444 protein-coding genes, 14 tRNA genes, 3 rRNA genes and 5 pseudogenes (2 of these 466 running past the window's edge) are annotated in these 461,373 nt (G+C 43.5%); 281 read left to right on the forward strand and 185 right to left on the reverse strand.

Translation table 11 applies throughout. The annotated features are described in order from the left end of the window. Positions 1 to 5,033: the 5' portion of a transglutaminase-like domain-containing protein gene (locus tag MMAH_RS00515; RefSeq protein ID WP_013036584.1), read on the reverse strand. 5,749 nt of this gene lie to the left of the window's left edge; only the first 5,033 of its 10,782 coding nucleotides appear in the window; the start codon lies at positions 5,031 to 5,033; the stop codon falls past the left edge of the window. A gap of 538 nt (positions 5,034 to 5,571) precedes the next feature. Here MMAH_RS00515 and MMAH_RS10555 point away from each other — a divergent pair. Both MMAH_RS10555 and MMAH_RS00520 read left to right on the forward strand, forming a co-directional pair. Next, positions 5,572 to 5,718: a hypothetical protein gene (locus MMAH_RS10555; protein ID WP_172632558.1), complete on the forward strand. Its 147-nt coding sequence runs from the start codon at positions 5,572 to 5,574 to the stop codon at positions 5,716 to 5,718. Positions 5,719 to 5,840: 122 nt separating this feature from the next. Continuing rightward, entirely contained in the window at positions 5,841 to 6,992 is a 1,152-nt protein-coding gene (locus MMAH_RS00520; RefSeq protein WP_013036585.1) for an RNA-guided endonuclease InsQ/TnpB family protein, read from the forward strand. A 437-nt stretch (positions 6,993 to 7,429) separates the two neighbouring features. On the opposite strand, the gene MMAH_RS00530 is transcribed toward MMAH_RS00520, so the two are convergent. After that, a complete protein-coding gene (locus MMAH_RS00530) occupies positions 7,430 to 12,490 on the reverse strand; it encodes a PKD domain-containing protein (protein ID WP_157198662.1) in 5,061 nt (1,686 codons plus the stop codon). 1,022 nt (positions 12,491 to 13,512) lie between these two features. Between MMAH_RS00530 and MMAH_RS00535 the strand changes: the two genes are divergently transcribed. Together MMAH_RS00535 and MMAH_RS00540 are read left to right on the forward strand one after the other, a co-directional pair. Continuing rightward, positions 13,513 to 17,385, forward strand: a complete 3,873-nt coding sequence (locus MMAH_RS00535; protein ID WP_013036587.1) for a NosD domain-containing protein — start codon at positions 13,513 to 13,515, stop codon at positions 17,383 to 17,385. Positions 17,386 to 17,610: 225 nt separating this feature from the next. Then, a complete protein-coding gene (locus tag MMAH_RS00540) occupies positions 17,611 to 21,117 on the forward strand; it encodes a S8 family serine peptidase (protein WP_172632559.1) in 3,507 nt (1,168 codons plus the stop codon). A 15-nt stretch (positions 21,118 to 21,132) separates the two neighbouring features. On the opposite strand, the gene MMAH_RS00545 is transcribed toward MMAH_RS00540, so the two are convergent. Together MMAH_RS00545 and MMAH_RS00550 are read right to left on the reverse strand one after the other, a co-directional pair. Continuing rightward, positions 21,133 to 22,845 (reverse strand): PAS domain-containing sensor histidine kinase, encoded by a 1,713-nt coding sequence (locus tag MMAH_RS00545; protein WP_157198664.1) that lies wholly within the window; start codon positions 22,843 to 22,845, stop codon positions 21,133 to 21,135. Positions 22,846 to 23,001: 156 nt separating this feature from the next. Then, a complete protein-coding gene (locus MMAH_RS00550) occupies positions 23,002 to 23,826 on the reverse strand; it encodes a PAS domain-containing protein (protein ID WP_157198665.1) in 825 nt (274 codons plus the stop codon). A gap of 432 nt (positions 23,827 to 24,258) precedes the next feature. Here MMAH_RS00550 and MMAH_RS00555 point away from each other — a divergent pair, with 432 nt between their 5' ends. From MMAH_RS00555 to MMAH_RS00570, 4 genes are all read left to right on the forward strand, one after another. Then, a complete protein-coding gene (locus MMAH_RS00555; RefSeq protein WP_013036591.1) occupies positions 24,259 to 26,931 on the forward strand; it encodes a lectin like domain-containing protein in 2,673 nt (890 codons plus the stop codon). A 253-nt stretch (positions 26,932 to 27,184) separates the two neighbouring features. Next, on the forward strand, positions 27,185 to 28,096 hold the full coding sequence (locus tag MMAH_RS00560) for an NAD-dependent epimerase/dehydratase family protein (RefSeq protein WP_013036592.1): 912 nt from the start codon (positions 27,185 to 27,187) through the stop codon (positions 28,094 to 28,096). Between the two features lie 292 nt (positions 28,097 to 28,388). Further along, on the forward strand, positions 28,389 to 29,273 hold the full coding sequence (locus MMAH_RS00565) for a DUF1616 domain-containing protein (protein WP_013036593.1): 885 nt from the start codon (positions 28,389 to 28,391) through the stop codon (positions 29,271 to 29,273). Beyond that, the gene (locus MMAH_RS00570; RefSeq protein ID WP_013036594.1) at positions 29,266 to 30,102 is read left to right on the forward strand and encodes a CPBP family intramembrane glutamic endopeptidase; all 837 of its coding nucleotides are present in this window, start codon (positions 29,266 to 29,268) and stop codon (positions 30,100 to 30,102) included. The genes MMAH_RS00565 and MMAH_RS00570 overlap by 8 nt, the downstream gene beginning before the upstream one ends. A 92-nt stretch (positions 30,103 to 30,194) precedes the next feature. Here the strand turns inward: MMAH_RS00570 and MMAH_RS00575 are convergent, their stop codons facing one another. The 4 genes from MMAH_RS00575 to MMAH_RS10200 all read right to left on the reverse strand — a co-directional run bounded on the left by MMAH_RS00575 (position 30,195) and on the right by MMAH_RS10200 (position 34,537). Next, positions 30,195 to 30,452 (reverse strand): hypothetical protein, encoded by a 258-nt coding sequence (locus tag MMAH_RS00575; RefSeq protein WP_013036595.1) that lies wholly within the window; start codon positions 30,450 to 30,452, stop codon positions 30,195 to 30,197. Between the two features lie 221 nt (positions 30,453 to 30,673). Next, positions 30,674 to 30,931 carry a hypothetical protein gene (locus tag MMAH_RS00580; protein ID WP_013036596.1) on the reverse strand — a complete coding sequence of 86 codons (258 nt, stop codon included), beginning with the start codon at positions 30,929 to 30,931 and terminating at the stop codon, positions 30,674 to 30,676. Between the two features lie 105 nt (positions 30,932 to 31,036). After that, on the reverse strand, positions 31,037 to 33,040 hold the full coding sequence (locus MMAH_RS00585) for a TIGR04279 domain-containing protein (RefSeq protein WP_013036597.1): 2,004 nt from the start codon (positions 33,038 to 33,040) through the stop codon (positions 31,037 to 31,039). Between the two features lie 213 nt (positions 33,041 to 33,253). Continuing rightward, a complete protein-coding gene (locus MMAH_RS10200; RefSeq protein WP_013036598.1) occupies positions 33,254 to 34,537 on the reverse strand; it encodes a PGF-pre-PGF domain-containing protein in 1,284 nt (427 codons plus the stop codon). A gap of 163 nt (positions 34,538 to 34,700) precedes the next feature. On the opposite strand from MMAH_RS10200, the gene galU reads away from it, so the two are divergent. Next, positions 34,701 to 35,576 carry a UTP--glucose-1-phosphate uridylyltransferase GalU gene (galU, locus tag MMAH_RS00595; protein ID WP_013036599.1) on the forward strand — a complete coding sequence of 292 codons (876 nt, stop codon included), beginning with the start codon at positions 34,701 to 34,703 and terminating at the stop codon, positions 35,574 to 35,576. 30 nt (positions 35,577 to 35,606) lie between these two features. Here galU and MMAH_RS00600 read toward each other — a convergent pair whose 3' ends face one another. Further along, on the reverse strand, positions 35,607 to 36,401 hold the full coding sequence (locus MMAH_RS00600; RefSeq protein ID WP_013036600.1) for a hypothetical protein: 795 nt from the start codon (positions 36,399 to 36,401) through the stop codon (positions 35,607 to 35,609). A gap of 79 nt (positions 36,402 to 36,480) precedes the next feature. Further along, on the reverse strand, positions 36,481 to 37,608 hold the full coding sequence (locus tag MMAH_RS00605; protein ID WP_013036601.1) for a glycosyltransferase: 1,128 nt from the start codon (positions 37,606 to 37,608) through the stop codon (positions 36,481 to 36,483). A gap of 192 nt (positions 37,609 to 37,800) precedes the next feature. Here MMAH_RS00605 and MMAH_RS00610 point away from each other — a divergent pair, with 192 nt between their 5' ends. The 7 genes from MMAH_RS00610 to MMAH_RS00640 all read left to right on the forward strand — a co-directional run bounded on the left by MMAH_RS00610 (position 37,801) and on the right by MMAH_RS00640 (position 44,077). Beyond that, a complete protein-coding gene (locus MMAH_RS00610; RefSeq protein WP_013036602.1) occupies positions 37,801 to 40,272 on the forward strand; it encodes an oligosaccharyl transferase, archaeosortase A system-associated in 2,472 nt (823 codons plus the stop codon). Between the two features lie 92 nt (positions 40,273 to 40,364). Then, the gene (locus tag MMAH_RS00615; RefSeq protein ID WP_013036603.1) at positions 40,365 to 40,670 is read left to right on the forward strand and encodes a nucleotidyltransferase family protein; all 306 of its coding nucleotides are present in this window, start codon (positions 40,365 to 40,367) and stop codon (positions 40,668 to 40,670) included. A 132-nt stretch (positions 40,671 to 40,802) separates the two neighbouring features. Beyond that, positions 40,803 to 40,997, forward strand: a complete 195-nt coding sequence (locus MMAH_RS00620) for a YwbE family protein (RefSeq protein WP_013036604.1) — start codon at positions 40,803 to 40,805, stop codon at positions 40,995 to 40,997. Positions 40,998 to 41,150: 153 nt separating this feature from the next. Then, positions 41,151 to 41,429 carry a hypothetical protein gene (locus MMAH_RS00625; protein WP_013036605.1) on the forward strand — a complete coding sequence of 93 codons (279 nt, stop codon included), beginning with the start codon at positions 41,151 to 41,153 and terminating at the stop codon, positions 41,427 to 41,429. Positions 41,430 to 41,757: 328 nt separating this feature from the next. Then, positions 41,758 to 42,240, forward strand: coding sequence for a 3-isopropylmalate dehydratase small subunit (locus MMAH_RS00630; protein WP_013036606.1), 483 nt, complete (start codon positions 41,758 to 41,760; stop codon positions 42,238 to 42,240). Further along, positions 42,237 to 43,085, forward strand: coding sequence for a DUF7714 family protein (locus MMAH_RS00635; RefSeq protein WP_013036607.1), 849 nt, complete (start codon positions 42,237 to 42,239; stop codon positions 43,083 to 43,085). Before MMAH_RS00630 ends, MMAH_RS00635 begins: the two co-directional genes overlap by 4 nt. Then, positions 43,082 to 44,077: an isocitrate/isopropylmalate dehydrogenase family protein gene (locus MMAH_RS00640; protein ID WP_013036608.1), complete on the forward strand. Its 996-nt coding sequence runs from the start codon at positions 43,082 to 43,084 to the stop codon at positions 44,075 to 44,077. Before MMAH_RS00635 ends, MMAH_RS00640 begins: the two co-directional genes overlap by 4 nt. A gap of 3 nt (positions 44,078 to 44,080) precedes the next feature. On the opposite strand, the gene MMAH_RS00645 is transcribed toward MMAH_RS00640, so the two are convergent. From MMAH_RS00645 to MMAH_RS00655, 3 genes are all read right to left on the reverse strand, one after another. Then, positions 44,081 to 44,323 (reverse strand): hypothetical protein, encoded by a 243-nt coding sequence (locus tag MMAH_RS00645; protein WP_157198667.1) that lies wholly within the window; start codon positions 44,321 to 44,323, stop codon positions 44,081 to 44,083. Between the two features lie 115 nt (positions 44,324 to 44,438). Next, positions 44,439 to 45,143, reverse strand: a complete 705-nt coding sequence (gene pyrH, locus MMAH_RS00650; RefSeq protein ID WP_013036609.1) for a UMP kinase — start codon at positions 45,141 to 45,143, stop codon at positions 44,439 to 44,441. Between the two features lie 280 nt (positions 45,144 to 45,423). Further along, positions 45,424 to 45,600 (reverse strand): 4Fe-4S binding protein, encoded by a 177-nt coding sequence (locus MMAH_RS00655; RefSeq protein WP_013036610.1) that lies wholly within the window; start codon positions 45,598 to 45,600, stop codon positions 45,424 to 45,426. Between the two features lie 227 nt (positions 45,601 to 45,827). Here MMAH_RS00655 and MMAH_RS00660 point away from each other — a divergent pair, with 227 nt between their 5' ends. The 9 genes from MMAH_RS00660 to MMAH_RS00700 all read left to right on the forward strand — a co-directional run bounded on the left by MMAH_RS00660 (position 45,828) and on the right by MMAH_RS00700 (position 54,664). Then, positions 45,828 to 46,373, forward strand: a complete 546-nt coding sequence (locus tag MMAH_RS00660) for a type IV pilin (RefSeq protein ID WP_013036611.1) — start codon at positions 45,828 to 45,830, stop codon at positions 46,371 to 46,373. Positions 46,374 to 46,429: 56 nt separating this feature from the next. Then, entirely contained in the window at positions 46,430 to 48,631 is a 2,202-nt protein-coding gene (locus MMAH_RS00665; RefSeq protein WP_013036612.1) for an ATP-dependent DNA helicase, read from the forward strand. A gap of 40 nt (positions 48,632 to 48,671) precedes the next feature. Further along, positions 48,672 to 49,631, forward strand: a complete 960-nt coding sequence (locus MMAH_RS00670; RefSeq protein WP_013036613.1) for a beta-ribofuranosylaminobenzene 5'-phosphate synthase — start codon at positions 48,672 to 48,674, stop codon at positions 49,629 to 49,631. A gap of 8 nt (positions 49,632 to 49,639) precedes the next feature. After that, positions 49,640 to 50,587, forward strand: coding sequence for an NOP5/NOP56 family protein (locus MMAH_RS00675; RefSeq protein ID WP_245526273.1), 948 nt, complete (start codon positions 49,640 to 49,642; stop codon positions 50,585 to 50,587). Further along, positions 50,584 to 51,267, forward strand: coding sequence for a fibrillarin-like rRNA/tRNA 2'-O-methyltransferase (locus MMAH_RS00680; RefSeq protein WP_013036615.1), 684 nt, complete (start codon positions 50,584 to 50,586; stop codon positions 51,265 to 51,267). Before MMAH_RS00675 ends, MMAH_RS00680 begins: the two co-directional genes overlap by 4 nt. 9 nt (positions 51,268 to 51,276) lie before the next feature. Continuing rightward, the gene (locus MMAH_RS00685) at positions 51,277 to 51,513 is read left to right on the forward strand and encodes a DUF2769 domain-containing protein (RefSeq protein ID WP_013036616.1); all 237 of its coding nucleotides are present in this window, start codon (positions 51,277 to 51,279) and stop codon (positions 51,511 to 51,513) included. Positions 51,514 to 51,516: 3 nt separating this feature from the next. Then, positions 51,517 to 51,936, forward strand: coding sequence for a rhodanese-like domain-containing protein (locus MMAH_RS00690; protein ID WP_013036617.1), 420 nt, complete (start codon positions 51,517 to 51,519; stop codon positions 51,934 to 51,936). 117 nt (positions 51,937 to 52,053) lie between these two features. Beyond that, positions 52,054 to 53,787 carry a right-handed parallel beta-helix repeat-containing protein gene (locus tag MMAH_RS00695; RefSeq protein WP_013036618.1) on the forward strand — a complete coding sequence of 578 codons (1,734 nt, stop codon included), beginning with the start codon at positions 52,054 to 52,056 and terminating at the stop codon, positions 53,785 to 53,787. A gap of 40 nt (positions 53,788 to 53,827) precedes the next feature. Further along, entirely contained in the window at positions 53,828 to 54,664 is an 837-nt protein-coding gene (locus tag MMAH_RS00700) for a class I SAM-dependent methyltransferase (protein WP_013036619.1), read from the forward strand. Positions 54,665 to 54,670: 6 nt separating this feature from the next. Here the strand turns inward: MMAH_RS00700 and purH are convergent, their stop codons facing one another. The 3 genes from purH to MMAH_RS00715 all read right to left on the reverse strand — a co-directional run bounded on the left by purH (position 54,671) and on the right by MMAH_RS00715 (position 57,669). Further along, positions 54,671 to 56,287, reverse strand: coding sequence for a bifunctional phosphoribosylaminoimidazolecarboxamide formyltransferase/IMP cyclohydrolase (gene purH / locus MMAH_RS00705; protein ID WP_013036620.1), 1,617 nt, complete (start codon positions 56,285 to 56,287; stop codon positions 54,671 to 54,673). Positions 56,288 to 56,642: 355 nt separating this feature from the next. After that, complete coding sequence (locus tag MMAH_RS00710; protein ID WP_013036621.1) at positions 56,643 to 57,215, reverse strand: class I SAM-dependent methyltransferase; 573 nt, start codon at positions 57,213 to 57,215, stop codon at positions 56,643 to 56,645. A gap of 43 nt (positions 57,216 to 57,258) precedes the next feature. Continuing rightward, positions 57,259 to 57,669, reverse strand: a complete 411-nt coding sequence (locus MMAH_RS00715) for a threonyl-tRNA synthetase editing domain-containing protein (RefSeq protein ID WP_013036622.1) — start codon at positions 57,667 to 57,669, stop codon at positions 57,259 to 57,261. 451 nt (positions 57,670 to 58,120) lie between these two features. On the opposite strand from MMAH_RS00715, the gene MMAH_RS00720 reads away from it, so the two are divergent. The 3 genes from MMAH_RS00720 to MMAH_RS00730 all read left to right on the forward strand — a co-directional run bounded on the left by MMAH_RS00720 (position 58,121) and on the right by MMAH_RS00730 (position 61,351). Then, positions 58,121 to 59,842, forward strand: a complete 1,722-nt coding sequence (locus MMAH_RS00720) for a thiamine pyrophosphate-binding protein (RefSeq protein WP_013036623.1) — start codon at positions 58,121 to 58,123, stop codon at positions 59,840 to 59,842. 69 nt (positions 59,843 to 59,911) lie between these two features. Next, a complete protein-coding gene (locus tag MMAH_RS00725) occupies positions 59,912 to 61,015 on the forward strand; it encodes a (Fe-S)-binding protein (RefSeq protein WP_013036624.1) in 1,104 nt (367 codons plus the stop codon). Between the two features lie 3 nt (positions 61,016 to 61,018). Next, a complete protein-coding gene (locus tag MMAH_RS00730; protein ID WP_013036625.1) occupies positions 61,019 to 61,351 on the forward strand; it encodes a CGGC domain-containing protein in 333 nt (110 codons plus the stop codon). Positions 61,352 to 61,470: 119 nt separating this feature from the next. Here MMAH_RS00730 and MMAH_RS10560 read toward each other — a convergent pair whose 3' ends face one another. Both MMAH_RS10560 and MMAH_RS00740 read right to left on the reverse strand, forming a co-directional pair. Beyond that, positions 61,471 to 61,620, reverse strand: coding sequence for a hypothetical protein (locus MMAH_RS10560; RefSeq protein ID WP_172632560.1), 150 nt, complete (start codon positions 61,618 to 61,620; stop codon positions 61,471 to 61,473). Between the two features lie 86 nt (positions 61,621 to 61,706). After that, positions 61,707 to 62,363, reverse strand: a complete 657-nt coding sequence (locus MMAH_RS00740) for a DUF2284 domain-containing protein (protein ID WP_013036627.1) — start codon at positions 62,361 to 62,363, stop codon at positions 61,707 to 61,709. 184 nt (positions 62,364 to 62,547) lie between these two features. On the opposite strand from MMAH_RS00740, the gene MMAH_RS00745 reads away from it, so the two are divergent. Further along, complete coding sequence (locus MMAH_RS00745; protein WP_157198668.1) at positions 62,548 to 62,955, forward strand: hypothetical protein; 408 nt, start codon at positions 62,548 to 62,550, stop codon at positions 62,953 to 62,955. Positions 62,956 to 62,979: 24 nt separating this feature from the next. Here the strand turns inward: MMAH_RS00745 and MMAH_RS10260 are convergent, their stop codons facing one another. Beyond that, entirely contained in the window at positions 62,980 to 63,102 is a 123-nt protein-coding gene (locus MMAH_RS10260; RefSeq protein ID WP_083774816.1) for a 4Fe-4S binding protein, read from the reverse strand. Positions 63,103 to 63,506: 404 nt separating this feature from the next. Here MMAH_RS10260 and MMAH_RS00750 point away from each other — a divergent pair, with 404 nt between their 5' ends. The 10 genes from MMAH_RS00750 (at position 63,507) to MMAH_RS00800 (ending at position 74,620) form a co-directional block, all read left to right on the forward strand. After that, positions 63,507 to 65,723, forward strand: a complete 2,217-nt coding sequence (locus MMAH_RS00750; RefSeq protein WP_281033916.1) for an efflux RND transporter permease subunit — start codon at positions 63,507 to 63,509, stop codon at positions 65,721 to 65,723. Then, complete coding sequence (locus MMAH_RS00755; protein WP_013036630.1) at positions 65,720 to 66,775, forward strand: COG1361 S-layer family protein; 1,056 nt, start codon at positions 65,720 to 65,722, stop codon at positions 66,773 to 66,775. Before MMAH_RS00750 ends, MMAH_RS00755 begins: the two co-directional genes overlap by 4 nt. A gap of 1 nt (position 66,776) precedes the next feature. After that, on the forward strand, positions 66,777 to 67,922 hold the full coding sequence (locus MMAH_RS00760; protein ID WP_013036631.1) for a COG1361 S-layer family protein: 1,146 nt from the start codon (positions 66,777 to 66,779) through the stop codon (positions 67,920 to 67,922). Then, positions 67,919 to 68,419 (forward strand): permease, encoded by a 501-nt coding sequence (locus MMAH_RS00765; RefSeq protein ID WP_013036632.1) that lies wholly within the window; start codon positions 67,919 to 67,921, stop codon positions 68,417 to 68,419. Before MMAH_RS00760 ends, MMAH_RS00765 begins: the two co-directional genes overlap by 4 nt. Beyond that, positions 68,410 to 68,943, forward strand: coding sequence for a permease (locus tag MMAH_RS00770; RefSeq protein WP_013036633.1), 534 nt, complete (start codon positions 68,410 to 68,412; stop codon positions 68,941 to 68,943). Before MMAH_RS00765 ends, MMAH_RS00770 begins: the two co-directional genes overlap by 10 nt. A gap of 402 nt (positions 68,944 to 69,345) precedes the next feature. Then, the gene (locus MMAH_RS00780) at positions 69,346 to 70,311 is read left to right on the forward strand and encodes an ABC transporter substrate-binding protein (protein WP_245526235.1); all 966 of its coding nucleotides are present in this window, start codon (positions 69,346 to 69,348) and stop codon (positions 70,309 to 70,311) included. Positions 70,312 to 70,350: 39 nt separating this feature from the next. Then, the gene (locus tag MMAH_RS00785) at positions 70,351 to 71,004 is read left to right on the forward strand and encodes a class I SAM-dependent methyltransferase (protein WP_013036635.1); all 654 of its coding nucleotides are present in this window, start codon (positions 70,351 to 70,353) and stop codon (positions 71,002 to 71,004) included. A 3-nt stretch (positions 71,005 to 71,007) separates the two neighbouring features. After that, complete coding sequence (locus MMAH_RS00790; RefSeq protein ID WP_013036636.1) at positions 71,008 to 72,753, forward strand: radical SAM protein; 1,746 nt, start codon at positions 71,008 to 71,010, stop codon at positions 72,751 to 72,753. Between the two features lie 38 nt (positions 72,754 to 72,791). After that, the gene (locus tag MMAH_RS00795; RefSeq protein ID WP_013036637.1) at positions 72,792 to 73,853 is read left to right on the forward strand and encodes a FecCD family ABC transporter permease; all 1,062 of its coding nucleotides are present in this window, start codon (positions 72,792 to 72,794) and stop codon (positions 73,851 to 73,853) included. After that, entirely contained in the window at positions 73,850 to 74,620 is a 771-nt protein-coding gene (locus MMAH_RS00800) for an ABC transporter ATP-binding protein (RefSeq protein WP_013036638.1), read from the forward strand. Before MMAH_RS00795 ends, MMAH_RS00800 begins: the two co-directional genes overlap by 4 nt. Positions 74,621 to 74,636: 16 nt before the next feature. Here the strand turns inward: MMAH_RS00800 and MMAH_RS00805 are convergent, their stop codons facing one another. Both MMAH_RS00805 and cas4 read right to left on the reverse strand, forming a co-directional pair. Continuing rightward, positions 74,637 to 76,538, reverse strand: a complete 1,902-nt coding sequence (locus tag MMAH_RS00805) for a phosphoadenosine phosphosulfate reductase domain-containing protein (protein ID WP_013036639.1) — start codon at positions 76,536 to 76,538, stop codon at positions 74,637 to 74,639. Positions 76,539 to 76,583: 45 nt separating this feature from the next. Next, on the reverse strand, positions 76,584 to 77,372 hold the full coding sequence (gene cas4 / locus MMAH_RS00810) for a CRISPR-associated protein Cas4 (RefSeq protein WP_172632561.1): 789 nt from the start codon (positions 77,370 to 77,372) through the stop codon (positions 76,584 to 76,586). A 127-nt stretch (positions 77,373 to 77,499) separates the two neighbouring features. Between cas4 and MMAH_RS00815 the strand changes: the two genes are divergently transcribed. From MMAH_RS00815 to MMAH_RS00840, 6 genes are read left to right on the forward strand one after another with little or no spacing between them, the layout of a single operon-like run. Then, positions 77,500 to 78,240, forward strand: a complete 741-nt coding sequence (locus MMAH_RS00815) for a helix-turn-helix domain-containing protein (RefSeq protein WP_013036641.1) — start codon at positions 77,500 to 77,502, stop codon at positions 78,238 to 78,240. A 32-nt stretch (positions 78,241 to 78,272) separates the two neighbouring features. Beyond that, entirely contained in the window at positions 78,273 to 79,322 is a 1,050-nt protein-coding gene (locus MMAH_RS00820; RefSeq protein WP_013036642.1) for a hydroxymethylglutaryl-CoA synthase, read from the forward strand. Between the two features lie 10 nt (positions 79,323 to 79,332). Then, positions 79,333 to 80,505: a thiolase domain-containing protein gene (locus MMAH_RS00825; protein WP_013036643.1), complete on the forward strand. Its 1,173-nt coding sequence runs from the start codon at positions 79,333 to 79,335 to the stop codon at positions 80,503 to 80,505. A 6-nt stretch (positions 80,506 to 80,511) separates the two neighbouring features. Further along, the gene (locus tag MMAH_RS00830; RefSeq protein WP_013036644.1) at positions 80,512 to 80,901 is read left to right on the forward strand and encodes a Zn-ribbon domain-containing OB-fold protein; all 390 of its coding nucleotides are present in this window, start codon (positions 80,512 to 80,514) and stop codon (positions 80,899 to 80,901) included. Between the two features lie 4 nt (positions 80,902 to 80,905). Continuing rightward, on the forward strand, positions 80,906 to 81,421 hold the full coding sequence (gene cyaB, locus MMAH_RS00835) for a class IV adenylate cyclase (RefSeq protein ID WP_013036645.1): 516 nt from the start codon (positions 80,906 to 80,908) through the stop codon (positions 81,419 to 81,421). A 46-nt stretch (positions 81,422 to 81,467) separates the two neighbouring features. After that, the gene (locus MMAH_RS00840) at positions 81,468 to 82,883 is read left to right on the forward strand and encodes a sodium/glutamate symporter (RefSeq protein WP_013036646.1); all 1,416 of its coding nucleotides are present in this window, start codon (positions 81,468 to 81,470) and stop codon (positions 82,881 to 82,883) included. A gap of 23 nt (positions 82,884 to 82,906) precedes the next feature. Here MMAH_RS00840 and metG read toward each other — a convergent pair whose 3' ends face one another. Further along, on the reverse strand, positions 82,907 to 84,949 hold the full coding sequence (gene metG / locus MMAH_RS00845; RefSeq protein WP_013036647.1) for a methionine--tRNA ligase: 2,043 nt from the start codon (positions 84,947 to 84,949) through the stop codon (positions 82,907 to 82,909). Between the two features lie 162 nt (positions 84,950 to 85,111). Between metG and sppA the strand changes: the two genes are divergently transcribed. Then, complete coding sequence (gene sppA / locus MMAH_RS00850) at positions 85,112 to 86,230, forward strand: signal peptide peptidase SppA (RefSeq protein ID WP_013036648.1); 1,119 nt, start codon at positions 85,112 to 85,114, stop codon at positions 86,228 to 86,230. 11 nt (positions 86,231 to 86,241) lie between these two features. Further along, a complete protein-coding gene (locus MMAH_RS00855) occupies positions 86,242 to 86,979 on the forward strand; it encodes a SagB/ThcOx family dehydrogenase (RefSeq protein ID WP_013036649.1) in 738 nt (245 codons plus the stop codon). A 1-nt stretch (position 86,980) separates the two neighbouring features. Here the strand turns inward: MMAH_RS00855 and MMAH_RS00860 are convergent, their stop codons facing one another. After that, positions 86,981 to 87,907 carry a ribose 1,5-bisphosphate isomerase gene (locus tag MMAH_RS00860; RefSeq protein WP_013036650.1) on the reverse strand — a complete coding sequence of 309 codons (927 nt, stop codon included), beginning with the start codon at positions 87,905 to 87,907 and terminating at the stop codon, positions 86,981 to 86,983. Between the two features lie 118 nt (positions 87,908 to 88,025). Between MMAH_RS00860 and MMAH_RS10410 the strand changes: the two genes are divergently transcribed. Beyond that, positions 88,026 to 88,196, forward strand: a complete 171-nt coding sequence (locus MMAH_RS10410) for a hypothetical protein (protein ID WP_013036651.1) — start codon at positions 88,026 to 88,028, stop codon at positions 88,194 to 88,196. Between the two features lie 43 nt (positions 88,197 to 88,239). Next, positions 88,240 to 89,607 (forward strand): aldehyde dehydrogenase family protein, encoded by a 1,368-nt coding sequence (locus MMAH_RS00865; RefSeq protein WP_048902058.1) that lies wholly within the window; start codon positions 88,240 to 88,242, stop codon positions 89,605 to 89,607. 47 nt (positions 89,608 to 89,654) lie between these two features. Here the strand turns inward: MMAH_RS00865 and MMAH_RS00870 are convergent, their stop codons facing one another. Further along, positions 89,655 to 89,945 (reverse strand): DUF427 domain-containing protein, encoded by a 291-nt coding sequence (locus MMAH_RS00870; protein WP_013036653.1) that lies wholly within the window; start codon positions 89,943 to 89,945, stop codon positions 89,655 to 89,657. A 77-nt stretch (positions 89,946 to 90,022) separates the two neighbouring features. Here MMAH_RS00870 and MMAH_RS00875 point away from each other — a divergent pair, with 77 nt between their 5' ends. The 10 genes from MMAH_RS00875 (at position 90,023) to MMAH_RS00920 (ending at position 98,012) form a co-directional block, all read left to right on the forward strand. Then, positions 90,023 to 90,844 (forward strand): class I SAM-dependent methyltransferase, encoded by an 822-nt coding sequence (locus MMAH_RS00875; protein WP_013036654.1) that lies wholly within the window; start codon positions 90,023 to 90,025, stop codon positions 90,842 to 90,844. A 44-nt stretch (positions 90,845 to 90,888) separates the two neighbouring features. Then, on the forward strand, positions 90,889 to 92,298 hold the full coding sequence (locus tag MMAH_RS00880; protein WP_083774818.1) for a D-aminoacyl-tRNA deacylase: 1,410 nt from the start codon (positions 90,889 to 90,891) through the stop codon (positions 92,296 to 92,298). 38 nt (positions 92,299 to 92,336) lie between these two features. Continuing rightward, the gene (gene ftsZ / locus MMAH_RS00885; protein WP_013036656.1) at positions 92,337 to 93,440 is read left to right on the forward strand and encodes a cell division protein FtsZ; all 1,104 of its coding nucleotides are present in this window, start codon (positions 92,337 to 92,339) and stop codon (positions 93,438 to 93,440) included. Between the two features lie 152 nt (positions 93,441 to 93,592). After that, the gene (locus tag MMAH_RS00890) at positions 93,593 to 93,802 is read left to right on the forward strand and encodes a protein translocase SEC61 complex subunit gamma (RefSeq protein ID WP_048902059.1); all 210 of its coding nucleotides are present in this window, start codon (positions 93,593 to 93,595) and stop codon (positions 93,800 to 93,802) included. Positions 93,803 to 93,806: 4 nt separating this feature from the next. After that, positions 93,807 to 94,265 carry a transcription elongation factor Spt5 gene (locus MMAH_RS00895; protein ID WP_013036658.1) on the forward strand — a complete coding sequence of 153 codons (459 nt, stop codon included), beginning with the start codon at positions 93,807 to 93,809 and terminating at the stop codon, positions 94,263 to 94,265. A gap of 48 nt (positions 94,266 to 94,313) precedes the next feature. Continuing rightward, on the forward strand, positions 94,314 to 94,802 hold the full coding sequence (locus tag MMAH_RS00900) for a 50S ribosomal protein L11 (RefSeq protein WP_013036659.1): 489 nt from the start codon (positions 94,314 to 94,316) through the stop codon (positions 94,800 to 94,802). 126 nt (positions 94,803 to 94,928) lie between these two features. Further along, positions 94,929 to 95,570 carry a 50S ribosomal protein L1 gene (locus tag MMAH_RS00905; protein WP_013036660.1) on the forward strand — a complete coding sequence of 214 codons (642 nt, stop codon included), beginning with the start codon at positions 94,929 to 94,931 and terminating at the stop codon, positions 95,568 to 95,570. Beyond that, positions 95,570 to 96,604: a 50S ribosomal protein L10 gene (locus tag MMAH_RS00910; protein WP_048902060.1), complete on the forward strand. Its 1,035-nt coding sequence runs from the start codon at positions 95,570 to 95,572 to the stop codon at positions 96,602 to 96,604. The genes MMAH_RS00905 and MMAH_RS00910 overlap by 1 nt, the downstream gene beginning before the upstream one ends. Before the next feature lie 29 nt (positions 96,605 to 96,633). Beyond that, positions 96,634 to 96,945, forward strand: coding sequence for a 50S ribosomal protein P1 (gene rpl12p / locus MMAH_RS00915; RefSeq protein WP_013036662.1), 312 nt, complete (start codon positions 96,634 to 96,636; stop codon positions 96,943 to 96,945). Positions 96,946 to 97,037: 92 nt separating this feature from the next. Next, a complete protein-coding gene (locus tag MMAH_RS00920; protein WP_013036663.1) occupies positions 97,038 to 98,012 on the forward strand; it encodes a radical SAM protein in 975 nt (324 codons plus the stop codon). On the opposite strand, the gene MMAH_RS00925 is transcribed toward MMAH_RS00920, so the two are convergent. Further along, on the reverse strand, positions 98,013 to 98,780 hold the full coding sequence (locus MMAH_RS00925) for an SAM hydrolase/SAM-dependent halogenase family protein (protein WP_013036664.1): 768 nt from the start codon (positions 98,778 to 98,780) through the stop codon (positions 98,013 to 98,015). A 136-nt stretch (positions 98,781 to 98,916) separates the two neighbouring features. On the opposite strand from MMAH_RS00925, the gene MMAH_RS00930 reads away from it, so the two are divergent. Both MMAH_RS00930 and MMAH_RS00935 read left to right on the forward strand, forming a co-directional pair. Beyond that, entirely contained in the window at positions 98,917 to 100,833 is a 1,917-nt protein-coding gene (locus tag MMAH_RS00930) for a sodium:solute symporter family protein (RefSeq protein WP_013036665.1), read from the forward strand. Positions 100,834 to 100,903: 70 nt separating this feature from the next. Next, positions 100,904 to 101,818, forward strand: a complete 915-nt coding sequence (locus MMAH_RS00935) for a DUF5803 family protein (RefSeq protein WP_013036666.1) — start codon at positions 100,904 to 100,906, stop codon at positions 101,816 to 101,818. A 2-nt stretch (positions 101,819 to 101,820) separates the two neighbouring features. Here MMAH_RS00935 and MMAH_RS00940 read toward each other — a convergent pair whose 3' ends face one another. The 5 genes from MMAH_RS00940 to MMAH_RS00960 form a co-directional block, all read right to left on the reverse strand. Continuing rightward, positions 101,821 to 102,567, reverse strand: coding sequence for an MBL fold metallo-hydrolase (locus tag MMAH_RS00940; protein WP_013036667.1), 747 nt, complete (start codon positions 102,565 to 102,567; stop codon positions 101,821 to 101,823). Further along, positions 102,568 to 103,854 carry an ATP-binding protein gene (locus MMAH_RS00945; RefSeq protein ID WP_013036668.1) on the reverse strand — a complete coding sequence of 429 codons (1,287 nt, stop codon included), beginning with the start codon at positions 103,852 to 103,854 and terminating at the stop codon, positions 102,568 to 102,570. Between the two features lie 118 nt (positions 103,855 to 103,972). Then, on the reverse strand, positions 103,973 to 104,437 hold the full coding sequence (locus tag MMAH_RS00950) for a DUF5817 domain-containing protein (protein ID WP_013036669.1): 465 nt from the start codon (positions 104,435 to 104,437) through the stop codon (positions 103,973 to 103,975). 12 nt (positions 104,438 to 104,449) lie between these two features. Beyond that, positions 104,450 to 105,109, reverse strand: a complete 660-nt coding sequence (locus MMAH_RS00955) for an undecaprenyl diphosphate synthase family protein (protein WP_172632562.1) — start codon at positions 105,107 to 105,109, stop codon at positions 104,450 to 104,452. Between the two features lie 23 nt (positions 105,110 to 105,132). After that, on the reverse strand, positions 105,133 to 106,317 hold the full coding sequence (locus tag MMAH_RS00960) for a redox-regulated ATPase YchF (protein ID WP_013036671.1): 1,185 nt from the start codon (positions 106,315 to 106,317) through the stop codon (positions 105,133 to 105,135). 107 nt (positions 106,318 to 106,424) lie between these two features. Here MMAH_RS00960 and MMAH_RS00965 point away from each other — a divergent pair. From MMAH_RS00965 to MMAH_RS01010, 10 genes are all read left to right on the forward strand, one after another. After that, a tRNA-Arg gene (locus MMAH_RS00965) sits at positions 106,425 to 106,496 on the forward strand. A gap of 625 nt (positions 106,497 to 107,121) precedes the next feature. Beyond that, positions 107,122 to 108,987 (forward strand): GAF domain-containing sensor histidine kinase, encoded by a 1,866-nt coding sequence (locus MMAH_RS00970; RefSeq protein ID WP_013036672.1) that lies wholly within the window; start codon positions 107,122 to 107,124, stop codon positions 108,985 to 108,987. A 265-nt stretch (positions 108,988 to 109,252) separates the two neighbouring features. Beyond that, positions 109,253 to 109,603: a hypothetical protein gene (locus MMAH_RS00975; protein ID WP_013036673.1), complete on the forward strand. Its 351-nt coding sequence runs from the start codon at positions 109,253 to 109,255 to the stop codon at positions 109,601 to 109,603. A 146-nt stretch (positions 109,604 to 109,749) separates the two neighbouring features. Further along, complete coding sequence (locus tag MMAH_RS00980) at positions 109,750 to 111,288, forward strand: tetrathionate reductase family octaheme c-type cytochrome (protein WP_013036674.1); 1,539 nt, start codon at positions 109,750 to 109,752, stop codon at positions 111,286 to 111,288. 192 nt (positions 111,289 to 111,480) lie between these two features. Continuing rightward, entirely contained in the window at positions 111,481 to 113,100 is a 1,620-nt protein-coding gene (thsA, locus tag MMAH_RS00985; protein WP_013036675.1) for a thermosome subunit alpha, read from the forward strand. A gap of 88 nt (positions 113,101 to 113,188) precedes the next feature. Continuing rightward, the gene (locus tag MMAH_RS00990; RefSeq protein ID WP_013036676.1) at positions 113,189 to 113,737 is read left to right on the forward strand and encodes a biotin transporter BioY; all 549 of its coding nucleotides are present in this window, start codon (positions 113,189 to 113,191) and stop codon (positions 113,735 to 113,737) included. After that, entirely contained in the window at positions 113,734 to 114,558 is an 825-nt protein-coding gene (locus tag MMAH_RS00995) for an ATP-binding cassette domain-containing protein (protein WP_013036677.1), read from the forward strand. The genes MMAH_RS00990 and MMAH_RS00995 overlap by 4 nt, the downstream gene beginning before the upstream one ends. Continuing rightward, positions 114,555 to 115,346 (forward strand): ATP-binding cassette domain-containing protein, encoded by a 792-nt coding sequence (locus MMAH_RS01000; RefSeq protein WP_013036678.1) that lies wholly within the window; start codon positions 114,555 to 114,557, stop codon positions 115,344 to 115,346. The genes MMAH_RS00995 and MMAH_RS01000 overlap by 4 nt, the downstream gene beginning before the upstream one ends. After that, the gene (locus tag MMAH_RS01005; RefSeq protein WP_013036679.1) at positions 115,339 to 116,133 is read left to right on the forward strand and encodes an energy-coupling factor transporter transmembrane component T family protein; all 795 of its coding nucleotides are present in this window, start codon (positions 115,339 to 115,341) and stop codon (positions 116,131 to 116,133) included. Before MMAH_RS01000 ends, MMAH_RS01005 begins: the two co-directional genes overlap by 8 nt. A 251-nt stretch (positions 116,134 to 116,384) precedes the next feature. After that, positions 116,385 to 118,316, forward strand: a complete 1,932-nt coding sequence (locus MMAH_RS01010; RefSeq protein ID WP_013036680.1) for a hydantoinase/oxoprolinase family protein — start codon at positions 116,385 to 116,387, stop codon at positions 118,314 to 118,316. A 216-nt stretch (positions 118,317 to 118,532) separates the two neighbouring features. Here the strand turns inward: MMAH_RS01010 and MMAH_RS10565 are convergent, their stop codons facing one another. Continuing rightward, positions 118,533 to 118,706 carry a forkhead box protein gene (locus MMAH_RS10565; RefSeq protein ID WP_013036681.1) on the reverse strand — a complete coding sequence of 58 codons (174 nt, stop codon included), beginning with the start codon at positions 118,704 to 118,706 and terminating at the stop codon, positions 118,533 to 118,535. A 139-nt stretch (positions 118,707 to 118,845) separates the two neighbouring features. Here MMAH_RS10565 and MMAH_RS01015 point away from each other — a divergent pair, with 139 nt between their 5' ends. Continuing rightward, positions 118,846 to 119,991, forward strand: coding sequence for a class II fructose-bisphosphate aldolase (locus MMAH_RS01015; RefSeq protein WP_013036682.1), 1,146 nt, complete (start codon positions 118,846 to 118,848; stop codon positions 119,989 to 119,991). A gap of 6 nt (positions 119,992 to 119,997) precedes the next feature. On the opposite strand, the gene MMAH_RS01020 is transcribed toward MMAH_RS01015, so the two are convergent. Both MMAH_RS01020 and MMAH_RS01025 read right to left on the reverse strand, forming a co-directional pair. Then, positions 119,998 to 120,363, reverse strand: a complete 366-nt coding sequence (locus MMAH_RS01020; RefSeq protein ID WP_013036683.1) for a DsrE/DsrF/DrsH-like family protein — start codon at positions 120,361 to 120,363, stop codon at positions 119,998 to 120,000. Positions 120,364 to 120,372: 9 nt separating this feature from the next. Next, positions 120,373 to 120,684, reverse strand: coding sequence for a DUF167 domain-containing protein (locus MMAH_RS01025; RefSeq protein ID WP_013036684.1), 312 nt, complete (start codon positions 120,682 to 120,684; stop codon positions 120,373 to 120,375). Here MMAH_RS01025 and MMAH_RS10415 point away from each other — a divergent pair. After that, complete coding sequence (locus tag MMAH_RS10415; protein ID WP_157198670.1) at positions 120,665 to 120,832, forward strand: hypothetical protein; 168 nt, start codon at positions 120,665 to 120,667, stop codon at positions 120,830 to 120,832. The genes MMAH_RS01025 and MMAH_RS10415 overlap by 20 nt on opposite strands. 130 nt (positions 120,833 to 120,962) lie before the next feature. Then, complete coding sequence (gene npdG, locus MMAH_RS01030) at positions 120,963 to 121,700, forward strand: NADPH-dependent F420 reductase (RefSeq protein ID WP_013036685.1); 738 nt, start codon at positions 120,963 to 120,965, stop codon at positions 121,698 to 121,700. A gap of 70 nt (positions 121,701 to 121,770) precedes the next feature. Here the strand turns inward: npdG and MMAH_RS01035 are convergent, their stop codons facing one another. From MMAH_RS01035 to MMAH_RS01050, 4 genes are all read right to left on the reverse strand, one after another. After that, positions 121,771 to 123,363 (reverse strand): glutamate synthase-related protein, encoded by a 1,593-nt coding sequence (locus tag MMAH_RS01035; protein WP_013036686.1) that lies wholly within the window; start codon positions 123,361 to 123,363, stop codon positions 121,771 to 121,773. Positions 123,364 to 123,682: 319 nt separating this feature from the next. Continuing rightward, the gene (locus tag MMAH_RS10645; RefSeq protein WP_245526236.1) at positions 123,683 to 123,940 is read right to left on the reverse strand and encodes a hypothetical protein; all 258 of its coding nucleotides are present in this window, start codon (positions 123,938 to 123,940) and stop codon (positions 123,683 to 123,685) included. Positions 123,941 to 124,295: 355 nt separating this feature from the next. Further along, complete coding sequence (locus tag MMAH_RS01045) at positions 124,296 to 124,634, reverse strand: P-II family nitrogen regulator (RefSeq protein WP_013036688.1); 339 nt, start codon at positions 124,632 to 124,634, stop codon at positions 124,296 to 124,298. 10 nt (positions 124,635 to 124,644) lie between these two features. Continuing rightward, on the reverse strand, positions 124,645 to 126,054 hold the full coding sequence (locus MMAH_RS01050) for an ammonium transporter (RefSeq protein ID WP_013036689.1): 1,410 nt from the start codon (positions 126,052 to 126,054) through the stop codon (positions 124,645 to 124,647). A gap of 315 nt (positions 126,055 to 126,369) precedes the next feature. Here MMAH_RS01050 and MMAH_RS01055 point away from each other — a divergent pair, with 315 nt between their 5' ends. The 5 genes from MMAH_RS01055 (at position 126,370) to MMAH_RS01075 (ending at position 131,589) form a co-directional block, all read left to right on the forward strand. Continuing rightward, complete coding sequence (locus MMAH_RS01055; protein WP_013036690.1) at positions 126,370 to 126,756, forward strand: DUF2178 domain-containing protein; 387 nt, start codon at positions 126,370 to 126,372, stop codon at positions 126,754 to 126,756. Positions 126,757 to 126,780: 24 nt separating this feature from the next. Continuing rightward, positions 126,781 to 126,975, forward strand: a complete 195-nt coding sequence (locus tag MMAH_RS01060) for a helix-turn-helix transcriptional regulator (protein ID WP_013036691.1) — start codon at positions 126,781 to 126,783, stop codon at positions 126,973 to 126,975. A 124-nt stretch (positions 126,976 to 127,099) separates the two neighbouring features. After that, positions 127,100 to 128,428, forward strand: coding sequence for a type I glutamate--ammonia ligase (gene glnA / locus MMAH_RS01065; RefSeq protein ID WP_013036692.1), 1,329 nt, complete (start codon positions 127,100 to 127,102; stop codon positions 128,426 to 128,428). 44 nt (positions 128,429 to 128,472) lie between these two features. Beyond that, a complete protein-coding gene (locus MMAH_RS01070; protein ID WP_013036693.1) occupies positions 128,473 to 130,902 on the forward strand; it encodes a PKD domain-containing protein in 2,430 nt (809 codons plus the stop codon). 123 nt (positions 130,903 to 131,025) lie between these two features. Next, positions 131,026 to 131,589, forward strand: coding sequence for a hypothetical protein (locus tag MMAH_RS01075; protein WP_013036694.1), 564 nt, complete (start codon positions 131,026 to 131,028; stop codon positions 131,587 to 131,589). Here MMAH_RS01075 and MMAH_RS01080 read toward each other — a convergent pair whose 3' ends face one another. The 4 genes from MMAH_RS01080 to MMAH_RS01095 form a co-directional block, all read right to left on the reverse strand. Next, positions 131,590 to 131,880: a DUF1894 domain-containing protein gene (locus MMAH_RS01080; protein ID WP_013036695.1), complete on the reverse strand. Its 291-nt coding sequence runs from the start codon at positions 131,878 to 131,880 to the stop codon at positions 131,590 to 131,592. Then, entirely contained in the window at positions 131,877 to 132,875 is a 999-nt protein-coding gene (purM, locus tag MMAH_RS01085) for a phosphoribosylformylglycinamidine cyclo-ligase (protein ID WP_013036696.1), read from the reverse strand. Before purM ends, MMAH_RS01080 begins: the two co-directional genes overlap by 4 nt. 14 nt (positions 132,876 to 132,889) lie before the next feature. Next, complete coding sequence (locus MMAH_RS01090; protein ID WP_048902062.1) at positions 132,890 to 134,284, reverse strand: aspartate kinase; 1,395 nt, start codon at positions 134,282 to 134,284, stop codon at positions 132,890 to 132,892. A gap of 70 nt (positions 134,285 to 134,354) precedes the next feature. Continuing rightward, on the reverse strand, positions 134,355 to 135,527 hold the full coding sequence (locus tag MMAH_RS01095; RefSeq protein WP_013036698.1) for an S-layer protein domain-containing protein: 1,173 nt from the start codon (positions 135,525 to 135,527) through the stop codon (positions 134,355 to 134,357). Between the two features lie 85 nt (positions 135,528 to 135,612). Here MMAH_RS01095 and MMAH_RS01100 point away from each other — a divergent pair, with 85 nt between their 5' ends. The 3 genes from MMAH_RS01100 (at position 135,613) to MMAH_RS01110 (ending at position 138,286) form a co-directional block, all read left to right on the forward strand. After that, complete coding sequence (locus MMAH_RS01100) at positions 135,613 to 136,797, forward strand: cofactor-independent phosphoglycerate mutase (protein WP_013036699.1); 1,185 nt, start codon at positions 135,613 to 135,615, stop codon at positions 136,795 to 136,797. Positions 136,798 to 136,877: 80 nt separating this feature from the next. Continuing rightward, the gene (locus MMAH_RS01105; protein WP_013036700.1) at positions 136,878 to 137,342 is read left to right on the forward strand and encodes an Hsp20/alpha crystallin family protein; all 465 of its coding nucleotides are present in this window, start codon (positions 136,878 to 136,880) and stop codon (positions 137,340 to 137,342) included. 182 nt (positions 137,343 to 137,524) lie between these two features. Further along, positions 137,525 to 138,286 (forward strand): coenzyme F420-0:L-glutamate ligase, encoded by a 762-nt coding sequence (locus tag MMAH_RS01110; protein WP_048902063.1) that lies wholly within the window; start codon positions 137,525 to 137,527, stop codon positions 138,284 to 138,286. Here MMAH_RS01110 and MMAH_RS01115 read toward each other — a convergent pair. Beyond that, complete coding sequence (locus MMAH_RS01115; protein ID WP_013036702.1) at positions 138,263 to 138,733, reverse strand: deoxycytidylate deaminase; 471 nt, start codon at positions 138,731 to 138,733, stop codon at positions 138,263 to 138,265. The two genes, MMAH_RS01110 and MMAH_RS01115, sit on opposite strands and share 24 nt — an antisense overlap. Positions 138,734 to 138,955: 222 nt before the next feature. Here MMAH_RS01115 and MMAH_RS01120 point away from each other — a divergent pair, with 222 nt between their 5' ends. The 6 genes from MMAH_RS01120 (at position 138,956) to MMAH_RS01145 (ending at position 145,570) form a co-directional block, all read left to right on the forward strand. After that, positions 138,956 to 139,852 carry a protein translocase subunit SecF gene (locus tag MMAH_RS01120; protein WP_013036703.1) on the forward strand — a complete coding sequence of 299 codons (897 nt, stop codon included), beginning with the start codon at positions 138,956 to 138,958 and terminating at the stop codon, positions 139,850 to 139,852. Next, positions 139,849 to 141,537: a preprotein translocase subunit SecD gene (locus tag MMAH_RS01125; RefSeq protein ID WP_013036704.1), complete on the forward strand. Its 1,689-nt coding sequence runs from the start codon at positions 139,849 to 139,851 to the stop codon at positions 141,535 to 141,537. Before MMAH_RS01120 ends, MMAH_RS01125 begins: the two co-directional genes overlap by 4 nt. Next, positions 141,534 to 142,565: an AAA family ATPase gene (locus tag MMAH_RS01130; RefSeq protein ID WP_013036705.1), complete on the forward strand. Its 1,032-nt coding sequence runs from the start codon at positions 141,534 to 141,536 to the stop codon at positions 142,563 to 142,565. Before MMAH_RS01125 ends, MMAH_RS01130 begins: the two co-directional genes overlap by 4 nt. Then, entirely contained in the window at positions 142,558 to 144,189 is a 1,632-nt protein-coding gene (locus MMAH_RS01135; protein ID WP_013036706.1) for a tRNA uridine(34) 5-carboxymethylaminomethyl modification radical SAM/GNAT enzyme Elp3, read from the forward strand. The genes MMAH_RS01130 and MMAH_RS01135 overlap by 8 nt, the downstream gene beginning before the upstream one ends. 86 nt (positions 144,190 to 144,275) lie before the next feature. After that, positions 144,276 to 144,617 carry a hypothetical protein gene (locus MMAH_RS01140; RefSeq protein WP_013036707.1) on the forward strand — a complete coding sequence of 114 codons (342 nt, stop codon included), beginning with the start codon at positions 144,276 to 144,278 and terminating at the stop codon, positions 144,615 to 144,617. A gap of 209 nt (positions 144,618 to 144,826) precedes the next feature. Next, positions 144,827 to 145,570 carry a MinD/ParA family ATP-binding protein gene (locus MMAH_RS01145; RefSeq protein WP_013036708.1) on the forward strand — a complete coding sequence of 248 codons (744 nt, stop codon included), beginning with the start codon at positions 144,827 to 144,829 and terminating at the stop codon, positions 145,568 to 145,570. A 1-nt stretch (position 145,571) separates the two neighbouring features. On the opposite strand, the gene MMAH_RS01150 is transcribed toward MMAH_RS01145, so the two are convergent. Further along, complete coding sequence (locus MMAH_RS01150; RefSeq protein ID WP_013036709.1) at positions 145,572 to 146,378, reverse strand: hypothetical protein; 807 nt, start codon at positions 146,376 to 146,378, stop codon at positions 145,572 to 145,574. A gap of 107 nt (positions 146,379 to 146,485) precedes the next feature. On the opposite strand from MMAH_RS01150, the gene MMAH_RS01155 reads away from it, so the two are divergent. Further along, positions 146,486 to 147,664 carry a bifunctional 5,6,7,8-tetrahydromethanopterin hydro-lyase/3-hexulose-6-phosphate synthase gene (locus tag MMAH_RS01155; RefSeq protein ID WP_013036710.1) on the forward strand — a complete coding sequence of 393 codons (1,179 nt, stop codon included), beginning with the start codon at positions 146,486 to 146,488 and terminating at the stop codon, positions 147,662 to 147,664. 10 nt (positions 147,665 to 147,674) lie between these two features. Beyond that, the gene (gene tpiA, locus MMAH_RS01160; RefSeq protein ID WP_013036711.1) at positions 147,675 to 148,343 is read left to right on the forward strand and encodes a triose-phosphate isomerase; all 669 of its coding nucleotides are present in this window, start codon (positions 147,675 to 147,677) and stop codon (positions 148,341 to 148,343) included. Here tpiA and MMAH_RS01165 read toward each other — a convergent pair. From MMAH_RS01165 to MMAH_RS01190, 6 genes are read right to left on the reverse strand one after another with little or no spacing between them, the layout of a single operon-like run. Then, complete coding sequence (locus MMAH_RS01165; protein WP_013036712.1) at positions 148,340 to 148,663, reverse strand: hypothetical protein; 324 nt, start codon at positions 148,661 to 148,663, stop codon at positions 148,340 to 148,342. The two genes, tpiA and MMAH_RS01165, sit on opposite strands and share 4 nt — an antisense overlap. Before the next feature lie 57 nt (positions 148,664 to 148,720). After that, the gene (locus MMAH_RS01170) at positions 148,721 to 150,028 is read right to left on the reverse strand and encodes a prephenate dehydrogenase (RefSeq protein WP_013036713.1); all 1,308 of its coding nucleotides are present in this window, start codon (positions 150,026 to 150,028) and stop codon (positions 148,721 to 148,723) included. After that, on the reverse strand, positions 150,025 to 150,831 hold the full coding sequence (aroE, locus tag MMAH_RS01175; RefSeq protein ID WP_013036714.1) for a shikimate dehydrogenase: 807 nt from the start codon (positions 150,829 to 150,831) through the stop codon (positions 150,025 to 150,027). The genes MMAH_RS01170 and aroE overlap by 4 nt, the downstream gene beginning before the upstream one ends. Then, positions 150,828 to 151,523, reverse strand: coding sequence for a type I 3-dehydroquinate dehydratase (gene aroD, locus MMAH_RS01180; protein WP_013036715.1), 696 nt, complete (start codon positions 151,521 to 151,523; stop codon positions 150,828 to 150,830). Before aroD ends, aroE begins: the two co-directional genes overlap by 4 nt. A 2-nt stretch (positions 151,524 to 151,525) precedes the next feature. Continuing rightward, positions 151,526 to 152,668 carry a 3-dehydroquinate synthase II gene (locus MMAH_RS01185; protein WP_013036716.1) on the reverse strand — a complete coding sequence of 381 codons (1,143 nt, stop codon included), beginning with the start codon at positions 152,666 to 152,668 and terminating at the stop codon, positions 151,526 to 151,528. Positions 152,669 to 152,677: 9 nt separating this feature from the next. Next, on the reverse strand, positions 152,678 to 153,475 hold the full coding sequence (locus tag MMAH_RS01190) for a 2-amino-3,7-dideoxy-D-threo-hept-6-ulosonate synthase (protein ID WP_013036717.1): 798 nt from the start codon (positions 153,473 to 153,475) through the stop codon (positions 152,678 to 152,680). 156 nt (positions 153,476 to 153,631) lie between these two features. On the opposite strand from MMAH_RS01190, the gene MMAH_RS01195 reads away from it, so the two are divergent. Further along, positions 153,632 to 154,207, forward strand: coding sequence for a GMP synthase subunit A (locus MMAH_RS01195; protein ID WP_013036718.1), 576 nt, complete (start codon positions 153,632 to 153,634; stop codon positions 154,205 to 154,207). 16 nt (positions 154,208 to 154,223) lie between these two features. Here the strand turns inward: MMAH_RS01195 and MMAH_RS01200 are convergent, their stop codons facing one another. From MMAH_RS01200 to MMAH_RS01210, 3 genes and pseudogenes are all read right to left on the reverse strand, one after another. Then, positions 154,224 to 155,051, reverse strand: coding sequence for a TIM barrel protein (locus tag MMAH_RS01200; protein ID WP_013036719.1), 828 nt, complete (start codon positions 155,049 to 155,051; stop codon positions 154,224 to 154,226). A 1-nt stretch (position 155,052) separates the two neighbouring features. Further along, the gene (locus tag MMAH_RS01205; protein WP_013036720.1) at positions 155,053 to 155,382 is read right to left on the reverse strand and encodes a hypothetical protein; all 330 of its coding nucleotides are present in this window, start codon (positions 155,380 to 155,382) and stop codon (positions 155,053 to 155,055) included. A gap of 24 nt (positions 155,383 to 155,406) precedes the next feature. Next, positions 155,407 to 155,874 (reverse strand): annotated as a pseudogene (locus MMAH_RS01210) (phosphopantetheine adenylyltransferase). A gap of 90 nt (positions 155,875 to 155,964) precedes the next feature. Here MMAH_RS01210 and MMAH_RS01215 point away from each other — a divergent pair. The 4 genes from MMAH_RS01215 to MMAH_RS01230 all read left to right on the forward strand — a co-directional run bounded on the left by MMAH_RS01215 (position 155,965) and on the right by MMAH_RS01230 (position 159,558). Further along, a complete protein-coding gene (locus tag MMAH_RS01215; RefSeq protein WP_013036721.1) occupies positions 155,965 to 156,405 on the forward strand; it encodes a MarR family winged helix-turn-helix transcriptional regulator in 441 nt (146 codons plus the stop codon). After that, entirely contained in the window at positions 156,402 to 157,760 is a 1,359-nt protein-coding gene (locus tag MMAH_RS01220) for an MATE family efflux transporter (RefSeq protein ID WP_013036722.1), read from the forward strand. Before MMAH_RS01215 ends, MMAH_RS01220 begins: the two co-directional genes overlap by 4 nt. Before the next feature lie 103 nt (positions 157,761 to 157,863). Continuing rightward, positions 157,864 to 158,841: a DNA repair and recombination protein RadA gene (gene radA, locus MMAH_RS01225; RefSeq protein WP_013036723.1), complete on the forward strand. Its 978-nt coding sequence runs from the start codon at positions 157,864 to 157,866 to the stop codon at positions 158,839 to 158,841. Between the two features lie 36 nt (positions 158,842 to 158,877). Next, complete coding sequence (locus MMAH_RS01230; protein ID WP_048902223.1) at positions 158,878 to 159,558, forward strand: phosphoglycolate phosphatase; 681 nt, start codon at positions 158,878 to 158,880, stop codon at positions 159,556 to 159,558. On the opposite strand, the gene MMAH_RS01235 is transcribed toward MMAH_RS01230, so the two are convergent. Both MMAH_RS01235 and MMAH_RS01240 read right to left on the reverse strand, forming a co-directional pair. Then, positions 159,555 to 159,812: a PRC-barrel domain-containing protein gene (locus MMAH_RS01235; protein WP_013036725.1), complete on the reverse strand. Its 258-nt coding sequence runs from the start codon at positions 159,810 to 159,812 to the stop codon at positions 159,555 to 159,557. The two genes, MMAH_RS01230 and MMAH_RS01235, sit on opposite strands and share 4 nt — an antisense overlap. Before the next feature lie 17 nt (positions 159,813 to 159,829). Beyond that, complete coding sequence (locus tag MMAH_RS01240; RefSeq protein ID WP_013036726.1) at positions 159,830 to 162,061, reverse strand: CDC48 family AAA ATPase; 2,232 nt, start codon at positions 162,059 to 162,061, stop codon at positions 159,830 to 159,832. A 176-nt stretch (positions 162,062 to 162,237) separates the two neighbouring features. Here MMAH_RS01240 and MMAH_RS01245 point away from each other — a divergent pair, with 176 nt between their 5' ends. Further along, complete coding sequence (locus MMAH_RS01245) at positions 162,238 to 162,441, forward strand: TRAM domain-containing protein (RefSeq protein WP_013036727.1); 204 nt, start codon at positions 162,238 to 162,240, stop codon at positions 162,439 to 162,441. Between the two features lie 156 nt (positions 162,442 to 162,597). Here MMAH_RS01245 and MMAH_RS01250 read toward each other — a convergent pair whose 3' ends face one another. After that, positions 162,598 to 162,777, reverse strand: a complete 180-nt coding sequence (locus tag MMAH_RS01250; protein WP_013036728.1) for an MM0924 family protein — start codon at positions 162,775 to 162,777, stop codon at positions 162,598 to 162,600. A gap of 289 nt (positions 162,778 to 163,066) precedes the next feature. Between MMAH_RS01250 and MMAH_RS01255 the strand changes: the two genes are divergently transcribed. Continuing rightward, positions 163,067 to 164,005, forward strand: a complete 939-nt coding sequence (locus MMAH_RS01255) for a phosphatase PAP2 family protein (RefSeq protein ID WP_172632564.1) — start codon at positions 163,067 to 163,069, stop codon at positions 164,003 to 164,005. A gap of 5 nt (positions 164,006 to 164,010) precedes the next feature. On the opposite strand, the gene MMAH_RS01260 is transcribed toward MMAH_RS01255, so the two are convergent. From MMAH_RS01260 to nikR, 3 genes and pseudogenes are all read right to left on the reverse strand, one after another. Continuing rightward, entirely contained in the window at positions 164,011 to 165,039 is a 1,029-nt protein-coding gene (locus MMAH_RS01260) for a lysylphosphatidylglycerol synthase transmembrane domain-containing protein (protein WP_013036730.1), read from the reverse strand. Between the two features lie 94 nt (positions 165,040 to 165,133). Beyond that, entirely contained in the window at positions 165,134 to 166,270 is a 1,137-nt protein-coding gene (locus MMAH_RS01265; protein WP_013036731.1) for a UDP-N-acetylglucosamine--N-acetylmuramyl-(pentapeptide) pyrophosphoryl-undecaprenol N-acetylglucosamine transferase, read from the reverse strand. Between the two features lie 46 nt (positions 166,271 to 166,316). After that, positions 166,317 to 166,737 (reverse strand): annotated as a pseudogene (gene nikR, locus MMAH_RS01270) (nickel-responsive transcriptional regulator NikR). Positions 166,738 to 166,873: 136 nt separating this feature from the next. Between nikR and purC the strand changes: the two are divergent. Beyond that, a complete protein-coding gene (gene purC, locus MMAH_RS01275; RefSeq protein WP_013036734.1) occupies positions 166,874 to 167,605 on the forward strand; it encodes a phosphoribosylaminoimidazolesuccinocarboxamide synthase in 732 nt (243 codons plus the stop codon). A gap of 158 nt (positions 167,606 to 167,763) precedes the next feature. Here the strand turns inward: purC and MMAH_RS01280 are convergent, their stop codons facing one another. The 3 genes from MMAH_RS01280 to yciH form a co-directional block, all read right to left on the reverse strand. After that, positions 167,764 to 168,981, reverse strand: a complete 1,218-nt coding sequence (locus tag MMAH_RS01280; RefSeq protein WP_013036735.1) for an Nre family DNA repair protein — start codon at positions 168,979 to 168,981, stop codon at positions 167,764 to 167,766. Further along, a complete protein-coding gene (locus tag MMAH_RS01285) occupies positions 168,978 to 169,337 on the reverse strand; it encodes a transcriptional regulator (protein ID WP_013036736.1) in 360 nt (119 codons plus the stop codon). Before MMAH_RS01285 ends, MMAH_RS01280 begins: the two co-directional genes overlap by 4 nt. A gap of 176 nt (positions 169,338 to 169,513) precedes the next feature. Continuing rightward, a complete protein-coding gene (gene yciH, locus MMAH_RS01290) occupies positions 169,514 to 169,822 on the reverse strand; it encodes a stress response translation initiation inhibitor YciH (RefSeq protein ID WP_013036737.1) in 309 nt (102 codons plus the stop codon). A gap of 77 nt (positions 169,823 to 169,899) precedes the next feature. On the opposite strand from yciH, the gene MMAH_RS01295 reads away from it, so the two are divergent. Together MMAH_RS01295 and purL are read left to right on the forward strand one after the other, a co-directional pair. Next, entirely contained in the window at positions 169,900 to 170,259 is a 360-nt protein-coding gene (locus MMAH_RS01295; RefSeq protein ID WP_013036738.1) for a DUF192 domain-containing protein, read from the forward strand. 61 nt (positions 170,260 to 170,320) lie between these two features. Next, positions 170,321 to 172,465, forward strand: coding sequence for a phosphoribosylformylglycinamidine synthase subunit PurL (gene purL, locus MMAH_RS01300; RefSeq protein WP_013036739.1), 2,145 nt, complete (start codon positions 170,321 to 170,323; stop codon positions 172,463 to 172,465). A gap of 2 nt (positions 172,466 to 172,467) precedes the next feature. Here the strand turns inward: purL and MMAH_RS01305 are convergent, their stop codons facing one another. Then, complete coding sequence (locus MMAH_RS01305) at positions 172,468 to 173,646, reverse strand: aminotransferase class V-fold PLP-dependent enzyme (protein ID WP_013036740.1); 1,179 nt, start codon at positions 173,644 to 173,646, stop codon at positions 172,468 to 172,470. 41 nt (positions 173,647 to 173,687) lie between these two features. Further along, a complete protein-coding gene (locus MMAH_RS10420; RefSeq protein ID WP_013036741.1) occupies positions 173,688 to 173,840 on the reverse strand; it encodes a hypothetical protein in 153 nt (50 codons plus the stop codon). Between the two features lie 281 nt (positions 173,841 to 174,121). Here MMAH_RS10420 and MMAH_RS01310 point away from each other — a divergent pair, with 281 nt between their 5' ends. After that, entirely contained in the window at positions 174,122 to 175,402 is a 1,281-nt protein-coding gene (locus tag MMAH_RS01310; protein ID WP_013036742.1) for a YcaO-related McrA-glycine thioamidation protein, read from the forward strand. After that, on the forward strand, positions 175,399 to 176,046 hold the full coding sequence (locus MMAH_RS01315) for a TfuA-related McrA-glycine thioamidation protein (RefSeq protein ID WP_013036743.1): 648 nt from the start codon (positions 175,399 to 175,401) through the stop codon (positions 176,044 to 176,046). The genes MMAH_RS01310 and MMAH_RS01315 overlap by 4 nt, the downstream gene beginning before the upstream one ends. A gap of 2 nt (positions 176,047 to 176,048) precedes the next feature. Here MMAH_RS01315 and MMAH_RS01320 read toward each other — a convergent pair whose 3' ends face one another. From MMAH_RS01320 to pylSc, 15 genes are all read right to left on the reverse strand, one after another. Further along, positions 176,049 to 176,468: a metal-dependent transcriptional regulator gene (locus tag MMAH_RS01320; RefSeq protein ID WP_013036744.1), complete on the reverse strand. Its 420-nt coding sequence runs from the start codon at positions 176,466 to 176,468 to the stop codon at positions 176,049 to 176,051. 46 nt (positions 176,469 to 176,514) lie between these two features. After that, on the reverse strand, positions 176,515 to 177,810 hold the full coding sequence (locus MMAH_RS01325) for an MgtC/SapB family protein (RefSeq protein ID WP_013036745.1): 1,296 nt from the start codon (positions 177,808 to 177,810) through the stop codon (positions 176,515 to 176,517). 37 nt (positions 177,811 to 177,847) lie between these two features. Further along, the gene (locus MMAH_RS01330; protein ID WP_013036746.1) at positions 177,848 to 178,132 is read right to left on the reverse strand and encodes a ferritin family protein; all 285 of its coding nucleotides are present in this window, start codon (positions 178,130 to 178,132) and stop codon (positions 177,848 to 177,850) included. Between the two features lie 56 nt (positions 178,133 to 178,188). After that, a complete protein-coding gene (locus MMAH_RS01335; protein WP_013036747.1) occupies positions 178,189 to 178,845 on the reverse strand; it encodes an MBL fold metallo-hydrolase in 657 nt (218 codons plus the stop codon). A gap of 2 nt (positions 178,846 to 178,847) precedes the next feature. Further along, positions 178,848 to 179,420 (reverse strand): DUF1847 domain-containing protein, encoded by a 573-nt coding sequence (locus MMAH_RS01340; RefSeq protein WP_013036748.1) that lies wholly within the window; start codon positions 179,418 to 179,420, stop codon positions 178,848 to 178,850. A 2-nt stretch (positions 179,421 to 179,422) separates the two neighbouring features. Continuing rightward, on the reverse strand, positions 179,423 to 180,280 hold the full coding sequence (locus tag MMAH_RS01345; protein WP_013036749.1) for an ATP-binding protein: 858 nt from the start codon (positions 180,278 to 180,280) through the stop codon (positions 179,423 to 179,425). Then, entirely contained in the window at positions 180,277 to 181,101 is an 825-nt protein-coding gene (locus tag MMAH_RS01350; RefSeq protein ID WP_013036750.1) for an ATP-binding protein, read from the reverse strand. The genes MMAH_RS01345 and MMAH_RS01350 overlap by 4 nt, the downstream gene beginning before the upstream one ends. Positions 181,102 to 181,112: 11 nt before the next feature. Continuing rightward, a complete protein-coding gene (locus tag MMAH_RS01355) occupies positions 181,113 to 183,029 on the reverse strand; it encodes a Coenzyme F420 hydrogenase/dehydrogenase, beta subunit C-terminal domain (RefSeq protein WP_013036751.1) in 1,917 nt (638 codons plus the stop codon). A 9-nt stretch (positions 183,030 to 183,038) separates the two neighbouring features. After that, positions 183,039 to 183,404 carry a NifB/NifX family molybdenum-iron cluster-binding protein gene (locus MMAH_RS01360; protein WP_013036752.1) on the reverse strand — a complete coding sequence of 122 codons (366 nt, stop codon included), beginning with the start codon at positions 183,402 to 183,404 and terminating at the stop codon, positions 183,039 to 183,041. Next, complete coding sequence (locus MMAH_RS01365; protein ID WP_013036753.1) at positions 183,401 to 183,793, reverse strand: NifB/NifX family molybdenum-iron cluster-binding protein; 393 nt, start codon at positions 183,791 to 183,793, stop codon at positions 183,401 to 183,403. The genes MMAH_RS01360 and MMAH_RS01365 overlap by 4 nt, the downstream gene beginning before the upstream one ends. A gap of 201 nt (positions 183,794 to 183,994) precedes the next feature. Then, entirely contained in the window at positions 183,995 to 185,023 is a 1,029-nt protein-coding gene (mtbA, locus tag MMAH_RS01370; protein ID WP_013036754.1) for a methylcobamide:CoM methyltransferase MtbA, read from the reverse strand. 141 nt (positions 185,024 to 185,164) lie between these two features. Next, positions 185,165 to 185,944 (reverse strand): 3-methylornithyl-N6-L-lysine dehydrogenase PylD, encoded by a 780-nt coding sequence (pylD, locus tag MMAH_RS01375; RefSeq protein ID WP_013036755.1) that lies wholly within the window; start codon positions 185,942 to 185,944, stop codon positions 185,165 to 185,167. A 13-nt stretch (positions 185,945 to 185,957) separates the two neighbouring features. Further along, positions 185,958 to 187,040 carry a 3-methylornithine--L-lysine ligase PylC gene (pylC, locus tag MMAH_RS01380; RefSeq protein WP_013036756.1) on the reverse strand — a complete coding sequence of 361 codons (1,083 nt, stop codon included), beginning with the start codon at positions 187,038 to 187,040 and terminating at the stop codon, positions 185,958 to 185,960. Between the two features lies 1 nt (position 187,041). Continuing rightward, positions 187,042 to 188,094, reverse strand: coding sequence for a methylornithine synthase PylB (pylB, locus tag MMAH_RS01385; RefSeq protein WP_048902069.1), 1,053 nt, complete (start codon positions 188,092 to 188,094; stop codon positions 187,042 to 187,044). Between the two features lie 5 nt (positions 188,095 to 188,099). After that, positions 188,100 to 189,314, reverse strand: a complete 1,215-nt coding sequence (gene pylSc, locus MMAH_RS01390; RefSeq protein ID WP_013036758.1) for a pyrrolysine--tRNA(Pyl) ligase large subunit — start codon at positions 189,312 to 189,314, stop codon at positions 188,100 to 188,102. Positions 189,315 to 189,611: 297 nt separating this feature from the next. On the opposite strand from pylSc, the gene MMAH_RS01395 reads away from it, so the two are divergent. Continuing rightward, the gene (locus MMAH_RS01395) at positions 189,612 to 191,132 is read left to right on the forward strand and encodes an aminotransferase class I/II-fold pyridoxal phosphate-dependent enzyme (protein ID WP_013036759.1); all 1,521 of its coding nucleotides are present in this window, start codon (positions 189,612 to 189,614) and stop codon (positions 191,130 to 191,132) included. Between the two features lie 19 nt (positions 191,133 to 191,151). On the opposite strand, the gene MMAH_RS01400 is transcribed toward MMAH_RS01395, so the two are convergent. Beyond that, the gene (locus MMAH_RS01400; protein ID WP_172632565.1) at positions 191,152 to 193,011 is read right to left on the reverse strand and encodes a PAS domain-containing protein; all 1,860 of its coding nucleotides are present in this window, start codon (positions 193,009 to 193,011) and stop codon (positions 191,152 to 191,154) included. A 158-nt stretch (positions 193,012 to 193,169) separates the two neighbouring features. Continuing rightward, positions 193,170 to 193,853 (reverse strand): DUF5591 domain-containing protein, encoded by a 684-nt coding sequence (locus MMAH_RS01405; protein WP_013036761.1) that lies wholly within the window; start codon positions 193,851 to 193,853, stop codon positions 193,170 to 193,172. A 105-nt stretch (positions 193,854 to 193,958) separates the two neighbouring features. Between MMAH_RS01405 and MMAH_RS01410 the strand changes: the two genes are divergently transcribed. From MMAH_RS01410 to MMAH_RS01420, 3 genes are all read left to right on the forward strand, one after another. Then, complete coding sequence (locus tag MMAH_RS01410; RefSeq protein WP_013036762.1) at positions 193,959 to 194,342, forward strand: helix-turn-helix domain-containing protein; 384 nt, start codon at positions 193,959 to 193,961, stop codon at positions 194,340 to 194,342. A gap of 213 nt (positions 194,343 to 194,555) precedes the next feature. Next, the gene (locus MMAH_RS01415) at positions 194,556 to 195,716 is read left to right on the forward strand and encodes an MFS transporter (protein ID WP_013036763.1); all 1,161 of its coding nucleotides are present in this window, start codon (positions 194,556 to 194,558) and stop codon (positions 195,714 to 195,716) included. Between the two features lie 116 nt (positions 195,717 to 195,832). Further along, positions 195,833 to 196,609 (forward strand): NYN domain-containing protein, encoded by a 777-nt coding sequence (locus MMAH_RS01420; RefSeq protein WP_013036764.1) that lies wholly within the window; start codon positions 195,833 to 195,835, stop codon positions 196,607 to 196,609. Positions 196,610 to 196,642: 33 nt separating this feature from the next. On the opposite strand, the gene MMAH_RS01425 is transcribed toward MMAH_RS01420, so the two are convergent. The 3 genes from MMAH_RS01425 to MMAH_RS01435 form a co-directional block, all read right to left on the reverse strand. Continuing rightward, positions 196,643 to 197,734: an aminotransferase class I/II-fold pyridoxal phosphate-dependent enzyme gene (locus MMAH_RS01425; protein ID WP_013036765.1), complete on the reverse strand. Its 1,092-nt coding sequence runs from the start codon at positions 197,732 to 197,734 to the stop codon at positions 196,643 to 196,645. An 89-nt stretch (positions 197,735 to 197,823) separates the two neighbouring features. Next, positions 197,824 to 198,315, reverse strand: coding sequence for an Lrp/AsnC family transcriptional regulator (locus tag MMAH_RS01430; RefSeq protein WP_013036766.1), 492 nt, complete (start codon positions 198,313 to 198,315; stop codon positions 197,824 to 197,826). A gap of 24 nt (positions 198,316 to 198,339) precedes the next feature. Next, entirely contained in the window at positions 198,340 to 198,717 is a 378-nt protein-coding gene (locus MMAH_RS01435) for a 30S ribosomal protein S8e (protein WP_013036767.1), read from the reverse strand. 152 nt (positions 198,718 to 198,869) lie between these two features. Here MMAH_RS01435 and MMAH_RS01440 point away from each other — a divergent pair, with 152 nt between their 5' ends. After that, positions 198,870 to 199,784, forward strand: coding sequence for a ribonuclease Z (locus tag MMAH_RS01440; RefSeq protein ID WP_048902225.1), 915 nt, complete (start codon positions 198,870 to 198,872; stop codon positions 199,782 to 199,784). A gap of 18 nt (positions 199,785 to 199,802) precedes the next feature. On the opposite strand, the gene MMAH_RS01445 is transcribed toward MMAH_RS01440, so the two are convergent. Both MMAH_RS01445 and MMAH_RS01450 read right to left on the reverse strand, forming a co-directional pair. Beyond that, positions 199,803 to 200,066, reverse strand: coding sequence for a hypothetical protein (locus tag MMAH_RS01445; RefSeq protein ID WP_013036769.1), 264 nt, complete (start codon positions 200,064 to 200,066; stop codon positions 199,803 to 199,805). Positions 200,067 to 200,080: 14 nt separating this feature from the next. After that, on the reverse strand, positions 200,081 to 201,184 hold the full coding sequence (locus tag MMAH_RS01450; protein ID WP_013036770.1) for an AAA family ATPase: 1,104 nt from the start codon (positions 201,182 to 201,184) through the stop codon (positions 200,081 to 200,083). Positions 201,185 to 201,557: 373 nt separating this feature from the next. Between MMAH_RS01450 and MMAH_RS01455 the strand changes: the two genes are divergently transcribed. From MMAH_RS01455 to MMAH_RS01465, 3 genes are all read left to right on the forward strand, one after another. Then, positions 201,558 to 201,923, forward strand: a complete 366-nt coding sequence (locus MMAH_RS01455; protein ID WP_013036772.1) for a response regulator — start codon at positions 201,558 to 201,560, stop codon at positions 201,921 to 201,923. Between the two features lie 236 nt (positions 201,924 to 202,159). Then, positions 202,160 to 202,936, forward strand: a complete 777-nt coding sequence (locus tag MMAH_RS01460) for a sulfide-dependent adenosine diphosphate thiazole synthase (protein ID WP_013036773.1) — start codon at positions 202,160 to 202,162, stop codon at positions 202,934 to 202,936. Between the two features lie 68 nt (positions 202,937 to 203,004). Further along, positions 203,005 to 203,079, forward strand: a tRNA-His gene (locus MMAH_RS01465). Between the two features lie 48 nt (positions 203,080 to 203,127). Here MMAH_RS01465 and MMAH_RS01470 read toward each other — a convergent pair. From MMAH_RS01470 to MMAH_RS01480, 3 genes are all read right to left on the reverse strand, one after another. Then, the gene (locus MMAH_RS01470) at positions 203,128 to 203,469 is read right to left on the reverse strand and encodes a DUF356 domain-containing protein (RefSeq protein WP_013036774.1); all 342 of its coding nucleotides are present in this window, start codon (positions 203,467 to 203,469) and stop codon (positions 203,128 to 203,130) included. 84 nt (positions 203,470 to 203,553) lie between these two features. Beyond that, positions 203,554 to 204,369, reverse strand: a complete 816-nt coding sequence (gene proC, locus MMAH_RS01475; RefSeq protein WP_048902226.1) for a pyrroline-5-carboxylate reductase — start codon at positions 204,367 to 204,369, stop codon at positions 203,554 to 203,556. Positions 204,370 to 204,378: 9 nt separating this feature from the next. Further along, on the reverse strand, positions 204,379 to 204,861 hold the full coding sequence (locus tag MMAH_RS01480) for a multiprotein bridging factor aMBF1 (RefSeq protein ID WP_013036776.1): 483 nt from the start codon (positions 204,859 to 204,861) through the stop codon (positions 204,379 to 204,381). Positions 204,862 to 204,946: 85 nt separating this feature from the next. On the opposite strand from MMAH_RS01480, the gene MMAH_RS01485 reads away from it, so the two are divergent. Then, a complete protein-coding gene (locus MMAH_RS01485; protein ID WP_013036777.1) occupies positions 204,947 to 206,236 on the forward strand; it encodes a proteasome-activating nucleotidase in 1,290 nt (429 codons plus the stop codon). An 8-nt stretch (positions 206,237 to 206,244) separates the two neighbouring features. Beyond that, complete coding sequence (locus MMAH_RS01490) at positions 206,245 to 206,838, forward strand: endonuclease dU (RefSeq protein WP_048902072.1); 594 nt, start codon at positions 206,245 to 206,247, stop codon at positions 206,836 to 206,838. Positions 206,839 to 206,843: 5 nt separating this feature from the next. On the opposite strand, the gene glmM is transcribed toward MMAH_RS01490, so the two are convergent. Beyond that, on the reverse strand, positions 206,844 to 208,190 hold the full coding sequence (gene glmM, locus MMAH_RS01495; protein ID WP_013036779.1) for a phosphoglucosamine mutase: 1,347 nt from the start codon (positions 208,188 to 208,190) through the stop codon (positions 206,844 to 206,846). A 114-nt stretch (positions 208,191 to 208,304) separates the two neighbouring features. On the opposite strand from glmM, the gene MMAH_RS01500 reads away from it, so the two are divergent. Next, positions 208,305 to 208,592: a signal recognition particle protein Srp19 gene (locus tag MMAH_RS01500; RefSeq protein WP_013036780.1), complete on the forward strand. Its 288-nt coding sequence runs from the start codon at positions 208,305 to 208,307 to the stop codon at positions 208,590 to 208,592. Between the two features lie 27 nt (positions 208,593 to 208,619). Here the strand turns inward: MMAH_RS01500 and MMAH_RS01505 are convergent, their stop codons facing one another. Beyond that, the gene (locus MMAH_RS01505; protein ID WP_013036781.1) at positions 208,620 to 208,793 is read right to left on the reverse strand and encodes a preprotein translocase subunit Sec61beta; all 174 of its coding nucleotides are present in this window, start codon (positions 208,791 to 208,793) and stop codon (positions 208,620 to 208,622) included. A gap of 69 nt (positions 208,794 to 208,862) precedes the next feature. Next, positions 208,863 to 209,882 (reverse strand): S-methyl-5-thioribose-1-phosphate isomerase, encoded by a 1,020-nt coding sequence (locus tag MMAH_RS01510; RefSeq protein WP_013036782.1) that lies wholly within the window; start codon positions 209,880 to 209,882, stop codon positions 208,863 to 208,865. Positions 209,883 to 209,967: 85 nt separating this feature from the next. Here MMAH_RS01510 and MMAH_RS01515 point away from each other — a divergent pair, with 85 nt between their 5' ends. The 9 genes from MMAH_RS01515 to MMAH_RS01555 all read left to right on the forward strand — a co-directional run bounded on the left by MMAH_RS01515 (position 209,968) and on the right by MMAH_RS01555 (position 218,444). Beyond that, positions 209,968 to 211,791, forward strand: a complete 1,824-nt coding sequence (locus MMAH_RS01515; protein ID WP_013036783.1) for an HD domain-containing protein — start codon at positions 209,968 to 209,970, stop codon at positions 211,789 to 211,791. 9 nt (positions 211,792 to 211,800) lie between these two features. After that, positions 211,801 to 212,553, forward strand: coding sequence for a tRNA (adenine-N1)-methyltransferase (locus MMAH_RS01520; protein WP_013036784.1), 753 nt, complete (start codon positions 211,801 to 211,803; stop codon positions 212,551 to 212,553). Positions 212,554 to 212,679: 126 nt separating this feature from the next. Then, positions 212,680 to 214,158 (forward strand): aminotransferase class I/II-fold pyridoxal phosphate-dependent enzyme, encoded by a 1,479-nt coding sequence (locus tag MMAH_RS01525; protein ID WP_013036785.1) that lies wholly within the window; start codon positions 212,680 to 212,682, stop codon positions 214,156 to 214,158. Next, positions 214,155 to 215,159: a cobalamin biosynthesis protein gene (locus tag MMAH_RS01530; RefSeq protein ID WP_013036786.1), complete on the forward strand. Its 1,005-nt coding sequence runs from the start codon at positions 214,155 to 214,157 to the stop codon at positions 215,157 to 215,159. Before MMAH_RS01525 ends, MMAH_RS01530 begins: the two co-directional genes overlap by 4 nt. A gap of 13 nt (positions 215,160 to 215,172) precedes the next feature. Then, entirely contained in the window at positions 215,173 to 215,760 is a 588-nt protein-coding gene (gene cobZ / locus MMAH_RS01535; RefSeq protein WP_013036787.1) for an alpha-ribazole phosphatase CobZ, read from the forward strand. Next, positions 215,757 to 216,584, forward strand: a complete 828-nt coding sequence (gene cobS, locus MMAH_RS01540) for an adenosylcobinamide-GDP ribazoletransferase (protein ID WP_013036788.1) — start codon at positions 215,757 to 215,759, stop codon at positions 216,582 to 216,584. Before cobZ ends, cobS begins: the two co-directional genes overlap by 4 nt. Continuing rightward, on the forward strand, positions 216,569 to 217,186 hold the full coding sequence (locus MMAH_RS01545; RefSeq protein WP_013036789.1) for an NTP transferase domain-containing protein: 618 nt from the start codon (positions 216,569 to 216,571) through the stop codon (positions 217,184 to 217,186). Before cobS ends, MMAH_RS01545 begins: the two co-directional genes overlap by 16 nt. Before the next feature lie 13 nt (positions 217,187 to 217,199). Further along, positions 217,200 to 217,595 carry a hypothetical protein gene (locus MMAH_RS01550; protein WP_013036790.1) on the forward strand — a complete coding sequence of 132 codons (396 nt, stop codon included), beginning with the start codon at positions 217,200 to 217,202 and terminating at the stop codon, positions 217,593 to 217,595. Positions 217,596 to 217,715: 120 nt separating this feature from the next. Continuing rightward, a complete protein-coding gene (locus tag MMAH_RS01555; protein ID WP_013036791.1) occupies positions 217,716 to 218,444 on the forward strand; it encodes an RAD55 family ATPase in 729 nt (242 codons plus the stop codon). A gap of 11 nt (positions 218,445 to 218,455) precedes the next feature. On the opposite strand, the gene radB is transcribed toward MMAH_RS01555, so the two are convergent. Continuing rightward, positions 218,456 to 219,133, reverse strand: coding sequence for a DNA repair and recombination protein RadB (radB, locus tag MMAH_RS01560; protein ID WP_013036792.1), 678 nt, complete (start codon positions 219,131 to 219,133; stop codon positions 218,456 to 218,458). 332 nt (positions 219,134 to 219,465) lie between these two features. On the opposite strand from radB, the gene MMAH_RS01565 reads away from it, so the two are divergent. The 5 genes from MMAH_RS01565 (at position 219,466) to MMAH_RS01585 (ending at position 227,930) form a co-directional block, all read left to right on the forward strand. Continuing rightward, on the forward strand, positions 219,466 to 219,720 hold the full coding sequence (locus MMAH_RS01565) for a glutaredoxin family protein (RefSeq protein ID WP_013036793.1): 255 nt from the start codon (positions 219,466 to 219,468) through the stop codon (positions 219,718 to 219,720). A gap of 171 nt (positions 219,721 to 219,891) precedes the next feature. Beyond that, positions 219,892 to 222,120: an anaerobic ribonucleoside-triphosphate reductase gene (gene nrdD, locus MMAH_RS01570; RefSeq protein ID WP_245526275.1), complete on the forward strand. Its 2,229-nt coding sequence runs from the start codon at positions 219,892 to 219,894 to the stop codon at positions 222,118 to 222,120. Then, the gene (locus tag MMAH_RS01575; protein WP_013036795.1) at positions 222,098 to 222,916 is read left to right on the forward strand and encodes an anaerobic ribonucleoside-triphosphate reductase activating protein; all 819 of its coding nucleotides are present in this window, start codon (positions 222,098 to 222,100) and stop codon (positions 222,914 to 222,916) included. Before nrdD ends, MMAH_RS01575 begins: the two co-directional genes overlap by 23 nt. A 304-nt stretch (positions 222,917 to 223,220) precedes the next feature. Continuing rightward, the gene (gene thiL, locus MMAH_RS01580; protein ID WP_245526238.1) at positions 223,221 to 224,108 is read left to right on the forward strand and encodes a thiamine-phosphate kinase; all 888 of its coding nucleotides are present in this window, start codon (positions 223,221 to 223,223) and stop codon (positions 224,106 to 224,108) included. A 21-nt stretch (positions 224,109 to 224,129) separates the two neighbouring features. Then, entirely contained in the window at positions 224,130 to 227,930 is a 3,801-nt protein-coding gene (locus MMAH_RS01585) for an S-layer protein domain-containing protein (protein WP_013036797.1), read from the forward strand. A gap of 40 nt (positions 227,931 to 227,970) precedes the next feature. Here MMAH_RS01585 and MMAH_RS01590 read toward each other — a convergent pair whose 3' ends face one another. Then, a complete protein-coding gene (locus tag MMAH_RS01590; protein WP_013036798.1) occupies positions 227,971 to 228,498 on the reverse strand; it encodes a helix-turn-helix domain-containing protein in 528 nt (175 codons plus the stop codon). A gap of 170 nt (positions 228,499 to 228,668) precedes the next feature. Here MMAH_RS01590 and MMAH_RS01595 point away from each other — a divergent pair, with 170 nt between their 5' ends. The 3 genes from MMAH_RS01595 to MMAH_RS01605 all read left to right on the forward strand — a co-directional run bounded on the left by MMAH_RS01595 (position 228,669) and on the right by MMAH_RS01605 (position 231,299). Continuing rightward, positions 228,669 to 229,679 (forward strand): ABC transporter substrate-binding protein, encoded by a 1,011-nt coding sequence (locus tag MMAH_RS01595; protein ID WP_013036799.1) that lies wholly within the window; start codon positions 228,669 to 228,671, stop codon positions 229,677 to 229,679. Between the two features lie 84 nt (positions 229,680 to 229,763). Further along, on the forward strand, positions 229,764 to 230,543 hold the full coding sequence (locus MMAH_RS01600; RefSeq protein WP_013036800.1) for an ABC transporter permease: 780 nt from the start codon (positions 229,764 to 229,766) through the stop codon (positions 230,541 to 230,543). Then, complete coding sequence (locus MMAH_RS01605; protein WP_013036801.1) at positions 230,544 to 231,299, forward strand: ABC transporter ATP-binding protein; 756 nt, start codon at positions 230,544 to 230,546, stop codon at positions 231,297 to 231,299. It abuts the gene before it with no gap. 1 nt (position 231,300) lies between these two features. Here MMAH_RS01605 and MMAH_RS01610 read toward each other — a convergent pair whose 3' ends face one another. Genes MMAH_RS01610 through MMAH_RS01630 form a run of 5 tightly spaced genes read right to left on the reverse strand, consistent with a single transcriptional unit; the run spans position 231,301 to position 234,379 of the window. Beyond that, positions 231,301 to 231,741, reverse strand: coding sequence for a bactofilin family protein (locus MMAH_RS01610; protein WP_013036802.1), 441 nt, complete (start codon positions 231,739 to 231,741; stop codon positions 231,301 to 231,303). Positions 231,742 to 231,783: 42 nt separating this feature from the next. Beyond that, positions 231,784 to 232,539 carry a prenyltransferase/squalene oxidase repeat-containing protein gene (locus MMAH_RS10205; protein WP_013036803.1) on the reverse strand — a complete coding sequence of 252 codons (756 nt, stop codon included), beginning with the start codon at positions 232,537 to 232,539 and terminating at the stop codon, positions 231,784 to 231,786. Continuing rightward, the gene (locus MMAH_RS01620) at positions 232,493 to 233,191 is read right to left on the reverse strand and encodes a DUF169 domain-containing protein (protein WP_013036804.1); all 699 of its coding nucleotides are present in this window, start codon (positions 233,189 to 233,191) and stop codon (positions 232,493 to 232,495) included. The genes MMAH_RS10205 and MMAH_RS01620 overlap by 47 nt, the downstream gene beginning before the upstream one ends. A 34-nt stretch (positions 233,192 to 233,225) precedes the next feature. After that, complete coding sequence (locus tag MMAH_RS01625; RefSeq protein ID WP_013036805.1) at positions 233,226 to 234,059, reverse strand: Mrp/NBP35 family ATP-binding protein; 834 nt, start codon at positions 234,057 to 234,059, stop codon at positions 233,226 to 233,228. A gap of 14 nt (positions 234,060 to 234,073) precedes the next feature. Then, the gene (locus tag MMAH_RS01630; RefSeq protein WP_013036806.1) at positions 234,074 to 234,379 is read right to left on the reverse strand and encodes a DUF134 domain-containing protein; all 306 of its coding nucleotides are present in this window, start codon (positions 234,377 to 234,379) and stop codon (positions 234,074 to 234,076) included. Positions 234,380 to 234,491: 112 nt separating this feature from the next. On the opposite strand from MMAH_RS01630, the gene MMAH_RS01635 reads away from it, so the two are divergent. The 3 genes from MMAH_RS01635 (at position 234,492) to xth (ending at position 236,924) form a co-directional block, all read left to right on the forward strand. Beyond that, positions 234,492 to 235,607 carry an ORC1-type DNA replication protein gene (locus tag MMAH_RS01635; RefSeq protein ID WP_013036807.1) on the forward strand — a complete coding sequence of 372 codons (1,116 nt, stop codon included), beginning with the start codon at positions 234,492 to 234,494 and terminating at the stop codon, positions 235,605 to 235,607. Between the two features lie 67 nt (positions 235,608 to 235,674). Beyond that, positions 235,675 to 236,157: a LysR family transcriptional regulator gene (locus MMAH_RS01640; RefSeq protein WP_245526239.1), complete on the forward strand. Its 483-nt coding sequence runs from the start codon at positions 235,675 to 235,677 to the stop codon at positions 236,155 to 236,157. 8 nt (positions 236,158 to 236,165) lie between these two features. Further along, a complete protein-coding gene (xth, locus tag MMAH_RS01645; protein ID WP_083774820.1) occupies positions 236,166 to 236,924 on the forward strand; it encodes an exodeoxyribonuclease III in 759 nt (252 codons plus the stop codon). Positions 236,925 to 236,974: 50 nt separating this feature from the next. On the opposite strand, the gene thsA (MMAH_RS01650) is transcribed toward xth, so the two are convergent. The 6 genes from thsA (MMAH_RS01650) to MMAH_RS01670 all read right to left on the reverse strand — a co-directional run bounded on the left by thsA (MMAH_RS01650) (position 236,975) and on the right by MMAH_RS01670 (position 243,001). Then, on the reverse strand, positions 236,975 to 238,660 hold the full coding sequence (gene thsA / locus MMAH_RS01650) for a thermosome subunit alpha (RefSeq protein ID WP_013036810.1): 1,686 nt from the start codon (positions 238,658 to 238,660) through the stop codon (positions 236,975 to 236,977). Between the two features lie 163 nt (positions 238,661 to 238,823). Next, positions 238,824 to 238,997 carry a DUF5350 family protein gene (locus tag MMAH_RS10570; protein WP_013036811.1) on the reverse strand — a complete coding sequence of 58 codons (174 nt, stop codon included), beginning with the start codon at positions 238,995 to 238,997 and terminating at the stop codon, positions 238,824 to 238,826. 112 nt (positions 238,998 to 239,109) lie between these two features. After that, positions 239,110 to 240,006, reverse strand: coding sequence for a glycine betaine ABC transporter substrate-binding protein (locus MMAH_RS01655; protein ID WP_013036812.1), 897 nt, complete (start codon positions 240,004 to 240,006; stop codon positions 239,110 to 239,112). Between the two features lie 70 nt (positions 240,007 to 240,076). Then, positions 240,077 to 240,973: a glycine betaine ABC transporter substrate-binding protein gene (locus MMAH_RS01660; protein WP_013036813.1), complete on the reverse strand. Its 897-nt coding sequence runs from the start codon at positions 240,971 to 240,973 to the stop codon at positions 240,077 to 240,079. Between the two features lie 52 nt (positions 240,974 to 241,025). Further along, positions 241,026 to 241,856 (reverse strand): ABC transporter permease, encoded by an 831-nt coding sequence (locus tag MMAH_RS01665; protein WP_013036814.1) that lies wholly within the window; start codon positions 241,854 to 241,856, stop codon positions 241,026 to 241,028. Further along, positions 241,853 to 243,001, reverse strand: coding sequence for a quaternary amine ABC transporter ATP-binding protein (locus tag MMAH_RS01670; RefSeq protein ID WP_013036815.1), 1,149 nt, complete (start codon positions 242,999 to 243,001; stop codon positions 241,853 to 241,855). The genes MMAH_RS01665 and MMAH_RS01670 overlap by 4 nt, the downstream gene beginning before the upstream one ends. A 311-nt stretch (positions 243,002 to 243,312) precedes the next feature. Here MMAH_RS01670 and MMAH_RS01675 point away from each other — a divergent pair, with 311 nt between their 5' ends. Further along, complete coding sequence (locus MMAH_RS01675; RefSeq protein ID WP_013036816.1) at positions 243,313 to 244,566, forward strand: DNA double-strand break repair nuclease NurA; 1,254 nt, start codon at positions 243,313 to 243,315, stop codon at positions 244,564 to 244,566. Further along, a complete protein-coding gene (locus tag MMAH_RS01680) occupies positions 244,559 to 246,349 on the forward strand; it encodes an ATP-binding protein (protein ID WP_013036817.1) in 1,791 nt (596 codons plus the stop codon). The genes MMAH_RS01675 and MMAH_RS01680 overlap by 8 nt, the downstream gene beginning before the upstream one ends. Here MMAH_RS01680 and MMAH_RS01685 read toward each other — a convergent pair whose 3' ends face one another. Next, entirely contained in the window at positions 246,350 to 247,444 is a 1,095-nt protein-coding gene (locus MMAH_RS01685) for a PAS domain-containing sensor histidine kinase (protein WP_172632566.1), read from the reverse strand. A 120-nt stretch (positions 247,445 to 247,564) separates the two neighbouring features. Here MMAH_RS01685 and MMAH_RS01690 point away from each other — a divergent pair. Both MMAH_RS01690 and MMAH_RS01695 read left to right on the forward strand, forming a co-directional pair. Then, a tRNA-Lys gene (locus MMAH_RS01690) sits at positions 247,565 to 247,638 on the forward strand. Positions 247,639 to 247,821: 183 nt separating this feature from the next. After that, positions 247,822 to 248,085 (forward strand): DUF3303 domain-containing protein, encoded by a 264-nt coding sequence (locus tag MMAH_RS01695; protein ID WP_013036819.1) that lies wholly within the window; start codon positions 247,822 to 247,824, stop codon positions 248,083 to 248,085. Positions 248,086 to 248,099: 14 nt separating this feature from the next. Here MMAH_RS01695 and MMAH_RS01700 read toward each other — a convergent pair whose 3' ends face one another. Then, positions 248,100 to 248,648, reverse strand: a complete 549-nt coding sequence (locus MMAH_RS01700) for a hypothetical protein (protein ID WP_157198675.1) — start codon at positions 248,646 to 248,648, stop codon at positions 248,100 to 248,102. Between the two features lie 187 nt (positions 248,649 to 248,835). Here MMAH_RS01700 and MMAH_RS01705 point away from each other — a divergent pair, with 187 nt between their 5' ends. Continuing rightward, positions 248,836 to 249,006, forward strand: a complete 171-nt coding sequence (locus MMAH_RS01705) for a ribbon-helix-helix domain-containing protein (RefSeq protein ID WP_013036821.1) — start codon at positions 248,836 to 248,838, stop codon at positions 249,004 to 249,006. On the opposite strand, the gene MMAH_RS01710 is transcribed toward MMAH_RS01705, so the two are convergent. From MMAH_RS01710 to MMAH_RS01720, 3 genes are read right to left on the reverse strand one after another with little or no spacing between them, the layout of a single operon-like run. Then, positions 248,996 to 249,775 carry a sugar phosphate isomerase/epimerase family protein gene (locus MMAH_RS01710; RefSeq protein WP_013036822.1) on the reverse strand — a complete coding sequence of 260 codons (780 nt, stop codon included), beginning with the start codon at positions 249,773 to 249,775 and terminating at the stop codon, positions 248,996 to 248,998. The two genes, MMAH_RS01705 and MMAH_RS01710, sit on opposite strands and share 11 nt — an antisense overlap. Before the next feature lies 1 nt (position 249,776). Further along, positions 249,777 to 250,211, reverse strand: coding sequence for an RNA-binding domain-containing protein (locus tag MMAH_RS01715; protein WP_013036823.1), 435 nt, complete (start codon positions 250,209 to 250,211; stop codon positions 249,777 to 249,779). Continuing rightward, complete coding sequence (locus MMAH_RS01720; RefSeq protein ID WP_013036824.1) at positions 250,198 to 250,749, reverse strand: dephospho-CoA kinase; 552 nt, start codon at positions 250,747 to 250,749, stop codon at positions 250,198 to 250,200. Before MMAH_RS01720 ends, MMAH_RS01715 begins: the two co-directional genes overlap by 14 nt. A 68-nt stretch (positions 250,750 to 250,817) precedes the next feature. Here MMAH_RS01720 and MMAH_RS01725 point away from each other — a divergent pair, with 68 nt between their 5' ends. The 7 genes from MMAH_RS01725 (at position 250,818) to dinB (ending at position 256,726) form a co-directional block, all read left to right on the forward strand. Next, positions 250,818 to 251,771: a tRNA dihydrouridine synthase gene (locus MMAH_RS01725; protein ID WP_013036825.1), complete on the forward strand. Its 954-nt coding sequence runs from the start codon at positions 250,818 to 250,820 to the stop codon at positions 251,769 to 251,771. A 196-nt stretch (positions 251,772 to 251,967) separates the two neighbouring features. After that, positions 251,968 to 252,513, forward strand: coding sequence for a pyruvate ferredoxin oxidoreductase subunit gamma (locus tag MMAH_RS01730; protein WP_013036826.1), 546 nt, complete (start codon positions 251,968 to 251,970; stop codon positions 252,511 to 252,513). Next, on the forward strand, positions 252,513 to 252,773 hold the full coding sequence (gene porD, locus MMAH_RS01735; protein WP_013036827.1) for a pyruvate synthase subunit PorD: 261 nt from the start codon (positions 252,513 to 252,515) through the stop codon (positions 252,771 to 252,773). Before MMAH_RS01730 ends, porD begins: the two co-directional genes overlap by 1 nt. Beyond that, entirely contained in the window at positions 252,774 to 253,988 is a 1,215-nt protein-coding gene (gene porA / locus MMAH_RS01740) for a pyruvate synthase subunit PorA (RefSeq protein ID WP_013036828.1), read from the forward strand. It abuts the gene before it with no gap. After that, a complete protein-coding gene (gene porB / locus MMAH_RS01745) occupies positions 253,985 to 254,863 on the forward strand; it encodes a pyruvate synthase subunit PorB (RefSeq protein ID WP_013036829.1) in 879 nt (292 codons plus the stop codon). Before porA ends, porB begins: the two co-directional genes overlap by 4 nt. A gap of 24 nt (positions 254,864 to 254,887) precedes the next feature. Continuing rightward, positions 254,888 to 255,526 carry an endonuclease III gene (nth, locus tag MMAH_RS01750; RefSeq protein WP_013036830.1) on the forward strand — a complete coding sequence of 213 codons (639 nt, stop codon included), beginning with the start codon at positions 254,888 to 254,890 and terminating at the stop codon, positions 255,524 to 255,526. A 108-nt stretch (positions 255,527 to 255,634) separates the two neighbouring features. Then, positions 255,635 to 256,726, forward strand: a complete 1,092-nt coding sequence (gene dinB / locus MMAH_RS01755) for a DNA polymerase IV (RefSeq protein WP_013036831.1) — start codon at positions 255,635 to 255,637, stop codon at positions 256,724 to 256,726. A gap of 5 nt (positions 256,727 to 256,731) precedes the next feature. Here dinB and MMAH_RS01760 read toward each other — a convergent pair whose 3' ends face one another. The 3 genes from MMAH_RS01760 to MMAH_RS01770 are packed head-to-tail and all read right to left on the reverse strand — an operon-like array spanning position 256,732 to position 261,369. Then, entirely contained in the window at positions 256,732 to 257,190 is a 459-nt protein-coding gene (locus MMAH_RS01760) for a bifunctional nuclease family protein (RefSeq protein ID WP_013036832.1), read from the reverse strand. A 47-nt stretch (positions 257,191 to 257,237) separates the two neighbouring features. Next, a complete protein-coding gene (locus MMAH_RS01765) occupies positions 257,238 to 257,777 on the reverse strand; it encodes a M23 family metallopeptidase (protein WP_013036833.1) in 540 nt (179 codons plus the stop codon). After that, a complete protein-coding gene (locus MMAH_RS01770; protein WP_013036834.1) occupies positions 257,761 to 261,369 on the reverse strand; it encodes a hydantoinase B/oxoprolinase family protein in 3,609 nt (1,202 codons plus the stop codon). Before MMAH_RS01770 ends, MMAH_RS01765 begins: the two co-directional genes overlap by 17 nt. Positions 261,370 to 261,495: 126 nt before the next feature. On the opposite strand from MMAH_RS01770, the gene MMAH_RS10265 reads away from it, so the two are divergent. Further along, positions 261,496 to 261,921 (forward strand): phosphatase PAP2 family protein, encoded by a 426-nt coding sequence (locus tag MMAH_RS10265; RefSeq protein ID WP_013036835.1) that lies wholly within the window; start codon positions 261,496 to 261,498, stop codon positions 261,919 to 261,921. A 6-nt stretch (positions 261,922 to 261,927) separates the two neighbouring features. Here MMAH_RS10265 and purF read toward each other — a convergent pair whose 3' ends face one another. The 3 genes from purF to MMAH_RS01785 form a co-directional block, all read right to left on the reverse strand. Further along, the gene (gene purF, locus MMAH_RS01780; RefSeq protein ID WP_013036836.1) at positions 261,928 to 263,340 is read right to left on the reverse strand and encodes an amidophosphoribosyltransferase; all 1,413 of its coding nucleotides are present in this window, start codon (positions 263,338 to 263,340) and stop codon (positions 261,928 to 261,930) included. Positions 263,341 to 263,368: 28 nt separating this feature from the next. Beyond that, the gene (locus MMAH_RS10270) at positions 263,369 to 263,539 is read right to left on the reverse strand and encodes a 50S ribosomal protein L37e (RefSeq protein WP_072358969.1); all 171 of its coding nucleotides are present in this window, start codon (positions 263,537 to 263,539) and stop codon (positions 263,369 to 263,371) included. Positions 263,540 to 263,618: 79 nt separating this feature from the next. After that, positions 263,619 to 263,837, reverse strand: a complete 219-nt coding sequence (locus tag MMAH_RS01785) for an LSm family protein (RefSeq protein WP_013036837.1) — start codon at positions 263,835 to 263,837, stop codon at positions 263,619 to 263,621. Between the two features lie 164 nt (positions 263,838 to 264,001). On the opposite strand from MMAH_RS01785, the gene thiD reads away from it, so the two are divergent. The 3 genes from thiD to MMAH_RS01800 all read left to right on the forward strand — a co-directional run bounded on the left by thiD (position 264,002) and on the right by MMAH_RS01800 (position 267,369). Next, a complete protein-coding gene (gene thiD / locus MMAH_RS01790) occupies positions 264,002 to 265,330 on the forward strand; it encodes a bifunctional hydroxymethylpyrimidine kinase/phosphomethylpyrimidine kinase (protein WP_013036838.1) in 1,329 nt (442 codons plus the stop codon). Between the two features lie 89 nt (positions 265,331 to 265,419). Next, complete coding sequence (locus MMAH_RS01795) at positions 265,420 to 266,676, forward strand: mechanosensitive ion channel family protein (RefSeq protein ID WP_013036839.1); 1,257 nt, start codon at positions 265,420 to 265,422, stop codon at positions 266,674 to 266,676. A 51-nt stretch (positions 266,677 to 266,727) separates the two neighbouring features. After that, the gene (locus MMAH_RS01800; RefSeq protein WP_013036840.1) at positions 266,728 to 267,369 is read left to right on the forward strand and encodes a MarC family protein; all 642 of its coding nucleotides are present in this window, start codon (positions 266,728 to 266,730) and stop codon (positions 267,367 to 267,369) included. On the opposite strand, the gene MMAH_RS01805 is transcribed toward MMAH_RS01800, so the two are convergent. The 5 genes from MMAH_RS01805 to alaS form a co-directional block, all read right to left on the reverse strand. After that, the gene (locus MMAH_RS01805) at positions 267,362 to 267,883 is read right to left on the reverse strand and encodes a universal stress protein (RefSeq protein WP_013036841.1); all 522 of its coding nucleotides are present in this window, start codon (positions 267,881 to 267,883) and stop codon (positions 267,362 to 267,364) included. The genes MMAH_RS01800 and MMAH_RS01805 overlap by 8 nt on opposite strands. A gap of 51 nt (positions 267,884 to 267,934) precedes the next feature. Continuing rightward, the gene (locus MMAH_RS01810; RefSeq protein WP_013036842.1) at positions 267,935 to 270,532 is read right to left on the reverse strand and encodes a valine--tRNA ligase; all 2,598 of its coding nucleotides are present in this window, start codon (positions 270,530 to 270,532) and stop codon (positions 267,935 to 267,937) included. Between the two features lie 185 nt (positions 270,533 to 270,717). Continuing rightward, complete coding sequence (locus MMAH_RS01815; protein WP_013036843.1) at positions 270,718 to 270,972, reverse strand: hypothetical protein; 255 nt, start codon at positions 270,970 to 270,972, stop codon at positions 270,718 to 270,720. A gap of 134 nt (positions 270,973 to 271,106) precedes the next feature. Continuing rightward, positions 271,107 to 272,174, reverse strand: coding sequence for a response regulator transcription factor (locus MMAH_RS01820; protein ID WP_013036844.1), 1,068 nt, complete (start codon positions 272,172 to 272,174; stop codon positions 271,107 to 271,109). 96 nt (positions 272,175 to 272,270) lie between these two features. Further along, the gene (alaS, locus tag MMAH_RS01825; protein WP_013036845.1) at positions 272,271 to 275,045 is read right to left on the reverse strand and encodes an alanine--tRNA ligase; all 2,775 of its coding nucleotides are present in this window, start codon (positions 275,043 to 275,045) and stop codon (positions 272,271 to 272,273) included. Between the two features lie 247 nt (positions 275,046 to 275,292). Between alaS and MMAH_RS01830 the strand changes: the two genes are divergently transcribed. The 4 genes from MMAH_RS01830 (at position 275,293) to surE (ending at position 278,594) form a co-directional block, all read left to right on the forward strand. Continuing rightward, the gene (locus tag MMAH_RS01830) at positions 275,293 to 275,568 is read left to right on the forward strand and encodes a hypothetical protein (protein ID WP_013036846.1); all 276 of its coding nucleotides are present in this window, start codon (positions 275,293 to 275,295) and stop codon (positions 275,566 to 275,568) included. 113 nt (positions 275,569 to 275,681) lie between these two features. Continuing rightward, the gene (locus tag MMAH_RS01835; RefSeq protein ID WP_013036847.1) at positions 275,682 to 277,280 is read left to right on the forward strand and encodes a BCCT family transporter; all 1,599 of its coding nucleotides are present in this window, start codon (positions 275,682 to 275,684) and stop codon (positions 277,278 to 277,280) included. Then, on the forward strand, positions 277,277 to 277,756 hold the full coding sequence (locus MMAH_RS01840; RefSeq protein ID WP_013036848.1) for a hypothetical protein: 480 nt from the start codon (positions 277,277 to 277,279) through the stop codon (positions 277,754 to 277,756). The genes MMAH_RS01835 and MMAH_RS01840 overlap by 4 nt, the downstream gene beginning before the upstream one ends. Positions 277,757 to 277,805: 49 nt before the next feature. Then, positions 277,806 to 278,594 (forward strand): 5'/3'-nucleotidase SurE, encoded by a 789-nt coding sequence (surE, locus tag MMAH_RS01845; RefSeq protein WP_013036849.1) that lies wholly within the window; start codon positions 277,806 to 277,808, stop codon positions 278,592 to 278,594. On the opposite strand, the gene MMAH_RS10575 is transcribed toward surE, so the two are convergent. Continuing rightward, on the reverse strand, positions 278,595 to 278,744 hold the full coding sequence (locus MMAH_RS10575) for a hypothetical protein (RefSeq protein WP_013036850.1): 150 nt from the start codon (positions 278,742 to 278,744) through the stop codon (positions 278,595 to 278,597). 187 nt (positions 278,745 to 278,931) lie between these two features. On the opposite strand from MMAH_RS10575, the gene MMAH_RS01850 reads away from it, so the two are divergent. Then, positions 278,932 to 280,221 (forward strand): coiled-coil domain-containing protein, encoded by a 1,290-nt coding sequence (locus MMAH_RS01850; RefSeq protein WP_013036851.1) that lies wholly within the window; start codon positions 278,932 to 278,934, stop codon positions 280,219 to 280,221. A gap of 12 nt (positions 280,222 to 280,233) precedes the next feature. Here MMAH_RS01850 and moaA read toward each other — a convergent pair whose 3' ends face one another. After that, positions 280,234 to 281,154 (reverse strand): GTP 3',8-cyclase MoaA, encoded by a 921-nt coding sequence (moaA, locus tag MMAH_RS01855; RefSeq protein WP_013036852.1) that lies wholly within the window; start codon positions 281,152 to 281,154, stop codon positions 280,234 to 280,236. A gap of 122 nt (positions 281,155 to 281,276) precedes the next feature. On the opposite strand from moaA, the gene MMAH_RS01860 reads away from it, so the two are divergent. Then, positions 281,277 to 282,593: a cobyrinate a,c-diamide synthase gene (locus MMAH_RS01860; RefSeq protein WP_013036853.1), complete on the forward strand. Its 1,317-nt coding sequence runs from the start codon at positions 281,277 to 281,279 to the stop codon at positions 282,591 to 282,593. A gap of 2 nt (positions 282,594 to 282,595) precedes the next feature. On the opposite strand, the gene larE is transcribed toward MMAH_RS01860, so the two are convergent. The 4 genes from larE to nifS are packed head-to-tail and all read right to left on the reverse strand — an operon-like array spanning position 282,596 to position 285,722. Then, on the reverse strand, positions 282,596 to 283,393 hold the full coding sequence (gene larE / locus MMAH_RS01865; RefSeq protein WP_157198676.1) for an ATP-dependent sacrificial sulfur transferase LarE: 798 nt from the start codon (positions 283,391 to 283,393) through the stop codon (positions 282,596 to 282,598). A gap of 10 nt (positions 283,394 to 283,403) precedes the next feature. After that, positions 283,404 to 284,129: a HesA/MoeB/ThiF family protein gene (locus tag MMAH_RS01870; RefSeq protein ID WP_013036855.1), complete on the reverse strand. Its 726-nt coding sequence runs from the start codon at positions 284,127 to 284,129 to the stop codon at positions 283,404 to 283,406. Next, a complete protein-coding gene (nifU, locus tag MMAH_RS01875; protein WP_013036856.1) occupies positions 284,119 to 284,523 on the reverse strand; it encodes a Fe-S cluster assembly scaffold protein NifU in 405 nt (134 codons plus the stop codon). Before nifU ends, MMAH_RS01870 begins: the two co-directional genes overlap by 11 nt. Positions 284,524 to 284,528: 5 nt before the next feature. After that, complete coding sequence (nifS, locus tag MMAH_RS01880) at positions 284,529 to 285,722, reverse strand: cysteine desulfurase NifS (protein WP_013036857.1); 1,194 nt, start codon at positions 285,720 to 285,722, stop codon at positions 284,529 to 284,531. Between the two features lie 206 nt (positions 285,723 to 285,928). On the opposite strand from nifS, the gene MMAH_RS01885 reads away from it, so the two are divergent. The 5 genes from MMAH_RS01885 to metX all read left to right on the forward strand — a co-directional run bounded on the left by MMAH_RS01885 (position 285,929) and on the right by metX (position 290,589). Further along, positions 285,929 to 286,264: a transcriptional regulator gene (locus tag MMAH_RS01885; protein ID WP_013036858.1), complete on the forward strand. Its 336-nt coding sequence runs from the start codon at positions 285,929 to 285,931 to the stop codon at positions 286,262 to 286,264. Positions 286,265 to 286,361: 97 nt separating this feature from the next. Then, positions 286,362 to 286,432 (forward strand) — tRNA-Cys (locus tag MMAH_RS01890). A gap of 14 nt (positions 286,433 to 286,446) precedes the next feature. Further along, complete coding sequence (gene pscS / locus MMAH_RS01895) at positions 286,447 to 287,826, forward strand: O-phospho-L-seryl-tRNA:Cys-tRNA synthase (protein ID WP_013036859.1); 1,380 nt, start codon at positions 286,447 to 286,449, stop codon at positions 287,824 to 287,826. A gap of 10 nt (positions 287,827 to 287,836) precedes the next feature. Beyond that, positions 287,837 to 289,141 carry an O-acetylhomoserine aminocarboxypropyltransferase/cysteine synthase family protein gene (locus MMAH_RS01900; RefSeq protein WP_013036860.1) on the forward strand — a complete coding sequence of 435 codons (1,305 nt, stop codon included), beginning with the start codon at positions 287,837 to 287,839 and terminating at the stop codon, positions 289,139 to 289,141. Next, positions 289,138 to 290,589, forward strand: a complete 1,452-nt coding sequence (gene metX, locus MMAH_RS01905) for a homoserine O-acetyltransferase MetX (protein ID WP_013036861.1) — start codon at positions 289,138 to 289,140, stop codon at positions 290,587 to 290,589. The genes MMAH_RS01900 and metX overlap by 4 nt, the downstream gene beginning before the upstream one ends. Before the next feature lie 24 nt (positions 290,590 to 290,613). Here metX and priL read toward each other — a convergent pair whose 3' ends face one another. The 4 genes from priL to MMAH_RS01925 all read right to left on the reverse strand — a co-directional run bounded on the left by priL (position 290,614) and on the right by MMAH_RS01925 (position 293,202). Further along, positions 290,614 to 291,669: a DNA primase regulatory subunit PriL gene (priL, locus tag MMAH_RS01910; RefSeq protein ID WP_013036862.1), complete on the reverse strand. Its 1,056-nt coding sequence runs from the start codon at positions 291,667 to 291,669 to the stop codon at positions 290,614 to 290,616. A 3-nt stretch (positions 291,670 to 291,672) separates the two neighbouring features. Continuing rightward, a complete protein-coding gene (locus tag MMAH_RS01915; RefSeq protein WP_013036863.1) occupies positions 291,673 to 292,410 on the reverse strand; it encodes a DNA polymerase sliding clamp in 738 nt (245 codons plus the stop codon). A gap of 83 nt (positions 292,411 to 292,493) precedes the next feature. Beyond that, entirely contained in the window at positions 292,494 to 292,808 is a 315-nt protein-coding gene (locus tag MMAH_RS01920) for a transcription factor S (protein WP_013036864.1), read from the reverse strand. Next, complete coding sequence (locus tag MMAH_RS01925; RefSeq protein ID WP_013036865.1) at positions 292,786 to 293,202, reverse strand: NUDIX domain-containing protein; 417 nt, start codon at positions 293,200 to 293,202, stop codon at positions 292,786 to 292,788. The genes MMAH_RS01920 and MMAH_RS01925 overlap by 23 nt, the downstream gene beginning before the upstream one ends. Positions 293,203 to 293,265: 63 nt before the next feature. On the opposite strand from MMAH_RS01925, the gene artA reads away from it, so the two are divergent. From artA to MMAH_RS01940, 3 genes are read left to right on the forward strand one after another with little or no spacing between them, the layout of a single operon-like run. Then, positions 293,266 to 294,087, forward strand: a complete 822-nt coding sequence (gene artA, locus MMAH_RS01930) for an archaeosortase A (RefSeq protein ID WP_013036866.1) — start codon at positions 293,266 to 293,268, stop codon at positions 294,085 to 294,087. Continuing rightward, positions 294,088 to 294,789 (forward strand): phosphatidylserine decarboxylase, encoded by a 702-nt coding sequence (locus tag MMAH_RS01935; RefSeq protein WP_013036867.1) that lies wholly within the window; start codon positions 294,088 to 294,090, stop codon positions 294,787 to 294,789. A gap of 3 nt (positions 294,790 to 294,792) precedes the next feature. Continuing rightward, positions 294,793 to 295,476, forward strand: a complete 684-nt coding sequence (locus tag MMAH_RS01940) for an archaetidylserine synthase (protein ID WP_013036868.1) — start codon at positions 294,793 to 294,795, stop codon at positions 295,474 to 295,476. A 39-nt stretch (positions 295,477 to 295,515) separates the two neighbouring features. Here MMAH_RS01940 and clpB read toward each other — a convergent pair whose 3' ends face one another. The 3 genes from clpB to groES form a co-directional block, all read right to left on the reverse strand. Continuing rightward, entirely contained in the window at positions 295,516 to 298,125 is a 2,610-nt protein-coding gene (gene clpB / locus MMAH_RS01945) for an ATP-dependent chaperone ClpB (protein ID WP_013036869.1), read from the reverse strand. A 132-nt stretch (positions 298,126 to 298,257) separates the two neighbouring features. Continuing rightward, complete coding sequence (gene groL / locus MMAH_RS01950) at positions 298,258 to 299,868, reverse strand: chaperonin GroEL (protein ID WP_013036870.1); 1,611 nt, start codon at positions 299,866 to 299,868, stop codon at positions 298,258 to 298,260. 17 nt (positions 299,869 to 299,885) lie between these two features. Beyond that, entirely contained in the window at positions 299,886 to 300,161 is a 276-nt protein-coding gene (gene groES, locus MMAH_RS01955) for a co-chaperone GroES (protein WP_013036871.1), read from the reverse strand. A gap of 167 nt (positions 300,162 to 300,328) precedes the next feature. Between groES and MMAH_RS01960 the strand changes: the two genes are divergently transcribed. Both MMAH_RS01960 and MMAH_RS01965 read left to right on the forward strand, forming a co-directional pair. Beyond that, positions 300,329 to 300,736 carry a MarR family transcriptional regulator gene (locus MMAH_RS01960; RefSeq protein ID WP_013036872.1) on the forward strand — a complete coding sequence of 136 codons (408 nt, stop codon included), beginning with the start codon at positions 300,329 to 300,331 and terminating at the stop codon, positions 300,734 to 300,736. Between the two features lie 192 nt (positions 300,737 to 300,928). Beyond that, entirely contained in the window at positions 300,929 to 301,699 is a 771-nt protein-coding gene (locus MMAH_RS01965) for an ABC transporter ATP-binding protein (RefSeq protein ID WP_245526240.1), read from the forward strand. On the opposite strand, the gene MMAH_RS01970 is transcribed toward MMAH_RS01965, so the two are convergent. Then, positions 301,700 to 303,043 carry a dihydrolipoyl dehydrogenase family protein gene (locus MMAH_RS01970; protein WP_013036874.1) on the reverse strand — a complete coding sequence of 448 codons (1,344 nt, stop codon included), beginning with the start codon at positions 303,041 to 303,043 and terminating at the stop codon, positions 301,700 to 301,702. Positions 303,044 to 303,106: 63 nt separating this feature from the next. Further along, positions 303,107 to 304,576, reverse strand: a complete 1,470-nt coding sequence (locus tag MMAH_RS01975; RefSeq protein ID WP_013036875.1) for a replication factor C large subunit — start codon at positions 304,574 to 304,576, stop codon at positions 303,107 to 303,109. Positions 304,577 to 304,664: 88 nt separating this feature from the next. On the opposite strand from MMAH_RS01975, the gene mtxX reads away from it, so the two are divergent. The 4 genes from mtxX to MMAH_RS01995 are packed head-to-tail and all read left to right on the forward strand — an operon-like array spanning position 304,665 to position 307,656. Further along, positions 304,665 to 305,507 (forward strand): methanogenesis marker protein Mmp4/MtxX, encoded by an 843-nt coding sequence (mtxX, locus tag MMAH_RS01980; RefSeq protein WP_013036876.1) that lies wholly within the window; start codon positions 304,665 to 304,667, stop codon positions 305,505 to 305,507. A gap of 1 nt (position 305,508) precedes the next feature. After that, complete coding sequence (locus tag MMAH_RS01985; RefSeq protein ID WP_013036877.1) at positions 305,509 to 306,093, forward strand: tetrahydromethanopterin S-methyltransferase subunit A; 585 nt, start codon at positions 305,509 to 305,511, stop codon at positions 306,091 to 306,093. 9 nt (positions 306,094 to 306,102) lie between these two features. Further along, positions 306,103 to 307,035, forward strand: a complete 933-nt coding sequence (gene mtrH, locus MMAH_RS01990) for a tetrahydromethanopterin S-methyltransferase subunit H (RefSeq protein ID WP_013036878.1) — start codon at positions 306,103 to 306,105, stop codon at positions 307,033 to 307,035. A gap of 51 nt (positions 307,036 to 307,086) precedes the next feature. Beyond that, the gene (locus MMAH_RS01995; protein ID WP_157198677.1) at positions 307,087 to 307,656 is read left to right on the forward strand and encodes a hypothetical protein; all 570 of its coding nucleotides are present in this window, start codon (positions 307,087 to 307,089) and stop codon (positions 307,654 to 307,656) included. Position 307,657: 1 nt separating this feature from the next. On the opposite strand, the gene ilvD is transcribed toward MMAH_RS01995, so the two are convergent. Further along, on the reverse strand, positions 307,658 to 309,319 hold the full coding sequence (gene ilvD / locus MMAH_RS02000; RefSeq protein ID WP_013036880.1) for a dihydroxy-acid dehydratase: 1,662 nt from the start codon (positions 309,317 to 309,319) through the stop codon (positions 307,658 to 307,660). Positions 309,320 to 309,410: 91 nt separating this feature from the next. On the opposite strand from ilvD, the gene MMAH_RS02005 reads away from it, so the two are divergent. Continuing rightward, positions 309,411 to 310,946 carry a radical SAM protein gene (locus MMAH_RS02005; protein WP_013036881.1) on the forward strand — a complete coding sequence of 512 codons (1,536 nt, stop codon included), beginning with the start codon at positions 309,411 to 309,413 and terminating at the stop codon, positions 310,944 to 310,946. A gap of 34 nt (positions 310,947 to 310,980) precedes the next feature. After that, positions 310,981 to 311,511, forward strand: a complete 531-nt coding sequence (locus tag MMAH_RS02010) for an FKBP-type peptidyl-prolyl cis-trans isomerase (RefSeq protein ID WP_013036882.1) — start codon at positions 310,981 to 310,983, stop codon at positions 311,509 to 311,511. A 52-nt stretch (positions 311,512 to 311,563) separates the two neighbouring features. Here the strand turns inward: MMAH_RS02010 and MMAH_RS02015 are convergent, their stop codons facing one another. Together MMAH_RS02015 and MMAH_RS02020 are read right to left on the reverse strand one after the other, a co-directional pair. After that, positions 311,564 to 312,724 carry a sugar phosphate nucleotidyltransferase gene (locus MMAH_RS02015; protein ID WP_013036883.1) on the reverse strand — a complete coding sequence of 387 codons (1,161 nt, stop codon included), beginning with the start codon at positions 312,722 to 312,724 and terminating at the stop codon, positions 311,564 to 311,566. 41 nt (positions 312,725 to 312,765) lie between these two features. After that, entirely contained in the window at positions 312,766 to 313,149 is a 384-nt protein-coding gene (locus tag MMAH_RS02020; protein ID WP_013036884.1) for a PolC-type DNA polymerase III family protein, read from the reverse strand. A 106-nt stretch (positions 313,150 to 313,255) separates the two neighbouring features. On the opposite strand from MMAH_RS02020, the gene phrB reads away from it, so the two are divergent. Beyond that, positions 313,256 to 314,629: a deoxyribodipyrimidine photo-lyase gene (gene phrB / locus MMAH_RS02025; RefSeq protein WP_013036885.1), complete on the forward strand. Its 1,374-nt coding sequence runs from the start codon at positions 313,256 to 313,258 to the stop codon at positions 314,627 to 314,629. Between the two features lie 48 nt (positions 314,630 to 314,677). Here the strand turns inward: phrB and MMAH_RS10820 are convergent, their stop codons facing one another. The 4 genes from MMAH_RS10820 to MMAH_RS02040 all read right to left on the reverse strand — a co-directional run bounded on the left by MMAH_RS10820 (position 314,678) and on the right by MMAH_RS02040 (position 316,605). After that, positions 314,678 to 314,851: a VPXXXP-CTERM sorting domain-containing protein gene (locus MMAH_RS10820; RefSeq protein WP_083774821.1), complete on the reverse strand. Its 174-nt coding sequence runs from the start codon at positions 314,849 to 314,851 to the stop codon at positions 314,678 to 314,680. Next, complete coding sequence (locus MMAH_RS02030) at positions 314,844 to 316,031, reverse strand: FprA family A-type flavoprotein (protein ID WP_013036886.1); 1,188 nt, start codon at positions 316,029 to 316,031, stop codon at positions 314,844 to 314,846. The genes MMAH_RS10820 and MMAH_RS02030 overlap by 8 nt, the downstream gene beginning before the upstream one ends. 77 nt (positions 316,032 to 316,108) lie before the next feature. Then, the gene (locus MMAH_RS02035) at positions 316,109 to 316,339 is read right to left on the reverse strand and encodes a ferredoxin (protein WP_013036887.1); all 231 of its coding nucleotides are present in this window, start codon (positions 316,337 to 316,339) and stop codon (positions 316,109 to 316,111) included. 189 nt (positions 316,340 to 316,528) lie between these two features. Beyond that, positions 316,529 to 316,605: transfer RNA gene (locus MMAH_RS02040), tRNA-Ala, on the reverse strand. Between the two features lie 166 nt (positions 316,606 to 316,771). On the opposite strand from MMAH_RS02040, the gene MMAH_RS10805 reads away from it, so the two are divergent. The 9 genes from MMAH_RS10805 to MMAH_RS02080 all read left to right on the forward strand — a co-directional run bounded on the left by MMAH_RS10805 (position 316,772) and on the right by MMAH_RS02080 (position 323,546). Continuing rightward, the gene (locus MMAH_RS10805) at positions 316,772 to 316,885 is read left to right on the forward strand and encodes a flavodoxin domain-containing protein (RefSeq protein WP_342626787.1); all 114 of its coding nucleotides are present in this window, start codon (positions 316,772 to 316,774) and stop codon (positions 316,883 to 316,885) included. A gap of 99 nt (positions 316,886 to 316,984) precedes the next feature. Continuing rightward, positions 316,985 to 317,200 carry a flavodoxin domain-containing protein gene (locus MMAH_RS10650; protein WP_245526241.1) on the forward strand — a complete coding sequence of 72 codons (216 nt, stop codon included), beginning with the start codon at positions 316,985 to 316,987 and terminating at the stop codon, positions 317,198 to 317,200. A gap of 185 nt (positions 317,201 to 317,385) precedes the next feature. Continuing rightward, a tRNA-Ile gene (locus MMAH_RS02050) sits at positions 317,386 to 317,462 on the forward strand. A gap of 160 nt (positions 317,463 to 317,622) precedes the next feature. Next, positions 317,623 to 318,000, forward strand: a complete 378-nt coding sequence (locus MMAH_RS02055) for a transcriptional regulator (RefSeq protein WP_013036888.1) — start codon at positions 317,623 to 317,625, stop codon at positions 317,998 to 318,000. A 177-nt stretch (positions 318,001 to 318,177) separates the two neighbouring features. Continuing rightward, positions 318,178 to 320,475: a ferredoxin:CoB-CoM heterodisulfide reductase subunit HdrA gene (gene hdrA / locus MMAH_RS02060; protein WP_013036889.1), complete on the forward strand. Its 2,298-nt coding sequence runs from the start codon at positions 318,178 to 318,180 to the stop codon at positions 320,473 to 320,475. Continuing rightward, on the forward strand, positions 320,472 to 321,077 hold the full coding sequence (gene hdrC / locus MMAH_RS02065) for a ferredoxin:CoB-CoM heterodisulfide reductase subunit HdrC (protein ID WP_013036890.1): 606 nt from the start codon (positions 320,472 to 320,474) through the stop codon (positions 321,075 to 321,077). The genes hdrA and hdrC overlap by 4 nt, the downstream gene beginning before the upstream one ends. Further along, complete coding sequence (hdrB, locus tag MMAH_RS02070) at positions 321,074 to 322,009, forward strand: ferredoxin:CoB-CoM heterodisulfide reductase subunit HdrB (protein ID WP_013036891.1); 936 nt, start codon at positions 321,074 to 321,076, stop codon at positions 322,007 to 322,009. The genes hdrC and hdrB overlap by 4 nt, the downstream gene beginning before the upstream one ends. A gap of 88 nt (positions 322,010 to 322,097) precedes the next feature. Then, entirely contained in the window at positions 322,098 to 323,330 is a 1,233-nt protein-coding gene (locus MMAH_RS02075; protein ID WP_245526277.1) for a 3-isopropylmalate dehydratase large subunit, read from the forward strand. A gap of 9 nt (positions 323,331 to 323,339) precedes the next feature. Further along, a complete protein-coding gene (locus MMAH_RS02080) occupies positions 323,340 to 323,546 on the forward strand; it encodes a hypothetical protein (RefSeq protein WP_013036893.1) in 207 nt (68 codons plus the stop codon). Positions 323,547 to 323,548: 2 nt separating this feature from the next. Here the strand turns inward: MMAH_RS02080 and MMAH_RS02085 are convergent, their stop codons facing one another. Together MMAH_RS02085 and MMAH_RS02090 are read right to left on the reverse strand one after the other, a co-directional pair. Then, positions 323,549 to 323,989 carry a universal stress protein gene (locus MMAH_RS02085; protein ID WP_048902078.1) on the reverse strand — a complete coding sequence of 147 codons (441 nt, stop codon included), beginning with the start codon at positions 323,987 to 323,989 and terminating at the stop codon, positions 323,549 to 323,551. Positions 323,990 to 324,045: 56 nt separating this feature from the next. Beyond that, positions 324,046 to 324,234 (reverse strand): hypothetical protein, encoded by a 189-nt coding sequence (locus MMAH_RS02090; protein ID WP_048902079.1) that lies wholly within the window; start codon positions 324,232 to 324,234, stop codon positions 324,046 to 324,048. A 222-nt stretch (positions 324,235 to 324,456) separates the two neighbouring features. On the opposite strand from MMAH_RS02090, the gene MMAH_RS02095 reads away from it, so the two are divergent. From MMAH_RS02095 to MMAH_RS02105, 3 genes are all read left to right on the forward strand, one after another. Then, complete coding sequence (locus MMAH_RS02095; RefSeq protein WP_013036896.1) at positions 324,457 to 325,647, forward strand: NAD(P)/FAD-dependent oxidoreductase; 1,191 nt, start codon at positions 324,457 to 324,459, stop codon at positions 325,645 to 325,647. Positions 325,648 to 325,657: 10 nt separating this feature from the next. Further along, positions 325,658 to 326,023, forward strand: coding sequence for a DUF1641 domain-containing protein (locus tag MMAH_RS02100; protein WP_013036897.1), 366 nt, complete (start codon positions 325,658 to 325,660; stop codon positions 326,021 to 326,023). A gap of 105 nt (positions 326,024 to 326,128) precedes the next feature. After that, a complete protein-coding gene (locus MMAH_RS02105; RefSeq protein ID WP_013036898.1) occupies positions 326,129 to 326,722 on the forward strand; it encodes a GNAT family N-acetyltransferase in 594 nt (197 codons plus the stop codon). Positions 326,723 to 326,727: 5 nt separating this feature from the next. Here the strand turns inward: MMAH_RS02105 and MMAH_RS02110 are convergent, their stop codons facing one another. The 4 genes from MMAH_RS02110 to MMAH_RS02125 form a co-directional block, all read right to left on the reverse strand. Beyond that, on the reverse strand, positions 326,728 to 329,718 hold the full coding sequence (locus MMAH_RS02110) for a nitric oxide reductase activation protein NorD (RefSeq protein WP_013036899.1): 2,991 nt from the start codon (positions 329,716 to 329,718) through the stop codon (positions 326,728 to 326,730). Positions 329,719 to 329,725: 7 nt separating this feature from the next. Continuing rightward, complete coding sequence (locus MMAH_RS02115) at positions 329,726 to 330,559, reverse strand: CbbQ/NirQ/NorQ/GpvN family protein (RefSeq protein ID WP_048902080.1); 834 nt, start codon at positions 330,557 to 330,559, stop codon at positions 329,726 to 329,728. A gap of 159 nt (positions 330,560 to 330,718) precedes the next feature. After that, complete coding sequence (locus MMAH_RS02120) at positions 330,719 to 331,228, reverse strand: cupin domain-containing protein (RefSeq protein ID WP_013036901.1); 510 nt, start codon at positions 331,226 to 331,228, stop codon at positions 330,719 to 330,721. 354 nt (positions 331,229 to 331,582) lie between these two features. Beyond that, on the reverse strand, positions 331,583 to 333,955 hold the full coding sequence (locus tag MMAH_RS02125; protein WP_172632568.1) for a PAS domain S-box protein: 2,373 nt from the start codon (positions 333,953 to 333,955) through the stop codon (positions 331,583 to 331,585). 114 nt (positions 333,956 to 334,069) lie between these two features. Between MMAH_RS02125 and terL the strand changes: the two genes are divergently transcribed. Both terL and MMAH_RS10430 read left to right on the forward strand, forming a co-directional pair. Then, the gene (terL, locus tag MMAH_RS02130) at positions 334,070 to 334,432 is read left to right on the forward strand and encodes a phage terminase large subunit (protein WP_048902082.1); all 363 of its coding nucleotides are present in this window, start codon (positions 334,070 to 334,072) and stop codon (positions 334,430 to 334,432) included. Positions 334,433 to 334,435: 3 nt separating this feature from the next. Continuing rightward, complete coding sequence (locus tag MMAH_RS10430) at positions 334,436 to 334,585, forward strand: hypothetical protein (protein ID WP_013036903.1); 150 nt, start codon at positions 334,436 to 334,438, stop codon at positions 334,583 to 334,585. Positions 334,586 to 334,904: 319 nt separating this feature from the next. Here the strand turns inward: MMAH_RS10430 and MMAH_RS02135 are convergent, their stop codons facing one another. Further along, positions 334,905 to 335,531: an FKBP-type peptidyl-prolyl cis-trans isomerase gene (locus MMAH_RS02135; RefSeq protein WP_245526242.1), complete on the reverse strand. Its 627-nt coding sequence runs from the start codon at positions 335,529 to 335,531 to the stop codon at positions 334,905 to 334,907. A gap of 674 nt (positions 335,532 to 336,205) precedes the next feature. Between MMAH_RS02135 and MMAH_RS02140 the strand changes: the two genes are divergently transcribed. After that, positions 336,206 to 339,310, forward strand: a complete 3,105-nt coding sequence (locus tag MMAH_RS02140) for a PAS domain S-box protein (RefSeq protein ID WP_013036905.1) — start codon at positions 336,206 to 336,208, stop codon at positions 339,308 to 339,310. Positions 339,311 to 339,473: 163 nt separating this feature from the next. Here MMAH_RS02140 and MMAH_RS02145 read toward each other — a convergent pair whose 3' ends face one another. The 3 genes from MMAH_RS02145 to MMAH_RS02150 all read right to left on the reverse strand — a co-directional run bounded on the left by MMAH_RS02145 (position 339,474) and on the right by MMAH_RS02150 (position 341,057). Beyond that, positions 339,474 to 340,220, reverse strand: a complete 747-nt coding sequence (locus MMAH_RS02145) for an SIMPL domain-containing protein (RefSeq protein WP_013036906.1) — start codon at positions 340,218 to 340,220, stop codon at positions 339,474 to 339,476. A 359-nt stretch (positions 340,221 to 340,579) separates the two neighbouring features. After that, positions 340,580 to 340,708, reverse strand: coding sequence for a hypothetical protein (locus MMAH_RS10725; protein WP_281033894.1), 129 nt, complete (start codon positions 340,706 to 340,708; stop codon positions 340,580 to 340,582). A gap of 275 nt (positions 340,709 to 340,983) precedes the next feature. After that, positions 340,984 to 341,057, reverse strand: a tRNA-Thr gene (locus MMAH_RS02150). A gap of 79 nt (positions 341,058 to 341,136) precedes the next feature. Between MMAH_RS02150 and MMAH_RS02155 the strand changes: the two genes are divergently transcribed. The 8 genes from MMAH_RS02155 to hisC all read left to right on the forward strand — a co-directional run bounded on the left by MMAH_RS02155 (position 341,137) and on the right by hisC (position 348,201). Next, a complete protein-coding gene (locus tag MMAH_RS02155; protein ID WP_048902083.1) occupies positions 341,137 to 341,694 on the forward strand; it encodes an aldolase in 558 nt (185 codons plus the stop codon). A 17-nt stretch (positions 341,695 to 341,711) separates the two neighbouring features. Then, positions 341,712 to 342,350, forward strand: a complete 639-nt coding sequence (locus MMAH_RS02160) for a CDP-alcohol phosphatidyltransferase family protein (protein ID WP_245526243.1) — start codon at positions 341,712 to 341,714, stop codon at positions 342,348 to 342,350. 44 nt (positions 342,351 to 342,394) lie between these two features. Further along, positions 342,395 to 342,823, forward strand: a complete 429-nt coding sequence (locus MMAH_RS02165) for an archease (protein WP_013036910.1) — start codon at positions 342,395 to 342,397, stop codon at positions 342,821 to 342,823. 17 nt (positions 342,824 to 342,840) lie between these two features. Then, the gene (locus MMAH_RS02170; RefSeq protein ID WP_157198678.1) at positions 342,841 to 344,301 is read left to right on the forward strand and encodes an RtcB family protein; all 1,461 of its coding nucleotides are present in this window, start codon (positions 342,841 to 342,843) and stop codon (positions 344,299 to 344,301) included. A 192-nt stretch (positions 344,302 to 344,493) separates the two neighbouring features. Further along, positions 344,494 to 344,973, forward strand: a complete 480-nt coding sequence (locus tag MMAH_RS02175; RefSeq protein WP_013036912.1) for a PUA domain-containing protein — start codon at positions 344,494 to 344,496, stop codon at positions 344,971 to 344,973. Between the two features lie 132 nt (positions 344,974 to 345,105). Beyond that, entirely contained in the window at positions 345,106 to 345,951 is an 846-nt protein-coding gene (locus MMAH_RS02180) for an acyltransferase (protein WP_013036913.1), read from the forward strand. 71 nt (positions 345,952 to 346,022) lie between these two features. Continuing rightward, a complete protein-coding gene (locus MMAH_RS02185; protein ID WP_157198749.1) occupies positions 346,023 to 347,129 on the forward strand; it encodes an acetylornithine transaminase in 1,107 nt (368 codons plus the stop codon). After that, the gene (gene hisC, locus MMAH_RS02190; RefSeq protein WP_013036915.1) at positions 347,116 to 348,201 is read left to right on the forward strand and encodes a histidinol-phosphate transaminase; all 1,086 of its coding nucleotides are present in this window, start codon (positions 347,116 to 347,118) and stop codon (positions 348,199 to 348,201) included. Before MMAH_RS02185 ends, hisC begins: the two co-directional genes overlap by 14 nt. On the opposite strand, the gene MMAH_RS02195 is transcribed toward hisC, so the two are convergent. Further along, complete coding sequence (locus tag MMAH_RS02195; protein WP_013036916.1) at positions 348,196 to 348,558, reverse strand: dihydroneopterin aldolase family protein; 363 nt, start codon at positions 348,556 to 348,558, stop codon at positions 348,196 to 348,198. The genes hisC and MMAH_RS02195 overlap by 6 nt on opposite strands. 105 nt (positions 348,559 to 348,663) lie before the next feature. Here MMAH_RS02195 and MMAH_RS02200 point away from each other — a divergent pair, with 105 nt between their 5' ends. Both MMAH_RS02200 and MMAH_RS02205 read left to right on the forward strand, forming a co-directional pair. Continuing rightward, positions 348,664 to 349,155, forward strand: a complete 492-nt coding sequence (locus MMAH_RS02200; RefSeq protein WP_013036917.1) for a rubrerythrin family protein — start codon at positions 348,664 to 348,666, stop codon at positions 349,153 to 349,155. A 169-nt stretch (positions 349,156 to 349,324) separates the two neighbouring features. After that, the gene (locus tag MMAH_RS02205; protein ID WP_013036918.1) at positions 349,325 to 350,620 is read left to right on the forward strand and encodes a gluzincin family metallopeptidase; all 1,296 of its coding nucleotides are present in this window, start codon (positions 349,325 to 349,327) and stop codon (positions 350,618 to 350,620) included. 216 nt (positions 350,621 to 350,836) lie between these two features. On the opposite strand, the gene MMAH_RS02210 is transcribed toward MMAH_RS02205, so the two are convergent. The 5 genes from MMAH_RS02210 to MMAH_RS02225 form a co-directional block, all read right to left on the reverse strand. After that, entirely contained in the window at positions 350,837 to 351,493 is a 657-nt protein-coding gene (locus MMAH_RS02210; RefSeq protein ID WP_013036919.1) for a metal-dependent transcriptional regulator, read from the reverse strand. Continuing rightward, positions 351,490 to 351,654 (reverse strand): hypothetical protein, encoded by a 165-nt coding sequence (locus MMAH_RS10580; RefSeq protein ID WP_013036920.1) that lies wholly within the window; start codon positions 351,652 to 351,654, stop codon positions 351,490 to 351,492. The genes MMAH_RS02210 and MMAH_RS10580 overlap by 4 nt, the downstream gene beginning before the upstream one ends. Continuing rightward, on the reverse strand, positions 351,651 to 353,684 hold the full coding sequence (feoB, locus tag MMAH_RS02215) for a ferrous iron transport protein B (protein ID WP_013036921.1): 2,034 nt from the start codon (positions 353,682 to 353,684) through the stop codon (positions 351,651 to 351,653). Before feoB ends, MMAH_RS10580 begins: the two co-directional genes overlap by 4 nt. A gap of 237 nt (positions 353,685 to 353,921) precedes the next feature. Beyond that, positions 353,922 to 353,999: transfer RNA gene (locus tag MMAH_RS02220), tRNA-Glu, on the reverse strand. Positions 354,000 to 354,071: 72 nt separating this feature from the next. Continuing rightward, the gene (locus MMAH_RS02225; RefSeq protein WP_013036922.1) at positions 354,072 to 355,298 is read right to left on the reverse strand and encodes a proteasome-activating nucleotidase; all 1,227 of its coding nucleotides are present in this window, start codon (positions 355,296 to 355,298) and stop codon (positions 354,072 to 354,074) included. Positions 355,299 to 355,801: 503 nt separating this feature from the next. On the opposite strand from MMAH_RS02225, the gene MMAH_RS10210 reads away from it, so the two are divergent. From MMAH_RS10210 to MMAH_RS02265, 8 genes are all read left to right on the forward strand, one after another. Further along, positions 355,802 to 356,542: a hypothetical protein gene (locus tag MMAH_RS10210; protein WP_013036923.1), complete on the forward strand. Its 741-nt coding sequence runs from the start codon at positions 355,802 to 355,804 to the stop codon at positions 356,540 to 356,542. Between the two features lie 30 nt (positions 356,543 to 356,572). Continuing rightward, a complete protein-coding gene (locus MMAH_RS02235; protein ID WP_013036924.1) occupies positions 356,573 to 356,821 on the forward strand; it encodes a TIGR00304 family membrane protein in 249 nt (82 codons plus the stop codon). Then, on the forward strand, positions 356,818 to 357,129 hold the full coding sequence (locus MMAH_RS02240; RefSeq protein ID WP_013036925.1) for a TIGR00304 family membrane protein: 312 nt from the start codon (positions 356,818 to 356,820) through the stop codon (positions 357,127 to 357,129). Before MMAH_RS02235 ends, MMAH_RS02240 begins: the two co-directional genes overlap by 4 nt. 33 nt (positions 357,130 to 357,162) lie before the next feature. Continuing rightward, positions 357,163 to 359,139: an excinuclease ABC subunit UvrB gene (uvrB, locus tag MMAH_RS02245; protein ID WP_013036926.1), complete on the forward strand. Its 1,977-nt coding sequence runs from the start codon at positions 357,163 to 357,165 to the stop codon at positions 359,137 to 359,139. 90 nt (positions 359,140 to 359,229) lie between these two features. Further along, positions 359,230 to 359,301 (forward strand) — tRNA-Gly (locus MMAH_RS02250). A gap of 65 nt (positions 359,302 to 359,366) precedes the next feature. Beyond that, positions 359,367 to 360,065: a DNA alkylation repair protein gene (locus MMAH_RS02255; protein WP_013036927.1), complete on the forward strand. Its 699-nt coding sequence runs from the start codon at positions 359,367 to 359,369 to the stop codon at positions 360,063 to 360,065. 53 nt (positions 360,066 to 360,118) lie between these two features. Then, positions 360,119 to 360,619 carry an SOUL family heme-binding protein gene (locus tag MMAH_RS02260; RefSeq protein WP_013036928.1) on the forward strand — a complete coding sequence of 167 codons (501 nt, stop codon included), beginning with the start codon at positions 360,119 to 360,121 and terminating at the stop codon, positions 360,617 to 360,619. A 117-nt stretch (positions 360,620 to 360,736) separates the two neighbouring features. Next, positions 360,737 to 360,821: transfer RNA gene (locus tag MMAH_RS02265), tRNA-Leu, on the forward strand. 104 nt (positions 360,822 to 360,925) lie between these two features. Here MMAH_RS02265 and MMAH_RS02270 read toward each other — a convergent pair. From MMAH_RS02270 to MMAH_RS02280, 3 genes and pseudogenes are all read right to left on the reverse strand, one after another. Next, on the reverse strand, positions 360,926 to 361,267 hold the full coding sequence (locus MMAH_RS02270) for a hypothetical protein (protein WP_157198679.1): 342 nt from the start codon (positions 361,265 to 361,267) through the stop codon (positions 360,926 to 360,928). A gap of 250 nt (positions 361,268 to 361,517) precedes the next feature. Then, a pseudogene (locus MMAH_RS02275) lies at positions 361,518 to 362,413 on the reverse strand (IS5 family transposase). A 419-nt stretch (positions 362,414 to 362,832) separates the two neighbouring features. Next, a complete protein-coding gene (locus MMAH_RS02280) occupies positions 362,833 to 363,984 on the reverse strand; it encodes a CAP domain-containing protein (RefSeq protein WP_048902085.1) in 1,152 nt (383 codons plus the stop codon). Between the two features lie 160 nt (positions 363,985 to 364,144). On the opposite strand from MMAH_RS02280, the gene MMAH_RS02285 reads away from it, so the two are divergent. From MMAH_RS02285 to MMAH_RS02300, 4 genes are all read left to right on the forward strand, one after another. Further along, positions 364,145 to 364,558 (forward strand): DUF4234 domain-containing protein, encoded by a 414-nt coding sequence (locus MMAH_RS02285; protein ID WP_013036932.1) that lies wholly within the window; start codon positions 364,145 to 364,147, stop codon positions 364,556 to 364,558. Between the two features lie 187 nt (positions 364,559 to 364,745). Next, positions 364,746 to 365,333 carry a tyrosine-type recombinase/integrase gene (locus tag MMAH_RS02290; RefSeq protein ID WP_281033917.1) on the forward strand — a complete coding sequence of 196 codons (588 nt, stop codon included), beginning with the start codon at positions 364,746 to 364,748 and terminating at the stop codon, positions 365,331 to 365,333. A gap of 408 nt (positions 365,334 to 365,741) precedes the next feature. After that, positions 365,742 to 368,579, forward strand: coding sequence for an S-layer protein domain-containing protein (locus MMAH_RS10280; RefSeq protein ID WP_013036935.1), 2,838 nt, complete (start codon positions 365,742 to 365,744; stop codon positions 368,577 to 368,579). A gap of 13 nt (positions 368,580 to 368,592) precedes the next feature. Further along, the gene (locus MMAH_RS02300; RefSeq protein ID WP_013036936.1) at positions 368,593 to 369,825 is read left to right on the forward strand and encodes a PGF-pre-PGF domain-containing protein; all 1,233 of its coding nucleotides are present in this window, start codon (positions 368,593 to 368,595) and stop codon (positions 369,823 to 369,825) included. 246 nt (positions 369,826 to 370,071) lie between these two features. On the opposite strand, the gene MMAH_RS02305 is transcribed toward MMAH_RS02300, so the two are convergent. Further along, on the reverse strand, positions 370,072 to 370,569 hold the full coding sequence (locus tag MMAH_RS02305; protein WP_013036937.1) for a hypothetical protein: 498 nt from the start codon (positions 370,567 to 370,569) through the stop codon (positions 370,072 to 370,074). Between the two features lie 78 nt (positions 370,570 to 370,647). Next, the gene (locus MMAH_RS02310) at positions 370,648 to 371,769 is read right to left on the reverse strand and encodes a hypothetical protein (protein WP_013036938.1); all 1,122 of its coding nucleotides are present in this window, start codon (positions 371,767 to 371,769) and stop codon (positions 370,648 to 370,650) included. 268 nt (positions 371,770 to 372,037) lie between these two features. Here MMAH_RS02310 and MMAH_RS10825 point away from each other — a divergent pair, with 268 nt between their 5' ends. Then, a complete protein-coding gene (locus tag MMAH_RS10825; RefSeq protein WP_394295769.1) occupies positions 372,038 to 372,205 on the forward strand; it encodes a hypothetical protein in 168 nt (55 codons plus the stop codon). A gap of 107 nt (positions 372,206 to 372,312) precedes the next feature. After that, positions 372,313 to 372,810 carry a flavodoxin family protein gene (locus MMAH_RS02315; RefSeq protein WP_013036939.1) on the forward strand — a complete coding sequence of 166 codons (498 nt, stop codon included), beginning with the start codon at positions 372,313 to 372,315 and terminating at the stop codon, positions 372,808 to 372,810. Between the two features lie 123 nt (positions 372,811 to 372,933). On the opposite strand, the gene MMAH_RS02320 is transcribed toward MMAH_RS02315, so the two are convergent. From MMAH_RS02320 to MMAH_RS02330, 3 genes are all read right to left on the reverse strand, one after another. Next, entirely contained in the window at positions 372,934 to 373,629 is a 696-nt protein-coding gene (locus MMAH_RS02320) for a 4Fe-4S binding protein (RefSeq protein ID WP_013036940.1), read from the reverse strand. Positions 373,630 to 373,686: 57 nt separating this feature from the next. Next, complete coding sequence (locus MMAH_RS02325) at positions 373,687 to 374,049, reverse strand: Mth938-like domain-containing protein (protein WP_048902235.1); 363 nt, start codon at positions 374,047 to 374,049, stop codon at positions 373,687 to 373,689. A 181-nt stretch (positions 374,050 to 374,230) separates the two neighbouring features. Continuing rightward, positions 374,231 to 374,734, reverse strand: a complete 504-nt coding sequence (locus tag MMAH_RS02330) for a CBS domain-containing protein (RefSeq protein WP_013036942.1) — start codon at positions 374,732 to 374,734, stop codon at positions 374,231 to 374,233. Positions 374,735 to 375,611: 877 nt separating this feature from the next. On the opposite strand from MMAH_RS02330, the gene MMAH_RS02335 reads away from it, so the two are divergent. After that, positions 375,612 to 375,977: a carboxymuconolactone decarboxylase family protein gene (locus MMAH_RS02335; RefSeq protein WP_013036943.1), complete on the forward strand. Its 366-nt coding sequence runs from the start codon at positions 375,612 to 375,614 to the stop codon at positions 375,975 to 375,977. A gap of 45 nt (positions 375,978 to 376,022) precedes the next feature. Further along, on the forward strand, positions 376,023 to 376,526 hold the full coding sequence (locus tag MMAH_RS02340; protein ID WP_013036944.1) for a type 1 glutamine amidotransferase domain-containing protein: 504 nt from the start codon (positions 376,023 to 376,025) through the stop codon (positions 376,524 to 376,526). A 59-nt stretch (positions 376,527 to 376,585) separates the two neighbouring features. Here MMAH_RS02340 and MMAH_RS02345 read toward each other — a convergent pair whose 3' ends face one another. After that, the gene (locus MMAH_RS02345) at positions 376,586 to 377,623 is read right to left on the reverse strand and encodes a radical SAM protein (RefSeq protein ID WP_013036945.1); all 1,038 of its coding nucleotides are present in this window, start codon (positions 377,621 to 377,623) and stop codon (positions 376,586 to 376,588) included. Positions 377,624 to 377,748: 125 nt separating this feature from the next. Here MMAH_RS02345 and MMAH_RS02350 point away from each other — a divergent pair, with 125 nt between their 5' ends. Together MMAH_RS02350 and MMAH_RS02355 are read left to right on the forward strand one after the other, a co-directional pair. Beyond that, the gene (locus tag MMAH_RS02350) at positions 377,749 to 378,432 is read left to right on the forward strand and encodes a hypothetical protein (protein ID WP_013036946.1); all 684 of its coding nucleotides are present in this window, start codon (positions 377,749 to 377,751) and stop codon (positions 378,430 to 378,432) included. A 158-nt stretch (positions 378,433 to 378,590) separates the two neighbouring features. Beyond that, positions 378,591 to 379,415, forward strand: a complete 825-nt coding sequence (locus MMAH_RS02355) for a 4Fe-4S binding protein (protein WP_013036947.1) — start codon at positions 378,591 to 378,593, stop codon at positions 379,413 to 379,415. Positions 379,416 to 379,420: 5 nt separating this feature from the next. On the opposite strand, the gene MMAH_RS02360 is transcribed toward MMAH_RS02355, so the two are convergent. Further along, positions 379,421 to 380,644, reverse strand: coding sequence for an NAD(P)-dependent malic enzyme (locus MMAH_RS02360; protein ID WP_013036948.1), 1,224 nt, complete (start codon positions 380,642 to 380,644; stop codon positions 379,421 to 379,423). 169 nt (positions 380,645 to 380,813) lie between these two features. Here MMAH_RS02360 and MMAH_RS02365 point away from each other — a divergent pair, with 169 nt between their 5' ends. After that, a complete protein-coding gene (locus MMAH_RS02365) occupies positions 380,814 to 381,245 on the forward strand; it encodes an FKBP-type peptidyl-prolyl cis-trans isomerase (RefSeq protein WP_013036949.1) in 432 nt (143 codons plus the stop codon). 175 nt (positions 381,246 to 381,420) lie between these two features. Here the strand turns inward: MMAH_RS02365 and acnA are convergent, their stop codons facing one another. From acnA to MMAH_RS02385, 4 genes and pseudogenes are all read right to left on the reverse strand, one after another. Beyond that, on the reverse strand, positions 381,421 to 384,198 hold the full coding sequence (acnA, locus tag MMAH_RS02370) for an aconitate hydratase AcnA (protein WP_013036950.1): 2,778 nt from the start codon (positions 384,196 to 384,198) through the stop codon (positions 381,421 to 381,423). 26 nt (positions 384,199 to 384,224) lie between these two features. Continuing rightward, positions 384,225 to 385,325, reverse strand: a pseudogene (locus MMAH_RS02375) (citrate/2-methylcitrate synthase). A gap of 265 nt (positions 385,326 to 385,590) precedes the next feature. Beyond that, positions 385,591 to 386,229 (reverse strand): CDGSH iron-sulfur domain-containing protein, encoded by a 639-nt coding sequence (locus tag MMAH_RS02380; protein WP_013036951.1) that lies wholly within the window; start codon positions 386,227 to 386,229, stop codon positions 385,591 to 385,593. Between the two features lie 73 nt (positions 386,230 to 386,302). Further along, positions 386,303 to 386,728, reverse strand: coding sequence for a hypothetical protein (locus MMAH_RS02385; RefSeq protein ID WP_013036952.1), 426 nt, complete (start codon positions 386,726 to 386,728; stop codon positions 386,303 to 386,305). A 420-nt stretch (positions 386,729 to 387,148) separates the two neighbouring features. On the opposite strand from MMAH_RS02385, the gene eif1A reads away from it, so the two are divergent. The 13 genes from eif1A (at position 387,149) to MMAH_RS02455 (ending at position 397,984) form a co-directional block, all read left to right on the forward strand. Continuing rightward, positions 387,149 to 387,484 (forward strand): translation initiation factor eIF-1A, encoded by a 336-nt coding sequence (gene eif1A / locus MMAH_RS02390; RefSeq protein ID WP_048902088.1) that lies wholly within the window; start codon positions 387,149 to 387,151, stop codon positions 387,482 to 387,484. Between the two features lie 198 nt (positions 387,485 to 387,682). Further along, on the forward strand, positions 387,683 to 388,759 hold the full coding sequence (locus tag MMAH_RS02400) for a KamA family radical SAM protein (RefSeq protein ID WP_013036954.1): 1,077 nt from the start codon (positions 387,683 to 387,685) through the stop codon (positions 388,757 to 388,759). A 376-nt stretch (positions 388,760 to 389,135) separates the two neighbouring features. Next, the gene (locus MMAH_RS02405; RefSeq protein ID WP_013036955.1) at positions 389,136 to 389,606 is read left to right on the forward strand and encodes a MarR family winged helix-turn-helix transcriptional regulator; all 471 of its coding nucleotides are present in this window, start codon (positions 389,136 to 389,138) and stop codon (positions 389,604 to 389,606) included. Positions 389,607 to 389,827: 221 nt separating this feature from the next. Beyond that, entirely contained in the window at positions 389,828 to 392,149 is a 2,322-nt protein-coding gene (locus tag MMAH_RS02410; RefSeq protein ID WP_281033895.1) for an efflux RND transporter permease subunit, read from the forward strand. After that, complete coding sequence (locus MMAH_RS02415) at positions 392,146 to 393,246, forward strand: COG1361 S-layer family protein (RefSeq protein ID WP_013036957.1); 1,101 nt, start codon at positions 392,146 to 392,148, stop codon at positions 393,244 to 393,246. The genes MMAH_RS02410 and MMAH_RS02415 overlap by 4 nt, the downstream gene beginning before the upstream one ends. 23 nt (positions 393,247 to 393,269) lie before the next feature. Beyond that, the gene (locus MMAH_RS02420; protein WP_013036958.1) at positions 393,270 to 394,367 is read left to right on the forward strand and encodes a COG1361 S-layer family protein; all 1,098 of its coding nucleotides are present in this window, start codon (positions 393,270 to 393,272) and stop codon (positions 394,365 to 394,367) included. 149 nt (positions 394,368 to 394,516) lie between these two features. After that, positions 394,517 to 395,743 carry a translation initiation factor IF-2 subunit gamma gene (locus tag MMAH_RS02425; protein ID WP_013036959.1) on the forward strand — a complete coding sequence of 409 codons (1,227 nt, stop codon included), beginning with the start codon at positions 394,517 to 394,519 and terminating at the stop codon, positions 395,741 to 395,743. Next, positions 395,740 to 396,105: a DNA-binding protein gene (locus MMAH_RS02430; protein ID WP_013036960.1), complete on the forward strand. Its 366-nt coding sequence runs from the start codon at positions 395,740 to 395,742 to the stop codon at positions 396,103 to 396,105. Before MMAH_RS02425 ends, MMAH_RS02430 begins: the two co-directional genes overlap by 4 nt. A 78-nt stretch (positions 396,106 to 396,183) precedes the next feature. Further along, a complete protein-coding gene (locus tag MMAH_RS02435) occupies positions 396,184 to 396,747 on the forward strand; it encodes a DNA-directed RNA polymerase (RefSeq protein ID WP_013036961.1) in 564 nt (187 codons plus the stop codon). A gap of 14 nt (positions 396,748 to 396,761) precedes the next feature. Continuing rightward, entirely contained in the window at positions 396,762 to 396,947 is a 186-nt protein-coding gene (spt4, locus tag MMAH_RS02440; protein ID WP_013036962.1) for a transcription elongation factor subunit Spt4, read from the forward strand. A gap of 1 nt (position 396,948) precedes the next feature. After that, positions 396,949 to 397,539: a GTP-dependent dephospho-CoA kinase family protein gene (locus tag MMAH_RS02445; protein WP_013036963.1), complete on the forward strand. Its 591-nt coding sequence runs from the start codon at positions 396,949 to 396,951 to the stop codon at positions 397,537 to 397,539. Further along, positions 397,520 to 397,828 (forward strand): 30S ribosomal protein S24e, encoded by a 309-nt coding sequence (locus tag MMAH_RS02450; RefSeq protein ID WP_013036964.1) that lies wholly within the window; start codon positions 397,520 to 397,522, stop codon positions 397,826 to 397,828. Before MMAH_RS02445 ends, MMAH_RS02450 begins: the two co-directional genes overlap by 20 nt. A 9-nt stretch (positions 397,829 to 397,837) precedes the next feature. Then, positions 397,838 to 397,984 carry a 30S ribosomal protein S27ae gene (locus MMAH_RS02455; protein ID WP_013036965.1) on the forward strand — a complete coding sequence of 49 codons (147 nt, stop codon included), beginning with the start codon at positions 397,838 to 397,840 and terminating at the stop codon, positions 397,982 to 397,984. A 6-nt stretch (positions 397,985 to 397,990) separates the two neighbouring features. Here the strand turns inward: MMAH_RS02455 and MMAH_RS02460 are convergent, their stop codons facing one another. The 3 genes from MMAH_RS02460 to MMAH_RS02470 are packed head-to-tail and all read right to left on the reverse strand — an operon-like array spanning position 397,991 to position 401,433. Beyond that, positions 397,991 to 398,386: a response regulator gene (locus tag MMAH_RS02460; RefSeq protein ID WP_013036966.1), complete on the reverse strand. Its 396-nt coding sequence runs from the start codon at positions 398,384 to 398,386 to the stop codon at positions 397,991 to 397,993. Continuing rightward, on the reverse strand, positions 398,376 to 400,643 hold the full coding sequence (locus MMAH_RS02465; RefSeq protein ID WP_013036967.1) for a histidine kinase dimerization/phosphoacceptor domain -containing protein: 2,268 nt from the start codon (positions 400,641 to 400,643) through the stop codon (positions 398,376 to 398,378). The genes MMAH_RS02460 and MMAH_RS02465 overlap by 11 nt, the downstream gene beginning before the upstream one ends. A 10-nt stretch (positions 400,644 to 400,653) precedes the next feature. Beyond that, positions 400,654 to 401,433 (reverse strand): helix-turn-helix transcriptional regulator, encoded by a 780-nt coding sequence (locus tag MMAH_RS02470; RefSeq protein ID WP_013036968.1) that lies wholly within the window; start codon positions 401,431 to 401,433, stop codon positions 400,654 to 400,656. 315 nt (positions 401,434 to 401,748) lie between these two features. On the opposite strand from MMAH_RS02470, the gene mtbC reads away from it, so the two are divergent. The 8 genes and pseudogenes from mtbC to MMAH_RS02515 all read left to right on the forward strand — a co-directional run bounded on the left by mtbC (position 401,749) and on the right by MMAH_RS02515 (position 410,521). After that, a complete protein-coding gene (gene mtbC / locus MMAH_RS02475; RefSeq protein WP_013036969.1) occupies positions 401,749 to 402,360 on the forward strand; it encodes a dimethylamine corrinoid protein MtbC in 612 nt (203 codons plus the stop codon). A gap of 11 nt (positions 402,361 to 402,371) precedes the next feature. Continuing rightward, a pseudogene (gene mtbB / locus MMAH_RS02480) lies at positions 402,372 to 403,775 on the forward strand ([dimethylamine--corrinoid protein] Co-methyltransferase). Between the two features lie 80 nt (positions 403,776 to 403,855). After that, the gene (locus MMAH_RS02490) at positions 403,856 to 405,373 is read left to right on the forward strand and encodes an APC family permease (RefSeq protein ID WP_013036970.1); all 1,518 of its coding nucleotides are present in this window, start codon (positions 403,856 to 403,858) and stop codon (positions 405,371 to 405,373) included. 205 nt (positions 405,374 to 405,578) lie between these two features. Beyond that, on the forward strand, positions 405,579 to 405,758 hold the full coding sequence (locus MMAH_RS02495; protein WP_013036971.1) for a hypothetical protein: 180 nt from the start codon (positions 405,579 to 405,581) through the stop codon (positions 405,756 to 405,758). 45 nt (positions 405,759 to 405,803) lie between these two features. Further along, positions 405,804 to 407,030: a peptidase U32 family protein gene (locus MMAH_RS02500; protein WP_013036972.1), complete on the forward strand. Its 1,227-nt coding sequence runs from the start codon at positions 405,804 to 405,806 to the stop codon at positions 407,028 to 407,030. A gap of 1 nt (position 407,031) precedes the next feature. After that, positions 407,032 to 407,475: a nucleoside deaminase gene (locus tag MMAH_RS02505; RefSeq protein WP_013036973.1), complete on the forward strand. Its 444-nt coding sequence runs from the start codon at positions 407,032 to 407,034 to the stop codon at positions 407,473 to 407,475. Positions 407,476 to 407,564: 89 nt separating this feature from the next. Next, positions 407,565 to 409,418, forward strand: a complete 1,854-nt coding sequence (locus tag MMAH_RS02510) for a DNA topoisomerase VI subunit B (RefSeq protein WP_013036974.1) — start codon at positions 407,565 to 407,567, stop codon at positions 409,416 to 409,418. After that, positions 409,418 to 410,521 (forward strand): DNA topoisomerase IV subunit A, encoded by a 1,104-nt coding sequence (locus MMAH_RS02515; RefSeq protein WP_013036975.1) that lies wholly within the window; start codon positions 409,418 to 409,420, stop codon positions 410,519 to 410,521. Before MMAH_RS02510 ends, MMAH_RS02515 begins: the two co-directional genes overlap by 1 nt. Before the next feature lie 4 nt (positions 410,522 to 410,525). On the opposite strand, the gene MMAH_RS02520 is transcribed toward MMAH_RS02515, so the two are convergent. After that, positions 410,526 to 410,774, reverse strand: a complete 249-nt coding sequence (locus tag MMAH_RS02520) for a hypothetical protein (protein WP_013036976.1) — start codon at positions 410,772 to 410,774, stop codon at positions 410,526 to 410,528. Positions 410,775 to 410,875: 101 nt separating this feature from the next. On the opposite strand from MMAH_RS02520, the gene MMAH_RS02525 reads away from it, so the two are divergent. The 3 genes from MMAH_RS02525 to MMAH_RS02535 all read left to right on the forward strand — a co-directional run bounded on the left by MMAH_RS02525 (position 410,876) and on the right by MMAH_RS02535 (position 413,065). Continuing rightward, positions 410,876 to 411,868, forward strand: a complete 993-nt coding sequence (locus MMAH_RS02525) for a bifunctional N(6)-L-threonylcarbamoyladenine synthase/serine/threonine protein kinase (protein WP_013036977.1) — start codon at positions 410,876 to 410,878, stop codon at positions 411,866 to 411,868. Continuing rightward, a complete protein-coding gene (locus MMAH_RS02530) occupies positions 411,853 to 412,443 on the forward strand; it encodes a Kae1-associated kinase Bud32 (RefSeq protein WP_245526244.1) in 591 nt (196 codons plus the stop codon). The genes MMAH_RS02525 and MMAH_RS02530 overlap by 16 nt, the downstream gene beginning before the upstream one ends. Positions 412,444 to 412,510: 67 nt before the next feature. Next, positions 412,511 to 413,065 (forward strand): XTP/dITP diphosphatase, encoded by a 555-nt coding sequence (locus tag MMAH_RS02535; protein ID WP_013036979.1) that lies wholly within the window; start codon positions 412,511 to 412,513, stop codon positions 413,063 to 413,065. Here MMAH_RS02535 and MMAH_RS02540 read toward each other — a convergent pair. Together MMAH_RS02540 and MMAH_RS02545 are read right to left on the reverse strand one after the other, a co-directional pair. Beyond that, a complete protein-coding gene (locus MMAH_RS02540) occupies positions 413,060 to 413,659 on the reverse strand; it encodes a cyclase family protein (RefSeq protein WP_083774825.1) in 600 nt (199 codons plus the stop codon). The genes MMAH_RS02535 and MMAH_RS02540 overlap by 6 nt on opposite strands. A gap of 14 nt (positions 413,660 to 413,673) precedes the next feature. Further along, the gene (locus tag MMAH_RS02545; RefSeq protein ID WP_013036981.1) at positions 413,674 to 414,309 is read right to left on the reverse strand and encodes a histidinol phosphate phosphatase domain-containing protein; all 636 of its coding nucleotides are present in this window, start codon (positions 414,307 to 414,309) and stop codon (positions 413,674 to 413,676) included. A 133-nt stretch (positions 414,310 to 414,442) separates the two neighbouring features. On the opposite strand from MMAH_RS02545, the gene MMAH_RS02550 reads away from it, so the two are divergent. Continuing rightward, positions 414,443 to 414,745, forward strand: coding sequence for a DUF211 domain-containing protein (locus MMAH_RS02550; RefSeq protein ID WP_013036982.1), 303 nt, complete (start codon positions 414,443 to 414,445; stop codon positions 414,743 to 414,745). A 3-nt stretch (positions 414,746 to 414,748) separates the two neighbouring features. Here MMAH_RS02550 and MMAH_RS02555 read toward each other — a convergent pair whose 3' ends face one another. Both MMAH_RS02555 and MMAH_RS02560 read right to left on the reverse strand, forming a co-directional pair. Then, positions 414,749 to 415,543: a 23S rRNA (uridine(2552)-2'-O)-methyltransferase gene (locus tag MMAH_RS02555; protein ID WP_013036983.1), complete on the reverse strand. Its 795-nt coding sequence runs from the start codon at positions 415,541 to 415,543 to the stop codon at positions 414,749 to 414,751. 34 nt (positions 415,544 to 415,577) lie between these two features. Continuing rightward, a complete protein-coding gene (locus MMAH_RS02560; RefSeq protein WP_013036984.1) occupies positions 415,578 to 416,141 on the reverse strand; it encodes a DUF7109 family protein in 564 nt (187 codons plus the stop codon). Between the two features lie 111 nt (positions 416,142 to 416,252). On the opposite strand from MMAH_RS02560, the gene coaBC reads away from it, so the two are divergent. Next, positions 416,253 to 417,461 (forward strand): bifunctional phosphopantothenoylcysteine decarboxylase/phosphopantothenate--cysteine ligase CoaBC, encoded by a 1,209-nt coding sequence (coaBC, locus tag MMAH_RS02565; protein ID WP_013036985.1) that lies wholly within the window; start codon positions 416,253 to 416,255, stop codon positions 417,459 to 417,461. Between the two features lie 8 nt (positions 417,462 to 417,469). Beyond that, the gene (locus MMAH_RS02570; RefSeq protein ID WP_013036986.1) at positions 417,470 to 418,345 is read left to right on the forward strand and encodes a pantoate kinase; all 876 of its coding nucleotides are present in this window, start codon (positions 417,470 to 417,472) and stop codon (positions 418,343 to 418,345) included. Positions 418,346 to 418,372: 27 nt separating this feature from the next. On the opposite strand, the gene MMAH_RS02575 is transcribed toward MMAH_RS02570, so the two are convergent. Next, complete coding sequence (locus MMAH_RS02575; RefSeq protein ID WP_013036987.1) at positions 418,373 to 419,224, reverse strand: DMT family transporter; 852 nt, start codon at positions 419,222 to 419,224, stop codon at positions 418,373 to 418,375. Positions 419,225 to 419,424: 200 nt separating this feature from the next. Here MMAH_RS02575 and mtaA point away from each other — a divergent pair, with 200 nt between their 5' ends. From mtaA to MMAH_RS02725, 31 genes are all read left to right on the forward strand, one after another. Beyond that, positions 419,425 to 420,465: a methylcobamide:CoM methyltransferase MtaA gene (gene mtaA, locus MMAH_RS02580; RefSeq protein WP_013036988.1), complete on the forward strand. Its 1,041-nt coding sequence runs from the start codon at positions 419,425 to 419,427 to the stop codon at positions 420,463 to 420,465. Positions 420,466 to 420,549: 84 nt separating this feature from the next. Beyond that, the gene (locus MMAH_RS02585; protein ID WP_013036989.1) at positions 420,550 to 421,293 is read left to right on the forward strand and encodes a 4-phosphopantoate--beta-alanine ligase; all 744 of its coding nucleotides are present in this window, start codon (positions 420,550 to 420,552) and stop codon (positions 421,291 to 421,293) included. Next, on the forward strand, positions 421,290 to 421,937 hold the full coding sequence (locus tag MMAH_RS02590) for an HD domain-containing protein (protein WP_013036990.1): 648 nt from the start codon (positions 421,290 to 421,292) through the stop codon (positions 421,935 to 421,937). The genes MMAH_RS02585 and MMAH_RS02590 overlap by 4 nt, the downstream gene beginning before the upstream one ends. A 15-nt stretch (positions 421,938 to 421,952) precedes the next feature. After that, entirely contained in the window at positions 421,953 to 423,287 is a 1,335-nt protein-coding gene (locus MMAH_RS02595; RefSeq protein ID WP_013036991.1) for an amidohydrolase family protein, read from the forward strand. A 489-nt stretch (positions 423,288 to 423,776) separates the two neighbouring features. Continuing rightward, a complete protein-coding gene (gene metK / locus MMAH_RS02600; RefSeq protein ID WP_013036992.1) occupies positions 423,777 to 424,976 on the forward strand; it encodes a methionine adenosyltransferase in 1,200 nt (399 codons plus the stop codon). A 106-nt stretch (positions 424,977 to 425,082) separates the two neighbouring features. Further along, positions 425,083 to 426,489 (forward strand): adenosylhomocysteinase, encoded by a 1,407-nt coding sequence (gene ahcY / locus MMAH_RS02605; RefSeq protein WP_013036993.1) that lies wholly within the window; start codon positions 425,083 to 425,085, stop codon positions 426,487 to 426,489. Positions 426,490 to 426,651: 162 nt separating this feature from the next. Then, positions 426,652 to 427,443 carry a glycine/sarcosine N-methyltransferase gene (locus MMAH_RS02610; RefSeq protein WP_013036994.1) on the forward strand — a complete coding sequence of 264 codons (792 nt, stop codon included), beginning with the start codon at positions 426,652 to 426,654 and terminating at the stop codon, positions 427,441 to 427,443. A gap of 24 nt (positions 427,444 to 427,467) precedes the next feature. Then, positions 427,468 to 428,304, forward strand: a complete 837-nt coding sequence (locus MMAH_RS02615; protein ID WP_013036995.1) for an SAM-dependent methyltransferase — start codon at positions 427,468 to 427,470, stop codon at positions 428,302 to 428,304. 80 nt (positions 428,305 to 428,384) lie between these two features. After that, positions 428,385 to 429,320 carry a carbohydrate kinase family protein gene (locus tag MMAH_RS02620; protein ID WP_013036996.1) on the forward strand — a complete coding sequence of 312 codons (936 nt, stop codon included), beginning with the start codon at positions 428,385 to 428,387 and terminating at the stop codon, positions 429,318 to 429,320. Between the two features lie 373 nt (positions 429,321 to 429,693). Then, entirely contained in the window at positions 429,694 to 430,929 is a 1,236-nt protein-coding gene (locus tag MMAH_RS02625; RefSeq protein WP_013036997.1) for an adenosylhomocysteinase, read from the forward strand. 218 nt (positions 430,930 to 431,147) lie between these two features. Further along, positions 431,148 to 431,224, forward strand: a tRNA-Lys gene (locus MMAH_RS02630). Positions 431,225 to 431,272: 48 nt separating this feature from the next. Beyond that, positions 431,273 to 431,509 carry a DNA-directed RNA polymerase subunit H gene (locus MMAH_RS02635; RefSeq protein ID WP_013036998.1) on the forward strand — a complete coding sequence of 79 codons (237 nt, stop codon included), beginning with the start codon at positions 431,273 to 431,275 and terminating at the stop codon, positions 431,507 to 431,509. A gap of 127 nt (positions 431,510 to 431,636) precedes the next feature. Further along, positions 431,637 to 433,274 (forward strand): DNA-directed RNA polymerase subunit B'', encoded by a 1,638-nt coding sequence (locus MMAH_RS02640; protein WP_013036999.1) that lies wholly within the window; start codon positions 431,637 to 431,639, stop codon positions 433,272 to 433,274. After that, complete coding sequence (rpoB, locus tag MMAH_RS02645) at positions 433,267 to 435,081, forward strand: DNA-directed RNA polymerase subunit B (RefSeq protein ID WP_013037000.1); 1,815 nt, start codon at positions 433,267 to 433,269, stop codon at positions 435,079 to 435,081. Before MMAH_RS02640 ends, rpoB begins: the two co-directional genes overlap by 8 nt. Positions 435,082 to 435,092: 11 nt before the next feature. Next, positions 435,093 to 437,738: a DNA-directed RNA polymerase subunit A' gene (locus MMAH_RS02650; protein ID WP_048902240.1), complete on the forward strand. Its 2,646-nt coding sequence runs from the start codon at positions 435,093 to 435,095 to the stop codon at positions 437,736 to 437,738. 30 nt (positions 437,739 to 437,768) lie between these two features. After that, positions 437,769 to 438,896, forward strand: coding sequence for a DNA-directed RNA polymerase subunit A'' (gene rpoA2, locus MMAH_RS02655; RefSeq protein WP_394295770.1), 1,128 nt, complete (start codon positions 437,769 to 437,771; stop codon positions 438,894 to 438,896). 74 nt (positions 438,897 to 438,970) lie between these two features. After that, positions 438,971 to 439,258: a 50S ribosomal protein L30e gene (locus tag MMAH_RS02660; protein WP_013037003.1), complete on the forward strand. Its 288-nt coding sequence runs from the start codon at positions 438,971 to 438,973 to the stop codon at positions 439,256 to 439,258. 19 nt (positions 439,259 to 439,277) lie between these two features. Beyond that, complete coding sequence (locus MMAH_RS02665) at positions 439,278 to 439,703, forward strand: NusA-like transcription termination signal-binding factor (protein WP_013037004.1); 426 nt, start codon at positions 439,278 to 439,280, stop codon at positions 439,701 to 439,703. 42 nt (positions 439,704 to 439,745) lie between these two features. Next, positions 439,746 to 440,174: a 30S ribosomal protein S12 gene (locus MMAH_RS02670; protein WP_013037005.1), complete on the forward strand. Its 429-nt coding sequence runs from the start codon at positions 439,746 to 439,748 to the stop codon at positions 440,172 to 440,174. Positions 440,175 to 440,179: 5 nt separating this feature from the next. Then, a complete protein-coding gene (locus MMAH_RS02675) occupies positions 440,180 to 440,740 on the forward strand; it encodes a 30S ribosomal protein S7 (protein ID WP_013037006.1) in 561 nt (186 codons plus the stop codon). 37 nt (positions 440,741 to 440,777) lie between these two features. Further along, positions 440,778 to 442,970 (forward strand): elongation factor EF-2, encoded by a 2,193-nt coding sequence (locus MMAH_RS02680; RefSeq protein ID WP_013037007.1) that lies wholly within the window; start codon positions 440,778 to 440,780, stop codon positions 442,968 to 442,970. A 107-nt stretch (positions 442,971 to 443,077) separates the two neighbouring features. Continuing rightward, positions 443,078 to 444,346: a translation elongation factor EF-1 subunit alpha gene (gene tuf, locus MMAH_RS02685; protein WP_013037008.1), complete on the forward strand. Its 1,269-nt coding sequence runs from the start codon at positions 443,078 to 443,080 to the stop codon at positions 444,344 to 444,346. A gap of 35 nt (positions 444,347 to 444,381) precedes the next feature. Beyond that, on the forward strand, positions 444,382 to 444,693 hold the full coding sequence (gene rpsJ / locus MMAH_RS02690) for a 30S ribosomal protein S10 (RefSeq protein ID WP_013037009.1): 312 nt from the start codon (positions 444,382 to 444,384) through the stop codon (positions 444,691 to 444,693). A 114-nt stretch (positions 444,694 to 444,807) separates the two neighbouring features. Continuing rightward, positions 444,808 to 445,008, forward strand: coding sequence for a helix-turn-helix domain-containing protein (locus MMAH_RS02695; protein WP_013037010.1), 201 nt, complete (start codon positions 444,808 to 444,810; stop codon positions 445,006 to 445,008). A 235-nt stretch (positions 445,009 to 445,243) separates the two neighbouring features. Next, on the forward strand, positions 445,244 to 445,390 hold the full coding sequence (locus tag MMAH_RS10585; RefSeq protein WP_013037011.1) for a hypothetical protein: 147 nt from the start codon (positions 445,244 to 445,246) through the stop codon (positions 445,388 to 445,390). 304 nt (positions 445,391 to 445,694) lie between these two features. After that, positions 445,695 to 447,169, forward strand: a 16S ribosomal RNA gene (locus MMAH_RS02700). An 85-nt stretch (positions 447,170 to 447,254) separates the two neighbouring features. Continuing rightward, a tRNA-Ala gene (locus MMAH_RS02705) sits at positions 447,255 to 447,327 on the forward strand. Positions 447,328 to 447,448: 121 nt separating this feature from the next. Continuing rightward, positions 447,449 to 450,371, forward strand: a 23S ribosomal RNA gene (locus MMAH_RS02710). Between the two features lie 114 nt (positions 450,372 to 450,485). Next, a tRNA-Cys gene (locus MMAH_RS02715) sits at positions 450,486 to 450,557 on the forward strand. Positions 450,558 to 450,586: 29 nt separating this feature from the next. Further along, positions 450,587 to 450,708, forward strand: a 5S ribosomal RNA gene (rrf, locus tag MMAH_RS02720). The 16S, 23S and 5S rRNA genes sit together here with 3 tRNA genes alongside, the layout of an rRNA operon. Positions 450,709 to 450,981: 273 nt before the next feature. After that, positions 450,982 to 451,053, forward strand: a tRNA-Arg gene (locus MMAH_RS02725). A 19-nt stretch (positions 451,054 to 451,072) separates the two neighbouring features. Here MMAH_RS02725 and MMAH_RS02730 read toward each other — a convergent pair. Continuing rightward, entirely contained in the window at positions 451,073 to 451,474 is a 402-nt protein-coding gene (locus MMAH_RS02730; RefSeq protein ID WP_013037012.1) for a hypothetical protein, read from the reverse strand. Positions 451,475 to 451,992: 518 nt separating this feature from the next. Here MMAH_RS02730 and MMAH_RS02735 point away from each other — a divergent pair. The 4 genes from MMAH_RS02735 (at position 451,993) to MMAH_RS02750 (ending at position 456,612) form a co-directional block, all read left to right on the forward strand. Then, the gene (locus MMAH_RS02735) at positions 451,993 to 453,723 is read left to right on the forward strand and encodes a 2-oxoacid:acceptor oxidoreductase subunit alpha (protein WP_013037013.1); all 1,731 of its coding nucleotides are present in this window, start codon (positions 451,993 to 451,995) and stop codon (positions 453,721 to 453,723) included. Between the two features lies 1 nt (position 453,724). Continuing rightward, entirely contained in the window at positions 453,725 to 454,579 is an 855-nt protein-coding gene (locus tag MMAH_RS02740; protein ID WP_013037014.1) for a 2-oxoacid:ferredoxin oxidoreductase subunit beta, read from the forward strand. 8 nt (positions 454,580 to 454,587) lie between these two features. Continuing rightward, positions 454,588 to 455,070: a thioredoxin domain-containing protein gene (locus MMAH_RS02745; RefSeq protein ID WP_083774826.1), complete on the forward strand. Its 483-nt coding sequence runs from the start codon at positions 454,588 to 454,590 to the stop codon at positions 455,068 to 455,070. 87 nt (positions 455,071 to 455,157) lie between these two features. Then, positions 455,158 to 456,612 (forward strand): thioredoxin domain-containing protein, encoded by a 1,455-nt coding sequence (locus MMAH_RS02750; RefSeq protein WP_048902094.1) that lies wholly within the window; start codon positions 455,158 to 455,160, stop codon positions 456,610 to 456,612. A 4-nt stretch (positions 456,613 to 456,616) separates the two neighbouring features. Here MMAH_RS02750 and MMAH_RS02755 read toward each other — a convergent pair whose 3' ends face one another. Next, a complete protein-coding gene (locus MMAH_RS02755) occupies positions 456,617 to 457,234 on the reverse strand; it encodes a 4Fe-4S binding protein (protein WP_013037015.1) in 618 nt (205 codons plus the stop codon). Position 457,235: 1 nt separating this feature from the next. After that, positions 457,236 to 457,583 carry a helix-turn-helix domain-containing protein gene (locus MMAH_RS02760; protein ID WP_013037016.1) on the reverse strand — a complete coding sequence of 116 codons (348 nt, stop codon included), beginning with the start codon at positions 457,581 to 457,583 and terminating at the stop codon, positions 457,236 to 457,238. Between the two features lie 155 nt (positions 457,584 to 457,738). Here MMAH_RS02760 and iorA point away from each other — a divergent pair, with 155 nt between their 5' ends. From iorA to MMAH_RS02775, 3 genes are read left to right on the forward strand one after another with little or no spacing between them, the layout of a single operon-like run. Continuing rightward, entirely contained in the window at positions 457,739 to 459,544 is a 1,806-nt protein-coding gene (gene iorA / locus MMAH_RS02765; protein ID WP_013037017.1) for an indolepyruvate ferredoxin oxidoreductase subunit alpha, read from the forward strand. Next, on the forward strand, positions 459,541 to 460,134 hold the full coding sequence (locus tag MMAH_RS02770) for an indolepyruvate oxidoreductase subunit beta (RefSeq protein WP_013037018.1): 594 nt from the start codon (positions 459,541 to 459,543) through the stop codon (positions 460,132 to 460,134). The genes iorA and MMAH_RS02770 overlap by 4 nt, the downstream gene beginning before the upstream one ends. 10 nt (positions 460,135 to 460,144) lie before the next feature. Further along, entirely contained in the window at positions 460,145 to 460,993 is an 849-nt protein-coding gene (locus MMAH_RS02775) for a DNA-3-methyladenine glycosylase family protein (protein ID WP_013037019.1), read from the forward strand. Here MMAH_RS02775 and cca read toward each other — a convergent pair. Beyond that, positions 460,990 to 461,373 carry the 3' portion of a CCA tRNA nucleotidyltransferase gene (gene cca, locus MMAH_RS02780; RefSeq protein ID WP_013037020.1) on the reverse strand. 954 nt of this gene lie beyond the right edge of the window, so the window shows 384 of its 1,338 coding nt (coding positions 955-1,338); its start codon lies beyond the right edge, outside the window — the gene reads right to left on this strand; its stop codon occupies positions 460,990 to 460,992. The genes MMAH_RS02775 and cca overlap by 4 nt on opposite strands.

Raw genomic sequence — 461,373 nt, forward strand, 5'->3', positions numbered from 1 at the left:
TCAACTATTAACTCTGCAGCCGCATCTCCATTGTTTACATATACGGTAAGAGTTTCTTCTGTATCCCTGACCAGGGTTGTTGAGGAAAGATGGGTCCAGAGAGTTGGAGAATATACAAAACTGCTTTCCTTTTTATCCACTACCTCTGCGTCTTCCAGAAGTTTGAACGTGGTCTTATGCACGCCGGTGGCAACCCTGTCAAAGGGTATCGATACATTGAGGTTCTTTGTGGTTTCCGATTCAATATCAAAGGTTGTTGTATCGGAATAGTTTATATCGCCATCCGGATTTATGTAACTGGTTTCAAGCACGAGATCACTGAAATTAGTTATCTCCATATTTTCAATATCTATGCTGAAATTGTTTGTTTCATAAAAACTGAAATCAGGTTCCTGTGCTACTATTAAATTCAGTACCCTGTCCTTGGCAAGAATATACTGGGAATTGGTTCCTATCAATTTGCCATTGTTTGTAACTTCCACCACAAAATTATAACTACCCTTGTTTTGAGGACTGAATTCAATACTGCCGTTGTAAACAGACGTTGCAGTTATGTTTGAAGTTGTGGTTTCCCGTTTGACCAGATTGGATTTTGAGTCATAGATTTTCACATCTATAGATGCATTGGGAATGTCGCCCGTACTCCTCATTATCGTGTAATTTAAGGTATTATTGCTTTTTGTCTTGAAGATATCTCCCGAGTCAAATTCAATATCCAGTTTGGGAGAGAAGCAATACAAACCAAGAGTTGCAGACCCTATCTTGTTTCCATCGGTATCATAGAGCCTGGACCATAACCTATCAAATGTACGTACATTTTCAAGTTTATGATTAAAAGATGTGCTACCCTGGGCTGGCACTTCAAGTGTTTTTTCGAGATTGTACCATGAACGGTCTTTGGCAATACCATAGGCAAGATCATATTCAATCCAGCCGTGATGCGGGAAACAGTAGTTTAAAGTGACATTTTGATCAGTATCCCCGTTATTCCAAACCGTTACTGTAAAAACGGCGTCACTTCCGTAAGCAAAACGGTCATTGGTTGATCTTATACTGTAGGTGATATCAGGAGTTGTACTGTATCCCTGGTCAGAGGCAACATATTTTCCAATCGCCATCTTCCTGGCATCATATTCGGTGTATGCCGTGTCGCTTTCATTTACAAGAATATAATCCAGGTTCCAGACGCCAAGCGTGCTCCCGGTTTTTGGTTTATAGGAGAAATTGATCTGTTTGCTTGCGCCGGGTTCAAGTTCGGGATCCAGATCTATTGTGTTTTCAACCTCGGTATTGCCAAGAGGATCGGTAAACTTGAAAATTACCTGTGTGGCTGCAAAATCACCTTTATTGGTTATGTTTACCGGCGTATCAATACTATCTGTTTCAAGCATTGCTTCTACATTGGCCGGATTTTCTGCCCATGCCAGTACGTCACGTACAAGGAGTTCGCCCTGCAGGGTCGAGGCACCGTCAAAATAGGCCCAGTCATCATATACCGATGTTGCAATTACAGTTCCGTTATAATAATCATATGCAAGCATTGCGGGCATACTATTCTTGTTGCGTTTCAAAATAATTGTAGTGTTTTCAGGGTAGGACGTGAAATAACCGTCTATGTTTACAGTCAGAGTAGGTTTTGGCTGGCCTGAAACCGCAGGATGGTATGTACCGATACTTGCTGCATTGTACAGACAGCTCTGGTCTTCCTGCCATCCCGCTCCTCCCAGGGCACGTGTACCATTGTGAGGAAGGATACTGTATTCATAACCGTGTTGCTGGGCCATTACAAATACGGTTCCTCCGGTCGCAGCATATTCTTCTAATTTGTTTTGTATCTGGGTCGATGAATCCAGGCCGTATAAGGAGCCTGAAGGCAGGAATAGTATAGGGGTGTCATGGACAAGTTGCTGGGTATCGGCGACTGCAAAATCCTGCACACGTGTCAGTTTTACAGGTATGCCTCTGTTTTCCACCATGGCCTGGGCGGATGCATAGAAACCCTTCTGGAGCATTAACACGTCTGGTGCGAGTTCGAGTTCTTCCTTAATAGCCGTATAATTGTTTACAATTGTGCTATAGACATCTGCCTGGGAATTGCTGAGTTCATAGAGTTTATTTAATTCTGCAGTGTCCGTGTAATTACTTACATTTGCCCTCTCAAGTTGTCCAAGTCTATACTCGTTGAGGTACACGGGGTTGGTATAGCCTTTTTTGTAGGCATTGCGTATCTGTAGACTTGTTACATCGGTATTGCGAAGTTTGGAACTTGCTACACTGAATGTATCATCCGGATGGTCCCCTCCGGGACTTGAAGGTTCTATAGGATCATCTTCGGGTTCTGGAAGGTCATCAAGTTCAATTTCATCTTCCAGTTCAATTTCGTCAGGTTTCTCTTCATCTCCGGGAAAATCGTCTTCGTCTTCCTTTTCCTCTTCGTCTACTTCATCTTCCTTGTCTTCCTTCTCCTCTTTCTCCTTGTCCAGGTCAATCTCTTCCTCTTCTTCGACCTTTTCCTTCTTCTCTTCAAGTTCCTTCTTTTTCTCTTTCAGTTCTTCTCTCTTCTGTTCAAGTTCTTCCTTTTTGATCTGCTCCTTCTTTTCCTTTATTTCTTCCTGGGTTTGTCTATATTCCTTTACGGATTTTTCATAATCGGCTTTTGCATCATAAACATCAATAACTGTTTTTCCAAGTTCTGTTACACGGTCTGCGGTAAAAGCTGTCACAACAACCAGTCCTGCGGTTGTAGCTGCCGTTACGCCAGCAGCAGCTGTGGGAACCACTGTTGTTACAACATAGCCTGCCGCATTGACCGCACCTGTTACTGCCGTTTTTGCAACACGTGCAACTGTGGATCCTGTTCCTGTTACCGCTTCTCCCACGGTGCTGATTACACCCGTGGCAACTCCGGCAACTTTACCTCCAGTATCGGCGATAACCTTTGCAGTGCCTTTCGCAACACTACCAACTGCCGAGACACCTGCTTCCAGCCCTGTTTTGAGAGTATCAAGCCAGCCCCATCCCTTGCCATTTGGCCCGTAATAGGAAGATGCACCTGTCTGGGGGTCAAAAACAATAAAAACACTTCCTGTAAAATTTCCTGCCACCACCTCATCACGGGGTATTATTACAGTGTATCCCGAATCCACAGCGTTTTCTACAATGGTTTTGTCATTTTTGGAGATATTGAGGTTTGATCCGGCATTGTCCCAGTTTGAACTATTAAGGGTTAATATGGGTATACCGTTTTCTCCTGCTATTTTTATTATCTCGGAAGTGGAATAGGCCGTGACATTGTAACTGAGGGAAAGCATACTTTTTTCCATGGATGAGGCAGTCATGCCCCGGCTAAAGAGAAAAGCATATGATTTGGCAGAATCCCCGTCTTTTGCAGTCGGGTTGATTATATCCCGCACTATATCCGTGTAAACCCCGTTCATATGTACACTGCGGGTATCGTTTGTTTCGGTGACATTAAATTGAGTTCCAACAAGCATTACCGAAGGATGTCTGGTATATGTCACATCTGTGGATGCGGCTGCAATGGAGTTGTATAACCGGTATTTACCCCAAAAGGTAAGCGCCTGTAAATTCAACAGTTCTCCATACAATTCGTCCTTTGTAACATCGAAATACTCTAAATCCAGCAGTTCACTGGTTACTTCATATCTTTCCACCCTTTCAGACATATGAGCAGTTGAAACCGGTTGTAAGGCAAGCCCAATTACAAAATAGGCACCTGTTTGAAGGGTGCGTGTGTAAGCATCAATCTGTCCGCCGGGTGCGATGAAACCAATCTCCAGTTCCTGTTCTGATCCCAGCGTGCTGGGTTGTCCTGCGGCTATTAGTGCTCCGTCCACCTGCAGAAGAGCGGACATATTGATATCAAGCGCGTTGACTTCACTTAAATTATCAGAACTATTGAGCAGATCGCTGTCTTTTTCTGTGCTTGGCTCATAAAAAACTGAAATCCGTTTTCCTGCAAGTTCTGTTGTATTCAGGGTAACATTGATGCCTGCAAGTTTGATATCCAGTTTATGATTAAAACTGTCGGGCAGATTGGGATATTCTCCATGAACCCCTACAACCTTATAGGGAAGTTGTTCCGGGAGGGTGTAGTAATCGGTGTGAGGAATTATTTCTTTAGCACCAAAAATTTCACTGTTGCTTTTATTTGCATATTCCTCATTGAGAAGAGTGCTGAAATTGTTACTCATCAAAGTAAAGGAGCTGTCTATACCGGAAACATTTATACTGGTTACTTCATCACCGGAAGTTTCGATATTATCGTCCAGCATAGAATTGTAGTTCTCTGAATCCCGGGCAAGAGCCATGAGATCTACACCCGGGGTATAATTATATTGTTTGAATGACGGATCAAATTCCACCCATTGTCCATCGACATAGGCTTCCACCCAGACATGATCAAATTGTATGCCCCCTGACACCGCCTGGGCAGATATTCCGTTTTTGCGGAGCATATCCACAATAACACTTTCATTCTCCACCCCGAAATAATTCATTGCCTGGTTGTTATCGAGCTCGATTGTTCCGTACACATATCGGGCAGGTATATCAGAGGCTCTCAGAAGGCTTATTGTAAGTGATGCTAAATCCGCATCATTACCTTCTCGATCCTGATAGGTAAGATGGGCTCCCTTTAAAGAACCAAAATATGGTATATATTCAAAATAATTATGAACAAAAGAATATATGAGTCCCGGATCATATTGATTTTTTTCTGCTGAATCGAGAATATCAATACTTGCGTCTGCGGCAAAACGCAAATCCAAATCCGATTCAGAAGGCGGATTGTTCTGGGATTCATAGGACGGTGTGATATAGGATGAGGAAAGGGGTGCTGCATCATAATCTATTGATCGGTGCATTAACTTCAATTTCGGGTTTTCATCTGTTTTTTCCAATGGATCAAAATGTGTTTCATTGTCAACCACAGAAGGCGCTGCACCCGCAAAAGAAGCGGTTATCATTATGCATATAAGTATTATGCTTATTATTTTAGTTGTATCTTTCATATTTCCACCTGCCCAATCTGACAGATACAAAAATAATTTAGTTTAAACTATGGTTTTTAATTATGTGTTATGAGGTGAATTAATATTCTCAATAAATATTAAAATTAAGGATAATATTGTATTTAAATATAATGAGTGAAATAAAATCTGGTAAAATGAATATTAATAATTATATAAATAAAGGGATACAAACTTTGCTTTCCTCTGCTCATTTTTGATCTGCACAATCTCTTCTTCAACTCTTAGGGCAGGAGTTTCTTTCTGTAAGAAGGTTAGTTGATTATGAGTGTGAGAGCGGTCTTTTTGGCAAAATCCGTGTATTTGGATACAGATCTCTATTTTTGTATCGGATCTGGTGTGGATTTTTCGTATATATCGCAATACCCAGGGCTGTTTTTCACAAAAACCGGCTTCATTTTGTATATACGGCGCAAATTATAATATGGGAGTAATTATTATATACTTCCCTGTCATATCCCATTTGTTTGATAATTGTAAATTCCGATGGGCGTATTGACGCTTATCAAGGGGTGTATACATGACTCTGATTGAGAAAGAATGTCCGCTATGCGGAAATACGTTTGAAGTTGAGGAAAGACTGGCTGACAAAGAGCTGTACTGTACGCTGGGATGCTGCCTGAAGGCAGATGGAAATCGGCCGGAAAGGTTAGTATTGCAAGTTTAACGAGCGTTTGTGGAAAAATTCAACTCATAAAGCAGGAGTCCCCTTCCGTGAGGTAGGGGAGGAATGCGCCTGATATTTCACAAAAGTAATTTTTTATAATAAGTAAGTGAACATACTATTGTATGTTTCTCACTAAAACAGTTATCTTGAAAATAGCAAATCCTGATAATGATTTAGTGGAAACTATGAAGAAATATTCTGATGGAATGAACTATGCTTCTGAAGTTCTTTTTGATAAAGGTAAACCAATTCCAGCGATGAAATTACAGCAGGAAGTTTACCCATATCTTCGTGAAACATTAAAATTGAAATCCCAGATGAGTTGTAACATTCCAAGACAGGTGGCAGGGTGTTACAAAACATTAAAAAAACAGAAAAAGGCAAAATGGCAAAAAGTAGAATTTTCGCCATCATCCATGACTTTTTCTTACAAAAGGGATTTTGTGATTGATGAAGACACGGTCAAAATAACTACTATCAACGGAAGAAAAGCATATTCCATTTTGAATTATGACTACGCTAAACAGTATTTTGAGGGCTCATGGAAATACCAGGCATCCAAAGTTGTAAAACATAAAGACGGAGATTATTATTTCCATTTATCTCTTGAAAAGGAAGCTCCTGACAAAGAAATAACAGACGCTTCTACTTTCATGGGTATAGATGTAGGTATGAACTATCTTGCTGTTGCTTCCACTACCGACAGGAAATGTAGTTTTTTTGCTGGTGGTGAAATTAAGAATCTTCGCAACCAATACAAATCAATGCGAAAGCGTTTACAATCGAAGGGAACTTTATCTGCAAAACGAATGTTGAAATACATTTCAGGTAAAGAGAAACGTCTTATGCGAGATGTAAACCATACAATCTCAAAAGAAATTGTGAAATTCGCAGTTAAAAACAAAGTATCAGTAATAGGTCTGGAAGATTTAACAGGAATACGTGATTCCACTCTTTCCAAAGTTTCCAAAAAGAGAAGACATAACCACAGTAGTTGGGCTTTCCGGCAATTACAAACATTCATTGAATACAAAGCAAAAGAAGTAGGCATAATCACTCATTATGTTGACCCATCCTATACTTCTCAAACTTGTATTCGATGCAATCATATCTCTAAGAATAACCGTAACAGATTGTCTTTTAGATGTGAAAAATGTGATTATGCGAATAATGCAGACCTAATCGGTGCAATGAATATTGAACACAAAACACGGGATTACAGGTATATCCTGGAATCTCAGGGGTGCTTGTCAGCCACCCAGACGAATGCTTAATTGACATTCAAGCCCCTTCCGTAAGGGAGGGGTAGTTGACTAGAGGCCCAGGTTCCTATTGCTACAAACGAGGTTTTACTTTTTGTGCAGGCTATCCTGTGTATAAGTATATTTTTACTAATATCCATCAAAATTTGATGTATAGTATACATCATGATTACATTAATATAATAAGGAAAAAATAATCTTCTATTGTGGCGGGCAGGGTCTGACTCAGTTTCGTACCACCACCACACAACGACCTGTTTTTTAGGATACCTGCCCGTCCAGGATATTTTTTGTAGTTTCATTCAACTCATAGAGCAGGAGTCTCCTTCCGTTTACGGTGGGAGAGGAATGTGTTCATCAATCTTGCAGACCGCTTCTGCAGCAACAACAGGGTAAATGCAACACTGGCAAAAAAGTAAAAAAAGAACCCTGGCAAATTACCAAAGTTTTTAGTTTTCTCGCTTCTTAAAGACCAGCACAAGTATTGCAATTAATGCCAATACTCCTATTCCGATGAACAGACTCTGACTACTGTCTTCTTCATCGGATTTTGGAACATCGTCAGTGGTCTGTTCGGATGAATCGGATGTTGTATCTTCCTGCACAGTACCACTGTCACTTTCAGGTTCCGGAGTTACGATCTCTTCATCATCCATCGTCACAGATCCGTTTTGAAGCATCTGTAACTTGAGATAGGCAGGAATACCGTCATCAGATTTGGAACCTGAATCATACTTATAGTCTGCAGTTACTGCAAAGGGTGAGAATCCTGGAATATCCCTGACAATGAAGTAGGAATAAGTGCCGTCATTTCTGAGAAGTTCAGGCTCATAGGATTGCCAGCCAGAAGTACTCTTATGCTTCAGATAGACTGTATCAATAAGAAGCGAGCCACCATCCACATTATTCATGACCTTGAACTCAATACTCCTGTTCTTGCTTCCATCATTAACAAGACTCTCATTATTGAAACTGATGTCCATGTACTGATACACTGAACCTTTCGAAAAATCAATCTCAGATTCATTGAGTGCAGAAGTATTCAGTACTTCGATCTTGATCTGAATATCATCGGTTTCATTGCTCGTATTGAAGGATACGAAATCTATACTACATTCCACTCCTGTTTTCTTGGAAGTCTGGTTGCTGGTATTGAAACGTACATGCGATTCATTACCGGATGTATTGACCTGTGGGATTGTATTGATTATCTGATCGATATCATCTGCATCATTGGCCGATGACTTTGTTACAGTCCATTGCCAGGAGAAAACATCCGTCCTTCCAAGACTTTCATTGCTGACATGTGCCGAGACATTGTACACATCCATGAAGAAATCGTCCTGATTAATGTACTGGCTGGTATTCACATTGCAATAAGACATGTGTGCAGAGTCATCGGTATTATTGTTGTACAGTGTAACTCCGGTACCATTCAACGGTGTACCGTCAATGAACCATTCATAACTGGAATACAGTGTACTGTTTATATTGAAATTCCTCTCCTCTCCATATGTTGTAAGAAGTTCTGTTTTATTTGGAGATACTGTATATGCTGGTTCATAGGCAGCCCTGATATTGAGATATTTGGTAGAGGTGCCATTTGTATTATTCACGGTCAGGTTTACAGTGAAGTTGCCTGCACCAAATACATGTGAAGGACCCTGGTTGGTGGAAGTATTGCCATCACCAAAATCCCAGTTCCAGGTATCAACCAGACCTGAGGAATTATCGGTAAACTCCACACTCAAAGGTTGTGTGCCACGGGTTACATTGGCCGAGAAATCAGCGATAGGCAGGATTGATACATCGATTACAACATCACCAGTACTGTTCATGTTTCCTGCAGCATCACCAAAGGTACAGTTGTAGGTTATGGAGCTGACAAGTGTACCTGAATCGCTTGCTGGTATGGAGATGTTGTGTGTATAATTTCCAGAATCTTCCTTCATCTGGTATTCTTCACCATCCACTGTGATATTGTACATTTCAACTCCGATGTTATCGGTGGCGTTGATTTTGATGGTGATATTGTCTCCAGTATTGGCTGATTGCACTTTGTCGGACCAGTTGTAGGATGGTTTAATGTTATCTGAAACATTTATCGTCTTGTCACCGCTTGTATTGTAATTACCTGCATCGTCATAGAAAGTTGCATTGAAGACAATGTCCTCCACTGAATCCATTGGAACATTTAGGGTATAGTTGTACCAGTTATCGTTCTTTGTGAGTTCAGAAGTATCGTTAGTTGAAATGTTGAACTCTGTACTGGTAATTCCAATGTTATCAGAGACATTGAAACCAATCACAGTAGTCTGGCCTGTATTGACATCTTCCTCATAAACGATATACTGGATCACAGGAGCGATGTTATCTGAAACATTTATCGTCTTGTCACCGCTTGCATTGTAATTACCTGCATCATCATAGAAGGTAGCGTTGAATACAATATCTTCCACTGAATCAATTGGGACATTCAGGGTATAGTTGTACCAGTTTCCATTTTCGTTAAGTTCTGCAGTATCGTTAGTTGAAATGTTGAACTCTGTACTAGTAATTTCAATGTTATCTGTTACATTGAAACTAATCACAGTAGTCTGGCCTGTATTGACATCTTCCTCATAAACGATATACTGGATCACAGGAGGAATGTTATCGGAGACATTGATGGTTTTGTCACCACTTGCATTCAAGTTACCTGCATCGTCATAGAAGGTAGCGTTGAAGACGATGTCCTCCACTGAATCCACTGGGACATTCAGGGTATAGTTGTACCAGTTATCGTTCTTTGTGAGTTCAGCAGTATCGTTAGTTGAAATGTTGAACTCTGTACTAGTAATTCCAATGTTATCTGTTACATTGAAACCAATCTCTATAGTATCACCTGTATTGACGTTTACAGGATGTTCTACAGCATTGATCTCAGGAGAATTACTATCAAATTTGAATACATTGGATACAGAATGGTTGATATTACTGGCGTTGTCGGTAGCTCTGATATGTAAATACCAGTCTCCATCGACATCCTCCTTACTCAAAATAGCGTCATTGGTAAACCCTTGCCAGCTACCGGCAGATTCTTCTGTTTGGGTCCAGGAATACTCAAGTTTTTCAATACCTGAAAGTGCATCACTTGCACTTACTGTTGTGCTGTGAATGTTAGAATAAGTATTGTTGCCATTGGTTCCAAAAATAACGATTGCATCAGTAGTATCTATTTTGGAAACATGAACCACACTTATGTTCTCATTACCCGCAGCATCCTGTGCATATACCGTGTATGACCCATTGCTTGTTACAGTAAAATCATAGGGAGAAGAAATCTCGTTACCATTTGTTGCGAAATGGCTTGCTTCATAATCTCCGCTATCCCATTTTACCTTTGCAATTTCATTATCGTCATTGAGACTTACATCAATTAGTGCACTGGAATTCTGCCATTGGGTGAAATTGCCGGAAATTTCTATTTCAGGAGGGAGTGAATCCATGATTACTGAACAGTTTACGCTACTGTTGGAATTGCCGACAGCATCTGTTGCATTGATGTTCAGATCATACTGGCCGTCAATTGTAACATCAGCAATAACAGAATTGTTGGTCCAATAGTCATTGTTATTGCTTAAAATGGCCTCATCGATTGTGTTATTTATGCTGGAGACATTGACAACTACCGAGGATACAGTAGATGTATCGCTTACCGAAACGTTCAGTTCAAGGAGGCTTCCGGGTCCTATTATTTCTGCTACGGGTGAATTTGGATTTACTTCAGGTGCTTCACCATCGGCTGTATATGTTGACCAGTGTTCTGTGCTGAAAGACAGTGTACCATTTTCTGCATCCCATTGAAGACCAGACACCGAACCATTGGATGTCTGTCCTGTTTGCAGGATGGGCTGGTCGTTGAGCAGTATGCCCGGCTGGCTGTCAAAGGATTCGAGTCCTCGCATTGTAAGATTGCTGGAAACATTCAATCTGCTCAGGTTTTCAGAATCCAGCGTTGTCTGTGCTGTGGCAAAATTTACATATTCACCGAATTGCTGCAATTTCTGAGCGAACTCAATGTCACAGAGATTTACGGTTTCCGTAAATTCCATGCTTCCAATTACATTACCATTGCCATCATTTGCTTCAAATGTAAGGTTACTTACATTGGTAAGATCATCGATTGTTGTCCAGTCAGTAGTGTTTGGATTTGCCAGCCCGGAAATATCTGTTTTCGGGTTGAAGTTTAACATTACAGGGCATATTGTAGAATTCATCTGCCCAGATGAATTTGCCAGAATGGTGATGTAATATATTCCCGGCTCTGAGTCAGGAAGCGTATGATTGAGAAGAGTAAAAATGCCCTCGCCATGATATTCGAAAGGAATCTGTCCGGCAGGTTCACCTGGTATAGTCGAAAAGTTCGCGGTTACTGCTGTTACTGAACTGTTATTCAATTGGGTCATGAGACTGACGTTTTCCCCGCTATAGGCAAAAGTGAAATTCGTATTTACATCCCTATTGGTTCCATCATTATTGATGAAAAAAGCTTCAGGTGTGGAATTGAATATAGATGGAGATGAATCTGTATTACCTGCGTCTTCTTCAACATCTGAAATTGTTTCATCAATATTTTTAGTCAACCCTATGTAAAATGTATAATCCACCGATTGGCCTGGTGCAAGAGAACTTTTGTTAAATGTCAATGCAATGTAGCTGTCAGCCTCTACACTATCGCCTTCTGATGGTGCAGAATCCCAATCAAGGTCTCCATAAGGAGGATTATTTGGTATTAAACCACTACTTCCGTAGGAAACCCTGGCATCCTCGTCCTGGGTATAATAGAATATGGGTATGCTCGAAATCTGGCCTATGTCTGTACTGAGGTCTCCATCTTTGAGTTCTGCTTTTACGATTGCCTTGTTACTTGTACCTTGCTGGCTTACGATTGTATTTTTAGTAGCATAATTACAGCCTACATCCACCCCATTATCTGGATCGAAAGAACGCTGATAGCGTACATTTTCCATCATATCAGGGCCGGCATTTGTTAGAGTAACGTTTACTTTCAGGAATCTTTCTGTGGGTTTGAGTTCATAAGTTTGGTTGATGACCAGCTTGTCCTCATAGATACTATCGACTGTTATGTGCCCTGTTTTGCTATTGGTAATATTAGTTATTGTTGTTGGAATATTATAACCTGCATTCCGTCCATTAGAATCTGAGTACTTGGTTCCATCCTTCATAAAGCCGACAGACCAGCGTTCTTCCGGACTTCCGGGGAGAAAATAGTCGTAGCGATAGTCGTAAGTATCATTGTAAAATCCATCCAGATCGGCATAAAGCCCAATACCACCACTACGTTCAGAGCCAAAGAAACTTTCTGGAGCATTGGTATCTGCTCCAAATCCACCGTTGGGCAAAATACCGACTTCAATAAAATCACTTCCCAGGAACATGCATCCATCTTTTTCAGCAGCTCTCACTCCTCCTATGGAGGAATCTTCTCCACTGTCAGCCATGGCCATTACAGAAAAAGATAAAATACCTATAATTAGTGAAATTGTTATTAAAAAGGATAGCAAAATAATTTTTCTTATTTGATTTAGTTTATATTCCATTTACTCACCATTGAATTTATTTGATTGTTCAGGTTGCTTTCTTTTTTCGTATAATATAATAAATCATATTTATATATAACAATAACCATCAATTTATAATCTAGGGGTAGTTCACACCAGAGATTCAACTTTTAGATTATAGTTTCCTTCCGTAAGGGAGGGGTAGTTAAATTCTCCTTTTGTGATCGTGGGAAAAGAATATGAAAATGAGCCGGAAATTTTCATTGATGCAGGGTCTGTGTATAAGGCAATCTTCTGCAGAATAAGAACGGGCATGAGATGAAATAATATCAGGAATTAGATTAATATATTAAGGAAATTTTATATATAAAGGCAATCTAATATATTACACAGAAGGGCAGGATAAAAAACGGATCCAGACTCGTATCGTACCACCACCACTATACCACTGTCTGTTTTTTTCCAATATCCTGCCCTCACATCATGCTTTTTTTAGATTTATTCAACTTTTAGAGTAGAGTTTCCTTCCGTTTACGGTGGGAGAGGAATGTGTTCATTAATCTTGCAGATCGCTTGTCGGCAATTCCTCTGAAAACACAACAAAGTCTGCAAAAACAACTCCTGATCCGGGTGTACTTGCGATTCTGGGAATTATCTGCACAATCTATGTGATGCGAAAAAGGCTGTAATCATCTCGGTTGACGGGCAGGTGGATCAGAAAACCAATTGTCGTGGGTGAGTATGCCATTCTTCAAGTGGGCAGTGAGGACGACAATAAGATTTCCGCAAAGCCTGTATTTTGAAGTTCTTCGTGGAAGATAAGTTGACACAACACAGTCTAAGCCAGGACACTTTTTATATAGTGTAGATATTATTATATAATTTAAGTATTAAATGTTAGAATATGTATTATCATATCTTTCTTTAACTTCTATTTTCTCAAATTACTAAAAAAATAAGGCGATCAAATGAGAATCCCCCTAATTCTTCTGATTTTAACCATTATGATGGTTGGTACTGCAGGTGCAAATACATTAAATGTGACTGATGAAAGCACCACTAATAATTATACAACTATACAATACGCTGTAGATAATGCTACATCTGGAGACACCATCCATGTCTATCCAGGAACCTATAGTGAGAATGTGGTTGTAAATAAGGAACTGAATATCATTTCTGTAGATGGTGCTTCTGCCACACATGTCATGGCAGCTGCTTCTTCAGACCATGTATTCAATATTTCTGCTAATAATGTGACAATTGACGGTTTCAATGTGAGTGGTGCTGATGAAAGTGATTTTGGTAAAATGAGTGCAGGTATCTATCTGCGCAATGTTACTAAATGCACTATTTTCAATAACATCCTATCAAACAATCGATATGGAATTTATCTAGCTGCTTCTAACAATAACAATTTGACCGGTAATAACGTGTCAGAAAATTCTGTTGCTGGCATTCATTTAGACTCAAGCCATGGAAATTATCTGGTAAATAATAATATTTCAGATAATATTGATCGTGGAATTAACATAGATCTTTCTAATTACAACAATTTGACAAATAACGAAATTACAAAAAATTCATTGCAAGGCATTTCGTTGTATAAATCAACAGAAAACTCAATGGTAAGTAATACCATTTCGGGAAATGGTTATACTAATTATGGGGCAGAGGCTGGCATATATTTAGGATCCTCTACTGATAATAACATCTACAATAACTGGTTCAACAACTCTGTAAATTTCAAAGTAATGAGCGGTTGCGATTACAATAACTGGAATACCACAAGCACTACAGGACCCAATATAATAGGCGGACCACATATCGGAGGTAACTACTGGGCTACCCCGGATGGTGATGGTTTCAGTCAGGTAAATACAGATTCCAATGGTGATGGTTTTTGTGATACACCTGAAGATACTTATGTGATACACGAGGTGCAGAACAATTACGATTATCTGCCCCTTGCCGGTGACAATAAAGAACCCTCAGTAGTCCCTATTACTCCTCCTGCAGATAAAAGAATTGGGCCCGGCCATTTGCTTGAATTAAATGTTTCAGTAACAGACACCTCTGAAATTTCCTCTGTTGTGATCAATGTCTCCAGTATAAATAATACAATAAATGAAATTCCCCTCACCAATGTCAGTGGCTACTGGGTAAACAACATAACAGTGGATACAATCGCCGATGGAGTATACAATCTCAGTATCAATGCAACCGATGTGTATGGAAATTCCAATACTTCCGTGGACATATCTGTGGAAAGGGATTCCTTTGTCACAGTTGGTGCAGAAGGTAAGGATGATACAACCATTCAGAATGCTATCAATAACACCTATGATGGAGACACAATTCAGGTTTTCCCGGGAACTTATGAGGAAAACTTGGTTGTAGATAAAGGATTGACTATCCACGCAGCATCAGATGACCCTTCTGAAACTGTAATCAAAGCAGCCACGTCATCACAGGTTATACGGATAAATCCGGAATATGGATCTCAAAGCAATTTTACCATCACCGGCTTTACGATAGACGGTAATGATACTTCATATGAAGGCTTAAGTTTATATTCTAATTTGAAAGAAGTTTCACCTGCAAATTATAATTTCACATTTACAGATAATGTGATCACAAATGTTAGCAGTACAGCCTTGACTGTAAACGGCTTAAATGAAGTCCATATTCTGAACAATAATATTACAGATATTGGTTATGCGGGAATCATTGCGAGAAACATAAATGGTCTCGAGATAAACAATAACTCATTAACCAATATTAGTAGCCGTTCTCCTGAGTCTTATAGTCCTGATTCTGTTGATGTTGCATCAAGAGTTATGTCTGCAGGTATTAGTGTTTCAGGTGTATATGAAATCAATATTAAGGATAACGTTATCCAGAAGTGTGGATCAGATGGGATTCATATCTCTCCTATCAACGACATTTATGTTCAAGGACAGGAAACATACCATGAATACGCTCAGTCCATAAGTGTAAGTGGAAATGAAATACATGGTGTTGAGTATAATGGTATTTCAATAGAGGGTGATCGCATTGTCTCTAAAGATATTTCAGAGAATGTTGATTATACTCTTATTATAAATGATAATGTTATAAAATCCCGTTATTCAGGTATATATGTTGAAGATACTAAAAGTATAGAATGTATTGATATAACTAATAACGATATCAATAGTAGTAGTAGTTCTATTGATACCATATTATCCTCAATAAATCTGCCTTCCGGGATTTTGATAGTAGGAGAAATGGTAGGTGTAGACGTATCTGAAGAATCAACACCTGATACTTCTATAAAGGAAGTCTCTATAAATAACAATTCTATAAATAGAAGTTTCATCGGAATTTTTGTATTAGGCACATCGTCTCCTCAAATACAAGACAATATTATTAGTTCCTCTAAGATAGGAATTGCATATGGTTTTAATTCGGAAATAGGCCAACATCCTGTAATTGCAAAAAATCATATATATAACACTTCTTACGGAATTGATATTTTTGGAATTACAAATCTTTCCATTTCAGACAATACAATAAATGAATTTACTGAAGTCGGTATTGGCTGTGAATTTACTCAGAATACTTCCCTAAATGGCAATATCATAAACGCTGGTACTGAAGGGGAAAAAGGTACAGGAATCCAGGTTTCCCAGAGTGAAAACGCCACAATCAGAGACAATAGTATCGAATCTGCACGTTATGGCCTATACTTTGAAGATTCAGCAAACAGATACAATTCAATTGCCATGGCAACAGATGCAGAGATTTCCATAACCCGTCCTCCCTCCTTTTCAACACAGAACTCTACCGTTAGCGGGAACACTATTTCAAACAATGGTGCTGGCGGTATATATTTGGAATATGCAGAGAACAATACTTTCTATAACAATTACCTGAACAATATCAATAACACCGTTTTTGGTGAAGGAGTGGCTAATAACACCTGGAATACTACAGTTACAGCAGGACCCAATATTATAGGTGGGCCCCGCATTGGTGGTAACTTCTGGGCAACACCTCAGGGAGATGGATTCGGTCAGGTAAATGTTGATTCCACAAGCAATGGATTTTGTGATAATCCCAGAGGATCGTATAATATTTCAGGATCCGGTCAGTATGACTATCTTCCCCTTGCTGCTACAACAGAATCCAAAAAGGTTAGCAGTTCCGGTGGTCGTGTCTATGTGGGTCCAAGTATGCCTGCAGAAAATGTCCAAAATACAGATTCCGGAATTAAACGCGTGCTTGCAGGATCAAATGTAAAATATGATTTCTCTGAAAATGCAGGTTCTGTATTTGGAATCAGTTTTGATGCAAAGGACGATAAAGGCAATGTTGTGGCAAAGGTACAGGTACTCAAAGACAAACCTGATGATGTGGATACACCTTCAGGTAATTCCTATCAGATGATGAGTATCACGGTAGGTAATCAGGATACTATCTCTGAAAATAATGCTGACAATATTCTTATCGAGTTTAAGGTCAGCAAGGAATGGACCGAACAAAACAATATTGATCCTACCACAATCCGCATGACCAGATTCCATGACGGAGATTGGCAGGACCTTCCAAGTAACGAGGTTGGTGAGGATGACGAATACTTCTATTTCACTGCCGAGACATCTGGATTCTCTGTATTCAGCATTGTCGGGGATGAATACAAAGAAGTGATAGAGGAGCTGGTTGCTGAGGAATCTGAGGTAGAAGATGTGGAGGAACCTGCATCTGAAAACCAAAACGCTCAGACACCTGGATTTACCGGCATGTTTGCAGTGGCACTGATTGCAGGTGCAGCGCTTGTAATGCAAAAGAAGGACTGAAAAAGAGTGGGAATCCCCCACTCCTTTCTTGCTTTTTCTATCAAAGAAGTTATATATATTATAAATCAAATGAAAATGATGGATTATAGAGTAGTATCAGTAACGATTTTATTTTTGTTATTGTGTTCCTTTTTTACATGTTCTGCAGCATTAGCAAAAAATTCTGATACTCCCTTTGACCATATTTTTTTAAAAAACGCAACCATCAATCCGGGTCAAACTCCGTTGGTTGGAACTAATACTGTTACAATTTCAAATGATGGCAGTAAAGGTTATTATCTGGTGCAATTCCAGAATCCGATTTTACCAGATTGGAAAGTCCAAATCGAAAAGATAAGTGAAATTTCTGGATACGTTCCTGAGAATACCTACATCCTTCATCTAAACGGCTCTCAAATAAATCGTATCAAATCGCTTCCTTATTTCAAATGGATGGGTGAATATAAGCCAGAATACAAAGTAGATCCGGACCTTTATGGCCTAGATGGAGAAACAATTATAGTTATATCTACTTTCAAGTCTAATTCTGCGGAATTAAAAAACTCTCTCCTTGAAATGGATGCCAGCCTTGTTGCAGAAAACGGCAATCAGATAAGGGTTAAAATAAACGGCTCAGTGATACCTTTGATTGCCCAATGTGCAAATGTCGTCTGGATTGAACCATATAATCCGCCGGTAATATTGAACGATAAGGCGGGTGAAATAATAGGAGTAGACAGAGTAGCGTCTCCCCATAATCTCACAGGGGCCAATCAAACTATAGCAATTGCTGATACAGGGCTGGATACGGGTAATCTCAGTACTCTCCATCCTGATATAGGAGGAAGGGTGGATGCGTTGTATGACTGGTCCGATGGTAATCCTGCAGATAATAATGGTCATGGTACCCATGTAGCGGGTTCTGCTCTGGGCAACGGTTATCTTTCTGCAGGACAGTATAAAGGCATGGCACCTGAGGCACATTTATTCTTTCAGGCATGTGGGGATGGTTCCAAAACTTTGAATATACCTCCCCTCAATCAATTATTCATTGAAGCCTATAACAATGGGTCCAGAATTCACAGCAATAGTTGGGGTAGCAGTTCATCTTATGCTACAGATGCAAAAGCGCTTGACAATTTCACGTGGCATCATCCTGATATGTTGATATTGTTTGCAGCCGGAAACGATGGGCCTTCAACAGGGACGATCAACTCCCCGGGCATTGCCAAAAATGCCCTGACCGTAGGTGCTTCGGAAAACTATCGGCCAGAACGCGGGGGTGATTCAGATAATCCATCCGACATCGCTGATTTCAGTAGTCGCGGGCCTACCTTTGATGGCAGAATTAAACCTGACATCGTGACACCCGGTACCTCAATATATTCAACAGCCTCATCTCTTGTTTATCCAGAAGATTATGTGTACATGAGTGGGACAAGCATGGCAACACCCGTCACTGCTGGAAGTGCTGCCCTTATCCGACAATATTTCATGAACAATATTCCAATTCATCCATCAGCGGCCCTTTTGAAAGCGACACTTATCAATGGTGCTGTAGATCTCAACCATTCATATTATTCACAGGGATGGGGCCGTCTGGATCTCACAAAATCAATAGATCCTGTCTTTCCTGCACATATCCGCTTGCATGATAATATCAATCTAAGTACTAACACCAGCTGGACTGCAAAATACTATGTGGATAATACTCAGACTCCCCTTAAAGCCACACTTGTATGGACTGATTATCCGGCCACCGCTTCAGCAAGTAAGGCGCTTGTAAATAATCTGGATTTAGTTATAACTTCCCCTAATTATTCGAAGTATTATGGTAATGGTGCTCCTGATAATGTTAATAATGTGGAACAGATTCAAATAGATTCACCTGAAGCAGGATGGTACTCTTTTTCCGTAAACGGTACCAAAGTACCACAAGGCAGTGAACAACCCTTTGCCTTTGTAATTTCGGGAGGCAGCCTGAATAATGAGACAGTTGTGAAAAAAGCTACAGTAGAACCAGAATCTATAGGTGCATCCGGCCCGGAAAATGCAATACTCAAAGTGGAATTAAATGAGCATCTTGTAAATTCGGCAGTTTATGCAGACCTTTCACAATTAGGGCTTCCTTCACAACAAAACCTTACAAATAACAGTGGAATATGGGAGTATGAGCTGAATTCCAAATCAGAGGGAACTTATTATTTTGGAATCAATGTTACCTACAATGAGTCTTCATATGATAATTCAACGTTTGTCAAATTAAATATTATCGATAACATCCCACCTGCAAATGTGACCGATCTGTACCCGGTAAATACCGGTTATTCATGGATAAACTGGTCATGGACAAACCCTAACGATTCGGATTTCAGTAATTCACTTGTTTATATTGACGGAATCCAGGAAGCGACTTTGAATAGAACGCATTATAATGCAACCGGTTTATTCCCCAACACTTCACATACAATCAGTATTCGTACCGTTGATAATAACGGTAATATTAACCAAAACTGGACAAACAATACTTCCGGCACACAGACAGATGTGATATATCCCCAAATACACGATATAATGGTAAACAACAGTGAAAATCTGACTGCAGGTGAACTGTTAGAGATTACAGTCAATTCCACTGATGATTATATGTTAAGTGAAGTTCTGGCAAACGGAAAACAATTGAGTAATCTCGAGGGTACATTATGGCGGGGAAATTTGGTTATCCTGCCAGGCATGCAGTATATCAACATCTCAGCAATGGATACTTCCGGTAACAAGGTCTGGAATAATTCCACCTGTTACAGCGGTCTGATAATGCCACAGGCACATTTCACTTCCAATGTCACATCCGGAAAAGTGCCTCTGTCGGTTCAATTCAATGACACATCGCATAATGCTACAGAATGGAACTGGGATATAGACGGGGATTCTTCTATTGATTATGCAATACAAAATCCTTCGCATGTTTACAATAAGACTGGTGCCTATAGTGTAACCCTTACTGTAAACAATACTAATGGTACAGACACTTATTCTTTTGAAAATTACATTGAAGTGGAGCCCAGAAACCCTGCAACAAATGGAGGCGGAAGTGGTGGAGGCGGAGGTTCTACGACAGCAGAAGACTATTCCAATATAATTTTTAAAGATTTTTCCATCAGATCAATAACAGTTGATGAGCCTGTGACCTATGAATTCAAAGAACCGAAAAATCCTGTCCGCCAGATTGATCTTATTTCTGCAAGAAACGCGGGTCAGGTAAAATTTACGGTGGAACTATTGAAAAACACTTCATCTCTTGTAAATAAACCTTCTGCAGGTTTGGTCTATCACAACCTCAATATATGGGCAGAGAACTCCGCATTTTCCGAAAATATTCAGAACTCTTCAGTAATTTTCAGGATAGATCAGGATTGGTTTGATCAGGAAAATGTGGATGTAAAGGATATTGTATTGGAAGTGTTTGAAAATGGAACATGGATCGCACTGCCAACGGAATATATCAACAAGAGTACCAATTATCTATATTTCAAAGCTGATACCGATCGATATCTCAATGCGCCTTTTGTGATAATGGGAACAGAATATATAAAAGAGATTGAAGAACCGATTGCTGAAAAACCCGAACTTGAACCGCAATCAGAAAAAGAATCTCAATCTGAAAACCAAGATGCTCAAACACCCGGATTTACTGGCATGTTTGTAGTGGCACTGATTGCAGGTGCAGCGCTTGTAATGCGGAAAAGAATATAAAAATGAGCCGGATGATTACCCCTTTACTTCTTTAACGGAAAGGGTGAAGGTAAAGGTACTTCCAGCCCCAACCTCACTTTCCACCCATATTTCCCCGTCATGCATCTCCACATATTTTTTAACCAGGGCAAGACCCAATCCCGTTCCTTCATATTCTCTGCTAGAAGAAGAATTGACCTGTTTGAAAGGGTCAAATATATCTTCAATTTTTTCTGCAGGAATACCAATACCGGTATCTGCAACTGAGATCTGGGCAGTACCATCATCCGTGCTCAAATAGATCTTCACTTCCCCCTTTTCAGGTGTGAATTTGATTGCATTGCTGAGTAAATTATGCAGGATCTGTTTGAATTTAACCCTGTCAACCCAAACTTTAGCAATTGCAGAGTTATTTATAAATCGGATATCAATAGATTTTTTCATTGCCAGGGGTTTGACCAATCCAATAATATCATCAATCGTTTCTGGCAAGTTGACCCTTTCAGGTTCATACTCCATCTTACCTGCTTCTACCTTTGAAATATCAAGAATACTATTGATCAATTCCAGTAAATGCTCTCCACTGTTGAGAATATTATGTGAATATTTCAATTCCTTCTCATCCAGATTTCCGGAAGGATTTTGATTCAATATCTGAGAATAACCAATTATGGAATTAAGGGGTGTTCTTAATTCGTGACTCATATTTGCAAGGAATTCCGATTTGGTACGGTTTGCCTGCTCTGCAAGGACCTTTGACTGAATTATAGCATTTTCAGCCATTTTGCGATCCGTAATATCAATATGAGTACCCGTCATACGTTTGGGTTTTCCATCCCTGCTCCACTCAACAACACGCCCGCGGTCTTCTATCCATACCCAGTGACCGTTTTTATGTTTCATACGCAGCTGGCATTCATAATTTTCAGTTTCCCCTGCAAAATGTTTGTTTAATAATTCTTCAGCCCGTTTGTAGTCTTTGGGATGAGTCAGATCAATCCATGTCTGAATATCAGGTTTAAGTTCATCAGGATTATATCCAACAATTTCAGCCCACCTTTCATCAAAATATGTCTTTCCCGTCTGCACGTCCCAATCCCAGATTCCTGCCCTGGTACCTTTCAACGCAAGCTCCAGTCGCTCTTCACTTTGCCTAACTTTTTCTTCCGCCTGTTTGCGCTTTGTTATGTCCTGGACATGGACGAGATAACCATCTATACAATCCGTACACAGGGCAGATATTTTCACATTAACATGGATACTACCTGAGCGGTTTGTTTTATACAAGTCAAGTTTTTTGACCAATTCAAAATCAAAAACGGTTTCGTACTCAACCGTTTGGCCTGCAAGTAACTGTGCTCGTGTATCAGCAGGTAAATTCGGGTCATCAAAAAGATTGAAATCTTTAACTTCTGCAACATCAGATATACCAAAAAGTTTCAAACATGAAGTGTTTGCATTGGCTAAATGTCCTTCAGAATCGTAAATTTCAATGGGGATAGGAGATTCTGAATAAATTTCCCTGAATCGTTTTTCACTTATTTTTAATTCTTTTTCCATATCTTTGCGTTCAGTTATGTCCAGAATACTGACCAGGACATGGGGTTCTTCCTCCTCTATTGAGAGAAGTTCGGTCGAAACAAGCAAGGTCATCTCTTTTTCATTTCCATCTACCGAAAATGGAAGTGTGGTCTCCATCATATAATGGGGATTGCCTGTTTCAAACGTGTCCAGTACTGTATTTCGCACAATACATTCTCCACAGTAAGGACCATATCCACAACCCTTTGGATCATCAAGATGATGCAGACATCTTAAGGCTTCACCTCCCCTCAAGCCTATCAGATTGCTTGCAGAGGAGTCGGCGAATTTTGATCCATAGTCGTTTATTTTTCTAATTCGCCTCTACTTATCCAATAACATCATAATCATAGGAGCGTTTTTGTATATCGCCGCAAGTTCATCTTTACTTCTTCTTAAATTTTCTTCCGCAAGTCTGCGTTCAGTTATATCATAGGATATGCCAATTATACCCGTCATCTCTCCATTATCATCTACAATTGGAGTATCGGTCACATGGGCTGAAAATTCCGTTCCATCGGTTCTATAGACTCCAAACTCTCCTTCCCATCTTCTCCCTTTGGAAAGTTCAGTCATTATCTCCCTGGCCTGCTCCCTTGTGGCTGTTGCAGGAGTGACGTTTACAATATTTGATCCTCTAACTTCTTCGAGCCTGCACCCATACAACTCCTCAGCGGCTTTATTCATATAATCGATATAACCTTGAGGATCGGTGGCAATAACGGCTTCCCCCACAGACTTCAACATATGAGCCTTCCGTTTTACGTCTTCTTCGGCAAGTTTGCGCTCGGTTATATCTATATGTTGCAATAGGACACTTGTGGGAACAGTTTTTGAAAGAGGTGTGGCTTTCAATAAAAACCAGCGCTGTTTTTCCGGGCTGTGGCAGGGATATTCCAGTTTAAAAGTTCGCTTTCTGCCATGGATAACGTCCTGTATACCTTCTAATGCGATTCTGGCTTCATTCGAGTATTCACCCGTTGCTTCTTGGCATACCTTCAGATAATTGATACCTTCACTGCACTCCTGCGGGTCTAAATCATTATCGATTGCGAATTGCTTCCAGCTCTTATTGGCATAGGATATTATTCCGGCGGGAGATATTATTGCGATATTATCTTCCCATAGATCAAACAATTCTCTTTCCACATAATCCCGGCTTAATGTTGTTTAGTATGATAGAAGTTAAGGTATGTAATCAAAGAATATAATTCCTGAGCCTTTAGAATCACATTGGGGCGAAGATTTAATGAGAATTGAATTTTTTGCAATGAAGCACAGGAGATGTAAGCACTACCTTTACCCTGGCTTATGTATGTGTCCAATTATATTTTTTTCACTTATAATTCTAATGGTGCTGCAAAAATATCCTTCAAGGGCATCTGTCCATTATCCTCTGGTTATTTATATGGAACGTTGAAGGAAAAGCCAGCCTACTTTAGTAGTGGGAGTATGTCAGTTTTGTGAAATATTAGGCGCGTTTCTCTCCCACAGTAACGGAAGGAGACTCCTGCTCTAAAAATTGAAAACCATCACCAATATCAAGTAAGTTATATAATAAGCAAATCTATTAAAACCAACATGCTAAAAAGAATACTTCTCCTAACCATAATCACTCTTCTTCTCTTAAATACAGCAGCCCTGGCCTCAGAAAACAATCCTGAAATAACCTCTGCACCCTTAAACCCCGACTTTATTGATTATCAATCCAGTTTACAAAAATCGGATGAAAAAACAATGCTGGCATCCTCTGCCCAAACGCCATCCTACTCTTTAGGTCTGGTACCTTCTCCTGTTGATTTAAGTCATCTGCAACCCAAAAAACCCGGTAACAATCGCCTTTTTACAGCACAATCTCTTCCCGGCTCCTATGACCTGCGTGAACATAACCGTCTCACACCAGTAAAGGATCAGGGAGATACCGGCTCATGCTGGACATTTGCCACCTATGCCTCCCTTGAATCCTGTACCTATGATGAAGGCCCTTATAATTTTTCCGAGAACCACATGAAAAACATCCTTTCAAACGAAAGTCCCACTGGTTTTGATTTTGAGCAGGGGGGTAGTTTAGATATGGCCACGGCCTATCTGGCACGCTGGAGCGGTCCTGTGAATGAAACCGATGACCCATACAGTGACAATTCCAGTTACAATGATTACACAAATCCCGACAAACCTGTAACCAGGCATGTGCAGGAGGTGATATATCTGCCTCCCCGAAATAATGTTTCTGCTAACGATCATCTCAAGGAGGCTGTCAGGGAGTATGGAGCTCTTTATACAAGTTTTAAGGTAAACCGTAGTGCTTTTGCCGATAACGCTACAACCTATTACTATAATGGGTCCGAATATGAAGGCGGCCACGCAGTGGCCCTTGTAGGCTGGAACGACTCTTTCCCAAAGGAAGAATTTATTTATGAGCCACCAGGGGATGGAGCATTTATTGTAAAAAACAGCTGGGGCACAGAATTAGGTGATTCGGGTTATCTCTATATTTCCTATTATGAAGAAACGTTCAATGCATGGGCTGCAGCCATCTTCTTGTCCGCTGCAAATGTAGATAATCATGACAACATCTATCAGTATGATCCTCTGGGTTATACCGATTCCCGTGGGTTTTCTAATTCGACAACAGTCCATGGAGCCAATGTTTTCCAGTCCTCATCTGAAGAATACCTGGAAGCGGTCAGTTTCTATACCACAGATACAAATGCGGTTTACAACGTGAGTATATACACAAACCTCTCCTCCTCTACCCCTGTGGGGCAAACCCTGGTGGCACAAACCAATGGTACCTTTGCACATGCAGGTTATCATACGGTAACCCTTGACACCCCTGTAAATCTGGCAGAAGGACAAAAATTTTCGGTAACCAATAAAATATCCAACCCCGAGCATGAATATCCTCTGGCAGCAGAATATCCCGAATCCAATTATTCAAGCCGGGCCTCTGCAAACCCAAATGAGAGTTTTATGAGTTTCGATGGCTCCAATTGGACGGACGTGGGTAAACTTAACAATACGAGTATATGTATCAAAGCCTTTACTTCTGCACCGCCCTCCAACGTATCCAATCTCACAGCAGTCGTAGGATCATACTGGATAAACTGGACCTGGTCCAACCCTGATGATAAGGATTTCAATCATACCGAGATTTACGTCAATGACACATTGATATCCAATACTTCTGACACATACTACAACCTCACAGGACTGCTGGATGCTACCAATCATTCCATTGGCCTTAGGACCGTGGATACAGACGGTTATGTGAACAGTACCTGGATAAACAATACCTCACAAACCCTTGATATTGCTCCTGCAGCCGTAACAGATCTTCACGTAACCTCCTCCACATCTGACTCTATAACCTGGGGCTGGACCAATCCTGCAAACCATGATTTTGATCACGTTGAAATCTATCTGGACAATGTTTTTCAGGCAAACACCTCTGAATCTGTATACAGGGTCTCCGATCTGAAATCCGGCCACGCCTATAAAATAGGTCTAAAAACCGTGGATAAAGCCGGCAATATCAATAATACCACAATAAATGATATCGCCTCGACAAAAAGCAAGTCTTCAGGTAATGCGGTTAAAGGTATAACCACCAGCCGGGAGGGCCGGGAGAATATTGTATCAAAATCCTCTCAGATTCAGAAAGTGGTTGCAGATGAAAATGTGTATTATGATTTTGAGGATGGTTCGATATCCTTTATCGAGTTTAAAGGCACCAGCAACGCCGGCCAGATTAAAATACTGATAGAAAACCTGAAAGATACCTCCTCTCTTGTCGATCAGCAGCCACCTGGCAAAGTGTACAGCAATTTCAATGTCTGGGTGGGAGATAACCGGTTTGATACAAATAACCTGGAAGATTCCATGATTGGTTTTAAGGTCAGCAAAACATGGCTTAATGATATAAATCCGGATTCGGTCGTTCTGCTCCATTATACCAATGCATGGCAGGTTCTGGATACCGTTCAGACAGAGGAAGATGCAGATTATTTCTATTTCGAAGCGCAGGCGGATGGTTTCTCTCCGTTTGCCATCTCGGCCGTGGATTCAACAACAGGCACAGATGAAATTTCAAGACCTGACGATTCCGAACAGTCCGCTTCCGGTTCTGCAGAACCTACCGCCGGTAATCCTTCTGAAAACACAACAGAGCCTGCAGAAACCATTCCCGGTCCGGGTGTGCTTGCGGTTCTGGGAATTATCTGCATACTTTATGTAATAAGAACAAGGCTGTAAGGATTACGAGTGACGGGGAGTGCAGGGTAGAGAAAGCCCTCGGATTTTAGGCGTGGGGGTATGTCAGCCGCCTAATTTCACAAATGAGACAGATTCGCCCTGTACTCCACAAATATAAATTTATTTTAAATGTAGTGTTGAACAAATCAGGATCACACCGAATATCCCTCTATGGTCTCGGAAAAACCGGATTTGCACTTATGGGCCTTCAAATACATAAAATTAATATCCAAACAGCCGCCATCAAACACCTATGCAAACAATCCTCATCACCGGCGGGCTGGGTCAGGTGGGCTCGTATCTGACTGACCGCTTCTGCCGCGAAAACAAAGTAATCGTGCTGGACAACACTTTTTCTCCCTGCAGGCATGAAGTACCCGCAGGAGTACAGCTGGTAATCGGCGACATTCAGGGCCCTGAAGCGGTGCGGCTGGTCGGGCAGGCTGATGTGGTTATTCATACCGCGGCCCAGATCGATGTCAACCGTTCCATGGAGCAGCCAATGTTTGATTGTGAGAATAATATCCTCGGTACCCTCAACCTGCTCGAAGCGGCCCGCCAGACCAATTTAAAACGCTTCATCTATTTCAGTTCCGCTGCCATTTACGGGGAAACGCTACAGATGCCAGTCAGTGAAAACCATCCCACACAACCCCTCTCTCCCTACGGGGTCAGCAAACTCACGGGAGAACAATACGCGCTGATGTATCACCGCGCCTTCAACCTGCCCATTTCAGTGCTGCGTCCCTTCAATATCTACAGTCCCCGTCAGGACCCTTCCAATCCCTATTCCGGTGTGATCACCAAATTCATTGAACGCACAAAGGCCGGCCAGTCTCCGGTCATCTTCGGTGATGGTGAGCAGACCCGTGACTTCATTTCAGTGCATGATATTGTGGACCTGGTGCAACTGCTGGTTGAAAAAGAGGACGCTATCGGCAAAGTCTTCAATGCTGGCACCGGCAAACAGACCTCGGTCAACAGGCTGGCCGGGATCGTACAGCACGTCTTTGACAGTGACCTGCCCCTGGAATACCGGCAGGCCAGGATCGGAGACATCCGCCACAGCGTGGCTGACATCAGTGCTGCGAAAACGCTGGGTTTTGTCCCGAAAGTCTCTCTGGAGGATGGGCTGGCCGAATTTGTGAAGAAATGTGAATTTTAAAAAAGTTATGAGTGATGGGGTGGGAGGGTAGAGAAAGCCCATTGTCGTGGGAGTACGTCAGGATTGGTGAACCTGCCATGCTTGCATTGGTATTTGACAGAAGAATTGATTTGAAATGAACAGGGATGCCTGCTTAATTTGCTATTTTTTAGGATTTTCTGCTTCTGTTTCGTTGCATTCAAATTTTGTTTTTCGATTGCAATCCCGGCTAGAACATGAATTATATATTTGCTGACCGAATAATATTTAAACATTGTAACAATTGGTTCTGCAATCAATTTGAGGGTACATCTTGGCGGATATAAAAAAAATCCCTGTTGACATACGGATTGTTGTAGGCCTGGTACTCCTGACGGGAGTATTTATTCTGATACCCCCACTCAGCGATTCAGCCATACGTACCGTTCTGGGCCTGCCCATGGTATTGTTCCTGCCCGGGTATGCACTGATAGCAGCCCTGTTCCCCAAAAATGATGACCTGGATGGCATTGAACGTGTGGCTTTGAGTTTTGGTCTGAGTATTGCAGTGGTGCCTTTGATAGGTCTGGGTCTGAACTATACACCCTGGGGTATCCGCCTGATGCCTATCCTGATTTCATTATCCATTTTCACAATCGGTATGTGTATCATAGCCGTGATACGCCGCTCCAATCTGGCAGAGGAGGAAGCATTTTATGTACCCTTCAGGCAATCCTACGAGTCTCTCAAAAACGAATTCCATTCCGAATCCCGGTCCCGCCTGGACAGAGCATTGACAATAATCCTGATAATTTCTATTCTGGCTTCGGTAGTGACCCTGGTCTATGTGGTAGTAACCCCCAAACAGGGAGAACAGTTCACCGAATTCTATATCCTGGGAGCAGGAGGTATGGCAGATGACTATCCGGTCAATTATACTCTCGGAGACAGTGGAAAGGTAATTATCGGAGTGGTAAATCATGAATATGAGAACGTCAATTATACTGTTGACATCCAGCTGGAAAATCAATCCCTGCAAACCATACAACAGGTAAACCTTGAGCATAACCAGACCTGGCAGCAACCTGTCACGGTAACCCCGCCGTTTAACGGCACGGACATGAAACTACAGTTTTTGCTTTACAAGAACGGTAACTACACAGAATCTTACAGGGACCTGCATCTCTGGATCAATGTATCGGAGGATACAAATGAGTGAATCTCACCCCTTTAAGAGCATGGATCTGCCCGGGCTGTCAGGTGTACAGCTTAACCGCAACTCAGCTGTAATACTGGTGCCGGTATTGCTCATTATGCTGGCAGAAATGTTACTTTTTGTCGAAATGGATTATCTTTCCATCTGTATCCATGTGGCTTTACTTCTCGGCCTGCCTCTGGCGGCCATCTTTTTTGATAACAGGGAAATTACAATGGCGTTTCAGGCCCTGATGTTATTGCCCCTGTTGAGGTTAGTAAATATATCTATGCCTATATTCTTCGAAACAACCCTCTACGTCTTTGTATTCATTTACGCTCCTCTCATAATTCCTGTATATCTGGTTGCAAAAGAACAGGATTTTACACTTTCTTTAAGGGGGTTTAGGGATGTAAACAGGATGTGGTTGGTTTATATCTTTCTGGCAATTCTTGTGGCGATTCTGATTGCCCAGGGAGAGTATGCAATCCTGGCAAGTAATTACCTGATTCCGGACCTGTCATTTATCAGTTTGCTCAAGATTTCTCTTGTAATGGTGTTTTTTGTGGGGTTTATTGAGGAGCTGATTTTCAGGTTCATACTCCAGACCAGACTTGCAGATACCTTTGGAGTATGGCCGGGTCTAATTATAGCCAGTCTTTTGTTTGGTGTTATGCACTCGGGCTATGGTGCCCCTTTAGAAGTGCTTATGACAGCATTTGCAGGACTTATCCTGGGTTATATGTTCCTCAGGACGAAAAGTATCTCTTTTGTTTCTTTTACCCACGGCTTTGTTAATGTATTCCTGTTTGGGGTAATCCCTCATCTGGGTCCCGGATTGGGCCTGTTCTGATAACTAAAGATCAGCGGTTCACGGGATAGACTACATTTCAAATCCAGTTCAAAATAAGTAATAATTATGTGGAAAAAGAGGTTAGGGTAAAATCACACTATTTCTGCTACCTTGAATACCACTATTGCGACGAAGGCCACAAGCAGAGGCATTATTCCCATATTCAGGGATGTATTGAGCGTTTTGTTCCATTTGCTGGAAGCAGATAGTATCTCTTTGGCTGACAATAATAGAATAAGACCGATCACAGCCAGTACGCCGTATTCCGGCAATCCGATGCCAGTTGTCATTGATATGGCACCTGCTGCTGAAGAAATTGCACTGGTTGTTGAAATTACACTGGTAAGCATGATTATCTTCTTCCTATCTATGTATATAGAAATATAATTATTTAAGTCTTTGCTTTAATCCAAATGTAGTTATAAATTTAACAAAAAATCTAATTAGTTCTCTAATGTGTGGCATTGAGACGCTATGAGGAATTATGCAATAGCTCCAATAACAAAAACATTGTGATGCTTTTATTAGAATCATTTCAAAACAAAAAATTAAAGAAAAAGAGGAAATAGTTTCACACTATTTCTGCGACTTTGAATACCACTATTGCAACGAAGGCAACGAGAAGAGGCATTATACCCATATTAAGTGAAGTGTTTAATGTCCTGTTCCATTTACTGGACGCAGATAGTATCTCTTTGGCTGACAATAATAGAATAAGACCGATTACAGCCAGTACACCGTATTCCGGCAATCCGATGCCAGTTGTCATTGATATGGCACCTGCTGCTGAAGAAATTGCACTGGTTGTTGAAATTACACTGGTAAGCATGATTATCCTCGTATGTTTCTACAGTTTAATTGGGACGTTACTATTAAAAGGTTTTGGATTTTTCCGGAAAATATATGCAGGTAAAAAACCTGCATATCAATTCCTTTACAGTTTCCTCCTTCTCAAAAGGCCTGCTACTGCCAGCAATCCAGCAATGGCAAAGACTGCTTCAAATCCTGGGATTCCCTCTTCTTTTCCAGGTTCGGTTACTTCGATCAGGTCTGTCTTCTCCACAACATCGACTCCACCTTCGCCTTCAACTGTCAGCACAACAGTGTAGGTTCCCGGTTCTTCATAGGTGTGTGTGGGGTTTTGTTGTGTGGATGTATTGCCGTCACCGAAGTCCCATTGCCAGGAGTCAATATTATCTGCCTCTGCTGTAAAGGTGACTTCCAATGGACTCTGTCCTTCTACAGGAGTTGCTGTGAAGTCCGCTTCTGTGTCTGCTGGTTCTGTAACCGGTGCAGAATCCGTATCAGCCACGATTGCGAAACTGGAAAAGCCCGGTGTTTCTGCAGTATAGTACACCTTATCTTCATCTTCTCCTGTCATTGTGGTTGAAAGGGGTGTCCATTGTGTGGTGTATCTTAACAACCTGATGTTTGAAGGGTCCAAATCATTTTCATCCAGCCAGGTTTTATCCACGCCGAAGGAAATTGTTGCTTGTTCGATTCCCTCTTCGGTAATTCTGGAACCAATCAAGATGTTAAGATTGCTGTAGATGAGTCCGGGTGGCTGGGTATCAACCCGTGTGGAGGTATCTTTAAGTACCTCTACCAGCACACTGGTGTAACCTGCATTGATCAGCGGGGTGATTATTATTGAATCCACCGGGGTACTGCCTTGAGCGAAATTGTATTCTGCCCGGGTATTCATGGCTATGAATTGACCGTGTGCTTCTCTCTGTTCAACGTTTCGGTAGGGTTCTGCACTTACAGCAGCTCCACTGTTGCCTCCACCACTGCTGCCTCCGACAGAGTCATCCTCCTCCTCTTCTGCAGATACGGGAGGATACTGGTTGAAGGCAAGCAGATCTCCTCCTGATCTGACCATTGTAAATAGGATATAATCGCCTTCATCAAGTCCTGTGGTATTCAGATTCAGGATTGCACTGGTCTCAGATGTGCTTACATTTTCTATGACAACTTTATTATCTCCGGCGCTTGCAGTAATTTTATCCTTAAAATCAGATGATGCTGGATTGGAGAAATCAATTCCTGTCAGAGACAGCCCTTCAAGAAGGGGTACGCCGTTTACGGATGCGTTGAGCCCATCTCTGCTTCCGTTGTACTGCATATATCCTTCTGCCCTGTATTCACTTTCTTCAATGTATTCACTTTCTTCAATGTATATTGCCTCATAGATATAATCTGATTTGTTGGCATTCGGCATACTGACAGTAACTTCTTTTCCGTTTTCAGTGTCTTTCACTTCTGTAGTGGAATCATGGTCTAAAACCGTGAATGCGGTGGCGGAGAGTAATGGATTTGTGGGATCATCTTCTATGATAACTATTATATAGTCAGCAGGATCAAGAGATCCATAGTTCACAAAGCAATCCCCCTTCTCGTCAAGGGTTCTATTTTTAGGATTTTTGTCAGAATTCATCAAATTTGCAATATCGTCTTTCTCTCCATCCATCAGCTTATCAATAGCCGAATACAATCCGGAAGCATTTGTTTTGATCAACGATACTTCCACATCTTTATCGGCAAAAGATTCTGAACCATCAAAGGTAAATGATACATCATCACCAGTGACATACATTGGATGTGTTTCGTATGGATAGATGATTTTGTGGTCAGAGTATTCATCCACATTCAGATCAATACTGATATTAATCCCCTTTTTTGTGAATGAAGTATTATTTACTCCGTTATAGGTAAAAGACATGGGAGATGGCAACTGGAATGCTTCTCCGCCCTGTAATTGTATCCAGTTGCCGTCTATATCAGACTCGTGGTTGGCAAAGTTAAACGTGCTGTCATCCACTGTCATTTCCATAATGACATCGTCGTTGGTTGCTGCTCCTGCAGATCCAGAAATTATCAATGCAGTTGATGCTATAAGTAAAAGTAATACAAAGATGCTATGTTTTAGTTCCCTCATATATTCTTAATCCTCCGGTATGGTGTAATGTGTTAGGGTCAAATGACAATTTGCTTTTATTGATACTATGGTTATAAATTTTCAAGTGATAAACCTTGTCCCTAAAAACAAATATTAATATAATATTCCTGATCTTAAAACTAATCTCACTTCTTGTATGTAACTACTTTTATATAAGTTTAAAAAAAGAGTATGTCCAATACAGGACATTTCTCATTGTCTGTTATTCTTCATTTTCCAGATCACCATTGCTACCAGCCCCGCCATAACCCCTGCTATGAGTATCCACTCGGCATTCAGACCCGGTTTGGAATCTGCTGGTGTTTCAGAGCTGTTCTGTTGTACGTTCTCAACTGTGGTGTTTGTCTGATTACTATCGGTTTGGTTATCAGTATTTGTTGTTTGCCTGGTTTCCCCTGCAATCGCAAAGGGGGAAAAATGAGTGGCACTTGCCTTGTAAAGGGTATATTGCTCATTCCCTGATATCATATCCGTAGGCAGGCGAGTCCACTGGTCAGCATCCTCCTCATAATGCATTAAGACAACCGACTCAGGGTTGATATTATTATTATCTATCCAGTCGTTTTCAACCTGAAAATGGATCTTTGCAGACTTGATATTTTCGGCAATCGCAAAACCGCGGTTTCCCACCCACATGTTGATGTGCTTATACACATTGCCGGATGGCTCTTTTTTGACCATCACAGACACATCCTTTAAAACCTCTATTCTTACAGGTACATCCATTACTGTGATAGCGGATGTAAGATTAATTGATTTCACAGGAACTTCAGGATCGGAAAACTGAAAATTTACGGGCGTATCGCTGAAAACCCTTTGTGTGATGAGTTCTTCTGCATCTACATTATTATTCGAATTGTCCGGAGTGGAACCTCCTCCGCCACCTCCGGAACTACCTGAGCCTCCGCTACTGCTGCCTGAAGACTTCAATGTGATGGTTTTTGTCTCCCCTGCCACAGTTACTTTGAATTGTCCTGGGGGAATACCATTTGTGTTATATTCTCCTTCAAATTCACCGTTTTCCACGTCTATATTCTGAGAAGCGGTAATTGTGAGATCTACATCATTTGCTCCTGATGCAGCTTTGCCGTCAATTTGTATATTATAATCTCCGGAAGGGACATTTGATTGGGATACTGTTGCCACACCCGAGGAGGATGCATCTGCACTTTTTGTGATCCAGAATAGGATTTTGACCCTGACATTCAGATCCTCGGCCCCCTCGGCCTTTACTGTAAAAGTATTGGATCCCTTCGGAATTTCTACATCATCGATGCGGTATTCGTATTCCCCGTCTTCTACTGAGACGGTCTTGGTAAATTCCACATTGGCCTTTACCGAATCTGCAGAAGACGTGCCGTTTATTGTAATTCTATCTCCCACGGTCGGATTTTCAGGAGTAACTTCAAACGCGCCGGCTGCAGACACTCCGAATATCAGGATACTAATCAGTAATAATATGGACAATCGTTTCAATGATGGACACCTTTTATTGAAATTATTATATACTCATATTTCTACTTCCATTTTACAGTTATGCTTGACAAAAAACTATCGGATATTTGCAATTCACAGACCAAACCCTAATATCAATTGGAAACATCAAACATAACAGAAAATGATACCCGAGGATACTCAAATGGATGTAAAAAAGGCCGTAATACCGGTGGCGGGACTGGGGACTCGTTTCTTACCGGTAACAAAATCAATGCCCAAAGAGATGTTGCCGATAATAGATACACCTGTGATTCATTATGTGGTACAGGAAGCCATCGAATCCGGGATCGATGATATCATATTTGTAACCGGGCGCAATAAGCGGGCGATCGAGGATTATTTTGACGGTTGCCCGGAACTGGAGATGCATCTTAAGAATCGGGGTAAGTATGATATGCTGGAGATGGTGCAGGAGATCTCCTCAATGGTGGATATCCATTACATCCGCCAGAAGGAACCCAACGGGCTGGGCGATGCCATCATGACCGCCCGCAAACATGTCAGCGGGGATCCTTTTGCAGTGCTTCTGGGTGATGATATTATTGTCAACGAGAAACCCTGTACCCGTCAGTTAATCGACGTCTTCCGGAAATACGGCCGCTCCACGATCGCGGTGGAGGAAGTGCCACAGGATAAGGTCAGCAGTTACGGGATCATAAGCGGCAGTCCTGTGGATGAATATCTGTATGCCCTGGATGATATCGTGGAAAAACCCTCTGTGGAAGAGGCTCCTTCCAATATCGGGGCCATCGGGCGGTACGTTTTCACTCCGGAGATATTCGATTGCATTGAGCAGACATCCAAAGGTGTGGGTGGCGAGATCCAGCTGACCGACGGGATACGGCTGCTCAACGATTCACAGAAAGTCTATGCCCACCAGTTCACCGGCAGGAGGTATGATTCCGGTAACAAGGTGGAGTATGTGAAGGCAGTTCTGGATTTTGCCATGAAGGATGATGGGATGAGGGAAGAGATCCAGCAGCATTTGCAGAATCTGGGGCCAATCACCCACGACTGAATATATGGGTTCTGGGTTTTCAGATCCCTTTTACATTCTTTTTTGTGAAATCAACAGGTAGCCTTCAGCCAGCAGTAACAATCCAATGCAGATGATAGTGGTATTGATAATTACTGGATACTGTCCTGCAAACCCTTCAGGTGAGATGTGTTTTGACAGGATTGCTGCATAAGCCCAGACAATAACAAGGCCATAGGCAATATCCCTGTTTTTAAGCATTGTCAAGGCTCCGATAAGAAAGCCAAGAACTATTATAATAACGGTCCATATGGGCTCGGCTAAACCAAAACCCTGCCAGTTCCAGCTGACAAGAAGGATGGTGGCATTGGCAATGGTGGCCACTGTGATCCAGCCGAAATACACGCTAAACGGCAATCCGATAAACAACTTCTCTGTTGCGGAGAGTTGTTCTCTGTTTATTCTTTGGTTTATCAGGATCAGGCATACGAGGATTACAACAATCAGTATCAGGGATAATGGTATTATTTGATAGTGCCAGGCAAATATCCAGGCCGCATTGGCAATTGAGGAAATTGAGAAGATGATTCCTATTTTACTTAACAGTCCGGTTTTGACAGAAGTTGCAGTACCCTGGAAAACTCCGAGTTGATACAGTGTATAACCTGCCAGCAGCAGATAGATGAGTCCCCATATCGCAAAGGCCCAGCCTGCCGGGGCAAAGAGATTGGGATAGGAATCCGATATCTGACCAGTGGTTATCCCATTGATCGGAAGAATGTTGGCCAGTGCATTGACAATAACCATGATTGAGAAAGTTATTGCTGTGGCTATTTTTACGGTTGTGAATCTTTGGTTTCTTTCCATTTTCCCCCACTCATTGCTAAATGAAATATGCTAAAAATAATCTGAATATGTACCTGAAACAAATATCAGTGTTTCTGCTTTATACTTTCTTCCTTTCAATTGCCTGCCACACATGTACTCCCCTGGACATGTAGACCAGACTTACCAGCAGGTAGATCTGATGCCATATGAAAGAAGATATAAGGTTGGATTTCCATTGCCCGGACAGCAGCGCTAATCCAAACAGTACCAATACTCCGATGCCCCAGATTAAATTGATACTTCCCAGCACTACCGACCAGAGTATCACTGCCAGGAAGAATGAAACAGGGGCTATGAAGAACATAACAAAACGTAAAGGCAGCACAAACAGCCCGAATTTTCCGTATTCTGGAGATACTAACCCGAGGTTGTGGAGAGTGGCTTCCTGCAATCTGGCCGAGCGCCTGAGTTTCTGGCGGCGCTGCTGGTCCATATCACTGGTGATGTATTCGTAGAAACGGGCTGAGGATTCGTAGAGGCAACGGTACCCATTACGGATGATGCGCAGTGCCATCCCTGCATCGGATGCTCCCTTTGTTTCAGGGATAGGGGAGAAGGCTTTTTTTCTCATCACGATAAGCGGGCCGTTGAAACAGTAGGTGGAATGCAGGCAGCTTTCCCAGCTGCACATCCTGCCGTAGACATCCCTGTAGGCCTTTTCGGAATGTGTGGTAAAAGAATCCTGCCGGGCAATGGGTTCCAGTTCCCCGCAGACTGCCCCTATTTTCTCATCGCTGAGCAACCTCCCCAAGGCATTATTGACAGCATCCGGCTCAAAGGTGACATCTGCATCCGTGGTCACCACAAAATCTGTAGTTGCCTCTCCTACTCCCATGTTCACCGAAGCATTGGTGCCGGTACGTTTTTCCTTAACGATCACTTCGCCGGAAAGATCATACTTTTTAAAAGCCTCCGCTGCCAGGCCTACTGTATTATCTGTGGACTGGTCATCCACTACAATCACATGGATGTTTTCGGTGGGATAATCGATGTCCTTTAAGTTCTTGATACGGTGTTCGATGACCTCACTTTCGTTGTAGGTGGGAATTACCACTGTGATCGGAGGTTGAGTATCCGGTGTGTGGATTTTTGAGCTGGAAGGTTTAAGGATGGCCAGGATGTAAATAAGATATGTAATAACCGGGATAAGGGTGAATAGTACTGCTGCAATGAGTAGGTAGTTCATTGTTTTTGATTAGGGTGTGAATTGGATATAATTGTTTGGGATGTCATCTTGATTGCAATATTATATTTAATTAGATTCCTTCTAATAAAGTTCAAACACTGATTATCTTTACTTCTTCTCAAAACTTTTAAATTGGATTGAACAATACAATTGCATCAATCATCTCATCAATCATTTCAAGAAGTGTGGGCTATGACAATAGATTATAAAGACAAACTAAAATCTTCCTTTTTGCCCTTTACGGGAATTCTTCTGTGTTTCCTGATAGCACTGTACATTAGAACAATCCCTGCAGAAAGCGTATTTATCGGCGAGAACTTCGTGCGTTTCGGTGGTAACGATCCCTGGTATCACCTGAGAAATGTGGAATCCATTCTGCATAATTTCCCCTCTATGCTCTGGTTTGATGCCTATACCCAGTATCCTTATGGCACTGATCAGGTCTTTGCCCCTCTCTTTGACATGTTCCTTGCCACAATTATCTGGATAATTGGCATGGGAAACCCCTCCACTGAACTCACCCATACAATCTGTGCCTATTATCCGTCCCTGCTGGGTGCTGTGATCGTTATCCCTGTATATTTTGCAGCCAAATGGATTTTTGGTGACAGACGTATCGGTCTGCTTGCCGCTTTCCTTGTTGCCATCGCACCGGGTCAATTCCTCTCCCGATCCATTATTGGATTCAATGATCATCATGTTGCAGAAGCCCTGCTCAGCACGGTTGTTGCGATGTTTCTGATCTTTGGCCTGAAACGCAGTGAAGAACATGATTTGAGTCTGGCTTCCCTGAAGGAAAACGGACTGGCACAGATCAAACCTATTCTCCCCTATTTCCTCCTTTCCGGCTTCTTCCTCGGCGCCTACACCCTCACATGGAAAGGAGCCCTGTTCTTCAGTTTCATAATCGGTGTATACATCACAGCCCAGCACATCATTGACCATATGCATGGCCGATCCAGTGAGTATCTGGCCATCGGTGGCATGGCGATCTTTGGTGTGGCACTTATCATGGTACTGCTTGCACCTGAAATTGGTGGTACCAAATCCCGACAAATATTCGGGTTGGCAGCGGGCCTTGTGGCTTTCCCCCTTCTCTCTGTGCTGTCGTACTACATGAAAGAGAAACAACTCAGTCGCTACTACTATCCACTCTCTGTAGCAGCCCTTTTCGGCGGAGGCATCCTGCTGGCCCGCATGTTCTCTGAATCCGCTTATGCTCTGGTTTCCAGCGTCTTCAGTTACTTCATGCGCACAGGCGGCGGCCTCACCATCGCCGAAGCCTCCCCACTCCTGATGCGCAGCGGTGAATTCACCTTACAACCCCTCTGGTACAACTTCGGAATCACGGCTATAGTCTCCTTCTTTGCCCTGTTGATCCTGGCCTACATTGCCATCTATCGTCGCAACAACCGGGAGCAGACCTTCCTGATCGTCTGGACCGTAATGATCATCTGGGCCATGCTGCAGCAGAACCGGTTTGCCTACTACTACTCGGTCAATGCAGCCATCCTTTCGGCATATATCGGGATCAAAGTGCTGGACCTGGCGGGCTGGAAAGATATCAGGAGTCCTTTTGCTGAAACGACATCCAATATAAGTGGCTGGTTCAAACAGATCAAACCGGTACATGCATTGGCACTTGTACTGGTGGTGCTTGTACTGGCCTATCCGTCCTACGACCTCTCCATGCAGCAGAATCAGGGCACAGGAGGGCCCAATGGCTACTGGATCGAGGCGACGCAGTGGATGAAATACAATACGCCGGATCCCGGTCTGGATTATTATGAAAGCTATGAAAAGCCGCCCGAAGGTCAACTTTTCTCCTATCCCGATGAAGCATACGGTGTGATGTCCTGGTGGGACTACGGCCACTGGCTTGAAGTGATCGGCCACAGGATTCCCAACGCCAACCCCTTCCAGCAGGGTATCGGTGGCCGACGCAATAGTATGGATGAAGAGAACAGACCAGGTGCATCCACCTTCTTCACTGCCTCCTCAGAAGCAGAGGCCACAGCAGTACTGGAAGCCGTACACCCCGATCCTGAAAAGGCAGGGGCACGTTACGTGGTCTCCGATGTGGAGATGGCCACCGGTAAATTCTATGCCATGGCTGCCTGGACCCTGGATACCGATAATTACTATGTGCAGGCCCAGACCAACCAGGGTACCCAGACTGTACCCGGAGAGCGCTATTTCAACACCATGGAAGCCCGGCTGCACCTCTTTGACGGCGATGGTCTCACACAGTACCGTATGGTGCATGAGACCCCGGCTGCCAATACCGCAGAGGCCGGTTACAAGCAGGTTTACAATGCCCTCTTTGACGGCAATATCGAAGTGGTTAATACCGGTTATGTGAAGATCTTCGAGTATGTGGACGGTGCCACCATCACCGGACAGGCACCTGAAGGAGAAAAGGTGACCATCACAAATACCATCCGCACGACCACCGGCAGGACCTTTGAGTACTCCCGGTCCACCACGGCCACAGATGGGACCTATGAATTTGTGGTGCCCTACTCAACCGAGGGTCCGGTGCAGGGACAGACCCAATTCGATACCGCACCCACAGGTTCCTACGAGGTTTCCTTCGGGGATACCACTGAATCTGTGCGGGTAAGCGAATCCGCGGTCCTGAATGGTGGGGAAATAGAGGTTTGAGGCCTCTATTTTCTCTCCTTTTGAAATCTATTGCTTCTCTATTTTTTAATCGATACCAATTAATAGGTTCAAATACAAACAATCAAATGCCTATGGCTTCACATAATAATGCAATAGATATTTACAAACACCAGCTTCACAAGATGTTGCCGGAGTTAAAGGAAAAATATAAGGTCGCCTCTCTTGCTGTATTTGGCTCTTTTGTCAGGGGGGAGCAAACGAACAGCAGTGACCTTGATGTACTGGTTGAATTCAGCGAAACCCCGGGATTGCTCGAGTTCGTTGAGCTTGAAAACTATCTTTCCGATACTCTGGGGATCAAAGTAGATCTTGTGCACAAAAAGGCTTTGAAACCAAATATTGGGAAAAATATACTTAATGAGGCCACACCGCTATGAAGAATGAACGTCAAGTCTGCCAGAAGCTCCACTGCATCCAATAATACCGCAACATTCTGAATCAAATCTCCTATTGCAACTCTTTTTTCCTCGATAAACAACCTTATATGTCTGCAGGCTCACCTTCAGACCATGAATGCAGGCACTAACAGGAGCAATATCAGGACAGGGCTAAACGTGGGAATCGTTCTAAAAAAGGATCAAAAGAGCGGCAAGATAACCAAAGGTATTGTCAAAAGAATTCTCACCAAGTCCTCCTCTCACCCACACGGAATAAAAGTACAACTTGAAGATGGTAGTGTCGGAAGGGTCAAGGAAATTTATTGATACTGGAAGTTTCAGTCCGATTTTCTCATTTTTCTGGTCATAAAATTACCCGTTGAGCTGGCAAAAATAATATATAGATATGTTTGCGTATTCATTAGTTATCAATTAGTAACAATTGAATATGGTAACATAACAAAAAAGAGGGGATTATTCATGAACACAACACCACCATTAAATAAAAAGGGCCGTTCACCTACTTTGAATACCATCAAAATGGTAGAAAATACTCTTCAAAACATGGATGAAAGCATAATATCTGTTGCCGATCTGAAAAGGAATTTGCCCAAACAGGTCAATCATAATACACTCACGACCATTCTGGAATATCTGGAAGAAAGTAACAAGATTGCAGTGACCATCAAAGGTATTACGTGGATACATAATGATAATAATGTTCTCAATAAAGCAATATCAAGAGGCATTGAGATATGAAAAAGGCCCGGATTGTCCTTATCGACAACGCGGCTAACAAATACCAATAGCTGCAAGAGAAGGCATCCGACTCCAAAGTGGAAATGGCCATTGTGGAAGCAATCCGAAACAAGACCGATATTTTCAAAAGGAATATACACTAAAAAAAAGATTCAGACAAAAGCGACTCGATTCTTGTGATAATTGTGGATATTGTTGATCATCCCTGCTACAACAAATTATTTGGCTATCAGAAGAAATAAGGCACACATTGCATATCAATCAATAATTCGCTACCTACAAATAATAGATAAAAGGTATCCCTAAGCAGGTGAGAGGATTGGACAAAGTGATTAAAGGTAAAGCATGGATCTTCGGTGACGATGTGGACACCGATGTTATAATCCCGGGTAAATACCTGCGTACCACCGATATGCAGGTCTTTGCAGATCATGCCATGGAAGGCATCGACCCCGATTTTTCAAGCAAAGTATCTCCCGGTGACATCATTGTCGGCGGCAACAATTTCGGCTGTGGCTCCTCCAGAGAGCAGGCACCCCTGGCACTCAAGCATGCCGGTGTGGGTTGTGTGGTTGCCAGATCCTTCGGACGCATTTTTTTCCGCAATTCCATCAATGTGGGTTTGCCGCTGATTGAGGCGGATGTGGAGTGTGAGGAAGGTGATGAGGTCGAAGTCAACCTCTCCGAAGGCACTGTGAAAGTGGCAGGCAGGACCTATACAGGCCAGCAGATCCCCGATTTCCTGCTAGAAATACTGAGTGACGGCGGGCTTGTCGAGCATCGTAAAAAACAACAAAGGCTAAATTCATGATATTTCCTCTTGAGTACAAGCACGTGGGTGTAACCCATATCCATCCCGATGAGGATCCAGAGGAGCCCATCTATTTTCTGACCCACTACATGCTTGTGGAGATATGTAATGGAAACAAATGGCTCTATCAGGTGGAGCACAGCGGTGAAGATCTGTTGCGGAAAGCCGAATCCGTGGAACTGCTGGCAAAACCGGAAAAGATTGTACGTTTTCCTGAGATACTCAATATAAAAAATCGCTCCCTCCTGATCCAAAAGGCTGCAGCATTGTGTAAAAACGGTATAACCACGGTCATCTTTACGGGTATCGACAACCATGTGACCTTTGTGCATGAACCCGATCCTTCAGTAATCCTGGAACTTGAAATACTGGATATCGCTCCGCCCTACCCATCCTGGCTGACCGATGTCGTACGCCGGCTGGAATCTTCGGGTATATTCGGCGATCTTACAATCACATTCAAAGAAAACACGATCGATCTGACCCGCTTCAGCGGTCCGGATACGGTTTTTCCCTGCTCTTCCTCGGGTCTTGAAGGCAAATGTCTGGATAATGATATAATCGAAAAACCCGGCTCTTTACTTGTGGGCTGTGAAATATCCCGCTCTCTCTTCGAATCCCGCTTCCCGGGGATGGAATATGATTTTATCAGTCTCTGTCCCTTCACCAGTGATATTGTCAAACCTTCCGGACCCTTTATAGCCCGCTGCTGTCGGGCTGAGAATGCAGGCCAGGTTACCATCAACGGCTTTCCCGGGGCGACCGTACACTGGGGGGCTGCTGAGTTTGATGTGGCAACTACGATCAGGGAACTTGTGGACAGGCTAAGGAAGGATTGTGCATGAAACTGGCTGTGATTGAAGGCGATGGTGTGGGCAAAGAGGTAATACCTGCTGCATTGCGGGTACTGGATTGTTTCGATCTGCCGCTGGAAATAATCCCTCTGGAACTGGGTTACGGTAAATGGGAAAAGACCGGTCAGGCAATCACGGATGCAGATCTCGAGATCCTGAAAAACTGTGACTGCATCCTGTTCGGAGCGGTTACCACGCCTGCGGATCCCAATTACAAAAGTGTGCTGCTGACCATTCGCCGGGAACTGGATCTCTATGCCAATATACGGCCCTTAAAACCCATAAAGGGAATAGAAGGTGCCACGGGCAACACGGATTTTGATATCCTGGTGGTGCGGGAGAACACCGAAGGATTGTATTCGTCCATTGAGGAAGTGGGCGAGAATGAAGCCTGGAGCAAGCGCATAATCACCCGTCGGGCTTCTGAACGCATTGCACAAATAGCCTGTGAATATGCTGCCAAACGCCACAATCATCTGACCATTGTCCACAAATCCAATGTGATCAAGGCGGATTCCCTGTTCCTCAATACCTGCAGGAATGTTGCTCAAGCCCACAACGTAATTCACGATACCATGCTGGTGGATGCCATGGCGTATGATATGGTGCGCTCTCCTGAAAAATATGATGTAGTGGTGGCTCCCAATCTCTACGGGGATATTCTCAGTGATCTGGGCGGGGCGCTTGTGGGCAGTCTGGGTTTGCTGCCCAGTGCCAACATTGGAGAAAAACAGGCTTTTTTTGAACCGGTGCATGGGAGTGCTCCCGATATTGCAGGAAAGGGTATAGCCAATCCGATTGCAGCCGTACTTTCAGTGGCCATGCTGCTGGACTGGTTGGATAGACCTGAACAGGCCCGCATAGTCAGGGAAGCTGTGGAGGCTTCCATTAATGAAGATATAAAGACTGCTGATCTGGGTGGCAATTTTACAACAGAGCAGGTAACAGGTTTTCTGGTGCGCTACGTACAATCCCATTCCTGATTTTCAGGTCACGCCCAGTAGGGAAGCAATTCCCTTCTCTGTTACCACGGCCCTCCCTCCGCCAATCCACATCTTTATCACAAAATTAGTAGCTTCTGCCAGGGGATGCCCTCCGTCCACAACCCGGATCATTAGAGCAGATATAAGGGAATGGATTGCTATGATCAGAAGGATGAGGAGGGAAAGGGTCTCCAGGCTTTCCACATCCGTATGCAGGATCATCCCGATACTAGTATCAACCATCATGTGATTGCATGAATGAAGTGAACATGTCCTGCATAAGTTGACTTTAGGTAGAGAATAGGTTTCTACAGAGCCCTTAAAATACTATTATTTACAAATAATCCAGTTTATTGACAAATCAGCTCTTGATCCGTGTACCCACACGTTCTCCTTCGACAGGTTCACTCTTTATTTTTTCCTGCATTACGACTTTGTAAATATCCCCTTCACTGGAACCATCCATAACGATTGTTTCAATATTGCATCTCTCGATTATCTTTGCAGCCAGGGGATCTACAGGGGATTTTGAACCGGCTTTCATTTCAGTGGACATTACCACATCAAGCAGCTCTTTGGGACTCATCACATCAAATTTTTCAGCATCATTGGATGTTGTCGGGTCTTTTGAATATACGCCGTCCACGGAAGTTGCAATCACCATTAACTCAGCTCCCAGATACTCGGCAAGTACTGCGGAGACCGTATCTGTGGTCTGTCCCGGGATTACACCTCCCATTACAATGATTTTGCCGGAGGAAAGGGCAAGTTCTGCATCCCTGTAACTCTGAGGTGGTTCTGGATATGCATTCTTGCCCAGGGCAGCTATGAGGAGCTGGGCATTGAGACGGGTAACATCGATCCCTATAAAATCACAGGTGACCTCATTTGCTCCGACCTGTCTGGCAGCTTCTATGTACTGGCGGGCGGCAACACCTCCACCGGTCACGACTACCACGGAATGTTCTTTCGAAAGCTCTTCCAGCATATCGGCGTATTTTGCGAACCTCTCTGGATCCAGGTCCCTGGCAAGAATGGATCCGCCTATTGATATTACTACTAGCATGAATGGTCCTCCGGATATTGTTCAGAAGTATTATGTAAATGTACTATATGCAAAACGGGAATGAGAGATGGATACAGCCCCTTTGTAAAAAAGAATTTTTGAGGCTGCATTTTCCCGCCTTCATAAATGGTATGCCTGATACAATCGTTCTATGCCCAAATCCCGTGCATCTGAAGAATAGCCGGTAGTTCTATAATTACTGATTATGTAATAGAATCCCTCTTCAGACATAGGATTGACCCGGCAGAATTGTTCAAAAAAGTAAAGAAAAATGGAATAATTATTCCATTGTGATTGCTTCGGTTGGACAGACGTCCACGCATACACCACAGTCTACACACTCTTCAGCGTCTACGACTGCAATATTTTCATCGTTCATTGAGATTGCTTCAGATGGACATTCGTCCACGCATGCTCCGCAACCTACACATTCGTCAACATTGATTACTGCTACCATATATATCGACTCTCCTGTTGATTTTTGATGTCTGATTAGACTTCATCCTATCATTAAACAACTAAAATAAAAAGTTATCGATTGGCTCATGCGTTACTAAATTCAACATTCATTTAGATAGGATTATACACATATCGAAAATCTTTTTTATGAAATGTTACATTACAAATACGAAATCCAAAGTATATTATTATTATTATTAACATTTCATTTCAGGGTAGGATTCAATGAAAGATGAAAATGGCATTTCTCCCGTTGTCGGCATCCTGTTAATGATTGCCATAACCATTGTTCTTGGGGTCAGCCTGGCTTTCTTTGCAATTGGTTTTGAGATGCAGGAACCTGCACCTTTTGTGGCCCATTCAAGCGGGGAACTGGTACGTAAAGGAGATACAGATGTAGATTTCGGAGATCAAAGAGTATACATATATCATGAGGGGGGTGACGCTGTGAAAATGTCTGAAGTTGAAACTATGGTGGATGCTACTGAAGTTTCTGGAATGAAAGCCCGTATTGTAAACTTGCCTGTATCAAAAACAGAATCTCTTGGAAACCATATATTAGGTGATGATGGTCTAATAGATAAGAGTGCTCCTAATTTTGAAAAATGTGGTGGCGCAATCACAAAAGAATATTTTTCTGTAGGAGAAAAGTTGTGGTTTCGCATTAATAGTGGCGAATGTCCCTTAGAAAAAGGTGACCAGATAACTGTAAAAATCATACATACGCCTACCAACACCATAGTCATAGAAGAAACTTTGACCGCTTCCTGAGAGGCATAAACTTCCCATCCAATATCTTTTTAATAGGAGGAGCTTTAGGGAAAGCCATGAGCACCCCTGACAATTATATCCAGTACTTCCCCCTGGAGCAATGTTATCCCAACCAGAAAGACGCAATGGAGAAAATTCACCGCTCCCTGCTGGAAGAAAATCTGGTGCTTTTTGAAGGGGCCTGTGGGACCGGGAAGACCCTGAGTGCTCTGGTTCCCTCGCTGCATGTGGGAAAACAATTGGGCAAAACCGTGTTCATTGCCACCAATGTCCATCAACAGATGTTACAGTTCATAGATGAGGCCCGTCAGATAAAACGTACCCATGATATCAAGGTCCTTGTCTTCAAGGGTAAGATGAGCATGTGTCCCCTGAAACAGGGGTATGATGAATGCGAGGCCAAACGGGATAACACCTATGATCTCATGGAGATCGAAAAGGAAATCATTCTCAAAAAACAGGAATCAAAGGCTGCCTGGGATGAGTATAAATCCTCGGGGGAAGCGGCTCATGCTTCTCTGAGGGATGCAATTGATGAGGAGCGGGAAAAACTCGAGGAAAAAGCAAGTTCCCTGAGAAAACGTTCATGTGACCCTCTGTATGAGGTTTTAAGGGTAGAGGATGAAAAATTCCAGAAATGGCTTTTCCAGGATGTACGTGATCCCGAAGAGGTCAATGATTACGCCGCTGAAAACGGGATGTGTGGTTATGAACTACTCAAGCGGGAATTGAAAAATGCCGACCTTGTCATAGCCAATTTCCATCATATCCTCAATGATATGATATTTTCCACAATGCTGCGCTGGATGGACAAAGAACCCGAAGATATCATTGCGATATTTGATGAAGCCCATAATATAGAAAACGCTGCCAGATCCCATTCATCCATTACTTTGACCGAACACACCATTGAAAGTGCCCTGGCTGAACTCAATGCCAATGAAAAAAGTGATCTTTTTACCTCCATGCCGGTTGAGGATGTGGAAGCCGTACTCTCCATCCTGCTGGAAGTGGTTCGGGATACCTATGATAACCGTTTCAAGTTCGGGGAACGTCAGCGTGTGGGGCGCAACTGGTATGACATACGCATAAGTGACCCCTATGAAAGAAATGATGTGGTCCACGCTCGTTTTATGAGGCGAATGAAAGAGACTGGTTATGGGGAGGAAAAACAGGTACAGGAATTGCTCGGGATTGCTGCTGAAGTGGGGGGTTTACTGGATAATGCTTATCATGAGCAGTATAAACAGGGCCAGATCCCTATACTGAAACGATCTCACTTAAAACCCACAGCAGAATTTTTCTCCCAGTACCTTAAACTATCCAACAACGAGAATTATTATCCGGTACTCAATGTCCGCCGGGATCAGGGCGGGGAGATCTATGGCAGGCTGGAGTTGTTCACCTGTATCCCGAAAAATGTTACAGGTCCGCTGCTGGATTCGATCTATTCGGCAATCCTGATGTCTGCAACCCTGAGACCCTTTGATATGATCAAAAGCACCCTGGGTATTACACGGCAGACATGCGATTTGGCCTATGGTCTGACTTTCCCTGAAGAACGCAGATTGACCATTGCAGTATCCGTGCCTCCCCAGTATTCGCGTATAAGGGACGATCCCCAGAACCTGCAGATATTAGAACAGGTGTTACAGGACACTATTGAAAATGCCGGAGGCAATGTCATTATCTTCTTCCCGAATGCTTTTGAGGCAAAACGGTATTTCCGCAAATTCGATGGTGTGCTTGATGTAGAACTGTTCCTTGATGAAACCGGGATATCTGCCCAGGATATACGCAAGAGTTTCTTCCAGACCGGAGAGCAGGGAGGCAAAGCTGTCCTTTTTACCTATCTCTGGGGTACTCTCAGTGAAGGAGTGGATTACAGGAATGGTCGCGGCCGGGTTGTTGTGGTTGTCGGTGTGGGTTATTCGGCATTGAATGACAGGATGCATGCCGTGGAATCTGCCTATGACCATGAGTTCGGTTATGGTGCCGGCTGGGAATATGCGGTACAGGTTCCCACGATACGTAAGATCAGACAGGCTATGGGCAGAGTGGTACGTTCACCGACCGATTACGGTGTCAGGATACTGCTGGATGGCAGGTTCATGACCGATTCCGTTACAAGACTGGGAAAATATTCGGTATACTCCTCATTTCCCGAAGATGAGAGAAAAGAATTCCTTGATGTGGAACCCGCGAAAGTGAAATATTCCCTGCTCAATTTCTTTTCGGACATGGAAGAGCTGTCCTGACACATATATATATATGATTGTGAATTAGTTCCAAGGTACTATGATCGAGATCACATCCCCTTCAAGGCTGCACCTCTCTCTGATTGACCTTAATGCTTCCCTGGGTCGGGTTGATGGGGGAATAGGGGTTAGTCTGCAATATCCCCACATACATCTTACCGCTGAAAAAAGTGATCATTTGGAGATTACCGGCAATTCGTTACTGTACGACAAAGTGCAATCTGCGATTTCTGCCCTGCTGCCTGAAGGAGAAGGAATCAGTATCTATCTTGATGAGGACATGCCTGCCCATGTAGGCCTGGGTTCGGGGACACAGGTGGCTTTGTGTACCGCGGCTGCGATCAACGAGCTTTTTGAACTGGGATTTTCGATCAGACAGCTGGCACAAAAGGTGGGTAGGGGTGGTACTTCCGGCATCGGTGTGGCGGCTTTTGAAAAGGGGGGTTTCCTTGTGGATGGCGGGCATCGTTTTTCCGATAAAGGCACTTTTTCCCCCTCCTCTGCCAGTCCGGCCCCGCCAGCTCCGATCGTTTTCAGGCATGATTTTCCGGACTGGCCTATAGTGCTGGCTCTTCCTGACAGACAGGGAGCTCATGATGCACAGGAAGTGGATATTTTCAGGCAGGTCTGCCCGGTACCCCTGGAGGATGTACAGGCGATCTCTCATATCGTTCTGATGCAGATGATTCCGGCTGTGATTGAAAATGATATTGAGAACTTTGGCATTGCACTTGACAGCCTGCAGACGCTGGGATTCAAAAAACAAGAGATCTCTCTGCAGAGCCAGCAGGTGCAGGACGTAATTGAACAGATGAGACTGGCCGGTACCCATGGTGTCGGGATGAGTTCCTTTGGGCCTGCAATATGTGGTTTTGTTGAAAATGAGACTAAAGGGAAACGTATTGTCCGGGAAATACAAAAATTCCTGGATGAGAGTATAGGAGGTAAGGTTTTGCTTACAACTCCCAATAACACCGGTGCGGATATCAGGATGGATTAAACTTGAATGTGAAAACCTGGTTTGCAGATATTGAAATCAATGAAGATGGAAGTGTGGCTGAATGCAGTCCCTGTACGCAGGATGTGCAGCAGCTGGCAAAAAGATTGCTTGTCTTTCAGGCAGATCCCAAACAAATCCCCCTGGCAAGTTTTGATCCCGTTAAAAAAGCCATTGAATGCGGTTTTGTATCTGGGAAAACTGAATATTATTCCCTGTTGCAGCAAACCTGTATTGCAGCCACCCGGCTTAAGATAAAGAACTCTTATTCTCCGGATCTGCGAATAATCCATGCTGTGGAAGCACTGGATGATATTGATGAGGCGGCCAACCTGCTTGCTGAGAGATTGGGCATATGGTACGGCGAACATTTCCCCGAAGCAGGCATGTTAACCGAAAACCTGGCCAAATTCGTAGCAGAGAACGGGCTCAGGCAGGATCTGCCACAGGATTCACAGTTTCGTGAGACTGCCCTCTCGTCGGTGGGTATGGAAATGGATGCAGAGGACGGGGCTATCATAAAGGCTTTTGCAGCGGACCTCTCGTCCCTGTATGAGAGGCGTCATGTGATAGAATCCTATATTCGCAAAAATATGGAGCAGCTTGCTCCCAACCTGGAGAAGGTCGCAGGAGCTAATCTGGGCGCCCGGTTGATCAGTATGGCCGGAGGTTTGCAGTCTCTCTCCCGGATGCCGTCAAGCACCATTCAGGTAATGGGTGCAAACCAGGCCCTTTTCAAACATCTCAGAGGTAAGGCTACCTCTCCCAAACACGGTATTATTTTCAATCATCCTCTAATCAAGAATTCCCATCCCAAAATCCGGGGCAAAATGGCCCGTGCTCTTGCTTCAAGCCTGAGTATTGCAAGCAGGGTGGATGCTTTTTCCGGCCGGCTGAATCCTGTAATTAAAGAAAAACTGGATCGTAAGGTCCTGTCTATCAAGGAGGGGGATAAATGAAGGTCAAAATCTTCCATGAAAACATTTTCACGCTACAGCAGGGCAAGAAAAGGTTCCTTGCTACCAGAAATCTTACTCCCGGCTTGGAAGTGTACGGGGAACGCCTGGTGCAGGTTGATGAAGCAGAGTACCGTATCTGGGAGCCCAAAAGGAGTAAACTTGCGGCAATGCTGCTCAAAAAACTTCCCTCTCCCTTCACAACCACTTCAAAGGTGCTTTACCTGGGCTCGGCCACAGGTACTACTGTCAGTCATGTTTCGGATATTGTGCAGCAGGGAGTGGTCTATGCAGTGGAATTCTCACCTCGCACAATGCGGGACATGTTGCCTGTCTGCGAAGAAAGGGCAAATATAATTCCCCTGCTTGCCGATGCTTCCAAACCGCAATCCTATGCAAATGTTGTGGAGCCTGTTGATGTGATATTCCAGGATGTGGCCCAGCCCAACCAGGCATCCATTGCCCTGTCCAATGTGCAGCACTTCCTCAAACCCGGAGGTTACCTGTTGATGAGTATCAAGGCCCGGAGTGTGGATTCCACTGCAAAACCCGATACGGTTTTTAAACAGCAGCTAAAAACATTATTGGAGCAAGATAATTCAAAATTGGAACTTGTCAAGAAGCAGAAACTTGCACCGTTTCATATCGATCATCTCGGAGTAGTTGTAAAAAAGACTGAATGAGGTTTGCAGGTGGCAGATCAGGATGAATTGAGGCAGGGTCTGGGCAAATATTTCGGTGTTTGTCCTTCGTATCATCACTCCAAGGCCTGTTTATGTAAGAATTGCCCGTCCTATCCGGGTGAAGGTTATATGTTCTGTGCTCGGGGTCCTGTATCAGGTGAGATCAGTCAGGAATGTATGTGCAATGACTGTTATGTATATCACCAGTTTGCTCTTGAAGGGGATTATTTTTGCAGAGAGGAATGAATCGTGAGCAAAAATACAATTGTTGTGTTAATTTGTGTACTGGGAACTCTGGCTCTGGGGGGGTGTGTACAGCAGGAGGACGACAACACCGCATCACAACTTGAAAACTGTGAGTATTCTGATGTTTCTGCAGAAGAGGCGTTAAATCTGATTGAAGAACAGGACGTTTTCATCCTGGATGTGCGTACTCGATCTGAGTATGATGCGGGACATCTGGAGGATTCCTACCTGATCCCTGTTTCTGAACTGAAAAACCGATTGGATGAGGTGCCAAGAGATACTGCGATTCTTGTTTACTGTCGCAGTGGCAGGCGCAGTGTAACGGCATCGAATATCCTGCTTGATGCGGGTTATTGTGATGTTTACAATATGGAAGCCGGCTTTAATGAATGGCGTTCAGCGGGTTATCCCTATATGGGATGATTTTCTTGAATATTTGAAGAGCATCTGATTCCTGCTGTTTTTGGGTTTTGCTACTTACGAATGGTTAGTACCTAATGTTCTGAAATCTTATATCCATATGACTCTCTATAATATATTATGAGAGAAAATGTCGATTCACACAGATTCTGGATATTACTGGCCAGTTCAGTAGTATTGGTATTGCTTTCGTCCGTATCCCTGGCTGCTGAGATAACAGTGGATGACGATGGGACTGAGGATTACACAACTATTCAGGCTGCTGTAAATGCGGCAGTGGATGATGACACAATTCTTGTTTATCCGGGTACATACAGTGAGAATGTGGATGTGGGTAAAGAATTGAACATCACTTCGGTAGGCGGTGTTTCTGTCACACATGTCTATGCAGATAATACAGATAAGGATGTATTCCATATTACTGCTGATAGTGTGACAATTAATGGATTTAATATGAGTAGAGCTACTGGTACCAGTTGCAGTGGTATACGTATTGAAGGTAATCACTCTACTATAATCAATAACATAGTGTCAAATAATAAGCTTGGTATCACTTTATTTATTTCTGACAACAATAATATAACTGGCAATACTGCATCTGGTAACAACTATGCTGGTATTTATCTGCAGTTATCTGATAATAACGATTTAAATGATAATATTGTATCAGAAAACAATCAATATGGCATTTATCTAGCTTCTGCTGGCGGTATTTCCAGGAGCAATAATTTTATTAATAACACTGTCTCTAAAAATAATAAAGGTATATTCTTACAATCTCCTCAAGACAGTACTTTGACTGACAACACTGTGTTTAACAATACTAACGATGGTATTACTCTGGATAGTTTTGGTGATCTTTTCTATGTAGAAAACAATACCCTTATTGGTAACACAGTTTTGAATAACAAGAATGGTATATATATTAAAAAGATTAATGGCAATGCCCTTATTGGTAACATAGCTTTGGATAACAATAATGGAATAAAGATTGATTACTCCTACTACAACAATTTGACCCAAAATAATATATCAAATAATACCGACAATGGAGTTCATTTTGTTTCTTCCCACGAAAACAGGCTGGTTAATAACACTATATTGAATAACAAAATTGGACTACGTTTGGGCGGGTATTACGGATCATCTAATAATTTTGTTGGTAATAATTACTTCAACAATTCCAATAATGCTTATTTCGATGCAGATTCCGACAATCACTGGAACACCACAAAAACCACCGGCCCCAATATAATAGGTGGTCCTTATATTGGAGGGAACTTCTGGGCAAAATCGGATGGGTCTGGCTGGAGTCAGGAAAAAGCAGATAACGATGGAGACGGATTCTGTGACAGCATTTACGAACTCAGTGATGGTAACATAGATTATCTTCCCCTTGCCGGTGACAGTACTGGACCTTCAGTTGTCCCGATTTCTCCGATGGAACAAACAGTTGGACCTGGCGAATTGCTTGAACTGAATGTCTCGGTGACAGATGATTCTGAGATTTCCTCTGTGGTGGTTAATGTCTCAAGCGTAAACGACACAATAAATGAAGCGGTTCTTAGCAATGTCAATGGTTACTGGGTAAACAACTCTATAACTCTGGACGTAAACCCTCATGGGATGTACAATCTCAGCATCAATGCAACCGATGAGTTCGGAAATTCCAATACATCCATGAACCTATCTGTTATAGGCGAATCAACTACTCCGGGAGACGGCAATGAGGAAGACGGTGGCAACTTTGTCTATCATCCGCAGCCATTGTTTGATGTTCCCACAGGCAATCCCTTGTTGTTGGTGGGTGTACTGGGGCTTGTAGTTATGTTCTTCGTGAGAAGGAGAGAGTAATTGGAAAGGATTTTTTACTTCTTCTCTCCTTTTCACATGCATGTTGTATTATGAGATCGATTGGGGCAACATCTGGATCGAGCAGATGAAATTGCATAATGAGGCGGATGAACAGGTTCAACAGCCAGACCGCTGGGGAACGTATGCAAATGCCAAACGTTTCTGGCAATCCTCCCGCAAGAGTGGAAAAAGACTGGAAAAGGCCCTGCAGGATATAAAACATGACAGCGATTCCCGGATACTGGATATCGGTGCAGGCCCGGGTTCAATGGCAATTCCTCTGGCTCAAAGGGTTTCCCATGTAACCGCAGTGGAGCCGGCCGACGGGATGACCGAGGTCCTGAAGGAAAACATTGCTGATTACAATCTCGATAATGTCACATGTATCCAGAAGAACTGGGAGGATGTGGCCGTTGAGGAACTGGACGGCATGTATGATGTGATAATCGCTTCCTATTCCCTGCATGTACCCGATATCAGGGAGGCACTGGAAAAGATCCAGCAGGTAAGCAATGGCAGGGTCTATATCTACTGGTTTGCAGGTCCGACTTCCTGGGATAAGAATTATTCACGCATCTGGCCGCAGTTGCACGGCAGGCAATATTATCCCTCTCCCAAATGCGATGTGCTCTATAATGTACTCTATAGCATGGGAATCTATCCGGACATGGAAAACTTTGAGTTGACACATTACACCCGTTTTTCTTCCCTGGATGAGGCGGTGGAGCATTACAAACCCCATTATAAGATTGCCAATAAGCAGCAGGAACAAATCCTGAGGTCCCATCTGGAAGAAATACTGGAAAAAGAAGGGGACGAGCTGGTCCAGGTGGGCCGCTCGTCAAGGGTAAAAATATCGTGGGATAATTCCCACTGAATTTTTTCAATGCAAAAAATGCCTCATTCCGGTAAATACCAGAGAGACTCCCAGCCGGTTGGCGGTGTCTATCACTTCATTATCCCTGATTGATCCTCCGGGAGAAACAACGTATTTGATATTGTTCTCAGCGGCATGGATGATGCTGTCATCGAAGGGGAAGAAAGCATCAGAGGCCAGGACACATTGTTCAAAGATACTGTTACAGTACTCCTCAAAGGCAATGTCCGGCTGTTCCCTCTCGTAAATTTCCTTCAGGTTTTCCCGGGCCTTGGTGGCACAGAGTTTGCGGATGGAATCCACCCGGTTGGGCTGGCCGGCACCCATGGCAAGCATCATGTAGCATCCCTCATCATATTCCCATGACAGGTTTACAGCATTGGATTTGGTGCATTTGCAGGCTGCAATACAGAATTCCGACAGCCCCTTTTTTTCTTCCGGGTAGGGAGTTTCCGTGACACATTCCCATTTATCGTACAGCCCAATATTGCGGGACTGTTTGAGCATACCGCCTGCAATATACTTGTAGGTAAATTCCGCATCAAAGGATTCATTGAGTTGTGGCAGTTCCAGCAGGCGCAGATTTTTGCTCTTATTCTTCAAAAAGTCCAGTGCATCATGCTCAAATTCTGGAGCAATTATGATCTCCACGAACTTGCCCTTGAGGAATTTGGCGGATTCGAGATCCATCGGGACATTGGTGCATATGATACTTCCAAAGGCGGATATTGGATCGCCGTCCCAGGCGGACTGGAGTGCCTGCAGGAGTGTGTTGCCGGTTGCCAGACCGCAGGGATTATTGTGTTTGACGATGCATACTGCTGGTTTTTCCTGACCCAGTTCCTTGACGGTCTGGAGGGCGTTATCCCCATCCACATAGTTGTTGTAGGAAAGTTCCTTGCCATGGAGCTGGCGACAGTTTGCAAGGGAGGGTCCCTCAATTTCCGGCTGGGAGAAAAATAATGCTTCCTGGTGCCAGTTCTCTCCATAACGCAGTTCTCTGCCGCCTGTGAAATTGAGTCTAAGGATGTCTTCTCCAAGCAAGGTGCGGCTTAAGTATGTGTCAATTGTGCTGTCATAGTTTGCCGTGTGGCGGAAAGCCTTGACTGCCATTTTTTCCCGGGTTTCCCGGGATACCACGCCACTTGAGCGCAGTTCCTTGAGAATATGTCCGTAATCTTCGGGGTCACTAAGCACTGTAACAGATTTGTAGTTCTTGGCAGCTGACCTGAGCATGGAAGGCCCGCCGATATCAATGTTCTCGATGGCTTCCTCCAGATTAACTCCTTCTCTGGATATGGTTATCTCGAATGGGTAGAGGTTTACTACCACCATGTCGATAAGTTCAATGGAAAGGTCTTCAGCGTCGCTGACGTGTTCCGGATTTTCCCGCAGGCAAAGCAGGCCACCGTGTATCTTTGGGTGAAGTGTCTTAACCCTGCCTCCCATCATCTCGGGAAATCCGGTGATCTCTGATACGTCAATGGTTTCTATTCCTGCATCCCGGAGCATGCGTGCCGTGCCTCCGGTTGAAATGATCTCTACATCAAGTTGTTTGAGCCCGCGTGCAAAATCCACTATTCCTGTTTTGTCGGAAACGCTCAGCAATGCTCTTTTTACCAAAAAATCACCAAGTCAGGTTGTAAGATATTACTAATAAAGGTTCTGGTATGTAACAGACAAAGTTCTGAGATTATCACATCAGTCATAAATCTACATTCCAATTTAATGCTTTCAAATAATTTTAAATGATGCTGTAATTGAAAAAATCTGCGTTGAGAATTTGAAGAAAAATCAAGCATCTAATATATTAATAAAAAATAGATGGGAATGCTGCAATAACTATCATGAAGTTTGTCCGAATAAACATAATCCAATTGTTATCTGAAACACTGCAGGAACCTGGGATTAGAGTGTGGGGACTTGTTTTCCTTTGAGAAAATATAAAACAGAAAAACCCCTGTGAAGGGAGGCGATCTCAATTTTTCCCTTTACTAAGGACAATTCCATAATGGTATGGCTTAAGGTCATATGTCAAGGGATTTTTGAATCCTGAGGATATTGCCCATTCTATGCATTTTTCTGGTGTAGGCCGAATTTCCATCGGTGGCCCCCTTGGAGTTGTCGGATCATAATTCCAATGAATGATTACTATTTTCCCCTCTTGTCTCAGAACCCTATAAGTTTCTCTGAGTAGTTTTTCCGGCTCTTCCACATGCAAAATATTGGCTAGAATAATATAATCTACACTTTCGCCTTCAAGACCACTGCCTTTTGATATAAAATCACGAAGCAGTAATTCAATATTGCCCAAATTCTCCACTTTTGCCTTCTGTTCTGCAATTTCTATCATTTCTGACTCTATATCGATGGCGTAGACTTTCCCCTTTATTATCTTTGCAGCTGGAATTGTAAAAGTTCCATAACCACAACCAAAATCGGCTACATATGCAATTTTATCATTCAAACCCAGTTTTTTAAGGATCTCGTCTACTCCAAAAAACCCTTCCCATACATTTTCATCGGGCATTCCGCTTTCTCTTATTTTCATTTTTGCCGATCCGGAATTTGCTTATAATATATTTTGATGTTTTTCAGATTTCTTTAAATATTTTTGCAAGAGATTCGCCACGAACATGGATAGAAAATTCAGAAAAGTAGCCAAAAGGTGTTGTATGGACCTCAATTCCCTTGTTGATTAATTTTTCCTTAATTTCAGAAATAATTTCCGCTGCGAATTCAGGAGAAGATGTACTTGATGAGAGGTGGGCAAAAGAATGCAAAACTATTTTTTCTTTATCTACTTTATTAAGATACCACTTGAAAGTTTTCACAGCATTTTTAACTACCTTGTTTTTCCTCTCTTCATCCTCCAATTCAACATGTATGAAAACAACAGCAGTATTTTCTATTTTTTCTTCTTTTTTTATGTCTTCTACATTTTCAAGGGTCTTACTAAAAGTGTCAAACCAAAAATATTCGGTATCAAATAGTAACATCTTCATAATTTATCATCCTTTATCAAAAATTACGTATCGTGTACTATGTATTCTGCTCCCTCATTGTTGTTGGATTTTATTGAATGGATGGTATATAGGAATATTGATTATGGCAAAAATCTCCTTGGTATGTCTTATGCTAAGTGAAGAATATAAGATTCTTAAGAAGGATTTGCATAATATGAAGCAGAATGCTAGAACGGGGACATAATCTGGCGAAATTATTAAATAGCATTTTCTCATTTAGATTCTTAATGATAGATACTCCCACAACCTGTGATGTAGTCGTAAATGACATAGCAGTAGTGGTAGTACTCGTAGCTTGAGCAGGAAATGGAAAACCATTCTGGCTCAAGGAACTATTTCTGGTTTTTTCTGATCATTTATTTTGATCATTAATCCATTCTGTAATTTGGGTCCGTTTGGTTTTTCTTTCGTAGATTACGGAGGAATCAAAATGGAAAAAATGAACGGGGCGCAAGTTCTGGTTAAATGTCTGGAGGACCTTGGGGTCAAACACGTTTTTGGTTATACTGGTGCAGCCATTCTTCCGGTATTTCATGCCCTGCATGACAGCGATATCGGAATAACCATCAGTTCCAATGAACAATCTGCTGCCTTCAGTGCAGCCGGATACTCAAGATCAGGAGATGAAATAGGTGTTGCCATGGTTACTTCAGGCCCTGCCATAACCAACACTCTCACAGGAGTTGCCGATGCCTATGGGGACAGCATACCTATGCTTGTATTTGCAGGCCAGGTTCCGGAACACAAAATAGGGACCGACTCCTTCCAGCATATCAATGTAAGCGGTATTTTCGAGGACGCTGCAAAAAAGGTCATTCAGCTATCCAACAACGATGATATTGAATCGATAGTCAAGGACGCCTATTATTTTGCCTGTTCAGGAAAACCCGGTCCCGTAGTCATAGATTTCCCGCTTGATAAACAGCAGAAAAGGCATGAATACAGAGCAAGGGATGTCAGTATATTTGAGCAAAGCTATCATGACGATCGGCATCTGAGCGACCGGCAATGTGCAGGATTCTATGAATTACTTCTAAACTCTGAAAAACCCCTGCTCTATCTGGGCGGGGGGCTCAATTCCAGAAGAGGCAGACAGGCTATACATGCCTTTAATGACTATTTCAAAATACCTTCTGTCAATACACTGATGGCAAAGGGAATTGTGGACGAGCGGGACGAACTGAACCTGGGAATGCTCGGAATGTTTGGTACACCCTATGCAAACATGATCATCCAGGAAAATGACTTTTTCTTTGCCATCGGTGTCCGGTGGGATGACCGGATTGCGGAAAAGGTCGGTTTTGGAATCGAAGCGGAAATCGCTTATATAGACATAAATCCCGAGAAAATGCACCAGATCAAGATCGAACGTTTCCCAAAATTTACATTCATAGGGGATGCTGCCACTGCCCTTGGGGATCTGCTGGCCTATGCCAAAAGATACAATATCAAACTGGATATTGGTCGCTGGCAAAAACATGCAGCCAAACTTAAACAATCCTGGCCACTGGATTACAACCGTAGTTCAGACAGGATACAGGCAGCTGAGACAATGGGGATGCTGGCTGGTTTTATTGATGAGACCATGAAGATTACAACAGGGGTCGGCAATCACCAGATGCTTGCGGCCCAGTATCTTCCGATGCAACAGGAGCAGAGTTTCATGTCCTCAGGGTCATTCGGAACCATGGGATTTGCAGTTCCCACAGCCATTGGTGTACATTATGCCAACCCGAATTCAAAGGTCATTGCCATTGACGGGGACGGTAGCCTAAAAATGAATCTTGGGGAACTGCATACAATAGCATCTCTGGACCTGCCGGTCAAGATACTGCTATTGAATAATATGAGTGACGGCATGGTTTTGAACCTTCAGGATGTTGCATACGGTGGAATCCGTACCGGAACCCGGCGAACAAAGGATATTCTCTTTGCAGAAATTGCCCGATCCTTTGGTTTCAATTACTCAAAAAGGGTTAATAAGAGGAAAGAGCTGCGACAGTCTCTTGAATATTTCCTGGATGCAGAAGGCCCTTCTTTCCTTGAAGTTCTCACAGACAGGGAAGAGATACTTTATCCAAAGGTTCCTGCAGGTTGTTCGTACAGTGATATGATCATTGGGCCGTATATAAAAAAAGTATCCTCTGATTGATATTAGTCCCAAAATGTATTAAAGATGGTCTTGATAAAGTATATTCACTCTAGACAAAAAGGTGGACCAATGTATCGTTTTCAGGAAAAGATTGATTCATGTATAGATTGCAAGAAATGCTGGGAGGTCTGTCCTGCCAACATGGTGACGGAGGGCAACCTTTTTACCCCGCAGAGAAAGATTGGATCCCTTGCAAAGATCGTTGCAGGTGAAGAACTGACACAGGATGAGATGGACAATATTTATCTTTCCACACGTTGCGGGGCCTGTGATGATGTCTGCCCGGTCGACATCCCTATTACTGATATTATCCAGTATGAAAGGGAGTTATTAGCACAGCAGGGCAGAGAGCCTGCCAAGACAACAGCAATATCAAAAAACATTCTTGAGCATAACAGTCCGGGAGCCATGGATCCTTCAAAGAGATTTGACTGGGTTACCCATGACCTTGAAATAGCCGAAGAATCTGAGATAGCATATATGGCAGGCTGCTGGGTTGCATACAGCCAGCCTGATATAGCCAGGTCTACCATTCGTTTGCTCAATCATGCCGGTATCAAGCCGATGCTCTTGAAGGAGGAGAAATGCTGTGGGCTCTTTTTGATTGACAACGGCCATCTTGAAGAAGCAGCAGAGCATGCCAAAAAATTCGTAGACTATATTGAATCTCTGGGTGTAAAGAAAGTTATCGCATCCTGTCCCGGATGCTACCTGGTTTTGAGCCGTGAATATCCGGACCTTTACCGTGAATTGAATTTTGAAGTGGAGCATTCACTCAATATTTTCAAAGCTATGATCAACGATGGTACACTCAAACCAGAGAAACTGGATTATACGGTTTCTGTAAGGGATGCCTGCCCGGTTAGAAAATCAAAAGATGTACCAAGGGATATACTTTCAAGTATGGGCGTGGAGATAAAAGAACTCTTCGATGGCAAACAGGTGTGCTGCGGAGGACCCGCAGGTCTGAAACCCAACTTCCCGGGGATATCATCGGATATTGCCATGCTGTCTGTTAATGATTACAAAGAGAATGCTGATATGCTGGTTTCATATTGTCCTTTTTGCATGCATCATATCGGCGGTGTATGTAATTCAAAAGATGAAGATTTGGATATGAAGGATATTTCAGTATTGCTGGCAGAAAGTGTATTTGGAAGTATGGGAGAATGAATTATGAAAGTAGGTTTAATCAGATGTATGCAAACAGAGGATATGTGTCCTGCAACAACGGATTTTAAAGTAATGAGGGAGAAAAAACTTGCTTTCAAAGACGTTGAAGGCGAAATTGAAGTGATAGGTGTTGTTTCATGTGGTGGTTGCCCAGGCAAAAAGGCAGCTACAAGGGCTGCTGAAATGGTCAGACGCGGAGCCGATACAATTGCTCTTGCTTCTTGTATTACAAAAGGTAATCCAATAGGTTTTGCCTGTCCGCATGCTGAACAGATGAAAGCTGCAATCAGAAAGAAAATAGGTGATTCGATACAATTAATTGATTATACTCATTAATTGTCACTCTCCGATTAATATTTTTTATATATTTTAAAACTCATAACTTCGGTCTTGATGTTCTTTGTTTTTGTTTTCGTTGTCGAACAAACCGTTGGAAGATATCTTGGCTTTTCATATCAGGATACTGCCAGATTGAACCTTACAACACTTGCACGTAATTTCCCGATAGTGCTTGCAATCGCACTTACAGCCTTTCCAGAAGAGCCACTTATTGCATTGGCACTTGTAATAGGGTCTTTGATAGAATTACCTGCACATGGCATCATATCCCATACGTTGTTGTGGATAAGAAAATCTGTCTCTTGAAGCTGTAAAAACGAACACTTCCTTTTACTGTAAATATTGGTGACCATTAATCCAGCAAGATCAACGTATACTGGGAGGGGATTGTATCGTCCATGGGGAATTTTTGGAAAGGTATGCCCAGTTTCTCCAGTGTTTTATCAAGCCTGACCCCAAGACCCATCAGGCAGGGTCTGCGAATGGTCGGATGATGGCATTCTCCCTGGGAACTGGCACAGTTGACATCGGTATAATCCTTGTTGGCACACCATGTGCACATGCCCGGAAAAGTGGCAAGAGCAGTATTATATCCCAACTTCCAGGCAAGTTTCTCAAGTTCTATACTTCCTGGCTGGATTCTTTCCTTGCGCTCCTTCATAACAGTTTTTATATTTTCCTCATGCCGATGTTTAATCTCTTCTTTATCAGGGGAAGTGACACTGTATTTTATAAAATTCTCACTTATTTCTCTGGAAAACCGGTTGTCTGATTTCCAGTCAACAAGCAGGGCCCACTGATACTCCATCAGCATTTGCCTGAATTCATCCACTGTAGGTATAAAAGGAGGGCATACCTGACTACCGTAACCATTGCATCCAAATATACACTTCAGAATTGTCCGGTTCTCGATTATTATGTTCTCTGCAGGAATTAGCCTGACACTTTTTGCTCCAAGTTCTCCGCCCGTTTGTTTCAGAATTCTGTAATTTTCTTCAGGAATGGTCATATTTTAACCTACCTTTTCAGGTCTATATTCGGTTTTTGCTGTATTTACGGTTACTAATTAACCCAATGCTACAAAACTAGTGATTAATCCTACTGACTATTGCTCTCCAAAAACTTATAAGCTCCGGGCTGGTAAATTAATGTATAAAACACCTTTCAGTTTGCTAATAAGTGGGGGGATTATAATGCTTGGATTAACAATGTCCGAACTTCGTATATTTTCAATGATTTTGCAAATAGTAGCTTTATTGCTTATTGTTATAGGCTATATAGCTTTGAAAAAAAGCACATCTATGAAGGAAGGAATACCAAAACATGGGAAGATAATCAATGTTGGTTATTCTCTGGCAATAATATCTGTATTGTATATGGCCTATTCTGCTTACCTTTCTATAATTGGCACAGGTTCAATCCCGCCATTAGTTCTAGCTCATGGTTCACTGGGTATCATAGCACTGGTGCTAGGAGCTTTGTTTGTCACCAATAGGTGGAGCTGGAAAACTAAAAAATATATGAGAATTGAACTGGTTCTCTGGTTGGCTGTACTTTTGGGTGGAACGTATCTGTATCTTGCAATAAATGGTGCCATTTGAATCTTCATCCATAAAATTAGGCTGTTATTCAGAAATATTTTCCACGGGACAGACCTTGATACATTTGCCACAATAGGTGCATTTGTTGCCGATATAAACAATTTTCTTTTCAATCCTTATGGCATGTGGCGACATTTGTCGATACATGCCTTATCCCTCATATCCTAGGGCGCTGCGTATTGAGTTTTTCATGTACTTGTATTATATCCTATACATTGTAGCGGATCAGGAAATCTGTCTCTTGAAACTCTAAAAACTGATATGTATTTTTAGAGTGAAGCTGTTGGAAGTAGCTATCGACTTTATATTTTTCAGATTAGCTAGTTTGGTTATATAGAATTTTGTCCGATATCTAATTAATATAAAGAACGTCGGAGACTGTGCCTATTGATAATTGGTATCATTCTTGAAACTGTTTGCTTTTTATAATGTAGTTTACTTAACTTCTTCAAGAATGAATCTGGTGCAATGAATCAATTTTACTTTTAAGAGGTGCTATAATTAAAGATAGGTTTGAGAAATTAGGTTTCTTTATTGAAAAAAGACCTTTAATTATACTCCTTATTGCCTTCTTATTCATTTTTGTTGCTTTTCAGGGAGCACAGCAAATAGGAATGAGTACCGGTACAGAAACCTATGTAGATAAAGATACCAAAGTCTATCAGGATTATGAAAATATTTATCTTCGGTATCTGGGCGCTCACTCTATAGTGATAATGATATCAGATGAGGATATCAAATCGCCTGAAGTTCTAAAAGCTATTGACAGATTGGATCAGCAGGTTTCCGATATTCCCGGAGTTGTTGAGACTTTGCACATAGCAGATGCGGTCAAGACTGCAAACTATATGCAGACAGGAAAGATGCAAGTTCCTGAAAATCGAAATGATATTGTAGTGCCCGAAAACGGGGAAACCGATCTTCTCCTTCCTGACAACACTCATACCCTTTTTCTTATACAGACATCCGGGAACACCCCGGATGTCAGGCTTGAAAAAATTCTGGGTGAAACAGAAAAATCCGTTCTGTATGCTGATTTCCCTCCGGCGACTTCTGTTGTTGTTACAGGGGAAGAGGCATTTTCAATTGAAATGCAAAATGCAATCCGACAGGCGATGCCCCCTCTGATTGGTGCATCTGCTCTTCTTATCATAATTGCCCTGTATCTGACATTCAGGGGTGTCAGATGGAGGGTTTTACCGATATTTATAGTGGGTATTGGAATTATTTACACATTTGGTGCTATGGGATACATCGGTATTCCCATGACCATGGTCTCTATGGCTGCATTCCCGATTCTTATCGGGTTGGGAATCGATTATATGATCCAGTTTCATAATCGGCTGGAGGAGGAATTTTCCTCACAGGATTCTGAAAAAGCTGCAGTTGTAGAAACGGTCAAACATACCGCACCTGCCATATTGACAGCATATAGTATCAGTGCACTGGGATTTGTATCCCTGCTAACATCTTCCGTTCCAATGATACGGGATTTTGGAAAAATGCTGTTTATCGGTACTTTTCTGTGTTATATAGCAGCCCAGTTTATAGGAGTGCCTGCAATTTATCTCTTGGCCAGAAAACATAAGAAGAGATTATCCGGCGCTTCTGAGGGTAATGATACAAATTCAAATTCCGGTAAGCCCACGGTCATTGAACGTCTTCTTGATAAAACAACTGTATTTACAGTGAATCATCCGGTTCCGATACTTATAATCGCTGGAATGCTCTGTATTTTTGGATTGTATGCGGATCAGTCGGTTCCTGTGCAAACAGATGAAAAAGAATTCGTGCCTCAGGATATGGACGCTCTGATACACATAGATAATTTTTACAAGATTACCGAGAGAGGAGAAAGTGTCTATCTGGTGATCCAAACAGGTGATAATACTGATCCTGGGTTAATTAGATGGATGGATTCTTTCTCTGAATATATCGTTGATTCACATAGCAATGTGTATGGATCAACTAGCATTGTATCTGCTGTGAAGTCTCTGAATTCAGGCTCAATACCGGATACAAATAGTGAAATTGCAAAAATCTATGATACTATCCCGCAAAATCAGAAGGCTTCGTATTTACATGGAAACAATCTTCTTATGATGGAATTAAGTGTAAATAATGATCTGGATGGGGAAGGGTTGGGAAATCTTATTGATTACATACAGGAAGATATTGCATGGTATCAATCTCCTCCGGATACGGAGATTACAATTACCGGAAGTAATGTGGTTTTTACCGCTATTATTGGTGCCCTTACAACCGGCAGACTGTTGATGACGCTTCTCGGGGTGATTATGATTTTCATCGGACTGCTTTTTGTTTATAGGGACTGGCTGAAAGCTCTCGTACCGGTGGTAACCATGTTCATGGTAATTGGATGGGCAGGGGGAGTCATGTATTATTCCGGGCTTTCCTATAGTCCCATGACAGCTACCCTGGGGGCTATGATTCTTGGAATCGGAACGGAATATGCGATTCATATAATGGAGAGATACTATGAAGAAAAAGAGAAAGGTGCAACATCCATTGAGGCCATGAGGCAGGCCAGCACAAAAATAGGATCTGCTATAGTTACATCCGGACTCACGACAATTTTTGGTTTCTCTGCTTTGATCGTTTCTCCCTTTTTGATCAACCAGAATTTCGGTCTGATTACAGTAATGATCGTGTTTCTGGCACTGATATCCTCCTTTTTTGTATTCCCGGCGACCCTGATTTTGCTGGAAAAGATTCGTGATAGAAGAAAAGGAAGTCATGATATATGAAAAAAATTATTTATGTAACCCTTTTGTTGATGATATTTTCTATTTCCATAGGAGCCTCTGCTGGGGTCACATCAGTACCTCCGCACAATACAATAGATTACTATGAAGTTTCCGGGATGCCGAATATCCGGGGCTCTTTCCTCTCAAATCCAGAATTTGAAAAAGGCGAAACCCGGGTTATAGAAGTCAATCTTGCAAATAAAGGGGTAATTCAGGCTTTAAGGATCAATGTGGTTCCACAGGATCCTCCGGACATTGAATTAGCCCAAAATGAAATGGAAAAGGAGAAAATGAGGACTGTGGCACAGGGTGTCAAAGCAGAACTTGGCTCCTCAACTGATTATATCGAAGTCAGGCCTGAAACGAGTGTGTATACGCTCAAAGCCTTAAAACCCGGTATGATTCTTGAGCATCCCTTACGATATACAATTGATATCGATAATAATGCACCTGCAGGAAATTATTCCCTCAACCTGGCAGTATCTTATTCATATCAGAGTCAGGTCCGGACGGTTACCAACAATGAAATTCTGCGTGATGTTGCTGAAAATCCCTATGTTTCCTATTATAAGAATGCCAGCACGAGTATAACTTTTCCCGTAGAAATAAAAGAATCTCCAAACTTTGAGATCACAGATTCCCGGGGCAATATTTCAGCCGATGAGGGGAGTATCATTAACATCACTTACAAAAATATAGGTGAGAATGTGGCCGAAGATGCATCTGTAAAACTTGTTGTTATGGATCCTCTGGAAATGGAACATTCCATTGCAACACTTGGTGATGTCAAACCCGATGAAACTGTAACAGCCAGTTTTGAATTTTCGACAGGAAGGGATGTAATCCCCAAGAATTATTCTATCTCAAGCAGTGTGAAATATTTTGATGATGAGGGTATTCAATATTCAAATGTGTTATCTTCAAAAGTAGAAGTCTTACCTTCTGATAAATGGATGAGTCTTTCCACTCTTGCTTTACTAATAATCATGCTATTGATCATCTATTTGATAGGTGATACCGTCAAAAATAAGAGAAACAATAAGGGTGTATGAAATGATTGCTAGAAATACTGTATTGCTGACAATTTTATGTTTAATTTTTCTTTCCTCTTCAACAGCCATTGGAACATCTATTGATTTTAATGTTTCAGAAATTGAAAATGATGACTCAATTTACTGGACTGTCTCTCCCCAACGGTCAGACAATTTCAATTTCGGGGATAATTTCTATACTACCTATGGCGGTCCTGACCTGAAAGCACATATACTGGGGAATAATGAATTTTCAAGCGGTGATATTTATAATTTAAATATCAATCTTGCAAATAAGGGTACAATTACCGGATTTGAAATAGAAAATGAGGCTGATGATGATCTGGACATAAAACTCCAGGCAATAGAGAAAGGTTATGAGACCGAACGTACAACAGCAATCGGTATCACCTCTGTCCTCCTTTCACCGCATTCTTTTATCGACGTAAAATCAGGTCCGCAGGAATCGGGTACCCTTCGTTCAGGCGAACAAACCCAATCATCTCCGAAATTTATTGTGGACATCGACGATGATGCACCTGCAGGAACCTATTTTCTTGTCTTAAGGACGGTTTATGGTTATCAGGAAAATGTGCAGGTAAGCGGGGATGAACTTACAGCTGAAGGGAATATCAAAGATGTGGAAATTGGGATGTGGTATGAAGCAAGATCCCAGAATCACACAATTCCCTTAATCATCAAAAAGGAAGCAAACTTTGAAGTAGTCAATGTAACGTCTGATCTCAGGAGCGGTGAGGGAGGTGTCTTGAAAGTAACTTACAGAAATACCGGCAATCTTCCTGCAAAAGACGCCACTGCTAAAATTAGCGTGTATACACCCTTCAGTACAACCGATGACCAGGCATTTCTAGGTACCCTTGAAGCCGGAGATACTGCACAGGGGGTTTTCAGTTTGAATGTTGATGAAACAACTATATCTAAAAACCATTCCATAAATAGTGAAATTCGTTATGAGGACACCGAAAGTAAAACTCAGTTATCAGACACCATGAAAATATCGGTTCAGACACTGCCTGCAATCTCTCTGAAAGATAAAATCCTTGGTAATACATGGATATTAGTGATACTGGTAATTCTGATGGTTGCCTCAGCAGGAATGGTAATATACATGAAATTAATCAGGAAAGAAAATAAGATTCGACCATGAACGCCGCTGTCCTTCTTATAAACGGTATGGCTCTGGCAGGTATCTTAATTGCTTTTATGGACGACAGGACAAAAGCAATCCTTTCAATCAACATTGCATTTAAAGGATTCATGCAAATTCTGCCTGTGACATTGGCCATAATCATTGTGATTGCTTTGTTCCTTGGTTTTGTTCCTCCTGAACAGTTATCTGCATTCATCGGTGAGCAGTCCGGGATAAGTGGTGTTCTGTTAATCGGGATTGCAGGGGCTATTATGCACATCCCTGCAATACTTTCGTTTCCTCTGGCTGCTTCTCTGCTCGAAAAAGGAATCTCTTATACCGCAGTAGCCGCTTTGATCACAACTTTGACAATGATTGGTACGGTAACATTACCCCTGGAAATAAGCCAACTCGGAAAAAAATTTGCACTCCTTCGAAATGGAATAAGTTTTGTTATTGCCATTATTATTGCTTTACTGGTGGGAGTGGCAATGGAGGCAACGTTATGGCATTGATTTCCCAGATCAGTAATCAGCAGAACCTTAAAGATTGGACATTTCTTGGAATTGTATTATTGGTCGCCTTTCTGCTTCTCAACACATATCCTTCCAAAACCGGGAGTGTAACTGAATATTTTTGGCAATATCTGGTGGAAATGGCTCTCATTCTTCCGGCGGTCATGTTGATAATGGGGCTTTTTTCAGCCTATGTATCAAACAGTATGATCGAAAAATATCTTGGTAAATATGCTGGAAAAAAGGGCATTTTCCTATCTTTTTTCCTGGGTTCCCTGCCTACCGGTCCTCTGTATGTTGCTTTCCCCATAGCATCTCATCTTCTGGAAAAGGGTGCCCGCATATCCAATGTCATAATTTTCCTTTCGGCCTGGGCATGCCTGAAGATTCCTCAGGAATTAATGGAATTTCAGTTCCTGGGCTGGAAATTCATGCTTTTGAGGTTATTCTTTACTGCAATTTTGGTTGTCGTGATGGCCAGATTCATTGAATATCTCTTTGGAATTACCAATGATAAGGTTTAATTCGGTTCTTCAGTCCTGTACAAATTTCACTACGGGCAGACCTCGATACATTTCCCTTGACGTATGGAATTTTTCGTGTTCCTGAGAAGTTTTCCTGTATCGTATTTGGAAGATTCCCTGAATTACACGGAACCTGTAGCAAAGACCTGTGCTGTGTCTTTTTCCGGGTAAATCTTGAGTGTTGTTATTAAGCTGAATTAAGAAAACTTTATATATCGTTATGTCCATCCGAACATATCGTAATATGTTATGGAAGTAAAATACTTTCACCATAGAGGAACTCTCATGCATAAAAAATTCAGGTATATCCTATTGATATTTATTATCTTGTTTGCGGTATATACAAGCGCATGCGTAGACCAAAAGGAAGTTTCTGCGCAGAGCACAAGATCGATAACGGATATGGCAGGAAGGACAGTTGAAATCCCGGCTGACGTTGACAAGGCAATTACAACCTCTCCTCCTGCAACAATGCTCATTTACATGCTGGCTCCAGAAAAATTGGCAGGCTGGAATTTTATGCCACAGGAGTCGGAAACATATCTGAAACCTGAATACCGGGCTGTTCCTGTGATCGGTGGATGGTTTGGTAAGCAGGATGGAAATTATGAAACTATTATCTCCATGGGTCCCGATATCATCTTTGAAGGCTACACCAGTTGTGGGGATGTTAATTCTACCATCAATGAAAGACAGAAAAAATTCGGTACAATTCCGGTTGTAGGTATTGAAGCGACAACTGATGCCACAGCCTATGAAGAACCAATACGATTTATGGGTGAAATTCTCGGGGAAAATGAGCGGGCAGGACTTTTGATCTCCTTCTATAAAGAAACACTTGACACTGTCACTACAAAAACATCCCGGATACCTGAAGAGGAAAAGAAACGGGTCTATTATGCAGAGGGTCCGGATGGGCTGCTTACGGATCCTAAAGGTTCTGCGCACAGTCAGTTGATAGAGGTATGTGGTGGTATCAATGTAGCTCAGTGTCCCATTGAGCAGGGTTATGGAAGATCAGAGGTATCCATCGAACAGGTATTGCAATGGGATCCCGAAGTTATCATCACAGGCGACCGAAATTTTTACAAAAATGTATATGAAGACCCCCTATGGCAGGATATTACTGCGGTAAAAAACGATGAGGTATATCTTTTCCCGGATGCACCATTTTGCTGGTTTGACAGGCCACCTGGTGTTAACAGGATAATCGGTATTCCTTGGACAGCTAAAGTGCTCTATCCTCAAGAGTTCAGCGATCTTGATCTCAGGGGCAATGTTAAGGAATTCTATTCAGAGTTCTATCATTATGAACTGTCGGAAGATGAGATCGATGATTTATTGGATCCAGCTTCTGGAGCAAATTGAATTTTTCCTGATAGTTTCAGATGAAGAAGGTGAACTTACATGACAGAAGAATTAACTGAAAGAGTTGGGTTTCATGATGAATATGCCGAAAATTTCGAAGATGTTGCTGCCAATATCTTTGCTCCTATATATCCGGTTATTTCACAGCAGATAATCAACAGATGTCAGATCAAGAGCGGGAATTTCATAGATGTGGGCAGCGGACCTGCATCCCTTGCGATAGCCCTGGGTGAAATTGTTGACGGCAAAGTCTATGCAATGGATTTTTCTGAAAAAATGCTCGCGATTGCAAAGAGGAAGATTGAATCATTTGATCTGAACGAAAATGTGATACCTATTTTCGGTGACGTTCATGATATGCCTTTTGAAGATTGTTTTGCTGATCTGATCGTAAGCCGTGGTTCTCTATTCTTCTGGCAGAATGTGCCCGAAGCCTTCAGGGAAATATACCGTGTGCTAAAATCCGGTGGTATGGCCTATATTGGAGGGGGTTTCGGGACGGCTGAACTTAAATCAAAGATCACACAGGCTATGGAAAAAAGGGATCCTGAATGGTCAAAATGTGTCGGAAAACGGCTGGACAGGACCAATCTGGAGTCTTTTAAAAAAGCACTTCATGTTGCTGGAATTGATCCTTATACGATCATAGATGATGAATCCGGTTTCTGGATCTGTCTCAAAAAGGTGGACTAACAGATGAAATGCAATATATGTGAGATAGGCTGCGATCTTGCAGAAGGACAGAGTGGTCAATGTCGAATGTATATCAACAAGGATGATCGGATAATCGAGAGATTTTCAAACAACTACTTTACAATGTTTCCGGTTTCCATTGAGACTGTGCCTCTGCTTCATTATTATCCGCGGGGGACGTTTCTGCAGGTTTGTACCGTTGGCTGCAATTTCAAATGTGAAGGCTGCATCTCAGAAATCCTGGCATCCCGTCTTCTTTCAACTAATAAGAAAAGTGGAATTAGCAATGAGAATGTGATCAATAAAGCCCTTCATGAAGACTGCATAGGGATCGTTTTTTGCCTGAACGATCCGGCTGTCTCCTATTTTACATTCTGCGACCTTGCTAACAAGGCCCGGGAGAACAACCTTTTGATCGGATGCTCCACAAATGGATATTTTACAGAAAACGCATTGAAAGAACTGATCCCTTTGATCGATTTCGTAAATATCGGTATAAAGGGTTATTCAGATGAAAGGTATATCTCGTGCGGTGCCAGGGGTTCGGGACCTGTTTTCAGGAATCTGAAATTACTGAAAGAAAGCGATGTTCATGTTGAGGTCTCTACCATTTATATCAAAGGTTCAGAGGATGAGGTCATAAATACTGCAAAATTTGTTTCCTCCCTTTCAAGGGATATATCGTTTCAGGTCATGAGGTTTGTACCTTTTGGAGATGCAGCCCCTCAGATCGAACCAACGATAAGGGAAAGTGAAGTTCTGTGTGGCAAATTAAAGCAATACCTAAATCATGTGTATCTTTTCAATTCGCCGGGTACCGATCATTTGAATACTGTATGTGCGCAATGCAGTAACATCATTTTCCAGAGGGAGTTCTTTGGTCCCATGGGCTCACGTACTTTATCCTACCTGCCTCAAGGAATGTGTGAATGTTCTAATCCGGCCCTTTTCAGAGGAGAAGTAAGTGAAGTTTCTTATCATGAACCTGGATTTATGGGAGGATACAGGATAACCCGGGCCCTGGAGATGATCCATGCTATTCTTGTCTGTCTTGGTGTAAAGGATGATCATAAACTTGCTGAAATATGGGCCAATGTCATGGAAACAGGATATTTGGAGGAGTTTCATGCCAGTTCTCAGGACCTTAACTCTTATTTTGATGTAATTGAGCATTTTGCCGCCCTTGCAGACAGGAAAAAGGAGGGTATGGAACTTGTGGCTTATATGAGGGAAAAACTGGATTTTATACGGTCTGTGACAAATGACATTGAAAGGCCACGGGTCTATTATTGTATGGGATATCCCCTTTTTGCACTCAATGGGGAGCGAATTGAGAATAATCTTGTTGAAGCTGCAGGCGGGGAAAGTGTAAACAAGCTGATCAACCGGGAGGGAAAACCCGGGGTTGGTATTTCTCACAATGAATTTTGCGACATGAACCCCGAGTTCATATTCATATCAGGCTTCCTTTCAACCCCGGTTTCCGATTCATATGCCTATTGTAAAAAATATGGTCTGTCTGCAGATGCCATAAAGAACAGGAGGATATACGATCTTCGTCCATTATGGGATTTTGGAAGTCCCAGATGGATACTGGGTCTGATGTATATCGCAAATAAGTTACATCCTGAGATTTTTAATTTTGATATTGATAAAGAGGCAAATCAGTTCTATAAAAGGTTCTATGGTGTGTCCTTTGATTCTTCAAGGCACAACAGGTCTTTTTACAGCGTTTCATCCAGGCAATGACTCCCTCAACCGAACCGATTTTAGGAAATGAGATATAAATGTCATATGGTATTGGAAGAATCACAGGTTTGAAGTCGGGGATTCATAAGAGAATCTCTGAGGGTAATACGCAGATATTCCTCGCATTTTTCCTTATGATATTTCTCTTTGTACTTTCCCTTTTTATGGGAAGGTATTCAATCCCTCCACAAACTATAATGACTAACATCATTTTCTGGCTCTTATCATTAGGAAATGTGGAGCCGTCAAATGTGGGCACTGTCATATTTCAGATACGTCTTCCAAGAATAATCGCAGCTATGCTGGTAGGGGCTGGATTATCTATATCCGGAGCTTCTTTTCAAGGCCTTTTTCGCAATCCGCTGGTTTCTCCCTACATTTTAGGAGTGGCATCAGGAGCTGGATTTGGTGCCTGCCTTGGTATCCTGATAAGTGAGAATATCTTTGTTATCCAGTTAATGGCATTTTCTTTTGGAATACTTGCAGCTTTTCTAGCTTACAGCTTAAGTAAGTCCTGCAAAACAACAGCCACACTGGTTCTTGTACTTTCAGGTATTATTGTAGGTGCAGTTTTCACTGCTCTGACCTCACTGGTAAAATATATCGCAGATCCATATGATAAACTTCCTGAGATGGTATTCTGGCTTATGGGAAGTCTTTCATCTGTCAGGGTCGAGGATCTAATCTATGTAACACCTGCAATTCTTGCCGGTATGCTTGTCCTTATTCTAATTGGGTGGCGCATCAATGTTATTTCTTTAGGAGAGGAAGAAGCCAGGTCATTGGGTATAGATACCAGGAAAATGACAATACTGGTCGTCATTTGTGCTACTCTGGTCACTACTTCTGCAATTAGTATCAGCGGTATTATTGGATGGGTAGGCCTTGTAGTCCCCCATATCTCGCGGATGCTGGTTGGTCCAAGTTACAAAAAACTGTTACCAATGTCAGTTTTCCTCGGTGCATCTTTTCTTTTGGTCGTAGATGACCTCGCAAGGACATTAATGAGCATAGAAATTCCTCTGGGAATCCTTACGGCACTGATAGGGGCTCCATTCTTTGCTTATCTCTTACAAAAAAAGAAGGTTGGTTGGTCATGATATTAAGAGTAGACAATGCTTCATATTCGTATGATGGGAAGAAGAATGTATTTGAGGATATTTCCTTTTTTTTAAAAAAGGGTGAGACTTTATGCATACTTGGTCCCAATGGGATTGGTAAATCCACATTGCTAAAATGTCTCGGCAATGTATTAAAATTAAGTGAGGGCAGCGTCCTTATTGATGGGAATGATATCTCTTCTATGAGCAGGACTGAGATTGCCCAAAAGATAGGTTACGTTCCACAGTCTGATCAATCGGTATTTCCTTTTTCTGTACTGGATTTTGTAATGCTTGGCAGGGCGCCTCATCTTCCCTTTTTCTCATCTCCGGGAGAAAAGGACCTCCGGATTGCCGGGAATGCCATCAGTAAAGTGGGAATCTCCCATTTGAGGGACAGGCCTGTTACAGAAGTAAGCGGTGGCGAAAGACAACTTGCTTTAATTGCAAGGGCTCTGGCACAGGAGCCGGAAATTTTGCTTCTGGATGAACCTACATCCCATCTGGATTTCGGGAATCAGGTACGTGTTCTGAACCTTATTGAAAGGCTTACCTCTCAGGGAACTTCTGTAATTATGAGCACTCACTTTCCGGATCATGGTTTTATAGGCTCTAAGAATGTAGCGATAATGCTCGAGAACGATTTCATAGAACAGGGGACCGCTGAAGAAGTAATTACAAAAGAGAACATGGCCCTTGCATATGGTGTCGATGTAGCTATCGATCATGTCAGTTCCATACAGAGAAATGTATGTCTTCCTCTTTAATTATATCAGCCTTTTTTTAGTCCCGTATAAATTTCACCACAGGACACACCTCGATACATTTGCCGCAATGGGTGCACTTATCTCCGATATAGGCAATTTTGTTTTCTATCCGGATTGCATTGTGGGGACATTTGCCGATACAGACTCCGCATCCTGTACATCCCAGGGCGCGGCGTATTGAGCTCTCTGTGTCCCTGAGGAGCTTTCCGGCATCGGACTTGGAGGATGCCCTGACTCTTACCGACCCTGTGGCAAATACCTGTGCTGTATCCTTTTTCCGGGTGATCATTGCCATCTCGTCTGTATACTTTACTTCACCAATAGCAAGCAACATGCCGCTTTTCCTTATTTTTTCCATATCAAGGACTGTGGAGAAACTTCCCTCAGCTGTCATTTCTCCGGTGGTGCAGGGCCGATGGCCCACACTTGAGGTGAATGTCAATTTGTTAGGGTCGTATCTTGTGGGAGCAGTATTAATTCCCAATTCCTCTGCAATTTTTTTAATGTTGGCAGGGAGCGATTTCCATCGCCAGAATCCATAATCAGCCCACTCTTTATCGATGCCGGTTTTATCGGCATAGGCATACAAATGTTTCATCAGTTTTTCTTCATAATGCGGATGTGTTTCTTTCAGGCGTTTGAGATCCCCCAGCGACGACGAAGGACATAACCAGCATCCCATTCTGTCAAATCCTTTCTCATAGAGGGGATTGTAGGGCAACTCATTCATGAATATGTAGAGCCATATATGCAGGGCAGTCCAGTCCTGTATCGGTGAGGCTGCGGTCTGGTTACCCACCCAGGGATTTTTCCAGACACGATTACTACGGGCCCGGGTTGTTGATTCATATTTGCGCTGGCCTACAAAGGTCAGGCAGCCTTTATCATAATTCTCTTTTATCAACTGGCTTAGGGGGCCGAGTTTGCATATTTTGCAGCACCAGCGCATCTCCACAGCAGGCGGGCCGAAAGCATCGATTGAATCCCAGAAGGCTTCACCGACACTTATGGATCTGACATCCTTTGAATATAATTCACCCACATGGTCGATGTTTTCCAGGGTTTCAGGGAATTCAAGCCCGGTGTCGGCAAACATTATGTCATAATCCCCGACACATTCATCCACAAGCTGGACTACTGCAAGACTGTCCTTGCCTCCGGAATAAGATACGGATATGGGCAGTTCCTCTTTTTTAATGGTTTTCTGGATGAAATCGTGGGCTTGTCCAATTGCTTCATCCATAATGAATCGGTTTGCACGGATAACATCGTCCCAGCATGAAGGTTTTCTGTCATTGACTTTTGAAGTCGTATCCTCTTTCCACCGGGGCTTAACTGCAGTGCCTTTTTGGGCTTCCATCATTTCCTGGCCATCCATTCGAGCACGGCCTGTAGCAACTACTTCTCCGGCAGTGGTTATTATTATTACCTCGTCATTTTTCTGTATTCCCGAATCCGCATCCAGTACTCCCGGGGCAAGCAGGTTTGCACCTTTGTGCAGGAATATTTTCACATCGTCCTCGATGGTTACGTAACCTGTAAGATTTTCTTTGCCTGCCATAATCCTGCGAGCGGCTTCCAGTCGGGGGAGAAGTACCCACTCAAGTTTGCCTATCTCATAACGTATGCTTGCAATTACTTCGCCGTCAACGATAACTTCATCCATGCGGTCTTCGTAGGGTGCTTTGTTGAGCAGCACGATCCTGTCCGTGTCAAGAAGCGGATTATTGAACTGTTGTTTTGATATCCTGTTTATGTGTTCGATGTCGTGCAGAAAAGCCGGTCTTATATCTCCGGGGGGTGTGACATTTACTTTTACACATTCGGCCCCACAGGCACATTTTTTGCCAAGGACGGCTACATTGCAGCTGTGGCACCATTGCAGCAGCAAATCTCCATGGAATACAGGTTGTGACATCTATGCTGCAAATCCTGTACTGGTTAAATAATATTGTGGTCGTTCTCAGAAGAACTTTGAAGCCAGTGAATCGCCCTGTGATTGACACATCTGTTCGTATGGACAGTATCCACAGAGCTTTCCCCGCTTTGCCTGTGGCATCTTTCCTTCCTTTATCTTTTCAATTCGTTTGAGGATATTAAGAACCTCCCTGCGCTCAGCTGGGCGAATTCTCACAGATCTTGCCTGGCCCTGCGAGGCATAAAAAAGAACTGCGGAATTTACCGGTTGGTCGTATCTTTCTTCTGTAAGTATGGAATAGGCTGCCAGAGGTATCCGGTCATTTTTCCAAACACCCTGCATTGGGGCATTACCGGTTTTTATGAGCATGGGAATCTTCTGTTTATCGGAACAGATGATTGCCGATGGTGCACCACTTAAGTTTAATTTATCCGAATGCATCAGGGGTTCGATTTCAACGGGTTTTATTAATTCGATCATTTCTTCATCGAATTGGTTCTTTAAATTGCCCGCTATTGCAGGCAAAACTTCGTATACATCTTCCAATGCATCTTTGAATTGGTTTTCATCGATGTGCTCCAATTCGTCGGAATAAATGGTTATTATTTCCTGTACAATCTCTTCGACCCGCTTTTGCAGAAGTGGGAGTATTTCCTGCTTTGATACGGCAATCTCTGCACAGGAAAGAGCCAGTTCTTTTAGCAGCAAATGACGGATGTAAGGTTTTTCAATTTCATTTGATATTACTTCATTCCTGCTGGTAAAGTATATCTTGCGGGGGCACTTCGTGTAGAGAACCACTTCCGAAACATTGGAATTTGTTTCGCAGAACATTGCACACATATTTAGAAGTTAACAAATTGCATAATATTTAAGTTGAATGAATGCCCCTACATCGGCAATAGACGAATCGACATTCGTTAAATATATATGCATGCTGGTATTGAAGTTATTGTAGCACATGACCGAGGATGCATCAAAGGAGAACTTACGTCACCGCCTGGCTGAAAAAATGGCCGGTGAGATCACTCTTTCGGATAAGCCCGGGGAGGCTCTGAAAAAATGGAGACTCAATTTCGAGATAGCCCAGACTGATATATCTTCATATCTGGGTGTTTCGCCATCTGTTATAAGTGATTATGAAAGTGGAAGGCGAAAGTCTCCGGGAACCCTTATCGTCAGCAAGATAGTGGATGCTTTGATAAATATTGATTCAGAAAGCGGAGGCCACAAGATACATGCCTATGAAGGCATGCTGTACAGTGATAAGGCATCAAAAGCGGTCTATGCAACTTACGAATACACATATCCAATGCAGCTTGCAAAACTGGCCACTCTAATTGAGGCGGATGTGGCCAACCGGGGTGTGGAAAAACCCCTGTATGGTTTTACGGTGGTAGACAGCAAGAAGGCAATTCTTGAATTGTCTTCCCATGAATTCCAGAAACTTTATGGATGGAGCACAGAACGTGCCATGATATTCACTAAAGTGTCTACAGGGAAATCCCCCATGGTGGCAATCAGGGTCACCAACCTAAAACCCGCAGCCGTGGTTCTGCACGGCCTTAGTATCAGGGATGTGGATCCGATGGCCAAAAAAATGGCAGAAGTTGACAGGATCCCCTTACTGGCAACGACTATGGACCTTGATGAATTGATCGAGGCATTAAAGCATTACAGTCAATATCAGGTAATGGAATGATATTTATTTTTGAGCAAAAGGTGATTTAAGCAATGAGCGTAGGGATTGTTTCATACGGTACATATATCCCCAAATACAGGATAAAAGTGGAGGATATAGCGAAGGTATGGGGTGATAATGCAGATATACTCAGTGCAGGCCTCATGGTGAATGAAAAATCCGTCCCGGATCTGGATGAGGATACTGTAACAATTGCGGTAGAGGCTTCAAGGGCTGCAATTTGTCGCAGCAGTCTAGATCCTTCCAGGATAGGAGCGATATATACGGGTTCTGAAAGTCATCCCTATGCGGTCAAACCCACCAGTACAATAGTGGCTGAAGCGGTTGAAGCGACCCCTGAGATGACCGCAGCGGATCTTGAATTTGCCTGTAAGGCAGGAAGTGCCGGTATACAGGCATGCATGGGATTGGTACAATCCGGTATGGCAGATCTGGGGCTTGCGATAGGTTCGGACGTATCACAGGGTGCACCCGGAGATGCGCTGGAATATACCGCTGCTGCTGGCGGTGCGGCTTATATTATAGGCAACAAAGAAGAAGAAATGGTGGCAATCATCGAAGACACCTATTCTTTTACGACCGATACTCCTGATTTCTGGAGACGTGAGGGTATGCCTTATCCCGAACACGGTGGGCGTTTCACCGGAGAACCCGGTTATTTCAAACACGTCCTGGGTGCCGCAAAAGGCCTGATGAATAAACTTGGCACCTCAGCTGAGGATTACGATTATGCAGTATTCCATCAACCCAATGGTAAGTTCCCCTCAAGGGTGGCAAAAATGCTGGGATTCAGTAAGGAAAAAATTGCTCCCGGCCTTTTGGTCACAAGATTGGGTAATACTTATTCCGGTTCATGCCTGATGGGTATTGCAGCTACTCTTGATCAGGCAAAGCCCGGAGACAGGATATTTGCCACAGCCTTTGGTTCTGGTGCAGGAGCAGATGCCTTCAGTTTCAGGGTAACGGACAAGATCGACAAGATAAGGGATAAAGCTCCCCGGGTAGAGGAATTGCTTGCAAATCCTGTCTACATGGATTATGCAATGTATGCAAAGCATAAAGGCAAGATAAAAAGGTCGTGAGGGGATAAAAATGAGAGACGTTGCAATTATCGGAAGTTATACTACCAAATTTGGTGAGATGTGGGAGCGTTCTTTCCGTGATATAGTTGTTGAGGCGGGAGTCGGAGCCCTTGAAGATGCCGGAGTTGGTGGAGAAAGTATCGACAGTATGTTTGTCGGTAATATGAGCGGCGGACAGTTTGTTGAACAGGAACACATCGGAGCCCTGATTGCTGATTATTCCGGCCTGGCAGCCGGTTTGCATGTCCCTTCCACCCGTGTGGAGGCCGCCTGTGCCTCCGGAGGACTGGCTTTCAGGCAGGGGATACAGTCCGTTGCATCTGGTTACAATGATATAGTGGTAGCTGCAGGCGTTGAAAAAATGACAGACGTTTCCTCCGTTGGCGCTTCTTCAGCCCTTGCTGCAGCAGCTGACCGGGAGTGGGAGGGCATGATGGGTGCCACCTTCCCCGGTCTGTATGCCATGATAGCCCGCATGCATATGCAGCAATACGGAACAACCAGTGAACAGCTTGCACAGGTTGCTGTGAAAAATCATAAGAATGGTACCAATAATCCAATCGCCCAGTACAGGAATAATATCACAGTGGATAAAGTGCTTAATTCCATTATGGTTGCTGACCCCTTACACATCTTTGATTGCTCTCCGATAACTGACGGAGCAGCCGCTCTTGTGTTGGCTCCTGCCGAAGATGCCCACAAATACACCGACACCCCGATATACATAAAGGGGTCTGGGCAGGCAAGTGATACTATTGCCCTGCATGACCGTCGTGACATTACCACTCTTGATGCGAGTGTCTATGCTGCAAAGAGGGCCTATGAGATGGCAGGAATCGGGCCGGATGATGTCGATGTGGCAGAGGTGCATGATTGTTTCACCATTGCAGAAATATGTGCTATCGAAGACCTTGGATTCGTAGAGAAAGGACAGGGTGGCAGATTTGTTGAAGAAGGCAATACAGTGATTGGCGGCAAGATTCCTGTAAATACTTCAGGCGGCTTGAAAGCTTGTGGTCATCCTGTGGGTGCGACCGGCATCAAACAGGCTGCAGAGATTGTCAACCAGCTTCGTGGAGAAGCAGGGAAGAGACAGGTAGAGGGTGCCGAGATCGGACTGGCCCATAATGTAGGAGGGTCCGGTGCTACTGCACTTGTACATGTATTAGGCAGGGAGAGGTGATTATAGATGTCTGTTGCAAGATTCTGGAGACAGCAGGTACAGAGATATAATCTCGTAGGTAACCATTGTAGAAACTGTGATGAATACTATTATCCTCCGAGGACTACCTGTCCGTTTTGCAGAAGGAACGGGGAGATGGAGGAATACAAGTTCAGCGGCAAAGGTGAACTTGTAACATATACGATAATTCATTCAGCAGCTGAAGGATTTGAACACCAGACCCCGTATGTGTTGGGTATTGTGAAACTGGAGGAAGGCCCACGGCTCACATCCCAGATCATAGCACAACCAGAGGATGTGAACATCGGTATGAAGGTAAGGCCTGTGTTCCGCAAACTCGGTGAAAGCGGGGATAAGGGTATGCTCCATTACGGTACCAAATTCACACCGGCGTGATGAGATGCTTGAGGTAGAAGTAAAATCCCGTATCACCCTCTCCCATGCTCGTGAAGTTCTTGACAGGCTGGATGCAAAATTCCTGGAGACAGAGGAGCATTTTGATATTTACTATAATGCTCCGCACCGGGATTTTGCAGAAACGGACGAAGCTTTGCGTATACGTTCTGTTAATGACAGGCAGGTCCTGACCTACAAGGGTAAAAAACTGGACGAAGTAACCAAAAGTCGTGAGGAGATCCAGACTCATGTGGAAGCCGAAGCCATGATACATATTCTGGAAAGACTTGGTTTCAAAGAAACTGCGAGGGTCCAGAAGGTGAGGGATGTTTTCAAAATAGGAGACATCACCTTATGTCTGGACGAAGTGGATTCCCTGGGTCAGTTCATCGAATTTGAGATAATCTCGGATGCTGATATGGAAGAAAGCAAAAAACGCATTTTTGCGATGATGGAAAATTTTGGCCTGAAACCCGAGGATTCCATCCGTAAATCCTATCTGGAACTCGTTATGGAGTAAGCAGTCTTTCGTGATTTTCGTGTAAATTTTTGGGGGATATGGTCCAATGTCAGCCAGCACGGTAGGCCTTAGTTTAATTGTAATTGGACTGGTTTTACTTATTGGAAAATGGATACGGGTGGTATCTCCTCCCCTTCAAAAACTCTTCATTCCCAGTTCACTTATAGGAGGTTTTCTGGGTTTGTTTCTGGGTGGAGAGGTACTTGGGAATGTGGTCTCCTGGGCTGGTATCACCGGTACTTTTCTTTCAGGCGGTTTATTTCCTGAGTATATGCTTGATGTATGGATAGCTTTGCCCGGGCTTTTCATAAATATCATATTCGCTACACTCTTTCTTGGCAAAAAAATACCTTCTCTACGTCAGATGTGGATACTGGCAGGTCCTCAGATAACTCACGGGCAGACCATAGCATGGGGACAGTACGTATTCGGGATACTGGCAACTATTCTGATTTTAACTCCGTTTTTTGGAATAGATCCCATGGCTGGCGCCCTTATTGAGATATCCTTTGAAGGAGGGCATGGTACGGCTGCTGGAATGGCTGCGACTTTCGAAGAACTGGGATTTGAGGAAGCAGGCGATCTTTCCCTTGGTCTTGCAACTGTAGGTATCCTTTTTGGTGTCATATTTGGTATCTTGATGCTCAATTATGGTGTCAGGACCGGTAAAACAATGGTACTGCAAAACCCTGAAGAAATTTCTCTTGATGCAAGTCGCCAGACCGGCATAATTGATTTTGATGCAAGGGAATCCGCCGGCAAGATCACGACGAGACCTGAATCTATTGAGCCTCTTTCACTCCATTTTGCCTATGTGGGAGTTGCGATTGGGATTGGATATGTGATCCTTCAGGCACTTATCCAGCTTGAGAAAATCACCTGGGGCCAGGCAACCGATATCTACCTCATGACCTATATCCCCCTCTTTCCCCTGGCAATGATCGGGGGTATCATCCTTCAGATGTTCCTTGACAGATATGATGTCCACCAAACACTGGACAGGGGACTAATGATGAGGATACAGGGTTTGTCCCTGGATATATTGATAACCAGTGCCATAGCGACCCTTTCCCTGACAGTCATTGGAAACAACCTGATGCCGTTCATTATCCTGGCAACAGTCGGGATTGTATGGAACCTGGTCGCATTCATATACCTGGGCCCGAGGATGATGCCAACTTACTGGTTTGAAAGGAGCATAGGTAATTTTGGTCAATCTATGGGTATGACAGCAAGCGGTCTTCTGCTGATGAGAATAGCGGATCCGGATAACAGGTCCCCAGCTATGGAAGGATTTGGTTATAAGCAGTTATTATTTGAACCGATAGTAGGCGGTGGTGTGTTCACAGCTGCTTCAGTACCCCTCATATTCTATTTCGGACCAATACCTGTACTCCTTCTGGCATTTGTTGTTATGTTATTCTGGATGGGATTGGGAATATTCTATTTTGGAAAAAAGTAAAAAGGAAAAAAATCAGGCTGAAATCAGCCAATCTGTGTTCCATTCTTTGCTTCTTTTTCAGGGGAAAGCAGAATTGCACCGCCGTCTTCATCCACTCCGGCAAGCACCATGCCGAAAGATTTGACACCGCAGAGTTTGGCAGGTTTGAGATTGGCCAGTACGATTACCTGTCTGCCCTTTACTTCTTCGGGGCTATGGGTCAGGGCAATTCCGGCAACGATCTGGCGTGGTGTTTCTTCGCCGATGTCAACTTCCAGCCTGAGTAATTTGTCGGCCTTTTCGACCTTTTCAGCTTCAACAATGGTGCCTACACGCATATCGAGTTTACCGAAATCTTCGAAGGTAATTTCTTCGTTATCTGTCATTATTTGTTCTCCTTTCTTGCGGTTTTGTTTTTCATTGGCTTCTTTGACCCGCTGTGAGGCAATGGCTTCCATCTTTTCTATGGTTTCATCCTCTATTTTCTTGAAGAGGATGGAGGGTTTGTTAAGGGATGTACCCGATTCAACAGGCACGGTACCCTGGCTGTAGAGTGCTGTGTGTACATCGCTCTCCATACCGAGCTGTTTCCAGGCATTTCCGGCCTTTTCAGGAATCAGGGGTTCATAAAGCAGAGTAAGGGCTTTGCCGATCTGCATGCAGTTTTTGAGTACGCGGCCACATTCCTCTTTGTCTTCCTTTATCAGGTTCCAGGGTTCTCTGGACTGGAAATAGATATTTCCATAGGAAGCAAGGGTCATCACGCTGTCTGCATATTTTTTGAACTCATACTTTTCCATTGCCTCACTTGCCTCATCAATGGTATTCTGGATGGTTTCCATGACTTCATCATCAAGTTTACCTTCAGGAATGGCCTTGAAGTTCTTGTAGGCAAAGAGTAATGTGCGGTAAAGGAAATTGCCGAACACTCCTACAAGTTCGGTATTGGTCTTTTCCTGGAATACCTTCCAGGAGAAATTGAGTTCCTTGGTATGGGATGTGTAACTTGCCAGGTAATAACGCAACAGGTCCTGGTGGAAACCCTGCTGCATGTAGTCATCACCGACCCATACAACGTAACCACGGCTTTTTGAGAAGGTTTTGTTCTCTATCTTCACCATACCTGATGCTACCACAGATGAGGCGGGAGAATAACCAGCACCTTTAAGCATGGCAGGCAGGAATATACAGTGATGGTAGATTATGTCTCCGCCGATAAAATGTACTATTTCACCATCATCCTTCCAGTATTTTTCCCAGCTGTCACCGGTTGCATTTGCCCATTCCTCTGTGAAGGCGATATAACCTATGGGTGCATCCACCCATACATAGACGACCAGGTCATCACGACCCGGGAATTTGACACCCCATTCGAGATTGCGGGTAATACACCAGTCATCAAGTCCCTGCTTTACCCATCCTAAGGCATAGTTGCGGGCATTGGACGTACCATCAAGTCTGTCAAGGTATTCAAGCAAGTAGTCATTGAACTGGGATAATTTAAAGAAGAAGTGTTCCTGTTCCTTATACTCGGCAACCCCGCCACAGATGGTACAGACGGGATTTTTGAGTTCCCCGGGTTCCAGGTGTTTCCCACATCCCTGATCGCATTCATCACCCCGGGCACTTTCTGCGCAGTGCGGGCATTCTCCTTCCACATACCTGTCTGGCAGGAATCGATTGCATCCGGCACAATATGCGATCTCTATCGTTTTGGGGTATACGTAATCGTTTTCGATCAAACGGTTCACTATATCATGAGTGCGATTATGGTTTGTTGGATCATCGGTTGTACCGAAGGCATCGAATTCGATACCCATTGACTTGAATGTCTCATCAAAATGGCTATGGTATTTCTTGATCAGGGCCTGCGGGGTAGTATTCTGCTCCTCAGCATTGAATACGATGGGGGTGCCGTGGGTATCCGAGCCGCAAACAAAAGTAACTTCATGACCCATTTTTTTTAATGAGCGTACAAATATGTCTGCAGGAATATAGGTCCTTAAGTGACCGATGTGGGCCATTCCATTGGCATAGGGTAATCCACAGGTCACAAGTATGGGTTTATCAGGTGAAAAGCGTGACATGGTATTTCTCCGTTTGTATCAGTATTAATGGTAATAATGTGTTTGCAATGGGATGGGAGACAATTATAAAATACATTTCGCTCCTTTTCTTAAGGAAAGTGAGGGTTGTCAGAAGGTATTTGAATATTCAGGGTGATAATTGCCTTTATATAGAGGAATACAATGAACGAAAACGATCCCACCAACAATGATGAGGGCGAAAGTTTCTCGGGCAATAAGAGGTTTCTTGCAGGCAGTGATAAATCGCTTTATACGGAATTAGAAGACGAGCCGTATGAAGAACCTGTGCAGGACCAGCCCTTATCCGGTTCGCCTCCTTTGTCCCCTCCCGATGAAACCGGCAAAGGCCGGATGGATGCTCCTGAAAAAAAAAGTAATTTTGGTAAATATGCTGCCCTTATTGCAGTCCTGCTTTTGGTAATCGGTTCGAGTTTTGCAATAATCTATTATGCAGCCGGAGGGGATTTTTACCCCGATAATGACAGGGTGGCTGTAATCTATATCCAGGGTACGATGCTGACCGGCAGTGTCCCTTCAGGACTCGGCTATGCCACATCTGAGGACATCTCTTCCAGTATCCGTAAGGCAGTTGATGACGATAGCGTAAAAGCGATTGTATTGCGGGTCAACAGTGGCGGTGGTTCGGGTTCCGCATCAGAAGAGATCAATACGGAAATAAGAAAAGCCCAACAGGCAGGTGTGCCGGTTGTGACTTCCATGGGAGATGTGGCTGCCAGTGCTGCCTATCATGTGTCTTCCAGTACCGATCTGATAGTTGCAAATCGAAATACAATGACAGGCAGTATAGGGGTTATCTGGACCTTCCGTAACATGTCTGCTTATTACGAGGAGGAAGGTATCGATTTCCATGTTGCTAAATCAGGTGAGTTCAAGGATATGGGTGGAACATGGCGTGGTCTTAGCGATGAAGAAAAAGAATATGCAGACCGTGTAATAATGGAAAGTTACAATCTTTTCGTACAGGATGTGGCCCAGGGGCGCAATATGACGGTCAGTGAAGTGAAGGATATAGCAGACGGGCGAATCTACACGGGCGTCTCTGCCAAACGTATCGGGCTTATCGATGAGTACGGCAATTTCTATGATGCTATCGATAGGGCTGCTGGTATGGGTGGAATTGAAGGAGAACCCTCTATCTACTATGTGAACAAACCTTCAATTACAAACCTCTTATTTGGCTCTGAGGTACAGAATGATAACATGGTCGAGAATTTTGTGAATTATTACGAGAAATCTCCCTTTGGCAAACTTGCATATTGAAGGTGTACTGGATGACAGGAGAAGGCAAACGTTTCATGGAAGCAACCAGATTTGGTGAATTGGACCCGTCCCCTCAGATGCTGGGTCGTTCCCCTCCGCCCCTCGAAATAGCACCTGATGCAGACAGGTCCCTGATATCCCTTCCCGAAGTTGACGGTTTGGAAATGGATTCGGTTGATCTTAAAAGAGCTATTGAAGCCCGCCGCAGTATAAGGAATTTCACAGGATCTTCCCTCTCCCTTCAGGATCTTGCCTGGTTGCTTTGGGCCACACAGGGAGTAAAAAAAGTAATGGATGATGTGGCCACTTTCCGTACCGTTCCTTCAGCGGGTGCAAGACATTCCTTTGAAACCTATCTTTCGATTGGCAATGTTGAAGGGCTGGAGCAGGGTTTGTACCGATACCTTGCACTGGAACATTCAATTGTTGAAGAACAACAGGATGAGAATATCATGTCAAAGGTGGCCCATGCATGTCTGGATCAGTCTTTCGTGCACAACTGTGGGGCTGTTTTCATATGGGTTGCTATTTCTGAAAGAATGGGCTGGCGGTATGGTGAGCGGGGTTACCGTTACCTGCATCTGGATGCCGGGCATGTCTGCCAGAATCTCTATCTGGCATCACAGGCGGTAAAATGTGGTGTTTGTGCTGTTGCCGCTTTTAAGGATGATGAACTGAATTCCCTGCTTGGCCTTGACGGGGACAAACATTTCGTGGTTTACCTGGCGGCTGTGGGAAAACGGGATTGATTCATCCCATTTTTTTCAGTTCCCAGCCCAGGTGTTCTTTTATTATCACATAGGCCATCTCCGGGGGAAACGCTCCCGCTTCGGTCACGATCAGGTCAATATATTCTGATGGTGTGACATCAAAGGCAGGGTTGCTTATTTTAACATCTGGCATATCACCAAGTTTATCGCTGGGAATAACTTCATCAGGGTCACGTTCCTCTATTTCCACCAGGTCACCAAAAAGGGTAGAAGGACTGAATTTGTAGGTCTCGGCTGCAGATATGAAGTTGACACGTGCTTCATGGGCTGCCAGGGCCAGCTGGGATGTACCGATCTTGTTAACAAGAGCACCATTTACGGTTATTGAATCTGCACCCACTATTACAGTGTCCACATTTTTCATTGTATATCGCACTGCCGAGTCTACGATGAGGGTTGTGTCAATTCCGGCGTCACTGAGTTCTTTTATTGTAATAAATCCCTGTCTGCGAGGTCGGGACTCGGTCGCATAAACTTTTATTCTCTTTCCCTGCTTGTGGGCGGTTTTTATGATTGCAAGGGCTGCATGGGAATTGCAGTGGGTCATGACGGTATCCCCGTCCCGGAGGCGTTTTGCACCGATCTCTCCTATGTTATCAAGGGCATTGTCGGCGTTTCGGATAAATTCTGTGGCATTATCTAGGATCTGGCTGCGTGCCTCTTCCACAGTTTCTGCATCATAACTGCCCGCCAGCATTACCGCATTGGGAAGGGAGACAGCTGTGGGTCGGGTTTCAATAAGAATGGATTTGGCTTTTTCTACTTTCGCTACAAATTCTTCAAAGGACGAGGTTTCCAGCATTTCCACATAATCCCGCAGTGCCTTAGCAGCTGCAGTTGCAATTCTGCCTGCCCCGCGAATCTCCATTGACCGTATCTTTTCAGCCGTGTCGAGTAACTGCTGCATAGCTATTTGGATGGGATGTGGAAGGATTTATAGGTATTGTAATCCCGGCACAGTTTAATATTTTCTTTAAGGATTCTCCAAAAACTATAATATTTCACAGAACCAAATCCAAACAATCATGTCCGATGCACCAGATTACAACAATGATACCGAAGAATGTCTTTCTGAAGAGGAAGTGGAAGAATTGATGGTCAGAACTTCCAGAAAGCAGGTCCGATCGGATTACCGTCGCAGTCTGGGCTCGGAAGCCAGCAGAAGATATTGTGATCTAAATACCGGGAAGGACTAAAGGCTGGCAAAATTCCTTATATTGCAAGTACATACTTTTCTGCATGCCATCCATGGAATCAATCAATCCATCAACCGGGGAGCTGGTGGAATCCTTCTCTATGCACAATTCGGAAGCTGTCAGTGACCGCCTTGAGAACTCATATCATGCATTTCTGGATTGGAAATCCCTTGATGTCGATGTGCGGTGTGATTATCTGCGTCAGGTTGCCAGGATGTTGCGCCAGTGCAAGCAGGAATGTGCAGAACTGATCACCCGGGAGATGGGAAAACCCCTCAAACAGTCCTTGGGCGAGATTGCCAAATGTGCCCTGACATTTGATTATTATGCTGACAGGACACCTTCCTTTATGGAACCACGTGTGGAAGATACCGATGCGACCTATTCCAGTGTATTCTTTGAACCGATGGGTCCGGTTCTGTGCATAAAACCCTGGAATTTTCCCTTCTGGCAGGTGCTCAGTGCGGCTTCCCATATTCTGGCCGGTGGCAATACCATCCTGCTCAAACATTCATCCAGTGTGCCGGCATGTGCCCTGAAAATCGAAGAAATAATGCAACAGGCCGGATTGCCGGAAGGTGTATTCCAAACTCTCCTGATTGATGGCAAGACAGCTTCTTCCCTGATCTCATCTGACGAAATTGCCGCAGTGTCCTTTACAGGAGGAACTGAAGCCGGGCGCAGGGTGGCTGTGAAAGCAGCTTCATCCCTGAAGAAATACGTGCTTGAACTCGGAGGTAGCGATCCTTTCGTTGTCCTTGAAGGAGCTGACGTACAAAAGGCTGCAAAGGCGGCAGCGGCTGCAAGGTTTATCAATACAGGTCAAACCTGTATTGCTGCCAAGCGTTTTGTCGTGGAAGAATCATTGATGGAGGAATTTAAAAGACACTTCATTGAGCAAACACGTCGTATGAAGGTTGGTGATCCGCTGGAAGAGGACACGGATATTGGTCCCCTTGTACGGGCAGAAGAAATGCACAGATTGGGTTCCCAGGTGGCAGATTCCATTGAAAAAGGTGCAAAGGTTGAACTTGATGGCGGGCTGGTTGAAGGTGCAGGATTTTTCTATTCCCCGGTTGTGCTTTCCGGAATTACTGATAACATGGATGTGATGCGTCAGGAAACATTCGGGCCGGTTGCTCCTCTGATCTCCGTGAAAGATGAAGCTGAAGCGATAAAGGTTGCAAACGCCACTCCCTATGGGCTGGGTGCAAGTATCTGGGGTGGGGATTCGGATCATCTGCTGGAGATCGGTAAAAGGATTCAGGCAGGCGTTGTCGGGATAAACGGTTTCTTCAAACCGGATGCATGCATGCCCTTTGGGGGTATGAAGCAAAGTGGGGTTGGCAGGGAACTGTCTGACTTTGGCTTCTATGAATTCATGCACATCCGATCCCTGAAATCCTTCTAAACAACTTTCTGATCGAATAATAATGACCAGGGATGTAAGTGTTTGAATCAGTCGGTGATTTCCACTCCACCCCGTGTATCAAATGCCAGATATCCTTTAATGTTTGATGCTGCAGGTTTTGGTTGCGGGTAATACCACGCACCGTCCTTCAGTGTGCTATCTTCGAGCACGATATCATAATAACTGCCCTTGCCTTTCCAGGGGCAGACAGTTACTGTATCGCTGTCTCTGAAATATTCCATATTGACCGATTCCGGCGGGAAATAATGGTTTCCTTCTACTTTCTCGGTAACTTTACTATCTGCAAGTACGACTCCTTTGTATTTTGCAACTGGCATATTGAATCCACTCCTCCTGAGAATATTGGATTAATTGATTTAAATATGTAATCATCGTTTGATAACCAAGTGAAAGCATGAGTAAAAACAGTCTCAAAACTCTCGTGGAAAAGGAAGTTCCTGCAGACTTGATTGAATATATCCCTAATCGATTTGATGTGGTCGGTGACATTGCAATTGTCAGTATTCCTCCTGAACTGTGGGACTATTCTGAAATGATTGCAACAAAAGTTGTGTCTATGAGAGGTAATATCGGGACAGTTCTTAACAAAATAAGTCGAGTAAAAGGCGATCATCGTGTTTCAGATTTTAAAATTTTGCTGGGTGGCAGTACTGTAACTACACACGGGGAATTCAAATATCGCTATCGTTTGGACCTTTCGGAAGTATTTTTTAATCCCCGGCTGGGTTATGAGAGGCACAGGGTAACATCCCTGGTTCTTCCCCGGGAAGATGTTTTGGTTGCCTTTTGTGGGGTGGGCCCGTTTGCAATCCCTGCTGCTATAAGGGATGTACGTGTTTTCTGTGTCGAAAAGAACCGGTATGCATGCCACTGGCTGGCTGAGAATATACGGTTGAATAACTTTAAGGGACATATCTATCCTATAAATGCGGATGCCCGGGATATTCCGGTAATTCTTGACATGAAGTTTGACAGACTCATAGTTCCTACTCCTTATGGGCAGGATCATTTCTTTTCTTTACTCTCCCCTCTTTTGAAAGAAGGAGGTATGATGCATTTCTATACTTTTCAGGTAGCTGAGGATATAGCAAAATCAAAACAAGCCTTTAAGGATGCAGGTTACGAAATAATTGGTGTGCGAAGATGCGGCAATGTAGCACGTGGTGTCAGCAGATGGGTGTTTGACCTGAAAAAGAACCGACCAGCAAAAAGGTAAGGTATAAGGACGGCTTCAAAGTAAATTAAAACCGGTCTGTTATCATGTCACAACTGTCAATTCCAAAACCAACGATTGTATGCTCCAGTGTGGATGCTGCGAGTATGAACATAATGTCCCATCTTCTGGAAATGGATGAATGGGAAACGCAATCCTTTGAGCCTCTTTATGAGGATATAACCAGTATATATGAATCCGGAAAGTTCCTGCTTGTGGAAGTTTCCATCCACCATATCTTTCAGGACGGCCTGGACGGAAAACTGGGAGAACTTGGATTTCTTCCTTCATGTTTCATTTTTGCTTCCAAACATAAAAGTGATGATGGCCGTAAACTTCTCACCGCCCACTTTACAGGCAATCCTTCGGAGGCAAAATTCGGTGGCCATCCCGGAAAACTTTCCATTGCTTATTCCTCTGCCCTGAAACCTTTACTGATGCAGATACAGTCCTATTCTGCAGGTATGGACTATGATGTGTCTATGGAATCCACACATCACGGCCCTACAGACCTGCAAATACCTTCTATCTATGCAGAGATTGGCAGTGGTCCTGTGCAGTGGGATGATAAAGGGGCCGCAGAAGTTCTCGCCAGGTCCATACTTTCCTTCTATCCTCAAAAACTGCCAATAGCTCTGGGATTTGGGGGTGGACATTATGCAGCCAGGCAATCAGAGATTGTTCTTAGCAATAATGTGACATTTGGCCATAATATTCCTTCCTACCAGCTGAAATTTGTTGATGAATCCTTTTTTAGCCAGGCAGTGGATAAATCAGGTGCGGATTTTGTTTATATGGACAGGAAGGCCATTTCATCTTCTGATAAAGAGCATCTGGATGATCTTGCCCGGAAAAATTATCTGCTGGTTTTGAGGGAGAGTGATATTCAGCAGATTGGAAATATCCCTTGGGTTATGTTCAAGAATATCATGGTACGATCCAGGGACATAGAACCCACGACACCACCGTTATTTACAGATGTTCTCAGAAAAGATCTGGAAAACTCTTCGCCTGATGTTGTCCCGGATCCGGTTGAATTAATCATAGATGAGAGACTGATCCACTATACCTGGAAGAGTAACCCGGACCGTTTCCTGGGTATGCTGCAGGAATATCCGCTTGTATACCTGCAGAGGGACAACGGTACTTACAGGGGCTCTTTCCTGTTATTTGAAAAGAAAGATGCAGAAGACTTGCAGACTCATATAATAGATGAATGCATTAAAATACTAAAAGAACATTATGAAATTGAGTATATTAGAGAGGACAATCTATTGTATCTTACATACCGGAAGTTCAATCCGATAAAAGCGGAGAGTATAGGCGTTCCCGGAGGACCTCTGTTTGGTAAACTTGCCAGGGGAATTCCTGTTGAGGTTGATGGAAATATTATCCATCCGGATATGGTTCATGAGACAATTACAAAAGATCTTGTCCTGAAAAATATGATTCGTTGAATTCATGATTATCTTTGTGCTCGTGGAGGAAATTGAGTATGAAATCCATTGTTGAAGAGGCATTAGCTCGCTCAGCAGAAGAGAGACAAGTAAGTTCCGAACCATCGGGACCGAAGGATGTCAATGCGGAGATCGAAGCGGTTTTGAAAGGTATGCATACCAATATTAAAGTTATTGGATGTGGCGGAGGAGGTTCGAACAGCATCCAGAGGATGACGAATGAGGGAATTAAGGGAGCACAACTTGTAGCCCTCAATACTGATGCTCAACACCTTCTGAATGTTATCTGTGATAATAAGATACTGATCGGCAAGAAAAAGACACGTGGCCTGGGCGCCGGCAGTTTACCTCAAATTGGAGAGGATGCTGCACTTGAAAGTATTGATGAACTCACTGAAGTGGTCGATGGAACCGATATGGTATTCATCACAGCCGGGCTTGGTGGAGGTACCGGGACCGGTTCCGCAGCAGTTGTCGCAGAGGCTGCCAGGGATGCAGGTGCTCTTACAATCGCGGTTGTGACCCTGCCCTTTGCAGTAGAGGGAGAGGTGCGCCGCACCAATGCTGAAGCAGGACTGGAAAGACTCAGGGATGTGGCGGATACTGTAATTGTAGTACCCAATGACAAACTACTGGAAGTAGTGCCACGTTTGCCTTTGCAGGCCGCATTCAAGGTATCGGATGAAGTGTTGATGAGGGCTGTAAAGGGAATTACCGAACTGATTACCAAACCCGGTCTTGTCAACCTTGACTTTGCCGATGTACGTACCGTCATGCAGAACGGTGGCGTTGCCATGATTGGTTTGGGTGAGGCTGATGGTGATAGTAAGGCCAGCGAATCCGTTCAGAAAGCATTACGCAGTCCGCTTCTTGATGTGGATATCTCCGGTGCAACATCTGCACTTGTCAACGTTGTAGGCGGTCAGGATATGACTGTTTCAGAAGCAGAAGGAGTAGTTCAGGAAGTCTATAGCAGGATAGACCCTGGTGCAAGGCTTATATGGGGTGCACAGGTCGATCCGGAGCTGGAACACACAGTACGCACAATGATAGTCGTGACAGGTGTCAAATCACCGCAGATATATGGCCCCGGCGGGGCAAAGAACGTTACAAGGAGGTATGGAATAGACTTTGTGGGATGATTTTCCTGCATTTTCTATTTTGGATATCATATTCCTCCAATCGAAAGATATTTTACATATAAGGTTATGTGAGTGGCGCTATAGTTTTATAGCATAATTTTACTCTAACTACTTCCATACCAATTATTCAACGTTTATCGGTTGTGGATATTTTGGCAGAGAACATATTAAAATCAGCAATGAACAATCGCAGTGTCAGCCAGATCCTGAAGTCCTATTACAGGGTGCTGAAACTTGCCAGAAAGCCTGCACGGGACGAGTTCCTCATGATCTCAAAAGTTGCAGGTGCAGGGATTATAGTAATCGGCATTGTTGGCTTTGTGGTCTATATTTTGCTGACCGAATTGCCGACATGGGTGTAACTCTATGAGTGAAGATAGCGCTATATTCGTGATAAAGACGACTGCAAACCAGGAACGCTCAGTTGCCGGAATGTTGGCCAAAGTGGCCAAAAAGGAGAATCTGGATATACGGGCCCTTCTTGCACCGGATGAGCTTAAGGGTTATGTACTTGCGGAATCTTCCAATCCAGGTGAGGTCGAACAGGCTATTCAGACAGTTCCACATGCAAGGGCTCTTGTGAAAGGTCAATCGAGCATGGAAGAAATCATGCATTTCCTGACTCCCAAACCGACGGTTACAGGAATCACGGAAGGCGCGATCATAGAGGTTACTTCAGGTCCTTTCAAGGGAGAAAAAGCACGTGTCAAACGTGTTGATGAAGGACATGAAGAAATCACTGTCGAGCTTTTCGATGCTGTGGTACCTATCCCCATCACTATTCGTGGGGATACAGTGAGAATACTCCGCAAAGAAGAGGAGTAAACCCAATTAAAAATAATTATTTCAATCAAAATTAAAAGGTGATGATTAATGTCAAGTGTTGTTGAAGCATTGGTTCCCGGCGGTAAAGCAAATCCGGGTCCACCACTGGGCCCGGCGCTCGGACCATTGGGTGTGAACATTAAGGAAGTTGTTGACACTATAAATGAAAAGACCAGTGATTACAATGGAATGCAGGTTCCTGTAAAGGTCATTGTGGCTGATGACAAAAGTGTGGAGATAGAAGTAGGTACTCCTCCAACAGCCGCTCTTGTCCTTCAGGAAGCCGGTGTCGGGAAAGGCGCAGGTGAAGAAGGTAGCAGTGAAATTGTAGGAAATCTCAGTATCACCCAGCTTGCCAAGATAGCCCGCATGAAAAAGGATGACCTTCTTTCCTATGAAATGAAAGCAGGCATCAAGGAAGTTCTAGGTACATGTGTGCCAATGGGAGTTACCGGTGAAGGAATGGATCCCCGGGATTGCCAGAAGGCAATTGATGAAGGTAAATTTGATGAGGCACTTGCCTCTGAAGCATGGTAACTCCATGCTTTTCATTTGACCGATAGGTTTAAAAATAATTGTCCTATATTGGTGAGCCCGTATAGATGACAATAAATCGTTCCGTAGGAGGCCTTTGTGGCTGATGATCACTACGGGAGGTACAGTATGGTAGAAGAATCTATATTAAACACAGTCGAAAGGTTATTTGAGGAATCCCCACAGCGCAATTTTGCGGAAAGTGTGGATCTTGCCATCAATTTAAAAAACCTTGACATGAGCCAGCCCAAATATCGTGTAGATGAAGAAATTTATCTGCCCAATGGCCTTGGCAAGGACCTTAAGATCGCTGTTTTTGCAAAGGGTGAAGTAGGCCTTCAGGCAAAGGAAGCGGGCTGTGACTATGTTTTCACCGAGGAAGATATTAATGACCTCGCAGATGACAAAAGTCGCGCACGTTCCATTGCTAATGAATGTGACTTCTTCATTGCCGAAGTGCAGTACATGCCACTTATCGGTAAAACCCTTGGTGCAATTCTCGGTCCCAGAGGTAAGATGCCTGTCCCACTTACGCCAGATAAAAATGTGGCGGACATGATTAGATCCTCCAAGAATTCTATTCGCATTCGTTCCAAGGATAAACTCACTTTCCACGTTGCAGTGGGAAGAAGGGACATGGATGCAGAAAGAATAGCAGAGAACATTGAAAGCATTGTGAATAGGGTTGAGTCTGTACTTGATAAAGGTAAACAGAATCTCAAGTCCATATATGTTACAACCACAATGGGCAAATCTTTGAGGGTGATATGATGGAAGAAGAGCTTCACCACAGTGAACATATCCCTCAATGGAAAAAACAGGAAATAGAGGACATAAAGGCTCTCATCGAAAAATATCCTTTGTTTGGTATTGTAGGTGTGGGAGGTATCCCGGCCAAACAACTCCAGGCTATGAGACGTGAACTGAAAGATGTGGCAGTCCTCAAAGTATGCAGGAACACTCTTGTCAACAGGGCACTGGAAAGCTCCTCAAAAGATTGTTCTGAAATGATTGATTATCTTAATCAACAGTGTGCACTAATTTTCACCAATGAGAATCCTTTCAAACTCTATAAGTTGCTTGAGCAGAGCAAGACTCCTTCGCCAATAAAGGCAGGTGCAATTGCTCCTCAGGATATTAAGGTGGAAAAAGGTCCAACCAGTTTCCCGCCGGGTCCCATTCTCGGAGACCTCCAGAGTGCTGGAATCCCGGCATCCATCGATGGCGGTAAAGTTGTAGTCAGTGAAAACAAGGTTGTTACAGAAGAAGGTAATGTAGTATCCCAGAACCTTGCTTCAATGCTTGCAAGGCTTGAAATATTCCCTATAGAAGTGGGACTTGACCTTCATGCAGTTTTCGAGGACGGTTCTATCTTTACTCCCGATGTACTGGCAATTGACAATGATAAATACTTCTCCGATATTGCCGCAGCGTCCAGACAGGCTTTCAATCTGGCAGTCAATGTAGCATACCCAACAACCGCTACAATCAGCACTTTGATCTCCAAGGCATCTTCCGAAGCAATGAACCTTGGTATCAATGCAACAGTACTGGAACCAGAGATCATGGATTCCCTGCTTGGAAAAGCACATTCACAGATGATTTCACTCGCATCTGCTGTATCTGCAAACAATGAAGATGCAGTGGACGAGGATCTCAAATCTGTTCTGGGTGCAGCAGCACAAAGTGCAGCTGCAACAGTTGAGGAACAGCCTGCTGAAGAAGCAGCTGAGGAAGAAGTAGAAGAGGAAGAAGAAGATGCAGAAGAGGGCGGTATGGCCGGTCTTGGAGCACTTTTCGGATGAGATTTAAGATTAATTACAGGTGATTCACAATGGAATATATATATGCAGCACTTTTACTCCACAACGCTGGAAAAGATGTTACTGAAGATGCAGTAAAAGCTGTCCTTGAGGCAGCAGGTACCGATGTAGACGACGCACGTGCAAAAGCTCTCATTGCAGCTCTTGAAGATGTAGACATCGAAGAAGCTATGAGCACCGCAGCAGTTGCAGCAGCACCAGCAGCGGCACCAGCAGCAGCACCTGCTGAAGCTACAGAAGAGGCAGCTGAGGCAGAGGAAGAAGAGGAAGAAGACGAATCAGAAGAGAGCGGCATGGCCGGTCTTGGTGCACTCTTTGGATAATTTCCTCACTTTGTCCGCTACGGCGGACACCCCTTTCCTTTTTTAAAATAAACAGTCGACTTTATCTGTATTGACCAACAAGGTTGTGGTCAATGTCCAGTTTCTCAATTGTATCTACTCTGCGTGCTATATGGCAAATGAAAATGCGTAGGCGTCCCTATGTTCTGTCACACGGTGTAAATTCCCGTTGCAATATGCAATGTCCTTTCTGTGAATACTGGAAAGAAGAAAAACCGGATATGACATTTGAAGAGATTGCTCAAATGCTTGACGGGGCTGCAGATTTTGGTATAGGTGTTTACAATGCCTGGACAACGGAACCTCTGCTTCGAGAAGACCTTCCAGATATTCTGGAACATGCTCATTCAAAAGGCATAATAACTTCCCTGGTAACCAATGGTATGCTTCTGGAAAAACGCTTGCCTGCTCTTTCAAACCTTGATTTCCTTTCGATTTCAGTAGACGGGCTGGAAAGTTACAGGGAGATAAGGGGTATCGATATTTCCCATATTCTTCCCGGTATCAAGAAAAGTGTTGAGATTATGGAACGTCCTGTCCTGTTGAATTGTGTTATAAGTTCTAAGAACGTGGATGAACTGACCGATCTTGTGTACTTTGCATCAGAGATAGGTGCTAGGATTTCTTTTGAACCTCTGTATGAATTTGAAAATATTAAGGATGATGTGTGGGGTAACATGGAGGTCAAAGACCGTGCAGCATATCGCAGAGCTCTGGATTCACTGATAGGGATGAAATCACAGGGTTATCCAATTATTAATTCCCTTACCTATCTCAAAATGGTACGTGACAGAAAACCGTCTTTCAAATGCCATGCTCCTGATATTATCCTGAATGTGGGTTGTGATGGCATGGTGGAAACATGCCGGGTTCATCGCCAGCCTCTTGCTGATATCAGACAGGGTGTGGAAAATGCCTGGAAGACAAGTAAAGCAACCATGGCAAAAACCGTGAATGAATGTGATAAATGCCTTTTCTTCGGTTATGCTGAAAACAGCTTACTGTATGATTACAACCTGGAGACGTTGCGTCATTACGAATGGATGTGATCATTTTTCTATCCGGATTTCCGGATGGCCTGTAATATCCAGTCTTTTTGCAGCATTTCCACCATTGACAGCTATTTCCAGAAAGTCATGGCTGCCTGTAAGGATTAGCAATTCATTCTTTTTTATTTTGCCATATGTCGGGGAATAAGACGCTACATTTCCCTGCACGAGTAACTTTTCTGCGGGTTTGGCAAAGGCTTCCAGCATCTTTGACGGAATATTTGTGATCACATTCCCAAAACTGTCGATGTATAGCACTTTACCATAAAGTTTGTCCACAGCTGCATTGACTTCTCCGAAACTAAGTTCTTCAAAGGTCTCTAAAGGCTGGCCTATATCCTCTGCCTTATAGCCAGATGCCAACAAACCGGCTGTAGGGGCAAATATGTCCCTACCATGAAATGTGTTGGATACCCTGTCCAGCATGGCTTTTTCTCCAATCTCGAAAACCTCTATCTCGCCCATCCTGCGTGCAGCAGGGATAAGCAGTCCGTTATCAGGCCCGATAAAGTAATGATTTGCTGCGCGTACAATAATGGCTTTTCTGCTGGTACCGACCCCCGGGTCCACCACTGCCAGATGGATAGTACCGGCCGGGAAAAAGTGTGTGGTGGTGTAAAGGGCAAAAGCTGCAGATAATATATCTCCCTGTTTTATACCATGTGTCAGGTCGATGAATGTCGGATCTTCGCACATGTCCAGGATAACCGCTTTCATGGAGGCAGGATAGAGATCCTTGAAATCTGTTGTAAGGGTAATTATTTTCATAACATTCTGTTTTGAAGGGTAATTTATATGGGTGTCGCTAAGGGCTTTTTTTAAAAGATTTATATACTAAATAATCTATGTATCATCAATAAGCCGATGCTATTTAGTAAATCTTCATAAGATTGGAGGCATTATTATGGAAAGTTCTCAATTATTCTTGATTTTATTGGCAGTCTACTTAGTTGGACTGATTGGTATAGGCTGGTATTTCACCAAAAAACAAAACACAGTAACCGATTTCTGGCTTGCCGGCAGACGTATCGGGACGGTCGGGGTAGGATTCTCCTCAGCAGCGTCCTGGTTGACCGCAGGAGGTCTGCTTGCAGTCATTGCATTCTTTATGCTGCAGGGAATGGGTTCGATCTGGGGCTTTGTGGCTCCCAATATTCTTGCTCTTCTGATAATTGCTATCTTTGTAAAGAAGATTAAGAATCTGCCCGCAATAACCCAGGCAGAATTACTTGAACAACGTTACAGTTCAGCCATCAGGGCGCCGATTGGTATCATAATAACCATCGTCATGATCCTTTTTGCAGTGGCTGATATCAAAGGTTTTGCTCTGGTGCTTGAGACATTCTATGGGTTTGATCCATTGTATGCAGCCCTGATTGTTGCACTGGCAGTTTCTGTTTATGTGACTTTAGGAGGTCTCAGTGCGGTTGTCTGGACTGATGTGGTGCAGTTCCTTTTCCTCTCAGTATTCACGATAGTCATCGCAATTGTTTCTGTAGGAGCAGCTACAGGTGGTGCTGTCGATGCTCCTGCCAACGCAGGCGAGCTATTTTCCAATGTTTCTTCTGGCTGGTGGAACCCTCTGTCCATTGGAATTCCGATGGTATTGATATTTTTATTTGCAATAGTTCCCGGCTGGATCACCGAGCAGGACCCCTGGCAGAAAGTATGGGCAGCACGTGATTCTAAATCCGCACGTAATGGGCTGCTTCTGGGTTCCCTCCTGATAACAATTGTATTTGCAGGTTGTGCGGTAATTGCCATCGCTCTGAGCTCCATTTACCCGGAAATACCGGCTGCAGGTTTCCCTATGGGAATGGCCCAGGCAGAACCGGCATTGCTTGTTTTTGTGCTTGAAAACTTTTCCCCATTCATTGTTGCCCTGAGTGCGATAGGCCTGGCTGCTGCTGCTATGTCATGCACGGATACCTTTGCAACTTCCGGTGCATCCTGTGTGTCCCGTGATATCTATCAACGTTTCATTAAACCGGATGCCACCATGAAACAGATGCTTGCGGTCAACAGGCTCAGTGTGCTTTTCATAGTCCTTGCAGCGACAGTGGGCTCATTTTTCATTACCAGTATCCTTGAGGCTATCCATATAGCCACATATATTGCCAGTGCTTCCTATTTTTTCCCCCTGATGGGAGGTCTTTACTGGAAGCGTGCTACCAAGGAAGGTGCCATGGCAGGTCTTATTGTGGGTGCAGTTGTCCAGATCAGCCTTATCGTTTATGATATTTACATGACAGCTCCAATGGCTCCCGCATATCTCCAGACGGTTCACCCGGTCCTGATGAACCACGGTGTCATTGCTGGCATGGGACTTAGCGCAGTTGCCTTTTTCGGAGTGTCCCTGCTAACAAAACCATCCAGTGCTGTCAACCTTGCTCCTTTCTTCAAGGAAGAGGCAAAGAACCTGGCAGCTGAAGCAGCAGTTACAGTTGAGGAAGACGATCCCAAATTCCAGAAATTCCTCAAGAGAATCGATGAGCAACTTGTCGGTGAAAGAGCACATCTGCATGTGCGGCTGGAAAGTTCGGCTTCTGTGAACTGGCACAGGTTCGTTGAAGCCCTGCGATCTTCCTATGCTGCCTGGGTAACTCCTACCGGAGTGGATTCAGTATACCGTCTTGTGCAGGCGGATATGCTCTCCTGTGTATCCATAACACGTGGTACCACCGATAAGGAGATCTGGTTTGCCTCTGAACCTCCTGCATCGGAAATGGGTGATCAGAAGAAGGAACTCTTTGTAGCCTATAATGAAGTTGCTGCAGCCCTTGAAAGCATGGGTGTTATCCTTACGGTAGTCGAAGAATGAGTGAAGGGGCAAACCCTTCCTTTCTTGGACACCGATAACTTTTTTAAATAATCAATCGGTGGATAGTATAATGCGAAAACAAGCGGTAGTCCTATTTCTGATACTCACTTCAGCTATCTATTTTAGTGGTTGCATCGATGACATTATACCTGTGGATGATACCGCTGAAACAACCAATGCATCGGAGTATACACTGGATCCGTTCATTGCTAATAATTCATGTGAGTGTGGAATTAATACGACTACTTTCTACCTTTACCCCGATTCGCCTGTAAAAGCGGTTTATGTACTTGAGAATGTAAATCGTCTTGAGGTAGTTCCCCTTGAAGATATTACAAATACAGGTTCTGATGTACTTTCAAATATTGTAATTTTGGCCAGACCCGGGGGAAATAACGGTAATCCAGCTGCAACAGTCAGACAGCTTTCCACATCTGAGCAAACGGATTCGATAGACTATACCCTTTCTGAAGAATCTGAGTCCGGACAGACCAAACAGGTAATTTCTTTCAATCAGAGTCTTACAGGTTTTGTGGCTTATACTATGGAAGTGCCTATGGGACAGGATTTCATGTATGTGCCATCACACCTTTCCACTGTCAGGGTAGTCCTTCCAGAAGGATATACAACAGGTAACCAGTTTATCGGGAAGGTCGAACCAGGACCTGATTCCAGATATGTAGATGGACAGGGCAGGGAAGTAATTGTCTGGGATAACCTGCGTCAGGATACTTCTACGTCACTATCTTCTCTTGCAAAAGGCCTCTTGTCTTCCGAGGAAGAAGAAGAGGAAGAAGAAATTAAGTTTAAGACCCTCTATCTCAAATTCTATTCAGAGGATGCACCCCGTAACCTGCTGATCGGTACATCAATACTTGGTGCAGGCGTGCTTCTGGTCATTGGGAATTTCCTGCGAAACCGTAGAAAACTGAATGAAACGATACGGATGGCAGAAGAAGACTGGAAAAAAGATAAAAAACGCTGACATCATATCACAAACTGCATTCCATCGTAGCCCATTGGGAATTCCTGTGCTGCGATGGAATGGGGTTTGAAAAAGTGGCTTATGTGGGTGAAAACGACCTCTTTTGCCTTTATTTTTTGGGCAAGTTCCAGTGCATCCTTTGCATCCATATGTTTTTTGATATGCAATACGTCTGAATCCGGTACAATCGCATCGGCAATTAAAAGGTCAGGACTGTCAATCATTTCAAGGCTCTTTTGAGGGATTTGCCTTTCGCAATCTCCTGTGAATACCACTTTTTTTCCATTTTCTTCTATAATTACACCTACCGGGTTGCTTACCGGTCTGTGTTTGACTTCAAAAAGAGTAATCCTGAGACCTATAATTTCAAAGGTTTCATTGATTTTCACATTGTTTCTTCTGGGTCTCAAAAAGGCCAGGTATTCTAAGATATAGTCAAGGGTTTCAGCAAGGCCGTATACATCTACCTTTCTCTGCACCCGGTGAAATTCCCCAAAACCGGTAAAATGGTCATAATGGCCGTGGGTCCATATAACTCCGTCTACATGCTTTATATTGTGCTCAAGCAATTGCTGGCGCAGGTCGGGCCCGGTGTCCAGCAAAATTGTACCTTTCTCGGATTCTACAAGAATAGAACATCTGAGACGATTGCTTTTACCTCCCTTTAGTCCATCCTGGCAGGTGAGGCAGTTACAACCGATGATCGGTGTGCCCGGAGCATCTCCTGTGCCCAACAATGTCACTTTCACTTAAGACACCCTGTCATACTGCTGGAGGTATTTCTCGGATTTTATATGTGAACGATTGTTGAATGATTCCACCGCATCAATAAGGTCTTTGTTACTGAGCTCGCGCCGCTCCTCGAGCAGGGCATCCAGAACACCCTCCCGGATCACCACTCTCAGATCGGATCCGGTATATCCTTCTGTAATCTCGGCAATTGCTGCAGTGTCAAAGTTTCCCTTGATATGTCTTGTGACAATGTCAAGAATATTTTTCCTCATGTCATAATCCGGAAGGGGGAATTCAAGTATTTCATCAAATCTCCTCCATGCAGCTGAATCCAGCATGTGAGGGTGGTTGGTAGCAGCGATCAAAAGTACTCCGTCTCTTGTGAGACTGATTTCATCTATTGCTTTGAGAAGGGTGTTGACAGCTCTTTTCAGGGCCGCATGTTCGTCCGAGGTCCGGGTTTTTGCAATAAAGTCGAATTCATCTACAAAAAGAATGCAGGGATTGAGTTTTTTTGCCAGTTCAAATACCCTGTCAATATTCTTTGCTGTTTCACCAAGGTACTGGTCGGTAATCATGGATAATTTGACTTCAACAAAAGGAATGGATAACATTTCGGATAGTGCTCTTGCAACTGATGTTTTCCCGGTACCCGGCGGTCCGACCAGCAACACCTTGCCCACATCGTACAGCCCTATTTCTTTCAGGTAATCCCGAAACTTGATGGCTTTGACGATCTTGTCAACTTCGGATTCCTGTTTTTTTGTGAGGATTAGTTCGGACATACCCTGCTGTATATCTTCCGGGGCCAGGAGTTGTGCCAGTTTGAGCATATCTTCCCCGCCTTCTTCCTCCATCACCTCGGCTTTGAGAGATTCTATCCATTCCCTGTCAACTTCCTTGGGTTTGGTGCTGTCCCGTGCTTTATTGTAGCTGACTCCTTCTTTTTCAGCTTTCTCAAAGTAATAGGCCAGTGCAGGGTTTTCTTCGATACGCCTGGCGGTATCCTGTTTTTCGAACCAGCTAATGGCCATGTCAAGAGAAGTTAATTTGATCTTGTAACCAACTTCGTCGATTTCCACGAAAGGAAGACCCTTTAACGCTTTTTTGGTTTCACTTTCTCCATACAGTTTATTCACATCAGTAAGAGATACATGAATTGGTCGTGGTACTCCTTTGGCCTCTTTTTTCCAGTAGTGTTTCCTTATGGGTTTTGGAAGATCGTTGACATCCAATACTTGGTTCTGGTTGTATATCTGGGCCGTCAACAAAAGTTCTATTATATCAAGTGTATTGTCGGACATTTTGATACCTTAATCCAGGATTTTTATTAAAGGGATTGTCGAAAACGGTTTGTCTGAACCACCTTATTATGTATTTTCCCTAAATATAATTTATGCTACCCTGTTTGCAGGTTCTAGATCAGGCAAGTTTCAGATAGCCTTTACCGGGAGTGTAGATTTCTCCCGTATTTTTCAGGTTTTCAAGGGTTTTTTCGATTTTTTCTCTCTCAAAACCTGCCTCTTCAGCCATTTGGAATAATTGTCTGATCTGAATTTTTTCCTGGTTTTCAAGAGCATTTATGATATATTTGGAAGGATTTGCAGGTTTTTTTTGAGTAGGCGGGCTTGGATGTAGCTGATCTATGCTTGCATCTGATAGAATCTGGCTGGCTTTTTTTGAATCGGATCCCTGTATCTGTGCCTGAAGAGCGGTTCGCGCTGCTATTGCTTCATCGAGTATTTCTGTCCTGTGGAATTTCCTCAATTTACGAAACTGTAAAGTTGCACCACATCTCTGACATTGTATGGTCTTTTGGCCCCGCTCTTCTGTAACCTGGCATTGCAAGCGGCATTTGGTGCAGACAATTATAGCATAGGCTACCATGTAAACACTTCCTTATTTTCCATAGCGGCGTTTCCTTTTCTGGAAATCCCTGATAATACGTAAAAAATCAATCCTCCTGAAACGGTTCCAGTTAATATCTGTGAAGTACAGTTCTGAATAGACGGATTGCCATATAAGGAAATCTGAAAGATGTCTTCCCCCCGAACGTATTATCAAATCCGGTTCTCCTTCTATTGTCAGATGGGATTCCAGAGTATTTTCATCAATATCTTCCGGTTCTATGTTTCCTTTTTCGACATCACAGAGAATTGTCCTGACAGACGAGGTAATCTCTTTTTTTCCGCCATATCCCAGCACAAAAATGATACTGGGGTCTTTTCCGGATTTTGTGAGTAACACATCCCCCTCTACTCCATATACGTTATAGCCTGTTTTAGGGGGCAGTTTGGAGCATATTCTTTCAATAACCTGGGCTAATTTGTCAACCATCCTATTTTTGAGATGGGGTTTTTCATCCAGGATGTCCACATTAAAATAGATTTTCTTGATGCCAAACTCCTGGCACCAGTTTATGAATTGGAATGTTTTTTGGCTACTATTCTTTTGAAGTAGATCTGTTTCAGGCAGGACTATGGCAAGGGAGGAAGGTGGATTTTGCTGTCCCTGTTTTATTTTTTTCAGGAGACGTTTTTCGTACAATTTATGTAACAATCCGAGATCCTCCTTCTGAGATGTCATTTGGCGGTTGAGACGATCTTTATAACATCTCCGTCCTTGAGTTCGTATTTGTCTCCAAGTCTCATCCGGGTGCGCCCGTCTACAGCATAGAGGAAACGGTCCCCGATGTCAGTGTGAACCTTGTATGCAAGTTCATTTGCAGTGGACCCTTTTTTGACCAGGTATGCATCAGGAAGCATGCGACCTTTCTTGTCTGTCCAGTGCCCTTCATCTTCTACAGGGTAGACAACAATGAGGTTGAGCTGGTCAAAAACTGCCCTGTTGATGCATTCCTGTACTCCGCATCCATGGGGTTTGCGGGATGCCATGAAACTCTTAAGCTTTTCCAGTCCCTTTATCTGTTTTTCACTCAGGTCATCTTCTTCGATACCAAAATCCTCGTCACCGGGTTTGTAATCAATTGCTCCGGTACTGGCAGCACTGCGAATAGCCAGTTCGGCTGCAGCACTTGTGGGTACGACTATCATCTCAAGTTTTTCAAGATTTTCGACATTTTCCGGGGGGGCTACATCAAGTTTGTTCGCGGCGATGATGACTGGTTTGCTGAGTAGTCGGATGTACTCGCAGAGCTGGCACATATCTTCATTTTCCCATTTGATATATTCGCGTTTGCCGAGCTGGTCTATTGCTACGTTCACATGTTCTTCACAGACCCCGGCACCCATGAGCTGGTTTGCGATTGCCTCCTCCACCTTTAGATTCTCTGCTTTTATTTTGCGTGCCAGGCGTTCCCAGTTGCGACACAGGATGCCTTTCATCCACATGGTTATTTCCCGGTTGAGGAAATCGATATCCTCCAGGGGATCATGGCTGCCGATGTCGCCCGGATTTCCCTCGATATCTGTGGCGCCGGAGGCATCAATTACGTGAATGATTGCCTGGGCCTGGCTCAGTTCGTCCAGAAAGGCATTTCCCAGCCCGCGGCCCTGGTGGGCATCGGGCACAAGACCGGCCACATCGATGATCTCGATTGGTACAAAACGTATCCCGTCTTCACAGTTACCACATCTTTTGTCCCGCTCGATGCACGGGCAGGTGGTGCGAACATAGGTAATACCGCGATTGGCATCAATGGTGGTGAATGGGTAATTGGCGATATCCACCTCTGCCATGGTTGCGGCTTTGAAGAATGTTGATTTGCCTGCATTTGGCTTTCCTGCAAGGCCTATAGTCATTGTCATGTTCTATCAATCACATGCTTGATGGATTTAACTTTTGTTGGTGGTTTAACGCTTTACCACCAAACATTTATATTCGAGAAGATAATTAGGAATCCAGGTCAATGAGTGTCCCGGTAGGGTAGCGGATATCCTTGGGGCCTGCGGAGCCTTAGACCTGAGTTCAAGTCTCAGTCGGGACGTCATTGTTAGAGTGCAGGTAACTTTCACCCCGGTAGGGTTGTTCTATTAAATTATTGCCGGGGCGTTATACCTCATGTTTCTTTATGAATGTGAAAATTCCTGTCCTAATTTGAAAATGTTATCTATAACACCTATTGTCCGAAGAAATGGATAACTCTGTTGTGCCAGTCAATGGTTGGAATGCATTTGAAGGGGGGTTCAGTTTCGTTATTGCGAGTTGCTCATTGATTCTTTTCCATGTATGGCTTGTCTGCCCGGAGGGGCCTTAAAGGACTTCAAACGTTTTCCTCATTTTCAACCAGGGATTTGTATAATTCTAATCCATGAGCTAGGCTCATGCAACGTTTAGTGGTAATGATAAAAGAGTTGCGCTTTTAAAACGAAAAGATAATTTGATGGTGTCCCTTATATAGGTGTAGTAGACCAATAATTTTATATGATATCAATTATTGTGGGTCCCTCTGGTTCCATCCTGAAGCTATAATATCCAACGAACATCTTAAAAAAGATAGAGGAATGTAAATTATGAAAAAACAAACTATAGATTCAAAAAACAATGAAATTGGTCTATAGTCACAGTCTATCGGGGAAGAAAAGAGTATATCCAATCAAAAGAAAAAGGATTTGGCATTTATTGAGAATCAATGCTCAATTCAGGCGCAACTAGATAAAAATATAAACTTTGACTTAAACACACAACAATCCCAACAAAAGGCTTTTACCAGAGAAGCAATCAAAATATTAAGTTCTTTGTTTACAGAACTTGATAATTTTGATGAGCGAATTGAAAAATCGTTATTAATTCTCGGCACTCTTACACAAGCAAGTCGTGCTCACCTTTTCTTGTTTAATAACGAAGAAATGATTATGGATAATACGCACGAGTGGTGTGCAGACGGAGTGCTCCCCAAAAAAGATCTACTTCAGGGATTATCCATGAACCGTTTACAATGGTTAATGGGTAAAATGAGAAAGGGAGAAATAATCCATATAAATGATGTAAATTCTCTCTCTGAAGTAGCCCAGAATGAAAAAGAAATCTTATTAACTGAGAATGTTAAATCAATTATTCTTTTTCCCCTTGTGAATGGCAATAAAGTTGTCGGGTTTGTCAGTTTGGCCAATACGACATATAATGATGTTGGGGAAAAAAATGATACTGAAGCATTGAAGACAATGATTGATATAATGGGGCAGTTTTTTAAGGAGAGAGAATATAAAAAACAACTAAATGCTAAAATCAAAATTCAAAAAACAGTGAATAATGTACAATCAATTTTGATAAATCATTACGATTCAGATGAAGCATTCGTAAGTGTATTGCAAGAAGTAAGCAAACTTACAAAAGCGACACATTCCTATCTTTTCCAGTTCAGAAACGGGGAAAATATTGCTGATATGACTCATGAATGGTGTGCTGAATCTATGCCGTCACACAGAGAAAAACTTCATAATTTAAATTCTGGAAAATTTCACTGGTTTACGGGTAGATTAAAGCGCAATGAAGTTATCCAAATTGTAGATCCAAATCGTCTTCCTCCGGAGGCAGCTGCTGAAAAAAAATTATTGCAGACACTTGGTATAAAATCCTTAATTGCTTTTCCTATATGGGGTGAGAAAAAACTTGCAGGTTTTCTGACCATAAATAATACAGAACGAATAGCTAGATGGGATCAAAATGACATTTATATGCTTTTGGTAATAGCAGATTCTGTCGGCGCAGTAATTAAGAAAGAGAAGGCAAATAAAGCTTTCTTAAGAGCTAAGTCTTTAGAAGAGGATGTGAAGACAACTAAAACTGAATTTATTGCAACTATGAGTCATGAACTACGTACACCTCTTAATGCAATTATTGGTTTTTCTCAATTACTCAGCTCTAATAGATATGGTAACATGAATGAAAAAGAGCTTAAATATTCATTTTCCATACTTAAGGGCGGCAAGCACCTTCTTAATTTAATTAATGACATACTTGATTTCTCAAAAATACATTCAAATAAGATGGAACTTAATATTGAGACTATAAATCTCAAAGAAATCTGCGATGAAATTAAGACTTTTATCACTCCTCTGGCTACAAAGAAAGGAATAACTGTAGAATATAATAATAAATTTGATATTGATATAAATCTTGACAAACTCAAATTTATCCAAATCATGTCCAACCTTCTCAGTAACGCAGTAAAGTTTACACCAGACAAAGGGAAAGTTTCAGTTGATATTGATTTTGTCGCTGAATACGTGCAGGTATCTGTTACTGATAGTGGAATTGGGATTCCCGAACATAAGTTAAACATGATCTTTGATCCTTTCATCCAAGCTGATTCATCAAATACCAGAAAATATGGAGGAACCGGGCTAGGACTTGCATTGGTTAAAGAATATGTGGAAATGCATGGTGGAACAATTTGGGTGGAAAGTGAACTTGGTAAGGGAAGCACATTTACTTTCACAATTCCGGTTAATGATAATGATTTTGTAAATGACTAAATTGCAATTTCATGGTTGTGGCATAAACCACGATAGGAATATAAATGCTGCAATCAATATCAAGAAATTTACTCTGGATAAACAGAACTTAATTGGTATTTGGAGCACCGTAGGAACTACGGGTAGAGCCTGTGGGCTTATTTTTCGTTGGGAAAAGGTATGAAGCAGGAAGCATCTCGGTCTTTAGCGAGATGTAGTTCACATTGTCATTTCTAATAATATTTTAGTCGATAATTTTATTGTTGTATATTTCCTACTTGTCCTTATGGCCAAAAAATGGATGTTGGTTTTGTTATTAGTCCTCACTGTATCGTTTGCAGGTTGTGTAAACAAAGATTCTCTTGTGGAAAGAACAAATGATAGTCTGCTGGAGGAAAGTAAGGATATTGCAGAGGCCTATGTTCTCAACCATGAGGATTATATGCGATATAGTGTTACAGAACCGGTTTTTCTGGGTTCTGAAAAACTGGATTGTTCAAACTGCTGGTCGTTCACCTATGAGTTCGATCTGATCTCTGCAAAGGATCCCGATGTTATTGATACTGCAACGATCAATGTGACAGTTAAGGATCTCGAGGTTGTTGAAACAGTGTATTCACAGGGTATGAAGGACTGAATTCTGATATTTGCACAGTCGCCCTATAACTATTTTTATTTATTTTTGAATAGCAGTTTTTTATCCGCAGTTCTCAGTCTTTATATAGAATCAGTCTCAATTTATTTTATAGTATATCTATATTGCAATATATGAAGGAGGTTTGTATGTATATGAGAGGGCAGGTTATTTTACTTCTGTTTATATCAATTGTTTGTCTCTCTGGTATTGCCTGTGCCACTGAAATGAATCATAGTTTCCTTGAAGGGCCCTATGATAGTGGGCCCGAGGTGACGGAGGAATGTATAGGTTGCCATGAACCACAGGCAAAGGACATGCTCAATTCGACCCATTGGCTATGGACCAGCTGCGGTGACTGTGAGTGTGGGGACATAGAATCTTATAAAGATATGGGCAAAAGAACGGTTATAAATAATTTCTGTGTGGCTGTTGCTTCCAATGAACCACGATGTACCTCATGCCACGCCGGTTATGGCTGGGAAGACGACACTTTTGATTTTAACAATGCATCAAACATCGATTGCCTGGTGTGCCATGATAATACAGGGACATATAACAAGATTCCAACAGGCGCAGGTGCCGTAGACACTTCCGTTGATCTTGCAGAGGTTGCCCAGAGTGTAGGTTCTCCCACCAGGGATACATGTGGAGGTAACTGCCATTTTTATGGTGGTGGCGGAGATAATGTGAAACATGGTGACATGTCTTCTGCACTCAGTGACCCATCTCCAGAATTGGATGTGCACATGGGTCTTCTGGATTTCAAGTGCCAGAACTGTCATGAGACAAGTGACCACAATGTAGCCGGACACTTTTCCGGTCTTCCGGGAACTGAATGTCGTGTTGAATGTTCAGATTGCCATGGCGAGACACCCCACCTAGGTGAATATAAAGAGCGCCTGGACGACCATGTTGATGCAATTGCCTGCCAGTCATGTCATATTCCCAAATATGCACGAGAGGTGCCTACCAAGATGTACTGGGATTGGTCCCAGGCAGGGCAGGATATCGATCCTGTGCCAACGGATGAATATGGTAAAGCTACCTATAACAAGAAAAAAGGTTCTTTTGTTTGGGAAAAGAATGTGACACCTGCTTATGCCTGGTACAATGGATCTTCAGATCTCTATAAGTTGGGAGATACAATCAACGCTGATGGCATGACTGTCATCAATGCACCTGTGGGTTCAAGGGATGATGCAGATTCACAGATTTATCCCTTCAAGATACACAGGGCAAAACAAATCAGTGACGCCGAATATAACTACCTGATAGTACCTGATTTGTTCGGTGGAGAAAACTCCTATTGGGCCACATATGACTGGGATAAGGCCGCAGCTTCTGGAATGGAGTATGTGGATATGCCTTATAGTGGTGAATATGAATTCGTGGAAACATCCCTTTATGAGAGCATTAACCATGAGGTTCCGCCTGCAGAATATTCCCTTGAGTGTAGTGATTGTCACCTCGAGTCGGGAATGATGGATTTTGAGGCCCTTGGTTATCAAGGAGATCCAATGCTTGTAGGGGAGCGTTTTGTTGAAGAGGTTGAAGATGTAAGGCAATCTGTGGGGCAGGATGCACCCGAATCTGGTGAGGAATCGTCCGAAGGTGTGCCAGGGTTTGGCATTTTCCTGGGAATATGTATGCTTCTTGTTGTAAACATACTCTGGGGTCGCCGCTGATTTGACCCTCCCTTTTTTATAGGATATTACTTTATCTGTGCCTGTCGACTGTAAATATCCTGCTCTTTTTCTCACTCATTCAAGCAACGTTTATATAGAAGTTCAATCATCTAGAACGAACAGGTTGAGAGTACATAGTGCTCTTTTCGTGATACAATTTACTGGATCATAATTATATAAGGAGGTCAAATTTTGGCAGGACAGCCGATATACATTTTAGCAGACGGAAGTCAGGTAACAAGGGGCAGGGATGCCCAGAGCAATAACATTATGGCAGGCAAGGCAGTTGCCAACGCAGTCCGTACTACCCTTGGTCCCAAGGGCATGGACAAGATGCTAGTGGATTCAATGGGTGATGTGGTAATCACCAATGACGGTGCAACCATTCTCAAGGAAATGGACATTGAACACCCCACAGCCAAAATGATCGTTGAGGTGGCCAAGACCCAGGATGATGAAGTCGGAGACGGTACGACCACAGCAGCCGTACTGGCCGGTGAATTCCTTTCCAAGGCAGAGGAACTTCTCAAGAAAGGTGTACACCCCACAATTATTGCAACAGGTTACAGGCAGGCTGCCAAAAAGGCGGTTGAAATCGTAAAAAGTATAAGTATAGATATTTCCCGTGACGATACTGAAGCCCTCAAAAAAGTGGCAAACACCGCAATTACCGGAAAAGGTGCAGAATCTCACAAGGAAATGCTTGCAGAGCTTACCGTTGAAGCTGTATCTCTCATAGGAGAAGAAACGGATGATGGCTATGTTGCAGATGTAAGTGACATCAAAATAGAAAAACAGGCTGGTGAAAGTGTTGGTGAGTCCAAACTTGTAAAAGGCCTTGTTCTGGATAAAGCCCGCACACATCCCAACATGCCCGAAAAGATCGAGGATGCAAAAATCCTTGTCCTCAGTGTCCCGGTTGAATTCAAAAAGACCGAGATGGATGCCGAGATAAAAATATCTTCCCCGGACCAGATGCAGATGTTTTTGGATCAGGAAGAAAAGATGGTCAAACAGATGACCGACAAGATTCTGAATTCCGGTGCAAATGTTGTCTTCTGCCAGAAGGGAATCGATGATCTTGCACAATATTACCTCGAAAAGGCTGGCATCTATGCGGCCAAGAGGCTTAAAAAGAGCGATCTGGATCGTATCTGTGAAGCTACCGGTGCAACAAATATTCAGGATATCGATGAAATCACTGCCAAGGACCTGGGTTCTGCAGATCTTGTGGAAGAACGTGATATAAAAGGCAACAAGATGACCTATATCACAGGATGCAGGGAAAAGAAAGCTGTTTCAATAATCCTTCACGGTGGTACCCAGCACGTTGTAGATTCTCTCCAGCATGCCGTGGACGATGCTCTTCACGTAGTCGCTGTGGCTCTGGAAGACGGCAAAGTAGTCGCAGGCGGCGGATCTCCTGAAGTAGAACTCTCCATGCGTCTTGGTGAATATGCATCCTCCCTCAGTGGCAGGGAACAGCTTGCAGTTGCCAAATTCGCAGAAGCATTTGAAGTAATTCCCGAGACACTTGCCGAAAACTCAGGTTATGACCCAATAAACAAACTTGTTGAACTGCGTTCCAAACATGAAGAAGGCAACAAGAGAATGGGGCTTAATGTATACACCGGTGAGATTGTTGACATGTGGGAGAGCAATGTAATCGAACCATTACGTGCCAAGACACAGGCAATTAACGCCGGAACAGAAGCAGCTGTCATGGTTCTTAGAATTGATGACGTTGTTGCGGCATCCCCTCACTCCAACCAGGCATCCCCCGAAATGCCTGATATGGACATGGATATGTAAGATAAGGTGGTTTCTATCACCTTCTTTTTTTTTAATTTGATTTCTTTTCAGGGTAAAATTTAAAAACTTTGTTAACCACAAATAACATATGGTTAACAATACTAATTTATCCGATTCTCCTGTAAGGAAAATGGTCTATGCTGCCCTTTTTGCTTCCATGACCGCGGTAGGTGCTTACATCAGTATTCCGGTGGGTTTGGTACCTGTTACCCTGCAGACATTATTTGTAATTCTTGCAGGGGCGGTACTGGGTGCTCGATGGGGTATGCTGAGTATGTTCATCTATGTTTTGCTTGGTATTGTAGGGTTACCTGTATTTTCAGGAGGAAGCTCCGGACTCGGTGTGCTGGCTGGTCCCACAGGGGGCTATATCATAGGTTTCATTCTGGCAGCACTTGTAATTGGTTATCTCTTTGAAAAATTCCAGTACAGATCCATTGTCAGTATGGTTGCCATTTTTCTTGTCGGTATGATTGCCATCTACGTTCCCGGCTATTTCCAGTTGATGTATGTGGCATCCCTGGGTATGGAGGAAACATTTGCATTAGGTGTTGCTCCATTTATCCCGGGAGCTGCTATTAAGATTGCAGCTGCGACCATTATTTATCGCTACCTCAAGACGGAATCTTTGGTATGATTGAGATTGAAAATTTAAGTTTTGGTTTCAAGGAAAATCAACGTGTCCTTGACGGCATCAATGTGTCGATTGACAGTGGTGAATTCGTTGTCTTGGTAGGTGGTAATGGTAGTGGTAAGTCCACCTTTGTCAGGCATCTGAATGGTTTACTACTGCCGGATGAAGGTATGGTGAAAGTGTGGGGTATGGATACATGCGTTATCTCCAATCTAACTGCTATACGCAGGAAAGTTGGTATGGTTTTCCAGAACCCCCTAACCCAGTTCATAGGTGCCACTGTAGAGGAAGATGTGGCTTTTGGTCTTGAAAACCTGGCCTACCCATCATCAATAATCCGTGAAAAAACGGATCACTCTCTTGCAGAGCTGGGGATATCACATCTAGCGGGCAAATCTCCTTTGGAACTGAGTGGCGGACAGATGCAACTTGCAGCCCTTGCAGGTGTCCTTGTCATGGAGCCTGAATGTGTGATATTTGACGAGGTAACCTCCATGCTGGATTTCTTCTCAAAACAACAGGTGCTTGCAACCATCACCAGGCTTCATGAAAAGGGCAAGACGATAATAATGGTCACCCACAACCTGGAGGAGGTCCATCTTGCTGAAAGGGTTATAGCTTTTGAAAAAGGGAGCATTGTCTATGATGGCAATTCTTCTTTGTTTTTTGATTCTCCTGCTGTTTCAAATCCCGGTATTTCAATTCCTCCTCTTACTGAACTTGCCCTTTGGCTACGGAACAACGGTCTCAAAGAGATCGATGTTTCAAACCCTGATGCTAATGCACTGGAGGAATCTATCTGGCAATCGATATCAAGAATTTGAATTTTTCATACGGGCAAAATTTAGTTTTACAAAATGTATCCATGTACATAAAACCCGGTGAAATAGTGGGATTAACAGGACCTGTAGGTGCGGGCAAATCAACCTTTATGCGTCTTCTTGTGGGTCTGCTCGAACCAGACAATGGCATTATGAAAATCGATGGTTATTCACACAGTGCTAAAAGATTCAGGGAAATGATAGGTGTCCTGTTTCAGCACTCTTCCAGACAACTCTTTGAAAAAACGGTCTATGATGACATTGCCTTTGGACCTTCTAATTTTGGTTTGGATAAAAGGGATATTGAAGCTCAGGTCCAAAATGCCGTAGATATAGTGGGTCTGGATGAATCTCTCCTTGAAGTATCTCCTTTCGGGATAAGTGGAGGGGAACAGAAATTGGTGGCTCTGGCTGGAATAATTGCCCAGCTTCCCCGATATATGTTGCTCGATGAACCTTTTGCAGGACTTGATACCAAAGGAAAAACCCGCCTTCCTTATATTATACAGGCCTTGCAGAATATGGGAGTCGGAATTATAGTAATTTCCCATCACCTTGATAAACTGCTTGAAGTAGCTCCGCGAATTATTTACCTGCGGGATGGAAGGGTCTGTTTTGATGGTCAGAGGCAGCAGTATCTTTTAGATGATACTCTCCCTCTGCCGGCTATAACCAATTTGATGAAGGGGTTGCATGAAAGGGGTTTACCTGTGAACCCTGATACATTTACAGTGAAAAGTGCAATGAAGCAATTGGCAAAATTAGGCCTCGGAGATGTGGACGATGCCTGATTACTTTTTGAGTTTTGTCCCCGGAGATTCCTTCTTGCACAGGCTTGACCCTCGTACAAAACTGATAGCTACGATGCTGATCAGCATTTTGATCTTCAGGTTGCATATTACAGGCCTGGTCCTGCTATTTGCATTATTCATGGTTTTGTACTATCTTTCCTCTGTGCGGATTGCGATGCTACGAAACCTTCATCCGATTGCCCCCTTCTTAATCTTTATTTTTATATTCCAGCTATTCCTGATACCCGGGAATAGTTTTATGGATATCTATGGATTTTCTGCCACATCAGAAGGCTTTTTTGAGGGCCTGAGGATAGTGGGGCGTTTTGTTCTTTTGATACAATTTGCCTCCCTGTTGACGGCTACGACTTCTCCTGCTCACATGGCGGCGGGAATTGAAAGGCTACTTCGTCCCCTGCCCGGCAAGGTCTTAGGGGTGACTTCTTTTGATATTGCCACCATGATGTCCCTCTCCATCCATCTGGTCCCTGTTTTGAACAGGTTCCTGAAAGAAGTGTATCAGGCACAGCTCTGCAGGGGGCTGGGAAGACAAAAGAGGATTTCAGGTTTGGTCTCACTGGCGATACCTTTGCTCAGGGGAGCTTTCAGGATGATGGATGATATATCCATGGGAATGGAGAGCAGGTGCTATCAGGGCAACTACAGGACATCCCTTTTTGAATTGAAAATGGAAAAATACGACTGGATGGTCCTTATGCTGGTTTTTGTATTGTTGCTTGCTTTCTGGGATTTGAGTATCACTCTTTTACCCTCTTATCAGATATAATACGGGCAATTCTTTCCTTTAATTCATCTACAACAATATCCGCATCATCCATATTTGGTTTCTCTTCTGTTCAGCAATTGGATTTAAGTGGGATCGGTATGATTTTTTCAAAACCAGGCGCCCGTTTTAGAATGTTCACGCTGATAGGGAAATGCGTTATCTTTATGTAGCCGTGAATTTATGGAACCTTCTATAACTCAATTTAGCCGATTTGTACATATAGATTGCTAATATATTGGAGGTGTTCCGGCATGGTATACAGTTTGGGAATAGATGCTGGAGGAACTTATACTGATTCTGTTCTTCTGGATGATGACACTGATAGTATTCTTGATTCAAATAAAGCACTTACAACATATCCCGATCCCCTTGATGGGATAAAAAACTCAATTGATGGTCTAGATCAGGAAAAACTCAAGAAAGTAAAGATTGTTTCCGTATCAACAACCCTTTCTACAAACACGATTCTTGAAGGTACGGGTTTCCCCGTTGGCCTGTTCTTGATAGGAAATTATGATCTCAAGGAAAAACTTCCGACTCCCCATTACGTAAAAGTTGCCGGTGGCCATACATATAATGGTGGGGAGAAAGAGCCTCTGGATGAAGAAGCAGTCAGGGATTTTGCGGTGAAAATAAAGGACAAGGTTGCAGCTTTTGCAATTTCTTCCTTCTTCAGTATTCGTAACCCCGATCATGAGATCCGGGCCAAGCAAATAATCCGCGAAGCTACCGGTCTTCCTGTGGTATGTGCACACGAACTTTCTCAGGATCTGGGTGCCTTTGAGAGAGCAACTACTGCCTTTTTCAATGCTCAGCTATTGCCCATTACAGAAAGATTCATGTCCACTGTGGAAAAGGATGTAACTTCCAGGGGAATCAGCCCGAAGATATTCATGCTCAAATGTGACGGTTCTGTAATTGGTATCAAGAGTGCACTGGAAAAGCCGATTGAATCTATTTTCTCAGGACCTGCGGGAAGCCTTGTAGGTGCTTCCTTTTTGACAGGAAATGACTCATGCGCCGTTATTGACGTGGGAGGTACAAGTACCGATATTTCCGTTATAAAAGACGGTGTCCCTGAAATGAGTGAGATGGGAGCGGTTGTCGGAGGATGGAAGACCCGTGTCAAAGCCATTAAGATGGAAACCTCAGCAATGGGTGGTGACAGTCACATATGGGTAAAGGACGGTAAATTGAATGTCGGACCGCGACGTGTGATTCCTCTTTGCAGAGCAGCTGATCTCTATCCCCATTTCCTGGAACTTCTCAAGATCAATCCCATACCATCCAAAACTTTGATCGGCATGAATTTCCAGCCCACGACTTTCTTTACACGTACTGAATATGAAGCCATGGGCCTTAATGACCTGGAGCAGGAATTGCTTGATTCCATTTCAAGCAGTCCCACCTCGCTGAGGGAGCTACGCAGCCGCATGGGCAGGTATCCCTCAACCAGGATTCTGGATAGCCTTATTCAGAAAAGGCTTGTGCAGTGTATTGGTTTTACACCCACGGATGCTCTGCATGTACTGGGAGATTACACTGCCCGCAATGTGGAAGCAGCTGAGGTGGGTGCTGAATACCTGGGCTCCCTGTGTAAAAGAACCGGGGATGAATTTGCCAGGTATGTCAAGGAAACCTTTGCCAAGAACATGGCCTCCGACCTGATTTCCTTTTTCCTGGAAGGCATTCCCAGGGAAGAGATTCGTAAAATATTCGATATAGATTGTCCTACAAAGTTTAAGGTTGATATCCCGGTTGTTCTTATCGGTGGACCCGTGGTTGCTTATAAGGATATACTTGGAAGTATTATTGATGCCGAGATTATTGTGCCAAAATATTCGGATGTCGGTAATGCCACAGGTGCCCTTGCAGCCAAAGGTGTAAGAAGGGTTGATTTCCTTATAAGGCCTGCTTCCATGGCAGCGCCGGATTGGGAATACTACGTATTTTCTGAAAAAGGGCGACAGAGTTTCTATGAATATAAAGATGCTATAAAATATGCCAGGGAAACAGGACAATCCATGGTCATGCAATACATGGAAGACGCCGGTTTGGATCCGGATCATGTGGAAATTGACGTCAAGAAGGATGAGATTGTGCCGGAAGGTTGGGATTTCCCAATGGAAACCAGAATCAGGATAATAGGAGTCGGCACCCGCCTGATAGATGAAGAGGCCTGAAAAGACCTCTATTTTTCTTTTTCAGAAGGTTGATATATTATTGGGCATTACCCTTTTATCGGGGGTATAACTATGCATTTTTGCAAGGATAAAAATGAGAAGTTGAACAGGGAATGCTTTTTGATCGCAATTCTTGTTTTGATAGTTATCTTCCTTTTAGGATTTGCAATATATAAATTGGTAATCCAGCCTATGCTCGGTGGTTTCTGAAAGGTTTCACTCGCACTTATTCATTTTCTCCCTTTCAAGGTTTAAGATCCTGCGTATTACCAGTTTTTTCTTTCCCAGGCCCGCATCGGGGTTTTCCGGATAGTTCTCCTTTACATATTCATAGAGTTCGGCAGACGTCATTTTTTCAAGTTTGTCCTTGAGTTTAAGCAGTTGTTCCATCTTTCTCCTCCTGTTGTTTTTTGTGAGAAATTCTATCTTTTGTATTTATTACTTATGGTTATCCTGTTTTCAAACAGAAATCATTATGAATTGCAAGGTACATGTAGGTATCATATAAACAGAATGAGGTTTAAAATCTATGAGTGAATCCAAATTCGAACCGTTGCCAAGTTCCTATTTATTTAACAGTTTGCTGGATAAAGATACCATAATCCTTGCTGCAAATCCGCGTATCTCTCTTGTTATGCGTGGAATTATGAAAGCAGCCAAAGACGCAGATGCCCCCCTGATTGTTGAACTCGCCCGTTCTGAATCCGATCTGGAGGGTGGTTACTCAGGTATGACCCCGGCTGAATTTTCAAAAAGGTGCAAGAAAACCGCCAATGAAGTTGGTCTGGATGTATGGTCTCTGCATGCCGACCATATTGGAATCAAGAAGGGCACTCCTGATGATATTGAATCCACAAGGCAACTTGTAAGTGGGCAGATTGATGCGGGATATACCTCTTTTGCAATCGATGCCTCCCATCTTTTCAATTTCCAGGGAGGCAACCTCCGTGAAGAACTTTCCCAGAATATTGATGCAACTACAGAGATAGCCCATCACATTCAGGATAAAATGAGCGGTCGGAAGTACGGGCTTGAAGTTGAGGTTGGTGAGATAGGCAGAGAGGACGAAAACGGCAGGGTACTTACCAAACCCGAAGAAGCAGTAACCTTCATCAAAGCGCTTAATGAAAACGGTGTATATCCACATGTGCTTGCAATCGCAAACGGTAGTGCCCATGGGAATACCTACGATACAAATGGAAATCTCATCCAGCAGGTTTCAGTTGATATAGAGCAGACCATTGCGGTTGCTGATGCCCTGAAAGAGAATGGCTTTAGTGTCAGGATCGCCCAGCACGGGATTACAGGTACTCCCAGGGAACTAATTTACGAGCATTTCCCTCATGGGGATATCCTGAAGGGCAATGTTGCCACATTTTTCCAGAATATTGTATGGGAAGTGTTCAGGATATATGAACCTGAGCTTTTCAGTGACATCCGGAAATGGACTATCGAGAATTTCCGCAGCAAAGCTCCCGAAAAGAGTGATAATGAGATATTCGGTAAATTCAGCAAGTATGCAGTAAGGCAGTTCTTTGACCGCATCGATGCTGTTGGTGAGAATACAAGGCGTGCCATTGATGCAAAGGTCTATGCTGAGACCCTGATGTTCCTCGGGGCTTTCAAGGCTGAAGGTACGGCACAGCAGGTCAGGGATTATATAAAATCCCTGTAATCTTTTTTAAAGTGTAATTATAAGTTGTTGTTTCTGGCTAAATTCCAGAATGGTATCTGCAATAGCTTCGGGTTCTACCATTTCAATGCCAGGTATCATCTCTTCATATTTGAGCCCTACAAGTGAAGAACCAAGTTTGCAGCACATAAAGTTCACACCCAGATTCATACATTCATCGACTTTTTTGTCGTATTCCAGTGCCCCTGCTTTGTCCTTCTTGGCAAGCATTACTCCCATGGGGCCAAAGAGAACTATATTGACATTCAGGCCCTGTTCACTGTAGTGCTTTGCAAATCTCAGGGTCTCCAGTGGACCGGTACTTTCATAAATCATGCTTTTGAGGAGGATCAGGACATTTGTGACTTTGTGCATATTATCTTCTCACAAGTATTGCTCCAGGACATCTTCTGCTGTTTTTGGATACACATTTTCAAGATGTACTGATTTCTTGGTAGTCTTTGCACCGGCTACAATGGTTATTGAGGAACTGTTTATTTGGAATATATGACTGAGCCGTTGAATAAGCTGATCGTTAGCTTTTCCTTTTTGCGCGGATTCGGTTAATTTGCCCTCTACCCTTTTACGCCAGATATTGTAACCTGAAGGAACTACCAGTTTGCTGGAGCCGGGATTAATTTCAAAATCAATTATACAACCATTCCCCTTTGTGTGTATGGCATCCCGGATAGGCATATTATTCCATCAATTATATTTTGTGGAGAACGATGCTGTATCCCGACGCACTAACTCCAGGATATCATCCTATGGAATATCCGCTGTCCATCCCGGTTACCCTCGTGACAGGCGTAATGTCACATCGCCTCCTACTGTAGCGTACTGAGGTTGTCTGTACACTCATCGAATGGTCTGTGCCATATTCTTGTGCAAGGACCTTACAATACGCAAGTAGAAGTACCGGGATTCTCCGTTATATACCTGACGTTTGACAACCAATAGGTATAAACGTTATTATGAGAGATGAAAGGTTCATGAAAATAGCGATACTGGGCGGCACGGGACATATCGGTAAAGGTTTTGCTCTGCGTTGGGGAAGTCTTCACGATATCATCATTGGCTCAAGAAATGCAGAAAGAGCGTCTTCAGCGGCAAAAGAATACAGGGGCAGGCTGGAAGATCTTGGAAAGAAAGGCTCCTTTGAAGGTGTAGATAATAAAACAGCTGCGCAAATGGCCGATGTCGTATTGCTTGCAATAAAGTACCGCCATGTTTCATCTGTTATTGAAAACATTACTCCTGTACTAAAGGACCAGATTGTGGTCTCTGTGGTTGTTCCTATGGAAAAGGACAGCTGCTACATTATTCCCGATGCAAGACATATGGAAGTCGATGTACGGGATTCTGCATACAATGCGGAATATTTCTGTTATACACAACCTGCAGGTGGAAGCGCTGCCGAGGAGATTGCAAAATTCCTTCCCCAAAACATTCGGCTGGTATCGGGTTTTCACAATGTTCCTGCCAAACATCTTGAAGATCTCTCTCTTGCACTGGATTATGATATTGCTATCTGTGGCAATGATATGGCTTCAAAAGAAGTTGTCTGCAAACTCACAGAAGATATACCAAACTTGCGACCATTGGATGCAGGCCCCTTACAGGCTTCTTCCATGATCGAGTCCCTTACTCCCCTGCTGATAAATATAGCAGCTAGGAACAATATGGATGATGTGGGAGTGAAATTCATTTAAGACTGGCAGCATGCAGAGCTGCTCTCTTATCTATTTTTGTAAAAAGGAAGTAAAATAAGGGGATTTACCCTTATTCGTCCAGAATCTGTTCTGCTACGTCCCTGTAGGCATTCATGACATAATCGATGCCTGATACTTCTGCGGCTTCCTCGGTGAGGGCCATTACGTCTTTGCGGGACAGTGTGTTGATGTTGAATCTGCGTGAACCGGCCATGAGCTGCTGCAGACCGACCTTGAGTTTCTCTCCGTAGGAGTAGATACCCATTGCACCCAGTGGGATGTCCTTGACATCTTCACCATAGCGTTCTTCCAGATCTTCATAGTAGACAAAGATTTCTTCTGGACGGTGGCCGAATTCGGAAACGGTTTTTGGCAAGTTGTCTTCATCGAGCCATTTGCCGATGTTCTTACCGACCATACCTGGTATCATGAGACCACGGCCCATGCATACTGCTTTGAAGTATGGGGAACCCATTGCAAGTGCTTTGTAGATACCATCTTCGCTGGAGAATCCGCCGGCCATCGCGAGATCTGGTACTCTTTCACCTTTGTTGTTGAGTTTTTCTGCGAACTCATAGACAAGGGACTGGAGATAGAAGGTCGGAATACCCCATTCTTCCATCATTGGCCAGGGACTCATACCTGTACCACCGGGTGCACCATCGAAGGTGAGCAGGTCGATCTTTGCTTCTGAGGAGTATTTGAGTGCCATTGCGGCCTCAACCATGGAGTATGCACCGGTCTTCAAGGTGATACGGTCATAGCCGATGGATCTGAGGCGGTCAACTTCTTCAAGGAAACCTTCCTTGTCAACAAACCCAAGTCTGGAGTGGCGTTCAAATTCCCTGATTGCACCGACCTTGTAAGCTTCCTGGACGGCTGCGTTTTCGGGGTCCGGGGTAACGATGTATCCACGTCTCTTGAGTTCGAGGGCACGGTCAAGTTCACGTACTTTGATTTCCCCACCGATACATTTGGCTCCCTGTCCCCATTTGAGTTCAAGGGTGTCCATTTCGTGTTTGCTGGAGATATATTCTGCAACACCGAGTTTGGTGTCTTCTACGTTCATCTGGACAAGCATTTCACCGTAGCCATCGTGGAACTTATTGTAGGCTGCGATCCTTCTGTCCATTTCCGGGGATTCGGTGACTAGGCCGTTATTGTCACGTTTGAGTTCCGGGTCGATTCCGCACACGTTTTCCCCACATACAAGGGTGATTCCAGTGATTGCTGCACCGACGGCGAACTCGTTCCAGTTTTTCCTTGCGATATCGGTGGAACCGAGAGCACCGGTGAATGCAGGCAGCCTCATTTTCACTTTCTTGTTCCATCCGTATTCGGTTTCAGTGTTTACATTGGGGAATCTTGCGGTCTCGGGGCTGGCTTCCATTCCATCAGGAAGACCTACTGCACCTACTGCATATCCCTGGATGTTGAGATGAGAATAGTCTACAGGATAGTCCTTGTCTGCTCCGGCAGTTACTTCGCCGAAAGGTCCGGGGTACAGGACTTCACGTCCTCTGAATGATGATTTGAATATTTCGCAGTTACCACGGCATCCGTCTACACAGCGTGTGCAGATCCCGGACATCGGGGCAACACTTTTGGACCTGTTGAAGGTCCTTGTTGCTTCATTTGCATTTGGTTGTCTAAGATTGCCCATATTTATTACTCCTAACGTTTAATGTATAAACGTGACTTTAGCCACTAGTAACTAGTCGTTTACCGCATCGGTTCTATTTATAGTTTGCTCATTGGGATTGCCCATAAATACCTTACATTATAGCCAAATAGGGTATACTATATCGAGTAACCAACTAGTATAATGTCTTCTGGGCTCTGTATAAATTCTCATTTGAATAATTACTGAAATAGAAATTTACTTGCCTATATCGTGAATTAATAATTTGAACTTGATTTATTTGAAACCAAAAAGCAATTAGTAACTAAATGAAAAAGTAATATATCCTGCAGATAGCAATTTAAATATGCAGGATACCCGAATCCAGGACAAGAGATAAAGCTATTGAAACCACGGAAAATACCGATATTATCAGATAGTTTGAACGTTCTTTAGAAACCGAGAGGCTCCAGAGCAGATAATCAAGCCCTTCGATATCTTTTTTCGAGAGATTTTGCTGGTTTCGTACCTTTTTTAGCAAATCAAGATCGTCTATTACACTGAATCTGCGCTTTGCTATTATGGTATCTGTGCATGAAAAACCAGATGTATCCTGCAACTCCGAGGTACCAAATCACTTTTGTGTAGAATGCGCTGTAGTGGTCGGCTATTATAATAATCCTGAGGAGGACTGCGGACACAAGTCCTACCCAGAAATAGAGCTTGATAACGGAAACGCCATATCCTCGAGGAACCTCGAAGTGTACATTTTGTGGGTTGATTTTTGATAACGATTCAAATTCCGGCATTATTGATACCTACCAAGAGTGGGGTTATTCCAAATAAATATTAGAATGTCTAAGATATTATGACTTGCCTTATATATTCTGACACAATTCAACTAATATGATTTATTTTCTTATTGTTAAGCCTCTTTGAAACCGCAAAGAAAGAAAAATGAGAAGAGGATGACTTTAGAGTGCATCCTCGTCTACTTCCCCTGTACGAATCCTGATTACGGATTGTACCGGGTATATGAAGATTTTTCCGTCCCCGATTTCTCCGGTAGTAGCTGTTTTTCGGATAAGCTCGACAACTTCGTCGAGTTTTTCTTCAGCCAGTACCAGCTCGATTTTTGTCTTGGGAAGGAGGTCTACACAGTATTTCCTTCCTCTCCACTGCTGCATCATTCCTTTTTGCTGTCCTCTCCCCTTGACCTCGGTTACGGTGAGGCTTGCAAATCCTGCTTCTTCAAGAGAATCTTTTACTTCATGCAATTTAGTGGGTTTTATGATTGCTTCTACCTTGTACATTCCAACCACCTCAGTCCTCTATTAATTGGTGTTCAGGGTATGCCCTGATATCGTGTTCGGCGATATCCAGACCCATGATTTCAATATCTTCAGAAACCCGCAGTCCGATAACCATGTCAATGATCTTGAAGACTATATATGATATCCCGAAAGCCCATACGATGCTCAGGATTACTCCTACTGCTTGGATTGCAAGTAACCCGACACCGCCTCCGTAGAACAATCCGGGAACTTCAGCTGCATAGACTGCATCCACAAGGACGCCGTTTCCTATCCCTATTGAGAAGAGTCCTACTGAAAGCAGGCCCCAGCTTCCGCAGTATCCGTGCACCGCGACTGCACCTACAGGGTCGTCTACCTTGAGGACATTTTCGTTGAACATGACTCCTGCGTAGATAATAATTCCTCCAACAATTCCGATCAAGATAGACGCTCCGTTTGTGACAGATCCACAGGGAGCGGTGATCGCAACAAGCCCTCCCAAAAGTCCGTTTGCGGTGAGGGAAGGGTCAGGCTTTCCGGTTTTCATCCAGGTGATCAACATTACCATGATCGCTCCGGCGGCGGCTGAAAGGAAGGTGTTGACAAGAACTAGGTTCATGTAAGGGTCGTTTCCGTCAAGGGTACTTCCTCCGTTGAATCCCATCCAGCCAAGGGCGAGGATCAAAGTCCCCATGAAAGCGAAGGTCAGGTTGTGACCCGGGATCGCAAATGGTTTTCCGTTCTTGAATTTGCCAACCCTTGCTCCAACAAGGAGAACTCCGGCAAGGGCAGCGTATCCTCCAATGGAGTGTACAACCCCTGATCCGGCAAAGTCGTGGTGTGCAACCCCGATAGCCTTTACGATCGGACTTTCAGCCCCTGTCAGGAGTGCTAAATCAGCTCCACTCCATACCCAGTGTCCGTATACGGGGTATATAATGGCGACCATTAAAATACAAAATACCAGATAAGCCTTGAAATCGGTCCTCTCAGCCATTGCTCCGGACACAATCGTTGCTCCGGTCGCTGCAAAGACCATCTGGAAGAACCAGCCGTTGTAAGTCGCATTATCGGCTCCCATAAGGAAAAACTGGTCAGTCCCTATCAAGCCTGCGGCATCAGCACCGTACATAACTCCCCAGCCCACAGCCCAGTAGATCAGGATGCCGAGGGTAATGGTCATGAAGTTTTTCATGAGGATGTTTGCTGTGTTCTTACTTCTGGTAAGCCCGGTTTCTACCAATGAGAAACCGGTATGCATGAAGAATACCAGGGCACTTGCTATCAGGAGCCAGACAAAGGTAAGCGCTGTCTCCATGTCAGAGATCGCCTGTGCATTTTCCTCTGCTGTAACAGCTGCTCCTGGTGATAACAATACAATAAGTATCACACAGGTTAATATCATTAATTTTCCAATCTTTTCCATATTTATTGACATAATGTTTGTTCGCCTCCATACTAGGAAACCGGTAGCTGACTGTAGGTGTTAAAATATATAAATTTATCCCTAACATGATAGTTGCTTTTAAGGCCGATCTGAGTATGATGTGTTCACTTTGACCATGAATTGTCTACATTTCACTCAAATTTATACAAATGCTTATATATTTGATTAAAATTAGTAATTAATATCAATTTAATATATTTTTCATGTGGCTAATAGCAAAATATATAATATAATATGTAGCAATAACACGTCTTTATAACAAGTTATATATACATAATGTAATGTATTATTTACATGGAGTGGATAATGCAAGTCAAAGAAATAGGTATGTTAACGATCGGATTCATTCTATTCCTGATAGGACTGGGATTTTACATTTTGGAACCCGCCTGGATTATAAATCCAAGTGGAACAGGTGGTGCATTCATAGGGGCGGGAGTAGCATTGTTCCTGATCACTCTTCGAGAAATCCGACTCAAAAGCAAGGGAAACATAGTAGAAGATGAAAGAGTATTTCATATCGCTGAGAAGGCCAGCCACAAGACCCTTGTCATACTCATTGTACTTGAAGGTACATTGATGGCATTTCTTGGTGTTACGGCGTTCGATATCCAGGCATATCCAGTTGTGTCTCTCCTGTTTGCTATAACAATGATTTCCTATGCGGGCTTTTACTATTGGTACAAGAAATAAATGTAATTCCAGGATGGATGTTGAATGAAAAATACCCTGAAAGTCTGGAGAGCAAAGAAAGATATTACTCAGGAAGAGCTGGCCCGGGAAATGGAGGTTACAAGGCAAACCATCAACGCTATAGAACGTGGCAAATACGATCCGAGTATCAAGCTGGCATTCAGGATGGCTAAATTCTTCGAATGTTCAATAGAGGATATTTTCATCTATGAGGAATAATCCTGATATTATCACTGGTATTATATTAGAACTGTATCCTTTCTTCCTACCAAAAACATGATATACAATATTAATCCTAAAAAACACATTCATATAGTTCGTACAAAGCTATTAAGGCGATTTAATGAACATTAAGAGCAAGGAAGACGTATACAACGAGATAGAGAACAATAATGTCAAGTTCATCAGACTACAATTCACCGATATCCAGGGTGTGGTCAAAGATGTGGAAATTCCTGTCACGCAGGTTAAAAAAGCCCTTGAAACAGGTATTTCCTTTGACGGTTCATCAATCGAAGGATTTGTGAGAATAGACGAATCCGATATGGTACTGAGACCGGATGTAAGGTCTTTTGCCCTGCTCCCCTGGGATCAGGGAAAAGGTGTCGTAGCCCGTATGGTCTGTGATATCTGCAAGCCGGATGGCTCTGCCTTTGAAGGAGATCCCAGGTATGTCCTGCGCAGGGTCCTGAAGGAGGCCCATGAGATGGGATTTTCTTTCAATGTGGGTCCTGAACTGGAATTTTTCCTTTTCCAGGTTGAAAACGGCAAAGCAACCACTAAACCCCATGATTTCGGGCGCTACTTTGAATTTGCACCTGCAGACCTTGCAGAGGATATACGCAGGGAGATTGTTCTCGGGCTTATCGATCTGGGCTTTAATATCGAGGCTGCACACCATGAAGTCGCGTTTGGCCAGCATGAGATCGATTTCAAGTATGATGATGCTCTCTCAACCGCTGACAATGTGGTAACCTTCAGGTATGTTACCCGTACGATTGCCAAACTCAACGGCCTGCATGCAACTTTCATGCCCAAACCCCTTACTTCCGAAAACGGTTCAGGAATGCATGTCAACCTTTCCCTTTCCAAGGATGGTAAGAATGCTTTCTATGACCCGCAGGATGAGGGCGAAGTGGACCAAATGGCGTATCATTTCATTGGCGGGGTACTGGAACACATCAAGGGTATCACTGCAATTTCCAATCCATTGATCAATTCTTATAAGCGTCTGGTGCCGGGCTATGAAGCACCGGTGTACATTACCTGGTCAGGTCCAAACCGCAGTTCCCTTGTCAGGATTCCTGCTGCCAGGGGCCAGAGTACTCGTGTGGAACTGAGAAGTCCCGATCCTTCCTGCAACCCCTATATTACTTTTGCAGCGATCCTGGCTGCAGGTTTGAAAGGTATCAAGGAGCAGATCGATCCGGGTGAAGGTACCGATGTGAATATTTATGATCTCACCCCCAAGGGTCTTGCTGACAGGAACATCGAAACCCTGCCCCCAACCCTGCTGGATGCAGCAAATCATCTGGCAAAGGACGATTTCCTCAGGGATGCATTGGGTTCACATGTGCATGAGAACCTGCTGCGGATTGCCTATGCCGAGTGGGATGCCTACAAATTACAGGTGCATGAATGGGAAACCAAACGGTATCTCAATGCAATGTAATATATAAGATAGATTAATATATTCATGGTATCATAAACTATATCATGATCAAACGGCTCCGTGATTTTGCCAGAAAAGATGATGCGGTCATTGAGGTATTCAGTGAAATACTGTTGACCGGCATCATTGTAATTGCAATCGCGGCAGCCGCTGCTTTTGTTTTATCTTCTCTTGACGAGCCCGATAACGTCAGGGTGGACATCGACCACTGGGCTGACAGTGATTCCGATACCCTCTATTTCCGCCACAGCGGAGGGGAAACCGTTGATATCGAGGACCTTGAACTTGTGGTCTATATAAACGGCTCCTACGAAAAGCTGACATCTTCACAGTTCAATTACGATGATGATGAATGGGCTCTAGGTGATGTAATAGAGGTCAATACTTCTTCCCAGTTCAATTACGATATCACCGATGATACTAGGGTGCCTACCAAACTTGTACACACCGCTTCTAGTCTTGTTATCTATGACGCCTATGGTTCAATGGGGGACAGTGGGGCTGGTAATGGAGAACAACAATCCCCAACTGCGGATTTCAGTTATTCTCCTGCAAACCCTATCCCGGGTGAAACAGTTGATTTTACCGACCAATCTTCAGACCCCGACGGGACTATTGATGAATGGTCATGGAATTTTGGTGATGGCAATACTTCAACCGCACAAAATCCTTCACACCAGTACTCTTCTGAAGGGACGTATACTGTAACCCTTACGGTCACAGACAATGATGGCAACACAGACAGTATTTCCAATCAGGTAACTGTTAATAATACTGGTTTGCCAATAATTCAAATGCGTATTGATGATTTGACTCATAAAGATACTGATAAACCAGAATATATAGTTTCATATGATATTTCAAATACCAATTCTAGTTTTAAAGAAGTTCGAATTAATTTTGAAAACCAAAACGATTCTTCAGCATCAGCAGATTCTACAAAAAATGGGTATCGTGGAAATTTTACCTATATCAAAAATTATGGTGCTACAGATAATTATAATATTACATTTGAAATAATATATGAAAATGGTGTGGAATACGTTGTAAATCAGTCAACAGTGTTAGATGTTGCAGATGCTATCAATCCATCTGGAAATCTTAATCTTAGCATAATAGGAAGTCCATCATTCAATAGTGTATTAATAACTGATGAGACTAATGTGGAAATTGATAAACCAAAATTCAGTATCAGTTACGATATTAGCGAACCATCTAATTTTTCAAAAGTAGAAGCATATGCCATAAGTTTAGGTTCAGGTGGTAAAGCCTCCAAAGAAAAAGCAAGTACCACTGGTGTTATTAATCTAAATCCAGGATATGGTGCAAATACTGATTTTAAAGTAGTTGCTCTTGTTTATGATAATTATGGTGCTGTAGTTGATTCTTATTCAATCATTGATAATGCAGATGGTTCTACGTTACCAACAGGACCTTTAACTGCACCGGAATTATCCAATCCTAATCCAGCTTCTCCTTATACCAGCACAGTTCAGGATGATGTAACCTTCAGTGCAACCAGCAACCAGTCTTCAAACAATGAGTTCCTCCTGAATGGTACTCGTGTGGCATGGTCCAATGGCACCAGTCCTTCCTATACGAATACTACTCCGTCAGTGGGTACATATAACCTTACACTCATTGCCCGCAACCAAACAGATCCATCACTTACCGATTCGATTTCCTGGATATGGACTGTAGAAGCGTCCAACGAGTCCCCTGTTGCAGAGTTCTCCTATTCCCCATTATCTCCTGAAACTGGACAGACCATTACATTCGATGCAAGTGCCTCTTATGATCCGGATGGTTCCATTACGAGTTATGAGTGGAACTGGACAAATGATGGGACTTATTATTCTACTACAAGTGCCATTGCAACTCATTCATATTCAAGTCCCGGTTCTTATAATGTTAAACTCGGGGTTACTGATGATGATGGTAATACAAACAATACCACGCAAAATGTCAATGTGGTAGGTTTGTTGTATAACAATGATGCAATAGCAAAAGATGGACCAGACACCCCTTCTCCTGACAAGGCTGGTGGCGTTGAATTCTCCATACAAAACTTCTATGGCAGCAATGTGACAATAGACAGCATCAAGATAGATCCCGACAATGATAATATTGCTAAGCTTAGTGATGATATCGCTCCGAATAACAAAAAGGAATATGTAGAGGTTTATGCAGAGAGTGATATTGACGGCTATTCTGATTATTATGGTGGAGTATCAATTCCTCCTGAAGGATTGGAAGTTGCAATAGGTCAAGATGGTGATGAAACTAGTGGAGTAATTCCACAGGTAAATAGCAGTAATGTAATGACATTCTATGTCTATGAATTTTATGAAGAAGCTGGGCAATCTGGTAACTTTAAAAATATAAATATGAAGGGTGAAGATGTAGAAATAACAATCAATTACACCGTTGAGGGTGATCAAAAGAGTAAAACTTTTACGATCACTCCACAATAATTATTCCGTCTGCAGTAGTCAATAATATTCATAAATAGGTTTCTTTGATTATTCAAGGAATATTTGATTTAATATTCCACACCACCCGCCACAATTATAATATCTGGTTGAGAATTTCCAGTCATGACCGATGTAATGCTGCTCTGGGATACTCCTATTCTTTTTGAAAAGCTGTTCAGGGAACATGGCTATGAATGCCTGCGAGTGGACGGGAACTCGATTGGGACTCCGTTTTTACCTGCGTCTAAGTGTCTGATGGTGCCTACCGGTTTTGCCAATCCAGCCTATACGAAGGTGGCGAAAGGTATCGAGAACAAAGGCCGTAAGATAGCCGATTTTGTGGAAAAGGGCGGTGTGCTTGTGGTATTCGGGGCCTGTGTGGCGGAGTATGAGTATGACTGGCTGCCCTTTGAACTGTCTTATGTGGAAGAGCATATGCAATCCTCGCTGGAGGTTGTGGATGAGGAGATGCCGTGCATTGTTGCAGAGCCACAGGAAGCGGTGGAATGCGATGGTTACTTTTCACGGACCGATGGGAAAGTGCTTCTGAAGGATGAGCAGGGCCGGGCTGTTATGGTTAAGAAAGAGTTTGGTGAGGGCTTGATAATTGCCACGACTGTCCATGAATTCCCTTCTGCGGATTTCCTAGGATGTGCGGTGGATAAGGGCAAGAGTACCAGACTGTGATTACTGGTAGTTTCCCTGTCTCAATTTTTCAATTTCATCCTGTGCATCATCCAGTTTGAGGACGAACAGTCCCTTGCAGGGTTTGACATACTGGAAATAAATGGAATTGCCCTTGACACCTATGGGTATGGTCTTGCCGCCTTTGAGCATCACTCCGGCCAGACTGTAGCCACCCGGGACGTGGTAGACCTCATCACAGTTTTCGCGAATAAATTCCTCACTTTTCTTGACGGATGCGCCCTTTAGCAGGATCTCATAGGGAAGGTCACTGATACATGCCATATTGATCATTCAATAATTAGGTCTTTTACACGGATATCTTTTTCCGTAATCCTGCCCACAATTTTCCCGTCGACTATTTCTGCAACCTTTTGTGCCTCATGTGGCGGGACAATAAGCAAAAATCCCATCCCCATATTGAAGGTGCGATACATCTCCAGTTCCTCGACATTGCCTTCCTTCTGGAGGAAACGGAAGATCTCTGGGGGCTCGATGGGATCGGTAATATCAAATCCAAGTTCGCTTACCCTGCGCAATTTCAGCAGGCCGCTGCCGGTAATGTGTGCCAGGCCATGTACCTCGCACTTACGGATTGTATCGAGTACCTCCATGTAGATACGTGTGGGAGTCAGAAGTTCCTCGCCGATGGTGCGGGAGCTGTCATAGGGCAGCGGGTCATGATAGGAATATTTGGAATTCTCGATAATCTTCCTGACAAGAGTATAGCCGTTGCTGTGGACTCCGCTGCTGGGTACACCCACAAGTACATCTCCCTCTGCGACCTTCTCTCCCGTGATTATGGCATCCTTGTCCACCTTTCCCAGACATGTACCTGCCAGGTCAAACCCCTTTACGATCTCGGGAAGGGTTGCGGTCTCTCCGCCCAGAATGGACATCCGGGAGATCTCGGCTCCCTTTGCAAGCCCTACACCAATCTGGCGTGCGAATTCATCGGAGTGTTTCTCGATTGCCAGGTAATCCACAAAACTGATCGGTTCGGCACCGATAGCGATCAGGTCATTGACATTCATGGCAATACAGTCAATCCCCATGGTGTCCCATTTTTCCATCTCGTTTGCTATCAGTACCTTTGAACCCACGCCATCGGTGGCCATTGCCAGGGCAAAATCCCCGAAATCCATCAGGCCCGCATAATGGCCGATACTTGTCATCGGGGCACCCAGGCCTTCCCTGGTGTAGGTCATATCGCCTGTGAGATTGCCTATGGTGGATTCTTCCTGATGAATGTCAACTCCTGAATCGGCGTAGGTAAGTTTTTTGTCCATTGTATCCCTCTGTTTTAAGTTCCAAGTTCAAACTCATGGTTTAACAGGCGTACTGCCTCTTCAGCTTCATCGGAACTGACCACGAATGAAATATTGTGCTGGGAAGACCCCTGGCTGATCATGATAACATTTATTTTTTCCTTGCCCAGTGTGCTGAATACCCTACCTGCCACACCGGGTATTCCATCCATGCCGGCACCGACAACCGCTATCACACAGATGTCCCGATCGCAGGCCACTTCTCCTATTACGTCCCGGTTCATCTCGGATTTCAGAGAAGCTACAGCATCTTCCAGATGAGCCTCATCCACAACGAATGACATGTTTGCTTCCGAGGAACTCTGGCTTATCATTATAATGTTAACTCCTGCCTTGGCGAGTGTGGAAAATACCCTGGCGGCTGTACCGATTGCACCGACCATACCTGCCCCGGAGATGTTTATTGCAGCGACCGACCGTATCAGGGTTACGGCTTTTACTACATCCTTGCGAAGCCGCTGGTCTGAAACAATCAAGGTTCCTTCAAATTCAGGATCAAATGTATTTTTCACCCGCACGGGTATCCCATGCTTTATCGCAGGTTCAATTGTACGGGGATGAAGTACCTTTGCGCCGAAATAGGACAGTTCCATTGCTTCTATATAGGATATCTGGGGTATCGGACGTGCATTGGGGACTATTCTGGGGTCACTGGTCATTATGCCGTGTACTTCTTTCCACAACCAGATCTCGTCAGCATCGATGCCAGCCCCTATGATTGAAGCGGTGAAATCCGAGCCACTGCGTCCCAGGGTTGTAATTATTCCTTCTTCATTCTCTGCGATAAAACCGGTAACTATAGGAACCTGTGTAGCAACGACCTTTTTCAGTATATTACCAACACTTTCATAGGTTTTTTCGAAGGGTCTGGCACAACCATATTCACTGTTGGTTACAATACCGGCCTCCCCACCGGTAAATGAACTGGAATCAATTCCCTGGCTTTGCACAGCTCCACTAACAACAGGAGCTGCAAGTCTTTCCCCATAGGAGGATATGTAATCGATGGAACGCGGGGAGAGTTCACCCAGATAGCAGATACCAATGAGTGCTTTTTCAAGCTCATCGATAAGAGCATCGATAGTGCGGATTGTTTCATCGGCAATCCCTGCATCATCGATAGCAATCTCTATTGCATCATAGTGTTTTTTTGCAAGGTCTGCCATAAATTCCTTTACCTGGGAAACCTTGCCTTTATGGGACGCATCAATACCTATTTCCATCAGCCCGTCGGTGACTCCACCAAGAGCCGAGGTCACTGCCACAATTTCGTGACCCTGTTCCCTGTAGTCTTTCAGTAATTCTGCGACATGGCGGATTTTATCCCCTTTTTCAATGGATGTCCCGCCGAATTTCATTACATATCTCATAATAGTATCACGTTATTGGATGATTTGTGAATTCTGGCTGTTATAAGGGAAGAGGCGCATATAAATATTGTCACCCCTTCCTGCACCACATCCATGCTCCCAGAAGTATGAATATAGCAAAAAATGCGCCCGGTGCGGGAACTTTTTCCAGTGCACTGGCAGTTTCATTGATCTTATCAGCAGCATTCTCAGCAGCAGAGCTTATATTTTGTGCCTTTTCAATAATATCTTCGCCCTGCTCCTCATCCTCACCTTTTCCCAGCGTATCTCCCACTTTTAATGTGGCAGATTCAGTGACTACTCCCTCTTCGGAAGTAACTGCCTTTATTTCTATGTTGTATTCACCTCTGGATAATTTTTCTATGTCGGCAGAATAGGTACCTTCATCAAGGTTCTGTCTTGTGTCAATGAGGTCTCCTTCCAGATACACTTCTACGGTGTCTGCATCCCCATTTAGCGTGTAGTATATTGTAATTTGTTCGTTCCCTGGATTCTCTGCTGGAACATCAATCTCGATTTGTATTCCTTCCCCTATGTCTGCATCGGTCCTCTGGACCACGTTTTCCAGAAATACAACGTCACTATCCTCGCCTTCAAATATGCTTCCTACCTTTCCCATAAAAATTGTCATAATCCGGTCGCCACTTGTACGGGTATAAGCAAAAACATCTTCCTCCCCCATATTTTCCTCTTCTTTTACGACATTCCCGTTTTTCCTGAGTGTAATAGTAACCGTATTTTCGTCAAGGTTGGAAGCTTCAATGGTGTAATCTTTTTTGAGTTCCACTTCCGAACCGATACCCACGGAGACAGTTTTGTCCAGGATCAAGTAATTATTCAGATCAATTGCCGGGTCACGATATTGTTTGATCAGGATTTTAGAAGATGTTTGCCCATTTTCTTTTTTGGTGCCCTGCAGGCTGAAATTGAATATCAGGTAGTCAGTTTCTTCATCGTCTTCGTCCTCTATGGTTCTCACGTACCTGAACGGATTATTCTCTTTGACAAAACCCTCCTTGACCTTTTCTTCGTCCAGATAGAGCTTGAGCCAGAGTTCCCCATTGTCACTGTTCACATCGACAATGTCAGCTGTGTATCCCTGTTCCAATTCGATTTCATCTCCGATTGAAACTATGGTTTCAGCGTATTGGATTTGTTCCTCCGTTTCTTCTGCAGCACTGGTAAAACCACAGAAGATTGTGAATACACAAATGACGGCAATTGCAAAACGTATATATTTCATTAGTCCTCACCCTCGTATGATTATATTTTTAATTGTCCTATGAATAATTGGCAGTTTTGTATTTAAAAAGATGGCAGGTGTTTGTATGAAACATATTGTATTAATTGGTGACGGAATGGCAGATTATCCTATTAAGGAACTTGGAGACAAAACTGTATTAGAAGCTGCGGATACTCCTCACATGGACCGTATGGCACTGGAGGGAATAAATGGACTGGCTACCAATGTTCCGGATGGGATGCCCGCAGGTAGTGATGTGGCTAATATGTCCGTTCTTGGTTATGATCCTGCCAAACATTATTCGGGACGTGCTCCTTTAGAAGCAGCAAGTATGGGTATTGAGCTGGATAAAAATGATGTTGCTTTCCGTTGTAACCTGATAACAATTGAAAATGGCGATATACTGGATCACAGTGCAGGTCATATTTCCACTGAAGAAGCAAGTCAATTAATGCAGGCAATTGAGGATGAACTGGGTGGGGATGTCCATTTTTATCCTGGGATAAGTTATCGCCACCTTATGGTTGCCCAATTTGGTGCGGATGCTGTCTGTACACCTCCTCATGATGTGGTTGAGGAACCGGCTTTAGATCACATGCCTCGGGGTGATTCTGCAGAAAAACTCCAGGAATTGATCAGGGCTTCTTGGAATATCCTTTCCGAGCATCCTGTGAATAAAAAACGCATTGAAGAAGGAAAGAGACCTGCCAATTCCATATGGTTATGGGGTCAGGGTTATGCTCCTTCGATGCCTTCTTTTGAAGAAATGTACGGATTAAAAGCAGCTGTAATATCTGCAGTCGACCTTATCAAGGGCCTAGGTATCTGTGAAGGAATGGATGTAATTGAAGTTCCCGGTGCTACCGGATATCTTGATACAAATTATGTGGGTAAGGCAGAATACGCTCTTGAATCCCTGAAAGATCATGACATTGTTTTTGTCCATGTAGAAGCTCCGGATGAAGCGGGACATATGGGTAGTCTGGAGGCCAAGATACAGGCAGTTGAGGACTTTGATTCCAAAGTAGTGGGTACCATCCTTGAAGGAATAGAAAAACTGTCTGAAGAATGTACTGTACTTGTCCTTCCCGATCATCCGACACCGATTGCAGTAAGGACCCATACTCCTGATCCTGTACCATTTGTGATTTATCCATCTTTCAATCGGGATGCCGATATTGTCAAAACTTACTCAGAAGATGCAGCTACAGATGGTATTCTTTCAACTGTCAGGGGTTGCGACCTGATACGTACCATGCTTTCCCTTTGAATTCCCGTAATCTTTTTATAGAAGTAAAAAGAGACAATATTCTGTTATTTCCACAAAAGGAATAACAGGAGTGGTATAAAATGAAAAGAGGATTAATGCGCAGGGGAAATTCACCTTCAGTAAGCAGATGGGATCCATTCGATGAGATAAAACAGACACAGGATTATCTTAACGACCTGTTCAGGGAATTCTTACCTTCAGTACAATGGAAGGGTGGTGAGACGATGTCTCCCCTTGTAGATGTCCAGGAGAAGGATGAGTCAGTAGTGGTAACCACAGACCTTCCGGGTGTCAATAAGGAGGATGTGGACATCCGTGTATCCGAGGGTATGATTGAGATCAGTGCAGCATGTAAAAAGGAAGAAGAGAAAGAGGAAGAAGGTTACTTCCAGAAAGAGCGCAGGTATTCAAGTTTCTCCAGAGCGGTCTCTTTACCGGCTTCTGTGACTGAGGAAGGTGCCACAGCCAAACTTGAGGAAGGGGTGCTGACAGTCACATTACCAAAAACCAAAGAAGCTGAAAAGCCAAAGGTCCCAATCGAATAAATTAGTTAAATGTGATATTACCTCTCTGCAGGTTGCAGGGAGGTTTCATTTTTTTGCGGCATCAGTTAAGTTTTGTCCTCATACTTTGCTCGGTGGGGGTAACTCTCATCATCGCCGCAGGTTACTATATAGGGCTAGTATTATTTATGAGCTGCTGTATTTTCCTGTGGAGTTGAAAAAAGGTGAGGATGGAAGCCTTTACTGTTGATGATATACCTCTGATAAAACCTGGTGACGACATTGCGGCCATTATATGTCAGCGTGTCGGGCTGGAAGATGGCGATGTGCTGGTTATTGCTTCTACCATAATTGCAAAAGCCGAGAATGAACTGTTTTCCCTTGACAATATCACGCCCTCTGCCCGGGCAATTGGGATTGGTAAAAAGGATGGTAAAGACCCGCGGCTTGTACAGGCTGTACTGGACAGATGCAGTGAGTGTTTTGTCGAATCTCCTGTAATGCTTGTACAATCCGACAGGGCACATGTATGCATCAATTCAGGAGTGGATGATTCCAATGTCGAGAATGATTTACTTGCCGATCTTCCCCGGGACGCGGATGCCAGTGCCAGAATCATAGGTGAGAGAGTTGAAGAGATTACAGGTTGCAGGGTTGCTGTTGTGGTAACTGATACCAATGGCAGGGCTTTCAGACTGGGCCAGACAGGGGTTGCAATAGGGCTGTACCATGCCACACCCATTTATTACTGGAGAGGTAAAAAGGATCTTTTCGGCTATGAAATGCAGATCAGTGAAGAGGCGGTTGCCGATGAAGTGGCAGCTGCTGCAAACCTGCTGATGGGGGAGGGTAGTGGAGGTAATCCGGTAGTTGTTGTACGGGGCACATCCCTGTTTACCGGGGGAAAGACATCTGCCTGCCAGCTGTACAGGCCGGACAATATGGATATCATCAAGAAGGCCTTACGCATTTTCAAGGAGTCTTGATACAGGCAGGTTTATTATCTCCACTCCTGCATCATTAAAGAAATCCAGAGCATCAGTATCCGGATATGATGTCAGGTAAACTACACGTTTAATCCGGGAATTGATTATCATTTTGGTACACAGGATGCAGGGTTGGTGTGTACAGTAGAGAGTTGCCCCTTCGATCCCCGCTCCATGCAGTGCTGCCTGGATAATGGCATTCTGTTCGGCATGTACTGCCCGGCATTTCTCATGACGTGTTCCTGATTCGATATTGTTTTTTTGCCGGATACATCCGATATCCAGACAGTGTTCCATATTACTTGGGGCTCCGTTGTAACCTGTGGAAAGGATTTGTTTATCCCGCACGATAACCGCTCCCACCCGATTGCGAAGACATGTGGACCTTTTGGCTATTACAGTAGCGATCTCAAGAAAATATTCGTCAACAGATGGTCTGTATGGCATGCCTGCAAAGTTGGTGTGGGGATGTATATATTAATTGCTAATGATACTTCCTGAGAAAATATTCTATGTAAAGTATGATAAACAGTAGAATCTTTTTATCATGGTTGTTGCTTTATAAATACACTTTTGAAAGAAAACAGTTTATATAATATTATAGTATGCATTGATGCAAGATTACATCCACAGCGGCATTTAATTCCACATTACTGGAGCATAAAAATCATGTCATTAATTATTGGTAAATTTGACAATTTCATAAAAAGCCATACTGACAGGCAAATTATGGCAATACCAATTGCAATATTTGTGATTGCTTTATTCATTATGGGTTTTACCTATTTCACTTCGGGGGCACCCGTAAACCTGGGTATGGAGTTTAAGGGTGGAACAATGATTTCCTTCCAGACGGATGAAAGTACCGGGGAACTGGAGTCAAACTATATGGATTATCCTCTTGTAGATATCCGCAAAACCGGTGATAGAGCAGTTCTCCAATTTGGACCCATGGAGAATAACATACAAACAGAAGTTGAAAAACATGTCACTTCGACTTATTCCTCTGTAGAAATCCAGCAGGTCGGAGCTATCTACGGGAAAGACCTGCAGTTGCAGGCTCTCCAGGCTTTACTCCTTTCACTCCTTGGTATGTCAGCAGTGATTTTTTTGATCTTCCGCAATTTTATACCTTCTCTAGCAGTGATCATTTCTTCAATATCTGATATCTGTATAGCAGCTGCACTAATGACCCTTGCAGGAGTTGAACTTTCTCTGGGGACGGTGGCAGCACTTTTGATGATAATTGGTTATTCTGTGGATAGTGATGTTTTGCTCACGACACGTATGTTTAAACGTCGAGGTTCTCCAAATGAAAAAATATCTCTTGCCATGCATACCGGACTTACGATGACTTCCACAACTCTTGCTGCAGTTGTTGCAATGTATTTGGTTTCGACTTATTCCTATGTATTGATTCCTTCACTATCGCAAATGACTCTCCTTTCTGACATTTCGATTGTGTTGATATTCGGTCTGCTTGCCGATGTTATAAACACCTGGCTTCTAAACACAGGTATCATTAGATGGTATTCAAAGAGGAATCCAAAGGAGATGAAGTCATGAGTGAAGAAAAGCCAAAAGGCCTTTTAAGTGATTGGAGGGTACGCATCTTTATCATTGCCATGTTGCTTTCTCTGATCGCAATCCAACCATGGTACTCATCAGACGATGGTTTCGACTCCAATCTTAATTATGGTCTTGATCTGGAAGGGGGCTCCTGGCTTCAGTTAAGCCTTCAGGGAGCTGTGATTCAGGCAGATGTGGATGAAGGTCTGACAGCGAGTGCAATTATCGAAAATCTTATAGATTCTACTGTAAAAGTCAAAAATGTAGTGCCAACTTCGGACCAATCAAGATTATCCATTGTATTGGAAACAGAAGGGGAGATCACTCAATCATACCTGAACCTACTGGGATTTAGTGATTCATCTATAACCCAGAGGGGTGACACCTATGAAATTACAATTTATACAACCAAGCAACAATTAATATCCACATACCTTTCTGAGGAATTTGGTTCCGAAGTGGTACCTTATGCGACTCCTGATGGAATTGAGTATGAAATAAGAACCAAAGCAGACCAGCAAACAGTTGAAAGTTTGCTTGCAGATGTCAATGGTTCACTACTTACTGATGAAGACGGTAATAAAATCTACAGGCAGGGTGTACGTACAGAGACAAGGGATCTTACGGTGGATATTCTCAGTGAAAAATTCAATGCCCTGGGTCTGAGAGACATACCTGTGCGTACTGTGGGTGATGACTACATACTGATTGATTTTGCAGGCGTGGATCTGACCACTGCTAAAGAAATTGCACAGCAACCAGGCAAATTTGAAATACGAATGCAGGTTGAGGGCAATAATACAAGGCATGTACTTTATGGAGATTCCATATCCAGTGTAGGTATCCCGTCTCAACAAGACGGTCAGTGGTACACTCCATTCACACTTAGCAGGGAAGGTGCAGTGGCCTTGCAGCAGGTAGCTATAGAAACAGGCGCTGTGAATGATCCCAACTCTCATTGGCTTTATATGTATCTGGACGATGAAGAAGTGTATGGTGCACCTCTTAGCCCATCAGCTGCATCCTCTTTACGTACTAATCCAATTGCTTCCTGGCAGGCATCCACTGGTGCTGATGAAGATAGCAAGGCTCAAGCCGAGCAGCTCCAGATACACCTGCGTGCGGGAGCCCTTCCGGTCAATGTGGAGCTAATGGGTTCCGGACAGGTGGATGCTTCGCTGGGAGATCAGTTTAAGATGCAGGCGATCATTGCCGGCCTTCTTTCAATGCTTGCGGTTGCCGGTGTGGTCTTCAGGCGTTATGGTAAAAAACAGATTCTTGTACCGATGGTAGCAACTTCTGTCAGTGAAGTGATTATGATACTGGGTTTTGCCGCAGCTGTGGGATGGCAGCTTGACCTTCCAAGCATTGCCGGTATAATAGCTGTGATAGGTACAGGTATTGATCACCTTGTGATAATTACCGATGAGGTGCTCTATGAGGGCAAATTACCTCCCACCAAGGTCTATCTTTCAAGAATATCCCGGGCTTTCAGCATAATCTTTGCAGCAGCTGCAACCACGATTATTGCAATGTCACCTCTGGTTGTCATGGGATTTGGGGCCCTGAAAGGTTTCGCTATAACTACCATTGTCGGTGTATTGATCGGTGTACTTATTGCCCGGCCGGTATACGGTAAGGTGATAAAAGAAGCACTTCAGGAAAACGGAGTGGAGCAATGAAAGATCTCTGGACATTGAAATACAGGCCACAGGAACTGGGTGATTTTGTAGGCAATGAAAAGGCAGTATCGATAATGCAACATCTGGTATCTGCCGGGAAATTGCCACACCTTGTAATCCACGGGCCTGCAGGAAGTGGAAAAGCCTCTGCTGTATTTGCCCTTGCAAGAGGCATCTATGGTGATAATTTTGAGCACAACTTCACCTATTTCAATGCCTCGGATTTTTTCGACCAAGGTAAACGTTATCTTGTAAGGGACAAGCGTTTTGTGCGTATTCTGGGTACGGACGATCCCAAAAAGATCAGATCAAGTGTAATTTCAATATTTAAGGACCTGGTAAATGAATATGCCAGTATGGGTTCAATTGATGCGGATTATAAGATTATCTTTGTCGATAGTGCGGAATCCCTCAATGAAAGCGCCCAGCATGCCCTGCGTCGGATCATGGAACGCTACAGTCGCACCTGCAGGTTCATCTTTTCCACAACCCAACCCTCAAGACTTATCTCCCCTCTGCGTTCCCGTGGCTTGCAATTATTTTTCACCTACGTGTCGGATGAAGAACTCGTAAGTTTCCTTGGTAGTGTTGCTGATAGTGAGGGTCTTGCTTATGACCCGGAGGCCCTTGGAGGTCTTGCACGTCATTGTAAGGGAAATGTAGACTGTGCCCTGCGGCTTCTCCAGTCTGCAGCTCTGCAACACTCTGGAAAAAAACTATCTGCAGACATAATTTTTGAAGTAGTAATGGAAGATGTACCCGCGGGTATTTCTTCCCTTCAGGAAGCTATCTCAGCTGCGGATTTTCCCCGGGCACGTAAAGCGATTGATAAAATGCTTATTGAAGAAGGCATGTCAGGAGTGGAAATTGTCAGGCATTTGCATCGGGTTGTGAGTGATGCCGGTGAATCTCCCGCAATCCTTGCCCGGATCCTGTTGAAGATCGCTGATGCCGATCTGAATGTCAGGAGTGCCGCTAACGACAGGATACATCTTGAAAGACTGGTCACGGAGATGGCCAATGTCTGATGAGAGTGATTTTGCTAAAGCCTGCAGGAAACTTGTTGAACTGGTTCTTGAAGATTCCACATTGGATAAGGTGCAGTTCAACAGGGAAAAGCTGAACATCAGCAGGCAATATGGCCTGTCAACGCTGCCTCGTAATTCCGATGTCATAGCCGCTGCCTCTGATAGTGAAAAGGAATCTGTGCGCGGCCTTCTGCGGCGTAAACCTGTAAGGACAATATCCGGTGTGGCGGTTATTGCGGTCATGACATCTCCCGCACCCTGTCCTCACGGTGTCTGTGTGCCCTGCCCCGGTGGTCCTGCATCTTCTTTTGTTTCCCCTCAGAGTTATATGGGAAGGGAGCCTGCCGCCATGCGGGGCATACAGTATGAGTATGACCCCTACAGGATAGTGCATGCACGCCTGAAACAGTTGCAGGAAATCGGGCACGAAGTTGATAAGGCAGAACTTATAGTCATGGGCGGTACATTCACCTCCCGCAATCTGGATTACCAGGAATGGTTCACCAAACGTTGTCTTGAAGCGATGAATGATTTTAAGGGACACCAATGGCGGGATAGCGTCCATAATGTTTACGGCTATATTCCTATTGAAGATGTACAGGAGGCCAATGAGAGTTCTGCGGTTCGCAACATCGGTATAACATATGAAACACGCCCGGACTGGACATCTCCTGTGGAGGTGGACCGGCTTCTGAATTTTGGTGCTACAAAAGTGGAGATCGGAGTGCAAAGTGTATATGATTTTGTACTTTCAAGGATGCGTCGGGGCCATTCAGTTGCCGATACCGCCGAGGCCAACCGCATATTGCGCGATAGTGGCCTGAAAGTAGGTTTCCATATGATGCCTCGTCTGCCGGGTTCGGATAATGAGCGGGACATGCGGGGTTTTAAAAAACTGTTCAGTGATTCGCGTTTCATGCCGGATTTCCTGAAGATCTATCCAACTCTCGTAACTGAAGGTACAGAGCTTGAAAAAATGTGGAGGGCAGGAAAGTACGATCCCCTCTATGATGAAGAAGCTGTGGAACTGCTTGCTGATATAAAAGCAATACTTCCTAAATGGGTGCGGCTGCAACGTATCCAGCGGGATATTCCTGCACAGCAGATATTGGCCGGTGTGAAAAAGAGTAATATTCGCCAGCTTGCAGGCCAGCAACTTATGCAAAAAGGTGGCAAATGCAGTTGTATACGTTGCAGGGAAGTTGGTCATAATATCCTGAAAGAAAGGCCACCTTCAATAGAAGATATTGAATTTATGGTGCAATCCTATTTTTCCTGTGGTGGGCAGGAACATTTCCTTTCGTTTGAAGATGTCAGCCAGGATATCCTGATTGGTTTTTTGCGTTTGAGATTTCCGAACAAGCCACATCGACCGGAACTTGAGAATTCGGCTCTTGTACGGGAGCTACATGTTTATGGTTCAATGGTTGCTGTGGGTGGATTTGCAAAGGGCCATGACTGGCAGCATAGGGGTTATGGTCTCAGGTTGATTTCAGAGGCTGAGAATATGGCAAAAGATGCTGGCTTTGAAAAACTCAGTATTATCAGTGGGATCGGGGTGCGTGAATATTATCGGAAACTGGGGTATATTCTGGAAGGTCCCTATATGGTAAAATATCTTTAATTCATTTCTGTGCATACTGTACTTTTTTATAGTTTTAGGGAAATACGGTATTACTGTAATACTAGTATACAATTTACGGTGGCTATATGGTTTCAGAAGTTGAAATGAACAATATTCTTGTAGCTTTGAATGAAATCAATGATAAGATCGACAGGCTGTTATTCCAGCAGGATTCATCTTCTCATGCTTCTCAGGAAGACGGTCTAGATGAGCTCGATGTGATGACGCTTCTTTCCCTGCCGGATCATTTGCGCACGACAGCTACCGTCTTATTTGAGATGGGAACTGCAACCGCTGCACAGATTTCGGAAAAAACATCAAAGGAAAGAGCGGTTGAAAGCAATTATCTCAATCAGCTTGTACGTATGGGTCATGTACATAAGTACAGAAATGGCAGGAAAGTCTTTTTTACAATTCTATCTACATAAAATGTATATAATGAAGTGAAGAAAAATTTATATTAATCAATCTGATTAATATTCATCAGGACAATTAATCTATAACACATCTTCATAATGGAGATTAGGCTTCTATACTTAAAAACAAAAGGTATTTCCGTCAGGAATTGGGGTCATTGTTCCTAATTTATGATTGATGGTGGTATATTTAATAAGTAATTAATATGTGGGCAAATCAAATGAAAGGTACGTTTACAATTGCAGTCCACTCTCCACGTGGGGGGACGGGGAAAACAAGTGTTGCCATAAATCTTGCTTGTGCTTATGCAAAAGAAGGTAAGAATGTATGCTTGCTTGATATGGATCTGAAATCTCCCAGCGCATTCAATGGCATGTTCCCTTCTTCAGGTAAGTGGATAAATGATATCCTTGATCACAAAAAAAACATACGTGAAGTAATAGTGGACGGTTCAAAAAGCATTTCTTCACGGGCCCGTTTCTATGTAGGTTACTCTAATCCTGAAATTTCTGCTATCAGGGAATTTTCTTCAAAGGACAGGAAATGGCAATCAGATGCACTCAAAGCATTGATTCAATCCAAAAAAAATCTTCGAAAGGAAGGTTTTGACGTTGTGATTATGGATACAAGTCCCGGGGTGGATTTCACATCGGCAAATGTTGTGGCAAGCAGTGATTATGTCCTGATGGTAGTAAAACCCAATGAGTACTGTCTCACAAACATAAAGCAGGCAATTGATGGAATCTATACTCCTTTGGGTAAAAAATGTGGGATTGTGGAAAACATGTGCCTTAATGGACAATCATTGCAAATGGGTGAAAAATATGGAGTGCCTGTGCTCTCTTCTATTCCATGCATGTGTGAGGTGTCCCTACAGGGTCTATCCAAAATATTTACTGTTGAAGAACCTTCCCATCCCTTTTCCAGTGCTATTGATAGGTTGAAGAATAGTATCAATTATTGATTCATTTTTCTTTTTCAATTATATCTTTTACTTCGCTATTGATATAATCCATTACATCTTTGACCTTGTGTTCTTCTTTTTCGTTCAGCACACTTGCATTTGCTTTCAGCAGGTTGATCCATACGATGAAAGCATAGAATATAAGGGCTGATATAGTCGCAACTAATATCCTTTCGAGTGGGTAAATAAATATTACCTCTTTATACATACTGCTTCCAAGGTCGAAAATGAAGAGCGCTGACAGGCTTCCTGCAAGATGATCTGTGGAGACTGCAAGCAGTGAACATGCAAAAAGATACATATATCCCTTGTTTTTGGAAATAAATGATATTTTATTTTCTATTCTGGTAAAGTTCAGGAAAAATGTAATGGATAATATGTGCAACCAGGGATAATAAAAAACCTCTCTGCCCACACTCGTTGCAAACCAGGCTGCGATTAACAGGGATGGCAGAATGACTGCTTTATTTTTCTTTCCCATTATTGCCAGTCCCGCTACAAAGGAGGCACTTGCAAGGAATAGTGGGCTTATGAGATAGAATGAGTTATTGAATATGATATCAACATTTACTATACGATATGCTGAAATCGCCGCAACGGACACAATAGCCCCATATATTGGGCCAAGAAGCAGTCCATTTAGTGTGCCGAAAATCAGTGTGGAACTAATTTTCGCATTCTCAACTCCTAAAACACCCTGTATGCCAGGAAGCCAGATGGCAAAGTATGTTGCAACAAAAGTGATCAATAGATGCAATTTTTTTATCTTTTTGTCGCCCGATATAATGGCATAGGTTTTCTGCAGCACAAATCATTATAATTTGTCCAAAAAATAAATAATTATGTATATACGGTTTGAGTTTCTTTCATCAGAAATCATATATATGTTCATTCCAATCTAGCAGCTGATCGAGCATGATGTTAATTGGAGAAGCACTTATAGGCGAGGAACCCGAACTCGCACATATTGATCTTATGATCGGTGATAAGGAAGGACCTGTTGGGCAGGCCTTTGCTACCGGTATGACTCAGTTATCCGCAGGACACACTCCCCTGCTTTCTGTGATCAGGCCTAACCTACCCACAAAACCTTCCACACTCATCGTTCCCAAGGTGACGGTAAAGAATATGGACCAGGCATCCCAGATATTTGGTCCTGCACAGGCAGCGGTTTCAAAAGCGGTTGCAGATGCCGTGGAAGAAGGCATTGTACCCAAAGAAAAAGCCGATGATCTTGTGATCGTGGCCAGTGTATTCATACACCCTCAGGCTTTGGATTATAATCGCATCTACAGGTATAATTACGGTGCGACCAAACTTGCACTGAAAAGGGCAATGGAGAATTTCCCTGCCGTAGATACTGTACTGGATGAAAAGGACAAAGGTTCCCATGCAGTTATGGGATTCAAAGTTTCCAGACTATGGGACCCTCCATACCTGCAGGTAGCACTGGATAATCCAAACCTGGAAGCAGTGCTCAATGTTGTAAGACAGCTGCCCAAGAGTGACCATCTTATCCTTGAAGCAGGAACTCCTCTGATCAAACGTTACGGTGTGGATGTAATCACCAAACTGCGTGAAGTCAAACCTGATGCTTTCATCGTGGCTGACCTGAAGACCCTGGATACCGGTAACCTTGAGGCACGTATGGTTGCAGATGCCACAGCTGATGCAATCGTGGTTTCCGCCCTTGCACCGATACCAACTCTTGAAAAGGCAATCTCAGAGGCTCACAAGACAGGAATCTATGCGGTAATGGATACTCTCAATCAGCCTGACCCAATGGCTGTGCTTAAGGAACTCAATGAGCTTCCGGATGTTGTGGAACTTCACCGTGCCATAGATGTAGAGGATACTGCATATGCCTGGGGCAGTATTGATGCAATCAAGGAACTGTCCCCGAAGATCCTTGTGGCAGTTGCTGGTGGTGTGCGTGTGCATACAATCCCTGATGCTCTTAAGGCAGGTGCGGATATTCTTGTTGTCGGACGTGCAATTACCAATTCCAAGGATATACGCCAGTCTGCAGAACAGTTCGTCGAAGGCCTGAACAAGCCAGAGATAGACCAGTTCAGGGTAATGACTGATTTCTGAGGAGATTTCCATGGACTCGCCCCTGATAGTTGTGAACTTCAAAACCTATGCACAGGGTACAGGTGAGGCAGCAGTAGGAATTGCTACTGCCTGCAGGGATGTCGCAGAAGAAGCGGGAGTGACCATAGGTGTCGCTCCCCAGCTCTGTGATATCTACAGGGTGTCTTCTCAGGTGGATGTACCTGTCTATGCCCAGCACGTGGATGGTGTTTCACCGGGTAGCAATACCGGCCATGTGATGGCCTCCTGTGTACAACAGGCAGGGGCGGTGGGATCTCTCATCAATCATTCCGAACGCAGGCTCAACTTGGCAGACATTGAGGCATCGGTGCGTGCAGCCCGGGCTGAAGGCCTGACCACCATTGTGTGCACCAATAATATTCCCACAACAGCAGCAGCTGCAGCCCTTGATCCGGAATATGTTGCGGTGGAACCCCCTGAACTCATCGGAACCGGTGTACCGGTTTCCCAGGCTGACCCGGATGTCGTGAGGGGCTCGGTTGAAGCTGTAAAAAAAATAAATCCTGATGTTCAGGTTTTGTGTGGGGCGGGTATATCCCGGGGAGAAGATCTAATAGCCGCAATGGAGCTTGGTTCCGTAGGCGTTCTGCTTGCATCAGGCATAGTAAAGGCAGAAGATCCCAGGTCAGCCCTGGAAGATCTTGTCAGCCAGCTTTAAAAACCCAGTTGCCACCATGCAATAAACAGAAGCATTGTGGCTATTCCTAATTTTAATCCCATTGAAAGTTCTATGTTGAAATACCTGATTATCATATTTGATATCCCGATGGGTGGCGGGGATATGAGAAGGGCTGCAATAAAGAGGGCAATGCCTGGAATGTAGTTATTATCAACAATGATCAGGTATAATCCCAGGAGTCCGAGATATATGCCCAGTCCTGCTACCAGAAGCAGTCCCATTTTGTAAAACCTGAGGTATTCGGTAATATCTTTCCCGAAAAGAGCTTTCCCTCCACTTTTTTGTGTTTGCTTTTTCAACCTATCACCCTGTGCTATCTCCGATAGGTTATGTGGCTGCTGGCATAAATAATTGCTTTACTTGCGCAGTGTACATCCCATGCCTTCCAGTAACTCTTCCATTTCCCTGTGTATTTCGGCGGCATCCAGGTCCCCGCGTATTTTCAAACGGAAGGTTGCAGTTGGCCCCTTTTTGTGCAGATATGTATCGATCGTTTCGACCTTTACCCCTTCTATGCGACAATCCAGGATTTGTTGTATTGTAAAAGGTTTGGCTGACTGGGGAACGAAAACAGAGATGTCACGCAGGATTGGTTTGAGTTTATTCTCTTTCCAGTGGTTCAGTTCATCTGCTGACAGGATTCTTATGTTACCTATTTTGAGTTGCAGTTCTTTTTTTCCCTCTTTAAGGGTTACATTATTTGAAGTAACCCTTTTCACAATTCCGACATGTGTCTTTCTGGAATATATATGCAAAAGTCCTTTTTCATGACCTGTGGAGTGTACGAGTTCCTCGAATTCGGCTACCTTGCTGTTTATAAGTTTGTCCGATCTACGTAAGGCGGAGGCTGTGTCACCAAAATGGAGGGCTGCTGCTTTCATTTCTTCACAGAATTGCCCTGTATCATGGGAACGTACCATTGAAGAAAAATGTCTGCATTGCTCTATGAAGATGTCATGTACGCGGATAACTTCAGGATTTTCCATCTGTATCAGGGCATAAAGTTCGGGGTTTTGCCCCAGGATACGTCCCACAAAGTCCAGCATAATATCATATACCGGACTCATGAAACGCCGGGAACCTTTCACATCAAAATCCAGTTTTTGCATAGTTGCACCAATTGTAATGTAGGCAAAATGGGTGAGTCCCTGCACAATGGATACAAAGTGGTCATGTTCATCGGGAGTTATGACTTCTATACTCGCCTCTTCTTCACTTAAGAGGTTGAATATATGGTCAAACCATTGATCACACCTGCCCTCTACCGGGGTAAGGATAAAGGTCTGGCCCTGCAGGGAGGGAATGGAAGGTCCAAACATTGGATGGGTTCCCAGAAATTCTACATTTTCAGGAACATATTTTTTCATGGCCTCAACAGGTTTTTTTTTCAACGATGTCAGGTCCATGAGCAAACTCCCCTTTTTCATTTTAGGGGCAGTCTGTGCTATGATGGTGGGTGTTATGTTGATTGGTACTGAAATTATCACAATGTCACATGTCGGAATAACAATGTCAGGCTCAGCTGTAAAATGCACACCGAGTCTTTCGGCAACTTCCGATTTTCCGCCGCGGCCACTGAGCCATACTTCATAACCACGTTTTTTGAAAAAGTTTGCAAACCACTGGCCCATTTCCCCGGTACCACCGATGATGAGTATTTTCAACCCAGCCCCTCCAGTACGGCGTTGCGCATTACTTCTACGGGTGGTTTTTGACCGGTCCAGATACGAAATGCTTCAGCTCCCTGGTGGACCAACATTGCAACCCCGCCAATCGGTTTGGCTCCTGCAAGTTCTGCCTGATGCAGCAGTTTTGTCTGCAGGGGGTTGTAAACTATGTCAAAAACAGCCAGACCCGGATGCAGTATATCCCGGCTGGCAATGGTTGAATCAATATGGGGGTGCATTCCTGCGGATGTGGCATTGATCAGTATGTCACTGTCTTGCAGCAGCTCTTTTAGATTCTCTAGCCCTGCATGGCTGCAACCAACATCCTCTGCAAGAACCTCTGCCTTTTCAGGGGTGCGGTTTGCAATTGTTACACCAGCTCCCTTCTCCGCAAAGTGGAAGGCAATTGCACGGGCTGCACCCCCGGCACCGACAAGAACTACGTTAGAGGCATTTATTCCCACTCCCGCTTCAAGCAGAGCCATTTCAGCTCCCAGCCCATCGGTGTTGTGTCCCCGTATCCCATCATTGAAGGATACAGTGTTGACAGCCCCTATCCTGCGGGCCAGTGTATCAGGGTTTGTAAATTCTAATGCTTTTTCTTTATGGGGAACTGTGATATTGAGACCGCCAAAACCCATTGCTTGTGCTCCAAGGATAGCATTTTTGAGATATTTGTGCCTTACCCTGAATGCATGGTATTCACAATCCATTTCCAGTTCCCTGAAAGCTGCATTGTGCATTGCCGGGGAGAGGGAATGTTCTATCGGATCACCCAGTACACCGAATACTTTTTTCATACGGTAGTCTCCAGAGCCCTTTTAAGCTGGTCTATTCTGATCTGTCCCGGAGCGACCGGTTTTTCCACGCAGCCGTAGGTCAGTAATGAACCGTACCTGCAGGCAACAACCCTGCTGTGACGTCCCAACTCCCCCATAGCGATTACACAAACTTCTCCCCTTGCCTGCAATGCAGCATGGAAAAGCTCCAGTATATCTTCGGGTTTTTGGGGCATGACTGCGAGTTTGGCAATGTCGGCTCCCTTATCCGTACATTCATTGAGAATAGCAACCATATCTTTTTCAGGAGGTGTGGTCTCAAAGAAATGGGAGGACATTATTACCTTTGTACCCTGTGATTTTGCCTCCTCTACAAGTCGATTTCGAAGGCAATCGGTACATTTGCGTTCGATATCGATCATATCCACATAAGGAATCAAGTCTTCCAGCAGGGTGATTCTTTGCTCTTCTGTTCCCTGCCAGCTGCCGCCCTCTGTATGTACACGATTGGTTGCAATACGAGGTACTCCACCCTGCTGATCCAGCAAGTCAAACAATTTCTTTGCCTGCACAGCCTCTTTTATTTCAAGAAAATCCAGCCTGATTTCCAGGATATCCGCCCCAAGCACTTTGGCGATGCGTGCCTGTAAAAGAGGGTCGCTGTCAATGGATGCGACAATTTTTACATCTTTTCCGGCGACAAAACCTGTCATGTTCATTTCTCTATGATTGTTTCCTGGACTTTCATCCCGAAATGCCTTCCAGTATCTTCCATATGCACCAGCACCTCGTCTCCTTCCTTCAGGGAGGCTATGGATACTGGTTCTTTACTGGTTGAAACCAGTTTTATTGTTTCTGCGTTCTGGAGGATGTTTTTCACGGTCTTGCCGTCTTTGGATTGGGCCTCCACAAGCATCAGGGGGCGGCGTTCGATCTTCACCCTGCCCACAATTCCCTTACGTTGCTGGCCCTCTGTATTGACAATAGTTACTTCATCGCCTGCTTCCAGCTCGGACAGGTATCTTGTCTTATCTCCGACCTTAACATAAGCATGAACTGCTCCGGCATTTACCCTGAATGGTCTGGATGCTACATAGGGACTTTCTTCGGATTCAGAATGCACAAGGAACATGCCGGCTGATTGGGAGCCCACAAGCATTCCTTCCCCTCTTTCCATCAGGTTACAGGTATCCACGCAAACCCTGTCGCCCATTCCGACAGGCTCTATCCTGGTGATGGTGGCAGGTACAAGATCAATACCCTCTACACCTGCTTCTTCTGCAAGTTTTACTGTTTTCTTCAGGGTGTCGGGATTTGCGGTATCCAGCAGGACGCCATCGGACCCATGCTCCATGGTCTCCAGAGCAAGTTTTGCCTCATCGGCGTCTCTGACACCGGATATTATATTCACTTCCTTTTCCTGGAGTTGTGCTATGAGGTTTTCCAGAGGGATGACTTTCCAGTCTGTACCGATAGCGATAAGGTAGTCACATTCAGTCCCAATCGCAGCGGCAAATTTCTCATATTTCTTGTCCTGGATTACTACAAGGGCAGCTATACTCTTTTTCTGGCGTCTCAATGTTGCCAGCTGTTCAAAGTCCCGGGAGTTGCTCATGTCCACAGGTAATGGAAGTGTCCCGTCGCCTTCTCCTCCGCGACCGATAACGATTATGTCTGCAGCAGTATCCGCATTATCGGTAAATGCAGCAATTTTGATGTCTCCAAGTTCTTTTGTTTTATCTACATCTTCTGCCTCTACCAGAACACAGTCGGCACCTGATTCCAGGCCACCTGTTATACGTTCTTTCTTATCTTCCCAATCGCCTTCATCGGCACGTATCCATACCTGCTTTTTCATTTTGTATCCTCACTGAAGTTGCTTGAGGGCTTCATCCACAGTTTGATTATTGTGTGCAATCTCTGTGATTGCCTGAGTCATCCGGGTAGGGCTTGGGTGCTGGAACACATTCCTCCCAATGGCAACACCACGGGCACCCGCATCCATTGCTTCACGGATCATTTCCAGGAATTCCCTGTCAGTGTTTGTCTTTGGCCCACCTGCAATTACTACGGGTACAGGGCAACCTTCAACAACCCTGGAGAAACTTTCAATGTCTCCGGTGTAGACGGTCTTGATCACATCAGCTCCAAGTTCAGCTCCTACTCGGGCAGCGTGGGCTACCATCTGTGGGTCCCTGGGGTTTGTGACCTTTCTGCCCCGGGGGTACATCATAGCAATCAGGGGTATTCCCCAGTAATCACACTGTCTACCTATGTGACCCAGTATCTTAAGTTGTTCGGATTCGGTTTCCGATCCTACATTGATGTGTACGGATACGGCATCTGCTCCCATGCGGGATGCTTCCTCTACGGTACAGACCAGCACTTTGTCATTGGGATCAGGTCCCAGTGAAGTTGATGCACTCATATGGAGTATGAGTCCTACATCATGGCCATATCCTCTATGACCGTGGAGGATCATGCCTTTTTGCATAAGTACTGCATTGGCTCCCCCTTCAGCAACACTATTTATGGAATCTGCTATGTTGATCAGTCCCTTTATTGGACCATCTGTGATTCCGTGGTCCATAGGTATGATAACCATATTCCTGCTGTCTCTGTCCATTATTCTTTCAATTCGAATTTGTTTTCCTATTTCTGGCATATTACCCCTCTCTGAATATCATGTTAGTATGTGACATGGTATCACCTAACTCTATTTATAATTTTCCCTTTTATTTTCTATAAGCGTTTGCTTATATAAAAAAAGTTGATATTTTGCCGGATTAAGCTTATATATGCAGTTCTCCTTCTGGCAGATATGGAAGAGTTGAGAATTCTTGTAATCAATAATCACGGACAATTCTGTCACCTTATTCACAGGACCGTAAGGGATCTTGATATGGATACAAGTATTGTTCCCAACACAACTCCGGTTGAGGAGATCCTTGCCGAAAAACCGCATGGATTGATCTTTAGTGGCGGTCCTTCTCTGGAAAGAGGAGGTCTATGTGAGGAATACGCAAAAGAACTGGATATTCCTATTCTTGGTATATGCCTGGGTCACCAGCTCATCGCACATGCCTATGGAGGGTCTACAGGAGCCGGCAGCCATGGCGGATATGCTGCCGTTGACGTAGAGGTTGTGGAGGAGGATGATATTCTCAAGGGCCTTGGTCCCCGCATTTCTACCTGGGCTTCACATGGGGATGAGGTTACAGAGTTGCCAACAGGTTTTCTAAAACTTGCCCGCTCTGATATATGCGCTATCGAAGCGATGAAACATCCGGACAAACCGCTGTACGGTATCCAGTGGCACCCTGAGGTTGCACATACGGACAAAGGAGAAGAATTATTCATGAATTTCTTCGAGGTCTGCGCAAATTATAATAAATGAAAGTCTTACTTGACCTTTACTTATTTTCATAGGTCTTCTGTAGCAGCAGGGCATCTTGTTCTAGATTTGGACTCTCACAAATCACAAGTCCCTGGGCCCTGAAGTCCTTCAATGCCTGCATGAGTTCTGAAAAATTGAGGTCTGATTCCTCGAGCACAAGGTGGTTCTTTTCTCCTTTGTCGGTATACTCGATTCCCGAAATATGCATGTGCATATTTCTCAGGCCTTCCTTGCCCAGATATTCCTCGACCTTTTCCAGCACTGCACTGAATTCTGCATAGCTGTTTTCCTCACCTTTTGAGCGGGCGTGCAAATGGGCAAAATCGATGCATGGCATGACACCTTCAATACTTGCTGAAAGGGCAAGGGTTTCTTCCAGATTGCCAAACTGGCTGGGTTTACCCGTGGTTTCCGGACGCAGGGTCGCATTTATTCCCTCATCTTCAAGTTGGCCTGCAAGTTCTTCCAGCAGGCTTTCCACTTTTGAAAAAACGGTGTTCCCATTTTGTTCATGATAGTAGGCTGGATGAAAGACTATTGAGCCGGCTCCACAGATATTGCCTATGTAGGCAGAATCATAGATGCGTTTGATGCTGGCCTGGATTTTTTCTTCTTCTTTTGAATTCAGGTTTATGTAGTAGGGTGCATGTACACTCAGGGAAATGCCTGTTTTGCGGGCTGTATCTGCGATTTTTTCCGCAGTTGGTTCTTTCATGCGCACTCCCCGTACAAATTCCAGTTCCATACAACCCAGACCGAGTTCTTTTACCCGCCGTACCCCACCTTCACTTCCCCTGCCTTTGGCACTAAGAGGTGTCCCGGCAGTACCGAAAAGAAGGGACAATTCAGATCATCCCCAACTTGTCCTTGAGTTCTTCCAGCTTTTCGGGTGAAAATCCTTCAAGAACGCTGAAAAAAGAATCCATATCCTCGTCTTCCAGTCCCCTGACATCCTCTTTTCCCTCAATTGCAAGGTCTGCCAGGTATTCCACATCTGCACGGTCCAGTTTTTCCAGACGATTGCGGAAATCTTCTCCTGATTCGGCAAAACGATGGGAAATCGGCCTGAGAATAAAGGGATAGGGATGTCCCATCTGTGAAATGTTGTTTCCGCCGGCTTCGGGGGCAAGTTTGTTGAAAATATCCATGTCTCTGTCTGTAAATTCTCGTCCCATGCAGGAAAATAAGATATTTTTCCTTTAAAGCTTTCCTCTCAGGCGACCGTGTATATCGATCTCACCTTCTGATATCCGGGTCGATGATATGGGCTTTTCATCCTCTGCCATGACATAGTCAATTTTGATAATTTCAAGTTGTTCTAGTCCATCCTGCCTGCGGAGTTTGTTTATTTTTTCTGCCACAGAATATGTTTCCGGGGATACCACAATATATCTGTAATCACCATTGACGGTGGTACCAAAAGGATCTTCCAGTTTTTCGATCTGGTAATTTTTATCAGGAATGTTTAGGCTGGCAATATAATCTTCAAGCTGGCTGCGACGTGTAGCATAGGAGGGTATGTTCCTGTCCTTTTTCTATGCCATCGAGTCGGATGTGAGGCCGATGTCAAGTAAATCTCCCGCAGCGATCTCAAAGGCCCTGCGAAGAAGTTTACGATGGCCGTCATGGAGGTATTCGAAGGTGCCTCCTACAGCAGTTTTTGGCATAGTTTGTGTGAGGTTTTCCCGGTTGATAAATATTTGTAAATATTAGTTGCATACGCAACAACTAAATAACTCCAATTTCATCCACCGGCTATGAATGAGGACGAGCACGTGCACAGTTTTGGGGCAATGATTGCCTGCCTTCACCGGCAGAATCTGCGTTACCTTTCGCAGGAACTGGAAATATATGGGATAGGAGGCGGGCAATTCAGGTTTTTGCTTGCTCTGTACCACGTTGAAGGGATTCGTCCGGAGGAATTATCCCGCATGCTGATGGTCAACCGGGCCACCGCCACTAGGGCACTGAAAAGACTAGAGGAAGCGGGTTATGTACGGCGGACCCCGGATCCAAAAGACAGACGTGCATTGGTGGTCAACCTTACAGAGGAAGGCCACCGTATGCATCGTTTTATCCGACAGCTTTCACAAAAAAGAAGCGAATGCATGCTTGCTGGTTTTTCAGAAGAGGAAAAAACCCTATTCAGGAATTTGCTGGAGAAAGCCATTTCCAATTGTGTGAGGGCGTGTAAGTGAAGGAGCAAAGCCGTGCCCTCGGGGTGGAAAGTGTCGGAAAGCTCCTCTTCAGGCTTTCAGCGCCTGCCACTGTGGGTATGGTTGTTATGGGACTGTACAATATAGTGGATACTATTTTTGTCGGCCGCGCTCTGGGCGGGGAAAGTGTCCAGGGGATTGGTGGTATTGCTGTCAGTTTCCCTGTAATAATGATAGCGATGGCTGTTTCCCTGGCAATCGGTCTGGGTGGTTCTTCCATAATTTCCCGCCGGCTGGGTGGCGATGATCTGGAAGGTGCGGAACGTACCTTTGGTAATATGGTCGGCCTGTCTCTCTCACTGGGATTTCTGGTTTTTATCTTTGGGTCTTTTTTTATTGTGCCCATCCTCAAAGCCTTCGGAGCAACACCGACGATATTACCCTTTGCCAGGGACTATTTACAAATTATACTTTATGGTACTCCTTTAATCACATTTTCCCAGGCTATCAATAATGTGGTGAGGTCTGAAGGCAATGCCAAAGTCGCTATGTATACTATGCTTATAGGAGCCGGCCTTAACATATTACTTGATCCCATCCTGATATTTGGTCTTGACATGGGTATCAGGGGGGCTGCGGCTGCAACTGTCATCTCCCAGTTTGCCACAACAATATTTCTGGTACATTATTTCCTGTCGGGTAAAAGCAGCCTGCAATTCCATACTGGCTTTATGAGACCGGATATGGAAATAATCAAAGAAATGGTTGCAATAGGCGCATCTCCCTTTGCACGTAACTCTTCCACAAGTGCTATAGTGGTTGTTGTGAATAATATCCTGGCATTGTATGGGGGTGACGTCTCTATTGCAATTTATGGTATCTTTAACCGCATGCTTATGTTTTCTTTTATGCCGATGATAGGGTTGTTACAGGGTATGCAGCCGATAATCGGATTTAATTATGGCGCACATAACTTTGAAAGGGTAAGAGAAACGTTGCGCATCTGTGTGCTAATTTCATCTGTGATTGCAGTGGCAGCCTTTTTGCTGTTGTTCTTCTTCGGATCTAACCTGTTTTCGATTTTCACAACAGATGCAACTCTTATAAAGGAAGGTACAGATGCTACGAAGATCATGGTCCTTGCGATACCACTGCTTGGTATCCAGTTTGTGAGTGGTGGTATGTATCAGGCACTGGGAAAAGCACGGCCATCTTTCATCCTTTCAACAGCCAGGCAGGTGTTTTTGCTTCCCCTTGTACTCGTTTTGCCCTGGTTTTTTGATACTACCGGTGTGTGGATAGCGTTTCCGGTTTCGGATCTTCTGGCAGTTCTGCTTGCAGTTTATATGTTCATGAAAGAATACAGGTTACTTGAATGGAGAGCATCGGTTTCCTGAATACTTTCAATTCGCTTTGGCTACATATAAATACGTTCAGGAGGATAGCATCATAATACAGTGTACAAGAGGGAAAACCAGTGCACCTAAAGGAGTATCAGATATGAGTGAGATTTTGCTTGAAGAACTTGATCATGTGGGGCCGGCAACAGCCCAGAAATTGAATGATGCGGGGTATAATAGTGTTGAAGCAGTTGCAGTTGCTTCTCCCTCCGAACTTGTGGCAACTGCCGAGATCGGTGAATCCACAGCTGCCAAGATCATAAGTGCTGCGCGCAGTGCAGCCGATATAGGTGGTTTCGAAACAGGAGATTTCGTGATGCAGAGGCGCATGGAAGTGGGCAAACTCCGCACGGGTTGCGAAGAATTCGATGAATTGATGGGTGGTGGGATAGAGACTCAATCAATCACCGAGATGTATGGGGAATTTGGTTCGGGTAAGACCCAGATTGCCCACCAGCTTGCTGTGAATACCCAACTGCCAAAGGAAATGGGCGGACTTGACGGTTCGGTCATAATTATAGACACAGAGAACACTTTTCGGCCTGAACGTATAGAACATATGGTTGCAGGCCTATCTCATAAATTTGAACAGGATTTTGATCCGGCCGAGTTTTTGAAAAATATACATGTGGCAAGGGCTTACAATTCCAACCACCAGATTCTTCTTGTAGATGCAGCAACTGAGATGGCCAACAAACTCAAAAATACGGATAAACCGGTCAGGCTGGTTATAGTGGATTCCCTTACGGCTCACTTCAGGGCAGAATATGTCGGCAGGGGAACGCTGGCTGACAGGCAGCAGAAACTGAATAAACATCTGCATGATTTGCAACGTTTTGGTGATCTCAACAATGCTTCTGTGATAGTTACCAATCAGGTAATGTCCAAACCGGATGCATTCTTTGGTGATCCAACCCGTCCGATTGGCGGCCATATTCTGGGCCATACTGCCACTTTCAGACTCTATATACGCAAATCCAAAGGAGATAAGAGGATCGTGAAACTCGTGGATTCGCCCTGCTTGCCCGATGGAGAAGCGGTTGCATGTATTACCACAGATGGCCTCTGTGATGCCTGAGAAAAATTATTTCATCAAATATGCATATTGTCCATGATGAAATTCAAAGCACTTGCAATAGATATTGACGGCACAATCACTTACAGTGATCGCCGTCTTCATTTTTTGGCAGCAGAACATCTGAGGAATCTGGGTATTCCGGTAGTTCTTGCCACAGGAAATGTGCTCTGCTATGCTGCAGCAACTTCCAAGCTTATAGGACTTGGAGGTAAAGTTATCTCTGAAAACGGAGGTGTCATATCCACAGGATTTGATACCAATCCTCATATTTCTGAAAGTATGGAGGAATGTGAAAAAGCATTTTCCTATCTTTCCAATCGTTTTGACCTGATTCGGCTTGATGGTGACCTGAGAAAAACGGAAATCGCCCTGAGACGCAATGTCAATGCAGATGATTTACAGGCAAGTCTTGAAGGAGCAGGATTTTATATAGAAGTTATTGACACCCAGTTTGCCCTGCATATAAAAAGCAAAAAGGTCAACAAGGGCACAGGTCTCGAAAAAATGGCATCCCTTATGGACCTGGACGTTTCAGATTTTATTGCAATAGGCGACTCCGTAAATGACCGGGAAATGTTCGAGGTGGCGGGCTATGGAATCGCTGTAGACAATGCCGACCCCGGGCTGAAGTTGATTGCGGATCATGTGACCTCCATGTCCTTTGGGGAAGGTACCGTGGAGGCCCTGCAAATATTATGCCGGAGAGACTTCTTTTAATCAAGATTGGTGGCTATCTGTTTATCCACAACAATATAATCCTTGATTGAGCGTACTGCTTTGAAGGGTATCTTCAAAAACTGGCCATCGGTAACATATTTAGATGTGTCAAGCCCAATGTCGGGTTTGACCATCAGGTCTTCAAGCTTACCGGTTTTGACTTCCATTACTATATTGTCGAGTATACCAATTTCTGTTCCGTCTGTTGTCATGACCTGTTTATTGGATAGGTTCTTTGCAAATACCTTTGGCATTCTAATTAACCTCCTTTTTAAATATATCCTGCAAATGATCCTGCATCTGTCTTGCGGATTGATCCGCCTTTTAGTTTTTCCTGAACCCGGTTGTAGAAGTCGATCATGTCCTCATTGACCGTTGGTTTTACTTTTTCCATAGCTGAAAGGAAATGCCTTTTACTTACCTTTTCATTATCGAAATCTTCTCTCAGGGATAACATTGCTGCCTCCCTGCATATAGATTCTATATCAGATCCAACGTAGCCTTCAGTCATTGTGGCAAGTTCCCTTATGTCAACATCGCTATCCAGGGGTATACCCATTGTGTGAATCCGGAATATTTTTTCCCTGCCCTCTGCGAGTGCGGCTCCGACCATTACAAGCCTGTCAAACCTTCCTGATCGCAGTAATGCCGGGTCAATAAGGTCAGGTCTGTTGGTGGCCGCAATGACAACCACTTCATTCAGGGGTTCAAGTCCATCCATCTCGGTAAGCATCTGATTTACCACCTGTTCTGAGACACGGCTACCTACATCACTACCCCCTTGCCTTGTCGAAGAGATTGCATCGATCTCATCAAAGAATATTATACAGGGCGCAACCTGTCGTGCTTTTTTGAAAGTATCACGAATTGCTTTTTCAGATTCCCCTACGTATTTGGACAATATCTGGGGTCCTTTGACACTGATGAAATTGGCATTGGCTTCGTTTGCCACAGCTTGGGCAAGCAGAGTTTTACCTGTTCCTGGAGGTCCATATAAAAGTATTCCTGTAGGGGGTTTGATTCCCATCTGGCTGATTTTATCGGGCCATTTAAGCGGCCATTCGACTGCTTCGCTGATGTCCTGTCTGGCCAGATCAAGCCCGCCAATATCATCCCATCCCACAGACGGTATTTCGACCATAACTTCCCTCATTGCCGAGGGTTCAATCTCCTTCAGGGCTTCCTCGAAGTCATCGGGCGTGACTTCCAGTTTTTCGAGTATTTCCTGTGGAATTTCCTCTTCGTCGAGATTGATGTCGGGAAGTAATCTCCTAAGTGCCCGCATTGATGCTTCCTGTACAAGGGCTAATAGGTCGGCTCCCACAAAACCCTGGGTATATTCTGCCAGATGTTCAAAATATTCTTCATCGATATTTTCGTTCAGTGGCATTCCGCGGGTGTGGATCTGGAGTATTTCGAGCCGGTCTTCACTATCGGGAACTCCGATCTCGATTTCCCTGTCAAATCTGCCCGGGCGGCGCAGGGCCGGGTCAATAGAATCAAGCCTGTTTGTGGCTGCAATTACAACTACCTGTTTACGTTCATCCATTCCGTCCATCAGGGTGAGAAGCTGGGCAACGACCCTTCTCTCGACTTCTCCGGTCACGTCTTCCCTTTTTGGTGCAATTGAATCGATTTCGTCAACAAATATTATTGAAGGGGCATTCTCCGCAGCTTCATCAAATATTTTTCGCAGCCTTTCCTCACTTTCCCCGTAGTATTTTCCCATTATTTCCGGGCCGGCAATGTTGATGAAATAGGCGTTAGATTCGCTGGCTACTGCTCTTGCTATCAGGGTTTTCCCTGTACCCGGCGGTCCATAGAGAATAACGCCCTTTGGGGGATCTATATTAAGACGCAGGAAGAGCTCGTGATGTTTCAACGGTAGTTCTATCATTTCACGTACCCGTTGAATTTCGGTTCTAAGCCCGCCGATATCTTCGTAGTTTATACCTCTGGCAGCTCCCTCATAACCCACTACAGGTTTCTGCTGGAGCTGGATCTGCGTATTTTCATTGATGATAAGTATGCCATCAGATGGTTCCGTGTCAACGGCTATTAGAGGAATGGCCTGACTGCCCGGGGTAGTTTGTCCCATTGAACTGATTATAGGAATAATGTCACCTTTTACAAAGGGACGTTTCAGAATGTTATGTTTGATCACCGCACTTGTGTTGTCACCAAACTCCATGACGATTCCTTCAGGGGGTGCAAGGAGTATCTTTTCTGCAGGTATTGGTTCTGCCTTACTAAGTGTTATCCTCTCACCGATTCCCACTTCTGCATTCTGTCTTGTATAACCATCTATACGGGCAATTCCCTGTCCCCAATCCTGCCTGTCAGCACGCCATACTTTTGCCGTAGTTTGGCGCTTTCCTTCGATGAGGACAATGTCTCCGGGGGAAAGCTGCAGGCTCAGGAGGGTACTCGGATCAAGCCGTATTATACCCCTGCCAAAATCGATAGGATGTGCTTTCTCCACTTTTATCTGTAACTCTTCCATTTAGTTCATCCCGAAAATATGTTGTACTGATATGTCTATCATTATTAAATTCCCAAATGATATATATTTATGGTACTGCCCTCGTTTTTCCTTCTTGCAAAGGTTTGATATAGGGGAAGTGTGTTTATTATTTGTGCCTTCTAGAAAGGCTAACTTAAATAAGGAAGTGTATTAGTTTGTTCGAACGTGTTGAATCAAGTGCTCCGGTAGAATCTGGAGAAACCTACGATGTTGTGATTGAAGATATTGCCAAGAAAGGCGACGGAATAGCTCGTATTGACGGGTTTGTCATTTTTGTGCCCGAAACAGAAGTGGGCGATGAACTTTCAATTAAAGTAACCAAAGTCCTTTCGAAATTCGCTTTTGGAGAAGTAGTCTGAAATTTCTATTTCACAAACCGACAGGCAACTGCCTGTCACCTATTTTTTACGTTGTTTTATTGAAGGGAATGTTTCAGGTTTTGTCTTTTTTGCAAATCAATAAGTTTGCATACTTAATTCCATAAAAAGAAATACAGGCTTGAGCCTGCTTGAATTTTATTTTTCTTCCCAGACAGCTATGATTTTGTCGATGGCTATATGGGTGTATTTATTATCTTTATTTATTGTCAGCACGCCGTCTGCGCATGCTTCCACGGTCCCCTTAAAAGTGTCGGGTCCGCCACAATAGATATCAAGTTCGGTTCCAAGATAATGTTCTACTATAAAAGATTGCATGAATTGACCTCCTTTTTAATAATTAACCTATGTTTTGAATGTTAATATTTTTTGCGGGCTTAAAGGGTAGTTCTTACCTAAATTGTTGATCGTCCTGCTCTTACTTGAAATATGGAGCTTACGGTCAGCTACCTAAAATATATATATAAGTCTTCGCATATTGAAAACCGGTAGGTCGGATATGTATTCTTTCATCCAGCTTTTGCTCTCTGAGATTATATCCAGTTTCAGCGGGCAATGGCTGTCTCAATATATGATGACAATTGTAATGATTCCATTATTATTTCTTATGGTTACTGCAGGGTATGTTCTTTTTGTGCCTGTCGAAAACAGGCGTCCTGAATTCAGCAGTATGAAAGGATTTTTTCATTTTGTGGTGGATGTTGTTATTTATGCCATTCCCATGCTAATTGTTTATGCACTTGTGCATATGCAAACAACTGCTGCCACATTACTTGGAGTTCCGGCAAACCAGAATTATGCCCACTATATCATGATCCTGGAAGGTGATGTAGTAAGCCTTATTCAGGAAATAGCAACTCCTCTGTTAACTTATGCAAGCGGGTTTTTTTACCTTTTAATGTTTCCTTTTTTATTGACATTCACATTTCTGCTGCTGGTTTACCTGCAAAGGCACAAAGCTGTTCAGGAATTTGTGGTGGCTTTCATTCTGATTTATCTGCTGGCATTTCCGTTCTACATATTATTCCCGGTTCATGTGACCGGTTATACTCTTTCAGGTGTCAGCCCGCTTCTCTATAATTTGAGTCCCTTCATAGCCGAAGGTGTGCGTATTGTGGATCCTGATCTCAATAATTGTTTCCCGAGTCTCCACACGGCTCTTTCGGTAATGGCTATGATAATGGTCCTGCATAATGTGAAATCACGCAGATATCAGGCTTTTGCCGTTATTACCACAGCAGCAATTCTTTTCACAATTCTCTATCTGGGGATACACTGGCTGAGTGACCTTGTAGGAGGTACATTGCTTGCTATTGTATGCTGTCTAATTGCTTTTCGCTACAGTGAGCATTTATTTTCCATCTATCGCTGGATTGTGGCCATGCTCTCCTGGAAATTAAAAGGTCCGGCACTGCCCTGCGTGGGGTGTAACAGGCGTATCAATTTTGATTCGGTTATGCAATGTGATTATTGCGGCACTGAATATAATATTAAAGGACGTGTGTTTTCATTGTTAAAACGCTTCAGAAAGCGTTTTTCTCCGTAACTATATTATTTTAGAAGTTCGTCGACTTCAACTGTGTCCTTGAGTATCTTGAAGCTCACAAACCCGCCGACAAGCAGATTCAGGTAGAATGTCAGTGCTCTCCATGCCACCACAACGATTCCCAGCACATAAGTGGGCACAAAAACGGAAAAAAGTGTGGTTGCCCCAATCTCCGCCACTCCGCTGGAACCTGGTGTTGCGGGTATGATTACCACGATCATCAGCAAAACCTGGGCTGCATAAACAATGATTGCCGAAGGATACTGGTTCAGGCCCATGAGGAGGACGGGCAACATGGAAAATTCAATGAACCAGAATGCAAATGTAAATAATATTCCTGCTAACAGCCCCCATCTTCCCTCTTTTAGAAAGACAAAGATACTGTAATGGAATTCTTCTAATTCAGTATCCACTTTTTCGGAGATTTTACAGAAGACGTGTTTTTTATCGTCTCCAAAGAGTCTGCTGCACTTATTTACTACCCACTGGAGAAATCTGCGTGTGTAATGGGGTTTCCAGATTGCATATAGAAGTATTGCAAGTATGAAAAATAAGAATAATTGACCAAACATAAGTAAACTGTCTAGTTTGCCGCCTCCTAGTACTTCTCCAAAGAGGGATAGTGCAAAGGGTGCGGCTGTCAATATTATTATAGCGTCCAGGACCCTTTCGCCAAGTACGACTGCAGTGGCACTTCCTACAGGCATTCGGTCTTTCTGTAAGAGGTGTATTCTCAGGGGCTCTCCTCCCACGGATGAAGGTGTCATAGATGCAAGAAAAGAACTTGAAGTAACGATTTCAAAAGATTTTTTTATACTGACATGATATCCCAATGCACCAGCCATCATTTTTGTTCGTATACTCCACATGACAAACCCCATCATATGGATACTTGCAGCGGCAAGGAGGTATAGTGGACGGATATTGTACAGGCTTTCTGTGGTCTTGGGGTCGATAGTGTAAATGAATACACCGACCATAGTTATGATACTGATAATGAAAGAAACAGCAAGCCATTTTGCGAACTTATTCATCCTGTGCACCTAATATTTTTTGCTGGATGCCATGCTGATAACGATTCTAATGAATCAGCATGCAGAGGCTATTCTCTAGATGTATATCAGACATTTATAATCTTTGGCATGCTATCTCTTCGAGTATCTTTCTCAGTTTTTCAGGTCCGTTCATTTCACCGGCAATTTTTTTCATTTGTTCGGTTTTATTCCGGTATTTGCCTTTTACAGCTTCTCTGACAGCTTCGAGTATTTCAGAAGACGAGGCTTTGTAATCCATCTGCTTTCCGCATCCTTTAGCTTCAAGTCCCTCTGCGTTATTTTGCTGTTCACTGTGTTCCCTGTCGGGGAATGACAACATTGGCACACCATAGGCAAGAGCCTCCATCATGGTTGTATGGCCGCCTGGAGCAATTGCCAGGTCGCAGCTTTTAAGGTAAGGAAACTGGTCGGGAATAAATGGTAGAAGTTCTGCATTATCAGGAAGGTGAGGTAGCTCTTCTCTGTCAAGACCCGGGCCGGAGAGTAACGTATAGTTTATAGTGCTGTCCATACTGGCAGCTTCGATTATTCTGCGAAAAATAGGTGCCCTGTAACCAAACCCTCCTATAAGGGAAAGTACATGAGGTCTGGGCAAATCCTGTGCTCTTACATCTTCATAATTTCTGGCAGGCAGAGGCCCTGTGTATTCCACTTTTGGAATCGTTTCATCCTCAAAATTGAGGTTTAGAGCACAGATTGTATTGGGTTGTGGATAATCGGGTATGATTGTCCTGTCCACGCGTTTGAAAATCCCGTTGTAGAACTTTTTTGCAACTATCCCCATACCCTGAAACAAATAATTTTCCTGAAAGAATATTTCCATATTGGATTGGTTTACCATCAATGCAACAGGTACCTTCCTTCTCAGGGCTGCTATAGTTCCAAGATAATAACTGTCCGAAAGAATTACATCCGGTTTCTCTTCATTAACAAGACTTTGAACATCGAAAAGGCCGGGTAACTGTCCCAACTTGATACTTTCCTTTATGGATTCCCCGAGGTTAAGAGAGCCCTTTTCTCCCACAAGACGAATTTCGGGAGGTATCTCTTTTACGTTCATACCATGTTCAGCCAGAAACTGTGCGGAATAGCCATAAGCACCACAGGTAACCTCATGTCCTGCCCTGGATAATTCCCTTCCCGCTGCAAGGCACCTGCCTGTATGACCAAGCCCTTCTCCGCAAACAAATATGAGTATCTTGAGTGACATATTTATTGTTCTTTTTTATTGATATATACTCAATTAATGTTATTCTTCACAATTTTTCCGCAGGTGGTGTTGTATTGAGTTTGACATACTTGACACCTTTCAGGGATATAAGATTTTCATCAAGTTTCTTTATACTCTCCCCGTCCCCGTCAAAGATTATGATTTCCATACAGTTTTCAGGGTCAAGATGGATGAATTGAAGTTTTAATTATATCTGTGTAACCATGTTGTGCATCTGCAATGGCATTGGACAAACCCCTTTTTGTGTGATCATAAATCAGGGTTATAGTGCCAACTCTTCTGCCACTGATATCGCCCATCCATTCATGATAATTTATATAGCTTCGAATAGCATCCCTTATTCCTTCAGACCGGGATGAGTAACCACGCTGTTCTATGATGGAATCAAATTTTTCCAGCAGGTTATTGGGGAGGGAAACTCCGATTCGCATAAGTTCTTGTTCCATGTTATCACCTTGATTTCAATAGTCTTACATATTAATAATATTTTGTGTTACTTTAGCTTACTATATATTATGCTATATGTAAACGGTGTGATAGATTTATATTGGATTTTGTGTATCTGTAAGGGGAGGAGATTGCATGATGTCTGATATTCAGATCAAAGATGAATTATACTCAGGAAAGGCCAAGACCATCTATACAACAAATGATCCGGAAGTATTTGTATCCCATTTCAGGGACAGTCTTACCGCTTTTGATGGCAAGAAGAAAAGTGAGGCTGAAAAAAAGGGTTATTACAATGCCCAGATATCTCGCAAATTGTTCGAGATGCTTGAGGATGAGGGTATAAATACCCATTATCTTGGGATGTTTGACGATGAACGGATGCTTGTGGAAAAAGTGGAGATCATTCCTATTGAGGTAATTCCGCGCAACATAGCTGCCGGTTCTATTACCCGTAAATATCCCTTCAATGAAGGGGACGAGTTCAAAGAACCCGTACTTGTGATGGACTATAAGAGCGATGAATATGGGGATCCCATGCTGAACGAGGATATAGCCATTGCCCTGGGGATAGCCACAAGTGAGGATATTGCAAAAATCCGTGAACTTGCCATGAATATCAATTCCATTCTCACAACTTATATGGAAAAACAGGGCCTTTTGCTCGTTGATTTCAAACTTGAGTTTGGTTGGGCAAACGGTGAAATTGTCCTTGCCGATGAGATATCCTGTGATACCTGTCGTTTCTGGGATGCAGGTACCCGTGAATCCCTGGACAAGGATGTATTCAGGTTTAACAAGGGTGATGTTTCCGGAACCTATGAAAAATTGGCACGCCGCCTTGTACCCGAAATATTTGAAAATTAAACTGTAAACATCATTGTTGGCAGGCTGTTGGATGCATGTTTTCAGTCCTGTCGTATATGTAAGCGGTTGTCTTCATCAAATCTGTCAGGTTTCAGGCGGCCGCTACATTCAATTTCTTTTTCTAAAAACATTTACTGATGTAGAATTGCTGTGAATGCTTATGGCAAAAAACGTGATAGCGTTGTTTGCTCCTTTACATAAGGCAGGAGTTTGGATTTATCTCTCCACTGGTAGAAGGGTGTATTGATGCGTGTCTTCATATTCATCAATGCCTCTTCCAGGGTTTCAAAAGAATACGGCTCTGTTGAAAGGGCATTACGTGCTGCTTCTCTGACTACCCATACACCCAGTGGTGCCCAGTAATCAGGAGTGATTTCCCTGATTGCAAATACTGCAGCCTGTTTTCTTATACTTTTAAGTTTTTCCAGGACCGGCAGACGGGCTGCATAATATCCTCCTGCCAGGGGGGAGTATCCTTTCTTCCCGGAGGTTCCTTCCATGTCCTGCCCGATCCAGGCTTTGTCTGCAGACCACACCGTACGTGCCATCCACAATTCCAGCAGTTCAAAAGAATAACTCCTGGGTATCAACAGTATTTCAAAATGGTTTCCAAGGCTCCCTCCGCTGTATAGTTGTATATCCTTTATTTCGGGGTAATCCAGTAAATCCTTTGTCAATTCTTTGCCCACCATATCATCTGTGGCGGTAATTGCCCAGCGTGTGGGGACAAGTTTTCTTTCCTGTCCGAGCAAACCGATGGAAAGAAGCCGGGTTATATGTTCACAGCCAATATTATGGCCATAAAGTTCCAGGGCAGCATCAGTGGCCTTTACATCGTTATCATAGGTCAGGTAGTCAACTTTATCGGGAACTTTTGGATTTTCTGAAATTTCAAAACGTTCCATTTTCCCGGCCGGTCCCATCGGTGTCAGTACACCATCGAATTTTTGGGCAGGTTTTAAGGGTTTGCTGAGCAGCACTTCTGTATCCACAGGTTTGCGTGAAAGTGCCATTTCCTGAGCTTTTTCTATCAGGCGACCTTTTTCAAATTGTTTTACTTTGACAGTAGTGTTAGCCCTTACCAGCTGACACCTTTTTTGTATGATATCGTCAATTCCCATGCCAAGTAGCGCATGAGGGTCCTCCAGTTTTGCAGCTTCATCGCTTTCCAGTAAAGGAGGTATCATGGGTCCGGCGCTTATCTCGGGATAGCCATACCTGCCAACAAATATAGCAGGAGGAGATGCTCCAAAAATCGTTTTTCCCCCTTGCTTTTGAGGGGAATATTTAGCGGTGGCCCTGAATTTTTCAAGTATGGGACACCGCGTTCTTCCACAAAGTCCCTTTCCTTTACATTCAATACACTGCGTTTTCAATCATCTTCACCGCACAGGATACAATATCCCACTTCTGGTGCATTCTTGTAAAGCCAGCCGGACTTCTGGACATGCTTGCATACTTCACACATACGTTTTACTTTTTGCTTGGGGGTTAAACCATCCGTTGCAAGGCAGAAGGCAAATTTACGGATTTCTTCATTTGTATTTTCGGAAAATCCGACTTCAGCTCCTCTTTTCTCACTTACGTACTGAGATACGGCGGCTCTTGACAGGCCCAGGAGGTTGGCCACCTGTTGCTGTGTGCACTTATGTTCATTCATAAGTTCACGCGCAAGTACGGCTCTTATGGCTGGCAATACCCTTTGCACCATTATTTCACAGGCAGGTTTCATTTAATGGTATCCTCGATGTTAGTTTTATTCAGATGACACTAAACCCTCTCTTTAATGCAGGATAAGGTGCTATATGTAACTTAAAAGACCGGCTCAAAAAAGATTTTGTGTTTCTTTCTTTTGCCGGGACAGATGTTTTTCGGATTTCTGCCATATAATTAGTCATTGAAAAAGTTTTAATTCTTGATCTGATCGGGAGAAAACCCTTTCTGGACCAGAACGTCTTTCATCCTTCCAAGATGATTGCCCTGCAACTCTACGGCATTGCCACGTACTGTACCACCGCAGGCGAATTTTGATTTGAGGTATGTTGAAAGTTCATGGAGGTCAATTTCATTGGCATCAAAACCTTCTACCACTGTAACTTCTTTTCCATACCTTCGCCTGTTTACCTTTACGGTTATTCTCTGTTGCTCCTTGGCCACTTCTTCGCAGATACACAATTCTTTTGGCAATCCGCAAACAGAGCACATTTCTGAACTCATCTTCTGGTTTTTCCTCCGAAAATTTAGTGTTATGTTGTCTGTATAATTTATATACAGACGAATAGAAGTTAAATGCGATGCTATTAAAAGTTAATGGTAAAATGATTGCAAGAGACGTTGAAATGGCCGATAATTTACTGAAAAGAACCAGGGGTCTGATGTTCAGGATGAATATCCTGCAAGATTATGCTATGTTTTTTTCTATAAACAAACCCTGCAGGTTTTCCATACATATGCTTTTTGTTCCCTTCTTCCTGGATGTTTTTTTCCTCGATTCGAATTATCGTATAACACAAATTGAATCACTTCGCCCGTGGCTGGGTTTTACCCGCGCAAAATATGCAACCCGGTATATGGTTGAAATGCCTGCTGGTTCTGTGGAGAAGTTTGGACTTGAGGTAGGGCAGAAGATGTCTCTGGAAAATACCCATTCATAAGAAATGTTTATTTACATGCCCTATTTATGGGTACATCATTCCAATTTAATGAGGTTCTCACATGCTACCTGAAGATGACCTGAAGATCATTGTAGAAAAGATGGGACGGCAGCCGAATGACGTGGAGCAGGGTTGTTTTCTCAATCTCTGGAGTGAACATTGCTCCTATCGCTCCAGTGCCCCCCTGCTTAAGAGTTTTACAACTACCGGTGACCGTGTAATCATAGGTCCTGGTGATGATGCTGCAATTGTGCGTTTTGGTGATGGCTGGGTACTTGCTCTGGGTATGGAAAGCCATAATCATCCGTCCTATGTCGATCCCTACAATGGTTCGGCTACAGGTGTGGGAGGTATTGTCCGTGATATTATCTCCATGGGTGCCCGTCCAATTGCCCTTATGGATCCTCTCTATTTTGGCCCCCTGAACACTCCTAAGAATCTGTATCTGTTTGAGCACATTATCGAAGGCATCGGAGGGTATGGTAACTGTATAGGTGTGCCGGTTGTAAGGGGTGAAGCATTTTTTGATGAAAGCTACAGTGGCAATCCTCTGGTTAATGTTGTATGTGTGGGGCTTGCCCGGGAAGACCAGCTTGTAACTGCCACTGCCCAAAAGGCAGGTAATAAGATCATACTTATTGGCTCCACTACCGGACGTGATGGTCTGGGGGGTGCCTCTTTTGCTTCCAGGGATCTGTCCGAAAGTGCCGAGGCAGAGGATCGGCCCAGCATCCAGATAGGCGACCCATTTACTGAAAAACTTCTTATTGAACTCTCTCTTGAAGCGGTTGCAGAAGGTGTCGTAAAATCCTGCCGTGACTTAGGAGCTGCCGGGCTTGCAGGCGCTTCCTCTGAAATGGCTTCCAAGGGTGATCTGGGTATTCATATAATTGCAGACAGGGTGGCCCAGAGAGAAGCAGGAATGAACGCTTTTGAGATTATGATAGCAGAATCCCAGGAGCGGATCCTTTTCGAGGTGGAACCTGAAAATGTGGACTATATGCTCCAACTTGCAGAAAAATATGATCTGAATGGGGCTGTCATCGGCGAATTGACCGAGAGACCTTATTTTACAGTTGACTTTGAAGGTAATACTGAAACGGATATTCCCATTCATCTATTAACCGAAGGTGCACCCACCTTTGAGCGTCCTTCAACGCCATTCACAGTTAAAAAAGATCCTGTGCCGGATGCAACAGGGGACCTGAAACAGGCAATTCTTGATGTACTTGCATCTCACAATGTGGCTTCAAAAGAATGGATATACCGCCAGTATGACCATGAGGTCCAGATACGGACCGTAGCCAAACCAGGAAGTGATTCTGCTATCCAGCGAATTGTCGGTGACAGGGGCATAGCTCTTTCATGTGGATGTAATCCCAGGCATACATATCTTGATCCTTACGAAGGAGGAAAGGGAACCCTTGCTGAAAATGCAATGAACCTTGCTGTAAAGGGTGGGCGTGGCCTGGCCCTGTTGGATTGCCTGAATTTCGGAAATCCTGAAAAGCCTGACATCTACTGGCAATTCAAGTACGCCATAAATGGACTGGCTGATGCGGCACGCGAGCTTTCCATTCCGGTGGTGGGGGGTAATGTTTCCCTGTACAACGAGAGCGAGGAGCACCAGACATCAATCCTGCCAACTCCTGCAATTGGTGTGGTGGGGGAAGTGGAGGATGTTTCCACTGTCCCATCTTCTCAATTTACAGGGACTGGTCAGTCTGTCATCCTTGTGGGAACCACAAAAGCAGAACTGGGTGGTTCGGAATACTATAATGTCAGGCGGACTCCAAATGCAGGGGATGTCCCTCAGGTGCCGGCTGATATGGTGGATATAGTTGAGTCCCTTATCACAACAATCAGGGAAGGTAAGGTTTCTGTGTCTCACGATATTTCACATGGCGGACTTGCAGCTGCTCTTTGTGAGATGTGCGGGAATGTGGGGTTAGAAGTGGATCTCTCTGAGATTGCCGGAGATATGTCCACAGAGGCTGTGCTCTTTTCCGAATCCCACGGTAGGGCTCTCCTTGCAACAGATGATCCACATGTAGTCTCTGCACAGCTTGGCAATATCCCTCACATTGTAGTCGGTACCACCGGAGGCGACAGTGTGAGGATTACAGTAAACACTGATCACATAGAAGTAGGTCTGGATGAGATAAAGGATGCTCGTGCTTCTCTCACCCGATTGATGATGGAATAAAATCAGGCCAGGGTGGTGATCTGCTCAACAGCTTCCACCAGGGCATCAACTTCTTCTTCGGTGTTATACAGGGCAAAGGATGCCCGCACCGTTCCTTCTATTTTCATGAAATCAATCCCTGGCATGGCACAGTGGTAACCGCTGCGCAGGCAAATCTGTCTTGTTTCATCCAGTATCATTGCCACATCATGTGGATTAAGCCCCAGGACATTGAAAGGTACAACTGCACCCCTGTCCGGAGGGCCGTATACTTCCACTCCTTCTATTTGTGCAAGTCGATATGCGGCATTTTGTGCAAGTCGTCTTTCATGTTTCTCGATGTCGCTGACACCTATTTCCTGAACATATTTCACAGCCCTGCCCAGTCCGATTCCTCCCGGAATGTTGGGTGTTCCCGCTTCAAACCTGGCAGGTGCTTCTTCCAGTTCGTAGCCGGTGGTGGTGACCGACCTTACCGCTCCTCCTCCTATAATGAGGGGCTTGATTAATTCCGGTTCTTTGATATATGTAACACCGGTTCCCTGGGGGCCCAGCAAGCCTTTATGCCCAGGGGTGGTGAAAAAATCACAATCCATCTGTTTGAGGTTCACCGGCATGTGCCCTGCTGATTGGGAACCGTCTATCAGGCAGAGGCTGCCGTGATCCCGGGCAAGTTTGCAGATGCCGTTCGCATCCTGTATAGAGCCGAAGGAATTGGATATGTGGGTAACCGCAACAAGGCGTGTGGAAGGGCGGATATGCTGCTCCAGGGCTTCCACGGACACATGGCCTTCATTGTCCGGTTCCACAATGGTAAGTTCAACTCCCCTTTCCCTGAGTTCCATCCATGGGAGCAGGTCTGAGTGATGTTCAATCAGTGTTGTTATTATGTGGTCGCCATCCTGCCATTCTATGCCCCGGGCTATCAGATTGAGGCCTTCGGTTGCGTTCTTGGTAAAAATGGTATTTTCTGCCGGACAGTTTAGCAAATCAGCTATTGTTTCCCTGGCATTTTCAAAATGATCAGTGGTCTGGCGGGCCAAGTGATGGGCTCCCCTTCCATGGTTTGCCGCATACTTGAAGAAATATTCTTCCATGGCCCTTACCGCCTGCACCGGGGTCTGGGTGGTGGCGGCATTGTCCAGATAGATGTTATCCTTTAATACGGGAAAATCTGCACGTATATTCTCTACATCATACATGCAGGCAAGTTATTGATAAAGAGTAAAATAGGTTTTGCAGATTATTTGGCCTGCATCCCGCCTACCATAAAGTGGTAGAGTTCCTTATCATCTTCATTGAGTTTGCCTTCTGTATGTCCTCCGACTACTGAATGGCATTTTCCCTTCTTGTCTTCACATCCTAGAATATCATGTTTTTTCATTATAGTTGTCATATAGTATAACCTCCTGTCTTCTTCAATTTCAATACTCTGCCGCCATACATGACCCCTCAGGCATCAGCAGCATATTAGAATATTAAACAACTTTATAGGTGTTCTTTCTATATATATTTGTTTGTTGATTGTTTTTGGCCGGGGTATGGAAATGAATTACATTGATGTACAATTCTCATTTTCCTTACATTTACTAATAAATTGTTTGTAATTGCAATGTAATTGCCCTTGCAATACCTTTTATCGTAAGGATTATTAGAGATGCAGGAGACTTCCCTTCCATGCCTATCATAGACATTGATCCTTATGTAAAGTATGCAGGAGACAGCCAGAGGGTGCTGGATGGTGAAGCAACCCTGGAAAAGGCCAGTGGAGGCCTGGACAAAATTGGTGTGACCCGTATTGCCAATATCACTGATCTTGATCGGCTGGGTATCCCTGTATTTTCAGGCATCCGGCCCACAGCTGCGGATGGTGCCATCTCCGTTTATTCCGGTAAAGGGGTCAACCCACAGCAGGCCCGTATATCCACGATAATGGAATGCTACGAACGCTGTCTTGCAGAACGCAACGGGGTGAATGCGGACATTGACGAAAATGTAGCTGCTGATGAATTCATGGCCACAATGGAAGAAGCTGGCGTCCATCATGACCTGATTCATCCTGAAGAATTCCTGATGCCACAACCCCTTGATTCTACTTCATTGATCGAATGGACAGAAGGCTTTGACCTGCTTTCAGGAAATGAGGTATACGTACCTTCTAATGCTGTTTATCATCCCTATGATGCTCCGGGGATGTCCGCCCATCTTTTCCGCAGCAATACCAATGGCCTTGCATCGGGTAATGTGATGGAAGAAGCCATCCTGCACGGATTGTTGGAAGTAATTGAAAGGGATGCTCTGAGTATGGCCGAATTCAACCGCAATCCAGGAATGGAACTTGTGCTAACTGAAGAAGACGGGCATGCCTATGAGATGCTAAAAGCCTTCAGGGACAGTGGTGTGGATATTCGTCTCTGGGTTTTGCTACATGACACCCCTGTCACAACAGTGGTCGCTGCTACGGATGATGTACAGCTGAAAGACCCAGCTCTGCTGGTCATGGGGGCGGGTTCTCATCTAAGGCCGGATATTGCTGTTATGCGTGCTATTACTGAGGCTGCACAGTCCCGTGTTGTCCAGATACACGGGGCACGTGAGGATACAACCCGGGAAGACTTGGTCCGCAAGATTGGTTATGAACGTATGAGAAGGATGAACGTTTACTGGTATGAGGAAGGTGTGGATAAGATATCCCTGGCAGATATGCAGGATATTTCCTCCCCGACACCTGCAGGAAACATCAATACCGTTCTGTCCCATCTGGAAAAGATTGCTCGCAATGCTGTTGTTGTGGATCTGAGTCGCAGTTCTATCAATATACCTGTAGTCAGGGTAATAATTCCCGGATTTGAGCAATACACTCTTGATCGTGAAAGGGTTGGTAAAAGGATACGGCTGGTAGGCAAAAGAAAAGGCCCTGAAAAAGAAAAACCCTGGAAACGCAGGCCAAAAGTATGAAAACAATAGTTTTTGCCGGCACCAGTATAGGCCTTGAAGAAGCAGGAAAACTCAGTGGTGCAACCGTCCACGGCCCAGTTAAGCGCGGGGATGTTACACAGGCTGTAAAACAGGGTTATGATTTGATTGGTATCATTGATGGTATTTTTTTCCACAGGGCTGCAGTTGGTCACAGGGAAATACTGGAAGCCCTGCGCAAAAATGTAACAATTGTTGGTGGATGTAGCATGGGAGCTTTGCGTGCATCCGAAATGGATCGCCACGGAATGATAGGTGTGGGTAAAATCTATGAATGGTATCGCGATGGTGTTATTGAAGATGATGATGAAGTGGCGGTCACCACAAACCCTGAGACCTATGAGTCCATTTCTGCTCCGCTTGTGAATATCCGGTGTACCTTCCTCTCTGCTATGGATGAGGGCATCATTTCGGCCGGTCAGGAGGCCTTCCTGCTGGATATTGCAAAAGCTACCCATTATTCTCTGAGGAGCTATTACGGCATAATAAAAAGTGCCCGGGACAAAGGAATGCTGGATGAGAAAACAGCAGCATTTTTACTTGATTTTTGTCGTGACAGGGAAGTCGATATCAAAAGAAAAGATGCCCTGGCGGTTCTTTCCAGAATAAAGGAGTTGAACATTTAACTTTATACGTCACAGTGGGGGTGCTCTATTTTGCCACACACTCCCATAGTCGGATGGCCCATGGTACTGCATATGGTATCGATAGCCTGAAGGGAAACAAAACTTTCAAAACGCTTCACCTCACTGCAGGCTTCTTCAGGTGAGAGGCCATAGTTTTTGAGCATAAGGCTCAATATCCTGTGTCTGCGAATCAGAAAAGCAGCATATTCTTTCCCTTTCTCTGTAAGTCTTACTCCACGATAAGGTACATGATTGACGTATCCCTCCTCTGCAAGTTCATTGATTGTTTTGGTTGTTGTAGAAGGGTCTACCTGAAGGTGGGCTGAAAGTTCATTGGTGCGTACATTTTCTTTTTTCTTATGAATATATTTGAGATATTCTATTTTACGTGGAGAAAGCTCAAGCCCTGTAATCTTTTCCATGGTGGGAGTTTAATTAAAAATATATTTAAGTCTTATGAGGTTTTGCTCAGAAGACAGGTTTAACATCTGCATATATCCATACAACAAGCCCGATAATTCCCACAATAGATAATATCATCAATGTCATACGGGCTCTTTTTTCAAGTTCCAATGCACCTGCAATCCGAATGTATGTGATTTTGTTGAGTGTGCTCACAATACCGGCAATGACTGCGGTTTCGCCAGCCAGCATGTACGAAATTTCTCCTTTTACTGCAAGGGATGCCATCGAAGCTGTCACTGCCGAACTGCTGGCGACACCTCCCAGTGCAGTTACATATGTGCCATACGTTCCTGCGTACTCGTTGGCAAAAGTTGCAAAGATCTGTAATACCAAAAAGATTGCTCCAAAACGCAGTGCAGGCTTGAGAGCAAAGGGGGAACCGATGTCAAGGGTTCCTTCCATTTTCTTAGATATATTCTTGTTTTTCCAGAAAATCCCTATTACTACCAGTATCATCAATAATTGCGGAGGTAACATATTCAGGGTGGTCTTGCCTGAATTATCTACAATCAGGGCAATTAACAGGTTACTGATGAACATGGAAAGGTTGGATAAAAGGATCCCGATGTAAAAAGCGTTTACAAACCCGGATTTTTCCTTTGCTATCGAAGCCAGGGCCGCAGTGGTGGCTTCACTGCTCACAAATCCTCCCAACAATCCAGAATAGGATATGCCTCCTCCTGCTCCGAAGCGTTTGAGGGAAATGTAGCTGATAAATCCAATAAACATCACGAGTACGACAATAAGGATTGTAGCTTTAAGATCCACAATGCCCCATAGTTCTTCAGCAGGTACCAGGGGATACAGGATGAAAGCCACGGCAAGGAACTGCAGGCTGTTCAGGATATCTTCATTGGAAAGATTCTGGGCAAAAGAATGGAGGGGGCGTTTTTCAATAGTCAGGAAAGTTATTGCAACTCCACCGGCAATAGCAAAAAGGTAATTACCGTTTGCTACCAGTATTCCCAGCAGAAAGGTGCAGAAGAGAGAAAGAGCACTTGTCATGCCCAGCTTGCCCCGCATAGTGTAGGTACGGTATATCAGGGCAATACTGCATGCTATTATCAAAACGGCCGCGGCAACTATAATATCATTACCGATTGTTTTTCCTGCAATTGTTGCCAGCATGCCTGTGACAGCAGCAAGGGCATATGTACGCACACCTGCAAAAACCGGATGTTCTGCTCTTCTATGTTCTCTTTCTATCCCGATGATTATACCTATCATCAGGGATAGGATGAGTTTTTGCAGAAAATTAAATAAAAAAGGATCAAGCCCGATGGTGGGTACAATTTCCATCACTCCACCCCCGGATTGTTAAAGTCCTTAAGCTCCTTTATTTGAGAATCTCTTCTTCAACTTCTTTCCTGCCTGCTTCCAGTTCATCCCCCTGCTCATCATCGTATTCAAGCAGCATGGTCTGGAATTCTCCTACGTGGGTCTTCTCTTCCTTTGCGATGTCCAATAGCACTGCCCGGATCTCCTCGCTGGAAGCAAGTTCGGCCATCTGTTCATAGAGGTTGATAGCATCAAGTTCGGCTATAATGCCAGCCCTTAAGATCTCCTTATCTATGTTCTCATCCTCTACAGCATCAAGGTCAATTGGTATCTTTGATAACATACGTATCCTCCGATTAAACATTATAGAAATCTTAGAATATAGTTCTTGCTGTATTGTCATATGTCTACGGAGTATCCTGCATAAATGTATGCAAAATTTGCCGGATATTTGCGTCTGATCTCATCCTGGTGGGATGTGCAGTGTCCGGCTGCTATGTATGAAAGTTGGCCCAATTTGGCCATGTCATTGAAATCGTGTAGGCCTCCGAGTACACCTGTGACATGACCCATTTTGGCAGCGCTGTCAATTATTCCCCCTAATCCCGGATGGGCACATCCGGTTATAATGTATAATTCATCTTCAGATTGCAGTATAAGGGATTGTTCCTTTATGCTGCTTCCCAGCTGACCGGTGGTAAAAACCCCCTTGCAGAGCTGCCGGGATCTTGTGACTTCGATAAGATGGGCACGTCTGGCTATCTCCTTTTTGAGATTTGGGGAGAATGCCTGGGGTACATAAACTTCCAGGGAAGCTGAATTATGTAATATTGCAGACAGCCCTCCTATATGGTCCCAGTGCTGGTGGGAGAGGATAAGTATGTCTATGTCTGAGGGTTTAATTCCCACTTTTTTTAGGTTTTCCAGTAGTGCGGGCCCGTTCCAACCCGTATCAAAAAGAAGCGTAGTGTCTTCCTGTTGAATCAGACAGGCAAATCCCCATCCTGCATGAAAACCTTCAGCTGCATTATTATCATAAACAACCGAAAGTTGCATATTCAATCCTCCAGATTGAATTTTTTGCGCAGGTAATAGCCGGAATAGATTGCACCTGCGGGATTGTGTGCAAGCACCCTGTCCTTGACAATCAGGGTGGTTACCGGGGCTTCACTGTTGCGGGTAAATATAATGTCATGGCCCATGCAGAGGCCAACGATGATATTGAGCTCGGTTTGTTTTTCGGCAAGTAAGAAGGCCTGTCCCTTCGGATTACAGGTAACTTCGAATTTTTCGGGATGTATCTTTTCAAGTTCATATCTTTCCTTCGGGATACCACAGACCTTGCAGCAGGTGGAATAAACCTCGAAATCCTTATTCAGGATTCGGGTGATAGTTGCTGCTTCATTGGCCAGTCCGATACAAAAAGCAATTCCCAGTTTCTGGTAACCCATTTTTTTGGCAAAAAGGATGAGTTCTTCCAGCCGGGTTTTTTGCATATAATATTGCCCTTCGATAGCAGCTGCAACCTGCATACAGTCGAGGTCTTCACCGGTATATTCGATATCTTTTGCAACTCCACTGCAATCTTTCCCGTTGCGACATTCCTTATTCTGGCAGGCTGCACATTTCATGATTACATCTCTTCTTTTACTCTTTCCCATACTTCTACGACACATTTTGCAAAAGAATTGTCGGTATATTCCACAATTGTTTTTCCCTTCACCATTGCCTCGGTGGGTGTTGTATCATAGGGGATTTCACCTGCAATTTTAATCCCTTTCTGTGTGCAGAATTTTTCTATTTCTCTTCTTTTTCTGTCGTTTATATCGGATTTGTTTATGCAAACAAGAGATGGTATATCGAAATGTTCTGCCACTTCTATCACTCTTTTAAGATCATGTATTCCGGCTACGGTGGGTTCGGTGACTACAAGGGCAATGTCCACGCCTGTAAGGGCTGCAATTACCGAACAACCGGTACCCGGTGGTCCGTCTATGATTATTGTGTCACAATTGTTTTTTGTAGATACCTCTTCGGCAATTTCCCGGACAAGTGTGACAAGTTTTCCTCCTGCTTCTTCCCCTATCCCGAGTTTGGCATGTACGAGTGGTCCGAAACGGGTTTTTGATTCATAGGCTTCCCCGCATTTATTATATTCCATTGTCACTGCGTCGGCAGGGCAGACATACTCACAGACGCCGCAACCCTCACATATGTACGGATCGATTTCGAAACCTTCCTTTATTGCCCCGAACCTGCAATGATCAACACATATCCCGCATCCTGTACACAGTTCGGGGTGTATGATTGCGGTAGGTAATGCGGTAAAATCATGGGTTTTTATTATTTCAGGTTGCAGCAGCAGATGCATGTTGGCAGCATCGACATCACAGTCTGCAATAGTGGCATTTTCTGCAAGAGCTGCAAAGGAAGAAGTGAGGGTGGTTTTGCCGGTACCTCCTTTGCCACTGATTACTGTGAGTTGTTTCATCTAACGCCCTCCTTTATAGTTTCAAACATCTGCAGGAATTTTTCTTTCCATTGTGGCATTGTCTCAACAAAAGGTATGCCCTCTGAATAAGCTTCAGCTATTCTGCGGTCATAGGGAATTTTCATTATGACAGGTAGGCCTGTTTGCTGGCAGTATTCTTCAACCCCCCCGTAGCCTACTCCTGCACGGTTGATTATCACTCCCGCAGGAATTCTCATTTCCCGGACAACCTCCGCTGCCAGTTTCAGGTCATTGAGTCCAAAAGGTGTAGGTTCGGTAACAAGGATGCAATAGTCAGTATCTTCAACGGTTGTGATCATCGGGCATGCTGTGCCAGGGGGGGCATCCATTATTACTGTATTTTCACCCGCACAGGCCTTGAGTTCTTTTATCAGGGGTGATGCCATTGCTTCCCCTATATTCAAAATTCCCGTGTAGAACTGTCCTGAAAGGGATCGCTCTATGTCCCCTATGTTCCTTCCTGTTTCACTGATGGCATCATGGGGACAGACGAGACTACAGCCTCCACAACCGTGACAGAGATCGGGAAATACCATCACTTTTTGTGGCAGTGCTGCAAGTGCATTATAATTGCAAAAATCAGCACATTTGCCGCAATGATCGCATTTTTGCTCATCGATTACAGGAACTGGGATTGTAACTTCTTTTACTTTTTCAAGTTCGTTGTGTAAAAACAGATTGGAATTTGGCTCCTCCACATCACAGTCAAGGAAGCTGGTTTTTGGAACGGAAAGGAAGAAATTAACAGCAACTGTTGTTTTTCCAGTTCCTCCTTTGCCGCTTGCAACAGTTATTTTCATAGTTATTCACTTCAGTTTTCCATGATTTCTTTGATAAGAGTTCCCTGGCCTATTTTGTCCATAATATTCCCCAATCTTTCTTTACCGGGGTTTGTGCGGTATTTTATGAATGCTCTAGCTATATCATTGATCGTCTCTATGATTTCTTCCTCGTCACAGAATGATTTGATTAATACTCCCTCTGTAGGACGGCGTGCACCATTACCTCCTATCCATAAAGAGTAACCGCGTTTATCTTCCAGGGCAGCTTCATGGGGACATCCTCTGACACACCATCCACAATTTCCACAAAGATCCCGGTTTATAACTGCTTTTCCTCCTTCTATGGATATAGCATTAAATTTACATAGTTCGGTACATCTTCCACAGCCAGTGCACTTTGTTTCATCAATGACAGGCATGAGCTGGCCCATTATACCTATGTCATGGTCTCTTACGCGGACACAACTATTTGGACAGCCTGCGACACCTACTTTCATTTTATGTGGCGTCAATTTCTGGGCAAAATGCATTGTAAGTTTGTTGGCAAGTTCTTTTGTACTCACCAGGCCTTCGGGGCAATAATCCATTCCCGGGCATGCTGTAGCATATCCCATTCCGATTGTCTTCAATCCCGCGTCGTATACCTCTGCCATAAGATCATCAATGTTTCTTCCAGGCACACCTTGGATCTCGATACTTTTCCTTGCAGTCATTTCCAGTGTACCGTCACCATATTTTTCGGCAAGTTCTGCAACTTTTCCCAGATATTCGTGTGTGGTAATCCCTGAATCGGTTTTTATTTTGACAAAGTTGGTTCCATTTATTTCTGGCCTTACACCCGGATAGTCACGAACCCAGTAGTAGCTGACTTTTTTTTCTGAATCGAGACGTTTGTCAAGTTCATGACGGAACTTTCTGATTTTGAATTGTGCCAGTTCTTTTGTCATTTCAATATCTACTTCATTTGATATCTCAATATAACCCGCTTCATTTGCATCATTAAGCAATTTCAATCCTTTGGCATTGCGGGCTATCAATGTAGTCCACCCCTTTGAAGAACCGGAGCTTCCTGCAGAAATATCAGCGACCTTTGATACTGCGTCCCTGCAAATCTTACAGCCATCCCAAACACAATCCTGAAGGTCCTTCAGGGAGATTTCAATATTTTTCTCATCCGTGGTTATAATCATTTCATCAAGTTGAATGGAATATTTTTTAATATCGTTAAGTTTGATTCCCTGTTTTTCCAGGAAATCGGATAACTTGTGATAATTGAAATTTTCCATGCAAAAGAGGCCAATTACATATTCAATTTTAGGAGTATTGGCACTTTCCCCATCCATTCCTTTTTCGACAGGGTGCACGTTAAGGCCATTGAAATATTGCATTCTACGGACGCCATAGGTCTGACATGGAGTTCCTACGACTGCTACTTTGTTGAAATTATCTTTTTGATCCCTTAGGGCGGATAATACAGGCACTGTTGAATATTTGGCTCCCTGGGATGAAGTTATATCTTCCCTTTCTCCAATTATGTTTGCTGCAGGTTTGGCAAAACCGGCTGTTGTTATGGCTCCGTCTATGAGCCCATTATCAATACAGTATGCAATAAGGGAAGAGACGGCTCCTCCGTCCTGTCCTTTTTTGATGAGATCCTCATCTGTTGCTCTTGCAGACACTATTTTTTCGTATTGACCCAACAAGCTGGGGGGTTTTGCCTTAAAATCAAAAGCATTAAGTGCAATCCGGGAAGCATCGGTCATTACCCGTTGGCATACATCTTTGCATGCTCCTTCTCCATTCCTGTAGCACTCGTCTTTAAGGTGCGGTCCGTTTTCATCAAAACGTATAAGGTCATATGGACAAATAGCAGCACATGCACCACAAAGGGTACACATGCCTGTATCTACAATATTATCTTTTAAGAACCATTTTTTATCTGCCATATGATCACATCAGTGTTCGTGATCATGGCCACTGCAGGAGTTGTTTGCACCAGCTTGCTCGAGCCTGTCATTTTTCCAGGCTTCTATGGCATCATTTACTTTTCCCTGTGCCCCCACGAAAACTTTGATGCTGAACTGGTCGAACATCTGAACGGCTTTCCATCCCAGGCCTCCACAGAGCATGGTTTCAACTCCTACATTTGCGAGTAATTCGGGAGGTAATCCAACACCGCCCATATGCTCACTGGTATTCTCCAGAACATCCACCTTTCCAGTTTCACTGTCGTATATTGTGTAATAAGGGACTTTGCCAAAGTGCTGGCCTACGGGTGAATCTATTCCACTATTCTCGGTTGCCGGTATACATACTTTCATTTTTTTCCTCCTCTTCCCTGTCCGCGACCCATACCTGCATGTGCTTTGGCAGTTGGACCTGATACTTTTCCCAGAGTTCCGTTATTATACTGTTCAATTGCTTCTTTTACTGATACGCCAGAAGTGGTTACGACTTCTATCCCTGCTGTGGAAAGGACTTCGTAGGCATTAGGTCCCACATTGCCAGTGATCAAAACATCTGCCTTCATTTTTGCGACTTCCTGGGCAGCCTGTATGCCTGCACCACCTGTAGCGCCTGCTGCAGGGTTCCCTACTGCTTCAAATTCTCCGTTCTCAGTGTCGGCAATTATGAAGTAAGGAGTTCTGCCAAAACGAGTTTCGATCTCTGAGTCCGATGTATTATTTTTGGAAGTTATACAGATTTTCATGATTTTTCCCTCTCAATATACTATATTAATCACATGAGAGAGGAAATACTTATAGTTTTCTCATAAAGGTATTATATAAAATCTCTTATGCTACATTCACGTTATCTGTGTTATTTAAAGAGAATATCAGAAAAATGCTGCAGTAAAGGTAGTTACTTTTGGAAAACAAATTGGGATAAAAAAGAGAGAAAAAGACTGGACTTAGTATGTCCAGTTCTTTGCTGCTTCGATCATTGCCTGAAGGTTCTGGGTTGGAGTCTTGCTCACAATACCGCAACCCGGTGCGAGAAGCTGTACTCCTGCATCGAGAACGTTCTTGGATTCTTCCTTGACGCCTTCGACATTGTCTTCGCCCTGGTTCCAGAGGACACTTACAGGGTCGAGGTTACCTAAGATGAGGGCCTTGTCCACATTTTCAACTGCTGCTGCAGGGTCGACATTCTGGTCTACACTGATTGCGTCTACACCGCAGGTTTCCATGATCGCAAGTCCGTTTGTTGTGTCTCCGCAGATGTGGAGAATGGATGGTATGCCCTTCTCATGGAGTGCTTCAACAATCTTCTGGTGGAATGGAACTACGAAAGTCTTGTAGAAATCAGCACCAATAAGCTGGTAGCTGGCTGTTGGATCAATGATTGCAAATGTGTCGGCACCGTTCTCGACCTGTTTGAGGGCGTACTGGGTGCAGAACTCAGTGGTGAATTCCATGAGTTTGAGACCAAATTCCTGGTCGGTCATGATGTTCATGAACCAGGAGTCACCGTTAAGGTGCTGTGCGAGGGAGAAGGGTCCGATCATGCTGCCGATGATTGGAAGTTCGTCGCCGTATTTGTCTGAGAGGATCTTGACTGCCTCACATACGTTTCCGATCCTGCCGTCTTCGATGTTGTACCCTTCGAATTGTTCGAGATCTTCGGCCTTGCTGACAACGTGGCTGATTACGGATGGCTGCTGTTCCTTGGTACTTGGCTTGATTCCGCATCCGAAAAATTCTGCTTCTGCTGTGATGTCGAAAGGAACACGCACTGCTTCAAATCCTACAACAGTGTGTCCTGCTTCTGCCAGTGCTGCCATTTTTACAGGGTCTTCATGAGCTTCTGGCCAGTAAGCACCTACTGCATCCATCTGTTCTACTGTTCCTGTCTGGGTGGCACAGATAGCAGGCATCCTGTCTACTTCTTTACCTTCAAATACGCGTGCTAATCTCTCTTTGGGTGTATATTCAACCATAACCTTTACTCCTTAAAACTTATTTCTATTCTAAAAGGTAATCTGGCTACGCATTTAGCATATATATATCTTTTCATGTTGAATTTTCCATTAAAAAAACGCTATCAATATACCTGTTTTTGTCTTGGGGCTCTCTTTGCCTTACATAACAGCATAAATCATTGAAGCCACGCCAATCATCAGAGGTTCCATTACCAGATCGATTTCGTTCTTTTTCCCGATGTCTTCAGGTAAACCACAGGGGATTCCAGGTGTGGATACGAGGCATCTTTCTGCCACCATGCCTTCTGAGATCGTGTTGGGGTTTGGTGTAGCCTCCAGGACCATGGAAAACTTGTGTTTTTCTTCGGGGTCATAGGGTATGATGCCCAGTTCCTTGCGCGCTTTTTCCAGAGTTTCCCGATTTGGGTCATAGGCATACACATCGAAATCCTTTTTTACAAGATGTTGTGCCCCTGCATAACCCACTCTTCCCAGGCCGATTACAAGTATATCCTTCGAATCGGCATATTTGTAACGGGAGGCAATCTCCGCGTAAACCACACCGGTGCATACATGATTGGTTGCAATTTTGCCGTTTCTCATATTATGCGCAATAAAAATGTGGTCATCTGCCATCAATATTATATCGGCATCACTGGAAACAGCTTCATAGTACCCGGTAACATCGGGATGCTCGGTTATATCACCATCAAGACCGAAATATTCGGTTATCGTAAGCAGGGATGACGAAAAATTGCTAATGATCCCATTGCCGGAAGTTATAGGCACAATCCCTACTTTTTCTCCGTCAAGAGTGGTGCTGTATATTTGTTTGCATATGTCAGCAATGTCCATTCCGGTTGCTTTTTTGATAGTATTGTTATTGTACTCAAGCTGTTTTGTAAGTCCTTCCAGATCTTGTGGTGTAAGTAGTGCCATATTTATCCTCCTTTTACTGCTTCATATCGGATTTGATGAGTTGAATTGCTTTTTTTCTTTTGTAACACATCTCATGCCGGGTAGCGCCAGTGCATATCAGGGTATAGGTTTGTCTTTTTCCCCTGCATTTGAATATTTCCAACCCGTTTGATTCATGGAATAGCCGGTAGTCATCACCGTCTGAAAGAACATGTTCCCCAACAGGGATAAGTTTCCCATCGACTGCCATCAGGTGCTCATAGTTACATTGTTTACCAACAGGAAGAGGTTTGTTATCCTTTATTTTTCCTGCAAAACTTCCCATTAGCCATTCGAGCAGGTTTACACCACCACTGTGATATACTACGGTAGGTGTCTGGCTGGGAAAACGTGCATCAATCTCAATAACCCGGATTCCTTCGGGGGAGAGTATTGCTTCCACATCCATGATTCCTTTAAGGTATAGATTGCTGGCCAGCAGATGTGTGATCTCCCTGAAAATTGGGTCAGTCTCCATCGGGGTGACCCGATGGCAATCATGTTCCTGGTCAATATGTACCTGTGTCTGCTGACCGATCATGAAATTGTTCCCGTCTCCCACCACTTCCAGTGAAACTACTGGTCCGGGTACATATTCTTCAATGACCATCGAATCATCAATGTTTGCCAGTTCACTGTCGTTGTCAATTATGCGTGCCCCCTTACTGCTGCTCATGCAGGGGGGTTTCACAAAATAAGGAGGATTTTGGGGTTTTTCCGAAGGAATGGGTATATCTATCGATTTGAAATATTCCTTTGAACGTTTTTTGTCCATGCTGGTATCATAAGCGGTAAAATCGAAAAGAAGGGGGCAATGTAGTTCTGGTTCTATTTTTTTCAAAAAGAGAAGGGTGTCAAGGTTTTCATTTGTCGGGATTATAGCATCTGAGTGGCGGGATAATTCTATGAGCCTTTCCGGCCTTTCTGTAATATCAAAGCAAAAATGTTCATCCACACAATTATGTATCAGTGGCTTGTTTTTCCTGTCGACCAGATGTACCCGAATCCCGGATTTTCTGGCAAGATAAGCCACTTCGAAGCCCTGCAGTTTGCCCCCAATCAGACATATCGTTTTCATTCTACCTTCCCAGTATCTGATTGAAATCTTCCTGCTTTGCCGGCTCCATTCCCATACTTTGAAGTCTCTCTACAACACTCCATGCATCACGATTGCGTTCTGTCAGTTCTCTGTCATAGTTAACCACACCTTCCAGGGTGGAACCGGAAGGAATGATGGATGTCACAACGTTTGCTCCTGCATCCAGCCGGTAAACCATACCCTCCATGCCTTCAAGGTCAAGGGAAGCAGGGATCAGCCTGTCCGGGAACATGAGTCTTAGAATCGATATGATTTTTAGTTCTGATTTGCTGCTTCCGGGTTCTCGGCTTGCCAGAGGTGTGCCTTCCTGAGGTACAAATGTCATTACACGTACCATATTGGGATTTGATTTACGCAGGCCTTTGAGGGATATAAGAGTTGATTCGGCTTCAGGTTCGATTTCGGTAAGGATTCCGTCCTCTACACAGTAACCAATTTCTTTTGCATCCTGGCGGCAGTTTATTCTCTGGTCGTATACCTGGCCAACCCTGAGCTTGTTGTATAATTCCTGATCATAAGTTTCCTGGTACAGTGCCAGGAAATCGGCCCCGTTATCATACATCTGCTTTAGGGTATCTTTTCTCACAACTCCCGGGGAGATCATGATCGGAAGGCCCAGTTTGTCCTTAACTTTCCGCACAGCACTGACCAGTTTTTCAGGATGATCGTGATAGTAAGGATCTTCACCCATTGTCAGATCTACCATGTGGATAGGATCATTTTCAAGCGCCTCACAGACCTTTTCGATCTCATCGGGTGTGAGCCTGTAGCGGTGGATCTTGTTCTTACAGTTATAATAGCAAAATGAACACTGATTTTTGCAGTATGTTGAAAAATACACAAAACTGTACAGAAATACCTTGTTCCCAAAAAAGTTATCACGGACCATGCGTGCCACATGGAACAGCTTCTGCATCTCTTCTTCATCCTCTATGGCCAGCAGGTCTCTTATCTCCTGGTCTTGGAGCTGGTATCCTTTATTTATTGAGGATGCAAATTTATCCAGCTGTTCATTGTCCATGTTTTCAAACAAATTATTCACCTGAGATTGGTTGTAATTCCGTTATAGTATGAAATAGACCTGCTTGAGCGCTTTATGTTTGTGTATTTGTGCTTTACCTTGAGTAATCTCTCAATTCCCATTCCTGCACCCATCCAGGGTTTGGTCACTCCCCAGTCGAGGTCCTGTGGAATGGGTCCCACAACGGCTGAAGATATTTCCATATCCCCATGCATTATGTCAATGGTATCTCCATACACCATGCAATTATCCGAGATTACTTCGTAATCGATGTTTAGATATTTGAGCAGGTCATCGATAATATTTAACAGGTTTTCTTTTGTGCATCCCGAACCCATCTGGCAGAAATTAACCATTGTAAACTCTTCAAGATGTTCTTTGCCGTCGGATTCCTTTCTGTAGCAGGTACCGATCTCGAATATCTTGAGGGGGTCGGGCATTATGTTATCAAAATTGTGAAGATAATTATATAATCCCGGGGCAAGCATGGGCCGCAGGCATGTATTCTCATCCACCCGGAAGATCTGCTTGTAGAGGGGGTCTTCTTCTGTGATGCCCATTCTTTCAATGAATTTGGCAGGTATCAGGACAGAAGTACGTACTTCCATGAATCCTTTTTCTATTAAAAATAGGGAGATGTCCCTTTCGAGCTGGGCCAGCTGATGTCTGCGGTCATCCTCATACATCTGGCGCAGGTCTTGTTTTCTTTTTTTAACAAGTTCTGTCTCCAGCTCCTTGAAGGTGGGGAGTTCTTTTATTGAACTAAGGTCGTCTGCAGGGCTAAGCAGTGTTGTAATCCTTTTCTTCTGGGCAGGCGTGTAATCCGGTTTTACAGGCTTTTCTTTTTTTGCCTCTACAACAGGTGGCATTTCATTTGCCTTGCTGGATACAGATTTTACCACTGCTTCCTTTGGAGATTTACTCTTTTTTGTTTTTGAAGATGTGATAACACGTGCCTGGCTTCCCCTGCCAAAATCTTTTGTGACAAAACGAGTAATACGCTCATCGGAAAGTTTGCAGTTTTTGCATGCTTTGCGATATTTATTGTTGCGTAGCGCCCTTGCAGAGCGACTTCTTCTTGAATTGCGTACTGTAAAGCGGCTTTGGCAGTCAGTAGTGATATGAATATGGTTTCTTGACACCTCGAAGTTCTTTACACCATGAAGTAACCCGTTCCTAGAGAGCCACACTCCGTTGGTGTCTATAAGTAAATCTAGTGGTTTCCTTTCCATAGGGGATTACTCCTGCTATAGGGGCGACTTCTGATATCTACATTTGTTGAGGTGTCTAATTTTGCAACATATCCAGACCGTCACTTTCTATTTTACTGGCGGAAACCCCGGGAATCTAACCCGGCTGAATGGATCTAGAGTCCATTTGATCTACCTGATCAGGTTTCCACAGGATAGTCTGCTTTATTTCTTTGAATTTGTATTTAACTTTATGGGTTTATGTTGGGGAATAACAGTTTCCTATCATAAATTATATTAATAATAAGTTCGCTGCTAAAAATTGCTTTATATAACTTCATGCATCTTGAAAAACACCAATTAAAGCCGGCAGATGATAATCATATGCTCCCCTTCAAAGAAAATATACTTGAGTTAATTCCTTCAACCCATGGCGGACTTATCCGGAAGACTTCACAACAATATTCCATTCCCCTGTCCGATATAGTGGATTTTAGTGCCAGTTTGAATCCTCTGGGCAGCCCCTTTGATAATCCTGAATGGGGTATGGACCTGCAGGATCTGTTTGCCACTTCCTTTGAAAGAATGGGGCAATATCCTGATAATCGCTATCTTGAATATAGAACTGCAGCGGCCTCTTTTGTAGGAGGGGGTGCAGGTGTTGTAAATGTTGTCCCCGGTAATGGTTCATCGGAAATCATCAGGCTTGTCGCCGGCTGTATTCTCAATGAAGGGGATGAGGTAATGATTCCCCAGCCTACCTTTGCTGAATATGAACAGCAATGCAGGGTGGCCGGTGCGAAAATTGTGTATTATCCGGTAGGATCCCTGCTTTCCATCTCTGCGGACGCGCTGGAATCGGTACGTATTCTTTTTGTGTGCAATCCCAACAATCCTACCGGTAAGTTGCTTGCAAGAGAAGATGTCCTGCGCCTTGCACGGCTTTGTGCAGAAACAGATACTCTGCTTTTTGTTGATGAGGCTTTTATTGAACTATCCGATATATCAAGTACTGTAGTTGATGTTGCCATCTCTAATGATCATGTTTTCGTAATGAGGTCACTTACCAAATCATTTGCACTGCCGGGTATACGTATGGGATTTGGTGTTGCATCTGAGGCAATGGCTGAAAAATTGAATACTGCCCGTCTGCCCTGGAATATGGGTTCTCTTGCCGAAGGGGTGGGATGCGCTTTAATGGAGATGGAGGGTGGTATGGAATCACCATTCATGGATATGTCCCGCCAGAAGATAACCCAATACAGGGATTATCTCGTAGAGAGGCTGAATGATATCTATGGTTTCCATCCTCATTCAAGTTCTGTAAATTATATACTTGTGGATATCTCCGAGCTCCTTATGGATTCTGTAGAACTTACAGAAAGACTTGCAAGACATGGTGTGCTTATCAGGGATTGCAGTTCTTTCCCGCTGATGGAAAAAGATTATATCCGTCTTGCAGTGCGGCCTCCTGAAGAAACGGATATACTGATTCATACTATCGGAGAGGTCCTTACAGAATCCGGCAAGGATTATGCCGAGGAAAAACTGAAGGAAACCATCAAAGATGCTTCTTGCGGATGTTCTTCAAGCCGCAATACCTGTGAGTACTATCCCTGTCATTTCGAAGGGCAGGATTGCACTTTCTGTTTCTGCCCCTTCTACCCATGCGAAGATACGCGCACCGGGGGTAAATGGATAGATAGCACTACAGGCAGCAGGGTCTGGAGCTGTGAAGATTGTGTGCTTGTCCATAATTCGGATGTTGTGCACAAGATGCTTGACATTCTCATGGAGGATGGTGGTACTGACATCAGTCTCAAAAAAGCCTGGGATGAAGTGATACATGTCAGTTTATAATTTGTATAATTTCTAATTATCAATTCGTATTCGGTTTATCCGGGATTGTGAATGTAAATGTGCTTCCCATCCCAACCTCACTTTTCAGTCCGACCTGGCCACCATGCATTTCCACTAGTTCCCTGGCAAGGGAAAGTCCCAGTCCTGTGCCCTTATATTCACTGGATTTGGCGGATTTGACCTGCTGGAAAGGTTCAAAAATTGTAGCCTGATCGGCCTCGGGTATTCCCATGCCGGTGTCCTGGACTGCAACTTTCAATTTGTCCTTTTCTTGATTGGCAACAATTGTAATTGTTCCTTTATCCGGGGTAAACTTGGATGCATTGCTCAGCAGGTTGTACATAATCTGTTTGAATTTTTTCCTGTCAGCATACACCCTGCTATCTTCAGGAGGTAAATCCATTTGCAGGTCTATATTCTTTTTGGATATGAGAGGTTTGATCAGTATGCTGATTTCATCCAGTGCTTCATGCAGGTCAAAACTACTGTATTCAAGTTGTTTTTGTCCGGCTTCTATCTTCGAAAGATCGAGAATATCATTAATCAGGCTTAGCAGGTGACTGCCGCTTTTGGTAATGTTGGACACATATTTCTTCTGTGAGTCATTGAGTTTCCCTCTTACTTCTTTTGAAAGGATATCGGAAAACCCAATCACCGAATTTAAAGGTGTTCTCAGTTCATGACTCATGTTTGCCAGAAATTCACTTTTGGTCTGGTTTGCCTGTTCTGCAGCCTTTTTTGCTTCGATGGCATTTTCTTCGGCATTCTTGCGTTGCGAAATATCCTGAAATAGTTCCAGAATGTATGTATCTCCTTTTATGGTAATTTCCTGTGCATTTTTCAATATAGGTTTTTTTATTCCGTTTTTGCACTTTATTGAGGTATCCATTCCCCTGAATTCTTCCTGTCCGTCTTCCCATATGGGGCACTGTTTTGAGCTGGATCCCTTTGGGCAAACAATGTCACATAGTTGTCCTACGAGTTCTTCCCTTTTATAGCCTGTAATCTCACATGTACGGTAGTTTACATCTTTTATAATGTAATCCTGGCCTATCATCAAGATGCCACCGGGCATGTTTTCATATATAGTCTTTAACTTTTCTTCAGCTTCGACTCTTTGTGTAATGTCATTTCCGATGGAAAGAAGGCCGGTGACTTCTCCCTCATCATTCTTTAATGCTGTGTCATACCACTCGACAATGATTTCCTTACCTTCTTTTGTGTCAATGGGGTTGACATTGCCTTTAGTAGGGTGGCCGCAAATCGCCTTTTTGAATACGGATCTGATTCTTTCCTTTTCTCTTACAGGTATGAATCTGGAAAACCAATCGTCTCCCTTTATTTCTTTAAGTTTGTAGCCGGTGATTTTTTCCGTATGTGGGTTACAATATACTATTTTTCCCTGTCTGTCAAGAACGGTCACAATCACTCTGGCAGTACCAATTAGACCGGTCAAGAGATCGAGTTCTTTAACCAAACTGTCTTCATTCTGTTTTTCTTCAGTGATATCCCTTATTATTCCCATGTATCCATATATTCTGGATTTTTCTGTAAAAAGGGGTGATATTTTAATCTGACAGTAGAAAGTACTTCCATCCTTGCGTTTTCTCGAACCTTCAATCTCATGAGCCTTTCCTGAATAGAGGTTTGAAAACATTTCTTTTTTCTGTTGTGAGGTCAGCTCTTGGTCATGGAGTATGGTTATTGGTTTGCCTTTTATTTCAGGCAGGGTCCATCCGAACATCTCTTCTGCAGATCGGTTTACGAAATTTATGGTAAAGTCAGGAGTAGTATATATTATGGCATCTGTGGAATGCTGGATCATATCTGCAAATATTTTTGATTTGCTTACGGGTGCATTAAATTCTAAAATATCCACATAAACCACATTACACATTATTGTACTTGCAATATTTTTCTAATGTATTTTTTGAATAAGCAAATCAGTATTGGTGGGAAAAGTATCTCTTTTTATTTATTCTTTGCGTATATTTTATTGATGTGATACAGCAATTGACTTTGCACCTTTGCTCTTGTTCACAAAAGATACCAGTCATTATCGTTTTCTGAACACTCGGGGTCAATTCCCACGACTCTTCTTTCAATCCCCAATTTATCGGTGATTGCATCGGAGAGGTCCTGAAGATATCCTTTCTGGCTCAGGCTGCCGTAAATGAATCTCTTGTTGGGGCGGATGTGCTCTTCCATTGTTTTTTGTCGGGGGACGATATTTACTTCAATATCCGTTTTCTCAAGACCCTTGAGCATCGCCTTTCTGAAGTCTCCTGTGCAGTAGGCTATCCTGTGGCCATAATTGTCACGGGTCTTCTCGAGGTATGTTGCAATTCTTTTGCTTTCCATACTTATAAAATCCCGCTTGATCTTTGCCACATTGCATTTGCCCATCATGAATTTGTAATCGGTAAAAGGATATTCAGTGTCTATTTCCCGTGGGGTTACTCCGCAGGTTCCGAAAACTACTATATGAACATCTTCGGGTTTTAGCAAATCAAAAATGATCCTGTCATACATCCTGTGGGATGGACTCGTATGATAGGGTTTTCTCATAGAACAGGGGACGAATATGCAGAATTTGCGCGTAGGGGCCTCATATTCATTGAGGACCCACTTATTGGCACGTATCATATCCGGATGATATATTAATCTCTCTGTATCAAGCGGTTCATCGGACCTTTCATTTTCTGGTATTATTGGGGTCACTTGACTACCGTTGCTGAAAAACTATATATATAATTAACGATTTGATTAGTATGGTTTTGTATAATCTGTGCAACTTTGTTTATGGGGCTTCAGGTGAGTTTTAAAATGACGGGTTCAATTTCGGAAATGCTGAAAGCGAATTGTGAATGCGATGATGTTGCCAAGTGTATTCTGGGCTTAAAAGACCTGGATCTAAAGGCTTATAAGATACTGCTTTCCAATGGTCCTCTGACAGCCGAAAAACTCGGGAAGTATCTGGATCGTGAGCGCAGTACAGCTTATCGTTCTCTCCAGAACCTGATCTCCTGCGGACTCGTTTACAGGGAAACCCATACCATTGATGTAGGGGGTTATTTTTATGAATACGTGGCTGTAAACCCTGCAGAGGTCAGGCGAATGCTTCAGGAAAGTGTTGACCAGTGGTATGATAAAGTGAGTCATCTGATTAATAAAATCGATAAGGAACTTGTAGGGGACGAAATTCCATAACTATCCGGATATTTATGTAATATGTTCATTTTTGACAAAGCATCTGCTTTTTCCTGATATATCCGGAGTTGACTGGTGAATCAGGCGATACTGAGAGTATTTCCTGTTATTTTGATTTCTTATTCCTGTATTTTGCCTGATGTTTCACTCATTTATTTATAGAAAGGCTTCTTTTGCCACTGTGTCTATTGCTTCTGCTATTTGGTGTGAATTATGAAATTCAGGAAAAGTCATCTCCTGTTGCTCTGTGTCACTGCCTTTTTTGCCATGGCAGGCGGTGCAATTCTTGCGCCGGTTTTGCCTGATATGGTGGTGCCTCTTGATACAACATCCCATGAGATAGGGCTTGTTATTTCGGTATATACCATCTCCACTGCAATTTTCACTCTCATAATTGGACATTTCGTGGACCGGCTGGATCGAAAAAAAGTACTGGTTCCCTGCCTTTTGATATATGGTTTGATGGGTCTGGCGAGTTTTTTTGCCACGGATTTGCAAACCCTTCTGATTCTGAGACTTTTGCAGGGTATGGGAGTAGCCGGAATGATGTCTCTTGCAATGTTGATTATCGGAGAAGCTTATTCTGGTAGTGAACGTTTGCATGCAATGGGTAGGGTGAGTACGACGATAGCAATTGGTATAATTGCGGCTCCTCTTATTGGAGGTGGCCTGGCAATTGCCGGCTGGAACTATCCTTTCCTGTTCTATGCTCTTTCCCTGCCCTTTGCAGTAATTATGTTCTTCCATCTGCCCGAAACAAGACTCCAAAACCTGGAAATCAATAAAAGAGGGTTACTGGATGCATTTGGTGCAATGCGGGATTTCCGTGTGGCCTACACAATATTTCTGGTTTTTGTGACATTTTTCCTGCTTTATTCAGTGGTAGTTTATGTGCCTTTTATGCTTAAGGAATATTTCGGATATACCGCAGATAAATCCGGAATTGTGCTTGCTTTTCAGGGAATTGCCGTTATTATTGTCGCTTCAAATGTACGCAGAATCGCCACAAAGTTTGAGATGATTTCAATGATTGGTATTGGCTTTCTCCTTGTGAGTGTTGCTATATTGTTGCTGACACAGGTGAACTCTGTACTTCCTGTCTTTGCCCTTATGTTCATTTTTGGCTGTGGCTATGGCCTTTCTCAGACAGTTATAGACGGGATGATCGTTCACATATCCCCGCCTCAGGTACGAGGGGGTGTACTTTCCATTCATAATTCCACAAAATATGTGGGGATGAGTTTGTCTCCTGCTCTGATGGGGATGGTTTACTTTTATTTTGGACTGCAAACTGTTTTTTTGCTTGCCGGTTTACTGGCTTTGTTTGCTGGGATTTCTGTTTATATGGTGAGAGAATGGTTTGTTGATATCTGAATTTAGTTAGGTTCGACAGTACAAATGGATATGGACTCGTTATATTTATTAATCCAGTGAATTATTTATCATATCGATGTGCTCTGGATTTTACACTATCTTTTTGAGGAATATTCATGGAGACTGATTCAGTACAGAAGAAACTGGCAGTACTTATCGATGCTGACAATGCACAACCTTCCATAGTGGAGGGACTTTTTTCGGAAATAGCCAAATACGGGATCGCAAGTGTAAAACGGATTTACGGTGATTGGACGCGTCCCAACCTGAAAAACTGGAAGGACAGCCTGCTGGAACATTCCATCCAGCCGATGCAGCAATTCAGTTATACTTACGGGAAAAATGCCACCGACAGTTCCCTTATAATCGATGCGATGGACCTGCTTTATTCCGAGCCCCTAGATGGTTTCTGTATTGTTTCAAGTGACAGTGATTTCACACGTCTTTCATCCAGGATAAGGGAATCTGGTCGTAAGGTCTACGGCTTCGGGGAACTCAAGACTCCAAAACCCTTTATTGCAGCCTGTGATAAGTTCATATATACGGAAAACCTGCGTAAGGAGGAAGACATAGTAGATACAGTAGCTGAGTCACCAATGCAGGCTCCGGGGAAATGGGATACCAACCGTCTCAAAGGTGACAGCAAGCTAGTTAAAATGCTAAGGGATGCTGTGGAAGATTCAGCTGAGGAAAGTGGCTGGGCCTTCCTGGGCAATGTGGGCAGCAATCTTGTGCAGAAACAGCCGGATTTCGATCCTCGTAACTATGGTTACAAAAAAATGTGGGATATTTTCCGGGCAATAGATCTTTTTGATATCGATGAGGTCCGGGCGGATAATTCCAGCAATAACCGGTTGATTTACGTGAAGGATAAAAAAAGCGATGGGAAGTGATTTTCTTTTACAATCGCTTTCTTGAGCTGGTTTTTAGATGTTTGATATGAAATTCTCGATTCTATCAAGAGCTTCTTTGATGTCTTCCCTGGAGGCTGCGTAGGCGCATCTGAGATACCCATTTCCGGCCCTGCCGAATACATTGCCTGGTATGGTAACAACCTGCTGCTGGTCGAGCAGTCTTTCGGCAAACTGTTCCGATGTCAGGCCTGTGGACGCAACAGAGGGGAATGCATAAAAGGCCCCGCCTGGGTTGAAACAATCCAGGCCGATATTATTGAATCCCTTGACAATAAGCCTGCGACGCCGGTTATATTCATTGACCATTTTCTCCACTTCTTCCTCACCATTCTTGAGGGCCTCGATTGCTCCGACCTGTGCGGTAATCGGGGCACAAAGCATGCTATACTGGTGTATGCGCATCATGGCTGCTAACACCGGTGCAGGGGCAAGTGCATAGGCCATTCTAAAACCGGTCATCGAATATGCCTTGGAAAACCCGTTGAGGACTATGGTGCGTTGCCTCATGCCATCCAGGGAGGCAAAACATGTATGACGTGTGTCATAGGTCATTCTCTCATAGACTTCATCCGAGATGACCATTATATCATGTTCTTCCACTACTTCCGCGATGGGTTCCAGTTCCCTTTTATCCATCACGGCACCGGTGGGATTGTTTGGATAATTGAGCAGTATGGCTTTGGTTTTCGGAGTGATCGCCTTTTTAAGGTTTTCGGAAGTAAGTTTGAATTTGTCTTCCATGCATGTTTGTACAGGAACCGGATTTCCACCTGCAAAGATGACCGCCGGTGCATAGGCAACATAAGAGGGTTCCACAATTATGATTTCGTCACCCGGATCGGTGATGGCACGCACCGCCAGGTCAAGTGCTTCACTTACTCCCGATGTCACCAGTATTTCGCATGTAGGGTCATAGTACAATCCTTGCTTCTGGGTATAGGTTCTGGATATTTCGTCCCTGAGTTCTACAAGTCCATAGTTGGATGTATAGGATGTTTCTCCCTGTTCCAGTGAATGAATGCAGGCTTCCCGAATGTGCCAGGGGGTAATATAATCGGGTTCTCCAACTCCGAGGGATATCATGTCCTCATTGTCGGAGACCATGTCAAAAAAGCGGCGAATACCCGAAGGGGGCACCCTGTCCAGATAACTGGCTACAAAGCGTGAAGTGTCTGTCAGTTCTCATACCTCCTTTAGGGGGAAACCGGCAGACGTTTTACATGTTCGGGCTCTTCCATGATCAACCCGTCTTCTTTGTATGTCTTGAGTACGAAATGTGTGGCAGTATTATGCACCTGTTCCAGAGTGGCTATCTTCTCTGCAACAAAAAAAGCGACCTGTTTCATGGATTTGCCACGGACTGTAAGGGCTATGTCATGTTCTCCTGAAAGCAGTCTGACAGAACGCACTTCGGGGAAACGGTACAGTCTTTCAGCGATACCCTGGTATCCCTGTTTGCGTTCCAGTGTCACTTTCAGTTCAATGATTGCATAGACATAATCTTCTCCTGCAAGTTCCCAGTCAATCACTGTTTTATATTTGCGGATTATCTTTGCTTTTTCAAGCTGGTGAATCCGCTTCTGAACTTCTTCCGGAGTCATGTCAACAAGGGCGGAGATTTCCTCGTGAGTTGCCCTGGCATCATTTTCCAGAATCTCCAGTATATCCCTTGTTTTCCTGTCCATGCTCTTTGAGCCACCTTTTTTTGTTTATTTTGTAAGGATTGCGTTGACAACGCCATCCTGGCCCGGGCGGCTGGTGATCCTGGCATCTCCAAGTTCGGTCTTGATAATGCTGCCCTTTGTGAGTATGTTACGCCTTACGTAGTGCTCGTTGGCTTCATTATCGGTAACATTCTCTATTGTAACTGCTGATGTCTTTCCGGTAGAGGGGTCGGTGACATTGGCAATTTTTTCCTGTAGAAGCTTTATTTTTTGGGCGCCGCCCCTGGTCTTTACGGATTTTCTTCTTGTTTCTGCGACATGTGTTGCTGCAGGTTCACTGCCGATTTCATATTTCCTTTTTCCGCGTGCTGTTTTTCTCTTGGCAGATGTGGCCGTTCTCTTTGATCTTCCCTGGGATATCATGATTGGAACCTCTGTTTTGTGATTTAAGTATAATACTAAGCTTTGCTATTAGGAGAGTTCATTAATTGTAATATCGTATATGAACCTTTCGAATATAGACTTCTCACGAGATTGGATAACCATAAATAATGCTTTTACTTATGATATTTATTATGCTTCGTGTAGTGTTCCTTGGTACAGGGGGAGCTCTCCCAACTGTGAACAGGAATCCCTCTTCTATTCTGGTAAACAGGGACGGGGAGTTGCTGCTTTTTGACTGTGGGGAGGGTACCCAGCAGCAAATGATGCGTGCCAGGACTGGCATGATGTCCCTATCTTCTATTTTCATTTCACATTTTCATGCAGATCATGTGCTGGGAATTCCCGGCCTTTTGCAAACTCTTTCTTTCCACGGCAGGGATACTCCACTGACTATATATGGTCCCGTCTGGGTGGAACAATTTGTAAAACTGGTCTCACTACTTGGCTACTGCCGATTGAATTTTGAGGTCAAAGCAGTACCCCTTGAAGCCGGGGATGTTGTCCAGCGAGAAGGTTATGTGGTCAATGCAATTGCAAGTGAGCACAGTGTTCCTTCTCTTGCCTATGCTCTTGTAGAAAATGAACGCCCTGGCAAATTTGACCGCCGTCGTGCTGAAGAGATGGGTGTACCTGTAGGCCCACTTTATTCCCGTCTCCAGAAAGGGGAATCTGTAGAAGTAAATGGCAGGATCATCCATCCCAATGAAGTGATAGGTCCTTCCCGTAGGGGGCGTAAACTCATCTATACTGGTGACACCCGTCCGTGTGAGGCCATTCTTGAAGCAAGTAAAAACGCTGATGTATTGATTCATGATGGCACACTTGCACAGGAAAAAGCGGATTGGGCCCGTGAATCATTGCATTCGACAGCAAATGAGGCTGCGGATGTGGCAAAAAAAGCAGGGGTAAAGCGGCTCATTCTGACCCATATCAGTTCGAGGTATACTGACGATTCTTCTGTACTTCTGGAGGAGGCAAAAGAAGTTTTTGAAAAAACCTGTGTGGCAGATGACCTGATGGAGTTTGAAGTCCTCTATGGGGAATAATGGGGCAGTCAGGTGTTTTTAAATGAAGGTCCAATCGATTTTCTCATCATTTTTGTCGTAAAGGGTAACTTCGGCCTGCATCTCTTCCATCTGGCTGGGTAATTCTCTAACTCCCAGATATAGGGTATCTCCTGGTCTCAAATCCCTTTTCGGATCAGTGCGGGCAAAATAAACATTCCCTCCACTTTTTATTTCTTTGACCATTACTCCTTTCCATTTCAGGTTGTTTATTATGTTGACAACTTTGCACTCAAACCTGTCTGATTCTTCTATTTCTGTCACTTTGTCACCTCTTCTCAGACGTAAAGGTGGGTATTTGTTTCCTTTTTCTGCAACCCTGACGCAGCTTTTTCAAAATAATGTGCTTCAACTTTTTCCATGTCATCCATTATTGCATTGTGAAGGGCACTTTTGAGAATTTTTTCCACAATATCTCTTCCCGAAAGGCCGTTGGTCAGTTTTGCAAGTTCATCCACGTTAGCTTCAGCTTTTATGGGGAATGTCTGTAGATTTAATTTTATTATTTCTTTTCTTTCCTCTTTACCGGGAAGTACAAACTCTATCTCCTCTTCAAAACGGCTCCTGACTGCCCCGTCAAGTACTGCTGTTCTGTTTGTGGCACAGATGGTGCATACTCCTTCACTTTGGCTGATGCCGTCCATTTCTGTGAGCAGGGCGTTGACGATCTCGGCTACATCGCCCCTGAGTTCCTGGTATCGCCTGTCAAGGGCAATGGCATCCAGCTCGTCTATGAAAATAATGCTGGGTGCAAGTTCACCAGCTTTTTCATATAGCTGGTGTATCTGTCTGGAACCTTCTCCCACAAATTCTCCTATAAGTTGTGTGGCTTTGATCGGGAGGAATGCCACATCAGTTTTATTTGCAAGAGCTTTTGCGACCATGGTCTTTCCTGTACCTGATGGTCCATGAAACAGGATGTTACGGGGTGCCCATTTGCCAAATCTCTCGGGCTCTTCCAGGTATCGCTCGATGAGCTTGCATTTGCGTTTTGCTTTAACCTGTCCTACTATATCATCAAATGCAATTTCCACGGGATATTCGATATCGGTTTTTTCTTTCTCTTCCTGATTTACTACAATTGTAGTGGATTGGCCTATTATTGTGTCTTCGGGCCTTACTTCCTGGATCCTGTATGCAAAATCAGGGAACATTCGTTGATCAAAGAGGTAATCGTTTTTTCGGGCAATGTAACCATTCCATTGCATTCTCGCGTAACATTCAAAGAGTTCTGGTTCTTCGATGCGCGGGTATTCTTCAATAATTCCACAGAGAGGATAACCAATAGGTTGCAAAATTACAATTTCTGCAGTAGCTTCTTTTGCCTCGATTGCTTCCTGGGGTATTTTTTTCAGACTGGAACGTTGTGCGGATCTTGCCATATTTTCTCCTTTATGTCATATGGGTCGTGTTGCAGTATTAAAAGTTTATCCATAGGATTTGATGACTATCACAATAATTACTCGCACTCATCTGATTGAAATAATAAAACATCTTGATTCCAGGAGAAATCATGTTGGTTCTGTTAGCAACGATTAATTTGATTTATAGGAATATATGAATTAATTTGGGTAACCTGTATGTCTGTTTTTATACAAAGAGTTTAGATTTATATATTGTATGCCTATTACTATATATATGAAAACATACTCTACAACAGCTTAGCAATTTAAGTTATGATCAAATAAGTCAGGTATTTTCCGGGAAAAGGAAGTTATATCGATAATTATCAAATCATATTTAGAGGTTTAAAGAATGGCCACAATTCTGGTAGTTGAAGACAATCCAATGAACATGGAACTTACAGTGGATTTGCTTGAATCTTACGGATATGAAGTAATGCAGGCAGAGGACGGTTCACAGGCTCTTGATGTTGTAGAGAAAAATACTTTTGATCTCATCTTACTTGATATGCAGCTGCCCAAAATGGATGGGCTTGAAGTTCTGGAAAAATTCAAAGAGATTGAAAATTCAAAAGATACGCCTGTAGTTGCATTGACAGCACATGCAATGAGGGGCGATGATAAGAAATTTATTAATGCAGGATGTGCGGGATATATATCCAAACCAATCGATATACATGAATTCCAACAAACTATCTCATCTTATGTCGACAATTGATTGTAGCTATTCCGGGATTTCAACCTTGGATTAAATGCTTTATGTAAGGGTTCCGCTCTTGCATTCATCACAATATATTTTCTGCATCTAATCTCTTTTCAATAAATATCTGACACTTTTTGCCAGGGATATCCAATACATTTCATGTACAGGGGTTTGTTTTTTCCTTTTCCAATAGTTTTAATATCTATGTGGCCTATAAAATGAGCAAATTAGCAGCATTTGAGGCAGGATTCATGGAACTTGATGAGAGAATTATTACCCGAGCGATAGTTGAAGAATTTACCAATGTTTTTCTGGACTATACTGATGTTGACGTGGCCCTGGTAGGGGGGGGTCCGGCAAACCTTGTTGCTGCACGTTATCTTGCAGAAGCAGGATTAAAGACTGTACTTTTTGAGAAGAAACTATCTGTGGGAGGCGGTATGTGGGGCGGTGGCATGATGTTCCCGCGTATTGTGGTCCAGGAAGAAGCGCGCAGGATCCTTGATGATTTTGATGTACCATATCATGAGTATGAAGAAGGTTACTATGTGGCAAACTCAGTTGGTACTGTGGGCAAACTTATAAGCGCAGCGGTTTCTGCAGGGGTTGAAATATTCAATCTGGTAAGTTTTGAGGATGTTATGATACGGGATAAAGATGAGGTATGCGGGCTTGTTATTAACTGGACAGCAGTTGAAATAGGCCGGCTTCATGTTGATCCTCTTACAATCCGTTCTCGCCTGGTACTTGACGGAACCGGCCACGAGGCTACTGTATGCAATACTGTGCAGCGCAAGATACCCGGGGCTTTTGGCGGTAAAGGGGTGGTGGGTGAAAAACCAATGTGGGCTGATACTGGTGAGCGTCTTGTAATGGAAAATACCCGGGAAGTTTATCCCGGTCTGATAGTTACAGGTATGGCTGCCAATGCCGTTGCAGGTTCTCCTCGCATGGGTCCTGTTTTTGGAGGGATGCTTCTTTCAGGCGAAAAGGCCGCACAGCTTGCAATTTCCCGTCTGAAAGACTGATAATGGAGAAAAGTTTATTTAAGAGAAATACATGTATAGGATGCCCTCGCGTAGGGCATTCTCAATATGCCGGGGTAGGGTAGCGGTTATCCTGTAGCCCTGTGGAGGCTACGATCTGAGTTCGATTCTCGGTCCCGGCCCCATTTTCTTTAATTTTCGCAGGAAAACTTATTTTTAATGTTTTTGAGGTATTAATTGTTTATTTCAAATTCAGGATATATCTCAGAATTATCCATTAATTCTTCATAAGCATCATGCCTGGGACTTATTATTACAATATGGGCTGGTGGATGTATTTTTCTCAGTTTGTTAATCGCAGAGCCGGCATTATTTTCCAGGCCTACAAGCGCTGCAAACTTACAATTTGAACGCAAGGGTACTCCCACAACCTTTACAAGAAGAGTGTCTGCATAGTTTGGTTCGATACGTTTTGGACAGGAACTGAATTTCATGCTCCCGTATTGCTGCAAATCATGCAGCGCAATCCTGACTTTGTTTTTGTCTTCTCCCCTGATTACCGCAAAGGATTTCATACAAACCCCCCGTTGAAGGCTTTGTAATTAACTAAATCATAAAACTATATCAATTTTTGTATTGTTTCAGGAAAGATAGGGGGATTATTTCCCCATTTCACGGGAGCGTTTTGCAGAAGCCATCACTGCATCTGTAAAAGCCGCCCTTATTCCGTTTTTCTCAAGTGCATGAACCCCGTGGATGGTTGTCCCTGCAGGAGAAGTCACCATGTCCTTGAGTTCTGCCGGATGTTTTTTTGTTTCAAGGACCATCTTTGCTGCACCAAGTACTGTCTGGGCTGCCAGTTTCAGTGCACTTTCCCTGTCAAGTCCTTCAAGCACGCCGCCGTCTGCCATAGCCTCGATCACGGGGAAAATATATGCAGGTCCGCTCCCTGAAACTCCTGTAACCGCATCCATGAGATGTTCAGGTACAAGAGCGGCAGAACCCATGCTTGAAAATATTTCCATTGCGACTTCAGCATCTTCTGCGGATGCATTTTTCCCTGCACTGACTGCAGAGGCTGCTTCGCCTACGGTTGCTGCAATGTTTGGCATCACACGAACGACTCTTGTATCTTCGTGTAATTCCTCTTCAATGGTGGCTGCAGGAACCCCTGCCGCAATTGAAATTATGAGTTTGTTTTCGTTAATATGGTCTGCAAAACCTCGTAGTACATTGCGAAGTATCTGGGGTTTGACCGCAAGGATGATGATTTCTGAATTATCCACAGTATCAAAGTTATCTGTTGATACGTTAATTCCAAGTTCATCTTTAAGTGCCTGCAGCGCAGGTTCATAAACATCGCTGGCATAGATATTTGCAGGTTTTGCTTTTCCTGCACGAACTATGCCTCTAAGCAGGCTTTGCCCCATCTTGCCGGTCCCTATTATGCCGACTTTCTTGTTTTCGAGGTGCATCATATCACTTCATTTTTTCTTGATGGTTACTATATCGCCAAGAGTAGTACCCTTGTTCAGGGTATTTGTATCCCAGTCATCTTCTCCCACTTTCTCGGTGAGTTCGATATCAAGGGCCTGTTCAATCTTTGTACGTACCGAATCTTCGGGTACGATGTCTCCCTTCTCTATCTTTTTGATCAGGGATGCTTTTTCCTTTATGTTGGAAGCAAGTTCTTCCTGGGTAAGGCCCTTTTCTTCCCTTGCCTCTCTTATGGTTTGTTCGTATTCGTCTATGAGTTCTTCTGTAGGAGCAGTTACCGGGTTCTTTTTGGGCTTTGAACTCTTTTTAATCCCCTGCCGCACAGGAGCATTCTTTCTGGATACTGGTTTCCGGGTGCTTACTGATGTTCCGTATTGTGAACATCGGTTACAGGCGTTGAGTTCGCTTCCCTCGACATTTATCTTAAAAGGCTCCCCTTTAATTTCTGCACCACATATTTCACACTGCATAAAAAATCATCTCTTACATGGAAGCTGCCATGCCTCTTTTCGAAAGTGCTATATACCTATGGACTTAAATATTATTCGGAGCTATATGAACGAAACGAGTGATGATACGTTAAATCAGGGGAATTACGGATTAAAAAATATGTCCGATATTGAATATGATTATATGGGTTCTGAAGGAGACGAAGACTTTTCAAAGTACCTTCTGGACAGGATGAAGCAACTTGAATCCCGCAACAGCAAACTTAAAGAGCAGTGCGACCAAATCGAATCTGAAAAAAAGTATGTAGAATCCCAGAAAGTGAAGTATGAAAGGGAAGTTCGCAAACTTCGCTCTGAGATTAACAGGCTTAAGACTGTTCCTTTGATCGTGGCAAATATCATTGATGTCATTGACTCCAATAAAGTCTTGATACGAAGCAGTTCGGGCCCCCAGTTCATGGTAGGGGTTTCCCAGTACATAGATGATTCCAGATTGGTTGCCGGTGTCAGGGTTGCCCTGAACCAGCAGACCCTTTCAATAGTGGATGTTCTTCCCTCGACAGAAGAACCGGAAGTTTCAGCAATGGAAGTCCTGGAATCTCAGGATATAAGCTATGAAGATATCGGTGGACTGGATAATCAGATTCAGGATATCATTGAATGTGTCGAACTTCCTCTCATTAAACCCGAGTCTTTTGAACGCGTGGGTGTGGAACCTCCCAAAGGTGTGCTGCTGCACGGCCCGCCGGGTACCGGTAAAACGATGATGGCAAAAGCGGTTGCCCATCGTACTGACGCAACTTTCATCCGTGTTGTGGGCTCGGAACTTGTGCAAAAGTACATTGGCGAAGGTTCCAGACTGGTCAGGGAAGTTTTCGATATGGCAAGAAAGAAAGCTCCAAGCATTATTTTCATAGATGAGCTGGATGCCATTGCAGCAACCCGGCTGAGTGACACCAACGGTGCTGACAGGGAAGTACAGCGCACTCTCATGCAACTTCTTGCGGAGATGGATGGATTTGAGAACCGAGGTGATATTCGTATAATTGCAGCTACCAACAGGGTGGATATCCTTGATCCTGCCATAATTCGTCCGGGTCGCTTTGATAGGATGGTAGAGGTTCCGATGCCGGATACAGAATCTCGTAGCTTGATCCTCAGGATTCATTCCAGAGGGCTTTCCCTTGCCCTGGATGTGGACTTTGACAAACTTGCCACCCTTACAGAAAATACGAGTGGTGCGGATCTGCATGCACTGACTACCGAGGCAGGTATGTTTGCTGTACGCAATGATCGTGATAGTGTGACAATGGCTGACTTTATGGCTGCCATTGATAAGGTCCTAAAGCCCCGCCAACCTCAGGTTAATGAGCATCCAGCCTCAATGTTTGTTTAAAAGGGGGTATACCCTTTTCTCTTTTTCATATAAAACCGGAAATAAGGATTCTGGGTATTGATGATTCAGCGCTGGTAAGTGACCGTATACTTGTGGTAGGGACTTTTTTCAGAGGGGGGATGTGGCTTGACGGAGTGTTATCCACCTACATTACCAGGGATGGTATGGATGCTACCGATTCATTAATAAAGATGATATCAGCCAGCAAACACAGGAATCAGGCGCGTGTGATAATGCTGGATGGAGTCACATACGGTGGTTTCAATCCGATTGATATCGTGCGTTTAAATGAATCTACAGGAATGGGTGTGATTGTGCTGATGCGCTCGATGCCTGATTTTGAGAATATAAAAAATGCTCTATATCATCTGGAATACCCGGATGAAAGGTTTGCGATAATAAAAAAAGCAGGCAGGATATCGAGGGTGGTAACTTCACATTCCCATACGCCGGTTTACATCCAGTGTGCAGGCATCGATGAAATTTCCGCCACCAGGATAGTCCAGTTAAGTGCCACCCATAGCAATATTCCAGAGCCTTTGAGGGTTGCACATCTCATTGCCACAGGTATTATTTGTGGTGAATCCTGCGGTAAACCTTGATGAGTTTAATCCTGGATTGAAGCCAGTACTATCTTTTCCCCTCTTTCCAGAATCTGCCTTGCCTTTTTCTCCGTTTTAGCTTCGGCAAAGACCCTGACAATTGGTTCGGTACCGGAGGGGCGTATCAGTAGCCACCCGTCTTCATACCATATCTTGAAACCATCGGTGGTATCAATCTCAATTCCTTCTCCCTGTACGTGGATGGCTACGTTTTCAAGCGTTTTTTTCAGATTACCACATTTTACCTTTGTTTTGGCATTATGGTATGCCGGAACATTTGCAGCCATCTGTGAAGGTTTCACTCCCTCTGCCATTATGTCAAGTAATTTGGCACAGGCCATTGCACCGTCCCTGCAGTACTGGTGTTCCGGGAAAATAAGTCCTCCATTGCCTTCTCCGCCAAAAACAGCGTCGATTTCCATCATCCTGCGTGCTACATTAATGGATCCTACGGCTGTCCAGTGGAGTTCTACGCCTGCTTCTTTTGCAATGTCCAGCATGCGCCGGGATGAACTGACCGGTGTCACGATTGGTCCCTTTTTACCGGAGATCACATATTTTGCCATCATGGAAAGCAGTATTTCTTCATCAATGAAAGTACCATTTTCATCAAAGAAGACTGCCCTGTCTGCATCCCCGTCCTGAGCAACTCCCAGGTCAACATCGTAATTTTTGACAATATCCCTGAGTTCTCCCAGTACATCGGGTGTTGGCTCGGGATTTCTCCAGGGGAAAGTGCCATCCGGCTGGGCGTTGATCGTTATGACCTCACATCCCAGTTTACGCAATAAGAGGGGTAATGTGAGAGAACCTGCACCACATCCCGTATCTATGGCCACTCGAAATTGTTTTGCGCTGATTTTTGTGGAATTGACCGATGAGATTATTCCATTGATGTAGTAATCATTGGCATTATAATCCCGGTTAAGTTCACCTGTCATGTTCCAGTTAGCAGTGTGGAATTCGCCGCTGTAGTAGATATTTTCGACCTTTTTCTCCCCCTCTTTGGAAAATTCGGTACCATCTGCGGCTATAAGTTTTATGCCATTATATTCCCTGGGGTTGTGGGATGCAGTAATAACAATTCCAGCATCTGCATAATCGCGCACATAATACTGGACAGACGGTGTGGGGCAGGTTCCAATGTCGATAACTTTTATGCCCGTTGAAAGTAAACCGGATATTGCAGCTGCTTTTAGCATCTCTCCTGAGATGCGTGTATCTCTTCCGATTGCTACAGTTTTATCTTCTCCCAGATGGGTTCCCAGACTTCTGGCAAGGTCGATTGCAAATTTAGGTGTAATGAATTCGTTAGCTATACCACGTACTCCGTTGGTTCCAAACAGGCCCATTTGTAAACTCTCCTACTTGCTATACTAGATGGCACTTTACTATTTTAGGTTTATCTGGAGGTGGTCTATCACCAAGAATTATATTTAATGACTTCCAATCTATGGACCATGCTAATGAAAGACGAAGGCCGGCTTGTAATCTGGCCGGCTTCCATAGATCGTTCCAAAAGCAGGAATGAAGGAAGGATTGTATCTCGTAAAAGTTCAGTAAAGGAGCCGAATCTGGAAGAGATGGAAAAGGCAGCTGCATCCCTTGGCCTAAATCCTGAGGTTCAAAAAGACAAAGCTTATCCGCGTTCCTGGTGGGAGAAAAGTGGGCGCATCATGGTGGATAAGAACGAATCCAGAACTACCACGGCAAGATTGATTTCTAAAACTATTAAAAAAGATAGACAGGGCTGAATGCCCTTTTTTTATAATGGATTATTTTTATGGCCAGGTGCCATAACTGGCGCTTAAGAGAATAACAGCAAGTCCACAAAGCAATCCAAAGACTATAACTGCTTTGGGGTCCAGGTGGATTGCCCTTTTATCCTCTTCATAATATCTCATAAGACCGGCAGAGGACATCAAACCGTTGTTACTCTGTTTCTTTTTTCCCATATTCTTCCATCTCTTTCCTTTTGTTTACTTGTATCCTGATTGTATTTTATACTTTAAAAGCTTGCGCCCTCAGGTTCTTACTTCATCTATCAAAAATGGTGGTCTGAAGATTCCTTTTTCTGTAATTATAGCCTCAATATATTCCATCGGTGTGCTGTCAAAAGCAGGATTTATCACAGGTACGTCTTCAGGTGCTATCTGTACCCCCTGCATGTAGCGCAATTCATCAGGATCTCGTTCTTCTATCTTCACGCTGTCTTCCCATCCCTTGAAATCAAATGTAGAGGCAGGTGCTGCCACATAAAAAGGAATTTCGTGTTCCATGGCCACGATTGCATGGCTGTAGGTTCCGATCTTGTTGAATACAGCATCTTCTGTAATGCGGTCTGCCCCGACTATCACCTTGTCCACAAGCTCGTGTCGCATCACATAACCACTCATGGAGTCCGAGATTAGTTTGACCGGTATATTGTCCTGCATCAGCTCCCAGGTCGTAAGCCGGCCTCCCTGGTTCAGAGGCCGGGTCTCACATGCGACCACATTGATATCTTTTCCTTGCTCCACAGCGGAACGTACCACTCCCAGAGCTGTGCCCCAGTCCACACAGGCCAATCTGCCGGCATTACAGTGGGTCATCACGGTGTCACCGTCTTCCAGCAGGGAAGCACCATGTTTACCTAGAGTTTTGTTGGTCTGCACATCTTCATCTGCAATGGCCTGTGCTTCGTTAAGAGCTATGTCACGTATGCCTTCGGTGTCGTAGGCTTCAGAGACGGCTTTGATCACCCGGTGTACTCCCCATCCCAGGTTTATGGCTGTGGGTCGGGTTGCAAGGATGATCCCTGTGGCATTTTTGAGATCTTGCAGGAGGCTTTCCATATCATTTGCACTGCTGAGTTTGCTGGCAAGGGCAATACCATAGGCACCTGCTGCTGCCAATGCGGGTGCTCCCCTGACCCTCAATGATTTGATTGCTTCACACAGCTGTGCAAGATTTTCACATTCGATTTCCCTGTATTCGACAGGCAACAGGGTCTGGTCGATCATCCTCACAGTAGAATTCTCAGCATTCCATTGAATTGTTCTCATTATTGTTTCACTCTGGTGATAATTAATTAGGTCTGGTTGAGATATTTTACACCTTTATATATATCTTCCACCTAAATACCCATTCATGGTCAGTTCAAGGGCGATTCATGATCCGGTGCATAAAACTATCCTGTTGACTCCTCTCCAGAAGGAACTCGTGGAAACCCCTCAGCTGCAGAGGCTACGTTCCATCCAGCAGCTCGGCCTTGTTGATATCGTTTATCCGGGTGCAAAGCACAGTCGTTTTGAACATAGCCTAGGTACCATGCATATGGCATCCCTGATGGCCGATGCCCTGTCTCTGCCGCAAGAGGATAAAGTGAAAGTGGAGGTTGCAGGTCTTTTGCATGATGTAGGCCACTCTGCATATTCTCATGCTGTGGAAGATGTCCTTAAGCGCAATCCTGATATCAATCCACAATACGGTGGCATAATAAGGGAAAATCACGAAGCTTTCAGTGAATATGTCATAAGAAATTGTTTTGCAGGCAACGGAAATATTGCAAGAAAAGTTGAGGAAGAGCTGGGTCAGGATCCTGTTGATTTTTTCGACCAAATCGCCCTCATGGCAACAGGTAAGTCATCTTTTCTGGAAAAGCCCTATCTGGGACAGTTGATATCCGGTGACATAGATGCTGATAGGATAGATTTTTTGCTTCGTGATTCCTATCACACTGGCCTATCTCTGGGACTAATAGACGTGGACCAGATAATACAGAACCTGAGCATCCGCAATGGCAATATCGTACTGGGTAAAAAGGATGGCTGTAGTTATGATGAAGATATGACATTGACGGTTGCTGAATCAATGCTCATAGCACGCACTCATCACTATAATGCTATAGTGCATCATCCTCATACACAGTCTGCCAGGATTATGTTATTACGATCTCTTGAAAATGCTCTGGCTATGTTCGGGGAAAAGAAGGATGCAGAATCTGTGAATGACGAGGTGGGTTTGTTTTTCACAGAATATAATGATGCTGACTTGCTTTATTTCATAAAAACATACGGCAATGATCAGGCACAACGGCTTATCAGTTCAGTCCTGGCGGGAAATATCTGTGACCCAATTGTGCGATTTAACCAGAAAAACCTCAACCCGGCAACCCGTATGGCCCTGTCTACAATAGCCCGGCATGGTGTGGCAAAGAAGATGTTCGAGGAGCAGCTTGAAAAGAGAATAGGGGATGTTTTTGTAGATTTGAGTGTTGCCAGCGGAGTGCCCCGCAGTACAAGAGTTGTTGTGAACGGTGAGGATAGTTTCTTTTACGATGAATCTGCCCTTGCAAACGGTCTGGTAAGGGCAATTTCCAGGCAACTGTCACTGGTTGTTTTTTCTCCGGTCGATGGTATCGGATGCCCCGAAGCTGCACAACTTAAGGATGTTGTAGGCCACACTGTTGAGACCCTTTCTCCTCAGTTGCTGAGATTTATACGCCAGGAAAATTATCTGCCCGTAGAGGGGCTGATATTGTTGTTCTATACCGTTAATTCCATCTTCTGGAAAGAGGAAGGTGGCTTTGTCTCGATTCCACGTTTACGTAATATAACTTGGATATATCGTATGGTCCAGCGGTTCAGTGAGGATGTAAGACTTCGTAACCTCTTTGACTATAATTTCCACTGCAACTACGGTTTTCCTTACAGCAACAGGGTTTTTGAGGACATCCAGTTGCTCGTGGCAATGGGTATTGTGGACGAAGACCTGCGTTACTATGAAAAGGATAACAGGTTTCACCAGCGCTATGAGTATGTCCTGACGATGCACGGAGTTAAATATGGAAAACAACTTTCAGAAGCCTACAGCCGTGAATTCAGGGAACTTACAAAAGTACTCAGGCAGGATAAACACTCTATCCCCCGGGATATCGTAACAATTCCTGCCCGCCGTTATCAACAACCTTGAGGTGTATATATGAAAGAAAATGAAACGGTGCTTTTGCGCACCCGCCATAAAGATAAATTCCGGGAATATTTGACCACGGTCTCGGGTAAACAGTTCCACTGCGAATTTGGTATTGTTGAAACGGCCGAGTTGCGGGATATAGAACCCGGCGGTACGATTGTGTCCCATATGGGGCAGCAATTCTCTGTTATCAGGCCCCGGGCTCCGGATATGTTCAGACTTGCAAAACGCACGGGTGCACCTATCATGCCCAAGGATGTGGGCCAGATTATTTCCCATGCAGGTATAAATTCTTCGGACAGGATACTCGAAGCCGGCACCGGAAGTGGCGTGCTTGCCATTTATCTGGGTTCTGTAGCAAAGGAAGTGATAAGCTATGAGATACGTGAGGATTTTGTGGAGAATGCCCGGGCCAATTTGTCCATGGCCGGCCTATCCAATGTGGAAGTTCGCTGCGGGGATATTGTGGATGTGATGAGGCAGGGCACTGATTTTTTCGATGCTATAGTACTTGATATTAAAGATTCTGCAGAATCTGTCAAATATGCCTGTTCTAGCCTGCTTGACGGAGGTTTCCTTGTTGTTTATTCACCTTTCATTGAACAGGCAAAAGCTGTATACCTGGAAGCTGTGGGGGCAGGATTCTACAGTGTACATACACTTGAATGCATGGAAAGGGAGTTATCTGTATCCGAAAGAGGCACAAGACCTGCCCCGGCACGCGTAGGCCACACCGGTTATCTGACATTTGCCAGAAAATGACCGAGGGCAGATTTTTATTTTCCATTTTCACATAATGGTCTACAATAGACAGATTATTCTGCAGCATAGGAAACTCAATTTGATTAATTTAATATAGGTTCTATTCATTAGTTCATTTCGATTAACGTGTCTGGTAAGGGATTATGGAAAAAAAGTGTTGAATCAATCAGGAAACCTTTAGAAGATGGACATAGAATTGCCCTGGAAAAAGGTATTAGTGAAACAGCTATAATTGATTTTAGTTCGACATCCAATCCTATGGGCAGTCCCTTTGATCACCCGGGTTGCAAACTCTGTCTGGAAGATCTTTTTTCCCGTGTGGGATCCATGTATTCCCACTTCCATGATAATGAATATTCAGAATTAAGGGCCAGTGCTGCCAAATATTTTGGAAAAAATATTTCTGCTGATAACATTGTTCCTGCTCTGGGAGTTGAAGATGTAATACGCATGGTATCTTCCTCGGTAATTGAAACAGGGGATACCGTTATTCTGAGCAGGTCGCAGAACCCTGCCAATGAAAAACATTGTATAATCAGTGGTGGGGAAGTGAGGTATGTTTTTGAGGAGGATTTTAAAAACATATCATCAGATGTGCTTAACAAGGCAAAAATAATCCTGCTTACCAACCCTGACAATCTTTCAGGCCAGCTTTATTCAAAAAAGGATTTGATTTCTCTTCTACAACGCTGTAATGTCCATTCCACCCTGCTGGTGGTCGATGAAAGCCTGTTAGACTTAACAGACGTATCTGCCACTTTGGTTGATGAAGTACCTTCTGTTACCAATCTTCTGGTGATACGCTCCCTGAAAAACACCTTTTCCCTTCCCGGGGCAGGAATCTCTTTTGGTATTACTGATGTGGATTTTGCAACGATTCTGAACAGGGTCCGCAACTGCTGCAATATAGGGCCAATGGATGAAGCAGTTGCTCTGTCCTTGTTGGATATGCCTTCCGATATTGCGAATGATTATCTGACTGCTTCAAGACAATTTGTCCGGGAAAACCGCCAGTATCTTATGGAACGGCTGGGCAAGGTGCGCAGGTTCATACCACATGAAAGTAATACATCCTTTGTACTTGTTGATGTAAGCGCTGCGAGTCTCGATTCGGTCGAATTGACTCACAGGCTTGCTGAAAAGGGTCTTCTTGTAAGGGATTGTTCCTGCTTTTATTCCATGGATCGTAATTTTATCAGGGTCTCGGTGAGACCGAAAGAGGATACTGATAGGCTTGTGGAGGCTATAGGGACAGTCGTAGTTGACAGTGCCCGGGATAGTGCCATGGAGAACCTTAACCAGATACTGGACGAAGAACCCGTCAGGCCTCTTGGTGCTAACACGGCCTGTCCATATTATCCCTGCCATTTCAAGGGTCAGGATTGCACTTTCTGTTTTTGCCCCTTTTATCCCTGCGGGGATGAGCGCACAGGAGGCAGGTGGGTTTGTCGCTCAAGTGGAGGTAGGGTGTGGAGTTGTGAAAAATGTGGTCTGGTCCACAAAAAACAAAATGTACAGAAACTCCTTGATGTCCTCAAAGGTGAGGGGGAGATGGAAGACAAACTCAAAAAAGCCTGGGATGAGGTAATGGAGCCCCTATTATGATGGATTTTATTTTTGCCGGTTATATGCATATGATTTATGTGCTTTTATTTGCTGTGTTAATTGATCTTGCAGTAGGGGAACCTCCGGCTCGCCTGCACCCGGTGGTCTGGATCGGGACACTGATTGGCATTTTCAAAAAGTACATTCCTTCATCGGGAAGAAAAGCCTATGGTGTTTTCATGGGTCTTTCATGCATTCTTTTTGCATCCCTTATTGCCTATATTGTACTTTTAGTGTCGAGTCAATCCCTGGTGCCTGAACTTGTGGGTATAGTTATTGAAGCCTATTTCCTCAAAAGTACTTTTGCTATCCGCAGACTGTTATTTGCCGGAGAAGAAGTTGCATCATCTCTGGAAGTAGGGGCTCTGGAAGAGGCCAGAAAACAACTTTCTATGTATGTAAGCAGGGATACCTCAAAACTTAGTGGCTCCCATGTATCTTCTGCTGCCATAGAAACCGTATCCGAGAATTACGTAGATTCTATTCTCTCTCCCCTGTTCTATTATTCTGTAGCAGGCCCTTTCGGTCTGATAGCAGCTTATGCTTTTAAAGCCGTAAGTACCCTTGATTCCATGGTTGGTTATCGGGATGAAGCACATAGGGACGTCGGTTTCTTCTCGGCAAAACTGGATGATGTACTTAACTGGGTTCCTGCCCGGATTTCCCTGTTTTTCATCTGGCTGGCTGTATTTTTCCTGAATATAATGCCAAAAACTATGTCTTTTGATCCTTCAGGTGCCTGCTCCTGTTCAACTAATGATTGCAAGGTCCCGGATTCTCCCAATTCAGGATACCCAATGGCAGCAGTTGCCGGTGCTATAGGTGTGAAACTGGAAAAACCGGGAGTCTATGTGCTGGGACAGGGGCTTGCATCCCCGGGAGCGGAATCTATTAAAAAGGCAAACCGGCTTGTAGAAGGAGCAGCTCTTATATCTATAGCGTGCTTTTCGCTTGTAATTTATGTTTTTACAAATTTCATATGGAAATTATATATAATCTAATCAAAGTGATACAATGAAACTGTCTGATGTAGAATCCAGGAATATAAAAGGAGAACAGCCCGAAGAAGCTGATACCGGCTATACTTATGATATAATGGATATCCTGAAGGAAGAGGGTATTACTGAAGAGGTACTTGTGGAAGCTTCAATGGGACTTTACACACCTCACCCCGGAATCGAGACACGTGAAAAGGCAGAAGCCCTTTTTATAAGGGAACTTCGTCTTGCAATTTCTGATCCCAATCTTTGTATGCTGATCTATTCCGGTATCCTGCTTGAAAGAGAGGGTCGCAATGGGACACTGCCTAACATAAGTCGCGATTCCTATGAAAGGGACCTGACCTTCCTGATAGCTGATGAGGTACTGGGGATGAGCATTTCCAAATATATCAGTGGGGACAAGGGAATGTTTGAGTTTGTCAGGTTCGACAAACAAAAGCCGGGTATACTTGCAGAACTCGGTCCTTTCATGGATGATGTCATCGGTGGACTTATCGGAGGCGTTTCTGCCAATATGTATACCAGAGGAATGGCGGAGATTGGCAAATCCAAAAATAAAGATGACGACGAAAAACATGGCGGTGGTGTGATAGCCGGATGAGCGGATTACTACTCGCAGTCAGGACGGGTTTTGGTTTCTTATCGACAATTCCCGTGGGAATTACCATGGAAGGCCTTGATGAGCTGGTTAAACGAAGTTACCTGTTTGTCTTTACAGGCATTGTACTGGGTCTTTTGATTGGCATGTTTACAGGAATTGTGGAGTATGTGTTCCCCGCAAATATTTCCGCAGCCCTGGTTATTGTTTTTATTTATTATCTAACAGGCCTCAATCATCTGGATGGCCTGGCGGATTTTGGTGACGGGTGTACGGCTCACGGTTCTCTTGAAAAGAAGATCAAGGCCCTTAAGGATATGTCGCTGGGTATAGGCGGGGTGGCATATTGTGTCATAGGTCTGATTTTGCTCTATGCCAGCATTTCCTCTCTTCAGCAGCAGATATACATTACCGGGACAATATCATCGCTACCACAGTGGACACTTTTGCCCCTATCCCTGCTTGTGGCGGAAATCGGTGCTAAACAGGGTATGCTCACAATAGCAGCTTTTGGCAAATCCATCCATGAAGGCCTGGGTTCCATGGTGATCGATAAGACGGACGTCGGTAAATATCTGGCTGGCCTGGCAATGGGTGGTGTTGTATCTGTCCTCAGCCTGGGTTTAATCGGCCTGATAGGTTTTGTGGCAGCCATATTGGGGGCTTTCGGGGTTCTCAATGTTTCTAACAGGCATTTTGGTGGTGTCAATGGGGATTGTATAGGTACCGCCAATGAAATTGCCAGACTTACCTCTTTGATTGCCATTACTCTGGCGCTAATTGCCATCAATGCAGGATACGGAGGTCTTTCATGGATGCTTTTATAATGGCCGGTGGACAGGGTTTGCGCCTGGGTATGGGCGAGAAACCCTGTGTGGATATTCTGGGTAAACCCATGATATGTTATGTTGTGGATGCCCTGGAGGAGTCAGAAAGCATTGGTGATGTTTATGTGACAGTATCTCCTTTCACCCCTCACACCGAAGAAGTTATAGAAAATCGTTATGGGGGCAATGTCAAAACCATTGATACTGCCGGTGATAATTATGTTGGTGATATGGTTTATGCTGTGGAACAGGCTAACGTTGCAGAACCCCTGATGGTAATCATGTCTGACCTGCCCCTGATAACAGCCGATCTTATTGATTCCATTGTGGAGGAATACTACAGGTGTGGAAAACCTTCAATGTCGGTATTTATACCCCTTTCCCTCTGTAAAAAAGTGGGTCTGCGTCCGGATACCGTTTTCAACTGGAGTGGAAACCTTATAGTTCCCACTGGAATAAATATCCTTGACGGAAGCAAAATCCGGGAGGAACAGGAATATTATAATTATCTACTGGAAGACCCTGAAGTAGCCCTGAATGTCAATACTGCAGAGGATTTGCAGCGCTGCACTGATATTCTGGAAAAAAGGCAGAATAAATAATTCGGGGTTCTCTATGACAAATTGTGTCAATATTAAGGGCAAGGATTATTCTCTGGAGACACTGCGGCTTATTGTGGGTACGCAGAATCTGGATCTCACAAATTCTTTTGCTGAAGAATATCTCCTGTTGTGTGAAGTTGTGGACAATCCTTTTATTCTTCCTTTTTTCCTTGAAAAATTCTATACTATGGACATAAAGGACCCTGAAAATTTCCGGTTGGCGCTGTGGAGGGTACAGGTTGATTCTGACCTGCGTCTTGGAGAGGACATAAGTAAACATCAGCAACGCAGTTATGTTACGCGCACACTGGAAAAATTGCTTTTCAGTGAGGTGTTGCTTGAAGTTGTCACAGAGCCGGATACTTCTGATGGAAGTGGTTTTTTGTTAACTTCCGGGGAAGATACATGAATTTTTATAGCAGGAATCCCTTATTTTATATGTAAATAAATTCCATTGTGATTAATCACAGGTGGACATTTTTGCTATTATGTTCTAATTAAATTGTGAAATATTTATAAGGTGTTTCAAATGGAGGAAACGGCAATTCCTGAAAGGGTTAGTACTGGTATTAGTGGACTGGATGAGATGCTCAAAGGCGGGTATTTTAAAGGTACTGCAAACGTTGTTTCCGGGAAATCAGGTACCGGTAAAACGATTTTTGGATCCCAGTTCATTTATGAGGGGGCAAAGAACGGGGAGAAGGTGATGTGTATAATCACATCGGAAGAATCCAAATCCATTGTTCGGGAAATGAAAGCATCCTTTGATTGGGATTTCAAGAAACTTGAGGATGATGGTTTACTTTCTTTTGTCGATATTACTGACCCGGGACTGCGTCTCCAGAAAAGTGTGGAAATCGCACCCTCAGAGCTTATCAAGAGTTTCAAAAAACTTATTGAAAGCAAGCTTGATGAGGTGCAGCCTCAGAGGGTATTCATTGATTCAATTGAGGCCCTTTTCCTTGCCATTGAGTCAAATTACAAACTGAGGACCCTGATAGATGATGTGTTTGGTGTCCTGCGCAGCCGTGAGGTAACTTCTGTCATTTCAGTTGGTAAGATGTTTGATCTTGATGCGATGGTGGAATATGGTGCGGATTCAGTAATCAAACTGGAACGTGTCAGGGTGGGTAATAATCTTCAGCGTACCATCTTTGTTATGAAATTGAGAGGTTCAAGCACGATCAATGAGGTGCGTGTGCTTAATATTTCGGATAATGGTATGTCGGTGCTTGCCCAGTCTCCGTATCTGGAGTAAATCTTCTTATTTTACTTCAGTCCTTCCTGGGTTATTGTGAATTCCCTGCTCAATCCTTCCGGACGGGAGCGATGTTTGAGCAGGTTGGCTTTTCTTTTATTTTCACCTGTGCGCTCAAGCTGGATTATGGTTTTTGACATATGTTCGACCGTACTGCCGCCAACAGGTTTCAGTTTGCCCGTTCCTATGTCTGAATAGACCTGGTTTGTGATAACAACTACAATTCCTCTCTTGCGGGCCAGGCCGTGCAGATAGCCAATCTGATTGGCAAGTTCTCTGCGAGTGCGGATACTTTTCTCTTCATCTTCAAGGCCAAAACGGTAATAAGCAGTTGCTGAGTCAACAATTATAAGTCCGATGTTCTGGGCACTTATTTTCTCTATCTCGTGGATTGCAGAGTACTGTTCCTCGAAACTGTGGGGTTCGTAGATGATTATGTTCTGGGCAATTTCCCTGGCATTTTCACCTGCGATCTGCCTGAACCTCTCCGGTGATATTGCCTCAGTATCAACAAGGATTGCTTTTTTGTTATTATTTACACAATAGACTGCAAGCTGGAGGCAGAGGTTTGTCTTTCCGCTCCCGGATTCTCCGTATATCTGGGTCACAACTCCCGGTTCGAATCCTCCTCCAAGAAGTTCATCTATGGGCTTGCATCCTGATGTAAGTAAGTCGGTTATATTGCACACCTCAATTGGTTCAAGTTATTGCTATTATCGGTGTTTAGGTTATACGTCTTTTGGAAAAGTTCTTCTTTTTTATTTGTTACCATATCGGATAATACAGCAAAATTCGGAGTTTCGTATTGTTTCATTGTATATCATATTTGTTATCAAATACTATTCGGTGTATTCAGACATAGGGTGAAAAAGCATTATAAATGAATGAATCCTATTTCGTATCTACTTACTGCGGGAAGTCAGTAGTTTAGGGGAAATCGGGATCTGATCCATGATTGTTGATTCCTTTCTATCTTCTTTGGCTCTCCTGATTGTGTTTATTGTTGCAAGGATGTAATATAATGTCTGAAATTATTGTCTATACCACCGATGTCTGCCCGAAATGTGCCCGTCTGAAAGCGACGCTAAAAGAGAATAATGTACAGTTTGAAGAAGCAGATATGACCTCTGCGGAAGCACTTACAGAACTGCGCATAAATGGTGTCTTTACAAGTGAAGCACCAGTATTGCAGATAGGGGATGATTTCCTTACATCTGACAACATATTCAAAGGTAGTGATGTGGATATGGACGTCCTTCAGGATTGGATTTACTAAATTAAATGGGGGCTTAATATGGATTCTATGGCAGAAGAAATTGAAAAGAAAGTGAAAAATACCGATATAAGCGGTGTCCCTGAGGACACCACCACTTCGTCCAATATTGTTGAAAAAACGTCCGAATCATCTCCAAGACAGCAGACCCTTGACGGTAGTTTTGTTTCAATCATGCCTAAAGTCAGGACCACTGATGGGCATATGGTTGAATGGGACCGCAATATCGTTGTAAACCAGTTGCTGAAAGAAACCTCTCTCAGTGAACGTTTCCATGGTATCCCGGCCGTTACTCGCGATGAGGCCCTTGTCATAGCAAAGGAAACGGAAAAAAGGATTCGTAGTATGAACCTCAGGTTCCTTTCCGGCCCGCTCATCAGGGAAGTTGTTAATATGGTCCTGATTGAGCGCAATGATGTGGAATGGCGTAATATTTCCACCAGGGTAGGTACTCCTGTTTATGATGCCTGCGAGATCGATATGGGTACCGGCTTTGAAGCCAAGGAAAATGCCAATCTCCAGGAGAATGCGGAAACCTCCCATAAGAAGAAAGCCGATAAGATCTCTAAGGAACAATATCTTTTACTCCTGCCACCCAAACTTTCCGACCTTCACCTGAATGGTGATTTGCATATCCATGACCTGGAATACATGGGAACCCGGGCTTTCTGTCAGGACTGGGATTTGAGGTATTTCTTCTATTATGGTCTCATGCCGGATGGTTCCGGTGCCAAGGCCAGTGTTGCAGGTCCTGCAATGAAAGCCGAAGTCGCGGTGCTTCATGCGGTAAAAGCTCTGGGTAGTGCCCAGACGAATTTTGCCGGCGGTCAGGGATTTTATAACTTCCTTACGTTCCTTGCGCCATTTTTAGAGGGTAAGTCCTACAAGGAGATCGAACAGCTGATGCAGATGTTCGTTTATGAGATGACTCAGATGATGGTAGCCCGGGGAGGACAGCTCGTCTTTTCCTCCGTACAGCTTTCTCCCGGGGTTCCAAAACTCTGGAGAGATAAACCTGCAGTTTATCGCGGACGTGTCTGGGATGGTTCTGATGGTAGTGACGTTAGGGTTTATGGTGAGTATGAAAGGGAGGTCCGTCTTGGCTTCCAGGCGCTTATGAATGTCATGCTTGAAGGTGACTACTGGGGTAAACCCTTTAATTTCCCCAAACCGGAGATATCCATTGAGCCTGATTTCATGGAAGAGGACGAGATGTTCAATCGTGCCCATCCGGAACTTCCGACCTATGATGATCTTTATAACCTGACATTCGAACTTACCGCCAAGTTTGGTACTCCTTACTTTGATAACCAGCTTCCTCCTTACAGGGGTGCAGGTGAAGGAATCTCCTGTTACCAGTGCTGTGCCTATCAGTTTTCTGCAAATGCAGAAGATGATGATGAATTTGAAGAAAAGCTCAACTTCACGGACGGAAAGCACTTTTCCATGGGTTCATGGCAGGTTGTTTCCCTGAATTGCCCAAGGGCTGCCTACGAGGCACAGGGGGATGACAAGGAACTATTTGCAAGGCTTAAGGGTTTGATGGACAGGGCAATTGAGGTATTCCATACCAAACTCAAATGGATGACCCCGATCATTGAATCCGGCAGGATGCCTTTTGCCACCCAGCAGCCCAAGGACCCGGTTACCGGCAAGAAAGGTGCTGTTGCTGTTGATATGGATAGTCTTGTGTTTACCATCGGTGTGGTGGGTATCAATGAGATGGTCCAGTACCATACAGGTTCCCAGATGCATGAGTCAAAAGAGGCTTTCAAGGTTGCTGTCAGGGCAATGACAGAAATGGAAATGCATGCCCGCAAGATCTCTGAGGAACATGGAATTGAGATAGCCCTTGCAAGAACACCTGCTGAAACCACCTGCCAGAGATTTGGTGTTTCTGACCTGCTTCATGATGAGTACAGGGAAAAGGCTGCTTCGGTTCTCAAGGGAGATGTGGAATCCTCGGTTTCCAGACTCAAGGAAACACACGATTTGCCTGTGTATTACACTAATGGTACACATGCACCACCGGGCGCAGACCTGTCCCTGATGGAGCGGATCAATGTGGAGCATGTGTTCTTCCCGATTGTTGATGGGGGTAATATCATGCACATCTGGCTTGGTGAAGGTTCTCCCGATGCAAAGGGACTGAAAGACTTTACAATGCATCTTGCACGCAACACCCAGACCGGCTACTTTGCTTTTACAAAAGATATGACCGTCTGTATGAATGATTTCCATATGATGTCCGGGTTACAGGATTGTTGTGAGAATTGTAATTCAGATAATGTGGAGCACCTTTCCAGGGTAACCGGTTATATCCAGTCTGTAGGCGGATGGAATGCTGCCAAGAAACAAGAACTTGCGGACAGGATGAGATATGGCTCCCCGGACATGCGTTAAAGATTTCGAGGTAAACTTTGGGGACTATGTTCCCCTTTCTACCCTCGATTGGCCGGGCAAGGCCTCAGTAGTTTTCTTTTTAAGGGACTGTCCTTTCAGGTGTCCCTACTGCCAGAACTATTCTATCTTGAATGGTTATGAGCTGGTCGAAAGTTCCCAGATCAGACAGTTGATGGAAACCTCCCGTCCGTTTGTAAGTTCTGTGGTAATCTCCGGTGGTGAACCCCTGCAACAGGAGAAGGCAGTTTCCGGAATCGCTCAAATGGCCAGGGATATGGGGCTTCTGGTCGGGATACATACCAATGGTGTACACACTGATGTTTTAGAAGACCTTATTGAAAATGAATTGGTTGATGGTGTTTTTATCGATGTCAAAGCCTCTCTTGAAAATGCCGAGGATTATGGCAGGATGATCGGCTATGGTTCCTATCCTGCTGTGACAATTTCCCCGTTAGATGCTGTGAATAATGTACAGCGTTCCATAAAAATGGCTGCAGAGAACAAACTCCTGCAGGAATTAAGGACAACCGTGCTGCCGGGCTTTATGGATAAACCCGAGGATATTGAATCAATTGCTTCTTCTATTGTAAAATGTGCTGGCAGGGATATTCCTTATTTTATCCAGCAGGGTGAAACGGAACATTCAATGGACAGGAACCTGAGGGAACTGTCTCCCTTGAGCCGGGATGAACTTTTATCCCTGGGTAATGCTGCAACTCCTTTCCTGAATAATGTCTGTATACGTACAGGCAAAAATGGTACTGAAAAAATAACTTCAAACCAATCTGTAGCTTAAGTAAGTTCTTTATATGTGCCGGCAGTACCTTTTATAATGTATGTTTATGAGAAGCATGCCTGCTGAATCATTGCCTGTCCTGCAGGTAGTTGATTTAAAGGTGTGATTTCTGGCTTTTTCCGATGTCTTCTGATTTGATAAACCAGAACATTCGTATTGATTATATGATGCGAAGGCAGGCATTGGATATTTCCGGAGGTTTCGATGGTATCAACGATAAAGGATATTGATGAACGCGCATTTATCGCACAGCTGGCTTCAGTTTTTGGCAGGGGAAAAGATGAATTAAAGGTGCCTGCCGGGGATGATGACTGCAGTCCTTGAATTTGGCGGGGAGTACCTTGTGGTTACTACGGACATGTTGCACCAGAAGACCGACTTTCCCGATACAATGACTCCCTGGCAGATCGGCTGGATGGCTGCTGCGGTGAATTTCAGTGATATTGCTGCAATGGGCGGCCAGCCTCTGGGTTTGCTTGCAGCTGTGGGCTATCCCCAAAACATGTCTCTGGAAGACGCCGGGGAAATCGCCCGGGGAATGCGAGATTGTGCAGAATTCTGTGGCACTTCGGTAATCGGGGGAGATGTGGATTCCCATGAGGAACTTACTGTCACAGGAACTGCCATGGGCAGGGTTTCCAAAGAAGAACTTCTCACCCGCAAAGGCGCAAAACCGGGTGACCTGCTCTGTGTTACTGCCACCCTGGGAGGAGCCGGGGCAGCCCTGGAGGCCTATCTGAAAAATATGAATGTTGATGATGATTTCATGAAACCCCTGCTGGAACCGGTCCCCCGGATTGCCGAGGGCAGAAAGCTTGCAAAAAGCGGTGCTGTGACCTCTGCCATGGATACCAGCGACGGGCTGGCACTGTCGCTGTATGATCTTGCATCTGTTAATAAAGTGGGATTTGTCCTGAAGGAAGAATCCCTGCCAATAGACAAGCGTGTGTTTGAGATTGCTACAAGCAAGAAAGAAGCCCTGGAAATGGCACTGTATTCAGGCGGGGATTTCGAGTTATTGGTAACGGTTTCAAAGGATAAGTTCAAAGCGTTACAGGCCGAATCTTATTTAACTGTTGTAGGAGAAGTTGTTGACATTGATGGGGCTATTAGTTTGATTGGCAAAGATGGGGCAAACTTTGCTATTGATCGAAAAGGTTATTTACATATGGGAACATCTGATCAGATATGATTATACAAAGGAGATTATGGTATGAAAACCGGATTTAAGATTTTATTGATAGGATTTATGATTATTGGAATGGGTTGTGGAGTGGCAGCTGCAGAGTCGGCACCTAACGCTTCTGTAACTAACGTATCTTCTGATGTTGATAGTGCTACAATAGATTTCAATGTAAATCAGAGTGATGCTTCGACTCGCATTGCCTACGGTATTTCTAATTCCCTTTCCTCTTGGTCTGATTGGAATTATGAAGATTCTAATAGTCGCAGTATTGTTCTTTCAGAATTAAATGATGGGACCATGTATTATTACAGCGTTTATGCTTACAATGGTACTAATGATAGTTTTGTGTATAATACCACGATTTCTACATTTAACACAGATTCTCCAACTGCACCTAACGCTTCTGTAACTAACGTATCTTCTGATGTTGATAGTGCTACAATAGATTTCAATGTAAATCAGAGTGATGCTTCGACTCGCATTGCCTACGGTATTTCTAATTCCCTTTCCTCTTGGTCTGATTGGAATTATGAAGATTCTAATAGTCGCAGTATTGTTCTTTCAGAATTAAATGATAGGACCATGTATTATTACAGCGTTTATGCTTACAATGGTACTAATGATAGTTTTGTGTATAATACCACGATTGCTACGCTTAACACGACTTCTCCAACTGCACCTAACGCTTCTGTAACTAACGTATCTTCTGATGTTGATAGTGCTACAATAGATTTCAATGTAAATCAGAGTGATGCTTCGACTCGCATTGCCTACGGTATTTCTAATTCCCTTTCCTCTTGGTCTGATTGGAATTATGAAGATTCTAATAGTCGCAGTATTGTTCTTTCAGAATTAAATGATGGAACCATGTATTATTACAGCGTTTATGCTTACAATGGTACTAATGATAGTTTTGTGTATAATACCACGATTGCTACGCTTAACACGACTTCTCCAACTGCACCTTCAATTTCTGATATATCTTCATCTAATATTGGTGGTGACCGCGCTACGATAAATTATGTAGTTAATCAGAGTGATGCACCTACCAGAATTGCTTACGGTACTTCTTCTGATCTGTCTTCTTATGAATGGTCAGGTTGGTTTAATGATTCAACAGTTCACAACGAGACCATTTCAAATTTGAATGGATCTACGAAGTACTATTACAGCATTTATGCTTACAATGAAAGCAACAATAGTGTATTTTACAATTCATCTATAGAAAGTTTCACAACAATTTCTAATTGGGGAGACCGTATTTGGGATGAAAAAGCAAACCAGTCCAATAAATACACATGGGATGGTCGCAGTTTCTCCGGCTTCTACTATGATCTTGACACAGGTGACACATCCGAATCCATGACAATCACCATTGATGGTCGCAGAATAGATGATGGAGATCTTGTCTATACTACAAAACCCATCGACAAGGAGTTTGAATTTGGCTCCTGGGGAGAGTATCAGATAATCGGATTCATGGCAGAGAGATATTTTGCCGGCTATTCTGTAAATACTTCCAGCGATGTTACAGGTGATGATGTCAGTCTGATTTCTGACGGTGTCCTATCAAAGGTTTTGATAGATACAGACGATGATGAATCTGTCTACTCCGGATCATCTCTCACTCTTGAAGAAGGCTATTCTCTCAACATCAAACAGGTTGATGTGAATGGTGATAGTGTATGGATAAGTCTTACTAAAGATGGGGATGAGGTCGATGATGCAATTCTTTCCTCCGATGAAACCTATGTTTATGAAAAGGATCTTGGGGGAGTAGATGATGTTCCTGTAATTGCCGTACACATTGATGATGTATTCAGCGGTACTGAGACAAACGCTGTTTTCATAGATGGCATCTTCCAGATTTCAGATGACTATGTGGAAGTAGACAGAGGAGATGAATTTGGTGAAATGGAAGTAACGTCTCTTTCTTCTACTGAAATAAAGATGGAAAATGAAGACTCTATAAGTCTTGATGAAGGTGACATTATTGACATCATGGGCAAACTCAAATTCATAGTAGCAGACGATAATGATGTATTGAGATTTGCACCTTTTGTTGACATGTCCGAACCCGGCACCTATGAACTCAGGGGTACCATTGCTGAAGATGAAGGATTCAGCTGGACACCTCTTAATTTTGAAGGGTTCTATTATGATATCGATGAAGGATTAAGAAGTGAGTCTCTCAATGTGACTAATTATAATGGCCGGAATATAGACGCAGGCGATCTAATCTATAAATCCACTCCTGTAGAAGTCGAGTTTGAATATGGGCCATGGGGTAAATACAATGTGATAGGTTTCATGGCCGAGAAATACTTCGCCGGTTACTCTGGTGATACAAGTGATGACATCACAGATGATACTATAAGCCTCATGTCCAGCGGTCAGCTCTCTAAGGTCCTCATAGACGATGACGATGAAAAATCGGTTTATACAGGCTCTTCCCTGATTCTGGAAGAAGGTTATGCTCTCAACATCCGGGAAATTGATGTCAACGGTGACAGGGTAATGATTCAGCTGACTCAGGATGGCGACAATATTGAGTCAGCTATAGTATCTTCCGATGATGAATATGTCTATGAGAAAGATGTCGGTGATGAGGACGATGTACCAATAATTGTTGTTCATTTCAATGAAATATTCAGCGGTACCGAAACCAGTGCCGTATTCGTTGAAGGCATCTTCCAGATTTCTGAAGATTATCTGGAAGTTGAAGATGGAGATGACTTTGGAGTAATGACCGTTGATAGTACAAGTGGAAGCATTATCCTTGAAAACGAAGATAACATCGACCTTGATGAAGGTGACACCATAGACATCATGGGTGAGATCAAATTCAAGGTTGCCGATGACAGCAGTACTGTCCGTTATTACCCATTCGTTGAAGTGGAAACAAAACCCTATGACTCACTGGACATTGACATCGAACCAACCACAGTTGTCGAAGGTGATGAGATCACTTTCACAGTAACATCCCGTGGGGCTGCTATCAGGGACGCATCAATACTCATCCATGGTGACAGGGTCGGAATCACTTCAGATGAAGGTGTTTTCGAGTATGATGCTGATGATGCGGGTAAGTTTACTGCAACAGCTGAAAAGGAAGGTTATGTTTCATCAAAGGGCAATTTCGAAGTGATTTCCCCGGATGATGAGAGCAAAAAGATCAGTATCGAAGTTTCCCCGGAGGAAGTCTTTGAGGGTACACCGATAACAATCTCTGTGGTCAAGGCGATCGGCTCTGAACCACTGGAGGGTGCCGAGGTATTCTTTGATGGCAAATCCCTGGGTGAAACCGATGAGGATGGCACGATAACCTACAATCCCAAAGAGCCCGGTACACACAAGATCGAGGCCAAGGTTGATGGTTACCTTGATGCGGAATTGAATATCAAGGTCAATGAACTGGCAGCAAACTTCGAATTCAGTAACCTGAGGATTGATCCACTGCCTGCCACTGCCGGTGAGGAATTCACGGTGATGCTTGATTCGATCAACACAGGTAATGCAGAGGGTAGTTACACTGTCGAGTTATCGATCAACGACAATGTGGTCGACAGCCAGGAAATAACTCTCGGACAGAACAATTCCACAACCATTGAATTCACCTCTACTGCAGGTGAACCGGGTACCTATCTTGTAAAGGCAGGCGGCCTGTCAACAACCATGGATGTGGAAGAGGGAACCAGTATTGTATGGTATGTGCTTGGAGGCCTTGTCCTTGTACTTGGTGGAGGTGCAGCCTACATATTTGCCACAGGCGGAACTGCCAAATTCGCTGAGATCGCAGAATCCCTGCGTTCCAGGCTGGGCAGGTAAAACCAGAATATGAGCGCTTACAAAAGCGCTCTTCTTTTTGTTATTCCATTTCCATTTTTCGTGCCACATTCTCGATTGCCTCGAGAAGACTATCCCTTGGCATAATGGTTGATACGGGTATTTTGATAATTTTTTCTACCGTAGGGCTTACGATAGGTGCGCAAACAAGTGCCCTTGCTCCTTCCCTTTCAGCCCTCACAGCTGCGATGATTGCTTCTTCCATGGAGGTAGCCGCATATTCACGTATGGTGCACAGGTTTCCATGAATTTTCCTTTTTGTCTCTTTAATATTATCCAGTACCGGACGGGACGCTATAACGGCTATGAATTCCCCGCCCTCGTATCCTTCCAGTTTCTTAATGGTCTTCACTATCTGGCGCATCGTGCGTAAATTGGGTTCCCGGTTGCCGGACATAAGTTTGTAAAGGGTACTTGGTGGAATGGAAGAATGCTCGGAAAATTCTATAGCTGTAAGGCCCAGGTCTTCCTTGATGACCTTCAATAAAGTATGCTGGAACGCTTCATCGGATTCAAATGCTGATTCGATAACTTTGTCTGCAATACTCATTTTCCTATCTCCATTTATTTATAGCATTAAAAGGTAATGATGGATGGTATATTAATACTTTTAGGACATAATATAGCGGTACAAGGCAAGTTTTAAATAATGTCTCGGTGAAATTTACAATATTGACTATATAGTAGACTATAGTGATAAATATAAAAAGGTGGATCATAATGAAAAAAATAAGTAAAATACTATTCCTCATACTTGTTGTGGCAGGTTCTGTCTTCCTTGCAGGCTGTGCTTCTCAGGATGGAGATGGCACAGAAGAGGCGGCGGACGTGACCACTCTTAACATAGGTTATCAACCCAGTACCCATCAGCTTTCCTATATGACAGCAAGGGAAAAAGGATGGTGGGAAGAGGATCTTGCTTCCTATGGTGTGGAAGAAGTGAAAGAATATGAATTTCCGACCGGTGCTCCTGAAATGCAGGCAATGCTTGCAGGAGACCTGGATGTGGCCTATGTCGGCGCTGCACCATTCATATCAGCCTTGAGTAACGGTCTTGATGCCAAAGTAGTTGCAGGCGTGAATTCCCAGGGATCCGATCTTGTATTGCGTCCTGAACATTCCTATGAAGGTCCTGAGGATCTCAAGGGATTGAGCATCGCAACGTTCCCGCCAGGTACAATTCAGGATACAATTCTGCGTGACTGGTTGAAAGATAATGGTGTAGATCCTGATGATGATGTTGATATAAAGCCGATGGGCCCCGGTGATGCCATCTCTGCAATTTCCGCAGGCCAGATTGATGCTGCATTCCTTCCCCACCCTGCTCCAACACTGATTGAACAGGAAGGTAACGGCAGGTCTGTTGTATATTCCGGTGAAATGCTACCTGACCATGCATGCTGTGTGCTTGTTGTAAGTGGAAACCTGATACGCAATCATCCAGAAATGGTAACCGAGATTGTAAATACCCACATAAAAGCCACAGATTATAATCTTGAAAATCAGGATGAAGCTGCACAGATATTTGCAGAAAGACAGGGATGGGAAGTTAATGTGGTCCGTACTTCCATTGATGAATGGGATGGCCAGTGGATTGCTGACCCTGCCATAATTGCAGATTCCACTGTGGATTATGCACAGGTGCAGTATGAACTTGGTTATGTCAATGAAAAGTTTACCCGGGAAGACATATTTGATATGAGCTTCTATGAACTGGCCATAACTGAGTAAAATAAACAGCAACCTTTTTAAAGACCTGTTGATTATAGGTCGCCGGAAGTGGAGGCTATTCCTCCACACATTTCCGGAGGTATCATGAAAACCAAACCGGTTTCAAAAAAAGGCATAGAAATCATTTCCCTGGTAACAGCCATTATTTTATGGCAACTTTTAGCTGATCTTGTTATAGGGAATACCTTCATTCTTCCAAGTTTTACAGATGTAGTTTATGCTTTCATCACAATAATCGAAAGGGGAGTTCTGTTCACCGATCTTACGATAAGTCTGCTGCACTTTGGAATAGGTATCATTTCGGCTCTTGTTATAGGTGTCCCAATCGGGATTGCAATGGGATGGTTCCATAATGCAGACAGGGTAGCAGATCCCCTGATTGAGATTGTGCGCCCGATTCCTCCTCTTGCATGGATTCCCTTTGCAATTGTGTGGTTTGGTCTGACTCACATATCTGCCGGATTTGTAGTTTTTGTAGGAGCCGTTTTCCCGATTATTATCAATACATTGACCGGTTTCAAAAGTGTTTCAAAAGTTTATGTGGAAGCCGGCAAGGTGCTGGGTTGTATGAAAAGTACCTCTCTTATTCGTTATATTGCACTACCCTATTCACTGCCCTCTATAGCTGCAGGCATAAGAATTGCCATGGGTGTTGGCTGGATGTGTCTGGTAGCAGCTGAGATGTTCGGTGTCAGTAAAAACGGTCTGGGATACAAGATATGGTGGCATTATTATCTTCACCAGATGGATTTTGTGCTGGTCTACATGCTCATTCTGGGCTTTTTGGGGCTATTGATAGATCGTGTTTTCCGCTGGTATGTGGACGGGAAATTGCTTAAATGGAGAAAAGGAGTCGTTGTTTAAATGGGCAGACTTGTGATTGAGAATGTGGGGCAGAGTTTTGAGAAGGATAAGGGTGAGTCTACCGATGCTCTCAAAGATGTGAACTTTGAGGTAAAAGATGGTGAATTTGTCTGTATCATTGGGCCATCAGGTTGTGGAAAAACTACCCTTTTGCGCATTGTTGCCGGATTGGACAGGGCGGATTCGGGCAGGATCCTACTGGATGGTGAGACGATAACTTCTCCCGATCCACGCAGGGGGATGGTCTTTCAGGAATATTCATTGTTCCCCTGGAGAACGGTTATAGACAATGTGACATTTGGTCTGGATATGAGTGGTATGGATAGGAAAGAATCCAGGAAGATTGCTGAAGAATATCTGAGGCTTGTAGGCCTTGAACAGTTCCGGGACAGTTATCCTTACGAACTTTCAGGAGGAATGAGACAAAGGATCGCTATTGTCAGGGCCCTTGCAAACGATCCTGCAGTTTTGCTTATGGATGAGCCTTTTGGGTCCCTTGATGCCCAGACACGCAATAAACTCCAGCAGGAACTGTTACAGATATGGGAATCTAAGAAGATAACAATTCTTTTTGTAACACACAGTGTGGATGAAGCAGTTTATCTCTCCGACAGGATTGCTGTTATGACTTCCCGTCCCGGGCGAATAAAGGAAATGGTTGATGTCGATCTACCTCGTCCCAGGGACAGGACAAGTATCTCTGCAAATAAACTGCGTAACAGGCTGCTGAAAATGCTGGCTGAAGAAAATAAATAACTCATTCAGAATGTACGATTACTTTCGTGCCTGATTCTATACTTTCAACATTGACTTTACCAATAAGTTCCAGTTCTTTTTTTGCCCTTACAAACTTTATATTGCAACCAGGCCGTACTTTCATCCAGCCATCTGTAATGGCGTGGCCACCGATTGTGCAACGATCAAGCAGAGTCGCATTCCTGCTGGCATAAATATCCCCGTCTACCCTGCAATTTGGGCCCAGTATCACTTCTTCTGCATGGAGATTTCCTCTCACAACTGTACCCTTGCCAAGTTCTACGTTGCCGGCAACTTTCAGATTTTTCCAGAAATTAGTATCTGATCCTGTAATGAGATTTCCATCCAGGCTTATATTTTGCTCAAAATAGGACTTTTTCCGGAGAATGTAGGTATTACTCTGTGGATGGAATTTCATGATATTCTCATTGTCTTCATTCATGGTTTCAATATTATAAATGGCTTGTATTTTAGCCCTTCTGCTTTAAGCGTTGATATACAGAGCAAGAGTTATCAGTGACTGTGCAGTAGCCGTAATATCTCCGTTATTTTTACCCCAACTACCATTATCATTCTGTTTTTTCAGTAACCAACGGATCGATTGGTCTATCTCACCTGAGCGACCGGCCATTATCAGTGCCTGCAAAACAAGATTGCTGGTTGCTATGAATTTCCAACCACCGTTTTCCTGCACCCGTGACAACAACCAGTCCGTTTTTTCCCTGATAAAATCAGTGTAGTCTTTTCCTGTCAGTTCTGATTGTTTTATGAGGCAAATTATTATCAAGGCAATCGTACCGGGATGTTCCCATGTACTATCAAAATCCTTTATGATTTTCTGGCATTCGCCGGGACAGGGCACTTCGAGATCTGCAAGGGCAATCAGGGCATAGGTTCTATCATATATATCTTCTAAATTACCATTATTCTGTTTGGTTTTGATATAATGGGTTACTGCAGGATAATAGATTCCCATTGTGGCAAGGGCTGAGGCACCTCTGCAAATTTCCCTGAAAGATTGTGGCCTGTGAATCTCTCTTATTAGGGTGGATGTACGGGTATATCCTCTGCCCCAGTGGTAGCTGGCTGTTGTGCTTCTGGCATATTCCTTGAGGGTCACAGGCTGACTTTCATCCAGCCAATCAAGCCCTCTTCTTGCTGCATCCTTATATTTAATTTCCTTTGCCTGAATCTTACAATCCCCTGGCTTTCTTGATAGGTTTTTTATAGAGTTCTTCAAGATGCTCTACTATATTTTCAAGAATTGGGCCTGGTATTCCCACAAGCATTTCATCCCTGCCTATATCGGTTGTCCTGCGACATCCGAAACATCCCATGGAGTAATTTATATCTCCGGTCTGGATGGGAATTATAGTTGAATCTACGCAGGTGGCCTGGAATGGTGCTGTGCTCATGGTTACCCTTCCTCCCGTTTCAAAAGTAAACGCTGGCACAATCCAGTAAAGGGTTTCGGGAAGATCGATCAAAATCACCACATCGGGTTTAAAGTCAGCCTTTGCAAGAGGACAAACCACTGTTGCCTGCATGCTGCATTCCTCGAATTCCGCTCTCTCCTCTATCATCTTAGCAGCTGCTTGAGGTGTATCGAACATGCCGATTTTGGAGTGGAACTCACCACTTTTAACATTGTCTGGTGTTTCTAAAAGTCCCAGACTGGAACCGCCTACCACGCATGCATGTTTATCTGCCGGTATCACAAGACATTCACCCTTCCTTGCCTTCATGATAGACTGGCAATGACGGGTTTTTTTCTCGGGTTGGTTAAAGTTTGCAGGAACATCTTCGCCCCTTTTAACCAATTTCACGGCTACTGGTTCGTATCTTAGTTGCAGTATTTCCTTGAGTTTGTCACTTATTTCTTTATTTTCCATCAAAATCCCCTGCCCTTAAAAATAAACTGGAAGATTAGTTGAACTTTTCTTCCACAGAACTAACGATTGAATCGAATTTTTCTTTCCAGATGGATTTATCGTCATTGACATATACATCTCCTTTGTCTCCTGTTGATGAAACATCGGGTTCGATAGGCAATGTGGCAAGTATGGGGGTGTTGAAATCTTTTGCAGCCTTTTCTACAGATTCACCGCCGAAGACCTGTATCTCTTCATTGCAGTGGGGGCAGATTACACCGCTCATGTTTTCGACCATTCCGATAACAGGTACTTCCAGCATTTCTGCAAATTTCAGGGATTTCCTGACACTTGTAAGTGCTACGTCCTGGGGGGTTGTGACAACGATGGCACCATCGACCCTGCCCAGCAACTGTACTATGCTTAATGGTTCATCTCCTGTGCCCGGAGGCAGGTCTATGATCAGGTAGTCCAGTACTCCCCAGTCAACTTCTTCAAGGAACTGTTTTATGGCACCCATCTTGGCGGGTCCTCTCCAGACCACGGGGGAATCCGGATCGTCCAGCAATAAACCTATGGACATGACCTTGAGGTTATCTGCAACCTGTACAGGCAGAATACCTTTTTCTCCTACTTCAGGTCTCTGGTCTGCGATACCAAACATTGTGGGAATACTTGGTCCATGAATATCACTGTCAAGCAGCCCTACCTTTTTCCCGCGCCTGGCAAGGGCTGCAGCTAGGTTTGCAGAAACGGTACTCTTTCCTACACCGCCTTTGCCACTCATGACCATGAGCTTGTTTCTTATTCCACGCAGATTCGATACAATTTTTGGTTCTTCAACTTTGGAATTTACCAGACTTTCAGCTGACTGTATATTTTGACTCATTCTAATTACTCCATTTATTCAGTAGTGTAATTTCCGCCTTTGATATCGATGGCCTGTCCTTCAACAAGAGCTCTGGCGACTTTTTTTCTCGCATTTTTCAGTTCTTCCCAGAAAGCTCTTCTGGAAATTCCCATCTCAAGGGCAGCTTCTTCCTGTGTCAGCTCATCCACATCCACAAGTCGGATGGCTTCCAGTTCCTCAAATGCGAGTTCTACTACCTCAACTTCAGACCTTGGTATCCCGCAGGGTTTAAAGCACATAATAGTGGGCTCTGCCCGTATCCTGCGGGGGCATTTTGGTCTTCCTCTCCTGCATTTCATAAGTTAACCAATCACCCATAGGTGAGCAAATATATAAAGGATTCCAAATTGCCCTGCAAAAAAGCTATTATATTTACAGGGGAATTTAATATTAGGTTTAGGAGTCAGGTATATGAAAAATAATATGCTTCTCTGGGATGAGACAATTTTCAGGGATCCCACCGTACTGGAGCTGGATTATCTTCCCGAACAATTTATGCACCGGGATTCCCAGCTACAATCTCTCATCTATAGTTTAAAGCCTGCAGTAAAAGGTATGAGACCTATTAATTGTCTTGTATATGGTCCGCCCGGCACCGGTAAAACCAGTGCTGTATTAAAGGTTTTTGAAGAAATAGAAACACATACATCGGATGTGGTTCTGGTTAAGATCAATTGCCAGATGGATTCCACTCGCTTTGCTGTTGTTTCACGCATATATCGCAAACTTTTCAATATAGATCCTCCGTCTTCGGGGGTAGCCTTCAGGAAACTTTTTGAAAAGATTGTACTGAAACTTATCGAAAAGGACAAGGTAATGGTGGTGTGTCTGGATGATATCAATTATTTATTCCACGGAGGACATGCCGATGAGATCATGTATTCCATATTACGGGCCCATGAACAGTATCCCGGTGTGAAAATGGGTGTTATTGCGATTGTAAGTGATACGGGAAAACTTTACAGGTTTGATCCAAAGGTGAGTTCTGTATTCCTGCCAGAAGAGATTGAATTTCCTTCTTATTCTTATGATGAAGTAGGAGACATCATTTCTTCCAGAATCCAGCTGGCTTTTTATCCGGAGGTAGTGCCGGAGGAAGTCAGGGAAAAAATAGTGAATTATGTCGATTTGACCGGTGATCTGCGTGTTGGTATCGATCTACTCAAGAGATCAGGCCTGAATGCAGAAAAAAGGGCAAGCAAAAACATTTCAGAGGACGATGTGGATAAGGCCTATGAATCATCACGTCTTTTGCATCTGAGGCGTAACATATCATCCCTTTCAGATAATGAAAAAGAGATCCTGCGGCTTGTGGCGGAAAATGATGAAATCAAAGCAGGCGAACTTTACGAACTTTTTACGGGCAATAATGAATTGGGATATACCCGGTTTTATGGGTTGGTGAATAAATTGAAGGATTCGCATTATCTGGATGTTTCGTTTTCGGGTGAAGGTATGCGGGGCAGAACCCGTATTATTCGTCTGAATTATCCTGCAGATGATGTAATAAAATGTATTCGGGGTTGATATTCTGGAAACTCGTACAAAGGTCTGGCTGACACACGAAGGCAAACCTGTGATTGGTGCCGGTAAAGTGCGTCTATTAAAAGTGATAGATGAAGAGAAATCCCTGAAAAAAGCCTGTGAAAAACTCGACATTTCCTATAAACATGCCTGGAATATATTGAAGAAGATGAATTTGAGAATCGGACACGATGTTGTAAGGACTGTCAGGGGAGGTAAGGAGCAGGGTACTTTTCTTACAGAGTATGGAAGGGATCTGATAAATCAATATGAGATGAATCGGGATTATGTTGACAGGATGGTGGAGGAAGAATTATCCTCTGAAAATATGGGTGAGACCAACAATATTCCCGGTAAGGTTAGGAAAGTAGAATCTTCTGATGGAATTTCTCGAACCCAAATTGAAGTTGAGTCTGCAGTATTAACTTCTATAATGGGAGAAAAGGAATTAGGAAATCTGCATCTCGATGAGGGGGATGAAGTAATTGCTACTATTCGGGCTGTCGATATAGATGTTTCTCCTGCGAAATATACTAAATATGGGGGGGAATAAACCTGCGACTGCTTTCCTGGAATGTCAATGGTTTGCGGGCAGTTGCTAAAAAAGGATTTCTGGAATGGTTAACTTCTGAATCACCTGATATTCTGTGTTTGCAGGAGACAAAAGCCCGCCCTTCCCAGCTCCCGCCGAATATCAGGCGCATAGATGGTTACTATAGTTATTTTAGTGCTGCTGAAAGAAAAGGCTATAGTGGGGTTGCCCTTTACAGTAAGGTCCAGCCACAAGAGGTTCGTTATGGTTTTGGTATAAACCGTTTTGACCATGAAGGAAGGATTTTGATTGCCTTTTTTGATCATTTTGTACTTTTTAACATTTACTTTCCCAATGGTAATTCTTCAGATGAGCGGCTTCAGTATAAAATGGATTTCTATGGGGCTTTCCTGGAATATACACAGGAATTAAGACAAGAGGGTTATTCTGTAGTCGTATGTGGAGACTTGAACACCGCACACAAAGCGATTGATATTGCAAGACCTAAACAAAATGAAAAACGCTCAGGCTTTCTTCCTGTGGAAAGGGAATGGATAGATAAGTTTCTCTCTCACGGTTTCCTTGACACTTTCAGGCTTTTCAATGAAGAAGAAGGTAACTATACCTGGTGGGACCTGAAGACCAGAGCAAGGGATCGTAATGTGGGGTGGAGGCTGGACTATTTCTTTGTAAGTGCTGATCTAAAACAGGGTGTAAAAGAAGCCTTTATTTTGAGTGAAGTGACCGGTTCAGATCACTGTCCTGTAGGATTAGAACTGGATTCCTGAATAAAATATAAAAAAGCAGAGCGCAAAAACGCTCTGTAGTAAAAATTACTTTACATTCCGCCCATGCCTGGAGGCATTCCACCCATACCTGGTGGCATTCCGCCGCCCATGCCTGGTGGCATGCCGCCTTCGCCACCGCCGCCTGATGGGGATGGGTTGGAGGATGCAATTACATCGTCGATCCTCAGGATCATGACGGATGCTTCTGCTGCAGCGTTGATTGCCTGTGTCTTGATTCTCAGAGGTTCAACGACACCTGCGTCCCACATGTCAATTACTTTTCCGCTGTAGACATCAAGACCGGCGGTCTTGGCGCCCTTCTCATGGTGGGAGCGAAGTTCTACAAGCATGTCGATCGGGTCAAGACCTGCGTTTTCTGCAAGGGTTCTTGGGATAACTTCAAGGGATTCTGCGAATGCTTTAACTGCCAGCTGTTCCCTGCCGCTGAGGGATGATGCGTAATCCTGCAGTTGGAGGGCCACTTCTACCTCTGGACCGCCTCCGCCGGATACGAGTTTTTCATCCTCTATGGCTACGCCGACTACACGAAGTGCATCATGGAGTGCCCTTTCAATATTGTCGACTACATGTTCGGTTCCGCCACGCAGGAGGATGGATACGGATCTTGGGTTGACACAGCCTGTAATAAAGACCATGTTGTCGCCAGCAATCTTTCTTTCTTCCACGGCTTCGGTCTTTCCAAGGTCATCTGCGGTCATTTCCTCGATGTTGGTAATCAGTTTACCACCGGTGGAACGTACGAGTTTCTCCATGTCACTCTTTTTGACACGTCTGACTGCAAAAATTCCTTCCTTTGCAAGGAAATGCTGTGCCATGTCATCAATACCTTTCTGGCAGAAGACAACGTTTGCACCGCTTGCGACTACTTTATCTACAAGACCTTTAAGCATCTTTTCTTCCTGGTCAAGGAAGGACTGGAGCTGGTCTGGTGAAGTGATGGAGATTTCCGCGTCGACTTCAGTTTCCTTGAGCTCGATGGCACTGTTGATAAGTGCGATTTTTGCATCGGTGACTTTCTTTGGCATGTTGGAATGTACACGCTCTTTGTCAAGGATCATTCCTTCAATGAGTTCTGAATCCTCGATGCTTCCACCGACTTTCTTTTCGACCTTTATGTTGTCAATGTCGATGGTTTCGCCATCAGTCTTGTCAACAATGCTTGCAACGGCGGATACGGCAATTTCGCTGAGTACATCTTTGGAAGCCTCTGCACCCTTTCCTGTCATGGCAGTATTGGAGATGTTAATCAGGGTGTCCCTGTTATCAATTGTAACATCCTGTGCAAGTTCCTTGAGCAATTCGCCAGCTTTCTCAGCTGCCATCCTGTATCCGGATGCGATGATTGTTGGATGTACATCCTGCTCGATCATGTCTTCTGCTTTTTTGAGCAGTTCACCGGTGATCACAGCAGCAGTGGTTGTTCCGTCCCCTACTTCATCATCCTGGGTCTTGGAAACTTCCACGATCATCTTAGCAGCAGGGTGCTCGATATCCATTTCCTTGAGTATGGTCGCACCGTCATTTGTGATCACTACGTCCCCTAGGGAGTCTACAAGCATCTTGTCCATTCCCTTTGGTCCGAGTGTGGTCCTGACAGCTTCAGCTACAGCTTTTGCAGCCATTATGTTGTTGCTCTGGGCATCCCTGCCCCTGGTTCTCTGATTTCCGTCTCTTAAAATAAAAATTGGCTGTCCGCCAGACATCTGTCCTGCCATTACTTTTACCTCCGTATTATATACATCAAATTGATATTCCCTGCATTATACAGGTCGTTTGTACATGTTTGTGGTTCTATATAAACATTGCTGCAAAGGGAATATCCGTTAGCCTATTGAAAATTATATTCTAAAAAAATAATATAATAAAAAGAAAAGAAAATCAGCGAACAATGGCTTTTTGGGATCTTCTTTTGAATCTCCTCTTTGTACCTGCAGAAGAATATCTCTGTGCAGGTGCAGTGTGTGCCTTGTTAGCTTTGGCTTTTTTAACTTTGATTGTGTTGCCTTTACGTCCCTTTATTTTTACCCATTCAATACTTCCGGTTTTGCCCATAATTATCACTCTCTATGATATTGATTATTTGAATATGTGGATTACTTTAGAGGAAATGCTAGTTATTAAAGGTTGCGGAAAAAAAGAAAAAAAGAAGTGAGGATTGTAATCCTCACTGGGTTCCAAGTACTTCATCGTACTTTTCAGGATTCTCGGTAAGCCAGTCAGATGCAGCCTCTTCAGGAGATTGGCCTTCATCGATAGCGATCATTATTGATTCGATATCATTAAGATCCATTTCATAGTTCTGGATAAGCTGGTAGAACTCTGGTCTGTCCTCTTCAAAACCGGGTCTTGTGAGGATGACAAGGTTGTCACTTCCTCCATATATTCCCTTTGGATCTTCAAGGAATTGCAGGCCTTCCATACGTGCGAATGTCCAGTGTGGCCTCCAGAGGGTAGCTACGATCCATTCCTCATTGTCAAGGTTATCCTGAAGTGTTGTGGCCATTCCCACAGTACTGCTGGAATATAATTCATATTCTTCAAGGTTATATTCCTCGAGGGCCTGCTCTGTGGTGACCATTATTCCTGCACCGGGTTCAATACCAGTGATTTTGCCATCGAATTTGCTGGCATTGCCTTTCAGGTCTTCCACGGTGGTAATTCCGGAATCATATACGTAGTCTGGAACAGCAAGTCCAATTTTAGCACCTGAGGACACGACTTGTGCTTTGTTCAGACTGTCTCCGTATTGATCCCAGTATGAAGCCTGGGTTGCAGGTAACCATGCTTGGATAAGGACATCAATGTCTCCCTGTGAGGTTGCCTGGTATAGACCTCCTAAATCTGCGGATACAGTTTCGTATTCATAGCCTCCTTCATCAAGGATATGCAGAAATACATTTCCAGTTGCACGTGAGTCGTCCCACTGGACTACTCCAATTCGTACTGGCTCTTCTGTAGTCTCTTCACTAGGAGTTTCATCGCTCTGGGATGTGCAACCTGCACCGATTAAAGCGATTGCCACTATAAGGCATGCTAATATTTTCAAAAGCTTATATTTCAAACTAATCACCTTTTTTCTCAAAAATTAAATAGATAAAATTATTAAAAACAGGAACAAGGGTTAACTACCCTTATTCAGTTCCAAGCCATTCGTTAACTTTTTCTGGGTTGTCGCTAACCCACTTCTCAGCAGCTTCTTCGGCACTCATACCTTGGTCTATATATGACATGACCTTTTCATTATCGGTAACAGTCCATTTGAATCTGGTGAGTATTTCATATGCCTGAGGTTTGTCTTCTTTAAGACCTGGTCTTGCTATGGTCACAATATCATCTGATCCATAGACATCTTTTGGATCATCCAGATATTTCAAATCCCAGCGTGCAAATGCCCAGTGTGGATTCCACAGAGTTACAATGATTGGTTCTTCATCAGCTATGGCACTTGTAAGTGCGGATGTCATTCCAGGACCACTGCTTGCTTGCAGCGTGTATCCGTCAAGACCGTATTCCTGAATGGCTTCATCTGTTTGTGACATGATACCTGCACCAGGGTCTATACCAGTTATTGTGCCTTCAAACTTTGATTCATTACCTTTAAGTTCGGGAATCGTATCAACATCAACATATTGAGGTACAACCAATCCCGTTTTGACATTTGGTGTATTTACATTGACATTTTCAATCTGGCCACCATATTGTTCCCAGTAGTTCGCCTGGGTGTTTGGTAACCATGCACATACTGAGAAATCAGCATTACCATTTGCAATACCCTGATACATTATACCAGCTGCAACATTATTGAGTTCAACTTCATATCCATCTTTCTGGAATACTTCCTGAACTACATTTGTTGTTGCAACTGCACTTGCCCATTGTACATATGCAATTGTTACACTTTTTTCTTCGGTCTGTGTCTGGTTTCCATCATCAGTATCACCTTCATCTCCCTGCTGGGCACAGCCTGCAGCAAAGAGGGAAAGCACTAATAAAATTCCTACTAAAATTGCTTTATATTTATTATCCATATTTTATATTCCTCCTGTGTTGATTGGATAAAAAGAATGAAGGCTTTAGCACTTATTTTGGGGTAAGGTGCTGTGTAAGCCTGTCAAGTACAATAGCGATTATGACAATTCCAAGCCCTGCTTCGAATCCAAGTCCTATATCAACTCTCTGGATTCCTATCAAAACCTGGTATCCAAGGCCTCGGGCTCCGATCATTGAGGCAATAACGACCATTGAAAGGGCAAGCATTATACATTGGTTTACACCGGCCATTATGGTCTTTAAAGCTACAGGTATTTCCACCTTGATAAGTTTTTGCCATGAGGTTGACCCAAAAGCGTCGGCAACTTCCACAAGTTCTGTAGGAACCTGGGTGATTCCAAGGGTTGTAAGCCTGATTGCAGGGGGCATTGAGAAGACAACGGTTGCAATCATACCTGGCACGTTACCAAGTCCAAAGAAGATAACTGCCGGGATAAGATAAACAAAGGAAGGCATTGTCTGCATAAGGTCCAGAATCGGTCTAAGTATCCTGTAAAGAGTCTCACTCTTTGCCGCAAGTATGCCCAGCGGAATACCTATTATTAGAGCCAGTGCAGCAGACGAAATTACAAGAGCAATGGTCTCCATGGAGTATTCCCAGAGATCCATACTCAGTATTACTATGAATCCAAGGGCAGTACCCAAAGCAAGCTTCCAGTCCTTGCGACCGATTACGTATGCAAGGACTGCTAGCAACACAACAAACAACAGAGGTGGCATTGCCATCAGTACGTCTTTGAAAATATCTATAAAAAATTTAAAGACGCCGCTGAATGCATCAAGGGCAAAGCCAAAAGTATCACTAATCCAGTAGACTGCAGCTTCGACAACACTGCCTAACGGCAACTGTGGTACTATCATTGTTCTGCCTCCTCAACTTGTTCTTCATCTTCAGTGGTCTTAAGTGCAGCAAGAATACTGCCTCTGACAACCACGCCTACAAGTTTATCATTTTCATTAACAATCGCAATTGGCTGATCTGTTTCCGCCCGGATTGATATAAGGTCTTGAAGCGGAGTATCGAGTGTAGTTTTCGGGAACTCCTTTATGATGACATCTTCCATGGTTTTTCCGGCTTTCTGTGCTCGCACTGCATCATCAGCTTTCAGGAATCCCTGAAGACGCTTGGCTTTATCTACCACGTATATGGAGGATATGCCATGCTTTTCCATGAGTTTGAGGGCGACTTGTAGACCGGATTTGAATGATACAACCGGGTCGGGTCTCTTCATTATATTCTCAGCGGTAAGAATCTTTGTCTTATCCACACCTGCAACGAACTTTGAGACATAATCATTCGCAGGGTTTGTAAGAATTTCTTCAGCGGTCCCGATCTGGGCAATTTCTCCATCTTTCATCAGGGCAATACGGTCACCGAGTTTGAGGGCTTCATCCAGATCATGTGATACAAAAACAATGGTTTTCTGCATCTTTTCCTCAAGTTCCAGCAACTCATCCTGCATCTCACTGCGGATAAGTGGGTCAAGGGCGCTGAAAGCTTCATCCATTAAGAGTATCTCCGGGTCTGTTGCAAGGGCTCTCGCAAGTCCTACCCTCTGCTGCATACCTCCGCTCAACTGGGATGGTTTGCTGAACTCATGACCTTTCAGTCCAACAGTTTCGATTGCAACTGCTGCCTTTTCATGTCTCTCATCCTTTGAGAAATCCTGTATTTCAAGACCGTAGGCAACATTATCAATGATAGTTCTGTGTGGCAAAAGAGCGAAATTCTGGAAGACCATACTGATCTGCTTTTCCCTGATCAGCCTGAGTCTTTCACTGGATGCCTTTGTAACATCCTCATCGCTAATAGTTATTGATCCGGATGTGGGTTCAATAAGCCGGTTCAGACAACGCAAAAGGGTTGATTTACCGGAACCGGAAAGGCCCATGAGTACAAAAATTTCTCCTTCATACACGTCAAAACTAACATTATACAGGCCTACTGTCTGGCCAGTCTTGTTGAAGATTTCATCTTTTGAAAGACCTTCTTCAACATAGGACAAAGCTTTTTTTGGTTTTTTACCAAATATCTTTGTTAAGTTGCTAACTACAATTTTCTTCGTTCTTTCTTCAGAAATAAAAATAACCCCTTTATTTTTTAATAGGTTATTTAGTAAAAGATCATGACAATCTTTTTTGTAAATGTACTCTCAATATTAAGCAGGGCATAATCGTTTGGAATTCAAATTAAAAATGGCTTTATTCTTTTTATACTTTATGGTGATAAATATTCTATGAAAAAGTGGCGCTATCTGCTGAAAATTCCAGTCTATGTGAATAATTATATATTGTCAGGCACCTCATTTAACATTAAATGTCGCTTGAACCTATCCATATAAAGGCCATACAAGAAATCGCATCCGGTATTGAAATGGACGTAGATAAGAAAGATGAAGACAGCGATGCTACTAATCTTCTTGATTTTTTGAAAGAACTAAAATACGGCTCCAGAATTGTTTTGAAATCCATCGGGAGGCTATACAGGGGAAAGGTAGACATGGCCCGCATGTCACAATCAAAAGACCCTGTTGAAAGAACTCTTTCTTCTGATAGTGGAAGTACCAACACTTTTCTCTTTGATTCGGGGCTCGCACTGGATTTCTGTCATTGTGCAATGGCTTCCTCACCGACGGACCTTGGCATCCATTCAAAAAGAACAATTGTTGCTGCTACTTATTCCTCTTCTGCAAATGTTACTATTAACACCTCACATGACTGGAAATTATTTGATAGGGGCAATGGAAGAAGTCGCCTGGTAAAAATTGAGGCAGGTCTGCTGGAGACCAGGGAAAAACGCCTCGTTCACAATATTGCTCTTTACCTTTCCGAATCCGAACACATTCTCTGGATGAAAGATATTTTCTCAAAGGGAGATTTTTTCATAATGGATGGGCCCATATACCCTAAACAGTTAATGTACTGGATGGTTGTGCCTTCAGAGGAAGTCAGAATAAGATATGACCCTTCGGCATTGAATATCTTGCAAAACTATATTGACATCATGGATCATTCAATGGATAATAACCTTCCACTGGTAGGATTTGTGAAAAATCCTGAAGATATGCAGATTGTACAAACGCTTAAAAAACAGGAAACGGAACTGGATATACCCTGGCTGGTGGATGCCCAGTTTTTCAAAAATGTCCTCCATCCTTCTGCTGAAGATTCACATAATTGTATTACTTATACAAACTGGTTCATGCAACCCAACCAGTTCTATGAGAATATGCTCCAGACCACAAGTCCTTTGATGGATAGTTCTCTTTCCCACAAGTATGATGCAGAGGATTATGCATTGACATTTTTTGTAATCTATGTTCCTGCTATGAATGTTCTTTTTAAAGTAGAATCTCCTTATGGTTTGACAAAAGATGATGACATGAGGCACCTGATCACACGCAAGGTACTATATGATATTTCAGTAGGCGGTATTCCACCGACTCTCTCCAAGGTGGATTCGATAGCAAAGATACGCAAAAAAGAAAGGAAACAGATTCTGGGGCAGTTCAACAAACTCAGGGTTGATACGAAATACAACGATATACGCTGGAGTGATACAGATGGATAATGATGACGATATACTTGCTTATGCCACAGGTACTAAGGGGGGCAGTGTATCCTCGAGAGAACCGGTTGAAGATTTTGAGGAATATGTTCCTGATACAGTGGATAATCCGGATGAATCATTCTTTGATGATGCGCTGGGTACAATTACAACAGGGATCGATCCTCTGGAAATAACTGAAGCAGGTGCACGACTTACTGGTTACATTACTGCTTCACACAGGCCGAATGTCAGGCTTGGTACATATGTACTGGTTCCCTATGGAGATGAAGATCTGTTTGCAAGGGTCTGGAAGCTGCAGTACCTTCAGGAATTTGAAGTGGATGATGCGACAGAATTGCATTCCAGACGCATGTTAAAGGCCAATAATACCAATGAGATAGATTATAAATTCCTTGCATATCTCGACCCTCTATGTATCCTGTCTCCCGCAAAGGCAGGCCTAATGCGTCGCATGGCCGACAGGCTTCCCCGGCCCAATACTCCAATATTGCCCGTTTCTGAAAAACTCAAGATCCAGACAGGTCTCAACATCCCTACTGAAGGTATTTTTCTGGGACATTTGAGTGTGGGGGGTGAACTTGTCAGGACACATGCTTCTCCTCCAACAGTTGCCTACTACCTGCGTAACGATTATTCAATGGGGGATCCGCTTATGTTCCGTCATATGCTGGTGTGTGGAAGTACCGGTACGGGGAAAACCTTCCTAACAAAGAATATTCTGCGCCAATTCCTAGCATCGGACAACCAGTATCTTGTAAGGGGTGAACAGGGCAGAAAGAAAAACCCGTGTCTTGTGATTATGGACCCGCAGGATGAATATTCCCAGTTGTTTGAGGATAATGCGGAGATAGGATATGCCGACGAAGTAACCTTTGCAGAAGAGGATGTCTTGCACGGGGGACATCAGGATACAAGGACATTCCTGGCAAGTGTGGATGGTCAGTCCTATCCGGGTAAATCCCGTGCACAACAAATGGAATTTACAATTCCTTTCGAACTTGTAAGGAATAATTCCTGGTTGATATCAGCAGCTGAATTGACGGAAAACCAGTATATAGGCCTTGAGCTGTTGCTTGAGGATTATTTCAGGACTCCTGCAAACCATACCTATCAGGGATTTACGGATTTTATTGCAGATGAAGGCACACGTTCTGTTTATGTGGATAGTGGAAAAATCCATGAATCTTCCTATGATGCCATTGTGCGTAAGGTCAAAAACCGCTCATTCAGCAAGGTATTCGACCAGCCGGCAAAACCGATAACCGAAATACTTGATGAGGTTTTCAAGCCGGGCAGGGTCAGTGTTTTTCCGACCGAGTATATAAATAATAGTCGTATAAGAGATCTCATTACTCTCACCTTGATGACAATTGTAGTTGATAACAAACTCAGTACATCAGGCAACGATTCTGTTAAGAAAACCCCTGTATTACTGGCTCTTGATGAAGCACATAGATATCTTTCCGGTGCGATGTCGGCTCATTCCAGACGTATCGTATCCAGATTCGCAGATGCAGCAAGACAGGGGCGCAAGGAGACACTTGGTCTTTTCCTGATTACCCAGGATCCACAGGATATCGATGATACGGTGCTCAAGCAGATAAATAGCCGTATTATTCTTAATCTCTCAAACGACAATGCCATAAATGCATTAAATGTTCCACTGGAATTTGAAAAAAGGATTCCTTATCTTCGCAAGGGGCAGATGATAATTCAGAGTCCGGATAACAGTGATATTGTAGAGGTTACCGGTCTGCATAAATGTGTGGTAAAACACGCCTGATCAGGCACGGGGGATAGTGACCCAGAATACGCTTCCCTTTCTATCTTCCCTGTCTTCAACACCTGTCTGGCCTCCATGTATCTCCATTATCTTTTTTACAATGGCAAGTCCGAGTCCGGTCCCTTTTATGCTGACTGATGATCCTGCCCTTTCGAACCTTTCGAATATTAGTTCTTTTTTATCATCGGGTACTCCCTCTCCCTCATCTATGAAAAGTATCTTCCACATGCCATTATCTTTTATTATATCGATGGTTATTTGGCCTTTTTCAGGTCCGTATTTGATTGCATTTGAAAGGAGATTGGAAAATGCTTCATGGATTGATTTGTGGATGTTTGCGGGATACTCTCCGCTATCATTTATTTTCAGATCGATCTCTTTTTCTTGAATTTCTTCTTTATATTCGTCTGCGACTTTTTTCAGCATCATGGAAAGGTCTGATCTTTCGAATTTGATGTCTGTGAGTGTATCAAGTTTTACAAAAACAGATGCATTTTCAATAAGTTCCAGTATCCGGTTTATGTTTCTGTTGATAGTAAGGGCTATCTTCTTTTTTTCTGCGCCCTCTTCCCTATCTGCCAGCAACTGTGAGTAACCCTTAATTATTCCTGCGGGATTTTTCAGATCATGGCTTACTATATCTCCGAATAACTCTTTGATATGATAATTTTTTTCAAGGCTTTTGGTATATTGTTCTAATCTTTTTTCTGCATCCCTTCTTTCTGTTATATCTCTGATTATAGCCATATCAGCAGGTCTGTTGTTGTGTTCTATGTAAGATGCACTGATCTCTACAGGAACCCTTGATCCTTTTTTGCTGAGCATTTCGGTTTCATATCTTTCAGGGATATCAGGGTCTTTTTTGAGCCTGCGATGATATCGTTCGCTGATCATATTGATGTTTTCAGGAGGAAAGATGTTTTTGAAATCCATTCCCTTAAGTTCTTCAGGTTTATATCCTATAATCTCCCTGAACTTAGGATTTGCAAATATTATGGCCTCATCCTGAATTATTATTATCCCGTCATTACTTTTTTTGACCAGGGTGGAATACATATCCGTAGGATTTTGTTTTGATTTGTCTATTTTTCCCACAATTACTCCCCTCTTCATTTAGCGATAAATTAGTTCCTAATAGTGCTATGTACTGTTTTTGTTTTATCTTTTTGCCGAAACGTATATATTCAGGTAATACCTATGAAGGGCCGCACAAATGGGCCGGTAGCTTAGTCAGGCAGAGCGATGGACTCTTAATCCATAGGCCGAGGGTTCAAATCCCTTCCGGCCCGCCTATTTTTCTTTTCTCATATATATCTAAGAACATAATGCATCTCTTCTTCAGTTTACGAAAAGGCTGAACAACAAAACCTATATACTACTTTCTTAATATTTATTGATAAGGAATGGGGTTCCGTGGGGTTGATAGTTAGCCATCGATCTCATTCCTTGATATAAATGGAGGATTTGAAAATATGTTATATATGGATGTTAGTACATGGGAACCTACTCTCAGTGACAAGGTAATTGAACATTTCAAGGAACTGAAACCACCTGCAGGTATCAATATAATAAAACAGTGGGTTGACCTTACAGGAGGACGTTATTTCATCCTCTACGAATGTGATGATGCAGAAGCCTATGCGGCTTTCAACCTTCCGTGGTCCGATATCTGCGAAATAGACAGTGTTCCTGTGATGGAATCAACTGATTTCATAAAATTGATGTCAAAGCAATAATTTATAAGGGAAGTTCAATCTTCCCCTATAAGTTCTACTTCTTTTTTATCATTGCCGATTTCGATCTCAACAATTCCAGGGTTAAATGGGGTTGTATCATACGTATAACGAATATCCCCTTCAGGACCGGCTCGAATGACCTGTGAGGCTTTTACATCCATCTGGATCGTTTCTGTATTTTCCTGAGCATCCCCACTGATGTTTATATTGAAGGTGCCGGAAGGTACATTTGTGTCTATGTATGTGGCAACTGAATCTTCAGCATCCCTGTGCTGTCGGAAAGGCATTAACATTTTAACGGTAAATGTCATGTTCTTAACAGGCCTTGTCTGGACTTTAAATTCATTTGCCCCTTCTGGAATTTGCACCTTGTGGAAATCATAACTGTATCTGCCGTCATGTACAGCAACCGCAACATTGAATCTCACGATCATGTTTATGCGGGTGTCAGGTTCAGTATTGCCTGTTATTGTAATGTTTTCCCCGGGTTTGAGCCTCTTGTGTGATACGTCCCACTCAATATCGGAGTCCTTTGTGTCTGGCTTTTCTTCGATAGGTTTCAATATAGAGTTTATTATTTTGTAGAAACCCAAAAAAATGTTATATCCGGTTGTTGAAATAGAAAATCCCCCTTATTTTTATAAGCATGATTGAACGTATGCCAATTTATTTCTCAGCCCCGTTTTCAACTAGTTGTTATATGTATTATCAGTTATTATCTTATATAAAATTCACAGGAGAGTGAGATTTATGCCCAAGGTTAGTGTGGATATACCCCAGCAGTTGCTGGATGATCTTAATTGTCACGTAGGGGAAAACAGGAAATTCGTGAGCCAGTCGGATGCTATCCGGACTGCAATACGTAAATTACTGGATAGAATGGATGATGTGGATACAAGGCACGGAAGAGTTAAAGAATAAGATTTGATTTCAAATATTCCATACATTCTGTACCATTTTCCAGATTTTTCATTTCTGTAATGAACAACCCATCATAACCCTCTATCCTGTCAAATATCTTTTTCCAGTCAATACAACCCTTGCCAAGAGGGAGGTGTTCATCCCGTTTTTCATGGTTGTCATGTATGTGGGAATGGATCATTATTTCTCTACAGGAATCCAGAAACTCATCAAGCAGGCCCATTGTATTGGCATGGCCGATATCCAGTGTCATGCCCATATTATCCGAATCAACCTTTTCTATTATTTCCAGTATCTCAGCAGGATATTTTCCGAATATATGAGGCATATCTGGCATATTCTCCAGTGCGAGCATAATTCCTTCTTCCTCTGCAATCGTGCTCATCTCTTTCAGGGATCTTATCGTATTATCCCAGGCTTTTTCGGGATATAATGCTCCTTCAGGAGAGAGATAACCGGGATGGACTACTGCAATTTCAGCAAGACCTGATGCTGTGTGCAGGCACTGTCCCATCTGCCTTATAATTTCTTTATGTATGCCGGGATTGAGGGTTGCAAGGTTTATGTCAGAAAATGGCAGGTGTATTGTGAAGGTTAGGTTTGTTGTATCCTTTATCTGTTGTAGCCTGCCAATGTTTTCAGCAGTAATTTTCTGTTTTCCTTCCTGTACAAGTTCGATTGCTGAATATCCCATCTCTTCCAGTTCATAAGCCCATTCAAGCGGCTTTTCCCCGCTTGCTCTTGCAGAAAACCCGATTGCAGGTGGCAACTCACTCACCTTCTCTTAATGGAGGCATATCCTTTTCATAGACAGGTTTTCCTTCTTCTGTGGGGGGTGCTAACCAGTTTATTATGTCTTCCAGTTCTCCTCCATTGCATTGAATTTCCACGTGGATCGACCCGAGTTCTTCTTCTCCTGCAGGGAAACTAATGCGTCCCACAAAAGCAACCTGTTTATTGAGCATGAAACTTATTTTTTCTTCCGGGCTGTGTATTCCTTTTTCGAGAACGGACCTTGCAGTATCGAGAATTTCTTCATCCCTCAGCAGGTGGTGGAAGATTTGCAGGTCACGATGGTTGCAATCTATAACTGCGATATTATCATCTAAACGGGGTGCAAGACCACTAATCCTTGTAAGGCCCTCACATACCTTTGAGGCATCCTCTGTTGGATTTACACAGGCCCATAACTTAACGCTGGCCATTTATCCTTTCCACCGTATCTTTTACGTGCTGTCTGAATTCCTTGAGACTTGCGGTGTTGTCAATGGTTACATCGGCAGTTTCCATTGCCTGGCCCATTCCCCATTTCATTTCCCTTTCATCCCTTCTCTTCAAATCTTCGATTTTTTGCATATCATCGCTTCTGCATCTTTTGCGTACACGTTCAAACCGGTTCTCAATAGGGCTGCTTATAGCTATTAATGAAAATTCATTTCCAAATTCTTTCTTGAAAGTTTCCACCTCTGCAATCCCGCGGACGCCATCGATCACAACAACATCGTCACCTTTCTGTTTGATTTTCGGGATACATCTCCTGGCAACGGCATCCATACCTTCTTTGTCTCTCAGGTCATTGGCTATCATTCCCGTGTTGCTGTCTGTTGGCTCGAGCTGGCGGTGCTTGACCTCTTCCCGGATCACATCTCCCATATTGATTACATTAAGTCCCATATTCCGGATCACTTTAGAGGCTTCGGATTTCCCGGAGGCGGGCATTCCTACAAAGGCTATTATTTTCATGAGTTGCTTCTCCTTTCCTGCCCTATGATATGTTATTATTTATATATCGTTATCCCATAGGAAATACCATGCGAATCGGAAAGGTAAGACTTGGGGGAAACCTCCTGCTTGCTCCAATGGCAGAGGTGACAAATCTTGCCTACCGGGTAGTTTGCAGGCGCAGGGGGGCATCCTTTGCCTTTACCGAGATGGTTAATTCCGAAGCCATCCTGCATGGCAATAGAAAATCGTATCAGATGGCATCAAGCTGTGCAGATGAAGGTATATTCGGTATCCAGATATTTGGTAATTCCCCGGTCTCTATGGCAAAAGCAGCAGGTATACTTGAAAATACAAAATTCCCCTCTATTATAGATATTAATGCGGGATGCCCGTCTCCCAGAATCCGTAAAACGGGTGCAGGTTCAATGCTCATGGAAAAACCTGATGTGCTGGAAAATATTGTGCGTTGCGTGGTGGAGTCAGTAACTGTGCCGGTTACTGTAAAGATACGCGTATTCAGGGATGTGTCACAGACTGTAGAACTCGCATCAAGACTGGAAAACGCCGGTGCCTCAGCCATAACAGTCCATGGAAGGACTGCCACCCAGCAATATTCGGGGTTGGCGGATCATTTGTACGCTCGCAGGATTAAAGAGGAGTTATCAATTCCTGTTATTGCAAACGGGGATATCCGGAATGGTGCTTTTGCTGCCCAGCTCCTTGAATATACAGGATGTGACGGTCTTATGATAGGGCGGGCCGCAATGGGGGATCCTGATGTCTTTTTAAGGATAGAGACATTCCTTGAAAACGGCACAGAGTTTCCTTCTGCTGATTGTGATCAGCGAAAAAACCGTCTGGAGGAATACCTGAAACTGCTGGAATCGTATGGGTTGGAGAAAAACGTTAACCTGGCAGCACATTCCGCCTGGTTTACCAGGGGTCTTGCAGGTTCCAGGTCATTTCGCAAATCCATCCAGAATGTAAAAAATAGTGATGGTATTATTTCCAGGATGGAAGTGCTATGTAGCGAGTCATAATTGCTTTCTTGTAGTTCTTCCAATATAAATTTTTGTCATTTGTTATCACCGAAAAACTAAATAGGAATTAGCTATTCTACACAATTAAACATTGCATTTATTCCAATTACCATCCAAACGGTAATTGTTGGTGCACGCGGACTAATATCCGCTATCTACAATTATATGTCCATTACATTTGTTACGGAGAATACAGATGAAAGAAATAAGAATACATGGTCGAGGCGGACAGGGTTCGGTAACAGCCGCCGAACTACTGGCAGGCGCCGCTTTTGAGGATAGCCAGTTCAGTCAGGCATTCCCGGCCTTTGGTGTCGAAAGACGTGGAGCACCGGTTCAGGCCTTCACACGGATAAGCGATGCTCCTATCAGGCTCAGGAGCCAGATATATGAACCGGATTATGTAATCGTTCAGGACCCCACACTCATTGAAGTAGTAGATGTAGAAAGCGGGGCAAAGGATGATGGTATCATACTGATTAACTCTGATTTTGCTCCGGAAGATTTTGATCTTGACACCAATGCCCGTATAATGACCGTTAATGCAACAAAGGTAGCTCTTGATATCATTGGCAGACCGATTGTCAATACTGTTCTTTTAGGGGCCTTTGCAGGTGCTACCGGCGAGGTCAGGGCCAGTTCAATTGTCAATGCGGTAAAAGGGCGCTTCTCTGGTAAGATCGGAGAGAAAAACGCAGAGGCTGTGCAGAAAGCCTATGATTTGATGGCGGAGGAAAAATAATGAGCATTCCACTTGGAGGAGTCTGTGAACCAGGTACTACGAGGTTAAACAAGACCGGTGGCTGGAGGACTTTCAGGCCAGTCTATGACTACGATAAATGTATCAAATGTAAATTATGTGAATTGCTCTGTCCCGACATGGCGGTACTACCCAGGGACGACGGGTTCTTTGAATTTGATTACGACTACTGCAAAGGATGTGGAATCTGTGCCAATGAATGTCCCACGGAAGCCATTGATATGGTACTGGAGGAAAAATAAATGACAGTTATACGTACCCTTGAAAAGGATAAGATGGATGTGGCCGAAGGTTCCTATGCAGTGGCTCATGCTGTGAAGGTATGCAGGCCAAATATTATTTCCGCATATCCTATCACACCACAGACCCATATTGTGGAGGACCTTTCCCAGTTTATGGCCGATGGTGAGATTCCCAACTGTGAATATATAAACGTGGAATCCGAGTTCTCCGCCCTTTCAGCCCTAGTGGGATCCGCAGCAGCAGGTGCACGGTGTTATTCAGCCACCACCTCACAGGGTCTGGAACTGATGCACGAGGTTCTTTTCAATGTGTCAGGGATGCGCCTGCCAGTTGTAATGACCATAGCAAATCGTGCGGTCAGTGCCCCTATCAACATCTGGAACGATCATCAGGATTCCATTTCCCAGCGTGATACCGGCTGGATCCAGATGTATGCTGAGGACCTGCAGGAAATTTCGGATATGACCGCCCAGGCTTACAGGGTTGCAGAAGATAAGGATGTAATGATGCCTGCAATGACCTGTATGGATGGTTTCATCCTGTCTCATGTTTATGAGCCCGTGGTATTGCTGGAACAGGATCTTGTGGATGAATATCTGCCTGCTTTTGAACCGGAATATACACTCGATCCTAAAAACCCGCTGACCTTCGGTGCCTTTGCAGATCCGAGTGCATATACGGAATTCAGGTATCTGCAGCAACAGGCAATGGATAATGCACTACCCAAAATAGAAGAAGCTGCCAATGAGTTCTATGAGATATTTGGAAGGTACTATGGTGGCCTGATTGATGAATATGAGACAGAAGATGCTGACATCATACTCATGGCTATGGGTTCACTTGTGGGAACCATCAGGGATGTCGTGGATAAACTCCGTGCGAAAGGAGTCAAGGTTGGTTTGCTTAAAGTAAGGACTTTCAGGCCATTCCCGGCAGAAGCAATAAAGAATGTTATCAAGGATGCCAAAGTCGTTGTCGCACTTGACAAGAACATCTCTTTAGGACTCAATGAAGGTTCTCTCTTTACCGAGACCAAGGCAAGCCTGTATAATACTAAGGTTGATGTCCCGATAGTGGGCAGGATGCTTGGCCACGGTGGTCGTGACATTCCCGTAAAAACCATTGAGGACATTGTAGAGGAAGCCAAAGGCATAATCTCTTCGGGTATCAATACTGAGAGCAAATATGCTGATCTGAAGGAGGAATTGTTGTGAAATCATTGTTTACATCAGGACACCGTGGTTGCGCAGGTTGCTGTGACGCAATGGTGGCCAAGTTCACCCTTATGGCCGCAGGGGAAGACTGTATCGTTATATCTCCTACCGGCTGTCTGGAAGTTATGAGTACACCCTATCCTGAAACTTCCTGGGAGGTTCCATGGATACACTCCCTTTTCGAGAATGCAGGAGCTGTGGCTTCTGGTGTGGAAGCTGCCCTTAAAGCAATGGGTAAGAAAGGTGATACCAAGGTAATCGCTCTGGCGGGAGATGGTGCTACCCTTGATATAGGGATGAGGTCCATTTCCGGTGCCTTTGAGCGGGGTCATGATATTACCTATGTATGTATCGATAATGAGGCATACATGAATACCGGTGTGCAGAGAAGTGGTGCCACACCCTTTGATGCATCCACCACAACAAGCCCTGCCGGAAAGGTTTCCTATGGGAATCCCAGACCCAAAAAGAACATGCCTGCAATTATGGCAGCTCATGGTTCTCCATACATTGCCACAACTTCCCTTGGTTATCCCAAGGACATGATCAAGAAGATCAAGAAAGCAACAGAGATTGAAGGTCCCACCTACATCCATGCCCATGCGCCCTGTACCACAGGTTGGGGTTTTGACACTTCAAAGACCGTGGAAGTTGCAAAACTGGCAGTACAGACCGGTCTGTGGCCGCTGTATGAAATGGAAAACGGTGAAGTTACAAAGGTACGCAAGATAGGTAAACAGAAAAAACCTGTCGAGGATTATCTCAAGATGCAGAAGCGGTTCAAACATCTTTTCAAAATGGAAGGTGGAGAGGAACAGCTCAAACTGATCCAGGCACTTGCAGATAAAAATATTGAAGATTTCGGGCTTGAATAAGCCTGAATCTTATTCCCTTTTTCTATGACAGCAAACAATCTTTCTAATTTCCCTCAAATATGGGGACTTCTTAAAAAAGAATATCCTGATCCCCAACCTGCTCTGCATTTCAAAACCCCGCTCCAACTGCTTGTAGCCACTATCCTGTCGGCCCAGAGTACGGATGTGCAGATCAATAAAGTCACACGTGAGTTGTTCAGGAAATACCGTTCGGTCTTTGATTATGCGGATGCGGACATCAGTGAACTGGAAAAGGATATCTATTCCACAGGTTTTTACCGCAACAAGGCCAAACACCTGCAACAGAGTGCCAGAGTTATTATCGAGGACTTTGATGGTGAAGTTCCGTCCACGATGGAAGACCTGTTAAAACTCCCCGGGGTGGCCCGCAAGACCGCTAATATAGTGCTTGCAAGAGGTTTTGGTGTAAAAGCGGGAATTGCTGTGGACACTCATGTCAAACGTCTTGCTACACGCCTGGGTTTTACTGTAAATAAGGATCCTGTCAAAATTGAACGGGATCTGATGGAGCTTGTTGACAGGAATGAATGGGACGATTTTTCCCTGACATTGATATTACATGGCAGGAACATATGTTTTGCCCGCAAGCCCGCCTGTGGGAAATGTGTTGTAAATCACCTCTGCCCCTCGAGTTTGGTTTGATATCTCCTCTCCTTATAGTTCATTTCATTCAGACCTATATGTAACAACAAGAGTGTGAATCCATTTTTTCCACAAACTATACAAATCTAAAAAGCCTCTCTTTTTATTATGTCACGTATTGTTGTCCACGTAGACATGGACTACTTCTATGCTGCTGTCGAGGAGCGTGAAGACCCTTCTCTTAGGGGCAGGTCTGTAGTGGTCTGCATGTATTCGGGTAGAGGGGAGCACAGAGGCTCGGTAAGTACTTCCAATTATACAGCCCGCAAATATGGTATAAAATCCGGTATGCCATGTTCCAGAGCCATTAAACTGAATCAGGATGCTGTTTTTCTTCCTGTAAGAAAAGAGTTTTACACTGAAGTTTCTGACAGTATCATGGAAGTACTGCGCTCTCATGCGGATAGTGATGAATCTTTTGAGCAGATAAGTATAGATGAGGCATTCATCGAAGTTACGGCAAACTGTAACGATGATTTTGAATGTGCCCTTAAATTGGGTGAAGATATTAAACAAAAGATTCTGGAAAAAGAACAGCTGACCTGTTCTGTGGGGATTGGCCCCAACAAACTCATTGCTAAAATGGCATCCTCGGAAAATAAACCCAATGGAATTACTGTCATTTCACAACATGATGTAAAACCATTTCTGGAAGATCGGACTCCTTCTCAACTCTGGGGTGTGGGGGATGTCACAGCCGGCAGGCTTGAACAGATGGGCATAAAAAAAGTGGGGCAACTTGCTTCTTCGGATATTGTGTCTCTTACAGATGCTTTTGGTAAAAAGAAAGGCTCATGGCTCAAAAAAGCGGCACAGGGGATGGATGAGTCTCCTGTCAGGCAGCGGGAAGGCAGTGAGCAAATTGGAAGGATAGCCACTTTACCGGAAAATTCATCGGAGTATGATCTGATAATGCCAGTTCTGGATAACCTTGCCGATGATGTGATCAGAAAGACCATTGAAAGAGGCGTTTCTTTCCGTCAGGTTACACTGATCGTAATCACATCTGATTTCAAAACCCAAACTCGTAATCATACCCTTCAGAGGGCGGTTGCTGAGAAAGAAATTCTGAGGTCAAATCTGGACAAATTGTTAACAACCTTCCTTGAGGAAAACAAATCGGCCATTCGCCGTATTGGAGTTAGGGTTGCCGGGTTACAGGAAGTATCGTCTCAGACAACGCTTGCTTCTTATTTTTGAGCCATTTAAAGAAGAGATTCGAATGATTTCGCACCGTCCAGTTTTTCGGGACTTATTATGTCATTTTCCAGGATTTCATCTTTGATGTTGATTGGAACATCTGCTCGCAGGGCAAGGGCGATACAATCACTGGGTCTTGCATCGAATTCCATTTTTACATCATTTTTGCTCAAAGTCAGACGGGCGTAAAAGACTCCTTCTGCCTTTTCGTCAATCAATACGTTTTCAACTTTACCTTCCATTCTTGAGAGGATGGACATCAAAAGGTCATGGGTCATTGGGCGTGGTGTAGTTTCACTGTTTAATGCATTATTTATGGACAGGGCTTCCAGATGCCCGATATAAATCGGCATTATTTTTCCGGCCGGACTTTCGAGGATGACAGTCGGTGCTATTCCCTCATCCATTTTCATCAGGTAAACTCCCTTAACATTAACCTGGCAGGTTTCGTCTTCCTCTGGCATGCCTTTATCATGAAATTCAATAATATTAATATCTTATCAATTGATTTTTATTGATGTAAATAATGCAGGGGATTCAAGAGGCCTGGAGGTTTTTTGGACCCGAACCAGTTACCTCCCAGATACAATTTATGATCTGTAACAGGGTATTCTTCCCAGATTTCAAAATGCAGCATGGCAGGATTTTTTTCTTTGAGTGCCTGGATGTATCGTGGTGATGTGCTGTTTATCATCGCAGGGTTGAGTACCTGCCCGACTTCTCCAATCTGGTCATATTTTTTGACCCTTGTACCTTTTTCCGGAATGGTCATGTCCATTTCCCCGTATTTATAATATGTCCCGGAGTTTCCCCGGATTATTAGATGGTAGGTTTTATTCCAGTACTCTATCATTGAGGGTGAAGTCATGATTCCAATTTCTACAACTTCCCCTTCCTCTATGGCGAAAACCGGGGTTCCTTTTTCTGCATATAGGTCAATGCCACAGTGATGGCGGTCTTTTCTGTCTTCCCAGAAACAACCCGCTTCACCATCAGCAGGTACATGTAACGGTACTGGAAGGGGGCATCTTTTTTCATTCCCTGTTTCCATAGCCCCCTCCTCCGGGAGTTTTAATAATGAATGTATCTCCTTCTTCCACTTCGATTTCATCAGCTGCTGCGAGTTCAATAGTTTCCCCACTTTTCCTTTTTAGGAGGTTTTCGCCGGTGCTTGCATTTCCCCCGCCTGCCATTCCTTCTGGTGGGTATTTCCTGTGACTGGAAAGAATTGCTGCCTTCATTTTTTTGAGAAAATGTATCTTTCTGAGTACACCGTTGCCTCCCTGAAATTTTCCTTTTCCTCCGCTACCCCTCCGAATATTGAATTCTTCTATTCTCACAGGAAAACGTAATTCCATGATTTCAGGATCTGTTATCAGGGAATTTGTCATGTGTGTCTGCACCGCATCTTCTCCATCAAAACCATTGCCTGCTCCTGCCCCTCCACAGATGGTCTCATAATACTGGAATCTGTCATTGCCGAATGTAAAATTATTCATTGTTCCCTGGGACGGTGCAAGTGTACCGAGGGCTCCGTAGAGACAATCCACGATGTATTGGGAAGTTTCGACATTGCCGGCTACAACAGCTGCAGGATATGACGGATTAAGCATCGAATTTTCGGGAATGATTATCGTAATAGGTCTGAGACAGCCCGAGTTAAGCGGAATGTCATCCTGCACAAGTGTCCTGAATACGTAAAGTACCGCAGCTTTGCAGACTGCAGACGGTGCATTGAAATTGCTTTTTGTTTGAGGCGAAGTGTGTGTAAAATCTATAATTGCTTTTGTGTTATCCCTGTCAATTCTTACCCGTACCGCAATTTTACTGTCATCATCCAGCCTGTACTCAAAGTTTCCGTCTTCTAAAACATCAATTACTTTTTCCACTGCCTTTTCGGCATTATCCTGTACGTGTTGCATGTATGCAGTAATGGTTTTCAGGGAATAGGTATCAACAAGTTTTCTGAGTTCTTCTATTCCTTTCTGGTTGGCAGCAATCTGTGCTTTGAGGTCTGCGATGTTCTGTTCGGGATTTCGAGGGGGATATGTTGCCTGGTTGAAAAGTTCAAGCAATTTTTCTTCCCGGAATTTTCCTTGCTCTGTAATTTTGAATTCTTCAATAAGGACTCCCTCTTCCTCTATCCTTGTGCTTAATGGTGGCATGGAACCCGGAGTGATCCCGCCGATATCCCCATGGTGGCCTCTGGATGCGACGTAAAATTGTGGTTTTCCATTGCTAATAAGCGGGGAAACTGCGGTAATATCAGGGAGATGGGTCCCTCCATGATAGGGGGAATTGATAATGTATGTATCACCTTCGCTGAAATCATTTTCATGATTGCGGATCACCTCTTTTACTGCATCTTCCATTGAGCCCAAGTGTACCGGGATGTGGGGCGCATTTGCAACAAGATTACCGCTGCCATCAAAGATTGCGCATGAGAAATCCAGTCTTTCCTTAATATTTACCGAATGGGCTGCATTGCGTAACCTGTATCCCATCTGCTCGGCGACCGACATGAAACGGTTATTGAATATCTCAAGCATGACGGGATCGACTTCAATACCAATATCCGCTCTGGGCTTTGTTATCCTTTTTTCCAGCAGCAAATGATTGTGTTCTGTCACGGAAGCCTGCCATTTACTTTCCAGTATAATAGTAGTTGTATTTTCCATGATTAGGGCAGGCCCTGTAATCCGATTGCCGGGTTTGAGAACATCTCTTGTGAACAAAGGTATCCTGTGCCATCTCCCTTCCATGTAAACTTCCTTTGAAGACGCAGGGTTTGGGCTTTTATCTGTTAATAAATGGGTTTTTTCTGCAGGCGTCTTGCTCTTGCCGATAATTTCCACATAGGCAGAATCCACGACCAGTTTTCTATTTTCGCTAACAAAACCAAAACGTTCTGTATGCAGGCTGTGAAAAATTTTTATCATTTCGTCTATAGGTCCACATGGCACATCAAAAGTAGTTTCAGTACCTTCATATTTCAGGCGCACCCTTTCCACTTTTTCGATGTCAATATTCCTGTCACCTGTTGCAAGCATGCGTTCCATTCCTTTTTCAAAAAGGTTTTTTGTAACATCCGCCAGTTCCTTTTCAATTCCCTCTTCAAGATACTTTTCCAGAGCCTTCTCCTCGATCACCCGTCTGTCTGCAAGTCCCATCCCGTAAGCTGACAGTACTCCTGCAAAGGGATGAATCAGTATTTTTCCAATACCCAGAGAATCAGCTACAAGACCCGCATGTTGGGCTCCCGCACCTCCGAAACAACAGAGAATATAATCTTCAAGATGATACCCTCGTTTCACCGAAATATGCTTGATGGCATTGGCCATATTTTCTACAGCCACCTTCAGGAAACCTTCGGCGACTTCCTCCGGATTCATGCTTTTGCCGGTTTGCAGCTTTATTTCTTCTGCAAGTTCACGAAAATTTTCCACAACAATATTTCTGTCAAGGGGTAAGTCTGCATTCTCGCCGAAAATTTGGGGGAAATTCTGTGGGCTGATCTTGCCCAGCATCACGTTACAGTCAGTAACTGTAAGTGGACCACCTTTCCTGTAGCAGGCGGGTCCGGGGTCAGCACCTGCAGAATCGGGTCCTGTCTGGAACCTTCCATCTTCAAAATGCAGAATTGATCCACCGCCTGCGGCAACTGTATGTATGTTCAGCATGGGAGTGTGCAGATGTGTTCCCGAGATGGTGGATTCGAGGGTTCGTTCCATTTCTCCCCTGTAATGGGCTACATCGGTGGATGTCCCTCCCATATCAAAACTGATTACGCGGTCAAACCCTGCCGTCCTGCAGACTTCTGCCGATCCTACGATACCGCCTGCTGGTCCCGAGAGTATACTGTCTTTGCCCCGGAATCTGTCTCCATCTACAAGTCCGCCGCTGGATTGCATGAAGAAAAGATCAGTCGATTTTTTCTGGTCATTGAGTTTGTTGCGAACCAGATTTACATAATGTTCCAGCACCGGGGACAGGTATGCATCCACAACTGTTGTTTCTGCCCGGGCAACCAGCTTGCTTAACGGGCTTGTGCGATGAGAGAGGGATATATTGGTATATCCTGCATTATGTGCAATTTTTTCGATTTGTTCTTCGTGAGCATGATAGCGAAATGAATGCATGAGGGCAACTGCGACAGAGCGGTACCCCTTATTGTAATATTCCATAAGTTTTTCTTTGATATCGTCACAGTCCAGAGGATTTACTATTGTTCCGTCTGAGCTGTACCTTTCCCTGGCTTCAATAACTTCTTCATAGAGAACTTTGGGTTTTTTGATATCAAGTGCAAATATAGAGGGGCGGTTCTGGTATCCGATTTTCAGGATGTCCCGGAATCCTTCCGTTATTACAAGAACTGTAGGCTCTCCCCTGCGCTCAAGCAGTGCATTCGTTCCTACAGTGGTTCCCATGCGGATAGATGTAATTTTTTCTGCAGGAAGGGTTTCATCTTTTCTGAGATTCAGGACCTGTCGGATTCCTTCTATAGCAGCGTCTTCGTATTGTTCGGGATTGTCGGACAGGAGTTTGTGTGTCAGGAGCTTCCCTTCTGGTTTCAGGGCGACGATGTCGGTGAAGGTACCGCCCCTGTCGATCCAGAAGTCCCAGGAATTTGAATTATTTTGCATGTTTTCACAGCGATTATCCTGCAAAATTGTTTATATCTGGCTTACAATCTTCTGTCAATGCCATTTTAGGAGTTTGATTTACAATTATTTCATTACATAAATTCCATTGAGGCTCTTGACTTTATCATGGTTCCCCTGACAATAGCGGGAAATCTGTTTATATGGTTGTTAATCGCTGCATTTCTATATATATTTAAAGGTAAGTCCTATGCAGTCTATTACTTGTCACTTTTGTTAATAATATGGCTGGTTGTTTATGGGATGAAATCGTTATTCATGGTTCCCAGACCAGAAACAGGACGTATCCTGGTGGAAGCAGCCGGTAATTCATTCCCCAGCGGCCACACAGCACTGGCTTTTGGAACTGCCACTTTTTTGCATCCAGTGTCAGGCAAATCAAGTTATATGTTCTGGATATTTGCCATGATGATGGGAATCAGCCGTATTACAGTAGGTGTACATTATCCTTCGGATGTTGTAGCAGGTGCAATAGCAGGTATTATTCTGGGTTATGCAGGTTTGCTTTTGTATCCTGCATTTGTAAAAAAGTAAATCGGTTTAGAATTGATTAAGCCGGGTTTGCCTGCACTGACATTTTTCCCCGGGAATTTCCAGAGGATATACTTCAGTCAGACATCCCATACACAGGTCCTCTTTGTCAATACCTATGGCTCTGACCAGTCCATCTACACTGAGGTAGCCAAGGGAATCTGCGTGTATGGTATTACAGATATTCTCCACTTTGTTGTTGGACGCGATTAATTCATCACGGGTGGCCATATCAATCCCCATATAGCAGGGGGCAATTATAGCGGGGCTTCCAATTCTTGCATGTACTTCCCTGGCACCAGCATCCTTTATCATATTGATTATTCTTCGGGAAGTAGTTCCCCTTACAACACTGTCATCGATGAGTACTACCCTTTTTTCCTCTATGTTTTCTGCAATAGTGTTCATCTTGAGCCTGACAGCTGTTTCCCTCATTTCCTGGCCTGGAAGAATAAAGGTCCTGCCAATATAACGATTTTTCATCAAACCTTCCTGATACTGGATGCCCGATTCCCGTGTATATCCGACAGCAGAAGTTATGCCCGAATCAGGTACCGGGGAAATAATATCCGCTTCAACAGGATGTTCTTTTGCAAGTTCCCTTCCAATACGTTCCCTTACTTTGTAGACAAGCTGGCCATCAATTACAGAGTCAGGTCTTGCAAAATAGATGTATTCAAAAACACAATGTGCTGCATGTGTGGTATTGTATACCTGATGACTTTCTACTTCACCATCTTTTAATACAACGACTTCTCCGGGTCTTACGTCCCGGATAAGCTTGCCGTTTAATGTATCAATGGCAACACTTTCGGATGCCACTACCAGCCCAAGGTCAGTTTTTCCTATGCAGAGAGGTTTGATTCCAAGCGGGTCTCTTGCGGCGATCAGGAGGTCATCGATCATTATGGCCAAAGAATATGACCCTTCAAGCCTGTTCATCACATTTTTGATTGAATCTACAGGTCCGTGTTTTAGCAGTTCCTTGACCAGAAGGTGGGCAATAACTTCGGTGTCAGAATCGGTAATAAAAATCCTGCCTTCAGATTCCAGTTCGTCCCGCAGGTCATGGCCGTTTACCAGGTTTCCATTATGGGCAATAGCTATAGTACCACTTTTGTAATTCACAATAAGGGGCTGGCAATTTTCTATGCGCGAGTGGCCCGTTGTGGAGTAACGTACATGGCCAATACCTACATGACCTATCAGTTTAGCAATGTCTTCCCTTGCATAAACTTCCGGGACAAGTCCCATTCCTTTCATTGAATGGGTAGTACCGCCATTGTAAACAGTAATGCCGGTGGATTCCTGACCTCTGTGCTGTAGTGCATAGAGAGAATAGTAAATCTGAAGTGCGGCGGTTTTTGATTGGGATTTTGTATCGTCAAGCAAAACCCCCACAACACCGCATTCTTCCTTCATTTGCACCTCAGCAAAGGAATAAGAGTAATCAGTATTTGCACTTGCGCTGCCACTTGTAACTTCTCATACGTGAGGTCTTACCAAATCCGCAGGATGTGCACTGCTTGGTATGGATGTTAAGAGATACGCTACCGCAACGTCTGCATTTAGCATGTGTACGTTTCTGTCTTTTTCCTCTTGAGGGAGTACCTTTTGACATTATTTATCACCTTGTAATATGGATGGTAGTAATCAGTATTCTGAAGGGTATCATTGATTGCCCTGATTATTCTTATATGTTACGGAGATACGTATACAACATTATCGCCACGGACAACAACGCTGCCAATCTTGCGGATTATTTCTCCTTCCTTGATCTCTTCAGCTTCATCCAGCACCAGATTCATGTGAACGTCATATCCCTGTAGTGTTCCACGAAATTCTCTTGCACCTTTCAATCTTACGATTACGGCTGTATTTAATGCGTTGTTCAGTATGTCCAGAGGTCTGTTTCCCATATTGAATTGCCCCGTAGGTATAATATTTAAATCTAGTTTACCCAAACTAATTTAATTGGGTGTTTGCATGTAATAATGTAAACCTCACATGTTGCAAATACTATATATAAAGCTATCGCAGATATTCTGCATCAGTCAAAGAAATTATCATCAGGTGAAATTATATGAGCAATACAAAAGTGGCCCTTACGATAGCAGGTTCGGATTCCGGCGGAGGTGCCGGTATAGAAGCAGACATTCGCACTTTTTCAGCATTGGGAATGCATCCCACATGTGCTGTCACATGCATCACCTCCCAGAATACAATGGGACTGCAGGATTCAATGGAGGTTCCTATATCCCATATATCCTCCCAGATTGATGCGGTATGTACGGATATGGACGTAAAATGGGCAAAAACAGGAATGCTTTCTTCTCCTGAAATCATTGCTGCGGTTGCATCAGAGGTTAAGAAGCACCGTCTTAAACTTGTTGTGGATCCGGTAATGACTGCCGAGGCAGGAGGTACTTTGCTTGCTGAATCTGCTCTTAGTACCCTGAAAGAAACATTATTGCCTCTGGCTTTCGTTGTAACACCCAATATATATGAGGCAAAAGCCCTGTCAGGAGTTACGATAAACACCTGGGAAGATGGGCAAAAAGCAGCTCGCAGGATAGCAAAATTCGGTGTGGATAATGTAATAATTACAGGAGGTCATTTTGATGCTTCGGATCTTGTCTATGAATCCCACAATGACACATTTACAACAATATCAAGTCGATTTGTTAAAGGAGGAACTCATGGCTCAGGCTGTACCTATTCGGCGGCTCTGCTTGTTTATCTCTCAAATGGATTGAGAGTTCCCGAAGCTTCAAGGTGTGCCAAAAGGTTTGTAGAAAATGCCATTTCCAGAAGTACCGATGTTGGAATGGGTGTATCCCCTGTAGACTCACTTGCTTTTCTGCGTAATTCAGCTGCAAAATATCATACCCTTGTGAATACTACTGATGCACTTGATACCTTGATTTCGGAAAAGACATTTTCAAAACTTATCCCTGAGGTAGGGTGCAATATTGCCATGGCAACCCCTGAGGCTGAAACAATATCCGATGTAGCCGGTGTACACGGTCGTATAACCCGTTCAAAAGGCAGGCCTGTGGCATCAGGGTGTGTTGGGTTCGGTGCCAGTAAACACGTCGGGAGTGTGGTACTTGCTGCTATCCATTCCAATCCTGAAATCAGGGCATGTCTGAATGTTAAGTACAGCAAGGAGGTACTTGCTGCCTGTAGTCAGATGGGTTTTGGTATTGCTTCTTTTGAACGCAAGGACGAACCTTCCCATGTGAGTACAATGGATTGGGGCACGGCTTATGCAATAGGAAAATATGGTAAGGTTCCGGAAGTCATATATGATGAAGGCGATGTCGGGAAAGAACCCATGATAAGACTGCTTGGCAGGAATGCTACAGATGTGGTGGAGATGGCCCTGAAAATAGTCGAAAGAATTAACTGATCGGTTTTGGGTATAGGTATAAGTAAGTACAGACTTTATACCTTATACTGGTTATTTCCAATATTAAAGGGGGATATTGTATCGCAGTAATGTTCGATGATTTTTATTCGACTATTGTAATAGTTATATTGACATTACTGGTGGTCCTTCTTCTCCAGTATCTTTTCAAGAAAACTTTGATTTTCAAAGGTGACACTTTCATAAGGAATCTTTTCTTTACCCTTATAATATTCCTGGGTATGATGCTGGTTATATTTTCCCTGCCGATATCCAGTGATTCAAAACAGATTATTGTAAGTGCGATAGGTATTATTGTTGGTGCTACGGTAGCTCTTTCTTCTACCACTTTTGTTTCAAACGGAATGTCAGGTATAATGATCCGGCTCATCAAACCATTCTATGTGGGTGATTACATAAGAAGCGATGAAATCTTTGGCAGGGTGACGGACAAAACTATACTCTATACACGAATTCAGTCCGAATATCGTGATCTTATCACCGTGCCAAACCTGAAAATAATGTCCAATCCCCTGACTACCATCCGCTCGTCGGGAACCATAATCTCTACTAATGTTTCACTGGGTTATGATGTATGCCGGCAGGATATTGAAACAGCCCTTCTAAAGGCGGCTGATGAGACAGGTCTGAAGGATCCTTTCGTACATGTTCTTGAGCTGGGGGATTTCTCCGTCACCTACAAGGTGGGGGGTCTGCTGAAAGAGACTAAAGCCTTGCTAACTGAACGTTCTAATTTTAAGAAGGCAGTGCTGGATTCCCTTCATAGGATGGATATCGAAATTGTATCCCCTACATTCATGAACCAGAGGGTCATGAAGAATGGTAAACGATTCATCCCGCCCCTGAGGGAAAATAAAAAGGATGAGGAGGAATTCCGGGCTGATAGGGATTATATTCCCAGGGTATCCACCGAAGAAATCATTTTTGATAAGGCTATAGAGGCTGAAATGCTGGATAAAGCTCGAAAAACGCTGGAATATTTCGATAATAAAAAGGATAAAGTGGAAAAACAAATTTCCTGCCTTCCTGACGAATCTGCCGAAATCCAGAAGAATAATTGGTCTTCTATAAAGGATCGATTGGGCAACATAGAGCAGATTGTTGAGGCACTGGAAAAAGCTCCGGAACCGGGAGAAATGGAATCATCCCCCGAAGGCCTGCTCCATTCCAAGGTACTTGAACACCTCCGTTCCATCATGGACAGCATTCTTGAAGATTATAACCAAATGGTGGAAACAATGGAATCTGAGTCCTGTGAGATTGAGGATAAAAAATCTGATGAGTTATCCGATAGTGGTGAATCTGTCAGTGAAAATGATGTTAATTAAATAACTTATTTAGGATCACTTTTAAATACCAGATTGCTATAGTGGCGGAATATGGACGTTGTATCATTCTTTATTTACTCTTTTGTTAGCATCTTCGTTATCGTGAGTCCGATCGGAGCAGTCGTAACGTTCATCTCTCTTACAAGCAGCATGACACAGGAAGAAAAAAACAGTATAGCAACCCGTGCAACCCTTCTTGCCTGTGCTATATGCATTTTCTTTGCAGTTACCGGTCACGGCATCCTCAATGTTTTCGGGATTAGTGTAGATTCCCTGAGGGTGGCTGGTGGAATATTGTTATTCAAGGTAGCTTTTGATATGCTGCTCTCAAGAGTATCCGGAGAAAGTGTAACGGAAGAGGAAATTCATGAATCCCTCAGCCGTGATGATGTCTGGATATTCCCCATTGCCCTTCCATTGATGACAGGACCTGCAACAATCACAACCGTAGTCGTGCTGTCGGGTACATCCCCTTTAATTTCTCATAAACTAGTCGTATTGCTGGCAATCCTGCTGACATTTGGTATATGTTTTGTGACTCTATACTATTCCCGTCGTCTCTATAAATTAATAGGATACACCGGAGCACATGTTATCACCAGGCTACTCGGGCTTTTCCTCGCAGCTCTTGCGGTGGATTTTGTAACTCATGGTGTGTGGAATATATACAGTAACCTTGCAGGAGTCACCTGACCGACATTACATCACAGCCGGCATTATGGATTACTCTTTCTGCTACACGTCCCAGCCGGAATGTCCCGTCAGAACCCATACCCAATGTACCCATAACAATCAGGTCGACCTTCTTGTCGGAGGCAAAATCAAGGATCTCGTTTGCCGGTTTGCCTTCGATATGTACTTTTTCGACATTTACGTCTTTATTTTTCCCGAGTTCTTCGACGTAGGAAAGAATATTTTCTGCTTTTTCCTCGAGGTGTTTCTTGCGCTCAATTTTCCAGTTCTCATCGGCAATCTTTGCAAATTCGCGCCATTGGGCCGGAGATATGTGTTCTGGAAGCGACACCTGCATTGCCGTTTTCCAGTCCCTGTGTATTGCTTCCCTGGTAATGCCTACAGGATTCATTTCCATTACATAAAGTGCATAGACCTTTGAGCCACAAGCCCTTGCCAGTTCTATTCCCTTTTGCACTGCTTTTCGTGCATTTTCAGAACCGTCGGTAGTTATCAATATAGTGTTATATACCATGGTACTCCCCCATAGAAACAAGGAGAGTACTCCAATAAATAAATAGCGAATTTAGCGCAGTATTACTGCCATCACATCGCTGACCTCAAGGACATCCACGGTCCTGCCTGCAGACGTTACTTCCTTTATTATTTCCACACTTTCCGGTTCCAGATTTATTTTTTCTCCATCAACTTCGATATCAATGGATCTGGATTCCTTCATCTGTGCAACCCTGGATGCATCCATGCTTTTCAGGGTAGCGATTATACTGCCAGCCTGTTTGCGGAATTTTGGTCCGATGATTCCCATGTTGGGTTTCACATCGACGGGCACATGTTCAAATTCAGGTTTTCCTTCTATAACTTCCACTGCAGAATTTGTAGCTCCCTCAAGATCGGTAACATCATCCATTACAGAATATATCTCGATCTTTTTGAGAGGAGCATTAAGAGCCATACCACAATCGGATTTATACCTGCGGATACTGCTTGCGAGGTCTTTTATTATTTCGCCCTGCTTCTCAGCAGTTTCATCGATTATTTCCCTGTTTGAAGAGGGCCATTTTGTTTGGTGGACGCTGCCTGTAGAAATATGGGAATAAACTTCCTCTGCAAAGAAAGGCGCAAAGGGTGCAAGCATGCGGGTCAGGGTTTCCAGGGTTGTGTAGAGAGTATAACGGGCTGCTTTCTTTGAAGTTTCATCCTCTCCATATAGTCTGGCTTTGACAAGTTCGATATAGTTGTCTGCAAGGGTTTCCCAGGCAAATCCGCGTATGGATTTGTAGGCTTCGTCGAACTGGTAGTTATCCATATTTTCTGTTACGGAAATAATCAGCCTGTTGAGTTTGCTGAGCAGCCAGCGATCTACTGTGCCCAGGCTGGATGTGGCAACTTCAGGAATTTCGGGTAATAATTCTTCCAGATGGGACATTGAAAAGCGGAAGATGCTCCACATCTTGTTAAAGTATCTGGACCCTGACACCACATCTTTCCATCTGAACATTACATCAGAACCCGTCGAACCTCCGATTGCAGCCCACTGGCGGAACGCATCAGAGCTGTACTGATCAACGACCTCTTCGGGAGAAATGATGTTGCCCCGGGATTTGCTCATCTTGTGTCCGTCTTCCCCTAGCACCATGCCATTTATCATGATAGAGTCCCAGGGTCTGGAATCCTGAAGAGCCTTGGAACGCAGTATGCTGTAAAATGCCCACGTGCGGATAATATCGTGGCCCTGGGGTCGCAGCTGTGCAGGTGATCTCATTTCATGATCTGTAAGCCAGCCTGTAACATGCAGGGCTGTCAGGGATGAATCCATCCAGGTATCCAGTACATCTTCTTCAGCTTCAAAATCAGTCGAACCACATTCACAGGGTGTTGGAGGTTTTGTCTGTGTGGGATCTAGAGGCAACCACTCCTCTTCTGCGATCAGGGATTTGCCACATTGTTTGCAGTACCACACCGGTATAGGAGTAGCAAAAATACGCTGTCTGGATATACACCAATCCCATTCCATGGTGTTTGTCCAGTTCTCCAGGCGTATCTTCATGTAGTCGGGAATCCAGTTGATCTCATTTGCTGTCGCAAGGATTTTGTCATTTTCAATTTTGACAAACCATTGCCTTTCAGACAGGATTTCTATCGGTGTGTTGCAACGCCAGCACATTCCCACGTTCTGGTCAAGGCTGTCCTGATCGTAAAGGTAACCCTGCTCTTTGAGGTCCTGTATGATTGCATCCTTGCATTCTGAAGATTTCATTCCTTCGTATTTGCCGGCAATACCTGTCATAAATCCATTGCGGTCAATAGCCTTACGTAGAGGTAGGTTGTGCTCGATCCACCAGCGTACATCCTGTTTGTCACCGAAGGTACATATCATTACCACACCTGTACCGAATTCCGGATCGACCTCTTTGTCTGCGATTACAGGCACTTCATGGTCAAATAAAGGTACTTTTACATTTTCACCAATATTTTCTTTATACCTTTCATCTTCGGGATTGATTGCCACAGCGACACAGGCAGCCAACAATTCAGGTCTTGTGGTGGCAATCCTGACTTTATCAAAGCTCAGGTAATTCAGTTTTGTGTCCCTTGCTTCATATTCGACTTCTGCAAAGGCAATAGCTGTTTCACACCGCGGACACCAGTTCACCGGATGATCGGCCTGATAGATACGTCCCTGTTTTTGCATCTGGACAAAAGAGCGCTGTGTTTTCACGAAGTATTCGGGTTTCATCGTGATGAATTCGTTACTCCAATCCACCGAAAAACCCAGCATGCGCATTGTCTGGCGCATTTTCTCTATATTCCCAAGTGTAAGTTCTTCGCAGAGTTTCCGGAATTCAGCTCTTGGGACCTGGTTTTTAGTAATACCATGTATCTCTTCCACCTTCACCTCGGTGGGAAGGCCGTGACAGTCCCATCCCTGTGGAAACATGACGTTGAATCCCTGCATGCGTTTGTATCTTGCAACAAAATCGATGTAACACCAGTTAAGGGAATTTCCGATATGGAAATTGCCCGTAGGATAGGGGGGTGGGGTATCTATTATATACTGGGGTTTATTCTCATCTTCCCAATCAAAATGGTACATTGACATGTCCCAGGCATTCTGCCATTTTTTTTCCACTTCTTGGGGGTTATATTCTTTAGGGATCGTCATCAGGACACTCCGGTAATTATAATAAATAAGTTTGATATTCAGTACCGGATGGCATAATATATCTATATCCGGCAAATCTCGAACAACATCTTGTCTAATATTATATTAAAGGTTTGCTTATGTGTAACACAGGCTTTTATAGGATAGCATGGCCACAAAATATTATTCGGCAAACTCAATTTAAGTTATACAATGAGTGAAACAAAGGTGCCTGCTATGATTATTGCCACGATTGATGCAGATAAAAAAAGACCGGAGTAATATATAAGATCCCTGTCATGTTCCTGCACTCCGTACATCAGGCCAAAAATGGTAATAAATATCCCGCCAACAGCTATAGCTATCAGATCACGATATACTGTGTACAGAAAAAGAATTGCAATGATATAGAGTACGGCTATAAGATACGGATTGCGATATAATGATTTTTCTTTTTTCATTCTGTCACCTGGGTACTTTTTATTAGGTAGGGTCTGCAGGGGCGTGCGGTTATCAGATTTTTAAAAATAATGTTTTTTGTGGTGGTAATTATAATATTCAAATCACAAAAGGTATAAAAGGAAAATTGGGTAAATTATTCTTTTTCTTCCGGAGGCTTCCAGCCAAAACGTTTCATAACCATCTTTATACGGGCATTGACTTCTCTTTTGTCAAAGGGCTTTGAAATATAGTCATCAATACCCAGTTCCATTCCCTTTAGTTTGTCATCTACTTTTGTTTTGGCTGTGATCATTATAATTGCAATGTCTCTTGTGTCCCTTTCCTTTTTCAGGGTCTCAACGACCTCATAACCGTCCATATCTGGCATCATTATATCCAGCAATATAAGGTCGGGTATTTTTTCTCTTGCAATTTCAATGGCATCTTTCCCGTTATATGCAACCAAAAAATCGTAGGGTTCATCTTTAAGGGACAATTTCAAAAGGTCGGGAATATCGGGTTCATCATCCACAATAAGTATATTTAGCCTTTCTTTTTTGATCTTTTTCTGGATATAGTATAGATTTATTTTTCCCTTTTCCACTACGTATTTCACATCAAGACTTTTCAGTCCCATTTCAACATGCATCTCTCCGGTATCTGAGATCTCGATGACAACATCGAAAAAGGAGGCCAATGTGCCTTCTTTTTCACCAGCAACGCCTTTGTTGAGCATTGATACAGCGCTTCCCTCCTGCTGGTGGACATTTGACATGATATATTCCAGGAAATTCTCAACAACCTGAAGATTGTCCTTTGAAAGGATATTCAGGTCATCAATAACCATTGTTGACCCGGGCATTTCAGAAAATAGTTTTGAGGTATGTGACCCGATTTTCATATAATCGGTCTGGGAAGAATAGTAAAGGGTATTTTCTTTTTTTTCTTTTGAAGGGTCTTCAATATCTATAAACCACATTCTATCCAGGTGGTCTTCAATTTCCATCCCATAATCTCTAAAATTAGCTATTACCTTGTCTCTTGAGTTTTTCAGACAGAGCCAGATTATATGTTTTTGATCATCATTTTCCAGTATGGACTGAATATAAAAATAGATTAACCTTTCACTGGATACACTTGCAGGAGCCAGAAAAACAGTAGTCTTGTCGGCAAGTCCTTCACGAAAAGTATCCATAATCTCTGCGGTATCTTCGCCGGACATTTCCCTCTACTCCTTCTGATATCTTTATTTGGCGTTTTAGAATATTAATGTTTGGGACCTCTGTTCATATTATAATAAGTCCCAAACAATCTTTGCTTAATCCCCGAGTTGCTCTTCTACCATCCGGCGACCCAGTGCAAGACCTTCATCGATCTTTGAACTATCCTGGCCTCCACCACGTGCCATTGAAGGTTTACCTCCTCCGCCTCCGCCGGTTAGATTTGCTATTTCACGTACGATATTTCCTACGTTAATTCCCTTTGATACTGCACTGTCACCGGCAGCAGCTGCTATTTTGGCACCTTCATGATCACTTATGAGTAATGCAACAATATCATCACTTGAAGCAAGTTCTCCTGCCATTCGGGTAAGTTCATCCGCATCTGCCCCGTCGACTCTTGAATTTATAAGGCGAATCTCTTTTAACTGTTCAGCATTTTCAACTAATTGGTTTACGCGGGATTCTGCCAGTTCTTTCTTGAGCCGGGTATTTTCTTTCTTAAATTCCTTCCATTCAGTGAAGAAGCGTTCAATGGTTGTAGGTAGTTGTTCGGTAGCTACCCTCAAAGTTTCTGCAGAACTTCTGAGGAGTTTATCCCTTTCCTGGAAAGCTACAACAGCAGCTTCGCCTGCTGCATATTCAATACGTTCTACTCCGTCCTGTATCCGTTCTGTCTTCAGGATCTTGATAGGGCCTACCTGGCCTGTAAAAGTGCAGTGGGTTCCTGCGCAGGCTTCAATATCGCTTCCTACATGCAATACACGGATGCGGTCGCCTGGTGGTACTCCACCCTGGTAGAGACTAAAGCCGTATCTTTTTTCGGCTGTACTGCGGTCCATCCACTCACTTATTACGCGTTTGTTCTCCATTACCATCTGGTTTGCAATCATCTCAATCTCATTGATTTCCTCGGGAACAATCCTTTTGTAATGGGAAATATCAAGTCTGGCACGGTCGGCGAATTTCTGTGCACCCGCCTGCCATATATGTTCTCCCAGCACCTGCCGGGCTGCATCGTTTATTATATGGGTCGCAGTATGATTTCTTGCATGTGCCATGCGACGTTTTTCATCCACTTTACCCGTAACCATATCTCCTTTTCGAATATGGAGCTCATCTTCGATTTCTTCTATGGTATGGATTACTATGCCGTCAAATATCTGGACATCGATCACCTTTAGTAAAGCATCATCTACCATGAATGTGCCATGGTCTGGCGGCTGTCCTCCTCCCTCCGGATAGAGAAGTGTGCTGTCGAGCACTATATTGTTGTCAAAAACATCAAGAACAACAGCTTCGAATTCCATTCGGTTTGGTTCATCATAGAAAAGACGTTTTGTAGGAGGAAGTTTTTTGAGACGATCTGCATAGGGGATTTCTTTTTCGTGTTCCTGTACGGATTTGCTGTGTCGCTCAGCTACAAGGGAGTAAAAATTGTCGGGTAGTTCGACTTCCACTCCAACTTCAGAGGCAGCTTCTCTGGAGATCTCAGCCGGTATGCCATGACTGTCATACATATCTATAACAGTATCAAGAGGCATTTTTTCTCCCTTCTTTTTGTAGTGCTTTGCAGATTTTTGTATGAGTTTCTTCCCACGCTGCAGGGTTTCCTGGAACTTCTTTTCTTCGTTATCCAGTATGTCACTTATTACATCAAATCTGTCGGCGAATTCAGGATATTCGGGGAGATGGTTGATATGCATCTGTACAATGTCGGATAACGGGATTTTGATGTCAAGATCCTGCATCATCTTCATTGTACGTCTGATTACAAGTCTTGCAAGATATCCTGCTTTAACATTTGAAGGTATTATTCCGTCACCCAGCATGAATGTTATACAACGGGCATGGTCTGCAATGGCGTATGCCGTTTCCACGGGCTCCATTATGGTGCCCAGTTTGTCAGCAGTAATTCCTATGTTTGAAGCTACCTGTTTGCGCAATTCCAGCAGGTTTGCTTTTTCGCTCACATCCATCAGGCCTGCAAGCCGGGCGTTCTGGGATAAAATATTTGCATAATCTTCATCTTCCAGCCGATGCTCCACACCTGCCAGTTCCATAAGTTCCCCGACAACTTCGGGGAATATAGCATCGTATACAGTAGGGGTTCCCTGGGATGCCCATACCAGCCTTTCCAAACCGTACCCTGTGTCCACGATGTAGTTGTCCATTTTCCTGTAGGTATCACCTTTGATAACGATATCTCCGTTTTTGGATTGCTGCAGGTTCATAAACACAAGGGTTGCCACTTCCAGGCCGCCTATGAGGACTTCAACACATGCGCCGGCGTTTCCTCCGCCTGCCCAGGGCTCTTCTTTGTAGGTTACAGCGAAGGGGTCTACTCCAAGTTCGTTGAGCAGTCCGTCGCAGAGTTGTACTGTCCGGTCTTTCCAGTATATCTCATTACTTTTTTTGTTGAATGCGTGATGTGCCATCATCTCAAAGGTAGTCAGATGACGGCCACTTCTTCCGACTGCATCCAGGTCAGAAAGACGAATGCATGGTTGTGATATGGTGAGTGGGTTTGCAGGAGGGGCAACCTGTCCGGAAGTTACAAAGGGCTGGAAATCTGCTATGGAGGCGATAGTTAGATAGATATCATTTCTCCAGCGTGCTATCACAGGGTATCTTTCGATACGTGTGTGTCCATTTTTTTCAAAGTAACTAAGATAAAACTCCCTCATCTGTGCAAGATTAAACTTTTTCTTGAAGACGGGGTTGTCGATGAATGAATAAGGGTCACAGGGTGCATCTCCGCATGTGTCCCTGTCTCTGTCACGGGTCCAGAAATAGCTGCCACATTTTTGGCACTGTTTTCTGATAAAACCGTTTTCGTAGAAGAAATTTATATCGTATTCCTCTTCAAGCATAATAATCCCGGATTGAATAGTTAATCGTAATAATAGAGCCTTAGATTCTTATGCCTAATGCCCCCATGTTTAAAAATATTTCTCATATATGCACCTTCTCAATCAATTATTATTCAGTATTTATATTTATTACACCATATTTTTTGAACACATAAATCCATCAATACGCTTATTTTTGACTAATTTGTGTACATCTATGTTATATGCATGTCCATGAGTAGTTAGCCTTACTGAGGAGATGATATTAATGCAGACTATTAATTACATGTCAATGGTTTTCAGGGGTGCAGTAGAAGATTATGAAACAACCGGTGTTCATCCTTCAGTATTCCTTGATTCAAGCGGCGAACTCCAAATATATCTCTGTGATCCTGTTGCAGCGGAAGAAGAATTTGAAACTACTTATGGAATGGGCGACTACGAAGTTAACGGAGCCCAGTTTGTGAGTGACATTTCTGAAAATGAGAATATTCACGAAGTGAATTATGCAAAGTTAGTAACTCCCTTTTCTATGAATGATTGAACTCCCTTTCTCTCTTACTTTCCTTCCCTCCTTTTTATACGAGTCAGTAAATATATAATCAAAACTCTTTTGTAATTTGTCTCTGTGCCTGTGTCTTATAGATAGGAGGCAACATGCAGATAAAGGCAAGTCCCGGGTTTCAGGTAAATCCTCATGTTTTTTATGTATCGGCAGTCCTGGTGTTATTTTTCGTATCCATAGGAGTCTTTTTTACAGAAAAACTATCTGTAATTTTTGGATCGTTACAGAATATAATTGTGGTTAATTTTGGATGGTTCTATATTCTATCAGTTGCTTTTTTCCTTCTATTTGTTGTATGGTTGTATTTCAGTCCCTATGGAAACATAAGGCTGGGCAAGGATTCGGACCGGCCGGAATATAAGGACACAACCTGGTTTGCAATGCTTTTCAGTGCGGGTATGGGCATAGGGCTGCTTTTCTATAGTGTTGCAGAACCAATTCTTCATCTCGCGTCTCCCCGGGACACCGCACCGGGTACAATAGAGGCGGCAGTTGAAGCGATGAATCTCACTTTTTTCCACTGGGGACTCCATGCCTGGGCAATATATATCGTGGTGGGGCTTTCCCTTGCATATTTCTCCTACAGGCATGATATGCCTCTTACCATTCGCTCTACAATGTATCCATTGTTTGGTGACAGGATATATGGAATACGTGGAAATATTGTGGAAGTACTGGCCATCTTCGGCACATTGTTTGGTGTTGCCACCTCACTGGGCCTGGGTGTGATGCAGATCAATGCAGGAATGGATTATCTTGGCCTGATGTCGGTATCTGTAAATAACCAGATATTGCTGATTGTATTCATAACTCTTGCAGCCACTACTTCTGTGATGTCGGGTCTGAACAGGGGCATACGTATATTGAGTCAGGTCAATATCCTGTTGGGTCTTACCCTTGTCACATTCGTCTTTATCGTAGGTCCTTCTGTTTTCCTTTTGGGTTCATATGTACAAAGTATAGGTTACTATTTGCAAAACATTGTTTATCTTACATTCCAGACCGATGCATTCACTGGCCTCGAATGGCAGAAAATGTGGACCATGTTCTACTGGGGCTGGTGGATCTCCTGGTCACCCTTTGTTGGCATGTTCATTGCACGTGTATCCCGGGGGCGCACAATCAGGGAATTTATCAGGGGAGTATTGCTTGCTCCTGCAATTGTAACTTTCATCTGGATTATTGTCTTTGGTAATACGGCAATTCATATGGAAGTATTTGGCAATGGTGGTATTGTAAATGCTGTCCAGACAAGTATTCCGACTGCCCTTTATGTCCTGTTGGATAAATTGCCGGGTTCTCTGCTAAGTTCTGCTCTTGCAACGATTGTCGTAATGACTTTCTTTGTCACATCGTCTGATTCGGGTTCTCTTGTGATTTCCATCCTTTCCTCAGGGGGAGATCCCAAACCGGCAATTCCCCTGAGGCTATTCTGGTCCCTGCTTCAGGGTGCTGTTGCAGCTGTTCTTCTGTTGACAGGGGGGCTTGTGGGTTTGCAGACAGCTGCCCTTACCACGGCTCTGCCGTTCTGTGTCGTTTTAATTCTGATGTGTTACAGCATATCGAAGGGATTAAAAACCGAGGTTGATGGCTACAGGGTCATAGCTTCGGAGAAAAAACCGCCGGAAAATACATCAGATAATAAAACTAAACAACTGGTAGGAGAACTTTTCGAAGGTGGGTCCAAATGAATATGTGGGAACAAAAATTGCGGGATATTTTCCAGATGGAAAAGAAAAACTCCGGGGAAAGGACTACGGAGGAAATGAATGTCAGATTTGCAGAACTCAATATGAGGGATTTTTTCAAACATGTGGTATTTCCTGCCTATGACGACCTGAAAAAGGAAATTGAAAAATATGGCAGGATTGTTGAGGTCAATGTGGATGATACGGGGATGAATTCCGCCTCTCTGACAGTTTATGTTCCCTCCGACAAAAACCCTGATGAACAGGTTGAGGAATTCTATTTTGAGATAAGGGGTAGGGCCTACCAAAGGGCCGGTTTTGCTTTTCCGGCACATGCAGATGAAGAGCAGCCACGTATCCGTAAGGTGGAAATATTACTTCGCAATGGTACTGTCGATGAATATGATATAGAGAATCTGACCCGGGAAGATATCATCGAATGCTTTGTCGCTGAATATTCCAAGTGGATCAATTACTGATCTATCAAATTCATTACCTTTAAAACCCTTAAGGTTAATCTGGCCTTCCATGTCGAAAAAAATTCTGCTGACCAATGATGACGGTGTGTATTCCGCTGGTATACGTGCTGCTTACAAAAGTGTGGATTCACTGGGCGATGTGACGATTGCTGCACCGGCTTTTCAGCAAAGCGGTGTAGGGCGGTCTATTTCTATTTTTGAGCCCCTGCGGATGAACCGTACAAAGATAGATGGCGTGGATGCTTATGCAATAGGCGGTACTCCCACTGATTCAGTGATACTGGGGATATTTTCGGTTATGAAAGAAAAACCCGATCTTATTGTATCGGGATTCAATATCGGGGAAAATATCAGTACGGATACCGCCACTACCTCAGGAACCGTGGGTGCGGCACTGGAAGGTGCAAGTTATGGTATCCCTGCAATTGCGGTTTCCATCCAGGTCATAGAACAGGGTCTCAAGTTCGATGACCTGCGGGATTATGAACATGATTTCGAGGTTGGTATCAGGGTAGTGAACAGGATTGCGAAAAAGGTCCTGGAACACGGGCTGCCTGAAAATGTGGATGTATTGAATGTAAACCTGCCGCATGATGTGAAAGAAGATACCGAGATTGAGATCACCCGCCTTGCAAGGAAGTTTTTCAATATGGAAGTGGAAGAGCGTCATGATCCCAGGGGCAGGCCATATTACTGGCTGGCAGGTGACCCGATGCCAGATGGTGAAGAAGGTACTGATGTACATGCCGTTACCCGGAAGGGGCACATATCGATAACACCTCTGAGTCTGGATTCGACTTCTCGGGTGGATAACTCGGAAATAGAAAAATTATTTTGATTATTTTTTGATGTGGATGTCGATCTCTTTCCATGTTGGATCGACACCATGCAGACTTTCTGCAGACGCGGCTGCAGTCTTTCCCAGGATTTTCTGTACAAAATCGTTTATTTCTATATTTTCACCATCAACATTAAGTTCGACTTTCATTTTTGACACTTCCCTTTTTTTGCATATAGAATGAATTCCAATATTTATTTTTCTTTTCTATCCTTCTCTTTTTGTATTAGAGATTCTAATTTGAACCTGATGTCAGGGAGTCAATTTAATATTTATGTCCAATTGTTCTTCATCCAGAACCTTTTTAACAAATCACCATGTTTTTTCATCTGAATATATGGATTTCCTCAAGAAACTATTTGGTAAGGACAGGGATGAGCCTGAAGAGTTACATCTGGAATTTGAAAATCTCTTTGAATGGAGTAAAACCAGGTATGAAAGGCAAGTTAACGCCGCAAAACCTCTTATAAGTGATCTGTATTCGGTGATTGACAATAAACTTGAACAGCTCAGGATCGACAAAAAGGCCTTCATGGCTGCCACGCCGATTGAATCAGCTGATAAGAAAATGGGTAAGATCGCAGATTCAAACCGGGATGTTATTGTTAGTAATCTGGAAATACTTGATGAGAAAATCATTGTCCCGAATGATAATTCTGTAGAGGGTGCTTATGCCTTCTATACTGAATCGGTTTCCCATCTGGATACTTTTCTGGACAATACCCGAAAAAGCATGCTTTATGCAAAGAGTCTCTATCCCACTGAATATAATAAAATAAACGCAGACCTTGCAAACCTGAATCATGCTTTAAGTGATTTATTTTCGGCAATTGAAAAGCCCCGGAATAAGCTGGATATGATCAACAATATATTTGTCGATGTTGAAGATATTCATAATCTTGAATCTGAAATAATGGATTGTCGGGATAAGATTCAGGAATTAGAGAATAAATATTCCTCCCTGGATGAAAATGTACAGGATGCAAAATCTGATCTTGAAAAGTTGATTGCAGGTTCGGAATATCCACGGGCAGAAGCAATTAACAGTGAGATTGAAGAGGTCAGGCAACAGCTCCTGAATGTAGAAGCTGATATTAAAAGAATGTTCACCCCACTGTCCAAAGCATTATCCAGAATGCAAAAACAGGATGAAAACGGAATTCATACCCTATCGCCACAAGTTCGCAATATACTTGATATTGTCGTGAATGATCCTGTCTCGGCACTGGATCACGATCTTGATCCTCTATATGATGAATTAATTCTGAGGCTTCAAAGTGATTCACTTGGTCTGAAGGATAAAAAGAAAGATAAAACTCTTGAACAGGTACATTCAATAAAAAACTCTTCTTCTCTCAAATCCTTATATGAAAGTAAAACGGAATACAATAACATTCTCAGGCAGTTGAGGGGCCAATTGGACCAAATGGATGTGTATCGCCAGAAAACTTCCATGGAAAAGGATATTTCAAAAAAGCAAGAGGCTTTGCTTTCCACACAGGATAAACTGGAAGATGAAAAAAAATGTCTGGAATCCCTGGAAGAGCAGCTGGTAAATGCAAAATCGAAATTGAGTTCACATGTGAATGATGCATTTGAGGAGGATATCGAGATACATTTCAGGTAACAACCTTACCTGTTAGCCTTCAGTTACGTTTCCTCTGTAATAAGGCACCCTTTTTTTCACAACTTCTTCCAGCAATCGTGGAATATCTTCTGCATTTGCACCTTTTGTATCCACAAGATTATCATTAACCAACAGGCATGGTTTGAGTTTCCCGTCGGCTGTCACACGCAGCCTGTTGCAGTTGGCACAGAATTCAGTATTGTCGATGGGTCTTACGACTTCAACTTCAGCACCGTCGATGATGTACTTTTTGCGGCGGTGCATTTTACGTACCCGGACTTCATCGGCCTTTTCTTCAAGTTGTTTTTCAATTTCTTCCACGTCAACCTGATATTTTATAACATCCTGGAAATCCATTAGCTGTATGAGTTGTAATATGGTGTTGCCTTTGTGCTTACGGACAAATTCAAGCATCTGATCGATTTTATCTTCATTGACCCCTTTGAGCATTACCATGTTCAGCTTTACAGGAGTAAGGCCAACTTCGATTGCTTTTTCGATTCCCCTGAGAACCTTGTGTACATCACCCGGATTTGCTGCAGTAATCAAACTGTAGTTTCTGTCATCAATACTATCCAAACTTACATTTATCCGGTCCAGTCCTGCGTCCTTGAGGCTCCGGGCCCTTTCTTCCAGCAGTATCCCGTTGGTAGTTGCAGATACATCCTTCAAGGGGGGCAGGCTTTTCAGTATATCCTCGAAATCCCTGCGGACAAGCGGCTCTCCGCCAGAGAATTTCACCCTGTCCACTCCATACATGCTGGCTGCCTTGATGATATCAGATATTTTCTGGGCTGACATTTCATCTGCCACTTTCATATTCCCTTCATTGTGGCAATAAATACAATTGAGATTACATCTGTCAGTAATCGATATTCTGAGGCTCTTTATGGTGCGTCCGTAGGAATCAGTGAGATGTTTTTCAGGAGTCATGCTATATCGGGAATTGGTTTTTAAATTGGGATGGTGAAGGGGGTATATAAACTTAAGTTTATCCGGTAACAGTGAAGCTTACTGCCCCATATTTTAAATACCAAATCAAACCAACTTGTGCCATGAAGAAATCAATAGTTATTGCAGGCACACACAGTGGAGTCGGTAAAACAACCGTTTCCATGGGTATTATGGCGGCCCTGACCCGCCGGGGGATGAACGTCCAGCCCTATAAGGTGGGGCCGGATTACATCGATCCCACTCATCATACCGCAATCTGCGGCAGACCCTCAAGGAATCTTGATACATTCATGATGGGTGAGGAAGGTGTCCGGCAGAGTTTTCATTGCAGCTACGGGAATGCGGATATAGGAGTCGTTGAAGGTGTAATGGGTCTTTTTGACGGAATGAATTCCTCGGATCTTGCAAGTTCGGCTCATGTGGCCAAATCCCTGGGTGCTCCTGTGATTCTTGTAGTTAATGTGCACGGCATGTCCAGAAGTGCTGCAGCCCTTATCAAAGGCTACTCTGAATTTGACAGTGATGTACGTATCGATGGTGTGGTTCTTAACCGCGTGGGAAGTCCCAGACATGCTCAAATGATCAGGGATGCCCTGGGGGATGTGCCGGTAGTTGGTGCCCTGCCTCGTAACCAGGACCTGACCGTCCCTTCCCGTCATCTTGGTTTGCACATGGCTGATGAACGGGATTATGATCTGGAAAGACTGGGTAACTTCATTGAAGAGAACATTGATCTGGATAGTGTGCTATCCCTGGCAAACGACCCTCGCCCGGCTGCCCCTGAGGAATGCATCGTCAACAGGGAGGTCGATGTGACAATAGGTGTTGCAATGGACAGTGCTTTTTGTTTCTACTATCAGGATATGCTGGACTATTTTCGCAGGTCAGGGGCTGAAATCAAATTCTTCAGTCCGCTTGAAGGTGAAATTCCTGATGTGGACGGCATGTACTTTGGAGGCGGGTATCCCGAGCTCCATATAGCAGAACTTGAAAAGTCACGGACAACTCACAAGCTCAAGGACCTTTCAGCAGACGGAATGCCAATCTACGGTGAATGTGGTGGTCTGCAATATCTCTGCACTTCCTACGAGATAGAGGACAGGATCTACAAAATGGCTGATCTTTTCCCTGCCGAGACCGTCATGACGAAAAAACTGCAGGCGCTGGGCTACACTAAAGGGTATGCCGATTCCCCCATATTCAGGGGAGAAGTACGTGGTCATGAATTCCATTACTCTGTAACAGATTGTGCTTGCGACAGCCGTCTGGCTTACACTATGGAGCGGGGTAAAGGAATTGTTGATGGTATGGATGGTATCTATGAACACAATTCTGTGGCAAGTTACATGCATGCCCACCCCGGCTCATTCCCGGTGGATGATTTTGTACAAAGCTGTCGCAAGTACAAACAACGCTGATCTCAGGTCTCATCCATGCTGCCGCTTCTGTAACCTTCGAGGTCCAGGCAGACATGGGTGATACCTGTAGTTTTCAGCTGCCTGATCAGATCATCCTTTTTCAGGACAGCCGTTGTGATTTGTTCAGCGGGGACCTCTATACGGGCAAGGGCCCCCCCGTCATGCAACCTCATCCTGCATTGTAAAAATCCCATTCTGTGCAGAATGTCTTCCCCCTCTTCGGCCCTTCCGAGTTTCCCGGCGTCCAGCATTTCGCCATAGGGTATACGTGAGGCCAGACAGGCAGAAGAAGGCAGGTCCCAGAAGTCGCAATCTTTTTGTTTCGCTATCTGCCTGATATCCGCTTTGGTGATATTTGCAGACACGAAAGGATGAAGTATTCCCTCTTCCCGGCTGGCTGCAAGCCCGGGTCGCAATGTCTGTGTATCCGAGACATTGGTACCGTCGGCAATAACTGTATAGCCCAGGGAGGCAGCATATTTCCTTGCAACTTCTATTACTTTCTTCTTACAGTGATAGCAGCGATCCCTCGGGTTCATTCTTATATTTTCATATTCAAGGGGATCTATATCCAGTATATGCAGCTTTAATCCGTATTCATTGGCAGTTTGTTTTGCCCTGCGTACCGCATATTCGGGTATGAATGGGGAATTCAACAGGATGCAAATATGTTTATCTCCATGTACTTCCCTGGAGACAACCGAAAGCAGACTGCTGTCCACACCTCCTGAAAAAAGAATTGCAATTGGGCCGGTGGATTGTATGAAATTTTCCAGTTGTTTCAATTTGTTATTTGTCATGTTTTTCATATTATAAATGGCCGCACTCTGGGCAGTCCATCCTGCGGCATATTTTCATCCTGTCTAACGTTCCGCTCCTGCCATCCCACATTACAATATGGCCGCTATGTAAATCTTCCCGGCCAAGCAGATACTTGATCACCTCGTTTGCCTGCATCGTACCTACGATACCTGCGGTGCAACCGATGATCGGGAATATTTCTTTTGGTGGTTTTTCGGGTATGAGGCATTCGATACAAGGTGTTTTTCCCGGGATGATCGTTGTGACCTGGCCGTGGAATCCGTGGACAGCACCGTGGACCAGAGGCACACCTTTATTGATTGCCATCCTGTTGAGCAAAACCCTGGTGTCGTAGTTATCCAGGGCATCGACTATAATATCTACTCCCTGCGCTAGTTCATCCGCATTATCGGCATTGATCTCTGCATTGATTGCTTCCAGCTTTATATTGGGGTTGAGTTCACCTAGCTTCTCCTGAGCAGATAGGCTTTTGGGTTTCCCGATGTTCCGGTGCCAGTGTAATATCTGCCTGTTGAGATTGCTCAGCTCAACGGTATCCTTATCGATAAGCCGGATATGGCCGATCCCGGCAACGGCCAGGTAATTCAAAACGGGAGAGCCAAGCCCCCCGCAGCCGGCCACAAGTACGGTTGCCCCTTTGAGTTTATCTTGGCCGTCTTCTCCGATCATCATGATCTGGCGGCTGTAAAGTTCCTTATCCACATCATTCAGCATCGGGCTTTTCCTCCAGGGGCTTCAGGCCCTGTTTTTCCCTGTAGTCATTGATTGCCTTGTGGATACCTTCTTCCGCAAGCACCGAACAGTGCATTTTTACGGGGGGCAATCCCTCAAGAGCTTCGGCCACTGCCTTGTTTGTGACCTTCCAGGCCTGTTCAAGGGTTTTGCCCTTGATAAGCTCGGTTGCCATACTGCTGGAAGCAATAGCAGCCCCACATCCGAAGGTCATGAATTTGGCATCCGCAATCACATTGTCCTCTATCTTGAGGTATATTCGCATAATATCTCCGCACTGGGGGTTCCCCACTTCCCCCACCCCGTCGGCATCTTCCATTTCCCCGACGTTATGGGGATTCATGAAATGTTCCATTACTTTTTCACTGTACATCATCTGTATCACTTCCTCAGTTCCTCTGGTGTCATAGGTGACATTGCCCTGAGTCTTTTGATAATCGGTTCTATTATCTGGAGAACGTAATCCACATCATCTTCCGTATTCTCCTTACCCAGGGTCAGGCGTAGGGATCCGTGTGCGATTTCATGGGGGAATCCACAGGCAATGAGCACATGGGACGGTTCAAGGGAAGCCGAGGTGCAGGCACTGCCGGTAGAAGCTGCAATAGAGAACGAATTCAGCATCAACAGGATGGATTCCCCTTCTATGTACTCAAAGATCACGTTCACATTGTTGGGCAGGCGTTTTTCGGGATGGCCTGCAAGGTGGGTGGCCGGAATCTGCAGAAGGCCTTCTAACAACCGTGTTCTCAGCTTTTTCATGTGAGCGGCATGTTCTTCCAGTTGAGATATTGCCTGTTCGATAGCTGCGCCCATTCCCACAATACCGGGAACATTTTCTGTGCCTGCCCTTTTTTTCTTTTCCTGGGCACCCCCATGGCTATGGTTATCGATCCGGCTGCCTTTTTTGATATACAGGGCACCTACTCCCTTTGGCCCGTAGAACTTGTGGGAAGAGAGGGAGAGTAAATCCACATTCAGGGCTTCCACATCTACAGGTATCTGGCCAATCCCCTGCACTGCATCCGTGTGAAAATAGATACCCTTCTTCCGGGCTATCCTGCCGATCTCCGGGATTGGCTGAATTGTGCCGATTTCGTTGTTTGCCAGCATTACAGATATCAGGATGGTATCGCCCCGGATGGCTCTTTTTACATCCTCTGTTCTGACCTGTCCGTATTTGTCCACTGGTAGATAGGTTACCTCAAATCCCTGTTTTTCCAGCCACTGGCATGTATGCAGGACTGCATGATGTTCAATGGCGGAAGTGATTATATGGTTGCCCCGTTTCCTGTTGGCAAATGCAACGCCCTTAATAGCCCAGTTATCGGATTCGGTCCCCCCACTTGTGAAATATATCTCTTCGGTGTCCGCATTGATGGCATCGGCTACCTGCTGACGGGCTTTATCGAGCGCTTCTCTGGATATGTGGGCGATGTTGTAAGGTGAGGAGGGATTGCCAAAATTCTCGGTGAAATACGGCAACATTGTCTCTAAAACCACTGGATCCGTAAAGGTGGTGGCTGCATGGTCCAGATAGACGGTATTGCCTGTATTCTTATTATTGTTTTTCATTTTTGTCTCCGTTACTTCTCCTGTCTTCGTTATCAGTTTTCCTGTGTCATAATATATTTGTTTCACAATTGTGAATGGGTTTTAAATGTTCATATACTTTAACTTTTCGTGTACGACTCTCCTTTCTATTGGAATATCCCGATTTTGCACTTTGGATTTAATTCATTCACAATAGTGATATACCTGTAGGTTAATATCAATAGAAAATGAAGCGTGAGAATATGAAAATTGAAACTCCGTGTCAGGTTGTGGTGTGGGATGTCCTGCCCGCCATAAGGGCCGCCCTTGCAAAAGAATTGGTGGATAATGGTGTAACCCAACAGGAAGTGGCCAGGCTTTTCGGGATGGCGCCGTCAGCGGTTTCCCAGTACCTTACCAAAAAAAGGGGGTACAGGATTGAATTTGATGACAACATAAAAGTTTCCATTGCAAATCTTGCGGCCGATATCCAGAATGGTAAAGTAGATGATCTGTCGCACAGATTTTGCGACATCTGCCGCCAGCTGAGGGCGGATGACGCCTGTCCTGCTGGTGAAGACTGATTTTCCATCTTTTTTCTGTTTCTCCAGAACTTATATATACAAGAACCAACAATTCACAATTGTTAATTCACTATTGTGAATCAAGGTGAAACGTATCGGCCGGGTGGCAGAGCGGTTATGCAACCGACTGCAGATCGGTGTAGGTGAGTTCGACTCTCACCCCGGCCTTTAGGAGGATGAAAATGAAAGGTGCCAAAGACCATTTGATAGGGAAGACCTTTGAGGCCCTTTTTGAGCTGGAGGATATGCGTGAGGTCATCCGCCGTTCTCTTCCCACCGGAATGTCGGCCACGGAAGAGACAGCATTTATGGAATCTACTGCTAACCTTAAATCGGTGATCGAAGACCTCGAAAAAGGCACTTCTGAAAATCAGACCAATTTCCCCCAAATCGTTGATCGCATAGGATTGCGATACCGGGAAGAAGGAAGCATAAATATTCAGCCCATCCAGGCTGCAGGCAGACTTACACCTGAAGCCAGAAAGGCTCTCATCTCCTACGGGGATGGATATTCCACCTGTGATTCATGCCGCAAGCCTTTTCGTCTTGACAAAATTAGTCGCCCTCCGATTGCTGATTTCCATGAAGAACTGGCAGGTTTTGTGAATATGGATACTGCCCGGGTGGTTCCGGGGGCAAGGAGAGGTTTCCAGGCAGTTACATCGTCTCTTGTGGGAAAAGGGGATTCAGTAATTGTTTCATCTCTTGCTCATTATACTGAATTCCTGGCAGTTGAGGCTGCAGGAGGCAAGGTCAGGGAAATACCACTGGATCATGGCAACAAAGTGGACATTGATTCAATGGCTGAAAAGATAGAGGATGTTATCAGGGAGGACGGGAAACCTCCATCCCTGATGATGATGGACCACTATGACTACCAGTACGCAAATCAGCACGATATCAGGTCCATAGCCAAAGTTGCACATGATTATGATATACCTGTGCTCTATAACGGTGCATACACTGTGGGTGTGATGCCCGTTGATGCCAAGAAACTGGGTGCAGATTTTGTAGTTGGTTCCGGTCACAAAAGTATGGCTTCTCCTGCCCCTTCTGGAATACTGGCCACCACTGATGAATATTCGGACCTTGTCTTCCGCACAACCAGGATGAAAGGGGATGTCACGGGCCGCAAATTCGGTATCAAGGAAGTGGAGATGATGGGATGTACTCTTATGGGAGGCACCTTGCTTGCTATGATGGCATCATTTCCACATGTTAAAGAGCGTACGCAAAACTGGGATGAAGAGGTCCGCAATTCCAACCGCTTCATTGAAGAATTTTTGAAAATAGAAGGCAATAAGGTACTTTCAGAGTATCCGCGAAGGCATACACTGACAAAAGTGGATACAACACATACCTTCGATAAAGTGGCAAAGGAGCACAAACGCCGTGGATTTTTCCTGAGTGATGAACTATCCAAACTCGGGATTGTCGGCATGTTCCCGGGTGCTACCAGGGCATGGAAACTGAACACCTATGGCCTTAGCAGGGAAAAGATAGACTATCTTTCAGATGCATTTAAGGAAATAGCAGTAAAATATAACCTTAATGTCGATTGAGGTGTAAACAATGAGCAGATCAAACAATTATAATCCGGAAACCCTTTCCATACATGCAGGACAAAAGCCGGATCCCACCACAGGTTCAAGGGCTGTTCCGATTTACCAGACCACAGCCTATGTTTTTGATGATACAGAACATGCGGCAAATCTTTTTGCCCTGAAGGAATTTGGCAATATCTACACTCGCCTGATGAATCCTACCACCGATGTCTTTGAAAAAAGGATGGCTGCTATTGAAGGTGGTACTGGTTCCCTGGCTGTTTCTTCCGGAATGTCTGCTATTTCCCTTGCCCTGCTGACAATCACCCGCCTGGGTGATGAGATTGTGGCCGCCGATAACCTCTATGGTGGCACTTACCAGTTATTCAATCATACCTTCCCCAAACTGGGGCGGAGTACAACCTTTGTGGATTCGACTAATCCGGAAGCCTTCAGACAGGTTATAAATGAGAATACCAGGGCTGTGTATATCGAATCCATAGGAAATCCCAAACTCGATGTACCGGATTTTGAGGCAATTGCGGCCATTGCCCATGAGGCGGACATACCGCTGGTAGTGGACAATACAGTTGGTGTCGGACTTGTGAAACCCATTGAACACGGTGCTGATATCGTTGTCCTGTCCGCCACCAAATATGTCTGTGGCCACGGTACTTCGCTGGGAGGTGTCATTATCGATTCAGGCAATTTCGACTGGGGTAGCGGTAAATTCCCTGAGTTCACAGAACCCGATCCCAGCTACCACGGGCTTGTGTACTGGGATGCATTCAAGGACGTTCCCGGGATGGGTAACATTGCTTTTGTCCTGAAGGCCCGTGTCCAGTGGCTAAGGGATCTGGGGGCGGCAGTAAGTCCTTTTAATTCATTCCTTTTCCTTCAAGGGCTGGAGACCCTTTTCCTGCGTGTGAAAAAACATTCTGAAAATGCATTTGAGATCGCCCGTTTCCTGCAGGATCATCCGAAAGTTGCATGGGTGAATTATCCTGGATTTGAAGATCATATCAGCCATGAAAGGGCTGAGAAATATCTTGATGGAGGATTTGGCCCGATAGTTGGATTTGGTATCAAGGGAGGGCTTGAAGCCGGTAAACAATTCATTGAAAATCTGGAGCTGTTCTCCCATCTTGCCAACATAGGGGATGCAAAGAGTCTCGTTGTTCATCCCGCTTCGACTACCCACCAGCAGCTTACCCCAGAAGAACAGGCAAGTACCAGTGTTACGCCCGATTACATCCGTTTGTCCATTGGTATCGAGGATGCAAAAGACCTGATAGCAGATCTTGACCAGGCGTTGAACGAGGTGGATGTATGACCGAGAGGTCCGTAGGTTATGTGGAAACAAAACACCATCATTTAAAAGAACCCTTCAGGCTTGTTAGTGGTGATGAACTGGCAGAGGTTTCCATAGCTTATGAGACCTATGGCAAACTGAATTCTGACAAGTCCAATGTAATTCTTATATGCCATGCGCTCACCGGCGATGCCCATGCTGCCGGTTGGCATGAAGGTGATAAAAAACCGGGCTGGTGGGATATTGTAATCGGGCCGGGTAAAGCCTTTGATACCAATAAATATTTTATAATATGTTCTAACGTTCTCGGGGGATGCAAGGGAACAACAGGTCCGTCCTCCACTAACCCCCAATCCGGTTTGCCATATGGCCTGTCTTTTCCCCGTATTACTATTGAAGACATGGTGAACCTGCAACACACATTGCTTAATAATCTGGGTATTTCCAGATTATACGCAATAGCAGGGGGTTCCATGGGAGGCATGCAGGTTCTGCAATGGGCGGTATCCTATCCCGGTTTCATGAAAAGATCTATTGTGCTCGCATCCACAGCAATTTCCTCCCCTCAGCAGATAGCCTTTAATGAGGTTGCAAGGCAGGCAATAATCAGGGATCCTTATTGGAATGATGGGGATTATTATGGAGTGGAATTGCCCAAACAGGGTCTTTCCCTTGCACGCATGATCGGACACATCACTTACCTGAGTGATGATTCCATGCATGATAAGTTTGGAAGGGATATCAGGGAAAACGAAATGTTCCAGGTGGAGAGTTATCTACATCATCAGGGTGACACTTTCACCAGCCGATTTGATCCCAACTCCTATCTTTATCTTACCGGAGCAATTGACAAGTTTGATCTAAGTAATGGTTATTCCCTCGCAAAAACCTTCAGTAATATAGAATCAGAATTTATGGTCATTTCTGTATCTTCGGATTGGCTTTATCCTTCATACCAGTCCGAGGAAATAGTCCAGGCTCTGGGTTCCAATGATGTAGATGTGCAGTATCGTAAACTCATTTCACATTTTGGACATGATGCCTTTTTGTTGGAAAAAGGGCAATTAAATTATCTTCTATCCACTTTCCTGGGTCATCTCACTGTGGGGGATGTCATGTCGGAGGACGTATCGACTCTCCATGAAGGGTGTACACTTGAAGAGGCGGCGCAATTAATGATTTTGAAAAATGCAACACATATCCCTATCCTTGCAACAAGTGGGCGTATTACGGGTATAGTGACTTCCTGGGATATCACAAGGGCTGTTGCTAACAAGATAAGTTCCATCGAAAACATATTGTCACGGGATATTTTGACATCCCGTCCGGATGAAAGCCTTTCTAGTGCAGCTCTTGTAATGGAAGATCATGCAATATCGGCACTTCCTGTGGTTGATGACAGAGGTTGTCTTGTAGGTATCCTTTCCAGTGATACTATCAGCGCAATGGTGGGGAAAGGTACAAAGTGAGACGGGTGCTGTGATTTATGGCAGTTACTCTGTCCCTTTCTTTTCCTTTGTATTCGCAGGCTTTTTGAATTTATTTTTATACCACATTTTCCTGCGATAATAGTTCAGGGGATGATTAATTTTTTTGCAAAGTTCATCGGCTCCATGACAATTACCATAGGTTTTCATGGTGCTGCATGAGGGGGGAGTATATTTTGTACCAGAGGAACCGGCAATATGTTCAATCTGGTATCGTGTTTTTTCTTCATCAAAATCCGGGGATACATTGAACATGTTGATTATATCATCTATTGTCATGCCGATACCTGTCAAAAAGGAAGTCATTGCAAACCTCATTGAATGGGCAAGGTTTACCCCTGTACGAACATTATTGATAGCATAATTGATACAGGGGGGGAACAGTTTACTGTCTACCTCTCCCATCTGGCCATTTTCAACATCGCCTTTCTTTTGCTGGAGTATTTCCTTCAATCTTGACAGTGCACCTGAACAATCGGTGCAGGTCTTTTCGGGAACTTTGAGGGGGAGGCTTTCGTGAATACTTTTTTTTATTGCTTCCTGCAGCAATCGGGCAAAATCTTTTCTTTCAACAAAAACGTTGCCATGTACCATTCTCTGGTTTATCAGTTTCCACTCAATTGCTTTGAGGGTTGTGGAATATTTCAAAAAATCTGCAAAATGCAAATGGAAACCTCTTTCATGCTGTTTTGCATGGATTCCGAATTCTTCTCCTATTTCCCTGAGAAAAAAATCTTCTCTCTCTAACAGCAGGGAATATGCAGCTTCGGCCTCAGCATGAGAATATTTGCGGTTAAGGTAGGGGTCATTCAGGCAGGATACGAGTATTTTTGCATAAGGGTAGGAAAGAAGTTCTGTGAGTACCCGTCCTTCATCTGTATTTGTGAGAGAAGGTTTACGGATGCCTGAGGTCAGGGACTGGATTAATCTTTCTTCACCCCTGAGCCTGGCTGATTGGAACGCCCTTGAATTTATAAGGCGATCCAGCTCAAAATCCAGTTCTCCGACATATTGCGAAGCGGCGGATGTAAAGGGGTACAGCGCAAGTTCTGCCCTTTCCATAATTTACTCTGACTCTATTCTGGGGGCCAGCAGGTATCCAACCTTGCCCCTTCCACCTGCAATTTCAAAATTGATCTTGATAGGGAAATCATTTCCTATCTGGAGGGTTACCTCATTGGATTTAGAGGCAGGTTTCACGATGTCAGAAAGATAATCTAGGGAAAACAATGATCGTGCAGGTCCCGGTGTGATGCTTATCAGTTCATCACGGGGCATTTCCTGACGCATACGTTCTGTATCGCCTTCTGCTTCCAGGAAGAAAGTTTCTCCTTCAACTCCCATTGACATATGGTCACTTATTTTCTCGGCTGCTTTTACGGTCCTGCTGAATCCTTTACCGTTAATAACGATCTCTGCAGGCAGTTCGAGCTGGGGGATCCTGGGTTCTGCACGGATTGTAGACGGGTCAAGCAATGTAAGTGTATATGATATCCCGCCAATGCTTATGGAGAGTTTCCTTGAATCCTCTTCCAGTTTCATCTTCACTTTGTCCGTTTTTTCTGCGACACCCAATATGTCCAGAACTCTTGTAAGGTCCAATCCAATTTCGCTTTCCTCTGCCTTGTATTCATCAAAGGCATCAGCCTGAAGTTCAAAGCTGACCATGGCAACGTTGGCCGGGTCCACAGCTTTCACGCCTATACCTTCGGGTGAGATGTGTACTCGGGCTTCGTCAACCAATACAGATAATGATTCAATGGAATCTTTCAGAAGTGATGCATCAATTGTTGCCTCTAACATTTTGTCGCTCCGCCTGATTATTTTAAAATCTGAAAATCATTATACGCGACAGGTTATATAAGTTTTTATTTTGTCGGAGGATATCAGTCATATTCTCTCCAGGTGTAACTGCATTTTGTACACTTAAAGAACCTCGTCTCTGATTCATCTGCTGAACGTAGCTGTCGCATCCACCAGTATGCTTTATTATTTCCGCATTCTGGACACTGGGCAAGTGTTGTAGGTAACCCTTCATCGACATTTTCCTCAAGCACTGTAACCTCACGTTCATCACGTTTGGTTTTCGAAACCATGGTTTCTGCGCCTTCTTCCCTGCTTTTCTCATATCCACATTTGCGACACTTAAGGTCCCCGTCGCTGGGAAACATCATACTCTTACATTTTGGACAAAATTCCATCAATATCATCTCCTGCATCATTTATGATCCGCTGGTGGTCAAAAGCGAGTTCTGGCAGATTGCCGGGATCAAAACATCCAACTTCTGCAGCATCGGTATCTGCCCGGGGTTCGCCTTTGCCTACTGCCAGGTAGGCCACGGATACTGTGTGACCCCTCGGATCACGGGAAGGCTCTGAATATACACCAACCAATTTGAGTATTTCGATTAGAAGCCCTGTTTCTTCCATTACTTCTCTCTTTACCGCTTCTTCTGTGGTTTCGCCAATCTCTACAAAACCACCGGGCAGGGCAAACGATCCCCTGTAAGGTTCATTTTTCCTTCTTATAAGTACTATCTTCCCGTTTAATATGATTACGCCATCGACTGTTAGTAGGGGAGTTTTTGGTCTCATTCTGACAAAACCTTAATAGGATAGATACTATATTAATATTGGATACTTATAGGTGCTTCCAAAATGACAGACTACATTTTATTGATAGCAATAGGATTAATGATTCTTTCAGCTATCCTTCCTGGTAAATTATCCTATCGTAAACTGATAGGCGCTTTTGGATGGATTTCTTTTGGTGCGCACTGGGCTTACCAGCCAATCCATTACATGGGAATTAACGATTATTTTAATGTATTCCTTACAATAATGATTGCCTGCTTCTGTCTTATGATGGCCTATTCTATGATAGATGAATATAGGACAGGAATACTGCCTGTTACGAACCTGGATATCACCTCAATGGTGACCAGCGCTACTGCAATAGGTTCGCTTTTTTACTTCCCGTTTGCCCAGTTACCTTCACTTAATTACTGGATTATTGCTACTGTTACAGATAACATCACCTGGCTTCTTGGTGTTCTGGGCTATCAAGTTACTCAGGATGCCTGGAACCTGATCTCCTACAACGGCTATACAGTGGAGATTATCCTTGCCTGCACTGCCATTGAAAGTATTGCCCTCTTTAGCGGCCTGATCGTTTCTGTCAGGGCACCTGCTTTTAAGTTGTTCCAGGCATTTATAGTTTCAGTACCGGTTATATATATACTGAATATTTTTCGCGATGTTTTTGTTATTATAGCTTATGGGGAGCAATGGTTTGGTGCGGAAAGTTTTGAGATTGCCCACCATATGATTGCCAAGATGGGGTCGGCTTTAGCTCTATTTGTAATCGGCTATGCTGTTTTGAAGATTCTTCCCCAGCTCTTCGATCTGATTGATGGGCTTGTGTCCCTTTCAAGGTTCAGGTTAAAGGGAATTATTGATAAAATTGCAGGAAACAGGTAAATGCTTGCAAAAGGTTCTCATAGCTGGGTCTTTACGGCCTTATTGCTCACAATTGCAATGGGATTTATGTATGTAACTTCACGATTGCAGATATTTATCCCTCAATTTATGCTGGATATGCCTCTGCTGGGAGGAAATACTTTCTTTTTGAGCCTTTTTTCCGGCTGGCAAATATTCCTCTACTCCACTTTTGGGTTTGGGTTGCTGACAGTATTTTTTGTCGTCTTTTTCCGTGATCCTAAGCGGGATTCTACTCTCTGTAAAAGCTGTATCCTTGCCCCTGCCGATGGTAAAATTTCGGATATCAGGGGCCGTAAGGTTTGCATTTTCATGAACATTAACAATGTTCATGTCAACCGTGCTCCTTTTTGCGGTAAAGTTTTATCTGTAAAACACTTCAAAGGAGGCTATCTGCCGGCATTTACCAAGGATTCCTCACGCAATGAGAGAACAAATATCATGCTGCAGACATCCGCAGGAAAAATAGAAGTAACCCAGATAGCCGGTTTCCTGGCACGCCGGATAGTTACCTATGTGGAGGAAGGGGATGATGTCCTGCAGGGAGAAAAGATTGGAATGATACGGCTGGGTTCCCGGGTGGATGTTACTATCCCTGAAGGATTTGATATTTGTGTCAGTAAAGGGGATAAGGTATATGCAGGCGATACCAAAATAGCAAAAACCCCACATCATGAGAGGTAATGGATGGATATTTTCAAGGACCTTGTCCTGCCGGACATAATGACATTAACAAACGCGGTTTTCGGACTTATGGCCATCTTTGCGGCCTTCAGCGGACATATTGAGCTGGGGTTTGTTTTTGTGCTGGTTGCAGCGGTAGCTGATGGGATGGATGGTTATCTTGCACGTACCATAAGCCAGGGTCCAATGGGGGAATACCTTGATTCCCTTGCAGACGCTGTTTCTTTCGGAGTGGCTCCCTCATGCCTGGTCTTTTTAGGTGTATCAGGTCCCCTGCGTTATGCAGCGGGTCTTTTTGCCTGCCTGTATCTGGTTTGTGGGATATTGCGGCTTGCCCGTTTCAACACAAAGAAAAAAACGATCCCGGATTTTGAGGGATTGCCAATTACGGCTTCTGCTGTGGTTTTATCATCCTACGCCCTGCTTGCACCCCGATATATCTATACCTGGGTTATCTTTGGCCTGGTGGTGCTGTTGTGCTATCTGATGATCAGTGATCATCCTTATCCCAAACTTCGAGGTCCCAGGGCCATGGGTGCTGTATCAATACTCTTTTTCTCAACAATACTGTCCTATTTCCTGCTTAATTCCTATATGTGGGTATTCTCCACTATCCTGTTCCTGTCCCTGATGCTGTATCTGGAATCTCCGATAATGAGGATTCCCAGGCAGTATTATGAAAAATGAATTAAAGTGGTTTAATTAATTAAAAAAAGAAAAAGGAGATTATGTATGTTCTTCTCCCTTTCTGACCTTGAAGTTCAGGCCACGCTCATCCGCATCGACAACAACAGTATCCGATTCCATCACCTCTTTACTGACAATACGTTTGCCTACCTCGGTTTCAAGTTCGTTCTGGATGACCCTTTTCAATGGTCTTGCACCGTATGTTTCACTGTAGCCTGCATCTCCCAGGTATTTTTTCGCCCGGTCGGTGATTTCAAGATCGATCCTGCGCTCTTTAAGCCTCTGCACGAGGTCCTCTATCTTGATATCCACGATGTAGGTCAGCTGGTCCTTGGTGAGGGCGCGGAATATGGCAATCTCATCAATACGGTTGAGGAATTCCGGCCTGAAGTGTTTGGTAAGCTCGTTCATGGCCGTCTCCTGCATCTTGCTGTAGGCAACTCCTTCTTCCAGTTTGGAGATGGCATAATCCACACAGATGTTGGAGGTCATGATCACAATCGTATTCTTGAAATCCACTGTCCTGCCTTTTGAATCGGTCAGTCTTCCGTCATCAAGCAACTGGAGCATGATATTGAACACATCGTGATGGGCTTTTTCTATCTCGTCAAACAGGACGACTGAATAGGGATTCCTGCGTACGGCTTCGGTAAGCTGGCCCCCTTCATCATGGCCGATGTAGCCCGGCGGAGCACCGATAAGCCTTGCAACTGTGTGTTTTTCCATGTACTCGGACATATCAATGCGGATCATATGATCTTCGCTATCGAAAAGTTCAGTGGCAAGAGCTTTGGCGAGTTCGGTCTTACCCACACCGGTAGGTCCCAGGAAGATGAAACTGCCGATTGGCCTGCGGGGATCCTTGATACCCGCATGGGCACGAATCACAGCATCTGAGACGGCTTTTACTGCCTCATCCTGGCCGATCACTCTTTCATGCAGGCGATCTTCCAGATGCACAAGTTTATCTCTTTCTCCCTCCATGAGTTTGGTAATCGGGATTCTGGTCCACTCACTGACTACATGGGCAATGTCTTCTTCATCCACCTCTTCCTTGAGCAGCATGTTGGTCTGTTTTTCCTTCAGACGATTTTCCTCTTCCTCGTATTCATGCTGCAGGGGAACCAGGGTACCGTATTTCAGCCGGGATGCTTTTTCAAAATCGCCCTCTGTTTCTGCCAGATCCAGCTGGGTTTTTGTGTCATCTATCTGCTCTTTGAGGCTGTTCAGTTTTGCAATGGTGGCCTTCTCGTTTTCCCAGCGAGTGCGCATTGCGTCGGATTCGGCCCGGATTTCCGAGATCTCCTTCTCCAGGCTCTGCAGCCTTTCCTTTGAAGCAGCATCCTTTTCCTTTTTCAGAGCTTCCTTCTCGATCTCAAGTTGCATAAGTTTCCTGTCTGCTTCATCCAGACTGGCCGGTTTGCTGTCAATGGCAGTTTTGACCTTCGATGCTGCCTCATCCAGCAGGTCTATGGCTTTGTCAGGCAAAAACCTGTCTGAGATATACCGGTCACTCAACACGGCGGCTGCCACAAGGGCACTATCCTTTATCCGTACTCCGTGATGCACTTCATATTTCTCTTTCAGCCCTCTCAGGATAGAGATTGTGTTTTCCACATCAGGGGCATTCACCATCACCGGCATGAACCTGCGTTCCAGGGCAGCATCCTTCTCGATGTATTTCCGGTATTCATCAAGGGTGGTCGCACCTATGCAGTGCAGTTCTCCCCTGGCCAGCATCGGTTTGAGCAGGTTGCCCGCATCCATTGCACCTTCTGTGGCTCCTGCTCCTACAATGGTATGCAACTCATCGATGAACAGTATAATCAGGCCTTCGGATTCGGCCACTTCTTTCAGTACTGCCTTGAGTCTTTCCTCAAATTCTCCCCGGAACTTGGCTCCTGCTACTAGGGAACCCATATCCAGAGCCACGATACGTTTGTTCTTCATTGCATCGGGGACATCCTTTTTTGCGATACGCTGTGCCAGCCCTTCAACAATTGCGGTCTTGCCCACACCTGCCTCTCCGATTAGTACCGGGTTATTCTTCCTGCGGCGGGACAGTATTTCTATCGTATGCCTGATCTCATGGTCCCTGCCTATTACCGGGTCAAGTTTTCCCTGGTTGGCAAGTTCTGTAAAATCGATACCGTATTTTTCCAGAGGTTCATATGTATCCTCCGGGTTTTCTGATGTCACTCTGCGGTTCCCCCTGATTTCCTTGATCGCCTGTTTCAGGCGTTGTTCATCTGCCCCGAATTCCTCGAGCAGTTTCTTGCTGTAACTGTCCTTTTCCCGGACCAGGGATACCAGTATGTGCTCTACACTGGTATATTCATCATTCATCTTACTCGCAAGGGTTGCAGCATTATCCAGTACCCGGATGGCTTTCTGGGTGAAGTAAACATTCTCGCTTCCCGGACCTGATACCTGCCCAAGCCCTGACATGTGTTTTTCGAGTTGTTCTTTAACCATTGCACTGGAAATGTTCATTCTCTCAAGCAGAGACGGCACAAGTCCTTCCCTTTGTTCCAGAAGGGAAAGGAACAGATGCTCCGAATCAATCTGCTGATGATAATATCTTGCAGCAATGGTTCGGGAATTTTGTATTGCCTCCTGGGCTTTCTGTGTGAAATTATTCAGGTCCATACTGATCCTCCATTATTTAATTCAATATTTCAGGGCTTTATACTTTTGGAGTGTTTTTCTGAAGACATTCTTCCCCCAAAGAGTAATGCCTCAAAAAAAGCCCTGCAAGATGGCAGGGCTTGTCCGATGCCATCAGATTATTATTGCAGGTGCATTTTCATCCTTTTCCTCATCGTATTCAGCGACAAGGGCTTCGGTGGAGAGTACCATTCCTGCAATTGAAGCTGCATTTTGTAAGCCGCTCCTGACTACTTTGGTCGGGTCGATTACACCTGCATTGTAAAGGTTTTCAACGATTCCTTTCTTGGCATTGTAACCGACTTCTTCGTCCGCTTCGGCTTTGATAAGAGCTATTACCTCCGCTCCTTCCTTGCCTGCATTGTGTGCTATCTGGCGCAGGGGTGCTTCTAGGGCCTTTTTCACGATGTTGGCACCTACCATCTGGTCTTCTTCGAGTTCAATTTTTTCCAGATATGGAATTGCATGGAACAGGGTCACTCCTCCACCGGCAACTACTCCCTCTTCAACGGCGGCTTTTGTGGCATTGAGGGCATCGTCGATCCTCATCTTCTTTTCTTCGAGTTCGGTTTCGGTTGCAGCACCCACTTTGATTACTGCCACGCCACCGCCGAGTTTGGCCAATCTCTTCTGCAGTTCCTTCTTCTTGTATTCAGCATCAGTGATATTTATCTGGGACTCTATCATTTCCATACGGCTTTCGATGGCATTTTTGTCCCCTTTGCCTTCGATGATAGTAGTCTTCTGCTTGTCCACACTGACCTTGTGGGCACTTCCGAGCATATCGTCGGTAACATCCTCGAGTTTCATTCCCTTGTCTTCACTGACAACAGTTCCGCCTGTCAGGGCGGCCAGGTCTTCCAGCATGTCCTTCTGGTCGTTACCAAATCCAGGGGCCTTGACTGCACTGACTTTGAGGGACCCTCTCATAATATTTAGAATAAGGGCTGCCTGTGCATCTCCTTCTACATCCTGTGCGACAATCAGGAGGGGCTTTCCTTCCTGTGCGACCTTTTCGAGCACAGGTACAATCTGGTTTACATTATTGATTTTCTTGTCTGTAAGGAGGATATATGGATTCTCAAGTTCACAAACCATTTTTTCCTGATCGGTTGCCATATAAGGTGAGACATATCCTCTGTCAAACTGCATACCTTCAACAACTTCTAAGGATGTCTCCATTGTTTTGGAGTCGTCTACGGTAATTACACCATTGTAACCGACCCTGTCCATAGCATCGGATATCAGTTTGCCTATTTCCTCATCATTGTTGGCAGAAATTGTTCCTACCTGTATGATCCTTTCCCTGTCCTTTACTTCCTTGCTTTGGGTCTGCAGGTATTCAACTACTTTAGCGGTTGCTTTATCGATTCCCCTTTTGATCTCAATGGGATTAGCGCCTGCTGTGATATTGCGTATGCCTTCACTGATCATTGCCTGTGCGAGCAATGTTGCTGTAGTTGTCCCGTCGCCGGTATTATCCTGTGTGCGTGAAGCAACTTCCTTGACAAGCTTTGCCCCCATATTTTCAAACTTGTCCTTCAGTTCGATTTCTTTGGCAATTGTGACACCGTCATTGGTAACTGTAGGGTTGCCAGATTTATCAAGCACGACATTTCTTCCCTTGGGCCCAAGAGTTACTTTAACGGTGTTGGATACTTTGTCGATACCTGCCAGTAAGGCCTGTCTGGCGTTTTCGTCGAAAGTTATCTGTTTAGTAGTCATTTATATCCCCCGATAATTTATTCTTCAACTATAGCAAGTACGTCCTTGAAATCTATGAATAGGTATTTCTCTCCGTCCATTTCCATTTCATCACTCTGGAAACCACCATAGATGATATGATCACCTTTTTTAACCGGTAATTCTTTGCCGTCTTCATATGTGCCTACGGCCACAACATTTCCTTCTTTTTTCTCTTTCTGGGCACTTTCCGGGATGTATATTCCTCCGGAAGTGACCTCCTCTTCCTTTATGGGTTTGATCAGAACTCTTTCTCCAACTGGTTTTACATTCATGTTTATCCTCCTGGCCTTTTTCAGACTGACTCGGTCAGTATGGAATCTTAATGGTGGATATAATATTTAAAATTTTTCCTTTTTATAGGAATTATATGCGTTTTGTAGATATCATTTATACATAACACAGTTATTTTTATATACTATGATTCTGTTAATCATCTCTTATGAGCCGGCAGATTATTTTGTTAAATCTGGAAAAACCCAGGGAAAAAGATCCTGAAAAGGATTTGCACTGGTTATGTGATAGCTTTGGACTGTCTTCGGGAAGGGATGTAGAAAACACGGCAAATCAGATCGTAATGACCTTGCTTGATAACATTGCCGAGAATGAACGTGTTTCATCGGAAATGATAGCTGAGGCTCTTGGCATAAATCTCTCCCGTGTTAATCACCATGTAAGGAATTTGGTAAAGGCAGGACTTGTTTACCGTGAAAAACGCCTGCTTTATCTCAGGGGGGGAAGTTTGAAGGCAGCAGTACATGAAATGCGCAAAGACTCCGAGAGGATGTTTGATGAACTGGAAGTCATAGCTTCAGAGATTGACAGGCAAAAAGGTATCAGTAACCGTTGAATAATCTGTTTTGTCGTATCCAGTTTGTAAATTACTGTATTTAATTTCCATACTTTTTCTTCGGTATATCAGTTTATTTTATATGGGTAGATATTAAGATACTTGTCTATGGCAGGATATGTTGGCCAGAATAAATTTAGGGATTATTCAAATATTGTCGTGTAATACATGAATAAGAAAAATGCGAAACCTATGATAATTGAAATGGAAAAGGTCACAGTTTGCAAAAAAGGTAATATATTACTGGACAATTTCTCTCTTAATATTAAAACTGGAGAAAATGTTGCGATTATAGGTCCAAATGGAGCAGGCAAATCCTCTTTTATCAGAACGGTTACAGGAGATCTACGTCCTCTTCACTCGGAAAAAACATTTGTCCGCTTATTTGGAAAGGAGCGCTGGAATGTTTTCGGGTTGCGCAATAAAATGGGTATAATCAGCGGTGACTTGCAGGACGAATATATGCGTAATATTCCGGGAATCGAGGTAGTAGTATCTGGTTTTTTTAGCAGCATAGGCCTCTATCGCAATCATTCTATTAGCCGGGATATGAAAAGGCGTGCCCATGAGGTGCTCGGCTTTCTTGGCATTGAATATCTTGCCTTACGTCCCATAAACGAAATGTCAACAGGACAGGCCCGCAGGCTACTGGTTGCCAGGGCACTTGTGCATGACCCTGATGTACTGATACTGGATGAACCTACAAACAGCTTAGATCTCAGGGCACGGCATATTTTCAGGCAGTCCATGCGCACGATTGCCTCAAAGGGTAAAAACATAATTCTTGTGACACACAATCTCGAAGACCTCATCCCTGAAATTGACAAGGTGGTCCTGCTCAGTGAAGGAAGTGTATACAGGGATGGGCCAATGGATGAAATATTAACTGCCGAAAACCTGTCTGATATATTTGGAGTACAGGTGCAGGTTTTCTCTGAAGGTGGTTACTATCACGTCTGGTGATTATCCACGTATCATGGACTGGATTTCTGAACTGACTGTAGGGAACACATAAACCACTTTCTTGAACTGGGAAAGTGTCAGTCCAAGCCTAATTGCCATTGCAAAGATATTAATCACTTCTTCCGAATGGGACCCCAGTATGTGAGCGCCTGCAATCTTTTGGCTTTCTTTTTCTATGATGACCTTTGAGGCTGCATAGTTTTCCGAAAGGCGCCTGCTGTTATACCAATGACTGCGATCATGGATCAGGACTTCATACCTGTCAGTAGATTCGGACAGGCTAATACCTACACTTGAGAGAGGAGGCAGGGTAAATACCGTGGAGGGAATACCGGTATAATCCACGGTTTTGACATTTCCTTTTATCATATTGTCTGCTGCAGTAGTTCCCTGCAAACTTGCAACAGGAGTTAAAGGAGCTCCGGGCTTTACACAATCTCCGGCTGCATATACATAAGGGTTGGAGACACTTTGCATGTAATCATTCGTCTCCACGAATCCGTCTTTGGTCTCAACATTTCCCTTTTCAAGTTCCATTCCCTCAAGGGCTGCAATCCTGCCGGAACCGTTGACAACCAGGTCACATTCAATTCGGGATTCTTTCCCCTCACGATTCCTGGTATTCACAGTAAATCCAGATGAAGTACTTTCAACAGAGCTGACCGAGATACCGGTATTGACATTTATGCCGGCTTCTTCGGAAGCTTTTACCAGCAATTTGACCATATCCCTGTCAAATTGTTTGAGCACTTCGCTTCTTTGTAAGATAGTTACCTGACTTCCTGCCCGGGCAGCGATATGGGCCAATTCAAATGAAATATAACCACCACCCACAAAGACAATTTTACGGGGCAATTCATCGAGATTGAGAAATTGCTCACTTGTAATCAGGTTTTCTTCGCCCTTAATTCCGGTTTTTCGGGGCACTGAGCCAGGTGCAATCAGAATGTGTTTGCCCTTTAGGATTGTATCTGCTATTTTCACTTCGTTTTTGGAAACAAACTTTGCCCCGCCATGGTAGGTGTCAATATCCATATTTGTGAACTTTTCTTCCTTGTTCTGAGGGAAATTATCTACAAAAGTTTGTTTAAAGTCCATTAACTTATTCCAGTTCACGGAAGATTGTGGCATGATTCCCAGTTTGTTGAAACGATTTACCTGTTCAACAGTTTCGGCAACACCCACAAGTACTTTTTTTGGTACACATCCTCGAAGTGCACATGTCCCCCCATATTCCCTGATATCTGTAATCGCGATCTTCATCCCTGCCGCAGATGCCTTGTTCGCACAAACGGTACCTGCTACGCCTGTCCCTATGATTACAATGTCATATTCTCTGGCCATTTCCTTCAACCCTCTGGGGAAAATTAGGCGGTTGGAAGATAAATGGCTATCGCAAATCGAAGTTTAAAAATCAAAAAGAGTCTTCTGGGATTTGGCAGGTTTTGGATTATCCTTTTCCTTTCCGTCCATTTGATTTTCTTCTGCAGGATCTTTTTCTGCTGAAAACATGGAATCAAGGGTTGATTGTCCATTGTCTTTTTCGGGAGCATGCATGAATACGTCGATATCTTCATCTTCCTTTTCATGCATCATTTCCCGGGAAGCATCATAGATTTTCTGGATCTTCTTGGTTACCTTTTTGCTTTCAGTCAGGTAAGCAATCTCATCTACATCGAGTTCAAGGGTATATGCTGCATCAACTGCATAGTCCTCGTTTTTGAGTAAAAGTCCGTACATTCGAAGCAGGTCTATACGACAATCCCGGATTGGCTCATTGCAGTGTAATCCCACTTTTGCAGCTATGTTATCCCTCATGTTTCGTTTGGAGCGCAGTTGGCCCATCCGTCTCCACATGGAGGGGGGTTGTAACTTGCGGAAACCGGAATGGGAGTGTTTCTTTGCCATTGCCGTTCCTCCGCTTAACAGGAATCCGGCATATCTCCAGAGTCCGTAGTTCTGCCGCAACCGTACCCTGCCAAGATATGTATCAGCTCTTGAAAGATTCTGATAGGCGGCTGTAATGTCTTCATTTATTGTTTCATCCTTGTCCAGATACTGGTTGGGAAGGTTCTCGTCCACCCACTGAATAAGGTCTTCAGGTGTTTCATCCAGGGAAAAGGTTGCCCTGTAGGCTTCAATCGGCTCTCTGCCTTTGAAAACTTTGGTAAGTACTTTGAAAATAGATTCTTTTGTATCCCTTTCGGCTGTTGTGACATCCGCAACTTCTATCTCTTTTTTATCTGTTGCTGTTGCCTGCAGATCTTTTATGGCACTTCTGAGGTCACCGCCTGTATTTTCAGCGATTTTTTCCAGCACGCCTGTACCACACATAATCCCTTCCATTTTGCATATCTTTTTCAATGCGGGCAGGATGGAGCGCTGGGGGATAGGATTGAATTTTATGTTCACACAATGAGAACGCAGGGTCGATGAGAGGGCATACAGGTCATTGGCAATGAGTATAATAGGTTGATTGGATTTCTTGATAACATTCGTAATGGCCCGGGTCCCTCCCCTGTCAGCCGATCCGTGCATATTATCTGCTTCATCCAGTATAATGAGGCGCTTTTGTATCCCTGTAAGTGTACTCATACGTGAAGCAGAACCAGCCACCTTCTCGATAATCCCGGCAGTCCGCTGGTCACTGGCGTTCATCTCGATAATTTCCCACCCCATCTCATTTCCCAGGGCATGGGCAGCTGATGTCTTTCCAACACCGGCAGGTCCACTCAATATGGCTGCTTTTTTTTCAGGAACTCCGTGCTCCCATTCTTCTTCCCAGTCACGGAGGGCCTGCAGGGGTTTATTGTTCCCCACAACATCTGCCAGTTTGGCAGGACGGTATTTTTCTGCCCAATCTTGCGCTATTGTCATCTGTGACCTCACCTATATTAAAGCGAAAACTAATTAATAATTGTGTTGTTTGTTGATTGTTTAACTTTGCATATTAATGAGGGCGGGCATGCAGAAAAAAACAGACGGATTGCTGGATATCATACGTACAAGGGCTCTTGATAATTGTCCCCGGGTTGCACTGGGTGTGCGCAATCCCACTCCCAAACTGATCCAGAGTGCAGAAAAAGCCGAGGTTGAAGGTTATGCCAGGGTGGTTCTTGTAGGCGACCAGCGTGATATATCGGCAATCGGGACAAACCTTGAAGTGATCGATACCCCGCAACCGGAAGAAGTTCTCGGCAGTCTGCTTGCATCCGGGGATGTTGATGCTGCTGTAAGGGGCACGGCAAAAGCCTCTGGTACCCTGTCCCACCTCAAAGAGATACTCGGCATCGAAAAATTATATAGGGTTGCTTTCCTGCTAACTCATGACAATAATCCATTTTTCCTTGCACCTGTGGGTATCGATGAAGGCCACTCCCTTTCCGATAAAATAGAGCTTGTAAAAAGAAGTGCTGCATATATCCGCAGGTTTGGTATCGAGCCTGAGGTTGGCATCCTGTCGGGAGGGCGTATGGGGGACCTTGGCCGGGACGAACGTGTGGATCGCACCCTGGCGGATGCGGATTTTCTGGCAAACCGATTAAATGATGCAGGAATAGATGCGAAACATTACACGATCCTTATAGAGGATGCCATCAGGGAATCTAACTTCATCCTTGCCCCGGATGGCATATCAGGTAATCTTATCTTCCGTTCACTCGTATTTCTGGGAGGGGGCAATGGAATAGGGGCACCCGTACTTATGGACAGGCATGTGTTTATTGACACATCCCGGGTGGGGGGTCATTATACCCTGGCCATAATGCTTGCCGCATCTCTTGTTTCTAACAAAAGGGAGGTTGTGTAAGTTGGATACAGTTTCAGAAAAATGGCCTGTTACAAAAGGAGATTTCAGTGCAGGCAATACTAAATCCTGTATTGCTGTGGTAACCCTTGCAAGTTCGATGCCTCTGTTCGAAAAAGCAGCGATCTGGGGTAGTTGCAAAACGGAAAATCTGGGGGCTGAGAAAGTTGTAATGAATGTTGTTTCCAACTGCAATATCAGGTACGTGCTTCTCTGTGGTGGTGAATCCCGGGGTCATCTTGCCGGGCAGACCCTGAAAGCCCTTTACGAAAACGGTATTGATGAAGATGGCAGAATTCTGGGTTCAGAGGGGGCGATTCCCTTTATTGAGAACCTGGAAATTGAAACCATTCAGCGTTTCCGCCAGCAGGTGGAACTTATAGATCGTATCGGGCTTACTGATCTTGATGAAATATGCTCGATTGTTGATAATTATCATGATTCGGAGAAGCCCTTTGAAGCTTTTCCTGTATCCTTTAGAAAAGCTGTCAGGAAATACCAGGCACCTGAATCCATAGGTGCTGATATAGTTATCAGTGAAAAAGTGGTTATGGATGCTTTTTCCGGCTTAATTTACGAGATTGCTTGAGGTTTTCAAATGTTCAGGTTCCAAAAAGATCAAAAAATTGCCAATATTGCCGGCGTGAAAATTGGAGGAAATCCCGGTGAACTGCCCACAGCCCTTGCAGGCACAATATTCTATGAAGGACATGATATCGTGGGGGATGCGAATGAAGGGCTTTTTGATCGCAAAATAGCAGAGGACCTGCTCAATTCCCAGCGTGCATCATCTGATGAAACAGGTAATCCCTGTCTGGTGCACATATTCGGTAATACCGAACAAGCCCTACGCAACTATATTGACTTTGTCAGTGAGATCACGGATTCTCCTTTCCTTATCGATTCCCCGGACCCTCTGGCCCGGATGGCTGCGACAGAATACGTGAGCGAGATTGGCCTCGGGGACAGGGCAGTTTACAATTCCATTAATATGACCATCGGCGAAAAGGAGCGCCAGGTGCTAAAAGATTCAGATATAGATAGTTCCATAGTCCTGGGTTTCAATGCCATGGATTCAGGTTTTAAAGGCAGGATGCAACTTCTGGAGTCAGGTACCTCTTCAATGGACAAAGGCCTGATCGATATTGCTCTGGAATGCGGGATGTGTAATATACTGATTGATCCCGGAATTACTCCTATGGGCAATGGTTCCGGGGTCAGCCTGAGGATTACTCTGACAGCCAAGGCCAAATGGGGGTTGCCGGTAGGTTCGGGAATTCACAACGCCCCTTCTTCCTGGGAATGGCTCAGGGACAAAAAGAAACACGATCCACTTGTGTTTAAGATGTGTGATATCGCTTCTGCCGTAATGCAGCAGGCTGCAGCCGGTAATTTTGTACTTTATGGTCCCATTGAGAATGCACCCTATATCTTCCCGGTGGCTGCGATGTCAGATATCATGATCTATGAATCTGTCGAGGAATTTGAAATAGAACCTGCTTCTTCCCATCCATTTAACAGGTTAGTCTGATTATATTGTTTTATACATAAGTCAATGGTCGATACTAATGAAGTGATTCAGATGAGACAACTGAAAATTGACATTCATGATAGCCTTTTTGCGAAACTGGAATTGATGCCGGACAGTGACAATTTTATATGCAGTTTGCTCGAAGAAGCTCTTGATCCTGAAAAGACAATGGATGATTCAGGCTTGATGGCTCAAAAACTCATGTCAATTGAAAACAGATTGAAATCTATTGAGGACCACCTGGCAGGCACTTCCTCGCCCGATCCAGTCCGCCCTTTTCCTGTGCACGATACTGTATCTCCGGATGAAAAATCTGCAGTGGCTGCAAATCCTGCACCCGAAGAAGTTGCCAAACAGGAGGATGATCCGTTCTATAGTAAAATGAAAAGGATAAAGAATAATGAAAAAGTGATCTCTGTGGACGAAACACCTTCTCCTCTTAAACAGAGTATACTCCAGTACCTTCCCGATGGCATGATTATTAAAAAGCAAGTCCTTGTAAGCCTTCTTTCGGTCCGCTATCCAAAGGATGAAATTGAAAAAGATATCGAAGATATGATCGGGGAAGGTACCATCTCCCTTGCGGATAAAGAAGACGGCACCTGCATTCAACGTTGTTGATTTATTCCCTGATAGCGCCTTTGTTGGCAGAACTTACGGATTTCCTGTAACGGGCAAGATAGCCTTTCACCTCTTTTACTAGAGGTTTGAAATTTTCTTTTCTCTTCTGCATCTCTTCTTCATCGATGAGAAGTTCCAGTTTCCTTGCAGGGATATCGATCTCTATCATATCCCCTTCCTCGATTAGACCAATTGGTCCGCCTTCCATGGCTTCCGGGGAAATATGGCCTATACAGGGTCCCCTGGTTCCACCGGAGAATCTGCCATCTGTGATAAGGGCAACTGAATCGGCAAGTCCCATGCCTGCAATTGCCGAGGTTGGGGAGAGCATTTCCCTCATTCCCGGGCCGCCCTTGGGACCCTCATAACGGATTACCACAACATCTCCGGGTTTGATGTCATTATCAAGAATTGCATGCATGGCTTCTTCTTCGCTTTCAAAGACCCTTGCGGGCCCCTTATGCTGCATCATTGCAGGCTCAACAGCTGCCTGTTTGACCACTCCTCCTTCAGGTGCGAGGTTTCCTTTCAGTATCGCCAGGCCTCCTTCCTGATGGAGGGGTTTTTCAAGGGTCTGGATAATCTTCTTATTTATGGCAGGATTTATGATCACGTATTCGTCGATATTTTCTCCAACTGTTTTTCCGGTGACCGTTTTTTCACCCCGGTTGATTTTTGATCTCAATCTCTGCATTATTGCATGCACGCCACCAGCTCTTTCAAAGTCGATCATGTGATATTTGCCACCAGGTCTCAATCCGATGAGGTGAGGGATTGAACGGCCCAGGCGGTCAAATGTATCCAGAGGCAGTTCCATATCAAATGCGTGGGCAATAGCCGGCAGGTGCAGGGCTGTGTTGGTACTTCCACCCACCGCCATGTCTACCATGATCGCATTCTCGAAAGATTTCTGGCTGACCACCTTGCGTGCTGAGAGCCCTTCATCCACCAATGCCATGATACGTTCTCCGGATTCCTTGGCGATGTGGATCTTTTTGGCATCTACCGCATGGGCCGTGGCACAGCCGGGCAAACTCAGTCCCAGCGCTTCGGTCATACACGCCATTGTATTGGCGGTAAACATTCCGGCACATGATCCGGCACCTGCACATGATACATTTTCCAGTACCTTCAGTTGCTCGTCGGTGGCTTTGCCGGTGCGGTGTTCCCCGATCCCCTCGAATACGGAGACCAGGTCCCGTGGTTCATCTCCCGAAAAACCAGGTAGCATAGGTCCGCCGGTAACCACTATAGTCGGAATGTCCAGTCTGCCGGCAGCCATGAGATGTCCGGGTGTGATTTTGTCACATGATGTGATCATGACCATCCCGTCCAGGCGGTGGCCTTCGAGCATGAGCTCGATCGAATCCTCGATAACTTCCCTGCTGGGGAGGGAATATTTCATTCCTTCATGGCCCATGGCAATACCGTCACATATGCCTATAGTATTGAATTCAAAGGGTACCCCTCCGGCGTTGCGGATACCTGCCTTGACGGCTTCGGATACTTTATCAAGATGAATATGACCGGGAACAACTTCGGTCCAGGAATTGACTACCGCGATAAACGGTTTTTCCATTTCTGAATCGGTAACTCCGGTAGCTCTGAGGAGGGAACGGTTGGGTGCCCTCTCTGTCCCTTTTTTGATACTGTCACTTCTCATGTGGAAACCTCTGGGTAATTACTCCATGTTTATGAATCATTAAATATAAGTAAGCTTTCAGTTTGTCCTTATAGGAAGGTCCACGGTATCCATGAAAGTTGCAATCATAGACGGTTATGTTGACGAACCCGCATGTTTCGGCGTTCCCCCCTATATTTCTCCCTACATACGCTATATAGCGGGAGCCCTGGTAGAGTGTGGTATCGGTCGGGATGATATATCCTATTTCACTATAGACGGTATCAGGAACAGTAAAAGGGAAGACCTTGCCCCGCTTTCCCGATCTGATCTCGTGGTAATCCTGTCGGGAATGACCGTCCCCGGAAAGTACCTGCGCTCCTCACCCATCACCCTGAAAGAAATTGAATACCTTTGCAGGGCCACGTCGGGTGTGAAAGTGATCGGTGGGCCTATACGCCTGGGTTACAGCAGTGAAGGCGGCATGGCAGCGTCAACCCTTGAAATGGCTGATGAAGATGTATTTGTTGCACGGCAGGACATCGAGGCATTTGTGCATGATATAATTGGCCCCGGTCCCTGCATAGAGGATCCTGATAATGTTGAACACCGGATGCGTACGGTTGGGGAGATCGGCAGATGGGCTGACAGGGGTGCCTTTATAATCAGGCGACATCCGGATTTCCCGAATATAATGTGTGAGATGGAAACCTATCGCGGATGTGGCAGGGATACTCACTGTTCTTTCTGTACTGAATTTTTTTATGGTCCGTCAACCTATCGTCCCGTGGAGGACGTAGTTACCGAGGCCGGGAGTCTCTATAGGGAAGGTGCCCTGTATTTCCGCCTGGGTCGCCAACCTGATCTTTTCACCTATCATGCATTGGATTGTGGGGATTCTCTCCCAGGGCCAAACCCGCAGGCGCTTGAATCCCTGTATTCGGGGATTCGGAAAGTGGCTCCGGGTCTGGAGGTACTGCATATGGATAATGCCAATCCGGCAACTATAGCCACCTACCCGGATGAATGTAGTAAAATAATGAAGACCATTTTGAAATATCACACACCTGGGGATGTAGCAGCCATGGGTATGGAAAGTGCCGATCCTGCTGTAATCAGGGCCAACAATCTCAAAGCAATGCCAGATGATGTGTTTGAAGCTGTAAAATTGATGAATGAGATTGGAAGCATAAGGGGTGACAATGGTCTTTCACATCTGCTTCCCGGGCTTAATTTTGTCCACGGTCTGGCAGGAGAAACAAAAAAAACCTTCGGTTTGAATTATGATTTTCTGAAAAATATTCTGGATAATGATCTTTTGTTGCGCAGGATAAACATTCGCCAGGTTATGCCCTTTAGTGGTACTCCTGCAGCAGAACAGGCGTTGCCTCTGGCCAAAAACCGAAAAATTTTTTTGAAATACAAGGAACAGGTCCGCAAGGATATCGATTTGCCCATGTTGAGAAGGGTAGTGCCCCGGGGTACTATACTCAAGGATGTGCTTTGTGAGGTTTGGGGTGAGGGTTCTGTGGGTACCTTTGGCAGGCAGATGGGCTCCTATCCGATACTTATAGGTATCTCAGAAAAACTTCCTCTGGGCGAATTTGTTGATGTGAGGGTAACAGGTCACGGTTTCAGGTCCATTTCAGCAACAGTGGTTCGTGAATGACAAGTTTTATCATGAATAGTAAATTAATCGGAGCATGAGAAAACTCCTATTTATTATAGCAATTGCCGCAATTCTTCTCATAAGTGGCTGCTCGACCCCCGCTGAAGTTGCAGAGGAAGGGGACAATGTCACCGTGGATTATGTTGGTGAGCTTGAAAACGGTACAGTATTCGATACTTCCGTGGAAGAAGTTGCCCTGGAGGCGGGTATACACAACCCTGCCAGAACATATGAGCCCCTGGGTTTCACCCTGGGAGGAGAGGGAATGATCAAAGGCTTTGACAGCGCAGTGCAGGGAATGACTGTAGGGGGAGAAAAGACAGTTCAACTTTCCCCTGAACAAGCATATGGTTCCTACAAAGAAGAGCTTGTCAGGGCAGTACCCTTTGATGATTTACCCAATAAAACAACACCATACCAAATAGGAGACCGGCTTTCAACCGCTTATGGCCAGCAGGTATCAATTGTCGATGTTAATGACACCGCTGCAATGATTGATTTCAATCATCCTCTGGCCGGTGAAACACTGACGTTCAATATTACGCTGGTGTCCATAGAAGAATAAAAATAATTAAATGATTGAATATCCACTCAGGATACTCAATCTCTCTTTTTATTTAGCCATAATCAGGATTTAATATATTTTCCTGTATTATGGATCCACTTTTGATTGTCAGGTCCGGCCAGATCTTCACATTGGAATGAATAGTTGAATTATTCCCTATATGTACCCTGGGGCCGATTACTGTCCCGTTTTCCAGGCTGCAGTTTTGTCCAACCACCGTAGCGTTATCAATCACAGTACCCGATGTATTACAATTACTTCCTATGGTCACATCATTGAATATGTAGGATGAAAGAATCCTGCAGCCATCCTTGATGACACAGTTCGAACCAATTGTCGTATAGGGGCCGATCAGGACATTGTCACCTATTGTTGTGTTCTCACCGAGTACCACGGGCCCTACAACAGCTGTGTTGGAACCGATCACCACATTGTTGCCGATTTTGAGAGGTCCGTTGATACGGGAATCCTTGGTGTTGAAGTGACCTTCGATGGTTGTTCCAGGCATTGATTCAAGCATCCAGCGCTGTGCCTGGCGATAGGCTGCCGGATTGCCCACATCGGTCCAGTGCCCTCGCACAAGCAAACCATTGATTCTTCTGTCTTCTGCCATCAGTGATGGGAATAGGTCTTTGGCAAAATCATAGGGCTGGTTTTCCGGGATCCATTTGAAGATTTCCGGATCACACATGTATATACCCGTACTTGCAAGATTACTGAATATTTCACCAGGTCCTGGTTTTTCAAGGAATCGATTTATACGGTTGTTCACGTTCATATCCGCGATACCGAATTCCCTGGGGTCATCTATGGAGAGCAGACCGATTGTAATTATTGCGTCATTACTTTCATGGAACCTGTACATTGTACGGAGTTCAAGATCCATGACATGGTCCCCGCCAACTACCAGGAACGGTTCATCACAGAGGTACTTCTCGGCGTTCTTCACACCTCCTGCAGTACCCAGTTTTTTCTCCTCGTACACGTATTCCACATGGGCACCGAACATGCTGCCGTCACCCAGTTCCTCCCGGATCTTATCACCCATGTAACCCAGAGTGATTATAATCTCAGTGAATCCTTCTTTTGCAAGATGCTCCACAAGGTGTACTACTGAAGCTTTGTTGATGATAGGAATGTTTGGTTTTGGTCTGTCAAAAGTCAAAGGCCTAAGTCGGGTCCCCTTTCCTCCACACATAATACAGGCTTTCATGTATAGGAATGATATTTTTAATGGCTTAAAATTGTACCGATTTACATTTTCTTGATATCGTTTTCATTTTCCACTATGATCTCCTGATCACCCTTATATTCGTCCACCTCTCCCTTTATCCTTAATTTATCCCCGACAGCTATCCGTGAATCTATGTCCATTGCACCGTTATCTTCAGGTACAAATACAGTCAGCAAATCGGAATTATAATCTATCTGAAGAATCAGGTGATTTCCGTTGAATGTGGTTTCTTTACTATATAGGGTTCCTTCGATTGTCACAGTTTCCCCTACTTCTGTAGAATCTGTTAAGGGCTGTTCACCTGTTTTGTTAAAAGAGTTGGGAAAATAGGTGACATAAGCTACAGCCAGGGATAATATCGCCATTGTCAGCAAAATTGCAATTACCTTTTCTTCCTTTTCCATGCTTAATTTCCTATTATCTTACTATGTTCGACCAATGTGTGTGACCTAGAAATATTTTTGTATCGATAACTAGTCTTTTATGTGATAGAAGATAAAATTCCTTGTGATGGCAAATATTGGACGGATTCACTGGCTCAACGAGAAACCGATTGGAAGCGGAACATACGTACTCTACTGGATGCAATCTTCCCAGCGTGTGGATTATAATCATGCACTGGAATTTGCTATACAGCAGGCAAATAAAATGGATTTGCCTCTACTGGTTCTATTCTGCCTGACAAAATATCCGCAAGCCAACCTGCGTCATTATACATTCATGCTTGAAGGTTTGGTTCAAACAAAAAAATCCCTGGAAAAATTGGGTATACAATTTGTGATGTTAAAGGGAAACCCGGTTGATGTTGTCCATGAGTTTGCCCGGGATGCAAGCCTGTTGGTTACCGATCAGGATTACCAGAAATTACAGCGCGGTTGGCGTGAAAATCTTGCTGCATCGATTTCCTGTCCTTTTGCGCAGGTGGAAAGTAATGTTATAGTGCCGGTGGAAAATGTTTCCGATAAGGAGGAATGGTCGGCAGCCACCCTGCGCAGGAAAATCCATAAACATCTTGATGAATTCGTGCATCCCTTTGAATTATCTGCTTTGGCCAATTCTTCCCTGGAAATTGATCAGGATTCTCTGGATCTGAATGATTTTGAACAAATTCTGAATAGTATGGATATTGACAGGAGTGTAAAACCCTCTCCGAGATATAAAGGGGGTATTCATCAGGCCAGAGAAAAGCTGTCAGATTTTATTGCACACAGACTGGGAGATTATGATGAAAAACGTAATGATCCAAACCTCGATTTCCTTTCGGGAATGAGTCCCTATCTGCATTTCGGTCAAATTTCACCGCTTGAAATTGCACTAAAGGTCCAGGATGCTAAAAAGGGTGGATCAACCGCATATATGGAAGAACTTGTTGTTCGCAGGGAACTGGCAATGAATTTTGTGTATTATGATAAAGATTACGACTCCCTTGACTGCCTTCCTGATTGGGCAAAAAAGACTCTTGCAGAACACAGGGATGATTTCAGACAGTACATATATACTCAGGAAGAGTTTGAGCAGGCCCGAACTCATGATCCCTACTGGAATGCAGCCCAGAGAGAAATGGTCCTGACAGGAAAAATGCACGGTTACATGCGCATGTACTGGGGCAAGAAGATACTGGAATGGACAGATAGCCCCGAGCAAGCATATCAGATCGCCCTATACCTTAACAATAAATATGAGCTGGACGGCAGGGATCCTAACGGTTATGCGGGTATTGCCTGGTGTTTTGGCAAGCATGACCGGGCCTGGAAGGAACGTGATATTTTCGGGAAGGTGCGGTATATGAATGCCAACGGGCTAAAGCGGAAATTTGATGCTGGTGGTTACGTGGAAAAGATTACCCGTCTTGAAGAAAAGCTGGGTTATCTTACGGACAAATGATGTCGGGTTTGTTATAAAAATAAAAAACCGAGATGGAGGAAAAGCTTTTCATGGCCTTTCCCTTCTCCTCATTAATAATACTGTGGCAATCCCCAGAATCCCGACCACAAAGAGTGGATTGGCGGTTGGAATATTTATTTTTACATTATGATGGGGTGGAACCATAGGTTGAGTTTCCATGTAAATGCCTGCATCAAGAATGTATAATGAGTCCTTATTCATTATCCTTTATTTTTTCTGCAAGTTCCCTGCCAAGGTCGACAATCTTGTTGGTGTCTTCTTCAGTAGAGGGTCCTTTCACACCCAATGCTCCCACAAGCTCTATCTTTGTTGATCCCAGTACGTCCTGCACCTGTGACAGGGCGCCTCCTCCCCATCCGTAGGAGCTCAGGGCAGCTCCATATTTGAGAGGTGGACGGAGGATTTTGACAAGGTTTGCTGCATGCAGGGCAAGTGGATGCATGCCTCCAAGCACCGTGGGTGTGCCAAGCACTATTGCCCTGGAATCTACCAGATCCATGGCGATGTCACCGATATCCGCATTTTCCAGATTGTACAGGCATACATCAATACCTTCCGATTGGAGTATCTCTACCATTTGCATTATCATATCCTGTGTGGACTGCCACATGCTGACGTAAACAATAGTTGCTTTTTCTTTTGTTTTCCCTGAAGTCCAGTCAGAATATGCATCAAATATTTTCTCAGGATTTCTATATATGGGCCCATGGCTGGGTGCGATCATTGCGGGGGATAATCCCTGTGCTTTTTCCAGCCCTTTCTTTCCCATCTTTCTGAATGGCATCATGATTTCGCCGAAATATTTTTTTGCCAGGCTCATCAGGTCCTCTACATCCTCATCATACATTCCAAAAGCTGTATGTGCCCCAAAGAAATCACATGGGAAAAGTACCCGGTTCTCTTCCAGAAATGTGAACATGGTTTCGGGCCAGTGGAGCCACGGTGCACTTATGAAACGCAGCGTCCGATTGCCAAGATCTAAAGTGTCCCCTTCCTTTACCACCATTATTTGTTCCTGGAAAACACCGTAGTAAGTTTCTGCCATCTTTGCCCCTTTTTCTGTTGTTACCAGCATGGCTTCAGGTGCCTTTTCCATTATACGGGGTATGGAATGGGAATGGTCCGGTTCGGCATGGTTCATGATGACATAATCTATAGACTCTATATCATGGACCTGGCTGATCTTCTTCTCTAACTCTTTCTCAAATCCCGGATTGACGGAATCGATAAGGGCTGTTTTTGCATCACCTTTTACAAGATAAGCATTGTAGGAAGTTCCCTGCGGCAGGGGTATCAGTGCATCGAACATACGCCGGTCCCAGTCCTTTGCTCCCACCCAGTACACATTATCAGAGATCTCAGGCACAAAATATGTATTCATTATATACAACTCCTTTTTGAATTTGTACAAAATTTAAAAATAAAAAAAATAATTTATATTAATGTGAATGCCACATTTCATCCATCATTACCGATAGCATCCACCGGACATGTATCCACTGCCTCTTCACAGGCTTCCCTTTCACTGTCATTCTCAGGTTGTTTATATACATATGCAGTTGATTCGTCATCAGTCATCATGAAATTGTCCGGTGCATCGGATGTACAAAGACGACATGCTATACACTGGTTATCTACATAGTATGGTCCATCAACGTTTTGTGGAACTTTGTTTGCTTTGTCTGCCATGATATTACCCCCACTTAGAAATTAGTAATATACCCATGCTCAGTCTGCTTTTCTGATATATATGAATACTGGATGCTTATATGGAATCTGCAATACAATAGCAGTATCAATGAAACTGATTATATGTTGCAAAAATAAGTTTGTTAAGGGTCAGTCTATAGAATTAAGCCAGAAAAGATATCAAAATTATGGTGGACCGGTCGGGATTCGAACCCGAGGCCTCTACCATGCCAAGGTAGCGATCTTCCGAGCTGATCTACCGGCCCACATTTGCAATTCACAGTTGCAATCATTACTAATAAACCTATCGCCAATCTTGCTTCCCCTCACTATTATTTTCCTACCTTTAATACCGGTTTTGGATTTTCACGGGAAACACTTAAAATAACAAACAGCACATCTTTTTATAATTAGGATTGAGGAGTGGAAAAGATGCCCGAATTAGCAGTAGTATACCTGAGTACTCAGGGAAACACCAAAAAGATGGCTGAGGCCATAGCTGAAGGTGCCAGGACAAGACACGTTGAAGTAAAGATGGACAGTTAATGGGACCCTGCAGAAGCCGCTTCTGCCGATGCGATTGCTGTAGGTTCTTCCACATTCGACTATGCTATGCATCTGCCAATTTCAAAATTCATTGATAAAATGGTGCAAGCCGGAGTGGAGGGCAAAATAGGTGCTGCTCTTGGTTCTTATGGCTGGAGTGGGGAGGCCCCTGTCCATATAGCAAATAAACTACGTAAAGCAGGTATGGAAGTTATAGACCCTGTACTGAGAATCCAGTATGCTCCAAATGAAAAGGACCTTCTGGAATGCAACAGGCTTGGCAAAGACCTGGCTGGTAAAATGAAGCAGAAATAATTGAGAATAGATTTTAATCCGGGTAAGACAAGTTATGTTTTCCCCTTTCTTTTTATATCCAATTACCTTTTAGTATCAATCTTATAATTTTGCCAAAATATGCTAAAAGGGAGTCACCTAGCCGAAACCTTAAAGTATGAGGGTGTGTATTTGAGTGGTTGCGCGATGACAAATCGTGTTCCAATGGGCCCGTAGCTTAGCTTGGTGGAGCGCACGGCTGATAACCGTGAGGTCCTGCGTTCGAATCGCAGCGGGCCCACCATTATATCTGTTTTTGTAAAAAGTTTTCTTCTATTGAGTATCTTTTAGTGTCTGTACTTCCATAACTTTATATATGGAATGGATAATATAAATCTTAAGTACATATATGAAGATTATATACTCTGGTGAACGTCCCATTCAAATTATTTATCGGTGTTTCCATGGAAGAAGATGAACTATTTTCAATGACTGAAAATCAAAGAGAAATTGCAAAGTTGCTAAGAAGGCTGCACCTTTCAAAACCAATTGCAAGGACACTTGCCTGTCTTTCATGTGGTGAAGAGGTTTCCTCCCGGAAAATAGAATCAATGTCACAGTTAAGGCAACCTGAAGTGAGCATTGCTATGAATTTCCTCCTGAAGAAAAAGGGCTGGGTTGAATATGAGGAAATAAAACGCAATGAAGGAAAGGGGAGGCCTATCAAAGTCTATAAACTTGTAGTACCCATGGATTCCATTATTGAAAGTATAGAACATGAAATTCTTTCAGAGAACCAGATTCTGCTGGAAAATATAAATCGCCTTAAAGAATTCTCCTGATTGGCATTTCTTTTTTCATCTGATTCTTTATGAGTTTCCCTTTTTTGAAATACATATGAGATATCCGTCTCATCCTTTTGCCCTATTGGGGAGTGGTACATCATTATTGTCTGTTTCAGGCAATATATGTACCCTTTCGGGCTAATTTTATATATTGCTTTCTGAAGACCTCTTTTAATGAATGATTCGAAAAAACCCTCAGGTATTTTTATTTGCCATTGTGGGGGCAATATTTCAGACAATATTGATATTAAAAAGCTCAAGGATTCCTTTCCGGATTGTAAAGTATTTGATTATGAGTACCTGTGCTCCAATCGGGGTCAACAATACCTTAAGGACGAGATTGAAAATAGCGGTCTTGAAAGGGTAGTTGTGGGGGCATGTACGCCCGCCAAGCATGAAAACCTTTTCAAAAAATGTGCTTCCCAATGCGGAATAAATCAGGAATTTCTCAGAGTTGTCAACTTAAGGGAACAATGCTCCTGGGTGCATACCGATTCCGACAGGGCCACCCACAAAGCGTTTTCGATGCTCAATTCAAGCATGCTTCGCCTTTTTCGGGCACAGCCCGTTGAGCAGTACAGTTTGCCTATAAATCCTGATGCCCTGGTAATCGGTGGTGGGATTGCCGGTATTAATGCCGCCCTTAATCTTGCCAATAGTGGAGTGCACACTTATCTTGTGGAAAAAGAAACGACAATAGGTGGCAATGCCGCAAAGATTGGCAAGATATTTTCCCCGGAGAAACTGGTCGAGGAATGCGCCATGTGTTCTCTCAGTCCCCTGATGAATGAAGTTGCTTCTCATCCCAAAATAGAACTGCTAACTGATTGTGAGATCAGAAATATAGATTCAATTACCGGTAACTTTCAGGTAAGTATTACTCAGAATCCCCGGTATGTAACCGATAAATGTGTCTGTTGTGGTAAGTGTGCTGCAGTATGTCCTGTAGTTACAGAAAATGAATTCAACTGTGGTTCAAAGGACAAAAAAGCCGTATCAATAAAATTTGCCCAGGCAGTACCCCAGATATATTCCATCAATCCTGAACATTGCATAGAACTTAAGGGTGGCAGGTGTGGCAAGTGCAGGGAGGTTTGCAATGTAGATGCTATTGATTTCTCCCAACAGGACAAACATATCGAAATACAGGTGGGAGCCATTATTGCTGCGACCGGTTTTGGTGAATATGATCCTTCCTCCAAACCCCAATATGGTTACGGTCGCTTTCCCAACGTTCTAACCCAGATGGAACTTGCCCGGATACTTGGTGTAAATGGCCCTACTCAGGGTAAATTACTGCGCCCCTCTGATGCAAAAAGGCCGAAAAACGTTGTTATGATCCAGTGTGTGGGTTCCAGGGATGAGAAATCTTCGGGAAACCGTTACTGTTCCCGCTACTGTTGCATGGCAGCTCTTAAACATGCCAGTCTTATAAAGAAAAAATATCCGGATGTGAATGTCACCATCTGTTACATTGATATGCGTGCCTTTGGCCTGTATGAACACTACTACCGTGCCGTACAGGAAATGGCTGTCCAATTCGTGCGTGGTAGGCCTGCCGAGATTGCAGAACGAGATAATTCCGAGCTTGTGGTGAAGGTCGAGGATACCCTGAACCAGCAACTTATGGAATTGCCGGCTGATATGGTGGTACTCTCTGCTGCCATGGAGCCATCAGAAGGTACACAGCAGATTGCCCGGATAATGGATACCAATCTAAGTGAAGACGGTTTCATCAAGGAACGACATTCCAAGCTCAGGCCGGTCGACACTTCAAAGGAAGGCATATTTGTCTGTGGCAGTGCCCAGTCCCCCAAGGACATAACAGACTCAATAGCCCAAGCCGGGCTTGCTGCCTCCCGCGCTCATGCTTTCCTGGCGGCAGGTGAGATATATCTGGATCCGCATATTGCAGTTGCAGACCCTGATGTGTGCACTTTATGCGGCAAGTGTGTAACATGTCCCTTTGGGGCCATTTCCATAGAGGATAAGGTAAAAATCGATCCGCTCGTGTGTAATGGATGTGGCTATTGCACCTCCCTCTGTGATGAAGATGCGATCCATATCAGGGGCTACAGCAGGGAAGAACTGGTAGCCGAGATAGAAGGTCTGGCTCAAGCAGGGGATACCATTGTCTTTGCCAGCTGCAACATCGCATATTCAACCATTGATAATATAGGAAGTAGTGCGCAGGATTATCCTGCTTCTACAAAGATCATAAGGGTGCCGACAACTACCATTGTGACAGCGGAAATGCTTGATATGGCATTCAATAGGGGTGTTTTTCATGTTGTTTTTGTGGAAGAACCACCGGATAACCAGATTGGTGAAATAATCTATCCACTGGCTGAGGCACGGTTTTTTGAATTAAAAGCAGAATATGGTGATCGATTGCATCTCAAGAAGGCTTATATTCCTCATGCAAAGGGACTCAGTGATATGTTCTCTTCCCTGGAAGAGGTGGAAGAATGAATGAAAATCATGACACTCCGGAATGTGGATCTCTTGTAGAAACCGTCAAGAAAAGCCTCCGGACCTCGGATTCTATCGGTATCGAGCGCTGTATGCAGTGTGGTGCCTGTACTTCTTCGTGCCCGGCGGCACGATACAGTGATTACAATCCCCGCAATGTAATGAAAAGGGTCAAAGAGAACGATTGGAGTGTAATTGAAGACAAGACAATATGGAATTGCTTCTATTGCTATACATGTAACCTGCGCTGCCCGCGTAACAACAGTCCTTCCCAGATTGTGCAGGTATTGCGTCAGATGGCAATTAACAAAGGTATTGGTATTGAGAGATTGAGTGTGCTTTTTGAATATCCCGAATCTTTCGCCAGGTTGGGTATCAGCCAGATACCTGCACCCTATATCGGACAGATGGAGGAGGACCTGGGTAAACACTGGCAGCATTTCAGGGACAATCTGGAGGATATCCGGGAGGAACTCGGCCTGGGTCCCCTGGCCATAGAAGACGAAAGGGGCGAGATCAAAGCGCTACTTAAGGGTATCGGGTTTGAGGATCGTTTTGTCAGGCTTAAGGAGATGGCTGCAGAAGAAGGTGAGGATGAATGAAGGAACTTGCGGATGTACCTGTAAAAGGATTATTGCTGTTTAAATCCTGTCTGGTTAGTTCGGAGTATCCAGGCATTGAAAGTTCCACTAAATACGCATTTGACAGACTTGGAGTGGATTATCTTGTCAGCGGGGAGCAGTCCTGTTGTACCGGTCTGGGACATTATTTTGACCTGTTTGACCAGATGACCACCACCGCGATTGCAGCCCGCAATTTTGCTGTGGCCAAAAAGGAAGGTTACACCAATATCACAACAATGTGTGCCACATGCTATGCCATCAATAAGAAATCCTGCTCCCTGCTCAATAATAACAGGCAGGTCATCAGCCTTGTCAATGACAACGTGGAGGCTGCAGGGCTTGATGACCTGAAATATGAAGCGGACAGTTTCGATGAAGTTGGAAACTTCTATCATGTGGTGGAAGTGCTGGCAAAGAATGCCAATCGAATCGGGGAATTATCAATCATTGATTTTGCCGGTGTGAAGATGGCTGCCCATCATGCCTGTCATTACTACAAGATCGATTATGAGGACGTTGCCGGCAATCCGGAACATCCGGAGCTTATCGATCATATTGCAAAGGCCTGCGGTGGAGATGTGGTGGAATGGTATGAGGACAGGACACTGACATGCGGTGCGGGATTTTCCCAGCGTTATGTCAATCGTGAAATGTCCCTGAAAGCCACTCATGCCAAGCTGGAAAGCCTGAAAAGGGCAGATGTGCAACTTGTACTCCATATGTGTCCCAACTGTCAGGTACAGTATGACCGTTACCAGCCTGTTATAGAAAAGGAGTTTGGAGAGGAGTACGATATGGTGCATATGAACATTGCCCAATTCACTGCTCTTGCACTGGGTGGTGACCCTTGGAAGATTTGCGGTTTCCAGACACATTCTGTTGACCTGACTGATTTTCTGAAGACCCTCTGAGTATTGGAAAAGATTATGGTACATAAAATCTATACAGGGTAAAAACGTATTTTCCCCAAGAATCTCACAGGTGTTTATTTTGAGTACTATCAGCGAGAAGATATTCAGCCGGGCAGCCGGCAAAGAGGCAAAGGCCAATGATTTTGTGATAGCTGATATTGATTATGCAATGGCCCACGACGGTACCAGCATTCTGGCAGTCCGTTCTTTCCGCCAGATGGAAGTTGAAAAAGTGTGGGATCCTTCACGTATAGTGATTCCCTTTGATCATCTGGCACCAGCGAATTCCGATACTACGGCTGGTCTGCAGAAGGACATCAGGGGCTGGGTACGTCAGCAGGGCATACGCAATTTCTATGATATTGGTAACGGCATCTGCCATCAGGTGTTACCTGAGAAGGGTTTTGCAATGCCGGGTAAGTTGATCGTGGGTGCCGATTCTCATTCCTGTACATATGGTGCTTTCGGTGCCTTCGGTACCGGTGTAGGAGCAACGGATATGGCCGAAATATTCGCATCCGGCAAACTCTGGTTCCGTGTCCCTGAATCTATCAGGATTACAGCGGAGGGAAAACTGGATGACAGGGTTTGTGCCAAGGATCTCACCCTCAAGATCATCGGGGAGGTGACCGCATCAGGGGCGACCTACAAAGCGGTTGAATTCTATGGTGATGCCATAGAGAATCTTTCCATGGCAGGCAGGATGACCCTTTCCAACATGGCTATCGAAATGGGTGCCAAGGCGGGTATAGTACCTCCTGATGCCACGACCTTTGAATACCTGAAAAACCGGGCAGTCAGTGATTATGAACCTGTTTATTCGGACGGGGATGCAGATTACGTAGCCGAATATCACATCGATGTGAACTCCCTTGAACCGCAGGTTGCCTGTCCCCATGAGGTGGACAATGTTTGCGGTGTGTCCGGGATTGCAGGTAAAAAACTCGATCAGGCATTTATCGGTACCTGTACCAATGGCCGGCTGGAGGATCTCGAAGCTGCGGCAGAAGTCCTGAAAGGGAATGAGGTTGCCGTAAGGACGATTATAATACCGGCTTCCAGGCAGATTATGAAGGAAGCCGCAAGCAAAGGCTTAATAGAGATTTTCCTCGATGCTGGCGCTACTATGGGTACTCCCGGATGCGGTCCATGTCTGGGTGGTCATATGGGGGTTATTGGTGAGGGTGAAGTATGTATTTCCACTGCAAACCGTAACTTCCGGGGGCGTATGGGTACAGGTGGCTATATCTATCTTGCTTCTCCGGCAACGGTTGCTGCTTCGGCTATAAAAGGTGAGATTACCGATCCGCGTAATGTATGAGATGGTACAATGGAAGAAATAAACAGGGATAAACTGAAACATTTGCTTGGACACTGGATAGAACACAACGAAAACCATTGTGAAAGTTTTGAAAACTGGATTCCCCAGCTTGAGGACGCAGGGTTCCAGCAGGCTGCAGAATACGTTTCTGCTGCCTCTTCTGAAATGGAACAATCAACAGATATGTTGAGAAAAGCACTGGAATCCCTTGAATAATTTCAAGGGATTACCATTACCGCAGTTTTTGCATGTCTTAGGACCTTTTCAGAAACGCTTCCCATAAGATAGCGCTCCAGGCCTGTGCGTCCCAGTGAGCCCATAACTATTATGTCTATTTCATTTTCTTTTGCAAAATCCAGTATTTCCTCCGCGGGATTACCTGTCAAAAGAGCTGTATCAACAGCTACTCCCTGGGGATCTCCCAGTTCTTCCACATACTGAAGGGCTTCCTGTCCTTCTCTTTTTATGTCTTCGTGGGGGATGTCAAAATTTGTGATTCTTGCTCCATAAGGAAGGGTTTTTGATGAAAGTTCTTTCATTACGTGTACTGCAAATACTCTTGCACCATAGATTTTTGCCAGGCTTATTCCTTCGGATGCCGCCTTTTTGGAGTGTTCTGAGCCATCTGTTGCAATTAAAATCTTTTTTACATTATTCATTAAATTCCCCATTACATAATAATGAAGGTAGATTATATTAACATTTGGAAGGCTCCTCATTCATATATCTTCGAATAAAGGTACGTTCCAAGCACATAACCCAGCAATGCTACTACCAGTGTACCGGGTGCATAAATAGGAATATTTCCGCCTGCCATGTAAAAAATCAGGTTAACTGTGGCAACATATATTATTACTGTAGTGATTAACACTATCATCTGGAATATCCCTTTTTCAGGTGGCATGATTGTTCACTATATTAATATTTGAAATCTGCCTATTCATTATTTGCGGTGCTGTCTGCTTATAGGCTTTCCCTGCAGAGGCGATTAACACCGTTACGGACTTTTACCCATTCAGATTACAGTACTTCTAATATTCTTGTTACAGTAGCCGTACTTAATTTGATTTATATAGGGCTGGTATCCAATATCAGTACTGTAATAATATTGCAACAGGCGATTGTCATGAAAGAAAGAGTACTGATACTTGGAGCCGGCTATGCGGGTGCGGTGATTGCAAACACACTGGCCCGTGAGTTCAGGCGCAAAATTGCAAAGGGTGAACTTGAAATTACAGTGCTTGACAAAAACGATATGGGGGTCAATCAGGGTGGTTTTACTTTTCTGCCCTTTGGTTTATACACCCCTGAGGACCTGGTCAGGCCGAGGAAAGAATCGTTGAGTCCCAGGATTAAGAGTCGTTTTGGGGATCAGGGTGAAGTCACGGGTATTGACCTGAACAGGCAGCAGGTAACTGTCAAATCCGGTAAAAATTATTCATATGATCATCTTGTGATTGCAATGGGGGCAAGATCGGATGCTTCCGGTGTGCCGGGTCTTGAAGATGATCTCAATACATTCTATACATCTATGGACGATGCCCTGGAAGTAGGGGAACTTATCCGCAATTTCAAAGGTGGCAGAATAGTGGTTTCGGTTTCCAGAATGCCTATACCCTGCCCGGGTGCCCCTGTGAAATTCTCCTTTTTGCTGGAGAGTTACCTGAGGGATATACGTAATATCAGGGATGATGTGCAGCTGACGCTTCTCTGGCCTATGGAACCAATAGGTCCGCCGGAGTTTAATAAACTGGTTACCGGTCGTCTTGAAGAAAAAGGAATTGAGGCCATCAGGCAGTTCCAGCTTGGCAAGGTTGATGCTTCAAACAAGATGGTTGAATCTACCGACGGCAGGCAGGAAAACTATGACCTGCTTATCACAGTTCCTCCACATAAGCCACAAAAGGCTGTACTGGATTCGGGTCTTACAGATGAGAAAGGGTGGATTGACGCGGATAAAACAACCTTGCAATATCGGGGTCCGCTCGGGGATAAGGATAATGTGTACATTGTGGGGGACAATGGTCCGGCCGACATCCTGAAAACAGGAATCGGTGCGCACTATCAGGCACAGGTGGTATCCCACAATCTGATCAATACGATCAATGGCAACAATATCAAATCGAAGTACAAGGGTGAGACCGGCTGCCCGATAATTACGGATATGGCCTCTGATGCTCATACCGGTAGAGCATACATTGCTACCTGGAGTTACAAGAACCCGCCCCAGTCGTTCGATACCACTCAGCTTGGCTGGTATCTGTACCGGATGTATTACTACCTGCACTGGGATATGAGTATAAAGGCATTGATGTGAGGTGATTGGTATGGCTGAAGATATAAAGAATGTTAATATAGGAATGACACAGGCAGACATCGACGCCTTCGTGGATATTGTCAGGACTGCCCGTATCATGCAGAGTTACCTTAATGATGAAACGGTCCACGGCGTTGCAAATGTGATGACACCCATGCTAAAACTGCTCAACGGAGTTGCCAGTACAGATCTTGTGGATGTACTGGAAAGGAGTATGCAGGATCCCGGTCTGGACAAGGCTTTGATGAACCCTCCTAAGGTTGGTATGTATGGTGCACTTCGTGAGATGGGAGATGAGGATTTCCAGAAAGGGTTGGGGATAGCCATTGAATTCCTGAAAGCCCTTGGCAGGGCTTCGGAGGATATAGGGGAATAATTTTCCGCTCTTTCCCGTTTTCCTCCTTTCTTTTTTCACTTCAATTCTGTTTTTCCACCACAACCTTTATGCTTGCTGCCTTCCTAATTTATTTTAAGGTGTTTTATGCGTTTAACCGAAGACAGGGACATCGGTCGTGTGGCCTGTTGCAAGGAGGCCATCGATGCTTCCAGGGCAATCTATGACAGTTTCTCACTGCTGGACTATTTCCATGACTGCGAATTTGCAATGCATTCCCGCCGGTTTGCCTGGGGAGAGGCTGTGGCTTATGTATATGAGGCCAGGGATGCTATCTATATATTGCTTCTTTTTTCCCGCCAGCAGAAAAGGGGGCACGGTCACAGATTGGTTAATTGCATCATTGGGCATGCCCGCTATAAGGGATACAGCCGTGTTTATGTGACTACCTCTTATAGATCTCCACACCACTACGCTGCCGGCAGGTTCTATGTTTCATGTGGTTTCCGTATGATCGGCTCGGATGAGGAACATATGTATTATGGACTGGATGTAAATACAGCTCATGTGTCTGATTGCACGAATGATTATGCCAATCCTCCTGAATTGTTGTACAGATTGTCAGACTACTTTTTGATATTGATTGCACTGTTGGTTGTATTCTTGAAACCCCAACGAGATGAGCCACAGGTTGTGAAGATGTTGAGGAAAATTATTTCTGAAAAAGAAAAAAGTCAGTGAATTGATCAGGTGGTGAGCCTGTTATAGAGCATGGGAAGTCTTTCAGGAAGGGTAGTTGCATTATCAATAATGGTATAACCCACATCGGAAAATATCGAATGCATATAATCGCTTGCTTTTGAATCAACGGTTATACAGAAAAAGTGCATTCCAAGGGCTTTTCCTTCCTGAATTGCCATTTTTGTATCTTCAATTGCAACTTCATTCTCGTATTTCCCGTCTGCAATCCCAAAATCATAGGGTTCACCGTCGGATAATAATACCAAAAGTTTAATTTTTGCATCAATTTCTTTCAGTTTAGTTATGGAATGTCTGATTACAGGACCCAGACGGGTGTTATCTGCGGGTTCCAGTGCATCGATTTTGCATTCAACATTTTCTGAAAAAACTTCCCCGAAATCTTTTATGGTATAGTATTCCACATCATTTCTGGTATCGCCGGAAAAAGCATAGATCGCATATTTATCCCCGATGCTTTCCAGGGCCTCTGTCATCAGGACAAGTGCCTCCTTTTCTACATCCAGTATGCTTTTGCTATTATCCAGTTTTTTTCTGGTGGATGCACTTATGTCAACAAGAAAAAGTGTGGCAACATCCCTCTCACGTTTGTCCCGGCGTATATAGAGGCGTTCTGTGGGATTTATACCACATTTTCTGTCCGTGAAAGCTTCGACAATCGCATCGAAATCGATTTCATCCCCATCGCTTTGTCTTCTTAACTTACGAAATGAAACCGGTTTCATCATCCTGAATATACGTTTTATGAGTGAAATTTCATGGATGTAGTTCTGTAGGGTGTCCCGGTAAAAATCGGTGGATTTACCAGTCGGACAGACTTCATATACGGTACTCCATCCGGATTTATAATCCCTCAACCTGCTATCCCATTCATCGTAGGTAAAACTGCTAAGTACCTCCCAGTTTTTTGCCAGGGCACACTTTGGTCCTGCCTGAATGTTTTCCTGTATGATCTCATTTTCAGCAAGCTCCCATTCTGTCAGAGGTATAAAGCGTTCTAATGCTTTTCCTGCATTTCCCTCAGTCTCATTTTCAGAATGTAGTCCGGGACCGACACCCCGGTACTCAAGGTTTTGTATGCTGGTATACTGCCTGGGATTTTCAGGAAGGATACTCTTTTCAAGCATTTCGTATATTTCAAATGTAACTTCCAGAGAGTCAATGGTTAAAGATTGAGGCTGGAATATTTTCAAATCCAGGAGGACCCTGGCTTTTTCCAGAAGATCTTTGGTGACTTCATCAATTACCAATGGTGGCTCCTGGTCCACAGATAATAAAAGAAGGGCTTCCATGAATATTCCAGTCCGGTTTTGTGGTACTTTCCTGTTTCTTACCATCTTTTCCCTGACTCTTTCAAAATCCCGGCGCAAACCCCTGTAAACCCTGGTTATCATATACTCGATTCTGGCATCCTCTACAATTCCCATGATATCTGCTGCAAGAGATGGTTGCGGAAACAGGCTGATTATATCTTTAAGACTAACCGTGTTATCTTTGTCATCTCCAGAAGCAACAATTTTTTCCAGGTGTGTAGAATTAATATTTGTTGATGTTTTGTTTAATAATGGTAGAAATGATTTTGTTGCATATCCTGTAGTGCCAAATTTCTGGTGCCCTACTTCATGCATTACACTTAGTTTGTAGATCATGAAATTATCTTCAAAATCCCCGTATCCTTTCATTGTTGGTACAAGGTAGATGGTTTTCCCGGAAACTACTGGTTGTATGGAATCTACATGGTCTTCTGGCAGGAGATTTCTGGAGCGAATGTTAAAATTTATTCCTGAGATACCTAATGCATAATATGTCAGGATATTGTTAACTCTTTTAAGAGCAACTCCGCTCATCAAATATTCTATGAATTCTCTGGATTTTTTTGATTTAAGGGAGAAATACAATCTTGCTCCTGCAGAATTATTTTCAAAAATTTCAAGACCTTTCATTGCCCATTCTTCAAGTTCGGTTATTTCCAGGTCCTGGAGCAGGATGGCAGAATTGCGGAAATACTGTATTGCTATTTCCCGGTCTTTTTCAAATAATTTGATGCCGGTGTTAACCCAGGTTTTTAGTTCTTCAGGATGAATGCTCAGCAGGATTTCCTGGAGTTTTGAAAAATAAATTCCTGCAAGCAATTGCTCTTTTTTCAGCAGGGATTGTGCATTATTAAAGATCAAATCATAGAATAGAGGATTTATTCTTTTTAGGGTGGTAAAGGAGTTATTGTAATATTCTCTGCAGTAAAAAGTACTCCCCTCTGCTATTTTTTCACCGGTGTTTGCCCATTTTGTAAATTCATCCTTTGGAAGTTCTGTGATTACAGGAGGAGATTTTTCAAAATAGCTTTGCACACACCTGTGATTTGTAAGTGCAAGTTTGAAACCCCTTTCAAACAAACATTTCCTCTGTTTTCTGCTGGTTTTTCCTATGTGATTTGCAAGCCCATTGAATGTTCCCTCAAAGAATAATTCTACAGCTTCTGGCCGGGTGGAAAAAAGTTCGCTGCCTCTTTCAACCCAATCCAGTATCTCATCCAGATCCAAATCATTTAGTAATCTGGATGTCCTTTGAATGAATATTATTGCAACATCTTCTTCCTTTTCGGCCAGTTTTAATGCTGTAGTTTCCCATCTTTCAAACCCTGTTTTATCAAGACTGCCTGCTTTATCAAGACTGGCCATTGCAAGAGGAGCATCAGTAAAGAAGACGAGGGATGTGCGGGGATATTTGGCAGCGAACTTCTGGGTTGTGATAAGCAGTTTAAGACGTTGCCAGGAAGGAATTACAGGGAAAACAATTTTTGTTTTTCGGGTAAATTCAATAGCACATTTTATTTCTTTTTCAGCCAGGATATTTATCACTGATTGCCATAAATGAAAAACTTCCTCATCCATCAGGGGTATTAATTCTGTTTTTGTTTTCTCGTATGTATTTGCAACCCTCTTGTTCCTGATTGCAGGACTTTTCTTATCTGCAGGCAACAGACCCTCACTCCACAATAGCGGTTATTATTTCATCAATGCTTTTCTGGAGCTCGTAATCATCAGTTATGGGTTTGATCATTGCCGCCCTGCAAGCCTCTTTTTGGTCAATGCCAGAACGGATAAGCATACCTGCATAGATTAACAGGCGTGTACTTACTCCCTCTTCAAGCCCATGTTGCTTGAAGTTCCTGATTTTCTGGCCGATATCCACAAGAGTCCGGGCGTCTTCCATATCAATTCCGCTCTCATGTGCCACAATTTCATATTCTGTGTCTGCAGGCGGGTAATCGAAGTCTATGGCAACGAATCTCTGGCGGGTGCTCTGTTTGAGGTCTTTCAAGACACTCTGGTAGCCAGGGTTGTAGGAAATAGTTAACATGAACTCTGGAGGAGCATGAAGTATTATCCCCAGTTTATCTATTGGCATTACCCGCCTGTCGTCAGTAAGGGGATGTATCACAACCCTTGTGTCCATCCTGGCTTCCACGAATTCATCCAGGTAACAGATGGCACCGTTTTTGACAGCTTTTGTGAGGGGGCCGTCGTTCCACTGGGTAGATTCGTTTTTTATGAGGAATCGCCCGATAAGATCACTGGCTGTAAGGTCTTCATGGCAGGCTATCGTTATAAGAGGACGTTCTAATTTGTACGCCATGTATTCCATAAAACGGGTTTTCCCGCAACCTGTAGGTCCTTTCAGGTTGACGGGCAGATTGTTTTCAAAAGCAGCGGTGAAAATTTCAACTTCATCTTTTACCGGGACGTAATAGGGCTTTTCTCTGATGACGTATTCTTCAACAGGCTGCTCCTGGTAACTTATCGCTTTCATCGTGTCCATGTTTATGTCTGTATTCTCATTTATATGTAGGTAGTGGGAAGTTGAGTATGTTTATTTTATAAAATTTGAATTATTTATTCCAGTACCTATCCTGATAAATCCTATATTGATGCATTATCAGATAGAAATTTAGGAATTCACATTAAAAAGAGACGAATGTTATTCTCTTGTCAATGATTCAATTAACTTCCTGTGACGGGGAAATCTTTCCAGCAGTTCGTCTTTCTTATGCAGTGTGAAATCCTCAAATTCAAAACCCGGTGCAACCGTACATCCAACCAGTGAATAGTCGTCTTTGGTATTATCACACACTGTTGCACCAAAGGCTGAACCTGCAGGTACAACACCCTGGGGCACCTCACCGTTTAATATGTTGTTTCCCAGATGAATCGATTCATAAACATCACCCGGATGTAGCATATGTATGTCAACGGGTGCCCCGCTGTAAAAATGCCAGATTTCTTCCTGCTTTATTGTGTGAAGTGCTGAGAATTCGCCTTGCTTTAATAAAAAGTAAATCGCCGTGGAAAACGCATGGTTTATGGTAAATCTTTCTGGTAAAAATTTGTGTTTGATCGTTTCCTCGGATCTGTATGTTTCTTTAAAATACCCGCCTTCGGGGTGCTTGCTCATATCAAGATATTCTATAATTTCATCAGCTTTGGTCATGGTTATTTCCTTTTTTACTGCAATAGTCCTTCCATGTATACCTTATATTACTATTACATTATTATTTGGACATACCAAAGATGGGGATTGGCATATGGATAAATGCACAACGTAAGGAAAAGTTAGTTCTTCATCCTCTGCGGGATCGTGTATTCAGAAAAGAACCAAGCCCCGGTGTGTGGCCGTCAACAAGTTTCCCTTGCCTCTCTTCATGCTATAGTATTATTTTAAGGATGATTAAGTTTCCTTTTGATCCTTGTTTTTAAGTAACATTTGAATGAACATTGGTTCAGAGTAATTCAACATTGCCAGTCCATGCCTGGATACATAAATCTACAGATGTCACTGTGATATTTATTGTTTAGAGTAGGAACTCTGTGAAGTATACTCTTGATTAACAATTGTAAACGTAAAAGTACTTCCTTTGTAGACTTCACTCTCCACACAGAATTTTCCATCATGCATTTGAACAAATTTTTTTGCCAGAGAAAGCCCCACTCCAGTCCCTCCATAGTTCCGGGATGTGGACGCATCAACCTGTATGAATGGATCAAATACATCTTCTAACTTGGCTTCAGGGATTCCAATTCCAGTGTCAGAAACAGACACCTCTATTATATTGTCATCATTTTCTTTTGCAATCACTGAAATTGCACCATTTTTTGGAGTGAATTTTATAGCGTTGGTCAGTAGATTGAATATAACCTGTTTGATTTTGATTTTATCACCCTTGATCCTTGGGATTTTTTCAGATAATACAAATTGTAGATTTATATCTTTTTTAGCTGCTTGAGGTGAAAATATAGATTCTACTTCACTTAAAATAGAATTAAGATCGAAATCTTCACACTGAAGCTCCATTTTGCCTTCTTCTATTTTTGAAAGATCCAGGATATCATTTATAAGTTCAAGCAGGTGTCTGCCACTTTTGGAAATATTGGAAATATATTTTTTCTGTGAATCATTGAGTTCTCCCTTTATTTCTTTCAATAGTACATCGGAAAAACCAATTACTGAATTTAAAGGTGTACGCAGCTCATGGCTCATATTTGTAATGAACTCTGATTTCATACGGTCATTTTCTTCTGCTATTAATTTACCTTTGAGTAAAGCTTGTTCTGCACGGTTGCGCTCGGTGATATCACGACCAATTCCGAGAATACCAATTAATAAGCCATCTGGTCCTCTGTATGGTGTTTTCAGCATGTCGAGCAATATTTTTCTTCCATCAGGATATGTAATCCATTCCTCGTTGTGCCGGGGTTGCAGCAACTCCAGTGTCCTTTCGTCATGTTTTCTGAAAAAATCTGCGAAAGCCTTGTCGAAGAGGTCGTAATCGGTTTTACCGATGATTTCTTCTCTTGGCCTACCTACGAACTCGGTAAATGCGGGATTGCATCCCATATAAACTCCCTTCACATCTTTGAAGAAAATAATATCGGGAATGGAATCTAGTAGGGATGTAATCATACCAGCATAGTGATTGATATCTTCTTCGGCTTTCTTGCGTGCGATAATTCCTGACAGGGCGTTTGCCGAGCTGACGAGAAACTGTTCCAGTTTGGCAGAGTAGGTATGACCTTCTTGCACGTAAAGATTCAAGACACCGATAGTTTGGTTTTTGAATCGCAATGGGGTGCAATAGTGTCCGTGAGGTTTCATACCTTCATAATGGATATCATGGCATTCATCAACTCTGTCGGCAAATATCATTTTTTCGGTGGATGCGGCACGTCCACATAGGCATTTTCCAAAAGGCACGCGTGCACATTTACGTAAAAGTGGGTCAGCTAGTCCATGTGAAGCCTTAAGTACCAGGCAGTCTGCATCATCTTCCACTAGGAAAACAGCCCCAGCATTTTCAAGTTCGAAATCAGGTATGTCAAGAATTAAATTCAAAGCCTTCTCAAGCAGACGTTCGATCGGTAAATCTTTAAAGGACAGGCGAAGGATTTCATTGATGGCGGATTCACGCACGTATCCATTATATATATTATCTTCTGCCTGCTTGCGTTCGGTAATGTCCCGCCCAATACCTTCCAATGCGATCAGGTTTCCGTTCGTATCATAAGTTGGCAGATTTCGTTGTTCGATCCATACTGTCTGACCGTTTTTGTGAATGTAACGCAACACAATAGGTTTATGTAGGGGAATTTTTCCTTGAACACAATCTCCAAGCAATTTCCTATCATCCGGATGGATGATTTTTAAACACATATCGGGATCATCATAATACTCCTCAGGAGTATAACCAATTATTGAGGCTGCAGCGTTGTTTACATACGTAAATCCACGTACGGGACTTAATTCATAACGAAATATAATGTCCTGTGAATTATCGTTCAAGCGGTGGAATATTTCCTCATCTTTTGATAGATCGGTATAAAGTGTAACAAAAAGATATTTTTCAGGCGAGTATACGTGCACCTTATACCATCTACTAAGAGGGTGAAAAATTGTTTTATTTTTTTCATCCCGTCCATTTAAGGCAATATCACCACAAAATTTAATCCAGTCAAAAGAGTAATCCTGAATCCAAGGAAGTACTTCGGTTGCTTTTTTTCCAATAATGTCTGAACATTTAAGCCCAGTCTGTTTCTCAAAAGCAGCATTTACTTCAAGAAATTCATAATCACAAGGAACTCCGTTTTCATCTAAAATAATTCGATTATATGCATATCCCTCGGAAATTTTATCCAGAAATGATTTTTGAAAATAACCTCTCATTACCATCATAAATTCCTCAATAAATATACATGCAGTCTAAAGCATAAATACCAATAGGATAAAATTTGGCGTTAATTTCAGTGTTTTTGGTTTCAATCCTTGTTTTAGTGGATATTGAATTTTGACCAGCAGTTTTACCATCGTTGGAATCCTGCCTTTCAGGCAGTTGAATCGGTTGACCTTGGCAAGACATTGTACCAGATGCTTGTACGGGAAGGTTTGCCTGTCAGGGAACTCAAAGCCGATAGGGATAAGGTTACCCGGGCTTTGCCTGCAGCTGCAAGAATGGAAGCAGGTGCAGTTTATTTCATGCACGGACCGTGGCTGGCAGATTTTGAGGATGAATTGTTATCCTTTCCGACCGGGTCCCATGATGACGATCAGGTGGATATGTTGTCCTTTGCGGTGCAGATGACCGTGAAGCAGAGAACAGACAAACTCGAGCTATCGGCATTAATCAAAACCAGGGTGAGGTAAAAAATGAGGCCGGTACTTCATACAACTGTAGGTCAGCGTACGGCATACATTATCCACAGAGTCATGAAAGAAAAGAAATGCAAGAAGAGTGAAGTGCTCGATTATATTGTTGCCGAGTATGAGATACGCAAAGGGGGCCGAGCCTGTAGATGAAGTTGCTGAAAGGGTGATTAAGAGGTTGAAAGGTGGTGCATAAGTGATATTTTCAGGTGAATAGTCAGGACCTATGTGGAACAGGATCAATCGCATGGACGATGTTGCGTGGGAGATATTCTATTCAATCGGTGTATATCTTCAGAATTTGGAATATAAGATATGAAATAATCGTACAAAATCGATCGAAGTTCTGGAATATTAATATTAATCGAAAAACTCTATATTGTACCAAAAAAATAATCAGAAACGGTAAATCAGGAGTGAACATACTCCTATAAATTACACATTTCTGATTTATATATTGTTTATTGTAGTTTTAAAACTCTTCTTCTGGCATTTCAGGTACGCCTTCTTCAGGCATCTCTTCTGCACCAATATTACTGGCATCATCCGCTTTTTCAATGGACTCTACTGTAAATTCAAAGACAATGGTTTCTCCGGCAAGTGGAGGGTTGGCATCTAATTCGATATGAGTATCATTGATATCGCTAACCGTAACCGTCCCCATCTGAGTAATCATCTGTTGCCCCACCTCAGGAGTCTCATTTGTGCCTGTAGCATTTTGATATTCCTCAATCGGCATTGATTCTACAAGTTCATCCTGATAAGGACCAAATGCCTCTTCCGGAGATAATGTCAGAGTATCCTCTTCTCCTTCACTCATACCAATGATGCCCTCATTGATACCGGGAAGCATTTGTTCTGAACCAGCTTTAAATTCAAGTAATTGCGGAGTTGCTTCGATATTATTTTCTGCAGCAACATCTTCACTGGATGTTTCAACAACTGTACCATCCTCCTGCATCAGAGTAAAATCCAGAGCTACTGTGTCCCCTTCTTCAACAACTGTTTCAGATAGAGTATCGTCCACATCAGCACATCCACTGAAAAGTAATATACATCCCAGTAGAATCGTTGTAATCAAGATTTTCGGTCTCATCATTTTCTGCTAAGCAGAACTATTTAATACTTTTTTCGGTATTTACTGAATTAAATTAATTTAAAAATAATAAATTGAATTGTTAGACATGCATTATGAATTAATAAAGTGGTAAAATCATAAATATCTGGAGAAAGAGAATAGAATCGTATTTTAACAGTTTGAAGAAACGTTAATGAAAGTGATGAAACCGACTACTCTATATAATAAGTGAAGATCTTTGCGAGGAACATTGGTCCAACATTAGATTATTATCAAAAAATGTTTTGTCATAAGATATTAAAGGCCAAGTAAGACTCCAATACAGCATTTTTACCACCATACCACAACAATAACTTTTATTTTTACCCGCTCCTTCTACCCCTATCTCGTATCTCCTCATCTACACTCCAACAAATTTAGTATGTTAATACTGGTTTAATGCTACTTTGTACTATTAATCTTAATCAGATCGATCAATATAAGGAATTTCCTCATATTTTGCAGTCTGTAGTTTGCATACAAAATTGCATTTGCATCAAACATACAAAAGCATATAGCAATAAGGTTTTATATATTTTATAGACACATATAAAATGTATCCAATTGTTTGAGGGAATAAAATAACTTTCATGTTATACAAACCATTCCAATCATCCGGTTCCCCCTATTCATATTATTTATAAGATCTGATTGTCATGCCAAATTCAACAGATAATGATTTTGAGAAAGATTCTTTCGCCTACGCACGTCACAAAATCATCCTTGATGAAAACGGCAAACCTGTAAATTACCGGTTTCTGGATGTAAATCCTACATTTGAGGATATGACCGATTTGAAAAAAGAAAATATTCTCAACAAAACAGTTACTGAAGTGCTTCCCGAAATTGTTGAAGATGATTTTGACTGGATTGCACTTTTTGGACATGTGGCATTAACAGGAGAGGATATAAATTTCACTCATTATTCTCTAGCATTGGGACAATGGTACCAGATATATGTTCAATCATCCGAAAAAGGATATTTTGTCACTCTTTTTTCAGTCCTGTCACAAAATGAAGCCAAATTTTACGAGTTTGCAGAACGCTCTTCTGAGCCAATCTATCGTTATGACCTTATTCCCAGGCCCGGTTATACCTATGTAAATAAAGCTACAACTCAAATGGACGGATACACACCCGAAGAACATTATCGGGACCCACAACTGGCTATAAAAATAGTCCACCCCGAAGATAAACAACTGTTTTTGGATTATTTTGAGGGTAAAATTCCGATAGACAAACGCATCCAATTGCGCTGGGTCCATAAAAAGGGACAGACAGTATGGTTTGAATATGTGAATAAACCTGTCTATGACAGCAACGGCAACCTCATTGCAGTGGAAGGGATTGGCAGGGATATAACGGACATGAAAATCGCACAGGAACGTGAACAGCATATCAAAGATGTTCTTCTTTCAATCCGTAATGTCAACAAGATGATTGTAAAAGAACATGATCCGAACCGAGTTATCCAGAAAGCCTGCAATAACCTGACAGAAACACTGGGCTACTACAGTGCCTGGATTGCACTTGTTGATGATGAGAAGAATGTTATATCAGCAGCATCTTCTTTTTCCGATTTTGCCAGTGTTTTTGAACGTCTGAAAGGACAATTAAAAGAAGGCATATTTCCACAATGTATGCAGCAAGTCTTGGAAAAAGACGAAATTTTGATTATGGATAATCCTGCTGAAGAATGTCAGGAGTGTCCTCTTTCCTGTACTTATTCTGACCATGCATCTTTATGTTATCGACTGCAATATAATTCAAAGGTGTGTGGTATATTATCGGTTGCAGTTCCTCGAAAATATGCCGATCTGGATGAAATACATGACCTTTTCAGAGAAGTTTCAGATGATCTGGGTTTTGCTCTCTATAAGATAGAAATGGAAAAAAAAAGAGACCAATATGAAGCCCATATTCGTTTGATGACCCGGAATATGAATGATGTCATAATTGAAGCCGATGTCGAAGGTCGCTATACATACATCTCTCCTTCCCATCAACGAGTTCTTGGCAGGGGTAAAGAATTACTGGGTAAAAACTGTATGAAGGACCTGCATCCTGATGATATTGATTTTGTTGCCAGCATATTTAAAAAAATCGTTGAAACAGGAGAGCAACAGCATGCTGAATACCGGTATCTCCATCCCGATAAAGGATATATCTGGCTGGGATCTGTCGCCACTTCTTATGTTGATGAAAATGGTCAAAAACGGGTACTGATCAACACCCGTGATGTTACTGAACGTAAAGAAAATGAAGAGGAAATAAAAAAACTCACGGAAGAATATCAAACGGTATTCCAGGGTACACAGGATTCAATGTTTTTGATTGAGGTAACCGATGATAATGAATTCCGCTATATGCGTAACAATCGGGCACACCAGGTGTCCACTGGGTTCACTTCAGCTTATTTTAGAGGCAAAACTCCTCAGGAACTTGCAGGAAAGAAAACCGGTGATCAACTTTCTGCCAATTATAAACGATGTATTGATTCAAATGACACTGTTTCATATGAAGAAACACTGGAGTTTCCGGCCGGTACAAGGATGTGGCAGACTGCATTGACACCGATTTTTCAGCATGGTGAGGTCCGCTATATTGTCGGTTCCAGCCAGGACATTACCGGTCGTATAAAGGCTGAGAATGAACTGAGGCAAAGTAAACAAAAGTATCAGAGCCTTGTAGAAAACTTAAATGAAATCGTTTATACTCTTGACCAAAATGCTACGGTAACGTATGTCACTCCAAATATTGAAAACATTAGTGGTTACAAACCTGAAGAAGTAATTGGTAAAAACTTCGTGGAATTTGTACATCCAGATGATATAAGGGGACGAATGGAGCAATTCCGCAAGGTACTTTCAGGAATTGATGAACCTTCTGAATATCGTTTTCTTACCAAAAGCGGAGACACTGTCTGGGTGAGGACCAATGCAAAGCCGATTATAAAAGATGACAAAATTGTGGGTATCCAGGGGTTATTAATGGATATTACAGATGTCAAAAAGGCAGAAAAACAGTTAGAAGATGCTGTTCTAAGAGCCAATGAAATGGCAATTCAGGCTGAATATGCCAATAAAACCAAAAGTCAGTTTCTGGCCAACATGAGTCACGAACTACGCACGCCTTTAAATTCAGTAATCGGATTTTCCGATATCTTGCTGAAAGAAATAAAGGGAGAACTCAATGATTCACAGAAAAAATATATATCCAATATATCCAATGGTGGCAGACACCTGCTTGATCTTATAAATGATATCCTGGATCTTTCGAAGATAGAAGCCGGTAAAATGGAACTTGCTTGTGAAGATTTAAATCTGGATTCTGTGTTTTCTGAGATCGAATCTGTCATTTCACCACAGGCACAGAAAAAATCCATTGATCTTGAAATAAGCAAACCCGCAGATATAGAAATCAATGCCGATAAAAGTAAGATTAAACAGATCATTTTCAATCTATTAAGCAATGCGATCAAATTCACTGATGAAAATGGCAAGGTGTCCATGTCCGCCGGAGAAGTTGATCGAGATCAGGTGGAAATAACGGTTAAGGATACGGGGATCGGTATTCCTGAAGACAAATTAGACAAAATTTTTGATCCTTTCATGCAGGCGGATTCTTCCACATCCCGCAAGTACGGAGGGACCGGGCTGGGACTTCCCCTTGTCAAAGAATATGTTGAGATGCATGGCGGGGAAATATTGGTTGAAAGTGAGGTAGGTAAAGGCAGTGTTTTTACGTTACTGTTCCATTAAAATAACAGAGTATTTCACAATACGAAAAAATGAAGCAGGAAACCACTTGGCTTTTAGCCAAATGGAAGTCCACAGGTTGACCAGGAATCTTGTAATATAAAACCATTCAATAACTTCTAGACTTATGTTCCTGTATAAGTTCTAATTAACCAGTCAGGTTTTGTTATTGAGTAATGTAAGTGACCTGAACTGACATCGAAATCTTAGACTCTCCCGGTTCAATCGGTGTTGGTCCTGATTCTTTCTCTATTTCTTCTGCAACTTCTTCATAAAATATCCTTGGCTGGTTATTGTCGCTTATAGATGATGACTTCACACTTATGATCTCTACACCCAGATTTTCAGCCAGTATTTCAGCTTTTGATGATGCATCGGCCACAGCTTCACTGATCAGGTCTTCACGCAATTCTTTCTGTTTATCATCAGATACAGTAAAGGATATACCTCCTATCTGATTAGCGCCTGCAGATGCTGACCTGTCAATCATCTCTCCCAGACTATCAAGCATTGTAGTAGTTATCTGCACATTATTGGAAGCTGAATACCCTTCAATTGTTCGTGTCCTTTCTTCATAATTGTACACAGGCCGTACAGAAACGCGTGAGGTCTGGATATCTTCTTCCTCTAGACCAATATTTTTAAGTTCCTCAATAACTGCATTCATGATAGCTGCGTTCTCCTGGCTCGCTTCTTCTGCAGTGGGGGCCATGACCTCTGCACCAATATTCAGAGTTGCAGTGTCCGGTACAACCATCATTTCTGAATTGCCGCTCATATGCATAGTATTTTCTGAACTTCTATCTGATGAACCCACCGATCCTGCATATAAAGTTGCAGCCATTAGTATCAGAACAGCGGATAGTGCAATTACGACATAATATAATTTATCTTTACCATTTTCCGGAGACAATTAAACTCCTCCTGTTACTTACTACATTAAACAATATGATTACACAATATTAAAGAATTGTCTAAACTTCAATACAGATCGCAGTTATGCAAAACCATGTGTAAATGTATGGGTCTAAAAGTAGGTATGTTTTACTGAACTCGTCTACGATTTATCCCTTTATATTGTAGAGTTTAGCAATATCCTCGTCATTATTCCAGATTGGCCTTCCGCTTTCCAGGACAGTTCTGTGGCAGAATCAGAGTCTTCCTCTGTGTATAAGGTCACATGGATTCTGGGTCAATGGTAAAGTAGCAATAATCAGAGGCGTAATTACAATTTTTTTCATTAACACATCTTCGCTTATTTAGAACTGTTTATCATTGATTTGTCTTATTTTTCTGTACAGTCTTAATAAATATATCAGGATTATGCTTGATGGCATCCATCAGAATGTCAAACAGCTCATCGTCACTGTCTGTTAGCTGCATCTGCTTCAGTTGGTTCATTGGTGGTGTCACAGTGGGAACATTTTATCGGACCTTTCAATTTCAGCAACTACTCGATACAAGTCAGTAAGTGTCACTTCATCAAAGTCCTTTCCAAACTTGTAGGATAGGATATTCTGTTGAGCCAGATATTTGAATATGCGTGCCCCGACAAAGCTTCCGCATACAACACATTAACAAATTCAAAAATCAGATATTTATTTCTTTGAGAACATTCTTCATTAATAATCCAGAAACCTGTGTGGAAATATTAGGGCTGGTTACTGGTAGTAGGAAGCCCCGGGCGTGATTTGAACACGCGACCTAGTGATTACAAGTCACTCGCTCTGCCAGGCTGAGCCACCGAGGCGCTTTTGGTATGAATGCAACCCATAGATAGCATAATGGCACATAAATTTTATGGCTGGTTGAACTTATATCTAACTCCTATGTGGCAGGAAATGGCAAGAATCGGGAAAAAACTCGTGGATCATGGGCTGGTTGAGTCTCATTTTGGAAATATAAGTGTACGTCAGGGCAACAGTATGGTGATAACCCGCAGTGGATGCCCGCTTGATGAGATATGTGAGGAGAATGTGGTGGAGGTGCCCATCCATAACACCTGCGAATTTGACGGTCTCGCATCGTCGGAAACCCGGGTCCACAGGCGTATCTATCAGGAGACTGATGCCGGATGCATCGTGCACGGCCACTGTCCCTTTGCAGTTGTGATGTCACTGCTGGATGAATCGGGCAGTATCGAACCACTGGATAGTGAAGGTGTGTATTTCCTGGGGCATGTGTCGATTGTGGAAGGCAGTATAGGCAGTGAAGAACTTGCCGCAAACTCCGCTGCGGCGCTAGCAGAAACCAACGGGGTTATCGTCAAAAGCCACGGCACCATCTCCACAGGAAAAACCCTGGACCATGCCTACATCAACACCACCCAGATAGAGCACACCTGCAAAGTGCGCTATTACTACGATCTTGCTAAAAGATCCCTGTGAAAGTAAAAGATTAAATCATGGAAGGACAACTAAGGGATTATACAATGACCCTGGACCGCTTCAGGCCTGTTTTTGCAGGCCCCATATCAAGACTTGCAAAAATATTTGCAGACATGGGCATAACCCCCAACCAGGTAACACTTGCTTCCCTGCTTTTTTCCGCAGCTGCAGGACTGTGCTATGCCTTTGGGGCGACCAACATTTTCCTGATAGGTGCGGCATTCATATTCGTGGTCCTCAACTCCCTGTTTGACGCGCTGGATGGCAGTATGGCCCGTTATCTTCTCATAAACGACAAGGCCGGGGATTTCCTTGATCATGTGGTTGATCGCTATGCAGATGTCTTTATTGTCGGCGGCCTGATCTTCGGGGAATATGCAGGCTGGGGTATTGGCCTGTTCACAATGGTGGGCATTCTGCTGACAAGTTATCTCGGTACTCAGGCCCAGGCATTATCCATCGGTCGTTTCTATGGTGGGATTATGGGCAGGGCGGACCGTCTTGTACTGATCATGGCCGCATCGCTGTTGCACATTATCTATCCACAGGCTATATTTGGCTACACCCTGCTTGGCTGGTCCCTTATCCTTATGGGTATTGCTTCCCATGTAACTGCCCTGCAGCGTATACATTTTATCCGCACACGCCTGGGCTGAAACAGACGCATGATTTAAATTACTCCCTGTAATTGGTTATCCTCATGAAAAAATATGAATACATTGAACATACCGCAGATGCAAGGTTCAAAGCCTTTGGATCCACCGCAGAAGAAGCCTTTGCAAATGCCGCAGAGGCAATGTTTAACGTTATGATCGATACTTCCGGCATTGAGCCACAGATTACCGAATATATTGAATTGCAGGCGCCTGACATGGAAAACCTTCTTGTGGACTGGCTTTCTGAACTTCTTTATCTCTTTGAAGTCAATATGGTTGTGTTCAGTAACTTTGAGGTTTTTGCTATTGAAAAAAAAGGCGATGAATACCTACTTTCAGCAAAAGCAGAGGGTGAACCTTTGGATCTTGAAAAACACGTATTTGACACAGAAGTCAAGGCAGTAACATATAATGACCTTGGTGTACAAATAACATCACAGGGAGTAACGGTACGTATTACAGTGGATACATGAAAAGGGGATTTGATAGGATGGATACAGAAGGACCTGAAATAGAAGGACTTGAACGGATAGACAATGATATATGGCAAGTTCCCATGGGTTACAAATCCGGGATGAGAGTGCCGGGAAGGATATATCTTTCAGATAAATTGTTCGCCAATCTGGAAAAGGAAGCAGTTGACCAGGTAGCCAATGTGGCCACGCTGCCGGGAATACAGAAATTTTCAATGGCAATGCCCGATGCCCATGTAGGATATGGTTTCCCCATCGGAGGAGTTGCAGCTTTTGATGCTGAGGAAGGTGTCATCAGTCCCGGTGGTGTGGGATTTGACATCAATTGCGGTGTACGCCTGATCAGGTCAAATCTGGATAAATCCGATGTGGACGGTAAAGTCAATGACCTGCTGGATTCCCTTTTCAAGGCCGTACCTTCGGGTGTGGGTTCCAAAAGCCGGATACGTGCATCGGAAAGCGAACTTGAAGCAATCTTCACCAATGGTTCCCGTTGGGCTGTGGAGCAGGGCTATGGCGTAGAAGCCGATCTTACCCACTGTGAAGGTGAAGGGTGCATCGAAGGAGGTGACCCTGCACAGGTAAGTGCCAAAGCCCGTAAAAGAGGCAGACCGCAGCTTGGAACCCTGGGAAGCGGCAATCATTTCCTGGAATTGCAGTATGTGGATGAGATATATGATCCGGTAGCAGCTGAAGCCTTTAATCTCAAACAGGGTCAGCTTACTTTCATGGTACATTGCGGATCTAGGGGTGCGGGGCATCAGGTATGCACCGACCACCTGCGCAATCTCACCCGTGCAGTGGAGAAATACAAAATAGACCTGCCTGACAAACAGCTTGCCTGTGCACCTGCACAATCAGAAGAAGCCCAGGCCTATTTCGGTGCAATGGCCTCAGCTGCCAACTATGCCTGGACCAACCGCCAGATCATAATGCACCACTGTCGTGAAGTGTTCGAACAACAAATGAATATGGATGCAGATGAATTGGGTCTGGATTTGGTCTATGACGTGGCTCACAATGTCGCCAAACTGGAAGAACATAATGTAAACGGTGGAAAAAAACAGGTATATGTACACCGTAAGGGTGCCACCCGTGCTTTTCCTGCAGGCCATCACGAGGTCCCGAAGGCTTACAGGGATGTAGGTCAGCCAGTACTTATCCCGGGCAGTATGGGTACTCCTTCCTATGTGCTCTGCGGTAAGCAGTCAGCAATGGATGTATCCTTTGGAAGCGCCTGTCATGGTGCCGGCAGGGTAATGAGTCGCTCCGGTGCGAAACACACTTTCAGAGGAGAACAGATTCAAAAAGATCTCAGTGGCCAGGGCATCTCTGTCAGGGCAGCCCACCCTTCGGTCATTGCCGAAGAAGCACCCGGGGTTTACAAATCCAGCAGTGAGGTGGTGGATGTTGTTGACAGGCTTGGTATTGCAGGTAAGGTAGCAAAACTCATGCCTGTGGGTGTTGTAAAAGGTTAAAATTGAGAGAATATGAGGAAGGGAACACATTGTTTGAGGGGATGAATGGTTTTGCTTGGTTACAGTAATTCTGTATTAAACCATATGACAGGTTCCGCTTCCTCACATTCCAATGGGTGACTATAATATTTAAAATGTTTGATTAATCTCCATGCATTCACCGCTACTCATTTAATGTCCTAATGCTTTTTTATGGCCATGACAAAAGAGGAATCACGTATTAAACAGGTACGTACCATGGCTGATTACCAGTTTGGCAAAGGATGTGGTAACATTCTCTTTTCCGGTGACATCACATTCAAACTATCCCGGACAAAAAGGATCAGGCAGATATTTTCCGAAGAGAAACGTATGGCCACTGTACGTGCCAGGGATGGAATGTTCACTTTAAGTATTGAAGGGGCCTCACGTATCCATTCCCATCTTCCAGCACCAGGCTACCGTGTGATGATGTGTGACGATGCAATTCCCTTTGTCTCAAAAGGGAAAACTGCCTTTGCCAAACATGTGGAAAACATAGACTCCGATCTGAGGGCTGGAGATGAAGTTTTGCTTGTGGATAAACATGACAATCTTATTGCCACAGGGCAGTTATTACTTGCTCCTGAAGAAGTTCTTGCCATGCAGAACGGCCCGGCTGTTGATGTCAGGGTTGGGGTTAATAGCAGCTGATATGGATTGCAATCAAAATCTAAATATATATTCAACAAATAAGCATGTAAGTTATATTGTACTTCCTCAGAAGGTGAAACTATCGAAGAAGACCAGCTCCTGAAAACCTTTGTAATTCCTCCAAATACGAAAATGGAAGAACATAATATTGTTCTGGATGAGGATATTATAGTAGGGAACCATTCCGATATACGCTACGGTATAATTGCTGATTCGGTGATAATCGGAGAAAGGGTGTCGGTATCGGGTGATGTACTTGCCAGGTCTGATATTCGTATAGACATCTGGTCAAAAATCGGTGGCAATGTACGCTGTGGCGAAAATGGTTATATTGGCGAATTTGTGAAAATAGATGGCAAACTTTTCGTCAATGGAGATCTTGATGTTGGTAATGATGTGAAGATCAACAGAGGTTTCGAAGCTCATGGCTGGATAGTTGTTCGTAATCCTGTACCTGTAATCACCTATATTTTCCTCTATATCTCCGAACTTTTACGTATGGGTAAGGGTGAAGAAGTAGAAAGGGCTATGAGTGAATTCTTTGAAGAGGAAGCAAAAGAGATCAGTTATGGTGCTATGGTAGTTCCCAACGGATCCCGCATATCTGCAGACTCTATAAGGGTTCCTGGTACAGCCACCATAGGTAATAACTGCAGGCTAGTAGGTAATATAAGGGCTGAATCTTTGGAAATGGGCGATGCTACTACTTTGTATGGAAGTATCAGGACAGCCAGTGATATTGAGATAGGTGAAAATAACGCCATTCATGGTAACATTGTCTCCCGGGGTAGGGTTATAGTGGGTAAAGGTACCCATATATTGGGAGAGATCAATGCTTACTCTATCAGGATCCACGAGGATTCAAGGGTTGATGGTGTGATGCGTGCCACCGGTGGCACCACATTCATACGTGAGGAAGAAGAGGTCGCCCAAGACAGGGAACTGATAAAACTGGATGTAGCAGACCAACAGCAATAAAAAGGTGTTCTTTTTTGAGTGAAACTACTGAGATTTATAACTCTATTGTAGAGAAAGATTCAAAATACGTTATGCAAAACTACGGTCGTTATCCTATTGCACTGGATAAAGGAGCAGGGGCTCTTGTATGGGATACTGCCGGCAAACAGTATATCGATTGTGTGGCAGGAATAGCCGTAAACAATGTTGGACATTGCCACCCTCAAGTTGTGAATGCGATACAGGAGCAGGCAGGCAAACTCATCCATGTATCCAATCTCTATTATACCGATGTACAGGCTGACCTTGCAGAAAAACTTTCCCAGATTACCGGCATGGATCGCCTTTTCTTCTGCAATTCCGGCACCGAGGCCATAGAAGCTGCCATGAAACTGGCCCGGGCCCATTCAGGGAAAAAGAACTTCGTGGCTACAGAAGGCTCATTTCACGGCAGGACTATGGGTGCCCTTGCGGTAACTTCCAAAGAGGCCTACAGGAAGCCCTTTGAACCCCTTCCTGGCAGGGTGGATTTTGTATCTTATGATAATGCTGATGCAATTGCAGATGCCATTGATTCGGATACTGCAGCGGTAATCGTGGAACCCATACAGGGAGAAGGTGGTGTTAATGTTCCTACCTCAAATTACCTGAAAGAGGTCCGGGAAATCTGTGATGAAACTGATACTCTGTTGATATTCGATGAGGTACAGACCGGTTTTGGGCGTACTGGCAAGTGGTTCTGTAAGGATTACTTCAATGTTACCCCGGACATAATGACAATGGCCAAAGCACTTGGGGGTGGTTTTCCCATGGGCGCCATTGCAAGCAGGGAGGGTATTGTTTTCCAGAAGGGCCAGCATGCAGCAACCTTTGGCGGAGGTCCTCTTGCATGTGCAGCAGCCCTGGCATCCATTAATGCAATTGAAAAGGAAGGACTCGTGGAACGCTCCCGCATTATGGGTGAGTATTTCGTGAAAAAACTGGAAGGTTTAAACCGTGAGGATTTCCTGGAAATCCGGGGTAAAGGATTGATGATGGGCGTACATGTGAAGGACTCATGTGCGGAGATGGTAACTGAGGGCCTTGAGAGAGGTGTGCTGCTCAATTGCACAGCAGGCAACATACTGCGTATGGTGCCTCCGCTTGTCATAACCGAAGAACAGGTAGATTCGGTGGTGGATATAATTGGCAATTTATGAACTGGTAAAACCTGAGATCAGGTCGATAGCTCCCTATGTACCGGGCAAATCGATTGCCGAGATCGCTGAAAAATATAATCTGGAAAGCGATTCGATTATCAAATTAGGCTCAAACGAAAATCCTCTGGGACCTTCTCCGGCAGCAGTCAGTGCCTTGCAGGAAGCTGCCGCCACTGTGAATATTTACCCTTCGGCAGATGCCAGGGAACTGGTGGATGCGATCTCTGCTTATGTTGGTATGCCCCAGGCCAATATTGTGGCATCCGGTCCGGGTATGGATGGTTTGCTTGACGGCCTGATGAGAATGCTCATGTCTGCAGACTCGGAAGTTGTGGTTACAACTCCAACCTTTTCCTATTACGAGATTTCTGCAACCGCATGTGGAGCAAAACCAGTGTTTGTGAAACGGAATGAAAATTTTGACGTGGATATTGACAGGGTCATTGCTGCGGTAAATGAGAACACAAAAGTAGTTTTCATTTGCTCCCCAAACAATCCCACGGGCAATATCACTGCTGAAAAAGAACTACGCAGGTTGCTGGATTCGGTTGAGTGCCTGGTTTTTGTGGACGAGGCCTATGTGGAATTTGCAGGTTCGGATATTGCATCTCTTGTAGGGGAATATGATAATCTTGTTGTTGGCAGGACCTTTTCCAAAGCATTCGGGCTGGCAGGTTTGAGACTTGGCTACGGCATAATGCCTGCCTGGCTTAAGGTCGAATATATGAAAGCTGCTACTCCATTCAATGTAAGTGCACCGGCCGTTGCAGCAGGCATTGCTGCCCTTTCTGACAGAGAGCATCTGGAGGCCAGCCAACAGATGGTAATCGATGGTCGTGAGTATTTGCAGGCAAATCTGCCTTTCAAAGTATATGGGTCACAGGCTAATTTTATGCTTGTGGATGTTGCGCCCAACAGTGCAAAGGATGTATGTGACCATCTGTTGCGCAGGGGGATAATTGTCAGGGATTGTACTTCTTTCCGTGATGCAGGGGATTCCTTTATCAGGGTCACTGTAGGTACAGAAGAACAAAATGCAAGAATTGTGGAAGGCTTTTCAACCTATTTATGAGAGGCTTTCGACCTCATTTATTTCCATAAGGGGGTAATCCCGTTCCTGGTTGTAGGTCATGGATGCCCGGATTCTGGTATTTCCGTGAATTACTTGCAGGCCTACTGTCAACATTCTTCCCTCAAGCTCACAGTATCCGAATTCATCATTTAATTTTGTGGCTATCATATCCCTGTTTATATTCACATTGATCTCTTCAACAAACGGCTGTACAGAAATACTTTCAGCAATGGCTCTTTCCATGCTATCCGCATTTTGCAGGTTAAGGGGCGAACCCGTGAACTGGTGGTAGAGGGCTCCCAGTTTGATCCCTGCTTCAAAGGCGGCTATTTGTGCATCATCAGGTCTGTTTTCCATGATTGGTGGGATGGCAGGGTGCTATTTATATTTGTGGATGGGGCACATTTTTACATAGTATCAGGTATAATGTGGTATGGTTACAAAAAATAAGGAGTATATTGTATGAGTACGCTTGAAAACCTTGAAGGAGCATTTGCCGGCGAATCAATGGCAAACAGGAAGTATCTGGCCTTTGCAAAAAAAGCTGATGACGAAGGCTTTCCCCAGATTGCAAAACTTTTCAGGGCTGCCGCAGCAGCTGAGACAGTTCATGCTCACAACCATCTGGAAATTATGAATGGTATCAAGAGCACTGAGGAAAACCTCAGGGAGGCCATCGAAGGAGAAACCTATGAGTTTGAGGAAATGTATCCCGCATTCATAACACAGGCAAAAAAGGAAGACAACGGTAAGGCTGCCTGGAGTTTTGATGTTGCCAACCAGGTAGAGGCAATCCATGCCGAACTCTACAAGAAAGCCCTTGACAATGCAGGTAACAATGACGAGGTTGACTATTACGTCTGTGAGGTTTGTGGCAATACTGTGGAAAACGGTGCTCCTGATGTATGTCCTATCTGTGGGGCTCCCGCTTCTAAGTTCAAGAAAATTGATTAAAATGTCCTGTTGATTGGGGCATATCCCTTTATTTTTATTTATTACCCCTGAATGCTGGTTTAAATGCTATATTTTTATTTTTGCTAATTAGTGTACAGTGTTTTATGTACATTAATTGTATATTCAGTGCCATATTTATTATCCCTATGGTCATGGAACATTACGGGTAATGGAATCAGGACATTATTCTTTTACCAGCATTGTATTTTATTCTCTTATTTCTGTGACTTTGTTTTGTGTGCTGGCAACCTCTCAGGCTTCAGCGGACTGGGGGCAGAATGAAGTGGAAGTGAATTCAGTATATGAAGTAGGCTGCGGGGTTGTCCATGTCTCAAAAGAGATAACTTTTACCAATATGGATGAAAATACCCGTTACTGGCAGGGATTTTACTCTTCACTAAATTATCCTGTTGCCCCGGGTCATTCGAATCTTAGTTCCTTTGATGATTCTTCTGAAATAAAATCCAAAAGAGCTGAGGATGGGGGAAACTATTACATGTTTACATTCAATGAGAATGTATGGTATGGAGATAGTTACATTTTAACACTGGAATATGATGTAAGGATGGACCCCATCTATACCACTTTCACAATACGGGAACAATCGGATTCTGGAAATGTGAAACTCATTGTCCCGGATAATTATGAGGCATATCTGGAAGATGTTGACTATGCAAAAGAAAATCTGGACGATCATGCAGTTTATACGTTTGATAACAAAAGTTTCCAGGAATTTCCTTTGCGGATAGATTGTGTAAAAACAGTGGACACCATGGTTGACAGTGAAATTGTTTCCCTGGAAGGCAGGAATGTCAGCATCAGTGTTGAATACCGGCAAGGAAATGATGAATGGGCACAGAATGTGCTGGACAAAACGGCTACATATCTTCCCTTGCTGGAGGATGTCTGGGGAGCTCCTTACCCGGGCAATTCATATCTCACAATAAGGGAATCCTCAATTGCGGAAACCAAAGGCTACGATGGTTTCAATTATGGTAATGGTACGATATCCCTTCTACACTCAGCAGGAGACCGTGTGCTGATACATGAGCTTTCCCACAGCTGGACCCATGCATGCAATTTTGAGCAACTCTGGATGCATGAAGGTTACGCCAATCTGTATACTTTCCTCGTGTTAAAACAGACAAATCCAGAAAAAGCCCTAACTATGAAATCCGAACTTGAGGATGGCTATGGTAAAAATGGGCACAATTTTGTACAGGCTCTTGATGGCTGGTCGATTCCGGATGAATATAACACTTCCAGCTCAGAATCAATTGGATATGGTTACAGTAAATCTTTTGTTTTCGTATCAGATATTTATGAAAATGTTGGATTTGAGAGGATGCAAATCGCCAACAGGAAGTTGTTGGCCACCGGGAATGTGGATACTTCTGATCATATTTCAATAATTGAATCGGTTTCAGGCAAAGAGTTCGATGAAATGTATTCTAATTTTGTCTAATGAGTTGTTAGGGTAAAAACTGACATACTTCTCATGCATATTGTATGGATGTTTTATGGTTGGCTTTGCGGGTCTTTTTTGGGTTCCTTGATAGGTTCATTTGAGGAGTGTCAGTCCGCTTGTTTCTACCCATTGATATTTCTCATCTAATCCGTGCGGATGTATCTCTCAAGATCTAAGGTCAAATCCTTATAGGTAATATCAAAAGCGGGCTTTTCAAGACCCGCTCTCGATTTTCACATAGATGCAGTCTGCCATTTCCCGGTCAACTGCATAACGTGTATGTTCCAGGTCGAAAACATAGGATGGATATGACTGTACAAGTCCTATGGGCATGCTTGGCAGCACTCCCATTGACATGATTTTTTGTAGTCTTTCTTCATCCTTTATGTCAAAATATGCAACCTTGCCCTGTTGGCCATTGCTCAGGGCCGAGAGAGGTGCAACGACCCTCTCGATTCTGTCTTTGGCTTTTCTGCAGCACTCTCCTTCTGGGATATTTCTTCCGTGGGGGCATGTTTTGGGATGGCCCAGAAGGGTGCATATTTTATCATCTATGCCCCTGTGGAGCACATGTTCGAATTCACAGGCAGCATTGTGGATATACCTGTCCTTTGTGTCAAGCACGTCTGCAAGCAAACGTTCGGCAAGCCGGTGTCTTCTGACTACGTTTCTGCCGTTTTCAATTCCCTTCTGGCTGAGAATTATATTGTTGCCCTGAAGGGTGATGTTTTTCTTCTCTATTAGTTCGAGTATTTCGGGTGATTTTTTTTCCACCCCGAGTGTATCCAGTGGAACTGAAACCATTCCCTTTTCTTCTGTAAATCTCCACATTTTCTCAATGATCTCTTCTGCATCGTTACTGATCTTCACTTGAATACACCTCTTAGCAATTTTTCCAGTTTTGTTTCTTTGGGAATTTCATACTTACAGTTTGGGCATTTCTGCATATTGCATGAATGCAGTTTGCCACATCCTGCACACGTCGATTTGTCAGGTTCATCGAATTCGAATCCGCAAAACGGGCATTTCATAGTATCACTCCGAAATAATTGAGCAGGTAATTGACTACAAAACCAACTCCAAAGGCACTTGGGAATATGAAAGCTGCCATTGCAAAGGCTGTTTTTAGTCCCCTTTCCTTTACTGTCATCATGAACTGGGCTATGCAGGGCATGAACAGGGTCAGGGTAACAGCAGCTACCACAATGTTTACTCCGGTCAGCATTCCTGCATTATACATGTCGAAAAGACCGGCAGCACCAAAATCTCTCCTGAAGAATCCAAACAGGAACATCACCCCTGCCTCTGCGGGCAAACCTATCCACTGTGAGGGATATGCCAGCAGTTTCACAGCAATATCGAACAGACCGATGAGTCTTCCAATCCATATCACTACACTGGCTACAATAAACAGTGGCAACACTTCAAGGAAATACCACTGCATCCTTGAGTATGTTTTTATAGCGACATTGGATATTTTAGGCAGGCGCAGGGGTGGCATTTCTACAAAGAAATTTGGTTTTTCTCCGGACATGACCTTTGATGCCAGAAATCCTATGAGTATCAATTCCAAAAATACTACAATTGCCCATATGAACAATGCTTTTGAGCTGAAGGACAACACTCCCAGAATCACTCCTAGCTGTGCGGAGCAGGGAATAGCAAGTGCAAGCAGCATGCTTGCTATGACTCGTTCACGTTTAGTTTCCAGGGTACGTGTGACCATTGTCGCCATGGTAACACAGCCAAATCCCAGTACCATGGGGATTACTGCTCTTCCGCTGAGGCCAATCTTCTTGAATAGTCTGTCAATGAGCATGGCAAGCCTGGGCAGATATCCTGTGTCCTCTATTATCGAGAATACTATGAAGAAAGCACCTACCAGGGGCATTATCAGTGCGATAGCATAGGTGATTGCCTGGGTGAATATCCCATATTCTCCTACAAACAGGTCCTGAATGACTGGATAGGGAACAAGGGCATTGAAATTAGCAATAACCCATGGATTGATCTGTTCTCCAAAAAGTGTTCCTTCCAGATAATCAACCACCGTTCCTGCTGCAAATACTCCTACAAATTTGTAAAGACCGAAATAGAGTATTAGGAGGAGTATTGGTATGCCTGTAATTGGCCGGATCAGAAGTTTATCAATACGCCTACTTATACTGTTTTCATTTTCATGCGTCTTTTTTTCGGCTGCTTTCTCTCTATCTTCCTTCTGTGTCATGACTGAATCGATTATTTCATTGACATTATCCTGCCTTTTTATTGCTATTTTCAGATTGAGTGGTTCACTGTGTTCAGCTTGGCTGTCATCAACAATTAGTCCTATCCTTTCCGGTTCTTCTTCCTTTCTTTGAATTTTTTCGAAAGCAATAAGATCCTTCTGGAGCAGAAGTTGTGCAAGGGCTCTTTTTGCTACTCTATATTCAGAATTCAGGGAAGAAACTGTTTTCTCAATTGCAGATTCGATTTCTTCACCGTAATTTGGAATGAAATGCTTTTGAGTGGGTTTGTAGTTGGCGATAGTCTCTTCCAGCTCTTTCAAACCCCTGCCAGTGGTCGAGACTGTACTAACGACTGGAATCCCCAGCCTTTGTGCAAGTCTCTGAGTATCAATCTCTACTCCTCTTTCTTCAGCCTCATCCATCATATTGAGTACAAGTATGAGGGGTACGTCTGCTTCAATTAACTGGATTGTAAGGGGCAGCATCCTCCTCAGATTTTTTGCATCCACTACATGGAGGTATACATGGGCATCTTCATCAAGGACGTATTTCTGGGCCACCCTTTCCTCCTCTGTAATGGGCAGCATAGAGTACATTCCGGGGGTATCTATTATCTCGTACTCCTTTCCTGCTATCGTTCCGTCTCCTTTACTGATCTCTACCGTGGTTCCGGGATAGTTGGAAACTATGGTATAGCTGTTCGAGAAGTGGTTGAAGAGGACACTTTTTCCGACATTCGGATTGCCTACAAGCACTATTTTTTCAAGTCCGTTTGAAGGAGTTTCCGATATCTGGCAGCATTTGCCTTTTGTTTTTAGTGTTGGTAACTTCATTTTAACCTCTCTTTTTAGGGTTACCTAATATAGAGTTTCTTAGGGTTGCCTAATATTTAAAAATTGTGCATGAGGCAATAATCGATTGAGTAAAACCGACAACTTATCCTCAGTCTCATGGGACGAAAAAAGACTATACAATAATCTGCAGGATATTTTTTAAAGAATTGGAGCTGTAATTAAAGGATAGTATGTCAACTGATGCATTCCAATTGATGAAAATCTTTAAAAAATCAATGGTGCTCCGATCGGGATTCGAACCCGAGTCACAGGAGTGAGAGTCCTGTATGATTGGCCGTGCTACACTATCGGAGCTCTTATGCCTTGAGGGCACAATCCTAAAGCAATTTATGTTATATTAAGCTTTTGTAAAAACAAGAAGCGGGATTAGGCAAACATCCCGCTTACTGTACCCTGTTCTTCTTCCGTTGTGATCTTATTGAAGGCTTCGGTCATATCCTTCATGGTGATCTGTTCGCCCCTGCGACGCAGGACAAACATCCCTGCTTCCTTGACAATGATTTTGAGGTCTGCTCCACTCAGGCCGTTGGCCATTTTGGCAAGTTTGGCCATATCCACATCATCTGCAAGATTCATGTGTCGGGTATGGATCCTGAGGATATCCTCGCGTGCTTTTTCATCGGGTATTGGTATTTCAATAACCCTGTCAAATCTTCCCGGGCGAAGAAGTGCTGGGTCAAGCAGGTCAATACGGTTTGTGGCCGCTATGATCTTGACCTGGCCACGTGGCTCGAAACCATCCATCTCGGACAACAGTTGCAGCATTGTACGATTTACTTCTGCAGAACCTGTGGTGCCATCATGGGTACGCATTCCGCCCACGGCATCGATCTCATCAATAAACAGGATGCATGGGGATTTATCCCGGGCCATCTGGAACACATCTTTCACAAGCCTTGCTCCTTCTCCGATGAATTTCTGGACAAGGTCTGAACCGGACATGCGTATAAAGCTTGCATGCGCCCGGGATGCCACTGCTTTGGCAATCAGTGTTTTTCCTGTTCCAGGGTCACCGTACATAAGGACACCTGATGGGGGTTCGATACCGATCTTATCGAATAGTTCGGGTTCGGTAAGGGGCATCTCTACGGATTCGATTACCTCGTTGAGGACGTCATCCAGCCCGCCTATCATATCGTAATCTACATCAGGGGAATTGATTACTTCCATTATCTGGGCGCGCATGTCGGTTGCTTTACGCATTATTGATACAATGGAAAATGCAGCATTGATTGATACTCGCACTCCCGGTTCAATTTCATCCCTGAACTCCGCGGGAATCTGTGTAACTACTTCCTGATTGTTGCCATGCTGGCGGATAAGTGCCATGTCATCTTCTGTTTCCATGACAGTTGCAATGAAAAGGGGGGGTGATGTAATACGCTCGAGTTGCTCCTTGAGTTTTTCCATTTCCTCGAGGTAGTTGTTTGCCAGCATATTTGCTTCAAGAAGCTTTGCTCTCATAGATTCACTCTGGACTCGTAGTTCCTCATTTTCCTTTTTGAGTGATTCGATCTCAGAGTCCATCTCCTCTGCATTATCAACAGTGTTATTGGTATTTTCAATAGGAGTATTTGCAGTTGCATCGGACATAATGCGTCCCTATGCATATCATCGAATATAAATCCACTCCTGTTTTCATGTATTATCTGGGGGTGTTTTATGTATTTTTACCTATATTTTTATGACTCTTATCTGTGTTTTTGCACCTATTGTCCTCCTATATGATCTGTTTCACACTTCTATACAGATAAAAACAAACCCCTCTATTTCCATTGGAGTTAAAGACAATATATGATAATATTTATATCACATTGTCCTCTTTGCTTGTTGTGAATAAGATGAAATATAAGTTTTTAAATTGTTTAGTTTTATTTTATTGTTTTTCACAAGTAAAAAACAGTTTAAAACAAATATATAACAAAAGACTTATATATGATCTTATCATACCAAATATTGCATATAATGGATGTGTGAAACTGTAATAACGATTCACAATTCAATCTAAACAATGCAAACCATAAATCTGAGGGGATGAATGGCTTTGCACTCCATTGCATCTGAGGGGATGAATGGACTTATGCAGAGGCTAAAAGATGAAGATCCGACTCGAGTTATTCGATGATGATGACAACGAGGTTGCCAGAGTCCAATTTGAAGGAGATACTTGGCAGAATCGCTCGATCCAGTTTATCAACATGTTTGGTGAGGCTCAACCTCAATCGGAAGAATCTTCATCTTTTAACCTTTCTTCACAATCACAAAACAGTCATGAAGTAAACACACCTTCACATTCCGGTGCTCAATATCCACCACAACAGCAGGTTCCACCACAGATGGTCCCTCCAAATTATCCGCCTATGCCCGCACAACATTACTATAATCCAATGTATTACCCACCGGTTTACTACCCGTCGATGATGCCACAACCACTACCTCCCATGCAACCCACCACCCAGGCACCATCGATGTCCCAGCCACCTCATGTCCAGCAAGGACAGCAAAGTGGTAGTGTAAACCGGTCCTTTCCTTCTCAACAGGTGAATAAATCAAAATCAGATCCTTCGTTGACAATAAGTGAAAGACTTGAGTTGTTCCTGAAATATGAGTTTCCACGTATGTGGGGTACTTCACAGGAAATACAGCATCAGTATGAGCAGGTATATGGCCCGATCAAACTGAGCACTGTGTCCACATACCTTTCCCGTATGTATCGTAAAGATCTTCTTCAGAGGCGGGGCAATCGCACCAATCGGGAGTATCTTTATGTGGGTGATATGGAAGAGCAATCTTCAGTTCATCAGTCCTTTTCTCCGGGTTACATCCAGAGGACATGATATTTAATATCTGAAATCTTATCTTTTCTCATGAATTCAGCAGAAAATTCTATAACAAAGGGTTTCGTGCTGATTACAATCGGCTTTTTTCTATTGTTTTTAGGTTTTATTACAAAAGCGATTTATGGAAATGGAGCCCAGTCCGAATTTGGCGGGCTTGTACTGATTGGTCCGATTCCAATTGTTATAGGTTCTTCTGTAGGTGTTTCCTATTCAATGCTTCTATTAGGACTTTTGATATTTGCGATTTACATTTTGCTATGGAGGACTAACCGTTGATCGGGAATATACTTGTTTACGGGGGAATGGCCTTTATTGGAATTGGTATTTTCCTGATAATGCGGGGTGTCTATGAACAAAATGTATTTCACAAAAAACAGTCGTCATCACAGACACATGGTCATGTGAATGAAATCCATACAGGTGATGAAGGTGATTATTCACGTACCGATGTCAAAAGTGGAGGGGTTATCATGATTGGCCCCCTGCCGATAATTTTTGGTTCTGACAGCAACACCTCCAAAAAAGCGATGGTGCTTGCCATAATTCTGATGCTGATTTACCTTTTGGTGGTAGTATTGGTATAATTATATACGTTTTCACAACAGATAGGATGTAGTATGCCGGAGTTTGAACTTGTATCAAACTACAGTCCCCGTGGTGACCAGCCACAGGCGATCGATAATCTTTCGAATGGTATAAACGGTGGTTTCAGGCACCAGACACTGCTGGGTGTGACCGGCTCAGGTAAGACCTTCACAATGGCAAATGTCATTCAAAATGTGCAGAGGCCTACCCTTGTAATTGCTCATAACAAAACCCTTGCAGCCCAGTTGTTTTCAGAATTCCGCGACTTTTTCCCGGACAATGCTGTTGAATATTTTGTCAGTTATTACGATTATTACCAGCCCGAAGCCTATCTTCCCACAACTGATACCTATATTGAAAAGGATTCTTCCATCAATGAAGAGATAGATCGGTTGAGGTTGTCTGCCACCAAGTCGCTTATGGAGCGCAGGGACGTAATTGTTGTATCCAGTGTGTCATGCATCTACAACCTGGGTTCTCCTAAAGAATGGCAGGAAATGTCCCTTTTCCTGAAACCGGGAGATGAGGTTGACAGGAGCTGGATATTCGGTAAACTTGTGGATATCCAGTATGAAAGGAATGATGTGGAATTCACCCAGGGTACTTTCCGTGCCAGGGGGGACACTGTCGAGATATTCCCGGCACAGGATAATGTGGCAGTGCGGGTAGAGATGTTCGGGGATGAGATCGACAGGATTTCCTATTTTGAGCCACTTACCGGCAAGGTTGTACGTGAAGTGGAAGATGATATGCAGGTTGTGATCTATCCTGCCAAGCATTTTGTTATGCCCCAGTCACAGATTGATCGTGCCCTTGTATCTATTGAAGAGGAACTGAAGGATACAGTTGCCGAATTTGAAAAACAGGGCCAATTGCTGGAGGCCCAGCGTATCATGCAACGTACCAGATTTGATATCGAAATGATAGAAGAGCTCGGGTATTGCAGTGGTATTGAAAATTATTCCCGCCATTTTGACGGCCGCAAACCGGGTGAGGCTCCTTCTTCACTGCTGGATTTCTTCCCGGATGATTATTTGCTCATCATCGATGAATCCCATGTGACTATCCCGCAGATTGGAGGGATGCATAACGGGGATCGGGCACGCAAAAAATCCCTTATTGAATATGGTTTCCGTCTGCCTTCGGCCTTCGACAACCGGCCCCTGAATTACAGGGAATTCGAGGAGAGGATCAATCAGGCCGTTTATGTTTCCGCCACACCTGCAGATTATGAGCTGGGATTGAGTGATCAGGTTGTGGAGCAGATCATTCGTCCTACAGGGCTTGTTGATCCACCGGTGCAGGTCAGGCCTGTGGCAAATCAGATAGATGACCTGATGGAAGAAGTCCGGAAGGTATCGGAAAGGGGTTACAGGACCCTTGTGACAACCCTGACTAAGAAAATGGCCGAGGATCTGACCGACTACCTGCTGGAAATGGGTATCAGGGTGCGGTATATGCATTCGGACATCGATACACTGGAGCGGGCCGAGATCGTGCGGGAATTACGTAAGGGCACCTTTGATGTGCTTGTGGGGATTAACCTGTTACGTGAAGGGCTGGACATTCCCGAGGTCGCTCTTGTGGCAATACTCGATGCAGATAAGGAAGGCTTCCTGCGTTCGGAACGCTCTCTCATCCAGACGATTGGCCGGGCTTCGCGGAATGTGGATGCTTATGCTATTATGTATGCGGACAGGATTACCGGTTCAATGTCCCGTGCAATGAGTGAGATGGAAAGAAGACGTAACATTCAACTGGAGTTCAATCGCAAGCATAACATTACACCGACCAGTATCATGAAGGAAATTCAGCGTGAAATCGTAGAGGTTGAAGAGGTATCCACTCCTGCTGCCGGGGTTGATATGGGGCTTTCCAAAATGGAGGCCAATAGCATGCTTATTGATCTGGAGGCAGAGATGCATGAGGCTGCACGTAACCTGGAATTCGAGGAAGCAGCCCGGCTGAGGGATGCTATCAGGGAAATGAGGGAAACCTATTCTCTCTAATTGTATTCTGTTGGTGGCAATACCTTTTAGTCATAACCGACATGGCCGAAAGGGTTATATCTGAAAAATACTATCAAGAGGTTGCAGTGAGCGTTGATGGTCTAGTGGCTATGACTGGGGCCTTCCAAGCCCTAAACCCGGGTTCGAATCCCGGTCGACGCATTCTCTTTTTCTTACAATCTTTTTTTGGACAAAGATATTTATGCGTAATTATTTGATGTATTTTCATGACTACAACAGATACTATCCTTGAAAAGTTACATGAAAATGCTAAGCCAGATGCTGTGGATGGTATGAAAAAGTATGGTATCACGCCATCTGAATCTTTGGGAGTTTCAATACCGATTCTGCGCAGCATTGCAAAGGATACAGGAAAAGATCATGAACTGGCCCTTGCCCTATGGGAAATAGACCTGAGGGAAACTCGCATCCTTGCCAGTATGGTGGACGTACCTTCAAAGGTAACGACAGAACAGATGGATCGTTGGGCAAGGGATTTTGATTACTGGGAAATATGTGACCAGTGTTGCATGAACTTGTTTGAAAAAACATCTCTTGCCCGGGACAGGGCTTTTGAATGGAGTGGCAAACAGGAGGAGTTTGTCAAAAGGGAAGGGTTTGTTATGATGGCCCGGCTGGCTGTAAGCGATAAGCAGGCTCCTGATGAAGCCTTTCTTGCCTTTTTCCCGGTAATTGAACGTGAAGCTGTCGACGGGCGCAATATGGTGAAAAAGGCTGTGAACTGGGCCCTGCGCCAGATAGGAAAACGTAGTCTATACCTTAATAACAGGGCCACAGAATGTGCTGAACGAATAGGGAAGATCGATTCCAAAAGTGCCCGGTGGATTGCCTCGGATGCTTTGAGAGAACTTCGCAGTGAAAAAGTTCTGGAGAGACTTAACCGCAAGGTTGCCAGGAATCATTGATCAGTTCGAAACATTGATTAGTGTTTGGTGCTCATGTTTTATGGGGTTTGATTATGGGGGTTCCTACTGCTGAATATGACGTATTGGAGAAGCCGGCCGATGATATAGAAATTCGTTATTATCCGGAAATGGTGATTGCCAGGACGAATGCATCGAGTTCGAAAGAGGCTTTCAGGAAAATAGCGGCATACATCTTCGGCTCCAATGAAAAACAATTGAAGATTTCAATGACCACTCCTGTGATTACTTGTTATCCTCAGGAAGAGGGGATGGAGATGGCTTTTGTGCTACCCGAGGAATTTACTTCTACAAAACCACCTGCTCCTCTCTCAGAGGATGTGGTACTGCAAACACTGTCCCCTCGCAGGATTGCAGTGGTTAAGTTCAGGGGCAGCATTTCCGATGCCATCATTTCCCATAAACGCAGTTATCTGGAACAATTCCTGGATTCCCATGATTACATCCACAAAGGCCTTTTCTTCCGGCTAAGCTATGACCCTCCCTGGGTACCGGATTTCCTGAAACGTCATGAGATTGCCACCAGGATTGAATGACATTTTTGCGCAACATTAATATCTATGTGTGCCCATGTAAGACCACTTTCCAAACACCCGTACGATCAAGTACAGGTTGTAGATACGGAAATCTGTGCAAGACTTTTCAATCTCTTTGCGGGGGTTGCCCAGCCAGGCCAAAGGCGCAGGGCTTAGGACCCTGTCTTGTAGAAGTTCGTGGGTTCGAATCCCACTCCCCGCATCTGTTTTTTTTTGGGATATAGGTATCTCTGAAAAACAGAACTGCGTAAAAAAACAAACAACTTCTAAATAATATATAATGAAGAATAACTTTAAAATAAAATATTAAAGTTGTTCGACATTGCATCTATAATTATAATCAACTCCACTTTCTCCATCAAGAGTGAATTCAATATTTCTTTTTTCCCCAGGTTGCAAAGTAATTGTTTTGCTAAGAGAATCTCTGATTTCGTCAGTATTAGATATTAGATTAGCAGTTACTCTTGCATTGTGTGAACTACTACCTTCATTCTTAACCCAAACATCAATATCATAAACTACACCTTTGGAAAAATCAAAAGAACTTGTTCCTTTTGTTTGCACAATTACAACTTCATTATCAAACCCAGTACATCCTATAGCTAAAAGAGCTATAAAAATAATTAATACACTACAAATTTTAAACATAAATCGCATATACAAACTTCCTATATTTAATATTTTTAAATTTAATTTTGTAGAGTTTTTATTTATATTTAAACATATCTATTTAACTTAAATTATGACAGATAGTATATTGAAAATAATTATTAACAATCAATTAATAAATTTAATATAATATATTTAATATAAATTGTTTATGAGTTTAAGATTTAAATTTTAATTAATTTAAAATATGCTAATTATAAGTAATATTAATAAATATTTTGTAGTACAATCACTCTTTATAATTGACAATGCTTCTTAAACAATGTATTAGTGGCTCTGTAGAAATCCTCATTTGAATAATTATTGAAGCAGAGATAACCCTTTCTATATTATGAATTAATAATTTGCACTTGACTTCTTTGACCTGATTTCTGTATTTTGTTGCCCTCAGTTCTTCCCTATACTTCCTTTTCAAAACAGAAAACATTGTCTCTACCAGGTTTCTATAATGGTAGCTGCATCAAATTCATCTCTCATTTTACGACGGTATTTTCCTTTGATTCTTTTCCTTTTTCTACATCTTACAGGTATGATGGCTTCTGCTTTCAATTCTTCATTGATTAGAGCATGTATCTTCTCAGAATCATATCCTTTATCCATCAGATAACAATCAGATTTTCTCCTTTTGTGACATTGTCTCAGCAATATCAATGCATGCTTTGCATCATGTACAGGTTTACCTGAAATCTTAAAACCATTTACAATGAAATTCTCAACGTCAACAGCTATACTTGTTTTCAGATACGATCGTCTTTTCTTTCCTGTTCTCACAGAATAATAGTAACTACAATGTCCTCCTGTAAATCCACTTGAATCAATAGCAACCAGAGGTATTCTTTCACCATGTGAATAGAAGAGTTTCAGAGTTTGGTGAAGTAAACTATTGAAATAGAATGAAGATATTCTATTGGTAAATTTATGTAATGTTGTGAAATGAGGCAAGCGATTTATACCAATTTTGGATTGAACTCCTTCCATTAAATCAACAAGTTTAACAAATTTTCTGAAATTTTCATTTATGTAATCTTTGAACAATACCAATGTCAGTAACTGATGTTGAGTATATTTTCGTTTGGAATACTTGCAACTGTAAATGGGAAGATGGGATCTTCCAGCTACAGACATAGCTGTATCGATAAAGTTTAAGTAATCGCTTGACAAAACACATTCATCCCCATTGTGTTTTTTATGGCGAAAATCACATTGGGGACCTCTTCTTATAAAAATAATAATGTATTAGTGGAAGTTAGAGGAAAGGGTTTCTACAGAGCCGGAAAATAAAGCTGTAGTAGGTATCTGGCCAGAAGAAATTCAGGGTGATGTGATGTGGGATAATAATTTGCATTTAGATATTTACTGACAGTAAATCATTGAGAACATCTCAAAAATTACCTATCTAAATTTGACCGACGTTTATTGAATCCAAAAAATTTCATATAATAGTGACAAAAAGTACTAATAAAACAATTATTGATACTTTTCACTATTTTAATGTTAATCAAATTATGAAAACAATTTTTGAGATATACATCTATGTTCAAATTTTATTCAGGATTATAAACCATGGATAATTCATATTCAACATCTTTATAAGACTCACTTGCATCTATAATGGCACCATATCCCGGTTCTATTTCAATTTCTCTGTCAAAATATTGTATATCATTTTTTGATATGACACTGCTTGATTGGATATTCTGACGATTTAAGAAATCATCATATTTTTCTTCATCTGAAACTATGTAAAAATCTACATCATCACTACTTTGTAATTTGATATTCACATTTGTATCAAATTCCAATCCAAGACTTTTATCATATATATTGTAATATTGTGTATATCCGTTAGGCAATGTGTCCTCGTAAGTAGAATCAAAACTTGCAAAAACAGCAGTTATGTAACATGCAGTTTCTTTTCCATCGTCTACAGATTCATCTGTCGCAACAACACCGATTCCTACATGGTCCCACAAAATTGGTTTATCCGTATCTAAAACCGGAATTCTGTGGCCTGGGCTTTCTATCCAACCCTGTACAGTTTCATCAGCAATATCGGTAGTTCTATTCACAGGTAAATACATAAGGTTCTCTGTTGCAGAAAAATAGAATATTTCATTTTCTTTAAGAATGTCTCCAACTCCATAGCCATCAGGTGTAGTGTGAGAAAAATATCCTCTTTGAACCATGTCTTTACTTCTACTTTCTGCAATATCGTCCAGGATTTCACTTCTTTCAAGTGGTGTTATATCCAGATATTTTCTTTCTTCATTGATTAATTGGAAAATGCTATCCTCAGCTGAATCTGTTATTACATCTTCTGCACTATAAGAGATGTCAGCTAATCGACTTTCGGGCACGGTGAAATCTATAGCATTATATTCAAAGTCGCTTTCAAAGAAGTCGTAGTAAAAAACAAAACTGTCACCTTCATAATTGCCTTTTAAGGAGATTTCTCCTGGATATAATTCATCTTTTGGTGCATTTAATATCCCATTTTCAGTAGTTCCAAGGAATTTATCGTCGATGTAAACATTACCGTTTAAATTCTCTCCGGTTTCTTCAACATAAAAATTAAATTCCATTGAATTAGATTGTAAACAACCAGCTGAGGTAATTGCAATTATAAATCCAATCAATATGAATACATTAAAAGCTCTATTTTCAAATTTATTTTTTAATAAATCTTCTTTGTTCAAGGAAATCAACTCTTGATAATATTTCATGTATACATTATATAAAATTTTATTCAATTGTCCCAATTTAACTATCAACTTGAATGAATAAAAATTTAATATTTATTAGAATATAATATCATAAAAACAAAACAAATTTATATTATATTTCTTTAGTATTACTATGAATGATTCAAATAACAATTTAAATAGTACATCTATACCCCTTTGGAAATTTATATTACTTTCTTTAATCACATTTGGTATTTATGAAATATATTGGATGTACAAACAGTGGAAATTTTTAAAATTAAAAGATGATCTGAATATATCTCCTTTTTGGAGGTCTATTCTTGCAATTATTTTCCTTCATGAATTACTTGAAAGGATAGCAACTTTAGCAGATAATGTTGGATATGAAAAAGCAAGTTCTACGAAAATGAATACTTTTCGTTTTGTTTTTTGGTTCCTAACCGCTTCAATAAATAAATTCCAAATACCTTTACCGTTTGGATTAATAACTTATCTTCATTTTTTGGCCCTTATAAATGCAGTCCAATCAATAAATTTCTATTGGAAAATAAATGATACGTTTTGATACATTTAAATAATCTACAATGACATCGTGATGTAATTTTCCACTTCCTCTCTCCAATGCAACATAATATATATTTTGTTGCGTTTTCAGGAAAAAGTAAATTCATCAATTTCCTATTTTCGCTATCATTAAATGGCATAGACGTTTTCTTTACATAACAAACACAACATTTATATACAGTTGTTGTATTTTATACAGTAGGAAATATAATAAACAGTGGCTACGACAAGATGAATTAGAATTGATGTTGAATAATCCCAATATTTCTGAAAAATATGAAATATGGATTCTTTTGATGTACACTCCTGCATTAAGAGTAACCGAGGCCATCAATATCAGAGTTAAAGATATTGACTTGGAAGATGAATGTATTGATATCTGGGGTGGCAAGGGTCGTGATGTTACCGAATTGCAGAAAGCTCCCTGCAATATTCGGGTCTTGAAACGAATAAAGCGATTCTGTGAACATTCGGATCTTCGACCAACGGGTTACATTATGTATTCCCAGAAGTCCAAACAAGTGAATCGTTCCCATGTATATAAAGTCTTCAATGACATATGCAGTGAATCTGGAATTAACAAGACAATTGGAACACATACAATGCGACGTTCCAGGGCAGAACATTTGTTGGATAAAGGATTACCATTGACATTTGTTAGTAAATACCTGCGGTACAAGAATTTGTCAACTACAATGAAGTATCTGGATGTTTCAGTAGCTGATATTCAGCGGGAAATGGAAATGATTGATGATTGCGTTAATGCATTGGTTTGATATGGTTGTATATACACCAACCAATAACATTCAATCTTAATTATGATAATTTGTTATGAGTTCAATCGCTGTATTTTCTATTGTTAATGATATTTTCCATTCCATGTAGAATTAATGTATTAGAACATATACACTAAATTATTTTTGTATATTTAAATTATAGAAAAGCGTCTCATTTAGTTTTTATTTTAATTAATAAATATATTTAAAGCGGTATTTTTTAATATTAAAGGTTTGTATCTATTTTTAGAATTTAAAACAGATGCCTGGGCTTACATTGCATACCAAATGGAGAATTATAATGATTAAAAAAATAGTAACTTCAGTAATACTATTTTTGCTGCTAATAGGATTAACTTCTGGATACCAAAATGATACTTCTATAAATGTAACTAACGGAGGAAAACAATGAAAAGATTAACAGTAATTTTAATGGCTGCCCTAATGGTCTTAATAGTATTTTCTGGCGTAGCAAGCGCAGCAGATTCTGTTGAAGTCCGTGGGGAAGCTGCAGTAGATACAGCATCTTTCACATGGGATGCAGACAACTTTGCAGGTTTCTGGTATGATGTCGACAACGGTGTCTTCTCTGAAACTATGGACATTACTAGAGATGCTTCCCCTTCAAGAAACATTGATGACGGCAACTTGGTATATACAGCAACTGTTCAACCAGAATCCACAGAATTTGACTTTGCAGGTGAAACAACTACCACTGGAGCATTTACCAATTATCCAATCGGTAAAATCGGCCTTTTTGCAAGTGAATACTATGTGGTTGGAGATGGCCAACTATCCGAAGTCCTAATGGACACCGATGTCAGTTACACAATGCGAACCGGTGAGACTCTTGAGCTCGCTGAAGGCTATGCAATCACACCACAGCAGATCAATGTTAACGATGGAAAAGTATGGCTTGAACTTACCAAAGACGGTCAATTCCTTGATGGCAAGGTAATTGATGTCTCCGGTGACAACACTGCTTGGATCTACGAACAGGACGTAATGAATGAAGAAGATGTAGTTACATTGCAGATCAACATCGATCAGGTTTTCCAGGGACAGGTTGATAGCCTTTGTATTGTTGAGGGCATCTTCCAAATATCTGACACCGGGCTTCACATCGAAAAATATGATACTTTTGGTAAACTCATTGTAACAACTGTGGACTCTACCCAGATTGTAATGGAGAATGAAAATAGCTTCAATGTACCAAAGGATGGTACAACAGAAATCTCTGAAGATTTCTACCTGCGTGGAAACGACAATGTAGGTGCTCCACCAAATGATATCTGGTATCTTGCAACTGAATATACTGAACCCGGTACATACGAAGTCCGTGGAGAAGCTGCAGTAGATGCATCATCTTTCACATGGGATGCAGACAACTTTGCAGGTTTCTGGTATGACCTTGATGAAGATGATTCATCTGAAACAATGGAAATCAATGTAACTGATGACAAAGATATCCTCGAAGGTGATTTGGTTTACACTGCAACTGCAGTAGATGATCAGACCACTGAATTTGGATTTACTGAAAGCTCTACAAGTGCTACAGGATTTACCTACACGAAACTCGGACTTTTTGCCGAGGAATATTTCGTAGTTAATGATGCAATTGACACCCTTTCCAAGATTCTCATGGATGATGACAGTAGTTACACCATGAGGACCGGTGAGACACTGGAACTCGAGGAAGGTTACGCAATCACACCACAGCAGATCGATGTTGACGGAAACAAGGTCTGGCTTGAACTCACCAAAGATGGTGAATTCGTAGATGACAAGATAATCTCTACCTCAGGTGATGCTACACAGGCAAACAAGACCTGGTTCTATGAACAGGATATTGAAGACCAGGAAGATGTTGCAACCATAATGGTCCATGTTGATGAAGTGTTCCAAGGACAGGTTGACAGTCTCTGTTCCATCGAAGGTGTATTCCAGATTTCTGATGAAGCAATGGTAGTTCAAACAGATGATGAATTCGGTGAACTTGAAGTAACAAGCATCGGTACTGATTCAATCGAAATGGCAAACATGGATGACCTTGATGTTCCAGATGATGGTGTCCTTGACATCACAGATGAACTAATGGTCAGAGGAAACGATGGTGCAACACTCTGGTATCTCTTCACTGAGAGAACAATTGGAGGCGAAGAACCAGTTGAACCAGTTGAACCAGAAGAAAGAACCACAAGTATTGGTTATGTTATGTGGGACGGTGAAATTGCCAGTACCAACGTAATGAAAGAGGTCCTTGAACAGGCCGGTTACGAAGTAGAAATAATCGCTGTTGATGCAGGCCCACTTTACCAGGGACTTGCAGACGGCCAGTTTGACTTTACAACATCTGCGTGGCTTCCACAAACCCAGGCAAATTACTGGGAGCAGTATGGAGACCAGGTTGACAGAGTTGCAGTAAATCTTGAAGATTGCAAACTCGGCCTTGCAGTACCAACCTACATGGAAGACATTAATTCCATCGAAGACCTGAATGCAAACAAGGAGAAGTTCAATGGAAAGATCACCGGTATTGACCCCGGTGCAGGTATAATGCAGAACACAGAAGATGCAATCGATATGTATAATCTGGATTACGACCTTGAAGCCAGCAGCAGTGCTGGAATGGCATCAGCCCTTGATGGTGCTTACAGGGACGAACAACCAATCGTTGTCACCCTCTGGACACCTCACTGGGCATTCGACAGATATGACCTGAAGATGCTGGATGATCCACAGCAGGCCTATGGAGAAGCTGACCACGTAGAAACCCTTGCCAGACAGGGACTCGAGGATGATAAACCCGAACTCTACGCAATCATAAACAGGTTCAACTGGACCCATAATGAGATTCAAACCGTAATGGCTGATATGGAAGCAGGAATGAGTGCTGAAGATGCCGCTGCAAATTGGGTTGAAAACAATCCTGACAGAGTTAATGAATGGATTAATGGTTCGGATTCTAGTTCAGGTTCATCCGGTGGTGGAAGTGGAGCTTCATATTCCACTTATAATATGTCACTCCAAAAGGGTTGGAACCTTGTGTCAATCCCAATAATTCCAGAATCATCGGTATTGTCAACTTTTGAAAATACAAGTGATGTGTTATTGCCGGTTTATTCTTGGAATACTGAAAATAAACAGTATTATGAAGTTGAACACCTTGAAATTGGTAGGGGATATTGGGTTCTTGCATTAAATGATACTGAAGTCAATGTTGAAGGAGCAACATATTATCCTTGAAGGATGTGTTAATTTGCAAAAAGTATCATTTTTAGCATTTGTTCTATTACTGGTAATTGGAACATTATCTGTTGTTTCAGCAGATACCAATGACTCATGGGAAGTGAAATTATATTTCACCTCTCTTTCAAGTTCCTCTGGTAATACTTCACCTCCTCCTGCACCAGCAACTTATGAGCGTATATTTGGCATAAATTCAACTGCAATAGATGGCTTCGACAGAGATATCGATAAACCAGCTCCACCTGAACCACAAGGTGATGCATTGGATGTTTATTTTCCATGTGAACATGAAGTTGTAACTCGTCTTGCAACGGACATAAAAAGCAATGATACAGATAAATGGAAATTAAATATTGTAATGCCTTCTCAATCAATTACCCATCTTAGATGGGATAATACTTCACTTCCTGCAGATGAAGATTTCATAATTATTGTGGATGGCTCAGAAACTGATATGCAATCTAAAGATATGATTGAATTGACAAGTGGTGCAAATGAGATTACTGTTCATATGGGAGACATACCGACTTCGACCAAGCCCTCTGATCCTCCGGGCGGAGGCAGTGGAGGGGGCGGTGGTGGAGCCACAGGTGAAGAGTTTGAAAACATCGCCTCCAAGCATGCACAGGTGAGCAAGGTGGCTGCCGGTGAAAATGTACGTTATGAGTTCAGTGAAGATGATATTGATTTAATGACCATCCAGTTTACAAGCCTTTCCAATGAGGGTCAAACCAAAACATCAGTTGAAGTCCTCAAAGATACCTCAGCATTGGTGGATTCTTCTGCACCAGGGAAAGTCTATCAGAATCTGAATATCTGGGTTGGCAATGTCGCCTTTAATGAAGATGATATGGAGATTCCTGTAGTTGGATTCAGGGTAAGTAAAGAATGGATTTCTGATAATGATGTAGAATCTTCTTCAGTTGTACTTTGCCGGTATAATGATGGAGAATGGACTCAGCTTCCAACCGAAGTTATAGATGAAAATGAGAATTACTTCATTTATGAGTCCGAAACGCCTGGATTTTCACCCTTTGCAATATCTGCAATTTATGAAGAGGAGGAATCTTCTGAAGATACTATTTCTTCGTCTGAAGAAAAATATGATGATTTTGTGGAAGAAGAGGAAGTTGTTGAAAATGATTCAAATACCCCGGACTCAAATGCAACACCTGGATTCAGTATTCTCTTGAGTATGGGAGTTCTGTTACTGATGGCCATGATTTTCAGAAAGAAGGGTTGAAGATTCAATCCTTTTCTCTATTTTGTAAGGACGAGTTGAATTACAGAATTTATCAGTTTGTTATCTGGATATAATATGACTGAACTTATCACAAAGATGGTTACATCTATCCAATCTGCAATAAGGAGCATATAGTTGGCAGGTTCCCTTTTGACTTTAAGTAGTCAAATACAAAAGTTACAATAATTAATAGGATTAGGAAGAATTAGGGATCAATTTGGGTGGTTTATAAATCTATAAACATTATCATGATTCGTCCATAAGATATTCACCAAATAAATATCTTCCAGGACCAAAAGTTCCATAATTTTTTACAACAATACCAGCTTTATTGTTTTTATCATATAAAGCAGGCTCATGTAAATAATTATTCAGTACTTCATATATCTCTTTAATTGATGGTGTATCGGTTGAAAATTCTGATGCAAAATATGTCACTGAATTAGGAGTTCCGACCTTTCTTCCAGTAAAATCCTTGAAACATTTCACATTGTTTCTTCTTACTATGATCTTATCTACGTTATGATTCATATCGCTATCATAGTAAATAGCATAAGAGCGTCCTCTGGTACCACGTGCAACAAGTCCACCCTTAAATTTTTCTTGAATATAATATTTACCAGTGAATAAATCTAATAGTTGTTCTATTGTAAGACAATTTTCACACCCAAGTTTGCCAGGATCTTGAGGTATTCTTTTTATTTTATTTAGATACCAAGCAGCAGCTTCGTCAAAACAGTCCATTCTTACCCACTCCTTTTGTACTAATTCAATTATAGATATTTCAAGTTATACTCAACCCAAAAGATGGTAGAACTCCTTTTATCCAATTAATTTATTCAGTTTCTCTAATAAATAATTAGTAGAAACATCATTTTCTATTTTCGCATTAAATGAATCCAAAACTTCCTCCAAACCCTTGTTATCGGTATCCACATCCAATTCTCCAATCATTTCTAATATCTCGTTGAAATAGAAGTTGTTCAGCAAAACAAGTTTCAACTCAGATTCATATTTATCAATCTCTGTTGTTACATTTTCATCATGGAAAGATTCTGAATCATGTATGTGTAAGCCTTTGTCATCAAAAAATATTCCACCTGCAACAGGCCCCTCATCCATTCGTTTTTTTATTTTTGCAAAAACTTCGTCATGGTCACTATCTACCGTCGGAAAGGAAATGAACAGTTTTTTTGCGACCTTTTCCTTTTTTGCTCTCAATAACTGGTCGACACCTCTTGAAGGACTATTTGATAGTCCATAACGTTTTGATGATTTCACTTCAACTAAAATTAACTCATTGTTAACAGGACTGTCAAGATGTGTACTTGGTTCAGGAACTCTGTCCAACCATCTTAAACAAGCTAATTCTGATATATGACATCCTTTATCGATGAATCGAAACTTCCTCAGTTCATCTAAAGTGGGTGATTTCCATGCGACTACATCATCTATTCCAGGTCTATCGTTGCCCTCTTTTCCATAAGTACCTAAGGGATTTTGAACAATGTAACCTTTCTCTCTAAAATAGAGCATTGATACCAGAGTACCCAATTTCTCCGTTGAAATTATATATTTATTAGGAAAGTGTACATAATTACTTGGAATGTCTGCTTGAATGCAAATTTTTGTATCTTCAAGTCCCTCAACAAATCTATTTATTGCTGTTCTTCCAGGTTTATGAACAAATACAAAATTTTTATGCATAATTTCTTCAAAACTGTTTTTTATATTTTCTTCGAGGGCTACCTTTGGTATTTGAGTCAATCCTAAGGAACAAAAATTTATTGCAGGATCATGCAACCCAAGTGTTTCGATAAAAAATAATTTTGTTCTATTATTGAGAAGTACAATTTTTTCCCCGTCAAAATCAAATAAGGAATTGTTTCCTAAATTATTCAAATCTTCAAATGTCTTCTTAAATGTAACTAGCTGATGTTCCATTATTAGTACCCCCCCACTACAATCTAGTAATCAATAGTCAGGTCTTAAGATATATATGTTTATCAAAGTGGTTCCTTTATCTCCATCTGAGTCGTGGAGTACCGTCGGTGATTTACATTAAAGGAAAATGTTAATCTCATTATTTGGATGCAGTTGTCAAAATGTTTGAAGAATTAAAAAACAAATATGAGGAAATTTCGTACTTAGTGTTTATAAAAAACTAGATAAACTACTTTTACCTCCTCTAGAAAAGAAAATAGTTTTTCTAATTCTTGAAAATAACGGATATTTTCAAAATCGACTTTGGAAGTCTCTAAATATTGATAACAGAAAATGTTCTCGCAAAGTGAAATCATTAGTTGACAAAGAAATAATCTTGAGACAACCAGCTGTCAATAATGGTTCGCGTACTTATAAATTGTACATCAGAATATAAAGTTGTGTTATTTATTTTGTACCGAAAAGAAAGAGCCATTCTACTAATCCCATATCTATATAAACAAGCAGCAAGTAATTTTTTTTAATAATGATAGGGGGAATTATATGAAAACATTAGTAACATATATGACACAGACAGGAAATACAAAGAAGATAGCTGAAGCAATTTATGGGGAAATTACCGGGGAGAAGGATGTCAAAGACATCGAAGATGTAAGCAACTTGGAAGGTTATGATCTTGTGTTTGTGGGTTTTCCGGTCCTGCAATTCAACATTCCAGAGAAAGTTTCAAACTTTGTAAAAGAGAATGTAGCTGGTAAGAACATTGCATTTTTCATGACTCATGCTGTTCCCGAGGGATTCGAAGCCATTCATTCATGGACCGGCTCCTGCAAGGATATTGCAGCCAGTGGAAATTATCTTGGTACATTTGAATGCCAGGGTGAGTTGGCACAACCTGTAATCGACATGTTGCTGGAATCCGATGATCCACAAATGAAAGAGTTTGGTGAGATGGGCCCTTCCACCAAGGGACAACCTGACGAATCTCGTGTACAGAAGGCAAGGGAATTCGCAAAAGAGATCCAGGCAAAGGTCCAGTGACTGGATATATCTGATTTCCTGCAATTGATGTAGGGGGTTCAGGTGCTATTCAAAGATTGATTGGAACTTAGTTTGAGTTCATTTAATTTTTTATTTTTTCAGAGACGTCCCTACTTGAATAAATTAAAAATTGTTCAAAGGGCACACTTTAATGCATAGTCCGCATCGAAGTCCGCCAAGTACATTAAACATATACTCAGCGCATTTTTCTTTATGAATGACTCCTTCTGATGTAAGAGCATCAACCGGGCATACTTCGATACACTTCATGCATTCACTGCATGCATCATTGATAAATGGCAACTCGGCCTTTTCTTCTGTATCCAATGGTGCATCAGTCAGTATAGCGGCCATACGCACTTTAGGCCCAAAGTCCTTTGTGATCAGAAGATGATTCATGCCAAAGTTTCCCACTCCTGCACGATAAGCAGCATATTTGAAAGATAAATCTGCTTTAAGTGTTTCACGATCGGCATACCAGTAACCGTACTCACTTCCTTCACTTGGAGCAATCGTAGCCATATAACCTTCTTTTTCAATAAGTTTAGCTAACTTGAATGCAATGACCCTCAATGTGGTTGTAGCTGCCATAAGTGTATTTGTATATTCACCTCTGCCTTTTGGTAACGTTTCAAAAGCTCCTCGTGGTAAAGAAACCCCCAGGATTATTACTGATTGTAAATTATCCATCACATCTTGGGGCTTGTTGCCAGTATAATCTGAATCTTCAAAACAGGATTTATCAGTGATACTGATAAAATCAGCATCTAACTCAAAGGCCAGGTTTCTCAAAGTTTCTGTAATATTGTTCTCTGTCATTTTTATCTCCTTTTGAAAAGTGCCTGTTCGAATTTGTCCCTCAAAAATCCGTTTGCTTTAGCAGGTGAGATGGAACAAGCCAATAACCTTTCCTTTTGCAGAGTTCCACTTATCTATGGCCTCGGGTGTTGGGCAGAGTTTGACCTTGCAATCTTTCGATTTGAAAAAATCATGTGCTTCATCTGATAATTCTAGCATCCCGTTCTGGCCGGAACCGATTATGATCTTCTCAGCACCATTTTCATAAACATGTTCTGCTTCATCCAGAGATATCTTGTGAGACGTGCCGTATATCGCTTTTGAGAGTTTCTTTTTCCTTTTCTTTATATTTCCGCTCAGTCGAATAAGCACATCCTTCTCATACTCTTCTCCCTCTATTGTAATCGAACTGAATTTGGTACTGTCTATTTTCGGCTTCATGGATTTTTCCCCGATCATGGGTATGTTCCTTTATGCATATAGATTTTATTTGACAAAAATAATGTATTGGCGAATTCAACCTGTCATAGGTTGCCATACTGGCTACAAGGTCTATTAGAAAACTCCTATGATGTTGTTGGAAATAGATGAAGTAAGCATCAATTCTGAATGATTTATTCCATCATTTCTTACTCCTTGTTCTGTACGCTTCATTAATGACATCGTGTTTTGTGATAACTCCTATCAGTTTATCATCGTTGTCCACTACCCACACATGGTTTATATTGTGCTTTAGCATCATATCCACACCTTCACATAAGCTGGTGTCCCGGGATACTTTCAGGGGGTGTGGGATCATGATACTTTTTGCATCTTCGCCAAGTGACCTCACCGCAGTCAGATGAGTATGACTGGAACTGGGTAACCTGTCATGGAACAGCAATTCCAGAACAATGTTCTGATCGATCACACCCTTTAGCCTGTAGTCCTTATCAACAACAGGAAAATTATGGAACCTATATTTTCCGATTAATTCGAGTGTATCTTCAATAGAACTGCTCTCATCGATTCCTACCACTTCCACAGTCATAACTTCAATGATTTTTTTAGTGGCACATTGTTTTGAGATCTGGAATCTATCTCTATAATCTGGATTTTTGGATTTATCCGGTGCATCTAATGGCATATCCCGATCTCCCTGAATAAAATCTATATATATCAGTATATAAACGGTCCTATTACTGTATTTCCATTCAAATCAACAAAAATTTGTTGCCGATGGTACAATTAGATACAGGATGCAACCCCTGCAGCCAGTATATTCCATTACTTATTCAAATGTAAGGATCATTACAGCCACATGGCCAGCAGAACAGTATCTTGAAAATAGTAAAACTCTGACACTATGATTATGTGTAAGTTACATGTAATATATCCAGATAGTTTTCAGTTCATGTCAAGTTAAACCTGGCCTGATTTCAAAAGAATTTAGAATTCTATCTTACGCAAAAAGTCGAATAAATAAAATCCAGCGCTTGTAACCAATACATAAATTAAAGATATCATGAGTAATTCCCAAAAGTTAATCATACAAATCACTCTTTATCGTACTGATTATGTCTGTTTTTTGTTGCTAAAAGCATATTTGCAGCTTATGGATTAATTTCTCATTCTAAAACACAGGAGAATTGAGAGCATAGGACCCCCATCCACTGCTCTCAATCATACCACCCACTCCCATTTTTTAAGCCGAACCCCTTCGGCTGTATCCAGTTCAGGAACCTGCTGCAAAAGTTCCCGGCTGCAACCACTAATAGGATATTTTCCCATATAACCTAAATGGAAATAGAATTTCTTTAGTGTGAGGATTTTTTTAAGCAATTAAAAAATTCAACCACAATATAATAGACTAATTAGCTTTTATATTTTTGCTAACCAAAATTAAGTAACAAAAAGATATAATATTAATTAGGTTGTAAACTACTTCTGTGAAGAATTGTTCTTCACCAAATGTATTTATATAGCATGCAACCAGAAACGCATGTACCAAATGGGGGTATTACATGTCTGAACACGAAGAACTTGAACATGAAGAATTACTGGACAGTATGAGTAACAAACTGGGTTTCACTCCGCAGATCCTGAAAACATTGGGCGAGATCGATCCGCATTTCCTGAAAAAATACAATCATTGCAATCAGAAACTCCTGTCAGACGGTGCGCTGCCTGCAAAGATGAAGATCCTTATGGCACTTGCAGTGGTGGCATCCAAGCAATGTGAACGATGCACGGTTGTACAGATGCAGAGTGCCTTGAAAAACGGGGCTACGGCCGAAGAGATTATGGAAACCATGGAAGTCATATCCATAACCTCGGGTGCACCCGCGGTAGCTGCCTGCAGGGATGCGTTGAAACTTCTCAAGGAATAATCTCGCATTATTCTGGCTTTAAATTTTATATGGGGGTACATTTGAATGAAAGTTTTAGTTTTTGGAGCCGATGGTTTCGAAGATCTCGAGCTGTTTTATCCTTTGCACAGGTTGAAAGAGGAAGGTATAGATGCGAGGGTGGCATCTGTTTCCCGTGGTACCATTGAAGGCAAACACGGCTATCATGTCGAAGCGGACCTGTCCTTTGATGAGATAGATCCCGAAGAACACGATGCACTGGTTATTTCCGGTGGCAAGGGACCTGAGATCATGCGGTTGAATGAATATGCGCTGGATATAGTGAAGCATTTCATGAATGAAGAAAAACCTGTGGCTGCTATCTGTCACGGCCCGCAGCTCCTGATCTCCGCCCGGGTGCTGGATGGTCGCAAGGCCACCTGCTGGCCCGGTATCAGGGATGACCTGATTATAGCAGGTGCAGATTATCGTGATAGTGAAGTGGTAGTTGATGACAATTTGGTCACTTCACGTCATCCGGGTGACCTTTTCGCCTTTGGACGTGAGTTGCTTGGTTTGATTAAAAGATGAAATATGGTTTCCGGGATATCTCCGGATTCATAATCTATTTCTTTCTTTTTTTGATATAATCAGATTAATATATCCTCAATACCTGATTCTTTTACGATAGCTATTGCCTTCTCTTTTTCATCCGGAAGCAGTCGTCGGGATATTTCCGGATACTCTCTGGATCTGTACTGTGGTGTGTATTGAAACATGAGGTTAAACCTTACTTCTGGCACATGCTTTGCTATCCACCTGACAACCGGCTTTGTGCAACATTCCAGATGTTCTGGCAGGACAAGGTGCCTTATGATAATTTCCGCCTTTTGATAGGCTATTTCATGATTACGTTTGACAATTTCCAGATAATTCTGCACCTTGGAGTACTTTTTTGCGCATCTGTCGCTTCCATACTTGAAATCGGTAAGATATACATCTATCACTCCCTCCAGTAACTTTGCGATTTCCCTGGTATGATACATGTTGGAATTCCAGATAACAGGTATATTCACGGAAACTTCTCTGAGGATTTTCAGTATATTGTGAGCATGAGGGGTAGGTGTAACAAAATTTACATTTCTGGCGCCAGAATGCCTTCTTTCCCTGATAATTGCAGCTAGGTTGGCGGGATTTACTTGGTGGCCTTTTTCGGGATAAGCGGATATATCCCAGTTCTGGCAGTATACACAGCCAAACACACATCCTGTGAAGAATATCGTATGTGAGGGGACCAGTTCGGACTCTTCTCCCATGTGTAAAAATTCAGAGGTGTACCTGGATGTTTCTGTCAATCGACAAAATCCCTTCTCATCCCTTTTGCGATTCACATCACACCTATGCTCACAGAGGCAGCATTTTTCGATTAGTTTCTCCGCAATTGCTATTTTCAGGTCCAGTAAGGATGTGCAGGCTGCAGTAAGTTTTTCCGGATATCTCTTTTCCGAATCGATAAGATCAAGCAAACTGCGATATTGTTCCATGGACCTTTCATGTATGTTCCAGAGTTCATCCAGAGATTTAGATATATCATATCTTGTAGGTATGCTTTTCACAATTTGAAACTGTGCAGGTAATTGATTATTTGTGACTGCATGGTAGCGATTCAGAAATTTTGGAGAATCCATGAGGGAATATATGTTATTCTAGGGTTGAATATATTGTGGTATTCAGTCCTATTTATCATTCATCCAATTATTAATTGAGAAATATTTAAAAATTATGAGGGTGTTCATCTTTTAGGTGCTTATAGATGGATTATTGTTGTTTTGTATGTAATGATTCGATTACTTCTGCTGAATATAAATATTCTATGAATAAATTCGGACGCGCTTTATGCAGACGGCATCAAAAAGATTCTGCTACGATTGATCATACTAACTCATCTTCGAATGAAAGCGAAAAAGATGATCAAAATGGAAATGTAGATCAAACTAATTCTGTATCAAACTGGAAACAGGGTTGGCGCAACCCGGAGAATATGATCAAAGGTAGAATTGCTGAAACTCTCATAGAGGAATTATTTTTACAATTGGGTTTTTCTGTATTTAGGTATGGAATGGAAAATACAATACCTGGAGTGATGCAACTTCTCAAAGGTGTACGCAGTGATGTTGCAACTAACATAAGAAGGATGCCTGATTTTGTGGTGCAAAATCCGAAAACACATGAAGTATCATTTGTGGAAGTTAAATTCAGGAAAAGTGAATCATTTAAACTTAAAGATGCAGGGGAAGATTATCCTTATGAAAATTGCTTTTTTATAGTTGTTTCTAAAAAACATATAAAATGTATTACTTATCAGGAATTGAAAAAGGGAAAAGAAATAACTCCTAAATCAATAAATTATCTCGGTAACAGAAAGGAGTTCGAATTGGATAAAGATACAATAATCCAATATTGTGATTTTGCAGTTAAATTCTTTGAATCTGTTTGACACCTAATTAATTAGTAGCATATATTTAAAAGTAAGTTCTCAAAGAATCGAAATGTTACAAATATTCGTGGGATGAAATCACCATATTTATATACTCTTTTTTCTTCACTCCGGCTAATAAGGGACTACCATGAATACTAAAAAATAAACCGGATTCCTTGAAGAATAATGGTTTTCTGCCCCAGAAACTGGACAATAAATTTTCAATGTGTACACATCTTGTTGGCGGGTGTGTAGAGGCAAATCAGCTGCGTGCTCTGACAGATGCTGCAGAAAAATATGTGGCAGGGCATGTCCATATTACCTCGCGACAGGGTGCGGAGATTCCTTTTGTGGATATGGATGACGTTGAAAACATTACTGAAGATATGGAGGATGCAGGCATTTTTGGTGGTGCAACCGGCCAGAAAGTAAGAGGCGTAGTTGCCTGTCAGGGTATCACCGTCTGCAACCACGGTCTCATTAACTGTCCTGAACTGGCTGCAAGAATCGATGAGATATATTTTGGAACCTATGCTTCCAAAAAATTCAAGATTGCAATAACCGGCTGTCCTGCATCCTGCATGAAACCTCAGGAAAATGATTTCGGTATTATGGGAGTGGTACGACCTGAATGGATCGAAAACAATTGTGTGGCCTGTGGTCTTTGTGAAAAGATTTGTAAGGCCGACGCCATAAGCATTGATAACGGCCAGTTAGATATCGATAGTAACAGTTGCATATTTTGTGGAGAATGCATCTCGTCCTGCAAAAAATCTGCAATCAATGGTGCAGAATCCGGTTACGCTATATTTGTAGGAGGCAAGGTCGGGCGCTTCCCCCGCTCCTGTGACAAACCAATTGAATTTACAGATGAAAATCGCCTGTTCTCTATTCTCGAAAAAACGCTTGCCTATTACAGGAAATACGGACAGGATGGAGAACGTTTTGGTGACCTGCTTGACAGGCGGGGGTTTGCTGAATACAGAGATACAGTCCTTTAATTCCATCATTTTTTACGGGCGACACCACTCTTAATAGCCGCATCTGCAACAGCCTTTGCCACAGCAGGTACCACTCTTTTGTCAAGAGGATTGGGTATTATGTAATTTTCTTCAATGCCATCCTGCTCCACAATTGCAGCAAGGGCATTAGCGGCTGCAAGTTCCATCTCCAGGTTTATCTGTGTGGCTCTGGTTTCCAGTGCACCTTTGAAGATTCCCGGAAATCCCAGACAATTATTGATCTGGTTGGGACAATCCGATCTTCCGGTTGCCACTATACGGGCGCCTGCTTCAAAGGCCTTGGATGGCATGATTTCAGGTATGGGATTCGCCATGGCAAAGATAATGGCGTCATTGTTCATGGAAGCGACCATTTTTTCTGTAAGGATTCCGGGAACAGATACACCTATAAATACATCAGATCCAGCTACAGCGTCATCAATATTCCCTTCTATTTCTTCAGTATTTGAAAATTCAGCGATTTTCTCTTTTTCAGGATTCATCCCTTCTGTACGTTTTTTGCTGATAATTCCATGTCTGTCACATACAAGCAGGTTTTCAGGCCTCACTCCTGTATGAAGGAGTTTTTTGGCAATGGCCATGCCTGCAGCACCGGCGCCAGATATGACCACCTTTATCTCATTGATTTTTTTGCCTGTAAGTTTTAGTGAATTCAGTAGGCCTGCTATTGTAACTATTGCGGTTCCATGCTGGTCGTCATGTGTCACGGGTATTGACAATTCTTTTTTGAGCCGCTCTTCAATCTCAAAGCAGCGGGGTGCACTTATGTCTTCGAGATTGATCCCTCCGAAAACCGGGGCGATGTTTTTGACAGTTTTAATAATTTCTTCGGTTTCCTGGGTATCAAGACATATAGGGAATGCATTGATTCCTGCAAGTTCCTTGAATATAATGGCTTTACCTTCCATAACAGGTAAACCTGCAGATGCACCTATGTTTCCCAGCCCCAGAATGGCTGAGCCGTCTGTTATGATTGCGACAGTGTTCTCTTTCAGTGTATATTTATATACATCATCTTTGTTTTCAGCGATCCGCTTGCAGGGCTCGGCAACACCGGGAGTATAGGCGATGCTTAAGTCCTGGGTATTGTCCATATGCACTTTGCTTGCCACTTCAAGAACACCGTGATGCTTTTCGTGTAATTGAAGAGACTCTTCTCCCAGTGAGTCATCGGTTTCCATGCACGATTTTACTGTCAAATGTTTCAACTTTTACTCCCCCTTTGTGCTGGTTAATCCTTAATTTATAATTGTGAAGGCTATCTACTTATAATCTCGCTACTTCGAATTTCACCCAAAACACCTAAGTAAGGTAGAGTACCTCGGTTGGCTATGAGATGAGTGAGAACTCGTTTTTATACAACACTGAGTTGATATATTGTCAATAAAAGATGGCGACACAATAAAGATCGATTATAAAGGTACTCTGGATGATGGCACAGTTTTCGACAGTTCCGAAAACCATGAGGAGCCTCTTGAATTTACTGTAGGGGCAGGTCAGGTTATCCAGGGATTTGACGATGCTGTCAGAGATATGAAAGAAGGTGAAGAAAAAGAGTTCAGACTTGAGCCTTCTGAAGCTTATGGTGAATACAATGAGGGTCTTTCCCAACCAGTACCTAAAGACAACATTCAGTCAGATATTGACGTTGAAGTTGGAATGATGTTGCTGGTAAAAACACCTGATGGCCAGGAGCTTCCTGCAAAGATTGTTGAAGTGGGCGATGAGGAAGTCATACTCGACATGAATCATCCTCTTGCAGGAAAGGCATTGAATTTTAATATACAGGTCAAAGAGATATCATCCTGATATCTCTTTTTCATCTAATTCCCTAATTCCTTTCCTGAAATTACTGCTTTCTGATTAATGTTTTTCCCAATATATTTTAACCAGCGAAGGCTCTGGAAATTTATAATATTAATTAATATATAAATCCACTATAGATTTAAATCCAGGAAGTAAAAGGAAAAAAGTGGGTGGGGAATTATTCCCCTTTTGCCTTGTCCCTCAGGAACTTGTGCAGAATTCCACCATTTTTGCAGTAGTCCACCTCTATATCGGAATTGAGATTTACAGTTACATTGAATGTGACTTCATTTCCATCCGGGTGGCGGGCTACAACCTCGAGTTCTCCGCCGGGTTTCATTTCCGGGATGCCCTTGATGGTGTAGGTTTCATCACCTTCAAGTCCCAGGCTTTCTTTATTTTCACCTTCCCTGAACTGCAGGGGGATTACTCCCATTCCCACAAGATTACTGCGGTGAATTCTTTCATAGGACTGTGCGATCACGGCTTTTACACCGAGAAGTTGTGTGCCCTTGGCCGCCCAGTCACGGGAGCTGCCTGTTCCATATTCCTTGCCTGCGATTACCACCAGTGGAATGTTATTTTCCATGTATTTCATGGCAGCATCATATATTGGCATCTCTTCTGCCTCAGGGAGGTACACTGTCCATGAACCTTCCTTGCCAGGCACAAGTTTGTTTTTCAGGCGCACGTTACCGAAGGTTCCACGCATCATTACTTCGTGGTTGCCCCTTCTGGATCCATAAGAATTGAATTCATTTTCCGCTACACCGTGTTCCATCAGGTACCTGCCTGCAGGATAGTCAGCAGGAATCGAGCCTGCCGGAGATATATGGTCGGTGGTAATGCTGTCATCCACAACTACAAGTGCTCTTGCATCCTTTATATCTTCCATATTTTCGATATCAACAGGGAAGTCCTGGAAAAATGGAGGTTCCTGTATGTAGGTAGATTCGTTGTTCCAGTCGTACAGTAATCCTTCCGGAGCGTCAAGTTCCTGCCACCGTTCAGTTCCCTGGAATACATTGGCATATTCTTTTTCAAACATTTCGGGTTGTACATATTCACCACAATACTGTTCTATCTCACCGTTTGCAGGCCAGATATCCTTCAGGTAGACCGGTTCACCGTTCGGGTCGCATGCAATAGGTTCTTTTGTGAGGTCAATATCCACCGTGCCTGCCAGAGCAAAGGCAACAACGAGCATAGGGGATGCTAGGTAATTGGCTTTTACATGGGGACTGATCCTGCCTTCGAAATTCCTGTTTCCGCTGAGTACCGATGCAACGGTCAGGTCACGGTCCTCAATTTCCTTTACTACCGCTTCATGCAGGGGTCCACTGTTCCCGATACATGTGAGACAGCCGTAGCCCACAAGATGGAATCCCAGGGCTTCCAAGTAAGGTACAAGGCCGGCTGCTTCCAGATAGTCCATTACTGCCTTTGATCCGGGTCCAAGACTGGTTTTCACGAATGGTTTGACCTTAAGTCCTCTTTCAACTGCCTTTTTCGCAACAAGTCCGGCACCGATAAGAACTGACGGATTTGAGGTATTGGTACAGGATGTGATGGAAGCAATAGTGACGGAACCGTGGTTTAAGTCTACCTCTTCTCCTTCACATTTGATCTTCATGATCCCGCTGTGGTCGGGATGTGTTTTTTCCACAACGTTATAACCACCCTCTTCAAGCCAGCGACTGTAATCCGGATCATTCTCGAAATCTTCACTTCCCTTTTCCAGAGAGAATACATCTTTCATTGTCTTGTGGAAAGCTGCGGACATATCACTTAGCACAATCCGGTCCTGTGGCCTTTTCGGACCTGCAAGGGAGGGCTGTACAGTACCCATGTCAAGTCCAAGAGATGAGGTATATTCCGGAACCGGTGCATCACTTTCTGCAAACAGGCCCTGTTCCTTGCAATATTGGCGAACCATATTCACATGTTCTTCACTGCGGCCGGTCATGCGCATGTAATCCAGTGTAACTTCGTCAACAGGGCAAAATCCCATTGTTGCGCCGTATTCAGGACCCATGTTGGCAAGGATTGCCCTGTCAGGCAGGGAAAGTTTCCTGTAACCGGGACCATAGAATTCCACGAATTTACCTACAACACCGTGTTCCCTGAGCATCTGGGTTACTGTGAGTACAAGATCTGTGGCTGTGATCCCATCTTTCAGTTCTCCTCTCAATTCAAAACCCACAACTTCAGGAATTGGCATATAGTAAGGTTGTCCAAGCATAACTGCTTCAGCCTCAATACCACCAACGCCCCATCCCAGGACACCCAGGCCATTGATCATTGTTGTATGGGAATCGGTTCCTACAAGAGTATCGGGATAGGCGACAGTTTCGCCGTTTTCTTCCCGCAGATGTACTACATTTGCCAGGTGTTCAAGGTTTACCTGGTGGATTATGCCGCTTCCCGGAGGTACTACGTTGAAATTGTCAAAGGCATTCTGAGCCCAATGCAGCAGTTCATAACGTTCTCCGTTTCTCTGGAACTCATGTTTCTCATTACAGTTTCTTGCATAGGAAGTGCCATAGCAATCGACCTGTACTGAGTGATCTATAATAAGGTCTGCAGGAATAACGGGGTTAATTTCCTCGGGATTTCCGCCAAGTCTTTTCATTGCAGACCTGATTGCGGCAATATCAACAACTGCGGGCACGCCTGTAAAATCCTGCAGGATTACCCTTGAAGGGATGTATGGGACATCCGTTTTTGGTATATTGCCGGGTTTCCAGCCTGCAAGGTTTTTTACGTCCTCTTCAGTTACAACTTTCCCATCTGTATTCCTTACTAGATTTTCCAGTAATACCCGGATAGAATAGGGAAGGGAAGAAATTTTGCAAAGGCCATTTTCCTCAAGTTTATCCAGACGGTATATAGTACTCTTCTTACCCATGGTGTCAAGAGTATCTCTTGCTTTAAAAGAAACTGAATTATTATCCATAGTTGGCACCTGTAAATATAAATTCGTTATACGAATTTTGCACGTGGTCTTATCAACCTGTTATCTGAATATTGTTCGAGACAATGTGCAATCCAGCCCGATATCCTTCCAGTGGCAAAAACTGCCGTTGCAAGTTTAGGGGGGATGTCAAGATATTTGTAGATGACACCGGAATAAAAATCGACATTCGGATATATATGTTTACCCCTATTTTGCACATATTCTTCATATGCGACCCTTTCTATATTCTCGGCAATCTCAAACCACTTCATGTCGTTCTTCTCCATTGCAATCTCACGTGCAAGCTGCTTGTAAACTCTGGCTCTGGGATCATATGTTTTGTATACACAGTGTCCAAATCCCATCAATTTCTCGTGTTTTTCGATTTTGTCCAGAACAAAACTTTGCGCATCTTTTGGAGAGTCAATGTCGTCAAACATATTCATTACTGCCATTCTTGCTCCACCATGCAGGGGTCCTTTGAGGGTACACAGTCCTCCAATGATGGCTGAATGCAGGTCAGAAAGCGTTGATGTGATGGTTCTTGCCGCAAAGGTTGAAGGGTTTAATTCATGGTCGGCACTCAGGATGAAATCAGATTCAATGATTCGGGCTTCAAGGTCTGTGGGCCGGGTTCCCCTGAGCATGTAGAAAAAATTTGCCCCGCGGGACATTTCAAAATCTGGCTCAATTACTTTCAGGCCTCTCTTAAGCCTTGAAAACGATGTGACAATGGTGGGGAATCTTGCTATCATACGCATTCTTTTTCTGATATTAGCCTGTGTGTTATTTGTGTTCATATCCGGGTCACAATAGGACATGAAAGATGTAACTGTCCTCAGGGCATCCATTGCTTCTATATTGAAATTACAATATCCAAGAACCTCAATCAGATCAATCCCGATACTGCGCTCATCTTTGAGAGTTCTGGAATAATATTCAAGTTCCTAATCTTCAGGAATTTTTCCATGAATCAGTAAATAGGATACTTCATCATAAGTCAAATTGGCAAGTTTATCTACATCATAGCCACGATATTGTAATATTCCCCTTTCCCCGTCTATGAAAGTTATACTTGATTCCAAAGCAACTATATTTTCAAGCCCCTTTTCAACTTCTCTTTTCATCAAGATTTCCCCCTCAATTTAGTATATATAGTTGGGGGATTATTATTAATTCCTTTGTGTATTGATGATTAGGGGGATGGTTATAGTATAATGGTATTATTTTGTTGCAACATTTATCACGACGATGGTGAAGTGTAAATCCGATAAAGTATTGTATCCGCAACAGTGGCAGAGATATTCTTCTTAAAAAAAGACTTCAACCGGCGATTTACGATATAAACCAACCCGTTTCCTATTATGCTTTTCCAACAGATGTACAGGAGTTTCAGTTTTTCTCATCCTCGAATTCAATGTGCCAGTGACTGCCATCGCAGAATGGTTTATTTTTGGAGCCACCGCATCTGCACAGGCAATAATGGTCCTGGGTTTCAGGCTTAGAACCATCCGGACCCTCAAGTTCAATATCTCCCACAACATTATAGGAACGGTCCTTCCCGACAAATACTTCTGAATCATGCGGATAATCTTTGTGCAATTGTCCATCCATGGTGTAACTCAATGCTCCGGACGGGCACATCCTGATAATTCTTGCGATTTCTTCCGGATCAGCGCCATCAGGGTCGATCCAGGGTTCAATGCCCATCCTGAAAACCGAAGGCAAATTGTCGGTACAGTGGCCCATATGGGAACATACTCCGCGGTTGTCATGGATTGTGATTGCTTTTCCTTTGTAAGTATCCATTTTGTCAGGAACGCGATCTTCTTTCTTATCCCCTGAAAAACCGTTCTTCATATGAGTACCATCACAAAAAGGCTTGTTTCCGGATCCTCCACATCTGCACATTACAATGGTGGGCATTGTTTCAATGAATACTCCTTTTGAATTACGCAGGGTATTGAGATTGCTTACAATGTATGGCCCGTCTTTTGATACTTTTATGATGGTTTTGTCTTCTTTATCCATTGAAATTCCCCTTGCACAGACTTTTATCCTGAATAGCTTAAGTAATTATTGCAAAATAATGTCTGTGTTTTATTCAATATTTTCCTGCAAATTTAGCGATTGATCTGTGCAGACCATGGATGCTGAAATCCTTCCCCAGGTACATCATTGGACATTTCCCCTTGATTATCTGTATATCATGATCCTTTATATCTTCAATTTCGGGAGTTTCGGTGCGCCAGTGTATCCAGAAATTAGAACATCCTCTGTTTTTGAGGGCCTGCACAAAGTCTGCCGGATTGGAGGTTGTGATTCCCAGTACAGCATTTTCTACATTGTATGGTATATCATCAACACTTTTTATGTCCCCTTTATTGGGGTTAGCGGACAAATCAAAAATATACACTTCTTTTCCTCTTTTATTGAGTTCATCTATGGTGTACTTCATTGCCGGTTTGGTATTGTCAGTTATTATTACAAAGGATTGTTTATCCCAGAAATCTTCCCTGTCGTTGTTCATGGAAATCCCTCCCCTAAAATAATATTGTACTTCTGGTTTATAACAGATGCCGGTTTCAGATGTACTGTTATGTATTATATTGGAGTAAATTGGACCGGATAGTGGAAAACAATATTGATGTTAATCTGTGCTTTCTGTTAACCCGGGCTGCAAATGCAATCATGTGTTGCAACTGTAGACTGGAAGTGGCCTGATGATTCTTGTTTTGTGATTCATTTACAATTACAACTAGTTAATATATTTCAGTCTTTATTTTGGTCTGTTCAATTGGATTTAAATATGTTGAATGCATATAGGTCAACGTTGTGATTGCATAATTTATAATCAGAAATAGGGTTTGTTTTGAGGATAATTTGTATTAATTCCGTCTTCTGATCACTAAAATAGTATTCCTTCATAAAATCTAAATGAGGTATCGATCTGGCTTATAACAACTATAATAAAAAAAAGAATAAGAATAAACAACAGAGCGAGGGAGCACAATTTACTAAAGTCCGGACTCCGCGTAAGGACAAGAATGAAATTGTTGCTACAGTATCCAGAATGCTTGGAGGCAAAAGACTCGACCTTCAATGTATGGATGGCGTTGTAAGAATGGGAAGAATTCCCGGTTCCCGTAAAAGACGTATGAGAATACGGGAAGGTGATGTTGTTCTTGCAATACCGTGGGATATTCAGGATTCAAAAGCCGATGTCGTCTGGAAATACAGAAGACAGGAAGTTGCCTGGCTTCAGAAAAAAGGTTATCTGAAATGATTTTTCACTTAATGTGTTGCAGGGATGGAGTTTTCCATCCATTCACGCAATGCAGTTTTAAATTAGATCTCTTTTGGGCTTGCCTGGATGTTTTTATTTTGTCTAAATTTGAGCAAAAATACTTGTTCTATATATGGATATCTACCATAAACAATATATTTTATGACTTTTATCTCTTGATAAGGAGTATTCACTATAATGAGTGAAGAATGGAAAGATCAAATTACCAATCAAATTAATTCTCTTGAAAAGCTCGAAGAAATAATCAACCTGACTGAATCTGAAAGGGAAGCCATAAAAACCCTTGATACACACTGGGGTACTACACCTTATTTTGCTTCCCTTATGGACAAGGATGATCCAGAGTGTCCAATCAGGAAACAGGTTGTCCCATCCCTTCAGGAATCACATAACAAGTATGGGATGAAGGATTACCTTGTCTGGAAAGAAAACAGGGCAACCGAAGAAGTACGGCCTGATAGTATAGCCAGGCAGTATAAGGACAGGGTTGCATTCACTGTTTTCCAGGAATGTGGTATCTATTGTCGCCATTGTTTCAGGAAAGAACTTGTTGTAAGCCATGATCTGAAACTGGACTTTAATGTGGATGATGGTATTGAATGGATTCGCCAGCATCCTGAGGTCCGGGACGTTCTGATTACGGGTGGGGACCCTCTCCTTTTATCGGATGAAAAGATTGAATATATTATTGAAAGCCTTCGGGATATTCCCCATGTTGAAATGATCCGTATTGGATCACGTTTGCCTATTGTTTTGCCTCACAGGATCACCGATAATCTGAAAAGGATACTTGGTGGGTATCATGATGTACCAATTTGGCTGAACACCCAGTGTAATCATCCCAAAGAAATTACTGATAAAACAAAACGGGCGGTCTATGACCTTGTATCTGCAGGTGTTAATGTAGGTAATCAGGCCGTATTGTTGAAAGGCATAAATGATGATGTGCAAACCATAAGGGATTTGCATCAGAAACTGCTGACTGCAAGAATCAGGCCGTATTATCTGTTCTACTGTGAACCTGCACCGGGTATCGATCATTTCCGTACTCCGGTAGAAAAAGGCGCTGAATTGATACGCGATGGTCTGCGCGGGCACACAACAGGACTTGCTCAGCCAATGTATGTAATTGCGACCAACGTTGGTAAAATTCCTTTGATGCCGGATTATTATATGGTAGATAAAGATGAGGAAAAATATGTTCTCAGGAATCATCGGGGTGAATTAACGGAAATCCCGAATATACCCGAGTAAAAGGAACTATTTTTCAGATTATACGGTGTCAGTTCGCTGGCACCTATGATCTATAATATTTATATATTTCTCATAAATTTCTATTTTTTAAGTTAGCAATAAGCCCGATTTTATATTCAGTTCTAATTAGTTCATATGATGGTTTCATGAGCGACAAGTATATATATTAAAATTGGTGTCTAGCACTCGTTCCAAACGGGAGGGATTTGCTTGTATCCCTTCCCCAGTTCATTACAGGTTTTTCACTATTTTCTACAGCTGGCAAGCCATCTCTATTTTATTAATTAGTTCAATAATTAAATTTATATATTATCACCTCGGTTGTTCGATAAACGGATTATTCGGATCTTAAATTATATTGCGGAGATGTTGCGGATTGGAAATTGTAGATTCCCCAAAGAAGGAACTGGCAGAATTGAAGTTGGAATATGATATTTTGTCTCATAAAGTCCTGTATGATGCTATAGAGAAAGTTTTTGAGGACAATTCAGGGCCGTTGCCAAATTTGAAGAACCGTGGTCATGCGATCCTGATACTCGGGCGGGAAAAAGAAATGATGCCTTCCCTTGCCAAGTTCCTTAACTTGAAAAAAAGCAGTGTTACCAGCATGATAGATTCTCTGGAGAAAGAAGGATTGGTCAAAAGAACATCAGATCCCACAGATAGGAGAAAGGCATGGATATCCCTGACTTCTTCCGGATACAAATATATGGAAGTTATTGAAGATTGTATGGAAAAAATTGTTGATGTTATGATTAAAGACCTTGAGGATGAAGAGGTTGAAAAAATGCTGGAAAGCATGCGTTCAGTAGTAAATCTTGAGCGTAAAATCTTGAAATCTATTTAATATAATTAAAATAATTGGTATAAACAAATCCTTCTATTAATAAATGATAAGTTATATATAGTGGAATTGCATGGTCCAGTTTGTCAATATATAGTCAAGGGTTCGTATACAAGAAATCCAGCATATTTGAATAAATACTTACAAATCAAAAGGAGCGATCCCCCATCAAAAACATCTTTGAGAAACTGGGTATTTTCATAGAGGATCATGCGATTGCCATTGTGATAATTGCAATGTTACTTGTTCTTGTTTCATTTGAAGGTGCTCAGCTTATCAAGATGGAATCGGGTACCGAAACATTTGTGGATAAGGATTCGCAGCTGTATCAGGATTATGATCACCTTTATCTGAGTCTTTTCAGTAAGGAAGCCATCGTTGTTATGGTAGAAGGTGGTGATGTACAGGACAGGGCTTTACTGGAAGCGATCGATCGTCTGGACAGGATGTCGTCCTCGATACCGGGTGTGCTGAGTACGCAAAGTGCCTCTTCGGTTGTAAAGGAAGCCAACAAGCTGGAAAACGGCAGATTTGAGATCCCACAAAATGATGAACAGTTTTCCGAATTGATTCCTTATATTCCATCGTCCCTGTCTCCAGATAAAACCCATACACTTGTTTATATTGAAATGGCAGGGGATACCAGTGAGGTCCGAAAACAGGAAATTCTCAGTGAAGTTGAAACCTCGGTAGACCTGGCAGAGTTCCCCCCTGGGTACAATTTTATCGTCACCGGTGACCCTGCCTTTGAGATAGGGATGAATAAGGAAATGATGTCCAGCATGGGTATCTTGCTCTTGCTCTCCGCCTTTTTGATGGTAATTGTTCTATATCTTGTATTCAGACACGTAAGATGGAGATTGATGCCACTTGCAATTGTGCTTCTGGGAATAATCTATACGTTCGGTGCAATGGGGTATCTGGGTATACCCATGACCATGGTGTCCATGGCAGCGTTTCCGGTACTCATTGGTCTGGGCATTGATTATGCCATACAGTTCCATAACCGTATCGAGGAGGAACTGGAAAGGGGTGAATCCCCCAGGGAAGCGGTTATCGACACGATCAAACATACTGGTCCGGCTGTCATGATTGCGCTTACAATCACATCACTTGGCTTTGTTTCTCTTGCGACTTCCACGGTACCTATGGTGCAGGATTTTGCAAAACTTCTTCTTATTGGTGTTTTTATGTGTTTCCTGTCCTCTCTTTTTGTAGGTGTGACTGTTATATACGGGCTTGATACTTTTGCAAAAAAAAAGCAGGAAAAGGCAAAAAAACATCGTGTAGATTCTCTTCGTCACAGGCTTATCACACGCAGGTTCAAAAAACCTGATAAAAAGCAAACCAGCACTGATTCAGGCGGCTTTATTGATAATACCCTGCGGTCGGTTGCGACTTTTACAATGAAACATCCCGTTCCCGTACTCATAATCGCAGGTTTGATCTGTGTAAACGGTCTCTACACAGATACCTTTGTCCCAATCCAGACAGACACTGAAACTTTTGTGCCGGAAGATATGCCTGCCCTGATAGACCTCCAACATCTAGGGGATATTACAGGTGGGGATGATGAGCTCAATGTAATCATAAAGACTTCAAATATTGCAGACCCTGACCTTTTACAATGGGTCGATAAGTTCAGTCAGCATGAAGTTGATAATCGTGATAATGTTTATGCAGCAACAAGTCTAGTCTCGCTCATAAAGGATAATAATGGTGGTGTGCTGCCGGATTCAGAGGCAGGGGTAAAACATGTTCTTTCAGAGATTCCTGATTCTGCAAAGGAGCGATACATCAGTGGCCAGAATATAATGGTTGTCAACCTCAACATTGGTGATGCTATGAGCGGTCTGGGACTGGAAGGTATCGAGACTCTTGCTAATGTCATTGAAAACGATATTCAGTGGCTTGCTCCTCCGCCAGACGTAAGCGTGACGATCACGGGTCATTCTTTTGTGTTTATCGAGGTCATAGGTGCCCTTACATCCGGAAGGATTTTCATGACATATCTGGGTCTTGGAATGGTTTTCGCCGGTCTGCTTGTGATATACAGGGATTTCCTGAAAGCCTTTGTACCTGTCATAACCATGTTTATGGTAATAGGATGGACTGGAGGGCTTATGTACTATCTGAATATGGAATATACACCGATGACCGCGACCCTTGGAGCTCTGATTTTGGGTGTTGGTTCGGAATATGCGGTGCTTATGATGGAGCGCTACTTTGAGGAGAGGGAAAAGGGTGCTCTACCTGAAGCAGCTATGTGTGAAGCCAGTGTTAAGATCGGCAAGGCCATCGTTACTTCCGGGTTGACCACACTATTTGGTTTCCTGGCACTGGTTGCTTCTGCTTTTGGTATTATAAGCAGTTTTGGCATCATTACTGTAATCGATGTTGCCCTTGCTCTGATTGCTACATTTGTCATTTTCCCTCCTGTAATTGTAACCCTGGACAAATGGAGGGATAAACACAGAGCAAAAAAAGCAGGGCATAATATGAATTCATCTGCAAATTATCTTCAAACAGGGGCTGATATCTCATGAGTAGGATACAAAACAATACAATTAATTTCAGAAGACCGCTGGTCTTTCTGTCCCTGATTTCATTAATACTGCTTGCAACTCTATTTAGTGGTATGTCTACGGCCCAATCGAAAGAGTACATTCCCCCAACTTATGAATATACTACAAATTATTACAGGGGCTATGGTATGCCGGATATCCATGCTTCGGTGGTAGGGGACACTCATTTTGAGCGGGGTGAAACGGCTACTCTCAATGTAATTCTCTCTAACAGGGGTATTTTGCATGGGTTTAAATCCGTCACAGATGTGGAGGGCGATAAGGCCGAACAAGCCCTTGCCATGAAAGAGCTGGAATATGAAACAAAACGCACGATTGCTTACGGTATAAAGACCCGTCTGGTTTCTCCCACTGATTATATAGAGATTGATTCTTCGACCAATGGCCAGGCCCTGGAAAAATTGGTTCCCGGGGATTTACCCTCACGTCCTATGACATTCACGATTGAAATTTCGGATGACGCTCCGGCAGGGGACTATGTATTGTTCCTTCCTGTAAGTTATGAGTATCAGGAGGATGTCCGTATGACAGGTGGCCGGACGATTCAGCTAGGGTTGCCTGAAATGGATCATGCTACCTACTATAATAATTCGAATAAAACTCTGCAAATACCTATCCATATAGAAAAAGCAGCACAATTCGAAGTAGTTGATGTTGCTGGAGATCTGGTTGCAGGTGAAGATAGGGTTATACAGGTGACTTATCGCAATGTCGGTGAATTGACAGCAGATGGTGCTCTTGCCAGGGTGGTCGTCATGGACCCTCTGAGTACCGGTAGTTCTACTGCATTGTTGGGTACTCTTGAACCGGGCGAAGAACACACTGTTTCGTTTAATGTGAACTCAGACGTTATGGCTGTTGTCAAGGATTATGCAATAGATAGTGAGATACGTTACATTGATGAGGATGGGGATTACGCATTTTCTGAGAACATGAAAATAAATGTGCCACTGCAATCATCAGGTGAATGGATTGGTATCACCCAGGTTTCACTTTTATTGACTTTTTTGATAACGATATATCTGATAGTTGACAGTATCCGTAAAAAGAAAAAATGACTCTTTAAAGGAGAGGAGTGAGCATGAACAAAAGAAATTTAATAATTGGAATAATTGCACTGGGAATCTCCCTGATATGCCTGATTCCGGCCTCTGCTGCCGGCTTTTCCCCACAGAATGATGCACTACCTGACTATTTTGATTTTAGTGATAATTACTACACTGCATATGGCGGTCCCGATGTAAGCGCAACCATCGTTGGTGATAATGAATTTTATCGTGGGGATAGTGTCACGTTGAATATTAATCTTATGAATAAAGGGGTGATTACAGGCTTCAGGTCTGAAAAGGATGATGACCCGGTAGATGTACTTGATCAGAAACTACAGCAAGAGGAAATGTCTTATGAATCACAACGGACAACTGCGATTGGGATTGTGGCAATTCTTACTTCCCCGGACCCCAACGTAGAAGTGAAGTCAGGTCCACAGGAAGCCGGCTCACTGGCTACCGGTGAGCAGACTACATCTCCTGTTAAGTTTAATATAGATTTTTCGAATAATGCGCCCTCCGGTGATTACCCCCTGATTCTCAGTCTTTATTATGGCTACCAGAAGAATGTCCAGGTTTCCGGTGATAATGAAACAAGCCTTGGTGTCACAAATATGGATGTGGGACTATGGTATGATGTAGGTTCCCAGAATGTTACCATTCCTGTAAATGTGAAAAGGGAAGCACAATTTGAGGTTACCAATGTTTCCGGGCAGCTGGCTGTCGGTGAGGAAGGAATGCTGCATGTTACCTATACCAATACGGGTAATGAACCTGTGAAGGATGCCATTGTTCGTATAAGTGCAGCTAATCCTTTCAGTACCACGGATGACCAGGCATATCTCGGCGATCTGGATGCCGGGGAAAGTGCCGTTGCGGTATTTAAACTTAAAGTAGGGGATTCTGCGGTCGAAAAACCATATGCCATAAACAGTGAAATCAAGTATGAGGACACTAAAGGTCATGACAGGGTTTCAGATAATGTGAAAATCAAAACACAGGTATCGGCTTCGTCCAATACCTATACAGGTGGATTGATGTTACCTGCGGGTTTTGCTATTGCAGCATTGGTTATAGGTGCTATTGTGTTGTATATGAGGCGTAAACCAGGTCAAAAACCAGAAGAGTGATGTTTTTATCACTCCTCTCCTTATTTTTGTACAATCCTGTTTTGACAGCAACATTTTTACGTAATTAGAATTATTAAGTGTTTCACGTTCAATTCATCTTATATCAACTACATTTCTACTTTAGTCCCAAAAGGGAGGGAAATTAAAAATTGAGTCAGCCTTGTGTTAATATCGGCATGGTAGGTCATGTCGATCATGGAAAAACCACTCTTGTACGTTCATTGTCCGGTGTATGGACTGATAAGCACAGTGAAGAACTGAAAAGGGGTATCTCAATCCGTTTGGGTTATGCAGATACAACTTTGATGAAATGCCCCACCTGCCCTGAACCACGGTGTTATTCAGTAAAGAAAGAATGTCCGCATTGTGGCGCAAAAACAGAACAGGTCAGGACCATATCCTTTGTAGATTCTCCTGGGCACGAAACACTGATGGCTACGATGCTTTCGGGTGCAGCCATAATGGATGGTGCTATTCTTGTCATTGCTGCCAATGAGGAATGCCCCCAGCCCCAGACCAAGGAACATCTCATGGCTCTTGACATCATTGGCATCAAAAATGTTGTCATAGTCCAGAACAAGATCGATCTTGTAAACAGGAAAGATGTTATAGAGAACTATAAACAGATAAAGGATTTCGTCAAGGGCACGGTTGCAGAGAACGCTCCCATAATCCCTATTTCTGCCCAGCAGGATATCAATATCGATGCACTTATAGGCGCAATGGAAAAAGTGATTCCGGCCCCTACCTATAAACTCGATAAAGAGGCGCGAATGCTCATTGCAAGATCCTTTGATATAAACAGGCCGGGTCTTCCGATCGACCAGATCTCAGGTGGTGTTATCGGTGGTACCCTGACAGAGGGCACATTGAAGGCTGGCGATGATCTGGAAATAAAACCGGGCAGGAAAGTTGAAAGTGAAGGCGCCATCCACTGGGATCCTATTCATACCAGGGTAACTGGTATTATAGCAGGTACGACTCCTGTTGATGAAGCAACTCCTGGTGGTCTTCTGGCAGTGGGTACAGAGCTTGACCCGGACCTGACAAAAAGTGATTCTCTTACCGGGCAGGTAGCAGGTAAACCCGGGACATTACCCAGTACCAATCATTCTTTCACCCTCCGGTTAAAACTTCTTGATCGTGTTGTTGGAGTGGATGATGAAGGTGAAATTGGTCAGATAAAGACAAGTGAACCCCTGATGTTAAACGCAGGCACAGCCACAACTGTGGGTATTGTTACAAGTGCCAGGGAAGATGTTGCCGAGGTCAATCTTAAAAGACCTGTTTGTGCAGACATTGGTTCAATGGTTGCCATAAGTCGCAGGATTGGTTCCCGATGGAGATTGATCGGTATCAGGGTAATTGAGGATTGAAGGTTATCATTGATACAAACGGGATGATGCTTCCAGCACAATTTGGTGTAGACATATTCACAGAACTCAGGAGACTGGGTTATGACCAATTCCTTCTACCCACAGCGATCTTGCACGAACTTGATGGTCTTGTAAGGCGTTGTCGGGGTGAGGATAAAATAGCTGCGAAAGTAGCTATTTCATTATCCCAAAGATGTGATGTTATAGAAGGTGAAGGATTTGCGGATGATGTGATTGTCCGTCTTGCACCTGCTTACGACGCAGCTGTATTGACCAATGATATTGGATTACAGCAAAGGTTGAAAGAAAAGGAAATTCCTATTATAAGGCTGAGGCAAAAGAACAAACTTGATTTCCTGTAATCTGAATAATAGCACAATGGTTTATAAGGGATGAGAAGTTCTGGTATTCTTATATAATGATATTGCGGAGATAATTATATGTACAAGAGGATGAAGCTTGTTGATACAGTTCGGGTTGCTCCCCGCCTCCTTGCCGATGATGTAAGGGTCAGTGTCAAAAATGCTCTCAAAACTAAACTTGAAGGGCGTGTTGACAAAAAGATTGGCTCTGTTGTAGCGATCACTGATATTGATGAGATTGGTGAAGGTCATATTCTTGTAGGAGATGGCGCAGTCTATTATGATGCTACTTTTGAAGCGATCATGTTCATACCGACGCTGCAGGAAGTAATCGAAGGTGAAGTTGTTGAAACCGTTGAATTTGGAGCTTTTGTCAGCATAGGTGCAATGGACGGTCTTCTGCATGTTAGCCAGATCACAGACGATTTCATGTCCTACGATGGAAAGAATGGCCGGCTGATCAGTAAGAACGTAAATAAAGTTCTTTCCGAAGGCGATCGTGTGAGGGCTCGTATAGTGGCTGTGAGTATCAATGAAAGGGAGCCGCGTGATAGTAAGATCGGTCTGACAATGCGACAGCCTGCCCTGGGTAAGCTGGAATGGCTCGATGAACAGAGAAAACCCAATGTAACAAATAAATAATCAGGAGTTTTAGTATGGTTGAATCTGTTTGTATGGATTGTCACAGGCTTGTTTCAGGTCAGGAATGCCCAGTTTGTGGCACCACTAACCTTAGTAAGGATTGGAGCGGACTTTTGGTTATAGTGGACCCTGAAAAATCCGAAATCGCAAAAAAGATAGGGGTTACGATTCCTGACAAATATGCTTTGAAGGTGCGGTAATTTGGGTGGAAGGATTTCGATACCCGCATCCCTGCGTCCTTTGTTACGTAAAAAATTTGGAGTCCTTTACAAAGGATCCGGTGAAGAAACAGTTGGAAAAGTATCAGGGGATCTTGGCGACCCCATAAAACTTATATCTGTAGGTGATGTTACTACGTTCCACTTGCTCAAATCGAATATTATTCCAGATATACTTGTAATCGATGACAAAACTCACCGGCAACCTGCTTGTGAGCAGATGATCACAGGTACAAAACAATCAGGTTTCAAGGAACTGGTTGTAAATAATCCCGCCGGTTCAATTACCGAAGAACTGGTGGATGCATTTGCGGAAGCACTAGATTCAAATCGGCGAGTCAGGATATTTGTGCAGGGAGAAGAAGATCTTGCATCTCTTCCTGCAATAATGATGGCCCCTGCAGGATCCGTCGTACTCTATGGACAACCTGGCGAAGGTATGATGTTTGTCCGGATTACTGCTTCCAAAAAGGAAGAGATGACAGAACTAATTGACAAGATCATTGATAAACAGCATTGTAAAGAACAATTATACACTATGTGGAGGAAGTTGTATGGATATCAGCATAATTGAAGAGAAGAACAACACTCTTCTAAACAGAAAGGAACTGAAGTTCAATGTGACTTTTGAGGGACCAACACCTGCAAGAAATGATATTAAATCAAAACTTGCAGCCATGCTGAATGTACCCGTTGAACTTATTATAGTCCAGGGCATGAGAAACATGTTCGGTAAGCAGGAATTATCCGGGAATGCCAGGATCTATGAAGATGCGTCCCGCATGAAAAGAGTTGAAAAGGAATATAACCTCAAAAGAAATGAGCTTCCAGAAACTGAAGCAGAAGAAGCAAGTGAAGAATAAGGTGGTTACATGGCTGTAAAAGAATATTATAAAGTAGACGGCGATAATATCGAACGTACCAGACAGTTCTGTCCCCGCTGTGGTGAAGGTGTATTCCTTGCCGAACATAAGGACAGGTTGACCTGTGGTAAATGTGGATATACTGAATTCAAATAAAGATTTTCACTCCTTTTTTTCTTTTTCTTTCCTGTAATTGTCCAGAGCTACTTTAATAGTATTTTGCAGAGTTTTTTCCTCAAAGGGCTTTATAAGATAGCCGTAGGGGTTTGTTTTTTTTGACCTTTCAAGTATTTTATCATCCGAATAAGCTGTAAGGTATACGACAGGTATGTCCATGGTGTCATATATTGTTTCAGCTGCTTTAATCCCATCAATTTTACCTTTCAGCATTATATCCATAAGTACAAGATCCGGAAAAGTGATCTCAGCTTTTTGTATAGCCTCTTCACCTGAGGCTGCTATGCTGGGTACCCTGAAACCCATTCCTTTGAGCATTTTTTTTATGCCAAGGGCTACTATATTTTCATCTTCTACCACGAGAATTTTTTCACCTGACATCTTCGCCCTCTCTTAGTTCTTGATTTTTTTCCTGGAAAGTAATTTCAAACTTTGTGCCTTTTGATGTGTCTATTTCTATTGTTGCATTGATCTGTTCTGCAAGTGTATGGACAAGCAAAAGGCCAAGGGAATCTGTATCTTCGAAATCAATTTCATCCTTCATCCCGATACCATTGTCACTGACAACCAGCTTGTGATGGTCATTTATTTTTCGAAGTTCGACTATTATAGTACCTTTTCCTTTATCAAAAGCATACTTTAATGAATTGGATACCAGTTCATTAATAATTATTCCAAGTGGCACCGCTGTATCCATTCCCAAAAATATGTTTTCTACATTAATTTTTATATCGACTTCACTTTTTTCCAACACATAGGATTGGGAAAGATAATTGATAAGATTTTTGCTATAGTCTGAAAAATCAATACTCTCCATGTCTTTTGACTGGTAAAGTTTCTCATGTACAAGGGCCATTGTGCGAACTCTGTCCCTGCTATTATTGAAAGCATCCAGCACATCATCATCCTTGAATTTTTCAGATTCAAGGTACAATAGTGTAGATATTACCTGAAGATTATTCTTTATCCGGTGATGTATTTCTTTTTTCCGTATATCCTCAATTTTAAGAAGGGCTTCTTCAGCTTGTTTCCTTTCATCGATATTCACTATTACGCCCTGGAGATATTTCACATCATGGCATTTGCCTTTCAGGTCAGAAACCTGGCTGTCGATATCATTATCTTTATTAATCATATTATGTATGATTTCACGCTGATTTCTCTGGATGAAGGTACGCTCATCGACCCATCGGGTTTCACCGTCTTTTGTCAGTATCCTGTACTCTATATTAAACTGGGTTTCCTTACCGGAGCATATTTCTCCCAGTTTTGTCTCAACCCCGGGAAGATCATCCGGATGTATAATATCCCCGTAATCAAGACCATTCGGTCCGAAATCTTCCGGAGAATATCCAAACTGGGATATGTTCTTTGATACAAATTCAACAGGCCAGTTCTTTTCTGCTTTCCACTTGAATACAATTACCGGGCTGTTGTTGACAACTTTTTCCATCTCTTCTCGTAACTGGCTGGCGTTTTCAAGAGCATTGAGTATATCATTCAACCCTTCAGGTATTTCCCTGAAATCAATATCTACATCTGTTTCGGCCCTTTCATCAAGTTTCCCTCCGATAGCTGCATCAGATATGTTCTTAAAGTCGTTCACTATTTCATTTATTGGGCCTGTCACCGATCTGGTAATCAAGATTGCAATAGCTCCCATGAATATCAATGATATTGAGGAAATCAAAAGTAATCTATTCCTGAGGTCTGTTACTCCTGCAAGCATCTCATCCTTTGGTACCACCAGGATAAATGCAAATTTTGAAGTCTTTATTGGTTCATAGAACATGACCACATCTTTGCCGGTAATAGGATCGATTGTTTCAATATAGCCGCTTTTGCCGAGTTTTATTTCATCAGCCATGCGTGTAATTTCCGGTACACCGTAGTCATAGAGGGTTTTTGCTCCCACAAGTTCTTCATTTGTAGGATGGGATATGAGAATTCCTGTATTCCCAGTCATAATCGCATAGCCGGTATCAAAGGCCTTTACATTGTTTACTACACCATTCAGATGATTCAGGGATACATCGACCCCCCCGATGCCAATAAACTCACCCCCTCGCATAACGGGTGTGACATAACTTACAATGAATACACCCTCATAGTAATAGGGTTCAGTAACGATATCCTTCTTTATCTCTTTTGGCAGCTGGTAATATACTGACGTATCATAATCAAGTAGTGGGTCAAGTGTTATATTTCCCGGTATCCTGTTCCAGTAGGGAATAAACCTCCCGGTTTCATCATGGCCGGTTGTATTTACATAACGACTATCCATCCCATCAAATGCATTGGGTTCAAAACAGACATAGGTTCCCAGTAAGTCAGGATTTTCTTCCAGCAGCTTTAGTAAAATATTGTTTACTTCTGTACGGTTCTCTGAATGATACTGTGAAAGAGAATGTGCAATCGCCTGGCCTGTAGCCTGGTTTGATCGCATTTCAATATCAAACTGATTAGCATAGTTTTTCGCTTTCTGTATTGATTGCTGGTATGCAAGGTCCTCTTCCTGGGTTGTCACTGTTGAAATGATCACTGCAGTGGATGTAATCAGTACCACAAGTATCCCCATCAGGATAAAAAACATAAGTTTGGATTTTAGTGGTACATCTTTCCATGTCATTTCAATCATTCAGTGCGGGTCAATCCCATTCTATCAGAGTTGATTTCTGGCGGAAGTGTTCGTATAATTCAGTGCCCCATTGAAGTGCACTTGCATCAAAACTCATTATTTTCTTGTGATCATACATATCATTCTTATTGAAGAGGCAGAGATAAATGAACCGATCTGTTACAACGGATGTAAGATTGACTTCGTTGCAAATATAGAGATTGGTATGTTCCCTTTCAACAATGTGGCGGAATTTATCAGTATATTCTTCTTTCATCCGCTTGTAAATTGGCTCAGTAAGTATAAGGTCAATTTGAACGCCGTCATTTGCCAGCTCATAATATAGATCGGGATAAAGAGGATGGAAATAGGCCATTATTGTCATTACTTTTTGAGACTTGATAAGATTCTTGCTAAATTCTTCGGGCAGGTCAAAAAGATGGTTCATATCCGGTTCTATTACCATACATTCCCCTATATCGCCCAGTCGTGAATCAAGTTCTTCCGGGATTGAGCTTAAATCCCGGGTTGCCCAGTAATCATTATTCTCCTCTATGACTCCCAGGGTTTTCAGCAGTGGGACCATATTTTTTACTATAATTTCCCCTATGTCCGAAAGCTGATAGACCCTGTCCTCTTCAATGATCAGGTTTTGCTCTTTGAGTATTTTTATCTGGGGCATCATTGCCTTGGATGTAACATTAAGGGATGTTTTGATCTGATCTATATTTCTGGGTCCCTCCATTAGTAGTAAAAGAAGCCTTTTCCTTTTTTCAGAGAGCCAGATAGTATCACTCAATGATGATTGCATACATTCACCTTTTAGTTAAGGGGGCTTTAACTTCTTTTTTTATATTATTTATATCATTTCAGAAGAAGGTCCATTAAAACGAGGTTATGGATTTTAAAACCGTTATAATTTCTCATACCACTGGTAATCACTCATTCCCCTTGCTAAATCCCATAGGCTTTGCTCATTCTTTTATCTTTCGCAAATTCGGTTCAATTCAGGCTATATATAATTCATATCCTCTTTTTCATGTGAGTAAGCCGATTAATCCGGTGTTCTCAAAATCTCTATGGAAAGGAGGTTGTAACTACGTCAAAAGAAGAATTATACAAAGAATTGTCTGACGCTATTGTCAGTTGCAAGAAAGATCAGGTTCTTGCTGCTGTCGAGAAAGCCCGTGGTGAACTCGAGGCTCCCGACATAATCGAGAATGGTCTTGCAGCAGGTATGAATGAAGTCGGTACCCTTTTTGAAAGGGGTAAACTTTTCCTTCCACATGTCATGATGGCTGCAGAAGCCATGCAGGCCGGTGTGGACGAACTCAAAGACGATATGCCTGAAGCATCCGAAAAGGCTGTCAGCGTAATAGTCAATGGTACAGTAGAGGGAGATGTCCATGACATTGGCAAATCCATTGTATCCACCATGCTCCAGACCTCAGGCTTCGAAGTTCATGACATTGGCCGTGATACACCTGTAGCGGATTTCATTGCCAAGATCAAGGAAACAGACGCAAACATGGTCGGCATTTCCGCACTTATGACCACCACTCTCCAGGGCCAGAAGGAAGTAATCGAAGCCCTTGAAGAAGAAGGTCTCCGTGACAAGGTAAAAGTCATGGTAGGCGGTGCCCCTGCAACCAACTCTTGGGCCAAAAAGATTGGTGCAGATTGTTATGCAGAAAACGCAACAGAAGCTGTCAACAAAGCAAAGGAACTTCTCTTATAAGGTGATTATTAATGGCAAATGAATATTTCTTAAGAATGGGAGACGGTGAAAGGGTCTCCATGACCAGGGAGCAGATCATTGCAGACCTTCAGGAAGGTAGTGCAGATGCCGCAGACCTTGGTAACATTCCTGAACTTTCCGGGGATGAACTTGACAAGCTCGCAGATATCATTATGAATCCCAACCGTATAGTCAGTGTCGAACCAGGTATGGAAATCCCGGTAACTCACGACATTGGTACCCTCAGGATCGACGGTGATCAGGGTAACAGCGGAGTAGGTATTCCTTCCAGCCGTCTTACTGGCTGTATGATGCACGAGAGAGGTTTCGGTGCAGACACAATGGAACTGGGTCACATCGACTACAGTTTCAAACCAGTCAAACCGGTTATTGCCCAGGAACAGCAGGCAATGGAAGTCTGCCAGGAAAACATGACCATCCCCCTTCTCTACGGTGCAATGCCAAATCTTGGTCTCTATTATACACCAGATGGTCCATTCAAAAACCCTGGTGACCTCATGAAGGCTTTCAAGATCAACGAAGCCCGTGAATCCATCGAGCATGCCGGTGACCATGCAACCCGTGACATGACCTGGATCATGCAGCACCTGCAGAAAGTAGGTTGTGACGGTGTCAACTTCGATACCATCGGTGCAGCTGGAGATGGTGATTTTTATGCTTCCCTTTATTCTATCAAGGCGCTCAGGGAAGAATTCCCTGATATCTACATCGAAGCAGGTATGGCCGGAGAATGTACCCTAGGTATGCACGGCGAACTTGAGTTCGAAGGTAATGTTCTTGCAGGTCTGTGGCCACATGAACAGGCACCACTTGCAGAAAAGGCTGGTGCAAACGTGTTTGGTCCGGTCTGTAACACCAACACAAGCAAGTCCTCCGCATGGAATCTTGCCCGTTCAGTAACCTTCACCAAAGCTGCAGTTGAAGCTTCAAACATCCCCTGTCATGTTGACATGGGTATGGGTGTTGGTGGTATCCCAATGTTCGAGACTCCACCAATCGATGCAGTAACCCGTGCCAGCAAGGCAATGGTCGAGATTGCCGGTGTCGATGGTATATAGATAGGAGTTGGCGACCCCATAGGTATGCCAATCTCACATATCATGGCATCCGGTCTTACAGGAATGCGTGCAGCCGGTGACCTTGTTGCCAGGATGCAGTTCTCCGAGAACATGCGCATAAATGAAGCCAAGGACTATGTCGCCAAGAAACTCGGTGTTGAATCACTTGACCTGGGAGACGAATATGTCATGAGGGAAATCCGTGAAGACCTTGACATTGGTGTACTTACATCCGTACCAGGATGTGCCAAGGGTATCGCATCCAAGATGAATATTGAGAAACTTCTCGATATTGAAATCAACTGCTGCGATAAATTCAGGGAAATCACAGGCTAAAGTAAAAGGCCGGGAAGTTTCCCGGTTTTAATTTATTATCTTTATAATACATTTCAATAAAAAGGAGCGTGGTGTTTCTTATGAGCGAAGAAAAAGGTGATGCAGGAGTTGATCTGCATCATGCGGAACAATGTAGTAAAGTCGTGTGCGATGCCAGTGAACTGGAGCGTACCATTGACTGGAAACAGGGACTTGCTATTGCACTTGGTGTCCCGCTGTTGATTCTGCCTTCTCTGGGATATTTCCCTATGTGGGTATCATCAGCTGCAATAATCGTATGGGGTCTTTCTGTATTCCAGGGTTTTATGCAAAACCTTGCTTATGGTGAACTTGCAACAGCTTTTCCCCATGCATCGGGTCTTCCCGGATTTGCACAAAATGTGTTTAAAACAAAAGATTACACGGGCAAATTTGATAAAAGTAAATTGATAGGCGGTTTCAGTGCCTGGAGTTACTGGTTTGCATGGAATCCTGTACTTGCGATATTTGCCATCCTTGTCGGTGGCTACTTGTACAATCTTTTCCCCATACTTGCAGAAACATTTACTGAATACCAGCTTTCTCTGGTTGCGGGAATTGTAATATTCGGTGGGCTTATCCTTGTAAATTACCGTGGTCTTGAGGGTGGCGCACTTGCAGGCTATATACTAGCAGCCATTTCACTGTTGCCCCTTATTGTCATTACTCTGGCACCCTTTGCAACTGGTGATGTGGTAATGTCTAATATCACAAGCCAATGGCTTCCAGCAGATTGGGCATGGGATGCTCATCATATCTTGATACTCCTTGGTCTGTTTGCGATGGCCCAATGGAGTGCTTGTGCCTGGGAAACAGCGGCTATCTATGGTCCTGAGTACAGGAAACCGGGTTCTGATGTACCAAAAGCTCTGTTTGCCTGTGGTGCTGTTTGTTTCTTCTCTTTTGTACTTGTACAGGCTGCAGTAATTGGTGTACTCGGTGTTGAGGGCACAATCGCACAACCAATATCTCCAATGATTCCTGTGGCACAGGCTGCCTTTGGGTCTGCGGGTGCAATAGTTGCAATCGTCATGCTGATCGCAGCAATGGTGCTGATCATTCAGACTGCCTATCTTGGATCTGCAAGGGCTATGCACTCAATGGCAACTGAAGGAAACCTTCCGAAAGTTTTCGGTAAACTAAATTCCTCCGGGACCCCCATTGTGGCAATGGTAATAATTGGCCTTTTCAATCTCCTGTTGATATCCATGGGTACACCGACTGCAATCCTTGCAGCATCTGCTATTGGTTACACATGTGCAAACGGTATCAGCCTATTTGCCTATGTAAAAGCCAAATTGAACCCTGAAATGGCCGCACTCGACAGGCCTTTTAAGGCACCAACAGGCTGGAAGAACATTGCACTGCTCTTTGGTCTGTTTAATATTCCTCTCTGTCTTGTGGGTGTTGTTTATCTCAACAGCCTTGAAGTCGGATGGACTTCAACCTGGGTAGGATTCATAGTGCTGGCACTCTACCTGCCATTGTGGTTCTATTCAAGGAATGAGGCCTACAAGGAAAAAGAAACAATCAGTGCTGTCAGCCTTGTTTCAAGTATCTCCTCCGGTAAAAAGAAGTGAGTGGGATTTGTCGAAAGCATTTCCGGGTTTCTCCTAACCGGAAATGCTCACTCCTATATTTTCTAGCTGTCTAAAATCCCATTCCTTTTATTTTTTATTTGTTTTTATATACAATTTTGTATTTTATTTCTCCTGCAAAAATACATATACATGCCATATCGTTTTCACTTTGTATTCATACCAAAACTGAATCAGAGCGAAAAACATGCCAGACATTGAGGATATGATTATCGGGCTACTTCTCACAAGTTTCACAGTTGCACTTGGCCTCTATCTTGTAACATCCGGCTCGGAACTCTATATTCCACGGATGGGAGAGGTAATGATGGGAATGGTTCTTGTTTTTGTAGCAACCGGCTATAACAATTTCCTGCGGAATCCCTGATATAAAGACAAAATCTCTATATCATGCCTAATATCTTTTCTACCCATGGATTCTAATTACCCTATGCCTGAACTTGTAGTAGGTGTAAGGGATGAAGGTACCCTGTCTGCATGTTCACAGTATGCAGATGCTGTGTATTTTTCCGTAGACCGGCTGAGCCTACGTTCCCGCGCAAAGGCTATTACTGTGGATAATCTTTCAGGCTTTGTAAGATCAGTACGAGAAAAAGGGTTGAAAGCTTACCTTGTTGTCAATTCTGTCATATATCCTGAAGACACTGCTGATCTATCGACTATCCTCAACGCTGCCAGGAAGGCAAAAGTGGATGCAATCGTAGCCTGGGATCCTGCTGTGATATTACAGGCATCCTCTATTGGACTTGATATACATATTTCTACACAGGCTAATGTTTCCAATGCAAAGACGGCAGAATTTTATGGCTATCTCGGTGCAAGCCGTATTATTTTATCCCGGGAGCTAAGTCTTGATCAAATCAAACAAATCAGACAACATACTGCTATTGAACTGGAGGTTTTCGTTCACGGGGCTATGTGTCAGGCGATTTCCGGAAGGTGCTACCTTTCGGCATATCTTCTGGGTAAATCGGGCAACTGTGGTCAATGTACCCAGCCATGTAGATGGGAATGGACGCTCAATGCGGATGATGGGTCGCAGGTGCAGGTGGGTGGAAAATACCTGCTAAGTGCCAGGGACCTGTGCATGATTGAACATATCCCCCAACTTGTGGAAGCCGGGATAGATGCCTTCAAGATCGAGGGACGATTACGTGACTCAAGATATATTTCAACTGTATCCCGATGTTATTCAGAGGCTCTGGAGGCCTGTAGAAGTGGGAAGTTTGAAAACAACCAGGTACTTGAATGGAAACAACAGCTTTGTGCTGTTTATAACAGAGGTTTTTCCACAGGTTTCTATTTCGGGAAACCCTCCCGGGAAGGTTTCATTGTGGAAAAAGACATGAATGCCTCGCAAACCCTAAAAGAACTTATCGGTGAGGTTGTAAATTATTATAAGAACCAGGGTGCTGCATATGTTAAGCTTACTGATTCTGCCCTTAGTATCGGTGATACTATTCTGATTGAAGGGGAGAATACTCATCTTGAACAGCATGTATCTTCCATGCAGGTGGAAGGTAATAATATAAAATCAGCTGAAAAAGGTATGGATGTGGGGCTTGCGGTAAATGATAGGGTCAGGCCCAATGATAAGGTATTCAGGATAAAATATCCTGATACATCCGGGAGTGAGTGAAATGGACCAATTCATGAAAGAAGCGATAAATGAAGCTATGGCCGGCCGCGATAAAGGTGGCATCCCCATAGGCTCTGTACTTGTAAGGGATGGAATGATTATCGGGAGAGGGCATAATCTCAGGGTACAGAACGACGACCCACTTGCACATGCGGAAATTTCCTGTATGAGGGATGCAGGTAGAATTGGAAGTTATGCGGATACGGTGTTGTATTCCACCCTTATGCCCTGCTATCTGTGTGCCGGTGCTGTGGTGCAGTTTGGTATAAAGAAAGTGGTTGTCGGGGAATCAGAAACCTTTGAAGGAGCACAGGATTTCCTGCGTAGCAAAGGAGTTGAGGTTGTTGACCTGGGTTTATCTGAATGTAAAACTTTGATGAAGGAATTTATTCGGGAATACCCTGAGCTATGGAATGAGGATATAGGGGAAAGTGGGTCATACTAACAAATATATAAATATATGCTGACTATATTGTAGCGTCTCCTGTGGTCTTAATTTTGCAGGAAATTTGTTTTTAAGGGGATGAAGGTTCAATGCCAGCACCAATTGCAGAAGAACTTGCAAAAAAACAACAATCAATAAGCGTAGCCGAATTTTTTGAAAAGAACAGACAGATACTGGGTTTTGATTCGGCCCCCAGAAGTCTTATTACTACGATAAAAGAAGCTGTGGATAACTCCCTGGATGCCTGTGAGGAATCGGGGATACTACCCGATATTATGCTTCATATTAAACGCTCGGGTAAAAGCGGAGTCGTTGTGATTATTGAGGACAATGGTCCGGGTATTGTGAAAGATCAGATCCCGAGGGTTTTTGCCAAACTGCTTTATGGTTCTCGTTTTCATGCGCTCAAGCAGAGCAGGGGTCAGCAGGGTATCGGTATCTCAGCAGCAGTTCTCTATTCTCAGCTGACAGCAGGCCATGCCACCCGAATTATTTCCAAGATAGGTCCCCAGTCCCCTGCTCACTATTATGAACTGATGATCAATACCCGTTCCAATGACCCCGAAATCCTGAAAGATGAAATAGCAGAATGGGATCGTCCTCATGGAACCCGGGTGGAAATGGAAATGGAGGCTACCTATGTAAAGGGGCGCCGCCAGTCGGTAGAAGAATATCTCAAGGCCACAGCCATTGTAAATCCCCATGCCCGAATAAAACTCATTGACCCTGAAGGTGATGAGAGAATATTTGACAGGGCTACGGATAAGATACCCGAACCTGCAAGCGAGATTTTGCCGCATCCGCATGGTATCGAGCTGGGTACCCTTATGAAAATGCTGCGTTATACAGCAAGGCAAAGACTTGCTCCTTTTCTGAGATATTCTTTTTCCAAGATAGGCTTGCTCACAGCAGAAGAAATCTGTAGTGCCAGTGGACTTGATGTGGATATGGACCCGCAAACCATTGAAAGGGAAGATGCGAAACGCCTTCTTGATGCATTCCAGAAAGTAAAAATCATGTCCCCTCCGACAGATTGTCTGTCCCCAATAGGTGAAGAATTGATATATAAGGGTCTGGAAAAAGAATTCAAAGTCGATTTTATTGCAACTACCACGCGTACTCCTTCCGTATATTCCGGTAATCCCTTTGTTGTGGAAGTTGGGATTGCTTATGGAGGCAATCTGCAAAAGGATGACAGGGTCAATATAATGAGGTTTGCCAACCGGGTCCCTCTTCTTTATCAGCAGGGAGGCTGTGTGACCACACATGGCGTGGAAGGTATCAAATGGAAACAATACGGTATTAACCAGCCGGGTGGGGGACTGCCTATCGGTCCTTTGGTATTGCTTATACATGTGGCCTCCACAAATGTACCTTTTACATCTGAATCCAAGGACGCTATTGCGGATATCCCCGAAATCCAGGACGAGGTGGAACTTGCCCTCAAAGAAGTGGGAAGGAAACTAAATCGCTTCCTTAAAAAGAAAGGTTCCCTTAAAAAACGCAAGGAAAAGGAAGTTATCATTAACAAGGTATTGCCCCGGATGGCGGAAAAACTGGCAGAAACCCTTGATAGGGAAGTACCGGATATCAATCCTGTTGTTGCCAGGGTAATGGGCAACCTGCTTGTTGAAAGGCAATTCGATGATGGTAATGCCAATGTATCCCTCATGACAAAGAATTTTGGGAGCAAGAAAGTAGAATTCAAATTACATGAGATGTTGCCTTTCCAGATCGAGGCAACCCCATCACCCAAAGTGGTTAGCATGGGCAATGATTATGATTACATATGGAAAATTGTTCTCAGGCCAGGTGAGGCTTTTGCCGTGAATTACCAGTTACCTGACCCCTCGGATCTGGATTCTATAAAAGAACCTCCTATTGTTGAAGGGGTTGAGGAAGAGATTGTTACAGGTGCCAGAGCGATAAAAGGGGTTGTATAATGGCTAAGAATGAACACCGTAAGGAGCATGACAGGCTTGCAGAGCAAAGGTTGACGGGTCTTGCATCGGAGTTGTATTCGCATTTTGTTGATGGACGGATCCCTTATGTGAATATGCCCAGCAGAACCAAGAACAATATTGAATTTAATGAAATCAGCGATGTATGGGTGTATGGTGGCCGGGAAAGTGAAAGAAGTGCCAAGACCGTAAAAGGGGCATTCCAGTTATTGAAAACCTCTCATGTGCTTGATTTTCTCTTAAATAACCATATAGGGAATAACCGCGGTTCAACTTTGAGGGAATTATACTACATCTCCGAGAACTGGGATATTGCCAAGTTCAAGGAACAACCCGAAAGTGATCGCCTGATTGAGGACCTTGAGATAATTTCCAGTCTCCAGAGGGAATATTTCCACATGCGTCCTGAAGAAGACGGTGCTACCCTTTTTGGTCCCCTGCAGTTGCGGGAAGAGACCAAGCGAGGTGATCGTGATATCCATTGTCAGGAGGATGTAGGTGAAAGCGGCTATCAGATTCCTTTTAATGTGGAGAATATCGATTTCATAGACCATGACGCCAAATTTATAATAGCCATTGAGACCGGTGGTATGTATGCCCGTCTGATTGAGAATGGTTTTGATGAACTAAATGATGCTATACTTGTACATCTCAAAGGCCAGCCCGCTCGCTCGACCCGGCGTATGATCAAAAGGATGAATGAAGAACTGGGTATTCCGGTTGTGGTATTTACTGACGGTGATCCATGGTCCTATCGTATATATGCTTCAGTTGCATATGGTGCCATCAAGAGTGCCCACCTTTCCGAGTTCATGGCAACTCCTGCGGCCAAGTTTGTCGGGGTGCAGCCTTCGGATATCGTGGAGTATGAATTGTCCACCGATAAATTGACCGATAAGGATGTCGATGCCCTGCGCAGTGAACTTACAGACCCGAGGTTTGAAACCGATTACTGGAAAGAACAGATCAACCTGCAGCTTGACATTGGGAAAAAGGCAGAACAGCAGGCCTTTGCGGGCAAGGGCCTTGATTTTGTCACAAAGACATACCTGCCCGACAGGCTTTCAGATATGGGTATAATTTAAAAATTCATTCGAAGAATTTTGTGCGTTGGAGCAGGTCGTCAACACTCTTTTTTGTATGGAGGCCTTCCAGCATCCTGTCCCTGTCAATCCACATATCAGCTGCGCTCTGAAGGCCGCTTGTTTTGTGGGGGACATAATTAATGCCCTCATCAGGTGTGGCCAGGCGGTCGGAAAAACCCATTTCCCCTATCTTCCATTCTTTTACGGAAACCTGTGCCTCTGTTTTTGTTTGCTCGGTTTTCTCTTCTGACATGACATCCCTTTTTGCATTTCCCTGAATATATAACTTACCTGGGTTTGAATCAGTAAACTTAATATTCCCCACTTCCCATTACCGCAAAGGAGTTATTGCAAGTGACGCTGGTTCTTGGCATAGAGGGCACCGCATGGAATTTGAGTGCGGCAGTTGTTAACGAAGATGAAGTGGTCTGTGAGGTAACACATACCTACAAACCTACAACCGGAGGCATTCATCCCCGCGAAGCTGCTCAACATCATGCTCAGTTTGCTTCCTGGGTGATTTCCAATCTTTTTGGAGAACTGGCTGAGAAAAACATAAATCCCAAAGATATTGATGCGATCTCTTTTTCACAGGGCCCGGGCCTAGGTGCCTGCTTGAGGACCGTGGCAACTGCTGCCAGGGCCCTTTCCCTCTCCCTTGAAATTCCTCTTGTAGGGGTGAACCATTGCGTAGCCCATGTGGAGATCGGGAGGTGGAAAACACCTGCAAAGGATCCTGTGGTGCTTTATGCAAGCGGGGCCAATACCCAGGTGCTGGCCTACAGGCGGGGAAAATATCGCGTATTTGGGGAAACCCTGGATATAGGTGTAGGAAATGCCCTTGATAAGTTTGCCCGCAGTGCAGGCCTGTCTCATCCCGGTGGTCCGCAGATCGAGATGTATGCAAAGGATTCGGTGAATTATGTAAACCTGCCCTATGTGGTGAAGGGTATGGATTTCTCCTTCTCCGGGCTTTCAACTGCAGCCACCGATGCCCTGCAAAAACATACGTTAGAGGATGTGTGTTATTCCTTGCAGGAGAATGCTTTTGCAATGCTTGTGGAGGTTACCGAACGGGCTCTGGCACATACCGGTAAGAATGAGGTGTTGCTTGGAGGCGGGGTAGGGGCGAACATGCGCCTGCGTGAGATGCTTGACATTATGTGTGATGACCGTGGTGCATCCTTTTATGTGCCCGAGAAACGTTTCATGGGAGATAATGGTGCTATGATAGCCTGGCTCGGTCTTCTTATGTATAAGGCAGGCGATACAATCAGGGTCGACGATTCTCATGTAAATCCCAATTATCGTCCTGACATGGTGGATGTGACATGGTTGAAGGAGTAAATGAAATGCTCAGGGATGGTGCAGAGGCAACTGTCATCCGGAGGAATAATCGTCTGGTCAAGAGTCGTATCCCCAAACGTTATCGTGTTCGGGAACTGGATGAGCGGATTCGCAGGGAACGCACCCGGGCAGAGGCCCGTTTGATCTCGGAAGCCCGCAGGGCCGGTGTGGCGACACCCGTTATCTATGATATTTATAATTCCATCATTGAGATGGATTACATTGATGGTAAGCCATTAAAATATGTCATTTCTGAAACTTTGTGTGAAAAACTCGGGGAACTTGTGGGCAGGCTCCATTCTGCAGGTATAATTCACGGAGACCTTACTACCTCGAATGTCATCTGGGATGGAAGCAAGATGTGGCTTATCGATTTTGGGCTTGCTTTCAGTGCAGAAGACCTTGAATCCCGCGGCGTAGATATTCATGTGCTCTTCCAGACCCTTGAAAGCTCACATCCCAACCACGAGGTACTCATAGATGCCTTCTGTAAGGGTTATTATCGCACTCTTGAATCTGCGAAAGATGTACTAGAAAGGGTTATTGAAATTGAAACAAGAGGAAGGTACGCCTGAGTAATCTTTCTCATTCATTTTTTTGTACAGTCAGAAATAATCTATTAACAACTCATAATGTGATAATATGCGCAAAATTGTATTCGTTACCGGCAACAGTGGCAAGTTCAGGGAAATTAAGGCAATTCTGGAGAAGAGGGGAATTGAGGTCCTCCAGAATACGGATGGTTATCCTGAGTTACAGGAAGATGATCTGGAACCAATCGCAGCCGATGGTGCCCGCCTGTCCTGTGAAAAGCTGGGATTGTCCGTGATGGTGGATGATTCCGGACTTTTCATTGATGCCCTGAATGGTTTTCCGGGCCCTTATTCTGCCTTTGTGGAAGATCATCTTGGCAACCCCAAAGTCCTGAAATTGATGGAGGATGAAGAAAATCGCCGTGCTTATTTCAAATCCGTTATTGGCTACTGTGAGCCCGGAAAAGAACCCCTGACGTTTACCGGTATTGTTGAAGGCAACATCGGTTATGAAGAAAAAGGGAAAGGCGGTTTTGGCTATGATCCTATATTCCTGTATGGTGATCGTACATTCGGTGAGATGGGAGATGAGGAAAAGAATAAAGTATCCCATAGAAAGCGTGCTGTGGATAAGTTTGTGGAATGGATTGACTCAAACTTATGACCGGAGAAGTATTGCTCGTGCCGGTGCCCCGTCACACCCTTTTATTTTTAGTGGCAGGCAGACAAATCCATAATAACCCGGGTCAACATTTTTAAGATCCAGGTTCTCAATGATATTGATTTCTTTTCTAAGCAACATCATGTGATTTTCCAGTCCTTCCCCGGAATCCACTGACTCCGAATCGATTCCCACTGTCATGAATCCTTTTTTGGCAATCCATTCTGCAGTATCGGGAAGTATTCTTGTAAATCTTTGGTCGGATGATTCAGTTTTCAGCAATATGATTTCACATCTGTTTTTGTCTTTGAAGGGAAAGGCTTCTTCCATGTCTTCGTATCCGATTTCGGTTTTCCCGGAAAAATCAATCAGATAAGCCCTGCCCACAAGAGAGGATAATTCCAGTTCATCTACTGTGCGCCCGCCCTCAAATATATGGGCAGGAGCATCGATATGGGTGGCAGTGTGACTACCTATTTCGAGTTTTGAGACACTGTATCCGCAGGATTCTATAGAAGTGACCCTTTTGACAGTAACTTTTGGATCACCCGGATAAACTCTGGTTTCAGGAGCAATGGATTGTGTAATGTCAATAATTTCCTATGTCATTTTCAGATAAGGGCCCTTGAATTTTCCAGCACCTGCTTTGCTTCATCCTTTTCAAGCCCTGCTCCCATTGCCACTTTCAATGCAGTGCTTGTTGTTATCAGGTCAGAAGGGTGGTGTGAATCGGTATCCACGACCATTGTTGCACCGCTAAGTTTTGCGATTTTGACAACATGGCCATTGGTGCGGTTATGCCCACCTCTTGAGGTAATTTCCAGACATACATTGTTATCCGTTGCAATTTTAGCTTCTTCTTCAGTGATAAATCCGGGGTGTGCCAGGATATCTACATCCGAACATTGTGCAGCAGCAAGGTTTGTGCCGGGCAAAACAGGCTCAACCGGGCTTTCTCCGTGTACAACAACAATCTCGGCTCCCAGTTCTCTTGCAAGTTTTGCAAGGGATGCTATTTTTTCAGGGGGCACATGTGTTATCTCAATGCCGGGAAGTACCTTTATCTCCATTGGCTCTTCTAGGTATTTTGCCTTGGTAACACAGTTGAGGATGTGTTCTACATTGGTGAAATCGGCATGGTCTGTAAGCCCGATTGCCTCATAGCCGAGGGTTTTTGCCCTGCGGACCTGCTCGCTTGGAATAAGTTCTCCATCGCTGAATATTGTATGTGTATGCAGATCTATCATAATAATTCCTGTTGTGTTTTGTATAAAGTATTTATTGTTTGCATTGATAATATCTTCTGTGGTAGATGTCCATATTTTTATATTATGTGCATGGAATGGATATCTAAATAATTCTTCATATTGGAGATAATGAATGATGAATAATAAGTCAGGGATTCGCAGGTTGGTTCTGGATGTTCTTAAGCCACATAATCCTTCCATAGTTGAGCTTGCAGGTGTGTTGGGTGATGTGGAAGGAGTTGATGGTGTCAATCTTAGTTTATATGAAATGGATCAGAAAACCGAAAATGTAAAAATCACCCTGGAAGGGATGGATCTTGACTATGAACTTATCCGTCAGGAAATAGAGAATATGGGTGCGGTGGTCCATAGCGTAGATGAGATTGCAGCCGGTAAAAAAATCATCGAAGAAGTGGAGACTCACCAGGACAGGTGATTCTCATTTTTCTTCTTCTTCAGGACTTTCCAGTCTCTGTATAACATCTGCAAAAGCAAAATTGGGTTTTACATCTCTTACCTTTATGCGCACTTTTTCTCCTTTTTCAGTATCACAGATGAATACTACAAATCCTTCCACAAAAGCAGTACCGTCGCCACCGGATCCCATTCTTTCGATAACAACGTCATATTCTTCCCCTTTCCTGATTGGTGCGGTAAGGAATTTTTTGCCTACGACATATATTTCCGCACTTTCTGACCTTGAAGCCTCTGGCGAATGGGCCCGAACATATGTAAATTCGCCTCTTACTTTATCCAGGTATTCCTTGAACATATCTCCCTGGAATACTTTTACAACAAAATTTCCCTGCGGTTTAAGGATGCGGGTTGCACATTCAAGTGCTGATTCGGCCAAAGCGATGGAGCGTGCATGATCAAGGTTCCAGTTTCCTGAAAGATTGGGTGCAGCATCACATATAACAGCATCTGCTCCATCTTCCCCTACTGCTTCCTTGATCTGGCTTACAGTCTCTTCCCGGGTTATGTCGCCGCGGATGATGGTTATTCTGTCCATTGGCTTGATGCGCAATATGTCTACACCGACAACTTTCCTTTTCGTCAGCTCTCTTGCGACTTCAAGCCACCCACCGGGAGCGGCTCCGAGGTCTACGACATCACTGTCTTCTCTGATTACATTAAATTTCTTGTTAATCTGCTGGAGTTTGTACGCTGCTCTTGAGCGATAACCTTCGGCTTTTGCACGCCAGTAATATGTATCTCTTCTATGCCTTGCCATTGGATTGCTCCCTTCATTATGTAAGTATAAAAGGTTATGCCTCTTTGAGTTCCTCTATTTGTGCACTCAATGAGAATATATTTTCTTCTATCTCAGTGAGTGCATCAGGGACCCATGAATCAAAATCGTAGTAAATATTCACAAGGTCCATGTATTTTTGCTCCAGCTCCTGTATGTATTCAGGTTCTGCAGGGGTTTGCACTTCATTGATCAGGTTCTCCAGATGTGTGGTTCTCATCTTCAACCTTCTTTTAAAGCGGGTTGCTACTTTTCCCATGTCAAGTTCTCTTTTTTCGTAACCAAGCAAATCAAGTGCATCACTCAATTCCTGTGGGTATTCAGGAAATGCATCTGGCCCCAGAATAAAATATACCGCCACTTCTGTGTTTTCCATCCCTATTATTTCTTCACAGGTTACCTTTTCCAGGAAATGCCTGGAGCAGGCCTTTTCACACATATTGAGTATATCTTTCTCTATAGGGGGTTCATAATCCCTTGCATAGGTGACCTCCTGGGCAGTGCAGGTTATCTCGTGTACTGTGGCGGCTCCGAGGACATCAATAATCCCGGAAAGTTCTTCGATTGAAATCATGATCATTTATGTATAATTTTATGGCTTAATAATGTCATGCCTCTGATATTCAAGTGTTTATCAGGCTATTTTTAAATAATTAGAGACTTACACTCTTCCATAACACAGGCGAAAATCATGCATTCTACACTATGGATCAAAGGAACTAAAAGTAAATCCCTTGAGGGAAAGACCGTTGTGCTGGCAGTTACTGGCAGTATTGCAGCCGTACGTGTTGTGGAACTGGCACGTGAACTAATACGCAACGGTGCAAATGTCTATGCTGTGATGAGTGAAGCGGCAACGCGTATTCTCCATCCTGATGCATTACATTATGCCACCGGTCATGAAGTGATTACGGATATAACCGGGGGAGTGGAGCATGTGGGAATGTGCGGACTGCAGGGTATGGCAGATCTCTTATTGATAGCTCCGGCAACGGCGAATACTATAAGCAAAATTGCAATGGGGATTGATGACACACCTGTAACGACTTTTGCAACTACTGCTATTGGTAGTGGGGTGGCCACAATAGTTGTACCTGCAATGCATCAATCGATGTATGATCATCCTGCAGTGAATTCCAATCTCGAAAAACTTGGAAGTTATGGTATCAGTCTAGTTGGTCCCCGTGTAGAGGAAGGGATTGCCAAGATAGCTCCAAATGATGATATTGTCCTGGCAGTTGAACGTGAACTTATGGGTAAAAAACTTGCAGGCAAGAAAATAGTGCTGACATCCGGTGCAACTGCTGAAGCTATTGATCCTATCCGTATAATCACAAACAGGGCTTCCGGTAAAACAGGTCAGGAATTGGCCAGGGAGGCTTTCCGGCGGGGGGGAGATGTTACAATAATCCACAGGAATGAACTGGATGCGGATGGTATAAATGAGGTTTATGCAGAAAGTGCAGCCAGTATGCTGGATAGTTGCATGGAAGAAATAGGCAGGGGTTGTGATGTATTCATAAGTTCGGCTGCGATTTCGGATTATACACTTGATTCTTTGGGGTCCAAAATAAAATCAGGCCAGAAGCTTATCCTCGAAATGCATCCCACTGAAAAGATTTTGCCACAGGTAAGAAGTAATTATCCTGCAATAGTGACTGTGGGATTTAAAGCTGAAACTGGTGTTGGTGAAAAAGAGCTTGTGGGAAGTGCGACCCGTATGCTTGAAGAATACGGCCTTGATATGGTCGTTGCCAATGATGTGATGGCAGGTGGAATGGGCACCTCTGAAAATTCCATATATATCCTGCAGGATGAATCGTCAGCATCTCATTATAGTGGTTCCAAACGTTATCTTGCATCTATAATAATGGACCGGGTTGAGCAAATCCTGTTGTGAGGGTTTCTATGGATCCAAGACAAAAATGTGTAACATGCTTTGCTCCTGGCCATATCACAGGTTTTTTCACAATCCATGATAACGATGATCCGGCCTTTAAGGGCACTACAGGTTGCGGTATAGTTCTTAACAGAGGGGTCACTGCAAAAGTATGTGTGGGTCCTGATATTACAGGGACAGAGATTTTCCTGAATGGTTCAAAGAAGCAAGCATCTGTAACTTCCCATCTGGTTGCCTCCCTCTCCTGTGAACCCGTAAGGATAGAATCCCATGCTGATATCCCTGTTGGCTGTGGTTTTGGTGCTTCCGGTGCAGGTGCACTGGCAATTTCCTATTGCTTAAATGATCTTTTCTCATTGGGCCTGACACAAAATGAAATCGTGGAAGCCGCCCATATTGCCGAAGTTGTAGGGGGAGGCGGGCTGGGCGATGTGGAAGCTCAGGCATACGGTGGACCTGTCATCAGGAAAAGACCTGCTCCGATTACAAAAGGAGGCCTGCTGGATCGCATCGTTTCTCCCTCTTTTAGTGTACACTGTGTGGTTCTGGGAAAGTTGTCTACAAAAACGACCCTTGCCGATTCCTCTGTGACTGGAAAGATCAATATTGCAGGCAAAACCGCAATGAAAAACTTGCTACAGAGTCCGACCATTGAAGAATTTATGCGCCAATCCCGCAGTTTTAGTTTTGAACTGGGCCTTTTGAGCAAGGGTGCAGAAGATATTATAGAGGCTGTGGAAAATGTCGGTGGCTTTGCTTCACAGGCTATGCTTGGAGATGCGGTTTTTGCGGTTGCTGGCCCGGAGTGTACAGATACTGCCATCTGGGAAGTGATGAGTGAATTCGGAACAGTATTTAGCAGCACGGTTGCAGGTACTGATTAATATCTCTGCAAATCCCATCCTTCTCTTTCATATTGACATAAGAATTATTGCAAAAAGGGCGGATGCTACTCCTAACCACTGTCTGGGGGCAAGTTTTTCTTTTAGTATGAAATATGCAAGCAGTACCGTGGCACCGGGGCTTAATGAGGATAGAATTGTGGTAATATCCAGCCTGCCCGCTTCTGAAGCCAGTGCAAAGAACGTACCTCCTCCGGTATTGAAAAGTCCTGCAAGAACAATTACGGGCAGTACGTCAATGGAAGGGGGTTTCACTTTCACTGATCCTGTCAGTATGACAAAAACTAAAAACATTAATAGGGCTGTTCCTCTGGCAAAGGCCAGTGGCCAGAATATGGCAGTTTCACTGAAATTATCTATGGATATAAAAAAGAGTCCAAACCCCATTCCCGCAATCAGAGGATACTTCAGGTCATTTATTTTGACTTTTGGCCCGTTATCCATACTGACAATAAACCACACTGCGATAAAAGCAAAAATGAATCCTGCAATTCGCAGGATTTCCGGAAATCCTTCATAAAATGCAGAGTAAATTACCGGGACGATGGCAGATATCACTGCAGCCACCGGAGCAACTATACCCATTTTTCCTTCAACCAATCCCTGATAAAGGGCTAACAATCCGGATGTTCCAAAAAAACCTGCCAGACATCCCCATACCAATTTACTTAATGGGGGCAGATTCTCTGAGAAAACAAATGCAAGTATGGGGAAAAGTACAACTCCTACGATCTGGGTTACCAGAACAACTGAATATACGTTTGTCCTCCTTGAAGCACAACCACCGGTGAAATCTCCTGCTCCCCAGGAAACGGCAGATGCTAGACCAAAAAAGATTGCCATAAGTTCAACAGGGATCATTTTGGATTCTCCGGGTCATTTTGGAATTCACATTGGCTGATTGTTGTATTTGGTGTTAAATCTGCGCTTAAGTCGATAGATTGAAGTAGTCTTCAGGCCAAATCATTTGATAAAATTACCTGCAGATAATCACGTCTGAATTTCATACTTGGATCTCCTTAGAGAATTGGGTTTTAATAATTTGTATCCAGAGGCATTTCATGACAGGCATCACACTAAAACAAAGATTTTTGGATTCCCTTGCAGGAAAGGATGTTGACAAGGTACCGGTATGTTCGGTAACCCAGACAGGTACCATTGAACTGATGGAAGCCACTGGCAGCCATTGGCCAGAGGCACATTATGATGCTGAAAAAATGGCTTCACTGGCTATTGGTGGGTATGAGGTGGCCGGCCTGGAAGCTGTACGCTATCCTTTTGACGGTACGGCTATAGCCCAGACTCTGGGATGCACTATAAAGGAAGGAACTTTTGATTCGCAGCCATCTGTTCTTGATAATCCCTGTAGCAATAAGGAGGATGTAGGCAAGTTCAATCTGCCTGATAATTTCCTGGAAAGCCAACGCATATCCACCATACTGGATGCCACGGAAATTGTCCGGGAAAGGGTTGGGGAAGACATTCCTGTTGTTGCAGGCATGCTTGGCCCTGCAGCGATTGCGATCTCCCTTGTGGGTGCAAAGAATTACCTTATGTGGTCCCTTACAGAGCCGGAAACTATACGTGAACTGCTTGGTATGGGTGTAGAAATATGTGTGGAATATTCCAATGCTCTTTTCGAAAGGGGTGCGGATGCAATTTGTATGCCTGATTCCGAAGCCGGACCTGACCTGTTACCTCCCGAAATCTTTGAATCCCTGGTACTTCCGGAATATGATAAAATCTGTTCCAGTACTGACGGGCCAATGATATTGCACATGTGCGGAGATGCTACTGCAATCCTTGAACCGATGGCCTGTTCAGGATTTGAGGGCTTGAGTATTGAAGAAAAAGTTGATGCCAAATATGCCAAAAGGATAATTGGGGACAGGGCTTGTTTAATAGGCAACGTCTCACCTGTGGACATCCTTCTTTCAACTCCTGCGGAAGAAGTGAAGAGGCAGGCTAAGATGTGTGTTGAAGATGGTGTGGACATTCTTGCACCGGGCTGTGGACTTGCGCCATATACTTCGCTTGAGAACCTGAAAGCCTTCGTGGAAGCAAGGGACGAATACTATAAAGGTTTAAATCCCGAGTTATAAGCAGGTACAAATACCTGTTTTTCTTTTGAAGCAACGATTTATTGATCTATTTATGTTTGTTCTGATTATTGAGGTGTAAAATAATTGACTGGCATTCCCCGAACACATCCCCGGTATCATTCCCTGATTGCAAGGGAAAATATCGTTGAAGGTGTGAATAAAGGTATTACGAGTATGCAGGGTCTTGTGGCTCAGGGCAGAGGTGAATGTTTTGACTATCTGCTTGGTGAAAGGACTCTTCCTTCGGCTTTACTTGCCGAAAAGATAGCTTCTGCATTGCTTCTTCTGGCAGATAGGCCTGTAATTTCGGTAAATGGAAATACATCGGCCCTTGTTCCTGAAAAAATGGTTGAGCTTGCATCTGTCACAGGGGCATCCCTTGAAGTCAATCTTTTCCACCGTACTGAAGAGAGAGTTTCTCGTATAATCTCTCATCTGAAATCCTTTGGTGCGACCTGTGTGCTTGGGGCACGAGGGAATGGTAGGCTTGACCTTGAACATGCCCGGGCGATTGTGGATCAGGAAGGAATATACAGTGCGGATGTTGTTCTTGTTCCCCTGGAAGACGGGGATAGATGCCAGAAGTTGGTGGAGATGGGTAAAACTGTTATTGCAATTGATTTGAATCCATTCTCTCGCACATCAAAAACAGCCACTCTTACGGTTGTGGACAATGTGAGTCGTGCGATGGCAAATCTAATCCACTATTCCCGGGAATTTGAAAACTGTAACCATGAAGAGCTTGGGGAAATAGCAGGGGATTTTGATAACGCTACCTTTCTCAGCGACGCTGTTGAGGAACTAATGGAGAATCTTAAGAACCAGTGAAGGTGATTGTTCTGGATATTATTGAAATCACAAGAGATTACGTGTCAGATGTGCTCTCCTATGAACCCAGTAGTCATGATATGGGTCACGTGGAGCGGGTGGAATCCCTTTGCGTGCATATAGGGGAAAAGGAAGGAGGAAATCCTGATGTATTGAGGCTTGCCGGCCTTTTGCATGACGTCGGGGTTGTCCGGGAATATGAGGAAGGTGGTGATCATGCATTGTATGGTGCTGAAATCGCAGGTTCTTTTCTGGCTGACAAAGAAGTTGACGAAAAAACCATCAAACATGTTGTGTCCTGCATACGTACTCACAGGTTCAGTCGGGGTATGGTTCCCGAATCACTCGAAGGGCAAATTTTACAGGATGCGGATAGGATTGATGCCCTGGGGGCGGTGGGAATTTTCAGGTCACTGCTTTCAATGGGAGCTTTGAGAGGATTAAAACATGCTTCAGGTATGGTGAAAGAAAGTTCCATGAATGCCTATGCACAAAATCCATTTGAAGGTTTTGAAGAATATATGGAAAGGAAGCCTTTTAAGATAATGGCTAGTCTGAATACCTGCACTTCCAGGGATATTGCAACAGAGAGGCTGAAAATTATGGAATATTTCCTTGAACAGCTCAGAAAGGAAGTTTATTGATATTGGAGGGGTTTTATGGCTGATATTTTGATAAAGAACGGTTACATCCTTACTATGGATCCTGATACAGGAGATCTCAAAAAAGGGGAAGTTGCCATTGAAAATGGCAGAATCATCTATGTGGGTCTTTCTTATAATGGCAAGGCAGACAAAATAATAGATGCAAGTGGTTCGGTGGTCATGCCTGGACTGGTAAATACCCATAATCATGCAGGTATGACACTCTTAAGGGGTTATGCCGATGATCTGCCACTTGCAGAATGGCTTGAAGATTATATCTGGCCCGTGGAAGAAAAATTGGGTCCGGAAGAAATCTATGCAGGGGTTAGGCTGGCATGCCTGGAGATGATAAAATCCGGAACAACCACCTTTGCTGACATGTATATTCATGAGCAGGCAGCTGCCCGTGCAGTTGAGGATTGTGGTATGCGTGCAGCTCTTTCCTATGGTATGATTGATTTTGGAGATCCTCAAAGGGCAGAATCTTCCCTTTTAAAAGGCAGGAATTTTGTAAAGGATTTCAATGGTGCAGCCAATGGTCGCATATCTGCTATGTATGGTCCTCATGCTCCTCATACTTGCTCTCAGCAATTCCTGCAGGATGTGCGTAAGCAGGCTCGCAAGGATGATGTAAAAGTTCACATCCATGTGCTTGAAACCGAAGCTGAACTGAACCAGATGAAAGAGAAGTATGGCAAGTGTTCGGTTAACATGCTTCATGACATTGGTTTTTTTGACAGTGATGTACTTGCTGCTCATTGTATATGGCTTTCAGAGGGGGATATGAATATTTTGGCTGAAACCGGGGTTCATGTGAGCCATGATCCTGTGAGTAATATGAAAACGGCAGCAGGTATAGCACCGGTGCCACAACTGCTTGAAAAAGGTGTGAATGTGTCCCTGAGTACGGATGGCTGTGCTTCAAACAATAATCTTGATATGTTCGGGGTAATGAAAACGGCTGCATTGCTCCATAAGGTAAACAGTATGGACCTAACTGTCATTGATGCCCGGAAAGTGCTTGAGATGGCCACTGTATACGGTGCAAAGGCACTTGGTATTGAGGCCGGTATGATCAAAGAGGGCTACTATGGTGACTTAATTGTTGTGGATATGAAACGTCCGCATCTCACTCCATTGTATGATGTTGATTCACATCTGGTCTATTCGGCTCGTGGTAGTGATGTAACAACAGTTTTGGTGGATGGGAAAGTGCTCATGGAAAACGGCAAGGTTCTATGTATGGATGAATATGAAATAATGATGGAAGCTTCTAAAGCTGCAAAAAAAACCGACAGTCAGCATCTGATTGATGTTCTGGGTTTGAATGATCCTTCAGTTGATCAATAATTTTTCCATGATCTATTTTAATGAAGATTGCCTGAAACTACAATCGGGCAATTCTATTTCTTTACACTCGCAGTATTTGGTCAGAAGATCATAAAAATAGGTTTTATTTATTATTTTTAAAATAAAATATATATTTGCTTTCTTGTATACTGTAAAAATAATTTAAAAACCTTCAATTTGAAAACACATATATAGTATGGCGTAGTATGTGATGTCAATCAGTTACGATTACATTATAGTGGAATGATTTTGTTCATGGTAAACAATGATTTTCATTGATGCCAGAACTTCCCACTATGTTATGCTATAGGGATGTTAAGTGTGGATTTTTCCATTCTTGGCGTTTGATTGCGAATTCAAATAAAATGTATGTCCGTTCATCCGGGCCTCTAAACGTATCCGTTCAATCGGACCTTAAACGTATCCGTTCATCCGGACCTTTAGTGTATCCGTTCAATCGGACCTTGAAGATAAAACAGGAGTGTGAAAATGAGCAAACTCAAATATGACCATGTATTTACTTCAGAATCGGTCGGTGCAGGGCATCCAGATAAGATCTGTGATCAGGTATCTGATGCAGTTCTGGATGCATGCCTGGAATTTGATCCTAACAGTCGTGTGGCATGTGAAACACTTGTAGCCCATGACCTTGTGGTAAATGCAGGTGAAATTACCTGTAAGGGTATGGAAAAGATTGATACAGAGAAAATAGCACGTGAAGTTGTTCGTGATATAGGATATGATCATAAGGACCTTCTTTTCTGGGACAAATCCTTTGAATACATATCAAAGATCCATGAACAATCTCCTGATATATCAATGGGAGTTACAGAGGGTACGGGGCTATATGAAGAGCAGGGTGCAGGGGACCAGGGTATGATGTTTGGTTATGCTACCAATGAAACAGATGAATACATGCCTGCTCCAATTGCGTATAGTCACAGGCTCCTCAGGTATCTGGACTCTATCCGTCAGGAAGGTAGGGTATCCTACTTAAGGCCGGATGCCAAATCACAGGTTTCAGTGAAATATGTAAATGGAAAACCTGACCACATAACAGCTGTAGTGGTTTCACAGCAAACTGATGACATCCCACTTGAAACAGTTCGTAATGAAATGGTAGGATTTATCAATGAAGTCCTTGAGCCAACCGGTATGTTGAGGTCAGATACCGAGTATTACATAAACCCAACCGGCGCATTCGTCCTGGGAGGTCCCTATGCGGATGCAGGAGTTACCGGACGTAAGATCATCGTGGATACCTATGGAGGAGTAGGCAGCCATGGAGGGGGAGCTTTCTCGGGTAAGGATCCATCCAAGGTTGATCGTTCAGCAGCATACTATGCAAGATATGTCGCCAAAAACATAGTTGCAGCAGGTCTTGCCGATAAATGTGAAATCCAGGTGGCCTATGCCATTGGTGTCTCAAAGCCTCTCAGTATCAATGTTGATACCTATGGTACAGGTGTAATAGAAGACCAGGAAATCCAGGATGTACTGGAATCCGGTGAAATATTTGATTTCCGACCGGCAGCCTTGATAGAAGATCTGAATTTGTTGCATCCTAAAGGTTGGTCATACAGGCAGGCATCTTCTTATGGTCATTTTGGCAGGAATATTTTCCCATGGGAACAACTTGACAAGGTTGATAGCCTCAAAGGAAAATTCAATCTCAACGTCGTGAAATGATTTTTGTCTGAATCGCAATAGTCGCTATTTGGATTGGGACTATGGATTTAGAAGTATATTTGGAATATTAGCATTGCTAAGAAGATGGTTAATTACTGGTGAAAACATGGTTACAAACAATGATTATAAAGTTAAGGATATTGGACTTGCTGACTCCGGTCGCAAGCAGTTAAATATAGCTGAACAGGAAATGCCGGGTCTTATGGCCACACGTGAAAAGTACGGGCCTATGAAACCACTCAAAGGAGCACGTATAAGTGGCAGTCTTCACATGACTGTTCAAACTGCAGTTCTTATTGAAACACTGGTTGAACTCGGTGCAGATGTGCGCTGGGCATCATGTAATATTTTCTCGACCCAGGATGAAGCAGCAGCCGCAATAGCAGATACAGGTGTTCCGGTTTTTGCATGGAAGGGTGAAACACTTGATGATTACTGGTGGTGCACCAAACAGGCATTGACCTGGCCAGATGGTAAAGGCCCAAATCTCATTGTGGATGATGGTGGAGATGCCACCCTGATGATGCATCGTGGGTATGCAGCAGAAGATGACCCCTCAATCCTTGATGAACCTACAGACAACAAGGAACTTATAGCCCAGAATGAAGTGCTTAAAAAATCCCTGAAGGAAGACCCTCAATTCTGGCATAAAGCAGTTGCTGATTGGAAGGGTGTGTCCGAGGAAACAACCACCGGTGTGCACAGATTGTATCACTGGGAGAGGAAGGGAGAACTTCTTACACCTGCTATAAATGTCAATGACTCTGTAACCAAGAGTAAATTCGATAATGTCTACGGATGCAGGGAATCCCTTGTAGATGCCATAAAGCGTGGTACTGATGTGATGATTGCAGGTAAGGTTGCAGTGGTTTGTGGCTATGGTGATGTCGGTAAAGGCTCAGCAGCAGCACTGGCTAATCACAAGGCAAGAGTAATTATTACAGAAACCGATCCAATCTGCGCACTGCAGGCATTGATGGAAGGCTATGATGTTATGACTGTTGAGGATGCACTGCCCTATGGGGATATTTATGTGACCACAACAGGAAACTGTGATGTCCTTACGACTGAACATATGTCTAACATGAAAGATCAGGCAATCGTCTGTAATATAGGCCATTTTGATAATGAGATTCAGGTTGATGCACTTAACAAGATGGATAATGTGAAAAAGGTCAACATCAAGCCACAGGTAGATGAATACCAGTTCCCTGATGGGCATTCTATATATGTGCTGGCAGAAGGCAGACTTGTCAATCTGGGTCTTGCAACCGGTCACCCGAGTTTTGTCATGTCAAACAGTTTCACAAACCAGACACTTGCACAGATCGATCTTTGGGAAAGTCCAAAGGAAGTTGGTGTTTATCGATTGTCAAAAGTGCTGGATGAAGAGGTTGCAAGGTTACACCTCGAAAAACTGGGTGCTAAATTGACCAAGATGTCACAGGAACAGGCTGAATACATCGGTTTCCCGGTTGAAGGACCGTACAAACCAGAACACTATCGCTACTAAACAATTAAGTTATGGATGTTCTGGTGAGGGCTCCCGGGGTGGGAGTCCTTATTTAATTTCACTTAATCCATTCTGGATTCATGAAATGCATGAGCCAGACGAATAGCAACAATCGACTGCATTTGTAAATATACTACATTAAATAACAATAGGAGGATCTACATGAACCAATACGAAAAACAGGATTTTGGAGATAATCCAATAGAAGTAAGGGAATCGGACCATTATGAGGAAGAGTATGTATCTGGATTTGTTGATAAATGGGACGAACTCATCGACTGGGAGAGCCGTGCCAAGAGCGAAGGGGATACTATCATAAACATCCTGAAAGAAAGGGGTGTTAAGAAAGTACTCGATGTGGCAACAGGCACCGGTTTTAATTCTGTTCGTTTACTTCAGGCGGGTTTTGATGTCGTAAGTGCAGATGGCAGTGCTGAAATGCTTGTCAAGGCTTTTGATAATGCCCGTGACCATGGATATTTGATGAGGACCGTCCAGGCGGATTGGAGGTGGATGAACAAAGATATCCATGACAAATTCGATGCTGTTATATGCCTGGGTAATTCTTTTACACACCTTTTCGATGAAGGTGACCGCAGAAAAGCCCTGGCTGAATTTTATACTCTGCTGAAACATGATGGGGTATTGCTTCTTGACCAGCGTAACTATGATGCCATACTGGATGATGGCTATTCCAGTAAACATGCCCATTATTATTGTGGCGATACTGTATCAGTCTTTCCGGAACATGTTGATGAGGGGCTTGCACGTTTCAGATATGAATTCTCGGATGGTTCAGTCTACAATCTCAATATGTTCCCATTGAGAAAAGATTACACCAGGAAACTTCTGTATGAAGTTGGTTTCCAGGAAATAACAACCCTTGGGGACTTCAAAGAGACCTACAAAGAGGATGATCCGGATTTCTTCCTCCATGTTGCAGAAAAAAGTTAAAAAATATGGGAAGATGAAATCAACATGTCTGAAAATCAAAAAACTGCAGTAGATAAAGCACAGGAATACTACAATAGCGATGACGCCGACAATTTCTATTTTACCATCTGGGGTGGCGAGGATATCCATGTCGGTCTCTATGATTCAGAAGATGAACCAATATTTGATGCCAGTCGACGTACAGTTGAAAGAATGGCATCAAAAATAAGCAATCTGGATAAGGATAGTAAGGTTTTGGATATTGGGGCCGGTTATGGTGGAGCTGCCAGATATCTGGCCAGAAAATATGGGTGTCAGGTAGTTGCTCTGAATTTGAGTGAAGTAGAAAATGAACGTGATCGGGTTATGAATAAAGAACAGGGACTTGACCATCTTGTAACAGTTGAAGATGGCAGTTTTGAAGATTTGCCATATCCCGATTACTCTTTTGATGTGGTGTGGTCCCAGGATGCTATTCTCCATAGTGGTAATCGTGAACAGGTACTCAAAGAAGTCGCACGTGTCTTAAAAAGTGGTGGAGACTTCGTTTTTACCGATCCGATGCAGACCGACGATTGTCCGGAAGGAGTTTTGCAGCCAATTCTTGACCGTATACATTTGGAGTCCCTCGGTTCTCCCGGTTTCTACAGGGAATCTGCCAAAAAATATGGTCTAAATGAAATTGAATTTGAGGAACATGCCTCACAGCTGCCGATTCATTACGGAAGAGTGTTGAAAGAAACTGAGAATCAGGAAGACAACCTCTCCGGGGTAGTCAGTCAGGACTACATCAATAATATGAAACAGGGTCTCAAACACTGGATAGACGGTGGTAATGGCGGATATCTCACCTGGGGTATATTCCACTTACGTAAAAAATAATTGGAATAATTACCTTTTTTATTTATTTTATATAGATGGTCTGTAATTCAAACTAGAATCATATTTTAGGAGTATATATAATGGATAAAGCTTTAATTTGTGGATCGTTTGCTTTTGATAATATCATGGTATTTAATGACCAGTTCAAGAATCATATTTTGCCGGATAAAGTGCATATATTAAATGTGTCATTCCTCGTTCCTGAATTGCGTCGTGAATTTGGTGGTTGTGCGGGAAATATAGCCTATAATCTCAAGTTACTTGGTGGCGATCCCCTCCCAATGGGGACGGTTGGTACAGATTTTGAGCATTATGCAAAATGGATGGATGAAAAGGGTATCAATCGGGAATATGTGAATGTGGTAAATGATACATTTACAGCACAAGCTTTCATTACAACAGATATGGATGACAACCAGATAACTGCCTTCCATCCCGGGGCAATGGATTATTCCCATAATTATTCAGTACTTGATGTAAATGATCCTGTAGTGGGCATTGTAGCACCGGATGGAAGGGAAGGGATGCTTCAACACGCCTCTGAATTTGCCGAAGCTAAAATCCCATTCATATTCGATCCGGGTCAGGGACTTCCCATGTTCAATGGAGATGAACTGATGGAATTCATTAAACAGGCGACCTGGCTTACAGTTAATGATTATGAGTGGCAACTGATAAAGGAGCGCACCGGTAAGAGTCAGGAAGAAATTGCTACATATCTGGATGCTCTAATAATCACAAAAGGTCCAGAGGGTTCGTTGATATATAGCAACGATGAAATAATTCAAATCCCTGCTGCCAAACCCAATGTATTGAAAGATCCCACTGGTTGTGGGGATGCATATCGTGCAGGTTTGCTTTATGGTTTAATAAATGATATGGACTGGGATACTACAGGAAGGATTGCCTCTCTTATGGGCGCTATAAAAATAGAGTATCAAGGTACCCAGAACCATCATTTTAAGCTAGCAGATTTCAAGAGGCGTTTCAAGGAATCCTTTGGTACGGTCTTTTAAACAAAACAGGGCAAATCTCAGATTGAAGAAGTTCTGGTATATTACACCATAATTTCTTCTTATTTTGTTTATTCGGGGCTATTTGAATCTGTATTGATGGGACTGCTTAGTTATAATTTCATATGCAAATGAATGAGAATTATGGGGATATTTGCATTTTTGGTCTATTTACAGGTGCAGGTTGGAATATTCCAACTTGTCGCGACTTTTATGATTGTATTGATAAGATTTAAGTATTTTACAGATAAAGTATATTCATTCATCAGTTTTTAATTTTCCCAAATGTTGTCGGTGTTTTCCTTTGTGTGGACTTATGGGGGATTAGAAGTTGTAAATAGTTTTTTTATAGAGCCATTATCAAATGAGGTATTAAATGATCGATGAGGATCTTATTGAATCTGGTGAACAAAAAATCGAGTGGGCCAGGAATCACATGCCTGTTCTCTCTATTATCAGGAAAGAATTTGAAGAAGAAAAACCTCTGAAAGGCCACAGGATAGCAATGGCACTTCATGTAGAGGCAAAGACTGCTGTATTGGTAGAAACCCTTGCTGCAGGAGGTGCCGAGGTTGCTATTACCGGCTGTAACCCCTTAAGTACCCAGAATGATGTGGCTGTGGCTCTGGACATGAAGGATAATATCGATTGTTTTGCAAAATATGGTTGTTCCAGCAAGGAATATTACGATTCTATAGACAGAGTACTTGATATTGATCCGGATATAACAATCGATGACGGTGCGGACCTGATTTTCAAGCTTCATACGGAAAGAACCGAACTTCTTGACTCAATTCTGGGGGGATGCGAGGAAACTACCACAGGAATCCACCGCCTCAGGGCAATGGAAGATGAAGGGGCCCTGAAGATGCCGGTAATTGCCGTAAACGATGCTATGACCAAATTCCTTTTTGATAACCGTTATGGTACGGGACAGTCTTCCTGGGATGGGATCATACGGACCACCAACCTGTTAGTGGCGGGTAAGACCGTTATCATTGGCGGCTATGGATGGTGTGGTCGTGGTGCTGCCATGCGGGCTTCAGGTCTGGGTGCAAATGTTATTGTGACAGAAGTGGATCCGATACGTGCTCTTGAAGCAAAAATGGATGGCTTCAGGGTCATGCCTATGCAAAAGGCGGCTCTTTATGGTGACATTTTTGTGATGACTACCGGAAACACCGATGTATTGACCAGGGATCACTTTGAAGTAATGAAAGATGGTGCAATACTTGCCAATTCCGGACATTTCAATGTGGAAATAAATCTGGAGGATCTTGTTGCATTGTCTTCTTCAGTAAGGGATGTCAGGAAAAATATCAAAGAATATAAGGTAGGCGGTAAACATATTCATGTTCTTGCAGATGGCAGATTGGTAAACCTCGCTGCAGGTGATGGTCATCCGGCTGAAGTGATGGATATGAGTTTTGCTAACCAGGCTCAATGTGCGCGTTACATTGCTGAGAATAAACTCGAGGTAGGCGTACATGCGGTTCCTCAAGATCTGGATGTGCGTGTGGCCAGGCTCAAATTGGAATCTCTTGGTGTAGAAATAGATTCGTATTCTCCCAAACAGGCAGAATATATGTGTGGCTGGAAATGCGGAACATAAACAGTTAACTTTGTAAAGTTGGAAAATGATGCTATAAATATCTTGTTTGTAGTAGTGTTCTAATGCTTCCTTTGTTGCCGGAATCACGGTTTACTTTTATGCTTTGGAGGCATTTGATTTTCTGGAAACACGGTCCTACAATAAACCTTATATACAATGCCACTCATGTATTGGCGCTGCCTAAGGGTGGCATGAATGGTGTATGCGTCAAATATTGTGGGCTCGTAGCTTAGTCAGGCAGAGCGTCTGGCTTTTAACCAGACGGTCTAGGGTTCAAATCCCTACGAGCCCGCCACAAAATTATGGGAAAAAATTACCTGCAGATTTTTTAGGAGGATATTATTTGAGTAAGTTCAGCCTGCTTGATCATGAATTCATTCCCCGTCATGAAATTATTGATGAGGATGAAATAAAATCTGTTCTTAAGAAGTATAACATTGGTAGGGAACAGCTACCTAAAATCAAGATAGAAGATCCTGTTATTAAAGAAATCGGTGCTGAAGTGGGAGATATAGTAAAAATTACCCGCAAGAGCCAGACTGCAGGAGAGGCCCTTTATTACCGGTATGTAATTGAATGATATGCATCACTCACATTCGCCGGGTCCTATCCCGTTCATTGATTTTGTTCTTACGCCTACATTCGCATGCGTTACGTTGTTTGCCTGAATATTCTATATTAACTTAAAAGAAGGTGCTAGCATCGCTTTGGATACCAGTTTTCTGTCGGAAGCCTATTTTACAAGGGATAAAATCGTACAACACCATATCGATTCATATAACAAGTTCTTAAGCAGCGGTCTTCAGAAAGTTATCGATGAACAACATCTCATCGAGACTGACATTGAGGATATATACGTCAAGTTAGGCCGCATCAGAGTTGAAAAACCGGTTGTCAAGGAGGCAGATGGTGCAATTGAAAACCTCTACCCCAATGAGGCCAGACTCCGTAACCTTTCCTATTCTGCTCCGCTTTTCCTCGAAATGTCCGTGGTCAAAGGTGGAGAAGAATCCGAACCAAGGGAAGCCAAAATTGGACAACTGCCAGTTATGATCAAATCTGAGATATGTAATCTTGTTGGAATCGATGATGAGGATATGATCGAACACGGCGAGGATCCGCTTGATCCCGGGGGCTACTTTATCGTTAATGGTACCGAAAGGGTAGTTATGACCCTTGAGGATCTTGCACCCAACAAGATACTGGCCGAAATCGGAGAGCGTTACGGGGATCGCATAGAAGTCTCAAAGGTTTTCTCCCAGAGGAGGGGCTACAGGGCACTTGTGGTAGTTGAAAGGGGCAGGAAAGCCCTGCTGGAAGTTTCTTTCCCCTCTATTTCCGGAAGGATAAATTTCATAACTCTTCTCCGGGCTCTTGGTATTGAAACTGATGAGGATGTCGTCAAGACGGTTTCAACAGATCCGGAAATTATGAAGTTCATGTTCGAAAACCTCGAAGAGTCGGAAGTCGATACAGTAGAAGAAGCGGTTGAGAAGATCGGTATGAGGGTGGCCTCCGGTCAGGCAAGCGAGTATCAGGTCAAGAGGGCAAATTATGTTATTGACAGGTATCTGCTTCCTCATCTTGGTAATGAACCAGAGGACAGGGTTGCAAAAGCTCATTTCCTGGGTCGTATGGCCGAATCATGTTTTGAACTGGCTCTTGGGCGTCGTAGTGCTGACGATAAGGATCACTATTCCAACAAGCGCCTGAAACTAACAGGTGACTTGCTGGAAGATCTCTTCAGGGTGGCCTTCAACCGCCTGACACGTGATGTCAAATACCAGCTTGAAAGGGCAAATATGAGGAACAGGGAACTGAATGTTTCCACACTGGTCAGGGCAGATGTCCTTACAGACCGTCTCCAGCACCCACTTGCAACAGGTAATTGGGTTGGAGGAAGAAGTGGTGTATCCCAGTTGCTTGATCGCACTGATTACATTTCTACACTTTCCCACCTGAGACGAGTAATATCTCCTCTCTCCAGGGCACAACCTCACTTTGAAGCCCGTGATTTGCACTCTACTCAGTGGGGCAGATTGTGTCCTTCAGAAACACCAGAAGGTCCCAACTGTGGTTTGGTGAAAAATTTTGCCCAGATGGTGGAACTCTCCACAGGGGCGAATGATTTCGATAAAGTGAAAAACGTTCTTTATGGTCTTGGTGTGGCACCGGCTCAGCTTCATGTGCCTGAAAAGATCCTTAAGTATTCCAATGAACTAGGAACTGATACAGAGGAACATGAAATGCCAGTAGATGATTTGATCAAATCTCCGGGTTATCAGGATATTACTGATGATAGTGATAAGAAACCTCTCGGTAATGGGGGCATTCTTGGTGACTGATGCCAAAGTATTCCTGAATGGTGAATTAATAGGCACACATCCTGATCCTGTCAACCTTGTGGAAGACATTCGTAAGCAGAGAAGGGCAGGTATGCTTTCCAGACAGGTGAATGTGGCTCTTTATGAAGATATTCATGAAGTAATTATCAATTCCGATATAGGAAGGGCAAGAAGGGCGCTTGTAGTGGTGGAAAACGGTTTGCCTCTTGTAACTGAAGATCATATTGATAAGCTCAAAAGCGGAGATTTAACGAGTGAGGATCTTATCAGACAGGGTCGCATTGAATATCTGGATGCTGAGGAAGAAGAAAATTCTTATGTGGCCCTTTATGAGGAGGATATTACTCCCAAGCACACTCATCTGGAAATTGATCCGTCACTTATCCTGGGAATCTGTGCAGGTATGGTTCCGTACCCGGAACACAATGCTTCCCCAAGGATTACAATGGGTGCAGCTATGCTCAAGCAGTGTATCGGTGTATCCACATCCAATCTGAAACTCAGGCCTGATACCCGTGCTCATGTGTTGCATTATCCGCAGAAAGCCCTTACTCGTACCCAGACCTGTGACTCTATTCATTTCGATGAAAGGCCGGCCGGCCAGAACTTTGTCGTGGCGGTCATGTCCTATGAGGGTTATAATATTGAAGATGCACTGGTTTTCAATAAAGGATCAATTGAAAGAGGTCTCGGTAGAAGTCACTTCGTAAGGACTTTTGAGGGAGAAGAAAGACGTTATCCCGGTGGTCAGGAAGATAAGTTCGAGATCCCGGATTCCGAGTACAGGGGTGCACGCAGTGCGGAAGCCTATGCAAACCTTGATGTTGACGGTCTTGTAAACCCTGAAACAACAGTAGGTCCAAATTCGGTACTGATCGGTAAGACCAGTCCGCCCCGTTTCCTTGAAGAACAGACCGACTTTGGTATTACCGTGGAGCAAAGAAGGGAAAGTGCAATTACGATGCGCTCCAACGAAAAAGGTGTAGTTGACACTGTACTGCTAACTGAATCGATCAATGGTACAAGACTTACAAAGGTAAAGGTAAGGGATCAGAGAATTCCTGAAATAGGTGATAAATTTGCTTCAAGACACGGTCAGAAAGGAGTAATCGGACTGATTGTCCCCTATCAGGACATGCCATTCACAGAATCCGGGATGGTCCCGGATCTGGTGCTAAACCCCCACGCAATTCCCTCACGTATGACTGTTGGGCATGTTCTGGAAATGATTGGCGGCAAGGTGGGTTCCATAGAAGGACGACGCATTAAAGCAACTGCCTTTTCAGGTGAAAACGAAGACGATCTGCGTGCAGGCCTGCAGAACCACGGTTTTTCACATACGGGTAAAGAGGTATTTTACGACGGTGTGACCGGAAAGAAAGTTCAGGCTGATATTTTTGTAGGTGTTATCCTTTATCAGAAACTGCATCACATGGTAGCATCCAAGATGCATGCCCGTTCCCGTGGTCCGGTGCAGGTTTTGACCCGGCAGCCAACCGAAGGACGTGCCCGTGAAGGTGGTTTGAGGTTCGGTGAAATGGAAAGGGATGTAATGATTGGACATGGGGCTGCAATGACTCTTAAGGAAAGATTGCTCGATGAGTCTGATAAAGTTGAAGAACTGGTCTGTGGCAACTGTGGTATGATAGCGACCTTTGACCGCAGACGCAATGTCAGGTACTGTTCGAATTGTGGATCTGAAACCGACATCCACCGTGTCGAAATGAGTTATGCATTCAAGCTTTTGCTGGATGAAATTAAGTCTCTAGGAGTAGCTCCGAGGCTTAGACTTGACGATGCTGTATGATGGTGATATCAATGGATAATACTATTCCCTCTATTCCCCAGAGAATTGGTGCGATCAGATTCGGTCTCCTGTCTCCGCGGGAAATCCGTAAGATGAGTGTTACTTCAATTATTACTGCTGATACATATGACGACGATGGTTATCCAATTGACATGGGTTTAATGGATTTGAGACTGGGTGTTATAGACCCGGGTTTGAAGTGCAAAACCTGTGGAGGTAGGGCCGGTGAATGTCCGGGTCACTTCGGTCATATTGAACTCGTGGCACCGGTACTCCACGTAGGATTTAATAAGATAATAAGAAAAATACTTCGATCTACATGTCGTAACTGCAGCCATCTTCTTCTTGAGGATAAACAGAAAAAAGCCTATATTAATCAGTTTGCCAAACTGGATGTAATGAGTCATCTGCCTGATGATCTGATTAATAATGTATTCAAGGAAGCACGAAAGACCAAAATATGTCCTTATTGTGGGGAAGAGCAACTTGAGATAAAATTCGAAAAACCCTCAGATTACATAGAGAATGATTACAAGCTGACACCGACTGAAATCCGTGATCGTCTTGAACGTATCCCGGATGATGACCTAAAGGTCATGGGTATGGACCCGGAGTCTGCAAGACCCGAATGGATGGTTCTGACAGTGCTAGCAGTTCCTCCTGTAACTGTTCGTCCTTCCATTACTCTGGAATCAGGTCAGCGTAGTGAAGATGATTTAACTCATAAACTTGTGGATATTATTCGTATTAATCAGCGTTTCCAGGAAAATCGTGATGCGGGTGCACCACAACTTATTATAGAGGATCTCTGGGAACTTTTGCAGTATCACCTTACTACGTTCTTTGATAACGAAGTTTCAGGTGTCCCTCCGGCAAGACACAGGTCTGGCCGCCCTCTAAAGACTCTTACACAGCGTCTTAAAGGAAAGGAAGGTCGTTTCAGGGGAAGTCTTTCCGGTAAACGTGTGAATTTCTCTGCACGTACGGTTGTATCTCCAGATCCCAACCTTAGTATCAATGAAGTGGGTGTTCCCTATCAAATTGCCAAGCATATGACAATTCCTGTAAGGGTAATCTCCAGAAATCTGGAAATGATGCGTGCATATGTTGCAAGGGGTGGAGAAACTCATCCGGGTGCTAATTATGTATTCCGTGAAGATGGGCGCCGGCTTAAGATCACCGAAGCCAACAAGGAAGAACTTTCTGAAAAACTTGAACCTGGTTGGACAGTTGAAAGGCAGATGCAGGATGGAGATATTGTTCTCTTTAACAGGCAGCCTTCTCTTCACAAAATGAGCATAATGGCACATAAGGTCAAGGTATTGCCAAATAAGACTTTCAAACTTAATCCAGCTGTATGTCCTCCTTACAATGCGGACTTTGACGGCGATGAAATGAACATGCATGTTCTGCAAACGGAAGAATCCCGTGCAGAAGCCAACATTTTAATGCAGGTTCAGGAGAATATCCTTTCTCCCCGTTTTGGAGGTCCAATTATTGGTGGTATCCACGACCACATTTCAGGTATGTTCCTGCTGACACGCAATGAAAATATGATCAGTAAGAACGATGCTCTGGAACTATTACGTAAATCAGAAGTGCGTGAGCTTCCGGAGCCTGCCGGTTATACTGATGTGGGGGATCCTTTCTGGACGGGCAAACAGATTTTCAGCCAGATTCTTCCAAAGGATCTCAATCTTGAATTTAAAGCCAATGTATGTTTCAAGTGTGATGTCTGTAAGGGCAGGGACTGTGAATATGATGCCTATGTGGTAGTTGAAAACGGCGAACTGGTGACAGGGACGATCGATGAAAAGGCAATCGGGGCCTTTAAGGGCAAAATCCTTGATTCTATTGTGAAAAGATATGGTACAACAGAGGCTGCTCAGTTTGTGGACGATATGACCAGGCTTGCGATTCGTGGTGTGATGCGTACTGGCCTTAGTTTTGGTATCAGTGATGAGGACATTCCTCGTGAAGCAAAACTGAATATCGATGAGGAACTTGAGCGTGCTGAAAACGAAGTCGCAGAACTCATTCAAGCTTATGAAGCAAAAGAACTTGAACCCCTCCCGGGTAGAACTCTCGCTGAAACCATCGAGCTTAAGATCATGCAGTCTCTGGGTAAAGCAAGGGACCATACCGGTACGATTGCAGGAAACCATCTGGGTCTGGAAAATTCTGCTGTGATTATGGCAAAATCCGGTGCACGTGGTTCTATGTTGAACCTGACACAGATGGCAGCCTGTGTAGGTCAGCAGGCTGTACGTGGTGAACGTATCAGGAGAGGTTATGAAGGCCGTACCCTGCCACACTTTGATAGAGGTGATCTTGGGGCTGATGCACATGGTTTTGTAAAGTCCAGCTATAAGAGCGGTTTAAATCCTACGGAATATTTCTTCCATTCAGTAGGAGGCAGGGAAGGTCTTGTTGATACTGCGGTGCGTACATCCCAGTCCGGTTATCTGCAGCGTCGGCTTGTAAATGCGTTGCAGGATCTTGAAGTACAATACGATCGATCAGTACGTGAAACACGTGGTGTCATCGTACAGTTCAAGTACGGAGAGGATGGTATAGATTCTACCAAGAGTGATTATAGTAGTGAGGAAACGGTGCATAACATAGTGCGTTCGGTCACAGGTAAGGAGGTGAAATAAATGGTACTTCAAGAAGCAACAATTGAAGGTATGGTCAAAGACTTACCTCTTCCCAGTGATGTAAAGTTGACTCTCATTAGCGATTCGGTGAAAGCAGGTGTAAATAAGAAACAGATGGGGGAGATCATTGAAAAACTCCTGGAAACTTATGATAAATCCTGTGTGGAACCCTGTGAAGCTGTAGGTGTTATTTCTGCACAATCAATCGGTGAGCCCGGTACACAGATGACAATGCGTACTTTCCACTATGCGGGTGTGGCTGAGATCAATGTTACACTGGGTTTGCCCAGGTTGATTGAGATTGTCGATGCACGTAAACGTCCCAGTACACCAATGATGACCGTGCATCTTGACAAGGAGTATCTTGAAGACAGGGATTTTGCAAACAAGATTGCCTGGATGATTGAAGCTACACATGTTGAGCATCTTGCCGATGTCACTACTGATCTTCCCAATATGCAGCTTGTTATTGATTTGAATGAAAAAGCCATGAATAAAAGGGAAGTAGGTATTGAATCGGTAATGGAGAAACTTGAACATGGCCTGGGTGTTTCCGTAGTTCAGGCAAAAGAAGTTTCCAACCAGCTACTTATAAAACTGAAAGAACCTTCCTACCGTGAGCTATTACAACTTGCAAAAAAAATCAATACCATTACATTGAAGGGTATTGATGGCATCAAGAGAGTAGTTGTCAGAAAAGAGGATGGTGAATACAGACTCTATACAGAAGGCTCCGAACTCAAGAAAGTTCTTGAGATTGATGGTGTAGACCCCACAAGGACAAGTACCAATAATATCGGGGAAATCTATGAGGTCTTTGGAATTGAAGCTGCAAGAAATGCAATAATCAAAGAGGCTACAGATACCCTTCGAGAACAGGGTCTTGAAGTTGATGTGAGGCATATTATGCTGGTGGCGGATATAATGTCCTGTGACGGTGAAGTAAAACAGATAGGTCGTCATGGTATATCCGGTGAAAAAGCCAGTGTGTTTGCACGTGCAGCTTTCGAAGTAACTGTAAATCATTTGCTTGATGCAGGTTTGCGTGGAGAGGTTGATGAATTGAGTGGTGTTACTGAAAATATTATTGTCGGCCAGCCAATCAAACTCGGAACAGGTGATGTTCATCTCGTTTCCAGAAATCCTCTGCAGGGATGAAACTGTAACCAGAAACTAGATATAAGGAATCAGGTATTAAAGTACCAATCTTAAATTCAAAAGGGTTGATCTATATGGATATTAATGTTGATAAGGCACTGTTGAAAGTCATTAGGACAGGAGATGTTGTGATCGGGGCAAACAGGACCATTGATGTAGCTACAAATGGAGATGCAAAAATGGTAGTAGTTTCTGCAAACTGTCCGGCATACATCAGGGAAAAGATCGAGGAAACAGATTTACCAGTAATTAAATACGCAGGTTCAAGTATGGACCTTGGCACTGTTTGTGGTAAACCGTACACTATCACCACCATGGCAATCGTTGATGCTGGTGAATCTGATATTATAGGATTAGTTTAAAATAGAGGGTGTTTTATTTTTGAGTGATATCAAACTTTCAACAGATGCTATCAGATATATAGCCTTGTTTGAAAGTATGACCGGGGCACCCATTAAGGATTGTCTTATAGACGATGATCGAATTATCTGCGTGGTCAACAATGGCGATATGGGTGCTGCAATCGGGAAGCATGGAGATAATATTAACCGCTTCAAAAAAGCAGTCGACAAGCACGTGGATTTGATTGAGTATTCCGATGATCCGATAACCTTCATCAAGAACGCATTTGGCACGATTCCTACAAAATCTGTAGAAATCAGCGACAAAAACGGCAAAAAAGTTGCCTATGTTGAGGTTTCCAGTATGAATAAAGGTCTGGCCATCGGGAAAAGCGGTCGAAATATTGATAAGATAAAAAGGATTGTAAACCGTCATCATGATATCGAAGATTTAATATTACAATAATCCGGGTTTCAAATATTTAACTCATCTATTGGAGGATACTAAATGACAAATGGAAAATATGCAGCTCATAAACTTAAAGCGGCACGTAAAAATGCAAGGTGGAAAGATACTCGCTACAGCAGGCGAACCCTTGGACTGAATGTGAAGTCCGATCCTTTATCTGGAGCTCCTCAGGGGCGCGGTATAGTGCTCGAGAAAGTGGGTGTTGAAGCCAAACAGCCAAACTCTGCTATCAGGAAATGTGTAAGAATTCAACTGATCAAGAACGGTAGGCAGGCAACTGCCTTTTGTCCCGGAGACGGTGCTATCAATTTCATTGATGAGCATGACGAGATAACCGTGGAAAGGATTGGTGGACGCATGGGTGGTGCAAAGGGTGATATTCCCGGTGTGCGCTTTAAGGTCACAGCTGTAAATAACGTCAGTTTGAATGAGATGGTCATCGGCAAAAAGGAGAAGCCAAGGAGATAATTCTTATGAATAAATTATTCGGTAAATGGGATATGACTGAGGTTGAAGTGGTCGATGCCGGTCTCAGAAGATATGTGAATGTCGATCCAATCGCAATTCCCAACACAGGTGGCAGGCACGCAAGACAGCAGTTCAATAAGTCTGATCTTTCAATTGTAGAAAGGCTTATTACCAGTCTGATGCGCGGAGAAGAGAATACAGGTAAAAAGCAGTGCACAATGACTGCTGTAAAGGAAGCTTTTGATATTATCCATTCAAAGACTGATAAAAATCCTGTTCAGGTACTTGTTGAGGCAATTTCCCATACCGGTCCAAGGGAAGAGGTAGTACGTCTTAAATACGGTGGAATCTCTGTACCAAAAGCGGTGGATACCGCACCTCAGAGAAGGGTTGACTCTGCACTTAGGTACATTGCTATGGGTACCAAGCAGACATCTTTCAAATCCAAACGTTCATTTGCCAGCTGCCTTGCAACAGAACTTATAGCAGCATCAAACGGAGATGCAAAGTGCTTCTCTGTGAACAGAAAAGATGCAAAAGAAAGGGTCGCAAAGGCTGCACGTTAATCTAATATTATAGTGAATTACTGCGTAGGTTGTAGTTATGGGACGAAGGAAAAAAATGGTAGAGCGTGTAAAAGCGCTTATGAGTAATCCCGATATGATTCGAAATATCGGTATTGTAGCACACATCGATCATGGTAAAACCACTTTATCAGATAATCTTCTGGCAGGTGCAGGGATGATTTCCCAGGACCTTGCAGGAAGGCAACTTTTCATGGATTCTGATGAGGAAGAACAGGAAAGAGGTATTACCATTGATTCAGCTAACGTTTCAATGGTGCACGAATATGATGGCAATGAATACCTCATTAACCTCATAGACACCCCCGGTCACGTTGACTTCGGTGGCGATGTTACACGTGCCATGCGTGCAGTGGATGGTGCAGTTGTTGTAATAGATGCTGTTGAAGGCACAATGCCGCAGACCGAAACTGTTCTGAGGCAGGCACTTAAGGAACACGTCAGGCCTGTACTTTTCATTAACAAAGTTGATCGTCTGATTAATGAACTTCAGGAAGGCGGACAGGAAATGCAGATCCGTCTCGGAAAACTTATTGATCTTGTTAATAAACTCATCAAAGGTATGAATGAGGAACGTTATAAGGCCGGCTGGAAAGTCGATGCTTCAGGTGGTACTGTTGCATTCGGTTCAGCTCTTTATAACTGGGCAATCAGTGTCCCGATGATGCAGAAGACCGGTGTAAGTTTCAGTGACGTTTATGAATACTGCCGCAATGAAGATATGGAGACACTTGCGGAAAAGTGCCCTCTTCATGAAGCAGTTAATGATATGGTAATCAGGCACCTTCCAAGTCCAATCGAGGCACAGGAAGGACGTGTTGGTGCTATCTGGCATGGCGATAAGACCTCTGAAATCGGCAAGTCAATGAAAGATGCTGATGCAAACGGAGATCTTGCTTTCATGGTAACAGATATTGCAATGGATCCACATGCAGGTGAAGTTGCTACGGGGAGGCTCTTCAGTGGCTCTTTAACAAGGGGCATGGAGGTTAGTGTTTCAGGAATAACAGTCAAAAACAGGATCCAGCAGGTTGGTGTTTTTATGGGTCCTGAAAGGCTGGAAGTGGAGAGGATTCCTGCGGGCAACATTGCTGCTGTAACAGGTCTCAAAGATGCTATCGTAGGTTCTACTGTCACAACCCTGGAAGATATGATGCCATTTGAAAGCATCCAGCATGCAAGTGAACCTGTGGTGACAGTGGCGGTTGAAGCCAAGCATATGAAGGATCTTCCAAAACTGGTAGAAGTCTTGCGTCAGGTAGCGAAGGAAGACCCAACCCTTCAAATCAAACTTGACGAAGAAACCGGTGAACACCTTCTGGCAGGAATGGGTGAATTACACCTTGAAGTCATTGGTCACAGGATTGAACGTGATAAGGGTGTAGAAATCACTACCACCCCTCCAATAGTTGTTTACCGTGAATCTGTAAAATCCCATGCAGGTCCGGTTGAAGGAAAGTCTCCTAACAGGCATAACAGGTTCTATATAGAGATTGAACCTCTTGACCCTGAAATTATCAAGCTAATCAAGGAAGGCGAAATCACAATGAGGATGCCTGAGCTTGAAAGAAGGGAACTGCTTATGAATGCCGGTATGAGCAAGGAAGAGGCCAAAGGTCTTGTAGATATTTATGAGAGTAATATCTTCCTTGACATGACCAAGGGTATTCAGTACCTGAATGAAACAATGGAATTAATTCTTGAAGGTTTCACAGAGGTTATGAAAGAAGGTCCTCTTGCCAGGGAGCCATGTATGGGTGTAAAAGTCAAACTCGTGGATGCCAAGCTCCACGAAGATGCTGTCCACCGTGGTCCTGCACAGGTAATTCCTGCATCAAGACAGGCTATCCAGGCGGCAATGCTTCTGGCAGAAGATGTTCTCTTTGAACCGTACCAGAAAGTATTTATTCAGGTGCCCCAGGAACAGATGGGCGGCGCAACCAAAGAAATACAGGGCCGTCGTGGAATCATATTAAATATGACATCTGAAGGTGACACTACAGTGATCGAATCCAAGGCTCCGGTATCAGAACTTTTCGGTTTTGCAGGTGACATACGTTCTGCAACCGAAGGACGTGCCATGTGGAGTACTGAATTTGCAGGATTTGATTCTCTGCCTACCAATATGGTCGCAGAGATTGTTAATGAGATAAGAGAAAGGAAAGGTCTCAAGGCAGGCGTTCCACAGCCAGAGGACTATCTGAGTATGTGAGAAGGTATGACCTTCTTACTTTTCGCCGTTAGAAAGATTTAAACGTCTTAACAACTATTACAGACAAAAACCCTATAATAACATCAAATTAAAAGGAGAATCGATATATGGCAAACAAACCACATATGAACTTAGCGGTTATCGGTCACATTGACCACGGAAAGTCCACCCTTGTCGGTAGGCTCATGTACGAGACAGGTGCTATCCCACAGCACGTTATCGACAAATTCAGAGAAGAAGCAAAAGATAAAGGAAAAGAATCCTTTGCTTTCGCATGGGTTATGGACTCTCTCAAAGAAGAGCGTGAGAGGGGTATCACTATTGATATCGCCCACAAAAGGTTTGACACTGATAACTATTATTTCACAATCGTTGACTGTCCCGGTCACCGTGACTTTGTCAAGAACATGATCACCGGTGCATCCCAGGCAGATGCCGCAATCCTTGTGGTAGCAGCAACAGATGGTGTAATGGCACAGACAAAGGAACACGTATTCCTTTCCAGGACCCTTGGTATCAACCAGCTAATTATCGCTGTCAATAAGATGGATGCAACTGGCTACAGTGAGGATAAGTACACCCAGGTCAAAAAGGACGTATCCGAACTTCTGGGTATGGTTGGTTTCAAGGCTGCAGATGTCCCATTCATCCCAACCTCTGCCTTTGAAGGTGACAATGTTTCTAAGAACAGTTCCAATACCCCATGGTATAACGGTCCAACTATCCTCGAGTGCCTGAACAACCTTAAAGTTCCAGAGCAGCCAGATGACCTGCCTCTCCGTGTGCCTGTACAGGACGCATACACAATTTCCGGTATCGGTACTGTACCTGTCGGTCGTGTAGAAACCGGTGTAATGAAGAAAGGCCAGATGGTTACCTTCATGCCAAGTGGGGCAAGCGGTGAAGTAAAGTCTATTGAGATGCACCACGAAGAAGCAAACGAAGCCAGGCCCGGTGACAATATCGGATGGAACGTCAGAGGTGTCGGTAAAGCTGATGTCAGGCGTGGGGATGTATGTGGTGAATCCAAAAATCCGCCAACCGTCGCAGAAGAATTCACAGGTCAGGTTGTTGTGCTCCAGCACCCATCCGCAATCACAATTGGTTACACACCTGTATTCCACTGCCACACAACCCAGACTGCATGCACACTGATGTCAATTGACAAGAAACTGGATCCAAAATCCGGACAGGTCAAGGAAGAAAATCCAACCTTCATCAAGGCTGGTGACGCAGCAATCATAACAGTCAAGCCAACAAGGCCAATGGTCATTGAACCTGTCAAGGAAATCCCACAGCTTGGAAGGTTCGCTATCCGTGATATGGGTATGACCATTGCTGCCGGTATGTGCATGAGTGTTAAAGAGAAACAGTAAACACTCTATTTACCCTTTTTAAGGGGGAATGAATTATGGCACAGAAAGCAAGAATAAGACTGTCGGGAATTGATCCGATAAACCTGGACGGTGTCTGCGATCAGGTAAAATCCATCGCTGACCGCACAGGTGTAAGTATAGCCGGACCTGTCCCGCTGCCCACCAAAAAAATGGTGGTACCAGCACGCAAAAGCCCAAGTGGTGACGGAACCGCTTCCTGGGATCACTGGGAAATGCGTGTACACAAGCGCCTGATAGACATAGCTGCAGATGAGCGTGCTCTCAGGCAGCTAATGCGCATTCAGGTGCCCAAGGACATCAATATTGAAATCGTTCTTCAGAATTGAGGGATTTTCCCTCTCTTTCTTTTGTTTTTAATTAATTGCTAATTCTCTATTCATGTATGTTTTCACACCGTTAATTATATTTATTAATTTTACTTCTTATTCTGGGTGATCTATATGCCAGAAGAAATAGAGGATGAAACCGAAGGTAAGGTCTATAATGCATTAAAAGAAAGTGACAAACCGATGCGATCTGGTGAAGTTGCCGAAGCTGCAGATATTGATAAGAAAGTGGTCAGCAAGACAATAACCAAACTTAAGAAAAAAGGACTTGTATGTTCTCCAAAAAGATGTTATTACGCTGCGTCTGAGGAATGATTAACTTTCCCGTAGCATTTCTTTTCTCGGAATTCTTGACGTAAAAGTGCTAACTTTTTTTGTACATTTTCGTATTGTGTTTTGAAATATGCCAGCTTGATAGGTTCTTCATTCTATTTATGCGTTCCATTTATGAATGATTTGTTTTTTTGCCGTTCTCCACAATTCATTTCAATATTTGTTTGTACGATACCTATTAATACGAGTGAACATATGTAGGAGTCTCGCTCAATGAATGGGTGCAGATGTAGCATTCACTGTTTGCATCTGCTTGATACCTGTTTGTTCGGTAGAAATTGATAATGCAAATGCTTATATGCGTTCAGTGCGTATATATGTGTCCTGTGAATGGCACAGGATTGGTGACCTGTTTCATGCATAAACCCATGCTGGTTTATCGTGTGAGTTGTTCCGGCTCTGTCGGATAACAAGGTTTATATATCAAAAGCAATATCCATGAGTTCCCGCGCATAACGCGCGTGGAAACATAATCACCTTCACATTAATCAAATGGAGACAGGAGATAACAATTCTGTCTGACACACGCAATGGCAGTTCGGTGAATTCTGATCGTTAGTTATTAAGAATTCACTGTGCAGGGCCTTTAATCAGCATCCATGTTGTTTAACAGGTACCCTGCCAACAATTTCCTTTAACCTTCAAAGGTGTGCTAGAAATTTAACATAATTCTGGTTGATCCTGCCAGAGGTTACTGCTATCGGTGTTCGACTAAGCCATGCTAGTTAAATGTTCTTCGTGAACATAGCGGACTGCTCAGTAACACGTGGACAATCTGCCCTTGGGTTCAGCATAACCCCGGGAAACTGGGGATAATTCTGAATAGATCACATATGCTGGAATGCTTTGTGATTTAAAGATCCGTCGCCTAAGGATGGGTCTGCGGCCTATCAGGTTGTAGTGGGTCTAGAGTACCTACTAGCCAACGACGGGTACGGGTTGTGAGAGCAAGAGCCCGGAGATGGATTCTGAGACATTAATCCAGGCCCTACGGGGCGCAGCAGGCGCGAAACCTTTACACTGCGGGAAACCGCGATAAGGGGACACCGAGTGCCAGCATACAATGCTGGCTGTCCACATGTGTAAATAGCATGTGATAGCAAGGGCCGGGCAAGACCGGTGCCAGCCGCCGCGGTAACACCGGCGGCCCGAGTGGTAATCACTATTATTGGGTCTAAAGGGTCCGTAGCCGGTTTAATCAGTCTTCCGGGAAATCTGACAGCTCAACTGTTAGGCTTCCGGGGGATACTGTTAGACTTGGGACCGGGAGAGGTAAGAGGTACTACAGGGGTAGGAGTGAAATCTTGTAATCCCTGTGGGACCACCAGTGGCGAAGGCGTCTTACCAGAACGGGTCCGACGGTGAGGGACGAAAGCTGGGGGCACGAACCGGATTAGATACCCGGGTAGTCCCAGCCGTAAACGATGCTCGCTAGGTGTCTGGAATGGTGCGACCGTTTCAGGTGCCGCAGGGAAGCCGTGAAGCGAGCCACCTGGGAAGTACGGCCGCAAGGCTGAAACTTAAAGGAATTGGCGGGGGAGCACTACAACGGGTGGAGCCTGCGGTTTAATTGGACTCAACGCCGGACAACTCACCGGGGGCGACAGCAATATGTAGGTCAAGCTAAAGACTTTACCTGAATCGCTGAGAGGAGGTGCATGGCCGTCGTCAGTTCGTACTGTGAAGCATCCTGTTAAGTCAGGCAACGAGCGAGACCCGTGCCCACTGTTGCCAGCATATCCTTCGGGATGATGGGTACTCTGTGGGGACCGCCGATGCTAAATCGGAGGAAGGTGCGGGCTACGGTAGGTCAGTATGCCCCGAATCTCCCGGGCTACACGCGGGCTACAATGGTTGGGACAATGGGCTCCTACACTGAAAAGTGACGGTAATCTCATAAACCCAGCCGTAGTTCGAATTGAGGGCTGAAACCCGCCCTCATGAAGCTGGAATCCGTAGTAATCGCGTTTCAATATAGCGCGGTGAATACGTCCCTGCTCCTTGCACACACCGCCCGTCAAACCACCCGAGTGAGGTATGGGTGAGGGCGCGGACTTAGTGCTGCGTTCGAACCTAAATTTCGCAAGGGGGGTTAAGTCGTAACAAGGTAGCCGTAGGGGAATCTGCGGCTGGATCACCTCCTAAGCAAAAAAACTTTCGATCAGAAACCGAAAAACTGTCATTGCAATTATATTATATCATATAATCCAACAACGTTGGGAAACCAAGGGCTTGTAGATCAGTTGGAAGATCGCTGCCTTTGCAAGGCAGAGGCCCTGGGTTCGAATCCCAGCAAGTCCATATTTAATGCACCAGGCAAGTAATTTTGCCCGGGAAGGATGGATGTGCTCTTTCTGACCAAGGAGAGCACGATGAGATCGTGTATAAGTTGCATACCTGACGCTTACTGGAGTAAGCAAACGGATAATGGCATTTATGCCAGCAGGTGAATGGCTCGGCTCAAGGACCGATGAAGGACGTGTCAAGCTGCGATATGCCTCGGCTAGGCGCATGAAGCCTATGAACCGAGGATCTCCTAATGAGACCTCTTGACCTTAAATGGTCGATCAGTAATGATCGGGAACGTTCCGAATTGAAACATCTTAGTAGGAACCGGAAAAGAAATCGAAGAGATGCCGCTAGTAACGGCGAGTGAACACGGCACAGTTCAAACCGAATCCCTCTGGAAACAGAAGGGAAATGTGGTGTGGTAGGACTTTTCCAAGGATCCTTTCTCACTGACCCCGAATTTGACTGGAACGTCAAACCATAGAGTGTGATAGTCACGTAGGACTAAGTGAACGGATCTGGAATTGTTCCAGAGTACCGTGCGTTGGATATCGCGCGGGAACCCGGGAGGCATCAACTTCCAAAACTAAATATCTCTTGAGACCGATAGTGAACTAGTAGGGTGACCGAAAACTGAAAAGTACCCCAAAAAGGGAGGTTCAAAGTGCCTGAAACCTGTTGGTTATGGAACGATATGGCATGAAAGGATCTGCGAAATGAAGGAAACAGTCGCGAGGCTGGTGTACGAGTTTCGTTGCCGATGTCATATCTTACGTTTTGAAGAACGGGCCAGGGAGTGTATTTCAATGGCGAAGGCTAACCGAGAGGGGAGCCGAAGCGAAAGCAACAAGCATGCAGCCTTCGGGCAAGATGCGGCGTATACAAGTGCGTGGAGTCATTGGAATACGACCCGAAGCCGGGTGATCTAGGCGTGGGCAGGTTGAAGCGTGGCGAAAGCTACGTGGAGGACCGCAAGCGGTACTGACCTGCAAATCGTTCGTGTGACCTGCGTCTTGGAGTGAAAGGCTAATCAAACCCGGCATCAGCTGGTTCCTTCCAAAACATGTCGTAGCATGACCTAACCGGAGATAGTCGGTGGTGTAGAGCACTGATTGGGGATCCCGGGGGAGAAATCCCTCGCTCCCCTGTCAAACTCCAAAACTACCGTCGTCTAAGAAAGTTGGAGTCCGGGCTACTGGGGTAAGCTTGTAGTCCGTAAGGGAGAGAACCCAGCCCGTGGTTAAGGTCCCTAAGTGTCGACTAAGTGTTAAAGATAAAGGGTGTCCCAGGCCCTAAACAGCTGGAAGGTTAGCTTAGAAGCAGCTACCCTTTAAAGAGTGCGTAACAGCCCACCAGTCGAGGTCTGGGGCCCCGAAAATGGACGGGGCTCAAGTCGACCACCGATACCACGGAGTACCGAAAGGTAATCTTGTAGGAAGGCGTTGCGTTCGGGCAGAAGCAGGGTTGTGAAGTCCTGTGGACCGTACGGAAACGAAAATCCTGGTAATAGTAGCAGCATAGTCAGGTGAGAATCCTGACCGCCGAAGGGGCCAGGTTTCCTCGGCAATGATCGTCAGCCGAGGGTTAGTCGGTCCTAAGACGTACCGTAATTCGAGTACGCCAAAAGGGAAACAGGTTAATATTCCTGTACCGTTTAGCATTAAAACCAACGTCTCAGGGCAGGTTGAGCAGCGTTGTCGCGCTGTCTAAGCATCGAAACCCGTGGAGAGCCGTAATGGCGAGAAGCGGGCGAATATGTTATTGCGAAAGTCAACTGCACCCCGGGACCCGTGAAAAGGAAGCTAAACGACCGTACCAAGATCTGACACTGGTGCCCCTAGCTGAAAAGGCTAAGGCGTGTCGGAATTAATCTGGCTAAGGGAATTCGGCAAATTGGCTCCGTAACTTCGGGAGAAGGAGTGCCTGCCATGAAGATGGCAGGTCGCAGTGACCAGGGAGCTCTAACTGTCTAATACCAACATAGGAGATCGCAAACCCGAAAGGGCTAGTACGATCTCTGAATCCTGCCCAGTGCGGGTACCTGAAACTTCGGTCCAACGGAAAGAAGGGCCCGTAAACGGCGGGGGTAACTATGACCCTCTTAAGGTAGCGTAGTACCTTGTCGCTTAATTGGCGACTCGCATGAATGGATCAATGAGAGCTCTACTGTCCCTAGCCAGAATCCGGTGAAGCTTACATTCTAGTGCAAAGTCTAGAGACCTCTAGGGGGAAGTGAAGACCCCGTGGAGCTTTACTGCAGCCTGTCGTTGGGTTGTGATTTCGGATGTACAGTGTAGGTAGGAGGCATCGAAGCCCGTGCGCCAGCATGGGTGGAGCCAACAATGGGACACTACCCTTCTGAAGTCGCGACCCTAACTCCGAAAAGGAGGACCCCGATAGGTGGGCAGTTTGCCTGGGGCGGGACGCCCTTGAAAAGATATCAAGGGCGCGCAATGGTTGACTCAAGTGGGTCGGAAACCTGCTGAAGAGTGCAAGAGCATAAGTCAGCCTGACGCGATTTAGCATAGCAATGGATCGCGAGACGAAAGTCGGTTCTAGCGAACCTTTATGTCCTGCTTGATGCGGGCTAAAGCTGACAGAAAAGTTACCCCGGGGATAATTGTGTCGTTGCCGGCAAGAGCACATATCGACCCGGCAGCTTGCTACCTCGATGTCGGTTCTTTCCATCCTGGCCGTGCAGCAGCGGCCAAGGGTGAGGTTGTTCGCCTATTAAAGGAGATCGTGAGCTGGGTTTAGACCGTCGTGAGACAGGTCGGTTACTATCTACTAGAGGTGTATGTGGTCTGAAGGTAAGTTGCTCTTAGTACGAGAGGAACAGGGCAACGGCGTCTCTGGTCGATCGGTTGTCTGACAAGGCAGTGCCGAGCAGCTACGCGCCAAAGAATAAGAGCTGAAAGCATCTAAGCTCGAAATCCAACCTGAAAAGAGACCACTGTAAGGATACCGGTAAAAGACCGGTTTAATAGGATCGGGATGTAAGCACTAAGGAAACGAGGTGTTAAGTCCGCGGTTACTAATAATCCGTGCCGCTTCCAATTGCTTATTCCAGGCGAAATCAGGTATGTAATCATAACAAAATACACGGTCCGATGAAACGCAAAGTTTATGACGGTTGCGTCATAGAATCACGCTTCGCACATGACCCATGTGCCAAGGTGGCGGAGCGGCTACGCAATCGCCTGCAGAGCGATTCCATCCCGGTTCGAATCCGGGCCTTGGCTTTCATCAATTCCATCTCATATAAGTTGAGTACAGCGGCCATAGCGGCAGGGTAACTCCTGTACCCATCCCGAACACAGAAGATAAGCCTGCCAGCGTTGTATACGGTACTAAAGTGCGAGAGCCTTTGGGAACTATACATCGCTGCTGACTCAACTTATTGATACTTACCTTTTCTCAATACACACTTTTTTAATATCTGTCCTGCAATTATTAATCTGTTAGAGAAATCGATATTATGTCTCAAATTTTATAATTATATTTATGTTGGAGTATCGAAAATTTGTACTTTTCCATTTAGATCTTTGTCCTGAAAAACAATTTCCTTTGTTCATCCTAAGGATTATTAGTCGGAGATTATCTATATTCATCTATTTATCAGGATAAACTTTATATCCATCGTTATTCAATAAAAGCAATTCTGGTGGACCTGTGGTGTAGAGGATATCACTTTAGCCTCCGGAGCTTAGAACCCGGGTTCGATTCCCGGCAGGTCCTTAAAAAAAGATGCCTGTTTTTACAGGCCGTACAGTTGACAAAGGTGATTTTTTATTTTCTTAAAAAGATGAATCCTGTAGACACCTGTATTCTTTATGTCAAATATGACCACTCCCTGAGTATGCCATGAGACATTTTCGATCAGGCCCAGCTCATCCATTTCATCTACAAAGAATCTGGCTTTACTGTAATTGAGATTCTGTCTCCAGTCCCCAACCTGCATCTTAGATTCGCCACTTTTTTCAAGTTCCATTTCTTCCAGACCAAACTTGTATATTTCAAACCATTGAATATCTTCCTTTGTGGCTTTGATCCTTCCCTTCTTGGTATCCTCTTTGAGCATTTTGATAACCAGATCTATATCAGATGGAGTTATTGTGCAATCATTGATTTTATTCAGATAAAGGTCTATTTTTTCCATATTATTACCTCGTTCTCTTTTTTGTTTATGTGAGGTTTGTATTTTATACAGTATAAGTATTTCTTAACTCAATCAGGGAAAAGCACATAAATCTTACTGTTTTGAAATCCTATTTACCTTTTGGATAACAAATCCATCTCTTTATTCCCGTTCGCCTAATTCTTCATCAGCCACGTAATTTTTAGATCTGAGTATACACTATGTATCATAAATTCCCTTTATGCAAAGAATGCTGACAATTATTGTGGAAATTATTACGATAATTAAATATATATCCATACTCTATCCTGTCTACTTAAACACAATTAAACTTATTAGCAGTCTGGATACTTTTAACCATATATATAGAAGATTAAATGGAAGTCTTTAGGGAAATCGAAAGTAAAAATGTCTATATAGGGTATTTAGATAGCGATTTTTGAGTAATTTGAACTTTTTTATAGATGAAAGTCTCCTTGGACCATCATTATTTATATTTCAGGTTTCAACATTATTACAATGATTTTTTGTTAAATAGTGTGATTTCAGGGGGAATCATTATCGTCGATATAAATATAAAAATAGGTGGAGAAGCCGGTCAGGGCATACAAACCATAGGATCGGTTCTTTCAAGGACATTTGTAAGGGATGGTTTCTATGTTTACGGAAATCAGTTCTATCTTTCCAGAGTACGGGGTGGACACAATTATTTCCATATAAGGGTGAGTGATCATCCTGTATACACACTGAATGAAAAGATAGACATATTGGTGGCCCTTGACAAACAGACAATTCCTGACCATATCGAAGAGGTCAAAGAAGGATTCGTACTTACCGATGAATCCACTGTCGGGGACAATGCAGATGCGAAGATCGTATCTGTTCCTTTCACAGAAATTTCAAAGGATGTAAGTGGTAAAAAATTATTTTCAAATACTGTTGCTGTAGGAGCTGTATTTGGTTTGCTATGCTATGATCTTGCAACACTTAAAAAGTTCCTTTCCGAGACTTTCAAAAGCAAAGGTGATGAGGTTGTAGAGAAAAACATAAAAGCAGCAGAAGCAGGTTATGATTATGTTAGAAATGATAAATTTGAAGGAATTTGCAACTATAATCTCAACCCACAACCGACTAACAGGCGGATTTTGATAAATGGTAATGACAGTGTGGGGGTGGGTGCCCTTGCTGCAGGAGTGCAGTTCCTTTCGGCATACCCAATGACACCTTCAACCGGTGTAATGACCCGTGTGGCATCACATGCAGATGATTTCAATGCTGTTGTGGAGCAAGCCGAGGATGAGATCGCTGCCATAAATATGGCCATAGGCGCATCCTTTGCAGGGGTGCGTGCCATGACCACTACCTCGGGTGGAGGTTTCTGCCTGATGACAGAAGGACTGGGGCTCTCCGGCATCACTGAAACACCGATTGTCATCTTTCTGGGCCAGCGTCCCGGGCCTGCTACCGGCCTTCCCACAATGACCGAACAGGGCGACCTTAATTTTGTGCTTCATGCGGCACAGGGGGAATTTCCCCGTTGTGTGCTTGCCCCACGTACGGCAAAGGATGCCTTCTACCAGACAATACGGGCATTCAACATAGCTGAAAAATACCAGATTCCGGTCCTGATATTGAGTGACCAGCATCTTGCAGACGGTCTTTTTACCTATGAGAGATTCGATACATCCGGCCTGAAGATTAACAGGCATCTTCTGGAAGACAGGGCTGTGGGCAGTGACTACCAGAGATATGCAATTACCAAATCCGGTCTATCACCGAGGGCTATACCCGGCCAGAACGGTGCACTGGTGGTTGCAGACAGTGATGAACACAATGAAGCAGGCCATATCGACCAGACTACTGATAATCGCATTCGTATGAATGAAAAACGTCTGCGCAAGGTAGATGGACTTACGGATGAAATGCAAATGCCGGCTATTCATGGTATAGATGGAGCAGATGTTTCCCTGATAGGCTGGGGATCTTCCTATGGTCCTCTTGCTGAGGCAGTTGACATCCTCAATCATGATGAGGTATCCATAAATTTGATTCATTTCAGCGATATTTATCCGCTTTCTCATAATGCTGCCAGTATACTGGAAGGGTTAAACACCACTATCTGTGTGGAAAATAATGCAACCGGTCAGTTTGCACGCCTGCTGCGGGCCGAATTAGGATTTGAAGTATCAAAAAAGATGTTAAGGTATGATGGTTTGCCCTTTACACCACAATCGGTAATCAGGGAGCTTAAGGGAATGGAGGTGATCTGAAATGGTAACAATTGAAGACTATAAAAATGGTGAAACGGAATGGTGTCCCGGGTGTGGCAATTTCAACATACTTGAGGCTGTGAAACGTTCTCTTGTGGACCTTGGTAAAAAACCCCATGAAGTTTTGATGGTATCAGGCATTGGCCAGTCCGGTAAATTACCACATTATCTGAAATGCAATACTTTCAACAGTCTTCATGGCAGGACCCTGCCTCCGGCTACGGGAGCAAAGGTTGCCAATCCTGAACTCACCGTAATTGCAGTGGGTGGTGACGGGGATTCCTATGGTGAGGGAGGAAACCATTTTATACATGCCATACGCCGCAATCCCGATATTACCTTGATAGCACATGACAACCAGATATACGGTTTGACCAAGGGCCAGGCCTCCCCTACAAGTGAAATAGGTATGAAAACCAAGGTGCAGACACATGGTGTTCTCCATACTCCTTTCAATCCCCTGGCAGTTGCCATATCCCTGGATTGTCCTTTTGTAGCAAGAGGTTTTGCCGGGGATGTCGAGCACCTTTCATCACTGATATCGCAGGCGATTTCCCATAAGGGATTTTCCCTTGTGGACATTCTCCAGCCTTGTGTTACCTTCAATAAACTCAATACATACAAATGGTATCATGACAGGGTCTATAAAATGGACGACGATGGGCATGATCCTGCAAACAGGATGGCAGCCTTTGAGAAAGCTCTTGAATGGGGTGACCGGATTCCCACGGGTGTGTTCTATAAGAGAGATTCAGAGCCATTCGAGTCCAAACTTGATGTACTGAAAAGCGGGCCACTTACAGCAAAACAATACGATTCCGCAAAGCTGGACAGTGTGTTTGAGAATTTTTCCTGAGGTTAATCATGAATTCCAAAACCAACAGGCTTGCACGGGAAAACAGTCCCTACCTGAGACAGCATTCCACAAATCCTGTTGACTGGTATCCATGGTCAGAAGAAGCTTTTGAACAGGCAAGAAGGAAAAACATTCCGGTCTTCCTTTCCATTGGGTATTCAACATGTCACTGGTGTCATGTAATGGCAGAGGAATCCTTTGAAGATGTGCATATTGCCAATCTTTTGAATTCCAATTTCATACCTGTAAAAGTAGACAGGGAAGAGAGGCCTGATGTAGATGAGTTCTACATGGAAGTCTGCCAGGCAATGAATGGTAGTGGTGGCTGGCCGCTGACTATAATAATGACACCTGAAAAAAAGCCTTTTTTTGCAGCCACCTATATACCAAAAGAAGCAGCAATGGGGCATATGGGCTTATCCGACCTGCTGATGCAGGTTACAAATATATGGGACAATAAAAGGGATGAGATAAGGCAGCAGGCGTCGTAGCTGGTTTCAGAAATCAATAATATTCCCGCCGGAAAGGAGCCGGTAACGCTGTCCATTCTGGAGGATGCGTTTTCCGCACTTTTCGGTATGTTTGACTGGAGGTATGGAGGATTTGGCCCGGCTCCCAAATTTCCTTCTCCTTCCATACTTATCTTCTTGCTCAACCGATGGAAAATGGATAAGCGACCGCAGACCCTCACGATGATAGAAAATACCCTGTCTTCAATGGCAAATGGGGGAATTTTTGATCATCTGGGTGGAGGTTTCCATCGCTATTCTACAGATGCCAGCTGGAATATTCCGCATTTCGAGAAAATGCTCTACGACCAGGCAATGCTTGCGATTGTTTATCTCATGGCTTATCAGGCAACAGGGAATGTGCATTACAGGGCCGTGGTTGATTCAACAATTTCCTATATGGGAACAGTACTTCGCCATCCAGAAGGTGCCTTCTATTGTGGGGAAGATGCTGACAGTGAGGGTCAGGAAGGCTTATTCTATCTGTGGTCCAGAGGGCAAATCGAAGACTCTGTTGGGAAAGAAGATAGTGATTTTTTCCTGCAGTTCTATGACCTAATTCCTATTGATGTTGAAGGGTCTGAATATGGAGGAGTATTGCGCCGGAATGAATATGCTATAAGTGACACTTCAGATGCGAAATTAAAAGAAATAAGAGCACGCCTGTTATCCCTTCGCAGTGAAAGGGTCAGGCCATCTCTTGATAACAAGATTCTCACAGACTGGAACGGACTTGCAATAGCTGCCCTTTCAACGGCTTCCAGGATTTGCGGGGATGTTTCCAGCCTTGAAAAGGCCAAAGAAACTGCTTCTTTTATTCTTTCCTATATGCGCAGGGATGATGGAAGGCTGTATCACCGTTTCCATGAAGGCAATTCTGGCATTGATGGTTTTCTGGATGACTATGCTTTTCTGGCATGGGGCTTGATAGAACTTTATGAAGCTACATTTGAGACAAAATATCTGGAAACAGCAATTGAACTTGTGGATGTAATGGTTGATGTGTTCTATGATGCAGAGCAGGGTGGTTTTTTCTTCTCTGCGTCAGATGTATCTGACATCCCTCACAGGACAAAAAAAGTCTTTGATGGCCCCTATCCAAGCGGGAATTCAGTGGCTGTATACAATCTTTTCTGGCTATTCCATATTACCGGTAATGTAGGCTACCGTGAGTTAGCCCTTACAACCCTATCGGGCTTTGGTGGAATGCTGAAGCGTTCTCCACCGGCCTATAGTTATATGTTAACCGGTCTGATGCTTGGGGAGGCGACCCTTGTGGTAATGGTTACAGATTCTGAAAAAATTGGGCTTAAGGAAATGATGGATGTTGTAAGGAAAAATTACCTTCCCAAAACAATATTGTTATTGAAAAATACCGGGTCTGGCAGTGACCTGTCCCGGATTGCCCCTTATACGCTTGATATGGATATAAAAGAAGGGAGAACTACAGCTTATGTCTGCAAAGGACAAAGCTGCACTCCTCCGGTCAACGACCCCCTGGAATTGAAAAGCCTGTTGTTTTGATCACTTAAAAGTACAGGGCATCTTTTGGACAGGCTTCTACACATCGGCCACATTTTATGCAGTCGGGGTTATTGCCTATATCCCTGACCGTAAGTTCCATGGGGCACACTTTTTCGCATTTCTTGCAATCTATGCAAAGTTCATGTGCCATTTTAAGCTGGTAGCGGTCTCCACCGATTATTCTTTGCGCAGTTCCCATGGGACATACTGTACACCAGGCCCTGGAATTGTAAAATCCACCCAGCAGGATTGCCAGTGAAGTTGTTACAATACACATTGATACCAGTACGACACCGATTTTTTCGAACATATTCTGTGTGACGAATATCACTGATACCCTGTATATCATTACTGTCATCATAAGTACCAAGAGAGGGATTCGCAGCCAGAAACTTTTGAGGATATTCGGTATATCCTGTTTTCTTGATACTTTACTGAGTACGAAATCATACAGGCTTCCACGCGGACATAGATTGCCACAGAACCAGCGTCCTCTCACGACAGATGTAGCCAGCAGGGTGATCATTACAACTGCCATCAGATATCCAAGATAAGGATACCACAATCCTCCCAATGAGACTATCAGGACAAGCAGCCACAGGTAACGTGTGATCTTCAGCATTTTACCATGCCTCAAGTTCTTTGTCGACTTTGTTTACCCATTTATGTACAATTTGCATAATAATTTCCTTTATTTCGTTTTTTTCTTTCAGTTTATAGATATAGGTGTATCCTCCACGATCCAGGTTTGTTTGGGATTTTGTAAGAATTTCTTTTTCATGTAATTTTTTAACGGATCTCTGGACTGTTGAAAGGTCAAGCCCGGTGTCATTTGATATATCTTCGGTATTTACCCATTTTTCCGGAGTATCAAAAAATAACCCGATGACCTTCATATCGGCTCTTGTAAGATTCAGGGCACATTTGATGACATCGTTTAAACGGAATTCTTTGCAGGCAAAGTCTATCATTTCAATACCTCTTATTATTTGCAGTACTGTCTATAGTCAACAGTGTATATAAGTGCTTTTAACAACGGCCATTTATTGTCATAAAATAGCAGTACTCATGATATTACGAGATATATTTATCAATAATGTATATTATGAAGTAGCAGGCGATTACCATGAGCGGTCGTGAATATATGCTAGGCAACGTTGCCATTGCCCGCGGTATTGTAGAAGGGGCTGTGGACGTTGTGTCCGGTTATCCAGGGACCCCTTCTTCTGAAATAGTGGATACTCTGGCTTCTATGAATGAAAGGGACTTCTATATTGAATGGTCCGTAAATGAAAAGGTTGCAATGGAAGTGGCTGCAGGTGCCTCTATGGCAGGAGCCCGTTCTGTGGTTACTATGAAACATGTAGGTCTGAATGTAGCTGCTGATCCCCTGATGACTCTGGCATACATGGGTGTCAAGGGGGGTATGGTTATTATAGTGGCCGATGACCCTTCCTGCCATTCTTCCCAGAATGAGCAGGATACCCGCAGGTATTCCGTGTTCTCACAGATTCCCTGCCTTGAGCCATCAACCCCCCAGCAAGCCAAGGATATGATTCCTTATGCCTTTGAATTATCTGAAAAATATGAGATACCGGTGATCTTTCGCTCCACAACACGTATTTCCCACGGCAAGTCTGATATCAAACTTGCTCCTGTCAGGCAGAAGACAGGTGAAATCAAATTTGAAAAGAATCCAGACCGCTGGGTAATGGTTCCTAAAAATGCGAGGGTACGTCATCCTCACCTGCTTTCGATCCAGCAGGATATTCGCGGCGAGTTTGAATTTTCCGGCTGGAATGAACTTTCAATTGAAGCAGAAAATAATATTGGTGTCATTGCTTGTGGAACAGCTGCAGTTTATGCAAAAGAAGCACTTGATAGGCTTGGTATTACAGCTTCTTTTTTGAAGATAGGGACGTATCCAATTCCAGAAGACAGTGTTCGCCAGCTCCTTGCTAAAACAGAGCAGGTAATTGTGATTGAGGAACTTGAACCTGTTATTGAGGACCAGTGCAAGGTAATTGCAAGAGATGTAGGGTTTGAAACTGAAATCTTTGGAAAAGCAGATGGGATTCTTCCCCGCACAGGTGAATTCAATGTTGATATTTGCATGGAGGGAATTGCTAGAGCCTTTGGAATTGATTCATGCGAATGTAAACCCGCAACACAGGCTATGGAACTTCCTGTCAGGCCGCCTGCAATGTGTCCGGGTTGCTCCCACAGGGGTACTTTCCATGTCATGAAAAAAGTATTTGGCGAAGATGCGGTATTTCCCAGTGACATCGGCTGTTATACTCTCGGCATCCAGCACGGTACGGTGGATACCACTCTCTGTATGGGGGCAAGTATCAGTGTTGCTTCGGGAATCTATGATGCCGGCGAGAAAAAACCCATATGCTGTACAATTGGTGATTCCACCTTTTTCCATACCGGAATTAACAGTTTAATGAATGCTATCTACAATAAATCTGATATCACAGTGTTGATACTTGATAACAGGACTACTGCAATGACCGGCCACCAGCCCAATCCGGGTATGGGTAAGACAGCAACCTATGAACCAACCGTGGAGGTTGCGTTTGATAAATTGTGCAGTGCAATGGGTGCTGAATTCGTGGAGGTGGTTGACCCCTACGACATGGATGCCACGGAGGATGTACTGCAGCGGGCAAAAGCCTATGAAGGGGTTTCAGTTGTGATAGCCAAACGTGCCTGTGTAATTTCCGCAGCAAGGGAAGGTATAAGATACACTCCGTTTATGGTTGATACAAATCTCTGTAAAGGTTGCCGGAAATGCTTGAAATTTGGTTGCCCTGCAATTGAATTTGATGAAGTGTCCAAAAAAGCCTCCATAAATTCAATGTGCAGTGGTTGTGGATTGTGTGTTGAAATATGCAATTTCGATGCTATCATGGAGGTGAAAAAATGACTTCCGATCTATCATATTTTGATCTTGTGATAGCTGGTGTAGGAGGCCAGGGTGCTGTAAAGGTCTCCGATATAATAGGCAAGGCAGCGGTTTCTGATGAAATGAGTGTTCGGGCAGCGGAGACTCACGGGATGGCCCAACGCGGCGGTTCTGTTGTGAACTATGTAAGACTTGGCTGTGAGTTGGGTTCCCTTATACCGTGTGGCAGTGCCCACGGTATGTTGGCACTGGAACCGGTAGAGGCAATGCGCTATATTCATGATGTTTCAAAAGACGGAATAGTGGTTATGAATATTTCTCCTATTTACCCGGTCACTGTGACTTCAGGACAATGTACATATCCTGATCCGAAGGAAATAGCTGCCAGAATTGAAAAGGACTACAGGGTCGTGGCCTTTGATGCTGTGGCCCTTGCCAGACAGGCCGGCAATATAAAGACTCTGAATGTCGTGATGCTAGGGGCAATTTCCTCTTATCTCCCGATCGCCGAAGAAACACTGGTGGAATGCATAAAGAATCTGGTTCCCCCAAAGACCATTGATACCAACCTGAAGGCATTCAGGCTGGGCAGGGAAACAACAAGACAATAACAACATTACCATGTACAGTATACCGGTTTCATGCTTTGATCTTGACCACACTCTGGATTGTGGGCAGGTATTTCGCTGGTCAAAAGAAGATGACTGGTGGCACGGTGTGGTACAGGGAGATTATGTACATGCCTTCTATGAACAGGAGGCGGAGACCCTTTACATTGATTCCCGTCTCCCTGTTGAGTTTTTTGTGAAATACTTCAGGCTGGATGATGACCTGCCCTATATCTTTTCTTCAATCGATCATGATTCCTATGTCCATGAAGCAATAGCAAAATACAAGGGTTTGAGATTGGTCATGCAGGATCCCTGGGAATGCCTTGTATCTTATATGATAGCAACTGCTTCGAATATTCCCCGTATTATGAAATCCATCGAGAAACTGTCCCGGCTACTTGGAGAGGAAATTGTTGATGGAATTTACGCCTTTCCTGAAATATCTACTCTTGCAGCCTGTTGTGGTGAGGATCTTTGCGACTGCAGTCTGGGTTTCAGGGCACGCCGACTTGTCAAAGCTGCCAGGATGATAGAATCAGGGGAGTTAGATCTGTGGGGGCTGTATGATATGGATTATTTTCAAGCCAAAAAGCAATTGATGAATATAGAAGGCATCGGGGATAAGGTGGCTGATTGTATCCTCCTTTTTTCCTATGGAAAAATGGAAGCTTTCCCTGTAGATACCCATGTTGACAAGGTCATCAGAAATTATTATTCCGATAGTTTTGAAGGACCTTATACCAAACCCAAAATGGCTGAGTGGGCAAGATCCTATTTTGGATATTACTGTGGTTATGCCCAGCAGTATCTTTTCTATCAGCACAGGCTTGAAGGTAAACTGGGCAGTGGAATGGATTAAAGGAATTCATTGAGGAAAGCCCTATAGTTGATATCCTTTATTTGCAGGATATTTTCTCCGGACAGGATCTCATATCCTTTTTTAATGCTTTTTGCAACCTGTTTGCCCAGGGAACAGTTGTAAATCTCATTTTCAAGTAATATAGATGCTGTTGTGTATTTGCGTGGGACTTCAGCGACATATTTCCCGCCTTCGATATAGAATGCAAACACATCTGTTCTGTCGGTATATTTCTCCCTGAACATTTCAGCATGTTGTTTAACCCATACCGGAGGACCTCTGTGTTTTTTGACAGTTGCAATTTGGGCATTTTCAAGTTCAATGGTAAGTACGACATCTTTGCCTACCCAGATGCCACTTTTAATGGGATGAAAATCTTG

The organism is Methanohalophilus mahii DSM 5219 (genome assembly GCF_000025865.1).
GTDB classification, from domain to species: domain Archaea; phylum Halobacteriota; class Methanosarcinia; order Methanosarcinales; family Methanosarcinaceae; genus Methanohalophilus; species Methanohalophilus mahii.

Bases quoted from the DNA above. Each gene is read 5' to 3' on its own strand.
- MMAH_RS10555 (WP_172632558.1), top strand. From the start codon at position 5,572: ATGACTCTGATTGAGAAAGAATGTCCGCTATGCGGAAATACGTTTGAA.
- MMAH_RS00520 (WP_013036585.1), top strand. From the start codon at position 5,841: ATGTTTCTCACTAAAACAGTTATCTTGAAAATAGCAAATCCTGATAAT.
- MMAH_RS00530 (WP_157198662.1), bottom strand. From the start codon at position 12,490: ATGGCCATGGCTGACAGTGGAGAAGATTCCTCCATAGGAGGAGTGAGA.
- MMAH_RS00535 (WP_013036587.1), top strand. From the start codon at position 13,513: ATGAGAATCCCCCTAATTCTTCTGATTTTAACCATTATGATGGTTGGT.
- MMAH_RS00555 (WP_013036591.1), top strand. From the start codon at position 24,259: ATGCTAAAAAGAATACTTCTCCTAACCATAATCACTCTTCTTCTCTTA.
- MMAH_RS00560 (WP_013036592.1), top strand. From the start codon at position 27,185: ATGCAAACAATCCTCATCACCGGCGGGCTGGGTCAGGTGGGCTCGTAT.
- MMAH_RS00570 (WP_013036594.1), top strand. From the start codon at position 29,266: ATGAGTGAATCTCACCCCTTTAAGAGCATGGATCTGCCCGGGCTGTCA.
- MMAH_RS00575 (WP_013036595.1), bottom strand. From the start codon at position 30,452: ATGCTTACCAGTGTAATTTCAACAACCAGTGCAATTTCTTCAGCAGCA.
- MMAH_RS00580 (WP_013036596.1), bottom strand. From the start codon at position 30,931: ATGCTTACCAGTGTAATTTCAACAACCAGTGCAATTTCTTCAGCAGCA.
- MMAH_RS00585 (WP_013036597.1), bottom strand. From the start codon at position 33,040: ATGAGGGAACTAAAACATAGCATCTTTGTATTACTTTTACTTATAGCA.
- galU (WP_013036599.1), top strand. From the start codon at position 34,701: ATGGATGTAAAAAAGGCCGTAATACCGGTGGCGGGACTGGGGACTCGT.
- MMAH_RS00600 (WP_013036600.1), bottom strand. From the start codon at position 36,401: ATGGAAAGAAACCAAAGATTCACAACCGTAAAAATAGCCACAGCAATA.
- MMAH_RS00605 (WP_013036601.1), bottom strand. From the start codon at position 37,608: ATGAACTACCTACTCATTGCAGCAGTACTATTCACCCTTATCCCGGTT.
- MMAH_RS00610 (WP_013036602.1), top strand. From the start codon at position 37,801: ATGACAATAGATTATAAAGACAAACTAAAATCTTCCTTTTTGCCCTTT.
- MMAH_RS00615 (WP_013036603.1), top strand. From the start codon at position 40,365: ATGGCTTCACATAATAATGCAATAGATATTTACAAACACCAGCTTCAC.
- MMAH_RS00620 (WP_013036604.1), top strand. From the start codon at position 40,803: ATGAATGCAGGCACTAACAGGAGCAATATCAGGACAGGGCTAAACGTG.
- MMAH_RS00625 (WP_013036605.1), top strand. From the start codon at position 41,151: ATGAACACAACACCACCATTAAATAAAAAGGGCCGTTCACCTACTTTG.
- MMAH_RS00635 (WP_013036607.1), top strand. From the start codon at position 42,237: ATGATATTTCCTCTTGAGTACAAGCACGTGGGTGTAACCCATATCCAT.
- MMAH_RS00640 (WP_013036608.1), top strand. From the start codon at position 43,082: ATGAAACTGGCTGTGATTGAAGGCGATGGTGTGGGCAAAGAGGTAATA.
- MMAH_RS00645 (WP_157198667.1), bottom strand. From the start codon at position 44,323: ATGATGGTTGATACTAGTATCGGGATGATCCTGCATACGGATGTGGAA.
- pyrH (WP_013036609.1), bottom strand. From the start codon at position 45,143: ATGCTAGTAGTAATATCAATAGGCGGATCCATTCTTGCCAGGGACCTG.
- MMAH_RS00655 (WP_013036610.1), bottom strand. From the start codon at position 45,600: ATGGTAGCAGTAATCAATGTTGACGAATGTGTAGGTTGCGGAGCATGC.
- MMAH_RS00660 (WP_013036611.1), top strand. From the start codon at position 45,828: ATGAAAGATGAAAATGGCATTTCTCCCGTTGTCGGCATCCTGTTAATG.
- MMAH_RS00665 (WP_013036612.1), top strand. From the start codon at position 46,430: ATGAGCACCCCTGACAATTATATCCAGTACTTCCCCCTGGAGCAATGT.
- MMAH_RS00670 (WP_013036613.1), top strand. From the start codon at position 48,672: ATGATCGAGATCACATCCCCTTCAAGGCTGCACCTCTCTCTGATTGAC.
- MMAH_RS00680 (WP_013036615.1), top strand. From the start codon at position 50,584: ATGAAGGTCAAAATCTTCCATGAAAACATTTTCACGCTACAGCAGGGC.
- MMAH_RS00695 (WP_013036618.1), top strand. From the start codon at position 52,054: ATGAGAGAAAATGTCGATTCACACAGATTCTGGATATTACTGGCCAGT.
- MMAH_RS00700 (WP_013036619.1), top strand. From the start codon at position 53,828: ATGTTGTATTATGAGATCGATTGGGGCAACATCTGGATCGAGCAGATG.
- MMAH_RS00710 (WP_013036621.1), bottom strand. From the start codon at position 57,215: ATGAAAATAAGAGAAAGCGGAATGCCCGATGAAAATGTATGGGAAGGG.
- MMAH_RS00715 (WP_013036622.1), bottom strand. From the start codon at position 57,669: ATGAAGATGTTACTATTTGATACCGAATATTTTTGGTTTGACACTTTT.
- MMAH_RS00720 (WP_013036623.1), top strand. From the start codon at position 58,121: ATGGAAAAAATGAACGGGGCGCAAGTTCTGGTTAAATGTCTGGAGGAC.
- MMAH_RS00725 (WP_013036624.1), top strand. From the start codon at position 59,912: ATGTATCGTTTTCAGGAAAAGATTGATTCATGTATAGATTGCAAGAAA.
- MMAH_RS00730 (WP_013036625.1), top strand. From the start codon at position 61,019: ATGAAAGTAGGTTTAATCAGATGTATGCAAACAGAGGATATGTGTCCT.
- MMAH_RS10560 (WP_172632560.1), bottom strand. From the start codon at position 61,620: ATGATGCCATGTGCAGGTAATTCTATCAAAGACCCTATTACAAGTGCC.
- MMAH_RS00740 (WP_013036627.1), bottom strand. From the start codon at position 62,363: ATGACCATTCCTGAAGAAAATTACAGAATTCTGAAACAAACGGGCGGA.
- MMAH_RS00745 (WP_157198668.1), top strand. From the start codon at position 62,548: ATGCTTGGATTAACAATGTCCGAACTTCGTATATTTTCAATGATTTTG.
- MMAH_RS10260 (WP_083774816.1), bottom strand. From the start codon at position 63,102: ATGTATCGACAAATGTCGCCACATGCCATAAGGATTGAAAAGAAAATT.
- MMAH_RS00755 (WP_013036630.1), top strand. From the start codon at position 65,720: ATGAAAAAAATTATTTATGTAACCCTTTTGTTGATGATATTTTCTATT.
- MMAH_RS00760 (WP_013036631.1), top strand. From the start codon at position 66,777: ATGATTGCTAGAAATACTGTATTGCTGACAATTTTATGTTTAATTTTT.
- MMAH_RS00765 (WP_013036632.1), top strand. From the start codon at position 67,919: ATGAACGCCGCTGTCCTTCTTATAAACGGTATGGCTCTGGCAGGTATC.
- MMAH_RS00770 (WP_013036633.1), top strand. From the start codon at position 68,410: ATGGCATTGATTTCCCAGATCAGTAATCAGCAGAACCTTAAAGATTGG.
- MMAH_RS00780 (WP_245526235.1), top strand. From the start codon at position 69,346: ATGGCAGGAAGGACAGTTGAAATCCCGGCTGACGTTGACAAGGCAATT.
- MMAH_RS00785 (WP_013036635.1), top strand. From the start codon at position 70,351: ATGACAGAAGAATTAACTGAAAGAGTTGGGTTTCATGATGAATATGCC.
- MMAH_RS00790 (WP_013036636.1), top strand. From the start codon at position 71,008: ATGAAATGCAATATATGTGAGATAGGCTGCGATCTTGCAGAAGGACAG.
- MMAH_RS00795 (WP_013036637.1), top strand. From the start codon at position 72,792: ATGTCATATGGTATTGGAAGAATCACAGGTTTGAAGTCGGGGATTCAT.
- MMAH_RS00800 (WP_013036638.1), top strand. From the start codon at position 73,850: ATGATATTAAGAGTAGACAATGCTTCATATTCGTATGATGGGAAGAAG.
- MMAH_RS00805 (WP_013036639.1), bottom strand. From the start codon at position 76,538: ATGTCACAACCTGTATTCCATGGAGATTTGCTGCTGCAATGGTGCCAC.
- cas4 (WP_172632561.1), bottom strand. From the start codon at position 77,372: ATGTTCTGCGAAACAAATTCCAATGTTTCGGAAGTGGTTCTCTACACG.
- MMAH_RS00815 (WP_013036641.1), top strand. From the start codon at position 77,500: ATGACCGAGGATGCATCAAAGGAGAACTTACGTCACCGCCTGGCTGAA.
- MMAH_RS00820 (WP_013036642.1), top strand. From the start codon at position 78,273: ATGAGCGTAGGGATTGTTTCATACGGTACATATATCCCCAAATACAGG.
- MMAH_RS00825 (WP_013036643.1), top strand. From the start codon at position 79,333: ATGAGAGACGTTGCAATTATCGGAAGTTATACTACCAAATTTGGTGAG.
- MMAH_RS00830 (WP_013036644.1), top strand. From the start codon at position 80,512: ATGTCTGTTGCAAGATTCTGGAGACAGCAGGTACAGAGATATAATCTC.
- cyaB (WP_013036645.1), top strand. From the start codon at position 80,906: ATGCTTGAGGTAGAAGTAAAATCCCGTATCACCCTCTCCCATGCTCGT.
- MMAH_RS00840 (WP_013036646.1), top strand. From the start codon at position 81,468: ATGTCAGCCAGCACGGTAGGCCTTAGTTTAATTGTAATTGGACTGGTT.
- metG (WP_013036647.1), bottom strand. From the start codon at position 84,949: ATGTCACGCTTTTCACCTGATAAACCCATACTTGTGACCTGTGGATTA.
- sppA (WP_013036648.1), top strand. From the start codon at position 85,112: ATGAACGAAAACGATCCCACCAACAATGATGAGGGCGAAAGTTTCTCG.
- MMAH_RS00855 (WP_013036649.1), top strand. From the start codon at position 86,242: ATGACAGGAGAAGGCAAACGTTTCATGGAAGCAACCAGATTTGGTGAA.
- MMAH_RS00860 (WP_013036650.1), bottom strand. From the start codon at position 87,907: ATGCAGCAGTTACTCGACACGGCTGAAAAGATACGGTCAATGGAGATT.
- MMAH_RS10410 (WP_013036651.1), top strand. From the start codon at position 88,026: ATGTCCGATGCACCAGATTACAACAATGATACCGAAGAATGTCTTTCT.
- MMAH_RS00865 (WP_048902058.1), top strand. From the start codon at position 88,240: ATGCCATCCATGGAATCAATCAATCCATCAACCGGGGAGCTGGTGGAA.
- MMAH_RS00870 (WP_013036653.1), bottom strand. From the start codon at position 89,945: ATGCCAGTTGCAAAATACAAAGGAGTCGTACTTGCAGATAGTAAAGTT.
- MMAH_RS00875 (WP_013036654.1), top strand. From the start codon at position 90,023: ATGAGTAAAAACAGTCTCAAAACTCTCGTGGAAAAGGAAGTTCCTGCA.
- MMAH_RS00880 (WP_083774818.1), top strand. From the start codon at position 90,889: ATGTCACAACTGTCAATTCCAAAACCAACGATTGTATGCTCCAGTGTG.
- ftsZ (WP_013036656.1), top strand. From the start codon at position 92,337: ATGAAATCCATTGTTGAAGAGGCATTAGCTCGCTCAGCAGAAGAGAGA.
- MMAH_RS00895 (WP_013036658.1), top strand. From the start codon at position 93,807: ATGAGTGAAGATAGCGCTATATTCGTGATAAAGACGACTGCAAACCAG.
- MMAH_RS00900 (WP_013036659.1), top strand. From the start codon at position 94,314: ATGTCAAGTGTTGTTGAAGCATTGGTTCCCGGCGGTAAAGCAAATCCG.
- MMAH_RS00905 (WP_013036660.1), top strand. From the start codon at position 94,929: ATGGTAGAAGAATCTATATTAAACACAGTCGAAAGGTTATTTGAGGAA.
- MMAH_RS00910 (WP_048902060.1), top strand. From the start codon at position 95,570: ATGGAAGAAGAGCTTCACCACAGTGAACATATCCCTCAATGGAAAAAA.
- rpl12p (WP_013036662.1), top strand. From the start codon at position 96,634: ATGGAATATATATATGCAGCACTTTTACTCCACAACGCTGGAAAAGAT.
- MMAH_RS00920 (WP_013036663.1), top strand. From the start codon at position 97,038: ATGTCCAGTTTCTCAATTGTATCTACTCTGCGTGCTATATGGCAAATG.
- MMAH_RS00925 (WP_013036664.1), bottom strand. From the start codon at position 98,780: ATGAAAATAATTACCCTTACAACAGATTTCAAGGATCTCTATCCTGCC.
- MMAH_RS00930 (WP_013036665.1), top strand. From the start codon at position 98,917: ATGGAAAGTTCTCAATTATTCTTGATTTTATTGGCAGTCTACTTAGTT.
- MMAH_RS00935 (WP_013036666.1), top strand. From the start codon at position 100,904: ATGCGAAAACAAGCGGTAGTCCTATTTCTGATACTCACTTCAGCTATC.
- MMAH_RS00945 (WP_013036668.1), bottom strand. From the start codon at position 103,854: ATGTCCGACAATACACTTGATATAATAGAACTTTTGTTGACGGCCCAG.
- MMAH_RS00950 (WP_013036669.1), bottom strand. From the start codon at position 104,437: ATGGTAGCCTATGCTATAATTGTCTGCACCAAATGCCGCTTGCAATGC.
- MMAH_RS00960 (WP_013036671.1), bottom strand. From the start codon at position 106,317: ATGACAATGACTATAGGCCTTGCAGGAAAGCCAAATGCAGGCAAATCA.
- MMAH_RS00975 (WP_013036673.1), top strand. From the start codon at position 109,253: ATGGCCAAAAAATGGATGTTGGTTTTGTTATTAGTCCTCACTGTATCG.
- MMAH_RS00980 (WP_013036674.1), top strand. From the start codon at position 109,750: ATGTATATGAGAGGGCAGGTTATTTTACTTCTGTTTATATCAATTGTT.
- MMAH_RS00990 (WP_013036676.1), top strand. From the start codon at position 113,189: ATGGTTAACAATACTAATTTATCCGATTCTCCTGTAAGGAAAATGGTC.
- MMAH_RS00995 (WP_013036677.1), top strand. From the start codon at position 113,734: ATGATTGAGATTGAAAATTTAAGTTTTGGTTTCAAGGAAAATCAACGT.
- MMAH_RS01005 (WP_013036679.1), top strand. From the start codon at position 115,339: ATGCCTGATTACTTTTTGAGTTTTGTCCCCGGAGATTCCTTCTTGCAC.
- MMAH_RS01010 (WP_013036680.1), top strand. From the start codon at position 116,385: ATGGTATACAGTTTGGGAATAGATGCTGGAGGAACTTATACTGATTCT.
- MMAH_RS10565 (WP_013036681.1), bottom strand. From the start codon at position 118,706: ATGGAACAACTGCTTAAACTCAAGGACAAACTTGAAAAAATGACGTCT.
- MMAH_RS01015 (WP_013036682.1), top strand. From the start codon at position 118,846: ATGAGTGAATCCAAATTCGAACCGTTGCCAAGTTCCTATTTATTTAAC.
- MMAH_RS01020 (WP_013036683.1), bottom strand. From the start codon at position 120,363: ATGCACAAAGTCACAAATGTCCTGATCCTCCTCAAAAGCATGATTTAT.
- MMAH_RS10415 (WP_157198670.1), top strand. From the start codon at position 120,665: ATGGCATCCCGGATAGGCATATTATTCCATCAATTATATTTTGTGGAG.
- MMAH_RS01025 (WP_013036684.1), bottom strand. From the start codon at position 120,684: ATGCCTATCCGGGATGCCATACACACAAAGGGGAATGGTTGTATAATT.
- npdG (WP_013036685.1), top strand. From the start codon at position 120,963: ATGAGAGATGAAAGGTTCATGAAAATAGCGATACTGGGCGGCACGGGA.
- MMAH_RS01035 (WP_013036686.1), bottom strand. From the start codon at position 123,363: ATGGGCAATCTTAGACAACCAAATGCAAATGAAGCAACAAGGACCTTC.
- MMAH_RS01045 (WP_013036688.1), bottom strand. From the start codon at position 124,634: ATGTACAAGGTAGAAGCAATCATAAAACCCACTAAATTGCATGAAGTA.
- MMAH_RS01050 (WP_013036689.1), bottom strand. From the start codon at position 126,054: ATGTCAATAAATATGGAAAAGATTGGAAAATTAATGATATTAACCTGT.
- MMAH_RS01055 (WP_013036690.1), top strand. From the start codon at position 126,370: ATGCAAGTCAAAGAAATAGGTATGTTAACGATCGGATTCATTCTATTC.
- MMAH_RS01060 (WP_013036691.1), top strand. From the start codon at position 126,781: ATGAAAAATACCCTGAAAGTCTGGAGAGCAAAGAAAGATATTACTCAG.
- glnA (WP_013036692.1), top strand. From the start codon at position 127,100: ATGAACATTAAGAGCAAGGAAGACGTATACAACGAGATAGAGAACAAT.
- MMAH_RS01070 (WP_013036693.1), top strand. From the start codon at position 128,473: ATGATCAAACGGCTCCGTGATTTTGCCAGAAAAGATGATGCGGTCATT.
- MMAH_RS01075 (WP_013036694.1), top strand. From the start codon at position 131,026: ATGACCGATGTAATGCTGCTCTGGGATACTCCTATTCTTTTTGAAAAG.
- MMAH_RS01080 (WP_013036695.1), bottom strand. From the start codon at position 131,880: ATGATCAATATGGCATGTATCAGTGACCTTCCCTATGAGATCCTGCTA.
- purM (WP_013036696.1), bottom strand. From the start codon at position 132,875: ATGGACAAAAAACTTACCTACGCCGATTCAGGAGTTGACATTCATCAG.
- MMAH_RS01090 (WP_048902062.1), bottom strand. From the start codon at position 134,284: ATGAGATATGTAATGAAATTCGGCGGGACATCCATTGAAAAAGGGGAT.
- MMAH_RS01095 (WP_013036698.1), bottom strand. From the start codon at position 135,527: ATGAAATATATACGTTTTGCAATTGCCGTCATTTGTGTATTCACAATC.
- MMAH_RS01100 (WP_013036699.1), top strand. From the start codon at position 135,613: ATGAAACATATTGTATTAATTGGTGACGGAATGGCAGATTATCCTATT.
- MMAH_RS01105 (WP_013036700.1), top strand. From the start codon at position 136,878: ATGAAAAGAGGATTAATGCGCAGGGGAAATTCACCTTCAGTAAGCAGA.
- MMAH_RS01115 (WP_013036702.1), bottom strand. From the start codon at position 138,733: ATGCCATACAGACCATCTGTTGACGAATATTTTCTTGAGATCGCTACT.
- MMAH_RS01120 (WP_013036703.1), top strand. From the start codon at position 138,956: ATGTCATTAATTATTGGTAAATTTGACAATTTCATAAAAAGCCATACT.
- MMAH_RS01125 (WP_013036704.1), top strand. From the start codon at position 139,849: ATGAGTGAAGAAAAGCCAAAAGGCCTTTTAAGTGATTGGAGGGTACGC.
- MMAH_RS01130 (WP_013036705.1), top strand. From the start codon at position 141,534: ATGAAAGATCTCTGGACATTGAAATACAGGCCACAGGAACTGGGTGAT.
- MMAH_RS01135 (WP_013036706.1), top strand. From the start codon at position 142,558: ATGTCTGATGAGAGTGATTTTGCTAAAGCCTGCAGGAAACTTGTTGAA.
- MMAH_RS01140 (WP_013036707.1), top strand. From the start codon at position 144,276: ATGGTTTCAGAAGTTGAAATGAACAATATTCTTGTAGCTTTGAATGAA.
- MMAH_RS01145 (WP_013036708.1), top strand. From the start codon at position 144,827: ATGAAAGGTACGTTTACAATTGCAGTCCACTCTCCACGTGGGGGGACG.
- MMAH_RS01155 (WP_013036710.1), top strand. From the start codon at position 146,486: ATGATGTTAATTGGAGAAGCACTTATAGGCGAGGAACCCGAACTCGCA.
- tpiA (WP_013036711.1), top strand. From the start codon at position 147,675: ATGGACTCGCCCCTGATAGTTGTGAACTTCAAAACCTATGCACAGGGT.
- aroE (WP_013036714.1), bottom strand. From the start codon at position 150,831: ATGAAAAAAGTATTCGGTGTACTGGGTGATCCGATAGAACATTCCCTC.
- aroD (WP_013036715.1), bottom strand. From the start codon at position 151,523: ATGACAGGTTTTGTCGCCGGAAAAGATGTAAAAATTGTCGCATCCATT.
- MMAH_RS01185 (WP_013036716.1), bottom strand. From the start codon at position 152,668: ATGAAAAAGCAGGTATGGATACGTGCCGATGAAGGCGATTGGGAAGAT.
- MMAH_RS01190 (WP_013036717.1), bottom strand. From the start codon at position 153,475: ATGCCAGAAATAGGAAAACAAATTCGAATTGAAAGAATAATGGACAGA.
- MMAH_RS01195 (WP_013036718.1), top strand. From the start codon at position 153,632: ATGGAAGAGTTGAGAATTCTTGTAATCAATAATCACGGACAATTCTGT.
- MMAH_RS01205 (WP_013036720.1), bottom strand. From the start codon at position 155,382: ATGGGACGAGAATTTACAGACAGAGACATGGATATTTTCAACAAACTT.
- MMAH_RS01215 (WP_013036721.1), top strand. From the start codon at position 155,965: ATGAATGAGGACGAGCACGTGCACAGTTTTGGGGCAATGATTGCCTGC.
- radA (WP_013036723.1), top strand. From the start codon at position 157,864: ATGAGTGAGATTTTGCTTGAAGAACTTGATCATGTGGGGCCGGCAACA.
- MMAH_RS01230 (WP_048902223.1), top strand. From the start codon at position 158,878: ATGAAATTCAAAGCACTTGCAATAGATATTGACGGCACAATCACTTAC.
- MMAH_RS01235 (WP_013036725.1), bottom strand. From the start codon at position 159,812: ATGCCAAAGGTATTTGCAAAGAACCTATCCAATAAACAGGTCATGACA.
- MMAH_RS01240 (WP_013036726.1), bottom strand. From the start codon at position 162,061: ATGGAAGAGTTACAGATAAAAGTGGAGAAAGCACATCCTATCGATTTT.
- MMAH_RS01250 (WP_013036728.1), bottom strand. From the start codon at position 162,777: ATGCAATCTTTTATAGTAGAACATTATCTTGGAACCGAACTTGATATC.
- MMAH_RS01255 (WP_172632564.1), top strand. From the start codon at position 163,067: ATGGTTACTGCAGGGTATGTTCTTTTTGTGCCTGTCGAAAACAGGCGT.
- MMAH_RS01260 (WP_013036730.1), bottom strand. From the start codon at position 165,039: ATGAATAAGTTCGCAAAATGGCTTGCTGTTTCTTTCATTATCAGTATC.
- MMAH_RS01265 (WP_013036731.1), bottom strand. From the start codon at position 166,270: ATGTCACTCAAGATACTCATATTTGTTTGCGGAGAAGGGCTTGGTCAT.
- purC (WP_013036734.1), top strand. From the start codon at position 166,874: ATGATGTCTGATATTCAGATCAAAGATGAATTATACTCAGGAAAGGCC.
- MMAH_RS01285 (WP_013036736.1), bottom strand. From the start codon at position 169,337: ATGAAACCTGCCTGTGAAATAATGGTGCAAAGGGTATTGCCAGCCATA.
- yciH (WP_013036737.1), bottom strand. From the start codon at position 169,822: ATGAGTTCAGAAATGTGCTCTGTTTGCGGATTGCCAAAAGAATTGTGT.
- MMAH_RS01295 (WP_013036738.1), top strand. From the start codon at position 169,900: ATGCTATTAAAAGTTAATGGTAAAATGATTGCAAGAGACGTTGAAATG.
- purL (WP_013036739.1), top strand. From the start codon at position 170,321: ATGCTACCTGAAGATGACCTGAAGATCATTGTAGAAAAGATGGGACGG.
- MMAH_RS01305 (WP_013036740.1), bottom strand. From the start codon at position 173,646: ATGTATGATGTAGAGAATATACGTGCAGATTTTCCCGTATTAAAGGAT.
- MMAH_RS10420 (WP_013036741.1), bottom strand. From the start codon at position 173,840: ATGACAACTATAATGAAAAAACATGATATTCTAGGATGTGAAGACAAG.
- MMAH_RS01310 (WP_013036742.1), top strand. From the start codon at position 174,122: ATGCCTATCATAGACATTGATCCTTATGTAAAGTATGCAGGAGACAGC.
- MMAH_RS01315 (WP_013036743.1), top strand. From the start codon at position 175,399: ATGAAAACAATAGTTTTTGCCGGCACCAGTATAGGCCTTGAAGAAGCA.
- MMAH_RS01320 (WP_013036744.1), bottom strand. From the start codon at position 176,468: ATGGAAAAGATTACAGGGCTTGAGCTTTCTCCACGTAAAATAGAATAT.
- MMAH_RS01325 (WP_013036745.1), bottom strand. From the start codon at position 177,810: ATGGAAATTGTACCCACCATCGGGCTTGATCCTTTTTTATTTAATTTT.
- MMAH_RS01330 (WP_013036746.1), bottom strand. From the start codon at position 178,132: ATGTTATCAAAGATACCAATTGACCTTGATGCTGTAGAGGATGAGAAC.
- MMAH_RS01335 (WP_013036747.1), bottom strand. From the start codon at position 178,845: ATGCAACTTTCGGTTGTTTATGATAATAATGCAGCTGAAGGTTTTCAT.
- MMAH_RS01340 (WP_013036748.1), bottom strand. From the start codon at position 179,420: ATGAAATGTGCAGCCTGCCAGAATAAGGAATGTCGCAACGGGAAAGAT.
- MMAH_RS01345 (WP_013036749.1), bottom strand. From the start codon at position 180,280: ATGAAACAACTCACAGTAATCAGTGGCAAAGGAGGTACCGGCAAAACC.
- MMAH_RS01350 (WP_013036750.1), bottom strand. From the start codon at position 181,101: ATGAAAATAACTGTTGCAAGCGGCAAAGGAGGAACTGGAAAAACAACA.
- MMAH_RS01355 (WP_013036751.1), bottom strand. From the start codon at position 183,029: ATGGCAGATAAAAAATGGTTCTTAAAAGATAATATTGTAGATACAGGC.
- MMAH_RS01360 (WP_013036752.1), bottom strand. From the start codon at position 183,404: ATGAAAGTATGTATACCGGCAACCGAGAATAGTGGAATAGATTCACCC.
- MMAH_RS01365 (WP_013036753.1), bottom strand. From the start codon at position 183,793: ATGAAAATCTGTATAACTTCCAAAAATAATACATCGGACTCAGAGATC.
- mtbA (WP_013036754.1), bottom strand. From the start codon at position 185,023: ATGGTTGAATATACACCCAAAGAGAGATTAGCACGCGTATTTGAAGGT.
- pylD (WP_013036755.1), bottom strand. From the start codon at position 185,944: ATGGCACTACTTACACCACAAGATCTGGAAGGACTTACAAAACAGCTT.
- pylC (WP_013036756.1), bottom strand. From the start codon at position 187,040: ATGAAAACGATATGTCTGATTGGGGGCAAACTGCAGGGCTTCGAAGTG.
- pylSc (WP_013036758.1), bottom strand. From the start codon at position 189,314: ATGGAAAGGAAACCACTAGATTTACTTATAGACACCAACGGAGTGTGG.
- MMAH_RS01395 (WP_013036759.1), top strand. From the start codon at position 189,612: ATGCATCTTGAAAAACACCAATTAAAGCCGGCAGATGATAATCATATG.
- MMAH_RS01410 (WP_013036762.1), top strand. From the start codon at position 193,959: ATGACGGGTTCAATTTCGGAAATGCTGAAAGCGAATTGTGAATGCGAT.
- MMAH_RS01415 (WP_013036763.1), top strand. From the start codon at position 194,556: ATGAAATTCAGGAAAAGTCATCTCCTGTTGCTCTGTGTCACTGCCTTT.
- MMAH_RS01420 (WP_013036764.1), top strand. From the start codon at position 195,833: ATGGAGACTGATTCAGTACAGAAGAAACTGGCAGTACTTATCGATGCT.
- MMAH_RS01425 (WP_013036765.1), bottom strand. From the start codon at position 197,734: ATGGTCTCCGACAATGAGGACATGATATCCCTCGGAGTTGGAGAACCC.
- MMAH_RS01430 (WP_013036766.1), bottom strand. From the start codon at position 198,315: ATGGACAGGAAAACAAGGGATATACTGGAGATTCTGGAAAATGATGCC.
- MMAH_RS01435 (WP_013036767.1), bottom strand. From the start codon at position 198,717: ATGATATCCCAGGGAAGATCAAAGAGAACGGCCACATCTGCCAAGAGA.
- MMAH_RS01440 (WP_048902225.1), top strand. From the start codon at position 198,870: ATGCTTCGTGTAGTGTTCCTTGGTACAGGGGGAGCTCTCCCAACTGTG.
- MMAH_RS01450 (WP_013036770.1), bottom strand. From the start codon at position 201,184: ATGGCAAGATCCGCACAACGTTCCAGTCTGAAAAAAATACCCCAGGAA.
- MMAH_RS01455 (WP_013036772.1), top strand. From the start codon at position 201,558: ATGGCCACAATTCTGGTAGTTGAAGACAATCCAATGAACATGGAACTT.
- MMAH_RS01460 (WP_013036773.1), top strand. From the start codon at position 202,160: ATGGAACTTGATGAGAGAATTATTACCCGAGCGATAGTTGAAGAATTT.
- MMAH_RS01470 (WP_013036774.1), bottom strand. From the start codon at position 203,469: ATGAAATCCTTTGCGGTAATCAGGGGAGAAGACAAAAACAAAGTCAGG.
- proC (WP_048902226.1), bottom strand. From the start codon at position 204,369: ATGCACCTCGAAAACAAGAAAGTCGGCATAATAGGGACCGGCAAGATG.
- MMAH_RS01480 (WP_013036776.1), bottom strand. From the start codon at position 204,861: ATGCAGTGTGAAATATGTGGTGCAGAAATTAAAGGGGAGCCTTTTAAG.
- MMAH_RS01485 (WP_013036777.1), top strand. From the start codon at position 204,947: ATGAACGAAACGAGTGATGATACGTTAAATCAGGGGAATTACGGATTA.
- glmM (WP_013036779.1), bottom strand. From the start codon at position 208,190: ATGGGCCTGTTTGGAACCAACGGAGTACGTGGTATAGCTAACGAATTC.
- MMAH_RS01500 (WP_013036780.1), top strand. From the start codon at position 208,305: ATGAAAGACGAAGGCCGGCTTGTAATCTGGCCGGCTTCCATAGATCGT.
- MMAH_RS01505 (WP_013036781.1), bottom strand. From the start codon at position 208,793: ATGGGAAAAAAGAAACAGAGTAACAACGGTTTGATGTCCTCTGCCGGT.
- MMAH_RS01510 (WP_013036782.1), bottom strand. From the start codon at position 209,882: ATGAGAACAATTCAATGGAATGCTGAGAATTCTACTGTGAGGATGATC.
- MMAH_RS01515 (WP_013036783.1), top strand. From the start codon at position 209,968: ATGGTCAGTTCAAGGGCGATTCATGATCCGGTGCATAAAACTATCCTG.
- MMAH_RS01520 (WP_013036784.1), top strand. From the start codon at position 211,801: ATGAAAGAAAATGAAACGGTGCTTTTGCGCACCCGCCATAAAGATAAA.
- MMAH_RS01530 (WP_013036786.1), top strand. From the start codon at position 214,155: ATGATGGATTTTATTTTTGCCGGTTATATGCATATGATTTATGTGCTT.
- cobZ (WP_013036787.1), top strand. From the start codon at position 215,173: ATGAAACTGTCTGATGTAGAATCCAGGAATATAAAAGGAGAACAGCCC.
- cobS (WP_013036788.1), top strand. From the start codon at position 215,757: ATGAGCGGATTACTACTCGCAGTCAGGACGGGTTTTGGTTTCTTATCG.
- MMAH_RS01545 (WP_013036789.1), top strand. From the start codon at position 216,569: ATGGATGCTTTTATAATGGCCGGTGGACAGGGTTTGCGCCTGGGTATG.
- MMAH_RS01550 (WP_013036790.1), top strand. From the start codon at position 217,200: ATGACAAATTGTGTCAATATTAAGGGCAAGGATTATTCTCTGGAGACA.
- MMAH_RS01555 (WP_013036791.1), top strand. From the start codon at position 217,716: ATGGAGGAAACGGCAATTCCTGAAAGGGTTAGTACTGGTATTAGTGGA.
- MMAH_RS01565 (WP_013036793.1), top strand. From the start codon at position 219,466: ATGTCTGAAATTATTGTCTATACCACCGATGTCTGCCCGAAATGTGCC.
- nrdD (WP_245526275.1), top strand. From the start codon at position 219,892: ATGCCTAAAGTCAGGACCACTGATGGGCATATGGTTGAATGGGACCGC.
- MMAH_RS01575 (WP_013036795.1), top strand. From the start codon at position 222,098: ATGGCTCCCCGGACATGCGTTAAAGATTTCGAGGTAAACTTTGGGGAC.
- thiL (WP_245526238.1), top strand. From the start codon at position 223,221: ATGATGACTGCAGTCCTTGAATTTGGCGGGGAGTACCTTGTGGTTACT.
- MMAH_RS01585 (WP_013036797.1), top strand. From the start codon at position 224,130: ATGAAAACCGGATTTAAGATTTTATTGATAGGATTTATGATTATTGGA.
- MMAH_RS01590 (WP_013036798.1), bottom strand. From the start codon at position 228,498: ATGAGTATTGCAGACAAAGTTATCGAATCAGCATTTGAATCCGATGAA.
- MMAH_RS01595 (WP_013036799.1), top strand. From the start codon at position 228,669: ATGAAAAAAATAAGTAAAATACTATTCCTCATACTTGTTGTGGCAGGT.
- MMAH_RS01600 (WP_013036800.1), top strand. From the start codon at position 229,764: ATGAAAACCAAACCGGTTTCAAAAAAAGGCATAGAAATCATTTCCCTG.
- MMAH_RS01605 (WP_013036801.1), top strand. From the start codon at position 230,544: ATGGGCAGACTTGTGATTGAGAATGTGGGGCAGAGTTTTGAGAAGGAT.
- MMAH_RS01610 (WP_013036802.1), bottom strand. From the start codon at position 231,741: ATGAATGAAGACAATGAGAATATCATGAAATTCCATCCACAGAGTAAT.
- MMAH_RS01620 (WP_013036804.1), bottom strand. From the start codon at position 233,191: ATGGAAAATAAAGAAATAAGTGACAAACTCAAGGAAATACTGCAACTA.
- MMAH_RS01625 (WP_013036805.1), bottom strand. From the start codon at position 234,059: ATGAGTCAAAATATACAGTCAGCTGAAAGTCTGGTAAATTCCAAAGTT.
- MMAH_RS01630 (WP_013036806.1), bottom strand. From the start codon at position 234,379: ATGAAATGCAGGAGAGGAAGACCAAAATGCCCCCGCAGGATACGGGCA.
- MMAH_RS01635 (WP_013036807.1), top strand. From the start codon at position 234,492: ATGAAAAATAATATGCTTCTCTGGGATGAGACAATTTTCAGGGATCCC.
- thsA (WP_013036810.1), bottom strand. From the start codon at position 238,660: ATGGCAGGACAGATGTCTGGCGGACAGCCAATTTTTATTTTAAGAGAC.
- MMAH_RS10570 (WP_013036811.1), bottom strand. From the start codon at position 238,997: ATGGGCAAAACCGGAAGTATTGAATGGGTAAAAATAAAGGGACGTAAA.
- MMAH_RS01660 (WP_013036813.1), bottom strand. From the start codon at position 240,973: ATGGATAATAAATATAAAGCAATTTTAGTAGGAATTTTATTAGTGCTT.
- MMAH_RS01665 (WP_013036814.1), bottom strand. From the start codon at position 241,856: ATGATAGTACCACAGTTGCCGTTAGGCAGTGTTGTCGAAGCTGCAGTC.
- MMAH_RS01675 (WP_013036816.1), top strand. From the start codon at position 243,313: ATGTCGCTTGAACCTATCCATATAAAGGCCATACAAGAAATCGCATCC.
- MMAH_RS01680 (WP_013036817.1), top strand. From the start codon at position 244,559: ATGGATAATGATGACGATATACTTGCTTATGCCACAGGTACTAAGGGG.
- MMAH_RS01695 (WP_013036819.1), top strand. From the start codon at position 247,822: ATGTTATATATGGATGTTAGTACATGGGAACCTACTCTCAGTGACAAG.
- MMAH_RS01705 (WP_013036821.1), top strand. From the start codon at position 248,836: ATGCCCAAGGTTAGTGTGGATATACCCCAGCAGTTGCTGGATGATCTT.
- MMAH_RS01715 (WP_013036823.1), bottom strand. From the start codon at position 250,211: ATGGCCAGCGTTAAGTTATGGGCCTGTGTAAATCCAACAGAGGATGCC.
- MMAH_RS01720 (WP_013036824.1), bottom strand. From the start codon at position 250,749: ATGAAAATAATAGCCTTTGTAGGAATGCCCGCCTCCGGGAAATCCGAA.
- MMAH_RS01725 (WP_013036825.1), top strand. From the start codon at position 250,818: ATGCGAATCGGAAAGGTAAGACTTGGGGGAAACCTCCTGCTTGCTCCA.
- MMAH_RS01730 (WP_013036826.1), top strand. From the start codon at position 251,968: ATGAAAGAAATAAGAATACATGGTCGAGGCGGACAGGGTTCGGTAACA.
- porD (WP_013036827.1), top strand. From the start codon at position 252,513: ATGAGCATTCCACTTGGAGGAGTCTGTGAACCAGGTACTACGAGGTTA.
- porA (WP_013036828.1), top strand. From the start codon at position 252,774: ATGACAGTTATACGTACCCTTGAAAAGGATAAGATGGATGTGGCCGAA.
- nth (WP_013036830.1), top strand. From the start codon at position 254,888: ATGACAGCAAACAATCTTTCTAATTTCCCTCAAATATGGGGACTTCTT.
- dinB (WP_013036831.1), top strand. From the start codon at position 255,635: ATGTCACGTATTGTTGTCCACGTAGACATGGACTACTTCTATGCTGCT.
- MMAH_RS01760 (WP_013036832.1), bottom strand. From the start codon at position 257,190: ATGCCAGAGGAAGACGAAACCTGCCAGGTTAATGTTAAGGGAGTTTAC.
- MMAH_RS01765 (WP_013036833.1), bottom strand. From the start codon at position 257,777: ATGGAAACAGGGAATGAAAAAAGATGCCCCCTTCCAGTACCGTTACAT.
- MMAH_RS01770 (WP_013036834.1), bottom strand. From the start codon at position 261,369: ATGCAAAATAATTCAAATTCCTGGGACTTCTGGATCGACAGGGGCGGT.
- MMAH_RS10265 (WP_013036835.1), top strand. From the start codon at position 261,496: ATGGTTCCCCTGACAATAGCGGGAAATCTGTTTATATGGTTGTTAATC.
- purF (WP_013036836.1), bottom strand. From the start codon at position 263,340: ATGAAGGAAGAATGCGGTGTTGTGGGGGTTTTGCTTGACGATACAAAA.
- MMAH_RS10270 (WP_072358969.1), bottom strand. From the start codon at position 263,539: ATGTCAAAAGGTACTCCCTCAAGAGGAAAAAGACAGAAACGTACACAT.
- MMAH_RS01785 (WP_013036837.1), bottom strand. From the start codon at position 263,837: ATGGGAAACAGACCTCTGGACATACTGAACAACGCATTAAATACAGCC.
- thiD (WP_013036838.1), top strand. From the start codon at position 264,002: ATGAGCAATACAAAAGTGGCCCTTACGATAGCAGGTTCGGATTCCGGC.
- MMAH_RS01795 (WP_013036839.1), top strand. From the start codon at position 265,420: ATGTTCGATGATTTTTATTCGACTATTGTAATAGTTATATTGACATTA.
- MMAH_RS01800 (WP_013036840.1), top strand. From the start codon at position 266,728: ATGGACGTTGTATCATTCTTTATTTACTCTTTTGTTAGCATCTTCGTT.
- MMAH_RS01805 (WP_013036841.1), bottom strand. From the start codon at position 267,883: ATGGTATATAACACTATATTGATAACTACCGACGGTTCTGAAAATGCA.
- MMAH_RS01810 (WP_013036842.1), bottom strand. From the start codon at position 270,532: ATGACGATCCCTAAAGAATATAACCCCCAAGAAGTGGAAAAAAAATGG.
- MMAH_RS01815 (WP_013036843.1), bottom strand. From the start codon at position 270,972: ATGAAAAAAGAAAAATCATTATATCGCAATCCGTATCTTATAGCCGTA.
- MMAH_RS01820 (WP_013036844.1), bottom strand. From the start codon at position 272,174: ATGTCCGGCGAAGATACCGCAGAGATTATGGATACTTTTCGTGAAGGA.
- alaS (WP_013036845.1), bottom strand. From the start codon at position 275,045: ATGCTTGAAGAGGAATACGATATAAATTTCTTCTACGAAAACGGTTTT.
- MMAH_RS01830 (WP_013036846.1), top strand. From the start codon at position 275,293: ATGCAGACTATTAATTACATGTCAATGGTTTTCAGGGGTGCAGTAGAA.
- MMAH_RS01835 (WP_013036847.1), top strand. From the start codon at position 275,682: ATGCAGATAAAGGCAAGTCCCGGGTTTCAGGTAAATCCTCATGTTTTT.
- MMAH_RS01840 (WP_013036848.1), top strand. From the start codon at position 277,277: ATGAATATGTGGGAACAAAAATTGCGGGATATTTTCCAGATGGAAAAG.
- surE (WP_013036849.1), top strand. From the start codon at position 277,806: ATGTCGAAAAAAATTCTGCTGACCAATGATGACGGTGTGTATTCCGCT.
- MMAH_RS10575 (WP_013036850.1), bottom strand. From the start codon at position 278,744: ATGAAAGTCGAACTTAATGTTGATGGTGAAAATATAGAAATAAACGAT.
- MMAH_RS01850 (WP_013036851.1), top strand. From the start codon at position 278,932: ATGGATTTCCTCAAGAAACTATTTGGTAAGGACAGGGATGAGCCTGAA.
- moaA (WP_013036852.1), bottom strand. From the start codon at position 281,154: ATGACTCCTGAAAAACATCTCACTGATTCCTACGGACGCACCATAAAG.
- MMAH_RS01860 (WP_013036853.1), top strand. From the start codon at position 281,277: ATGAAGAAATCAATAGTTATTGCAGGCACACACAGTGGAGTCGGTAAA.
- larE (WP_157198676.1), bottom strand. From the start codon at position 283,393: ATGACAAATAACAAATTGAAACAACTGGAAAATTTCATACAATCCACC.
- MMAH_RS01870 (WP_013036855.1), bottom strand. From the start codon at position 284,129: ATGCTGAATGATGTGGATAAGGAACTTTACAGCCGCCAGATCATGATG.
- nifU (WP_013036856.1), bottom strand. From the start codon at position 284,523: ATGATGTACAGTGAAAAAGTAATGGAACATTTCATGAATCCCCATAAC.
- nifS (WP_013036857.1), bottom strand. From the start codon at position 285,722: ATGAAAAACAATAATAAGAATACAGGCAATACCGTCTATCTGGACCAT.
- MMAH_RS01885 (WP_013036858.1), top strand. From the start codon at position 285,929: ATGAAGCGTGAGAATATGAAAATTGAAACTCCGTGTCAGGTTGTGGTG.
- pscS (WP_013036859.1), top strand. From the start codon at position 286,447: ATGAAAGGTGCCAAAGACCATTTGATAGGGAAGACCTTTGAGGCCCTT.
- MMAH_RS01900 (WP_013036860.1), top strand. From the start codon at position 287,837: ATGAGCAGATCAAACAATTATAATCCGGAAACCCTTTCCATACATGCA.
- metX (WP_013036861.1), top strand. From the start codon at position 289,138: ATGACCGAGAGGTCCGTAGGTTATGTGGAAACAAAACACCATCATTTA.
- priL (WP_013036862.1), bottom strand. From the start codon at position 291,669: ATGGAAAGGGCAGAACTTGCGCTGTACCCCTTTACATCCGCCGCTTCG.
- MMAH_RS01915 (WP_013036863.1), bottom strand. From the start codon at position 292,410: ATGTTAGAGGCAACAATTGATGCATCACTTCTGAAAGATTCCATTGAA.
- MMAH_RS01920 (WP_013036864.1), bottom strand. From the start codon at position 292,808: ATGGAATTTTGTCCAAAATGTAAGAGTATGATGTTTCCCAGCGACGGG.
- MMAH_RS01925 (WP_013036865.1), bottom strand. From the start codon at position 293,202: ATGAGACCAAAAACTCCCCTACTAACAGTCGATGGCGTAATCATATTA.
- artA (WP_013036866.1), top strand. From the start codon at position 293,266: ATGACAGACTACATTTTATTGATAGCAATAGGATTAATGATTCTTTCA.
- MMAH_RS01935 (WP_013036867.1), top strand. From the start codon at position 294,088: ATGCTTGCAAAAGGTTCTCATAGCTGGGTCTTTACGGCCTTATTGCTC.
- MMAH_RS01940 (WP_013036868.1), top strand. From the start codon at position 294,793: ATGGATATTTTCAAGGACCTTGTCCTGCCGGACATAATGACATTAACA.
- clpB (WP_013036869.1), bottom strand. From the start codon at position 298,125: ATGGACCTGAATAATTTCACACAGAAAGCCCAGGAGGCAATACAAAAT.
- groL (WP_013036870.1), bottom strand. From the start codon at position 299,868: ATGACTACTAAACAGATAACTTTCGACGAAAACGCCAGACAGGCCTTA.
- groES (WP_013036871.1), bottom strand. From the start codon at position 300,161: ATGAATGTAAAACCAGTTGGAGAAAGAGTTCTGATCAAACCCATAAAG.
- MMAH_RS01960 (WP_013036872.1), top strand. From the start codon at position 300,329: ATGAGCCGGCAGATTATTTTGTTAAATCTGGAAAAACCCAGGGAAAAA.
- MMAH_RS01965 (WP_245526240.1), top strand. From the start codon at position 300,929: ATGATAATTGAAATGGAAAAGGTCACAGTTTGCAAAAAAGGTAATATA.
- MMAH_RS01970 (WP_013036874.1), bottom strand. From the start codon at position 303,043: ATGGCCAGAGAATATGACATTGTAATCATAGGGACAGGCGTAGCAGGT.
- MMAH_RS01975 (WP_013036875.1), bottom strand. From the start codon at position 304,576: ATGACAATAGCGCAAGATTGGGCAGAAAAATACCGTCCTGCCAAACTG.
- mtxX (WP_013036876.1), top strand. From the start codon at position 304,665: ATGCAGAAAAAAACAGACGGATTGCTGGATATCATACGTACAAGGGCT.
- mtrH (WP_013036878.1), top strand. From the start codon at position 306,103: ATGTTCAGGTTCCAAAAAGATCAAAAAATTGCCAATATTGCCGGCGTG.
- MMAH_RS01995 (WP_157198677.1), top strand. From the start codon at position 307,087: ATGAGACAACTGAAAATTGACATTCATGATAGCCTTTTTGCGAAACTG.
- ilvD (WP_013036880.1), bottom strand. From the start codon at position 309,319: ATGAGAAGTGACAGTATCAAAAAAGGGACAGAGAGGGCACCCAACCGT.
- MMAH_RS02005 (WP_013036881.1), top strand. From the start codon at position 309,411: ATGAAAGTTGCAATCATAGACGGTTATGTTGACGAACCCGCATGTTTC.
- MMAH_RS02010 (WP_013036882.1), top strand. From the start codon at position 310,981: ATGAGAAAACTCCTATTTATTATAGCAATTGCCGCAATTCTTCTCATA.
- MMAH_RS02015 (WP_013036883.1), bottom strand. From the start codon at position 312,724: ATGAAAGCCTGTATTATGTGTGGAGGAAAGGGGACCCGACTTAGGCCT.
- MMAH_RS02020 (WP_013036884.1), bottom strand. From the start codon at position 313,149: ATGGAAAAGGAAGAAAAGGTAATTGCAATTTTGCTGACAATGGCGATA.
- phrB (WP_013036885.1), top strand. From the start codon at position 313,256: ATGGCAAATATTGGACGGATTCACTGGCTCAACGAGAAACCGATTGGA.
- MMAH_RS10820 (WP_083774821.1), bottom strand. From the start codon at position 314,851: ATGAATAAGGACTCATTATACATTCTTGATGCAGGCATTTACATGGAA.
- MMAH_RS02030 (WP_013036886.1), bottom strand. From the start codon at position 316,031: ATGAATACATATTTTGTGCCTGAGATCTCTGATAATGTGTACTGGGTG.
- MMAH_RS02035 (WP_013036887.1), bottom strand. From the start codon at position 316,339: ATGGCAGACAAAGCAAACAAAGTTCCACAAAACGTTGATGGACCATAC.
- MMAH_RS10805 (WP_342626787.1), top strand. From the start codon at position 316,772: ATGCCCGAATTAGCAGTAGTATACCTGAGTACTCAGGGAAACACCAAA.
- MMAH_RS10650 (WP_245526241.1), top strand. From the start codon at position 316,985: ATGGTGCAAGCCGGAGTGGAGGGCAAAATAGGTGCTGCTCTTGGTTCT.
- MMAH_RS02055 (WP_013036888.1), top strand. From the start codon at position 317,623: ATGGAAGAAGATGAACTATTTTCAATGACTGAAAATCAAAGAGAAATT.
- hdrA (WP_013036889.1), top strand. From the start codon at position 318,178: ATGAATGATTCGAAAAAACCCTCAGGTATTTTTATTTGCCATTGTGGG.
- hdrC (WP_013036890.1), top strand. From the start codon at position 320,472: ATGAATGAAAATCATGACACTCCGGAATGTGGATCTCTTGTAGAAACC.
- hdrB (WP_013036891.1), top strand. From the start codon at position 321,074: ATGAAGGAACTTGCGGATGTACCTGTAAAAGGATTATTGCTGTTTAAA.
- MMAH_RS02080 (WP_013036893.1), top strand. From the start codon at position 323,340: ATGGAAGAAATAAACAGGGATAAACTGAAACATTTGCTTGGACACTGG.
- MMAH_RS02085 (WP_048902078.1), bottom strand. From the start codon at position 323,989: ATGAATAATGTAAAAAAGATTTTAATTGCAACAGATGGCTCAGAACAC.
- MMAH_RS02090 (WP_048902079.1), bottom strand. From the start codon at position 324,234: ATGCCACCTGAAAAAGGGATATTCCAGATGATAGTGTTAATCACTACA.
- MMAH_RS02095 (WP_013036896.1), top strand. From the start codon at position 324,457: ATGAAAGAAAGAGTACTGATACTTGGAGCCGGCTATGCGGGTGCGGTG.
- MMAH_RS02100 (WP_013036897.1), top strand. From the start codon at position 325,658: ATGGCTGAAGATATAAAGAATGTTAATATAGGAATGACACAGGCAGAC.
- MMAH_RS02105 (WP_013036898.1), top strand. From the start codon at position 326,129: ATGCGTTTAACCGAAGACAGGGACATCGGTCGTGTGGCCTGTTGCAAG.
- MMAH_RS02115 (WP_048902080.1), bottom strand. From the start codon at position 330,559: ATGGACACGATGAAAGCGATAAGTTACCAGGAGCAGCCTGTTGAAGAA.
- MMAH_RS02120 (WP_013036901.1), bottom strand. From the start codon at position 331,228: ATGACCAAAGCTGATGAAATTATAGAATATCTTGATATGAGCAAGCAC.
- MMAH_RS02125 (WP_172632568.1), bottom strand. From the start codon at position 333,955: ATGAGAGGTTATTTTCAAAAATCATTTCTGGATAAAATTTCCGAGGGA.
- MMAH_RS10430 (WP_013036903.1), top strand. From the start codon at position 334,436: ATGAGGCCGGTACTTCATACAACTGTAGGTCAGCGTACGGCATACATT.
- MMAH_RS02135 (WP_245526242.1), bottom strand. From the start codon at position 335,531: ATGATGAGACCGAAAATCTTGATTACAACGATTCTACTGGGATGTATA.
- MMAH_RS02140 (WP_013036905.1), top strand. From the start codon at position 336,206: ATGCCAAATTCAACAGATAATGATTTTGAGAAAGATTCTTTCGCCTAC.
- MMAH_RS10725 (WP_281033894.1), bottom strand. From the start codon at position 340,708: ATGAACCAACTGAAGCAGATGCAGCTAACAGACAGTGACGATGAGCTG.
- MMAH_RS02155 (WP_048902083.1), top strand. From the start codon at position 341,137: ATGTGGCAGGAAATGGCAAGAATCGGGAAAAAACTCGTGGATCATGGG.
- MMAH_RS02160 (WP_245526243.1), top strand. From the start codon at position 341,712: ATGGAAGGACAACTAAGGGATTATACAATGACCCTGGACCGCTTCAGG.
- MMAH_RS02165 (WP_013036910.1), top strand. From the start codon at position 342,395: ATGAAAAAATATGAATACATTGAACATACCGCAGATGCAAGGTTCAAA.
- MMAH_RS02170 (WP_157198678.1), top strand. From the start codon at position 342,841: ATGGATACAGAAGGACCTGAAATAGAAGGACTTGAACGGATAGACAAT.
- MMAH_RS02175 (WP_013036912.1), top strand. From the start codon at position 344,494: ATGGCCATGACAAAAGAGGAATCACGTATTAAACAGGTACGTACCATG.
- MMAH_RS02180 (WP_013036913.1), top strand. From the start codon at position 345,106: ATGGAAGAACATAATATTGTTCTGGATGAGGATATTATAGTAGGGAAC.
- MMAH_RS02185 (WP_157198749.1), top strand. From the start codon at position 346,023: ATGCAAAACTACGGTCGTTATCCTATTGCACTGGATAAAGGAGCAGGG.
- MMAH_RS02195 (WP_013036916.1), bottom strand. From the start codon at position 348,558: ATGGAAAACAGACCTGATGATGCACAAATAGCCGCCTTTGAAGCAGGG.
- MMAH_RS02200 (WP_013036917.1), top strand. From the start codon at position 348,664: ATGAGTACGCTTGAAAACCTTGAAGGAGCATTTGCCGGCGAATCAATG.
- MMAH_RS02205 (WP_013036918.1), top strand. From the start codon at position 349,325: ATGGAATCAGGACATTATTCTTTTACCAGCATTGTATTTTATTCTCTT.
- MMAH_RS10580 (WP_013036920.1), bottom strand. From the start codon at position 351,654: ATGAAATGCCCGTTTTGCGGATTCGAATTCGATGAACCTGACAAATCG.
- feoB (WP_013036921.1), bottom strand. From the start codon at position 353,684: ATGAAGTTACCAACACTAAAAACAAAAGGCAAATGCTGCCAGATATCG.
- MMAH_RS02225 (WP_013036922.1), bottom strand. From the start codon at position 355,298: ATGTCCGATGCAACTGCAAATACTCCTATTGAAAATACCAATAACACT.
- MMAH_RS10210 (WP_013036923.1), top strand. From the start codon at position 355,802: ATGAAGATCCGACTCGAGTTATTCGATGATGATGACAACGAGGTTGCC.
- MMAH_RS02235 (WP_013036924.1), top strand. From the start codon at position 356,573: ATGAATTCAGCAGAAAATTCTATAACAAAGGGTTTCGTGCTGATTACA.
- uvrB (WP_013036926.1), top strand. From the start codon at position 357,163: ATGCCGGAGTTTGAACTTGTATCAAACTACAGTCCCCGTGGTGACCAG.
- MMAH_RS02255 (WP_013036927.1), top strand. From the start codon at position 359,367: ATGACTACAACAGATACTATCCTTGAAAAGTTACATGAAAATGCTAAG.
- MMAH_RS02260 (WP_013036928.1), top strand. From the start codon at position 360,119: ATGGGGGTTCCTACTGCTGAATATGACGTATTGGAGAAGCCGGCCGAT.
- MMAH_RS02270 (WP_157198679.1), bottom strand. From the start codon at position 361,267: ATGTTTAAAATTTGTAGTGTATTAATTATTTTTATAGCTCTTTTAGCT.
- MMAH_RS02285 (WP_013036932.1), top strand. From the start codon at position 364,145: ATGAATGATTCAAATAACAATTTAAATAGTACATCTATACCCCTTTGG.
- MMAH_RS10280 (WP_013036935.1), top strand. From the start codon at position 365,742: ATGAAAAGATTAACAGTAATTTTAATGGCTGCCCTAATGGTCTTAATA.
- MMAH_RS02305 (WP_013036937.1), bottom strand. From the start codon at position 370,569: ATGGACTGTTTTGACGAAGCTGCTGCTTGGTATCTAAATAAAATAAAA.
- MMAH_RS02310 (WP_013036938.1), bottom strand. From the start codon at position 371,769: ATGGAACATCAGCTAGTTACATTTAAGAAGACATTTGAAGATTTGAAT.
- MMAH_RS02315 (WP_013036939.1), top strand. From the start codon at position 372,313: ATGAAAACATTAGTAACATATATGACACAGACAGGAAATACAAAGAAG.
- MMAH_RS02320 (WP_013036940.1), bottom strand. From the start codon at position 373,629: ATGACAGAGAACAATATTACAGAAACTTTGAGAAACCTGGCCTTTGAG.
- MMAH_RS02325 (WP_048902235.1), bottom strand. From the start codon at position 374,049: ATGAAGCCGAAAATAGACAGTACCAAATTCAGTTCGATTACAATAGAG.
- MMAH_RS02330 (WP_013036942.1), bottom strand. From the start codon at position 374,734: ATGCCATTAGATGCACCGGATAAATCCAAAAATCCAGATTATAGAGAT.
- MMAH_RS02335 (WP_013036943.1), top strand. From the start codon at position 375,612: ATGTCTGAACACGAAGAACTTGAACATGAAGAATTACTGGACAGTATG.
- MMAH_RS02340 (WP_013036944.1), top strand. From the start codon at position 376,023: ATGAAAGTTTTAGTTTTTGGAGCCGATGGTTTCGAAGATCTCGAGCTG.
- MMAH_RS02345 (WP_013036945.1), bottom strand. From the start codon at position 377,623: ATGGATTCTCCAAAATTTCTGAATCGCTACCATGCAGTCACAAATAAT.
- MMAH_RS02350 (WP_013036946.1), top strand. From the start codon at position 377,749: ATGGATTATTGTTGTTTTGTATGTAATGATTCGATTACTTCTGCTGAA.
- acnA (WP_013036950.1), bottom strand. From the start codon at position 384,198: ATGGATAATAATTCAGTTTCTTTTAAAGCAAGAGATACTCTTGACACC.
- MMAH_RS02380 (WP_013036951.1), bottom strand. From the start codon at position 386,229: ATGGATAAAGAAGACAAAACCATCATAAAAGTATCAAAAGACGGGCCA.
- MMAH_RS02385 (WP_013036952.1), bottom strand. From the start codon at position 386,728: ATGAACAACGACAGGGAAGATTTCTGGGATAAACAATCCTTTGTAATA.
- MMAH_RS02400 (WP_013036954.1), top strand. From the start codon at position 387,683: ATGAGTGAAGAATGGAAAGATCAAATTACCAATCAAATTAATTCTCTT.
- MMAH_RS02415 (WP_013036957.1), top strand. From the start codon at position 392,146: ATGAGTAGGATACAAAACAATACAATTAATTTCAGAAGACCGCTGGTC.
- MMAH_RS02420 (WP_013036958.1), top strand. From the start codon at position 393,270: ATGAACAAAAGAAATTTAATAATTGGAATAATTGCACTGGGAATCTCC.
- MMAH_RS02435 (WP_013036961.1), top strand. From the start codon at position 396,184: ATGTACAAGAGGATGAAGCTTGTTGATACAGTTCGGGTTGCTCCCCGC.
- spt4 (WP_013036962.1), top strand. From the start codon at position 396,762: ATGGTTGAATCTGTTTGTATGGATTGTCACAGGCTTGTTTCAGGTCAG.
- MMAH_RS02450 (WP_013036964.1), top strand. From the start codon at position 397,520: ATGGATATCAGCATAATTGAAGAGAAGAACAACACTCTTCTAAACAGA.
- MMAH_RS02455 (WP_013036965.1), top strand. From the start codon at position 397,838: ATGGCTGTAAAAGAATATTATAAAGTAGACGGCGATAATATCGAACGT.
- MMAH_RS02460 (WP_013036966.1), bottom strand. From the start codon at position 398,386: ATGTCAGGTGAAAAAATTCTCGTGGTAGAAGATGAAAATATAGTAGCC.
- MMAH_RS02465 (WP_013036967.1), bottom strand. From the start codon at position 400,643: ATGATTGAAATGACATGGAAAGATGTACCACTAAAATCCAAACTTATG.
- MMAH_RS02470 (WP_013036968.1), bottom strand. From the start codon at position 401,433: ATGCAATCATCATTGAGTGATACTATCTGGCTCTCTGAAAAAAGGAAA.
- MMAH_RS02490 (WP_013036970.1), top strand. From the start codon at position 403,856: ATGAGCGAAGAAAAAGGTGATGCAGGAGTTGATCTGCATCATGCGGAA.
- MMAH_RS02495 (WP_013036971.1), top strand. From the start codon at position 405,579: ATGCCAGACATTGAGGATATGATTATCGGGCTACTTCTCACAAGTTTC.
- MMAH_RS02500 (WP_013036972.1), top strand. From the start codon at position 405,804: ATGGATTCTAATTACCCTATGCCTGAACTTGTAGTAGGTGTAAGGGAT.
- MMAH_RS02505 (WP_013036973.1), top strand. From the start codon at position 407,032: ATGGACCAATTCATGAAAGAAGCGATAAATGAAGCTATGGCCGGCCGC.
- MMAH_RS02510 (WP_013036974.1), top strand. From the start codon at position 407,565: ATGCCAGCACCAATTGCAGAAGAACTTGCAAAAAAACAACAATCAATA.
- MMAH_RS02515 (WP_013036975.1), top strand. From the start codon at position 409,418: ATGGCTAAGAATGAACACCGTAAGGAGCATGACAGGCTTGCAGAGCAA.
- MMAH_RS02520 (WP_013036976.1), bottom strand. From the start codon at position 410,774: ATGTCAGAAGAGAAAACCGAGCAAACAAAAACAGAGGCACAGGTTTCC.
- MMAH_RS02530 (WP_245526244.1), top strand. From the start codon at position 411,853: ATGGTTGAAGGAGTAAATGAAATGCTCAGGGATGGTGCAGAGGCAACT.
- MMAH_RS02535 (WP_013036979.1), top strand. From the start codon at position 412,511: ATGCGCAAAATTGTATTCGTTACCGGCAACAGTGGCAAGTTCAGGGAA.
- MMAH_RS02545 (WP_013036981.1), bottom strand. From the start codon at position 414,309: ATGATAGATCTGCATACACATACAATATTCAGCGATGGAGAACTTATT.
- MMAH_RS02550 (WP_013036982.1), top strand. From the start codon at position 414,443: ATGATGAATAATAAGTCAGGGATTCGCAGGTTGGTTCTGGATGTTCTT.
- MMAH_RS02555 (WP_013036983.1), bottom strand. From the start codon at position 415,543: ATGGCAAGGCATAGAAGAGATACATATTACTGGCGTGCAAAAGCCGAA.
- MMAH_RS02560 (WP_013036984.1), bottom strand. From the start codon at position 416,141: ATGATCATGATTTCAATCGAAGAACTTTCCGGGATTATTGATGTCCTC.
- coaBC (WP_013036985.1), top strand. From the start codon at position 416,253: ATGCATTCTACACTATGGATCAAAGGAACTAAAAGTAAATCCCTTGAG.
- MMAH_RS02570 (WP_013036986.1), top strand. From the start codon at position 417,470: ATGGATCCAAGACAAAAATGTGTAACATGCTTTGCTCCTGGCCATATC.
- MMAH_RS02575 (WP_013036987.1), bottom strand. From the start codon at position 419,224: ATGATCCCTGTTGAACTTATGGCAATCTTTTTTGGTCTAGCATCTGCC.
- mtaA (WP_013036988.1), top strand. From the start codon at position 419,425: ATGACAGGCATCACACTAAAACAAAGATTTTTGGATTCCCTTGCAGGA.
- MMAH_RS02595 (WP_013036991.1), top strand. From the start codon at position 421,953: ATGGCTGATATTTTGATAAAGAACGGTTACATCCTTACTATGGATCCT.
- metK (WP_013036992.1), top strand. From the start codon at position 423,777: ATGAGCAAACTCAAATATGACCATGTATTTACTTCAGAATCGGTCGGT.
- ahcY (WP_013036993.1), top strand. From the start codon at position 425,083: ATGGTTACAAACAATGATTATAAAGTTAAGGATATTGGACTTGCTGAC.
- MMAH_RS02610 (WP_013036994.1), top strand. From the start codon at position 426,652: ATGAACCAATACGAAAAACAGGATTTTGGAGATAATCCAATAGAAGTA.
- MMAH_RS02615 (WP_013036995.1), top strand. From the start codon at position 427,468: ATGTCTGAAAATCAAAAAACTGCAGTAGATAAAGCACAGGAATACTAC.
- MMAH_RS02620 (WP_013036996.1), top strand. From the start codon at position 428,385: ATGGATAAAGCTTTAATTTGTGGATCGTTTGCTTTTGATAATATCATG.
- MMAH_RS02625 (WP_013036997.1), top strand. From the start codon at position 429,694: ATGATCGATGAGGATCTTATTGAATCTGGTGAACAAAAAATCGAGTGG.
- MMAH_RS02650 (WP_048902240.1), top strand. From the start codon at position 435,093: ATGGATAATACTATTCCCTCTATTCCCCAGAGAATTGGTGCGATCAGA.
- rpoA2 (WP_394295770.1), top strand. From the start codon at position 437,769: ATGGTCAAAGACTTACCTCTTCCCAGTGATGTAAAGTTGACTCTCATT.
- MMAH_RS02660 (WP_013037003.1), top strand. From the start codon at position 438,971: ATGGATATTAATGTTGATAAGGCACTGTTGAAAGTCATTAGGACAGGA.
- MMAH_RS02670 (WP_013037005.1), top strand. From the start codon at position 439,746: ATGACAAATGGAAAATATGCAGCTCATAAACTTAAAGCGGCACGTAAA.
- MMAH_RS02675 (WP_013037006.1), top strand. From the start codon at position 440,180: ATGAATAAATTATTCGGTAAATGGGATATGACTGAGGTTGAAGTGGTC.
- MMAH_RS02680 (WP_013037007.1), top strand. From the start codon at position 440,778: ATGGGACGAAGGAAAAAAATGGTAGAGCGTGTAAAAGCGCTTATGAGT.
- tuf (WP_013037008.1), top strand. From the start codon at position 443,078: ATGGCAAACAAACCACATATGAACTTAGCGGTTATCGGTCACATTGAC.
- rpsJ (WP_013037009.1), top strand. From the start codon at position 444,382: ATGGCACAGAAAGCAAGAATAAGACTGTCGGGAATTGATCCGATAAAC.
- MMAH_RS02695 (WP_013037010.1), top strand. From the start codon at position 444,808: ATGCCAGAAGAAATAGAGGATGAAACCGAAGGTAAGGTCTATAATGCA.
- MMAH_RS10585 (WP_013037011.1), top strand. From the start codon at position 445,244: ATGGGTGCAGATGTAGCATTCACTGTTTGCATCTGCTTGATACCTGTT.
- MMAH_RS02730 (WP_013037012.1), bottom strand. From the start codon at position 451,474: ATGGAAAAAATAGACCTTTATCTGAATAAAATCAATGATTGCACAATA.
- MMAH_RS02740 (WP_013037014.1), top strand. From the start codon at position 453,725: ATGGTAACAATTGAAGACTATAAAAATGGTGAAACGGAATGGTGTCCC.
- MMAH_RS02745 (WP_083774826.1), top strand. From the start codon at position 454,588: ATGAATTCCAAAACCAACAGGCTTGCACGGGAAAACAGTCCCTACCTG.
- MMAH_RS02750 (WP_048902094.1), top strand. From the start codon at position 455,158: ATGTTTGACTGGAGGTATGGAGGATTTGGCCCGGCTCCCAAATTTCCT.
- MMAH_RS02755 (WP_013037015.1), bottom strand. From the start codon at position 457,234: ATGCTGAAGATCACACGTTACCTGTGGCTGCTTGTCCTGATAGTCTCA.
- MMAH_RS02760 (WP_013037016.1), bottom strand. From the start codon at position 457,583: ATGATAGACTTTGCCTGCAAAGAATTCCGTTTAAACGATGTCATCAAA.
- iorA (WP_013037017.1), top strand. From the start codon at position 457,739: ATGAGCGGTCGTGAATATATGCTAGGCAACGTTGCCATTGCCCGCGGT.
- MMAH_RS02770 (WP_013037018.1), top strand. From the start codon at position 459,541: ATGACTTCCGATCTATCATATTTTGATCTTGTGATAGCTGGTGTAGGA.
- MMAH_RS02775 (WP_013037019.1), top strand. From the start codon at position 460,145: ATGTACAGTATACCGGTTTCATGCTTTGATCTTGACCACACTCTGGAT.